Source organism: Dankookia sp. P2 (assembly GCF_050632255.1).
In the GTDB taxonomy this organism is placed as follows: Bacteria; Pseudomonadota; Alphaproteobacteria; order Acetobacterales; family Acetobacteraceae; genus Paracraurococcus.
Genome location: NZ_CP192581.1, coordinates 2,173,114 through 2,607,081, shown reverse-complemented (window position 1 = coordinate 2,607,081; position 433,968 = coordinate 2,173,114). Strand labels below are relative to the sequence as shown.

At 71.1% G+C, this 433,968-nt stretch carries 438 protein-coding genes, 2 tRNA genes and 87 pseudogenes (1 of these 527 only partly in view); 291 read left to right on the top strand and 236 right to left on the bottom strand.

All coding sequences use genetic code 11. The annotated features are described in order from the left end of the window. Nucleotides 1–603 precede the first annotated feature (603 nt). The 3 genes from ACQ86J_RS15530 to ACQ86J_RS15520 form a co-directional block, all read right to left on the bottom strand. Nucleotides 604–1,080, bottom strand: coding sequence for a hypothetical protein (locus ACQ86J_RS15530; protein ID WP_431271806.1), 477 nt, complete (start codon nt 1,078–1,080; stop codon nt 604–606). 2 nt (nt 1,081–1,082) lie between these two features. Beyond that, nucleotides 1,083–1,646 (bottom strand): SDR family NAD(P)-dependent oxidoreductase, encoded by a 564-nt coding sequence (locus ACQ86J_RS15525; RefSeq protein ID WP_431271805.1) that lies wholly within the window; start codon nt 1,644–1,646, stop codon nt 1,083–1,085. Nucleotides 1,647–1,858: 212 nt separating this feature from the next. Continuing rightward, a complete protein-coding gene (locus ACQ86J_RS15520; protein WP_431271804.1) occupies nt 1,859–2,263 on the bottom strand; it encodes a PPC domain-containing DNA-binding protein in 405 nt (134 codons plus the stop codon). Nucleotides 2,264–2,541: 278 nt separating this feature from the next. Between ACQ86J_RS15520 and ACQ86J_RS15515 the strand changes: the two are divergent. Then, nucleotides 2,542–3,447: pseudogene (locus ACQ86J_RS15515) on the top strand (IS3 family transposase); the annotation flags it as partial. A gap of 368 nt (nt 3,448–3,815) precedes the next feature. On the opposite strand, the gene ACQ86J_RS15510 reads toward ACQ86J_RS15515, so the two are convergent. Next, nucleotides 3,816–4,007 (bottom strand): hypothetical protein, encoded by a 192-nt coding sequence (locus tag ACQ86J_RS15510; RefSeq protein ID WP_431271803.1) that lies wholly within the window; start codon nt 4,005–4,007, stop codon nt 3,816–3,818. Nucleotides 4,008–4,701: 694 nt separating this feature from the next. Continuing rightward, on the bottom strand, nt 4,702–4,992 hold the full coding sequence (locus ACQ86J_RS15505; protein ID WP_431272838.1) for a hypothetical protein: 291 nt from the start codon (nt 4,990–4,992) through the stop codon (nt 4,702–4,704). On the opposite strand from ACQ86J_RS15505, the gene ACQ86J_RS15500 reads away from it, so the two are divergent. Then, nucleotides 4,985–5,179, top strand: a complete 195-nt coding sequence (locus ACQ86J_RS15500; RefSeq protein WP_431272837.1) for a hypothetical protein — start codon at nt 4,985–4,987, stop codon at nt 5,177–5,179. The two genes, ACQ86J_RS15505 and ACQ86J_RS15500, sit on opposite strands and share 8 nt — an antisense overlap. A 1,011-nt stretch (nt 5,180–6,190) precedes the next feature. Here ACQ86J_RS15500 and ACQ86J_RS15495 read toward each other — a convergent pair. The 4 genes and pseudogenes from ACQ86J_RS15495 to ACQ86J_RS15480 all read right to left on the bottom strand — a co-directional run. After that, a pseudogene (locus tag ACQ86J_RS15495) lies at nt 6,191–6,325 on the bottom strand (hypothetical protein); the annotation flags it as partial. Between the two features lie 202 nt (nt 6,326–6,527). Beyond that, entirely contained in the window at nt 6,528–7,604 is a 1,077-nt protein-coding gene (locus ACQ86J_RS15490) for a TniB family NTP-binding protein (protein ID WP_431271802.1), read from the bottom strand. Between the two features lie 310 nt (nt 7,605–7,914). Beyond that, nucleotides 7,915–8,755, bottom strand: a protein-coding gene (locus ACQ86J_RS15485; protein ID WP_431270049.1) for an IS5 family transposase whose coding sequence is annotated in 2 segments (ribosomal slippage) — nt 7,915–8,386 and nt 8,385–8,755 — 843 coding nt in all. Because the reading frame shifts where the segments join, the coding sequence is not laid out codon by codon here. A gap of 214 nt (nt 8,756–8,969) precedes the next feature. Further along, nucleotides 8,970–9,328, bottom strand: a pseudogene (locus ACQ86J_RS15480) (restriction endonuclease). Between the two features lie 1,076 nt (nt 9,329–10,404). Here ACQ86J_RS15480 and ACQ86J_RS15475 point away from each other — a divergent pair. From ACQ86J_RS15475 to ACQ86J_RS15450, 6 genes are all read left to right on the top strand, one after another. Beyond that, on the top strand, nt 10,405–10,581 hold the full coding sequence (locus ACQ86J_RS15475; RefSeq protein WP_431271801.1) for a hypothetical protein: 177 nt from the start codon (nt 10,405–10,407) through the stop codon (nt 10,579–10,581). A gap of 207 nt (nt 10,582–10,788) precedes the next feature. After that, nucleotides 10,789–11,424, top strand: a complete 636-nt coding sequence (locus ACQ86J_RS15470) for a hypothetical protein (protein ID WP_431271800.1) — start codon at nt 10,789–10,791, stop codon at nt 11,422–11,424. A gap of 1,514 nt (nt 11,425–12,938) precedes the next feature. After that, nucleotides 12,939–13,742 (top strand): hypothetical protein, encoded by an 804-nt coding sequence (locus tag ACQ86J_RS15465; protein ID WP_431271799.1) that lies wholly within the window; start codon nt 12,939–12,941, stop codon nt 13,740–13,742. Then, nucleotides 13,717–13,857 (top strand): phosphoribosyltransferase family protein, encoded by a 141-nt coding sequence (locus ACQ86J_RS15460; protein WP_431271798.1) that lies wholly within the window; start codon nt 13,717–13,719, stop codon nt 13,855–13,857. The genes ACQ86J_RS15465 and ACQ86J_RS15460 overlap by 26 nt, the downstream gene beginning before the upstream one ends. 383 nt (nt 13,858–14,240) lie before the next feature. After that, on the top strand, nt 14,241–14,690 hold the full coding sequence (locus ACQ86J_RS15455) for a GTPase (protein ID WP_431272420.1): 450 nt from the start codon (nt 14,241–14,243) through the stop codon (nt 14,688–14,690). A 233-nt stretch (nt 14,691–14,923) separates the two neighbouring features. Further along, nucleotides 14,924–15,250 carry a hypothetical protein gene (locus ACQ86J_RS15450; protein ID WP_431271797.1) on the top strand — a complete coding sequence of 109 codons (327 nt, stop codon included), beginning with the start codon at nt 14,924–14,926 and terminating at the stop codon, nt 15,248–15,250. Nucleotides 15,251–15,469: 219 nt separating this feature from the next. On the opposite strand, the gene ACQ86J_RS15445 is transcribed toward ACQ86J_RS15450, so the two are convergent. Further along, complete coding sequence (locus ACQ86J_RS15445; protein WP_431272836.1) at nt 15,470–16,162, bottom strand: hypothetical protein; 693 nt, start codon at nt 16,160–16,162, stop codon at nt 15,470–15,472. Here ACQ86J_RS15445 and ACQ86J_RS15440 point away from each other — a divergent pair. The 7 genes and pseudogenes from ACQ86J_RS15440 (at nt 16,064) to ACQ86J_RS15410 (ending at nt 21,152) form a co-directional block, all read left to right on the top strand. Beyond that, nucleotides 16,064–16,345: a GTPase gene (locus ACQ86J_RS15440; protein WP_431272419.1), complete on the top strand. Its 282-nt coding sequence runs from the start codon at nt 16,064–16,066 to the stop codon at nt 16,343–16,345. The two genes, ACQ86J_RS15445 and ACQ86J_RS15440, sit on opposite strands and share 99 nt — an antisense overlap. Further along, on the top strand, nt 16,261–16,806 hold the full coding sequence (locus ACQ86J_RS15435; RefSeq protein WP_431271796.1) for a hypothetical protein: 546 nt from the start codon (nt 16,261–16,263) through the stop codon (nt 16,804–16,806). Before ACQ86J_RS15440 ends, ACQ86J_RS15435 begins: the two co-directional genes overlap by 85 nt. 64 nt (nt 16,807–16,870) lie before the next feature. Then, nucleotides 16,871–17,643 (top strand): annotated as a pseudogene (locus ACQ86J_RS15430) (IS5 family transposase). Between the two features lie 249 nt (nt 17,644–17,892). Beyond that, nucleotides 17,893–18,644 (top strand): annotated as a pseudogene (locus tag ACQ86J_RS15425) (IS5 family transposase). A 224-nt stretch (nt 18,645–18,868) separates the two neighbouring features. Continuing rightward, nucleotides 18,869–19,099, top strand: a complete 231-nt coding sequence (locus tag ACQ86J_RS15420) for a hypothetical protein (protein WP_431271795.1) — start codon at nt 18,869–18,871, stop codon at nt 19,097–19,099. A gap of 716 nt (nt 19,100–19,815) precedes the next feature. Further along, the gene (locus ACQ86J_RS15415) at nt 19,816–20,151 is read left to right on the top strand and encodes a hypothetical protein (RefSeq protein WP_431271794.1); all 336 of its coding nucleotides are present in this window, start codon (nt 19,816–19,818) and stop codon (nt 20,149–20,151) included. A 119-nt stretch (nt 20,152–20,270) separates the two neighbouring features. Next, nucleotides 20,271–21,152: pseudogene (locus ACQ86J_RS15410) on the top strand (IS5 family transposase). On the opposite strand, the pseudogene ACQ86J_RS15405 reads toward ACQ86J_RS15410, so the two are convergent. After that, nucleotides 21,103–21,483, bottom strand: a pseudogene (locus ACQ86J_RS15405) (transposase); the annotation flags it as partial. The pseudogenes ACQ86J_RS15410 and ACQ86J_RS15405 overlap by 50 nt on opposite strands. A gap of 423 nt (nt 21,484–21,906) precedes the next feature. Here ACQ86J_RS15405 and ACQ86J_RS15400 point away from each other — a divergent pair. The 10 genes and pseudogenes from ACQ86J_RS15400 to ACQ86J_RS15355 all read left to right on the top strand — a co-directional run bounded on the left by ACQ86J_RS15400 (nt 21,907) and on the right by ACQ86J_RS15355 (nt 27,982). Beyond that, complete coding sequence (locus tag ACQ86J_RS15400) at nt 21,907–22,563, top strand: hypothetical protein (RefSeq protein ID WP_431271793.1); 657 nt, start codon at nt 21,907–21,909, stop codon at nt 22,561–22,563. A 222-nt stretch (nt 22,564–22,785) separates the two neighbouring features. Beyond that, entirely contained in the window at nt 22,786–23,691 is a 906-nt protein-coding gene (locus ACQ86J_RS15395) for a DUF6685 family protein (protein WP_431271792.1), read from the top strand. A gap of 270 nt (nt 23,692–23,961) precedes the next feature. Beyond that, nucleotides 23,962–24,156 (top strand): helix-turn-helix domain-containing protein, encoded by a 195-nt coding sequence (locus ACQ86J_RS15390; protein WP_431271791.1) that lies wholly within the window; start codon nt 23,962–23,964, stop codon nt 24,154–24,156. Beyond that, entirely contained in the window at nt 24,086–25,201 is a 1,116-nt protein-coding gene (gene istA, locus ACQ86J_RS15385; protein WP_431271790.1) for an IS21 family transposase, read from the top strand. The genes ACQ86J_RS15390 and istA overlap by 71 nt, the downstream gene beginning before the upstream one ends. Beyond that, nucleotides 25,198–25,767, top strand: a pseudogene (locus ACQ86J_RS15380) (ATP-binding protein); the annotation flags it as partial. The gene istA and the pseudogene ACQ86J_RS15380, both read left to right, overlap by 4 nt. 73 nt (nt 25,768–25,840) lie before the next feature. After that, nucleotides 25,841–26,131, top strand: coding sequence for an ATP-binding protein (locus tag ACQ86J_RS15375; protein WP_431271789.1), 291 nt, complete (start codon nt 25,841–25,843; stop codon nt 26,129–26,131). Between the two features lie 159 nt (nt 26,132–26,290). Further along, nucleotides 26,291–26,453 (top strand): annotated as a pseudogene (locus ACQ86J_RS15370) (pyridine nucleotide-disulfide oxidoreductase); the annotation flags it as partial. A gap of 267 nt (nt 26,454–26,720) precedes the next feature. Then, complete coding sequence (locus ACQ86J_RS15365; RefSeq protein ID WP_431271788.1) at nt 26,721–26,948, top strand: hypothetical protein; 228 nt, start codon at nt 26,721–26,723, stop codon at nt 26,946–26,948. A 282-nt stretch (nt 26,949–27,230) separates the two neighbouring features. Next, a pseudogene (locus ACQ86J_RS15360) lies at nt 27,231–27,392 on the top strand (pyridine nucleotide-disulfide oxidoreductase); the annotation flags it as partial. A gap of 191 nt (nt 27,393–27,583) precedes the next feature. Then, entirely contained in the window at nt 27,584–27,982 is a 399-nt protein-coding gene (locus tag ACQ86J_RS15355) for a hypothetical protein (protein ID WP_431271787.1), read from the top strand. Between the two features lie 56 nt (nt 27,983–28,038). Here ACQ86J_RS15355 and ACQ86J_RS15350 read toward each other — a convergent pair whose 3' ends face one another. The 3 genes from ACQ86J_RS15350 to ACQ86J_RS15340 all read right to left on the bottom strand — a co-directional run bounded on the left by ACQ86J_RS15350 (nt 28,039) and on the right by ACQ86J_RS15340 (nt 30,374). After that, complete coding sequence (locus tag ACQ86J_RS15350; protein ID WP_431271786.1) at nt 28,039–28,260, bottom strand: hypothetical protein; 222 nt, start codon at nt 28,258–28,260, stop codon at nt 28,039–28,041. A gap of 656 nt (nt 28,261–28,916) precedes the next feature. Next, a complete protein-coding gene (locus ACQ86J_RS15345) occupies nt 28,917–29,276 on the bottom strand; it encodes a hypothetical protein (RefSeq protein WP_431271785.1) in 360 nt (119 codons plus the stop codon). Between the two features lie 186 nt (nt 29,277–29,462). Continuing rightward, nucleotides 29,463–30,374, bottom strand: a complete 912-nt coding sequence (locus ACQ86J_RS15340; RefSeq protein ID WP_431271784.1) for a hypothetical protein — start codon at nt 30,372–30,374, stop codon at nt 29,463–29,465. 718 nt (nt 30,375–31,092) lie between these two features. Between ACQ86J_RS15340 and ACQ86J_RS15335 the strand changes: the two genes are divergently transcribed. After that, entirely contained in the window at nt 31,093–31,497 is a 405-nt protein-coding gene (locus ACQ86J_RS15335) for a hypothetical protein (protein WP_431271783.1), read from the top strand. Nucleotides 31,498–31,818: 321 nt separating this feature from the next. On the opposite strand, the gene ACQ86J_RS15330 is transcribed toward ACQ86J_RS15335, so the two are convergent. From ACQ86J_RS15330 to ACQ86J_RS15310, 5 genes are all read right to left on the bottom strand, one after another. Continuing rightward, the gene (locus ACQ86J_RS15330) at nt 31,819–32,568 is read right to left on the bottom strand and encodes a hypothetical protein (protein WP_431271782.1); all 750 of its coding nucleotides are present in this window, start codon (nt 32,566–32,568) and stop codon (nt 31,819–31,821) included. 610 nt (nt 32,569–33,178) lie between these two features. After that, on the bottom strand, nt 33,179–33,694 hold the full coding sequence (locus ACQ86J_RS15325) for a hypothetical protein (protein WP_431271781.1): 516 nt from the start codon (nt 33,692–33,694) through the stop codon (nt 33,179–33,181). A gap of 195 nt (nt 33,695–33,889) precedes the next feature. Continuing rightward, nucleotides 33,890–34,954: a hypothetical protein gene (locus ACQ86J_RS15320; protein WP_431271780.1), complete on the bottom strand. Its 1,065-nt coding sequence runs from the start codon at nt 34,952–34,954 to the stop codon at nt 33,890–33,892. Between the two features lie 568 nt (nt 34,955–35,522). Further along, complete coding sequence (locus ACQ86J_RS15315) at nt 35,523–35,714, bottom strand: hypothetical protein (protein ID WP_431271779.1); 192 nt, start codon at nt 35,712–35,714, stop codon at nt 35,523–35,525. 174 nt (nt 35,715–35,888) lie between these two features. Further along, complete coding sequence (locus ACQ86J_RS15310) at nt 35,889–36,347, bottom strand: hypothetical protein (protein WP_431271778.1); 459 nt, start codon at nt 36,345–36,347, stop codon at nt 35,889–35,891. A 377-nt stretch (nt 36,348–36,724) separates the two neighbouring features. Between ACQ86J_RS15310 and ACQ86J_RS15305 the strand changes: the two genes are divergently transcribed. Further along, nucleotides 36,725–36,997 (top strand): hypothetical protein, encoded by a 273-nt coding sequence (locus ACQ86J_RS15305; RefSeq protein WP_431271777.1) that lies wholly within the window; start codon nt 36,725–36,727, stop codon nt 36,995–36,997. A gap of 18 nt (nt 36,998–37,015) precedes the next feature. Here ACQ86J_RS15305 and ACQ86J_RS15300 read toward each other — a convergent pair whose 3' ends face one another. From ACQ86J_RS15300 to ACQ86J_RS15265, 8 genes are all read right to left on the bottom strand, one after another. Next, a complete protein-coding gene (locus ACQ86J_RS15300; protein ID WP_431271776.1) occupies nt 37,016–37,657 on the bottom strand; it encodes a hypothetical protein in 642 nt (213 codons plus the stop codon). Between the two features lie 198 nt (nt 37,658–37,855). Then, complete coding sequence (locus ACQ86J_RS15295; protein ID WP_431272418.1) at nt 37,856–38,545, bottom strand: TniQ family protein; 690 nt, start codon at nt 38,543–38,545, stop codon at nt 37,856–37,858. A 379-nt stretch (nt 38,546–38,924) separates the two neighbouring features. Beyond that, a complete protein-coding gene (locus ACQ86J_RS15290; protein WP_431271775.1) occupies nt 38,925–39,905 on the bottom strand; it encodes an ATP-binding protein in 981 nt (326 codons plus the stop codon). 136 nt (nt 39,906–40,041) lie between these two features. Next, entirely contained in the window at nt 40,042–40,647 is a 606-nt protein-coding gene (locus ACQ86J_RS15285; protein ID WP_431271774.1) for a hypothetical protein, read from the bottom strand. Between the two features lie 2 nt (nt 40,648–40,649). Next, nucleotides 40,650–41,237, bottom strand: coding sequence for a hypothetical protein (locus ACQ86J_RS15280; RefSeq protein WP_431271773.1), 588 nt, complete (start codon nt 41,235–41,237; stop codon nt 40,650–40,652). A 750-nt stretch (nt 41,238–41,987) separates the two neighbouring features. Next, nucleotides 41,988–42,680, bottom strand: a complete 693-nt coding sequence (locus ACQ86J_RS15275; protein ID WP_431271772.1) for a hypothetical protein — start codon at nt 42,678–42,680, stop codon at nt 41,988–41,990. Nucleotides 42,681–43,038: 358 nt separating this feature from the next. Then, nucleotides 43,039–44,544 carry an AAA family ATPase gene (locus ACQ86J_RS15270; protein ID WP_431271771.1) on the bottom strand — a complete coding sequence of 502 codons (1,506 nt, stop codon included), beginning with the start codon at nt 44,542–44,544 and terminating at the stop codon, nt 43,039–43,041. Then, nucleotides 44,541–45,068 (bottom strand): hypothetical protein, encoded by a 528-nt coding sequence (locus ACQ86J_RS15265; protein ID WP_431271770.1) that lies wholly within the window; start codon nt 45,066–45,068, stop codon nt 44,541–44,543. The genes ACQ86J_RS15270 and ACQ86J_RS15265 overlap by 4 nt, the downstream gene beginning before the upstream one ends. 320 nt (nt 45,069–45,388) lie before the next feature. Here ACQ86J_RS15265 and ACQ86J_RS15260 point away from each other — a divergent pair, with 320 nt between their 5' ends. Both ACQ86J_RS15260 and ACQ86J_RS15255 read left to right on the top strand, forming a co-directional pair. Continuing rightward, nucleotides 45,389–45,940, top strand: a complete 552-nt coding sequence (locus ACQ86J_RS15260) for a hypothetical protein (RefSeq protein ID WP_431271769.1) — start codon at nt 45,389–45,391, stop codon at nt 45,938–45,940. Further along, nucleotides 45,937–46,626 carry a hypothetical protein gene (locus ACQ86J_RS15255; protein WP_431271768.1) on the top strand — a complete coding sequence of 230 codons (690 nt, stop codon included), beginning with the start codon at nt 45,937–45,939 and terminating at the stop codon, nt 46,624–46,626. The genes ACQ86J_RS15260 and ACQ86J_RS15255 overlap by 4 nt, the downstream gene beginning before the upstream one ends. 217 nt (nt 46,627–46,843) lie before the next feature. Here the strand turns inward: ACQ86J_RS15255 and ACQ86J_RS15250 are convergent, their stop codons facing one another. From ACQ86J_RS15250 to ACQ86J_RS15240, 3 genes are all read right to left on the bottom strand, one after another. Beyond that, the gene (locus ACQ86J_RS15250) at nt 46,844–47,323 is read right to left on the bottom strand and encodes a sensor histidine kinase (protein WP_431271767.1); all 480 of its coding nucleotides are present in this window, start codon (nt 47,321–47,323) and stop codon (nt 46,844–46,846) included. A gap of 28 nt (nt 47,324–47,351) precedes the next feature. Continuing rightward, nucleotides 47,352–49,052, bottom strand: coding sequence for a PAS domain-containing protein (locus tag ACQ86J_RS15245; RefSeq protein ID WP_431271766.1), 1,701 nt, complete (start codon nt 49,050–49,052; stop codon nt 47,352–47,354). A gap of 253 nt (nt 49,053–49,305) precedes the next feature. After that, nucleotides 49,306–50,517: a sensor histidine kinase gene (locus tag ACQ86J_RS15240; protein ID WP_431271765.1), complete on the bottom strand. Its 1,212-nt coding sequence runs from the start codon at nt 50,515–50,517 to the stop codon at nt 49,306–49,308. 484 nt (nt 50,518–51,001) lie between these two features. Here ACQ86J_RS15240 and ACQ86J_RS15235 point away from each other — a divergent pair, with 484 nt between their 5' ends. The 6 genes from ACQ86J_RS15235 to ACQ86J_RS15210 all read left to right on the top strand — a co-directional run bounded on the left by ACQ86J_RS15235 (nt 51,002) and on the right by ACQ86J_RS15210 (nt 54,311). Next, the gene (locus tag ACQ86J_RS15235) at nt 51,002–51,397 is read left to right on the top strand and encodes a (R)-mandelonitrile lyase (protein WP_431271764.1); all 396 of its coding nucleotides are present in this window, start codon (nt 51,002–51,004) and stop codon (nt 51,395–51,397) included. Between the two features lie 33 nt (nt 51,398–51,430). After that, nucleotides 51,431–51,661 carry a tautomerase family protein gene (locus ACQ86J_RS15230; protein WP_431271763.1) on the top strand — a complete coding sequence of 77 codons (231 nt, stop codon included), beginning with the start codon at nt 51,431–51,433 and terminating at the stop codon, nt 51,659–51,661. A 91-nt stretch (nt 51,662–51,752) separates the two neighbouring features. Further along, a complete protein-coding gene (locus ACQ86J_RS15225) occupies nt 51,753–52,973 on the top strand; it encodes an arabinose transporter (protein ID WP_431271762.1) in 1,221 nt (406 codons plus the stop codon). Between the two features lie 117 nt (nt 52,974–53,090). Continuing rightward, nucleotides 53,091–53,528 carry a carboxymuconolactone decarboxylase family protein gene (locus ACQ86J_RS15220; protein ID WP_431271761.1) on the top strand — a complete coding sequence of 146 codons (438 nt, stop codon included), beginning with the start codon at nt 53,091–53,093 and terminating at the stop codon, nt 53,526–53,528. Next, nucleotides 53,450–53,824: a carboxymuconolactone decarboxylase family protein gene (locus tag ACQ86J_RS15215; RefSeq protein WP_431272417.1), complete on the top strand. Its 375-nt coding sequence runs from the start codon at nt 53,450–53,452 to the stop codon at nt 53,822–53,824. The genes ACQ86J_RS15220 and ACQ86J_RS15215 overlap by 79 nt, the downstream gene beginning before the upstream one ends. Nucleotides 53,825–53,915: 91 nt before the next feature. After that, nucleotides 53,916–54,311: a (R)-mandelonitrile lyase gene (locus ACQ86J_RS15210; protein ID WP_431271760.1), complete on the top strand. Its 396-nt coding sequence runs from the start codon at nt 53,916–53,918 to the stop codon at nt 54,309–54,311. A gap of 184 nt (nt 54,312–54,495) precedes the next feature. Here the strand turns inward: ACQ86J_RS15210 and ACQ86J_RS15205 are convergent, their stop codons facing one another. Beyond that, nucleotides 54,496–55,389 (bottom strand): LysR family transcriptional regulator, encoded by an 894-nt coding sequence (locus ACQ86J_RS15205; protein WP_431271759.1) that lies wholly within the window; start codon nt 55,387–55,389, stop codon nt 54,496–54,498. A gap of 133 nt (nt 55,390–55,522) precedes the next feature. On the opposite strand from ACQ86J_RS15205, the pseudogene ACQ86J_RS15200 reads away from it, so the two are divergent. The 7 genes and pseudogenes from ACQ86J_RS15200 to ACQ86J_RS15170 all read left to right on the top strand — a co-directional run bounded on the left by ACQ86J_RS15200 (nt 55,523) and on the right by ACQ86J_RS15170 (nt 61,993). After that, nucleotides 55,523–56,291: pseudogene (locus tag ACQ86J_RS15200) on the top strand (SDR family oxidoreductase). Nucleotides 56,292–56,308: 17 nt separating this feature from the next. Next, complete coding sequence (locus ACQ86J_RS15195; RefSeq protein ID WP_431271758.1) at nt 56,309–57,076, top strand: glucose 1-dehydrogenase; 768 nt, start codon at nt 56,309–56,311, stop codon at nt 57,074–57,076. Between the two features lie 146 nt (nt 57,077–57,222). Next, nucleotides 57,223–58,104, top strand: a complete 882-nt coding sequence (locus ACQ86J_RS15190) for an SMP-30/gluconolactonase/LRE family protein (RefSeq protein WP_431271757.1) — start codon at nt 57,223–57,225, stop codon at nt 58,102–58,104. Between the two features lie 142 nt (nt 58,105–58,246). Beyond that, nucleotides 58,247–58,822, top strand: a complete 576-nt coding sequence (paoA, locus tag ACQ86J_RS15185) for an aldehyde dehydrogenase iron-sulfur subunit PaoA (RefSeq protein ID WP_431272416.1) — start codon at nt 58,247–58,249, stop codon at nt 58,820–58,822. After that, entirely contained in the window at nt 58,819–59,769 is a 951-nt protein-coding gene (locus ACQ86J_RS15180; RefSeq protein WP_431271756.1) for an FAD binding domain-containing protein, read from the top strand. Before paoA ends, ACQ86J_RS15180 begins: the two co-directional genes overlap by 4 nt. A gap of 3 nt (nt 59,770–59,772) precedes the next feature. Beyond that, nucleotides 59,773–60,882 (top strand): annotated as a pseudogene (locus ACQ86J_RS15175) (molybdopterin cofactor-binding domain-containing protein); the annotation flags it as partial. Between the two features lie 115 nt (nt 60,883–60,997). Beyond that, entirely contained in the window at nt 60,998–61,993 is a 996-nt protein-coding gene (locus tag ACQ86J_RS15170) for a molybdopterin cofactor-binding domain-containing protein (protein ID WP_431271755.1), read from the top strand. 113 nt (nt 61,994–62,106) lie between these two features. Here the strand turns inward: ACQ86J_RS15170 and ACQ86J_RS15165 are convergent, their stop codons facing one another. The 3 genes from ACQ86J_RS15165 to ACQ86J_RS15155 all read right to left on the bottom strand — a co-directional run bounded on the left by ACQ86J_RS15165 (nt 62,107) and on the right by ACQ86J_RS15155 (nt 64,364). Beyond that, a complete protein-coding gene (locus tag ACQ86J_RS15165) occupies nt 62,107–63,051 on the bottom strand; it encodes a DNA N-6-adenine-methyltransferase (RefSeq protein WP_431271754.1) in 945 nt (314 codons plus the stop codon). Nucleotides 63,052–63,132: 81 nt separating this feature from the next. Then, nucleotides 63,133–63,675, bottom strand: coding sequence for a hypothetical protein (locus ACQ86J_RS15160; RefSeq protein WP_431271753.1), 543 nt, complete (start codon nt 63,673–63,675; stop codon nt 63,133–63,135). A 137-nt stretch (nt 63,676–63,812) separates the two neighbouring features. Further along, the gene (locus tag ACQ86J_RS15155) at nt 63,813–64,364 is read right to left on the bottom strand and encodes a hypothetical protein (protein WP_431271752.1); all 552 of its coding nucleotides are present in this window, start codon (nt 64,362–64,364) and stop codon (nt 63,813–63,815) included. 877 nt (nt 64,365–65,241) lie between these two features. Here ACQ86J_RS15155 and ACQ86J_RS15150 point away from each other — a divergent pair. From ACQ86J_RS15150 to ACQ86J_RS15130, 5 genes are all read left to right on the top strand, one after another. Then, on the top strand, nt 65,242–65,427 hold the full coding sequence (locus tag ACQ86J_RS15150; protein WP_431271751.1) for a hypothetical protein: 186 nt from the start codon (nt 65,242–65,244) through the stop codon (nt 65,425–65,427). Between the two features lie 529 nt (nt 65,428–65,956). Continuing rightward, nucleotides 65,957–66,577 carry a hypothetical protein gene (locus ACQ86J_RS15145; protein WP_431271750.1) on the top strand — a complete coding sequence of 207 codons (621 nt, stop codon included), beginning with the start codon at nt 65,957–65,959 and terminating at the stop codon, nt 66,575–66,577. A gap of 42 nt (nt 66,578–66,619) precedes the next feature. Further along, nucleotides 66,620–68,551, top strand: coding sequence for a hypothetical protein (locus ACQ86J_RS15140; protein WP_431271749.1), 1,932 nt, complete (start codon nt 66,620–66,622; stop codon nt 68,549–68,551). 24 nt (nt 68,552–68,575) lie between these two features. Then, a complete protein-coding gene (locus tag ACQ86J_RS15135; protein ID WP_431271748.1) occupies nt 68,576–70,006 on the top strand; it encodes a hypothetical protein in 1,431 nt (476 codons plus the stop codon). Nucleotides 70,007–71,112: 1,106 nt separating this feature from the next. Beyond that, the gene (locus ACQ86J_RS15130; protein WP_431271747.1) at nt 71,113–71,313 is read left to right on the top strand and encodes a tetratricopeptide repeat protein; all 201 of its coding nucleotides are present in this window, start codon (nt 71,113–71,115) and stop codon (nt 71,311–71,313) included. Nucleotides 71,314–71,404: 91 nt separating this feature from the next. Here ACQ86J_RS15130 and gyrB read toward each other — a convergent pair whose 3' ends face one another. The 3 genes from gyrB to ACQ86J_RS15115 are packed head-to-tail and all read right to left on the bottom strand — an operon-like array spanning nt 71,405 to nt 75,644. Beyond that, nucleotides 71,405–73,852 (bottom strand): DNA topoisomerase (ATP-hydrolyzing) subunit B, encoded by a 2,448-nt coding sequence (gene gyrB / locus ACQ86J_RS15125; protein ID WP_431271746.1) that lies wholly within the window; start codon nt 73,850–73,852, stop codon nt 71,405–71,407. Then, nucleotides 73,845–75,104 (bottom strand): DNA replication/repair protein RecF, encoded by a 1,260-nt coding sequence (gene recF, locus ACQ86J_RS15120; RefSeq protein ID WP_431271745.1) that lies wholly within the window; start codon nt 75,102–75,104, stop codon nt 73,845–73,847. The genes gyrB and recF overlap by 8 nt, the downstream gene beginning before the upstream one ends. A 21-nt stretch (nt 75,105–75,125) precedes the next feature. Next, nucleotides 75,126–75,644: a TIGR02300 family protein gene (locus tag ACQ86J_RS15115; RefSeq protein WP_431271744.1), complete on the bottom strand. Its 519-nt coding sequence runs from the start codon at nt 75,642–75,644 to the stop codon at nt 75,126–75,128. On the opposite strand from ACQ86J_RS15115, the gene aroA reads away from it, so the two are divergent. The 3 genes from aroA (at nt 75,540) to rpsA (ending at nt 79,604) form a co-directional block, all read left to right on the top strand. Beyond that, the gene (gene aroA, locus ACQ86J_RS15110) at nt 75,540–76,925 is read left to right on the top strand and encodes a 3-phosphoshikimate 1-carboxyvinyltransferase (protein WP_431272415.1); all 1,386 of its coding nucleotides are present in this window, start codon (nt 75,540–75,542) and stop codon (nt 76,923–76,925) included. The two genes, ACQ86J_RS15115 and aroA, sit on opposite strands and share 105 nt — an antisense overlap. After that, nucleotides 76,922–77,569, top strand: a complete 648-nt coding sequence (gene cmk / locus ACQ86J_RS15105; protein WP_431271743.1) for a (d)CMP kinase — start codon at nt 76,922–76,924, stop codon at nt 77,567–77,569. The genes aroA and cmk overlap by 4 nt, the downstream gene beginning before the upstream one ends. A 316-nt stretch (nt 77,570–77,885) precedes the next feature. After that, entirely contained in the window at nt 77,886–79,604 is a 1,719-nt protein-coding gene (rpsA, locus tag ACQ86J_RS15100) for a 30S ribosomal protein S1 (RefSeq protein ID WP_431271742.1), read from the top strand. Between the two features lie 87 nt (nt 79,605–79,691). Here the strand turns inward: rpsA and ACQ86J_RS15095 are convergent, their stop codons facing one another. Both ACQ86J_RS15095 and ACQ86J_RS15090 read right to left on the bottom strand, forming a co-directional pair. Then, nucleotides 79,692–80,252, bottom strand: coding sequence for a hypothetical protein (locus tag ACQ86J_RS15095; protein ID WP_431271741.1), 561 nt, complete (start codon nt 80,250–80,252; stop codon nt 79,692–79,694). A 95-nt stretch (nt 80,253–80,347) separates the two neighbouring features. Beyond that, on the bottom strand, nt 80,348–80,713 hold the full coding sequence (locus ACQ86J_RS15090; protein ID WP_431271740.1) for a hypothetical protein: 366 nt from the start codon (nt 80,711–80,713) through the stop codon (nt 80,348–80,350). A gap of 183 nt (nt 80,714–80,896) precedes the next feature. On the opposite strand from ACQ86J_RS15090, the gene sppA reads away from it, so the two are divergent. The 10 genes and pseudogenes from sppA (at nt 80,897) to ACQ86J_RS15040 (ending at nt 88,489) form a co-directional block, all read left to right on the top strand. Next, nucleotides 80,897–81,808: a signal peptide peptidase SppA gene (gene sppA, locus ACQ86J_RS15085; RefSeq protein ID WP_431271739.1), complete on the top strand. Its 912-nt coding sequence runs from the start codon at nt 80,897–80,899 to the stop codon at nt 81,806–81,808. 47 nt (nt 81,809–81,855) lie between these two features. Then, a complete protein-coding gene (gene ihfB / locus ACQ86J_RS15080; protein ID WP_431271738.1) occupies nt 81,856–82,182 on the top strand; it encodes an integration host factor subunit beta in 327 nt (108 codons plus the stop codon). Nucleotides 82,183–82,283: 101 nt separating this feature from the next. Then, nucleotides 82,284–82,625 carry a lipopolysaccharide assembly protein LapA domain-containing protein gene (locus ACQ86J_RS15075; protein WP_431271737.1) on the top strand — a complete coding sequence of 114 codons (342 nt, stop codon included), beginning with the start codon at nt 82,284–82,286 and terminating at the stop codon, nt 82,623–82,625. 7 nt (nt 82,626–82,632) lie between these two features. Continuing rightward, complete coding sequence (pyrF, locus tag ACQ86J_RS15070) at nt 82,633–83,343, top strand: orotidine-5'-phosphate decarboxylase (protein ID WP_431272414.1); 711 nt, start codon at nt 82,633–82,635, stop codon at nt 83,341–83,343. Beyond that, nucleotides 83,340–83,975, top strand: a complete 636-nt coding sequence (locus ACQ86J_RS15065; protein WP_431271736.1) for a phosphoribosylanthranilate isomerase — start codon at nt 83,340–83,342, stop codon at nt 83,973–83,975. Before pyrF ends, ACQ86J_RS15065 begins: the two co-directional genes overlap by 4 nt. A 58-nt stretch (nt 83,976–84,033) precedes the next feature. Further along, a complete protein-coding gene (locus tag ACQ86J_RS15060) occupies nt 84,034–84,210 on the top strand; it encodes a hypothetical protein (protein WP_431271735.1) in 177 nt (58 codons plus the stop codon). Next, nucleotides 84,204–85,271, top strand: coding sequence for a tryptophan synthase subunit beta (locus tag ACQ86J_RS15055; RefSeq protein WP_431272413.1), 1,068 nt, complete (start codon nt 84,204–84,206; stop codon nt 85,269–85,271). The genes ACQ86J_RS15060 and ACQ86J_RS15055 overlap by 7 nt, the downstream gene beginning before the upstream one ends. Before the next feature lie 68 nt (nt 85,272–85,339). Then, the gene (gene trpA, locus ACQ86J_RS15050; protein WP_431271734.1) at nt 85,340–86,182 is read left to right on the top strand and encodes a tryptophan synthase subunit alpha; all 843 of its coding nucleotides are present in this window, start codon (nt 85,340–85,342) and stop codon (nt 86,180–86,182) included. Between the two features lie 72 nt (nt 86,183–86,254). Further along, nucleotides 86,255–87,198, top strand: a pseudogene (gene accD, locus ACQ86J_RS15045) (acetyl-CoA carboxylase, carboxyltransferase subunit beta). Between the two features lie 7 nt (nt 87,199–87,205). Further along, complete coding sequence (locus tag ACQ86J_RS15040) at nt 87,206–88,489, top strand: bifunctional folylpolyglutamate synthase/dihydrofolate synthase (protein ID WP_431271733.1); 1,284 nt, start codon at nt 87,206–87,208, stop codon at nt 88,487–88,489. 306 nt (nt 88,490–88,795) lie between these two features. Here the strand turns inward: ACQ86J_RS15040 and ACQ86J_RS15035 are convergent, their stop codons facing one another. Next, a complete protein-coding gene (locus tag ACQ86J_RS15035) occupies nt 88,796–89,059 on the bottom strand; it encodes a zinc-ribbon domain-containing protein (RefSeq protein ID WP_431271732.1) in 264 nt (87 codons plus the stop codon). A gap of 100 nt (nt 89,060–89,159) precedes the next feature. On the opposite strand from ACQ86J_RS15035, the gene ACQ86J_RS15030 reads away from it, so the two are divergent. The 4 genes and pseudogenes from ACQ86J_RS15030 (at nt 89,160) to ACQ86J_RS15015 (ending at nt 92,171) form a co-directional block, all read left to right on the top strand. Then, on the top strand, nt 89,160–89,822 hold the full coding sequence (locus tag ACQ86J_RS15030) for a cell division ATP-binding protein FtsE (protein ID WP_431271731.1): 663 nt from the start codon (nt 89,160–89,162) through the stop codon (nt 89,820–89,822). Nucleotides 89,823–89,825: 3 nt separating this feature from the next. Continuing rightward, entirely contained in the window at nt 89,826–90,788 is a 963-nt protein-coding gene (locus tag ACQ86J_RS15025) for a cell division protein FtsX (RefSeq protein ID WP_431271730.1), read from the top strand. Next, nucleotides 90,785–91,270, top strand: a pseudogene (locus tag ACQ86J_RS15020) (YdcF family protein); the annotation flags it as partial. The gene ACQ86J_RS15025 and the pseudogene ACQ86J_RS15020, both read left to right, overlap by 4 nt. Before the next feature lie 118 nt (nt 91,271–91,388). Then, complete coding sequence (locus tag ACQ86J_RS15015) at nt 91,389–92,171, top strand: lysophospholipid acyltransferase family protein (RefSeq protein WP_431271729.1); 783 nt, start codon at nt 91,389–91,391, stop codon at nt 92,169–92,171. A gap of 237 nt (nt 92,172–92,408) precedes the next feature. On the opposite strand, the gene ACQ86J_RS15010 is transcribed toward ACQ86J_RS15015, so the two are convergent. Continuing rightward, nucleotides 92,409–92,984, bottom strand: coding sequence for a gamma-glutamylcyclotransferase (locus ACQ86J_RS15010; RefSeq protein WP_431271728.1), 576 nt, complete (start codon nt 92,982–92,984; stop codon nt 92,409–92,411). An 83-nt stretch (nt 92,985–93,067) separates the two neighbouring features. On the opposite strand from ACQ86J_RS15010, the gene ACQ86J_RS15005 reads away from it, so the two are divergent. Continuing rightward, nucleotides 93,068–93,910 (top strand): DUF2125 domain-containing protein, encoded by an 843-nt coding sequence (locus ACQ86J_RS15005; protein ID WP_431271727.1) that lies wholly within the window; start codon nt 93,068–93,070, stop codon nt 93,908–93,910. Continuing rightward, complete coding sequence (locus tag ACQ86J_RS15000) at nt 93,868–94,224, top strand: DUF2125 domain-containing protein (protein WP_431271726.1); 357 nt, start codon at nt 93,868–93,870, stop codon at nt 94,222–94,224. Before ACQ86J_RS15005 ends, ACQ86J_RS15000 begins: the two co-directional genes overlap by 43 nt. Before the next feature lie 263 nt (nt 94,225–94,487). Here ACQ86J_RS15000 and ACQ86J_RS14995 read toward each other — a convergent pair whose 3' ends face one another. Next, nucleotides 94,488–95,867 (bottom strand): FG-GAP-like repeat-containing protein, encoded by a 1,380-nt coding sequence (locus ACQ86J_RS14995; protein ID WP_431271725.1) that lies wholly within the window; start codon nt 95,865–95,867, stop codon nt 94,488–94,490. Between the two features lie 336 nt (nt 95,868–96,203). On the opposite strand from ACQ86J_RS14995, the gene ACQ86J_RS14990 reads away from it, so the two are divergent. From ACQ86J_RS14990 to ACQ86J_RS14980, 3 genes are all read left to right on the top strand, one after another. Next, nucleotides 96,204–96,479 (top strand): hypothetical protein, encoded by a 276-nt coding sequence (locus ACQ86J_RS14990; protein ID WP_431271724.1) that lies wholly within the window; start codon nt 96,204–96,206, stop codon nt 96,477–96,479. After that, nucleotides 96,419–97,444 (top strand): MFS transporter, encoded by a 1,026-nt coding sequence (locus tag ACQ86J_RS14985; RefSeq protein WP_431271723.1) that lies wholly within the window; start codon nt 96,419–96,421, stop codon nt 97,442–97,444. The genes ACQ86J_RS14990 and ACQ86J_RS14985 overlap by 61 nt, the downstream gene beginning before the upstream one ends. Before the next feature lie 161 nt (nt 97,445–97,605). Continuing rightward, nucleotides 97,606–99,153 (top strand): Bcr/CflA family efflux MFS transporter, encoded by a 1,548-nt coding sequence (locus ACQ86J_RS14980; protein WP_431271722.1) that lies wholly within the window; start codon nt 97,606–97,608, stop codon nt 99,151–99,153. 336 nt (nt 99,154–99,489) lie between these two features. On the opposite strand, the gene ACQ86J_RS14975 is transcribed toward ACQ86J_RS14980, so the two are convergent. The 4 genes and pseudogenes from ACQ86J_RS14975 to ACQ86J_RS14960 form a co-directional block, all read right to left on the bottom strand. Then, on the bottom strand, nt 99,490–99,786 hold the full coding sequence (locus tag ACQ86J_RS14975; RefSeq protein ID WP_431271721.1) for a protease inhibitor I42 family protein: 297 nt from the start codon (nt 99,784–99,786) through the stop codon (nt 99,490–99,492). Next, nucleotides 99,779–101,509, bottom strand: coding sequence for a C1 family peptidase (locus ACQ86J_RS14970; RefSeq protein ID WP_431271720.1), 1,731 nt, complete (start codon nt 101,507–101,509; stop codon nt 99,779–99,781). The genes ACQ86J_RS14975 and ACQ86J_RS14970 overlap by 8 nt, the downstream gene beginning before the upstream one ends. Nucleotides 101,510–101,602: 93 nt before the next feature. After that, the gene (locus ACQ86J_RS14965) at nt 101,603–101,977 is read right to left on the bottom strand and encodes a YqgE/AlgH family protein (RefSeq protein WP_431271719.1); all 375 of its coding nucleotides are present in this window, start codon (nt 101,975–101,977) and stop codon (nt 101,603–101,605) included. An 82-nt stretch (nt 101,978–102,059) separates the two neighbouring features. Further along, nucleotides 102,060–102,125, bottom strand: a pseudogene (locus ACQ86J_RS14960) (YqgE/AlgH family protein); the annotation flags it as partial. Between the two features lie 251 nt (nt 102,126–102,376). On the opposite strand from ACQ86J_RS14960, the gene ACQ86J_RS14955 reads away from it, so the two are divergent. Both ACQ86J_RS14955 and ACQ86J_RS14950 read left to right on the top strand, forming a co-directional pair. Further along, nucleotides 102,377–102,859: a peroxiredoxin gene (locus ACQ86J_RS14955; RefSeq protein WP_431271718.1), complete on the top strand. Its 483-nt coding sequence runs from the start codon at nt 102,377–102,379 to the stop codon at nt 102,857–102,859. Between the two features lie 116 nt (nt 102,860–102,975). Next, nucleotides 102,976–103,242: a hypothetical protein gene (locus ACQ86J_RS14950; RefSeq protein WP_431271717.1), complete on the top strand. Its 267-nt coding sequence runs from the start codon at nt 102,976–102,978 to the stop codon at nt 103,240–103,242. Between the two features lie 34 nt (nt 103,243–103,276). Here the strand turns inward: ACQ86J_RS14950 and ACQ86J_RS14945 are convergent, their stop codons facing one another. Continuing rightward, nucleotides 103,277–104,788: a PLP-dependent aminotransferase family protein gene (locus ACQ86J_RS14945; RefSeq protein ID WP_431271716.1), complete on the bottom strand. Its 1,512-nt coding sequence runs from the start codon at nt 104,786–104,788 to the stop codon at nt 103,277–103,279. 37 nt (nt 104,789–104,825) lie between these two features. Here ACQ86J_RS14945 and ACQ86J_RS14940 point away from each other — a divergent pair, with 37 nt between their 5' ends. The 6 genes from ACQ86J_RS14940 to ACQ86J_RS14915 all read left to right on the top strand — a co-directional run bounded on the left by ACQ86J_RS14940 (nt 104,826) and on the right by ACQ86J_RS14915 (nt 110,156). After that, on the top strand, nt 104,826–105,545 hold the full coding sequence (locus tag ACQ86J_RS14940; RefSeq protein WP_431271715.1) for a pyridoxamine 5'-phosphate oxidase family protein: 720 nt from the start codon (nt 104,826–104,828) through the stop codon (nt 105,543–105,545). After that, on the top strand, nt 105,526–106,941 hold the full coding sequence (locus ACQ86J_RS14935) for an amidase family protein (RefSeq protein ID WP_431271714.1): 1,416 nt from the start codon (nt 105,526–105,528) through the stop codon (nt 106,939–106,941). The genes ACQ86J_RS14940 and ACQ86J_RS14935 overlap by 20 nt, the downstream gene beginning before the upstream one ends. 88 nt (nt 106,942–107,029) lie before the next feature. Beyond that, nucleotides 107,030–108,196: an MBL fold metallo-hydrolase gene (locus ACQ86J_RS14930; protein WP_431271713.1), complete on the top strand. Its 1,167-nt coding sequence runs from the start codon at nt 107,030–107,032 to the stop codon at nt 108,194–108,196. Nucleotides 108,197–108,268: 72 nt separating this feature from the next. Continuing rightward, nucleotides 108,269–108,493 carry a hypothetical protein gene (locus ACQ86J_RS14925; protein WP_431271712.1) on the top strand — a complete coding sequence of 75 codons (225 nt, stop codon included), beginning with the start codon at nt 108,269–108,271 and terminating at the stop codon, nt 108,491–108,493. A gap of 90 nt (nt 108,494–108,583) precedes the next feature. Next, nucleotides 108,584–108,811, top strand: coding sequence for a hypothetical protein (locus tag ACQ86J_RS14920; RefSeq protein ID WP_431271711.1), 228 nt, complete (start codon nt 108,584–108,586; stop codon nt 108,809–108,811). Between the two features lie 121 nt (nt 108,812–108,932). Beyond that, on the top strand, nt 108,933–110,156 hold the full coding sequence (locus tag ACQ86J_RS14915; protein ID WP_431271710.1) for an FG-GAP-like repeat-containing protein: 1,224 nt from the start codon (nt 108,933–108,935) through the stop codon (nt 110,154–110,156). 63 nt (nt 110,157–110,219) lie between these two features. On the opposite strand, the gene ACQ86J_RS14910 is transcribed toward ACQ86J_RS14915, so the two are convergent. Together ACQ86J_RS14910 and ACQ86J_RS14905 are read right to left on the bottom strand one after the other, a co-directional pair. Continuing rightward, nucleotides 110,220–111,080 (bottom strand): TIGR01459 family HAD-type hydrolase, encoded by an 861-nt coding sequence (locus tag ACQ86J_RS14910; protein ID WP_431271709.1) that lies wholly within the window; start codon nt 111,078–111,080, stop codon nt 110,220–110,222. An 11-nt stretch (nt 111,081–111,091) separates the two neighbouring features. Continuing rightward, nucleotides 111,092–112,143 (bottom strand): annotated as a pseudogene (locus ACQ86J_RS14905) (quinone-dependent dihydroorotate dehydrogenase). Between the two features lie 212 nt (nt 112,144–112,355). Between ACQ86J_RS14905 and ACQ86J_RS14900 the strand changes: the two are divergent. Then, entirely contained in the window at nt 112,356–113,246 is an 891-nt protein-coding gene (locus tag ACQ86J_RS14900) for a DMT family transporter (RefSeq protein WP_431271708.1), read from the top strand. 203 nt (nt 113,247–113,449) lie between these two features. After that, a complete protein-coding gene (locus tag ACQ86J_RS14895; protein ID WP_431271707.1) occupies nt 113,450–115,585 on the top strand; it encodes a putative bifunctional diguanylate cyclase/phosphodiesterase in 2,136 nt (711 codons plus the stop codon). A gap of 36 nt (nt 115,586–115,621) precedes the next feature. Here ACQ86J_RS14895 and ACQ86J_RS14890 read toward each other — a convergent pair whose 3' ends face one another. Continuing rightward, nucleotides 115,622–115,972, bottom strand: a complete 351-nt coding sequence (locus ACQ86J_RS14890; protein WP_431271706.1) for a DUF952 domain-containing protein — start codon at nt 115,970–115,972, stop codon at nt 115,622–115,624. A gap of 194 nt (nt 115,973–116,166) precedes the next feature. Here ACQ86J_RS14890 and htpG point away from each other — a divergent pair, with 194 nt between their 5' ends. Beyond that, a complete protein-coding gene (gene htpG, locus ACQ86J_RS14885; RefSeq protein WP_431271705.1) occupies nt 116,167–117,888 on the top strand; it encodes a molecular chaperone HtpG in 1,722 nt (573 codons plus the stop codon). 139 nt (nt 117,889–118,027) lie between these two features. Here the strand turns inward: htpG and ACQ86J_RS14880 are convergent, their stop codons facing one another. Together ACQ86J_RS14880 and ACQ86J_RS14875 are read right to left on the bottom strand one after the other, a co-directional pair. Then, on the bottom strand, nt 118,028–118,474 hold the full coding sequence (locus ACQ86J_RS14880) for a cell wall hydrolase (RefSeq protein ID WP_431271704.1): 447 nt from the start codon (nt 118,472–118,474) through the stop codon (nt 118,028–118,030). Next, on the bottom strand, nt 118,471–118,803 hold the full coding sequence (locus tag ACQ86J_RS14875) for a hypothetical protein (RefSeq protein ID WP_431271703.1): 333 nt from the start codon (nt 118,801–118,803) through the stop codon (nt 118,471–118,473). The genes ACQ86J_RS14880 and ACQ86J_RS14875 overlap by 4 nt, the downstream gene beginning before the upstream one ends. Before the next feature lie 79 nt (nt 118,804–118,882). Here ACQ86J_RS14875 and ACQ86J_RS14870 point away from each other — a divergent pair, with 79 nt between their 5' ends. Continuing rightward, complete coding sequence (locus ACQ86J_RS14870; RefSeq protein WP_431272412.1) at nt 118,883–119,098, top strand: hypothetical protein; 216 nt, start codon at nt 118,883–118,885, stop codon at nt 119,096–119,098. Between the two features lie 145 nt (nt 119,099–119,243). Here the strand turns inward: ACQ86J_RS14870 and terL are convergent, their stop codons facing one another. The 11 genes from terL to ACQ86J_RS14815 form a co-directional block, all read right to left on the bottom strand. Further along, nucleotides 119,244–120,686, bottom strand: coding sequence for a phage terminase large subunit (terL, locus tag ACQ86J_RS14865; RefSeq protein WP_431271702.1), 1,443 nt, complete (start codon nt 120,684–120,686; stop codon nt 119,244–119,246). Next, nucleotides 120,661–120,981: a hypothetical protein gene (locus tag ACQ86J_RS14860; RefSeq protein ID WP_431271701.1), complete on the bottom strand. Its 321-nt coding sequence runs from the start codon at nt 120,979–120,981 to the stop codon at nt 120,661–120,663. Before ACQ86J_RS14860 ends, terL begins: the two co-directional genes overlap by 26 nt. A 5-nt stretch (nt 120,982–120,986) precedes the next feature. After that, entirely contained in the window at nt 120,987–123,305 is a 2,319-nt protein-coding gene (locus ACQ86J_RS14855) for a phage tail fiber protein (RefSeq protein ID WP_431271700.1), read from the bottom strand. A 1,552-nt stretch (nt 123,306–124,857) separates the two neighbouring features. Next, on the bottom strand, nt 124,858–125,712 hold the full coding sequence (locus tag ACQ86J_RS14850) for a hypothetical protein (protein ID WP_431271699.1): 855 nt from the start codon (nt 125,710–125,712) through the stop codon (nt 124,858–124,860). A gap of 3 nt (nt 125,713–125,715) precedes the next feature. After that, a complete protein-coding gene (locus ACQ86J_RS14845; protein WP_431271698.1) occupies nt 125,716–126,285 on the bottom strand; it encodes a hypothetical protein in 570 nt (189 codons plus the stop codon). A gap of 66 nt (nt 126,286–126,351) precedes the next feature. Next, nucleotides 126,352–127,185: a phage capsid protein gene (locus ACQ86J_RS14840; protein ID WP_431271697.1), complete on the bottom strand. Its 834-nt coding sequence runs from the start codon at nt 127,183–127,185 to the stop codon at nt 126,352–126,354. Nucleotides 127,186–127,405: 220 nt separating this feature from the next. After that, nucleotides 127,406–128,119, bottom strand: coding sequence for a capsid assembly protein (locus ACQ86J_RS14835; protein WP_431271696.1), 714 nt, complete (start codon nt 128,117–128,119; stop codon nt 127,406–127,408). 5 nt (nt 128,120–128,124) lie between these two features. Beyond that, on the bottom strand, nt 128,125–129,519 hold the full coding sequence (locus tag ACQ86J_RS14830) for a portal protein (protein ID WP_431271695.1): 1,395 nt from the start codon (nt 129,517–129,519) through the stop codon (nt 128,125–128,127). A gap of 3 nt (nt 129,520–129,522) precedes the next feature. Further along, nucleotides 129,523–129,744 carry a hypothetical protein gene (locus ACQ86J_RS14825; protein ID WP_431271694.1) on the bottom strand — a complete coding sequence of 74 codons (222 nt, stop codon included), beginning with the start codon at nt 129,742–129,744 and terminating at the stop codon, nt 129,523–129,525. Nucleotides 129,745–129,890: 146 nt separating this feature from the next. Next, on the bottom strand, nt 129,891–130,337 hold the full coding sequence (locus ACQ86J_RS14820; protein WP_431271693.1) for a hypothetical protein: 447 nt from the start codon (nt 130,335–130,337) through the stop codon (nt 129,891–129,893). Next, nucleotides 130,334–130,771 (bottom strand): hypothetical protein, encoded by a 438-nt coding sequence (locus tag ACQ86J_RS14815; RefSeq protein ID WP_431271692.1) that lies wholly within the window; start codon nt 130,769–130,771, stop codon nt 130,334–130,336. Before ACQ86J_RS14815 ends, ACQ86J_RS14820 begins: the two co-directional genes overlap by 4 nt. 178 nt (nt 130,772–130,949) lie before the next feature. On the opposite strand from ACQ86J_RS14815, the gene ACQ86J_RS14810 reads away from it, so the two are divergent. Then, nucleotides 130,950–131,597, top strand: coding sequence for a S24 family peptidase (locus ACQ86J_RS14810; protein WP_431271691.1), 648 nt, complete (start codon nt 130,950–130,952; stop codon nt 131,595–131,597). Nucleotides 131,598–131,747: 150 nt separating this feature from the next. On the opposite strand, the gene ACQ86J_RS14805 is transcribed toward ACQ86J_RS14810, so the two are convergent. From ACQ86J_RS14805 to ACQ86J_RS14795, 3 genes and pseudogenes are all read right to left on the bottom strand, one after another. Next, nucleotides 131,748–132,680 (bottom strand): phosphatidylglycerol lysyltransferase domain-containing protein, encoded by a 933-nt coding sequence (locus tag ACQ86J_RS14805; protein ID WP_431272411.1) that lies wholly within the window; start codon nt 132,678–132,680, stop codon nt 131,748–131,750. Next, complete coding sequence (locus ACQ86J_RS14800; RefSeq protein ID WP_431272835.1) at nt 132,566–133,438, bottom strand: hypothetical protein; 873 nt, start codon at nt 133,436–133,438, stop codon at nt 132,566–132,568. The genes ACQ86J_RS14805 and ACQ86J_RS14800 overlap by 115 nt, the downstream gene beginning before the upstream one ends. Before the next feature lie 282 nt (nt 133,439–133,720). Then, a pseudogene (locus tag ACQ86J_RS14795) lies at nt 133,721–135,293 on the bottom strand (lysine--tRNA ligase). Nucleotides 135,294–135,475: 182 nt separating this feature from the next. On the opposite strand from ACQ86J_RS14795, the gene ACQ86J_RS14790 reads away from it, so the two are divergent. Continuing rightward, nucleotides 135,476–136,429, top strand: coding sequence for an aspartate-semialdehyde dehydrogenase (locus ACQ86J_RS14790; RefSeq protein ID WP_431271690.1), 954 nt, complete (start codon nt 135,476–135,478; stop codon nt 136,427–136,429). Between the two features lie 229 nt (nt 136,430–136,658). Here ACQ86J_RS14790 and ACQ86J_RS14785 read toward each other — a convergent pair. Then, a pseudogene (locus ACQ86J_RS14785) lies at nt 136,659–136,823 on the bottom strand (hypothetical protein); the annotation flags it as partial. Between the two features lie 1,116 nt (nt 136,824–137,939). Between ACQ86J_RS14785 and ACQ86J_RS14780 the strand changes: the two are divergent. Beyond that, nucleotides 137,940–138,143, top strand: a complete 204-nt coding sequence (locus tag ACQ86J_RS14780; RefSeq protein WP_431271689.1) for a hypothetical protein — start codon at nt 137,940–137,942, stop codon at nt 138,141–138,143. Continuing rightward, on the top strand, nt 138,056–138,955 hold the full coding sequence (locus ACQ86J_RS14775; RefSeq protein ID WP_431271688.1) for a D-cysteine desulfhydrase: 900 nt from the start codon (nt 138,056–138,058) through the stop codon (nt 138,953–138,955). Before ACQ86J_RS14780 ends, ACQ86J_RS14775 begins: the two co-directional genes overlap by 88 nt. Nucleotides 138,956–139,017: 62 nt before the next feature. On the opposite strand, the gene ACQ86J_RS14770 is transcribed toward ACQ86J_RS14775, so the two are convergent. Further along, nucleotides 139,018–139,716, bottom strand: a complete 699-nt coding sequence (locus ACQ86J_RS14770) for a YbaY family lipoprotein (protein WP_431271687.1) — start codon at nt 139,714–139,716, stop codon at nt 139,018–139,020. 253 nt (nt 139,717–139,969) lie between these two features. On the opposite strand from ACQ86J_RS14770, the gene ACQ86J_RS14765 reads away from it, so the two are divergent. Then, nucleotides 139,970–141,472, top strand: a complete 1,503-nt coding sequence (locus tag ACQ86J_RS14765; protein ID WP_431271686.1) for a flavin-containing monooxygenase — start codon at nt 139,970–139,972, stop codon at nt 141,470–141,472. A gap of 24 nt (nt 141,473–141,496) precedes the next feature. Here ACQ86J_RS14765 and ACQ86J_RS14760 read toward each other — a convergent pair whose 3' ends face one another. Both ACQ86J_RS14760 and ACQ86J_RS14755 read right to left on the bottom strand, forming a co-directional pair. Next, a complete protein-coding gene (locus tag ACQ86J_RS14760) occupies nt 141,497–142,534 on the bottom strand; it encodes a hypothetical protein (protein WP_431271685.1) in 1,038 nt (345 codons plus the stop codon). A 24-nt stretch (nt 142,535–142,558) separates the two neighbouring features. Continuing rightward, nucleotides 142,559–143,248: a hypothetical protein gene (locus ACQ86J_RS14755; protein WP_431271684.1), complete on the bottom strand. Its 690-nt coding sequence runs from the start codon at nt 143,246–143,248 to the stop codon at nt 142,559–142,561. On the opposite strand from ACQ86J_RS14755, the gene ACQ86J_RS14750 reads away from it, so the two are divergent. The 8 genes and pseudogenes from ACQ86J_RS14750 to ACQ86J_RS14715 all read left to right on the top strand — a co-directional run bounded on the left by ACQ86J_RS14750 (nt 143,238) and on the right by ACQ86J_RS14715 (nt 149,786). Next, nucleotides 143,238–143,750 (top strand): hypothetical protein, encoded by a 513-nt coding sequence (locus tag ACQ86J_RS14750; protein WP_431271683.1) that lies wholly within the window; start codon nt 143,238–143,240, stop codon nt 143,748–143,750. The genes ACQ86J_RS14755 and ACQ86J_RS14750 overlap by 11 nt on opposite strands. Continuing rightward, nucleotides 143,683–144,234, top strand: a pseudogene (locus ACQ86J_RS14745) (hypothetical protein); the annotation flags it as partial. The gene ACQ86J_RS14750 and the pseudogene ACQ86J_RS14745, both read left to right, overlap by 68 nt. Nucleotides 144,235–144,289: 55 nt before the next feature. Then, on the top strand, nt 144,290–144,649 hold the full coding sequence (locus tag ACQ86J_RS14740; protein WP_431271682.1) for a DsbA family protein: 360 nt from the start codon (nt 144,290–144,292) through the stop codon (nt 144,647–144,649). A gap of 99 nt (nt 144,650–144,748) precedes the next feature. After that, complete coding sequence (locus ACQ86J_RS14735) at nt 144,749–145,195, top strand: hypothetical protein (protein ID WP_431271681.1); 447 nt, start codon at nt 144,749–144,751, stop codon at nt 145,193–145,195. Beyond that, nucleotides 145,192–145,761 (top strand): hypothetical protein, encoded by a 570-nt coding sequence (locus ACQ86J_RS14730; protein ID WP_431271680.1) that lies wholly within the window; start codon nt 145,192–145,194, stop codon nt 145,759–145,761. Before ACQ86J_RS14735 ends, ACQ86J_RS14730 begins: the two co-directional genes overlap by 4 nt. Nucleotides 145,762–145,795: 34 nt before the next feature. After that, nucleotides 145,796–146,392, top strand: a complete 597-nt coding sequence (locus tag ACQ86J_RS14725) for a hypothetical protein (RefSeq protein ID WP_431271679.1) — start codon at nt 145,796–145,798, stop codon at nt 146,390–146,392. A 91-nt stretch (nt 146,393–146,483) separates the two neighbouring features. Next, nucleotides 146,484–149,259 (top strand): annotated as a pseudogene (locus ACQ86J_RS14720) (ATP-dependent DNA helicase). 110 nt (nt 149,260–149,369) lie between these two features. Next, on the top strand, nt 149,370–149,786 hold the full coding sequence (locus tag ACQ86J_RS14715) for a tellurite resistance TerB family protein (protein ID WP_431271678.1): 417 nt from the start codon (nt 149,370–149,372) through the stop codon (nt 149,784–149,786). Nucleotides 149,787–149,917: 131 nt separating this feature from the next. Here the strand turns inward: ACQ86J_RS14715 and ACQ86J_RS14710 are convergent, their stop codons facing one another. The 10 genes from ACQ86J_RS14710 to ACQ86J_RS14665 all read right to left on the bottom strand — a co-directional run bounded on the left by ACQ86J_RS14710 (nt 149,918) and on the right by ACQ86J_RS14665 (nt 156,675). Further along, complete coding sequence (locus tag ACQ86J_RS14710) at nt 149,918–150,346, bottom strand: hypothetical protein (RefSeq protein WP_431271677.1); 429 nt, start codon at nt 150,344–150,346, stop codon at nt 149,918–149,920. Next, the gene (locus tag ACQ86J_RS14705; protein WP_431271676.1) at nt 150,307–150,468 is read right to left on the bottom strand and encodes a hypothetical protein; all 162 of its coding nucleotides are present in this window, start codon (nt 150,466–150,468) and stop codon (nt 150,307–150,309) included. The genes ACQ86J_RS14710 and ACQ86J_RS14705 overlap by 40 nt, the downstream gene beginning before the upstream one ends. Then, on the bottom strand, nt 150,465–151,490 hold the full coding sequence (locus tag ACQ86J_RS14700) for a zinc-dependent alcohol dehydrogenase (RefSeq protein ID WP_431271675.1): 1,026 nt from the start codon (nt 151,488–151,490) through the stop codon (nt 150,465–150,467). The genes ACQ86J_RS14705 and ACQ86J_RS14700 overlap by 4 nt, the downstream gene beginning before the upstream one ends. A gap of 207 nt (nt 151,491–151,697) precedes the next feature. Further along, nucleotides 151,698–151,916: a hypothetical protein gene (locus tag ACQ86J_RS14695; RefSeq protein WP_431271674.1), complete on the bottom strand. Its 219-nt coding sequence runs from the start codon at nt 151,914–151,916 to the stop codon at nt 151,698–151,700. Then, a complete protein-coding gene (locus tag ACQ86J_RS14690) occupies nt 151,913–152,602 on the bottom strand; it encodes a cation diffusion facilitator family transporter (protein WP_431271673.1) in 690 nt (229 codons plus the stop codon). The genes ACQ86J_RS14695 and ACQ86J_RS14690 overlap by 4 nt, the downstream gene beginning before the upstream one ends. A gap of 41 nt (nt 152,603–152,643) precedes the next feature. Beyond that, nucleotides 152,644–153,114 carry a DUF1348 family protein gene (locus tag ACQ86J_RS14685; RefSeq protein WP_431271672.1) on the bottom strand — a complete coding sequence of 157 codons (471 nt, stop codon included), beginning with the start codon at nt 153,112–153,114 and terminating at the stop codon, nt 152,644–152,646. Nucleotides 153,115–153,196: 82 nt separating this feature from the next. Next, nucleotides 153,197–153,991 (bottom strand): Bax inhibitor-1/YccA family protein, encoded by a 795-nt coding sequence (locus ACQ86J_RS14680; RefSeq protein ID WP_431271671.1) that lies wholly within the window; start codon nt 153,989–153,991, stop codon nt 153,197–153,199. A 185-nt stretch (nt 153,992–154,176) separates the two neighbouring features. Then, nucleotides 154,177–154,719 (bottom strand): FtsX-like permease family protein, encoded by a 543-nt coding sequence (locus ACQ86J_RS14675; protein ID WP_431271670.1) that lies wholly within the window; start codon nt 154,717–154,719, stop codon nt 154,177–154,179. 76 nt (nt 154,720–154,795) lie between these two features. Further along, a complete protein-coding gene (locus ACQ86J_RS14670) occupies nt 154,796–156,112 on the bottom strand; it encodes an ABC transporter permease (protein WP_431272410.1) in 1,317 nt (438 codons plus the stop codon). An 11-nt stretch (nt 156,113–156,123) separates the two neighbouring features. Then, on the bottom strand, nt 156,124–156,675 hold the full coding sequence (locus ACQ86J_RS14665) for a hypothetical protein (protein WP_431271669.1): 552 nt from the start codon (nt 156,673–156,675) through the stop codon (nt 156,124–156,126). A gap of 193 nt (nt 156,676–156,868) precedes the next feature. On the opposite strand from ACQ86J_RS14665, the gene ACQ86J_RS14660 reads away from it, so the two are divergent. Continuing rightward, nucleotides 156,869–157,642: a TerC family protein gene (locus tag ACQ86J_RS14660; protein WP_431271668.1), complete on the top strand. Its 774-nt coding sequence runs from the start codon at nt 156,869–156,871 to the stop codon at nt 157,640–157,642. Here the strand turns inward: ACQ86J_RS14660 and ACQ86J_RS14655 are convergent. After that, entirely contained in the window at nt 157,581–158,384 is an 804-nt protein-coding gene (locus ACQ86J_RS14655) for an SDR family NAD(P)-dependent oxidoreductase (RefSeq protein ID WP_431271667.1), read from the bottom strand. The genes ACQ86J_RS14660 and ACQ86J_RS14655 overlap by 62 nt on opposite strands. A gap of 127 nt (nt 158,385–158,511) precedes the next feature. On the opposite strand from ACQ86J_RS14655, the gene ACQ86J_RS14650 reads away from it, so the two are divergent. Continuing rightward, a complete protein-coding gene (locus ACQ86J_RS14650; RefSeq protein ID WP_431271666.1) occupies nt 158,512–159,324 on the top strand; it encodes a YicC family protein in 813 nt (270 codons plus the stop codon). After that, nucleotides 159,321–159,956, top strand: coding sequence for a guanylate kinase (gene gmk, locus ACQ86J_RS14645; protein WP_431271665.1), 636 nt, complete (start codon nt 159,321–159,323; stop codon nt 159,954–159,956). The genes ACQ86J_RS14650 and gmk overlap by 4 nt, the downstream gene beginning before the upstream one ends. 10 nt (nt 159,957–159,966) lie before the next feature. Here gmk and ACQ86J_RS14640 read toward each other — a convergent pair whose 3' ends face one another. After that, the gene (locus ACQ86J_RS14640; protein ID WP_431271664.1) at nt 159,967–160,248 is read right to left on the bottom strand and encodes a DUF4142 domain-containing protein; all 282 of its coding nucleotides are present in this window, start codon (nt 160,246–160,248) and stop codon (nt 159,967–159,969) included. 366 nt (nt 160,249–160,614) lie between these two features. On the opposite strand from ACQ86J_RS14640, the gene ACQ86J_RS14635 reads away from it, so the two are divergent. From ACQ86J_RS14635 to ACQ86J_RS14585, 11 genes are all read left to right on the top strand, one after another. Further along, nucleotides 160,615–160,995 (top strand): DUF4267 domain-containing protein, encoded by a 381-nt coding sequence (locus ACQ86J_RS14635; RefSeq protein ID WP_431271663.1) that lies wholly within the window; start codon nt 160,615–160,617, stop codon nt 160,993–160,995. Nucleotides 160,996–161,067: 72 nt separating this feature from the next. Then, nucleotides 161,068–161,919 carry an NAD(P)/FAD-dependent oxidoreductase gene (locus tag ACQ86J_RS14630; RefSeq protein WP_431271662.1) on the top strand — a complete coding sequence of 284 codons (852 nt, stop codon included), beginning with the start codon at nt 161,068–161,070 and terminating at the stop codon, nt 161,917–161,919. Next, nucleotides 161,810–162,739 (top strand): HAD-IA family hydrolase, encoded by a 930-nt coding sequence (locus ACQ86J_RS14625; RefSeq protein WP_431271661.1) that lies wholly within the window; start codon nt 161,810–161,812, stop codon nt 162,737–162,739. Before ACQ86J_RS14630 ends, ACQ86J_RS14625 begins: the two co-directional genes overlap by 110 nt. Next, nucleotides 162,736–163,809: an alpha-amylase family glycosyl hydrolase gene (locus tag ACQ86J_RS14620; RefSeq protein WP_431271660.1), complete on the top strand. Its 1,074-nt coding sequence runs from the start codon at nt 162,736–162,738 to the stop codon at nt 163,807–163,809. The genes ACQ86J_RS14625 and ACQ86J_RS14620 overlap by 4 nt, the downstream gene beginning before the upstream one ends. A gap of 20 nt (nt 163,810–163,829) precedes the next feature. Then, entirely contained in the window at nt 163,830–164,021 is a 192-nt protein-coding gene (locus ACQ86J_RS14615) for a hypothetical protein (protein ID WP_431271659.1), read from the top strand. A 10-nt stretch (nt 164,022–164,031) separates the two neighbouring features. Continuing rightward, nucleotides 164,032–164,304, top strand: coding sequence for a DUF3459 domain-containing protein (locus ACQ86J_RS14610; protein ID WP_431271658.1), 273 nt, complete (start codon nt 164,032–164,034; stop codon nt 164,302–164,304). A gap of 63 nt (nt 164,305–164,367) precedes the next feature. Further along, the gene (locus ACQ86J_RS14605) at nt 164,368–164,730 is read left to right on the top strand and encodes an HPF/RaiA family ribosome-associated protein (protein WP_431271657.1); all 363 of its coding nucleotides are present in this window, start codon (nt 164,368–164,370) and stop codon (nt 164,728–164,730) included. 266 nt (nt 164,731–164,996) lie between these two features. Next, complete coding sequence (locus tag ACQ86J_RS14600) at nt 164,997–166,676, top strand: PHA/PHB synthase family protein (RefSeq protein WP_431271656.1); 1,680 nt, start codon at nt 164,997–164,999, stop codon at nt 166,674–166,676. 473 nt (nt 166,677–167,149) lie between these two features. Then, a complete protein-coding gene (locus ACQ86J_RS14595; protein ID WP_431271655.1) occupies nt 167,150–167,749 on the top strand; it encodes a hypothetical protein in 600 nt (199 codons plus the stop codon). A 258-nt stretch (nt 167,750–168,007) separates the two neighbouring features. Beyond that, nucleotides 168,008–168,136 carry a hypothetical protein gene (locus ACQ86J_RS14590; RefSeq protein WP_431271654.1) on the top strand — a complete coding sequence of 43 codons (129 nt, stop codon included), beginning with the start codon at nt 168,008–168,010 and terminating at the stop codon, nt 168,134–168,136. 2,406 nt (nt 168,137–170,542) lie between these two features. Then, entirely contained in the window at nt 170,543–171,274 is a 732-nt protein-coding gene (locus ACQ86J_RS14585) for a hypothetical protein (protein WP_431271653.1), read from the top strand. An 869-nt stretch (nt 171,275–172,143) separates the two neighbouring features. Here ACQ86J_RS14585 and ACQ86J_RS14580 read toward each other — a convergent pair. Continuing rightward, nucleotides 172,144–172,398: a hypothetical protein gene (locus tag ACQ86J_RS14580; RefSeq protein ID WP_431271652.1), complete on the bottom strand. Its 255-nt coding sequence runs from the start codon at nt 172,396–172,398 to the stop codon at nt 172,144–172,146. Nucleotides 172,399–172,822: 424 nt separating this feature from the next. Here ACQ86J_RS14580 and ACQ86J_RS14575 point away from each other — a divergent pair, with 424 nt between their 5' ends. Next, nucleotides 172,823–172,945: a hypothetical protein gene (locus ACQ86J_RS14575; protein ID WP_431271651.1), complete on the top strand. Its 123-nt coding sequence runs from the start codon at nt 172,823–172,825 to the stop codon at nt 172,943–172,945. Between the two features lie 118 nt (nt 172,946–173,063). Continuing rightward, nucleotides 173,064–173,249, top strand: a complete 186-nt coding sequence (locus ACQ86J_RS14570; protein WP_431271650.1) for a hypothetical protein — start codon at nt 173,064–173,066, stop codon at nt 173,247–173,249. Nucleotides 173,250–173,656: 407 nt separating this feature from the next. On the opposite strand, the gene ACQ86J_RS14565 is transcribed toward ACQ86J_RS14570, so the two are convergent. Both ACQ86J_RS14565 and ACQ86J_RS14560 read right to left on the bottom strand, forming a co-directional pair. Further along, complete coding sequence (locus ACQ86J_RS14565) at nt 173,657–174,112, bottom strand: hypothetical protein (RefSeq protein ID WP_431272834.1); 456 nt, start codon at nt 174,110–174,112, stop codon at nt 173,657–173,659. Beyond that, complete coding sequence (locus tag ACQ86J_RS14560) at nt 174,037–174,249, bottom strand: hypothetical protein (protein WP_431272409.1); 213 nt, start codon at nt 174,247–174,249, stop codon at nt 174,037–174,039. The genes ACQ86J_RS14565 and ACQ86J_RS14560 overlap by 76 nt, the downstream gene beginning before the upstream one ends. Between ACQ86J_RS14560 and ACQ86J_RS14555 the strand changes: the two genes are divergently transcribed. From ACQ86J_RS14555 to ACQ86J_RS14535, 5 genes are all read left to right on the top strand, one after another. After that, nucleotides 174,181–174,417, top strand: coding sequence for a hypothetical protein (locus ACQ86J_RS14555; RefSeq protein ID WP_431272833.1), 237 nt, complete (start codon nt 174,181–174,183; stop codon nt 174,415–174,417). The genes ACQ86J_RS14560 and ACQ86J_RS14555 overlap by 69 nt on opposite strands. A gap of 247 nt (nt 174,418–174,664) precedes the next feature. Further along, on the top strand, nt 174,665–175,009 hold the full coding sequence (locus ACQ86J_RS14550; protein WP_431272408.1) for a PAS domain-containing protein: 345 nt from the start codon (nt 174,665–174,667) through the stop codon (nt 175,007–175,009). A 2-nt stretch (nt 175,010–175,011) separates the two neighbouring features. Beyond that, the gene (locus tag ACQ86J_RS14545) at nt 175,012–175,344 is read left to right on the top strand and encodes a PAS domain-containing protein (protein WP_431271649.1); all 333 of its coding nucleotides are present in this window, start codon (nt 175,012–175,014) and stop codon (nt 175,342–175,344) included. A 353-nt stretch (nt 175,345–175,697) separates the two neighbouring features. Then, nucleotides 175,698–175,961, top strand: coding sequence for a hypothetical protein (locus tag ACQ86J_RS14540; RefSeq protein ID WP_431271648.1), 264 nt, complete (start codon nt 175,698–175,700; stop codon nt 175,959–175,961). Between the two features lie 23 nt (nt 175,962–175,984). Next, nucleotides 175,985–176,188 carry an ATP-binding protein gene (locus ACQ86J_RS14535; RefSeq protein ID WP_431271647.1) on the top strand — a complete coding sequence of 68 codons (204 nt, stop codon included), beginning with the start codon at nt 175,985–175,987 and terminating at the stop codon, nt 176,186–176,188. Nucleotides 176,189–176,312: 124 nt separating this feature from the next. Here ACQ86J_RS14535 and ACQ86J_RS14530 read toward each other — a convergent pair. The 8 genes and pseudogenes from ACQ86J_RS14530 to ACQ86J_RS14495 all read right to left on the bottom strand — a co-directional run. After that, nucleotides 176,313–176,611: pseudogene (locus ACQ86J_RS14530) on the bottom strand (transposase); the annotation flags it as partial. 140 nt (nt 176,612–176,751) lie between these two features. Further along, nucleotides 176,752–176,835: transfer RNA gene (locus ACQ86J_RS14525), tRNA-Leu, on the bottom strand. Then, the gene (locus ACQ86J_RS14520) at nt 176,799–177,560 is read right to left on the bottom strand and encodes an NAD(P)-dependent oxidoreductase (RefSeq protein ID WP_431271646.1); all 762 of its coding nucleotides are present in this window, start codon (nt 177,558–177,560) and stop codon (nt 176,799–176,801) included. The genes ACQ86J_RS14525 and ACQ86J_RS14520 overlap by 37 nt, the downstream gene beginning before the upstream one ends. After that, complete coding sequence (locus ACQ86J_RS14515) at nt 177,490–177,882, bottom strand: hypothetical protein (protein ID WP_431271645.1); 393 nt, start codon at nt 177,880–177,882, stop codon at nt 177,490–177,492. The genes ACQ86J_RS14520 and ACQ86J_RS14515 overlap by 71 nt, the downstream gene beginning before the upstream one ends. Nucleotides 177,883–178,002: 120 nt before the next feature. After that, nucleotides 178,003–178,179 (bottom strand): hypothetical protein, encoded by a 177-nt coding sequence (locus tag ACQ86J_RS14510; protein WP_431271644.1) that lies wholly within the window; start codon nt 178,177–178,179, stop codon nt 178,003–178,005. Then, on the bottom strand, nt 178,172–178,609 hold the full coding sequence (locus ACQ86J_RS14505) for an enolase C-terminal domain-like protein (protein ID WP_431271643.1): 438 nt from the start codon (nt 178,607–178,609) through the stop codon (nt 178,172–178,174). Before ACQ86J_RS14505 ends, ACQ86J_RS14510 begins: the two co-directional genes overlap by 8 nt. Nucleotides 178,610–178,694: 85 nt before the next feature. Then, nucleotides 178,695–178,823 (bottom strand): annotated as a pseudogene (locus ACQ86J_RS14500) (enolase C-terminal domain-like protein); the annotation flags it as partial. Beyond that, entirely contained in the window at nt 178,769–179,260 is a 492-nt protein-coding gene (locus ACQ86J_RS14495; protein WP_431271642.1) for a hypothetical protein, read from the bottom strand. The gene ACQ86J_RS14495 and the pseudogene ACQ86J_RS14500, both read right to left, overlap by 55 nt. A 103-nt stretch (nt 179,261–179,363) precedes the next feature. Here ACQ86J_RS14495 and ACQ86J_RS14490 point away from each other — a divergent pair, with 103 nt between their 5' ends. Then, on the top strand, nt 179,364–179,630 hold the full coding sequence (locus ACQ86J_RS14490) for a hypothetical protein (RefSeq protein ID WP_431271641.1): 267 nt from the start codon (nt 179,364–179,366) through the stop codon (nt 179,628–179,630). Nucleotides 179,631–179,907: 277 nt separating this feature from the next. Here ACQ86J_RS14490 and ACQ86J_RS14485 read toward each other — a convergent pair whose 3' ends face one another. From ACQ86J_RS14485 to mutS, 5 genes and pseudogenes are all read right to left on the bottom strand, one after another. Continuing rightward, nucleotides 179,908–180,222, bottom strand: coding sequence for a hypothetical protein (locus ACQ86J_RS14485; RefSeq protein ID WP_431271640.1), 315 nt, complete (start codon nt 180,220–180,222; stop codon nt 179,908–179,910). A gap of 51 nt (nt 180,223–180,273) precedes the next feature. Beyond that, nucleotides 180,274–181,866, bottom strand: coding sequence for a [protein-PII] uridylyltransferase (glnD, locus tag ACQ86J_RS14480; protein ID WP_431271639.1), 1,593 nt, complete (start codon nt 181,864–181,866; stop codon nt 180,274–180,276). Then, nucleotides 181,826–182,728 (bottom strand): hypothetical protein, encoded by a 903-nt coding sequence (locus tag ACQ86J_RS14475; RefSeq protein WP_431272407.1) that lies wholly within the window; start codon nt 182,726–182,728, stop codon nt 181,826–181,828. Before ACQ86J_RS14475 ends, glnD begins: the two co-directional genes overlap by 41 nt. Beyond that, entirely contained in the window at nt 182,617–183,036 is a 420-nt protein-coding gene (locus ACQ86J_RS14470; protein ID WP_431271638.1) for a hypothetical protein, read from the bottom strand. The genes ACQ86J_RS14475 and ACQ86J_RS14470 overlap by 112 nt, the downstream gene beginning before the upstream one ends. An 82-nt stretch (nt 183,037–183,118) precedes the next feature. After that, nucleotides 183,119–185,800 (bottom strand): annotated as a pseudogene (gene mutS, locus ACQ86J_RS14465) (DNA mismatch repair protein MutS). Between the two features lie 206 nt (nt 185,801–186,006). Here mutS and ACQ86J_RS14460 point away from each other — a divergent pair. The 3 genes from ACQ86J_RS14460 to ACQ86J_RS14450 are packed head-to-tail and all read left to right on the top strand — an operon-like array spanning nt 186,007 to nt 189,210. Continuing rightward, nucleotides 186,007–188,319 (top strand): NADP-dependent malic enzyme, encoded by a 2,313-nt coding sequence (locus ACQ86J_RS14460; RefSeq protein ID WP_431271637.1) that lies wholly within the window; start codon nt 186,007–186,009, stop codon nt 188,317–188,319. Nucleotides 188,320–188,374: 55 nt separating this feature from the next. Beyond that, nucleotides 188,375–188,902: a DUF488 family protein gene (locus ACQ86J_RS14455; protein ID WP_431271636.1), complete on the top strand. Its 528-nt coding sequence runs from the start codon at nt 188,375–188,377 to the stop codon at nt 188,900–188,902. A 14-nt stretch (nt 188,903–188,916) separates the two neighbouring features. Beyond that, nucleotides 188,917–189,210, top strand: a complete 294-nt coding sequence (locus ACQ86J_RS14450) for a hypothetical protein (RefSeq protein ID WP_431271635.1) — start codon at nt 188,917–188,919, stop codon at nt 189,208–189,210. Nucleotides 189,211–189,336: 126 nt separating this feature from the next. On the opposite strand, the gene ACQ86J_RS14445 is transcribed toward ACQ86J_RS14450, so the two are convergent. From ACQ86J_RS14445 to ACQ86J_RS14425, 5 genes are all read right to left on the bottom strand, one after another. Further along, a complete protein-coding gene (locus ACQ86J_RS14445) occupies nt 189,337–190,251 on the bottom strand; it encodes an SAM-dependent methyltransferase (RefSeq protein ID WP_431271634.1) in 915 nt (304 codons plus the stop codon). After that, nucleotides 190,221–190,427 carry a hypothetical protein gene (locus tag ACQ86J_RS14440; RefSeq protein ID WP_431271633.1) on the bottom strand — a complete coding sequence of 69 codons (207 nt, stop codon included), beginning with the start codon at nt 190,425–190,427 and terminating at the stop codon, nt 190,221–190,223. Before ACQ86J_RS14440 ends, ACQ86J_RS14445 begins: the two co-directional genes overlap by 31 nt. Before the next feature lie 85 nt (nt 190,428–190,512). Then, complete coding sequence (locus ACQ86J_RS14435; protein ID WP_431271632.1) at nt 190,513–191,490, bottom strand: Bug family tripartite tricarboxylate transporter substrate binding protein; 978 nt, start codon at nt 191,488–191,490, stop codon at nt 190,513–190,515. Between the two features lie 47 nt (nt 191,491–191,537). Then, nucleotides 191,538–192,446, bottom strand: a complete 909-nt coding sequence (locus ACQ86J_RS14430) for an AEC family transporter (RefSeq protein WP_431271631.1) — start codon at nt 192,444–192,446, stop codon at nt 191,538–191,540. A gap of 209 nt (nt 192,447–192,655) precedes the next feature. Then, nucleotides 192,656–193,036, bottom strand: coding sequence for a hypothetical protein (locus tag ACQ86J_RS14425; protein ID WP_431271630.1), 381 nt, complete (start codon nt 193,034–193,036; stop codon nt 192,656–192,658). 10 nt (nt 193,037–193,046) lie between these two features. On the opposite strand from ACQ86J_RS14425, the gene ACQ86J_RS14420 reads away from it, so the two are divergent. From ACQ86J_RS14420 to ACQ86J_RS14405, 4 genes and pseudogenes are all read left to right on the top strand, one after another. Then, nucleotides 193,047–193,658 (top strand): hypothetical protein, encoded by a 612-nt coding sequence (locus ACQ86J_RS14420; RefSeq protein ID WP_431271629.1) that lies wholly within the window; start codon nt 193,047–193,049, stop codon nt 193,656–193,658. A gap of 53 nt (nt 193,659–193,711) precedes the next feature. Next, nucleotides 193,712–193,858: pseudogene (locus ACQ86J_RS14415) on the top strand (histidine kinase dimerization/phospho-acceptor domain-containing protein); the annotation flags it as partial. A gap of 319 nt (nt 193,859–194,177) precedes the next feature. Continuing rightward, nucleotides 194,178–194,591: pseudogene (locus tag ACQ86J_RS14410) on the top strand (ATP-binding protein); the annotation flags it as partial. Nucleotides 194,592–194,769: 178 nt separating this feature from the next. Further along, complete coding sequence (locus ACQ86J_RS14405) at nt 194,770–194,898, top strand: hypothetical protein (RefSeq protein ID WP_431272832.1); 129 nt, start codon at nt 194,770–194,772, stop codon at nt 194,896–194,898. Nucleotides 194,899–194,981: 83 nt separating this feature from the next. On the opposite strand, the gene ACQ86J_RS14400 is transcribed toward ACQ86J_RS14405, so the two are convergent. Further along, the gene (locus ACQ86J_RS14400; protein ID WP_431271628.1) at nt 194,982–196,256 is read right to left on the bottom strand and encodes a bactofilin family protein; all 1,275 of its coding nucleotides are present in this window, start codon (nt 196,254–196,256) and stop codon (nt 194,982–194,984) included. Nucleotides 196,257–196,480: 224 nt separating this feature from the next. Then, the gene (locus ACQ86J_RS14395) at nt 196,481–197,065 is read right to left on the bottom strand and encodes an EI24 domain-containing protein (protein ID WP_431271627.1); all 585 of its coding nucleotides are present in this window, start codon (nt 197,063–197,065) and stop codon (nt 196,481–196,483) included. A gap of 91 nt (nt 197,066–197,156) precedes the next feature. Here ACQ86J_RS14395 and ACQ86J_RS14390 point away from each other — a divergent pair, with 91 nt between their 5' ends. The 4 genes and pseudogenes from ACQ86J_RS14390 to ACQ86J_RS14375 all read left to right on the top strand — a co-directional run bounded on the left by ACQ86J_RS14390 (nt 197,157) and on the right by ACQ86J_RS14375 (nt 201,033). After that, a complete protein-coding gene (locus tag ACQ86J_RS14390) occupies nt 197,157–198,275 on the top strand; it encodes an adenosine kinase (RefSeq protein ID WP_431271626.1) in 1,119 nt (372 codons plus the stop codon). A gap of 10 nt (nt 198,276–198,285) precedes the next feature. Continuing rightward, the gene (locus ACQ86J_RS14385) at nt 198,286–198,666 is read left to right on the top strand and encodes a hypothetical protein (protein WP_431271625.1); all 381 of its coding nucleotides are present in this window, start codon (nt 198,286–198,288) and stop codon (nt 198,664–198,666) included. A gap of 195 nt (nt 198,667–198,861) precedes the next feature. Further along, a pseudogene (gene typA, locus ACQ86J_RS14380) lies at nt 198,862–200,693 on the top strand (translational GTPase TypA). Nucleotides 200,694–200,820: 127 nt separating this feature from the next. Beyond that, nucleotides 200,821–201,033 (top strand): AbrB/MazE/SpoVT family DNA-binding domain-containing protein, encoded by a 213-nt coding sequence (locus tag ACQ86J_RS14375; protein WP_431271624.1) that lies wholly within the window; start codon nt 200,821–200,823, stop codon nt 201,031–201,033. Between the two features lie 200 nt (nt 201,034–201,233). Here ACQ86J_RS14375 and aqpZ read toward each other — a convergent pair whose 3' ends face one another. Next, nucleotides 201,234–201,950 carry an aquaporin Z gene (gene aqpZ / locus ACQ86J_RS14370; RefSeq protein ID WP_431271623.1) on the bottom strand — a complete coding sequence of 239 codons (717 nt, stop codon included), beginning with the start codon at nt 201,948–201,950 and terminating at the stop codon, nt 201,234–201,236. A 165-nt stretch (nt 201,951–202,115) separates the two neighbouring features. On the opposite strand from aqpZ, the gene ACQ86J_RS14365 reads away from it, so the two are divergent. The 3 genes and pseudogenes from ACQ86J_RS14365 (at nt 202,116) to ACQ86J_RS14355 (ending at nt 204,500) form a co-directional block, all read left to right on the top strand. Next, entirely contained in the window at nt 202,116–203,081 is a 966-nt protein-coding gene (locus ACQ86J_RS14365) for an NAD(P)H-dependent flavin oxidoreductase (RefSeq protein ID WP_431271622.1), read from the top strand. Continuing rightward, nucleotides 202,976–203,359, top strand: a pseudogene (locus tag ACQ86J_RS14360) (amidase family protein); the annotation flags it as partial. The gene ACQ86J_RS14365 and the pseudogene ACQ86J_RS14360, both read left to right, overlap by 106 nt. 64 nt (nt 203,360–203,423) lie before the next feature. Then, the gene (locus ACQ86J_RS14355) at nt 203,424–204,500 is read left to right on the top strand and encodes an amidase (protein ID WP_431271621.1); all 1,077 of its coding nucleotides are present in this window, start codon (nt 203,424–203,426) and stop codon (nt 204,498–204,500) included. A gap of 71 nt (nt 204,501–204,571) precedes the next feature. Here ACQ86J_RS14355 and phnE (ACQ86J_RS14350) read toward each other — a convergent pair whose 3' ends face one another. Genes phnE (ACQ86J_RS14350) through phnC form a run of 5 tightly spaced genes read right to left on the bottom strand, consistent with a single transcriptional unit; the run spans nt 204,572 to nt 208,188 of the window. Beyond that, nucleotides 204,572–205,399 carry a phosphonate ABC transporter, permease protein PhnE gene (gene phnE, locus ACQ86J_RS14350; protein WP_431271620.1) on the bottom strand — a complete coding sequence of 276 codons (828 nt, stop codon included), beginning with the start codon at nt 205,397–205,399 and terminating at the stop codon, nt 204,572–204,574. Then, nucleotides 205,396–206,304, bottom strand: a complete 909-nt coding sequence (gene phnE / locus ACQ86J_RS14345) for a phosphonate ABC transporter, permease protein PhnE (protein WP_431271619.1) — start codon at nt 206,302–206,304, stop codon at nt 205,396–205,398. Before phnE (ACQ86J_RS14345) ends, phnE (ACQ86J_RS14350) begins: the two co-directional genes overlap by 4 nt. Before the next feature lie 27 nt (nt 206,305–206,331). Continuing rightward, nucleotides 206,332–206,967 carry a phosphate/phosphite/phosphonate ABC transporter substrate-binding protein gene (gene phnD / locus ACQ86J_RS14340; protein ID WP_431272406.1) on the bottom strand — a complete coding sequence of 212 codons (636 nt, stop codon included), beginning with the start codon at nt 206,965–206,967 and terminating at the stop codon, nt 206,332–206,334. Then, complete coding sequence (locus ACQ86J_RS14335) at nt 206,873–207,322, bottom strand: hypothetical protein (RefSeq protein WP_431271618.1); 450 nt, start codon at nt 207,320–207,322, stop codon at nt 206,873–206,875. Before ACQ86J_RS14335 ends, phnD begins: the two co-directional genes overlap by 95 nt. Nucleotides 207,323–207,354: 32 nt before the next feature. Beyond that, entirely contained in the window at nt 207,355–208,188 is an 834-nt protein-coding gene (phnC, locus tag ACQ86J_RS14330; RefSeq protein WP_431271617.1) for a phosphonate ABC transporter ATP-binding protein, read from the bottom strand. Between the two features lie 319 nt (nt 208,189–208,507). Here phnC and ACQ86J_RS14325 point away from each other — a divergent pair, with 319 nt between their 5' ends. From ACQ86J_RS14325 to ACQ86J_RS14270, 12 genes and pseudogenes are all read left to right on the top strand, one after another. Then, a complete protein-coding gene (locus ACQ86J_RS14325) occupies nt 208,508–209,026 on the top strand; it encodes a S1C family serine protease (RefSeq protein WP_431271616.1) in 519 nt (172 codons plus the stop codon). After that, on the top strand, nt 209,023–209,436 hold the full coding sequence (locus tag ACQ86J_RS14320) for a S1C family serine protease (protein ID WP_431271615.1): 414 nt from the start codon (nt 209,023–209,025) through the stop codon (nt 209,434–209,436). The genes ACQ86J_RS14325 and ACQ86J_RS14320 overlap by 4 nt, the downstream gene beginning before the upstream one ends. Nucleotides 209,437–209,595: 159 nt before the next feature. Beyond that, nucleotides 209,596–210,276 (top strand): annotated as a pseudogene (locus tag ACQ86J_RS14315) (winged helix-turn-helix domain-containing protein). 13 nt (nt 210,277–210,289) lie between these two features. Continuing rightward, the gene (locus ACQ86J_RS14310; RefSeq protein WP_431271614.1) at nt 210,290–210,823 is read left to right on the top strand and encodes a hypothetical protein; all 534 of its coding nucleotides are present in this window, start codon (nt 210,290–210,292) and stop codon (nt 210,821–210,823) included. Continuing rightward, the gene (locus tag ACQ86J_RS14305) at nt 210,718–211,770 is read left to right on the top strand and encodes an ATP-binding protein (RefSeq protein WP_431271613.1); all 1,053 of its coding nucleotides are present in this window, start codon (nt 210,718–210,720) and stop codon (nt 211,768–211,770) included. Before ACQ86J_RS14310 ends, ACQ86J_RS14305 begins: the two co-directional genes overlap by 106 nt. Nucleotides 211,771–211,831: 61 nt before the next feature. Further along, entirely contained in the window at nt 211,832–212,092 is a 261-nt protein-coding gene (locus tag ACQ86J_RS14300) for a hypothetical protein (protein WP_431271612.1), read from the top strand. Between the two features lie 88 nt (nt 212,093–212,180). Beyond that, on the top strand, nt 212,181–212,534 hold the full coding sequence (locus ACQ86J_RS14295) for an enoyl-CoA hydratase-related protein (protein ID WP_431271611.1): 354 nt from the start codon (nt 212,181–212,183) through the stop codon (nt 212,532–212,534). Then, complete coding sequence (locus ACQ86J_RS14290) at nt 212,519–212,974, top strand: enoyl-CoA hydratase-related protein (RefSeq protein ID WP_431271610.1); 456 nt, start codon at nt 212,519–212,521, stop codon at nt 212,972–212,974. The genes ACQ86J_RS14295 and ACQ86J_RS14290 overlap by 16 nt, the downstream gene beginning before the upstream one ends. After that, a complete protein-coding gene (locus ACQ86J_RS14285; RefSeq protein WP_431271609.1) occupies nt 212,971–213,861 on the top strand; it encodes an amidohydrolase family protein in 891 nt (296 codons plus the stop codon). Before ACQ86J_RS14290 ends, ACQ86J_RS14285 begins: the two co-directional genes overlap by 4 nt. A gap of 15 nt (nt 213,862–213,876) precedes the next feature. Continuing rightward, the gene (locus ACQ86J_RS14280; protein WP_431271608.1) at nt 213,877–214,662 is read left to right on the top strand and encodes a class II aldolase/adducin family protein; all 786 of its coding nucleotides are present in this window, start codon (nt 213,877–213,879) and stop codon (nt 214,660–214,662) included. Nucleotides 214,663–214,796: 134 nt separating this feature from the next. Beyond that, nucleotides 214,797–215,216 (top strand): annotated as a pseudogene (locus ACQ86J_RS14275) (hypothetical protein); the annotation flags it as partial. Further along, nucleotides 215,183–215,791 carry a D-2-hydroxyacid dehydrogenase gene (locus tag ACQ86J_RS14270; protein WP_431272405.1) on the top strand — a complete coding sequence of 203 codons (609 nt, stop codon included), beginning with the start codon at nt 215,183–215,185 and terminating at the stop codon, nt 215,789–215,791. The pseudogene ACQ86J_RS14275 and the gene ACQ86J_RS14270, both read left to right, overlap by 34 nt. 38 nt (nt 215,792–215,829) lie before the next feature. Here the strand turns inward: ACQ86J_RS14270 and ACQ86J_RS14265 are convergent, their stop codons facing one another. The 7 genes and pseudogenes from ACQ86J_RS14265 to ACQ86J_RS14235 form a co-directional block, all read right to left on the bottom strand. Beyond that, nucleotides 215,830–217,146 (bottom strand): peroxidase family protein, encoded by a 1,317-nt coding sequence (locus ACQ86J_RS14265; protein ID WP_431271607.1) that lies wholly within the window; start codon nt 217,144–217,146, stop codon nt 215,830–215,832. Further along, nucleotides 217,115–217,354, bottom strand: a complete 240-nt coding sequence (locus ACQ86J_RS14260; RefSeq protein WP_431271606.1) for a hypothetical protein — start codon at nt 217,352–217,354, stop codon at nt 217,115–217,117. The genes ACQ86J_RS14265 and ACQ86J_RS14260 overlap by 32 nt, the downstream gene beginning before the upstream one ends. 279 nt (nt 217,355–217,633) lie before the next feature. Next, nucleotides 217,634–218,389: a hypothetical protein gene (locus ACQ86J_RS14255; protein WP_431271605.1), complete on the bottom strand. Its 756-nt coding sequence runs from the start codon at nt 218,387–218,389 to the stop codon at nt 217,634–217,636. Nucleotides 218,390–219,021: 632 nt separating this feature from the next. Beyond that, complete coding sequence (locus ACQ86J_RS14250) at nt 219,022–219,621, bottom strand: hypothetical protein (RefSeq protein ID WP_431271604.1); 600 nt, start codon at nt 219,619–219,621, stop codon at nt 219,022–219,024. Between the two features lie 64 nt (nt 219,622–219,685). Next, nucleotides 219,686–220,425 (bottom strand): annotated as a pseudogene (bla, locus tag ACQ86J_RS14245) (class A beta-lactamase). 269 nt (nt 220,426–220,694) lie between these two features. After that, nucleotides 220,695–221,057: a hypothetical protein gene (locus tag ACQ86J_RS14240; RefSeq protein WP_431272831.1), complete on the bottom strand. Its 363-nt coding sequence runs from the start codon at nt 221,055–221,057 to the stop codon at nt 220,695–220,697. Between the two features lie 100 nt (nt 221,058–221,157). Beyond that, nucleotides 221,158–221,816: pseudogene (locus ACQ86J_RS14235) on the bottom strand (YbfB/YjiJ family MFS transporter); the annotation flags it as partial. A 170-nt stretch (nt 221,817–221,986) separates the two neighbouring features. On the opposite strand from ACQ86J_RS14235, the gene ACQ86J_RS14230 reads away from it, so the two are divergent. Then, complete coding sequence (locus ACQ86J_RS14230; RefSeq protein WP_431271603.1) at nt 221,987–223,066, top strand: sensor histidine kinase; 1,080 nt, start codon at nt 221,987–221,989, stop codon at nt 223,064–223,066. 187 nt (nt 223,067–223,253) lie between these two features. Further along, nucleotides 223,254–223,700 (top strand): response regulator, encoded by a 447-nt coding sequence (locus tag ACQ86J_RS14225; RefSeq protein ID WP_431271602.1) that lies wholly within the window; start codon nt 223,254–223,256, stop codon nt 223,698–223,700. 4 nt (nt 223,701–223,704) lie between these two features. Here the strand turns inward: ACQ86J_RS14225 and fdxA are convergent, their stop codons facing one another. From fdxA to ACQ86J_RS14205, 4 genes and pseudogenes are all read right to left on the bottom strand, one after another. Continuing rightward, nucleotides 223,705–224,037: a ferredoxin FdxA gene (gene fdxA / locus ACQ86J_RS14220; RefSeq protein WP_431271601.1), complete on the bottom strand. Its 333-nt coding sequence runs from the start codon at nt 224,035–224,037 to the stop codon at nt 223,705–223,707. 115 nt (nt 224,038–224,152) lie between these two features. Next, a complete protein-coding gene (locus ACQ86J_RS14215) occupies nt 224,153–224,458 on the bottom strand; it encodes an RNA-binding S4 domain-containing protein (RefSeq protein WP_431271600.1) in 306 nt (101 codons plus the stop codon). Between the two features lie 95 nt (nt 224,459–224,553). Next, entirely contained in the window at nt 224,554–226,854 is a 2,301-nt protein-coding gene (locus ACQ86J_RS14210; protein WP_431272830.1) for a proline-rich domain-containing protein, read from the bottom strand. Between the two features lie 62 nt (nt 226,855–226,916). Next, nucleotides 226,917–227,645, bottom strand: a pseudogene (locus tag ACQ86J_RS14205) (helicase-related protein); the annotation flags it as partial. Between the two features lie 163 nt (nt 227,646–227,808). Between ACQ86J_RS14205 and ACQ86J_RS14200 the strand changes: the two are divergent. Then, nucleotides 227,809–228,924, top strand: a complete 1,116-nt coding sequence (locus tag ACQ86J_RS14200) for an MFS transporter (protein ID WP_431271599.1) — start codon at nt 227,809–227,811, stop codon at nt 228,922–228,924. Here the strand turns inward: ACQ86J_RS14200 and ACQ86J_RS14195 are convergent. Further along, on the bottom strand, nt 228,834–229,295 hold the full coding sequence (locus tag ACQ86J_RS14195; RefSeq protein WP_431271598.1) for an SPW repeat domain-containing protein: 462 nt from the start codon (nt 229,293–229,295) through the stop codon (nt 228,834–228,836). The genes ACQ86J_RS14200 and ACQ86J_RS14195 overlap by 91 nt on opposite strands. Before the next feature lie 161 nt (nt 229,296–229,456). On the opposite strand from ACQ86J_RS14195, the pseudogene ACQ86J_RS14190 reads away from it, so the two are divergent. Further along, a pseudogene (locus ACQ86J_RS14190) lies at nt 229,457–230,978 on the top strand (replicative DNA helicase). A 144-nt stretch (nt 230,979–231,122) separates the two neighbouring features. On the opposite strand, the gene ACQ86J_RS14185 reads toward ACQ86J_RS14190, so the two are convergent. From ACQ86J_RS14185 to ACQ86J_RS14175, 3 genes are all read right to left on the bottom strand, one after another. Beyond that, the gene (locus ACQ86J_RS14185; RefSeq protein WP_431271597.1) at nt 231,123–231,821 is read right to left on the bottom strand and encodes a YsnF/AvaK domain-containing protein; all 699 of its coding nucleotides are present in this window, start codon (nt 231,819–231,821) and stop codon (nt 231,123–231,125) included. 46 nt (nt 231,822–231,867) lie between these two features. Further along, nucleotides 231,868–232,350, bottom strand: coding sequence for a YsnF/AvaK domain-containing protein (locus ACQ86J_RS14180; RefSeq protein ID WP_431271596.1), 483 nt, complete (start codon nt 232,348–232,350; stop codon nt 231,868–231,870). A 147-nt stretch (nt 232,351–232,497) separates the two neighbouring features. Continuing rightward, nucleotides 232,498–233,058 (bottom strand): hypothetical protein, encoded by a 561-nt coding sequence (locus ACQ86J_RS14175; RefSeq protein ID WP_431271595.1) that lies wholly within the window; start codon nt 233,056–233,058, stop codon nt 232,498–232,500. Between the two features lie 219 nt (nt 233,059–233,277). On the opposite strand from ACQ86J_RS14175, the pseudogene alr reads away from it, so the two are divergent. The 3 genes and pseudogenes from alr to ACQ86J_RS14160 all read left to right on the top strand — a co-directional run bounded on the left by alr (nt 233,278) and on the right by ACQ86J_RS14160 (nt 235,983). Further along, nucleotides 233,278–234,381, top strand: a pseudogene (gene alr, locus ACQ86J_RS14170) (alanine racemase). Beyond that, nucleotides 234,381–235,169, top strand: coding sequence for an MlaE family ABC transporter permease (locus ACQ86J_RS14165; protein ID WP_431271594.1), 789 nt, complete (start codon nt 234,381–234,383; stop codon nt 235,167–235,169). The pseudogene alr and the gene ACQ86J_RS14165 overlap by 1 nt, the downstream one beginning before the upstream one ends. A 5-nt stretch (nt 235,170–235,174) precedes the next feature. Then, nucleotides 235,175–235,983 (top strand): annotated as a pseudogene (locus ACQ86J_RS14160) (ABC transporter ATP-binding protein). Between the two features lie 42 nt (nt 235,984–236,025). Here ACQ86J_RS14160 and hrpB read toward each other — a convergent pair. Both hrpB and ACQ86J_RS14150 read right to left on the bottom strand, forming a co-directional pair. Next, the gene (gene hrpB / locus ACQ86J_RS14155) at nt 236,026–238,488 is read right to left on the bottom strand and encodes an ATP-dependent helicase HrpB (protein WP_431271593.1); all 2,463 of its coding nucleotides are present in this window, start codon (nt 238,486–238,488) and stop codon (nt 236,026–236,028) included. Between the two features lie 47 nt (nt 238,489–238,535). Then, entirely contained in the window at nt 238,536–238,739 is a 204-nt protein-coding gene (locus ACQ86J_RS14150; protein ID WP_431271592.1) for a hypothetical protein, read from the bottom strand. Nucleotides 238,740–239,009: 270 nt separating this feature from the next. Here ACQ86J_RS14150 and ACQ86J_RS14145 point away from each other — a divergent pair, with 270 nt between their 5' ends. The 11 genes and pseudogenes from ACQ86J_RS14145 to ACQ86J_RS14095 all read left to right on the top strand — a co-directional run bounded on the left by ACQ86J_RS14145 (nt 239,010) and on the right by ACQ86J_RS14095 (nt 248,504). Further along, on the top strand, nt 239,010–239,330 hold the full coding sequence (locus tag ACQ86J_RS14145; RefSeq protein ID WP_431271591.1) for a protein-disulfide reductase DsbD domain-containing protein: 321 nt from the start codon (nt 239,010–239,012) through the stop codon (nt 239,328–239,330). Between the two features lie 7 nt (nt 239,331–239,337). Further along, nucleotides 239,338–241,068: a protein-disulfide reductase DsbD family protein gene (locus ACQ86J_RS14140; protein WP_431271590.1), complete on the top strand. Its 1,731-nt coding sequence runs from the start codon at nt 239,338–239,340 to the stop codon at nt 241,066–241,068. 68 nt (nt 241,069–241,136) lie between these two features. Next, nucleotides 241,137–242,066, top strand: a complete 930-nt coding sequence (locus ACQ86J_RS14135) for a lysophospholipid acyltransferase family protein (RefSeq protein ID WP_431271589.1) — start codon at nt 241,137–241,139, stop codon at nt 242,064–242,066. A 180-nt stretch (nt 242,067–242,246) separates the two neighbouring features. Continuing rightward, nucleotides 242,247–243,574: pseudogene (miaB, locus tag ACQ86J_RS14130) on the top strand (tRNA (N6-isopentenyl adenosine(37)-C2)-methylthiotransferase MiaB); the annotation flags it as partial. 117 nt (nt 243,575–243,691) lie between these two features. Next, nucleotides 243,692–244,753 carry a PhoH family protein gene (locus ACQ86J_RS14125; protein WP_431272404.1) on the top strand — a complete coding sequence of 354 codons (1,062 nt, stop codon included), beginning with the start codon at nt 243,692–243,694 and terminating at the stop codon, nt 244,751–244,753. 45 nt (nt 244,754–244,798) lie between these two features. Then, a pseudogene (gene ybeY, locus ACQ86J_RS14120) lies at nt 244,799–245,200 on the top strand (rRNA maturation RNase YbeY); the annotation flags it as partial. An 82-nt stretch (nt 245,201–245,282) separates the two neighbouring features. Continuing rightward, nucleotides 245,283–246,200, top strand: a complete 918-nt coding sequence (locus tag ACQ86J_RS14115) for a hemolysin family protein (protein WP_431271588.1) — start codon at nt 245,283–245,285, stop codon at nt 246,198–246,200. Between the two features lie 55 nt (nt 246,201–246,255). Continuing rightward, nucleotides 246,256–246,702, top strand: a complete 447-nt coding sequence (locus ACQ86J_RS14110) for a hypothetical protein (protein WP_431271587.1) — start codon at nt 246,256–246,258, stop codon at nt 246,700–246,702. A 155-nt stretch (nt 246,703–246,857) separates the two neighbouring features. Beyond that, nucleotides 246,858–247,535 (top strand): endonuclease III domain-containing protein, encoded by a 678-nt coding sequence (locus tag ACQ86J_RS14105; RefSeq protein ID WP_431271586.1) that lies wholly within the window; start codon nt 246,858–246,860, stop codon nt 247,533–247,535. 79 nt (nt 247,536–247,614) lie between these two features. Beyond that, complete coding sequence (locus tag ACQ86J_RS14100) at nt 247,615–248,385, top strand: TauD/TfdA dioxygenase family protein (protein WP_431271585.1); 771 nt, start codon at nt 247,615–247,617, stop codon at nt 248,383–248,385. A 2-nt stretch (nt 248,386–248,387) separates the two neighbouring features. Continuing rightward, on the top strand, nt 248,388–248,504 hold the full coding sequence (locus ACQ86J_RS14095) for a hypothetical protein (protein ID WP_431271584.1): 117 nt from the start codon (nt 248,388–248,390) through the stop codon (nt 248,502–248,504). A 33-nt stretch (nt 248,505–248,537) separates the two neighbouring features. Here ACQ86J_RS14095 and ACQ86J_RS14090 read toward each other — a convergent pair whose 3' ends face one another. From ACQ86J_RS14090 to radA, 7 genes and pseudogenes are all read right to left on the bottom strand, one after another. Then, nucleotides 248,538–249,518 carry an NAD(P)H-dependent glycerol-3-phosphate dehydrogenase gene (locus tag ACQ86J_RS14090; RefSeq protein WP_431271583.1) on the bottom strand — a complete coding sequence of 327 codons (981 nt, stop codon included), beginning with the start codon at nt 249,516–249,518 and terminating at the stop codon, nt 248,538–248,540. Further along, nucleotides 249,519–250,348, bottom strand: a pseudogene (locus ACQ86J_RS14085) (23S rRNA (adenine(2030)-N(6))-methyltransferase RlmJ). A gap of 12 nt (nt 250,349–250,360) precedes the next feature. Continuing rightward, nucleotides 250,361–251,071, bottom strand: a complete 711-nt coding sequence (locus ACQ86J_RS14080; RefSeq protein ID WP_431271582.1) for an SDR family NAD(P)-dependent oxidoreductase — start codon at nt 251,069–251,071, stop codon at nt 250,361–250,363. Next, a complete protein-coding gene (gene purF / locus ACQ86J_RS14075) occupies nt 251,071–252,546 on the bottom strand; it encodes an amidophosphoribosyltransferase (protein ID WP_431271581.1) in 1,476 nt (491 codons plus the stop codon). The genes ACQ86J_RS14080 and purF overlap by 1 nt, the downstream gene beginning before the upstream one ends. Further along, complete coding sequence (locus tag ACQ86J_RS14070; RefSeq protein ID WP_431271580.1) at nt 252,543–253,115, bottom strand: CvpA family protein; 573 nt, start codon at nt 253,113–253,115, stop codon at nt 252,543–252,545. Before ACQ86J_RS14070 ends, purF begins: the two co-directional genes overlap by 4 nt. Before the next feature lie 90 nt (nt 253,116–253,205). Beyond that, nucleotides 253,206–254,027 carry a Bug family tripartite tricarboxylate transporter substrate binding protein gene (locus ACQ86J_RS14065; protein ID WP_431272403.1) on the bottom strand — a complete coding sequence of 274 codons (822 nt, stop codon included), beginning with the start codon at nt 254,025–254,027 and terminating at the stop codon, nt 253,206–253,208. A 330-nt stretch (nt 254,028–254,357) separates the two neighbouring features. Further along, nucleotides 254,358–255,721, bottom strand: a pseudogene (gene radA / locus ACQ86J_RS14060) (DNA repair protein RadA); the annotation flags it as partial. 121 nt (nt 255,722–255,842) lie between these two features. Between radA and ACQ86J_RS14055 the strand changes: the two are divergent. After that, nucleotides 255,843–256,418: a tyrosine phosphatase family protein gene (locus tag ACQ86J_RS14055; protein ID WP_431271579.1), complete on the top strand. Its 576-nt coding sequence runs from the start codon at nt 255,843–255,845 to the stop codon at nt 256,416–256,418. Nucleotides 256,419–256,434: 16 nt separating this feature from the next. On the opposite strand, the pseudogene ACQ86J_RS14050 reads toward ACQ86J_RS14055, so the two are convergent. The 3 pseudogenes from ACQ86J_RS14050 to ACQ86J_RS14040 form a co-directional block, all read right to left on the bottom strand. Next, nucleotides 256,435–256,886, bottom strand: a pseudogene (locus ACQ86J_RS14050) (TauD/TfdA dioxygenase family protein). Between the two features lie 97 nt (nt 256,887–256,983). Then, nucleotides 256,984–257,214, bottom strand: a pseudogene (locus ACQ86J_RS14045) (TauD/TfdA family dioxygenase); the annotation flags it as partial. Between the two features lie 452 nt (nt 257,215–257,666). Continuing rightward, nucleotides 257,667–258,632: pseudogene (locus ACQ86J_RS14040) on the bottom strand (ABC transporter substrate-binding protein); the annotation flags it as partial. Between the two features lie 499 nt (nt 258,633–259,131). Here ACQ86J_RS14040 and ACQ86J_RS14035 point away from each other — a divergent pair. The 3 genes from ACQ86J_RS14035 to ACQ86J_RS14025 are packed head-to-tail and all read left to right on the top strand — an operon-like array spanning nt 259,132 to nt 260,219. Next, the gene (locus ACQ86J_RS14035) at nt 259,132–259,848 is read left to right on the top strand and encodes a transglycosylase SLT domain-containing protein (RefSeq protein WP_431271578.1); all 717 of its coding nucleotides are present in this window, start codon (nt 259,132–259,134) and stop codon (nt 259,846–259,848) included. Beyond that, the gene (locus ACQ86J_RS14030) at nt 259,839–260,009 is read left to right on the top strand and encodes a hypothetical protein (RefSeq protein ID WP_431271577.1); all 171 of its coding nucleotides are present in this window, start codon (nt 259,839–259,841) and stop codon (nt 260,007–260,009) included. Before ACQ86J_RS14035 ends, ACQ86J_RS14030 begins: the two co-directional genes overlap by 10 nt. A 57-nt stretch (nt 260,010–260,066) precedes the next feature. Next, a complete protein-coding gene (locus ACQ86J_RS14025; RefSeq protein WP_431271576.1) occupies nt 260,067–260,219 on the top strand; it encodes a hypothetical protein in 153 nt (50 codons plus the stop codon). A 70-nt stretch (nt 260,220–260,289) separates the two neighbouring features. On the opposite strand, the gene ACQ86J_RS14020 is transcribed toward ACQ86J_RS14025, so the two are convergent. Further along, complete coding sequence (locus ACQ86J_RS14020) at nt 260,290–261,081, bottom strand: tripartite tricarboxylate transporter substrate-binding protein (RefSeq protein ID WP_431271575.1); 792 nt, start codon at nt 261,079–261,081, stop codon at nt 260,290–260,292. 307 nt (nt 261,082–261,388) lie between these two features. On the opposite strand from ACQ86J_RS14020, the pseudogene ACQ86J_RS14015 reads away from it, so the two are divergent. The 13 genes and pseudogenes from ACQ86J_RS14015 (at nt 261,389) to ACQ86J_RS13955 (ending at nt 273,059) form a co-directional block, all read left to right on the top strand. After that, nucleotides 261,389–263,022, top strand: a pseudogene (locus tag ACQ86J_RS14015) (GMC family oxidoreductase). A 290-nt stretch (nt 263,023–263,312) separates the two neighbouring features. Next, nucleotides 263,313–263,732, top strand: a complete 420-nt coding sequence (locus ACQ86J_RS14010; protein WP_431271574.1) for a hypothetical protein — start codon at nt 263,313–263,315, stop codon at nt 263,730–263,732. After that, nucleotides 263,651–264,055 (top strand): annotated as a pseudogene (locus ACQ86J_RS14005) (AMP-binding protein); the annotation flags it as partial. The gene ACQ86J_RS14010 and the pseudogene ACQ86J_RS14005, both read left to right, overlap by 82 nt. Nucleotides 264,056–264,255: 200 nt before the next feature. Further along, complete coding sequence (locus ACQ86J_RS14000; RefSeq protein WP_431272402.1) at nt 264,256–264,882, top strand: AMP-binding protein; 627 nt, start codon at nt 264,256–264,258, stop codon at nt 264,880–264,882. Next, complete coding sequence (locus tag ACQ86J_RS13995; protein ID WP_431271573.1) at nt 264,879–265,364, top strand: AMP-binding enzyme; 486 nt, start codon at nt 264,879–264,881, stop codon at nt 265,362–265,364. Before ACQ86J_RS14000 ends, ACQ86J_RS13995 begins: the two co-directional genes overlap by 4 nt. Before the next feature lie 174 nt (nt 265,365–265,538). Continuing rightward, nucleotides 265,539–266,252 (top strand): annotated as a pseudogene (locus ACQ86J_RS13990) (hypothetical protein); the annotation flags it as partial. Between the two features lie 178 nt (nt 266,253–266,430). Next, the gene (locus ACQ86J_RS13985) at nt 266,431–267,177 is read left to right on the top strand and encodes an alpha/beta hydrolase (protein WP_431271572.1); all 747 of its coding nucleotides are present in this window, start codon (nt 266,431–266,433) and stop codon (nt 267,175–267,177) included. A gap of 162 nt (nt 267,178–267,339) precedes the next feature. Beyond that, nucleotides 267,340–267,798 (top strand): annotated as a pseudogene (locus ACQ86J_RS13980) (ABC transporter substrate-binding protein); the annotation flags it as partial. A 10-nt stretch (nt 267,799–267,808) separates the two neighbouring features. Beyond that, complete coding sequence (locus tag ACQ86J_RS13975; RefSeq protein ID WP_431272401.1) at nt 267,809–268,309, top strand: ABC transporter substrate-binding protein; 501 nt, start codon at nt 267,809–267,811, stop codon at nt 268,307–268,309. Between the two features lie 661 nt (nt 268,310–268,970). After that, on the top strand, nt 268,971–270,572 hold the full coding sequence (locus ACQ86J_RS13970; protein ID WP_431271571.1) for an ABC transporter substrate-binding protein: 1,602 nt from the start codon (nt 268,971–268,973) through the stop codon (nt 270,570–270,572). Between the two features lie 224 nt (nt 270,573–270,796). Next, nucleotides 270,797–271,319: pseudogene (locus ACQ86J_RS13965) on the top strand (GcrA family cell cycle regulator). Between the two features lie 116 nt (nt 271,320–271,435). Beyond that, nucleotides 271,436–272,377 (top strand): DMT family transporter, encoded by a 942-nt coding sequence (locus ACQ86J_RS13960; protein ID WP_431271570.1) that lies wholly within the window; start codon nt 271,436–271,438, stop codon nt 272,375–272,377. A gap of 44 nt (nt 272,378–272,421) precedes the next feature. Continuing rightward, nucleotides 272,422–273,059: pseudogene (locus ACQ86J_RS13955) on the top strand (class I SAM-dependent methyltransferase). Between the two features lie 66 nt (nt 273,060–273,125). Here ACQ86J_RS13955 and ACQ86J_RS13950 read toward each other — a convergent pair. Both ACQ86J_RS13950 and ACQ86J_RS13945 read right to left on the bottom strand, forming a co-directional pair. Beyond that, the gene (locus ACQ86J_RS13950) at nt 273,126–273,743 is read right to left on the bottom strand and encodes a hypothetical protein (protein WP_431271569.1); all 618 of its coding nucleotides are present in this window, start codon (nt 273,741–273,743) and stop codon (nt 273,126–273,128) included. A gap of 32 nt (nt 273,744–273,775) precedes the next feature. Continuing rightward, nucleotides 273,776–274,953: pseudogene (locus ACQ86J_RS13945) on the bottom strand (Nramp family divalent metal transporter). Between the two features lie 179 nt (nt 274,954–275,132). Here ACQ86J_RS13945 and ACQ86J_RS13940 point away from each other — a divergent pair. The 18 genes and pseudogenes from ACQ86J_RS13940 (at nt 275,133) to ACQ86J_RS13855 (ending at nt 285,151) form a co-directional block, all read left to right on the top strand. Beyond that, on the top strand, nt 275,133–275,792 hold the full coding sequence (locus ACQ86J_RS13940; RefSeq protein ID WP_431271568.1) for a metalloregulator ArsR/SmtB family transcription factor: 660 nt from the start codon (nt 275,133–275,135) through the stop codon (nt 275,790–275,792). A 229-nt stretch (nt 275,793–276,021) separates the two neighbouring features. Continuing rightward, entirely contained in the window at nt 276,022–276,792 is a 771-nt protein-coding gene (locus ACQ86J_RS13935; RefSeq protein WP_431271567.1) for a cytochrome c oxidase subunit II transmembrane domain-containing protein, read from the top strand. Nucleotides 276,793–276,813: 21 nt separating this feature from the next. After that, nucleotides 276,814–276,984 carry a hypothetical protein gene (locus ACQ86J_RS13930; RefSeq protein ID WP_431271566.1) on the top strand — a complete coding sequence of 57 codons (171 nt, stop codon included), beginning with the start codon at nt 276,814–276,816 and terminating at the stop codon, nt 276,982–276,984. Between the two features lie 87 nt (nt 276,985–277,071). Next, a complete protein-coding gene (locus ACQ86J_RS13925) occupies nt 277,072–277,512 on the top strand; it encodes a cbb3-type cytochrome c oxidase subunit I (RefSeq protein WP_431271565.1) in 441 nt (146 codons plus the stop codon). Further along, nucleotides 277,509–277,691 carry a cbb3-type cytochrome c oxidase subunit I gene (locus ACQ86J_RS13920; RefSeq protein ID WP_431271564.1) on the top strand — a complete coding sequence of 61 codons (183 nt, stop codon included), beginning with the start codon at nt 277,509–277,511 and terminating at the stop codon, nt 277,689–277,691. Before ACQ86J_RS13925 ends, ACQ86J_RS13920 begins: the two co-directional genes overlap by 4 nt. A 171-nt stretch (nt 277,692–277,862) precedes the next feature. Further along, on the top strand, nt 277,863–278,621 hold the full coding sequence (locus tag ACQ86J_RS13915; protein ID WP_431271563.1) for a cbb3-type cytochrome c oxidase subunit I: 759 nt from the start codon (nt 277,863–277,865) through the stop codon (nt 278,619–278,621). A gap of 8 nt (nt 278,622–278,629) precedes the next feature. Continuing rightward, nucleotides 278,630–279,247 carry a heme o synthase gene (cyoE, locus tag ACQ86J_RS13910; protein ID WP_431271562.1) on the top strand — a complete coding sequence of 206 codons (618 nt, stop codon included), beginning with the start codon at nt 278,630–278,632 and terminating at the stop codon, nt 279,245–279,247. A gap of 53 nt (nt 279,248–279,300) precedes the next feature. After that, nucleotides 279,301–279,627, top strand: coding sequence for a hypothetical protein (locus ACQ86J_RS13905; protein ID WP_431271561.1), 327 nt, complete (start codon nt 279,301–279,303; stop codon nt 279,625–279,627). A gap of 201 nt (nt 279,628–279,828) precedes the next feature. Next, nucleotides 279,829–280,308: a cytochrome c oxidase assembly protein gene (locus ACQ86J_RS13900; RefSeq protein WP_431271560.1), complete on the top strand. Its 480-nt coding sequence runs from the start codon at nt 279,829–279,831 to the stop codon at nt 280,306–280,308. A gap of 115 nt (nt 280,309–280,423) precedes the next feature. Beyond that, nucleotides 280,424–281,013 (top strand): annotated as a pseudogene (locus ACQ86J_RS13895) (cytochrome c oxidase subunit 3); the annotation flags it as partial. A gap of 19 nt (nt 281,014–281,032) precedes the next feature. Then, a pseudogene (locus tag ACQ86J_RS13890) lies at nt 281,033–281,434 on the top strand (DUF983 domain-containing protein); the annotation flags it as partial. Nucleotides 281,435–281,492: 58 nt separating this feature from the next. Continuing rightward, complete coding sequence (locus ACQ86J_RS13885) at nt 281,493–281,636, top strand: DUF983 domain-containing protein (RefSeq protein WP_431272400.1); 144 nt, start codon at nt 281,493–281,495, stop codon at nt 281,634–281,636. Then, complete coding sequence (locus tag ACQ86J_RS13880) at nt 281,633–282,334, top strand: SURF1 family protein (RefSeq protein WP_431272399.1); 702 nt, start codon at nt 281,633–281,635, stop codon at nt 282,332–282,334. Before ACQ86J_RS13885 ends, ACQ86J_RS13880 begins: the two co-directional genes overlap by 4 nt. Before the next feature lie 64 nt (nt 282,335–282,398). Further along, the gene (locus ACQ86J_RS13875; RefSeq protein ID WP_431271559.1) at nt 282,399–282,644 is read left to right on the top strand and encodes a hypothetical protein; all 246 of its coding nucleotides are present in this window, start codon (nt 282,399–282,401) and stop codon (nt 282,642–282,644) included. Continuing rightward, nucleotides 282,644–283,297 (top strand): annotated as a pseudogene (locus ACQ86J_RS13870) (carboxypeptidase M32); the annotation flags it as partial. The gene ACQ86J_RS13875 and the pseudogene ACQ86J_RS13870, both read left to right, overlap by 1 nt. Nucleotides 283,298–283,427: 130 nt before the next feature. After that, nucleotides 283,428–283,925, top strand: a complete 498-nt coding sequence (locus tag ACQ86J_RS13865) for a hypothetical protein (RefSeq protein ID WP_431272398.1) — start codon at nt 283,428–283,430, stop codon at nt 283,923–283,925. Nucleotides 283,926–283,964: 39 nt separating this feature from the next. Beyond that, nucleotides 283,965–284,135, top strand: a complete 171-nt coding sequence (locus tag ACQ86J_RS13860; protein WP_431271558.1) for a cation:proton antiporter — start codon at nt 283,965–283,967, stop codon at nt 284,133–284,135. Next, nucleotides 284,135–285,151 (top strand): cation:proton antiporter, encoded by a 1,017-nt coding sequence (locus ACQ86J_RS13855; protein WP_431271557.1) that lies wholly within the window; start codon nt 284,135–284,137, stop codon nt 285,149–285,151. Before ACQ86J_RS13860 ends, ACQ86J_RS13855 begins: the two co-directional genes overlap by 1 nt. A gap of 74 nt (nt 285,152–285,225) precedes the next feature. Here the strand turns inward: ACQ86J_RS13855 and ACQ86J_RS13850 are convergent, their stop codons facing one another. Continuing rightward, on the bottom strand, nt 285,226–285,552 hold the full coding sequence (locus ACQ86J_RS13850) for a DUF1643 domain-containing protein (RefSeq protein ID WP_431271556.1): 327 nt from the start codon (nt 285,550–285,552) through the stop codon (nt 285,226–285,228). Beyond that, nucleotides 285,537–285,710: a hypothetical protein gene (locus ACQ86J_RS13845; RefSeq protein WP_431271555.1), complete on the bottom strand. Its 174-nt coding sequence runs from the start codon at nt 285,708–285,710 to the stop codon at nt 285,537–285,539. The genes ACQ86J_RS13850 and ACQ86J_RS13845 overlap by 16 nt, the downstream gene beginning before the upstream one ends. Nucleotides 285,711–285,923: 213 nt before the next feature. On the opposite strand from ACQ86J_RS13845, the gene ACQ86J_RS13840 reads away from it, so the two are divergent. From ACQ86J_RS13840 to ACQ86J_RS13820, 5 genes are all read left to right on the top strand, one after another. After that, nucleotides 285,924–286,778, top strand: a complete 855-nt coding sequence (locus ACQ86J_RS13840) for a hypothetical protein (RefSeq protein ID WP_431271554.1) — start codon at nt 285,924–285,926, stop codon at nt 286,776–286,778. 438 nt (nt 286,779–287,216) lie between these two features. Continuing rightward, complete coding sequence (locus ACQ86J_RS13835) at nt 287,217–287,513, top strand: hypothetical protein (protein ID WP_431271553.1); 297 nt, start codon at nt 287,217–287,219, stop codon at nt 287,511–287,513. Further along, the gene (locus ACQ86J_RS13830) at nt 287,467–288,096 is read left to right on the top strand and encodes a PAS domain-containing protein (RefSeq protein ID WP_431271552.1); all 630 of its coding nucleotides are present in this window, start codon (nt 287,467–287,469) and stop codon (nt 288,094–288,096) included. The genes ACQ86J_RS13835 and ACQ86J_RS13830 overlap by 47 nt, the downstream gene beginning before the upstream one ends. Nucleotides 288,097–288,106: 10 nt before the next feature. Then, nucleotides 288,107–288,301, top strand: coding sequence for a hypothetical protein (locus tag ACQ86J_RS13825; protein WP_431271551.1), 195 nt, complete (start codon nt 288,107–288,109; stop codon nt 288,299–288,301). Next, entirely contained in the window at nt 288,268–288,855 is a 588-nt protein-coding gene (locus ACQ86J_RS13820; protein ID WP_431271550.1) for a hypothetical protein, read from the top strand. Before ACQ86J_RS13825 ends, ACQ86J_RS13820 begins: the two co-directional genes overlap by 34 nt. On the opposite strand, the gene ACQ86J_RS13815 is transcribed toward ACQ86J_RS13820, so the two are convergent. The 7 genes and pseudogenes from ACQ86J_RS13815 to ACQ86J_RS13785 all read right to left on the bottom strand — a co-directional run bounded on the left by ACQ86J_RS13815 (nt 288,856) and on the right by ACQ86J_RS13785 (nt 295,065). Further along, on the bottom strand, nt 288,856–289,053 hold the full coding sequence (locus ACQ86J_RS13815) for a hypothetical protein (protein ID WP_431271549.1): 198 nt from the start codon (nt 289,051–289,053) through the stop codon (nt 288,856–288,858). 10 nt (nt 289,054–289,063) lie between these two features. Continuing rightward, nucleotides 289,064–289,579: pseudogene (locus ACQ86J_RS13810) on the bottom strand (SIR2 family NAD-dependent protein deacylase); the annotation flags it as partial. Between the two features lie 93 nt (nt 289,580–289,672). After that, nucleotides 289,673–290,647, bottom strand: coding sequence for a GMC family oxidoreductase (locus ACQ86J_RS13805; protein WP_431271548.1), 975 nt, complete (start codon nt 290,645–290,647; stop codon nt 289,673–289,675). A 103-nt stretch (nt 290,648–290,750) separates the two neighbouring features. Continuing rightward, nucleotides 290,751–291,908: pseudogene (locus ACQ86J_RS13800) on the bottom strand (FAD-dependent oxidoreductase); the annotation flags it as partial. 304 nt (nt 291,909–292,212) lie between these two features. Next, nucleotides 292,213–292,446, bottom strand: coding sequence for a hypothetical protein (locus tag ACQ86J_RS13795; RefSeq protein WP_431271547.1), 234 nt, complete (start codon nt 292,444–292,446; stop codon nt 292,213–292,215). A 53-nt stretch (nt 292,447–292,499) separates the two neighbouring features. Next, on the bottom strand, nt 292,500–293,480 hold the full coding sequence (locus tag ACQ86J_RS13790; protein ID WP_431271546.1) for a Bug family tripartite tricarboxylate transporter substrate binding protein: 981 nt from the start codon (nt 293,478–293,480) through the stop codon (nt 292,500–292,502). A gap of 52 nt (nt 293,481–293,532) precedes the next feature. Next, a complete protein-coding gene (locus ACQ86J_RS13785; RefSeq protein ID WP_431271545.1) occupies nt 293,533–295,065 on the bottom strand; it encodes an FAD-dependent monooxygenase in 1,533 nt (510 codons plus the stop codon). A gap of 105 nt (nt 295,066–295,170) precedes the next feature. On the opposite strand from ACQ86J_RS13785, the pseudogene thrC reads away from it, so the two are divergent. Beyond that, a pseudogene (thrC, locus tag ACQ86J_RS13780) lies at nt 295,171–296,581 on the top strand (threonine synthase). Between the two features lie 154 nt (nt 296,582–296,735). On the opposite strand, the gene ACQ86J_RS13775 reads toward thrC, so the two are convergent. Then, the gene (locus ACQ86J_RS13775) at nt 296,736–297,566 is read right to left on the bottom strand and encodes a hypothetical protein (protein ID WP_431271544.1); all 831 of its coding nucleotides are present in this window, start codon (nt 297,564–297,566) and stop codon (nt 296,736–296,738) included. 140 nt (nt 297,567–297,706) lie between these two features. Between ACQ86J_RS13775 and ACQ86J_RS13770 the strand changes: the two genes are divergently transcribed. From ACQ86J_RS13770 to ACQ86J_RS13755, 4 genes and pseudogenes are all read left to right on the top strand, one after another. After that, on the top strand, nt 297,707–297,928 hold the full coding sequence (locus ACQ86J_RS13770; RefSeq protein WP_431271543.1) for a hypothetical protein: 222 nt from the start codon (nt 297,707–297,709) through the stop codon (nt 297,926–297,928). Between the two features lie 135 nt (nt 297,929–298,063). Next, nucleotides 298,064–299,331 (top strand): annotated as a pseudogene (locus ACQ86J_RS13765) (M16 family metallopeptidase). Nucleotides 299,332–299,436: 105 nt separating this feature from the next. Continuing rightward, nucleotides 299,437–300,768 (top strand): annotated as a pseudogene (locus ACQ86J_RS13760) (TldD/PmbA family protein). Between the two features lie 15 nt (nt 300,769–300,783). Continuing rightward, nucleotides 300,784–301,191: a hypothetical protein gene (locus tag ACQ86J_RS13755; RefSeq protein WP_431271542.1), complete on the top strand. Its 408-nt coding sequence runs from the start codon at nt 300,784–300,786 to the stop codon at nt 301,189–301,191. A gap of 256 nt (nt 301,192–301,447) precedes the next feature. Here ACQ86J_RS13755 and ACQ86J_RS13750 read toward each other — a convergent pair whose 3' ends face one another. The 5 genes and pseudogenes from ACQ86J_RS13750 to ACQ86J_RS13730 form a co-directional block, all read right to left on the bottom strand. Then, entirely contained in the window at nt 301,448–302,050 is a 603-nt protein-coding gene (locus tag ACQ86J_RS13750; protein ID WP_431271541.1) for a hypothetical protein, read from the bottom strand. 279 nt (nt 302,051–302,329) lie between these two features. Then, the gene (locus tag ACQ86J_RS13745; RefSeq protein ID WP_431271540.1) at nt 302,330–302,893 is read right to left on the bottom strand and encodes a hypothetical protein; all 564 of its coding nucleotides are present in this window, start codon (nt 302,891–302,893) and stop codon (nt 302,330–302,332) included. 124 nt (nt 302,894–303,017) lie between these two features. Further along, entirely contained in the window at nt 303,018–303,395 is a 378-nt protein-coding gene (locus tag ACQ86J_RS13740; RefSeq protein WP_431272829.1) for a hypothetical protein, read from the bottom strand. Between the two features lie 145 nt (nt 303,396–303,540). Beyond that, nucleotides 303,541–303,858 (bottom strand): annotated as a pseudogene (locus ACQ86J_RS13735) (ABC transporter substrate-binding protein); the annotation flags it as partial. A 47-nt stretch (nt 303,859–303,905) separates the two neighbouring features. Next, nucleotides 303,906–304,610: an ABC transporter substrate-binding protein gene (locus tag ACQ86J_RS13730; protein WP_431271539.1), complete on the bottom strand. Its 705-nt coding sequence runs from the start codon at nt 304,608–304,610 to the stop codon at nt 303,906–303,908. Nucleotides 304,611–304,894: 284 nt separating this feature from the next. On the opposite strand from ACQ86J_RS13730, the gene ACQ86J_RS13725 reads away from it, so the two are divergent. After that, the gene (locus ACQ86J_RS13725; RefSeq protein ID WP_431271538.1) at nt 304,895–305,701 is read left to right on the top strand and encodes a TIM44-like domain-containing protein; all 807 of its coding nucleotides are present in this window, start codon (nt 304,895–304,897) and stop codon (nt 305,699–305,701) included. 162 nt (nt 305,702–305,863) lie between these two features. Next, the gene (locus ACQ86J_RS13720; protein WP_431271537.1) at nt 305,864–306,064 is read left to right on the top strand and encodes a hypothetical protein; all 201 of its coding nucleotides are present in this window, start codon (nt 305,864–305,866) and stop codon (nt 306,062–306,064) included. Nucleotides 306,065–306,077: 13 nt separating this feature from the next. Here the strand turns inward: ACQ86J_RS13720 and ACQ86J_RS13715 are convergent, their stop codons facing one another. Together ACQ86J_RS13715 and ACQ86J_RS13710 are read right to left on the bottom strand one after the other, a co-directional pair. Next, complete coding sequence (locus ACQ86J_RS13715; RefSeq protein ID WP_431271536.1) at nt 306,078–306,434, bottom strand: outer membrane protein; 357 nt, start codon at nt 306,432–306,434, stop codon at nt 306,078–306,080. Nucleotides 306,435–306,461: 27 nt separating this feature from the next. After that, a complete protein-coding gene (locus ACQ86J_RS13710; protein WP_431271535.1) occupies nt 306,462–306,848 on the bottom strand; it encodes a hypothetical protein in 387 nt (128 codons plus the stop codon). A gap of 500 nt (nt 306,849–307,348) precedes the next feature. On the opposite strand from ACQ86J_RS13710, the gene ACQ86J_RS13705 reads away from it, so the two are divergent. The 20 genes and pseudogenes from ACQ86J_RS13705 (at nt 307,349) to ACQ86J_RS13610 (ending at nt 320,561) form a co-directional block, all read left to right on the top strand. Further along, complete coding sequence (locus ACQ86J_RS13705; RefSeq protein ID WP_431271534.1) at nt 307,349–307,504, top strand: hypothetical protein; 156 nt, start codon at nt 307,349–307,351, stop codon at nt 307,502–307,504. Nucleotides 307,505–307,546: 42 nt separating this feature from the next. Beyond that, the gene (locus ACQ86J_RS13700) at nt 307,547–308,158 is read left to right on the top strand and encodes a UDP-2,3-diacylglucosamine diphosphatase (RefSeq protein WP_431271533.1); all 612 of its coding nucleotides are present in this window, start codon (nt 307,547–307,549) and stop codon (nt 308,156–308,158) included. A gap of 218 nt (nt 308,159–308,376) precedes the next feature. Next, a pseudogene (locus ACQ86J_RS13695) lies at nt 308,377–308,598 on the top strand (glycosyltransferase); the annotation flags it as partial. Between the two features lie 25 nt (nt 308,599–308,623). Further along, nucleotides 308,624–308,992 (top strand): annotated as a pseudogene (locus tag ACQ86J_RS13690) (hypothetical protein); the annotation flags it as partial. 64 nt (nt 308,993–309,056) lie between these two features. Beyond that, nucleotides 309,057–309,236 (top strand): hypothetical protein, encoded by a 180-nt coding sequence (locus ACQ86J_RS13685; RefSeq protein WP_431271532.1) that lies wholly within the window; start codon nt 309,057–309,059, stop codon nt 309,234–309,236. A gap of 63 nt (nt 309,237–309,299) precedes the next feature. Then, nucleotides 309,300–309,641 (top strand): annotated as a pseudogene (locus ACQ86J_RS13680) (hypothetical protein); the annotation flags it as partial. After that, complete coding sequence (locus ACQ86J_RS13675) at nt 309,592–310,089, top strand: lysophospholipid acyltransferase family protein (RefSeq protein WP_431271531.1); 498 nt, start codon at nt 309,592–309,594, stop codon at nt 310,087–310,089. The pseudogene ACQ86J_RS13680 and the gene ACQ86J_RS13675, both read left to right, overlap by 50 nt. Next, nucleotides 310,086–310,481, top strand: a pseudogene (locus ACQ86J_RS13670) (glycosyltransferase N-terminal domain-containing protein); the annotation flags it as partial. The gene ACQ86J_RS13675 and the pseudogene ACQ86J_RS13670, both read left to right, overlap by 4 nt. A 61-nt stretch (nt 310,482–310,542) precedes the next feature. Continuing rightward, a complete protein-coding gene (locus ACQ86J_RS13665; protein WP_431271530.1) occupies nt 310,543–311,412 on the top strand; it encodes a 3-deoxy-D-manno-octulosonic acid transferase in 870 nt (289 codons plus the stop codon). Nucleotides 311,413–311,555: 143 nt separating this feature from the next. Next, nucleotides 311,556–312,546, top strand: a pseudogene (gene lpxK, locus ACQ86J_RS13660) (tetraacyldisaccharide 4'-kinase). A gap of 18 nt (nt 312,547–312,564) precedes the next feature. After that, nucleotides 312,565–313,425 carry a lysophospholipid acyltransferase family protein gene (locus ACQ86J_RS13655; protein ID WP_431272397.1) on the top strand — a complete coding sequence of 287 codons (861 nt, stop codon included), beginning with the start codon at nt 312,565–312,567 and terminating at the stop codon, nt 313,423–313,425. A 125-nt stretch (nt 313,426–313,550) separates the two neighbouring features. Next, entirely contained in the window at nt 313,551–314,105 is a 555-nt protein-coding gene (locus ACQ86J_RS13650; RefSeq protein WP_431271529.1) for a TetR/AcrR family transcriptional regulator, read from the top strand. Next, on the top strand, nt 314,102–314,329 hold the full coding sequence (locus tag ACQ86J_RS13645; protein WP_431271528.1) for a hypothetical protein: 228 nt from the start codon (nt 314,102–314,104) through the stop codon (nt 314,327–314,329). Before ACQ86J_RS13650 ends, ACQ86J_RS13645 begins: the two co-directional genes overlap by 4 nt. A 23-nt stretch (nt 314,330–314,352) precedes the next feature. After that, the gene (locus ACQ86J_RS13640) at nt 314,353–315,378 is read left to right on the top strand and encodes an HlyD family efflux transporter periplasmic adaptor subunit (RefSeq protein WP_431271527.1); all 1,026 of its coding nucleotides are present in this window, start codon (nt 314,353–314,355) and stop codon (nt 315,376–315,378) included. Nucleotides 315,379–315,564: 186 nt separating this feature from the next. Continuing rightward, a complete protein-coding gene (locus ACQ86J_RS13635; protein ID WP_431271526.1) occupies nt 315,565–316,155 on the top strand; it encodes a hypothetical protein in 591 nt (196 codons plus the stop codon). Beyond that, nucleotides 316,094–316,642, top strand: coding sequence for an FtsX-like permease family protein (locus ACQ86J_RS13630; protein WP_431271525.1), 549 nt, complete (start codon nt 316,094–316,096; stop codon nt 316,640–316,642). Before ACQ86J_RS13635 ends, ACQ86J_RS13630 begins: the two co-directional genes overlap by 62 nt. Next, complete coding sequence (locus tag ACQ86J_RS13625; protein ID WP_431271524.1) at nt 316,642–317,370, top strand: ATP-binding cassette domain-containing protein; 729 nt, start codon at nt 316,642–316,644, stop codon at nt 317,368–317,370. The genes ACQ86J_RS13630 and ACQ86J_RS13625 overlap by 1 nt, the downstream gene beginning before the upstream one ends. Before the next feature lie 77 nt (nt 317,371–317,447). Next, complete coding sequence (locus tag ACQ86J_RS13620; RefSeq protein ID WP_431271523.1) at nt 317,448–318,470, top strand: amino acid ABC transporter substrate-binding protein; 1,023 nt, start codon at nt 317,448–317,450, stop codon at nt 318,468–318,470. Nucleotides 318,471–318,663: 193 nt separating this feature from the next. Further along, nucleotides 318,664–319,158 carry a TonB-dependent receptor plug domain-containing protein gene (locus ACQ86J_RS13615; RefSeq protein ID WP_431271522.1) on the top strand — a complete coding sequence of 165 codons (495 nt, stop codon included), beginning with the start codon at nt 318,664–318,666 and terminating at the stop codon, nt 319,156–319,158. A gap of 5 nt (nt 319,159–319,163) precedes the next feature. Beyond that, nucleotides 319,164–320,561, top strand: a complete 1,398-nt coding sequence (locus ACQ86J_RS13610; protein WP_431272396.1) for a TonB-dependent receptor — start codon at nt 319,164–319,166, stop codon at nt 320,559–320,561. A 58-nt stretch (nt 320,562–320,619) separates the two neighbouring features. Here ACQ86J_RS13610 and ACQ86J_RS13605 read toward each other — a convergent pair whose 3' ends face one another. The 3 genes and pseudogenes from ACQ86J_RS13605 to xseA form a co-directional block, all read right to left on the bottom strand. Next, nucleotides 320,620–321,372, bottom strand: coding sequence for an SDR family NAD(P)-dependent oxidoreductase (locus tag ACQ86J_RS13605; protein ID WP_431271521.1), 753 nt, complete (start codon nt 321,370–321,372; stop codon nt 320,620–320,622). 50 nt (nt 321,373–321,422) lie between these two features. Beyond that, complete coding sequence (locus tag ACQ86J_RS13600) at nt 321,423–321,878, bottom strand: M23 family metallopeptidase (RefSeq protein ID WP_431271520.1); 456 nt, start codon at nt 321,876–321,878, stop codon at nt 321,423–321,425. 463 nt (nt 321,879–322,341) lie between these two features. Continuing rightward, nucleotides 322,342–323,808 (bottom strand): annotated as a pseudogene (gene xseA / locus ACQ86J_RS13595) (exodeoxyribonuclease VII large subunit). A 72-nt stretch (nt 323,809–323,880) separates the two neighbouring features. On the opposite strand from xseA, the pseudogene ACQ86J_RS13590 reads away from it, so the two are divergent. After that, nucleotides 323,881–324,525, top strand: a pseudogene (locus ACQ86J_RS13590) (phosphoribosylamine--glycine ligase); the annotation flags it as partial. 91 nt (nt 324,526–324,616) lie between these two features. Beyond that, nucleotides 324,617–325,150 (top strand): phosphoribosylamine--glycine ligase, encoded by a 534-nt coding sequence (locus ACQ86J_RS13585; protein WP_431271519.1) that lies wholly within the window; start codon nt 324,617–324,619, stop codon nt 325,148–325,150. On the opposite strand, the gene ACQ86J_RS13580 is transcribed toward ACQ86J_RS13585, so the two are convergent. The 5 genes and pseudogenes from ACQ86J_RS13580 to ACQ86J_RS13560 form a co-directional block, all read right to left on the bottom strand. Next, nucleotides 325,147–325,566, bottom strand: a complete 420-nt coding sequence (locus tag ACQ86J_RS13580) for an ABC transporter ATP-binding protein (RefSeq protein WP_431271518.1) — start codon at nt 325,564–325,566, stop codon at nt 325,147–325,149. The two genes, ACQ86J_RS13585 and ACQ86J_RS13580, sit on opposite strands and share 4 nt — an antisense overlap. A gap of 112 nt (nt 325,567–325,678) precedes the next feature. After that, nucleotides 325,679–325,828, bottom strand: a pseudogene (locus ACQ86J_RS13575) (ABC transporter ATP-binding protein); the annotation flags it as partial. Nucleotides 325,829–325,890: 62 nt separating this feature from the next. Beyond that, nucleotides 325,891–326,034: a hypothetical protein gene (locus tag ACQ86J_RS13570; protein WP_431271517.1), complete on the bottom strand. Its 144-nt coding sequence runs from the start codon at nt 326,032–326,034 to the stop codon at nt 325,891–325,893. Nucleotides 326,035–326,235: 201 nt separating this feature from the next. After that, a complete protein-coding gene (locus ACQ86J_RS13565) occupies nt 326,236–326,436 on the bottom strand; it encodes a hypothetical protein (RefSeq protein ID WP_431271516.1) in 201 nt (66 codons plus the stop codon). A gap of 11 nt (nt 326,437–326,447) precedes the next feature. After that, entirely contained in the window at nt 326,448–326,768 is a 321-nt protein-coding gene (locus tag ACQ86J_RS13560) for a hypothetical protein (RefSeq protein WP_431271515.1), read from the bottom strand. A 611-nt stretch (nt 326,769–327,379) separates the two neighbouring features. Here ACQ86J_RS13560 and ACQ86J_RS13555 point away from each other — a divergent pair. The 14 genes and pseudogenes from ACQ86J_RS13555 (at nt 327,380) to ACQ86J_RS13490 (ending at nt 337,224) form a co-directional block, all read left to right on the top strand. Continuing rightward, nucleotides 327,380–327,517, top strand: coding sequence for a lytic transglycosylase domain-containing protein (locus tag ACQ86J_RS13555; protein ID WP_431271514.1), 138 nt, complete (start codon nt 327,380–327,382; stop codon nt 327,515–327,517). A gap of 7 nt (nt 327,518–327,524) precedes the next feature. Beyond that, nucleotides 327,525–327,581, top strand: a pseudogene (locus ACQ86J_RS13550) (hypothetical protein); the annotation flags it as partial. 13 nt (nt 327,582–327,594) lie between these two features. Continuing rightward, nucleotides 327,595–328,539, top strand: a complete 945-nt coding sequence (locus ACQ86J_RS13545) for an SPOR domain-containing protein (protein ID WP_431271513.1) — start codon at nt 327,595–327,597, stop codon at nt 328,537–328,539. 184 nt (nt 328,540–328,723) lie between these two features. Further along, entirely contained in the window at nt 328,724–328,975 is a 252-nt protein-coding gene (locus tag ACQ86J_RS13540) for a hypothetical protein (RefSeq protein ID WP_431271512.1), read from the top strand. A gap of 121 nt (nt 328,976–329,096) precedes the next feature. Continuing rightward, nucleotides 329,097–329,249 (top strand): annotated as a pseudogene (locus ACQ86J_RS13535) (hypothetical protein); the annotation flags it as partial. A 79-nt stretch (nt 329,250–329,328) separates the two neighbouring features. Further along, nucleotides 329,329–329,766, top strand: a pseudogene (locus ACQ86J_RS13530) (CoA-binding protein); the annotation flags it as partial. Between the two features lie 4 nt (nt 329,767–329,770). Then, nucleotides 329,771–331,219 carry an acetate--CoA ligase family protein gene (locus ACQ86J_RS13525; RefSeq protein ID WP_431271511.1) on the top strand — a complete coding sequence of 483 codons (1,449 nt, stop codon included), beginning with the start codon at nt 329,771–329,773 and terminating at the stop codon, nt 331,217–331,219. Nucleotide 331,220: 1 nt separating this feature from the next. Continuing rightward, nucleotides 331,221–332,078, top strand: a complete 858-nt coding sequence (locus ACQ86J_RS13520; protein ID WP_431271510.1) for a MaoC/PaaZ C-terminal domain-containing protein — start codon at nt 331,221–331,223, stop codon at nt 332,076–332,078. A 66-nt stretch (nt 332,079–332,144) separates the two neighbouring features. Then, complete coding sequence (locus tag ACQ86J_RS13515; protein WP_431271509.1) at nt 332,145–332,717, top strand: 3'-5' exonuclease; 573 nt, start codon at nt 332,145–332,147, stop codon at nt 332,715–332,717. 67 nt (nt 332,718–332,784) lie between these two features. Further along, entirely contained in the window at nt 332,785–333,480 is a 696-nt protein-coding gene (locus ACQ86J_RS13510) for a 3-oxoacid CoA-transferase subunit A (protein ID WP_431271508.1), read from the top strand. 15 nt (nt 333,481–333,495) lie between these two features. Next, a pseudogene (locus ACQ86J_RS13505) lies at nt 333,496–334,133 on the top strand (3-oxoacid CoA-transferase subunit B). A 73-nt stretch (nt 334,134–334,206) separates the two neighbouring features. Then, on the top strand, nt 334,207–335,280 hold the full coding sequence (locus tag ACQ86J_RS13500; RefSeq protein WP_431271507.1) for an acyl-CoA dehydrogenase family protein: 1,074 nt from the start codon (nt 334,207–334,209) through the stop codon (nt 335,278–335,280). After that, the gene (locus ACQ86J_RS13495) at nt 335,277–336,053 is read left to right on the top strand and encodes an enoyl-CoA hydratase/isomerase family protein (protein WP_431271506.1); all 777 of its coding nucleotides are present in this window, start codon (nt 335,277–335,279) and stop codon (nt 336,051–336,053) included. Before ACQ86J_RS13500 ends, ACQ86J_RS13495 begins: the two co-directional genes overlap by 4 nt. Before the next feature lies 1 nt (nt 336,054). Next, entirely contained in the window at nt 336,055–337,224 is a 1,170-nt protein-coding gene (locus tag ACQ86J_RS13490; RefSeq protein ID WP_431271505.1) for an acyl-CoA dehydrogenase family protein, read from the top strand. 1 nt (nt 337,225) lies between these two features. Here the strand turns inward: ACQ86J_RS13490 and ACQ86J_RS13485 are convergent, their stop codons facing one another. From ACQ86J_RS13485 to ACQ86J_RS13470, 4 genes are all read right to left on the bottom strand, one after another. Next, nucleotides 337,226–337,567, bottom strand: coding sequence for a winged helix-turn-helix domain-containing protein (locus ACQ86J_RS13485; RefSeq protein WP_431271504.1), 342 nt, complete (start codon nt 337,565–337,567; stop codon nt 337,226–337,228). Further along, nucleotides 337,564–338,580 (bottom strand): molybdenum ABC transporter ATP-binding protein, encoded by a 1,017-nt coding sequence (gene modC / locus ACQ86J_RS13480; RefSeq protein WP_431271503.1) that lies wholly within the window; start codon nt 338,578–338,580, stop codon nt 337,564–337,566. Before modC ends, ACQ86J_RS13485 begins: the two co-directional genes overlap by 4 nt. Before the next feature lie 81 nt (nt 338,581–338,661). Continuing rightward, nucleotides 338,662–339,360 (bottom strand): molybdate ABC transporter permease subunit, encoded by a 699-nt coding sequence (gene modB, locus ACQ86J_RS13475; protein WP_431271502.1) that lies wholly within the window; start codon nt 339,358–339,360, stop codon nt 338,662–338,664. 61 nt (nt 339,361–339,421) lie between these two features. Beyond that, nucleotides 339,422–340,210 carry an SDR family oxidoreductase gene (locus ACQ86J_RS13470; protein WP_431271501.1) on the bottom strand — a complete coding sequence of 263 codons (789 nt, stop codon included), beginning with the start codon at nt 340,208–340,210 and terminating at the stop codon, nt 339,422–339,424. A 140-nt stretch (nt 340,211–340,350) separates the two neighbouring features. Between ACQ86J_RS13470 and ACQ86J_RS13465 the strand changes: the two genes are divergently transcribed. From ACQ86J_RS13465 to ACQ86J_RS13435, 7 genes and pseudogenes are all read left to right on the top strand, one after another. Then, nucleotides 340,351–341,091 (top strand): tripartite tricarboxylate transporter substrate-binding protein, encoded by a 741-nt coding sequence (locus tag ACQ86J_RS13465; RefSeq protein WP_431271500.1) that lies wholly within the window; start codon nt 340,351–340,353, stop codon nt 341,089–341,091. Between the two features lie 283 nt (nt 341,092–341,374). Beyond that, nucleotides 341,375–342,112, top strand: a complete 738-nt coding sequence (locus tag ACQ86J_RS13460) for an SDR family NAD(P)-dependent oxidoreductase (RefSeq protein WP_431271499.1) — start codon at nt 341,375–341,377, stop codon at nt 342,110–342,112. Between the two features lie 193 nt (nt 342,113–342,305). Next, complete coding sequence (locus tag ACQ86J_RS13455; protein ID WP_431271498.1) at nt 342,306–343,148, top strand: phosphotransferase family protein; 843 nt, start codon at nt 342,306–342,308, stop codon at nt 343,146–343,148. A gap of 13 nt (nt 343,149–343,161) precedes the next feature. Continuing rightward, nucleotides 343,162–343,966, top strand: a pseudogene (locus ACQ86J_RS13450) (SDR family NAD(P)-dependent oxidoreductase). A 58-nt stretch (nt 343,967–344,024) separates the two neighbouring features. Then, entirely contained in the window at nt 344,025–344,243 is a 219-nt protein-coding gene (locus ACQ86J_RS13445) for a hypothetical protein (RefSeq protein ID WP_431271497.1), read from the top strand. A gap of 365 nt (nt 344,244–344,608) precedes the next feature. After that, nucleotides 344,609–345,826, top strand: a complete 1,218-nt coding sequence (locus ACQ86J_RS13440) for an amidase (protein ID WP_431271496.1) — start codon at nt 344,609–344,611, stop codon at nt 345,824–345,826. A gap of 138 nt (nt 345,827–345,964) precedes the next feature. After that, nucleotides 345,965–346,150 (top strand): hypothetical protein, encoded by a 186-nt coding sequence (locus ACQ86J_RS13435; protein WP_431271495.1) that lies wholly within the window; start codon nt 345,965–345,967, stop codon nt 346,148–346,150. On the opposite strand, the gene hemA is transcribed toward ACQ86J_RS13435, so the two are convergent. Beyond that, nucleotides 346,116–347,387 carry a 5-aminolevulinate synthase gene (gene hemA / locus ACQ86J_RS13430; RefSeq protein WP_431271494.1) on the bottom strand — a complete coding sequence of 424 codons (1,272 nt, stop codon included), beginning with the start codon at nt 347,385–347,387 and terminating at the stop codon, nt 346,116–346,118. The two genes, ACQ86J_RS13435 and hemA, sit on opposite strands and share 35 nt — an antisense overlap. Before the next feature lie 215 nt (nt 347,388–347,602). Here hemA and ACQ86J_RS13425 point away from each other — a divergent pair, with 215 nt between their 5' ends. Continuing rightward, nucleotides 347,603–348,076: an L-2-amino-thiazoline-4-carboxylic acid hydrolase gene (locus ACQ86J_RS13425; protein WP_431271493.1), complete on the top strand. Its 474-nt coding sequence runs from the start codon at nt 347,603–347,605 to the stop codon at nt 348,074–348,076. Continuing rightward, nucleotides 348,069–349,112 (top strand): DUF6817 domain-containing protein, encoded by a 1,044-nt coding sequence (locus ACQ86J_RS13420; protein WP_431271492.1) that lies wholly within the window; start codon nt 348,069–348,071, stop codon nt 349,110–349,112. Before ACQ86J_RS13425 ends, ACQ86J_RS13420 begins: the two co-directional genes overlap by 8 nt. Before the next feature lie 102 nt (nt 349,113–349,214). On the opposite strand, the gene ACQ86J_RS13415 is transcribed toward ACQ86J_RS13420, so the two are convergent. Further along, nucleotides 349,215–349,469, bottom strand: coding sequence for a hypothetical protein (locus tag ACQ86J_RS13415; protein WP_431272828.1), 255 nt, complete (start codon nt 349,467–349,469; stop codon nt 349,215–349,217). Between the two features lie 172 nt (nt 349,470–349,641). On the opposite strand from ACQ86J_RS13415, the gene ACQ86J_RS13410 reads away from it, so the two are divergent. The 5 genes from ACQ86J_RS13410 (at nt 349,642) to ACQ86J_RS13390 (ending at nt 352,852) form a co-directional block, all read left to right on the top strand. Continuing rightward, nucleotides 349,642–350,280: a Bug family tripartite tricarboxylate transporter substrate binding protein gene (locus tag ACQ86J_RS13410; protein ID WP_431272395.1), complete on the top strand. Its 639-nt coding sequence runs from the start codon at nt 349,642–349,644 to the stop codon at nt 350,278–350,280. Continuing rightward, nucleotides 350,280–351,260 carry a Bug family tripartite tricarboxylate transporter substrate binding protein gene (locus ACQ86J_RS13405; RefSeq protein WP_431272394.1) on the top strand — a complete coding sequence of 327 codons (981 nt, stop codon included), beginning with the start codon at nt 350,280–350,282 and terminating at the stop codon, nt 351,258–351,260. Before ACQ86J_RS13410 ends, ACQ86J_RS13405 begins: the two co-directional genes overlap by 1 nt. Nucleotides 351,261–351,313: 53 nt before the next feature. Beyond that, nucleotides 351,314–352,228, top strand: coding sequence for an EamA family transporter (locus tag ACQ86J_RS13400; RefSeq protein ID WP_431271491.1), 915 nt, complete (start codon nt 351,314–351,316; stop codon nt 352,226–352,228). 140 nt (nt 352,229–352,368) lie between these two features. Beyond that, the gene (locus ACQ86J_RS13395) at nt 352,369–352,509 is read left to right on the top strand and encodes a hypothetical protein (RefSeq protein WP_431271490.1); all 141 of its coding nucleotides are present in this window, start codon (nt 352,369–352,371) and stop codon (nt 352,507–352,509) included. A gap of 136 nt (nt 352,510–352,645) precedes the next feature. After that, entirely contained in the window at nt 352,646–352,852 is a 207-nt protein-coding gene (locus ACQ86J_RS13390; protein ID WP_431271489.1) for a hypothetical protein, read from the top strand. A 22-nt stretch (nt 352,853–352,874) separates the two neighbouring features. Here ACQ86J_RS13390 and ACQ86J_RS13385 read toward each other — a convergent pair whose 3' ends face one another. The 5 genes and pseudogenes from ACQ86J_RS13385 to ACQ86J_RS13365 form a co-directional block, all read right to left on the bottom strand. Then, nucleotides 352,875–353,441, bottom strand: coding sequence for an acyl-CoA thioesterase (locus tag ACQ86J_RS13385; protein ID WP_431271488.1), 567 nt, complete (start codon nt 353,439–353,441; stop codon nt 352,875–352,877). A gap of 76 nt (nt 353,442–353,517) precedes the next feature. After that, nucleotides 353,518–354,264: pseudogene (locus ACQ86J_RS13380) on the bottom strand (enoyl-CoA hydratase/isomerase family protein); the annotation flags it as partial. A gap of 215 nt (nt 354,265–354,479) precedes the next feature. Next, on the bottom strand, nt 354,480–356,279 hold the full coding sequence (locus tag ACQ86J_RS13375) for a histidine kinase famiy protein (protein WP_431271487.1): 1,800 nt from the start codon (nt 356,277–356,279) through the stop codon (nt 354,480–354,482). Between the two features lie 348 nt (nt 356,280–356,627). Further along, nucleotides 356,628–357,056 (bottom strand): phage holin family protein, encoded by a 429-nt coding sequence (locus tag ACQ86J_RS13370; protein ID WP_431271486.1) that lies wholly within the window; start codon nt 357,054–357,056, stop codon nt 356,628–356,630. A 23-nt stretch (nt 357,057–357,079) separates the two neighbouring features. After that, the gene (locus tag ACQ86J_RS13365; RefSeq protein WP_431271485.1) at nt 357,080–357,427 is read right to left on the bottom strand and encodes a hypothetical protein; all 348 of its coding nucleotides are present in this window, start codon (nt 357,425–357,427) and stop codon (nt 357,080–357,082) included. Between the two features lie 159 nt (nt 357,428–357,586). Here ACQ86J_RS13365 and ACQ86J_RS13360 point away from each other — a divergent pair, with 159 nt between their 5' ends. From ACQ86J_RS13360 to ACQ86J_RS13350, 3 genes and pseudogenes are all read left to right on the top strand, one after another. Then, a complete protein-coding gene (locus ACQ86J_RS13360) occupies nt 357,587–358,657 on the top strand; it encodes an ABC transporter ATP-binding protein (RefSeq protein ID WP_431271484.1) in 1,071 nt (356 codons plus the stop codon). Continuing rightward, a pseudogene (locus ACQ86J_RS13355) lies at nt 358,626–359,455 on the top strand (superoxide dismutase). Before ACQ86J_RS13360 ends, ACQ86J_RS13355 begins: the two are co-directional and overlap by 32 nt. A gap of 94 nt (nt 359,456–359,549) precedes the next feature. Next, complete coding sequence (locus ACQ86J_RS13350) at nt 359,550–360,620, top strand: SDR family oxidoreductase (protein ID WP_431271483.1); 1,071 nt, start codon at nt 359,550–359,552, stop codon at nt 360,618–360,620. A gap of 87 nt (nt 360,621–360,707) precedes the next feature. Here ACQ86J_RS13350 and ACQ86J_RS13345 read toward each other — a convergent pair whose 3' ends face one another. The 3 genes from ACQ86J_RS13345 to corA all read right to left on the bottom strand — a co-directional run bounded on the left by ACQ86J_RS13345 (nt 360,708) and on the right by corA (nt 362,765). Continuing rightward, nucleotides 360,708–361,514: an acetamidase/formamidase family protein gene (locus ACQ86J_RS13345; protein WP_431271482.1), complete on the bottom strand. Its 807-nt coding sequence runs from the start codon at nt 361,512–361,514 to the stop codon at nt 360,708–360,710. After that, nucleotides 361,511–361,672, bottom strand: coding sequence for a hypothetical protein (locus tag ACQ86J_RS13340; RefSeq protein WP_431271481.1), 162 nt, complete (start codon nt 361,670–361,672; stop codon nt 361,511–361,513). The genes ACQ86J_RS13345 and ACQ86J_RS13340 overlap by 4 nt, the downstream gene beginning before the upstream one ends. Before the next feature lie 106 nt (nt 361,673–361,778). Continuing rightward, nucleotides 361,779–362,765, bottom strand: coding sequence for a magnesium/cobalt transporter CorA (gene corA / locus ACQ86J_RS13335; protein ID WP_431271480.1), 987 nt, complete (start codon nt 362,763–362,765; stop codon nt 361,779–361,781). 155 nt (nt 362,766–362,920) lie between these two features. Here corA and ACQ86J_RS13330 point away from each other — a divergent pair, with 155 nt between their 5' ends. Both ACQ86J_RS13330 and ACQ86J_RS13325 read left to right on the top strand, forming a co-directional pair. Then, complete coding sequence (locus ACQ86J_RS13330; protein ID WP_431271479.1) at nt 362,921–363,895, top strand: Bug family tripartite tricarboxylate transporter substrate binding protein; 975 nt, start codon at nt 362,921–362,923, stop codon at nt 363,893–363,895. 16 nt (nt 363,896–363,911) lie between these two features. After that, nucleotides 363,912–364,400 carry a deaminase gene (locus tag ACQ86J_RS13325; RefSeq protein WP_431271478.1) on the top strand — a complete coding sequence of 163 codons (489 nt, stop codon included), beginning with the start codon at nt 363,912–363,914 and terminating at the stop codon, nt 364,398–364,400. 137 nt (nt 364,401–364,537) lie between these two features. Here ACQ86J_RS13325 and ACQ86J_RS13320 read toward each other — a convergent pair whose 3' ends face one another. After that, entirely contained in the window at nt 364,538–365,494 is a 957-nt protein-coding gene (locus ACQ86J_RS13320) for an alpha/beta hydrolase (protein WP_431271477.1), read from the bottom strand. Between the two features lie 240 nt (nt 365,495–365,734). On the opposite strand from ACQ86J_RS13320, the gene ACQ86J_RS13315 reads away from it, so the two are divergent. After that, a complete protein-coding gene (locus tag ACQ86J_RS13315; RefSeq protein WP_431271476.1) occupies nt 365,735–366,589 on the top strand; it encodes an alpha/beta fold hydrolase in 855 nt (284 codons plus the stop codon). 35 nt (nt 366,590–366,624) lie between these two features. Here the strand turns inward: ACQ86J_RS13315 and ACQ86J_RS13310 are convergent, their stop codons facing one another. The 6 genes and pseudogenes from ACQ86J_RS13310 to ACQ86J_RS13285 form a co-directional block, all read right to left on the bottom strand. Next, nucleotides 366,625–366,960, bottom strand: a complete 336-nt coding sequence (locus ACQ86J_RS13310) for a 2-oxo-4-hydroxy-4-carboxy-5-ureidoimidazoline decarboxylase (protein ID WP_431272393.1) — start codon at nt 366,958–366,960, stop codon at nt 366,625–366,627. 118 nt (nt 366,961–367,078) lie between these two features. After that, nucleotides 367,079–367,225 (bottom strand): annotated as a pseudogene (locus tag ACQ86J_RS13305) (hypothetical protein); the annotation flags it as partial. Next, the gene (mtnC, locus tag ACQ86J_RS13300; RefSeq protein WP_431271475.1) at nt 367,222–367,899 is read right to left on the bottom strand and encodes an acireductone synthase; all 678 of its coding nucleotides are present in this window, start codon (nt 367,897–367,899) and stop codon (nt 367,222–367,224) included. The pseudogene ACQ86J_RS13305 and the gene mtnC, both read right to left, overlap by 4 nt. Before the next feature lie 65 nt (nt 367,900–367,964). Continuing rightward, on the bottom strand, nt 367,965–368,501 hold the full coding sequence (locus ACQ86J_RS13295; protein ID WP_431271474.1) for a 1,2-dihydroxy-3-keto-5-methylthiopentene dioxygenase: 537 nt from the start codon (nt 368,499–368,501) through the stop codon (nt 367,965–367,967). Nucleotide 368,502: 1 nt separating this feature from the next. Beyond that, nucleotides 368,503–369,120 (bottom strand): methylthioribulose 1-phosphate dehydratase, encoded by a 618-nt coding sequence (locus ACQ86J_RS13290; protein ID WP_431271473.1) that lies wholly within the window; start codon nt 369,118–369,120, stop codon nt 368,503–368,505. Between the two features lie 118 nt (nt 369,121–369,238). After that, nucleotides 369,239–369,502, bottom strand: coding sequence for a twin-arginine translocase TatA/TatE family subunit (locus ACQ86J_RS13285; RefSeq protein ID WP_431271472.1), 264 nt, complete (start codon nt 369,500–369,502; stop codon nt 369,239–369,241). Nucleotides 369,503–369,894: 392 nt separating this feature from the next. On the opposite strand from ACQ86J_RS13285, the gene ACQ86J_RS13280 reads away from it, so the two are divergent. Continuing rightward, nucleotides 369,895–370,869 (top strand): TerC family protein, encoded by a 975-nt coding sequence (locus ACQ86J_RS13280; protein ID WP_431271471.1) that lies wholly within the window; start codon nt 369,895–369,897, stop codon nt 370,867–370,869. A gap of 15 nt (nt 370,870–370,884) precedes the next feature. On the opposite strand, the gene ACQ86J_RS13275 is transcribed toward ACQ86J_RS13280, so the two are convergent. The 9 genes from ACQ86J_RS13275 to ACQ86J_RS13235 form a co-directional block, all read right to left on the bottom strand. Continuing rightward, nucleotides 370,885–371,043 (bottom strand): hypothetical protein, encoded by a 159-nt coding sequence (locus tag ACQ86J_RS13275; protein WP_431271470.1) that lies wholly within the window; start codon nt 371,041–371,043, stop codon nt 370,885–370,887. A 12-nt stretch (nt 371,044–371,055) separates the two neighbouring features. Next, nucleotides 371,056–371,718: a hypothetical protein gene (locus ACQ86J_RS13270; RefSeq protein WP_431271469.1), complete on the bottom strand. Its 663-nt coding sequence runs from the start codon at nt 371,716–371,718 to the stop codon at nt 371,056–371,058. Between the two features lie 114 nt (nt 371,719–371,832). Continuing rightward, entirely contained in the window at nt 371,833–372,804 is a 972-nt protein-coding gene (locus ACQ86J_RS13265) for a Bug family tripartite tricarboxylate transporter substrate binding protein (protein ID WP_431271468.1), read from the bottom strand. Between the two features lie 68 nt (nt 372,805–372,872). Continuing rightward, the gene (locus ACQ86J_RS13260) at nt 372,873–373,046 is read right to left on the bottom strand and encodes a hypothetical protein (protein WP_431271467.1); all 174 of its coding nucleotides are present in this window, start codon (nt 373,044–373,046) and stop codon (nt 372,873–372,875) included. Further along, nucleotides 373,043–373,438 (bottom strand): hypothetical protein, encoded by a 396-nt coding sequence (locus ACQ86J_RS13255; RefSeq protein WP_431271466.1) that lies wholly within the window; start codon nt 373,436–373,438, stop codon nt 373,043–373,045. The genes ACQ86J_RS13260 and ACQ86J_RS13255 overlap by 4 nt, the downstream gene beginning before the upstream one ends. Continuing rightward, the gene (locus tag ACQ86J_RS13250) at nt 373,438–374,655 is read right to left on the bottom strand and encodes a cupin domain-containing protein (RefSeq protein WP_431271465.1); all 1,218 of its coding nucleotides are present in this window, start codon (nt 374,653–374,655) and stop codon (nt 373,438–373,440) included. The genes ACQ86J_RS13255 and ACQ86J_RS13250 overlap by 1 nt, the downstream gene beginning before the upstream one ends. 187 nt (nt 374,656–374,842) lie before the next feature. Continuing rightward, nucleotides 374,843–375,292, bottom strand: coding sequence for a fasciclin domain-containing protein (locus ACQ86J_RS13245; RefSeq protein WP_431271464.1), 450 nt, complete (start codon nt 375,290–375,292; stop codon nt 374,843–374,845). A 103-nt stretch (nt 375,293–375,395) separates the two neighbouring features. Continuing rightward, entirely contained in the window at nt 375,396–375,812 is a 417-nt protein-coding gene (locus ACQ86J_RS13240) for a hypothetical protein (protein ID WP_431271463.1), read from the bottom strand. A gap of 90 nt (nt 375,813–375,902) precedes the next feature. Beyond that, on the bottom strand, nt 375,903–376,598 hold the full coding sequence (locus ACQ86J_RS13235) for a Crp/Fnr family transcriptional regulator (protein WP_431271462.1): 696 nt from the start codon (nt 376,596–376,598) through the stop codon (nt 375,903–375,905). 305 nt (nt 376,599–376,903) lie between these two features. Here ACQ86J_RS13235 and ACQ86J_RS13230 point away from each other — a divergent pair, with 305 nt between their 5' ends. From ACQ86J_RS13230 to ACQ86J_RS13200, 7 genes and pseudogenes are all read left to right on the top strand, one after another. Then, nucleotides 376,904–377,314 carry a response regulator gene (locus ACQ86J_RS13230; protein WP_431271461.1) on the top strand — a complete coding sequence of 137 codons (411 nt, stop codon included), beginning with the start codon at nt 376,904–376,906 and terminating at the stop codon, nt 377,312–377,314. A 102-nt stretch (nt 377,315–377,416) separates the two neighbouring features. Further along, nucleotides 377,417–379,498: pseudogene (locus ACQ86J_RS13225) on the top strand (NAD-glutamate dehydrogenase); the annotation flags it as partial. A 43-nt stretch (nt 379,499–379,541) separates the two neighbouring features. Beyond that, nucleotides 379,542–381,631 (top strand): annotated as a pseudogene (locus ACQ86J_RS13220) (NAD-glutamate dehydrogenase domain-containing protein); the annotation flags it as partial. Further along, nucleotides 381,528–382,112, top strand: a complete 585-nt coding sequence (locus ACQ86J_RS13215; protein ID WP_431271460.1) for a hypothetical protein — start codon at nt 381,528–381,530, stop codon at nt 382,110–382,112. The pseudogene ACQ86J_RS13220 and the gene ACQ86J_RS13215, both read left to right, overlap by 104 nt. A gap of 115 nt (nt 382,113–382,227) precedes the next feature. Next, the gene (locus ACQ86J_RS13210; RefSeq protein WP_431271459.1) at nt 382,228–382,773 is read left to right on the top strand and encodes a mismatch-specific DNA-glycosylase; all 546 of its coding nucleotides are present in this window, start codon (nt 382,228–382,230) and stop codon (nt 382,771–382,773) included. A gap of 164 nt (nt 382,774–382,937) precedes the next feature. Then, nucleotides 382,938–383,489, top strand: coding sequence for a hypothetical protein (locus tag ACQ86J_RS13205; RefSeq protein ID WP_431271458.1), 552 nt, complete (start codon nt 382,938–382,940; stop codon nt 383,487–383,489). Further along, nucleotides 383,384–383,989 carry an MFS transporter gene (locus tag ACQ86J_RS13200; RefSeq protein ID WP_431271457.1) on the top strand — a complete coding sequence of 202 codons (606 nt, stop codon included), beginning with the start codon at nt 383,384–383,386 and terminating at the stop codon, nt 383,987–383,989. Before ACQ86J_RS13205 ends, ACQ86J_RS13200 begins: the two co-directional genes overlap by 106 nt. A gap of 123 nt (nt 383,990–384,112) precedes the next feature. Here ACQ86J_RS13200 and ACQ86J_RS13195 read toward each other — a convergent pair whose 3' ends face one another. The 4 genes from ACQ86J_RS13195 to ACQ86J_RS13180 form a co-directional block, all read right to left on the bottom strand. Then, nucleotides 384,113–384,295 carry a hypothetical protein gene (locus ACQ86J_RS13195; RefSeq protein WP_431271456.1) on the bottom strand — a complete coding sequence of 61 codons (183 nt, stop codon included), beginning with the start codon at nt 384,293–384,295 and terminating at the stop codon, nt 384,113–384,115. A 140-nt stretch (nt 384,296–384,435) separates the two neighbouring features. Beyond that, nucleotides 384,436–385,134: a CBS domain-containing protein gene (locus ACQ86J_RS13190; protein ID WP_431271455.1), complete on the bottom strand. Its 699-nt coding sequence runs from the start codon at nt 385,132–385,134 to the stop codon at nt 384,436–384,438. Nucleotides 385,135–385,245: 111 nt separating this feature from the next. Next, nucleotides 385,246–385,701 carry a hypothetical protein gene (locus ACQ86J_RS13185; RefSeq protein WP_431271454.1) on the bottom strand — a complete coding sequence of 152 codons (456 nt, stop codon included), beginning with the start codon at nt 385,699–385,701 and terminating at the stop codon, nt 385,246–385,248. Next, nucleotides 385,701–385,988 carry a hypothetical protein gene (locus ACQ86J_RS13180; RefSeq protein ID WP_431271453.1) on the bottom strand — a complete coding sequence of 96 codons (288 nt, stop codon included), beginning with the start codon at nt 385,986–385,988 and terminating at the stop codon, nt 385,701–385,703. The genes ACQ86J_RS13185 and ACQ86J_RS13180 overlap by 1 nt, the downstream gene beginning before the upstream one ends. Nucleotides 385,989–386,536: 548 nt before the next feature. Between ACQ86J_RS13180 and ACQ86J_RS13175 the strand changes: the two genes are divergently transcribed. Next, on the top strand, nt 386,537–386,905 hold the full coding sequence (locus ACQ86J_RS13175; protein ID WP_431271452.1) for a YjbF family lipoprotein: 369 nt from the start codon (nt 386,537–386,539) through the stop codon (nt 386,903–386,905). On the opposite strand, the gene ACQ86J_RS13170 is transcribed toward ACQ86J_RS13175, so the two are convergent. From ACQ86J_RS13170 to ACQ86J_RS13150, 5 genes and pseudogenes are all read right to left on the bottom strand, one after another. After that, nucleotides 386,889–387,818, bottom strand: a complete 930-nt coding sequence (locus ACQ86J_RS13170; protein WP_431271451.1) for a glycosyltransferase family 4 protein — start codon at nt 387,816–387,818, stop codon at nt 386,889–386,891. The two genes, ACQ86J_RS13175 and ACQ86J_RS13170, sit on opposite strands and share 17 nt — an antisense overlap. A gap of 262 nt (nt 387,819–388,080) precedes the next feature. Then, nucleotides 388,081–389,909, bottom strand: a pseudogene (locus ACQ86J_RS13165) (YjbH domain-containing protein). A gap of 262 nt (nt 389,910–390,171) precedes the next feature. Beyond that, complete coding sequence (locus ACQ86J_RS13160; RefSeq protein WP_431271450.1) at nt 390,172–390,993, bottom strand: SLBB domain-containing protein; 822 nt, start codon at nt 390,991–390,993, stop codon at nt 390,172–390,174. Continuing rightward, the gene (locus ACQ86J_RS13155; RefSeq protein ID WP_431271449.1) at nt 390,924–392,054 is read right to left on the bottom strand and encodes an SLBB domain-containing protein; all 1,131 of its coding nucleotides are present in this window, start codon (nt 392,052–392,054) and stop codon (nt 390,924–390,926) included. Before ACQ86J_RS13155 ends, ACQ86J_RS13160 begins: the two co-directional genes overlap by 70 nt. After that, complete coding sequence (locus ACQ86J_RS13150) at nt 392,012–392,959, bottom strand: polysaccharide biosynthesis/export family protein (protein ID WP_431271448.1); 948 nt, start codon at nt 392,957–392,959, stop codon at nt 392,012–392,014. The genes ACQ86J_RS13155 and ACQ86J_RS13150 overlap by 43 nt, the downstream gene beginning before the upstream one ends. Nucleotides 392,960–393,130: 171 nt before the next feature. Here ACQ86J_RS13150 and ACQ86J_RS13145 point away from each other — a divergent pair, with 171 nt between their 5' ends. From ACQ86J_RS13145 to ACQ86J_RS13120, 6 genes are all read left to right on the top strand, one after another. Next, nucleotides 393,131–394,813, top strand: coding sequence for a heparinase II/III domain-containing protein (locus ACQ86J_RS13145; protein WP_431271447.1), 1,683 nt, complete (start codon nt 393,131–393,133; stop codon nt 394,811–394,813). A 51-nt stretch (nt 394,814–394,864) separates the two neighbouring features. Then, complete coding sequence (locus tag ACQ86J_RS13140) at nt 394,865–395,320, top strand: hypothetical protein (protein ID WP_431271446.1); 456 nt, start codon at nt 394,865–394,867, stop codon at nt 395,318–395,320. Next, nucleotides 395,233–395,748: a hypothetical protein gene (locus ACQ86J_RS13135; RefSeq protein ID WP_431271445.1), complete on the top strand. Its 516-nt coding sequence runs from the start codon at nt 395,233–395,235 to the stop codon at nt 395,746–395,748. Before ACQ86J_RS13140 ends, ACQ86J_RS13135 begins: the two co-directional genes overlap by 88 nt. Further along, nucleotides 395,745–396,857 carry a hypothetical protein gene (locus tag ACQ86J_RS13130; RefSeq protein ID WP_431271444.1) on the top strand — a complete coding sequence of 371 codons (1,113 nt, stop codon included), beginning with the start codon at nt 395,745–395,747 and terminating at the stop codon, nt 396,855–396,857. The genes ACQ86J_RS13135 and ACQ86J_RS13130 overlap by 4 nt, the downstream gene beginning before the upstream one ends. A 117-nt stretch (nt 396,858–396,974) precedes the next feature. Then, nucleotides 396,975–397,586, top strand: a complete 612-nt coding sequence (locus ACQ86J_RS13125) for a sugar transferase (protein ID WP_431271443.1) — start codon at nt 396,975–396,977, stop codon at nt 397,584–397,586. 374 nt (nt 397,587–397,960) lie between these two features. Continuing rightward, a complete protein-coding gene (locus ACQ86J_RS13120) occupies nt 397,961–398,224 on the top strand; it encodes a hypothetical protein (RefSeq protein ID WP_431271442.1) in 264 nt (87 codons plus the stop codon). A gap of 64 nt (nt 398,225–398,288) precedes the next feature. Here ACQ86J_RS13120 and ACQ86J_RS13115 read toward each other — a convergent pair whose 3' ends face one another. From ACQ86J_RS13115 to ACQ86J_RS13080, 8 genes and pseudogenes are all read right to left on the bottom strand, one after another. Beyond that, nucleotides 398,289–398,924: a LysE family translocator gene (locus ACQ86J_RS13115; protein ID WP_431271441.1), complete on the bottom strand. Its 636-nt coding sequence runs from the start codon at nt 398,922–398,924 to the stop codon at nt 398,289–398,291. A 97-nt stretch (nt 398,925–399,021) separates the two neighbouring features. After that, nucleotides 399,022–399,198 (bottom strand): AMP-binding enzyme, encoded by a 177-nt coding sequence (locus ACQ86J_RS13110; RefSeq protein WP_431271440.1) that lies wholly within the window; start codon nt 399,196–399,198, stop codon nt 399,022–399,024. 127 nt (nt 399,199–399,325) lie between these two features. Further along, nucleotides 399,326–400,216: an AMP-binding protein gene (locus ACQ86J_RS13105; RefSeq protein WP_431271439.1), complete on the bottom strand. Its 891-nt coding sequence runs from the start codon at nt 400,214–400,216 to the stop codon at nt 399,326–399,328. A 134-nt stretch (nt 400,217–400,350) separates the two neighbouring features. After that, nucleotides 400,351–400,599: pseudogene (locus tag ACQ86J_RS13100) on the bottom strand (hypothetical protein); the annotation flags it as partial. Beyond that, nucleotides 400,596–401,354 carry an acyl-CoA dehydrogenase gene (locus ACQ86J_RS13095; protein ID WP_431271438.1) on the bottom strand — a complete coding sequence of 253 codons (759 nt, stop codon included), beginning with the start codon at nt 401,352–401,354 and terminating at the stop codon, nt 400,596–400,598. The gene ACQ86J_RS13095 and the pseudogene ACQ86J_RS13100, both read right to left, overlap by 4 nt. A gap of 253 nt (nt 401,355–401,607) precedes the next feature. Then, nucleotides 401,608–401,691: pseudogene (locus tag ACQ86J_RS13090) on the bottom strand (acyl-CoA dehydrogenase family protein); the annotation flags it as partial. Nucleotides 401,692–401,844: 153 nt separating this feature from the next. Beyond that, nucleotides 401,845–402,579 carry an alpha/beta fold hydrolase gene (locus tag ACQ86J_RS13085; RefSeq protein ID WP_431271437.1) on the bottom strand — a complete coding sequence of 245 codons (735 nt, stop codon included), beginning with the start codon at nt 402,577–402,579 and terminating at the stop codon, nt 401,845–401,847. After that, nucleotides 402,576–403,613 (bottom strand): 2,5-dihydroxypyridine 5,6-dioxygenase, encoded by a 1,038-nt coding sequence (locus tag ACQ86J_RS13080; protein ID WP_431271436.1) that lies wholly within the window; start codon nt 403,611–403,613, stop codon nt 402,576–402,578. Before ACQ86J_RS13080 ends, ACQ86J_RS13085 begins: the two co-directional genes overlap by 4 nt. Nucleotides 403,614–403,755: 142 nt before the next feature. On the opposite strand from ACQ86J_RS13080, the gene ACQ86J_RS13075 reads away from it, so the two are divergent. Both ACQ86J_RS13075 and ACQ86J_RS13070 read left to right on the top strand, forming a co-directional pair. Then, nucleotides 403,756–404,121 carry a MarR family winged helix-turn-helix transcriptional regulator gene (locus ACQ86J_RS13075; RefSeq protein WP_431271435.1) on the top strand — a complete coding sequence of 122 codons (366 nt, stop codon included), beginning with the start codon at nt 403,756–403,758 and terminating at the stop codon, nt 404,119–404,121. Between the two features lie 652 nt (nt 404,122–404,773). Then, nucleotides 404,774–405,301 (top strand): SapC family protein, encoded by a 528-nt coding sequence (locus ACQ86J_RS13070; protein ID WP_431271434.1) that lies wholly within the window; start codon nt 404,774–404,776, stop codon nt 405,299–405,301. On the opposite strand, the gene ACQ86J_RS13065 is transcribed toward ACQ86J_RS13070, so the two are convergent. From ACQ86J_RS13065 to ACQ86J_RS13055, 3 genes are all read right to left on the bottom strand, one after another. Continuing rightward, nucleotides 405,235–405,618 (bottom strand): DUF533 domain-containing protein, encoded by a 384-nt coding sequence (locus ACQ86J_RS13065; protein ID WP_431271433.1) that lies wholly within the window; start codon nt 405,616–405,618, stop codon nt 405,235–405,237. The two genes, ACQ86J_RS13070 and ACQ86J_RS13065, sit on opposite strands and share 67 nt — an antisense overlap. Nucleotides 405,619–405,799: 181 nt before the next feature. After that, nucleotides 405,800–406,705, bottom strand: coding sequence for an NtaA/DmoA family FMN-dependent monooxygenase (locus ACQ86J_RS13060; RefSeq protein WP_431271432.1), 906 nt, complete (start codon nt 406,703–406,705; stop codon nt 405,800–405,802). A 54-nt stretch (nt 406,706–406,759) separates the two neighbouring features. After that, nucleotides 406,760–407,158, bottom strand: coding sequence for an LLM class flavin-dependent oxidoreductase (locus ACQ86J_RS13055; protein ID WP_431271431.1), 399 nt, complete (start codon nt 407,156–407,158; stop codon nt 406,760–406,762). A 194-nt stretch (nt 407,159–407,352) separates the two neighbouring features. On the opposite strand from ACQ86J_RS13055, the gene ACQ86J_RS13050 reads away from it, so the two are divergent. The 3 genes and pseudogenes from ACQ86J_RS13050 to ACQ86J_RS13040 form a co-directional block, all read left to right on the top strand. Continuing rightward, entirely contained in the window at nt 407,353–408,129 is a 777-nt protein-coding gene (locus ACQ86J_RS13050; RefSeq protein ID WP_431271430.1) for a DUF5602 domain-containing protein, read from the top strand. Nucleotides 408,130–408,353: 224 nt separating this feature from the next. Continuing rightward, nucleotides 408,354–409,325, top strand: coding sequence for a Bug family tripartite tricarboxylate transporter substrate binding protein (locus ACQ86J_RS13045; RefSeq protein ID WP_431271429.1), 972 nt, complete (start codon nt 408,354–408,356; stop codon nt 409,323–409,325). 121 nt (nt 409,326–409,446) lie between these two features. Next, a pseudogene (locus tag ACQ86J_RS13040) lies at nt 409,447–411,042 on the top strand (tripartite tricarboxylate transporter substrate-binding protein); the annotation flags it as partial. Between the two features lie 546 nt (nt 411,043–411,588). On the opposite strand, the gene ACQ86J_RS13035 reads toward ACQ86J_RS13040, so the two are convergent. The 5 genes and pseudogenes from ACQ86J_RS13035 to ACQ86J_RS13015 form a co-directional block, all read right to left on the bottom strand. Further along, nucleotides 411,589–411,765, bottom strand: coding sequence for a hypothetical protein (locus ACQ86J_RS13035; RefSeq protein ID WP_431272392.1), 177 nt, complete (start codon nt 411,763–411,765; stop codon nt 411,589–411,591). 283 nt (nt 411,766–412,048) lie between these two features. Further along, nucleotides 412,049–412,453, bottom strand: a complete 405-nt coding sequence (locus tag ACQ86J_RS13030) for a GMC oxidoreductase (RefSeq protein WP_431272391.1) — start codon at nt 412,451–412,453, stop codon at nt 412,049–412,051. Beyond that, nucleotides 412,435–413,259 carry a GMC family oxidoreductase gene (locus tag ACQ86J_RS13025; protein WP_431271428.1) on the bottom strand — a complete coding sequence of 275 codons (825 nt, stop codon included), beginning with the start codon at nt 413,257–413,259 and terminating at the stop codon, nt 412,435–412,437. Before ACQ86J_RS13025 ends, ACQ86J_RS13030 begins: the two co-directional genes overlap by 19 nt. Nucleotides 413,260–413,345: 86 nt before the next feature. Further along, nucleotides 413,346–413,684 (bottom strand): annotated as a pseudogene (locus ACQ86J_RS13020) (GMC family oxidoreductase N-terminal domain-containing protein); the annotation flags it as partial. A 66-nt stretch (nt 413,685–413,750) separates the two neighbouring features. Next, on the bottom strand, nt 413,751–414,713 hold the full coding sequence (locus ACQ86J_RS13015; protein ID WP_431271427.1) for a Bug family tripartite tricarboxylate transporter substrate binding protein: 963 nt from the start codon (nt 414,711–414,713) through the stop codon (nt 413,751–413,753). Nucleotides 414,714–414,917: 204 nt separating this feature from the next. Here ACQ86J_RS13015 and ACQ86J_RS13010 point away from each other — a divergent pair. The 6 genes and pseudogenes from ACQ86J_RS13010 (at nt 414,918) to ACQ86J_RS12985 (ending at nt 421,429) form a co-directional block, all read left to right on the top strand. Then, a pseudogene (locus ACQ86J_RS13010) lies at nt 414,918–416,496 on the top strand (ABC transporter substrate-binding protein). Nucleotides 416,497–416,940: 444 nt separating this feature from the next. Further along, on the top strand, nt 416,941–418,317 hold the full coding sequence (locus tag ACQ86J_RS13005; protein ID WP_431271426.1) for a glycosyltransferase: 1,377 nt from the start codon (nt 416,941–416,943) through the stop codon (nt 418,315–418,317). Between the two features lie 80 nt (nt 418,318–418,397). Continuing rightward, complete coding sequence (locus tag ACQ86J_RS13000) at nt 418,398–418,730, top strand: hypothetical protein (RefSeq protein ID WP_431271425.1); 333 nt, start codon at nt 418,398–418,400, stop codon at nt 418,728–418,730. After that, entirely contained in the window at nt 418,639–419,184 is a 546-nt protein-coding gene (locus tag ACQ86J_RS12995; RefSeq protein WP_431271424.1) for a phospholipase D-like domain-containing protein, read from the top strand. The genes ACQ86J_RS13000 and ACQ86J_RS12995 overlap by 92 nt, the downstream gene beginning before the upstream one ends. Further along, a complete protein-coding gene (locus tag ACQ86J_RS12990; protein WP_431271423.1) occupies nt 419,145–419,666 on the top strand; it encodes a phospholipase D-like domain-containing protein in 522 nt (173 codons plus the stop codon). Before ACQ86J_RS12995 ends, ACQ86J_RS12990 begins: the two co-directional genes overlap by 40 nt. A 230-nt stretch (nt 419,667–419,896) precedes the next feature. After that, entirely contained in the window at nt 419,897–421,429 is a 1,533-nt protein-coding gene (locus tag ACQ86J_RS12985) for a hypothetical protein (RefSeq protein ID WP_431271422.1), read from the top strand. On the opposite strand, the gene ACQ86J_RS12980 is transcribed toward ACQ86J_RS12985, so the two are convergent. The 10 genes and pseudogenes from ACQ86J_RS12980 to hrcA all read right to left on the bottom strand — a co-directional run bounded on the left by ACQ86J_RS12980 (nt 421,419) and on the right by hrcA (nt 430,432). After that, nucleotides 421,419–422,867: a mandelate racemase gene (locus tag ACQ86J_RS12980; protein ID WP_431271421.1), complete on the bottom strand. Its 1,449-nt coding sequence runs from the start codon at nt 422,865–422,867 to the stop codon at nt 421,419–421,421. The two genes, ACQ86J_RS12985 and ACQ86J_RS12980, sit on opposite strands and share 11 nt — an antisense overlap. Beyond that, entirely contained in the window at nt 422,864–423,634 is a 771-nt protein-coding gene (locus ACQ86J_RS12975) for a sugar phosphate isomerase/epimerase family protein (RefSeq protein WP_431271420.1), read from the bottom strand. The genes ACQ86J_RS12980 and ACQ86J_RS12975 overlap by 4 nt, the downstream gene beginning before the upstream one ends. A gap of 250 nt (nt 423,635–423,884) precedes the next feature. Continuing rightward, nucleotides 423,885–425,048, bottom strand: coding sequence for a hypothetical protein (locus ACQ86J_RS12970; protein WP_431271419.1), 1,164 nt, complete (start codon nt 425,046–425,048; stop codon nt 423,885–423,887). 166 nt (nt 425,049–425,214) lie between these two features. Further along, nucleotides 425,215–425,946 (bottom strand): ABC transporter ATP-binding protein, encoded by a 732-nt coding sequence (locus ACQ86J_RS12965; protein WP_431271418.1) that lies wholly within the window; start codon nt 425,944–425,946, stop codon nt 425,215–425,217. An 11-nt stretch (nt 425,947–425,957) separates the two neighbouring features. Continuing rightward, the gene (locus ACQ86J_RS12960; protein WP_431271417.1) at nt 425,958–426,833 is read right to left on the bottom strand and encodes an ABC transporter permease; all 876 of its coding nucleotides are present in this window, start codon (nt 426,831–426,833) and stop codon (nt 425,958–425,960) included. 161 nt (nt 426,834–426,994) lie between these two features. After that, nucleotides 426,995–427,567 (bottom strand): annotated as a pseudogene (locus ACQ86J_RS12955) (glycosyltransferase); the annotation flags it as partial. 65 nt (nt 427,568–427,632) lie between these two features. Beyond that, complete coding sequence (locus tag ACQ86J_RS12950; protein ID WP_431272390.1) at nt 427,633–427,785, bottom strand: hypothetical protein; 153 nt, start codon at nt 427,783–427,785, stop codon at nt 427,633–427,635. Between the two features lie 415 nt (nt 427,786–428,200). Further along, nucleotides 428,201–428,446 (bottom strand): annotated as a pseudogene (locus ACQ86J_RS12945) (glycosyltransferase); the annotation flags it as partial. Next, nucleotides 428,365–428,919, bottom strand: coding sequence for a glycosyltransferase (locus ACQ86J_RS12940; protein WP_431271416.1), 555 nt, complete (start codon nt 428,917–428,919; stop codon nt 428,365–428,367). The pseudogene ACQ86J_RS12945 and the gene ACQ86J_RS12940, both read right to left, overlap by 82 nt. A gap of 444 nt (nt 428,920–429,363) precedes the next feature. Continuing rightward, nucleotides 429,364–430,432: pseudogene (hrcA, locus tag ACQ86J_RS12935) on the bottom strand (heat-inducible transcriptional repressor HrcA). A 114-nt stretch (nt 430,433–430,546) separates the two neighbouring features. Between hrcA and ACQ86J_RS12930 the strand changes: the two are divergent. Together ACQ86J_RS12930 and ACQ86J_RS12925 are read left to right on the top strand one after the other, a co-directional pair. Next, nucleotides 430,547–430,620 (top strand) — tRNA-Gly (locus tag ACQ86J_RS12930). Nucleotides 430,621–430,771: 151 nt separating this feature from the next. Continuing rightward, nucleotides 430,772–431,740, top strand: coding sequence for a 5-methyltetrahydropteroyltriglutamate--homocysteine methyltransferase (locus ACQ86J_RS12925; RefSeq protein WP_431271415.1), 969 nt, complete (start codon nt 430,772–430,774; stop codon nt 431,738–431,740). 10 nt (nt 431,741–431,750) lie between these two features. Here the strand turns inward: ACQ86J_RS12925 and ACQ86J_RS12920 are convergent, their stop codons facing one another. The 5 genes and pseudogenes from ACQ86J_RS12920 to ACQ86J_RS12900 form a co-directional block, all read right to left on the bottom strand. Next, the gene (locus tag ACQ86J_RS12920) at nt 431,751–432,284 is read right to left on the bottom strand and encodes a tetratricopeptide repeat protein (protein WP_431271414.1); all 534 of its coding nucleotides are present in this window, start codon (nt 432,282–432,284) and stop codon (nt 431,751–431,753) included. A gap of 77 nt (nt 432,285–432,361) precedes the next feature. Continuing rightward, nucleotides 432,362–432,514 (bottom strand): annotated as a pseudogene (ccmI, locus tag ACQ86J_RS12915) (c-type cytochrome biogenesis protein CcmI); the annotation flags it as partial. 38 nt (nt 432,515–432,552) lie between these two features. Next, entirely contained in the window at nt 432,553–432,990 is a 438-nt protein-coding gene (locus ACQ86J_RS12910) for a cytochrome c-type biogenesis protein (protein ID WP_431272389.1), read from the bottom strand. 74 nt (nt 432,991–433,064) lie between these two features. After that, nucleotides 433,065–433,550 (bottom strand): DsbE family thiol:disulfide interchange protein, encoded by a 486-nt coding sequence (locus ACQ86J_RS12905; RefSeq protein ID WP_431271413.1) that lies wholly within the window; start codon nt 433,548–433,550, stop codon nt 433,065–433,067. Between the two features lie 91 nt (nt 433,551–433,641). After that, nucleotides 433,642–433,968 (bottom strand): annotated as a pseudogene (locus tag ACQ86J_RS12900) (heme lyase CcmF/NrfE family subunit); it runs 1,637 nt beyond the window's last position.

Genomic DNA, 433,968 nt, shown 5'->3' with positions numbered 1-433,968 from the left:
CTAATGGCCGGCCCGGTCCCCGGATCGGCGCCGCCGCCTGCGCGGACCGGTCGCGGTTGCTCACCTGAACGCGCCAGGGCGTAGGCGGTATTGACGTGCGCGATATGCGCGAAGGCCTGTGGGAAATTGCCCAGAATGCGGGCGGCGCGGGGGTCATGTTCCTCCGACAGCAGCCCGGCATCGTGGCTGAGATATCGTTGCGGAGATCAAGCAGCCGCTTGAACGAGGCGCGGGCCTCCGGCCTGCGGCCGGTTAGCGCATAGGCGCCGGCCAGCCAGAAGCTGCACCCGAGGAAGGCGCCCTCGCTGCCCGGCAGGCCGTCCTGCACCTCCGCCGGGCCATTCGGGCAGCGTGATGACGGAGCGCCGCACCGCCTTGGTCCAAGGCGCGGGTGCGTGCACACGAGAGGACCAGGCGCGCCGGTGCGCCGTGGTCTGTGTCAGCTGCCAGCGGCCATGCTCGGGTGTGCCTCGCCATGCCGCGAAGCACGCTCCGCTGTCGAAGCGTGGCCAGCAGAGCCAACGATGCTGCTGTCACGCCCGACCAGTTCCGCAGATTTAGAGTGGCCGGTGAGCGCGTATTCCTCGAAGCGCAGGGGCATGATCAGCGGTGCGGCAGGCGCTGCCGGCCGGGACCGGGCACCGTGAGGCCGCGCCAAGCCAGCGGCAGCAGTGCCCCGAAGGCGAGCGCCGCCATGCCGCGCAGCCAAGCCGGGTCGAAGGCGCCGACGCGGTCGCGCGCTCTGGCGTCGAAGCGTCCATGCATCCCGGCGTCACCGGGCACGGGTGCCATCAGGTTGTCGGGTCGGCCGGGCGGCTCGGGCTCCGCCGTCATTTGCCCGCCATAGCCGCGCTTGGCGAGCAGCCGGTCCAGCAGGCCGGGCGCCACCATCGTTCCCAGGATGGCCTGCACCGAGGGGCCTCCGACCCAGAGTTCGCGTGGGGTGTGCAGCGCCGCCTGCACGATCCGCTCCGCCACCGCCTCCGGCTGGTGGATCGGCGGCACGGGCTGCGCCCGGCGCGGCATGCGGCTGCGCGCCCAGTCGAACTGCGGGGTGTTGACCGCCGGCAGCTGCACCATCGTCAGGCGGATGCGGCTGCCATCGTGCCGCAGCTCGCACCGCAATGAATCGGTGAAGCCACGGATCGCGACTTCGCGGCGCAATAGGCGGATTGCAACGGGATGGCGCGGTAGGCGAGGGCAGAGCCCACCTGCACGATGGTGCCGGCGTCGCGCGGCCGCATGTGGCGCAGCGCCGCCAGCGTGCCGTGGACGTAGCCGAGATAGGTCACCTCGGTGACGCGGCGGAACTCCTCCGGCGTCATCGCCTGCACCGGGGCGAAGACCGTGGCCATGGCGCAGTTGACCCAGGTGCCGATCCCGCCGAAGCTTCGCCGCGGCGCGGTCGGCAGCGGCGAAGACGGCCGCGGCATCGGCCGTGTCCGCCGGCAGGGCCAGGGCTTGCGGGGCACCGGCCGCCTGGCCTCCCGGCGCGCCGCTTCCAGCCCTTCCGTGCCGCGGGCGATCAGCGCCACGCGTGCGCCGCGGCGCGCGAAGGCGAGGGCGGTGGCGCGGCCGACGCCGGCCGAGGCACCCGTGACCACCACCGCGCCCTGCGATGCCGCTACCCGTTTCCCAAGCGCCACGTAAACCTCCTGTTCCGATATGACGTTGACCCCGGCACGTCGTCTCGGTTCTGCGCGCAACCGGGTAGCTTGCCGCCTTGCACCGAGGCCCGAGCCACGCCGCGACGCGTGAGGGGGCCTTGCCGCGGGTCACCCCTAATCCAGGCAGATCAGGGCGAGGCCTATCTTCTCTTCATGGATCCGTCGCAGATGCGCGGGCGATTCCGTGCTGATCACTTCAGTGTCAGGCGGACATGTCCGCTCTCGAGGTCGCCGCCCGCGGCCAAGCCGTCACGCTGGGCGAGGACGGCGTGCAGGTGCAGCTTCGGCCGGCCCGAGCGGTCCTCCGCGATGTCGCCGTTCAGCGACACGACCTCGACCTGCTCCTCGAGCGGGATCGGCTGGTACTGCTTGGCATCCCAATCGAAGTAGCGGAGTCGGGCATGCATGAAAGCGCCGATGGCGCTGACCTGTGCCGCCGACAGTCGCTCCCGCTCCGTCAGATGCTGCAGGCATTCACGCACCTCGTCGCCCTTGTCGAGCATCACGACGAAGCTGCGCTGGCCTTGCACTTCGTGCAGCGGCTGACTTTTCATCATCTGTTCCCGATGCCTGCATGGAATCTCCAGCCGTAGCAACGCGCATCGGCGGCTTCGGTCAGCGGCGGCTAGTTTGCAAAGAGTATCTCGTTTGCGAGGAGTATCCTGGCGAGAGCGACCTTCCTGGTTTTTTCCCTATTCAGCGATGGGTCTACTGGGTCCTACCGAGAAGCAGGCGACCGGAGCCATGCCTTCGCTGCCGTGCGACTGGTCTGCCCCCGGGGGTTTGGACCAGCCATGTGAGAGGGATCCGGCTAGGTTTGACCCTGAAGGAGGGAGGCCTGGCGATGAAGCGGAGCCAGTACACGGACCAGTAGGTGGCGTTCGCGCTGCAGCAGGCGGAAGCGGGCACGGCGGTGCCGGAGGTGTGCCGCAAGCTCGGCGTCTCCGAGCCGACCTTCTACAGATGGAAGAAGCAGTTTGCCGGGGTGGGCGTGTTCGAGACCCGACGGCTGACGCAGTTCGAGCGTGAGAACGCGAAGCTCAAGCGCTTGGCCGCCGATCTGACGCTGGACAAGACGATGCTGCAGGGCGTCCTGCGCCGAAAGAGGTGAAGCCCGCTGCTCGCCGCGAGGTGGTGCGTCATCTGCAGGACGCCCATGGCATCGGCGAGCGGCTGGCCTGCAGCACAGCCGGCTTCTGGCGCTCGTCACAGCGGTCTCGCGCGCGACGTGATCCACAGGTCGAGTTGCGGATGCGGCTGCATGATCCGGCTGCGAGCCGGGTCCGGTATGGCCACCGCCGACTGCACATCCTGCTGCGCAGAGAGGGAGGGCCGTGAACGCGAAACGCGTCTACCCCCTCAATGCCGAGGAGGGGCTCACGATCCGCAGCAAGGAGGTGCCCCGCCGCAAGCGGGCTTGGCGCTACAGGGTGGGTCGGCCGAGGGCGATTGCGCCGAACGAGGTCCGGAGCATGGACTCGGTCTCCGACCAACTCTTCGCTGGCCGCCCGATCCGGATCCTGGCGGTGATCAACGCCCATACAGGAGAAGCGTTCTTGATGACGCCGAAAGCGACTTTCCGGACCTTCGACGTGGTGGCCGAACTCGACCGCCCGACACGCGAGCGGAGGCGGCCGAAGACGCCGAAGGTGGACAACGGCCCGGAGTTCGCGGGCCGCCTGCTGGACAGTGGGCGCAGCTGAACGGCGTCGAGATCGACTTTTCCCGCCCCGGCAAACCCACGGACAACGCCCATATCGAGGCGTTCGACACACATCTGTCCTTCGCCATCATTGCCTGCACAACGGTGCATGCTAACCCCTTGATTTGTGGTTAGCCGGTGACATTGTTCTTTGCACAACATGTCGCAAAAAACTGCACAAACGCCGTCAGGGACGTTATTAGCTGCACACCATGAAATAGCCTACTATTTCAACAGCTTAGGGCTTACTGCCTCGAACCTATCCAACGCCCTCCGCACTTCCTCGCCGCTGCCAAGCGGCAGGGCTTCCAGCCATCGGCGGATGGATCGCGCCAGCCGCTCCGGTACCTTGGCTGCTGACGGACCCCACTGCTCCCGGGTCTGCTCCAAGGCGTCGTAGAACGCCTCAGGCCACCCCCGAGCAGCGTCCAAGCCCGCCTGGAGAGCTAGGTGAGCCTCAGCCTCTCCGGGGTGTTCCAAGGAGAATAGCTTGCGGCGCGAGCTTTCACGACGCCGAGGCCGAGCCTGTATATGAACTCGATAACAGCCTCCGGCGGCATGTCCCTGAACGGCGAGAGCGATCTGGTTTTGTTGGCGGCATCGAAGAATCGCTCGTCATCGAGCAGCCCATAGACCACTCGCGTTCCTTCCAAGCACTCAGGCGACACATGCTCAGGGATGGCGCGTGTCAAATTTGTCCGGCAGCGGTAGCACATCGTCAGATCGACGCCGCGCCATTGCAGCAGGCCCCCGCACTTAGGGCAGGCATTCAGCAGCCGCACCCCGTGTACAGGACAAGCTGAAGCTAGCGTCAGATCCCAGATGGCGCGGTGGTAGGCTGTCTCGGAGAGGGCACAGCGGACAGGCCTTCCGGGAAACCATGTGGCCTTTGAACAGGGCGGCGGGAAGTCGGTGCCCGCGATAGCACCAATGCGTAGATACGCGAGGCCCAAATGAGACTGCCGCCAGCACCTCGGCCGGAAGGCCGGACATCTCGGCCAGCCTTGGCAGGACTTCCGGATCTGGCCTGTTATTGAGGTGGTCGGCTCCGATCTGGCGTGAGAGCCCGAAACCGGCGGGCATGTCCCGGCGCGCCGCCAAGCGGTAGATGAAACCGATGAGGGCTTTCGTCAGGCTTCGGTGTTGAACCCAGCGCGTGGCGGCCTGGCGACAGTGGTCTTAACATCAGGCCTCAAGGATTGCGGGCGATCGAAATCCTTAAGCTGAGGTTCGGTGCGGCTCAATCCTTTTCGAGAGCGGCTGCATCTAACTCGCGCTCTCCACACTAGCCGTGGACCTCCTTCACGCGTCTTGTCACGGAGAAGGTTCCAATCAACCTGGCCGCTTCACCTCTGCCCTTTTGAAGAAGTTCTGTCGCCCGCCATCGACTTCCCGTCCACTGACGGGCCGCACTCCGCCTTCCGCCAAACGCCTTTCCAGCGAGCGGGCGGACGTGCCTTCAAGGCGAGCCAGTTCGACGCCACTGACGTACTTCGCGGAGAACCGGTCGATGCTGGCCGCCGTGATCTCGTCCCCGGCTGCCTCCAGCAGGCCACGGCGCACCAAATGGGCGGCCACTTCCCATTTGATGCCAAGCTTCCAGGCCACCGCACGAATGGTCATCGTTGGCCCGGCTTGCGAGCGCGGCGCATGTTGCGTCGAGAATGCGCTTCTCGATCATCAAGCGCTTGAGACCGTGGGTTGCACCGTCAAGCCCGGCGACCGGCAGTTGCCCCTCGCAGACCATCCGCATCAGCACCTCGAAGTGGTGGCCGCGGTGCAGGAACGCACGAGCCGCATACTCCAGTGACACCAATGGCCCGGAGGATCTGTCTGGCACGCCAGCCTCCAACGTGGCCAACCATTGCTCGAGCCATCGCCTGTCAAAAGCCCACTGAGCCCGCCCACCGGTTGCAGGTTGCTGCACGGCGGGGAGGATACCCGCCTGGAACAAGGCCCGGGTTCTTGCTTTCGAGATAGCAAGGCGCTCGGCGACTTGCTCCAGCGTCAGCATTCGCCACGAGACTGTGGCGATCCGCTCCACATCCGCACGCCTGATAGCCATTGGAACGCCGCGACCGTCACCAGCGGCAGATGTCAAAGTGCCGCCCTTCAGTAGGCGCTTCACCGTGGCCGATGACATTCCTAACCTCTCCGCAGCCTCGACGAGCCCCATGACGTCGAGGGTAGAATCACCGGAACTCAGCAAGTTAGATCGATGGCTGCGGCGGGCCAGCACGGGGTCGCTCTGGACCACCGTGCGCGCCGCATCGAGTACGGCTTCGCGGACAGGCCCGGGCTCCAGGTCCCTCATCCAATCATAGAACGGCCCAAGTGCCTTCCGGGCGCCGTATCGCCCCCGGCGCTGCGAAGCTTGTCGTTGTTCGTCGGTGAGGTAAGCGGTCAGTGGCGAGGGCCACTTCCTCAGGGCCGCGGTACCCGCGACCATTATCACAGCGACCTGGTCCGCTCCAGCGGCTGCCAATGTCTCAACCCGGCGATCGCGCCGCCAGCCCGCGATAAACATGCCCATGCACATCGCCAGTCGGACCAAGTCGGCCGGATCGCATGTGGTAAGGGCGGCAGGGAGTGCATCCATGAGCTGTCCAGCAGCGAGTTCAGCAATGTCTGCGGACGCCCTGGCTTCCTCGGTGGTGACCGGCACGCATCGCCATCGCCGGACGTCGGCGCCGCAGGGACAAACCGTGATGCTGGGGTGGAGCCAGCCGAGGTGTCTCGTGCAGGCTCGGCATTGTCCCAGGAGCCGGACCCGGTGTTCAGGGCACGCAGAGACCAGGGCCAGGTCCCACCGCGGCCGATGATGGTCTGCTTCGACCAAGCAGCGAGGGCATGCCCGTCGCCTTGAGAGATCGAGCATTTCGCGATGGACGGTGCCTTGGAGAAAGCGGTGATGGGCGAAGCGCGCGGATGGACGATAGGCAGCCCGTTCCAACACTTCGGCATCCGCGCCTGATAACTCCGACAATCGCCTGAGAGGCGCTTGTGTGAAGGCCGAACCTGGCTGGCGCAAGCCCGAAGTCGAGCGAGGCGTTCGGCACTTTCAAATCCTGCACGGTCTGCAAGCCTGACTAAATAACCTGGCAGCGTCTCGCCATTCCGCAGACGTGTAGTTTGGGTCAGCCTGCGGGCTTGGTCGGTCATTTGCGGAAGAGGCTGTCCTTGTCGTTGCGGCGACCACGACCTTTGACGCCGCTCATGACCGTCTCCGGCGTTGCAGTGTCCTCGGCGCAATCAGGGAGCAACGGGCTGCCTTTGTTTGGTGGTCTGGAGGCTGGTGAAAAGGGGTTGACGCGCCCTTCGCCTGGTCCCCACTCAGAGAAGGCAAGCTCCAAGTGCTCCCAGCGAACGCACCCCTCCGTATCACGCTCGAGCATTTCCTCGACCGCCTCATTCGCGGCATTTTCCACCAGCGCGGCCATGTGCCCGACAAACCCGTTTGCTGCCGTCATCAGCGCCTCGGCCATGTCTGGGCTGTCGAGGTTCGATTTCCGCCCGAAAACTCGGTTCTCCAAAACCTCATCGATGTCGTGAAGAATGTCGTACCAGATTTCCAAATCAATGGCGCTTCGGCGAAACGCTTCAATTCTGAGCGTCTTGTGGGCACGTCTCGCAAGCTCCGCATTGGCGCGGATCAACCGCAACGCGCCTTCCGTTCCGACAACAAGCAAAGAGAATATGCGGGCGTTTGCGAGGTCCTTGAGCAGCACGGCAACCTCTTGAGCGACCCTATCGGTTTTCAGGTCGATACTCTGGTGTGCCTCATCAAGAATCATAATCTTAAGATCGCATTCGCTAGCGGCTCGAAGGATAGCAGTTAGCACATCCTCCTTTTTGAACTTAGCGCCAAGGACGGCGCTCACTGGTTGTCCTGTGAGGGCTTTGAAGATTGCCTCAGCGACGAGCCTAACGCTGGCGTTGGGTACCTTGACGAGCAAGACAGGAACATAGTCGGCGAAATCGCCATTGCCGAGGTCCCGCGCTCCCTGCACGCGCGGATGCTCGCTCTCCAACAGCCGGAGTAGATGCGACTTCCCAGCGCCTGTTTCGCCGACAAGGGTGTAGACAGCACCCTCAGATTTTGCGTTCCCCCGACTGAGAAGACGAGTGATGACACTCTTGATGCGGTCCAGACGCGGGTATGGAGTGAAGATGCCTCTGAGGCTGCTTACCGCAGCAAGCAACGCAGCACGGTCTCTTGGCAACTTGCTATCCATCGCTGTCTTCCTAATCCGGAATTTCGCGCACAGGCCCGACCCGGCGCCTGCGAGGCGGTGCCGCAGATTGTTCCTGACGCTCACCTCCAATCGCACCTGGGTTGGCGGTAACCGGAGTTTTTCGTGCCTTTACGCTGGTCACCGCAGTTCCAGCGCTGGCCGCCATCGGGTCATTTGGTCCCAGGAAGCCTAGGTAATCGCCCGCCGGAGCCTTGCTGCCGATGCCGAAAAGTCTTGCAATGCGAGCCTTGGTCTTCGAGCCCGCGGCAGGTTTGCCGAGCGTCTTAGAGCCCATCCGGGAAGTTTGGGTTCATGCTGAGGGCTTTGTTGCCAGCCGTCGAAGCATGATGCGGATCATGGCCATGCGGACGAAGGCGGCGGCGATGCGGCAATGCCGCTCGAAGTCGCGGGCCAGCCGCCGGTTGCGGCTGATCCAGCCGATGGTGCGCTCGACGATCCAGCGCTTCGGCAGCACGACGAAGCGGTGCCTATCGCAGCGTCGCACGATCTCCATCTTCCATGTACCGGTGCGGGCGACGGCGGCGGCCATCTTCGGCCCCTGATAGCCTGCACCGCCGATGATGCGCTCGACAAAGGGGAACAGCCTGCGCGCCTGGCGCAGCAGCGGCTCGGCGCCATCGCGGTCCTGCACGTTGGCGGGATGCACGATGACCGCGAGTAGCATGCCGATGGTATCGGTCAGCAGGTGGCGCTTGCGGCCGACGACCTTCTTGCCCGCGTCGTAGCCGGACGGGTCGAGCGTAGAGCCCCCTTTGCGCGCCCTTCGCCGTCTGGCTGTCGATGATCGCGGTCGTCGGGCTGGCCTCACGCCCGGCACCCTCGCGCACCGCGACGTAGAGCGCGTGGTGGATGCGCTCGATGGTGCCTTCCCATTCCCAGCGCGAGAAGTAATCCCAAACCGTGCTCTTCGGCGGCAGGTCCTTCGGCAGCGCGCTCCATTGGCAGCCGGCGGAGAGCACGTAGAACACCGCGTTCAACACCTCGCGCACGTCCACCTTGCGGGGCCTGCCGCCGTGCTTCGCTGGCCGGATCAGTGGCGCAACCAGCGCCCACTCGGCATCCGTCAAATCTGAGGGATAGCGCAGCCCCCGCCGGTCCGCCGCACGCCGATGTTCCGCCGTCCATGCCATCCGTCTCCTCCCGCGAATCGCCCGCAGGAACAGCGAATCACATCCGATTCAGGCGATTCAATCCTTTCCGGATGGGCTCTAAGGCGGGCTGCTCGACGGCTAAAAGGCCCAAGTGTCTGAGTCCACCCCAAGATCATTTGTTTGAAGTAAGCCGCACTGCATATCGGAGTTCGCGCCGAAAGCCTCTCATGGCGTTAGCCAAGAACTCTGACGATCATTCACCATGGACAGGAAGGTCAACCCAGCCGTCCGGCATGACGATCCGAGCGTCGATTTTGGCGTGCTCAGCCAGAAGGTGCAGCAGGTTGCCACCGTCCAAGAGTTCGAGCGGCTTGCCCTTTGCGAATCTGTAGGAAGCCTTCCCGTACCCGCTGGTGGTCACCAAAATCCTTTGGATGCGCCCTCGTTTTGCACGGTACCGAAGAGATCGCGGACTGCGCTGACGCTCACCGTGTTCTTATAACGCTTGGCCTGGATGACAACTTTGCCTCCAAAGACCGGCCTCGGGTCAAAGGCCACACAGTCCACGCCGCCGTCTCGCGACGGTCGGGTCTGCCGCGTGTCGAGCCCCATGGCCGCGAAGAGATTGGTGATGAGACCTTCGAGATTCTGTTGGCGAAAGCTCCATCAGATTTGGGCGGGCGTCGAGACCGGACATGACGTCCATAGAGTCGACAGATCGAGGGTCCACCATGTCGAGTTCGACAAGCGGCTTGACTGGCAGGAGCTCCCGCGGGCGCACGAGACACGGATGCCTTCAACGAGCGCAAGCACTGCTCTGGCTGAACCTGTGCGAGGTTCAGGGTCCGGAAGATGTCCGCAGTAACTCTGACGGACAGAAGGCAAAGTCGGATCTGCTGGCCGGTAGCCGGATCGATGGTGTCCAACATCGCGTTGAGCGTCAGGCAGTCGACCAGTCCCAGTGGGCCGCCGCGGAACACCGTGTCGACGCCCTTCAATGCGATTTGGCTGACCAGACTCGCGTACAGCGCTTTGCGTTTCGCCACGGGGCGGGGCACCGCGTCAATCCGGTCTGCTGCTTTAACGTACTTGAACCCGGCCTCTTCTGGGACAACCGAGAGTTCCGGGAGCTCCAAATCAACGACCAAGTGCCGGGACTGCGGCGAGTAGCCGACCGCCGCGGATGTGGCATCGGCCTCACCTTGTAGGCTCTCGCTGAATACACGCTCATAGTAGGATACTGTGGCTGCGTGCTCGGCGGCCTCTAATGCACGGCGCTCCTCCTGTCTTGCGGCGTTGCGCCGATCAACATCCTCCTTCCTGGCTCGCTCTGCCGCTTCGAAATCATTGCGCGCCGCTGCCATGGCTGCAACGCGTACCTGGTGGAGAGCTTCAGCCTGCTTAAACTGATGCATTGCCTCCTGAATTCGGCGCTCATGCCGCCCAGGAGCGCCGGGCACGAGCTTGGCGAAAAAGCCGGGTGGTTGCGGCATGAAGCTCGTTACGACTGGCGCTGACGATGACCATTTACTCTCATCGAAGCGACCCGGGACGAAAGTTTCCAGGTCTGCCGCGAGATTGATAGTTGGACCTCGGCTGAGGGCGGCAGCGAGGAGATTGCTGATAGCCTGCTCACGGTCGAGGACCTCTCGAGTGAGCGCCTCAGCTTCGTCCATTTGGTACGCTATATGCTGTCGCGCGGCTTCCTTGGCGTCCGCCTTCGCTTGCCGAGCTTCGTCCCTGTGGGCTCGGACTGTGGCGGCTTGTTGCCGAGCGACGGCCTGCTGCCGGGCTCGTTCGGCGCGGGCTGCGTCGCGGGCGATCTGCCGCATGGCAGCACCGAAGGTGCGGCGGCTCATTGGTGAAGCTCCATAGCGGGACGGTTCAAGGCGGGCTGGGCGACCGCCCCATTTGGCTAGGAGAGACATCTGGTCGCATCCCACAAAGAGTATCCGGACGACCGAGGCAGACAGCGGACTTCGGTTGATTGGCATTCCGCAACCCGTGCCCCTTGGCAGCGGTGTAGCTCACCCAGTCCGCTCACCGCTCCTGATCAGCGAGACAGACAAGCCTTGGTTTCAACCGAAACGCAATATATAATCGAATGTGAAACGGAAGCGGTTTCAATGCTCAAGTTGTCTGGGATCATCGTCGCTGCGGCCGCTGCTGCCGGGCTCGCCGCAGGCACTGCCATCAACACCTCAGGCCCCTCAACTGCCAGCCTGGACGCCGACCTGACGGCTGTTCGCACGGAAATTGCGGCAGCAGAGGCCGACGCATCCAAGTTGGGCGGAGTGCTGGCTGTACAAGCCAATCTCCGCCTCCGCGTGCTGCGGTCCACCGAAGCTATGCTGGACCAAAAGAGGCTCAGTTTCCTACGCGGCATTCAACTGGTTTACCGAGATGACGCGCCGGGCCAATCCATATCGCCCGATGCTGGTCCGCGTATCGAGCGTGAAATGGCAGCCGCCGCCGCAGACCTCGCCAGTGCCGAGGCGGAAGCCGCACGGTACAGCGGTGGCTTGATCCTGAGCATGATCATGCTCCGGGCAGAGACCGCAAAGGTGACCCTGGCCACTCTTCGACAGCAGCGGGCTTTCTCCCGTTACGGGATCCCGCTTCCTACTCTGTCCTCCGGTTCGGGGCGCGGGGCAGAGCCACCACGCGCGCCCGGAATTGCCGCCACAGACCGGGATGCACTCCGATGAAAACTATCATCACCCGCCGCCTGACGCTCGCTTCGGCTTTCGCGCTCGCTACCGTAGACCGCGGGCAGGCGGCCGATGAGACTGACGCCGCGAACCGGGCGCCATTTGGGCTCGCGTGGGGTTTGTCGGCTGAGGAGGTCAGGAAGCTTGGCGTCACGCTCACAGCACAGGACGATAAGGGCCGCTACGGCCAGAGCTATACCGCAAACGGCCTGAGTCGTGTTCTCAGCGATGCAGAGACCGTCGTGCTGTCCTTCGGCCATCGAGACAGGCTGTTCCGCGTCGTGGCCGTCGGTAAGTCACAGGGGCCTGACCCATTTGGGGGCGCCGTCCTCACCCGATACGCCGAACTCTCCAAGTTGCTTGAAGAGCGGTACGGCCGCGGACGGGAGACTGACCGGCGTGACACCCAAGTGTGGAAAGCGCCAAACGAGTACGTCATGTCCCTGCGTCAGGGCGCGCGCACCGCTTCGCCACCTTTCAGACCGCCGCGGTCGAAGTCGAGTTGTCGATTCGTGCTGCGCAGTCGGACAGCGCGTACTACGTCTTGATCTTTACCAGCCGCCCCGGCGAATCCGAGTTCCAAGCCGATAATCGCAGAAAGGAACGCGATACGCTCTAGGCAGACACTTTGCGTGCCTTGGGGGCTTCATGTTCACAACCACCTATTCTCGTAATGCGCTCCTTGGATGTGTGGCGATAGTCATGTTGCTCAGCCTGTCTGGTCACACGCTCGCCGCCGTCGATGTCCAGAAGGCGGCCCCGCAAGAGCCTTCTAGCACTGCTAAAAGGACCGACACTCAGGGGCGAGCGACCGCGCGGTCGTCCAACAGATCGATAGAGGATGGCTGCTGGACGATTGCTCCGCCCAAAGCCCCCGCATTATCTGACTCTGTCGAGTTCAGGGTCGACCTGGATTCAACGGGCGTGGTGCGCTCAGTGCGGTCAGTCGGCAATCCAACTCCATTGGACGCGCCAGCCCGAGCCCTGCATGAGGCAGCGCGGCGTTCGCTACTGGACCCGCGCTGTAGCCCTATGACACTACCTGAAGGAATTCAGCCCGGTCCCGGTGAAAGGGCTTTGCGTTTGAATCCGCCAGGTTCCACGCGGTGAACTCAGAACAAGGCGAGTTGGGCTACGCGATCGAGCCGTAACACCCCTGACGAGTAGCCAGACATCGGGATACCTTGAGTGTGTTCCCATGGCGAAAACCATGCCTTTCACGGGGTAGAGCTTCGTTAAAAATCCGCTCCATCTCCTTGAGAGCGCCCTGGGCCTCAAGCGTCTTCTCAAACCGATAGAAGGTGGCTGTTGATAGCCGACGCGCGATAGGCCTGCTTACCGTTCTTTGGGCGGGATTGGATCAACAATATAACCATGGTCCTACCGCGGTGGCTCAGGGACGGAGACCCGGACGAAAAGGCCCGCCCAGCCGACCCTTTCTTCAACCCTCGGCTTTAGTGGTGTTACGGAGGCAGCCCGTCCACGGCGGCGGCCTGTGGAGGGTGGCTGCCATGCGAGTGCGTCCTGAGGCCAACTTCGTCCTGGACATCGGTTACGAGGTCGTGGTCGACGGCAAGAAGCAGTTCGTCGCCTTGCCGGAGAGCATCCCTCTCGACGACCAAATGCTCAAGATGATGGGGCCGCAGTTCGTCGAGGCGGCGAAGGCCATGCGCGTCGGCGATGTCCAACGCCTTGAGCTTGCTGTGAAGGTCATGCGCGCTCACCCGGAGACCGGCGTTCTGCCTCGCCGGGATGTGCCGCCCGGGACGAACCATCAAGACCCTTCAGACGACTTGCCAGCCGTCCGGCCGTTCGCCTTTGGCGGCGACGTTTCGATCAACTCGATCGACATCAAAGGCCGGTGGAACAGCGGGGTTGCCCTCGACCGTCATACGGACTGGAGTTCCTACGTCGGACGCGACGATCGCGGCCGCAAGCTGTTCGAAACCAGCAGTCCTGATCTCGGCCGCTTGCTCTACGACTTCAAATACCAGGGCTACCAGCCCGCGGCCTTCGGCATCGTGGCGGCCGCGGTCGGCTTCCTCGAGCCTTTCCGCGCAGGCTTTGACCTGCTGATCCCGGCGCCCCCGTCCGAGCAGCGCGAATTCCAGCCCGTGACCATTCTGGCCAACGGCATTGGAGGGGGCTGGGCCTGCCGGTCGTGGCCTCGCGTTGCGAAGACCCGTCCGACCCGTCCGTTCAAGGGCCTGTCCGATGCCGAGAAGCTCCAGGAGCTTCGCGGGTGGCGTTTTCGCCGTCACCGATCCGGAGCAGACCAAGGGAACGAGCGTGCTCGTGATCGACGACATCGTTGAATCAGGGCTCACCCTAAACGCCATCACTGACGTCCTGCTCAACGAGGGCGGCTGCAAGGAGGTCTACGTCCTGGCCATCACCAAGGGCCGGAACGGCAGTTGCCCGACGGCCTGAACGCAGCCCACGGCGGCTTGGGCAAGCAAGCAGTTGCCTAAGCCTCCGCGGTTAACCGGGGCAGGAAGCCTACGGTGGTGACGTACATGGACATGGGTGGCCTGAACCGGTAGCGCGAGGACACCATAGCGGCAACGGCAAGTCACGCGAATTCAGCGCGACATCGGCGTCAAAGCAGAGATTGCCCGTCCTCCCGGCAGCATGCAATCTAGTCTCATGGATGGAACGACCTACACGAGCACTGAATCCGGTGATGCAGGGGAGCGGGCCAGAGCGGAGGCGGCCGCGAAAGCCCCCGTCATCTGGCTTCTCGGGGAAAGCACAGGCTGGCAAGACGAGTATCGCCGCCTGTCTGACGGGGAGCAGGTGAGGAGGGCGTCGGCCTGGGCTTCCAGCGAACCACCCGAGAGCCGCGTCTGCACGCTTGGCCGCCGCCACCAGCGCCGCCGGTCCTGCTCTTCCTCGACACTCCCGGCATTGGAGCGGACGACGGCGACTCCGAGGCAGAGGCCCGCAGGGCAATGGCCCAGGCCGAGGACCAAGCGCACGTCATCCTCGTCGTCGTTCGGGCCGAGGACATGGCAATTGGCGCGCTGGTCCAGGCATTGACCGAGATCAGGCGGCGCCACCGGGACTGGCCGGTGATCATCGCTCAGACCCGGCTGCACGACCTTTACCCGACTGGCATGCGGCACCTGTTTCCCTATCCCTTCGACGGCACTCAGGCCGACTTCGGACTCCCGGTCTTCCGCAGAACTTGGCGAGAGCTCTGGCGGCCCAGCGACAGCTTTTCGCGTCAATCCCCGGCGAGCCTCCAACCTTTGTGCCGGTAGACTCTGACGCGCGCCACCCAAGGCTTCGAGCCCCGGGACTACGGCGCGGAGGAGCTGCTCAACGCCATCGGCCGGACGCAGCCGGAGACCGCGGACACGCTGCGGGAGATGCGCGACCCGCTGAAAGGGCGCGCCTGCGCGTTATCCTGCCATGGGCGCCAGTGGCTGCGGCGGCGGAGGCTCCGCCGCTCCCGTTCTTCGGCCTGGCCGGGGCGACGACGGGACAAGGACTGATGCTCCGCGCCATCGCTGCCCGTTGCGGGGTGCCCTGGAAACTTGGTCTCGTCTGGAGATTCCTGGCGGTACTCGGCCCGGGCATCCTAGTGAGCGCGGGAGCCTCCGCCATCATCCGGCAGGCTCTGAAACTGGGTATCGGCCCGGGCACGGCTGCTGCGGCAGCGGCGGCCTTCGCGGTGACCTGGGCGGCCGGAGAGGCAGGTATGGTCTGGTTTGGCGCGCTCGGCCGCGGCGAGCGGCCGAACCAGGAAGCCGTGCGCGCCGCTTGGCAACGTGGTTTCGAGGAGGCTGTGGCGTGGTGGAAGCGAAACCGGGGCGGCTGAGGCGGCGCCTGCGGGCGCTCCGGCCGTGGTGGCGGACGATCCTGCGGGCGACGCTCTTCGCGGGGCCGACGCTCATGCTCATCCCGCTCGGCGTCGCTTGGCTCTGGCAGCGGGGGTTGGATGGCCTGGTGGCTTATGGCGTGGACAGTCGGCGTCTTCCTGGCCGTCTGGGCTGCGGGCCTTTGGAAGCCCAACCTACCGCCCATCTCGCTGAAGGGTTCACGGCAAGGCGCGTCCGCGGGTGAGCTCGAGGCGCGGGTGAGGATCGCTCGGATTGTCGAGGGTGCACAGTCGTCCGACATCGCGGACGCGGATGCAGCGCGAGTGCTGGCTGAGAAGGTCGCGCATGAGGTCGCCTCCGCCTTCCACCCGGACGAGGAGACGCCGACACTTCGCGTGACACTCCCGGAGCTGCTCCTGGTTACCGAGCAGACCGCCCATGATATCCGCCGAAGGCTCCTCGCTGACTTCCCAATCCTCCGGGATGTCCGCTTCGACCTTTTCGAGACCGGCGCGGGGCTCATGGTTTGGGCCGACCGAGTGATGACGGCCTACCGGGTCGGGCGCTTCCTTTGGAACCCGGTGAACGCGCTCATCCAGGAGGCGCAGCGCGCCGGAACGAACCTTGCTGGCCAGGGAATGGCGGACTACGCGAGGAGGCGGGTCGCTCAGATCCTGGTCGCGGAGGTGGGCGAGGCCGCCATCCGCCTCTACTCTGGGGCTGCGCGCATGGATGCGCGCGAACTCGAGGAGGCATTCCGGCTCAACGCGGATGTAGGCGTGGCAGAGGCACCTGCGGCGAGCCGCGAGCGCCTGCGTGCGGCCGTCGTCGGGCAGGTCAACGCGGGAAAGTCGAGCCTCGTCAACGCGCTTTCCGGCGAAGTTCGGGCCCTCGCCGGACACGTCATCCACACCGGCCGGGCCCTGGACTTCCCCATCGACCACCCGGACTCACGGTCCCCTCGTGATCACGGACACCCGGGGGCTGGCCGCAGGCGAGCTCGCCCGACGTGGAGACGCTCGTCGCCGCCGATGTCCTGTTGTGGCCCATCGCGCTGCACCGGGCCGATCGCGGCGCGGACATGCGCGCCCTGACGGCGCTCCGGGCGTGGTCGGCGAAGAACCCGGCTCGCTCCGTCCCGCCGATCGTCTTCGTGGGCACCCACTTCGACCGCCTGGAGCCAGCCGGGGAGTGGTCGCCGCCCTATGACTTTGCGGGTGGCAAGCAGCCGAAGGAGGTCTCCGGCGCGGCGGCGCTCGCTGCTGCGAAGGCCGACCTCGCGTGGCCAGAGGCGCGCTGGACTATCGCGGTGCTCGGAGGCGGCATCCAAGCGTGGAACGTCGATGCTATTCGAGGCGCCATCGCCAATGCCCGGCCCGAAGCCGAGGCGTCTCGGACCCTGCGCATGCATGCGACCCGCGGGAACGTTGCCCGTATGTCGGACACTGTTCGAGCACTGCGCGGCGCCGGGCGGTTCATCGCTGGCGAGGTAAAGCGCGGTAATCCCGGCGCCATTTCTAAGTTGATGGCAGGTAAGGACAGGTCCGACCGCTAGGCCCTGTTAGCGCCTGAACGCTGCGGCGTTGTTGGCGTTGGGCCGCCTTTGCGAAGGGGCGGCAGTGGTTCTGACAGATGAGCAATGGGCTGTGCTGGAGCCGCTGGTGGAGGCGTGCCGCCCGCACGCGAAGGTCCCGCCGAGCAACCTGCGGCGGACAATCTCGGCCATCATCTGGCGGCACACGAACGGGGCGAAGTGGCGCGCCGTCCCTGACGAGTTCGGGCCTTGGTGGATGGCAGCCCAAACTTTCATCCGGTGGTCTCGGCTCGGCGTCTGGGAACGCCTGCTCGTCATGGTGCAGGCGCGCGGCGTCGAGCTTGGCATGGCATTCCTCGACGGCACTTCGATCCGCACCCACCAGAAGGCGGCAGGGGCGGCTACAAAGCCGACGCTTCGGCGCAGCGGGCGTTAGTGAAGCGCTTGGCCGTTCTCGTGGCGGCTATGGCACCAAGGCCTGTGTGATCGCCGACAGCGCAGGCCGCGCGGTCGCCTTCGCTCTCGCACTCGGTCAGGCTCATGAACTGCCCCATGCTATTCCGCTGCTCGCGTGCTTGCCGGGCGTGCCGGTCTGGGTCGTGGCCGACCGAGGCTACAGCAGTCATGCCTTCCGCGAGCACGTCTGGAGCCTTGGAGCACGGCCCGCTATCCCGCCCAAGGTCAACGAGGCACCCGTCGCCTGTCCGGCGCCAATCTACGTCGAACCGCAACCGCGTCGAGCGGCTCTGGGCCTGGCTGAAAGAGTGGCGCGCCGTCGCCACCCGCTACGAGAAGACGGCCGCGTCTTTCCTCGACGTACTCTGCCTCGCCGCCACTGCCGACTGGCTCAGGCGCTAACGCAGCCTAGCCCGAGCCATATTAACGCGGGTACTTCGTTGCGGGCAGGAAGCTCGGCCCAGATAGACAAAGTGCGACGAGGCGGTGCAGGGCCGTCGGATAATGCAAGTCATCTGATCCGACCAAGGACAGCCGATGGCCCTCGTTGGACTCTCATCTACATCTTGCCGCGATCAACTGATTGGTACAGTGACTCTAGGGCCCGTTAGCGCCTGAATGCCGTGGTGTTGCTGGCGTTGAGCTGCCTTTCTGGAAGGGGCTTTAGGTCTGACATACGAGGAATGGGCGGTGCTGGAGCCGCTGGTCGAGGCGTGCCGCCCGCATGCGAAGGTGCCGCCGAGCAACTTACGGCGGACAGTCTCCGCCATCATCTGGCGGCACCAAAACGGGGCGAAATGGCGTTCCTTGCCCGAGGAGTTCGGGCCGTGGTGGACGGCGGTCCAGACCTTCATCCGCTGGTCGCGGCTCGGAGTGTGGGAGCGACTGCTCGGGATGGCACAGGCGCGCGCTGTCGAGCTTTAGCATTGCATGCCTCAATGGCACGTCCCATCCGTGCTCATCAGAAGGGCGGCAGGAGCAGCGTCAAAGGTCCCGCTTCGGCGCAACGGAGTGCTGGTCTCATGGCGCCTGTGACACGAAAGCCTGCGTGATCGCCGAAAGCGTCAGACGGGCCTTCGCCTTCGCGCCAGGTCAAGCGCAGAACTGCCCAGCGCCGTGCCGATGCTTGGGCGCCTGCCTGGCGTGCCGGTCTGGGTGGTGGTCGATCGTGGCTACAGCAGCCATTTCTTCCGGCAGCACGCCTGGACCTCGGCGCGCGGCTTACCGCGACGAGGTACCCGTGGCCTTCCCTGCGCCGATCTACAACAACCGCAACGGCTTCGAGCGTCTCTGGGCAAGGCTCAAAGGAGTGGCGCGCTGTAGCGACTCGCTACAAGACGACCGACACTTCCTTCCTCGGCGTCGTCTGCCTCGCCGCCACGGCCGATTGGCGCAGGCGCTAACGGGCCCCTAGTGTCTCAGCGCAAGCGCATGCATCGTGCGCATCACGTTTTTCCGTCTCTTCGTGCCGTACTGCTCATCACCTGCAAAAGACAGTCGCCCAACACTTTTGCCGACAGCCAGGTATATGTTTGCCGTAAAAACGATATCGCAAATTTGATTAAAATTCATTAACCTAAAATTTGTGATGCACCATACCCTGGCTGCACTGGGAAGGATACGTGCCATGAAAAAGATGGCCCTAATTTCCGTGTTTTCTCTATTGATGTTGTTTTCGGGATTTCGACCATCATCTTCTGAAATACATTTATTACAGCCAGAAACGACAATTCCTGGTTTATATAATAATAAAGACAAAGGGCAGTTTTTCAGTCCTTGGATAAAAAATGCTCAAGTTTTTACAGGCACAGGTAATGGTCAATGCGAGCCGCAGGCCAGGAAGCCAGTGGCAGTTTAGTTTGTTGTTCGTATAAACAGCGTCCTCACTGCGGGAATGGAAAGTGCCGATGTGTTGAAGATATCATCGGGTGTGATCAAAACGATAAAAAGCAATGCTGATCTACTCTAGATTTAGCTAAATTGCAATAAATATGGAGCGAGCCAAGATGCCGTACATTTTTAACGCTGTTCGCCCCCTCTTCTTAAAGAAAACGCTGGTTTAATCACTGATTATGACCAAGAAAGCGCTGGAAAAAATTGTAGGAACGGCTAGCTGGAGCCATTATGAACACTGGAATCCCAATGATCCCGTAACAGTAGTTACACCCGAGCGCCCCCTACTGGGCAACAGCATCAAGACATTTGGTGGGATTTTCAGATTACGAAGACTCAATTTTGGCAAAGGATTATTGGCCCTAGAAGATTTGCTGTTAATCAAAAAGAGATTGTAATTATAAGAACCGGCTATGACATTACTCAAAGGCAGGTTTTTGAGCAAACTATTACATCTGACTCTACAATAAATTCAGGCTTACAGTCAAAGCTTACAGCAAGCACTTCATTCAAACTCGATTTTTCTCAAAAAAATGGCTCTTCTACCAACATAACTAATGAACTTACTATGCATTGGACATCTGAGAAAACCACGCAAACAGAGCAATCATATCAGGCCGAGCATACGTATGTCACATGGGCTCTGATAGACTCCATCCAACTTAAAAAAACTATAGGTACATGGTCAATGATAACTTATTAGTCGATAGACCAGAAAGCCCAATTATGCAGAGCATTATCAGCATCTATGAAGATGTTGCTAGTGACCAAGAATTAAGCGGAATATCAGTCGTTGGAAGCGGGGTAGAGAATGAAAATGGTCTAGATAATATTAAAAAACAATTGAATCGCCTAGACAACTTCAAATCTGTAATGAAAAAACATGCAAAAATAGCCATCACATCCGCAACAGAACGGCATCCTTGTAAGGAATGTTCTTGCCAAGACTTTGTTTATTTTGGGGGATTTAGATGCAACAGATGTTTGCATGACTGTGAAGCACACGATGTATGTTGATTTTTTTAATTTAAGCTTTAGGCCCTGTTAGCGCCTCAGAGCCCATCCGGAAAGGAATTGAATCGCCTGAATCGGATGTGATTCTGCTGTTCCTGCGGGCGATCTGCGGGAGGAGACGGATGGCATGGACGGCGGAACATCGGCGTGCGGCGGACCGGCGGGGGCTGCGCTATCCCTCAGATTTGACGGATGCCGAGTGGGCGCTGGTTGCGCCACTGATCCGGCCAGCGAAGCACGGCGGCAGGCCCCGCAAGGTGGACGTGCGCGAGGTGTTGAACGCGGTGTTCTACGTGCTCTCCGCCGGCTGCCAATGGAGCGCGCTGCCGAAGGACCTGCCGCCGAAGAGCACGGTTTGGGATTACTTCTCGCGCTGGGAATGGGAAGGCACCATCGAGCGCATCCACCACGCGCTCTACGTCGCGGTGCGCGAGGGTGCCGGGCGTGAGGCCAGCCCGACGACCGCGATCATCGACAGCCAGACGGCGAAGGGCGCGCAAAAGGGGCTCTACGCTCGACCCGTCCGGCTACGACGCGGGCAAGAAGGTCGTCGGCCGCAAGCGCCACCTGCTGACCGATACCATCGGCATGCTACTCGCGGTCATCGTGCATCCCGCCAACGTGCAGGACCGCGATGGCGCCGAGTCGCTGCTGCGCCAGGCGCGCAGGCTGTTCCCCTTGTCGAGCGCATCATCGGCGGTGCAGGCTATCAGGGGCCGAAGATGGCCGCCGCCGTCGCCCGCACCGGTACATGGAAGATGGAGATCGTGCGACGCTGCGATAGGCACCGCTTCGTCGTGCTGCCGAAGCGCTGGATCGTCGAGCGCACCATCGGCTGGATCAGCCGCAACCGGCGGCTGGCCCGCGACTTCGAGCGGCATTGCCGCATCGCCGCCGCCTTCGTCCGCATGGCCATGATCCGCATCATGCTCTCGACGGCTGGCAACAAAGCCCTCAGCATGAACCCAAACTTCCCGGATGGGCTCTTAGCCAATCTGCGGTAGCGGCGAGGCAGAGGACGCCGAGGAAGGATGCGGCGGTCTTCTCGTATCGGGTGGCGACCGCCCGCCACTCTTTCAACTTCGCCCAGAGGCATTCGACGCGGTTGCGATTGGCATAAATCGGCGCTGGGCAGGCGACCGGAGCCTCGTTGACCTTCGATGTGATGGCGAACTGCGCACCGAGGCCCCAGAGGTGCTGGCGGAAGGCGTGGCTGCTGTAGCCTCGGTCAGCCACCACCCAGACCGGCATGCCAGGCAGGCGCGCGAGCAGCGGGATGGCATGGGGCAGTTCGTGCGTCTGGCCGGGCGCGAGAGCAAAGGCGACCGCGCGATCTTCGCGTGCGGGCGGCACGCTTCCACTAGCGGCTACAGCACCGCCCATTGCGCATCTGTCAGAACCACTGCCGCCCCTTCACAAAGGCGACCCAACGCAATCAACGCCCCAGCGTCCAGGCGCTAACAGGCCATAGTGGCGAATCGGCCGCCGTCATCCGTACCGTATTCGCATGCGAAGGCATCATTATGGCTTGGCTTCCTTCTCCGGACCTGCCGACCGCGCGTCTTTCCATTCCTGACACAAACCTTTTGAGGATTTTCATGCTGCGCGATTTTCGGGCCGCCCGTACCCGAACAACCATTCCCGCTTTGGACGGCGGCTACTCCATCCCGAGCGGCCGTATTTACCTGCCCATCCCACCGAATGTGATACCCGAGGCTGTCGCCGCCGGGGCTGTGCTCGGCAAGCGAGGTGGAGTTTATGTCGAACTGCCACCAGATACCTGGGTCAAGGCTAGTTGACCCGCTGCTGCCCTTCCTGGCCCGCAGCATTATCCACCCGATCTTACCCGACCTGATTCCGCCATCCACCTGGGGATCGAACCTCAGCAGCCTGCTCGCAAAGCCGTCCTGGGACGCACTCCGGCAGCACGCTTTCGCCGCCCGCGGCAATCTCTGCCAAGTCTGCGGCGAGAAGCAGGGCGCCCTGGAGTGTCACGAGATCTGGGCGTACTCGCTGCCGCCGTCCGACGCGCCCGAGGGGACGATTGGCGTGCAAAGGCTCATCGGCTTGGCCGCCCTCTGCAATCCGTGCCACGCGATGTTTCACTATGGGCTCGCCAACATTCAGGGGCGCCTAGAGCCGGTGAAAGCGCGGCTGATCGCAGTCAACCGATGGACGGAAGATGATTTTTGGGCCCACCACCAGGATATGGGCGCGCGCTACAAGAAGCGCATGGAGGTCCATTGGGCGCTCGACGTGTCGCTCGTCGCGGGCCTCGGCCGCCTCGTCATCCAGGGCGGCAAGGGTGGTTGGACAATGGGCGATCAGGGCGAGCTTACTTCGCCACCGCGGCAGGGCGGCATGCCAGGCTGGACCGTTCTCATGGGCGCCCTCGTACACGGTGGGCGGCCGTGATTTGCCCGCGATGGATCCTCAGCAAGCGAAAGACGGCCTTCTGCACGAAGCTGGCGATTTCGACTTCGTCCGACAGATGGGCGACGGTGTGACAAGCAACCGACCGTATTGAAGGCCAACTGCGTAAACGACTTTATCCGGAAATGGTACATCAGCTTGCGCCTGCGCCAATGCTTAGGGATTGCGTGGGTGAGCGCGGCACAGCACTGATTTGGCGGAACGATGGACAGCATTATCTCCGAATCTGAGCGGATGATCTTTCCTGATCGATGGCTTGAGAAGCGGTTGGCGAACTTCCAGGTATCTGCTCCTGGGGTCGACTGGAGCCTCCTGGAGCGTCTCTGCCCATGGCGCGAGTACCAGCATCTCGCCCGTTGCATCAGACCCCGCTTCGAACTCTTCGACGGCGATCCGTTCTGTCGGTTTGGGCCCTTGGTCGATGAAACGTCCACACCGCACCGCCGCGCGATCGACATCCGCGACATGTACGGCATCAGCGCTTCGAAGTCGCATATAGTGCCGCTAGACGAGTTGAGCGACCTCATCGACATGCATCGAATGTTCGAGCATAGGACCGTGGCCGACTGCGTCATGGAGGTTCTGCACGGTTCATTCGACTGCGTAGCGCGGGAAGGCGAGCCGGTCCGAGTCATCAAGCAACAGTGGGATGGCCGCCATTATGTGTGCAACATCGGCGGCAGCCACCGCTTCGCTGCGCTCTGGCGGTGGCACAGAGAAAATAGCTGCGGTCTCACGATGGACTGTGCCGTGACGACCGTCACACTCTCTCCTGCCACGCTGGCAGCAGTAAGAGACGTCCAATACTGGCTATTGGAGAGCACGTGGAAGGATGTAAGTCGGTCGCAAATCTTTCTAGATGATGTCATGTGTCAGGCGAGCGATCGTTCGTGGGTGCCTGATCGGAGAAATCGCCGCCCAGGTCTTGCGGCACGGGGAGTGCACGTTTGGCAGCACCGGGATCGCCGCGAGGGGCTTGTTATGTGTGTCGCTGTCCCTCGAACGCACCCGATGGCCGGTGTGATAGAAAGATGGCTCGAAGGTACCGCCGCTGTCGATCTCTCGGCTGCCGTTATGCAGATTTCGGCTGGGCAGTCCGTGGCCGACTGAATTTGGTTATCCGTCCGTGTTGCCTCGACGCTAATGGAGAAGGCGCAACAGCTTACAGAGGCGCCGCGGAGTCGCGCCAGGCATCCAAGCTATGAGCTATGTAGCGGCTGGGTGAATCCTCCCTGGAAGTGCTGGCTGAAAATTCCCCAGTCCAGCGCGACTGCCCGTGCCCGGGGGGCGCGCCCCGGGCACACGGGCAGCGCCGGCCATGCCCCAGGATGCCCTCCGGTATCGTGGGAGCAGCCGGTGGTCACCCTTGGGGAGCTTGTCATGATCCTGGACCTCGCCCGGCAAGGCCTGACCGTCTCGGCCATCGCCCGCCGCACCGGCCGCGACCGCAAGACCATCCGCACCTACATCGCACGCGGCCTGGAGCCACCAGCCTACAAGCCGCGTGAGCCGACCCCGTCGCCGCTCGGCCCGTTCGAGGCCTTCCTCCGCGAGCGCATCGGCCAGTTTCCCTGACCTGACCGGCCGGCGACTATGGCGCGAGGTCCGCGACCTCGGCTTTGCCGGCGGCTACTCCACCGTGACCGACTTCCTGCGCACGATCCGGCCGCCGGCCGCTCCCGCCTTCGAGCGGCGCTTCGAGACCCCGCCAGGGCGCCAGGCGCAGGTCGACTTCGCCCACTTCAAAGTCCGCTTCGAGGACGAGCCCGGTGCCGAGCGCATCGTCTGGCTGTTCTCCCTGGTGCTCGGCCACAGCCGCATGATGTGGGCCCGCTTCGTCGCCCAGCAGGACCTCGCCACCGTGCTGCGCTGCCACGTCGCCGTCTTCGAGGCGTTCGGAGGCGTGCCCGAGCAGATCCTTTACGACCGGATGCGCACCGCGGTCCTCGGCGAGGTCGACGCGCGCGGCATCGTCTACAACGACAAGCTCCTCGCCCTGGCAGGCCACTACGGCTACCTGCCCAGGGCCTGCCGCCCCTACCGCGCCAAGACCAAGGGCAAGGTCGAGAGGCCGTTCCGCTATGTCCGCGAGGACTTCTTCCTGGCCAGAGCCTTTCGCAACCTCGGTGATCTGAACGCCCAGTTCACCCAGTGGCTCGACCAGGTCGCCAACCGCCGCCTGCACGGCACCACCGGGCGCGTCGTCATCGAGCACTTCGCCGAGGAGCGGCCTGCCCTCAAGGCGCTGCCGGCCGGGCCGTTCAACGCCGTCCTCCGCCTCGAGCGGCGGATCTCTCACGAGGGCATGGTCTCGGTCGGCGGCAACCTCTACTCCGTCCCAGACGGCACCCGCCGCCGTCCCGTCGAGGTGCAGGTCACCGCTGCCGAGGTCCGGATCCTCGAGGACGGCCGGCTCATCGCCGTCCACCCCGTGCTCGAGGGCCGCGGCCGGCGCCGCATTGCCGAGGGCCATCGCAGCCTGCCGCCACCGCACAACAGCACCACGCCTCGGCATGGAGCCACAGCGCCGCCAGGACCGCCCGCCGGCGTGACACCCAGGTCGCTGGCCATCTACGAGGCCGTCGGCCGCAGGCTCGCCGCCGCGGAGCCAGCGCGATGACCGCCGCGCCGGCCACCCTCGACCGCATCCGCCGCCACCTGGTCGGCCTCCGCATGCCACGCGCCCTCGAAGTGCTGGAGCACCTGCTGCGCCAGCTCGAGCGCGGCGAGATCTCTGCCCTCGAGGCGATCGACAGCCTGCTCGACGAGGAACTCAGCCTGCGCGAGGGCCGCCGGGTCAAGGCCGCCCTCAAGATGGGCCGGCTGCTCACCATCAAGACGCTGGCCGGGTTCGACTTCGCGTTCCAACCCTCGCTCGACCGCAACCGCATCCTCACCCTGGCCGGGCTCGACTTCATCAGCCGCCACGAGGTCGTCCATTTCCTCGGCCAGCCCGGCTGCGGCAAGACCCACCTGGCCATCGCCCTCGCCGTCGAGGCCGTCCAGGCCGGACGCAGCGTCTACTTCACTACCCTCGCCGAGCTCATCGGCCTGCTCGCCAAGGCCGAGCGTGAGGGTACCCTGCGGGAGCGGATCCGGTTTCTCTGCCGGCCGCAGCTCCTCGTCGTCGACGAGATCGGCCTACCTCGCCGGGTGGTCGCCGGCGGCGGCAACCTGTTCTTTCAACTGGTGAACGCCCGCTACGAACGCGGCGCCATGATCCTCACCTCCAACCGCGGCTTCTGCCGAATGGGGCGAGGTGTTCGGCGACACCGTCGTCGCCACCGCGCTGCTCGACCGGCTCCTCCACCACGCCATCGTCGTCCGCATCGAGGGCGCCAGCTACCGCCTGCGCCGCCACGCCGACCTGCTGCCAGACACCGGCTCAGCCCGGCCCATGGCCCTCGGCCGAGCCGGCACGCACGGCGGCGCGGCAGGCCACCCAAGCTCCGAACCGGCGACCTCACCGCCGCGACGTAGCCACCAGCCAAACTCGAGGAATTTTCAGCCAGCGCTTTTGCGGAAATCGGCCTCAGCATTGACAAGCTAAGTCCGTCCACCTAACGTCCCACCGTACCAAATGCCTACCTCTACTTAAAATAGGCTGAGTTGATCGATGCGATCGAGCCGCAGCACTCCGACAAGCATCCATACACCGGGATACTTGGAGTGGGTTCCCATGGCGAAGACCATCCCTTTCGTGGGATAGCGTGTGCTCGTGGTGGGCGGCGGCAACCCCGGTGCCCAAATCCTGGCAGAGGTGTCGCAGGTCGCCGACGCGGCATGGGTGGCAGCTGGAGCCGCCGAGCTTCTTGCCCGACGAGGTGGACGGCCGCGTGCTGTTCGAGCGTGCCACCGCGCACCCGCCAGGCGATGGCGTGGATCGTCGGCTACACCGTCCACACATGGGAAATGGCCACCCTGCGCGGGTGGGCCGTGACCTTCCTGGCCGCCACTCGCGGCCCGGCTCGGCGAGCCCTAGTGGATGCGCTGTCGCCTGCCATCCCAATTAGCGCGGGCATCTGCAGTGCTGCGGTGTTTCCCGGTGTCACTGGGAACGAGACTGTGTGCAAGCAGACAGGCCGGGGGCGCGCGCGCGCGCGCGCGCGCGCGCGCGCGCGCGCCGGGGGGGGGTTGAGATGGATGCAGCCTGTGTGTGTGTATGTGGAAAAGAAAAAAAAAAAAGTCATTTTTTTTTTTTTTTTTTTTGGATACTGATGAAAGCACCAGCTGCACAAGTGCTTCTCATGATGGTGTTGCATGTGGAAGTGCTCTCCTCCCTGAAATGCCTTCTGCTATCAACACAAACAGAATTTCTTCTTGAGGAAGTCTGGGGAAGGACTGCCAAGATGCCAGCAGGTGGTTGATGGACACTGGTCCTGCGTGGCGGTTTTCCTCTCACCGCCGGAGAAGCCGGTAGCCACCAGCCAAACTCGAGGAATTTTCAGCCAGCGCTTTTGCGGAAATCGGCCTCAGCATTGACAAGCTAAGTCCGTCCACCTAACGTCCCACCGTACCAAATGCCTACCTCTACTTAAAATAGGCTGAGTTGATCGATGCGATCGAGCCGCAGCACTCCGACAAGCATCCATACACCGGGATACTTGGAGTGGGTTCCCATGGCGAAGACCATCCCTTTCGTGGGATAGCGTGTGCTCGTGGTGGGCGGCGGCAACCCCGGTGCCCAAATCCTGGCAGAGGTGTCGCAGGTCGCCGACGCGGCATGGGTGGCGCTGGAGCCGCCGAGCTTCTTGCCCGACGAGGTGGACGGCCGCGTGCTGTTCGAGCGTGCCACCGCGCACCCGCCAGGCGATGGCGTGGATCGTCGGCTACACCGTCCACACATGGGAAATGGCCACCCTGCGCGGGTGGGCCGTGACCTTCCTGGCCGCCACCGCGGCCCGGCTCGGCGAGCCCTAGTGGATGCCGTCGCCTGCCATCCTGTTCAGCGCGGCAGGTCTCGCGCGTCGCGGTTTCCGTCACCGGGAACGAGACCGCGCAGATGTATGGTCGGGGACGGGTGGTGCTCTGGGCGATGACGGCCGCCGCGGCGCTGTCACTGCCCACGGGATGGACGACGGGGTCTCCGTCGTGCTCGCGGCGGCCGCGGTGGTGCCCTGGAACGTCGCCATCTACCTCGACAGCTCTTGCGCTGACCGCCAAGACGGTGCAGGCGGCCGACAATCACCTGCGCGGCGCCACCATGGGGCTGCACAGCATGGTGGGCTACGCGGGAGGGTTCCTTGGCCCGCTCGGGGTCAGGCTCTTCCTCGACCTCGCGGGCGGCGATGGCGTGCTTGGCTGGGGGCTGGCCCTTGGCCACCTCGCGGTGGTCACGCTTGCCGGACTTTTCGTCCTGCGTCGCCTTGGGCGGACGGGGCACCCCTTTGCCTGGCCATAATCAACAGCCGCAAACAAAGTGATACTTCGTAGCTGCTCTTGGTATGCACGGCAGGGCTAGGCTCTCATCGCGCCGGTATAGCGCAGCAGGACAGCTTCCAAGGATCTCACCGTCGAGGCCAGCTTCCGCTCGATGGGGTCGGCTGTGTTCTCGGTCACACCGTCTTCGGCGTAGCCGAGGAACTGCGCGCGCGCCGCCACCGCTTCCCGCCGGAAGCGAAGGCTGTGGCTCGTGTGGTGCTCCTCGAGGGGCTCGTAGGTATCGATCAGCCGGGCCAACCCGGAGAGTTCAGTCAAAACCCTGGCGAGTTCGTCCGCGGCGTCTTGCTTCGAAACCGAAATGAAAAAACTGGCTCACCGGTAGGCGGCGGCGAACCGAAGCCAACTTTGCCATGCACGCTGGAGAGCCTCGTCGCGGATACGCGTAGAGGTTTCCCACATCTTTTCCGGTGTATCGATGTCCTCCGGCGGGGCGCTGAACCCACGTGCGCGGGCCGCGCGGGTCAGATCGACGACTTCATGCAGTGCGACTGGGCAGTCCTCGGCGCGTTCGATGGCCCGCTGACCTTGGGCCTGCGGCCGCCATGCCCGGAGCCCGCGGACGGCCACTACAGCCAGCGCCGTTGTGGGTATTAGAGTGCAGAGCCCTTGGATCCATGCTGCCGTAATTACTCCGCCCGCCATCAACTTTCTCCACACGCCGCTCGAGCACACGCTACTCGAGCCTCATGTTCCATCAATCGGGACTTCGCACGACCGCAGCAGGCGCCCTGGGCAGGTGGCCTGACGGCAGTCCATGTCTTCGGACACCAGCCCTGTACAGCTTTCCGCCCCGTGTAGCCTCTCGCGCGCAGAACTTGGAGAGGGAGAACTCCAGCCCGGTGCCCTGACCCTGGGCTTCGACGGTGGTCAACCCGGCCCACGCGACCTGAGCGTCATCGGCATAGGGGCACCACGAGCGCGACGTGCAGCAGCGCCGCCGCACACAGGAAGGCCAGCGCCCCGCCCTGCCCACCCAGTCCAGTAGCCACGCACCAAACATAGGCGCGGCGGCCGTGGACAGTAGCGTCGGCAGGGCGAGGCGCTCTATGAGAATGGCGTAGCCCTCGCGGCCGAACATCGCCACGGCCCGTCCCCCGCACGATGGAGCGGATGCCGCCGCCCATGCCGTAGAGAACGATGCACGCCGAGGCCGCTGAGGCGGGCAGGACAGCGAGCAAGACTAGGCCGACCGCGACCAGCACCGAGGAGGCGAGCAGGCTCCAGATCGGATGCGTCTTCTTGCCGAAGCTCATCTCGATGATGGGGCCGCCGACCTGCGCGGAGCCTAACCAGCGCGCCGAGGCCGACCGCCACCGCGAAGGTCAGCCCATGCGCCTGAAGCGGCATCAGCAGATGCACGCCGAGCACCGTCATGATGGCGCACCCGCGGCGGGAGGCGACCGAGCGCCAGGCACCCGCGGCAAGGCTTGCGGTCTCCGTCAGACCGTAGCGATCGAAACCGTCGGGCTGCGTGCTTCTTGGAGAAGGCGTGCCGCGTCATTCATCGAGGCATGCGGGTCGTGTACCAGCGCGGGAAGGGCGTCCGCGAGGATGGGCAGCGCTAGGATGCCGCGTTCGGCTAACCAGCTTTCCATCCGCGCGGCCACGTCCGGGTCGTTCCACGGCTGGCCGCCAACCTTCCAGAGGTAGGTCTGTCTCACATGCTGGATCCAGAGCCAGGGTTCTACCCGCTCGACAGAGCGGTCCGGGCGGACCCGCCACATCGGCTTGTAGTCGCGCGAGAAGACAACTTCCGACCCATCGGCCTCAGTCCAGAACCCGTAAGGCATGTAGAGGCGCATCGGCAGGAACAGAGGGAGTGCGGCCCTCGGGGTGATATACTCAAAGTCGGCAACCACCCCGGAGGAACTGCCGTGCGACATCACCCGGGTCGGCTTGCCGAACTCGCGCAGGATGACGACGTCCCCGTTGAGGCCTGGCGACTTGAGCGTGCCAACAGCGCCAGGCGTCCGCGGGGCCGCAGGCGGCATGGACGTCGCCCGGAAGCAGGCCAGCCGGATGGCGATCTGGTCCGCCAAACTTGGCGGACGATCTCCGGTCAGCCTTGCCTCCGATAAGGCATACTGGGCATCGCCGTTCGGGATTCCGAGCGCTCCGGCGAGCCCGAGACTGAGCTGTGCGTGCCGCTGGACGACGTCGTCGTCTACCAGCTCTTGGTCCAGCGGACTGGGCGGCGAACCGGCGAGTCCGCCCTCGAGTTCGTGCCAGTCACGGTAGCCGCAGGCGCGCGCCACACCCTGCTGCGATTGTGCCAGGGGCACGCCGAGCAGGCGCGTCACGTGCTTCGCGGCCTTCTTGGGCCGCGTGGCGTTGGGCAGGAAAATCCTCATCACACACCTTCCGATGCGCCTTGGAAGGCAGGTCCACTCTACCGTTCGGCGCGATCAGAGGGTTGTCGCGTCTGAAAGCCACACTTGCCCCGAAGGCTTCGCCATTGTGGACGGCGCGGGAGCGACTCCGCTGACATGACCATAAGCCTGTCCGTTGCGGAGTCAATCTAAATAAGATTTGGCGCGGTTGAGCGCGGCGATGTCTGCCGCTAGCGCCTCTGCGCGGCGTAGCAACGCATCCCACTCGGCGGCATGTTTGGCTCCTTGGCACGCAGCGCGGCGATGGTTTTGGCGGCCATTCCCCTCCCCTTCACGCGGCGAGTCAGTTTACCCCGCCGTCAGCCTTCGTTCTGATGACGGATGCTACCGATCACCGCAAATAAACCCCACCACGTCGTGCGCCGACGGATGACGTCTGAACCCGGCAACATACCAACGGGCCGAATCATCGACCGCTGCTGACGCCACGGTATCTCCCATCCGGCTTGGCATTCAGACGTCGATCCATGGGTCAAGTGATTGGGATGTTGATGTAAGAGCCGTCTTCCTTGCGATGCCCTCCGCCATGCTGTGGCAGGATTGAAACTCCCCGGGAGGGCGGGATGGCACGGCGTCAGTTCAACATCAGCGGTGACTGGACCAAACTGCCGACCACGGCCCGGGTTGGCGGCGACCTTTTTGGAAAGTCGAGACGCCCGCGGCCAGGGCCCTCGAGCGCATGGACGCGGCCGAGACCCACCGTGACCGGGTTATCTGCGGCCTACTCGCGCTCCGCGAGGATCCAGGCTGCATCGAGGCCCACCTGTTCCTAGCCGAGCACGTCATCGAGGACTGGGAGTGCTACGCCCACCTGAGCAAGGCCGTCGAAACCGGCCGGGCGCTCTGGGAGCCCGTCGCAGCGCGCGAGGCAGCCGCCGATGAGGGCTTCTCCTGGTGGGGCGTATTCGCCACCCGTCCATACATGCGCGCCATTGCCGCTCTGGCCGACTGGCAGAGAGAGCACGGCGATGTTGAGTCTGCCGCCGAACTGTACCAGGACCTGCTGGCCAAAAACCCGCATGACAACCAAGGCATCCGGTACAAGCTGGCCGCGATGCCGGAGGCGGTAACGCCAGGGATGTAGGCGGGCGTCAAGGATTAGGGGCAACAGGCGCCTGAGCACCTTATGGCCTCCAATCAACTCCATACCGTCGGTATCAGGCAGGACTACGTTGTTCTGATGGATGCGGCGGTCGTGTCAGCGCTGAGTTGACGGCCGCCTCTGTGGACCCGGAGCGGTCAGCAAGGCGCGGATAACTGACCTGCGAGGCGCCCGCCACATGTCGCTTCTGCACTGCTGAACTTAGCAGGCGGCTATTTTGAACGGCCGCCAGAAGCTCGAGATGCGGCCTATCCGAGTTGCGGCAAGCTACAAAAACAGAGGCTTAGCGGCAAACTTGTGCCGCTAATGCCGTCTTTTGTGCAGGTAATGTTGGCGGGGACAACATTCTGGGCCGCCAGCATTCGCCAGACTCATGTTACGATAACTCAACTGCTTAGCGGAGCCGCCGACGCACCGGAAAGCGGACATCCGGTCGTCATTCTTCGGATTCGACCGGGTGCCCGCCAGGATTAGCTGGATTTCGAGGCCGAACGCCTCCACACGATCGCCGCCCACCCGCTCACGCAGGACCACGCCCTGCCGGGGGCCGAGCTGGAAGCGGCGACTGCGTATCTCCACGCTCGGAACGGCGCCAATCGCCCCCTTGCCGCTGCGGTCGAGTAGGCGGCTGCGAGCCGCTCGGCAGCGAAGGAGACGGCGGCTCAGGCTTCGGCCACTCCCCGAATGGCCGGAAGCACGTCGCGTTTCCAGATGTCGATGGGCCGCACCCTGCCCCCGGCGTTCAGTTGTTCCAGCGGGACGTCCGATGCGGTGGTGGCGTTCGGGACGTAGCGCAGCCCTCGCGCCGCCGACATCTGCCTGCCACGCTCCGATGTTCTCGGTGAACCAGGGGAGGTGGGGCACCAGGCGGTTGTGGAGCCCGGGATCCCGCCGGCGGTTGGCGGCCGCGTGCATTTCGCGGACGGCGTGGCAGACGACATCCTCGGAGGTGGGGCTAATCCGCTCGGCGCGCTCCACCAGGATCGCGGCTGGCAGGGCGTCGCCGAAGCTGGCGTCATCGCCCCAGGGCTGGGCCTTGAGGGCGATGTCCACCACGAGGTAGGGCGGGGCGCAGACCCAGGCGTGGCCGGTTATGCCCCCGGGTTGTCGACCTCGTCGATGTCCCACCAGTAGCGCGTCCCGAGGCCGGGTCGGGCAATCTGGGTCACGTTGGCGGAACCCCGGAGGACACAGGACCATACCCCCAGGCGTTCCAGCATCCGGGAGAGGGCGGCGGACGTGTTCAGGCATGCCCCCATCAGCCCCTCCTCGGCGAACCGCCTGGCCACGATCCCGGCGACTGCGGGCACCGTCCGACGAACATGGGCCTCGTATTCATCGGTCCGGGGCCGCAGGACGACCCACTCCGCGTATGCCTCCAGCAGCCGCGGGTCCAGTGCGCTCCGCCGCCATGAAGGCGGGCGAGTCGTAGAAGCCAACCTCATCGGGGACGATGCCGAGCCTGCGGAACCTGGCCTGCAGCAGATCCAGCCGACCGCCGGACGCGACGGGCGGCCCCCGGCCCTGGCCGCTTGCGGCGCTGCCCGCCGCGTTCAGCGCCTTCCGCTTCGCCTCCCCCATGCGCCCCCCGGATGTACGTTCCGGGCGCCTGATGCACCACCCGCCCACTGCGGCGCAAGGCGGGAGATGCCCCTGGCGGATGTCATGGCCGCTCGCCCTGCCCGATAGCCGACAGGACACCCTCGACCACGCGCCGGATCTCCGCGAATGGCCGCCGGAAGAATTCGCGGCGCGGGTTGATGCGGCTCGCCGAGAGCGCCTGGTGGACGAGCGCCTCCGCAGCCACGGGCGTCCTGCACGGGCCAGGACTTCGACGACGACAAAGGCCATGGCGACGCCGGTCGCGCGCGAGAGGTCGGCGGCCCGCTCGTCCGGCTGCTTGGCCGTGCGTCCGACCTTGTAGACGCCGTCCTCCAGCAGAGGACTCGTCATCAGCGTAGATCCAGCCCGACCGGACTGCCTCGGAGGCGGGCTCCGGCACGTCCTCCGGCATGCCGCCGAACTCCGGCAGCGAACTCGGCGTTAAAGCCGTTCCTGCCGCGGACGCCGCCATCGCCGCCGCGCGCGCCCGCGCGATACCGACGGAGTTTTTCACCAGGACGACCTTGGGCGGAGGCGGCTGGTTGCGCCAGCGCAGGTGCGCCTTCACCCAGGTCATGCCGCGTGTTGGCTTGCCGTCGGGGCCGACGCCCTCGGCGTCCGGCGAGGACAGGCGCCGCCAGAACCCCTCTACCTCTACTTGGTAACGCGGCGGCGTGTAGCCCCGGATGGGCGCAGGCGCGGCGGGTTAAGCACCTCCAGCGCCGACACGCGCCGGTACGCGACCCGCTCCGCAGGCCGCGTTGCTCCTGGATCAGTCCGCCGAGGCCGCGAGCGCGCGAGGGGGCGGCCAGCCCGGTCGGGACGGTGCGCTCCTGCACAAGTCGCACCTTGAAGGCAAAGTAGGCCGGGAGGGCGAACATCGCCCCCGCCATGTCGAACAGTACGGCGACCCTCTCGAAGGTCCGCTCGGCTGCGGCCAGCGTCTCTCTCCCGCGCGGTGAGGGCTGCCGCTGGGTTGCCGAACACGTTCGGGTCGTCGGTGTGAATGAGATAGGCTCCAGCCATGGTCGACCGACACGTAGCGGACGCGGTGACGGCGGGAGACCAAATCGAAACGGCCGTACATGAGCGTCCGCCAAGCGTTGCTGGTCCCTTCGAGGACAACCGCCTCGGCCTGCGGCTGATGCTCTAATGCGAGTCCCTTAGCTCTCGCGGGCGCCATGTCGGTGGCATCGCTTCCGCGCACGGCTCGCGCCTCGGCGCTTTTTGCTGCGATGTCGACGATGGGCCCGCAGAGCAGCATCCAGGTCACCTCGTCGCCATGGCGCACGAAGGAGATGCCGGAGATGACGTGGCGCTCGCCCTCGCCGTCGATGAAGGCGAGGCTTTCCAGGTCCCCCACCGCGTTGTAGGAGTGGACCACGCCCTCCGGGATGGAAGGCAGCGCGGCGCATGGATCAGCGGGGCCGTCCGAGCTTGTCAGGTAGTCGAGGAAGTCCTCCAGCGAGAACACGTGGTCTCGCTCGGGGCGCACGTCGAAGACCTTGTCGGCGGGCCGGGATCCGATGAACGCCTCCAGCACGTTAAAGCTGGCTGGAAGGGCGTCGAAGCCGTGTGACACTTCCCGGTGGTTGACCTCGGAAAGGAAGTCCCGGATCGCGCGGTCCATCGGCAAGCCAGCACCGCTCTCTGCCGCCAAGGCGCAGAGGGCCACGGTGCGGCGGATGATCTTTTCCGCCTGCTTGTGCCTCGCGCGCCGCTCCGCCCTGTTGCGGCCCTCGGCACGCTGCCGGACTTCCTGCGGCAGGGTGCGGTGGTCGGGGACGTAGTGGCGTCCGAGCAGGCGCAGGCGCTGCTCGTGCGGGTCGTCCGTCACGGCGCAGCATCACCTTGGCATATACGCCCGCCAGCCCAAGCCCGCGTACAGCTCTCCTCCCGCTCGCCGCCCAGCCCGTTCTCATTGCCCGGCCACTCGGCAAGCGCAAGTCGGTCGCGCTCTGGGTCGCCGCGGCGCGCGGGCGCTCAGGGGCCAGGGCCGACGCGCAACCATCGACCTCGGGCGGAGCGGGCTCCAGGTCACTGGACCGCAGGCCGATGTCGCGCTGCTCGAACTCGTGGTCGAAGTGCCTCAACAGCCAGTCGTAGTTCGCCACGTCGTCCATCCACTCCGGCGCCGTGCGCGCCGCGCCTCCCTGACCCGGAAGCTGTCCCGTTCGCGCAGCTTCGCGGCGGCACACTCCACTCAGGTCGTCGCCGCCGAGATGGCCGTGACCGTAACGCCACCCATGAGTGCTCTTGGTCGCGGTGGCGCCGCCGCACCTTAACCGACTCGTCAGAATCCGGATGCTCGAAATCTGGGCCGCAGCATTCGCCAGACTCACTTCACGATAAGTCAATGCTATTTGAACTCGAACGCGCACCAACCATGAGCCACGTGCGACGACTTAGCGGTAAGTGTCCACGAACTCTCGCAAGACGGTGCCGCGCCCCGCTGGCATCCGGTTCAGCCATCGGCGTAGCGGCAGGATAACGCCTGCCCGGGTGGTGCCGCGTCCGCTGTTTGCGGCCCTGATGCGCTCCAGCGCCGCCGTCACGTTGCCGGGCCAGCGTTCAAGCGCGGCCAGCGCATCGGACAAGCCGCGGTGCACCAGATGCCCTCGGTCGGGCGGCACGATGACGGAGAGTGCCTTGGGCCGGGGCCGAGCAGGTCCAGGCCGAACCTGAACAGCAACTCCACCCGGGCGCCGTCGTCCAGGTCCACCATCGGCGGCAGCCGCCTGGCACGCTCCGCATCATCGGAGAACCGCGGGTCACCCAGCAGACCATGCGTCACGGCGGTCGCCGCTCTGTCCTCCTCCCCAATGGGTTTGCCCGCCAGGGCGGTCAGGTCCACCTCGCATCGGCAGGACGACGTGATGACGCCGATGCCGCGCCATCGCAGGGGTCCTCGGCACCGCGGGCAGGTGTCGACCAGCGTGCATGCGTGGACGGGGCAGGCCGAGATGGCCTGGATGTCCCACCAGCAGCGATGGTGACCTGATCTGCCAAGGCACGCCGGACAGGAGGCGGCGCCGGATGCCGCTGAAGCCGTCGAGCATGCGCGACGGAACCGCCCGGCCCCGGAAGTCCGCGACCTTGGAGTCCACCGGGCCGTAAGAGAGTGCGCGAACCTTGTCAGCCGATGTCCCGGCGAAGCGGGCCAGCCTCTCGGTGACCTCGGGGTAGAACCGATTGGTCAGGACGGGCATCCCAAGGCGCACGGCCAGCATGTGAACGGTGTAGCCACCCTGCCTGGCCGCGAGGCGTGCCAGGAAGCCTATCTGGCTTTCGTCGTCGAGTGGGTCGGCGCCGAAAGGCGAAGGCTCGTCGCCCAGCCGCTCAGCCGTAACGCGATATGGCATTCACGAACCCTACCCGGGCCGCTTGGCGCTGGCGATCGGCGGCGCGCAACCGACTGCGAGGGGCCGCAGGAAGCCGTTGCCGCGGCACACCGGGAAGGAGTAGACATCGGAACACACGGTGAACGCCGTGGAGTGGTTGGAGGCGACCTTGCCGAGGCTGGGCATCGCGGTACGGCGGATAGGAAGGGCACATCACCCGATGCCCTCTCCCCGTTGCGCGCCCACCCTGACGCCAGGTGCCATCCATGCCCACAGATGCCAAGGACTTCGGCGCCCAGCCTGATGCTTCCGGAACTGCCGACCTAGCTGCCCGCAGCAACGACCGCCTTGAAGCAGGAACCCGGTGCGGGCGCTATGTGGTCGTGTTCGATGTCGAGGGCAGGCGGCACGCCCTGTCCGCAGGTTCGGTGTCTGCCATCTGCGACGACGAGTCCGGCGGGTGCATCCTCCTCATCGGCGGTGGCCGCATGGTCAGGCTGGATGAGCCGATGGAGGTCCTGCTCCGGTGGTTTACCTGACCTTGCCTAGGACGGCGTTCAGGCTTTCGCGCCTGAAGAACGCCTGCCTGCCGCCGTCCACCCCGGGGCCGGTGACCTGCTTGATACCCCCGCATGAAGGCGGGCGATGAGCGCGCGCGGTGATGTCCCGGCCTCCCTGGCCGCCTCGGACGCCGCCACGTAGGTGCGGCTGAACGCGTCCAGCGCCGCCACTGGCACCGTGCCATCCTCGGCGGCGATCAGGCCGACCCGCACGAGGTGCCGCACCACCTCCCACTTGAGCCCCATCCTCTCGGCGGCGGCCTGAACGGTCAGCCTGCCCGTCTCCGCCTCGCGTGCCCGGCACGCCTCGCGCACCGCCGACGCCGCGAACCGCAGCCGCTTCAGGCCGACCTGCCCCGCGTCCACGGCCACGGGACGGACCTGGCCATCAAGGACCATCCGGAGGAAGGCTGGCAGGGACACATCGCGGCGCCGCATCGCCTCGGCCGCCGCCTCGAACCCGATGACGGGCACATCGGCGCCGCCGGAACACCGGGCCTCCAGAGCCCCCAGGAGCCGCTGAATGTCGGCGCTGTCAAAGGCCCAGCGCCCCAGGCTGTCGGCGGTCGCCCGATGTATGGGGGCGAGGAGGCCGCCGTCGACGAGGGCCAGCAGGCGGCCGCGCGAGATGCCCAGCATCGCGGCAGCCTGCCGAAAATCCACGAGGCGGCCGCTTCTTGCGGCCAGGGCCGCGAGCTCGTCATGGTCAACGGCTGCCGGGATGCCCCTTCCGCCGAGCAGCTCGACGGACAGCAGCCCGGCGCCCGCGAGGGCGCTTCACACGCCGCCCGGTGGTCCCGAGCATCGTGGCCGCTTCGCGCAGGCTCACCGCCCCTGTCATGCGCGCCGCCCCGGCGAGCGGTGGCCACCTGGCGAGGTGGGGCTGCTGCGCAGGGTCGCGCGCAAGGTAGTCCGCGATGCGGCCACGCTCGCGTTTCGCGCCGGGCCAACCGGGACCGAGGCAAGCCAGCCGTGGAGTGGCCCAAGGGTCCGCCGGACGCCGAACCGACCCGGCCGTCCCCCGGCTCCTGCGGCTGCGGCCGCGACGAGTTCGTGCAGCGGACCGGGCCACGCCCGCAGGAATTGGATGCCCGCCTCGGCCACCCCAGCGACCACCGCCGATCCGGCGGCGGCCAGTGCCTCCGGCCTGCGCCTCACCCTGCCAATCGCGGGCCAGTATTCCGAGAGACATCGCCAGCCGCAGCAGGTCGCCGCCTTCGACGGCGCGCAGCGGCGCTGGCAGCCATCCAACGGCCTGCCCGGCCGCGAGTGCCACGACATCGGCGGCCGCTTCCGCCTCGGCACGGTTGGCGGGCGGTGCGGCCAGCCCGCCCAGATCGGCGCCACAAGCGCCTTGCACTCCACGACCCCTGGCCCCGCCCACCCGCTTGGTGCCCCGCAGCGCGAGCAGCCAGCGATGAGTTGGACGGCGTGGTGGGGGCAGCACCCGACGAGGACCAAGTCCCAGGCGGCCCGGTGGAACGGCGCCTCGGCAAGGCAGGCCGGACAGAACTGGCGCCTGGACAGGTCCAGCTGCTCGCGGGCACGGCGCCGCCAAGGAAGTGGTGGTGGACCCGGCGGCGGGCGGGTCCGTAGGCCATGCCGCGCAGCGTCCCGATCGGGATGCCGGAGAGGCGGGCGAGCGCGCGCAGGTCATCACCGGCGATAGCGCTTCCGGGCTGGCGCAAGCCTGCGATCGCGGCGAGGTGGTGAGCGTCGGGCAGCCCCGCCCGGGCCGCCAGCCTAGCGATGAATCCCGGCAGGCTCTCCCTTGGCGGGGCACCAGGGTGGAGCGGCAGCCGCGCCGGACGGTCAGGGGCGGAAGAGGTCATCCGGGTTCGCCCTGCGGCGGCGCCCGCGTGCGACGGGCCGCGCCTCCGGCCCCGCCTCTCGGCCTCCACCCGGTTCACGAGGTCCAAGGGGTTCGGCACCGAGAAGGGGTTGGGGAGCCCCTTGTGGGACGCGACCTGCTCATGGGCGCGCGCGAGCCGAGACAGTGTGATGCCGGGTTTCGGCTCCGGCTCGGCGCCCCGCGGGGGCCGTGCACGATGTCCCGGACTGCAATCATGCCAGCCTTCTCCAGGAGCACCGCGAGGTACCCGAGGAGGCCACGGCTCGCCACGTGCAGGCGAATGGCCACCTCCGGCTCGTCGAGGCGGGACAGGACGCCAACCGCCTCGGCGAGGTGGGCGTCGCAGGCGCGCAGGACATCGAGGAAGTCCTCGCATTCGTCGGGCACGTCCCAGCGGAGGGACGCCAGCCGGTGGGTGTGGATGCAGCGCCGGTCGAACTCCTCGTCGAGCCCCTTCAAGCGCAACGCCTCCTCAGTGCCGACGATGAGCATGGCGAAGGTGGCCTCGTTCAGGATGTCCTTGCAGAAGCCCGCGACCTCCCGGGCAGCGTAGTCCCCCTTCTTCTTGAAGGGTTGGTGCGCCTCCTCGAGGATGACGAGCTGGGTCCGCATCTCGCGCGCGAAGCCCTGGATGTCCTTAATGAGGTCCTGCTCCCGGCGGTTTCGCGGCGCCGTGCGGAGCGCGAACGCCTCGTAGACCTGCTCGGCCAAGGTGCGCGTTCCTGTCCGGGGAACCTTCGTGCAGATGATCGGCGCGTGGTCGGCTTTCTCGCCGAGCTTGTTCACCAGGGCATGCGGCAGGCGCGGGAAGTCCGCCATGAAGTCCAGGATGAACTTCGTCTTGCCGCTGCCCGAGGGGCCCGCGAGCAGGTGGCAAGCCGCCTCGCTGGCCCCGTGGTCGCGGTCCATCAGGTCCCGCAAATCGCGCTTCATGTCGGCGAGACGGTCGAACTCGACGTAGACCGAGCGCACGGCGCCGACCAGCGCCATGAGCGCGGCCTCGCGGGCCGCCAGCTTCTCCCGGGCGGTGCTCATCACTTGCGAACCTCCTTCACACGGGGGCTGCGACGCTTGGGCTCGGTCTCGCCGCGCCGCGCCGGGCGCCAGTCGCCGACCGGGCGGGGCTGCTCAGGGGCATCGGCTGCCGGGCCAGTCCTCTCGGAAGTGGCCATCACCGCAGCGTCGGCGCCCGCAGGGCGCGGCTGCCGACGCCGCGGTGGCGCGCCACTGCGTTCATGCCCTTTCGGGACTTCTTGGCTCCGCGCCCGGTGAGTTCCTGGGCCTGCTCGTCCAGCATGCGGCGGCACTCGCGGCGGGTCTGGTCGTCCCGGGCCCCCTCGAACCGCTCCTCGGCGAGTAGCAGCACCATGCGGTGCTGGTAGAGCGTCAGGCCCCGCATGTATTCCGGGTCCACGGGGGCCAGCGGCTCGGGGGTGCCGGTCGCCGGGTCGGTCACCCAGGCACGGCTGACGTCCTGGTCGTCAATGCGGACCTTGACCGGGGTGCCTTCCTTGAACCCGGGACGGGTGCGGATGCGCTTCAGCACGTCGCCGTTCCAGCGGAGGTGACCCCAGGTCACGCCCGTGTTGGAGATCTTGCAGTACTCGACACGGGTGAGCAGCACGTTCAGGTCATCCTTGCTTCGTGGCGGGCGGGGAAGACGACGAGCGGCGGACTCTTCCCAACGCCGCAGCGGCGTGGTGCCGATGCCGCGGTGGAAGGAGCGCGCGTAAACCCCCACGAGCCAAAGCCAAGTTCGGCGCACGAACTCCTTCATGGTCAGCGCAGGTTCACCTGCCCCTCGCGTGCGTTGCTGTCGACCAGCAGCGGGGGCGTGGCGCCCGGCAGTGGATGCGCGACCTCGGCGTGCATGGTGCGGAAGAACCGCTCGATGCGCCCCTTGAACTCGGGACATCCGACCGGGGCGTAATCCATCCGGATGTCGAAGGTGAACCCGACATCGACGATGTGGTCGTTGTCGAAGTCGGAACCCCTATCGAAGAAGTACGCCACGGGGACACCGGAAGCGCCGTAGGCCAAGCGGAGGTCGGGGAAGAGCTCCTTCAGGAAATCCTTCGGCAACATCGTCTGCCGAAGCGCCTGCATCACCGCCGTGAGGCTCTGGCCGTCGAAGTGGACGTGCACGGCCAAGGGAAGGCGGCTGTAGCGGTCGAGCGCCACCGTCACCCACGGCCTGCCCAGGTTCACGCCGCTCACGTCGTCGATAACCGCGACGTGCGCCCGCGAATGGTCCGCCTCCACGATGTCCAGGATTTTGTCGGGCTCCGGCCCACGCCCCACGGGTCGGAAGTGCCTGTCCGCCCACTCCTTGCCGCGGCGGCGGCAGGCGACGACGTACTGGTCCACTTCCTCGTCGATGTAGCGGGCAGACCTGCCGCTCGCTGACCACCTGCAGCGGCGGATGGCCCGGGTGCGCCTTGTTCCAGTCCTCGATGCGGTTCCGCAGCGCCTCGTGGACCTCCTTCTTCCGCGGCATGTTGCGGTGCAGCCAGACGCGGTCGATTTCCTCGTTCAGCCACTCCTCGACGCGGGCATCCATGAAGCGCTGCTTCGGCCCCCGCTTGTCGAAGCGGCTGGCCAGCACGCGGGCGTCTGCGCACCCGGCGGCATTCGCCGTCCGCCAGGTCGCCAGCCACTCGCAGAAGGTGCTGAAGGCGGGCGGTCGGTCGTGGCCGCGCGCGGCCGCCACGTCGCGCAGGAACGGTGTGAGCTTCGCCTTGGAGAGGCGGACATCCAGCACCCGTCGCTCGACGGGCACATCGGGCAGCCTCTCCCTGTAGAAGCGGGCGGGTTCGTTGAACGCCTCGACGTAGGCCATCTTGTAGTGGACCGACGCGCGCACGGTCTCTGGGAGGTCGGCCAGTGGGACGCGCAGGACCTCCTGGGCAGAGGCGTTGAGCTCTGCCCCCGGGGTGGCGATGTGTCGGATGTCGCCCGAGAGGCATTCCTCCTGCCACTGCGCGATGGTCAGCTTGTCGGTCTCGCCCGTGTCGGTGTTCCTGAGGTGGATGACGCCATCCTTCAGGAGCGCGACCTCCCAGGTGAACCCGAGACGGCGCAGGAACATGCCTCGCCGCAGGACGCTGCCGCCGTCCATCAGCGCCAGCCCTCCGGGTTGACGCCGGTGATCGCGGTGCCGCCGTCGATGACGGGGGCGAGCTTCACGCGGACCAGGCCCCGTCCGACCAAGGAGAGGACCTGTCCCCAGGCCAGCCCGCCATCGAGGGCCTGGTGCAACCCCCCAAGCGTCTTTGGCGGCCGAGGGCCAAGCAGCAGGTTCATGGCCGACAAATCCGTGCCGTCGGGGACGTCAGCCGTCCGGAAGTAGAGAATGTCGCGGGCGACGGGCAGACAGGCATCAGTCGCCAGCTCCGCCACGCGCACCACACGGTTCACGTAGCCCCGCCGCGCGAGGTCGCCGCTGTCGGGCACCCCGTCCTCGTCGCCCGCGCGCACATAAATGGCGAAGTGGCGACCTCCGGAGCGCGCCACGAAGTCAGGGGCGCGCGGGTCCCGGACGGCGGCAAATGGGACCATCAACGGATGGCCCTCGGTCGCGCTCCAACGCTCGACCTCGGGGTCGGCCTCAAGCAGGAACGCCATGTCGATGTGGACGTAGCGCCGCAGGGGTTCCATCCGGCGGCCGCCCTTCCAGGTCGGGAACCAGCTGACCACCATGCCGCGCGTGCCGATGCGCTTAACAGGCGCGGTCACGAAGGGGTTCTTTGCGGAGAAGCGCGGCGTCCAATTGGGATCGGTGGCGGCCGCCCCAAGCAGGTGCTTTCGCATGGTCGTGGTCCTGGGTGCTGGGGTGGCCGCGGCGCACGACGCCGCGACAGCGAGGGTCAGCAGCCGCTCGCTATTCGGCTCACCCGCAGGACCTGGACGACGAGGGACATGGCGCGCTCCGTGACTGCCAGTACAACCGATGCCGACCCACCCCTTGCAAGGGGCGGCCGGATAGCGACCCTCGCGGGACGGCTATATCTGGTGAGGAGACACGGAGAGACGGCCTGCCCCAAGGGCAGGCTGCACGGCCGACAGGGCGCTGCGCAGATGCATCTCCATGTCAACATAGTAACAGATTCTCGTGAGGGTACAAGCTGCGACATGACGGCCTCACCGAACATGTTGCGGGGTATCGGCGTCAGGCGCCTGTTCCGGCAGAAGCGGCGGCTCTACGAAGCGGGCGAGATCCTCGGCTGTGACGGCCTCCTTGCTCCAGCAGAGCACGGACGATCCGCTGGAGCGCGGGTCGATTGGCTTCGATCATGGCGCGAGCCTGCAAGTGCGCCTCCTCCAGCATTGCAGCCACCTCGGCCTCCAGAGCTGGCTCATGCGCGAGCAGCAGGCGCATGTCCTCCGGGCTGGGCTGTCCGCGCCACACCAGCGGCTGGCCGCCCCGCGCGGTGCCCAGGCCAAGCGCGGAGATCGCGGACACCGCAAGCATCGTCGCCTTGGCGAGGTCGCTGTTCGCCGAGCCACCGGCGCCCGACGACGCCTCACCGAGCACGACCTCCTCGGCCACCCGGCCAGCCAGCAGGCGCCGGAGCTGGCGGCCGACCATCTCCCGGGTCAGCAGCGGTTCGTGCCGATGCTCCGTGAAGCCGCCCATGATCGGCCCGGCCACGATGGACACCCGGAGGACGCTGCCGGGCTGCTCCAGACTGCCGACGAGCGCGTGGCCAGCCTCATGGACGGCGGCCCGGTGGCGAAAGTGCCGGGCCATGTCGTCTTCCTTCGGGCGGATCTCGGCGAGCAGGTCGTCAAGGATCATGGGACGATCAGCATGACGCGCGCGTCGCCTCGCGGACCTCACCCAGAGCTCCACGTTGGCCCCGGTGGCGCCGACGGCCGAGCCGACCGCGTGCAGCAGGTCGGCGCCAGGCAAGTCGTCGCCCAGCCTTTGGCGCAGGATGCCCGCCAGCGCGCGCTCGTCGGGAAGCGGGATGCCCAGAACCCTGTCGAGCCGCCCGGGGCGCTTCAAGGCCGGGTCGAGTCGGTCCGGGTGGTTGCAGGCCGCCACGACAATGACGCCCTCGCGTCCCTGCAGGCCATCGAGCTGTTCCAGCAGCCCATTGAGGTAGGTGGTGCTGTAGTCGCGGTGGCGTTCATCGAACCGGGCGCGGTCGCCCATGCCGTCGATCTCGTCGAGGAAGAGGATGCAGGGGGCGGCGGCCCGCGCCTCCCGAAAGGTTCGCTGCATGGCGCCGAGGGCGTGGCCGAGGTGCCCGTCGCGGTCGCCCTGCCATTCCTGGGGCGAGCTGATGACCAACGGAATGTCGCAGGTGGTGGCGAGCCGCTTGGCGAAGGTGGTCTTGCCCGTGCCCGGCGGACCCGCCAGCAGGACCGCCTTGTCCATGTCGGCCCAACGGATGCGGCCCGCGCGGTAGTCGGTGAGGTCACGCGCGACGGCAAGCCCCCAGGCCCGCGCCTCGTCCATGCCCAGCAAGGATTCCAGGCGGTCGCCGGGGTCCACTTCGGGTGTCCCGCTGCCGACGATGCGGTTCAGGCGACGCAAGACCTCGCTGGCCGGGATGCCGGAACGCCACGCCATCAGCAGGTGCTGCGGCAGCGTAGCGCGGGCCACCGCCTCCGGCAGTTCCTCGGTCGCCGGTGCACCGGCCAGCACCTCCGCGGCCTCGGCGATCACCGCCCCGGACGGAGGGGAATCTGCAGCACCCGGTCGGCCATCCGCCGGAGTTCGGGAGGAAGGAGCACGTCGGGGTCGTGGCTCCACCCGTAGACGGGCTTCCCTGACTGGAAGGCATCGATCAGGTTCCCCTGGGATGACCGATGGTCGACCTTCCGGGCGGCATCATTGCAGGTGAAGCCGTGCCAGCGCGGCTCGCGTGCCTTGTCCTCCTTCTCGTCGTCCGCCGCTGCCGCGAGCGGCCAGGTGACGATTTCATCCGGCCCGTCATCCACCCACAGGGCGGTGATCCACGCACGCCGGATGGGAAGCACCCACTCACGGTCGTGGATGGCCAGGATCGTGACGCTGCCGCCTTCCTTGGCGGCGGCGACGAGGCCAGGGTGTTCGGCCAGGAGGCGACGGACCATCGCCGCGGCCACCTGCTCGTCGAGTTCCGGCAAGCGGGCGCCCTCCGGACGCCCCAGGCGTCGATGAGGTGAGCGGCTGCCGACCTGCCGGACAGCGTTGAGATCGTCGGTCATGGATGTTGAGCCCGCAGGCAAGGGGTGACCGTCCCGGCGGCGCCAGGGCGGAGGTGCGTCGGTGAGATGCCGGGAGGCCCCGGCGGCCGCGACTAGCCTATGCGGGTGGTGCGAGCAGGCGGGGTTGGGCGCCCCATGCGGGGCGCGGCCAGGACAACGGTCCGGATGTGGGCGGCGCTCATGAGGGGAACCTTTCAGGAACGCGCTGACCGTGTCAACGGCGAACATCCAGGCGTGATGCGCAGCTTGGGGCTCCCTTGAATCCGGTGCGGAGAGGAGGAAACTCCGGTGGGTGCCACCTGCCGCCGGGGACCGCCGAGATGCCGGAACTGCCGAGCCTGAACCTGATCGCCCGTGGCGAGGCCACGGCTTCGGAGGCGCGAGCGGCGCTGGTCGCGGTCTTCGACGAGCCGACGCCGGAGCTGATGGAGGACGCCTACCTTGCCCTGCGCGCCTGGGTCTGGAAGGCACTCGACGGGCGGCGGCGTGACCCGGAACTGCGCGAGTGGGCCAACATCCTAGACGCGGCGTCAGCCCTGCTGACGGAACACGGGCAGGCGGCGCTCGCGGAGCGGCTGACGGCCCTGCACGAACTCATCGGGGAGTCCGTCGCGGTCGCCACCGCGCTGGCCACCACCGACGTGACCCGCCTCCGGCAGGTCGATGGCGCGTTGACCTTCCTGGCCACCCAGAAGGGGTGGGCGGCCCGCGATGCACTCGGCGCACACCTTGGGCTGGACCGGCTGGGGCTCACCCAGGTGCTCAACGTCATGTCCATCGGCGGCTTGGTCGAGCGTGGCGGCACCGGCGACGCGGCGATGTTCCGGCTGACATCCGGCGGCCTCGGCAGGCACGCGGGAGGCAGGACATGACCGGGAACGGGTCCAATGGGGATCAGGGTTCTCGCCAGCCATCCTTTCCGGCCGACCCGGAAGTGGTGGCGGAGGCGCGCCGCTTGGCCGCCGAGGACCTCGGGCGCGACCTGCACGCCATCGCCGACATCCTCGCCGAGCAAGGCCACCACGGTCCTGACGGGCATCCCTACCCGCTCTGGACGATGTCGAACCTGCTCGACGACGACCTGAAGCGGCGGCGGGTCGAGCACAGGCAGGTGGTGATGCGGGAGGCCGCCGCGGACTACAACAGGTTGCTCAACGAGAGCTGGACGTTTCCCGAGGACGCCGATCGGCTTTGGGTCTCACTCAAGCTGACGGATGACGCTCCGGGCTCGGCGGCCCCGGTCGAGTACCAGGACTTCTCGGCATGCAGCGAGGCCGTGGCGATGCTCTACCCGGCAGCCGGGACGGCGGTGGAGGTGCTGGAGGACCTTGAGGACGCGGCGCGAGCCCTGCTCAGGGTGGTCGGCCCGGAGTCCATACTGGTCCGGGGATGCCGGGTATCCCGGACGGAATGCTCCGACCGCACGCTGGTGCGGGGCAACGCTTCAGCCGGAAGCGATCATCCATGCATTGAGCAAGCACGTCAGCCCATGGGATGCGACGTGACCAGCCCGCTTGCCGTCACCCTTGGCCGCAATGAGCGGCCATTGTCAGGGTGAAGCGGTGTTGGGCGAGCAAGCGGTGGCCAAGGCACTCAATGTCGTAGTCGGCGAGCGGCCGAAATCGGAGCGATATTGAGCGGCCAGGCCACCGAAAGCTGAGCGTTTCTGAACGCCGATTGGCGGGCTGTCGAGGCGACATCGCGCGCTGGTCGAATTTCCGAAAACCCGGAAGGGCAGCGCGCTGCCGTGCGACGATCGGCGCGTTGATGGCTGCCTACGGGGCTCGTGCCCGTCGAACGGGTTCCCGCGGCAGGGTGAGCCTCACCGTTGTTCCCAGCCCCGGACAGGTTTCGACGTCGACCTCGGCGCCAACCTGGCGCGCCAGTGACCCGACCAGCGCCGTCCCGAGGCCGCCTGCGACGCCGCTTCTGTCGAGCGGCATGCCCCGACCGTTGTCGGTGACAGTCAAAACGACGAAGCCGCCCTGCTCATCAAGGGTGGTCTCGACCGTGCCCGTCTCGCCCTCCGCATAGGCATGCTTGACGGCGTTCGTCAGCAGTTCGTTGGCGATCAGGCCGAGCGGGATGCCACGCTCGGCATCGATGGTCATCTCGCCCTCGCTCAAGCACCGCACTGCGACACGCGGCGACAGGGAGCCGAGATGCTCCGCCAAGTCCGTCAGAACCCTGCACAGGTCGACCGTTCGCAGGTCACGGCTGCGATAAAGGCCCCGGTGCGCCTCGGCCACGGCCATCACCCGCGCCGTGGCCTTCCCGAGCGCCTCAGCGGCGGCCGGCTTCCGCCGTCCGTTTCTCCTGAAGCCGGAGGAAACTGGCGACCATTTGCAGGCTGTTCTTGATGCGGTGGTCGGCCTCGCGGATCAGGTCTTCCCGCGCGGTCACTTCACTTTGGAGGCGTTCCTCGGTGCCCTTGGCAGCGGTGATGTCGCGCGAGGTCGAGACGACCCGCGCCACGCGCCCTGCCGCGTCCCGGACGGGCGCCACCGAGACATCCCACCACTTCGGCGTCCCCTTCGCGGTGGGGCAGAACGCCTCGAAGCGGTCAGGCTGGCCGGACAGCGCCTGCGCCAGGGCCTCGCGCACCCGCGCCCGGCTGCCCTCGGGCCAGAGCGAGGCCCACTTCCGCCCCCGCAGCGCCTCGAAGTCGTCGACCTCCATCAGGCACTGCCCATTGGCGTTCATGAAAGAGAGGGTGCCGTCCGGCTCGACCACCTTGGTGCAGTCAAGGCTCGCATCCAGCGCGGAGCGGAAGAAGGCGGCATCGTCGGCCTGAAGCCGGGTTCGCTCCCGTTCCTCAACCAGCCCGCCGACCATGTGGGTGACATCGAGGTTGATGCCGCGCATGAGCGTCGGCATGCCGTCGGGCGCGGCCTCCAGCACCCGGCCCATCGCCGCCAGCCATCGCTCGGTGCCGTCGTCGGCGCGACGGATGCGGAAGAGGGTGCGGTAGCCCTGTCCGGGGCCAGCCTTCCTGGCGGTGTCGAACAGGAGGTCACGGTCGTCCTCGTGCACGAGGTCGAGCCAACGCTCGAGGGTGGGTGGGCCCTCTCTCGGGGGCACCCCATGGATCGCGAACTGCTCCGGAGACCAGACCTGGCGCCTCGCACCGCCATCCCATTCCCAACTGCCGAACCCGGCCGCCTCCTGCGCCGCCCGCAGCCGTGCCTCATCCCGCCTGCGCTCGGTCAGGTCGAGGTCGATGCCGACCATGCGCACCGGGCGGCCCGCGGCATCGCGCTCGACCGTCGCGCGCGACAGCAGCCAGCGCTCCCCGCCGTCGGCGCGGAGCATGCGGAACTCGATGTCGTAGGCCGCCTCGCCCGCCAGCGCCCGGCCGATGGCCGCCTCGACCCTGGGGAGGTCATCCGGGTGGACCAGGTTCCTGAATGCCTCGACCGTGCCGCCGAAGGTGCTGGGCGCCATGCCGCAGGCTTCGGCCAGCCCCTCCGACCACTCGACGGCTCCGGTCGTGACGTCGAAGTCCCAGAAGTACATGCGCCCTGCGCCGATCGCGAGGCGCATCTGCTCCGCCCGGCGCCGGAGCGCGGCGGTGGCCGCCTCCGCGTCCTGGCGCGCCAGGACCTCTGTGGTCACGTCGCGCAGGATGACCAGCACCGCGCCGAAGTCGCCGTCGGTGTCCGGCAGGGGATGCTGGTCCACGTCCCACCAGGAGGTGGGTTCGCCCGGCCGGAGAACGGTGCGGATGGCCTTCCGGGAGACGCTCCGTCCCGTGGAGCGGGCCTCGGCGAGCCTCCCAAGGCCCCCACAGGCGGCGACGCCGGGGAACAGGTCGACCACCCTGCATCCGATCGGGTCCGTTCCGGCCAGGGCACGGTAGCTGCGGTTGGCGTAGACCACCTGCCAGTCCGGGGCGAGCAGGACCGCCACCGGGTCGGGCACCTCCTCGGAGATGCGCCGCAGGAGGGTGTGGGTCGTGGGCGAGAGCACGGGCTGGTGGCTCACAGCGAGGCTCCTTTCTCCCAGGAACGATAGAAGTGCGGGCAGGGGCCGTGTCGGCCGGCGACGTGATGTAGGTTGCCAGAAGCAGAATGAAAGCCTGATTCGCCGACGCTCAGGCTAGTCATGCCCGCAGCGGCAGGTCGCTTTTACTACAACCAAGCGCCGACTGCGCGGCGTGGCTCTTAGGAGGCCGCACTTCGAAAACCATCCCCGAATATGGGTGGCGCAACCAGTAGTTGCCTGCGCTAGAGTTGTCTTATGGTCCCACGATGTGGCCGATGGGCTTAGGGTGTCGGTAGATTACTCTTACCAACGGTGGCCGCCGGACCAGCCTGCGGCGCGTAGAGAGGTTCGCCCTTGGGGACAACGCCGCCTCCAGCACCGCCTGCAACCCACTCCCTGCGAAATCGAGCAACACCTGTCCGCCGAGTTGGGCTGGAAGGGCGCCCGTGAGCAGGCGTGCCCCGAAGCCGCGCCGGGCAGGCCGCTCGGGCAGCGCGGGGCCGCCGCTCTCCCGCCATTCCAGGCGAAGCGAGCGAGTGGAAGCCTTGTGCGTGCTCTCTGACGACCTGCTCGTCTCGATGCATGACCAGTGGACACGCACGAGGCCCGTTGGCACGGACAAGGCGCCATGCCGGGCCGCATTGGTGGCGAGTTCATGCAGGGCCAACGCCAGCGCCACGGCTGTCGCCGGGCGAAGCTGCACCGAGGGGCCGTCGATCTCTGCCGAGGGACCGACGGGTCCAGCGGCGTGCAGGTAAGGGGCAAGTTCCGCCTCGATCAGGGACCGTAACTCGACCCCTTCGGGCCAACCGCGCCCGGCCAGCATGTCGTGCGCACGTGCCATGGCGCGGAGCCGCCCAGCGAAGGCTTCCCAGAAGGTGCGAGGGTCGGACGCAACCCGGGCGGTCTGCGCCGCCACGGACTGCACCGCGGCGAGCGCATTGCGGACCCGGTGGTTGAGCTCGGCCAGCAGCAGGCGCCGCAGCCCTTCCTCGCCCGAGCTTCCCTCGGCCGCATGGGCGAAGCCAGCCACGCGCCGCACGCGGCCACGCGCATCAGCGATGGGGAAGCCGATGTCGCTCACCCAGCCGGCGGCCGCGCGGCTCGTGGCGCCTGCCGCAGGCCCATCGCGCGGCAGAACGCGATACGCGACTTCCGCCGTCTCTCCTCGAAGCAGTGCCTCAAAGCGCGCCCTGACGACGGGGCGGTCGTCGGGGTGGACGAGTCCGAGCCAGCGCCCCGCCTCTGGCAGAACCTCGCCGGGCGCCGCACCGAGCAGGGAACCGACGCCGGGCGAGACGTAGAGTCCGCGCCCCGTTCTGGCGTCTGCCACCCAGAGGGCCGCCGGCGCCGATGCGACAAAGTCCGATAGGACTCCTTCTGCGTGCCGGGCCACATCGAGCTGGGCCTTCGCCTCGGCAGCCTCCTCACGAGCTCGCGCCAGCGCAGCCCTGGTGCGCTCCAACTCGTCGCGGAGCGCCTGCGGATCAGATCCGGGTGGCACTTCATCGTCTGCGTCACCCTGACCCACGCGCACGGCCTCTCGCTCTCGTTGAGATGCCGGAACGCATCTACAGCTCAAACGGCAGCGCACTGTCGTGGTTCGGGAGCAATCGTCAGGACCGTTGGGCGACCTGTCTGCGAAGCTCTGCAATGACCCCTCTGGCTTCAGGTCACCCTGAGCGCACATCGGGCTAGCGAGGCGGCAGCGACCTTCGTCGCGCGCCCAGTCCAGCGTCTCCGCGTCGATGCCCAAGTCGTTGTCCGCCACCGAGACACTAGGAAACCGGACCGATGCCGAGGCGGATGGCCATGCGGTGGTGGCAGCAACCAGGACCGAACTCAAGCTGCATTCAGAAGCCTTGCTTATGGCGCCATGCGGTTTCTGCCGCCTAATCCCGAGGGGGCACACCGGCTATCTGGAGTTCACCTGAGCATCGGAGAGGACGATGGAGATCAAGCGCGCGGGCTCTCAGCCTTCTGGCAAGGGACCCTTGGAATACTTCACCGGCACGGTCCGCATCGACCCGCTGTTCAACCCGCCCGACCCCGCCCGCGTCGCCATGGTGCTGGTCACCTTCGAACCTGGCGCCCGCACGGTCTGGCACACCCACCCGCTCGGCCAGACCCTGATCGTCACCGCCGGATGCGGTTGGGTCCAGCACGAGGGCGGACCCGTCGAGGATGTCCGGCCGGGCGATGTCGTCTGGTTCCCGCCGGGCGAGCGGCACTGGCACGGTGCCGCGCCGACGACGGCCATGAGCCACGTCGCCATCCAGGAGAAGCTGAACGGCTCGCCCGTGGATTGGATGGAGCAGGTCAGCGACGAGCAGTACCGCAGGTGAGGTTGGCCCCAACCCGAGCCGGATGAGAGGTCGATGCCACACGTCATCGTCAAGCTGCTGTCAGGCAGGTCCGAGCCGCAGAAGTCCAGGATTGCCGAGGCGGTCACCGAGGCCGTCATGGTGACGGCGGACTGCGGCGAACCGTCCGTGTCGGTCAGCATCGAGGACGTCGAGCCGGGCGACTGGACCGAGAAGGTCTACAAGCCGGACATCCTCGGTGCCCCCGGCAAGCTCTTCAAGAAGCCCGGATACGACCCGCTCTGAATCGGGCCGAACCCAACCGCCGGAGGTCCGGGCGGCATCGCCAGCACGCACGCGGGATGCCCTCTCCCGGCCCCGCGCTCTCCAAGGACGCATGATGTCCACCACCACTGCGCAACCGCCCGCGGCGACCGGGTCCGGCATCGTCGCGCTGCTGCCGATCATGGCGGTGGTGCTCGTCGCCTTTCTCGTGATTGGCCTCGCACTGCCGGTGCTGCCGCTGCACGTGCACCTGGGACTGGAGTTCAGCACGTTCGTCGTCGGCCTCGTTACGGGCAGCCAGTTCGTGGCCTCACTTCTGTCGCGGGTTTGGGCGGGTCGGTTCGCCGACAGCCGGGGCGCCAAGCACGCCGTCGTCGCAGGCCTGCTGGCGGCCGTCGCGGGTGGGCTGCTCTACCTCCTGTCACTCCGCTTCGTCGGCGCGCCTTCGGTGTCCGTCACCATACTCATCCTCGGTCGCGCGCTTCTCGGCGCCGCCGAGAGCTTCATCATCACGGGCGGGGTAAGCTGGGGACTGGCCCTTGCCGGTCCGGCGAACGCGGGGCGGGTGATCGCCTGGGTCGGGATGGCGATGTTCGCCGCCCTCGCGCTCGGGGCTCCCCTGGGGACCACCCTTTACGCCTTCGGTGGCTTCGCGGCGATCGCGGCCTTGACGACGCTGGCTCCGCTTGCGGCCATCGCGCTCGTCGTCCCCCTCGCTCCCGTTCCGCCGCAGCGTGGCACCCGCCCGGCGCTTCTCAAGGTGGCCCGGGTGGTCTGGCGGCCAGGGTTCGGTTCGGCGCTCAGCAGCCTCGGCTTCGGCACCATGATCGCCTTCAGCTCGCTGCTGTCGGCGGAGCGCCATTGGGCCCCGGTCTGGCTCCTATTCAGCGCCTTCGCGGCTTTCCTGGTCGCGGCTCGCCTGTTCCTGGGCCACGTGCCCGACAGGCTCGGCGGGGCGAGGGTCGCGCTGGTTTCCGTCGTCATCGAGGCGGCCGGACTGGCGCTCATCTGGCTGGCGCCGACCCAGGCGGTGGCCGCGGTCGGGGCCTCGCTCACTGGGCTTGGCTTCGCGCTGGTCTACCCGGGCCTCGGCATCGAAGCCGTCCGCCGCGCACCTCCGCAGAGCCGTGGCCTGGCCATGGGCGCCTACACCGCCTTCCTCGACGTGGCGCTCGGCTTCGGCAGCCCCGCGCTGGGCCTGGTCGCGGGCTGGGCTGGATTGGGTGCGGTATTCCTCGTCAGCGCCCTGGTCGTGCTCGGCGCCGCTGGCGTCGCGCTTCACCTGATGCGCGACAACCCGCCGCGCGGTCCGGCCGACAGATCCGCCGGGTGACACTTGTCCATGTCCTAGATCAGGGAGGCTTGAATGCGGTCGAGACTGCTCGTCGCGGCGTTCGCGTCGCTTGTCCTTTCCGCTTCGTCGCGGGGCCAGACTGAAGGAGCAGATGGCGTGTCGAACAAGGATACCTTGACGCGTGAGGGCCTGCGGATGGTCGCGCCCGCCCTCGATCGGTACGCGCAGGATTCCGTCCGGCAAAACCTGTGGCGGCGTGCGGACCTCTCGCCGCGGGACCGCAGCATCGTCACGCTGTCCGCCCTCGTCACCCGCAACCAGACCATGGAGCTGCCCGCCTACGTCAACCTGGCGCTCGAAAGCGGGGTCAGCCCGGCCGAAATCTCCGAGATCGTGACTCACCTCGCCTTCTACGCCGGGTGGGGCAATGCCATGGCGGCGGTCCCGTCGGTGCAGGACGCCTTCGCCCGGCGCGGCATCGGCGCAGACCAGCTCCCCCGGAGTCTCCGGAACTCCTGCCCCTCGACGAGGCTGCCGAGGCGCAACGTGCCGCCCGCGTCGCGCAGGATGTCGGCCCGGTCGCCCCGGGGCTGAACCAGTTCACCACCGACATCCTGTTCCGTGACCTGTGGCTGAGGCCGGGCCTCGCACCGCGGGACCGTAGCCTCGTCACCGTCACCGCACTGGTCGCCGCAGGGCAGGTCGCACAGGTCCCCTACCACCTGAACCGGGCGATGGATAACGGCCTGACCCGGACGGAGGCATCGGAGGTGGTCACGCACCTCGCCTTCTACGCCGGGTGGCCAAACGCCTTCTCCGCCGTGCCGGTCGTGAAGAGCGTCTTCGACAGCCGCGCCGCGAGGTCCGGCGCAGGCGGGGGCCGAAAATGAGGCGCTTGTTCGCGGTCTCCCTGCTGGCCTCGATGCTCGCCTTGGCCGCCGCCCAGGCGGATCGGTTGCCACGGATGAAGGAAGAGGGGAGGTGCGGGTCACCCAACCCGGCGCGCAGCCCTCCGCCCGCGGCGGCGCCGACATCTTCACCGGCTCCGTCCGCGTCGATCCGCTCTTCCCGCTGCGTCCCCCGTCGCGCGTCTCGGGCGGGCTGGTCACCTTCGAGCCGGGAGCCCGCGCCAACTGGCATACGCACCCGCTCGGCCAGACCTTGATCGTGACGGCGGGCGTGGGCTGGGTGCAGCAGTCGGGAAGCCCCGTCCAGGAGATGCGGCCGGGCGATGTCGTGTGGATCCCGCCCGGAGTGAAGCACTGGCACGGCGCCGCAGCAGCCACCGGCGTGACTCACATCGCCATCCAGGAAGCCCTGGACGGCAGCAGCGTCGAGTGGCTGGAGAAGGTCACCGACGAGCAGTATCGCCGGTGACCCGGCACCGCCTCGCTCCCGGCGCAACTGTCCTACCGGACCGCCCGGCGGGTGCGCCCGGGATGGATGCACACAAGCGACGGGAGCGGAGCCGCGCAGCCGTGGCGGCACGCTGTGCCAGCCCCTGCGACGCGCCCCGGGACACCATGCGCGAGGCCGCGCGTGAGCTGCCGCGATGCCCGCCTCAACCCCGGTAGCGAAGTGCCTCGACCAGCAAGGCGAAGGCTGCCGTCGGCTGGCGGCGGCCGGGGTAGTACAGGTGGTACCCGGGAAAGGGCGGGCACCAGTCGGCGAGCACCCGGACAAGCCGCCCCTCGGCGATGTGCTCTTGCACCTGGTCCTCGAACACGCAGGCCAGCCCCAGTCCGGCCAGTGCGGCCTGGAGGAGCAACGGGGCGTAGTTGAACACCAGCGGCCCCTCCACGTGCACCTTGAGCTCGCGCTTTCCCTTCTCCAGTTCCCAGGCGTAGAGGGAGCCGTGCGTCGGCAGGCGCATGTTGATGCAGGCGTGTCCGGTCAGGTCCTGCGGCACCTTCGGCCGCGACCGCCGGGCGAAATACGCGGGGGCGCCGACGACAGCCATGCGCATGTCTGGCCCGATCCGAACCGCGATCATGTCCTTGGCCACCTGTTCGCCGAAGCGGATGCCCGCATCGTAGCGCCCGGCCACGAGGTCGGTGAGGGTGTTGTCGACGTCGACCTCGACCTTGATGTCCGGGTAGTCCGGAAGGAGCCGCGCTAGGGCTGGCATGAGGATCGTCTCCGCCGGGTGCTCGCCCGCCGTGATGCGGATGGTGCCGGAGGGCTTCTCGCGCAGCTCGCTGAGCGCCGCCAGGGCGCCGTCGATCTGATCGAAGGCCGGACCCAGGGTCTGCAGCAGGCGCTCGCCCGCCTCGGTCGGCGCGACGCTGCGCGTGGTGCGGGTCAGCAAGCGAAGGCCGAGCCGCGCCTCGAGCCCGCGAAGGGTCTGGCTCAAGGCCGACTGGGACACCCCGAGCTTCGCCGCCGCACGGGTGAAGCTCCGCTCCCGGGCCACGGCGAGGAAGGCTTCAAGGTCGTTGCGTTCAGCCCGCGGCATTCAGAAGTCTCGCTTATAGCGTCATGCATCTTTTAGCGCCTAATCGGCTGTAGTCGCACCTCCCATCTCTCCACCCGAGCCAGCGAGCGCCCCAAGGTCTCGCATTCACGGATCAATCGGGAAGGAGCCAAGCATGACGACGAACCAGAACGGGGGTTACGCGGGGAAGGTCGCCTTCGTAACCGGGGCCGCGAACGGCATCGGCCGCGCCGCGGCGTTGGCCTTCGCGCGCGAGGGCGCCAGCGTCTTGGTCGCCGACCTCTCGGAGCAGGGCAACCAGGAGACGGCCCGCCTGGTCGAGCAGGCTGGTGGTCGGGCGCTCGCCGTCCGGTGCGACGTGGCGCGGGAAGAGGACGTGAAGGCCGCGCTGGAGAGGACGATCGCTGCCTTCGGCCGCCTCGACATCGCCTTCAACAACGCCGGTGTCGAGCAGCCGGTAACCGCGGCGGCCGACCTCACCGGGGAGCAGTGGGACCGGGTGGTCGGCATCGACCTCCGTGGCACCTTCCTCTGCATGAAGCATGAGATTCCCCTGTTGCTGAAGCAGGGGCGGCGCGATCGTCAACACCTCCTCGGGCGCCGGGGTCAAGGGCTTCGCAGGCCAGGCGGCGTACTGTGCCGCGAAGTTCGGCGTCGTCGGCCTGACCAAGGCGGCGGCGCTGGACTACGCGAAGGCGAACATCCGCATCAACGCCGTCTGCCCCGGGATCATCGAGACCCCGATGATGGACCGCTTTAGCGGCGGCACGCCCGAGGGGCGGGAGAGGGTGATCGCGCAGGAGCCGATCGGGCGGATGGGCAGGCCCGAAGAGATCGCCGCCGCCGTCCTCTGGCTGTGCTCCGACGCGGCCGCCTTCGTCACCGGCCACGCCATGGTCGTCGACGGCGGACAGACGGTCTGAACAATCGAGAGGCTGACATGAACCCGACCTACGACTTCAAGGGCCAAGTGGCCCTCGTCACCGGCGCCAGTTCCGGCATGGGACTGGCCGCCGCCAACGCCTTCGCCGCGGCGGGCGCCGCCGTGGTGCTCGCTGACGTCCGGGAAGAGGCGGTCCAGGTGGCCGCGCAGACCCTGGTCACGGCCGGTCACAAGGCGCTTGCGGTCACCTGCGACGTGAGCGACGACGCCCAGGTGGCGGCCATGGTGGACCGCACCGTCGCCGAGTTCGGCAGCCTCGACGCCGCGTTCAACAACGCAGGCGTCATGCCTCGCATCGCCCCGACCGCCGAGAGCACCCGCGAGGAGTGGGACCGCGTCATCGGGGTCAACCTGCGCGGCGTCTGGAGCTGCATGAAGCACCAGCTGCGGCAGATGGAGCGCCAGGGCAGCGGCGCGATTGTCAACAATGCCTCGGTCGGCGCCTTGACTGGCAACCCCGGCATCGGCTCCTACATCGCCTCGAAGCACGGCGTGGTCGGCCTGACGCGCACGGCCGCCCTGGAGTACGTCAGGCGCGGCATCCGCGTGAACGCGGTCAACCCAGGACTGATCGACACGCAGGTCGCCCGGGATGTCGTCGCCGGGGACGAGCACGCGTACTCGGAACTGGCGAAGGCCGTGCCCATCGGCCGTGCGGGCAGGCCCGAGGAAATCGCCGCGGCCGTCCTGTGGCTGTGCAGCCCGGGGGCTAGCTACGTCGTCGGCCAGGCCATCACCGTGGACGGCGGGATGACCGTGCCGTGACCCCACCCTGGCGCCTGTTGGCGGCGCTCGTTTGCGCCTGCATCGCCTCGGTCGGCCATGCACAGCAGGGCGGCGGGGCTCTCCCGGCGCTCCGCTATGACGCGCAGACGCGCGGGGCCGTCCCGATCCCGCCGTCCGAGCGCGGCGTGCAGACCGTGGTGGCGGAACCTTGGTTCAAGGTGTCCGACACGGGGATGGTTCTCGAGGGCCCGGCCTTCGACCGCGACGGCAACCTGCTCTTCTGCGACGTGGGCGGCAGGCGCGTGCTTCGCCTGACGCCCGACCGGCGGCTCTCCACCCTGGTCAGCCTGGACCACCTCGGCCCTGGCGGCATCGCGATCCACGGGGACGGCCGCATCTTCGTCGCCGCCATCGACTTCGCCAGCGGGATGGGGGCCGTCGTTGCGGTCAGGCCGGATGGGTCGGGGATGCAGGCGATCGTCCCACCAGAGGCAGGCTACATGCCAAACGACCTGGTGTTCGATGCCCGGGGCGGGTTCTACTTCACCGACTTCCGTGGTGCCTCGACCGACCCGAAGGGGGGCGTCTACTACGTCTCCCCTGACCTCACGACCGTCACGCCCGTGCTGCCGCACCTCGCCATGGCGAACGGCATCGCGCTCAGCCCGGATGGCAAGGCGCTGTGGGCCACGGAGTTCAGCAGGAACCTCCTGCACCGGGTCAAGCTGGCGGACGCGACGACGGTCGCCCCCTTCGGCACGGCCGTCGCCTACCACTTCACCGGCCCGGCGCCGGACTCGATGCGGAGCGACGCCGACGGCAACCTCTACGTTGCGATCTACGGTCAGGGCCGGGTGTTGGCGTTCAACAGGAACGGCATCCCCATTGGCCAAGTGCTGCTGCCGGGGCGGGACCAGGGCCACAACCTGCGCTCCACCAGCCTGATCCTCGGACCCGGAACCGACGACCTCTACATCGTGACGAGTGACGGAGAGGGCGGACGGGGCGCGACGATCTTCCGCGCCAGGGCGTTCGCGCAGTCCCTGCCACTTCATTCAAACCGGTGACGCGCCCCCGCTGACAGCCCCCTGCGGCGTCAAGCCCGACCAACGCGTCCCACCAGGAACATTGGAGAACGACGTGCGAAGCCCTGAATTTTCCGCGACCCGACGTGACCTGCTGATTGGGGCCGCCGTTTCAGCCGCGGCCGTGGCGCCGCCCGCCGCGGGCGCCCGGGCCGCCGTCGGTAGTCCAGCAAGCGCCGTAGGAGCAGCTGCCATGAAGGTTTCCCTCACCGTGAACGGCGAAGCGCGGGCTTTGGAGCTCGACACGCGGACGACCCTGCTCGACGCCCTCCGCGAGCACCTGCACCTGACAGGCACCAAGAAGGGCTGCGACCACGGCCAGTGCGGCGCCTGCACGGCGATCGTCGAGGGGCGCCGGATCAACACCTGCCTGACGCTGGCCGTGATGCACGAGGGCGACCGGATCACCACCGTCGAGGGCCTGGGCGCACCCGAGCACCTGCACCCCATGCAGGCGGCCTTTGTGAAGCACGACGGCTACCAGTGCGGCTACTGCACGCCCGGGCAGATCTGCTCATCGGTTGCGGTGCTGGAGGAGATCCAGGCGGGCATCCCAAGCCACGTGACCGCCGACCTGACCGCGGCACCGCGGGCCACGCCCGAGGAGATCCGCGAGCGCATGAGCGGCAACATCTGCCGTTGCGGCGCCTACTCCAACATCGTCGAGGCGATCAACGAGGTCGCCGGGAGGCAGGCATGAAGCCCTTCACCTACGAGCGTGCGCGCACCCCGGCCGAGGCCGCGGTGGCCGCGGCGCGGGACCCGGGCGCCAGGTTCATCGCGGGCGGGACCAACCTGCTCGACCTGATGAAGCTGCAGATCGAGGCGCCGACGCACCTCATCGACGTCAATGGCCTCACCCTCGACAAGGTCGAGGCGACCCCGGAGGGCGGGCTGCGCATCGGCGCGCTGGTGCGCAACACCGACCTCGCGGCCGACGAGCGCGTCCGGCGCGACTACGGCGTACTCGCGCGCGCCCTCCTGGCGGGAGCCTCGGGCCAGTTGCGGAACAAGGCGACGACGGCGGGCAACCTGCTCCAGCGCACCCGCTGCCCGTACTTCTACGACACCAACATGCCCTGCAACAAACGTCAGCCCGGCAGCGGCTGCGCGGCGATCGGCGGGGTCAGCCGCCAGCTTGCCGTGATCGGGGCGAGCGAGGCGTGCATCGCCACGAACCCTTCGGACATGGCGGTGGCCATGCGGGTGCTGGACGCGGTGGTGGAGACGGTGCGGCCGGACGGCTCGACCCGGAGCATCCCCATCGCCGAGTTCCACCGCCTGCCCGGCGACACGCCGCAGGTCGAGACGGCGCTGGTGCCGGGCAAGCTGATCACCGCCGTCACGCTGCCCCCGCCCGTTGGGGGCAGGCAGATCTACCGCAAGGTCCGTGACCGAGCCTCCTACGCCTTCGCCCTCGTCTCGGTGGCCGTCGTGGTCCAGCCGGGCGGCACGGGGCGGGTCGCGCTCGGGGGCGTCGCCCACAGGCCCTGGCGGGTGGAGGCGGCCGAGGCCGAGCTGCCGCGAGGTGCTAGGCCCGCCATGGCGGCGATCCTGGACGGGGCGAAGCCCACCCGTGACAACGCGTTCAAGGTGACCCTGGCGGAGCGGACCCTGGCCGCCGTCCTGGCCGAGGCGAGGAGCTGAGCCATGAAGTTCGACACGCCCGCGACCACCAACCCGATCGACCAGCTCAAGGTGGTCGGCCAGCCGCTGGACCGCATCGACGGGCCGCTCAAGACCACGGGCCGCGCGACCTACGCCTACGAGCACCACGACACGGCCCGGAACCCGGCCTATGGCTATGCCATCGGTGCGGGCATCGCCAAGGGACGCATCACCGGCATGGACCTCTCCGTCGCCAGGGCGGCGCCCGGGGTTCTCGCTATCGTCACGGCCGAGAACGCCGGTCCGCTCGGGAAGGGCCAGTTCAACACCGCCCGGCTGCTCGGCGGGCCGGAGATCGACCACTACCACCAGGCCATCGGTGTCGTGGTGGCCGAGACCTTCGAGCAGGCGCGGGCGGCCGCCTCGATGGTCAAGGTGGCGTATGCCCGGGCGGAGGGCCGGTTCGACCTGGCCGCGGCCGCAGGCGCCGCGCCTCTGGTCGGTGGCGACAGCGGCGAGGGCAGCGCCGCGCCGCAGGAGGATCGCGTCGGTGACTTCGAGGGCGCCTTCGCGGCTGCCCCCGTCCGCCTCGACGAGACCTACACCACCCCGGACGAGAGCCACGCGATGATGGAGCCGCACGCCTCCATGGCGGCCTGGGACGGGGATCGGCTGGTCGTCTGGACCTCGAACCAGATGATCGACTGGGGCGTGGGCGACCTGGCCAAGACCCTTGGCATGCCGAAGGAGAAGGTGCGCCTGATCTCGCCCTTCGTTGGCGGCGGCTTCGGCGGCAAGCTGTTCCTGCGCGCCGACGCGGTGCTGGCGGCGCTCGGCGCCCGCGCGGCGGGGCGGCCGGTGAAGGTGGCGCTGCAGCGGCCGCTGGTGGCGAACAACACCACCCACCGGCCCGCGACCATCCAGCGCATCCGCATCGGCGCGATGCCGGACGGCAGGATCACTGCGCTCGCGCATGAGAGCGCCTCGGGCGACCAGCCGGGCGGCCAGCCGGAGACGGCGGTGAACCAGACGCGGCTGCTCTACGCCGGGGCGAACCGTCTGACCGCGATGCGGCTCGCCGAGCTCGACCTGCCCGAGGGCAACGCCATGCGCGCGCCGGGGGAGGCGCCGGGCTTGATGGCGCTGGAGGTTGCCATGGACGAGATGGCGGAGCGTCTGGGCATGGACCCTGTGGAGTTCCGCGTCGTCAACGACACGCAGGTCGATCCCGAGCATCCGGAACGGCGCTTCTCCCAGCGGCAAGCTCGTGGAGTGCCTGCGCCTCGGCGCCGAGCGGTTCGGCTGGAGCCGCCGCACCGCCAAGCCCGGCCAGGTCCGGGAGGGGCGCTTGCTGGTGGGCATGGGCATGGCGGCCGCCTTCCGCAACAACATGGTCCTGAACTCCGGCGCCCGCGTTCGCTTGGACGCCAAGGGCGTGGTGACGGTCGAGACCGACATGACCGACATCGGCACCGGCAGCTACACCATCATCGCCCAGACCGCGGCCGAGATGATGGGCGTGGCCATCGACAAGGTGGTCGTGCGCCTGGGCGACTCCAGCTTCCCGGTCTCCGCCGGGTCGGGCGGGCAGTTCGGCGCCAACAGCTCGACGGCAGGCGTGTACGCCGCCTGCGTGAAGCTGCGCGAGGCGGTGGCCCGGAAGGTCGGCTTCAACTCGGCCGACGCGATGTTCGCCGACGGGCAAGTGCGTTCGGGCAACCGGGGTATTCCGCTGGCCGAGGCGGCGGGCCGGGACGGCATGGTGGCTGAGGACACGATTGAGTTCGGCGACCTCGCCAAGGAGTACCAGCAGTCCACCTTTGGGTCGCACTTCGTGGAGGTCGGCGTCGACGCCGCCACGGGCGAGGTCAGGATTCGGCGCATGCTGGCCGTCTGCGCCGCGGGTCGCATCCTTAACCCCAAGTCGGCCCGCAGTCAGGTGATCGGCGCGATGACCATGGGCGCGGGCGCGGCTCTGATGGAGGAGCTGGCGGTCGACAAGCGCCACGGCTTCTTCGTCAACCACGACCTGGCGGGCTACGAGGTGCCGGTGCACGCCGACATCCCTCACCAGGACGTCGTCTTCCTCGACGAGGTGGACCCGATCTCCTCGCCCATGAAGGCGAAGGGGGTGGGCAAGCTCGGCCTCTGCGGCGTTGGCGCGGCCATCGCCAACGCGGTCTACAACGCCACCGGCGTGCGCGTGCGGGACTACCCGATCACGCTGGACAAGCTGATTGACCGCTTGCCGGAGGTGGCCTGACCGCCCCCGGGAAAGAGGCTCCTCAGGTTGGTTCTTCGCCCGGCTCGGCGCGCTTGGCACACGGTCACGCCGCCCAGCCGAGGGTACGTGGCTGCTTCGCCTGTCGGCGGCACTCAGGCCGCCCGTCGCGTCACCGCAACTCTGGCCGACGGGACGTGCTGGGCATCCGGGAAGGCCTTCGACATCACCTCTGAGACGGCCGGTGCACCGCTCCAGAGGACCAGCGCACTGGGGAACGGCGCGGGAGCCGCTCCGTCCCCAAAAGCTAGCCGCCCCCGCAGGAGCCACACCTGGGAATGGCCTGCCACGTCGGCATGCCACCACCGAGTGTCCGTGCGGGCGGGCACCAAGCCGATGACGAACTCGGCCCGGCCCGCCTCGGCCTCTTGCCGCGCCTTGGCGGTCCAGGCGCCAATGCCCCGGCCGTAGGGCGGGTTCATGAAGACCTGCCCCTGCCACGGGTGCACCAGCCCGTCGTCAGCCTCGGTGAAGTGCCAGGCCGCCCTGACACGCGAGCGGAGTGGCCCAGGCGAGCACGGGTCGAGGTCGAACGGGCCGCCCAGGGCGTCGTAGAGGCGGTCCAGCAGGTCGGGCGGGGTCGCCCATGCCTCGTATGCCGACGAGAGCGCCGCGGCCGCGAAGAAGGCGGGCGCCTGCCCCGCGGGCGCGAGCGTCAGCCCGGCACCGAGTGCACCGGCGACGCGCTCGATGGCCGCCACGTGGCCGAGTTCGCCCCGCTCGATGGCGGCGACCGTGTTGGGGCTCACCCCCGCCCGCGCCGCAACCTCCCGAACACTGGCGCCAAAGCGCTGGCGGAGGGCCGCGAGGCGGTCGCCCAGGTGCTGGCCGGGCGGCAGCGAGCGCCCGGTCACCTGCTGCCCTAGGACGCTGGCGAGCCGCAGGAACACCTCGACATGGCCCTGGCCGCGCTCAGCTTGCCAGACGCTGCGCGGGCTGCATCCGGAAGTAACTGCCAGGGCGCCCTGCGTCAGGCCCGCTTCGCGGCGAGCCTTCCGGAGCGCGCGGCCGAGCGGGGAATCGGAGCGTTCTTGGGTCATCGGGGTCCGTGGTTCAGAGCGTTTCTGCGCGGGGCACTCGATGCGGAAAGGCGGGCCGTGCCGGTGACCCGCCTTTCCGGGCTACTGGACCGGGTGGAGGCCAACCGCCTCCTGGTGGCGCTCCGACACGATGCGCGCGGCGCCGCAGAGGAGCGCCCGGGTTGGCGCGAAGGTCGCCATGGCGGCCAGCGTCGGGAAGGTGACGGGCCGGATGGGGAAGGCCCCGCCTGGTCTGATCTCCAGCGGCAGCATCGTGCGCCACCCGCCGCTTTCGGGACGCATGAACGCCGAGAGCCGGGCACACAGGAATGCCTCCCCGGCGAGTTGGAGCCGCACGACGAAGAGATGCCGCCCATCGGGCGTCAATGGAATCCCGAAGACGATGTCGCGGGCGGGCCAGCAGTCGGGAGCCGTCGAGGGCAAGTCCTCTGTCACGGCGACAAGGTCGGCCGGGTCAACCATGCCCGCACGGTAGGAGGCAGCCAAGCCTCGGCGGTAATCCTCGGTGAAGGCGGCGAGCCAGCGATGCTCCGGGACCGCCAGAATTGGTCGGCTCAGGGCGGCGTCGAGGGACGCCATCGTTGCTTCGTCGGGGCCAGTCGGGCCGGAGCCGGTGCCGAACATGCGTGCTCTCCTGTTTGGGTTGGCTTGGGACTGTGCGGTTGTCGGCGCGCCGCCCGCGGGCAGCGCGCCATCCCTCCTGGGTTGCGAGGGGGCTGGCGGGAACCCTCGGCCGCCTGGTGGCGGCCGAGGGAGCAATGTCAGGCCGCCTGGCCCGCCGGACCCGTGAGGGCCTCGGCCTCGATGCGCACCAGGGCCACGGCCATGGCGTCCATCGCGCAGGCCGCCATGTTGATGAACTCCCCCAGGTCCATCACCTGCCGCAGGCTGTAGCTTGCCGTCGGCCGGGGCAGACGGCCTGCGGCGACCGTGCAGGACGGCAGGAGCAGCCACTCGCCCGTCAGCTGGTTGCGGGCGAACAGGCGGAAGCAGGGCGGGTTGGCGCCGCGCGCGCCATGGAGCCACGCGAGGCTGGGCTCGCAGTTGTCGGCCATGAGGCAGGTGACATCCGAACTCGGCCAGTTTGCCGCGGGAAGGTTCGTCAGGGCCATGCTGCCCTCGGGGATGTTGGCCGCCATCACCTCGTCGTAGGTGACGATGCCGAGGTGGCGTGCGGCCGCGAGGGCGTCGCGCATCGGCTTGCCGAACCGGAGGCGGTTGCCGTCGGGCGGCGCCTTGACGCCCGCTTCCATGGCCGCGATGACCGCGGCCTTGATGCTGGCGATGTCGGAGGTCTGGGTGGTGTTCGTCACGCTGCTCTCCTCTCGGATGGCTTCCGGGCATGCGAGGACGACCCCCGGTCCGGACGGACCGCGGGCGCCAGGGCGATGAGGGAGCAGGCGCACGGCGCCATACGCGGGCAGGCGTCCCGTGCGGCGCATGGCCACACGGGAGCCGCCCGCGTCAGGTGACGCGGCCTGCGCTCGTCAGCGCCCTATGCGGAGAGGGGAGAACGGAGAGGCGGACATGGACGGCTCCGGGTTGCGGCTCGCGGTTACGCGGGGCGCGGGGTCATATGAGTCGGAGCGCGGAGTCCATGTTGATTAGTCCTTTCGCCAGCGCAGCTTGTGCCAGGAATCATTGCGGTTGTACAGGCCCCGGGCGCCTCCGGCGTAACGGGGCCGCCGAGCGCCGGTGGAACGTGTCTCTGGAACCCGCTGCACGGCTCCGAGGCCACGACAGGGTCAGGAAGCCGACTGGAAGATGCCTCGGCCTGTGGGGTGGCGACTGACGGGAGGAGTGCTTGGCAGGGCTGCCTACGGGCAGACAAGGATTCCTACTTCTGCGATAAGGCCGCCGTTTGTTGACAACAGCAGGGTGGCCCTTGGGCGAACCGAAGAGGCGGCACTTCGTCGCCACGGACATCAGCGAGCTCGCCATGCGGGCGCCGGGCGGGATGGGCGTCCTGGTCCGCCAGGTTCTGGCCTTCGGCCTGAGTTCAGAGCCTTCCCCGCACTTTCCCCTATTGCTGGATGAGCCCTGTGCGCGGCAGTTCCTCGCGGAGCTCAGCCATCCGGACGTCGAGGCGGTCCTCCAGCACGCGCCTGGCCAGAGGAACGAGGAGGGCGTCACTGATGACTGCCCCCGCCCTGGGATGCGGCACGCTTCCTCGACGAGGACCATTGGAGGTTGCTGGAGACCGTTCACGTCGAGCCTGGCGACGACTGGGAGTCGCTCAGGCTGATCTGCGGCCTGGGCGGCTCGGAGAACAGAACCTCTGTCAGCGCGCTCGCGGGGAGCCGCCTGCGAGCCGCACTGGGAACCTACCTGTCCGTCGTCGACCTCAACGACCCTGACGGCGAATGGGCGGACTGACTTCCGTCCGGGCGCTTGGCGGCGAGTTGCGTTAGGCGCTCCTCGATCCTGCGCTTCCTCGCAAGCTGGGCAGGGTCCCAGGGCTGGCCCGGCACCGGCTCGACGAACCATGCGTCCCCCGAATTGCGCGGGCCGCGGCGCGGGTGGGTGCGCCGCGGGCGCCACGCTGTCCCACTCCCACTGCGAACCCATCCTGTCCCTGCCGTCCATGGCACCGCTCCTGCGACTTCCTGGGCAGGCTACCCCTGGGTCGGGCATTCCGGAGCCCCCCGTCGGGGGCTGGGCACTCCCCGCTGATCAGGTGCAGCCCTGGGCAGTCTCCGGCGACCGCGAACCGCCACATCGTGCCCGGTCACCGCGCCGCCTTCGCTGGCCTGGGAGCCTGCGGGAGCCGAGCACCCCACCTCCTCGTCGCCATGAGCTGGCTGAACCACGCTAAGCCAGCAATGACGCTGAGTTGTCTCGGTCTGCAACCCCAGGGTAGGATTCCTCTGACCAGTTCCGCCCCGAGGAATTCTTGCCTCCGCAAATGTCCACCGCCCAGAAGGCGATGAGGCTACTCGCCGTCCTGGTGGCCGGGTGCGAGCGGCTAACCGAACCCGGAAGGGACGGCGAGGCCGCGCTATTCCGGGGCGAGACGCGCCTGAACGCGCTCATGTTCTGGCTCCGCAACCCGGATTACCTTGCCTGGGGATTGCTGGACCTGCACGCGGCCAGCGGCGACCAGGGCTTGGTGGACCAGGTCAAGGCGATGCTGGAGGACGAGGAACCCGTCCTGCGGCGGGATGCCATGCTCAAGTGGCGCTTCGGCGCCTACGAGCCCATCGATGACGAAATGTCGATCCTGTTCTCGGCGGGCCTCGTTCGCACAGTCTTCCGTCCGGCAGGACCGAAGAGCGCCGAGAACAGTTTCCTGCTCTTCCCCGCGGCCTTCGACCTCGAAGGCACCTTGGCCGACAACCCCGCCTACCGTTGGTACGCCGAACGCATGCGGATCGTCCTGAGGGTCGCGGGAAGCCTGCTTGGGTCCACGCTCAAGGAGCGGCAGTACAAGCAGATGGAGTACGCCACGACCCGCGGCCACGACCTCATCCCGCCCATCACCCATCGGGTCGTCGAACGCCTGGCGGCCATGGCGGGGGAGAACTGACGCATGTCCCGACGGAAACCACATCCGCTCCAGGGTTCGTGGGTGCAGGCCATCGCCGCCGCGTCGGGCAGGCCGCCCGAGACGGTCGCCGATTTCCTCGACCGCCATGACCTGAAGGCACAGGGGCTGATCCCGCGCCCGGTCGACCTGACCGTGCGCAGGGTGGCGTTCGGCGGCGAGAAGCGCATCGACGGACAAGCCATCCCATTCGAGTTCGATTGGCCGGAGCTCTCGGGTGGACTTTGGCTCGTCGGCTCCGGACGGAACTCACGGGGCAAGACGAGCCTGCTCGGCATCATGCGCTGGCTGCTGCGGGGGACGCCGCCTGACTCGATTCCGCCCGATGTCATGAAGTGGATCCGGCACGCCGCGGTGGACTTCGACCTCGACGGCGTGCGCCACCGCGTCTCCCTCGACCTCTGTGATGGCTTCCGCGCCACCCTGACGGAGGGTCGGCTGGGTGCCCGTTCGATCTTCGAGGCAGGGGATGAGGGCCAGTTCGCCAGCGCGATGTCCGATTTCATGCTCCGCGCCCTGGCGCTGGAGCCGGTGACCAGCCTGCGGCGCGACGCGAACCCGGCCAAGGACGGACGCACCGTGCACCACCGCTGGCCCGCGCTGTTCGGCGCCTTCCACATCGGCACCGACTACTCCGCGCTCATCGGCGACGTGACGCTGGATGGCCTGACCAACCGCATGCTGAACATGTTCGCGGGCTTCCCGCACGCGACTGCCGTCGCCCGGATCCACTACGTCATGGCCGGGCTCGACATGGCCGCGGAGCAGGAGACCCAGACGCTGCGCGCCGTCGCGGACCACGCTAAGGCGCGGGCCGAACGGCTGCGCTCGGAGTTGGCGGCCCTCGGGGCGGCACCGGCGGACGGGGGGACGGCGGCTGGGCTCTTGGCGTCCGTGCGGTCCACCTCGGACGAGCTCGCGGGGCTCTACGCACGCCTGCCGGAGCTGCGGCGGGCCCTAGCGGACGCGCAGGAGGTTGTCGCAGCGGCGAGGGCGGGCTGGAACGCGGACCGCCTGGCGCTGCAGAACTTTGTCGAGGACCGGGCGGCCGAGCGGGTGTTCCGGTCCCTCAATCCCAAATGCTGCCCGCGGTGCGACCGCGCCTTCGGGGCGGACCGCAAGGACAGGGAGGCGGTCGAACACGCCTGCATGGTCTGCGGCGAGGTGGCGCCCGAAGAGGACGAGGCCGGTGTTGCCGAGGCCAGGGCAAGGCTCGAGGAGAACGAGCGTCTCAGCGCCCGGGCCCATGCCAGTGCGAGGGATGCCGACGCCGCGGCCCGTGCCGAACTCCGGGCTCTGGAGTATCAGGTGACCTCGCTTGAGTCGCGGCTCGCGGCCGAGCGCGCGCGGCAGGCCGCCGCAAGTGCGGGGGAAGCCGACCTCACCCGGCGCGCCGTGCTGGAGGCGATGATCGCGGAGGCCGAGGCCGACGCCGGGGGAGGCGCCGGACGCCCGGAGTCGGACGAGGCCGCGATTGCGAAGGCGTGCGACAAGGTCTTCCGGCAGCGTCTCAAGGCGGAGCAGGAGGAGGTTCTGGAAGAGGTCAGGACGGAGGTGCTCGGACTGCTTCGGGAACTTGGCGTGGTGAACCTCGTCGGCGTCGACCTGAACACCGTCCCGCACCTCCACCTGCTCAAGGGTGAGGAGCGCGTGGCTTTCGGGGCGGCGTCCATCGGCGACAAGATGCGGGTGAAGGTGGCGCTCATCCTCGCCCTGATGAAGGTTGCCCGCCGACGAGGGGTCGGCAGCCATCCAGGCCTCCTGTTCATCGACACCCCCGGCGCCCAGGAGATGGCCAGCGAGGACCTTGCGGCCCTCGCGGACGGGCTGGCGTCACTTTGCCGGGAACTGCCGACGCTCCAGATCTTCGTGGCGACCCAGCGGGTGAGCGAGTTCGGGACGGCGGTGAATCCGGCATGTAGGCTGGTTGCTTCCGGCGACGACATGCTCTGGTGAGCGTGCCGCAGGGGAGGCGGGGTGGTGACGGTTGAGGAGGAAGTGGGTGCCGCCTTCGACAGGGGGTGGCCCGAGCGGCTGGCCGACCTGGGCGGCGCGGAACTCCTCCGCGGCCGGGAGGAGGCCATCGCCCGTACTGCCCTGATGCCGGACGTTCTCGCGCTGGTCCTGGCCGAGCCGCCCGGGTGCCCCGGCCGCGACGTCCTGGACGACTTCGTCCTTGCCTGCGCCGGGGTGTCGGTCGGCGGGGATGGCACGAGGCCATCGGATTACAAGGACGCCCTGGAGGCGCTCGCCGGGGCCGACCTCGCTGATGAGCTGGCGGAGCGGTGCCAGGACGTCCTGACCCGCCGCGCCCACGACACCCGCGAGAACGAGGTTGCCCGCTGGGCGGCCCTTGGCGCGGCGCTCCAGCTGGCGCTCGTGCATCCCGACCTTCGCCACGACCTGCTGCGCGTCCTCGTTCGGTTGAAGGCGGACGACCACCACCCGGAGTTCGCGCGGCGGGCCGCCAAGGTGGCGGGCGTTGCGAACGCCTACTGGCCAGACCCGTCGCTGGAGAAGGTCCTCGACCGACTTTCCGCGGTCGTGCTGGCCCGCGACGAGGCGCTATTTGAGCTTGGACTGGCTCGCCTCCGGGACGGCCTGGACGCCGACGCCCCTGGCCGCGTGGATGCTTCCTTCGAGGAGGCGCGGGGCCATTTCGAGGGTTGCCTTCTCGCGCGGGAGCACCGGCCGGACGCGCTCTCCTACGCCCGCGCACTCGCCATGCTCACGGCGCTGCGGCGCGGTGAGCCGCCCGGGTTGCTCGCCTCCCGCGCTGCGGAGATCCGCCGTGAACTGGCCATTGCCGCGGCGTGGTCGTCCCCCACCAAGCCCGCATGGCCTTGGATGGGCGCGCAATGGACCGAGCTGATGCGCTGGCGGGAGTTGGCCGGGCATATTGCCGACCTCGCCGAGGGCGTGGCCTTGGGCCCCGAGGCCGATCTGGCGATCAGGCGCCGCCTGCTCGATGCCTACGTCGCGAACCGGGCCGTTCTCGGCAGGGAACCGGGCGGCGTCGAGGTCTTCATGAGGCCCGCAATCGAAGCGCGGGTCCTGCGCGAGGAAAGTGCCGAGGCCTCGGCCTTGGCCTGGCTTGAGGCTGAGGCGGAGTCCACCGCATCGGATTGGGGCCGGGCCGCGCGGGAGTTGCTGGCTGCGGTCAGAGGTGGGGGGCACCGCCGGGAAAACGGGCGGGGACGGCGGCGCACCGCGCCTGACCGCCGTCCTCGATGCGGGCGAACCCGCCGTGCCGGAAGGCATGCGCGTCGCGCTCGACGGCTTCATGGCCAACGTGAAGGCGGCGGCGACCTCGGGGCTGACACCGCAACTCGAGAGCATCATCCGGCGCATCCTTCCGCAGTTGGAGCACAGCGAGGACTACCGCTCGACGGAGGCGCGCCTCGTCGTTGACGCCGTGCTCTGGCAGTTGCTCCGGTTCCTGGAGTACCGCATGGACACGACGCGTGCGAACGACCCTTCCGGTGCGTACCTGTTCGCCGACACCGAGAGAATTCCGACCGAGAAGGCTGCGCCCCAGGACACGGGGGCGGGCAAGGCCGGGGGCGGCGGGGACAAGCGGGACTTCTTCGAGAAGCAACTGCAGATCGACTGCATGCGCTTCCTCAACTCCGGCCTCGGCAACTGCGCGAAGCTAGAGCCGGTCGACATCGCCGGTGGCCGGGCCGACATCAAGGTCGAGCGGCAGCTCACGCGCGTGACCATCGAGGTGAAGCGCGAGGACAGGGATGCGTCCCACGAGGCGCTGCGGAAGCGCTTCGGCGCACAAGCGACGGAGTACTCCAACACCAGCGCCCGCATCGGTTTCCTGCTGGTGCTCGACCGATCGAGGAAGGACGGCACGGCCGGGCACATCGAGGACAAGGTTGACGTGACGACGATACCGAAGTCCGGCGACAAGGAGCCCCGGACGCTGATCATCGCCGTCATGCCGGGCAGGCGGAAGACCCCCAGCCAGTTGGTGCTCCGCGAGGACGAGTCACCCTCTGCGGCACAGGCCGCGGACCCAGCGGGTGGCGCGGTCCCTGCACCGCCCGTCAAGCGAGTTCCTCGCCGCGGCAGCCGCGCACCAGCGCCGTGATGGATAGGGCTGCGGCCTCTCCCAGGGCCGAATGCCAGCCATGACAACAGGCTTCACCAAGGTCCATCTCTTGCCGATGCCCCGCGTAGCCTGCCGGGGAGATTGCAGGAGGCGAAGGTGTCGGATCTGGCGAAAGGTGGTGTGCCCACGGCCGGGGTGCGCGAGGGCATCGATGGCCCCTGCGTGACGGGTCCCGGCGACCCTTTCGTGGCCCGCATGGCCGAGAGGGACGTCCGCGAGGAGGACCGCATCATTCTGGCCTCCCGGGCGCTCCGGCACGACCCGGGCTGCATCGAGGCGCACCTGCTGCTCGCCGCCTACGCCCCCAACCGCGCCACGTCGCTCCGGCACCTCCAGGCCGCCGTACGGTCGGGCGACGAAGCTCTGGGAGCCAGTCGCGGAGCGCTACGGTGCCAACATGGCCTGGTGGGGCTTCGTTGGCACGCAGCCCTACATGCACGCCATTGCAGCACTGGGCGGCCTGCACTCGGAGATGGGGAACGACCAGGCGGCCCGTTGGTGCTACGAGCGCCTGCTCCGGATGAACCCGGACGACGACCAGCGCATCCGGGACCGGCTGGAGGCGATGGCGCCGACGGTTGGCCCGGCCTGCAGGTGAAAAGTAGGGTCGCCAGGGGTGCCCCGGCGACCCATGGGTCGTCCAGCGAATGATGGCGGAGTCCGGTTAATCCTGGCCGCCCAGAAACATCCTAAACGTCGAGGTTCGCCACCTTCAGCGCATTGGTGACGATGAAGTCGCGCCGCGGCTCCACCACGTCGCCCATCAGGGTGGAGAAGACCGTCTCCGCATCCTCCACATCTTCGACCCGCACCCGCAACTGGGTCCGCACCACGGGATCCAGCGTGGTCTTCCAGAGCTGCTCGGGGTTCATCTCGCCGAGACCCTTGAAGCGCTGAATTGTCAGGCCCTTGCGGCCCTGGCTGAGAATCCGGTCCAGCGCCATGGCCGGGCCCTGCACGGCGACCTCGGTGCCGTCCAGCGTCAGCCGGGCGTCCTCGGCGAAGTCGCGCGACAGCATCTCATGCCGCTCGTCCAGCCAGCGCGCCTCGGCGCTGCGCAGCGCCGCGGCGTTCAGCGTGTGGCGCTCGGTCACGCCGCGCACGATGCGCGACACCTGCAGCCCGGCCTCACCGGCCGTGGCTTTCCAGCCCTTCTCGTTCGGCAAGGCCATCGTATCCAGCCGGGCCGCCAGCGCCTGCGCCGCCGCCAGGGCCCGCTCTGGGTCAAAGGTCAGCGCGCCGGCAACGGCGGCCTGCTCGACGATCTCGGCCGGCACCGTCGTGCCGAGCCGGCGGATGCGCGAGGCGACCTGGCGCAGCTGCTCGACCTCAGCCTTCAGCGCGGCACCCGTGACCACGCGACCGCCGCCCAAGGTCAGGCTGGCTCCGGCCAGCGCCTTCTCCAGCAGGAAGTCCTCGAGCGCCCGGTCGTCCTTCAGATAACGCTCGTCATGCCCGCGCTTGGCCCGGTAGAGCGGCGGCTGGGCGATGTAGAGGTGCCCGCGCTCGATCAGCTCCGGCATCTGGCGGAAGAAGAAGGTCAGCAACAGGGTGCGGATGTGGCTACCGTCCACGTCCGCGTCCGTCATGATGACGATGCGGTGGTAGCGCAGCTTGTTCGGGTCGAAGCCGCCCTTCGCGGGCTCCCCCGGGCCGATGCCGGTGCCGAGCGCGGTGATCAGCGTGCCGATCTCGGCCGAGGAGAGCATCTTGTCGATGCGCGCCCGCTCGACGTTCAGGATCTTGCCCTTCAGCGGCAGGATCGCTTGGAAGGCGCGGTTGCGCCCCTGCTTGGCGGAGCCGCCGGCGCTGTCACCCTCGACCAGGAAGAGCTCGCACTTCGACGGGTCCTTCTCCTGGCAATCGGCCAGCTTGCCGGGCAGGGTCGAGAATTCAAGCGCGTTCTTGCGGCCGACCTTCTCCCGCGCCAGCTGCGCCGCCTTGCGCGCGGCGCCAGCCAGGACGACCTGCTCGATGACGGTCTTGGCTTCCTTCGGATGGGTCTCGAACCAGTGGGAGACGGCATCGGCGACGGCCATCTGCACCACCGGCTGAACTTCGGAGCTGACCAGCTTCTCCTTGGTCTGGGAGGAGAATTCCGGGTCCGGCACCTTCACCGACAGCACGCAGGTCAGGCCCTCGCGCATGTCCTCGCCGGACAGCTCGACCTTCTCCTTCCGCGCCAGCTCCTCGGCGTATTTCATCACCACGCGGGTCAGCGCCTGGCGGAAGCCGGCCTGGTGGGTGCCGCCGTCGCGCTGCGGGATGTTGTTGGTGAAGCACAGGGTCACCTCGCGCGGGGTGGTGTTCCACCACATCGCGATCTCGACCTTGATGCCCTCGATCTCCTTCGACTGCACCGCGATCGGCGGCTTGAACAGCGGCTCCTTGCCCTGGTCCAGCCATTCGACGAAGGCGGTCAGGCCGCCGCGGAACTGGAAGAAGATCTCCTGCGCCGGGACGTGGCGGTCGTCCTTCAGGGCGATAGCCAGGCCGGGATCCAGGAAGGCCAGCTCGCGCAGACGGCGCTCGAGGATGGCGAAGTCGTACTCGACCTTGGTGAAGGTGCCGGCGGAGGGCTTGAAGGTGACCTCGGTGCCGTTGTGCTCGGTACTGGCACCGGTGACGGTCAGCGGCTTGACCGTCTCGCCGTGCTCGAAGCGGATGAAGTGCTCCTGGCCGTTGCGCCAGATCTTCACCTCCATCCATTCGGACAGGGCGTTGACGACGGCGGCGCCGACGCCGTGCAGGCCGCCGGAGACCTTGTAGCTGTTCTGGTTGAACTTGCCGCCGGCATGCAGGCGGGTCAGCACCACCTCGGCGGCGGAAACCCCTTCCTCCTCATGCATGTCGACGGGGATCCCCCGCCCGTCGTCGCGCACGGTGACGCTGCCGTCGCCGTTCAGCGTGACCTCGACACGGCTGGCATAGCCCGCCTGGGCCTCGTCGACGGCATTGTCGATGATCTCGAAGGCCATGTGGTGCAGGCCCGAGCCGTCATCGGTGTCGCCGATATACATGCCGGGCCGCTTCCGCACGGCTTCAAGGCCACGGAGGACGGTGATTGATGCGCTGTTGTAATCGCCCCCGCTCTGGTCAGGGAGGGACGGATCGGCGCGCTCGGCTGGGTCACTCATGCCGGCGGCAAACTCCTCGGGTCATCGCGTCGGGAAACTGGCAGCAATATAGGGATTCAGGCGGCCCCAGGCACGGGAAAATCTCCATCCGGAACGAGTGCGCCCCCACGGCGTCGGGAATGGCCCGGAAAGCCTCCGCCACGCCCCGCAACGGGGCGAAGACCGCGGCATCCGTGCCGGTCAGGAAGGCTTGGGCCGGCAGGGCGGCCAGCGCGTCGAACAACGCCTCCCGCCGGGTCTCGTCCAGATGGGCGGCCACCTCGTCCAGCAGCAGCAGCGGGGCGAAGCCCCGCGCCGCGGCGATCAGCGCGGCATGCGCCAGCACGACGGCGACCAGCAGGGCCTTCTGCTCCCCGGTCGAGCAGAGCGCCGCCGGGATGTCCTTCGGCGCATGGGTGAAGAGCAGGTCGGCCCGGTGCGGGCCGGTCAGCGTCGCCCCCGCCGCCGCGTCGCGGCCGCGGCAGGCGGCCCAGTCGGCCCGCAACCCGTCCTCCACCGCCAGAGCCGGCGCCTCGGCCAAAGCCGCCGAGACCGGGCAGAGCAGGTCCAGCCGCGCCGCTGGGAAGGCTCCGGTGATGCCCTCGGCCAGGCTGGCGTTCAGCCGCATTACCAGCCCGCGGCGGGCGGCCGCGGCGGCCACCCCGTGCCGGGCCATGGCGTCCTCGAGCCCCGCCAGCCAGGCGGGATCGACCCGCAGCCCTTCCCGCCGCTCCTGCGACAGCAGCCGGTTGCGCTGGGCCATCGCATTGTCGTAGGCGGTGACCTCCCGGGCGTGGTGCGGCTCCAGCGCCCAGACCAGGCGGTCGAGGAAGCGGCGGCGGTCGCCGGCGCCGTCCTGGAACAGCCGGTCCATCTGCGGGGTCAGCCAGACCGCGGCCAGCCTTTCCGCCAATTCGGCCTGGGACCGCACCGGGGCGCCGTCCAGGCGGAAGACGCGGCGTTCCGGCGGGCCGCCCTCCGGCGTGCCCGTGCCGATGTCGAATTCCTGGTCGAGCGCGTCGCGGAAGCGGCCAGCGGCGGCCCAGGGCAGGGGAGTTCCCGCCGATTGTCGGCCAAGCTCGGCCGTCTTCGCCCCGCGCAGCCCGCGGCCGGGGCCGAGCAGACTGATCGCTTCCAGCAGGTTGGTCTTGCCGGCGCCGTTCGGCCCGGACACCACAACGATTCGTGATTGAAATGGCACGGTCAGCGCCGCCCAGCTGCGGAAATCACGCAGCATCAAGCGGTTGAGCGAGAGGGCGGGGGCCGGCGCCATGGTCAGGCGCCGGCGCCCGGATCAGCTCTCCTCGTCGCGGTCGGCCTCGACCTCGAGCTCGTCGCCGATCTGGTCCGCATCGTCCTCGAGCTCCTCGGCGTCCTCGACCGCCTCGTCGCCCTCCACATCTTCCAGCTCCACCTCGTCGGATTCGGCCTCCGCGACGGGGACGCGCTTCTTGATCTTCTCCTCCGGCGGAAGGGAGCCGGCGCTGCGGCGCAGGCGCGGCTGTTCCGCCGGCTGCTCCGTGCCGCATTTCGGGCAGATCGCCGGGGCGCGGGTCAGGTCGTAGAACTTCGTGGCGCAGGCGACGCATACGCGCTTGAGGCCCAGTTCGGGCTTGGCCATCGGTGAAGCCTCATCTCTGGAAGGGGCGAGCCGCGCGCAGGGCCATGGTGGCGGCTGCGCTGGCGAGCCGAAAATCGAGCGCGGCGGATTGCCACGCGGGGTGGCACATGTCAAACGCGGCGCCATGGCCCACCCCGACGCCCCGCAACCCTTGCGCGCCGCGGCGCCGGCCGTGGCCTCGCCGGCCGCCATGCCGTCCCCGGCGACAAGTCGATCAGCCACCGCGCCCTGATGTTCGGCGCCCTGGCCGTCGGCACCACCGAGATCAGCGGTTTGCTGGAAGGCGAGGACGTGCTCCGCACCGCCGCCGCCATGCGGGCCCTCGGCGCGGAGGTCGAGCAGACCGGCCCCGGCGCCTGGCGGGTCGCTGGCCGCGGCGTCGGCGGGCTGGTCGAGCCGGCCGATGTCCTGGATATGGGCAATAGCGGCACCGCCGCCCGGCTGCTCTGCGGCCTGCTGGCCGGGCATCCGATCTTCGCGGTGATGACCGGCGACGCCTCGCTGCGGAAGCGGCCGATGAAGCGGGTGACCGAACCCTTGTCCGCCACCGGCGCCAGCTTCTGGACGCGCGACGGCGGCCGGCTGCCGCTGGCGGTGCGCGGTGCGGCGGAGGCCCTGCCGCTCGACTACACCCTCCCGGTCGCCTCGGCCCAGGTGAAGTCGGCCTGCCTGCTGGCCGGCCTCTGCGCCCGGGGAACCACCCGGGTCATCGAGCCGGAGCGGACCCGCGACCACACCGAGAACATGCTGAGGCATTTCGGCGCGACGGTCCGGGTCGAGGACCTGGCGCATGGCAGGCTGATCGAGCTGGAGGGCCAGCCGGAGCTGGTCGCGGCGCCGATCCTGGTGCCCGGCGACCCCTCCTCGGCGGCCTTCCTGCTGGTCGCCGCCCTGCTGGTCCCCGGCTCCCGCGTCACGGTGGAGAATGTGGGGCTCAACCCGCTGCGGACTGGCCTTTTCACCACGCTGCGGGAGATGGGCGCGCGGCTGACGGTCGAGAATGCGCGGTTCGCCGGCGGCGAGCCGGTCGGCGACGTCACCGCCGAATACGGCCCGCTCCGCGCCGTCGAGGTCCCGCCCGGCCGCGCCCCGTCCATGATCGACGAATACCCGGTGCTGGCCGTGGCCGCTGCGGCGGCCGAGGGCGAGACCCGGATGCGCGGCCTGTCCGAGCTGCGGGTGAAGGAGAGCGACCGCCTCGCCGCGACCGCCGCCCTGCTGGCGGCGAACGGCATCGCGGCGCGCATCGAGGGCGACGACCTGCTGGTCCAGGGCACCTCCGGCGCCATCCCCGGCGGCGGGACGGTGGCGACGCATATGGACCACCGTCTCGCGATGAGCGCGCTGGTCATGGGCCTGGCCGCCCGCGCCCCGGTCGCCGTGGACGACGCGGCCTTCATCGAGACCAGCTTTCCCGGCTTCGCCGCGCTGTTGAACCTGGCCGCCGGGGGACCGGCCATCGGGCCGGCGTGACCGCTCTCGTCATCGCCGTCGATGGGCCCGCCGCAGCCGGTAAGGGCACGCTCGCCCGCCGCCTGGCCGCGGCGCTCGGCCTCGCCTACCTCGATACCGGACTGCTGTACCGCGCCACCGGCCGCCGCGTGCTGGATGCCGCCGCCGATCCGCGCGATGCCGCCGCGGCCGAGGCGGCGGCGCGCGGCCTGACGCCTGCCGACCTCGCCCGCGGCGACCTGCGCGGCCCCGAGGCGGACCTCGCCGCCAGCGCCACCGCCGCCATCCCCGCCGTGCGGGCCGCCCTGCTCGACTGGCAGCGCGACTTCGGCCGCCGCCATGGCGCGGTGCTGGATGGCCGCGACATCGGCACCGTGGTCTTCCCCGAGGCACCGGTGAAGCTCTTCGTCACCGCCAGCCCTGAGGAGCGCGCCCGCCGCCGCTTCCTTGAGCTGCAGGCGCGCGGCGCCGCGGCCGACTTGGCCCAGGTCGCGGCCGAGCTGCGGGCGCGGGACGAGCAGGACAGCCGCCGCGCCGTCGCCCCGTTGGTCCCGGCCGCCGATGCGGTGGTGCTCGACACCACGCACCTCGATGCCGAGGCCGCCTTCGCCGCTGCCATGGCGGTGATTCGGCAACGGCTGGGCGAAGTCGCACCTCCTGCCTAACCCGTATGGGCGACCACATTCGATTCCGCTTGACGCCGTTGCATCAAGGTCTTAGCGACGCTTATCCGCGCGCCTAGGGGGCCGCGGCGTCCGTATCTCGGGGCCCGGCATGCCGGGGCGTCCCGTGGCGGACCGGTAACGGGCGGGCCGATACGCCGCCTCTGCACAAGGGTCGCCAGACGCCTTCGCCCCTTCCGCTGGAAGGGATGGCGCCGGACCAGGTCGTGTCCGTTCGATCCCGGCATCGCTCTGGGACCGCGGCGGGGGCGCAGGGCGCTTGCCTGCATCCGCAGGCTTCCCGGGAATACACCGCTACATGGCAACCGCCACCAGCCCCGCATTTGACGCGGGGACCGAAGATTTCGCCGCACTGCTCGACGCCACGCTGGGCCCCGATACCGGCTTCGCCGGCTCGGTCGTGTCCGGCCGCGTGCTGCGGATCGATGACGATTACGCCGTCGTCGATGTCGGGCTGAAGAGCGAGGGGCGGGTGCCCCTCAAGGAATTCGCACCCCAGGGCGCCAAGCCCGAGGTGCAGGTCGGCGATGTCGTGGAGCTCTTCGTCGAGCGCTACGAGGACCGCGACGGCGCCATCGTCCTGTCGCGCGAGAAGGCGCGGCGCGAGGAGGCCTGGACCAACCTCGAGAAGGCCTACCAGGCGCAGCAGCGCGTCAACGGCGTGATCTTCGGCCGGGTCAAGGGCGGCTTCACCGTCGACCTCGGCGGCGCCGTGGCCTTCCTGCCGGGCAGCCAGGTCGATATCCGCCCGGTGCGCGACGTCGGGCCGCTGATGGGCAGCCCGCAGCCCTTCCAGATCCTCAAGATGGACCGTGCCCGCGGCAACATCGTGGTCAGCCGCCGCGCTGTCCTCGAGGAGACCCGTGCGGAGCAGCGCTCCGAGCTGATCCAGGGCCTGAAGGAAGGCATGATCCTCGACGGCGTGGTCAAGAACATCACCGACTACGGTGCGTTCGTCGACCTCGGCGGCGTCGATGGCCTGCTGCACGTCACGGACATCGCCTGGCGCCGGATCAACCACCCGAGCGAGGCCCTGACCATCGGCCAGCCGGTGAAGGTCCAGGTCATCCGCTTCAACTCCGAGACCCAGCGCATCAGCCTCGGCATGAAGCAGCTGATGTCGGATCCGTGGGACGGCGTGGCGATCAAGTACCCGGTCAACGCCAAGTTCTCCGGCCGCGTCACCAACATCACCGACTACGGCGCCTTCGTGGAGCTGGAGCCGGGGGTCGAGGGCCTGGTCCACGTCTCCGAGATGAGCTGGACCAAGAAGAACGTCCATCCGGGCAAGATCGTCGCCACCTCCCAGGAAGTGGACGTGATGATCCTCGACGTGGACGAGCCGAAGCGCCGCATCTCGCTCGGCCTGAAGCAGGCCCAGGGCAACCCCTGGGAGGTCTTCCTCGAGGCGCATCCGCCTGGCACCGAGGTCGAGGGCGAGATCCGCAACATCACGGGATTCGGCCTGTTCATCGGGATCGGCCCGGACATCGACGGCATGGTCCACATGTCCGACATCTCCTGGGACGAGCCGGGCGAAGCGGCGATGACCAAGTACGAGAAGGGCCAGACCGTCAAGGCGAAGGTCCTCGACGTCGATGTCGAGAAGGAGCGCATCTCGCTCGGCATCAAGCAGCTCCAGGCCGACCCGGCCGCCGAGGTGCTGGACCGCGTCCGCAAGGGCGACATCATCACCACGATCGTCACCGCCGTGCAGGCGAACGGCATCGAGGTGAAGGTCGAGGACGTGCTGACCGGCTTCATCCGCCGCGCCGAGCTCGCCCGTGACCGTGGCGACCAGCGCCCCGACAAGTTCGCCGTGGGCGAGAAGGTCGATGCCAAGGTCGTTGCCGTGGACCGCGCGGCACGCCGGCTCTCCCTGACCATCAAGGGCAAGGAAGTCGACGAGGAGCGCGAGGCGATGAAGGAGTTCGGCTCGACCGACTCCGGTGCGTCGCTGGGCGACATCCTGGGCGCGGCGATCCGCCGCCGCCGCGAGATGGCGGGCGAGGAGTGATCCTTACCGGCTGACGCCGGGCCCTACGGGGCCCGGCCGAGGGAACGGGGGCGGGCCGCGAGGTCCGCCCCCTTTTCGTGGATGCGCTCAGTAGGCCGGCGCCGGACGGCGCGGATTGGCCGGCACCATGGTCTGGGTGGAGGGCGCGCCGGCGCCGGGGCGTTGGATGGTGCCATCCGTGCGGATGCCGCCGAGATTGCCGCCGGCCCCGCCGGTGCCGCCTGTCGGCGCACGTTCGATCCCGCCGACGCTCGGGCTCACGCCGGTCACCGCGGGGTTCTGCATGCCCCGGCCGGTGTCCGACTGCATGTTCTGCAGCTGTTGCTGGCGCAGCTGGTACTCGACCGTGCCGGGCGTGAGGGCAATGGGTGTCGTTGTCTTCGCCGGCTCGCAGCCGGCGAGGAGGAGCACGGCAAGGGCGAGGCCCCCGCTGCTGCGCGCAATCGCGCCTGTGGTCGGCATGTCCTGGCCTTCCCTGCCCTGCGCCGGGATGGAACCCCGGACGAAGGTGGAATGCCGCAGGGCGGGCTTCGTGGCAGGCGTCCGGGCGCGTGCCCTCCCGCGATCCGCCCCGGCCGCCGGGCAACAAAAAAGCCCAGGGAAATCCCTGGGCTCCTTCAGGCCTGAGCTACGCAGCATGGCGGCCACCTTATGGCGCTCCGCCAGGCCCCGGCGCATCATCCGGTGGCGCGGCCCTGCGCGCGGCTGCTCGCGCCGCGGGCGACCGCGCCCCCGGGAGGCGCTCAGTTCGTGGTCGGCTGCGGCCGGCGCGGGTTGTTCGGCACCGTGCCCTGGGTCGCCGGCGCGCCGCCCGGACGGACGATGGTGCCGTCGCTGCGAATGCCGCCCACCTGGCCGCCGACGGAGCCGGCGCCGCCGGTGGTCGAGCGCTCGATACCAGCCGCGCCGGGGCTGACATTGGTCACGCCCGGGTTCTGCATGGCGCGGCTCGGGTCGGACTGGACGTTCTGCAGCTGCTGCTGGCGGAGCTGGTACTCGACCGTGCCCGGGGTCAGGCTGATCGGCGAGGGCGCCGGCGGCGTAGCCTCACAACCAGCGACCAGCAGGGTGACGAGGGCGAGGCCCCCGAGGGTACGCTTAAACGACATCTCTCTCACCTTTTCCGCTAGAGCGCTGTTTCCATTGCCCGTACCGGCACGCTAGCGAAAGGCCATTGCGTACGCAACCGAGATAGCCCGGCGCACCGTGTCTATTCTGCCACTGTTGCACGAATGCCAAGCCCTGGTCCATGGCCCTCCCGGACCCAACATGCCGGGCAACCGGAGCGCAGCATGGCCCTCGAGACCGATCTCCTGATTGACCGCCGCCGCCTGAAGCGGCGGCTCGCCCTCTGGCGCGGCGCCGCCGTGCTGCTGCTGCTGGCCGGCGTGCTGGCGGCCGGCCTGCAGCGGCTCGACGCGCCCTTCGGCCGCGGCCATGTCATGCGGCTGCCGGTCGAGGGCTTCATCGCCGACGACCGCAAGCTGGCCGAGGCGATCGACCGGCTGGCGAAGGACGACACCGCGAAGGCGCTCATCGTCTCGATCGACAGTCCCGGCGGCAGCGTCGGCGGCGGGGAGATGCTGCATGCCGCCCTGCTGCGGCTGCGGGACAAGAAGCCGGTGGTCGCCGTGATGCGCGGCACCGCCGCCTCGGCCGGCTACATGACCGCGGTGGCGGCGGAGCGGATCTGGGCGCGGGAATCGACCGTGACCGGGTCGATCGGCGTGCTGCTGCAGACCTTCGACGGCTCGAAGCTGCTCGGCCGGCTCGGCCTGCGCACCGATGCCATCATCTCCGGCCCGCTGAAGAACCAGCCGAGCCCCTTCCAGCCGATGTCGCCCGAGGGGCGGGCGGCGCTGCAGGGGGTGATTGGCGACATGTACGACCAGTTCGTCGGCATGGTGGTGGCCGGCCGCAAGCTGCCGGAGGCGAAGGTGCGGGCCCTGGCGGATGGCCGGGTCTTCACCGGCCGGCAGGCACTGGCCGAGGGCCTGATCGACGCGATCGGCGGGGAGCGCGAGGCGCGGGCCTGGCTGGCCGCCGAGCGGCAGGTGCCGGAGGACCTGCCGGTGCGCGACCTGGAGATCCGCGGCACGGCCGAGAGGCTGCTGGGCGCTACCTGGAACGGTGCGATGAAAACCCTTGTTTCAGAATGGCTTGGCGTTGACGGCCCGCGCCTGCTCTGGCAGCCTTCCCGCTGAGGCCGGCCCTTTGGGCCGGGCGCGGCGAGCTTTCGGGACCAGCGGCGATGACCAAGAGCGAGTTGATCGCGCATCTAGCGGCGGAGAACCCGCATCTGCGGCAGCCCGATATCGAGCTGATCGTGGCGACGATCTTCGACGAGATCACCGCCGCCCTCGCGCGCGGCGACCGGGTGGAGCTGCGCGGCTTCGGCGCCTTCTCCGCCAAGAAGCGCGATGCCCGCACCGGCCGCAACCCGCGCACCGGGGAGGCGGTGCCGGTCGCCGGCAAGGCGGTGCCCTATTTCAAGCCGGGCAAGGAACTGCGCGAGCGGGTGAACGGCGGCGAGCCACAGGCCCCGGCGCGCACCGGGCGGGCGCGGGTCGAGGCCTGAGCCCCCGACCAACTCTGCGTCGGTCGCCGCTGCCGGGCATTCCCCTGGGCGTCGCCCGGTTGTAGTCCATTCGCCCTGCCCTTGCCGACGGAAGGCCCCCGATGCGCTGGATCCTGCTGCTGCCCCTGCTCGTCCTGCTGGTGCTGTTCGGCCTGTCGAACTGGGAGGAGGTGTCGCTGCATCTCTGGCCCTTCGACTTGGCCTGGGTGGTGCCGCTGTCGGTCGCGGTGCTCGGGATCGGCGCGCTCTGCTTCCTGTTCGGCGCCCTGGTCGCCTGGATGGCCGGCCTGCCGCACCGCCGCCGCGCCCGGCGGATGGAGGAGGCGGCCCGGGTGATGGAGGCCGAGCTGTCCGAGCACCGCGCCGCCGCCGCGCGCCGCGTCGGCCCGGTGCCGCCGCCGGCCGGGGCCAGCCTGGTGCCAATGCGCCGCACCGCGGCCTGATCGCGTGCTGGCCCGCCCCACCCATGCCGCCGCCCGGCTGATCCCGGCGATCGACACCGCCGACCCGGTCCGGGCCGCGGCGCTGGCCGGGCTGCTGGCGCCCCGTTGCGGCGCGCTGAAGCTGGGGCTGGGATTGTTCACCGCCGAGGGCCCGGCGGCGATGCGGGCGATGACGGAACGGGCTCCGGTCTTCCTCGACCTCAAGCTGCACGACATCCCCAACACCGTGGCGGGCGCGGTGCGATCGCTGCTGCCGCTGCGGCCGGCGATGCTGACGCTGCATGCCGCGGGCGGGCCTGCCATGGTCGCCGCCGCGCGCGAGGCGGCGGAGGCGGCCGGCGCGGCGAGGCCGCTCCTCCTGGCGGTGACGGTGCTGACCAGCATGGATGCCGCGACGCTCGCCGAGACCGGCGTCTCCGGCGGCCCGGTGCAGCAGGTGCTGCGCCTCGCCCGGCTGGCGCTCGCGGCCGGCGCCGACGGGCTGGTCTGCTCGCCGCAGGAAGTCTCCCGCATCCGCGACGCCTTCGGCGAGGCGCCGCTGCTGGTGGTGCCGGGCGTCCGCCCGGCCGGCAGCGCCATGGGCGACCAGGCCCGCACCGCGACCCCGGCCGAGGCGGTGGGCGCCGGGGCCGACTGGATCGTGGTGGGCCGCCCCATCACCGGCGCGGCCGACCCGGCGGCGGCGGCGCAGGCGATCGCGGAAAGCCTGCCGGCGTGACGCTGGTCAAGATCTGCGGGGTGAAGGACGCGGCGGGCTTCGATGCCACGGTCGCGGCGCGGGCCGACATGGTCGGCTTCGTCTTCTACCCGGCCTCGCCGCGCGCGGTGACCCCGGCGGAGGCGGCCGCGCTGTCCGGCCGGGCGGCGGGCGGGCCGGAGCGCGTCGGGCTCTTCGTCGACCCGGAGGATGCGCTGCTGGAGGCCGTGCTGGCTGCCCTGCCGCTCGACCTCGTCCAGCTGCACGGGGAGGAGACGCCGGCCCGCGCCGCCGAGATAAGGGCGCGCTTCGGCCGGCCGGTGATGAAGGCGCTGGGCGTGGCGGAGCCCACGGACCTGGCGCGGCTGGCCGACTACGCCCCCGCGGTCGACCGCTTCCTGCTGGACGCCAAGCCGATGCCGGGCGCGGCGCTGCCGGGCGGCAATGCCACCGCCTTCGACTGGCGGCTGGTGGCGGGCGCCGCCATCCCGCGCCCCTGGCTGCTGGCCGGCGGGCTGACGCCGGACAATGTGGCGGAAGCCCTGCGGCAATCCGGCGCGCCGGGCGTCGACGTGTCCTCGGGCGTCGAGCAGGCGCGGGGGGTGAAGGACCCGGCCCGCATCGCCAAGTTCGTGGCCGCCGCGCGGGGCTGAGCGACTTTCGTCCCCGGCTGGCCTGCTCTATGACCAGCGCAAGATGCGGGGACCGCCAGTGAACAAGCCTCTGCCCAATACCTTCCGCCAGGGCCCGGATGGCCGCGGCCGCTTCGGCCAGTTCGGCGGCCGCTTCGTCGCCGAGACGCTGATGCCGCTGATCCTCGAGGTCGAGAAGGCCTATGAGGCGGCCAAGCGCGACCCGCATTCGACGCGGAATGGCGGCACCTGCTGACCCATTATGTCGGCCGCCCCAGTCCGCTCTGGTATGCGGGCCGGCTGACCGAGCACCTGCGGAAGGATGCGCCGGCGGACAAGGGCGCCAAGGTCTATTTCAAGCGCGACGAGCTGAACCACACCGGCGCGCACAAGATCAACGCCGTGCTCGGCCAGATCCTGCTGGCCAAGCGGATGGGCAAGACCCGCATCATCGCCGAGACCGGCGCCGGCCAGCACGGCGTGGCGACGGCGACCGCCTGCGCGCTCTTCGACCTGCCCTGCACCGTCTTCATGGGCGCGACCGACGTGGAGCGGCAGCAGCCTAACGTATTCCGCATGAAGCTGCTCGGCGCCGAGGTCCGCCCCGTGACCGCCGGCGCCGGCACGCTGAAGGACGCGATGAACGAGGCGCTGCGCTACTGGGTCGGCAATGTCGACGATACCTACTACTGCATCGGCACCGTCGCCGGCCCGCACCCCTATCCGCAGATGGTGCGCGACTTCCAGAGCGTGATCGGCACCGAGGCAAAGGCGCAGATGCAGGAGGCCGAGGGCCGCCTGCCGGACGCGCTGGTCGCGGCGATCGGCGGCGGGTCGAACGCCATGGGCCTGTTCTACCCTTCCTCGACGACCCCTCGGTCGAGATGTTCGGCGTCGAGGCCGCCGGCCGCGGCCTGCACACCGAGGAGCACGCCGCGAGCCTCGAGAAGGGCCGCCCCGGCGTGCTGCACGGCAACCGCATGTACCTGCTGCAGGACGCGGACGGCCAGGTGCAGGAGGCGCATTCGATCAGCGCGGGTCTCGACTATCCCGGCGTCGGGCCGGAGCATTCCTGGCTGCACGAAGCTCGGCCGCGTGCAGTATGTGGGCGCGACGGATGACGAGGCGCTGGCCGCCTTCCAGCTCTGCTCGAAGCTCGAGGGCATCATCCCGGCGCTGGAGCCGGCGCATGCCCTGGCCGAGGTGATCAAGCGGGCGCCGACCATGCCGCGCGAGAGCATCCTCCTGATGAATCTCTGCGGCCGCGGCGACAAGGACATCTTCACCGTGGCCCGCCATCTGGGAGTCGAGATGTGACCGCGTCGGATCGCGGAGCACCGCAGCGTCGCGCCGAAGGCGCGCGGGACGACAGCGAGGAGCGGAGCGTGAATCCGACCCCTGGCGCAGCCAAATCGCGCATCGCTGCGCGGTTTGCCGCACTCAAGACCGAGGGCCGCGGGGCCCTCGTCACCTACCTGCAGGCCTACGACCCCGACCCGGCGACCTCGCTGGCGATCCTGCGCGGCCTCCCCGGCGCTGGGGCAGATGTCGTCGAGATCGGCGTGCCCTTCACCGACCCGATGGCCGACGGCCCGTCGATCCAGCAGGCGGCGCTGCGGGCGCTGAAGGCGGGGGCGACGCTGTCCCGCGTCCTCGCCATGGTGCGCGACTTCCGCAAGCAGGACGACGCCACGCCGATTGTGCTGATGGGCTACTACAACCCCGTCCTGTCCTACGGCGTCGAGCGCTTCTGCACCGATGCCGCGGCCTCCGGCGTCGACGGCCTGATCATCGTCGACGTTCCGCCGGAGGAGGCGGACGAGGTGGAGCCGAGCGCGCAGGCGCATGGGCTCGACCTGATCCGGCTGATCGCGCCGACGACGGACGAGGCGCGGCTGCCGCGGGTGCTCGCGGCGACCTCGGGCTTCGTCTACTACGTCTCGATCGCCGGCATCACCGGGACCAAGAGCGCGAGCAGCGCCAGCTTGGAGCAGGCGATCCCGCGTATCCGCCGGCACACCGACCTGCCGGTCTGCATCGGCTTCGGCATCCGCACGCCGCAGCAGGCCGCCGAAGCGGCGCGGCTGGCCGATGGCGCGGTGGTCGGGACGGCGCTGGTCGACACGCTAGCCGCCAGCCTCGACGAGGAGGGCCGGGCGCGGCCGGAGACGGTGCGGCAGGTGCTGGACCAGGTGCGCGGGCTGGCGGAGGCGATCCGGGCGGGCTAGGCCGCCTGCCACGCGACCCTTGCATCCTGGGGCCTGCCGCGCCTACTGCGGCGCCGTTGCCATGAGGACCCGATGAACTGGATCAGCGAATGGGCGCTGCCGAAGATCAAGACGCTCTTCGGCGCGCCGCGCGAGGTGCCGGAGAACCTCTGGCACAAATGCTCGGCCTGCGAGCAGATGATCTTCCACCGCGACCTCGAGCGGAACCTGCATGTCTGCCCGCATTGCGGCCACCACATGCGGGTCGGCGCCCGGCAGCGGCTGGACTACACGCTGGATGAGGGCTGGCAGCGGATCGAGCTGCCCAAGGCCCCGGCCGACCCCTCCGCTTCCGCGACCAGCGCCGCTATGGCGAGCGCCTGCGCGAGGCCCAGATCAAGGCGGGGCAGGAGGATGCCGTGGTGGTCGCCCACGGCGCCATCGAGGGCAACCGCGTGGTCGCCGCGGTCTTCGAGTTCAGCTTCATGGGCGGCTCCATGGGCGCCGGGGTCGGGGAGGCGCTGGTCACCGCCGCCCGCCTCGCCGTGCTGCAGGACAGCCCGCTGATCGTCTTCACCGCCTCGGGCGGCGCCCGCATGCAGGAAGGCGCCATCAGCCTGATGCAGATGCCGCGCACCGTCATCGCCACCCGCATGGTGAAGGAGGCAGGGCTGCCCTTCATCGTGGTGCTGGCCGACCCGACGACCGGCGGCGTCACCGCCAGCTTCGCCATGCTGGGCGACATCCAGATCGCCGAGCCCGGCGCCATGATCGGCTTCGCCGGCGCCCGCGTTATCGAGCAGACGGTGCGGGAGAAGCTGCCCGAGGGCTTCCAGCGCGCCGAATACCTGCTGGAGCACGGCATCCTCGACATGGTGGTGAAGCGCGGCGAGATGCGCGCGACGCTAGCCCGGCTAATCGGCTTGCTGCGCCTGCCGGAATGCCTGCCCGAGGAACCCGCGGCCGAGCCGATGAGCCTGGCGCCGCTACCCCTGGCCGCCCCCGCCGAGCCGGAAGGCGCCGGCCCGGCCGAGTGAGGCTGCCGTGAGCCGTTCGGAAGCCATCCTTGACCGGTTGCACGCGCTGCATCCGGTGCTGATCGACCTCAGCCTCGGCCGGCTGCAGCGGCTGCTGGCGGCGCTCGGGCACCCCGAGCGCGCCCTGCCGCCGGTGGTCCATGTCGCCGGCACCAACGGCAAGGGCAGTACCTGCGCCTTCCTCCGCGCGATCGCCGAGGCCGCGGGGCAGCGGGTCCATGTCTTCACCTCCCCGCATCTGGTCCGCTTCCACGAGAGGATCCGCCTGGCCGGCCGGCTGGTGGAGGAGGAGGCGCTGGCCGCCGCGCTGGAGGAGGTGGAGGCGGTGAATGCCGGCGCCCCGATCACCGTCTTCGAGGTGATCGCGGCCGTCGCCTTCCTGCTGTTCAGCCGCAGCCCGGCCGACCTGCTAGTGCTGGAAGTCGGGCTGGGCGGGCGGTTCGACGCGACCAATGTCATCGACCGCCCCGTGGCGACGGCGATCACCTCGGTCTCCATGGACCACATGGATTTCCTCGGCGACACGCTGGCGAAGATCGCCGGCGAGAAGGCCGGCATCCTGAAGCCCGGCATGCCCTGCGCCACCGGGGCGCAGGACCCCGCGGCCTTCGCGGTGATCGCCGCCGAGGCCGCCGCGCTCGGCGCCCCGCTGCTGGCCCGCGGCGATGCCTGGATGATCGAGGAGACCGCGGGCGGGCTGCGCTACGCGGATGCCGCCGGCGCGCTCGACCTGCCGCCGCCCGGGCTGATCGGGCCGCACCAGGCCGACAATGCCGGCATCGCCATCGCCGCGCTGCGCGCCTGGTCGCCGCCCTGGCTGACCGATGCGGCGATCGCCGCCGGCATCGCCGCCGCCGAATGGCCGGGCCGGCTGCAGCGGCTGCGCGGCGCGCTCGCGGCCACCCTGCCCACGGAGTGGGAGCTCTGGCTGGATGGCGGCCATAATGCCGGCGGCGGCTTGGCCCTCGCGGCCCAGGCCGCCCGCTGGGCCGACCGGCCGCTGCACCTCGTCGTCGGGATGAAGGGCGGCAAGGCGGTGGTCGACTTCCTGCGGCCGTTGCTGCCGCATGCGGCGACGCTCTGGGCGGTGGCGGAGCCGGGCCAGCACCTGGCGACGCCGGTCGAGCGCATCGTCGAGGCGAGCGGCGGCCTGGCCCGGCCGGGGCCGACGGTCGCCGCGGCGCTGGCGGCCATCCCGCGGCAGGGGCCGCCTGCCCGGGTGCTGGTCTGCGGCAGCCTCTATCTGGCCGGCGAGGTGCTGAAGGCGGATGGCGACGCGCCGGCCCGGTGACCGGCCGGAGCTGCAGCGATCTGCCTTCGGATCCGGACGCGGCATCGCCCTGGCGTGGCCTTGCCGAGGCGGCTTCGCGCGCCCCGGCCTGCACGCCCATCCGCGATCCGCGTCAGCCCTGGGAGGTGGTCCCGAACATGAGGTAGAGCCGCGCCGCGGGCGGCCAGGCCTCGGCGATCTCGGCGCGGAACAGCCACAGCGCCGCGCCCATCCCCAGCACCGCGAGCACCGAGGCCGCCCAGGCCAGGCGCAGAGCGGGGCCGTCCTGGCCGGCTCCCGCCGGCGGCCGCGGCAGCGGCGGGTCGATCAGCTGCGGCGCCCGGCGGGCGCCGGCGGCAGGCCCGGCGGGACGGCGAGGGGCGGCGCATCCGACAGCGGCCCGGGATCGGGCAAGGCCGGTGGGGCGGGTGGCGGCACGGGGAGGGCGGCCGGCGGCGACTCGGGCGCGCCGCCCTCCGGCTCCACTCGCCAGCCATGCCCGCAGGTCTTGCAGCGCAGGCTGCGGCCGCTGCCGATCAGCCGGTCCGGAACCTCGTAGGCGGCCGCGCAGGCCGGGCAAATGATCCGCATCGTTGTGGCAATGTGACGGTCGCCCCCTTCCGCCGCAAGCGCCCCGGCGCCCCGCGGCATCAACCCTTGGCGCTGCCCCCGCATCGTCATTGTCCGCGCCATGGTGCGTTTCCGGGATGTTGGGCTGCGGTACGGCGATACGGGGCCGGAGGTCCTGCGCGACCTCGATTTCGTACTGGAGCCCGGGACCTTCCACTGGCTGCTGGGACCATCCGGCGCCGGCAAGTCCTCCCTGCTGCGGTTGATGCACTTGGCGGCGCGGCCGAGCCGGGGAGAGGTGGAGGTGCTGGGCATCCCGCTGTCCCGCGCGCGGCGCGGTGCGCTGCCGGCGCTGCGTCGGCGGATCGGCGTGGTCTACCAGGATTTCCGCCTGCTGCCGCACCTGTCGGTCTTCGACAACGTGTCGCTGCCGCTGCGCGTGGCCGGGCGGGCGGCAGCGCAGAGCCGCGCCGACGTGACCGAGATCCTCCGCTGGGCCGGGCTGCATGCCAAGGCCGATGCGGCGCCGGCGGCGCTCTCGGGTGGCGAGCAGCAGCGGGTGGCGATTGCCCGTGCCGTGGTGATGCGCCCGGCCCTGCTGGTGGCGGACGAGCCGACCGGCAACCTCGACGTGCCGCAGGCCCGCCGGGTGCTGTCGCTGCTGCAGGAGATGCACCGCATGGGCACCACGGTGGTGGTGGCGACGCATGCCGAGGGGCTGGTGGCGGAATACCCGGCGCCGGCCCTGCGCCTGGCCGAGGGGCGGCTGGTCTCGCATGACTGAACCATGCCGCTGGCCGGAGCGCCGGATGGCGCGGCGGACCAGATCGGCTCGCCGGCGCAGCGCGCCCGCGGCATGGCGATGAAGCTGCGCCGCAGCCGCGGCCGCGATCCGCTCGGGCTGCGCCGTGTCCTGTCGGACCGGCTGCTGCCGGCGCTGGTCGCCGCCATGGCGCTGCTGGCGGCGCTGACCCTGGCCGGGGCGCGGGGTGCGGCCGACCTGGTGGCCCGCTGGGAAGGCGGGGCGGCGACCGCGCTGACGGTGCAACTGCCGCATGGCGCCCGCACCGACCGGCCGCTGGCGGCGCTGGCCGCATTGCCGGAGATCGCCGAGGCCCGTCTGGCCGACCCGGCCCGGCTGGCGGCGCTGCTGCGGCCCTGGCTGGGCGAGGCGCCCGCGCTGCCCCTTCCGGTGGTGATCGAGCTGCGCCTGGCCCGCCTGCCGGCCGATGCCACTGCGCTCGGTGCCCGCATCGCTGCCGCGGTGCCGGGGGCGGTGGTCGAGGCGCATGGCGTCTGGGTCGCTCGGCTGCTGGCCCTGGCCCGCAGCCTGGAAGCGGTGGCGCTGGCGGCGCTGCTGCTGGTCGCCGGGATCGCCACGGCCGTGGTCGCGGTGGCGGTGCGGGCCGGCATCGCGGCGCGGCGGGAGGCGATCGCCATCCTGCATGCGCTGGGCGCCACGGATGGCGACATCGCCGGCCGCTTCGCCCAGCGCGTCGCGCTGCTGGTCGGGCTCGGGGCGCTTGCCGGGACCCTGGTGGCGGCGCCGGTGCTCGCCGGCTTCGCCGACCTCGCGGCGCCGCTGCTGGGCGGGCCGGCGGCGGTCGCGCCGGCCGGCCCGCCCTGGTGGGACCTGCCCTGGCACAGCCTGCCCTGGGCCGAGCTCGCCCTGCTGCCGCCGGCAGCGGCGCTGATCGGGTGGCTGACCGCGCAGGTCACGCTGCGGCGCTGGCTGCGGCGGCTGCCATGACGCGCCGCCGGCTGGCGCTGCTGCTGCTGCCGGTGTTGCCCGGGCTGCTGCTGGCGCTCGGCTTCGTCCGTTTCCTGGCGCTGAGCGCGGCCGGCCCGGTCGAGCCGGAGCGGCCGACCGACGGCATCGCCGTGCTGACCGGCGGGGCGGAGCGCGTCGAGACCGGCCTCAGGCTGCTGCGGGAGGGCCGGGCGCGGGTGCTGCTGGTCTCCGGCGCGCATCGCGCCGTGACCCTGGCGGATGTGGCGCATCTGGCCGCCATGGGGCCGGAGGACCTGGCGGGCCGAGTCGCGCTGGGGCATGCGGCGGCGACGACGCGCGGCAATGCGGCGGAGATCGCGGCCTGGGCGCGGGCGGAGCATCTGCGCTCGATCCGCGTGGTCACCGCAGGTTACCACATGCCGCGGGCGCTGCTGGAGCTGCGCCGCGCCCTGCCGGAGGTGACGCTGCTGCCGCATCCGATGCTGCCGGCGACGCTGCGCGATGCGGGGGCGGCCGGGCGGCTGCGGACCTGGTCCCTGCTGGTGCGCGAATACCTGAAATACCTCGCGGTGCGGGCCGGGCTGTCCGGCCAGGCGCCTGGGCCCTGGATGCGAGATCATGACCTGGCTGCGTTCGCTGCTGTTCAACCTGGCCTTCTGGCTGCTGACGCTGATCCTGGGGCTGATCAGCCTGCCGCTGCTGCTCGGACCGCGGCAATGGCTGATCCCGCTGATGCGCTTCTATGCCTGGATGAATGTCGGGCTGCTGCGGGCGGTCTGCGGCATCCGGCTGCAGGTGGAGGGGCGGGAGCACCTGCCCACCGGCGGAGGCGCCATCATTGCCTCCAAGCACCAGTCGGCCTTCGACACCTTCATCTGGTTCGGCCTGTTGCCGGATGTCACCTATGTCCTGAAGAAGGAGCTGCTCTGGGTGCCGGTCTGGGGCTGGTTCGCGCGGAAGACCCGGCAGATCGCGGTGGACCGGGCGGCCGGGCCCAGCGCGGTGCGGCACCTGGCCAAGGCCGGCAAGCTGGCGGCGGCCGATGGCCGGCAGATCGTGATATTCCCCGAGGGCACGCGGGTCGCGCCGGGGGTGCAAGGGGTGATCCAGCCCGGCATCTCGGCCCTGGCGGCGGCTACTGGCCTGCCGGTCGTGCCGGTGGCGACCGATAGCGGCGCCTGCTGGGGACGCCGCGCCTTCCGCAAGCGGCCGGGCACGATCCATATCCTGGTGCGGCCGGCCCTGCCGGCCGGCCTGCCGCGGGCCGAGCTGCTCGCCCGGCTTGCGGCGGCGATCGAGCCGGGGACGCCACACCCGGTGACGAGGGCGGGGATGGAGGCGGGTGCGGAGCAAGCTGTGGATAAGCCGGTGGAAAGCGTCGCGGCGAGGCTTCGCCGCTGACTCCAGCAAGCCGGCGCAAGTGGCTGCAATCGGCCGGTTTTTTCGGTCCCAACCAAGACGTAGGACAGTTGTCCACAGCGCATTGTCAGTCTAACTAACTGAAAAACACGGATATTTGCCGCGAGGGACGCGGCAGGGCCGGCATGGGTTCCGGCCGCCGGCAACCCTTGCGGGACCTGGGGAAAGCCCTTGCCCAGGCATTGTGGACAATCCGTCCGGACCGCGACACAAACTCCGTCAGCCGGCGTCCGGTGGCGTCCCCGGCGCCGCGGGCAGCAGCGCGGCGATCCGATCGAGCCCGGCATCCCGTACCCCCATCGCCCGAAGATGGGCCACCGTGTTCAGCAGGTAGTCGCGGTTCGCCCCGGCCTGGCCGATGCCGCGGGCGATCGCCCGGGCCGCTTCCTCGGCCGCCGGGCGGCAGTAATGCGCGCTGCCGCGTTCCGCCACATAGGCCACCGTGCGGACCGTCCTTCCGCTGTCCAGCAGCCGCACCGGCAGCAGGCGGCGGGCATAGACCACCTCGTCGCCGATATTCTCCCGCGCATCCAGGTAGTCGAGCACCGCCGCCGCTTCCCGGCCCGGCACGCTGAAGGCGACGCCGCGGCAGGCGCCGCCGCGGTCGAGTCCGAGGACGAGGCCCGGCGCCTCCGGCGAGCCGCGGTAGATGCGGCTCCAGATGCAGAAGCGGCGGTGGAAGCCGCGCAGCAGGGCGGGATGCGCCGCGGCATGGGCGAAGCCGGGCCGCCAGATCAGCGAGCCATAGCCGAAGACATAGAGCTGGCCATCCGGGTCGAGCGATCGGCTGGGCATGCGGGTCGGGCGGTCTCCGGGCTGGCCTCGCGGGCGGGGGTGTCTCGCCGCCGGCGGCTGCGGGGCGTATATCGGCCGGCGGAATGGCCCTCAACCCACCCTCTCGCCCGACCCGGCCGCGGCCCCGCCCGGGCCGGCTGCTGCTGCGCGGCCTGCTCGGCTTCGGCCTGCTGGCGGCGCTGCTGGCGGCCGGGCATGCGCTGCTCTGGCGCTGGATGGGCAGCCAGCTCGAGGCCGGGTTCCAGGACTGGGCGGCGCAGCGCCGGGCGCAGGGCTGGCGGGTGGAGCATGCGGCGCCGCTGCGCGGCGGCTGGCCGCTGGCGGCGACGCTGACCCTGCCGCGCTTCCGGCTGGAAGGCGGCGGCGCCACCCTGCCGGGCGGCATGGACTGGCAGGCGGAGGCGCTGGTGCTGCGGCTGGCGCCGCCGCGGCTCGACCGGCTGGTGGTGGCGATGCCGGGGCGGCACCGGCTGCGGCTCGGTGCGATGGAGCTGCCCTTCGCTGCCGACCGGCTGGCGGCGACCCTGCCGCTGGAAGCCGGGGTGCTGCCGAGGGAGGCGCGGCTGGACGCCGAGCGGCTGCGGCTCGGCACCCCCGCCGGTGCGGTCGAGGCGCGCCACGCCCTGCTCGAGGTCGAGACGCGGATGACCGCGATCGAGGGCGAGCCGGCGGTGGCGCTGCGGGTCGCCGCCTCCGACCTGCTGCTGCCGCCGGACCAGGCGGGCGGCCTCGGCGCCGGCGGTGGCCGTACTGGGGCGCGGGGTGGCGGAAGCGGCGCTGGACCTGGCGCTGGGCGGCCCGGTGCCGCCCGGCCGCGGCCCGGCGGCCAAGGCGGAGGCCTGGCGCGAGGGGTGGCGGGACGCTGGAGCTGCGCGGGCTGCAATTGCGCTGGGGGCCGCTGGCCGCGAGCGGCACGGCGACGTTGACGCTGGACGAGGGCCTGCAGCCGATGGGCGCGGGGACCTTGCGGGTGGCCGGGGCGGGGGAGGCGCTGCAGGCCGCGGCGCAGGCCGGGCTGCTGACCCGGCAGGCGGCGGCGACCGGCCGCACCGTGCTGCGGCTGCTGAGCCGGACGCCGGCGGCGGGCGGCCCGGCCGAGCTGGAAGTGCCGCTGACGCTCGAGGACCGGGTGCTAACGGCGGCGCGGATGCGGCTGGCGCAGCTGCCGGCCTGGTCCTGGCCGGCGCCGCCCGAGCTGCCGGACGTGGCGCAGGACCCTTCGCTGCCGGGGCGGGACTGATACCGGCCGCCGGCGGGCAGCGGCGCGGTCGCTGGCCGTCCCCGGAGCAGATCCAGGCGTCCGAGCGTTCACCTTCTTCAGCCATCCGCCCCGGAATGGCTTCCGTTCGCCATGGCGCACGGCAACCACTCCAGCATCCTGATCCTGCAGGCATCTTCGCCCGGTCAGGTGATTTCACCTAGCCGGGATCTGCGCCAGCCGGCCGGGGCGCAGGCCGGTCGATCGGACCCCAGGCTCGGTCGGCAGGGGATGCCCGCTTCGGGTCAGACCGTCTGCCAGTCGTTCGAGACGTCGGCGAGGTGGCCGACCGAGACGATGTCGAGCCCGTCCATGGTCCAGACCTCGAGCGCGGTCGTGGCACTCCCGGCGATGGGGACGTGCCGCATGACGATATCCGACTTGCCGTCGCCATCATGGTCGGCGATGCCCGCGGCCACCCAGTCGGGGCCGGGATTGTAGTAGAGGGTCCGGGAGGCCTTCACCGCCATGCCTTCCATCTCCCAGACCGAGAGGCGGCCGTCGTCGTTGCGCCAGAGGATGTCCGAATAGCCGTCGGCGTTGAAGTCGCCGGTCCCGACGACTGACCAATGGGCGTCGATCCAGGAGATGGTATCGCCGTGCAGGTAGCTGCCGCCGTTCATTTCCCAGATCGAGACATAGCCGTTGGCGGCACGCCAGAGCAGGTCGGAACTGCCATCGCCATTGAAGTCGCCGATGCCGACCACCTGCCAGCCGGTCTCGGCCTTGGGGATGTCCATGGCGGCGACGAAGCTCTGGCCATCCGCCGAGAGCTTCACCAGCGAGAGGTCGGCATAGGGGTTGCCGAGGGCGTCCGACACGGTCCGCGCCAGCAGGATCTCGGCGCGCCCATCGGCGTCGAAGTCTCCGGTGCCGAAGACCTTCCAATCCGTGCCGGCCAGCCAGGACACTACCGTGGCGCCGTGCAGGAAGGTGTTGCCGTCCATGGTCCAGACCGAGACGTCGCCGGTCGCCTGGTTCTGCCAGAGCACGTCCGACTTCAGGTCGCCGTTGAAGTCGGCGCTGCCGACCATCCGCCAGTCGCGGGATACGGAGCCGAAGGTGTCGCCGCTGACGAAATTCGCCCCGTTGACCGCCCAGCGGGAGGCCAGCGTGTAGTCGGTGCCGGCGTAGCTCGCCGCCGCATTCTCGAAGTAGATCTCGAAGGGGCCGGGCACCACCTTGGTGATCGGCGTCAGCACGCTGTCGACGCGGACCTGTACCTCCTCAATCTGCGTGAAGGTGAGGTGCAGGGCGTCGCTGGTGAAGGTCGCGTCCGGATTGGCGGCGTCATGGGTCATGAAGTGGTCGAGTTGCGAGAGGCCCGCCCGGATCGCCGGCATGCGGTACTGTGCCGCGGTCATCTGGACGACGAGCATGTCATTGCCGCCGCCGCCGAAGACCGTATTGAATTCCAAGGGGTTGGGCCAGACGAAGAACTTGTCGTTGCCGAGCCCGCCATAAAGCGTGTTGTATCCGTCGCTACCCACCAGCCGGTCGGGGCCGGCCCCGCCGATCAGCGTGTCGTCGCCGCCGAAGCCACGGAGCACCACGGTGTCGTGCGAGGTATAGGCGCTGCCGTCCAGCAGGTTCGGACCGTCATCGCCAATCAGGTAGACTTGCATGCGTACTCTCCGGGAGATTCTTCGGCAGGCAGGGCCCAGGCGCGAGCGATGCTGGGTCAGCAAAGGTAAATCAAGTTGGTTCGGTAAAACCATTAGGTAGAGAAGCTCGGAGACACATACCAAGTTTTGAGTTGATGCATCAAAGGAATTTGTTCGCTTCAGGCAAAGCTGCAACTAGAGGTGGTGTTTTCGTCTTCTGGTTGTGTCTGGTGACTGGCATTTCCCTGCGGCGCTGGCCTGGGCAGGGCGCCGTTGGCATGGCTTGATGCCCTCCGACCGAGGGACGGCGTGATGCAGGCAGCGGGCGGGACTGGCGGCGGCGAGCCAGGAATCCCCATGGGGAGCCGGCCCGTCGTGGACCGGGCGGTGGACGGCAGGGCCGCCTGGATCACCGCCATTGCCGCCACCGCCATCCTCTCGGTCTCCTTCGGCGCGCCGCAGCTGCTCGTCGTCGCGCTGGTGCCTATCGCCGAGGATCTGGGCGCGGTGCGGGCGGTCCCTCGCTCGCCGCCTCGGCGGCCTATTTCGGCGCCGGGCTGGGCGGCATCGGCATGGGCTGGATCGCCGGGCGCAGCTCGGCCCGGCTCACCAGCCTGCTCGGCGGAGCAATGATCGCCGCTGGCTGCGCCCTGGCCGCCGGGGGCGCCGCTTGGCAGCTCGTGCTCGGCTACGGGCTGCTGGTCGGGTTGCTCGGCAACGGGGCGCTCTACGCGCCGCTGATGACGCATGTCTCGCACTGGTTCGACCGCAGGCGGGGCACCGCGATCGCCCTGGTCTCCTCCGGCCAGTATGTCGCCGGCGCGCTCTGGCCGAGCCTCTTCGAGCGGGCGGTGGCCGGCTTCGGCTGGCAGCGGACCATGCTGGGTTACGGGCTGCTGACGGCCGTGGTGATCATGCCGATCGCCGCCTGGCTGCGGCCGCCGCCCGCCCTGCCGGCCGCGGGCAGCGCGGCGGCGGGGCCGCCGGCGGGCAGGCGGGTGCTCGGCCTGCCGGCCAATGCCGCGCTGCTGCTGCTTGCGGTCGCCTCCTTCCTCTGCTGCATCCCGATGGCGATGCCGGCGGCGCATCTGGTCGCCTTCTGCGGCGATCTCGGCATCGCCGCGCGGCAGGGAGCGCTGATGCTGTCCCTGCTGCTCGCCATGGCCTTCCTGGCGCGGCAGGCCTGGGGCTGGGTGGCGGACCGGATCGGCGGGCTGAATACGGCGCTGGCCGGCAACCTTTTCCAGGCCGCAGGCATGGTGGCGTTCCTGGCAACGCAGGACGAGGCCGGGCTGTTCCTGGTGGCGGGGCTCTTCGGCCTCGGCTTCAGCGGGATCGTCCCGGCCTATGTACTGGCAGTGCGGGAGCTGTTCCCGGCCGCCGAGGCCGCCTGGCGGGTGCCGTGCCTGCTCTTCCTCAGCCTGTCGGGCATGGCGGCCGGAGCCTGGCTGGCCGGCTTCCTGTATGACGGCTTCGGCAGCTATGCGGTGGCCTGGCGGGTCGGCATCGCCGCCAACTTGGCGGCGCTGGCAATCCTCGCCGCGCTGGCGCTGCGCCAACGCGGCGGCCCTCGGGCGGCGCTCGGCATGGTGGGCTGAAGGCGGCCGCTTCCCCTGGCGCCGGGGCCAGCGTGATTGGCTCCGCTGCGGCATACGGCCTAGAACCCGCGGCGTGAGCCCACGCGACCTTCCGGACGACACCGTCGCCGCCCTCGCCCCGGCGGCCAGGCCCAAGCCCCTCCATCGTCCTGCTGGTGGCGATGACGGGGCTCGGCCCCTTCACCATGCAGATCCTGATCCCCAGCCTGCCGATGCTCGCGGTGGCGCTGGCGGTGCCCTACGCCACCATCCAGCTGACGCTCACGCTCTACCTGGTGGGCGTCGCGCTGGCGCAGCTGGTCTATGGCCCGCTGTCGGACCGCTACGGACGGAAGCCGCTGCTGCTGGCCGGACTCTGCATCTATTTGGTCGGCAGCGTCGGCGCGGCGCTGGCGCCCACCGCCGCCTGGCTGATCGTGGCCCGCGTGCTGCAGGCGGTCGGCAGCTGCGCCGGGCTCGTGCTCGGCCGCGCCATGATCCGCGACAGCTACCCGCGGGACCGCGCGGCGGCGGTGCTCGGCTATGTCAGCACCGCCATGGCGGTGGCGCCGATGCTGTCCCCCATCATCGGCAGCCTGCTGCACGAGCATTTCGGCTGGCGCGCCACCATGCTGTCCTGCCTGGTCTTCGGCCTGCCGCTGCTGGTCGCGGTGCGGGCGAGGCTGCCGGAGACGCTGGCCCAGCCGGCGCCGCTGCCGGGGCTCGGCGGGCTGCTCGGCGCCTACCGGACCCTGCTGCGCGTGCCCGTGTTCCGCGCCTATTGCGGCATCACCGCCTGCGCCACCTCGATGTTCTTCTCCTTCGCCGCGGGCGGGCCGGTGGTGGTGGTGCAGGGGCTCGGCCATGCGCCCACCACCTATGCCGTTGCCATGATGCTGGTCTCGGTCGGCTGGTCGAGCGGCACCTTCACCGCGGCGCGGCTGGTCGGCCGGCTCGGCACCGGGCGGATGCTGCGGATCGGCAGCGGCATCACGGTCGCGGCCGGCGCCCTGGCCCTGGCGCTGCCGCTGCTGGCGCCGCCCAGCCTGCTCGGCTTCTTCATCCCCATGGCGCTGGTGGCGATCGGCAACGGCATGACCCAGCCGAGCGCGGTGGCGGCGGCGATCAGCGTGCGGCCGATGCTGGCGGGCACCGCCTCCGGCCTGATCGGCGCGCTGCAGATGGGGGCGGGGGCGCTGGCGACGGTGCTGGCGGGGGTGACGGAAAGCGGCGCGGGCATCGCCACCGGGGCCTGGATGCTGGCCGGGGCGCTCGGCGCGCAGCTGGCGCTGCGGGCGGTCCGGCGGGCCGGGGGTAGGGCGGATGGTGGGAGGGCGTGCGCCCGGAGGCGCGCTGCCCTGGCTTGTCGTTCGCGAAGCAGGGTCACGCCTCCTGGCAGGTCTGCCGTCCGGCGATCCGCTTCAGATACGGGTGCGTCCGACCAGGGCGACCAGCAGCGCGGTGGACCAGCCGAACATCAGCGTTCCCGTGCCCGCCTCGAGGGGCGCCGAGCACGCGATGCCCGCGGGACAGCTCGAGTTCCGCGGCGCCCACCGTCGTGTAGCTCGCCAGCGAGAAATATGCGGCGTCCGCGAAGGAGCGGAACTCGCCCAGGACCAGGTAGAGGAACGTCCAGAGCAACGCCTGCGCGAGATGCCCGAGGAGGAGCACGAAGACCGTGCACAGGCTCAGGCTCCGGAGCGGTCGCAGCCGCGCCTGGCCGCGGCTGACCGCTTTGGCCCTGCTGTCGTGATGCTCGACGAAGATCCGCATCAGGACTATCTGCACGGTAAGCTGCACGAAGACCGCGCCGATGAGGGCAGCGCATGCCCCCGCCCAATTTTCCAGGTGCGCGGTCATGCCGGATATCCGGCGGGCCGCCTGGGCGACCCGCGCTGCGCATGGGGAATCACCGGTCCATCCCACGGTCACGAGGTGGCGGAGGCAGGCTGGACCATGGCCGCCCCGCGCGCACGCGGGATTCGGTGTCCATTTCCCGCACACCGCCGGGGCGGCCCTGCCGGGACTGCCGCTGCGAGCTTCGGGCCGACCTGCGGCGGCCCGCCCTACCGCGCCCGCACGGTGATGCGCAACTCGCGCACCGCCGTGCTCTCCCAGGGCCGGCGCAGCCGCAGCACAACCAGATGCTCGCCGGGCGCCGTGGCGCGCAGCCGCAGCGTCTCGAGGTTGGCGGCGCCGATGCCCCCGGCGCCGCCGCCCCGTGACACGATCTCCGGCGGCGCCAGGCCGGGCGGCGGCGGCAGCACCTCCCAGGCATAGCCCGCGGTGCCGTAGCGCTCGAGCGGCACCTCCCCGACCTCGCCGACCGCGAGGTCGAGGATCATGCTGGTGGGCTCAGCCATTCCACCACTTCTGCCAGACCTGGTTGTCGGTGCCCCGCACGAAGACATGCTCGTGGTTCGGGCCCATCGAGCCGGGCGCGGGCTCCGAGGCCAGCACCCCGCCATCGTTGTGCCGGCCCCAGTCGTGCCAGGCATTGTCGTACCAGGCCTTCTGCCACAGCGCGTTGTCCGTGCCGCGGACATAGATGTTGCAGACCGTGTTGTTGCGCGAGATCACCGCCGGCGCGCCCTGGAAGCCGACGGGCGGCGCCCCCAGCGCGAACCAGCCGGACCAGCTCTTCGTCCCGGTCCAGAACTTCTGCCAGACCTGGTTGTCGGTCCCCCGCACGAAGACATGCTCGTGGTCCGGTCCCATCGACCCCAGCGCGGGCTCCGAGGCCAGCACGCCGCCGTCGTCGTGCCGGCCCCAGTCGTGCCAGGCATTGTTGAACCAGGCCTTCTGCCACAGCGCGTTGTCGGCGCCCCGGACATAGATGTTGCAGACGCTGCCGTTGCGCGAGATCACCGAGGGCGCGCCCTGGAAGCCACCCGGGGGCGCGCCCAGCGCGAACCAGCCGGACCAGCCCTTCTCCGCGGTCCAGAACTTCTGCCAGACCTGGTTGTCGGTCCCCCGCACGAAGACATGCTCGTGGTCCGGCCCCATCGACCCCAGCGCGGGCTCCGAGGCGAGCACGCCGCCGTCGTTGTGCCGGCCCCAGGCATGCCAGGCATTGTTGAACCAGGCCCGCTGCCACAGCGCGTTGTCGGCGCCGCGGACATAGATGTTGCAGACCGTGTTGTTGCGCGAAATCACCGGCGGCGCGCCAATGAAGCCGCCCTGCGGGGCGCCGAGCGGGACCCAGCCCGACCAGCCGCGATGCGCCGGCAGCACCGTGCCGGTGCCCCAGAAGAATGGGAATTCGCCGTCGATGCCGCATTCGCCATAGGCGATGCGGAAGAAGCCGGCATCGCCCCAGCCGGTCCCCCAGGAATTCTTGCAGATCCAGCAGCGGTCGGCTTCCGAATAGCCGATCACCTCGACGCAATGCAGCCCTTCCTCCTTGCCGGAGACATGGTGGTAGACGCCGCTGCCATAGGAGAAGAAATCGGTGAAGACATGCAGCACGGCGGAGCATGGCCCGACCGTCGAGAGATGGTGCTTGCGCGCCGCCGCATCGGCCAGGCTGCCGAAGGAGGTGATCTTCACCGCCCGGGCATTGCGGTCGGCGGCGGTGTGGCAGACCGGGGCGCCGCCGGGGCCCTCGAAGGCGGTGGCATAGGGGAAGGCGGCCTCGTCCGGGATGCCGCGCGACTGGATCTGGCCGAGCGCCTGGTCGGGCCACCAGCCGCCGCAGCTCGCCCCGTGCGAGGAGCAGAAATGCAGGTCGGCTTCGGCCAGGTCGAGCGTCGCGCCGTGCTCGATCGAGGCCATCGCCTCGACCAGCGCCGTGCAGCAGAAGGAGACGCAGGAGCCGCAGCCGCCCTGGTCCTTCACCGGCGTGATGTGATTCTTGCCGCCGCGGTTGCGCCAGTCGACCGCGGGGTCGAAGGACAGCGACGCCAGCGCGGCGAGGGCCTGGCGCGGCGCCATGGCGGCGGCGAGCGAGGCCTGGTCGACGACGACGCCGAGTCTGCGGCGAAGCTGGTCCTCGGGCAGCGTGGTGAGCGGCGTGACGCGCGGTTGCCATCGGGCATTCGCCTGCGTCAGGGATTGCGCGAGCGCCGCGATCTGTGGGTCGGGCATGGCGTGGTCCTCCTGCCGGAAGCCGGCAGCGCCATTTTGGCATATCGTATTCTACAGACCTGTGCCGGCGCGCACAGCCGCCCGGCGGGGGCCTCAGGCGTGCCCGGCGGCGCCCGAGAGCAGGGCCGGGTCGACCTTCAGCTTGGCCATGGCCTGCAGCCACTTGGCGTCGCCATCACCGCCGAACAGCAGCGCCTCGTCCGGGGTGACGGAGAGCCAGGCATTGGCCTGGATCTCGTCCTCCAGCTGGCCGGGGCCCCAGCCGGCATAGCCCAGCGCCAGGATGCCCTCGCGCGGGCCGCCGCCGCCGGCGATGGCCGAGAGGATGTCGACGCTGGCGGTCAGCGCGAGGTCGTCCGAGACCGGCAGCGACTGGTCGTTGGACCAGTCCCGCGTGTGCAGCACGAAGCCGCGGCCGCCTTCCACCGGGCCGCCCTGGAACAGCCGGATGCGCCGCTGCGGCGGCACCGGCTGCAGGCCGAGCTGCTTCAGCAGCTTCGTCGAAGGACAGCCCCTCCAGCGGCTTGTTCAGCACGATGCCCATCGCCCCGTCCGGCGAATGGGCGCAGAGGCAGATGACCGTGCGGGAGAAGCGCGGGTCCTGCAGGCTGGGCATCGCGATCAGGACCTGCCCGCCGAGATAGCCTTCCCTGCGGGAGGAGCGCGTCATCGTTCCGGGTCGCACGCGTTTTGCCATGCATCGAAGATGGCGGCGTCGCGGCCGGGGCGCAAGCATCCGGACCCTTGCGCCGCAACCTGTCACAACCGCCACCGGCGGCGGCATTCGCGCCGGGGCCGCTCGCGGTGACAGGAGCCACGGAAGCCACTACATGGCGAAGGACCGCAACGCGGAGGAGGGACCAAGCCATGACGATCCAGGTCGGAGACAGCATCCCGTCGGCCAAGCTGATGCAGGGCACGGCCGAGGGCCCGAAGGAGATCAGCACCGAGGAGCTGTTCGGCGGCAAGACCGTCGTGCTGTTCGGCGTCCCCGGCGCCTTCACCCCCACCTGCTCGGCCAAGCACCTGCCGGGCTACGTGCAGAACTACGACGCGCTGAAGGCCAAGGGCGTCGATACCGTCGCCTGCATGGCGGTGAACGATGCCTTCGTCATGGGCGCCTGGGGCAAGGACCAGGGCGTCGGTGACAAGGTGATGATGCTGGCCGATGGCAGCGCCGACTTCACCAAGAAGATGGGCCTCGAGCTCGACCTGGTCGCGCGGGGCTTGGGCATCCGCAGCCAGCGCTTCGTGCTGGTGGCCAAGAACGGCAAGGTCACCCATGTCGCGGTCGAGGCGCCGGGCGCCTTCGAGGTGAGCAAGGCCGAGACCGTCCTCGCCGCGCTGTAGGATCGGCGGCGGAAAATCCCTGCCGGCTCACGGCAGGGAGACTATACTGGGCCGGGTTGCGGGAACTCCGCAGCCCGGCCCTTGCTCTGTTCGCCGACCCGTACGGAGACCAGGCGTTGAATCCTTTCACCACCGCGACCCTTGCCTGGCAGACCGCCTTCGTCTTCACCCTCCGCAGCATGCAGCTCTGGACCGAGCCGGCCGAGGCCCAGGCGCGACTGACCGGCTACGTGCTGGAGAAGCAGAAGGCCTTCACGGCCGGCGCCATGGCGGCCAGCCAGGCGATGCTGGCGGGGCAGACGGGCCATGCGGTCTACGAGGCGGCGATGGCCCCGGCGCATCGGCGGGTGCGGGCCAATGCGCGGAAGCTGATGCAGGGCTGAGGCGCGGCCGGCGCCGCCGCCGGGCGAGGCGCCCTCAGTCCCGCAGCGCCACGCCCAGCGCCCGCGCCGCCCAGCGCAGCGCGCCGGGCTCGTGGCCGGAGAAGCCCAGCAGCAGGGCGCGGACCGGCGGCGCGACCAGGAACATCGGGCTCAGCGGCCGGGCCACCACGCCGCGGCGTTCCGCCGCCGCCGCCAGCGCCATGTCGTCCATCCCGTCCGGCAGCCGGGCCAGCAGCTTCAGCCCCTGGTCCGGTGGCTCCACCGCCAGCATCGGCGCGTGCTCGGCCAGTGCCGCCACCAGCGCGTCCCGCCCGGCGCGGTAGCGCAGCCGCATCCGCCGGAGGTGCTGGGCGAAATGCCCCTCCGCCAGGAAATCGGTGACGACGCCCTCGGCGAGGCCCGCCGGGTGCCAGTCGACCATCAGCCGCGCCGCCCGGACCGGCTCCAGCAGCGCCGGCGGCAGCACCGCGTAGCCGAGCCGGAGGCCGGGAAACAGCACCTTGCTGAAGGTGCCGACATAGATCACCCGGCCCGCGTCATCGATCCCCTGCAGCGCGGCCAGCGGGCGGCCGGCATAGCGGAACTCGCTGTCGTAGTCGTCCTCCAGCACGAAGGCATCGGCGCGGCGGGCCCAGGCCAGCAGCTCCAGCCGCCGCGCCATGGAGAGCACGACGCCCATCGGGTACTGGGACGACGGCGTGACATAGGCGAGGCGGGCGCCGGGCGCCGCGGCGATGCCGGCAGCCACCACCATCCCCTGGGCATCGACCGGCACCGGGACGATGCCGGCGCGCGCCGCGGCCAATGCCGCGCGCAGGGCGGGGTAGCAGGGATCCTCCACCCAGACCGCCTCGCCCGGCTCCAGCAGCACCCGCAGCACCAGGTCGATCGCCTGCTGCGCCCCGGCCGTGACCACCACCTGGTCGGGGTCGCAGCGCACCGCGCGGGCGGCACGCAGATGGGTGGCGATCGCCTGCCGCAGCGGCCGCGCGCCCTGCGGGTCGCCATAGCCGAACAGCGCCGGGTCCGGCGTGCCGAGCCGCCGCAGGGTCAGGCTGCGCCAGACCGCCTGGGACCTTTCGTCCCAGCCGGTGCGGCCGGTGTTGAAGGGCCGGGTGGAAGGCTGCGGCGAGGCCGGGTCGGGGCGGAAGCGCAGGGTGGAGGCGGGCACCGCGGCAGGGGCCGCGGGCGGCGGCGCCGGCGCGGCTTCCAGCCCTTCGGGCAGCTCGGCCGAGACATGCGTGCCGGCGCCTGCGCGTCCGGTGACGAAGCCCTCGGCCAGCAGCTGGTCATAGGCCGCGACCACGGTGTTGCGGGCAAGGCCGAGCTGCGCGCCGAGCGCCCGGGTCGAGGGCAGCCGCGCCCCCGGCGGCAGGGCACCGGCCAGGATGGCGCCGCGCAGCGCCAGGTAGAGCTGCCGCAGCATCGGCACCGTGCCGGCGCGGTCGAGGCCCGGGAGCAGCAGCTCGGCCGGTTCGGTCATCGGATCGGCAATGGACCAGCGGGGATGGCCGGGATTGGCCCTCGCGCCGGTCCAATCATCCATGCGAAACGGCAGCCTGTCCAACCTGCCGGGTACCCCGATGTCCGACGCCTCCTACCCCGTCACCGAGCGCAACAAGGTCCGCCGCCTGCACGAGCGGGCCCGCTACGACCATGCCTCCGTGCATGCGATCCTCGATCCGGCGATGCTCTGCCACATCGCCTACGTCATCGACGGCCTGCCCTATTGCACGCCGACCGCCTTCTGGCGCGAGGGCACGCATCTCTACTGGCACGGCTCCTCGGCCAGCCGGATGCTGCGGACGCAGAAGCCGGGCCTGCCGGTCTGCCTGACGGTCTCGCATCTCGACAGCCTCGTCCTCGCCCGCTGCGGCTTCAACCACTCGGTCGACTACCGCTCGGCCATGTGCTTCGGCACCGCCCACATCATCGACGACCTCGAGGAGAAGGCGCGCGCGCTGGATGCGATGATCGACCGCTTCTACCCCGGCCGGAATGCCGAGCTGCGCCCCAGCACCACGCAGGAGCTGAAGGCGACCATGGTGGTCGGCATGGAGATCGAGAGCGCCGCGGCCAAGGTGCGCGCCAAGGGCGTCGGCGACGAGGAGGAGGACTACGCCCTGCCGATCTATGCCGCGCGTTTCCCGGTGACCCAGGTGATCGGCGCCGCCGAGCCCTGCCCGCGCATGCCGAAGGGCGTCGCCTATCCGCCCGGCCTCGCCGGCTTCCGTGACGGACGCCGGCTGGACGAGATCATGCTGGAGAGCCACCATAGGCTCTATGGCGACACGACCGACTGACGAGCTGGCGACCGCCTCGGCGGTGGAAATGGCGGCGATGGTGCGCGAGCGGCGCGCCTCGCCGGTCGAGATCACCGAGGCCGTGCTGGCGCGCATCGCCGCCTGCGAGCCGAGGCTGAACGCCTTCGCCGCGCTGGATGCGGAGCGCGCCCGCGCCGCGGCGCGGGCCGCGGAGGAAGCGGTGACGCGCGGCGCCATGCTCGGCCCGCTGCACGGCGTGCCCGTGACCATCAAGGACATCCAGGCGGTCGAGGGCCTGCCGACCCGGCGCGGCTCCCGCCTCTCGGACGCGACGCCCGCCACCGCCGACGCGCCGCTGGTCGCCCGGCTGCGCGCCGCCGGCGCCATCATCCTCGGCAAGACCACCAGCACCGAGCATGGCTGGACCGCGGTGAGCCACAACCCGCTGACCGGGGCGACGCACAATCCGTGGCAGCACGGCGTGACCTCGGGCGGGTCGTCCTCCGGCGCCGCGGCGCTGGCCGGGGCCGGCTGCGGGCCGCTGCATCTCGGCACCGACGGCGCCGGGTCCATCCGCCTGCCCGCGCATTTCTGCGGCGCGGTCGGCTTCAAGCCGACCTATGGCCGGGTGCCCTACGTGCCGCACCCGAACAACGGCGCCATCTCCCATGCCGGGCCGATCACCCGCAGCGTCGCCGACGCGGCGCTGATGTTCTCGGTCATGGCCGGTCCGCATCCGCTCGACCACACCACCCTCGGCGAGACCTTCCCGGCCGAGGTGCCGCCCGGCAGGGTGCGCGGCCTGCGCATCGCCTACAGCCCCGATCTGGGCCACGCGAAGGTGGACCCCGAGGTCGCCACGCTGGTCGAGGCGGCGGTGAAGCAGCTGGAAGCCGCCGGCGCGACGGTCGAGCAGGTGACGCCGCCCTGGGGGCCGGAGGGCCCGGCGCTGGAGCGACGGATCTGGGGCGCCGCCTACCGCCCCTTCCTGCCGAAGGATGCCACGCAGGCGGCGCAGATGGATCCCGGCCTGGTCGCCTGCACCGAGGACTACCGCGACTTCTCCTTCATGGACGGCTTTGCCGCGCAGGGCCGCCGCATCGCCTATGCGGCGGCGGTGAACGACTGGTTCACGACAGCGGGCTTCGACCTGCTGGCGACGCCGGCCGCCTCCGTCGCCGCCTTCCCGGTCGGGCTGCAGCGCCCGCCGCATTGGGACCACCATGCCTGGGACTGGCTGGTCTGGGCGGAGTTCTCCTACCCCTTCAACCTGTCGCATGGGCCGGCCGTCTCGGTCCCCTGCGGCCGGACCGCCGCCGGCCTGCCCGTGGGGCTGCAGCTTGCCGGGCCGCGGCTGGCGGATGGCCTGGTGCTGCAGGCCGCGGAGGGGTTCCTCGCGGCACGGCCCTTCCTGCCGGGTTTCGCAACGCCGTAGCCGCCGCGGTTTCCCCGCGCGCATACTGCGCGGCGCCGTAGCCGCCGCGGTTCCCCGCGCGCAGGCTGCGCGACGGAGGAACCACGCCATGATCCCACGCCGCCGCCTGCTGCAGGGCTCCGCCGCTGCCGCCGCCTTCGCCTGCACCGGCTTCCCCGCTGGCGCCGCGACGCCGCGGATCGAGGCGCCGGAGGTCGACAGCCTCTCGATCCAGGTGGTCACCGACGGCAACCACGACATCTTCATCAGCGGCGCCCAGGTGCCCGGCGTGCGGATCGAGCGCGTGCGCGGCTTCCGCGGCGCGCAGGAACGCCGGGTGCTACGCAGCGAATGGGGCCTCTCGCTCTGGATGGCCTCGACCCGGGGCAGCGAGACCAGGCGCATCCTGCTCGACTTCGGCTGGACCGGGGAGACGCTGAACAACAACCTCGAGCTGCTCGGCCTCGACCCCGCCACCCTGGATGCCCTGGTCGCCAGCCACGGCCATCTCGACCATTTCGGCGGACTGGAGGGCTTCCTCGACAAGCACCGGGCGCAGATGAAAGCCGACCTCCGGCTGTATCTCGGCGGCGAGGACGCCTTCTGCCAGCGCGTCTCGCCGGCCGGCAACGGCGCCTTCGCCAGCTTCGGCCGGCTCGACCGGTCGATGCTGGCCGCCGCCCGCGTCACCCCGGTGCCGAGCGAGGACCCCCAGGTGATCGAGGGCCATGCCTTCACCACCGGCATCATCCCCCGGGTCAGCCAGGAACGCGTGCTGCCCAACACCTCGGTGATCTTCGGCCAGCAGGACGGCGCCGGCTGCGACGTCTCGAGATACGCCGAGCACCACTTCACCCCGGCCGAGCTGGCAGGCCAGCCGGTGCCCGACCAGCACCTGCACGAGCACGCCACCTGCTACAACCTGAAGGGTCGCGGCCTGGTGGTCGTCACCTCCTGCGGCCATGCCGGCATCCTCAACACGCTCCGCCGGGCGCGGGAGGTGACGGGAATCGAGAAGGTGCACGCCCTGGTCGGCGGCTTCCACCTGGCCCCGGCGCCGCAGGACTATCTCGACCGCGTCATGGCGGAGCTGAAGCGCCAGGACATCGACCATGTCTTCCCGATGCATTGCAGCGGGCCGAATTCCTGGAAGCCGCCAAGCGGGAGATGCCGCAGACGCTCGTGCTCTGCACCACGGGAAGCCGCTTCGGCTTCGGCGCCTGACGTCGAAAATGGGATTAATGTCATGTGCGGATCGACCGGCCGGGGCGCATGATCGCGGCGAGCACCGGCCGTGCCGGCGGCGCAAGGCCGTTCCGCAGGGCGTGCTCCAACCGGGAGGCACCCCATGTACAACAGCATCACCGGCCATGTCGCGAGCAACCTCTGGCTCTGGACGGTCGTCGGCCTCGGCATCTCCGCGCTGGCGATGGTTGCCAGCGCCAGCTTCGGCAAGGGCTATTACCTAGCGGAGATCATCACGCTCGGCGCCATGTTCGGCGCTACCACGATGATCCTGGCCAGCCAGAAGGGCCTGGTCCATCCGGCGGCGGAGGAGGACGACCAAGCCTGATCCTCCCGCCGAGTTGAGCCGCCGGGCGCCTTCTGGTGCCCGGCATGGCTGCCAAACTGGGGCCCTTCAGCCAAAGGAAGGAACGCCCGCATGGCGCCGCAGACCGTCGCCCGTCCCACCGCTTCGTCCACCGGCCGTCTGTGGCTCTGGGCGGGGCTTCTCGCCGTCCTGGCCGGCCTTGCCGTGCTTGCCCGCGCCCAGGTCGGGCTGGGCTACCATCTCGGCGACGTCGCCGCCCTCGCGCTCATGGCGAGCGCCACCTTCGTCATCCTGATCAACCAGCGCGACATGCCGGTCGCGGCTGAAGCCGAGGACTGAGCCACTTCCACCGCTGGCGCTGCCCGTCGCGATGGATCGGAAGCGCCGCTCGGGCGTTCCCAAGCCCGAGCGGTGGCGTCTTTCGCCGATCGCACGGTCATGGGCAAAGGGGAGATGACGCATGGCGATAGTCCTGGGGACGCCATTTCGGGATGGGCTGCCTGCCGGCAGTGGCGGCGACCTGATCATTGCCGGCCGCGGCGATGATTTTCTGGTGGCAGGGGCCGGCGCCGATACCTTCGCCTTTTCCCCCGGCGACGGGCAGGATTGGGTCCAGGACTTCACCCCTGGCGTCGACAAGCTGCAATTCGCCGGCGGGGTGACGCCGGCGGGCATCAGCGTGCAGTCCGCCACGTTGCTCGGCGTGCAGGGACTGGCGGTCTTCTACAACCCCGGCACCTTCGACCTCGCCTTCCTGGCGGGGGTCAGCGCGCTGGGCCCGAACGACATCATCTACCAGTCGCTGCCACCGGTGTACTTCGCCCAGCATGCGCCGAACTTCAACGGCGACGGCAATGCCGACATCCTGTTCCAGACCTCCTTCGGGACGCTGGTGAACTACATGATGGTGGGCTCGACCGTCGGCGGCGCCGCCGTCCTCGGCAACCCGCCGCCCGGCTACGAGGTGGCCGGGGAAGGCGACTTCAACGGCGACGGCCGCAGCGACGTGCTGCTGCGCGGCGCCGACGGCACGCTGCGGTCCTGGCAGCTGAACGGCGGCGCGGCGCCGGTGGAGGGCGTGATCGGCGCCCCCGGCGCCAGCTGGCGGGTCGATGGCGTGGCCGACTTCAACGGCGACGGCCGGGCCGACATCCTGCTGCACAATGCCGACGGCACGCTCGGCATCTGGCAGATGAACGGCACCACGATCGAGGCCGCGGCCAGCTTCGCCAATCCGGGCAATGCGCTGTCGGTCGTCGGCACCGGCGACCTGAACGCGGACGGCAAGGCGGACATCCTGCTGCGCGCGGCGGACGGCACGCTGACCGAGTACCTGATGAACGGCGGCACGCTGCTGTCGCAGGCCGTCATCGGCAATCCCGGCGCCACGCTCCAGCCGGTCGGCATCGGCGACTTCAACGGCGACGGGCACAACGACATCCTGCTGCGCGCCGAGGACGGCACGCTGACCGACTGGAACCTGTTCGGCGGGACGCTGACCACGGTCGGCACGCCGGGGCCGAGGACCGAGGTGCAGTACACCGGCGACTACAACGGCGACGGCACCGACGACATCCTGCTGCGCGGCTTCGACGGCACCATCACGCTGCTGCAGATGTCGGGCGGCACGCTGGTGGCGGTGCCGAACGTGAGCAACCCGGGCAACGACTGGAACATCGTCTGACCGGCCGGCGGGCCGCGTGACCCCAGCCCCGGGCGGATCCCGCCCGGGGCCTTCGCGCCCAGGCTACCAGCGCAGCGCGCGGATCGCGGCGATCGGCTCGACCCCCTCGCGCAGCGCCACCTGACGCAAAACCTCGGGCGCGGGATTGTCGCCGTGCTCGTGCTCGGCAAGTCCCGTCAGCGCCCAGAGCGCGTCGAGCCCCGCCGCCTGCGCGCCCGCGAGGTCGGTATGCGGCGTGTCGCCGATGGCGACCACCCGGCGGCGGTCGGCGATGCCGAGGATTTCCAGCACCGGGTCGTAGACCGCGGGGTCGGGCTTGCCGACCTCGAAGATGTCGCCGCACATCGGCTTGTAGAGGTCGGCCAGCGCGCCGGCGCAGATCAGCCGCTCCCCGCCCACCATCACGTGGCGGTCCGGGTTGACGCAGACCATCGGCAGCTGGTAGCGCGCCGCGGCCTGCAACGCCGGCATGTAGCGCGTCGCGTCATGCGAGCCGCGGTCGGGGTCCGGCCCGGTGTTCAGCAGGAAGTCGGCCTCGGCCGCATCGGCCACCAGCTCCGCCGCGCCCTCCTCGGCCACCGAGAGGTCGCGCTCCGGCCCGATATGGAAGGCCTTCGGGCCGAGCCGGGCGAACCAGGGATGGCGCTTCTCCCGCAGCATCCGCCAGGCGATCTCGCCCGAGGACATGATCCCGTCATAGAGCCCGCGGTCGAGCCCCATGCGGTCCAGCATCTCGCGGATGAACCAGGCCCGGCGCGGCGCATTGGTCAGGAAGACGATGCGCTTGCCGCGCGCCTTCAGCGCGCCCAGCGCCTCCGGCACGCCGGGATAGGGCCGCTTGCCGTCATGCACCACGCCCCAGAGGTCAAGCACGTAGCCGTCGTAGCGGTCGGCGATCGGCGCGATGCCGTCGAGGATGTCCAACTCTCTCTCCTTCAGCAATCGACGCCGACCGCGTCGCCGACCCGGGCGAAGCCGTCGCGCCTCAGCAACGCGGCGAGTTCGGCCTTGATGCGCGGGACCAGGGCCGGCCCGGCATAGGCGAAGCCGGCATAGAGCTGCACGAGGGAGGCGCCGGCCCGGATCTTCGCATAGGCCTGCGCGCCCGAGGCGATGCCTCCCACCCCGACCAGGGTGAGCCGCCCGCGCGAGATCCGGTAGACCTGCCGCAGCATCTCGGTCGAGCGCTCGAAGAGCGGCTGGCCGGACAGGCCGCCGGCCTCGGCGCGGTGGCGGCTGCGCAGCGTCGCCGGCCGGGCGAGGGTGGTGTTGGCGACGATCAGCCCGGCGACGCCATGCGCCACGCAGGCCTCGACGATCGGGCCGAGCGCGTCCCCGGCCAGGTCGGGCGCGATCTTCACCAGCAGCGGCAGGCCTCCGGTGCCGCGCACGGCGGCGATGGCCTCGAGGATGCCGATCAGCGCCGCCTCCCCCTGCAGGTCGCGCAGCCCCGGCGTGTTGGGGGAGGAGACGTTGACCGCGACGTAGTCGGCCAGCGGCGCCAGCGCGGCATAGAGCGCGGGGTAGTCGCGGCGCGGCTCCGCGCCTTCCTTGTTCACCCCGATATTGGCGCCGAGCACCGCCGGCAGCGGCCGCGGCAGCGCGGCGAGACGGGCCCGGTAGGACTCCAGCCCCGCGTTGTTGAAGCCCATGCGGTTGATGACGCCCTGGTCCTCCTCCAGCCGGAACATCCGCGGCCGGGGATTGCCGGACTGCGGCCGCGGCGTGACCGAGCCGGCCTCGACGCAGCCGAAGCCGAGCCGCATCAGCGGCAGCACGGCTTCGGCATTCTTGTCGAAGCCGGCCGCGAGGCCGAGGGGTTGCGGAAGCGCAGGCCGAGCGCGCTGGTCGCCAGCACCTGGTCGTCCTCGCCCCGGTCGGCGCCGGCAAGGCCGGCATTGAGGGCGCGCAGCGCCAGCCCATGCGCCGTCTCGGCGTCCAGGCTGCGGATCAGGGGCATCAGGGCCGAGGCGAGGCGAGGGGTCATCGCCGGGGTGAATGCCCGATGCGGGGGCCAAGGGAACCCGTCTCCTGGCCCGCCGCGGGCCGACTGCCCCGGCGGCGCATCTGGTCCCGTGCGCCTGCGGCGCAACCCACTCCCGCGCCGCCGAGGCTCGGCAAGCCCCGCCGCTTCTGCGATACCCTGGCGACAGTCCCGCGGGGTCCGACCTCGCCCATCAAGGACCGGGAGGATACCGCGTGAAGGGACCGGCGCTGCTGCTGGCCGGCATCGTGCTGTTCAGCCTGCTGGACGCGAACAGCAAGCTGCTCTCCGGCCAGTATGGCGTCGGGCAGGTGATCTTCCTGCGCTATGCCGTCCTGGTCCCGGCCTTCCTCGCCGCCCGCGCCATCCGGCCCGGCTTCGGCGGGCCGCTCGGCACGCGGCGGCCCGGGCTGCATGCCCTCCGCATCCTCGCCATGATGATCTCGGCCGCCAGCTTCTTCCTCGCCTTCCGGCAACTGCCGCTGGCCGCCGGCTACCTGGTCTTCTTCACCGCGCCGCTGATCACCCTCGCCCTGTCCGCCCTGGTGCTGCGGGAAGCGGTGCCGCGCGCCGCCTGGTTCTGGTGCCTGGCCGGCTTCGGCGGGGTGCTGCTGGCGGTGGCGCCGAAGCTCGGCGGCGGGGCCGGGCCGCTGGCCGGCTACCTGACCGTCCTGCTCGGCACCCTCGCCTTCGCCGTGTCGCAGACCGTCAACCGCCGGCTGCGGGACGAGCCCGGCCTGGTCGGCGTGGTGCTCTGGCCCGGCCTGGTCGGGCTGCTGGTCTTCGGGCCGATGGCCGCGCTGAACTGGGTGCCGGCGCCGCCGGTCGACCTGGCGCGGCTCGGGCTCAACGGGCTGCTCGCCGGCACCGCGGTGGTGCTGACCGCCGCCGCCTACCGGCATGCCGATGCCGCCCGCCTCGGCCCCTACGGCTTCGTCGCCCTGCCCGTCTCGGTCGGGCTCGATCTCGGGCTCTGGGGTGTCGCGCCGGACCCGGCGACGCTGCTGGGCGGTGCGGTGGTGGTCTTCGCCTGCGTGATGAGCGAGCGGGCGCGGCGGGCGGAGCCCGCCGGCCTGGCCCCGGTGCGGCTGCCGGCCCCGCCCTGAGCAGCCCGGCCACAGCGGCGACCGAACTCGGCAAGGGCTAAGGGATTCGAATATACGGGTTCACGATCGAGCGACTATTATCCGACCAATCCTCGCCGAACCCGCTGTGCCGGCCGAGATACGGATCAAGGAGCAACGATGTCTCGCGCCAGGACATGTGCGCCGCTGGCCGCCGGGGCGACCCGGGCCCCCGCCGTGCAGCCGTGACCGACGGCCTGTCCGCCGCCGCGCTGGCCGCCTTCCGGCCCGGCCTGGCGCCCTGCCCGGGCGCGGAATGCGAGCTCGTGGCGCAGCGCGAGCGTGCGCTGATCGAGGCGCTGGGGGTCGCCGTCTACACCGTCGACGCCGCCGGGCGGCTGACCTTCTACAACGCGGCCGCGGCCAGGCTCTGGGGCTATGCGCCGCCGCTCGGCGAGACGCTCTGGTGCGGGTCCCTGCGGCTGTTCGCCCCGGACGGCACGCCCATGCCGCACGACCAGACCGCGACGGCCACCTGCCTGCGGGAAGGCCGGCCGGTCAGTGGCCGCTGGGCCTTCGGCGAACGGCCGGACGGCAGCCGGGTGGCGATCGCGCCCTTTCCAAGCCCCCTGCGGGATGCCGCCGGGCGGCTGACCGGCGCGGTGAACGTCCTGGTCGACATCTCCGACCTGCAGGCCGCCGAAGCGGCGCGGGACGTCACCGAGGCCCGCTTCCGCGCCGCGCAGGAAGTCTCCCCGCAAGGCTTCATGGTCGGCCTGCCGGTGCGCGACGCCACCGGCCGGGTGGTGGACTTCACGCTCGACTACGCCAATCCGGAGGCGGCCCGGCTGTTTTCCCACCAGCGGATCGAGATGCAGGGCGCCTCGCTGCGGGCGCTTCTGCGCGGCGACCCGCGCGGCGGCGAGATCATCGAGGGCTATGCCCGCGTGCTGGCCAGCGGCGAGCCGCTACGGCGCGAGGCCCGCTTCGAGGTACCCAAGGGCGTGCTCTGGATCCGCAGCCAGACCATGCGGCTGGGCGAAGGCATCGCCATCGTCTTCGAGGACATCACCGAGTGGAAGGCGGCCGAGGCGCGCATCCGCCACCTGGCGCTGCATGACACGCTGACCGGCCTGCCGAACCGTGCCGCCTTCCAGGAACGCCTGGTCGAGGCGGTCGAGGCGAAGCGCGGCGTCGCCGTGCTCTCGCTCGACCTCGACGGCTTCCGGGTGGTGAACGATGCGCTCGGCCATGTGGTGGGCGACGCGTTGCTGCAGGAGGCGGCCGGGCGGCTCGACCGCTGCCTTGAGCCGGACGACCTGGCGGCGCGGCTGGGCGGCGACGAATTCGCCCTGCTGCTGTGCGGCGCCCTGGCCGGCGAGACGCTGCGCAGCCGGGCCGCCGGGATGGCGCGGCGGGTGCGGGAGGCGCTGACCCGCCCCTTCCTGCTCGGCGAGTACCGCGCCAGCATCGGCGTCACCATCGGCATCGCGGTGGCCGAGCATGACCGGCCCATGCCGCAGCCCGAGACGCTGCTGCGGCATGCCGACCTGGCGCTGTTCCGCGCCCGGGCGGAGGAGCGCGGCGGCCTGCGCTTCTTCGCCCCGCCCATGGCGGCGGAGCGCGAGACGCGCCTGCTGCTGCATGCCGACCTGCGGGAGGCGCTGGGCACCGGCGCGGTGACGCTGGCCTACCAGCCGATCTTCGACCTGAAGCAGAACCGGCCGACCGGCTTCGAGGCGCTGCTGCGCTGGACCCATCCCGGGCGCGGCCCGATCTCCCCGGCGGAGTTCATCCCGATCGCCGAGGAGACCGGGCTGATCCTGCCGCTTGGCGAATGGGTGCTGCGGCAGGCCTGCGCCGATGCGGCGCGGCTGCCGGCGCATGTGAAGGTGGCGGTCAACCTGTCGCCGGTGCAGTTCGTCGGCGGCGAGGTGGCCCGCGTGGTGCGGGAGGCGCTGGAGGCCGCCGGCCTGGCGCCGCAGCGGCTGGAGCTGGAGATCACCGAATCCGTGCTGCTGCAGCGGAACGACGCGGTGCTGGCCAGCCTGCGGGAGCTGCGGGCGATGGGCGTGCGCATGGCGCTCGACGATTTCGGCACCGGCTATGCCTCGCTCGGCTATCTCCGCACCTTCCCCTTCGACAAGATCAAGATCGACCAGTCCTTCGTGCGCGACGCCGTGGGACGGCCGGATTGCCTGGCGATCGTCCGCTCGGTCGCCGGGCTGGCGGCCGAGCTGGGGATGACGGCGACGGCCGAAGGGGTCGAGGGGCCGGAGCACCTGGCGATGGTGCGCGGCGCCGGCTGCGGCGAGGCGCAGGGCTACCATCTGGGGCGGCCGATGCCGCTGGCGACGGTGGCCGCGCTGCTGGAGGGGTAGGGGACGGGTGCGGGCAAAGCCGGGAAGACGGGGCCTCTAGGGAATCTCCACCGGAAACACGTGCCGCCCATCCGCCCCGAGCGGCAGCGGCGTGACGCTGGCCACCGCGGCGAGCGGAAGCGCACCGTAGAGATGCGGGAAGAGCCCGGGCCGGCTGCCCGCCGGCTCCCAGCGCAGCGCCGCGCCGAGCGCCGCGGCCTTGACCGCCACCAGCAGCAGGTCGGCCTCCCCCGCCCGGTGCTTCGCCGCGCTGGCGCGCAGCTGGCCGGCCGCCGAGAAATGCAGGAAGCCGTCGCGCCGGTCGTCGGCGCTGCCGTGGTACTCGCCGGTCCGCTCGGCCTGCCGCCAGTCCGCCGCACGGACCATGGTGTAGATCGTCGCGTCCATCGCTGACCCTCCGTGCCGGTTGAAAGCCGGGCAGGGCTCCCGCATATCGCCCCTCGTTTCAGACGTCACCTGTTGGGGGAACACCGTGAGCGAGACCGTGGAGCGGCATGAATTCGGCGCCGAGGTCGGGCGCCTGCTGGATCTCGTGGTGCACGCGCTCTATTCCGAGCGCGAGATCTTCCTGCGCGAAGCTGGTGGCCAATGCCGCCGACGCCGTCGATCGCCGCCGGTTCGAGGCGCTGACCAGGCCGGAGCTGGCATTGCCGGAGGTGCCGAAGCTTCGCATCCTGCCGGACAAGGAAGCCCGCACCCTCACCATCTCCGATGCCGGGATCGGCATGGGCAAGGCGGAGCTGGTCGAGCATCTCGGCACCATCGCCCGGTCCGGCACCCTGGCCTTCGCCAAGTCGCTGGCCGAGGCGCCGGCCGCCGACAAGCCGAGCCTGATCGGCCAGTTCGGCGTCGGCTTCTATTCCGCCTTCATGGTCGCCGACCGGGTCGAGGTGACCTCGCGCCGCGCTGGCACGGAGGAGGCCTGGCTCTGGGCGTCGGAAGGGAAGGGCGACTACACGCTCGCCCCGGCCGAGCGGGCCGAGGCCGGCACCGACATCGTGCTGCACATGAAGGCCGATGCCGAGGAATTCCTCGAGCCCTTCCGGCTGCAGACGATCATCCGCAAATGGGCCGACCACATCGCCATCCCGATCACCGTGGCGCGGGACGGCCAGGACGAGCCGGCGAACGAGGGCACCGCGCTCTGGCGGAAGGCGAAGTCGGACGTCACCGAGGAGCAGTACGCCGAGTTCTACCGCCACGTCGCGCACGCCTTCGACACCCCCTGGTCGACGCTGCACTGGCGGGCGGAGGGCATGCTCGACTTCGCCGCGCTGCTCTTCGTCCCCGGCATGAAGCCCTTCCAGGCCGTGGAGGGCGAGCGCGAGAGCCGCGTCCGCCTGCATGTCCGCCGCATGTTCATCACCGAGGAAGCCGCGCTGCTGCCGCCCTGGCTGCGCTTCGTCCATGGCGTGGTGGATACCGAGGACCTGCCGCTGAATGTCAGCCGTGAGATGCTGCAGGCGACGCCGGTGCTGGCCCGCATCCGCAAGGCGGTCACCAGCCGCGTGCTGTCCGAGCTGAAGACGCGGGCGAAGGACGCGGAGGACTACGCCAAGTTCTGGGAGGAATTTCGGCCCGGTGCTGAAGGAGGGCATCTTCGAGGATGCCGAGCACCGCAAGGACATCGCCGCGCTGCTGCGCTTCGCTCCTCGGCCGTCGAGGGCTGGACCTCGCTGGCCGACTACGTCTCCCGGATGAAGGAGGGGCAGGAGGCGATCTACATCCTCTCGGGCGACGACGCTGCGGCGCTCGCCGCCTCCCCGCAGCTTGAGGGCTTCCGCGCCAAGGGCGTCGAGGTGCTGCTGCTGTCGGACCACATCGACGCCTTCTGGCCCGACCGGCTGACCGAGTTCGAGGGCAAGCCGGTCCGCAGCGTGACCCAGGGCACGGTCGACCTGTCGAAGGTCGCGGGCGGCGAGGCGGCGGGCGAGGCGGCCGACGTCACCGCCCTGCTGGCGCTGCTGAAGGAGGCGCTGAAGGACCAGGTCTCCGAGGTCCGCGCCACCGACCGGCTGGTGGACAGCGCCGTGGTGCTGGCGGCGCCGCAATACGGCCCCGACCTGCAGATGCAGCGCCTGCTGCGCCGCGCGGGCCGGGAGACCGGCGGGGCGCTGCCGGTGCTGGAGGTGAACCCTCGGCACAAGCTGATCGCCAGGCTGGCGGCGAATGCGGCGGGCGACCCGCTGCTGGGCGAGACGGCCGGGCTGCTGCTCGACCTCGCGCGGGTGCAGGACGGCGATGTGCCGCGCGACCCGGCAGCCTTCGCGCGGCGGGTGGCGGCGGCGCTGGCCTTGGGGTGAGAAAGGCCGGTGGAGAAGGTATTCTCCCCGGACCCCCTCATCTATTTTTCCGGGTCTGGCATTTGCCACGCGGCGGCAGCCGACTCACAAAAGGGAAGGGTGGGGTTTGGGGAGGGAACACCTGTTTCCCTCCCCAACCTTACCGCAGCCGGTAAAAGACCAACCCGCCGATCTCGGCGCTCGGCACCTGCCCCAGCGCCCAGCCCGGCAGCACCTCCGCCGCATGCCAATGCGTCGCCCCTTCCGTCGGGTCCGGCAGCGCGCCGGCCACCGCCCGCACCGCGACGCGGCGGCAGATCGCCAGCGCCGAATCCTCGGCGCGCGCCGCCTCCAGCAGCGCCGCCCGCCGCGGGTGCCGCGGCATCCAGCAGCCGAACAGGAAGGGCGCCCGGCAGGCCCGCGCCAGCAGCGCCGGCCAGGCCTCCCCGGCCGTGGCGCCCGGGGCGAAGCGCGCCAGGTCGGCCGCATCCCGCCCCGCCTGCCGCGCCCGGTTCACCACCAGCGCGGCCAGCGCCTCGATCGCCCGCACCGGCCGGTCGCCGGCCTCGGCCCGCAGGGTCAGCGCGAGGATCTCGGGCGCGGTCATGCCACGTCCTCCCCCACCACGCCGCGGCTGCGGGCGGGCACCTGGGTGCAGCGCCGCACCTCCTCCAGCTTCGACTCGATCCGCAGCAGGTGCTGCGACAGCCGCTGGTCCACGTCGCGGATGAGGGAGAGCGGCACATAGGCGCGCGCGACCTCGAGCTTGAACTCGGCCAGCTCGTCGCGGGTGCGGGTGACTACCTCGCTCTCGCGCTGGTCGCTGCGCTCGATCCGGTCCTGCATGTCGCGGCGCAGGCCGTGCAGCATGTGGAACAGGGCGGCGACGATCGGCGCCTCGATCGCCGTGATCCACCAGGTCGGCTCGATCTGCATGGCGGGTCTCCTTGAAGGGTGGGCCCGGCGCGCCCACCCTGCGGGGATGCGCGACCGGGACGATGCGAAAACCGTGACGATGTGGAACGAGCCCTATCTGGAAAGCTGCTGCCGCTCGGCGCTGCACCGGCTGACCCTGGTGGGGCCGCCGGGCCGGCCGGATGGGCTCAAGGACGGGCCCTGCCTGGCCCGGCTCGACGCCATGGGCCTTGCGCGGCGGCGCGAGGACGGGCGCTGGGAGATGACCGCGGACGGCGCCGCGCGGCATGCGCGGGAGGTGCTGCGGCAGGAGTAGGAAGGCCGGGGAGAAGGTATTCTCCCCGGACCCCTCATCTATTTTTCTGAGTCTGGCAGCCACCGCGCGGCGAATGCCAGACTCACAAAAAGGAAGGGTGGGGCTTGGGGAGGGAATACTTTTCCCTCCCCAACCTTCCCTCCTGTCACACCCCGCGCCACGGCATCCCGCGCACCGCCGGCGGCAGCTGCGGCAGCCGGACCGGCTCGTTCAGCAGGCAGCCGGCCACCGCGTCCAGCGCGTCATCCCGGCCATTGGCCGCATCCGGCCGCCAGGCCGCCATCTCCGCCGCGAAGCGGGTGCGGAAGATGCCGGCATGGGCGTGCAGCCGGCGCCCGGCGAGTGCCGGGTCGAAGGCGGACAGGATGCGCTCGGCCTTGGCGCGGCGGCTGGCATGCTCGATCACCGTGCAGGGGGCGTTGGCACGGGCCAGCTCCCGCCGCAGCAGCGCCGGCAGGAAGCGGCCGAGCCCGTTGGTCTCGACCCGCACCACCGGCAGCAGCAGGTCCCGCAGCACGCCGGCGACCGCCTGGCATTGCTGCGTCGCCGGATCCACCGCGCTGTCCGGGTCGTGCGTCAGATAGGCGAGGCGATGCAGGTAGCTGTTGGACTCGCCATCGACATAGACGCAGGCCAGCACGCTGGCATCGCCGATGCCCGGCCGGCCATAGGCCGGGTCCCAGAAGCCGCCGCCGGAGAGCAGCCGCCGGCCGAGCAGCGAGAGCTGCGCCCGCCCGCCGGCCTCCCTGTATTCCGGCTCCTCCGCGTAGCGGATGATCAGCGCGGGATCGAGCCGCAGCGCCGCCGCGGCAACCGGCTGCAGCAGCATCTGCCGGGCGAAAGCGAGCGGCCCGACCCGGCTGCGCAATGCCTCGATACCCGAAGGGGTGAAGCGTTCCGGCCAGGCGCTCTCGCCATTCGCGTCCAGCAGCGGCAGCACCAGGCGGCGGTAGCCCTGCAGGAGGGCGTCCTCGGCGCCGGGCGCGGCATAGATCGTCTCGGCGCAATGCGGCGTGCCGACGAACAGCAAGGTGCCGCCGGGCACCAGGATGAACTCGCATTCCGCCAGCCGCGCCCGCAGCTCCTCCCGCTTCGCCGGCGTGTCGCAGTTGCTGGCGACCTCGACGTCGTCGCAGATGATGAGGTCGGCACGGGCGCCGGTGATGTTGCCCGTCAGCCCCTGCGCCAGCATGGACGGATCGCGCAGCACCGCGCGGCGCTGCACGGTGAAGCGGTCCATCGCCCAGTCGCCGGGCCCGCTCGGGCGCAGGCCGGCGCAGAGCGGGTGGCGTTCTAGGATGCGCCGCACCTGCGCCACCATCTTCACCGCCAGTGCCTGGTCGGCGGCCAGCACCAGGATGCGCGTGTCGGGCTCGCGCAGCAGGCGCCAGGCGCAGAACAGCCCGACCATGGTGGACTTGCCGCAGCCGCGGAAGGCCATCAGCAGCAGGCGGTGGTCCTGCGCATCCTGCCGCGCCTGCAGCCAGCGGGCGATGCGGCGATGCGGCGCCGGCGTCGGCTGGCCCTGGACGTGGTTCCAGATCCAGGCGGATTCGAGGAAGTCAGGCGTCGCCTCCTGGGTCGCCATCGGGGTCCTCCTGCTCTTCGGTTGCATCGTCGGTGAGGCAGCGGCGCGCCTCGGCGAGGATCGCGCCGACGGCGTCCACCTGCGCCGGGTTGCCGGCCGCCTCCGCGCGTTTCTCGATGTCGGCGATATGCGCCATGGCGGAGCGGCCGGCGGCGTTCCAGGCCGCGAAGTTCTTCGGGTCGCGGCGTTCCGCCGGGTCCACGGGGGTGGTGAGGAAGTCGAGATAGGCTTCGAAGACCAGCTGCGCCGCGGCGGCGTAGTCGAGGTCGAGCTGCAGCCCGCGCCGGTTCGCCATGCGTGTCACGCCCGTGGTTTCAGCGCGCGGACGAGGAGCGTGCCCGGGCCGAGGTCGATGGCGAGCGTCGCATGGCGGTTGGTGGCCCGCGTGGTCACCGTGCCGGCGCTGCCGGTGGTGGTGACGGCCGCGCTCCACTCGACGAAGGCCGAGGCGCCACCGGTGAAGCCGGCCTGGACGAAATCGCCGTTCTGCACGTTCGGCAGCGTGACCGCCTGCGACGCATTGCCGCCGGCCGCGATGCTCGGCGGATCGTAGGCGAGCGAGGCCGAGAGCTTCCGCGTGCCCCAGGTGCGACCGGCGCCGGCCAGCACCATCGGCGCCTCGGTCGCCGGAACATAGAGCCGCAGCGACTTCAGCGCGGCGGCGGCATTGCCGCCGCGCACGCCGATGATGGCGAAGGCGGCGTTGGGCGCCAGCGTGACGCGCTGCAGCCGGTTCAGCGCCAGGCCGCCGGTCAGGCTGTCGAGGTCCGCATTGCCCTCCCACCAATAGGATGGGCTGCCCTGGAAGACCGCGTTCATGTTGGACCAGAGCGCCGTGGCGCTGCCGTCCAGCACGGCCTCCGCCGCATCGAACTGCATCGCCATCGGCCGCAGCCCGCTGCCCTCGGCGGCCAGGAAGAACTCCTTGCAGGTGGAGCAATCGACGACGAAGGCGATCGCCCGGCTGGTCGGCACCGTGACGGTATCCGCATCCAGCCCGATGGAGGACAGGCCGGCGAAGCAGAAGCCGTTGAGGGTCGTGGGCGGCCCGGCGGGATTGCCGGACAGCACGGCCAGCCCCTCGAAGCCAATCGAGGCGCCGTCCCAGCGGAAGGCGCGGGCGCGGAGGTTCGACGCATCGGCGACAAGCCGCGGCGTGCCGAGCGCGGCGGCGGCCTGGTGCAGCGGCAGCACGGTGCCGCCGGCCCGCGTCGCGCCGGCGTAATCCACCGCGCAGCCGGTAAAGCCATAGGTGCCGACATAGCCCACCTCGTAGCGCGCATCCGAGAAGCCGCCGGTATGGCGCGCGACGAAGGGGGAACAGGCCTCCATCCGGATGCCGGTGGCGATCAGGCCACGGCCATCGACCTCCAGCAGGAAGGGGATGGCATCGACCGTGCCGGGCGTGCCCTGGCGCTGCAGCTCGAAGGCCGGGCCGGTGAAGAGATGCGCGTTGTGCAGCCGATAGGCGCCGGCAGCGGCCGAGAGCCGCACGCCGAAGCGCCCGGTCCCCGGATTGGTCGCGGCGGAGCAGGCGAAGTGGCCGCCCTGATGGCGCAGCGAGTTCATCCAGCCGCTGGCGGTCAGCGTCCGCAGGTCGAGCCCGATGCGGTTGTCGACGATCCGGCCATAGCGCAGGTCGCTGTCCTCGCAGCCGCGCGCGTCGCCCACCAGCTGCACGCCGATGGTGAAGCGCTCGGCGCGGCGGATATCGACGACGCAGGCATCGATGTTGCGGATGCGGATGCCGACATCCGCCTCGTCCAGCCAGTCGCTCTGCAGCGCGCGGAAGACTGCGAGGCCGGTATAGGACTTGCGCTGGTTGTTCGCCGTCCCGCCATCGCCGAGGGTCAGCGCCGCATGGCCGCCCGGGCCGGCATAGAGGATGGTGCCGCGCATGCTCAGCCCTGCCGCGGCGCCGGGCAGCAGCAGCGGCATGGTGGTGCGGAAGCTGCCCTCGCCGATCTCGAGCAGCTTGCCGCTGGCGGCCGCGGCATTCATCGCCGCCTGCAGCGCCGGGCCGTCATCCGCGGCCCCGTCGCCGACCGCGCCGAAGTCGCGGGCCGAGAGATGCTCGGCCAGCTTGTCCTCAACCGTGCGCGGGATGCCGCCGGGGAAGGGAGCGGTCATCGTGCCCTCGCCGCGGTCGAAGACCGTGACGCCGCCGGTACTGTCGAAGCCGAGCAGCCGGTTGGCCCGCGCCGTGGGCAGCGGCAGGGTCGCGGCACCGCCGACCTCGGACGGGTCGAGGCGGAGCGCGTTGCCGAGCTCCTCCTTCACCTCCTGCAGCGCGGCGACCTGGTAGTCCAACTCGTCGTTCAGGGTGCGGGCGCGGAGGATGCCATTCGCCTGGAAGTCGCTGGTGCGGGCCACGGCCAGGTTGCGCCGGAGCGTGATGCGGTGCGCGGCGGCGGGCGGCGCGTCGAAGACCACGGTGCCGCCTTCGGACGCACCGGCGCCGGTGACGCTGTAGCCGGAGGCGAGGACGAGGCCGTCGAGCCGGACCTCGAGATCCGCGGCGGCGAAGATCGGGAAGGGATAGGTGAAGCTGGCCTGGGTGCCATCGGCCAGGTACTGCACGCGCGGCGCGATGTCGCCGATCCTGATGTGCTCGTCCATCGGGCGAAGGACTCCGAAAAGGGGGTGTAGGGGGACCATGTCCCCCTCGGCTGCGCAAGGAGGGTTGGTGTGGCGGCTGCTTGCGCAGCCGCCTGATCGAGCAGGCTTCGCGTGGCGAAGCCGAAGGTGCGGCCGCTCTGCAGCAGGGCGGTGAAGGTGCCGTCCGGGTTCAGCAGGCTGATGCGGCCCTGCGCCAGGCGGGCCCGCAGCGTCGCGTCTTCGGCGCTCTGCGCCGCCGCGGCTTCCTGCGTGAGGCCCGCTGTGAGCGCGCCGGCCGAGCCGGCATCGGGCGCGACGCCGGAGGCCGCGAGCCGCGCCCGCGTGGTGGCAATGGTCTTCGAAAGCGCCAGCGCGCGCTGTTGCTCGTCCTGCTGCTGCTGCGCCAGCAGGGCCTGCTGGCGCGCCGCCTCCTGCTGCTGCGCGATCTGCACCTGTGCCTTGTTCAATGCGTTCTGCTGCTGCGCCTGGCGGGCATTGCCGTAGATGGAAGCGCCAGCCCCGACCAGGGTGGCGAGCGAGGCGAGTGCGGCCATCAGTCGGTGATCCTCATATCCGTGGTGACGGAAAGCAGCGTCATCGGCAGCGGCGCGGTCGTCGGCGATGCGCCAGAGCGGCGCCAGCGCGTCGCGCTGCCAACCGATGCCGCGCAGCCGGATGTCGCCGGTGAAGGCCGGCGGCGCCGCGTCCAGCAGCGCCGTGCCGAGCCGGCGGAAGGAAACGGGGACCGGCCCGCGGCCGAGATCGACGGCGAGCGCCTTGGTCTCCAGCAGCCGGAAGGTGACCGAAACCAGCCGCAGCGGCGCCGCCCCGGTGCCGCCGGGGATGGCGAGGTCGGGCGGCAAGGGCGTGACCTCATGCGCGAAGGGCAAGCCGACCTGGACGCGGCGCGCCGGCGGGTCGAGCGTGACGGCGCCGTCCGTGACCTGGGCCGTGCCGCGCGGCGCGCCATCGGCAAGGATGCCGACCACGCGGCCCTCGAGGTGATCCAGTCCGGTCCAGGTGTCCTGCTCGACCGCGGCGCTGCCATCCAGTGCGGCGTCGAGCGCCAGCGCATCGTCGAAGCGCTCGAGCCGCAGCGTGCCGGCGCGCTCCACCACTGCCCAGACCGTGCCCTCGATATCGGCCAGCGAGCGGACGAGGCCGTCTGTCTCCTGGCCGGTCCAGGCGGTGACCTGCTCGGCGCGATAGAGCGTCAGCGTCGCCAGGCTGCCATCCGCCATCGCCACGTGCAGCAGGCGGCGGCGCTGGTCGTAGGTCATCGCCACCGGGTCCCGCACCAGGTGCTGCGAGATCAAGGCGAGGTCGTTCGCCTGGTAGAGCTGCTGCAGGTCGGTATAGGTGAACTCGAAGACGCCGCGCCCGCTGCGGGCGGCGAAGATGGTCGCGCCGTCGACATCGACCGGCGGCACCAGCCGCGCGACCGGCGAGCCGACCCGGGTCTGCCGGTTTAGCTGGACGCTGCCCGGGGTCAGCGGCGCGCCCGACACCATCCATTCGGCGCCTGAGGTGAAGACCTGCAGGTGCTGGCCGGAGAAGACGCCGCGGATGGCGTTCACCTGGTCGGAGACCAAGCCAGCTCGATCGCCTGGTCGTCCAGCCCGGTACCGAGGTCGAAGTTGAACAGGTCGCCGGTGCGGGACAGCCAGAGCCGGTTCGGCAGGTCGCGCGAGCCGCCCAGCACCAGCCGGTCCTGGTGGAAGCAGAGCGTGGCGGGCCAGCCGCGCACGGCGGAGAAGGCGGCCTCCTCCCAATCCGTGGTCGCGGCGGTGCCGGCCAGCGTCTCCTCGACCGTCGCGGTGGCTTGCGTCGCACTGGCGACGGCGGTGACCAGCACCTGCTTGCCGCCGAGGCGGAAGCGCACGCCGGCATGGCCCGCCTGGAAGACGGCGGCGGAGGCGGTCAGCGTCACCGTGCCGGCGGTGGCGGAAGCCGCCAGCGTGGCCTCGGCGAAGCGGGTGAAGGGCTCCCGCGCGAAGGCCCAGGGCGCCACGGTCCAGGCGGTATGACTGGTGCGGGCGACGCGCTGCGGCGGCATCTCGGGGTGGCAGAGCAGCAGCGTGTCGGCGCTCTGGGTGAAGGCGAGCTGCGGCAGCATCGCCGCGGTCCAGGGGCCGGCCACCTGCGCCACCTGCGCGTCGCCGACGAAAACGCGCAAGGCGCCTTCGGTCAGCACCAGCAGGTAGATCTGCTCGGTGTTGAACTCGAAGGCGATCAGCTTCGCCGCACCCGGCAGCATCGCCACATGGCGCAGGCCGGGGCGGCGGGTGACGCCGCCGGTCGGCTGGATGAAGACGTTGCGCAGCCGCCGCGCGCCATTGGCGCTGGCGCGCAGATCGGGCCGGCCGAGCAGCTCGGGCGCCAGCTCGCCCGCGGTGAAGCTGGTCTTCAGCGTGCGGGTCTGCGCCATGGCTCAGCCCCGCACCGAGACCAGCGGGAAATCCTCGATCGCGCGCGGCGTCGCCTGCTGGCTGTCGGCGCGGCGTGCGGCGCGGAACTCGGCCTCCGCCTGTGCGGCCAGCAACTGGGCGCGACCTGTGTTCTCGGTGATCGGGATGCAGAACTCGGCGGCCAGGCGGGCAACCAGCGCGGCGGCGAAATGCGGCGTGAAGCCGCTCTCGTCCGGGCGGAAGATCTGGGTCAGCACCACTTGGTCCGCGTTGCAGTGCAGCCGGTCCTCGAGGATGCGGTAGGCGAGGCCGCGGCCGCGCTCCGGGTTGCCCGCCGAGAGCGCGCGGAGGAAGCCGGCTGGCAGCTGGAAGGCGTGCCGGAAATCCGCGGTGGGTGTGGCCGCCAGCCGCGGCAAGGTCGCCTGGCCGGTGGCGAAGCTCCAGGGGTGGGCCGCCAGCAGCGCGTCGCGCAGGCCGGGATAGAGGTTGGCCGCGACCTCGGCCTCGGCGGTGCCTTCGTCGAACGAGGCGATGGGCTGCGCGCCGAGCTTCAGCAGCGCGCGCGCGCAGAGCGCGAGGGCGGAGAGGGCCATCGGGGGACTCCGGCAGGGGAAAAGGGAGAAGGCCCCGTCCCGGACGGGACGGGGCCGGGACGCGCGCTATTCCTTGCAGCGCATCCGCACGAGGCCGGTATCGGCCACCAGCACCGCGCCCTGGCTCATCATCGTGTTGACGAAATGCGCGGCGCGGTCGCCGTGCCAGGTGATGTCGGTGCTGATCTCGGCCGCCGCGGCATGGCCGATGGCGGTCTTGTGGTAGAAGTAGCAGTAGCGCAGCGCGCCGTTCCTGGTCAGGCCGCTATGCGGGATCCAGGTGGCGCCGAGCCAGCGCTTCGCCTGGGTGCCCTTCCAGGGCAGCTCGGCATCGCCGATATACTGCGCATTGGCGAATCCCTGGATGGTCAGCAGCTCGCTCCACTGCTTCCAGCCGACGACGGCGTAGCGCTGGCCGTCATCCGGGACATCGGCATTGCCGAGCATCTGGAAGGCCAGCAGCACCTTGGCGCGGGTCAGGCCGTCGGTGTCGGTCTCGCCGCTGCCGGTGCCGATCGCTTCCCGCGTGCCGCTGTCCATCGCGGCGATGATCAGCTCGTCCGTCTTGCGGCCGAGGGCATAGGCGCCGGCATTGGCGGCGACGGTGCGCTCGTCGATGTTGGTCTTCAGCTCGTCCATCCGGTCGACCCAGTCGCCGGCGTAGTAGTCCTGCAGGAAGCACTCGACCGAGGTGTGGTCGATGTTCATCACCGGGACGACGCCGTTGCGCGCCTTGGCGGCGGCGGTGCCGGTGCCGACGCGCTGGAAGATGGTGGAGGCGCCGCGCACCTCCGACTTGCTGCGCACGGTCGGGCGCAGCTTGGAGCCCTGACGCTGGTAGGCCTCCTGCACCTCGGCCTGGTACTGCTTGATGAAGGCCTGGTCGATCGACGCGGACATGCTGCGGTCCTTCTCTGCGTGGCGGAAAATGCGCGCCGCGCGGGTTGGCCGGCGGTGCCGGGCCCTTGCGGCGCGCGCGGCCGCGCGCCCGCATTCGCGGGTTGAGCGCGGCCTGACATGGGGCGGGGGCGGGCGGCGCGCGGCAGCCTTGCGGCCGGCGCAGCCGCCCGCCCCCGGAACGGCGGGGCGAGCCTCGGGGGTGGCTCAAGCCCCGCCGGGTTCAGCTGCCGACGAGGCGGCGGAAGCCGTCGGTCACGCGCTGGATGAATTGCGGGTCGCGCGCCCGCCAGTAGCGCGGGTCGCGCATCATCGCCCGCAGCTCGCCTTCGCTGTCCGGCGCCGGCGCGGCGGTGTCGCGGCCGAGGCCGGGCTCCTGCCCGCGCATCATCTGCTCCAGCGCCATCACGCCCTCGGCGGTGGAGGCGAGCGCGGCATAGACCGGCGCCGGCAGCTTGGCCTGGCCCCAGGCGGCGAGCTGCGCCGCCATGCGACGGAAGGCGTCCTCCCCGCCATAATGCTGGATCAGCACGGCGCGCTGGCGGTCGGCCTCGTATTGCGCCGCGGCCTCGGCGATCAGCGGCAGCAGGCGTTCCGCCGCCAGGTCGTAGACCAGCTGCGCCTGGTCGTTGGAGAAATGCGCCGCGTGCAGCCTTCCGTTGATCTCGGGATCGGCGCAGCAGAGGTCGTGCGGTGCGGCGATATCATAGCCATCGGCGCTGTCGGGGATGCCCATCGCCTGGCGGAAGCGGGCCAGCTCCTCGGGCGCCGCGTCGGGTGCGGGGCGGCCGGCGCGCTGCGACATGCGGCGCTCCAGCTCAAGGTAGGATTTCAGCAGCGCATCGACGCGCACCGCGCCGGTCGCGTCGCGGAATTTCTCGGGTACCTCCGGCATCGGGGGCACCGCGTCGATCGGCTGCAGCAGGTCCTCGGGCATGCGGGTCACTCCCGGATGGGGTTGGTGGGGACAAGCACCTCGGCCGGCGCGCCGAGCGTCTTCGCCAGCCAGCGCGTCGCCGCGGCGGCATCGAGCTGCGCCGCGGCATTGCCGCCGAGCGCGCCGACCGCCTGGAGAAACAGCAGCGTGTTCGCCGCATCGGCGCGGCCCTGCAGGCGGGCCAGCGGGCTTTCGTAGCGCAGCGCCACGTCGCGGCCGTCGAGCAGCAGTGGCGGGATCTCGCCGCGGCGGCGGAGGATGGCCAGGCAGCGCGTCACCAGCGGCGTCAGCAGCTCGGTCTGCAGGCGGCCATAGGTGGCGCCGAGCAGCCGCGCCGCCTGGGCGCCGCGTTCCAGCACCTCGGTCGCGGTCATCGGCGCCGATTGCAGCGGGCCGATCCGGTCGGCCAGCAGCGCGGTGCGGATGCGCGCGCGCAGGTCCTGCAGCACGAGCTGCGAGACATCGAAGTTGCCGGGCGCCGCCAGCGGCGTGAGGCCGGCGCTGCCCGGCGCCTTCGGGATGATGGCGCCGGGGACCAGCTTCACCGTGTCCGGGTTCAGCACGCCGTCATCCTCGGCCTGCCAGATGCCGGTGACGGCGATGGAGGCGTTCTTGAGGACGAGCTCGACCACCCTGTTGGCGGTGCGGATGTCGGGCAGCGCCTTCATCACCGGGCCGCGGCCATAGGTCTCGCCCGGCGCCTTCAGCCAGCGGAAGGCGATGGCCGGGCTTTCGGCGAAGCGGCCCTCGGCCAGCAGCAGCGGCGTGGCGGGATCGGCGAGGATCGCGGCGTAGCGCGTCATGCCGCGCTCCGGCCAGACGGCTTCCAGCACCGGGTGCTGGGCCGGGTCCTCCGCGTCGGCCGCCGGCAGCGCCGTGCCGGGGAAGCGGGCGCGGATCTGCGCCGCGGTCAGCCGCGCCTGGCGCCAGATGGTCGAAAGCCGGCCATCCGGCCCTTCCTCCAGCACCGCGCTCCGCACCGGCACCGCGGTGAAGCGCAGCGCCGAGGCCTCGCCGAGCGGGGCTTCCTCCACCAGCAGCAATCCGGTGCCGGCGACCACCAGATCGAGGAAGGCCTGGTGCATCTCGATGGTGAAATCCGAGCGGTCGAGATGCCCCTGCAACGTCGCCGCCGCGTCTTCCAGGGCCTCGGCCGCGGCGCGGTCCTCGACGGGTCGAGCAGGCGCCAGCCCGAACCAGCGGGACCAGGGCGGGGTCAGCTCGGCCAGCAGGGAGGCGGCAAGCTGCTCGGCGCCATCCGCCGCGGTCGCGTCGAACAGTGCGGGCGCCGCGGCGGGCCCGGGCAGGACATGGTCGTAGCAGGCCTGCCAGACCGGCTCGAGCGGGCGGCGCCGCTCCAGCGCCGCGGCGTGGCGGGCGAGCATCTCGGTCGCGTCCATGGGCTACTCCCCCAGCAGGGACTTGCGGGGGGCGGAGGGCAGCGCCTCCAGCACGCCGCGGGCGGAGGTGGCGATGGTGCCTTCCAGCCCGCGCGCGACCCGGTCGCGGGCCGCGGCCCGGGCGGCTTCGCCCTGCTGCTCGGGCGGGGGCGGGGCGATGGCCGGCGCGGGCGTTGGCGCCGGCGGGACGACGACCGGCTTCGGGGCGCGGAACAGGCCACCCATGCGCGTCACCTCGATCTGTTGGGGATGCCCTGCCCGAAAGCCCGAAGGCCCGCCCCCCGGTGGAAGGGGAGCGGGCCTTCGGTGAGGTCGGGGAGGGGATCGGGAGGATGCCACCGGGCGCAGATCGCCCGTTGACGAGAGGAGGATTAACGCGGAGCCGTACCAAGTGTCAAGATATTTTTCCTATTGTTGGCGAGGCGGCGGAACAGCCCCCAGGGCGTCACCGCGAAGGGCGTGCCGGCGCCCAGCACGGCCCGGCACAGCGCCACGCAGGTGAAGGGCGAGAGCGGCGGCAGCAGCCGCCAGCGCGGCCTGCCGGGGGCGAAAGGACCGCAGACCGCAGATCCGGCGCGACGGTAGAAGCCGGGCAGGTCGAACTGCGCCGGCACCTCCAGCCGCGCCACCACCAGCCGTCCCGAGAGCGGGTCGAGCACGGTCCAGCCAGTGGCATCCGCCAGCACCGCGAAGCAGTGGCGGAAGCCCGGGCGCAGCAGGCGCAGCCAGGGCTGGTCCGCCCTGCCGCCGAAGACGATGAAGGCGCGCTGCCCGGCCTCCGCCGCGCGGCGATGCGCCGGCCGCGCCGCGGCGGTCACCGCAGCTTGCCGGGAAACGCGATGATATCAGCTGAATCCTGCATCGGCAGCGAGGGACCGTCGACGATGCCCTTCACCCGCAACGGCCAGTCGAGCCGCGCCATCGCCTCGCGCCACAGCCGCGCGTCGCCGCCCTCCCGCGGCGCGCGCGGATCGGGCGCCTGCTGCCTTTCACCCCAGATCCGCAGGATGCGCGCATGCTGCAGGTCGATGCGGCGCTGGCGATAGAGGCGGTCGAGAACCTTCACCACGTCGTCCGGCTCGCAGGGGCGCTGCACCAAGCCGGCGCCGGAGACGATGCGGGCGCCGTCGCGCCGGGCGATGAGCGCGGCCATCGTCCAGAACCAGGCTTCCTCCGCGTTGCGAAAGGCTTCGGTCCGACCGCGCGGGGCGGTGGCGGCGGGGCGGGGGAGCGCGGTGTTCGGGGGCGTCATCGGGGGGATTTTCCTCTCTCCTGGCGTGAACATTTTAGGAACATATCCGCGCGAGGATGGCAGAGGCAAGCATAAACAAGGAAAATTAGCCTATTGCACTCTGACTCCGCACCTAGGATGTTATCCCCATGATTCACAGCATGAACGGGCCGGCCGGATGCCGGGCAGGAACGACGCCATGACGCATGAGGATATCTGGCGGGCGCTCGACGCGCTGGCGGCCGAGAACGGGCTGTCCGCCTCCGGCCTCGCCCGCAAGGCCGGGCTCGACGCCACCGCCTTCAATCCCTCGAAGCGCATCGGCGCCGATGGCCGGGCACGCTGGCCCTCCACCGAGAGCGTGGCGAAGGTGCTGGCGGCGACCGGGGCGGGGTTCTCCGACTTCGCGTCCCTGGTCACCGGCGTTGCGGCGCTGCCGCGCGGCGGGCGCGGCCTGGCGGGGCGGCGCATCCCGCTGATCGGCCTCGCCCAGGCCGGCGGCGAGGGTTATTTCGACGATGGCGGCTACCCCGTCGGCGGCGGCTGGGACGAGATCTCGGTGCCGGAGATCGGCGACCCCAACGCCTATGCGCTGGAGATCTCGGGCGAGAGCATGGAGCCGGTCTTCCGCGACGGCGACGTAGTCATCGTCTCCCCCGGCGCGCCGGTGCGGCGCGGCGACCGCGTGGTGGTGCGGACGCAGAAAGGGGAGGTGATGGCGAAGGAGCTGAAGCGGCAATCCGCCAAGCGGGTGGACCTGCGCAGCCTGAACCCGGCGCATCCGGACTACAGCTTCGAGATCCCGGAGATCACCTGGATGCACCGGATAGTCTGGGCGACGCAGTAGGACGGGACTGCAAGGCCGGGGAGGGGAAAAGTGTTCCCTCCCCAAACCCCTTCCTTCCCTCTTGTGAGTCGTCACCCGCTGCGCGGCGGGTGCCAGAGTCAGAAAAAATAGATGGGGGGTCTGGGGAGAGTACCTTCTGCCGGGCCTTCTTCAGGCCGCCCGGCTCCGCTCCAGCTCTTCCGCCGCGCGCCGCATCTCCGGCGGCAGCAGCGGCCGCAGGCTCTCCAGGTCCCGCTCGGCGCGCAGCGCCAGGTAGCAGGGCCGGTCTTCCTCCCGCTGCCGCAGCGGCACGGCATGCAGGCCGATATCGGCATAGACCCTGAGGTAGTCGGGCCCGACGCGCCAGAATGCAGCATCCACCCCTGCCCGTTCGCAGAGATCGCGGAAGCGCCAGATCGCCGAGATAGCATCCTTCCGCTCCCCCGCCGGGTCGCCGAGCGCCAGCCAGACGCCGTCGCGCTTGAGGAAGGCAAAGCCGGCGCGCTCGCCCTCACCGAAGACCGCGCCATCGGCCTCCCGCGGGGCCAGCCCGCCGAGCGTGGCGATCCGCGACCGCGTGGCCGCGTCCCAGGCCAGCGGCGCGAAGCGCGCCGGCCGCAGCAGCCGCACCATGCCGACCAGCAGCAGCACGCCGGTCAGCCCTACGGTGAACCGAAGGCTGTCCGGCGCGAGCTCGGAGAAGACCACCCCCCACCAGGCGGTCTCCGAGACGCGCCCGCCATAGGATACCAGCGCCAGGGTGATGCCGCAGGCGGCGACCGCGGTCAGCGGCACCACGGCTTCCGGCGAGAGCGGCTCCCGCACCAACCGGCTGTCGCGGTAGAAGGCGGCGCGCAGGCTGGCGACCAGCCCGGCCAGCAGCAGGAAGGCGCCCCAGAGCCACCAGGCCTCGCCGCGCACCCAGCCGATGGCGGCGCCGTTCAGCAGGAGGAACAGGCTGAAGCCCCAGGCGATGGTCAGCCGGCGCATCAGCCCATAGGCCATGACCAGCAGCAGCGACCCCACGACCGAGGCGGCAAAGTGGGAGGCGAGGGCCGCGGCATGGCCGGCCCATTCCTCGATGATCGTCCCCTTGGTCGGCAGCGCCCCCAAGAAGATAAGCAGCGCGCCGGCGAGCGCCACGAGCGAGGCGATCGCCGGCACCTCCAGCGTCTCGCTCCCCGCCCGAGCGCGGTGACCCGCTGCAGGATGTTGCGGCGCTGGCCGAGCTTGAAGCCGACGAAGAGGGTGCCGGAGATGAACAGCGGGATGATGTAGTAATACAGCCGGAAGACCAGCAGCGCGCCGATCACCTCGGGCGCCGGCATGTAGGGCTGCAGGCCGAGCAGGACGGCGCCGTCGAAGACGCCGAGCCCGCCAGGGACATGCGCGGCGATGCCGGCGGTATAGGCCGCGAGGTAGATGCCGACGAAGCGCAGGAAGGTCAGCCCCTCCGCCTGCGGCAGCAGGATGTAGAAGATGGCCGCGGTGATCGCCACGTCGACGGTGGCGAGGCCGGTCTGCATCAGCGCCATGCGCGGCTCGGGCAGGTCGATCTCGTGCCCGAAGAGCCGCACATGCCGCTTGAAGCGGCTGAGCACGACATAGGTGAGCACGATGCCCCAGAGCGGCAGGGCCATGGCCTGCAGCGCCCAGTGCGGCAGGTGGGTGCCGAACCAGGGCACCACCTCCGGCTCGAAGACCAGCACCAGGCCGCCGAGCGCCATGCCGCCCAGGCCGTAGGTCAGGCTGGTGAAGCCGACCACCTTGGCGATCTCGAGCGGCGTCAGCCCCCAGGCCGAATAGAGCCGGTAGCGCACCGCGGCGCCCGACACCGCGGCGAAGCCGAGGTTGTGCGCCAACGAATAGCCGCAGAAGGAGGCAAGAAAGCGATTTCGGCCAGGAGACCGGCCGCCCGGCATAGATCGAGCCCAGCTTGTCGTAGACCGCCAGCACCAGGTAGGCGAGCACGGTGAAGCCCGCCGCCTTCCACAGCGCGCTGGCCGGCAGCGCCGCCATGGCGGTGCGGATCTCGGCCACCGAAAGGGTGCGGGATCTGCGCTGGACGACGAAGATGGCGGCGACCAGGAGGACCACGCCGAAGACCGCGGGCCCGTTCCGGCGCAGCCAGGCGAGGCGGGGGCTCACGCGGCAGGTGCCTCACGCGCGAGCGCCGTCTCGATCAGCCCGATGGTGCCGGGGATGCCGTAGAGCGCGACGAAGCCGCCGAAGCGCGGGCCCTCCTGGGCGCCGAGCAGCACCTGATAGAGGCAGGCGAACCAGTCGCGCAGGTTGGCGAAGGGATGCCGCTTGCCAACCTCGTAGAGTTGGTTCTGGATCGCCTCGGCGTCGCTGTCCTCGGGCAGGCTGCGGAGCACCTGCAGCAGGTCCTCCAGCGCACCGCGCTCGACCTCGCTTGGCGCCCGGTGCTGCCGGGTGGGGGCGACGAAGTCGCGGAAATAGGCGACGGCATATTCGACCAGCCGCGCGAGCATCGGGCTGCTCTCGGGCGTCACCCCCGGCGCGTAGCGGCGGATGAAACCCCAGAGCATCTCCGGCGCGTCGGCATTCACCACGCTGGCTAGGTTCAGCAGCATGGCGAAGCCGATCGGCGAGCCCGGGTCGTTGCTGCTGCCGTTGTGGATGTGGAAGGCGGGGTTGGTCGGCTCCGGCTGTACCCGCAGCTTGTCCAGGTTGCCGAGGTATTCGTCCACCGCGCGCGGGATGACGTCGAAGAACAGCCGCTTGGCCCGCTGCGGCGACTGGTACATGAAATAGGCCAGCGATTCCGGCGGGGCATAGCGCAGCCATTCCTCGATGGTCAGGCCGTTGCCCTTGGACTTGCTGATCTTCTGGCCGTTCTCGTCGTTGAACAGCCATAGGTGAAGCTGGCCGGCGGGGTGCCGCCGAGCACCCGGCAGATCTGCCCGGAGAGCTTGACCGAATCGATCAGGTCCTTGCCCGACATCTCGTAGTCGACGCCGAGCGCGAACCAGCGCAGCGCCCAGTCGGCCTTCCACTGCGCCTTGCAGCCGCCGCCGGTGATCCGGGTGCCGTGCCGCTTGCCGGTGGCGGGATCGACCCAGACCAGCAGGTCGTCCTCGGGACGCACCTCCTCCATCGGCACTTGCATGACCACGCCCGTCTCCGGATGGATGGGCAGGAAAGGCGAGTAGGTTGCCTTTCGTTCCGCCCCGAGGGTGGGGAGGATGACCTTTTCACGGCGTCGTGCCGTTCCGCCATGCGCAGCAGGGCGGCATCGAACCGGCCGCCCCGGTAGTAGTCGGTGCTCGACGCGAACTCGTATTCGAAGCCGAAGGTGTCGAGGAAGGCTTGCAGCCGGGCGTTGTTATGGGCGCCGAAGCTCGGATGGGTGCCGAAGGGGTCGGGGATGGCGGTCAGCGGCCGGCCCAGGTGCTCCGCCAGCATCTCTTTGTTAGGCACATTGTCCGGCACCTTCCGCAAGCCGTCCATGTCGTCCGAGAAGGCGATCAGCCGGGCGGGCAGGCCGGTCATGCGCCGGTAGGCACGCAGGACCCAGGTGGTGCGCGCCACCTCCCCGAAGGTGCCGATATGCGGCAGGCCGGAGGGGCCGTAGCCGGTCTCGAACAATGCTCCCCCCGGGACGCCTTCCGGCTTCGGGTTGGCGGCGAGACGATCGGCCACCTTGGCGGCCTCCTCGAAGGGCCAGGCTCTTGACGCTGCGCAGGGATGGATCGGCGTTCATCCCGGGCAGATGGCAGGGGGCGGCGGCGGGGTCAACGCGGGGGCGGGGCTGGCATCCCTGCTTCACAGTGGCGGTTCCGTGAAACCCGCGCTAAACGGCCGTTCCTACGCAAGGGAAAAGGGTGTCATGCGGGTCGGCGTGATCGGGGCCACGGGCGCGGTCGGGAAGCGAATTGGTCGAGGTCCTGGGCAAGCGGCGCTTCCCGGTCACCGAGCTGGAATTGTTCGCCTCCGCCCGCAGCGCCGGCCTGAAGCAGCAGACCCCGTGGGGCGAGGTGGCGATCGAGGAATACTCGGACGCCGCGGCCGGCCGGCTGGACCTGGCCCTGCTGGCGGTCTCGGGCGACTTCGCCAAGGCGCATGCCCGGAAGCTGGCGGCGCAGGGCGTGGCGGTCGTGGACAATTCCTCCGCCCTGCGGCTGGAGGACGATGTCCCGCTGGTGGTGCCGGAAGTGAACGGCGACGCCATCGGCAACCACAAGCTGATCGCCAACCCGAACTGCACCACCGCCATCCTGGTGGTGGCGCTGGAGCCGCTGCGCCAGGCCTTCGGCCTCAAGCGCGTCATCGTCTCCACCTACCAGGCCGCCAGCGGCGCCGGGGCGGAGGGCATGGCCGAGCTGGAGCAGGAGACCCGCCGGGTGCTGGTCGAGGGTGGCCCGGCTGGGCATTCGGTCTTCGCCCATCCGCTGCCCTTCAACGTCATCCCGCAGATCGATAGCTTCCAGCCCAATGGCTATACGCGGGAGGAGATGAAGGTCGCCTGGGAGAGCCGGAAGATCATGGGGATGCCCGACCTGCTGGTCTCCTGCACCGCGGTCCGCATCCCGACCTTCCGGGTGCATGGTGAGGCGGTGACGATCGAGTGCGAGCGGCAGGTGACGCCGGAGGCGGCCCGCGCCGTGCTCGCCAGGGCGGCCGGCGTGAAGTTGGTGGATGAGCCGGCGGCCCAGCGTTACCCGATGCCGATCACCGCGACCGGGCAGGACGATGTCGAAGCCGGCCGGGTACGGGCGAACCCCGTGTTCGGGGATTGCGGGCTCGACTTCTTCCTCTGCGGCGACCAGCTGCTGAAGGGCGCCGCGCTGAACGCGGTGCAGATCGCCGAGCGGATGAAGCTGGGCTGAGGACCCGCCTGACCCCGGGCCCATCCTGCTCCGACCCGTCGGGGCAGGCCAGATGGCGGCGGTCCGCCGCCTCCGGCGCTAATCCCGGAGCTGCCGGAACACCGCGCCGAGGTCCCGTCCGGGGGCGGCAATCTCCCGCCCCGGCAGCGCCGCGCCGCCCAAGGCCAAGGGCTTCCATGCGGAAGGCGCTGGGCGAAAGGCCGAATTCCTGCCGGAAGGCGCGGCTGAAGCCGGAAGGGTCGGGCATGCCGAGCTCCTCCGCGATGCGGGCGATGCTGCGCCGCTCCGCCGGGTCGGCGAGCGCGCGGCGGACGGCGCGCAGCCGCTCCCGCTGGATCGCCCGGGCGACGCCGCCCTCGGGCTCGAACACCCGATACAGCTGGCTACGCGACATCCCCGCCATGCGGCTGAGCCGCATCGGGTCGAGCCGGGTGGAGCCGAGATTGGCCCGGATCAGCGCCGTGACCCGGCTGCGCATCGCCGTCTCGAGTTGCGGCCTTGCCGCCGCGCAATGGTCGGCCGAGCCGGTGACGGCAGCGCGGATCAGGGCCAGCGTTGCCTCCGTCACCCGCGGTGCCTCGGCGGCCGTCATCCGCGGCAACTGCTCGGCCAGCGTGTCGAGATGCCCGCGCAGCAGGCCGCCCAGCGCAGTGTCGAGCGTCCGGCCGAGCTGCGAGTCAAAGGCGGGCGCGATCTCCGGCAGCGCGTCGCGGGCGATGAAGGCCATGATCCACTCGGCCTCGCTGCGCTCCGAGAAGTTCGGCATCTGCATGCCGTAGAGGATCAGGTTGTCAGGGTGGACGATGCGCGTGGCGTCGTCGCCATGGTAGCGGAACTGGCCCTGGCGGGTCAGGACGATGGCCCAGTGATCGAGCTGGTCGCGCCGGATGCGGGCCAGGTCGCGGCGGTTGACCAGGCCCTCGCCCGAGCTCCAGGTGATGGCGAGCGGCCCCAGCTGCCAGATGCGGTGCTCCGCCCGAAAGCCGTTCGCGGTCTCCCCGGTCGGCACCACTTCCATCCAGGCCGCCAGCCGCTCCCGCCAGGCATCGAATTGCAGCCGGGCGGGAAGTTCCGCGGTGGAAAAGCGGAGTTCCGGCAGGCGGGCCGCATCCGGGTTGGGAAACGGCGGAAGCGACCGGTCCAGGCCGGATGGCACACCCTCGCCTGGATGATCAAGCATGGGGGACTCCTGGAAAGATGAAACTTTTATGGTTTCATGAAGCGGCCCTGCCCCGGTACTTCAAGAACGCCAGGATTTTACCTGAGCCCGAGAAAATTTGAAACGACTCTCTAGCGAACCGATATCCGGCGCGGAAGGGCAGTGCTCGCCTTCGCCATGCCCGTCTCGCCGCGCCGTCCAATCGGGGCTACAGCGGCTTGCGTTCGGAGATGATCGTGCCGCCGCTGTAGCCTGTCGTTCCAGAGCAGATTCAGGCGTCCAAGCGTTCACGCTCTCCCGCCATCTGCTCTAGCGTCGCGCCGACCCAACGCCCTGGAGGATCCCCACGCCATGAACCTCGCTCGCTTCCCGCGCATCCGGCTCGGCCACATGCCGACCCCGCTCGAGCCGATGGAGCGCCTCTCGAAGCACCTCGGCGGGCCACGGCTCTGGATCAAGCGGGACGATTGCACCGGCCTGTCCACCGGCGGCAACAAGACCCGCAAGCTGGAATCCTCTGCGCCGACGCCATCGCCCAAGGGGCCGACATCCTGATCACCCAGGGCGCGACCCAGTCCAACCACGCCCGCCAGACCGCCGCCGCGGCGGCCAAGCTCGGCCTTGCCTGCCACATCCTGCTGGAGGACCGGACCGGCTATGCCGACCCGGCCTATACCCGCTCCGGCAATGTGCTGATGGACAAGCTGCACGGCGCGACCGTCTCCCGCCGCCCTGGTGGCGCCGACATGCAGGCGGAGATGGAGGCGGTGGCCGCGGAGATGCGCGCCGCCGGCCGCAAGCCCTATGTCATCCCCGGCGGCGGCTCCAACCCGGTCGGCGCGCTCGGCTATGTCAACGCGGCGCAGGAGCTGGTGACCCAGGCCTCCGACATGGGCCTGCGGATCGACCATCTGGTGCACGCCACGGGCAGCGCCGGCACCCAGGCCGGCCTGGTGGCTGGCCTCGTTGCGCTGAACAGCGGCATCCCCGTGCTCGGCATCGGCGTCCGCGCGCCGAAGCCGAAGCAGGAGGCCAATGTCCCGGCGCTGGCCGAGCGCACCATGGCGCATCTCGGCCTGCCGGCGCTGGTCAAGCCGGAACATGTGGTCGCCAATTGCGACTATGTCGGCCAGGGCTACGGCATCCCGACCGAGGGCATGGTGGAAGCCGTGAAGCTGGTGGCGGAGAAGGAAGGCATCCTGCTCGACCCGGTCTATTCCGGGAAGGGGATGGCCGGGCTGATCGACCTGATCGGCAAGGGCTTCTTCAGGAAGGACCAGAACGTGGTCTTCCTGCATACCGGTGGCCAGGTCGGGCTGTTCGGCTATCCGGAGGCCTTCGGCCTGCCGGGCGACACCGGGCGCTAGAACACGGGGGCGGCGGGCGCGCGGGGCCGCCGGCGGCGCGTGTCCCGCGGCTCGCCGGCTGGCTACTGGCGCACCAGCCGCGCCAGGCCGTGCCCCTCGGCGTCCAGCAGCAGCAGCCGGCCTTCCGGGGTGATCCGCCAGCGGCGGGTCGCGCCGAGCGCGGCGAGGAAGCGCTGTTCCTGCTCCGCCACCGCCGGGGGACAGGCCATCATGCTGGAGATCATCTGGCCGAAGCCGATGGTCTTCCCTGCCAGCGTGTAGCTGCCGGCGATGCGGTTGCAGCCGCCGGAGCCGGAGACCTTCCCGCCCCCTGGGCCATCCGCCGTGAAGCTGAGGCTGGACCGTACCCGGTCCACCACGCCGCGGCCGCCGATGTCCTCGGCGATCCAGTCGGACCCCGCCAGCACCGGGGCCGGCGCGGCGCGGACCAGGCGTAATCCCACCGTCTCGCCCGCCCCGCGGGTCAGCACGGGATGGATGGTGTCGGTGCGGAAGGCGATGCGCCCCTCCAGCTTGATCGCCCCGCGGACCGCATAGAGGTGGCCCGGCTGGATGCGGGCCGGGTCGTAGGGCAGGGTGAAGCCGATCGGTATCTGGCCGGTGATCTGGATGCGGGCCTCGGCCAGGGTCTCGGCCGGCGCATCGGCGCGGGAGGTGTCCTGCAGCGCCACAACCAGCACCGCGCCGGGCGGCAGCGCCATGCGTTCCCGGTAGGTGGCGGTGCCGCGGATGGCCGGCGCCTCCGCCCGCGCGCAGCCCATGGCAGCCAAGCCTCGCTGCCAGCATAATCATGCTCCGCCGCTCCATCCTCCGCTCCCCACCGACCGTCCCGCCTGCGTTACAGCCGACCTGGGCGGCACCAGGGCCGCCGGAAGTCAGGTGCCATTGTCGATCGACCGACTTGATGCCAATCAAGGCCGGCCGGGGCATTCCGTTCCACCACCCATCCTTGCGATGCAAACCGGCCACGGCAGGCTAGTCTGGCCGCCAATCACACCAGGAGGACGAGCAGCGATGTCCGAGGCAGCAACCCTCGAGCGGTCCAGGACCCGGCCCGCCGAGCAGGTCGATGTGCTGATCGTGGGCGCCGGCATCTCCGGCGTCGGCGGCGCCTACCACCTGAAGACCCAGCGCCCCGGGACCAGCTTCGTGGTGCTGGAAAGCCAGGAGACCTTCGGCGGCACCTGGTGGACGCACAAATATCCCGGCATCCGCTCGGACAGCGACCTGCACACCTTCGGCTACCGCTTCAAGCCCTGGACCGGCACGCCGATCGCGACCGCGGACGAGATCCGCAAGTACATGGGCGAGGTGATCGAGGAGAACGGCCTAGACCGCCACATCCGCTACAACCACCGGATCAGCAGCGCGAGCTGGTCGAGCGCCGAGAACCGCTGGACCATCGAGGCGACCCGCACCGATACCGGCGAGCCGGTGGTGATCTCGGCCCGGTTCCTCTGGATGTGCCAGGGCTACTACCGGCATTCGGAAGGCTACACGCCGGAATGGGCCGGCATGGACCGCTTCAAGGGCCAGATCATCCACCCGCAGACCTGGCCGGAGGGCCTCGACTACACCGGCAAGCGGGTGGTGGTCATCGGCTCCGGCGCCTCGGCCGCCACCATCGTGCCGAACATGTGCGACAAGGCCGCGCATGTGGTGATGCTGCAGCGGACGCCGACCTATTTCCGCACCGGCCGCAACGCGATCGAGATCGCCGAGGAGCTGCGCGCGCTGCAGGTGGACGAGCACTGGATCCACGAGATCGTCCGCCGCAAGATCCTGCTGGAGCAATCGAAGTTCACCGACCGCTGCTTCGCCGAGCCGGAGAAGGTGAAGGCGGAGATGCTGGCGAACCTGCGCTCGATCCTCGGACCCGACTACGATCTCGACAAGCATTTCACCCCGGACTACCGGCCGTGGCGGCAGCGCATCGCCTTCGTCCCCGATGCCGACCTGTTCCACGGCATCGCCTCGGGCAAGGCCAGCGTCGTCACCGACGAGATCGAGACCTTCGACGAGGGCGGCATTCAGCTGAAATCCGGCCAGCACCTCGACGCCGACATCATCGTCACCGCGACCGGCTTCCACCTGAACGTCCTCGGCGACATCGACTTCGCGGTCGACGGCAAGCCGCTGGCCTTCCACAACACGGTGACCTACCGCGGCATGATGTTCACCGGCGTGCCGAACATGGTCTGGGTCTTCGGCTATTTCCGCGCCAGCTGGACGCTGCGCGCCGACCTGGTCGGCGACTTCGTCTGCCGGCTGCTCGGCCACATGGAGGCCAAGGGCGCCGAGCGGGTCGAGGTCGCGCTGCGGCCCGAGGACCAGGACATGCCGCTGCTGCCCTGGATCGACCCGGAGAACTTCAATCCGGGCTACCTGATGCGGGGCATGCATCTGCTGCCGAAGCGCGGCGCCAAGCCGGAATGGCAGCACACCCAGGACTATTGGGCGGAGAAGGACATCTTTCCCGCCATCGACCTGGACGGGGCGGAGTTCGTCTACCGATAGGCCGGCGACGCCGCCTCGGCGGCGTCAGCCCAGGTCCATCGGCATGGGACGCAGGGCGGGTGCCGCCGGGGCGCGAGCGGCGGCCGGCGTCGCCCCGACCGTCTCGAGCCAGGCGCGGTCGCAGGCGGCGCTGAGCGCGACCTGCTCGGCCATCGGGATCTGGTCCGAGCCGGCCCAGCCGGTCCCCACCGGCCGCAGGAAGCGCTCCAGCCGCGCTTCCAGCCCCGCCGCGTCGCCGATCCGCAGGCCGAGCGCGGCGAGGTCGCGCGACAGCGCCAGCGGCTCGGGCTCCATGTAGCGGCTGGTCCGTTCCAGCGCCTCGATCCCCACCGGCACGCGGATCATCGCCACCCGCGTTGCATAGGGCGGCTGGCCCCCCGGATGCACCATGGTGCAGCTTCCCATGATCCCGGCCAGCAGGCTGCTCGGCGGCGCCGGCAGATGCAGGTGGAAGCTGACCGGCGGCGTGCCCGGGCTGCCCGAGATCAGCGGCAGCGCCAGCATGCTGCCGACGATCACCACCTGGCCGGAGACATGGTTACGCCCGGCCGCCAGCGTCTGGGAATATTGCGCCACCAGCCCGTCCGCCCGCCTCGGCGCGGGCTGGATCACCAGCGCGCCGCGCAGCATGCGGCCGCGGTAGTAGGGCGATTGCGCCTGGGAATAGCAGGCATAGGCGGCGCAGAGATAGCTGGACGCCTCCTCGGCCGTGCCCGTCTCCGCCGGCGTGTCGAGGCCGGCGCGACGCAGCAGCCCGGCGCGGTCCACCCGGCCGCCCTCGCAGAGCACGGCGAGGAAGGCGTCCAGCGTGGAACCCGCCACCCAGTGGCCCGGCCGCGCGAGGCCCAGCACGCCGGCCCAATCCTCGTAGATCTGCGCCGAGCGGGGCAGGGAGCGTCCCTGGATCCACTTGTAGGACCGGTCGAGATCGAAGCCGGTCTGCGGGTTCACCCGGCGGAAGGCTGCGCAGAGCTCCTTCTGGCTGAGGCCACCGAGCAGCGCGGCGGTCAGGCGCAACTTCGCCGCGATGTCGCAGGCGTCCCGCAAGTCGGCTTTCGACATGGCTGCTTCCGGAATGCCCGATTGTTATTGCGCAGAAGGCGAAACGCGTGGTGGACCGCACCACCTGACGGGACAAGCAAGGAACGTCTTCAATGCATATAAACGGCATCTCCGGAAGTTCCAGGAATTCCAGAGGAAAGCATTGCGCAAGGCTGCGTCATGACTGGTGATCCACCATGGCTGCATGGTCGCAAGGTAGAAACAGTGATGGTTGCGGGAACAATAATCATCCAGCACGCGGATATTCGCTGCGGCCACGTCGCGGAATGGTGGGATGCACCGGACGCGCAGGAGCCGGATCGCGGGTCGCACCACGCTCGTCGGGATCATGGGCATGGCCCCGAATCCCCGTCTCCCGGCCAGGACCACGGCACACAGCCGCCGCTCGACATTCCAGGCCCTGAGGCAAGCGCGCCGCCCGACACCGCGACGCTTCTGAATGCCGCCAGCTGGACCTATGACCGCGACCTCGCCAACCTGCCGGCCGGGCTCCGCTTCCTGGACGTGGACGGCCAGCCCCTGGCGCAGGAAGTGACGGCCGACGGCTTCTACGGCGCCGCCTTCCTGACCGCGGCCAACCAGGTCGTCATCGCCTTCGAGGGCACGCATGTCTCGGCCCTGGAGGACGACCCGGTCTTCGTCGCCGCCCAGATCGCCGCCGATGGCCTGATCCTCCTCGGCATCGCGCCGCCGGCCTTCAGCGATGCGCTGCAATCTCGCCGAAGCCGCGCTGGCTGCCGCCGCGGCGCTCGGCATCCCGGAAACCGCGGTCTTCCTCACCGGCCACTCGCTTGGCGGGGAGGCGCTGTTCGTCGCCGCGCAGCTCGATCTCGCGGGGGAGACCTACGGCGCCCCCGGCATCCCCGCCGCCACCATCCCCGCCGGCGCGGTGTCGCAGCTGACCAACTACGTCGAGCGCGGCGATCCCGTCGGCAACTACAGCGCCGTGCCGGACGTGCTGAACGGCTTCGTGCAGAGCCCCGACATCCTGCGCTTCGGCCCGCCCAGCTACCTCGGCGGGGAGGCTGCTGGCCTGGCGCTGCAAGCGGCCGGCCTGCTCTTCGGGCCCGGGACCACGCCGGACGAGAACGCGGCGGGCACCGTCGCCATCGGCGGCCTGGCCTCGCAGTACCACGTGCTCACCACCTATGCCGCGGATCTCGACGTCACGTTGCAGAATCCGGGCGAGCCGGACTCGGGCTTTGCCTTCGCCTGACGGAAGATTTGGAAGCTCCTGGATTTCCAAGGATAGCGGCTTGCTGAGCGGCCCGCGGGGCTGGCCCAATCCATGGCAAGGCGCCGCGGGCCACCGGCCCGCCGCTATACCAACGGAGACGTCGCGTTCCATGCCCAGAAGCCTGCGCCGCCTGGCCCTGCTGCTCGCCCTTGCCGCTGCGCCCGCCGCGGCCCTTGCCGAACCGGTACCCTTGACCGAGGCGCAGAAGGAGGCCGTGCAGCAACTCATCCACGACTACTACCTGGAACACCCGGAGGCCCTGATCGAAGCCTTCCAGCGAGCCCAGGCGACGCTGCGGGCGCAGCAGCAGACCGCCGCGAAGCGCATGCTGTCGGACCGCCGCGGCGAGCTGGTGTCCGACCCGCAGGCGCCGGTCGCCGGCAATGCCCAGGGTGACGTCACGATCGTCGAATTCTTCGACTATCGCTGCGCCTATTGCAAGAAGGCGCATCCCGGCATGGCCGGGCTGCTGGCCGACGAGCCGGGCGTGCGTTTCGTGCACAAGCAGCTTCCCGTGCTTGGCCCGGATCTCGGTCTTCGCCGCACGGGCAGCGCTCGCCGCACAGGCGCAGGGCCGCTACCTCGCCTTCCACGACGCGATGATGTCCGCCAGCGGAGCGCTGACCAACGAGGCGGTCTTCGCCATCGCCGACCAGGTCGGGCTCGACCGCGCGCGGCTGGCCCGCGACATGGTCTCGCCCGAGGTCGAGGCGGCGCTGGCGAAGAATGCGGCGCTGGCCAAGGCGCTCGGCATCAACGGCACCCCGTCCTTCGTGGTCGGCGACACGCTGGTGCCGGGCGTGGCCGAGCCGGCGGCCCTGCGCCAGATGATCGCCGCGCAGCGGCAGGCTGGCGGCAAGGCCACGGTCATCCGCTGAGGCGACCGAGAGACGTCGATGGAGGACCCCATGCACATCCCAGGACATCAGGCCATGCCCCATTGGAGCATCCTCCTCGGTCTCACGCTGGCGGCGGCCATGCCGGCCGCGGCGCAGAAGCCGCAGGGCCTCTATGACGAGAGCCGCGTGCTCGCGCATTCGAACAACGAGTGCCGCGGCATCGCGGATTGCGTGACGGTCGAATCGCGCGAGCGCCGGGTGGCCAAGGGTCAGTCGGTGACGCTGAACCTGCGCTGCCCGGCGGCCACCCCCTATGTGGTCAACTGGGACACCGAGCAGAACGAGCACCTCGTGGCGACCGCCCTGCCTCTGCTGGTGGACCTGACGGCGCCGGCGGTAGCCGGATCCTTGCCGAACGGCTCCAGCTCGCATTTCAGCCTCTCGGTGGTCAACAACGGCGATTCGGTCGGCCGGATCACTGCCTTCCTAGGCTGCGCCGCATCGCCGCCGCGCGTTGCGGCGGTGTTGCGGCAGCGCTCCGGCGTCCCTTCCAATCACGGCGTCTTCCCGGGCGGCGCGCGATGACGCGTCTGGCCGGGCTGGCGGCGGCGTTGGTCCTGGCACTGCTGCTGCGCCCGGCGGAGGCCGCGGCGGGCGCCTGCAGCGATTCGAGCATCCCCGATTGCCAGGAGCAAACCCAGGCGCCGGTCGGCTACAACGTCTGGGAGACGCAGGGCTGGGCCTATTACTGCACCGGCGACCATCCCTACTTCTGGGGATTGGGATACAATTACGCGACCAACTTCTCCTACGATAATTCCTGCTTTTCGGCGATCGAGAACATCTTCGCCGAGGGTGTCCCGCCGAACAAGTTCGACGCGACCTTTACCAACTGGTGCGACGGCAGCCAAAGCATCACGGTGACGCTCGGCTGTTCGAAGCAACCGCCGCCCGGCTTCGGCCCGGCCTGCAACTATGTTGGCAATCCGGTGGACGATCCCGGCTGCCCGAGCTCGAATGTCACCAACCACTGCTCCTCCGGCAATCCCGCGGTCTGCTTCCAGACTTCGACGGAGACCTGCAGCAACGGCACGAGCTACAGCTGCACGACCGATCTGCTGGTGACGTGGTGCTACCAATGTTCCGGCTGAGCGCAGCGGCGACATACGGATGGGGAGGAAAACCATGAGGACAGTGGCTTCGCTGATCCGCCACGCGGCGGGCTGCCTTGCTTCGGCGCTGGTCTGCGGGATGCTGCTGGCCCCGGCCCCCGCCGCGGCCGGACCGTGTGGCCCCTACTTCAACGGCGACATCCCGGACTGCGAGCCGCAGGTCCAGGCGCCCATCCCCTACAGCGGCTGGGAAACCCAGGGCTGGGCCTATTACTGCACCGGCGACCACCCGTATTTCTGGGGCCTCAGCTCCAGCTACCCAGGTGACTTCACCTGGGACAATTCCTGCTTCTCCGGCATCGAGGACGTCTTCGGCGAGACCCAGGCCAACAAGTTCGACGGCACCTTCACCAACTGGTGCCTTAATACCCAGAGCATCGTGGTCACGCTCGGCTGCTCGCGGCAGCCGCCGCCCGGCTTTGGCCCTGCCTGCAACTATGTCGGCGGTCCGGTGGGCGATCCAGGGTGTCCTGCCTCGAACATCCAGAACCATTGCTCCAGCACCAACCCGCCGGTCTGCTTCCAGACATCGAGCGAGACCTGCAGCAACGGTACGAGCTACAGCTGCACCACCGACCTGGCGATCACCTGGTGCTATCAGTGTCAGTGACCGGATAAAGCGCGCAGCGGAACGCAGCGGCGACCCGCGACCCGCCGCCTAGCTTGCGCTAGGATGGGCCACCCATGGCCCTTCCCCCCGACTGCTGCTGCCCGATGCCCCGGCCCTGATCGCCGGCCATGGCCGCGCCACGCTGCTGACGCCCGATGGCGAACTGCTGGAGATGCCCTCGGCCGGGCTGCGCCGGGCGTTGGATGGCGCGCCGCCGCTCCTCGTGCATGGCCCCGCCACCGCCCGCCGGCTCGACCTGCCGCGCTTCGATGCCTGCTTCGACCTGCTGGAACTGTTTGCCTTCTGCCTGCCGGCACGGCCGGCGGCGCCGACGCCGCGGGGCCTCGCCATGGCGCTCGACCTCGACGCGCCGGCCGACGATGCCGCCGCGGCCGCCCTGCTGCCGGAGATGGCAACCATCCTGCTGCGCCGCCTGGCCGCTGGCCGCGGCCAGCCGATGAACCGAGACGCCGGCATCCCGGCGGCGCAGCTGAAGAAGGCCGCCGCCTGGCCCTGGGCCGATTCGGTGCTGGCCGCGCTCGGCGCGGCCGACGAGAAGGCCACCCTCGACCCCTACAAGGTCTGGCGCCGCCTGCCGGACTGGGAGGACCCGGGCCCCGCCCAGCCGCCCGCCAGCTTCGACGTCTCCCCCAACGAGGCCCGCGCCCGGCTCGGCCACATACTGGGGGAGGGGGCCGAGCAGCGACCGCAGCAGGCCGACTATGCCTCGGCCGCCGCCGGCGCCTTCGCTCCGCGGGCCGACCAGGGATCGCCGCATCTGGTGCTGGCCGAGGCCGGCACCGGCACCGGCAAGACGCTGGGCTACATCGCCCCGGCCAGCCTCTGGGCGGAGCGCAATGGCGCCCCCGTCTGGATTTCCACCTTCACCCGCAACCTGCAGCGGCAGATCGACCAGGAACTCGGCCGGCTCTACCCGGACCCTGAGGAGCGGCGGCGTCGCGTCGTGGTGCGGAAGGGCCGGGAGAACTACCTCTGCCTGCTGAACCTCGAAGAGATGCTGGGCCAGGCCACGCATCCCGACATGGCCGTCCCGCTCGGCCTTGTGGCCCGCTGGGCGCTGGCGACGCGCGACGGCGACCTGATGGGCGGCGACTTCCCCGGCTGGATAGTCGAGCTGCACGGCCCCGCCGCGATCTGGCCGCTGGCCGACCGGCGCGGGGAATGCATCCGCTCCGCTTGCCCGCGCTACAAGCAGTGCTACGTCGAGCATTCGATCCGCCGCGCCCGCACTGCGTCCCTGGTCGTTGCCAACCATGCGCTGGTGATGGTGCAGGCGGCGCTTGGCGGCGGCGAGGACGGCCGACCGCTGCGCTACGTCTTTGACGAGGGCCACCACCTCTTCGACGCGGCGGACGCTGCCTTCAGCGCCGCGATCAGCGGCGCCGAGACTGCCGAGCTGCGGCGCTGGCTGCTGGGCGCCGAGGGCGGCCGCAGCCGTGCGCGGGGCCTCCGCCGCCGGATCGAGGAGCTGGCCGGCGACATCCCCGAACTGCTGGCGCCGATGGAGGCCGCCCTGCAGGCCGCGCGCGCGCTGCCCGGGCTTGGCTGGGTCACGCGTCTCTCGGAGGAGGCGCGCGAGCCGGCCAGCGAGGCCGCCGCAGAGCGCCAGGCCAACCCGACCGAGCTTCTTCCTCCGCGCCGTCCGCCGCCAGGTGCTGGCCCGGGCGCCGGAGGAGGAGAAGACCTACGACGTCGAATGCGACCTCCACCCGCTTGGCGAGGACATCCCCGAGGCGGCCGAGGCGCTGGAACGCGCCCTTAAGCGGGTGGAGGAGCCGCCTCGCCTCGCTGCGCGACCGCCTCATGGCCCGGCTCGAGGACGAGGTGGAGGAGCTGGAGACCGGCGACCGCATCCGCATCGAGACCGCGGCCAAGGGGATCGAGCGCCGTGCCCTGATGCCGCTGAAGGCTTGGCAGGCCATGCTGCGCGCCCTGCGGGAGCCGCCGGCCCTGCCCGGCGTCAGGCGCGACTTCGTCGATTGGCTCGCCCTGACCCGGCGGGAGGGACGGGAGGTGGATGCCGGGCTGCACCGGCACTGGCTAGACCCGACGACGCCCTTCGCGCTGGCCGTCGCCGCGCCCTCGCATGGCATGCTCATCACCTCGGCCACCTTACGCGACGCTGGGTTGGCGGAAGACCAGGAGGCCGCCTGGGCCGCGGCCGAGGCGCGCACCGGCGCCAGCCACCTGAGCGCGCCGGCGATCCGCGCCGCCGTCGCCTCCCCTTCGATTACGCGTCGCGCACCCGCGCCTTCGTCGTCACCGATGTGGACAAGGCTCGCAACGGCCAGGTGGCGGCGGCGATGCAGGCGCTGTTCGAGGCCTCGGGCGGCGGCGGCCTGGGCCTGTTCACCGCCATCCGCCGGCTGCGCGACAGCTTCCGCCACATGGCGCCGGGGCTGGAGGCGGCGGGCATCCCGCTCTACGCCCAGCATGTCGATGCCATGGACAATGCCACGCTGGTCGATGTCTTCCGGGCGGAGGAGAACTCCTGCCTGCTCGGGACGGACGCGATGCGCGACGGCGTCGACGTGCCCGGCCGGTCGCTGCGCCTGCTGGTCTTCGACCGGGTGCCCTGGCCGCGGCCCTCGGTCCTGCACCGGGAACGCCGCATCCACCTCTCGGGCGGCGAGCCGAAAGCCTATGACGACGCCCAGGCCCGGCACCGGCTGCGCCAGGCCTTCGGCCGGCTGATCCGCCGGCATGACGACCGCGGCGTCTTCGTGCTGCTCGACCGGTCCTGCCCGACGCGGCTGCTGGCCGGCCTGCCGGAGGGCGTGCCGGTGCGCCGCCTCGGCCTCGCCCAGGTGGTCGCCGAGACGCGCGATTTCCTCAGCCAGCCGTGAGCAATGTTACAAGACTAATCATTGACGTGAGGCGAGCGCGGCGCGACGAGATTGCCCAGGACGTTCCGCCCCGCACCGCGGCGATCGGACCGCCGGGAAAGCGAGGCCCCATGCCCAATACGCGTTTCAACCCGCAGGAGGCGCTGGTCTGCGCCATGGTCCTGATGGCGGCCTCGGACCGCAACATGACCGATGCCGAGGTCGGGATGATGTCCCGCCTGGTGCAGGAGCTGCCGGTCTTCAGCGACTTTCACCCGGCCCGCATCGCCAGCGTCACCGAGACCTGCCTCGGCCTGCTGAACCGCGAGGACGGCCTCGACCGCGCCATGAACCTGATCCGCGACGCACTGCCGCAGCGGCTGCGCGAGACTGCCTATCTGCTGGCCTGCGAGGTCGCGGCGGCGGATGGCGAGGCATCGCAGGCCGAGCTGCAATTCCTGCAGGATTTGCGCATCGCGCTCGATCTCGACCGGCTGATCGCCGGGGCGATCGAGCGGGCAGCGAAGGCGCGGTATCAGGTGATCTGAAGGCGGGGAGAAGGTATTCTCCCCGGACCCCTCATCTATTTTTCTGAGTCCAGCGCTCGCCGCGCGTAGGCACCCGACTCCCAAAAAGGAAGGGAGGGGCTTGGGGAAGGAATACTTTTCCTTCCCCAACCTTATGCCGCGCTGCCCCAGGGCCGCAGCGGCTCCGGGATGCGGAAGTCCTTCGGCACCTCGAAGTCGCGCGCCGCGCCGCGCATCGCCTCGGCCGGCTTCGGCATGCCACGGCGGTCGCCATAGTCCCGCGCCAGCCGCTTCCGCTCATTGATCTTCCGCGCGCTCAGCGCCCGGCCGCAGAGCACGTCCAGCAGCGTCACGCCGGCGACGGCCGCGATTGCCAGCCCGGCATTGCCGCGTTCCCGCCCGCGCCCCGTCGCCAGCCCGCCGGCGAGCGTGCCGATATCCAGCGCGTCGCCGGCGACCCGGCCCCAGATCCAGGGCGTCGGGTCGCGCGAGGCGAGGATGCCCACCCCGGCGGCGATCTCCCGCACGCCATAGCTGGCGATCAGCTTCTCGTGCCCGCGCAGGCCGAGGCTGCGGGACACCGCATGCGGCGCCAGCAGCTCGCCAGGCCGAGCCCGATACTGAACCAGCCGAGCCCCTGCGCCAGGCCGAGGGTGGTGTCCGCGCGGCGCTCGCCGCGCCGCCGTGCCACGCGCCCGCTCATGGCCGGATCACCACCTTGATGCAGCTGTCGAGCTTGTCGCGGAAGGTCTTGTACATCTCCGGCCCCTGTTCCAGCCCGATGCGATGAGTGATGACGAAGGAGGGGTCGATCTGCCCCTGCTCGATCCGCCGGAGCAGGTCGTCGGTCCAGCGGTTCACATGGGTCTGGCCCATGCGGATGGTCAGGCCCTTGTTCATCGCCATCCCGAAGGGGATCTTGTCGAGCAGCCCGCCATAGACGCCGGGGATGGAGAGCACGCCGGCGGGGCGGCAGACATACATCATCTCCCGCAGCACGTGCGGCCGGTCGGTCTCCAGCATCACCGCTTGCTTGGCGCGGTCGTACATGCTGTCGATCGTTGCCGTCGCATGGGCTTCCATCCCCACGGCGTCGATGCATTTCTCCGGGCCCTTGCCGTTGGTCAGCTCGTTCAGCCGCTCGACGATGCTGTCCTCGGAGAAGTTCAGCGTGGTAGCGCCGCCGGCCCGGGCCATCGACAGGCGCTCGGGCACGTTGTCGATGGCGATGACCTGCTTCGCGCCGAGCAGCACGGCGCTGCGGATCGCCATCTGGCCGACCGGGCCGCAGCCCCAGATCGCCACCGTGTCGGTGGGCTGGATGTCGCACTGCACCGCGGCCTGCCATCCCGTCGGGAAGATGTCGGACAGGAAGAGCACCTGCTCGTCGCTCAGGCTGGACGGCACCTTGATGTGGGTCTTGTCGGCGAAGGGCACCCGCAGGTACTCGGCCTGGCCGCCGGGATAGCCGCCGGTCAGGTGGGTGTAGCCGAACAGCCCCGCCGTGGTGTGGCCGAAGACCTTGTCGGCCATGTCCTTGTTGCGGTTCGACCGCTCGCAGACGCTGAAATTGCCGCGCCGGCACTGGTCGCATTCGCCGCAGATGATGGTGAAGGGGATGACCACGCGGTCGCCCTTCTTCAGGTTGGTGCAGTCGGGCCCGACCTCCTCGACCACGCCCATGGTCTCGTGGCCCATGATGTCGCCGTTCTTCATGCCCGGCATGAAAATTGTCGTACAGGTGCAGGTCCGATCCGCAGATCGCGCAGGAGGTGACGCGGATGATAGCGTCCCGCGGCTGCTCGATCCGTGGATCGGGGACGTTGTCGCAGCGGATGTCCTGCTTGCCGTGCCAGACCAGTGCGCGCATGTCCGTCATTCCTCTCCGTCTGCGCGTCGAACGCGGGCGGAGCGGCTGGGTTGTGCGGGCGGTTACAGCGTCTCCGCCGGGGCCAGGGCGCAGGGATGCGCGGGGTCGCCGCCTTCCACCTGCAGGGTGGCATGGCCGATGCCGAAGCGCGCCCTGAGTTCGCCGCCGAGCGCCGCAAGGAAGCCGTCATCCGCCGTGGCGCCGGGCCGGACGAGATGCGCGGTCAGCGCCGTCTCGGTGGTCGAGATCGCCCAGATATGCAGGTCGTGCACCTCCGTCACCCCGGCTGGGCCGAGAGGAACGCGCCGACGGCGGCGGGGTCGATTCCCGGCGGCACCGCATCCATCGCCAGGTCCACCGATTCCCGCAGCAATCCCCAGGTGCCCACCAGGATGACGCCGGCGATGACGAGGCCCAGCACCGGGTCGACCCAGAGCCAGCCAGTCGCCTTGATCAGTAGCGCGCCGGCGACGACCCCGGCCGAGACCCCGGCATCCGCCACCATGTGCAGGTAGGCGCCGCGGCGGTTGATGTCGGCCGCCCGCCCCCGGGCGAAGAGCAGGGCGGTGCCGCCATTCACCAGGATGCCGGCGGCGGCGACCCAGAGCATGAAGCCGGTCGCCACCGGCTCCGGCGCCAGCAGGCGCTGGACGCTTTCCAGCGCGATGGCGCCGACCGCGACCAGCAGCAGCATGGCATTGGCCAGCGCCGCCAGGATGGTGCCGCGGTGGAAGCCATAGGTGCGCCGCCGGCTCGGCAGCCGGCGGGCCAGCCGTACCGCGACCCAGGCCAGCACCAGGCCGAGCACGTCCGAAAGGTTGTGCCCGGCATCAGCCAGCAGCGCCATCGAAGAGGCGACCAACCCCGCCGCGACTTCCAACACCACGAAGCCGAGGTTGAGCGAGACGCCGAGGGCAAAGCCCCGGCTCCTGCGGCCGCGGGCCGTGATGGTGGTGCGCGTGGCCATGGCCGTGATGGTCGTGCCCGTGATGCGCGTGGCTCATGCGGCTAGAGCCCGAGCGCTGTCAGGCCGGGATGAGCGGCCGGGCGCGGACCCGGCGCCGGCCAGCGGAACAGCCGGTCGGCCTCCCGGATCGGCACGTCGTTGATGCTGGCATGGCGTTCTCGCATCAGACCCTGCTCGTCGAAATCCCAGTTCTCGTTGCCATGGCTGCGGAACCAGGACCCGCTGTCATCGCGCCACTCATAGACGAAGCGGACAGCAATGCGGTTCCCCGCATGGGCCCAGACTTCCTTGATCAGCCGGTAGTCCAGTTCCCGCGCCCATTTGCGCTGCAAGAACTCGACGATCGCGGCGCGGCCCGCGAAGAATTCCGCCCGGTTCCGCCAGCGGCTGTCCTCGGTATAGGCCAGCGCCACGCGGGCAGGGTCGCGACTGTTCCAGCCATCCTCGGCGGCGCGGGCCTTCTGCACGGCGGTCTCGGCGGTGAAAGGCGGCAAAGGCGGACGGGCGGACATGGCGGGACCTCCGGGCCGAAGCATAGCGCATAAAAAGCCCCGGGGTTTCCCCGGGGCCGTGCCGGACCGGACGGGCCCTGGCTCAGTCGCTGGACTGGCGGACACCCACCAGCTGCAGCATCATCTGGAACAGGTTGATGAAGTTCAGGTAGAGGCCCAGCGCGTCCATCACGCTGCGCTTGCCGGCTTCCTCCGTCCCCTCGGCATAGGAATACTCGATGTAGTCCGCCTTGATCCGCTGGGTGTCATAGGCCGTGAGGCCGACGAACACGACCACGCCGATCAGGCTGATGGCGAACTGCAGCGCCGAGGACTGCATGAACATGTTGACCAGCCCGGCGATGATGATGCCGATCAGGCCCATCATCATGAAGCTACCCATCTTCGTCAGGTCGGCCTTGGTCGTGTAGCCATAGAGGCTGACCGCGGCATACATGCCGGCCGTGATGAAGAAGGTCGTGCCGATGCTGGCGCCGGTGTAGCGGAAGGCCAGGTTGCTCAGGCTGGCGCCCATGCAGACGCAGAAGGCCCAGAACAGCGCCTGCGACGTGCTCTTGCTCAGCCGGTTGTAGCCGAAGCTGAGGACCAGCGTGAAGGCGAGCGGCGAGAGCGCGGCGATCCAGAACAGGATCGTCGGCTGCATCACGATGCGGCCGGACTGGGTGCGGGCGGCGGTGTAGAACAGCTCCTGCAGCGCAGGCACGCTGACCACCGCAATTGCGACGATGCCGGTGAGCAGCAGCCCCGAAGCCATCCAATTGTAGACCCGGAGCATGTACCCCCGGAGCCCGGCATCGACGGCGGCCGCGTCGGCGGTCGCTGTGCGACCCCAGCCAGGCGCACCCGTCTGGTATCGATAGTCGGGTTGAAGGGCCATAGGTGTCTCGAACCTCCCAAGGGGGGCAATCCCCGCGACGCTGTTTATATGGAGAAGTTGTAACCCGTTTCAACGGGATTCCGCGTGAAAGCGGCAGCGACCCCAGCCGGCGCGCAGGGAAGGCCGGCACCGGCTAATGTAGGCCTGCGGTGGTCCCAGTCCATGTAGCGAAGCGTGAAGAATCGCTATTCGTTCCGCAACAGCGGGCCGGGCCGGGCTCGCAGCGCCAGCGCGGTGCCGATCTGGCCGCAGACCAGGGTCAGTAGGGCGCAGCCGACCACCGTTGCCGCCAAGGTTCCCGGCAGCAGCACCCAGTCCGCCCGCATGACCTGGGTGATCACCGCCCAGGCCGCCGCACTGCCGGCAATGGCCGCCAGCAGCCCGGCGACAAGTCCAATAAGCGCATATTCCACCAGCCAAGCGGCGCGGATCTGCGCCCGGGTGGCGCCCAGCGTCTTCAGCACCACCGCATCCCGCACCCGCTGGCGCTGCCCCGCAGCGACGGCCCCGGCCAGAACGAGGCCACCGGCCAGCAGGGTCAGGCTGCCGGTCGCCGACAGCGCGGTGCCGACCCGCCCTAGGATCGCCGCCACCGCCTCCAGCGCATCCCGCACCCGGATGCCGGAGATATTGGGGAAGGCGTCGGTCAGCGCCCGCAGCACCGCCGAATCCTGCGCCGGGTCGCCGCGGACGGTGGCGATGTGGGTATGCGGCGCGGCTTCCAGCAATCCGGGGAGGCGACCAGGGTGAAGTTCATCCCGAGCCCTCGCCAGTCGACCGCGCGCAGGTTGGCGACCTCGAGGTCTATGGTCCGGCCGAGGACGTTGACGGTGATGACGTCGCCGATCCCCACCCCCAGCCGCGGGCGATGCCGGCATCCATCGAGAGCAGCGGCGGGCCGCGGTAGTCGGCCGGCCACCAGCCGCCCTCGACCAGCTTGGTGCCGTCCGGCGGCGTCGCGGCATAGGTCAGGCCGCGGTCGCCGCGCAGTGCCCAGGCGGTCTCCTCGGTCACCTTCGCCTGCTCGGCCGGGATGCCCTTCACCGCGACGACCCGGGCGCGGAGGCTCGGCACCCGTTTCACCTCGGTGACGCCGGGCAGGGCCAGCGCGGTGGCGTCGAAGCGCTGGGCCTGGTCGGACTGGATGTCGATGAAGAAGAAATTGGGCGCGCGCGCCGGCATCTCGGCCGCCAGTTGCCGGCGCAGGTTGCCCTCGATCTGGGCGATGGCGGCCAGCGTGGTCAGCCCGATACCGAGCGAGACGACCAGCAGCGCTGCCGGCGAGCCCGGCCGGTGCAGGTTGGCGAGGCCGAGGCGCAGCGCCGGCCGCCGCAGGTGGCCGAGCCGCCGCGCCAGCGCCGCCAGCCCCCAGGCGCCGCCGCGGAACAGCGCCAGCGCAGCAATGGCGGCGGCGCAGAAGCCGAGGGCAAACCAGCGGTCGCCCGAGGTCGCGACGATCAGGCCGACCAGCGCCGCGGCCGCCGCCAGGTTCAGCGCCAGCACCGCCCCGCCCGGCCAGGCCCCGGCCGGCTGCACCGCATCCCGGAATAGCGCCGCGCCGGAGATCCGTGCCGCCCGGCCAAGCGGCCAGAGCGCGAAGGCCAGCGCCGTCAGAAGTCCGTAGAGCGCCGCCAGTGCCAGCGGTGCCGGATAGAGCGCGAGCCGCGGCGGCACCGGCAGCGAGCCCGCCAGCGCCTGCGCCGCCGCCCAGGTCAGCGCATAGCCGCCGACAAGTCCGATCCCGATGCCAAGGGCGGCCAAGGCCAGCACCTGGCTCAGGTAGGTGAGGAAGATGATGGCGGCCGGCGCGCCGAGGCAGCGCAGCGTGGCAATCGAGCGCGCCCGCGCATCCAGCCAGCCGCGCACCCCGGTGCCGACGCCGATCCCGCCCACCAGCAGCGCGGTCAGCCCGGCCAGCGTCAGGAACGACGCCGCGCGGTCGAGGAAGCGGTTCACCCCTGGCTCCGCCTGATCGGCGGTGCGGATGCGCCAGCCCTCGGCGGCGAAGGCGGTCCGCAACTCGTTGGCGAAGCGGGCGCGGGAGATGCCCTCGGGCAGCCGGATGCGCAGGTCGTGCTGCACCAGGCTGCCGGGCTGGAGGAGCTGAGTACGGGCCAGCATCGCCTCGGTGATCAGGGCGCGTGGGCCGAACAGTGCCGGGGTGGTGGCCTTGTCGGGCTCCGACCGCACCAGGGCCGCGACGCGGAAGGCCGCCTCGCCGATCCGCACCGTGTCGCCGACCGAGAGCCCCAGCCGCTCCGCCACCAGCGGGTCGAGAGCGACGCGCGGCATGTTCTGCGCCGCCTCCTCGGCCGGGGGTGCTGCAGGATGGGGACGGCGTTCAGCTCCTGCCGGGTGGCCAGCGGCACCGGCGGGTCGAGCTCCAGCGCACCGAACAACGGATAGGCCTTGTCGACGGCCTTCATCTCCACGAGCATCCGCTCGCCGGAGGGCGCCACCAGCATCGAGCGCAGGGTGACCACTGCCGAGGTCTGGCCGCCGCGCGCCGCGATCCAGGCCAGCGCCTCGGGCGTTGCCGGGCGGTTGCCGCTGCGCAGCTCCACATCGCCGCCGAGGATACGCGCGCCATCCGCCTGCAGCCCGGCCTCGAGACCGGCCCGCAGCGTGCCCACCGCGGCGATGGCGGCGACGCCGAGCGCGAGGCAAGCGAGGACGATCCGCAAGGAGCGGATTCCGCCCCGTATTCCCGCCGCGCCAGCCGGAGGCCGAGGACGAGCTGGCCGGCAGGACCCAAGACGATGCGCTCCGAACCTGATCTAACCTGCAGGTGGGGCCAGCCTGCCCCGATCCAAGGCCAACCGGCAACGCCCGGGGTGACGAAGCGTTACCGCGGCCAAAGCCGGGACCGTACCGAACATGGACGCCGAAATCGCCGTCGCCCTCCTCGCCCTGATCGGGATGGAGGTGGTGCTCGGCATCGACAACCTCGTCTTCATCGCCATCCTGTCGAACCGGCTGCCGGAGGCGCAGCGGGTTCCGGCGCGGCGGATCGGCCTCGGCCTGGCGGTGCTGCTGCGCTTCGCCATGCTGGCCGGGACCAGCTGGCTGCTGACCCTAACCCGGCCCTTGTTCGAGGTCATGGGCCTCGGCATCTCCGGCAAGGACCTGATCCTGCTGGCCGGCGGGCTGTTCCTGATCGGCAAAGCGACGATCGAGATCCACCATCGGGTCGACCCCGACAGCCAGGCCGAGAGCCATGCGGCCGACGCCAAGCTGGCGTCGTTCTGGCCGACCGTCTTCCAGATCCTGCTGCTCGACATGGTTTTCTCGGTGGACAGCATCCTGGCCGCGGTCGCGCTGACGCGGGAGTTCTGGATCATCGCCACCGCCATCGTCGTCTCGGTCGTGGCGATGCTGTTCTCGATGGATGCGCTGTCCCGCTTCATGGAGCGCAACCCGACCGTGGTGATGCTGGCACTGGCCTTCCTGGTGATGATCGGGATGGTGCTGGTCGCGGAAGGCCTCGGCGTGCACGTGCCGAAGGGCTTCGTCTATGTCGCCATGGCCTTCGCCGCGGCGGTGGAGGGGCTGAACCTGCTGGCCAAGCGGGCCAGCCGGCGGCGGAAGGTCAGCCCACCCGCGGCAGCAGGGCCCCCTTCGCCGGCACCGCGGCAAACAACGCGGCCCTGAGGCCGGGCGGCAAGGCGCCGCCGATCCGCGCCGCCAGGTAGGTCGGCAAGGGGTAGGCGATCCGCAGCTTCCCCGCGGCGATCCCGGCCAGGCTTCGCCGCGCGGCCTCCTCGGGTTCCATCAGCAAGGGCATGGGGAAGGCGTTGGCATCGGTCATCGGCGTCCGGATATAGCCGGGGCAGACCGCATGCATCCGGATGCCCCGCCGCCGCTCGGTGGCATCCAGCGCCTCCGCCCAGCGCTGCACCGCGGCCTTGCTGGAGCAATAGGCCGGCGCCCCCGGCACCGCGATGAACGCGGCGAGGGAGGCGATCACCGCCACCCGCCCCCGCAGTCCCTCAGGGCCGGGGTCCTGGCGCGCCATGACCTCCAGCGCCGGCAGCGCGGTGTTCAGCGCGCCTGTCAGGTTGGTCTCGAAGATTGCCCGGGCCTGGTCGGCCGGCTCCGTGCTGCCACCGGTGCCGGCGGAGATGCCGGCATTGGCTATGGCGAGATCGAGCCGCCCGGCGCCGCCGATCCAGGCCGCCATGGCCGCCTGGTCTCGGACATCGACACGCTGGAGCAGGGCGGTCGCGCCGGCCGCGGCGCAGGCCTCGGCCGTGGCCGCCAGCCGCCCGGCATCCCGCCCACCGAGATGCAGCGTGACGCCCGGCGCGGCGCAGGCGAGCGCCAGGGCCCTACCGATGCCGGAGGAGGCGCCGGTGACCAGCACATGCCGCCAGGGCCAAGGGGGTGTCGCCATCGCTTGCATCCGATCCGCCAAGGCGGGACAACCCGCCGCATGGGCATTCTTATGAGCATGACCGGCTTCGCGCGCGAGAGCGGCACGCTGGTCGACGGCACCAGCTTCGCCTGGGGATTCGCGGAGCGTGAATGGCCGCGGCCTCGACCTGCGGTTGCGCCTGCCGAACGGGCAGGACGCGTTGGAGGCAACGCTGCGGGAGGCGACGGCGAAGTGTCTCAGACGCGGCAACGTCTCCGCCACACTGACCTTGAAGCGGGAGGAGCGCCCCCGGCTGGTGGTGGACAAGGCGGCGTTGGACCAGGCCCTGGTTCTGGCGCTCGAACTCGCAGGGCGGATCCGCGGCAGCGTTGCCCCGGCCGCGGAGGCACTGCTGGCCCTGCCCGGCGTGATGCGGGCCGAGGTAGTGGAGCCGGACGAGGCGATCGAGACGGCGAAGCGCACGGCCCTGGCGGCGGCTTACGAGGTGGCGCTGGCCGGGCTTGCGGCCGCCCGCCAGGCGGAAGGCGCCAAGCTGCGACTGATCCTCGCCGGACTGCTCGCGGAAATTGCCGCGCTGCGCGACGCCGCCGCGGCGGAGGCCGCCGGCCAGCCCGAGGCGCAGCGCGCGAGGCTGCTGGAAAGCTTGGCCGCGCTGCTGGGCGAAGGGGGCCGCGCCCGTATCCCGGAGGAGCGCCTGGCCCAGGAGGTCGCGCTGCTGGCGCAGAAATCCGACGTGCGGGAGGAGCTGGACCGGCTCTCCGCCCATATCGACGCCGCCCGCGCGCTGCTCGAGGCCGGGCAGGGCGCCGGCCGCAAGCTCGACTTCCTGACCCAGGAATTCGTGCGGGAGGCCAATACGCTGTGCTCCAAATCGGCGTCCGTGCCACTGACGCGGATCGGCCTAGACCTCAAGGCGGCGATCGAGCGGCTGAAGGAACAGGCGGCCAACGTCGAATGAGCCCCTCCGCACCCTCGCGCCGCGGCATATGCCTCGTCCTCGCCTCTGCCCCCGGCGGTGGCAAGACCAGCGTCTCCCGTGCCCTGCTGGAGACCGAGCCCGAATTGTCCCTGTCCGTCAGTGCCACCACGCGGGCGCCGCGCCCGGGCGAGCGGGAGGGGGAGCACTACTTCTTCCAGACGTCGGAGCAATTCGCCGATGGCGTCGCGGCCGGTGCCTTCCTGGAACATGCGACCTTCCTGGGCCGCTCCTACGGCACGCCGCGCGCGCCAGTGGAGGCGGCGCTGGCCGCCGGCCGCGACGTGCTCTTCGACATCGAATGGCAGGGCCACCGGCAGCTGCAGCAGACCATGGCGGCCGACGTGGTCGGCATCTTCCTGTTGCCGCCAAGCCTCGCCGAACTTGAGCGCCGGCTGCGCGGCCGCAACCAGGACCCGGAGGACGAGATCGCCCGCCGCATGGTCGCCGCCCGCACCGAGATGCGGCACTGGGACGAGTTCGACCACGTGCTGGTGAACGAGGATTTCGCCGCCACCGTCGCCGCGGTGCGCGCCGTGCTGCATGCCGCGCGCACCCACCGCACGCGGCAGCCCTGGCTGGCCGGCTTCGTCGCCGGCCTGCTGGGGGACTGAAGCCGGGCGATCAGCCCAGCATCTGCTGGATTTCCTGCAGCATCACCAGGTGCTGCTGGATCGACATCCGCGCCAGCACCGCGATGTGCTGCGTGTCCGTGCTGCGGTTGGTGTTGTCGAGGTAGCCCTGCTGGATCTGCAGCAGTTCCTGGTGCCCGGTGATCTGGCCGAGGATGTAGGCGCGGTCGAAGGCCGGGCCGGACTGCGCCTGCAGCGTCTTCAGCACCGCGGCGTGCTCGGCATCCAGCGGCACCGGCGGCGGGTTGTCGGCATTGGTCAGCACCTGCGCCACCGCGGTCTGCTCGGCAATTTCCGAAGCCGGCGAACTGCTTCACCCGCGGGTGCTGCGCGCGCTCCAGCGCAATCTGGCTGGTCTGCTTGGCCAGGGTCCCGGCCATCAGTGTCATCGCCATGTGCTCGGTGCCCGAGAGCCAGCGGGACGTGCCCTGGGCCAGCGCCAGTCGCGGGGAAAGGCTGAGCGAAAGCGCCGCGAGCCCGGCCGAGCCGAGCAGGATGCCACGTCGATCCATGCTGTCATTCCTTTTGCGCGAGTATCGCCCGGGCTGATCTCGCCCGGGCTCCTGGCGCGACAACGGCGCCGGCGCGTCGCGGTTCGACGGGGAAGCGACATGACCCGCCCCGGCGTTGGGGCAGGCGCATGTCCCTGCTCCGTGACCCCACCGCTTGGCCGGCGCTTGCCCTCTCGCTCGTCCTGGCCGCGCTTGGCCTGGTCTTCATCACCGCGCCGCGCTGGGGCGCTGCGATCTTCGGCCTGCCCCCGCCGGAGGGTGCGGCGCTGGCCTACATCCCCGTGGTCGGCCTGCGCGACCTAGCCTTTGCCGGCTACCTCGCCGGCCTGCTGTGGCGGGGCGACCGCGCCGGGGCCAGGCTAGTGCTGGCGGTGACGCTGCTGATCCCGCTGGGCGACTTGACCATTCTGCTGGCGGTGCGCGGCACGGGCGCCGGCTGGCACCTGCTGCCGCATGCCGCGAGCGCCGCCGCGGTCGCCGCCGCCTGGCGCATCCTGCGGGCAGGGTAACGCTGCGCGGCGTGCCGGTCCTTCGCCGCCCCGCTGCGTTGCAGCAGGGCAATCGCCGAGAGGAACCCCGCCATGCCAAAGGACGAGGCCCCGCTCGACTGCCTGATCATCGGCGGCGGGCCGGCCGGGCTGACCGCCGCTATCTACCTCGCCCGTTTCCGCCGCCGCGTCCGGGTGGTGGACAGCGGCACCCCGCGCGCCGCCTGGATCCCCACCAGCCACAACATCCCCTTCTTCGCCGAGGGTATCGCCGGGCCGGAAATCCTGCGCCGTGATCGCGAGACCGCTGGCCGTTATGGCGTCGCGGTCGAGCCCGGCACCGTCGCCACCCTGGCGCGCGAGGCGGAAGGCTTCAGCGCCGCCACCCGGTCGCCCGAGGGCGGGTCCCGCACCATCCGCGCCCGCCGTGTGCTGCTGGCCACCGGGGCGGTGGATGTCGAGCCGGACCTGCCCGACCTGCCGGATGCCGTGCGCCGCGGCCTGGTTCGCTACTGCCCGATCTGCGACGGATATGAATCCCGCGGCAAGCGGATCGCCGTGATCGGCCATGGCGAGCGCGGCCTGGGCGAGGCGCTGTTCATCGCCCGCACCTATTCGGATGACGTCACCCTGCTGACCCTCGGCTGCCCGATGGCGCTGGACGAGAGGCAGCGCGCCTCCGTCGCGGAACACCGGCTGACGGTGGTGGAGCAGCCGGTCGAGGCGCTGGACGTCCGGGATGGCCGCATCGCCGCGCTGCGCGGGGGCGGGCGGGAGCACCGCTTCGACCTGCTCTATTCCGCGCTCGGCCTGCACTACCGCTCGGAAGCTGGCAGTGGCGCTGGGGGCGGAGCACGACGAGCGCGGCGCGCTGCGGGTGGATGGCCACAACCAGACCACCGTGAAGGGGCTCTACGCCGCCGGCGACATCGTCCGCGGGCTTGATCAGATCGTCGTTGCCATGGCGCATGGGGCCGTCGCGGCGACCCATATCCACAACCGCTGCGAGATTGCCGACCGAGGACGAGGCCGACAACCGCTGACGGAACCGGCACGCCGTTCGAAGGTTGCGCCCGCTCACCCCTCGGAGGCTGTCCCCGTGCAGGCCGTGATCTTCGACGTCGATGGCACCCTGGTCGATACCGTCGACCTGCATGCCGAGAGCTGGGCCGCCACCTTCCGGCATTTCGGCCACGAGGTCGCCGTCGCCGATATCCGCGCGCAGATCGGCAAGGGCGGCGACCAGCTGATGCCCGTGTTCCTGGCCGAGGATGTCGTGCAGCGAGATGGCGAGGCGATGGAGGCATTCCGTAAGGATCTCTATATGCGGGAGATGATCGGACAGGCCCGCGCCTTCCCCGGCGTCGCCGAGCTGTTCCGCCGCATCCGCGCCGATGGCCGGCGCGTCGTCCTCGCCTCCTCCGGCAAGCCGGACAAGCTGGCGCACTACAAGACGCTCGCAGGGATCGAGGACCTGGTGGATGCCGAGACCACCTCGGCCGATGCCGAGAAGTCGAAGCCGCATCCCGACATCTTCCTCGCCGCGTTGGACGGGCTGCCGTCCGGCGAGGCGATCGTCGTCGGCGATTCGCCCTATGACGCCGAGGCCGCGGCGAAGGCCGGGCTGCGCAGCATCGGCCTGCTTTCCGGAGGCTTCCCGGAGGCGGTGCTGCGCGAGGCCGGCTGCATCGCGCTCTACCGCGACCCGGCGGCACTGCTGGCGGAGTACGACCAATCCCCGCTGCGGGCGGCCCCGGCCGCATGATGGCCTGGTGGCAGTCGGCGGTCATCTACCAGATCTGGCCGCGCTCCTTCCAGGACAGCGACGGCGACGGCATCGGCGACCTGCGCGGCATCGCGCGCCGGCTCGACCATCTCCTCGGGCTCGGCGTCGACGCGGTCTGGATCTCGCCCTTCTACCCCTCGCCGCTGGCCGATTTCGGCTACGACGTCGCCGATCACTGCAACGTCGATCCCGCCTTCGGCACGCTGGACGATTTCGACGCGCTGGTCGCCGCCGCGCATGGGCGCGGCCTCCGCGTGCTGCTGGACTACGTGCCGAACCACACCGCGGACACCCATCCCTGGTTCGCCGAGAGCCGCGCCTCGCGCAGCAACCCGCGGCGCGACTGGTACATCTGGCGAGACCCGGCGTCGGATGGCGGCCCGCCCAACAATTGGCTGAGCGAGTTCGGCGGCAGCGCCTGGACGCTGGACCCCGCGACCGGCCAGTTTTTCTACCACGCCTACCTGCCGCAGCAGCCGGACCTGAACTGGCGCAACCCGGCCGTGCAGGACGCGATGTTGGAGGTGCTGCGCTTCTGGCTCGACCGCGGCGTCGACGGCTTCCGGGTGGATGCGATCCACCACCTGTTTGAGGATGCCGAACTCCGCGACAACCCGACCAACCCCGATTGGCGGCCGGGGATGTCGCCGGCCCGCCGGGTGATCCGCGCCCGCACCATGGACCAGCCGGAGGTGCAGTCCGCCATCGCCGCCATGCGCCGCGTCTCAGACGCCTATGCCAACCAGCGGCTGCTTATCGGCGAGGCCTACCTGCCGATCGACCGGTTGATGGCCTATTACGGCACCGATCTCGGCGGCTTCCACCTGCCCTTCAACTTCCACCTCATCACCACGCCCTGGTCGGCCGGGGCGGTCGCCGACCTGGTGCGACGCTACGAGGCGGCGCTGCCGCGCGGCGCCTGGCCCAATTGGGTGCTCGGCAACCATGACCGCAGCCGCGTCGCCAGCCGTATCGGCCCGCAGCAGGCGCGTGTCGCCGCCATGCTGCTGCTGACACCTGCGCGGCACGCCGACGCTCTACCAGGGTGAGGAACTCGGCCTCGACGACGATGCCGATCCCGCCGGCGCTGGTGCAGGACCCTTGGGAGAAACGGGTGCCTGGGCTCGGTCTTGGCCGCGATCCCGTGCGCACGCCGATCCCCTGGGAGGATGCGCCGAAGGCCGGCTTCACCACCGGCACGCCCTGGCTGCCACTCGGCGCGGATCATGCGGCACGTAGCGTCGCGGCAGCAGGCGCATGACCCCGATCCGATGCTCGCACTCTATCGCGCCCTGCTGGCGCTGCGGCGGCGCGAGGTGGCGCTCTCGCTCGGCGCGATCGAGGCCGTAACGGCGGCGGGCGAGGTGCTGCGCTATCTCCGCGTCGACCCGGTGGATGGCAGGCGGCTGCTGGTCGCGCTCAACTTCGGCGCGGCCGAGCAGGCGCTCGAGGCCGCCGGCACGCCGCTGCTTTCGACTCATGGCGATTTCGGCAACCCGCAGCGGCTGCGGCCGCATGAAGGGCTGGTGATCGACCCAGGGTGAGTGCCGCAACGGCACCGCCCGACCGGCGTTCGGGGGCCGAGGCATAGGGGAAAGGGACGCCACATGCAGCCGAAGCCGCCGATCGAGGACATCGTCTCCCGCATCATCGTCTCCGGCCACCAGGTCGATGTCGGGGACACGCTGCGCGGGCATGCGACCGAGCAGCTCGAGGCGCTCGGCCGCAAGTATTTCGACAAGGCCGAGGATGTCACCTGTACCTTCTCGCGCACCGGCAAGGGCGGCTTCGGCTGCGCCATCCGCATCCACAGCGGACGCGGCCTCTATTTCGACGGGGAAGGCGAGCACGCCGCGGCTCCGGCCGCCTTCGCCCTGGCGCTGGAACACGTCGCCAAGCAGCTGCGCCGCCGCAAGCGGGAGTTGCGCGAGGACAAGCCGGTGAACCCGACCCGCGACGGGGTGCTTTAGCAGTCCGGCCAGGGCGGCAAGCGGATGTTGCGCTGGATCATTCCCGCTTCGCCGCCACGCCGCCATGCCGCATGCTGGGCGCGCGCGGCAGGACGCCGGCCGAGCGCCGGGCTGGCAAGGGCCCGGTGCCGCGATGACAGGCTAGATTGGGAAGGGCATGAGCATGGCCGAGAACGAGAGCGGCGCGGACCGCAAGCCGGGCGGCTTCGGCACTATCCCGGGTGCCGAGGCTGATGCTCGCCTCGCTTGCCTCATGGACCGCGGCGATGCCCCCGATGATGCCGGGCGTCCAGGGCGCGGGCGCGCTGAGCGACGCCGCGGTGGCCGAGGCGCTGCGTCAAGCCAAGTCGCTAGTCGACCGCGACCCGCTGCTGAAATCGGTCGATGCAATGTGGAACGCCAATCCGATGCGGGATGTGATCCCGGTGGACTGGGCCGAGGTCGCCCGGGCGCTGCGCATCGTATGGCTGCAATCCTTCTCCGACCCGGCGGCGACGATCGCCTCCGCCACGGCGCTCGGTGCCAATGTCTTCCGCGCCGCGCTCGAGGCTTGGGGGAAGCCGGCAAGCGCTGGATGGGAGAGGCGCCGCCGGAGGGTGGAGCAGGGAGGCAAGCCGGCCCATGACAAGCGCTTCGCTGCGCCCGAATGGCAGGCCAACCCGGTCTTCCGCACGCTGAAGGAAGCCTATCTACTCGCCTCCGATTGGCTGGTGCAGCGTGGCAAGACAAGCCCTGGCCTCGATGCCGCCGAGCGGCAACGGCTGGAGTTCCACTTGCGGCAATTCGTCGACGCGATGAGTCCGACCCTGCTGCTGGCCAGCAACCCGGTGGCGCTGAAGCGGGCGATGGAGACCGGCGGCGCAAGCTTGGCCAATGGCGCGCGCAACCTGATGGAGGACCTGCAGGCCGGCCGGCTGAGCATGGTGGACGAGAATGCCTTCGCGCCCGGCCGCAACCTGGCGCTGACGCCGGGCAAGGTGGTGCACCGGAACAAGCTAGTCGAGCTGCTGCAATACACTCCGCAGACGCCCAATGTGCATGCCCGGCCGCTGCTGATCCTGCCGCCCTGGATCAACAAGTTCTACATCATGGATATGCAGCCGAAGAACAGCTTGGTGGATTTCTTGGTCAAGCAGGGCTTCACCGTCTTCGTAGTGTCCTGGCGCAACCCGGATGCGTCGATGGAGGACACGACGATCGAGGACTACATGGACCTCGGCGTGCTGGAGACCAGCGACGTGGTGCGCGATATCACGGGCTCCGAAACGCTGAACGTCATGGGCTACTGCATCGGCGGCACGCTGCTGGCGATGGTGCTGGCCTGGCTGGCCGCCGAAGGCGACAAGCGCTTCAACGCCGTGACCTTCATGGTCTCGCTGCAGGACTTCTCGCGCGTCGGCGACACCGCGATCTTCCTCGGCGACGGGGCGATCGACGCGATCGAGGCGCAGATGATGCAGCGCGGCTATCTCGACAGCCGCGAGATGGCCAACATGTTCAACCTGCTGCGCTCGAACGACCTGATCTGGGCGAATGTGGTGAACAACTACCTGCTGGGGGAGAAGCCGCCGGCCTTCGACCTGCTCTACTGGAACAGCGACGGCACCCGCATGGCCCGCGCCGCGCATGCCTGGTACCTGCGCAACACCTATGTCGAGAACAACCTGATGGTCCCGGGCCGTGTGGTGCTGAAAGGCCAACCGCTCGACCTCGGCGCCATTAGGCAGGACATCTATGCGGTAGGCGCGGAGAAGGACCACATCGTGCCCTGGGACGCGGCTTGCGCAGATCAGCCGGCTCGCGGGAGGCAAGGTACGTTACATCCTCGGCTCCTCCGGCCATATCGCCGGGGTCATCAACCTCGCCGGGCGGCAAGGGAAGCTACTGGACATCCGAGCCCGGCGCAGAGACCGCGGGCGCTTGGCGCGCGCTGCCGTGAAGCATGACGGCAACGCTGGTGGACCGGACTGGTCCGCTTGGCTGGCTGAGCGATCGGGCCGCAAGGTCAAGCCGCCGGGCATGGGCAGCAATACCCATCCGCCGCTGGGTGACGCGCCGGGGACCTACGTCTTGCAGAAGTAATCACGCGATTTCACGTGCGCGTCAGGGTGCGGCGCAACACGGGTTGGTTACAGATTCTCTTCATCCTTCCCCCTATCAGTTCCGCCGGCAGAGGGGTGGATGCGGGGTAAGGCATCCGCTGCTCCGCGGGGACCGCGGCAGCGGGACGGCCAATCCCAGCCAGTGGGGAGCCGCGCCAATGCCTGCCGCGGTGCCGCCCCACTGACGGAGCGTCCGATGAGCCAGGCCCTCGCCACCCGTATCGAGAACCTGCAGGATCTCTGCATCGCCCGGCTGCGCGATTGCCTCGATCCGCGCAGCGGGCGCTTGCGCCCGGCAGGTACGCGATGCGGCCTGGGTGCCGGTCGCCGGGCCCGAAACCCTGGCCGGCTCCGCCATCTGCCTCATCGGCCTCGGCCGCGCCGGCATTCCACCGCGCGCCGTGTTGCCCGATGCCGCCGGTCTCTGTCGCCGCCTTGCCGCCGCTATCCGGGACGAGGCACAGCCGGGCGCGGTCGGGTTGGCGTTGTGGGCCAATGGCGCGCTGCGCGCCCTGGCGCCGCTTTCCCTGCTGGCGGAAGCCGGCTTCGCGCCGGAGGAACTCGACCTGGCGCTGCCCGGGATGACCACGACCGAGATCGCCTGGCTGGTCAGCGGCCTGCTGCATGCCGATGTGCCGGCGCTGCGCCCGGCGACCATCGCGGCGCTGCGCGAGTTGGAAAGCCGAGCTGGACCGGGAGACGCTGCTCTTCGCCCATGCCTCCGCCGCCGCTCCGCTGCGCTTGCGGCTGCGCCGGCGCATTGCCGATTTCAGCGACCAGGCCTTCGCGTTGCAAGCCCTGGCCTTTGCCGCGACGGTGCTGGGCGATCCGGAACGCCGCCTGTTGGCCGACCGCGTCGGCAGCGTGATGGTGGCGTCGCAGGGCCCGCTTGGCCAGTGGTGGGCGCAGCACGATAGCCGCCGGGGAGAGGTCGTGGAACGCTACCCGGTGTTGTCGGCGCAGCAGCACAGCATCGGACCGATGGCGCTGCGGGCACTCGCGCTCGCCGGCGGCCGCGGCCACGCCGCCGCTGCCGCCGGTAGCCGAGCCTGGCTGCATGCGAACGAACTCGGCCTCGACTTGGTCGAGCCTTCCTCCGGCATCATCTGGCACGGCCTCGGCCGGGGAGGGGCGCGACGGCCCGCCGCCTGCGCCAGGCCCGCATCTTGGCCGGTATGCCCGCGCCCGACCTTGTCGCGCCGCACCTGACGCTGCTGCAGGAGATGCTGCCGCGTGACTGGGGCTGGTTGCTCTATGCCAGCGCCCTCGAAAGCGGCGACCAGCAGGCCGGCCATATCCACTAATCCCTGCGGCCAGCGGGGAGTGCCCGCCGGGGACTCGAACCCCCACGCCCCTTCGGATTGCGCATTTTAAGATCGGCTGGAGCCGGCCTGATTGCCTCCATGGGCCGATCCCCATCAATGGCTGCCAGCGACCTCGTTGGTCCTGACTTTGGGGTCGGGCCGAGGGTTGGGGGCGATCGTGGCGATCATGGCGATATCGTCGCCCACCGTTCGGTGGCACGATCCAGCCATCTGATCGTCGTCAAACGGATCCGACGACTGGCTGGCGGTGACGACCTGCGCGACCCTGCTGATGATTATCCTCCTCGTCGGGTCGACGATCGGCGGGATTGCTCTCTCCAGTGATGGGGCTGGCCGCATATTTCTGGCGCGCGCCCGTTCGCCTTTCGGCTTACGCCCGCGGGCAATAGGTCGAACATCTCGCTCGTGCTCGCTCTTTCGACCCATCGCTGGTCCAAGGAGAAGAGATTTTGGCGGTTACCCGGCGGATACCGGTCCAGTCGACCGGACCTCCCCTTGGGAAGTCGGGTGGCTGCACGACTGGCCGGGGTCGTCGCGCAGATGCCGCTGCGCGGCTGGCCAAGGCAGATATGCCTGAGGAATTCCCCCGTAGGTCACTTCGCCAATTAGACCTGTAAGGATGGATACTTAGGGGTAATTCCTTCTCCCACCTGCGCGTCCTATGGGACTTCGCGCATTCTGCCCTGGCCGGCACCCCCGCTGCGCAGCAGGGGCTCGACCCCCGAGAGCGATTGCTCCACAGGCGCGAGCGGTGGAGGGAGAGCGGGACGGGAACGGGCCGCAGGCCCGTGGCCGGACCTTCGATCACACTCCCAGCATCGCAACCGTCCAGCCGATGATCCGCCGCGAAGACAGCAGAACAGGATGGCGATCGTCGCTCTCATTTCATCCGCGGGCGATACCGCTGACCGCAGTCCATATGGAGCCGAAGGTCGTACCAGCTCCACCCCAAGGCGTCTTGCATCAACAGCGCAAACAGGCGGGGATTGATGAGAAGATGGTGCTCAATGCCGGCACGACCGCGATGGAATGCATGCATTTCTCCACGTCACCTTTGGCCCGCCGTGCCCTACTGGAATCGCTGCCGGCGCTGGGAGGCGGTGGCTCTGCGAGCATATTGCTGGATGCTACCGATATCTGTTTGGCAATTGCCGGCTCCAGCACTGGCCTCCCCGTCCAGGCCGTCGCCAGTCGGCGACAGCAGCCGGCGGCCTTTGGCAGGTGCGTTGTCGCGGCTGCCCGCGCGGCGGGGTGCAGGGGCGTTCCGTGCGCCGTCTCCCGATCGGCGATGCCAAGATTGCGGTCATGGCCGCGGTCGACAACCCAGCCACCGAGACTGAATCCGTGCTGCTGGCCTGCTCGTAGCGGGTACCTGCTGCCACGGCTGATGGAGGGCGCATCGGCGCGGCATGGAAGCCGAGGGACGGCCTCCATGATCGGCCGCGGCCAGGACGTCGTCGACCGCCGTGACCCCCACCGGATGGTGTGCTGGCCGGCGTGGGAGCAATGCGGCCTTTATCGAAGCAGCCAAGCTGCTAATTTCGGAGCAACACCTTCAGGGTCCAGGCATTGCCGCGGGGCACCGTGCGATCGAGACCAGGGTAGGACCGACCCGCACCTCGACGTCTGGATCATAGCTGCCGGGGGAGCGACCACGGTCAGGCGCAGATTCGGCCCTACGAGGATGCATGGTCCGGTAACCATGCGCTCGATCGTCGCACGGTCCTGGTCATCCAATGCTCGGCGGAGTGCCGCAACTTGGCTCTGGCTCGCGCACAGCGCGGTGCCCTGCGTGGTGAATATCGGTCTCTCAAAATTCACAGCCTGCTGCGCGGTCGTGCTCAGAGGTGTAGCGCCAAGCAGCAACCCAGCAACAAACATATGCACGCTCCGACGCATGACTGCCTCGATGATGTCCATCTATAGGCGTACCACCGATGCGTTTCGGCGGCGCGGGTCAAATCTGGTACGGACGCTCACTGCTGGAGCGGCCGCCGGGCTGCCCAACTCAACGCAGCCGTGTTGGCGATTTCACTGTCAGAGTTCCGAATCTGAGTATCACACATGGATGGAATCGAGCCGAAGCGGAACTCACCGCGAGCGCGCACCCCTCCTCCTCATCTTTTCCGATCTGGCGGGCAGAATGAGTGCCGTGGCGCGGGCGCGACCGAGCCTGATCACGTGGCTCATCGTCGCGCCACGTGAGGACGTTCACGCCATCGAGACCTGCGCCTTCATCCCGCCGTGGATGCGGCGCTGTCCGACGCTGCTAGGTCACTGCCTCGATCGACGAAGCCGATCCGCGCGATCTGCTGCGCGCTGCGGTGCAGGACTGTCCGTCGCGCCTTTACCGGGCCGGCGACCGCGCGCGCGACAAGAGCTTCTATGGGCAACTGGGCATTCTCTGCCGCGGCATATTTTACCGAGGCGCTGCTCAACGGTGATCCGATCGACGAAGCGCGTCTGTCGCATTTTGAACGGCTCTCGCAGCTAGATCCAGCACTGGCCAGACTGTCGGCTGTGATCCAGGGCAGCAACTACATGGCGGAGGCCGTGGACTACATGATCTCGCTCTTGCGCGCATGCGACGCGCTTCGAGGAAGCGATCTCCGCCTGCCGCAAAGGGCCGGGGCGGCGATCTTCGGCCGGCGCCTTCGCGCAGCATTGGGGCGAACTGAAGCACCCGATCCGGGATTTACCGCGCCTGCGCCGTTCCGCCGAGTCCGTAGCCGTGATGAATTGCAACCAGTCGGACGAGCACTTGGAATCGCGTGGCTTTTCCAGAATGGAATGCTGCGCGTTGCCAGATCCAATTGGTTTAGGGCTCGATCGCATTCCTCGTCGCAGATCAGCTGCCGCAACTCGCCTCGCTGCGACGCGTTGCCGATCGGGTCTGGAACCTCGAACAACTTTGCGGTCCGAAGAACGCCGCACCACCTTCCGGGAACGCGCACCGCCCTTGTGCGCGACTTGACAGCCACTGGCCAGAAGATCGTCACGACTAATCCCCAGTCTGCTCTTGCGCGGCTTACCCACACGGATGACCGCAGACGCGGGAAGATCGAGGGCGACATCGAAGATGAGGACGATGATGTAGAGGGGGAGATTGCCGCCTGATTGTCCGGCTATCGATCCCTGAACACCGGGGGTTCAGCCTGTCCAAGCAAAACCCGGAGAATTGCATTGGCAGATAGCAAGCGCCAGCGGTCCAGCACCCTTGCAGCCAGAATCCCCACGTGCTGCGATTGGCCGCGCCAACACTCCCCGACTTCCGACACCCGCCTGGACCGTGACCTCATCGCTCTGCTCGACCACGCGCTGGGGCTGGTTGCGGATCACCTGACGCCCCATCAGCGTGCCGATCTGTGGCAGCGGTCGAGGAGATGGGGCTCCGCGGCAGCATCGAGCGCCAATGCTCTCCCCGAGGGTCCAGCGGGTGCTTTTGAGCGAGCAACCCCGTGTCCAATCCGGACGGTGGGCGGAGTGGAGGTGCGAATCCCGGTCGAAAGTCTGGAGCCCAGTGAGGGGCGTGATCGTCGGGGAAGGATCAGGGGCAAGATTTCGAGGCATTCCAGAGCCCGGCCTGGCAGCGGCCGCGCCGCGGACCGAGAAGGGAATGGCTTGCTTGCCCCGGCCGCGAGGTCGGCTACGCCCCGGGCCGTGGCGGAGTGAGCACAAGCGGCGCCGACCCGAACCCACCGAGAGCGAAGCATCCGGCGACGGTGCGTACAGCCCGTACTCACGGACGGCCACGACGACCGACCCGTCAGCGGGGATGGGTTCGGGGACCGAACCAGCGTAGCCGGACTGAGCGTCCATCGTCGAGCGGACGCCCGCCGAGGCAAGATCGGCTTCAAGCCAGCGGTCGGCGGCGCCGCGGCCGAGGGTCCCGCATATCCGCAGGAAGCTCCAACTCGCGTCGCGGTGGCTCCCCGCCTTGAGCTCGCGAGGATTCTTTCTCGGCCCCGATGACGTGCATTCGGGCATCACGCAGCCGAGCCAAGGCTCCCCACTGCCGAGGCGGGAAGGTCCGCCAGGAAGTGCTGCGCCAAGGCGAGCGAGCGCAGCTCCTGCCGCAGCGCGGCGCCGAGCGCCATCTCGTCGGCCCGCTCGGCGATGCCGGACGCACCGAGCGGCAGATCAGGCCGCTCCAGGGGCGTGGTGCGCACCAGCACGATGTCGGCGGGCGCGCCGGCCTCGACCAGCGCCCGCAGCGGCGGGTTGGCAGCCGTAGCCGCCATCCCAGTATTCCTCGCCGTCGATCACCACCGCCGGGAACAACTGTGGCAGGCAGGCCGAAGCCAGCAGTGCATCGGCCGTGACCTCGGGGCCGCGGAACAGCCGCGCCTCGCCAGTCCGCCACGCGGGTAGCGGAAACCACCAGGGTGGGCGCGCTCGAGGAACCGAAGGCGGAGAGGTCGAGCAGGCCGTCGAGCACGCCCCGAAGCGGGTTGAGCCCGAGCGGATTGACTTGAGCCCGCGACAGCCCCCGCACGGCCTGTCGCACTGCGTCGGCCATCGGCGACATCATCCCGGCGAACGGGAGGAGGACCCCGGCCGCGAACACGTCGCGGTGAGCCGGATGTAGTGGCAACGCGGCGCCAGAAGACTTCAAGCAGGCGTTTGGCCTCGCCCGGTCCTCCGGTAGCAAGCCCCTGGGCCAGCATGGCGGCGTTCATGGCCCCGGCGCTGGCGCCGCTGACCGCCCTGACGCAGATCGCGAGGCTCGTCGAGAAGGCGGTCGAGCACGCCCCAGGAGAAGGCACCGAGGGCGCCGCCGCCTTGTAAGGCCAGCGTCACGGGACGCGCATCCGCACACCGCGCCGGGCGGCCCGATTGCATGCTCGCGGAGAAAAGGCCGGCCGGAGTGTCTGCCGAGACCGCTAGCTCCCCACGAGAGGCTGTGGTGGAGGCCGAGGTCTCCTGGGAGCGCCGCCGCGAGACGGCCGCCAGGACGGCGGCACCGATCGCGGCCAAGGCCAACGCAGTGGAGAGCCAGGACAGCGGGCGTGACGACAATAGGAAGGACAATGGCGGCAAGGGCGCAGGAAGGCGGCGAGGGATGGCGCGGGCAATCCAGGGGCCGCCCTAGGAGGAAGGGCGAAATTCATGTTGCTAATCCGAACTATTTTTGTGCGGCGCAGCACGATATGGTGATTGCTCAGCGGAATGCACATCGAAACACGGTTTGGTGTCCGTTGGAGTTCGCGCCGGACTGAGACAGCTTTTCGGGATGAACCCACCTCTCGCCCCAGGGATTACGGCCGTAGTGCTGGCTGACATGTTAGGACGCCAGACGCGCCTTACTCATCCGCAACGCGACAACGGCGCGCACCTGGCTTGCCAATCATAGGCGATGGAACCACCGAGTTGCTGGCGGAGGCTCTGGTCGAGCAGCTTGCTGCCGAGAAGCCACCAGGTCCGGCGGGAGCAGTCACCCGTGGGCCGCCCCGCTCCCCGTCCAGACTATCAGGATTTCACCGTTGTCCTCCTCGCATGTCACGTCGAGCGTGCCGCGCGCGCGGACAGCGACCATGCTTGATCGATTTCGTCGCAAAGCTCGTGGACGATCAGCGCGAGCGCCGTAGCGGCCGCTTCACCTACCCGCACCTCCGGCACCGATACCCCGGATGCGCTCACCGATGCTGCCTTTGGTGTCGTAGGGCGCGGTAGGACAAGTAAACAGGTCACCGAGCTTGGCCTGCAGCCTTTGGCGTCCGCTCCGCAGGTATGGGCCGGATCAGATCGTGCGCCCGGCCCAGCGTGGCCGAAACGCTGCCGCAGGTCGGCGCTCCATCTCCGTCGTTGTCGCGGCGGAGCGCGCAGCTCATCGAGGTCAGACTGGCCGCAATGGCGCGAGCAGTTCTTGACCCGATGGCTCAACTCGCCCGCCAGCATCTCGCGGGCCTCCTCGGCCTCCTTGCGTGCCGTACTGTCCAGAAACACGCCGAACATGAATTCGGCCGACGATCGCCCTCGTCGGCACCGCGCCCGCGGGCTGACACCCACCGGATGCCGTCCGGGTGAAGGATACGGAAGTCTATTTGGTAGGGACCTGGCGTCGTCCGGGTCGCTTCGAATGCAGTCTTCACTCGATCGAGATCGGGCGGGGAAAATGCTGCACCGACAAGTCGGCGAACGTGAATGGGCCGTCCGCGGCGCACCCCAAGAGCATGGCTGCGCGCATCCATGGCGATCTCGTCGGTATCGACGTTCCAGGACCACAGGCCGATGCCCGCCGCTTCGGCTGCGCTTCGTAGGCGCTCCGCGTTCCAGACGGAGGGCATCGGATCCTTCCCACGACATGGCGCAGTCCCTCCCGCTTCAGACCCGGAGTGGCGGGGTCTGTGCATGGTCGACCGTGCATCCTGGCACGCTCACACCGCGTTATTGTATCGGTTTCCGCCGACCATTGCAGGGCAAGAAGCAGTCGCAAAAAAGATGCGCGGCCTCCCTTTTTCGTCATCACCCTGCTCTTGACGCTCGGCGTTGAAAGCTGCACCCGCGGTGGTGCCCTCCCTGCCGGGTCAGAAGGGTTGCGAGCAGGATGACGCGCCGTCGATCGGCCCAGGAAGATCGGACCTATCGCCTGCTCGTCGAGGCGGTGGTGGACTACGCCATCTACCTCCTCGACCCCGAGGGAATCGCATCAACAGTTGGAACGCGGGCGCGCAGCGAATCAAAGGCTACGCCGCCGACGAGGTCATCGGGCGGCCCTTCGCTATTTTCTTCACCGAGGAGGATCGCCGCGCTCGCCTGCCCGAGGTGGCGGTCGAGACCGCGCGCCGAGATGGTCGATTTGAGGCCGAGGCTGGCGCGTGCGGAAGGATGGGTCCCGCTTCTGGGCGCTAGCGGTGCTCGATGCGGTACGCGACGATACCGGCCAACTTGTCGGTTTCGCCAAGATCACCCGTGACATTACCCCGCGCCACGAGGCGGAGCAGACACTTCGGCAAAGCGAGCGCCGCTTTCGTCTGTTGGTACAAGGGGTTACCGACTACGCCATTTTCATGCTCGACCTCGATGGCCGGGTTGCCGAGTGGAATACCGGGGCGAGGCGGATCAAGGGCTATGAGGCCGAGGAGATCATCGGCCAGCATTTTTCCTGCTTCTACACCGCCGAGGACCGTGCAACCGGTGTACCGGAGGCTGCCCCTGGAGCAGGCCAGGACGACGGGCCGATTTGAGGCCGAGGGCTGGCGGGTACGGAAGGATGGCAATCGGTTCTGGGCAAGCGTGGTGATCGATGCCATCCGCGACGAGATCAGGCACGCTGATTGGCTTCGCCAAGATTACCCGCGACATCACTGAGCGATTTCAGTCGCAACGGTCGATGGAGGAGATGCGGGAACAGATGGCCCAGATGCAAAGGCTGGAGGCCATCCGGCCAGCACGTGGGCGGCATTGCCCACAACTTCACGCAACCTCATCCAGATCGTCCTGAGCGGCATCAGGCTGGCGAGCGCGTCGGCAGGCGATGATAAGGAACTCAGGAACATCCTTGCCGAGATTGGCGCCGCGGCAGAGAAGCGAGGCCGGCTTGACGGAGCACCTGCTGGCTTTCTCGCGCGACCTTCCGACCCGCCCCGAGGTCATCGACACATCCAAGGCGTTGCGCGACGTGGCGGACCTGCTCGGCCGGTCATTCCCCAGCGGCATCCGGATCATCCTTCGCCTAGAAGATGGCCTCTGGCCGATCCGGGTAGACGCGGCGCAGTTCGAACTTGCGCTACTCAATGTCGGGTTGAACGCCCGTGATGCCATGCCGGACGGCGGCGTGCTCGAAATTGAAGCGCGGAATTGACGCTGCACAGCGGCGCAGTGGCCATGACGGGCCGCGTCGTCGCCATTTACCTCCGCGATACAGGCACGGGCATCGCCAAAGACGTGCTTGGGCGTGTATTCGAGCCGTTCTTCACGACCAAGCCTCGGGGCGAAGGCACCGGGTTGGGGCTGAGCCAAGCATACGGTTTTGCGGAGCAGTCAGGCGGAACGGTCAGGATCTCGGAGCGAGCCAGGACGAGGCACTGAGGTGACTTTCCTTCTGCCCGCTGCGGCGAAGGATTCCGCGAACCAAGGTGATTCGGTACGGATGCCGCCCTGACAGGAGGAGTGTCAGGAATTTTGTGTGTGGCCGGTCGGTTGAACGACCCGGTCAGGCCAGGGCTTTGGTGAATCGCTGGCCGAAGAGCATCGCGAACTGGGCCTCGGTCATGACCCATTCGCGGGGCGGCATCCTCCACTCCCGCTCGGTCCTGCTCAAGACGAGATAGAGCAACTTCGGCGCGGCTTCGGCGGTCGGGGAAATTGACGCGGATCCGGACGGCGCTGCGGAGCTTCGGCGTGCAGAGCCTCGATCGCGTTGGTCGTGTACAACATGCGACGCACGTCGTCGGGGAAGGCATGGAGCAGCACCACCTCGGCCCAGGCGCGCCGCCAAGATGAGCCGGTGGCGCCGGCACAAACGCCGGCACAAATCCCGCGAAACTCGCCCCGCAGCCCTCCCTCAGCACGAGGCAGGACATCGCCGTGGAGACGGTGCCGGCCAGAAGGCCTTGATGAGAAAAGGGAAAGCCCCGATCCCTCGGGGGGAATGCCCGCCGGGGGACTCGAACCCCCACACCCTTACGGATTGCGGATTTTAAGTCCGCTGCGTCCTACCGTTCCGCCAGGCGGGCGTATGTGCGCGGCGCAGGCAGCCGCCGCACCAACCCTGATCGCGCTGCGCCGAGGGGGCCAGGATCCCCCTTAATCCTTGCCCGAGGCGTGCCGGGAGGCACGACCCGGAAGGTGCGACGCGTTGGCTTACTTCCCTTCCTTCACGATCCGCCGGCAATGGTCCAGAGCCGCGCCGATCAGGTTGTCCGCTGGCTTCCGGCGTGCGGAAGGCGGCGTGCGAGGTCAGCGTCGCGTTGCGGATGCCGCGCAGCCGGTGGCCGGCCGGCAGCGGCTCCTCGACGAAGACGTCGAGGGCCGCATGGCCCAGCTGCCCGCTCTCGAGCGCATCGCACATCGCCGCCTCGTCCACCACCGCGCCGCGGGCGGTGTTCACCAGGATGGCGCCGCGCTTCATCTGCGCGATGCGGACGGCGGAGAGGAAGCCGCGCGTCTCATCGTTCAGCAGCAGGTGCAGCGACACCGCGTCGCTCTCGGCCAGCAGCCGGTCGAGCGAGGTGAACTCCACCCCCGGCATCGCCTTGGGCGAGCGATTCCAGGCCAGCACCTTCATGCCGATGCCGTTGCAGAGCCGCGCCATCTCGGCGCCGATCCCGCCGGTGCCGATCAGCCCGATGGTCTTGCCGGTCAGCTGCATGCCGACCACGCGCGGCCATTCACTGGCGCGGACCGCCGCATCCATCATCGCGGTCTGCCGCGCCGCGTCCCAAAGCAGGGCGAAGGCCATCTCGGCGACGGCGGTGTCGCCATAGCCCTTGATGATGTGGACCTGGACGCCGAGCGCCTCCAGCTTCCTCGGGGTTCATGTAGCTGCGCGCACCGGTGCCGAGGAAGACGATGTGCTTCAGGTCCGGGCACTGCCGCACGATCTCGGTCGGGAATTGGGTGTGGTCGTCGATGGCGATGCTGTAGCCGGCCAGCAGCCGCGGCAGGTCCGTGGCCGCGATGTCCGGGTCGCGGTGGATGGAGACCGCCGGGTCGCCGGGGCGGAGCAGCCTCTCCGTCACCTCGGCCAGCGAGTCGTTGGCATCGACGAAGAGTGCGCGCATGGCAGTCGGGTCCCCGGTCGTGTGGCGGCGCATGGTAGCGGGCGGCGCGCGCGGGTCCATATGGCGCGAGCGGGATTCCGCGGCCGGGGCGCGCCCGCGGGATCCTCCCCGGGCGTTCCGCTACTCCTCCGGTCCTGGCACGCGGTCGAGAGTGGTCAGGCCGCTGCGGGCGCCCATCGCCTCGTCATAGGTCATGCTGCCGCGGCTGGGACCGCCGGGCAGGCGGATGCCGCTGATGCCCGTGCAGCCGGCCAGCAGCAGCAGCGCCAGCAATGCCGCGACCCGCTGCCTAGGCATCGGCAGCCCAGCGCGCAAGCGCCGCCTCGTCCCATTCGAGGCCGAGGCCCGGCCGCTCCGGCACCTCCGCCATCCCGTCCTGCACCACCAGCGGCGCGCGCAGCGGCGGCCCGGCCACGTCCAGGTGTTCCAGCAGATGCGCCGTCGGCGTCGCCGGCAGCAGCTGCGCGCTGGCCTCGATGAAGATGTGGGAGGACATCGGGATGCGCTTGCCCGCCGCCAGTGCCGCCGCCTGCTGCCAGCCGGTCACCCCGCCGATCTTCATCGCATCCGGCATGCAGAGATCGACCGCGCCGGCGTCCAGAGCGCGCGCCATGCCCTTCGGCCCCCACCAATTCTCGCCGCCCTGCACGGGGATGCGCAGCTGCCCGCGTAGCGCGGCGAGGCCGGCATCGTCGTCCACCGGCAAGGGCTCCTCCAGCCAGCGCACGCCGAGCTCTCTGCAGCGCGAGGCCGCGCCGCTCCGCCTCCGGCCGGGTCAGGCCCTGGTTGTAGTCGACGAGGATATCGACTTCCTCGCCGACCGCGGCGCGGACGGCGCGCACGGTATCGAGGTCGTCCTCCAGCCTCGGCTGGCCCAGCTTGAACTTCACCACCCGGGCGCCGAGCGTGGCGACCGCGTGGCCCGCCTCCTCCGCCAGCATCGCCGCCGCCCCAACCGCGCAGTGAGGCATAGACCGGCAGTGCGCGGGGCTCCGCCCCCAGCAGCCGGCAGAGCGGCTGCCCCGCCGCCCGCGCCAGCCGAATCCCACAGCGCCATGTCGAGGCAGGAGAGCGCGATCTGCATCAGCCCCTCTGTGCCGAGGATACGATAGGCGTTGTGCAGCTCCGCCCAGAGCGTCGCCGGCGCGACCTCCCGCCCCGTCAGCCCCGCGCCGATGTTGCGCACCAGCGCCGCCGTCGCGCCGAGCGCCACCGGGGTATAGGGGAAGACATAGGCATTGCCGCTGACGCCCTGGTGCGTCCGCACCTCGGCAATCACCAGCGGGGCGCGCGGGATCACGTTCAGGCTGTTGCGCAGCGGCGGGTCGAGCGGCGCGTCCACCGCGTGGACGGCGACCTCCTGGATGGTCAGGCGCATTGGCGTTTCCCCGTGTTCGGACGGATGGTGCCGGGCCGCATGGCCCCGGGCAACCATGCAGCCGCCCGGCGCGTCTGGCTTCGACGACCGTCAGGAGGACGCCATGGCGCAGCAGAACCGGGAACCGCCCGAGCCCGCCCATGATCCCAGAGACCCCGGCTACCACGACCCCGGCGATGCGGTGCCGGAGGGCATCCCCGGCCCCGGCAGCAATGTCGGCGACGACGCCAGGAGCATCGAGTCCCGGCCCGCCCGCGATCCCGGCGATGCGGTGCCGGAGGGCGTCGCCCCGGCCAAGCCGGTGCCCCTGACCGAGCACGACAGGCAGGTGAAGCGGCAGCTGGAGGATATGCCGAAGCGCGGCGGGTAAGTGCGCCGTGGGTTCGCCTGATCCGCCGGAGCGTACCATGATTGGGACAGGTTCAGGCGGCCAGGCGTTCATGCCCGGCCGCCATCCGCGCTAGCTGCCCTTCGAGCCACCCCGGCTGCCCGGCGGCCGCTCGATCGGCAGGACGCCGCCGGCGCCGCCGCTCGGCGGGACCGGCTGCAGCACCGGCAGGCCTCGCGTCTCGCTCGGGCCGCGCGCCGGTGCGGTGTCGCAGGCCGCCAGCGACAGGGCGGCGGCCAGGGCGACGCAAAGGTGCGGGTCATTCGCGCGGCAGGCCGGGCGCGTCGCGGCTGCCGCCGCCGGTCGCCTTGTCCTCCGCCTGGCCCGCGGCCTGCGGCCCGCTGTCGTCCGGCTTGTCGTCCTTGACCTTGATGTTCACCGGGCCTCCAGGTGCCGCTGCGTCCTTGCGGTTCACCTCCTGCTCACGGTCGGATTTCGGGTATTGCGCTTCCGGCCGCTTGTCGCGCGGGACCGGCTCGGGGCCCGCTGGCCCGTCATGGCCGGCGGTGGTCAGCTCGTAATCCTCGCCCGGGTTCTTAGACTGGTCGGGGCGCATGTTTGGTTTGTCGGGCACGGGCTTGCTCCGGGGTTGTCCCCCGGTGCAACGCGCCAGGTCAGCCGGCGATCATGCCCTTTCGGCAGCCGCACGCGGGGCCGGCAGGATGGCGCCGCCACCGTCGCCGGGCGGTGCCAGCGCCGCCTCCATCGCCACCCGCAGCGCGCCCGGCTTGCGGTCGTTCTCGACCTTCAGGCCGAAGACGTCCTTGACGTAGAAGACGTCCACTGCCCGCACGCCATAGGTGGTGATGTGGGCGGAGGCGATCTGCAGCCCCTGGTCGCTGATCGCGGCGGTCACGTCGTGCAGCAGGCCGGGCCGGTCGCGGCCATTCACCTCGATGACTGTATGGGTGTTCGACGCATGGTTGTCGAAGACCACCCGCGGCGGCACGGTGACGGCGCGCAGCCGGGCGGGCTCGCGCCGCACCTTCCTGATTTCGTCCCGCAGCCGCAGCCGGCCGGACAGGGATTGCTCGATCAGCACGGCAAGCCGGGCCAGCCGGTGCGGCGCGTCGAAGGCGCCGCCCATGGCGTCCTGCACCCAGAAGGTGTCCAACGCCATGCCGTTGGTCAGGGTGTGGATGCGGGCATCGACGATGCTGGCGCCGGCGACGGCAAGGGCGCCTGCGATGCGGCTGAACAGGCCGGGATGATCGGCGGCATAGACGGTGATCTCGGTCACTGCGCGGGATTCCAGCACGCGGGTGCGGACCGTCAGCGGCGCTTTGGTCGCCTCCGCTTCCCGGATCAGCGCGGCGTGCCGGGCATGCGTCTCGGCATCGAAGGAAAGCCAGTAGCCGGGATAGCCGAGCGAGAGGAATTTGTCGCGGTCCATGTTCGACCAGCCGGCCAGCATCGCCGCCGCGGCGTCGCGGGCGCGGGCGACGCGCACGTCGCGCTCCGGCACGGACAGGCCGCCGGCCAGGACTTCCGCCACACGCCAGTAGACCTCGCGCAGCAGGGTCGCCTTCCAGCCGTTCCAGACCTTGGGGCCCACCGCCCGCATGTCGCAGACCGTCAGCACCAGCAGCAGCCGCAGCCGTTCCGGCGACTGCACCAGGTCGGCGATGTCGAGGATGGTCTTCGGATCCTCGATGTCGCGCTTGAAGGCGGTCTGGCTGACCAGCAGGTGGTGCAGCACCAGCCAGGAGACTGTCTCGGTCTCCTCTGGCGTCAGGCCGATCTTCGGGCCGAGTTCCGTTGCGATGCGGGCGCCGAGTTCCGAATGGTCGCCGCCGCGGCCCTTGGCGATGTCATGCAGTAGCGTCGCGACATAGAGGGCGCGGCGCGACTGCAGCTGGCCGACCAGCTCGGTCGCCACCGGCGCCGCCTCGGTCAGGTCGCCCCGCTCGACCTGCTGCAGCACGCCGATCGCCTCGATCGTGTGTTCGTCCACCGTGTAGACATGGTAGGTGTCGAACTGCATCAGCCCGACGATACGGGCCCAGTCCGGGATGAAGCGGGAGAGGAACCCCGTCTCGTTCATCAGGCGCAGCCAGGTCGCGGCGTCGCGGCCGGTCAGCAGGTCAAGGAAAAGGCTATTCGCCTCCTCCGTACCGCGGATGCTGGTGGCGTGGTGGGCGTTGCGGATCAGCGCCCGGATGGCGAGCGGGTGGATCTCAAGCTTGCGGTCCCGCGCCGCCTTGAGGATCCGCAGCATCAGAATCGGCTCGCGGGAGAAATCGCGGTTCGGCGGCGCCGCAACCGAGCTTGCCGTCGGCGAAGGCGAGGCCCGCCTCGGCCAGCGCCGCATCGCCGTGACGGCGGGTGGCGGGCGGGCCGAGCGCGGCACGCTCGATGGCCGGCTCCAACACCCGGGTCAGCCGCAGCACGTCGCGCACCGTCAGGAACAGGTGCTTCATGAAACGCTCGACGCCGTCCTGCCTTCCGCGCGGCGTGTAGCCCATGCGGGCGCCGACCACGGGTTGGAAGTCGAAGGTCAGCCGGTCCTCGGCCCGTCCGGCGACGTAGTGCAGGTGGAAGCGGACGGTCCAAAGGAAGTCCCAGGACCTGCGGATGGCGCGCGCCTCGTGCTCGCTCAGCAGACCGCCGCCGGGGCTCTCCGGCCCGACCAGGTCAGGCATCCGCTGGGTGCCGAAGGCGTATCGGGCCAGCCAGTAGAGGGTCTGCAGGTCGCGCAGCCCGCCGCGGCCTTCCTTGATGTTCGGCTCGACCAGGTAAGGGCTGTCGCCGTAGCGGGCATGCCGCCCCGCGCGTTCCGCCCGCTTGGCGGCGAGGAAGGAGCCGAGGCCGCGCTGCTGCCTGGTGCGGCTGAAAACCTCGGCGAAGCGTTCGAAGACCGGCTTCTCCCCGGCCAGGAAGCGGGCATCGACCAGGGCGGTCAGGATGGTCGCATCTTTGGCGCTCTCGTCCATGCAGTCGCGGATCGAGCGCGTGGCATGCCCGACCTTCAGCCCGAGGTCCCAGAGGAGGTAGAGCACGAACTCCACCACCCGCTGCGACCGCGGCCCGGCCGCCTGGTCGGTGAGGAAGAGCAGGTCGATATCGGAATAGGGTGCCAGGACGCCGCGGCCATAGCCGCCGGTGGCGACCAGGGCGAAAGGTGGCTCGTTCGCCTCGGCCGCGCCACGGGCGGCACCATCGCCAAGGCGTAACGATGGATTGCGGTCATCAGCCCGTCGCTCAGCGCCGCCAGCCAGCGGGCGGCGGCGAGGCCGGACAGCTCATGCGCCTCGAACCCGTCCTGCACGGTGGACTGGATGCGGCCAAGGTGACGCCGCAGCAGGTCCAGCGCGTCTTCCCGCCGGATCGGGCCACCGCCGGCTTCGCCGGTGAGCTCGGCGATCAGGTCGGGAATGACGGTCGGCATCTCGGCCAGCGCCGGGTGGCGCTGGGCATTGGCCCGGCGGGGAAAGCGGCGGCTGCGGTCATTCCCGCCAGAGTAACCTTAGTCAGCCGCCGGGGACAGCACCAACCAATAGGCTTTTCAGCCGATACAGCGCCTCCTGCGCCTCCCGGGGGGAGAGTGCGTCGGGGTCGAGCGCCGCCAGCGCATCGAGCGCCGGGTTGACGCCGGGAGCCGGAGGCCCGGGGGACGCCGCCGGCCGGGCGAACAGGGGCAGCTCGTCCGAGAGCGGGTCGAGCCCGCGGGCGCGCTCCTCCAGCGAGGCAAGGACCTGCGCCGCCCGGGCCAGAACGGCGCGCGGCACCCCGGCCAGCTTCGCCACATGCAAGCCCCAGCTGCGTTCCGCCGTCCCGGGGCCGACGGCGTGCAGGAAGACGACCTCCCCTTCCATTCGCGGACCCGCATGGTCGCCGGTGTCATCTCCGGCAGCTTGCCGGCCAGCGCGGTCAACTCGTGGAAATGGGTGGCGAAGATGGTGCGGCAGCGGGTGCGGTCGTGCAGCGCCTCGAGCGCCGCCCAGGCGATCGCCAGCCCGTCCCAGGTCGCGGTGCCGCGGCCGACCTCGTCCAACACCACCAGGGACCGCGGCCCGGCGAGGTTCAGGATGGCGGCGGTCTCCGCCATCTCGACCATGAAGGTCGAGCGCCCGCCGGCCAGGTCGTCCGAGGCCCCGACGCGGGAAAACAGGCGGTCCACCAAGCCAAGCCGGGCGCTCTCGGCGGGCACGAAGAGCCCGGCTTGGGCGAGGACCACGAGCAGGGCGTTCTGCCGGAGGAAGGTGGACTTGCCCGCCATGTTCGGGCCGGTAAGCAGGCAGATCCGCCGCCCCGGCGAGAGGTCGCAATCGTTTGGCACGAAGGCCGGGCCCTTGTTGCGGGCCAGCGCCGCGGCGACCACCGGATGGCGGCCGGCGGTGATGCAGAAATCCGCCCGCCCCGTCAGCTCCGGCCGGCACCAGCCGCCCTCGGCCGCCAGCTCCGCGGCGGCGGCATGGAGGTCGATCTCGGCCAGCGCCTCTGCCGCCGCGGTGATGCCGGGTGCGGCGGACAGGCAGAGGCCGCGCAGGTGCCGGGCGATGGCCTTCTCGCGCCGCGCTGCCTCCTCGGCCGCCTCGGACAGCCGGCGGTCGAGCGCGGCAAGCGCCGCACAGGTGAAGCGGACGCCATTGGCCATGGTCTGGCGGTGGATCGGGGCGTAGTCGCCGATGGCTTCCGCCGGCGGGCTGCGCAGCAGCGTCTCGGCCGGGGCTGCCGGGAGCTCGGCCAGATAGCCGAATTGCTGGTGGTGGCGGACCTTCAGGCTGGCAACGCCCCAGGCCTGGGCGAGGTCGAGCTGCAGCGCGGCGATGGCGCCGCGGGCATCGTCGCGCAGCCGGCGCAGCCCGTCGAGCTGGGCATCATAGCCCGGCGCCACGATCCCCGGATCGTCGAGCCGCGCGGGCAGGGTCTCGGCCAGCGCGCGGCCGAGCTTGGCGCGCCGGGTCCTGGGCCGGGCGCAACGCCCGGGCGCTCCCGGCCAGCACGGGCGGGATGGCGGCCAGTCCCTCCGGCCGCTCCAGCGCCGCGGCGATGATGGCGGCGCGACCGAGACCATCGCGGATTGCGGCCAAGTCGCGCGGGGCAAAGCGGTCGAGCGCCAGACGGCCGAGGGCGCGTGCCATGTCCGGCGCGCCCTTCAGTGCGGCGCGGATCCGCGCCCGCAGCGCCGGATCGGTCAGCAGGGCGGCGACCGCGTCGTGCCGGGCCGCGATCGGCTCCGGCTCGGCCAACGGGCAGCCGAGCCGGTCGGCCAGCAGCCGGGCGCCGGCCGCCGTCACGGTGCGGTCGACGGCGGCGAGCAGGCAGTCCCGGGTGCCACCGCGCTCGCTCCGCAGGATTTCCAGGCTGCGGCGCGTCGCGGCATCCATCTGCAGCACGCCACGACCGCCCCTTGGTACCGGGCGCGACAGGTGGGGCAGGGCCCGGCCAGCCTCGCCTTTCTGCGTGGCGCGGACGTAGTCGAGCGCCATGGCGGCGGCGGCGGCCTCGGCGCCGGAGAAGCTGCCGAAGCCTTCCAGCGTCGCAACGCCATAGGCCTCGGCCAGGCGGCGGGCGCCGTCGCGCGGCACGCCTGCCTCGACCGCGCCGGGATGGGCGAGGCTCGCCGGAGCCAGCACCTCGGCCGGGTCCAGCCGGGCCAGCAGGGCGGGCAGGTCCTCGGGCGCCAGCGCCTCGGTCTCGAAGGCGCCGGTCGAGAGGTCGAGCCAAGCGGCGCCGAGCCGGCCCTCGTCCTTGTCTCCCGAGGGGGCGAGGGCCAGCAGCCAGGCCGGGCGCGAGGCCTCCAGCAGCGTCTCCTCGGTCACCGTGCCCGGGGTGACCAGCCGCACCACCTCCCGCCGCACCGCCGGGGCCTTTCGGCGCTTGGCCTCCTCCGGCGTCTCCATCTGCTCGGCGATCGCCACGCGGAAGCCGCGCCGGATCAGTCGTGCCAGGTAGCTTTCATGGCTGTGCGCCGGCACGCCGCACATCGGCACCTTCATGCCCTGGTGCTCGCCCCGGTAGGTCAGCGCGATGTCGAGCGCTTCCGCCGCCGCTTCGGCATCGGCGAAGAACATCTCGAAGAAGTCGCCCATGCGGAAGAACAGGATCGCGTCGGGATGCGCCGACTTCAGCGCGAACCACTGCGCGATGGCAGGGGAGGCGCCTTCGGCGGTCGGCACGCGGGCAACGGGATCGGAGACCTGGTCCATGCCGGTCTGTAACCCGATCCCGCGACCGAAGGCAGCCCCGCCCTGGCCCGGGTGACGATCGCACGACCGTTGTTTTTCCGCGACCGGACTTCGCAGCCGCGAAGCCACCGCCTTCACGGCAGGGCTTGCGGCTGCGTAAATGGCGGCAAGGGAGGGGAGGCCGGCAACAAGGCCCCCTCAAGCGGCGAGCGAAGGGACCAGTGCAGATGGATGACCAATCGATGGCCGGACTTGCCGGCTCCCTCGCCGATGGCCGCACCGCCCGCGTCACGCCCGAGGAAGCGCTGGCGCTGCACGCCGAAGGCCGGCCGGGCAAGCTGGAGATCCGGCTCACCAAGCCGCTGATCACCGCGCGCGACCTGTCGCTGGCCTATTCGCCCGGCGTCGCCGAGCCCTGCCTGCACATCGCCCGCGACAAGGCGCTGGCTTACGACTACACGGCCAAGGGCAATTTCGTCGCGGTCATCTCCAACGGCACCGCGGTGCTCGGCCTCGGCAATCTCGGCGCGCTGGCCTCGAAGCCGGTGATGGAGGGCAAGGTCGCGCTGTTCAAGCGCTTCGCCGATGTCGACGGCATGGATCTCTGCATCGACACCGAGGACGCCGACGCCTTCGTCAACGCGGTGCGCTACCTCGGGCCCAGCTTCGGCGGGATCAACCTCGAGGACATCAAGGCACCGGAATGCTTCATCATCGAGCAGCGCCTGCGCGAGCTGATGGACATCCCGGTCTTCCACGATGACCAGCACGGCACCGCCATCGTCGCCGCCGCCGGCCTCATCAACGCGGCGCACCTGACCGGGCGCGACCTGGCCGAGACGAAGCTTGTCATCAACGGCGCCGGCGCCGCCGCGGTCGCCTGCGCCGAGCTGCTGCGGGCCATGGGCATGCGGCCCGAGAACATCATCATGTGCGACACCAAGGGCGTGCTCTGGCGAGGCCGCACCGAGGGCATGAACCAGTGGAAGTCGGCCCATGCGGTCGAGACCCGCGCCCGCACCCTGACCGAGGCGCTGGCCGGCGCCGACGTCTTCTTCGGCCTTTCGGCCAAGGGCGCGGTGACCCAGGACATGGTCCGGGCCATGGCCGACAAGCCGATCATCTTCGCCATGGCCAACCCCGACCCGGAGATCACGCCGGAGGAAGCCAAGTCGGTCCGGCCGGACTGCATCATCGCCACCGGCCGGTCGGACTACCCGAACCAGGTCAACAATGTGCTCGGCTTCCCCTTCATCTTCCGCGGCGCGCTCGATGTCCGGGCCAGCACCATCAACGACGCGATGAAGATCGCCGCAGCCCGGGCGCTGGCGCTGCTGGCGCGGGAGGACGTGCCGGAGGAGGTGAACACCGCCGGCGCCGGCAAGTCGCTGCGCTACGGGCCGGAATACATCATCCCAAACGCCTTCGACCCGCGGCTGATCAGCCGCGTGCCGGTGGCGGTCGCCAAGGCGGCTGTCGACAGCGGCGTCGCCCGCCGGCCGATCACCGACCTGCCGCGCTACGCCCGCAGCCTGACCGGGCGGCTGGATGCGACGGCCAATGCGCTGGAGCTGATCACCGAGCGGGTACGGGCCAACCCGCGCACCGTCGTCTTCGCCGAGGGCGAGGAGGAGAAGGTGATCCGCGCCGCCATCGCCTTCCACAACGCGGGCTACGGCACCGCGGTGCTGGTCGGCCGGGAGGACCGGATCCAGGCGACGATGCGAGCCATCGGCGTGCCGCTGCCGGAGGGGATCGTGATCCGCAACGCCCGAAATTCCGACAGCAACCGCCGCTACGCCGAATATCTCTATGCCAAGCAGCAGCGGCAGGGCTTCCTGTTCCGCGACTGCCAGCGCCTGGTGAACCAGGACCGCAACGTCTTCGCCGCCTGCATGGTGGCGATGGGTGATGCGGATGCCATCGTCACAGGCGTGACCCGCAGCTATGCGGTGGCGCTTGAGGGCATCACCTCGGTCATCGATCCGGCGCCGGGCGGCATCATGTTCGGCCTCACCCTATTGCTGGCCCGCGTCTCCGGCACCGTCTTCGTTGCCGACACGGCGATCCACGAACGCCCGGACGCGGCGACCCTGGCCGAGATCGCCATCCAGTCCGCCGCCGCGGCGCGCCGGCTGGGACACGAGCCGCGCGTGGCCTTCCTGTCCTTCTCGACCTTCGGCGACCCCAAGGGCTCGATTCCTGGCAGCATCCGGGAGGCGGTGAAGCTGCTGGACCAGCGGCAGGTGGATTTCGAGTATGACGGGGAGATGTCGGCCGACGTGGCGCTGGATCCGGCGCTGCGGGCCCATCTGTATCCCTTCTGCCGGCTGACCGGCGCGGCCAATGTGCTGGTGATGCCGGGTCTGCATGCCGCGCATATCCTGACCAAGTCGGTCCCCCGCCTGACCAGCGGCACGGCGATCGGGCCGCTGCTGATGGGGCTGTCGAAGCCGGTGCAGATCGTCCCGGTCGATGCCAGCGTCACCCAGCTGCTCGATATGGCGTGCCTTGCGGCGCATGCGGCGATTGCCAGGTGACCGCGTCCGATCGTCCCGGTCCGCCTTGCGGCCCGGGGCCTGATTCGGCCGCGCGGTGACGATATCCGATCGTGCCGGGCCGGCTTCCGGCCCGGGGCGTGAGCCGGCCGCTTCCACCCAACTGGAGCGGCCTCTCTTCACCATCGGCTATGAGGGAGCGACGCCGGACCGGCTGATCGAGACCCTGCGGGAGGCCGGCGTCACCACGCTGGTCGATGTGCGGGAACTACCGAACAGCCGCCGTCCCGGCTTCGCCAAGCGGGCGCTGTCCGAGGCGCTGGGGCGCGCCGGCATCGACTATCGCCATGTCCGCGCGCTCGGCACCCCGCCGGAAGGCCGCGCCGCGGCGAAGGCTGGCCGCACCGGCGAGATGAAGCGCATCTTCGCCGTCAGGCTGGCCGGAACCGAGGCACAGGCGGCGGTCGCCGCGCTTGCGGCTGAGGCGCGCGAGGGGCGGGTCTGCCTGCTCTGCCTCGAAGCCGATCCGGCGCAGTGCCACCGCAGCCTGGTGGCCGAAGCTGTTGCAAGCCCGGGCGATATCGCCATTGTCCATCTGCATGCGGCCGGCGCTCTCCCGGCCTGACGACGGGGGACCCGATGCCGCTCAGCCTGATCCTGCACGATCTCTCCGCCCTCGCGCCGGATGAAGAGAAACGCTTCTTCGAATCGATTTTTCAGATCGCGCCGGAGCACTGGCAGGTCTCGAAAGGTGCGACTCTCGCAGAAACCGGTGTCTCCCCCGCCTATCTGCGTGACCACCTGATCCGCACCCTGCCGGCAGCAATGCGAGAGGCGACGCAGTTGCTGGTCACCCATGTCTCCGCCGATGCCGCCTGGAACGCCCTGCCGGCCGCGGGCGAGCGATGGGTGCGGGATGCGCTGGCACCCTGAATGCCGCCCGGACCTGTTCTCTCGAAAATGTGAAAATCAGGTTTGCGGTCGACGACCGCGCATGTAGCGGCGTTCCGGCCGGTAGAGCACCCAGTGGCGAAGGCGGTCTCAGCAAGTGCTGCAGCATCAGCGGCGCTTTCGGATAGCCTGGTTGGATCCCCGTATGACGCCATCGGATTGTGGGCGGCTTACGGCCTTCCCTGCCCCGCGATCACCACGATTCCTGACCGAGGTCGCCGGATGGCCCGCGATCGAAAGCCGGAGATGCGGCGGCGAGAGATGGCCGAGCGGCACCCGCCCCTCCTCGAAGGGTGGGATATCGACGAACTGGTCCATGATGGCCGGCGGATGCGTGTGATCGAGTGGCAGCATCCGGTGCCCCTGCGCGGCGAGCCTCGTGGCCAGCGCCTCCAGGTGCTTGCGCTGGAACAGCACGGTATTGCCCTGGGAGAGGGTCTCCCCGTCTCGTCCAGGTTCAGCTTCGTCGTGTGCACCGCGATGCCGCCCGGCTTCAGGCAGCGCATCGCCGAACTCGACGAAGGCCAGCCCGCGCTCATGCGAGCCGAGGTGTTCCATCGCGCAGGCCGACCATACGATGTCGCGGCTGCCGTCCTGCAATGCCGGGGGCAGATCGGCCATGTCGGCGGTGCGGAAATCGACCAGCCGGTCGAATTCGGCGCGCTCCGCCAGATGCGGGCGGAACAGCGGGTCGGTGTCGCGGCCATGCTGGCCGGTCCTGATCCAATCCTCGGCACGGGCATCCTCGGCCGCCAGGTCGGTTGCCAGCACAGCGACCCCGCGTGAGGCGAGGATGGCCGGCAGCGGTTCCTGCCCCACCGCAAATCCGAGCGCGCGGCGGCCCGGCTCCATGACGCCCTGTTCCCACAGCACCTGGAGGATAAAGCAGTCCTCCCAGAGCTTGCGGTGGTAGAAGGGCGTGGTGCCGAGGGCGCGGCACCAGTGGCGGACCCAGTCGCTTTCGATATCGGTCTGCCGGCAGGTCCGGCTGGTCAGGCCGAGGGGCGCTGGCGCCTCCGGCAAGGGACATGCGGGCCGGCGAGGCCGGCCGCGTAGTGGCGCTGGGCCAGGTCGGCGCCCAGCACCTTCACCGTCCAGCGGAGCATCTCCATCTCGCGGTTCTGCCGCTGCAGCCATTCGCCGGGCGGCGTCAGGTTGCTCCGGCGGCGGGCGAGCGAGCGGAAGAGGTGGAAGGGCATGCGGCAGGATGTGCCGCATGGGGATTAACAACTCAATGCATAGGTAGCGGCACGGACATCCATCGGCTGGCGGCGTGAGACGGCCTCACCCGTCCAGCCGGATACCCAGCTCACGGATCAGCGGCCGCCACTCGGCATTCTCCCGCGCGACGAAGCCCTGGAATTCCGCCGGGCTCCAGGGCGCGCTCTCGATCCCGAGCCCCTTAAAGCGGTCCTGCACGTCTGGCGCGCCGACGCCGGCCTTCAGTGCCTCGGCCAGCTTTGCCACCAGCGGCGCCGGCACCGTGGCCGGCACGCTCATACCCTGCCAACCATAGGCGATGGCCTTGTCGAAGCCGAGCTCGCGCAGCGTCGGTACCTCCGGCGCGCGCGGGCTGCGGGCTTCGGAGAAGACGCAGAGGGTCTTCACCTTGGCCCCAGTAATGAAGGGAATGCCGGTGGCGCAATCGATGACCACGCTGTCCACATTGCCGGCCAGCAGGTCCTGCATCGCCGCGGGGCCGCCGCGATAAGGCACGTGCGTCGCTTCCAGCCCGGTGCGGCGCTTGACCATCTCCATCGCCAGGTGGTGCGGCGAGGCGACGGCTGGCGAGCCGTAGTTCGGCGCCTTCAGCTTCGACTGCGCGACGAAATCGGCGAAGTCCTTCGCCGGATGGTCCGGCCGCACCACGATGAACAGCGGGAAGCGGCCGATGAAGCCGACGCCCTGCAGGTCCCGGTCCGGGTCGAAGGGCAGCCGGGCATAGAGCGCCGGATTGTAGACCAGGATGCCGTTGTCGACATGCAGCAGGGTATAGCCGTCCGGCGCGCTGCGGACGACCGCGTCGCTGGCGACCACGGCGCCGCCGCCGGGGCGATTCCCGACCACCACGTTCTGGCCGAGCGTGCCGGCCATGTGGCTGCCGATCAGCCGGGCGAAGGTGTCGCTGGCACCGCCCGGCGGGTAGCCGACAATCCAGCGCAGCGGCCGATCCGGCCAAACCTGGGCCCGCGCACCTCGTCGACCCGGCCAGCGCTGCCGTCCCAATCCCCGCCAAAACCCTGCGCCGTCCCAGCATGGCATCCGCTCCGCTCTCGCCCCAGGCATCTACCGGAAACATAGGGGTTTCGTCACGACCCCAGCAGCAGGATCCAGAGCGGCAGGGTGAGGATCGACGCCAGGTGCTCCAGCGTGGTCAGCGCCGCCATCAGCGGCGCGTCGCCGCCCATGGCCCGGGCCATCACGTAGCTGGTCGTCGCCGTCGGCAGCGCCATGAAGACCAGCGCAGCCGAGAGCGCCAGCGGCTCAAGCCCCAGAGCCCGGCCGAGCAGCAGTACCATGGCCGGCACCAGCACCAGCTTGATGACGCAAGTCGCCAGTTGCAGCGGCAGCCGGTCCCGCATCGCGCCCAGCGAGAGGGCGGCGCCGACACAAAGCAGGCCGAGCGCGACCGAGGCCTGGCCGAGTGAGCGCGCCAGCGGCGCGATACCGGGCGGCAGCCCGCCGGTCAGCGAGATGGCGAAGCCGGCCAGGCAGGCCAGCAGCAGCGGGTTCAGCGCCAGTTGCCGCGCCGCCCGCCATGGCGAGACACCGCGGCCGCCGAGGGCGAAGACCAGCGTGGTCATCAGCTGGACAAAGGGCACGATCAGCCCGGTGGCAACTGCGCCGAGCGAAGTGCCGGCAGTGCCGAACAGCCCCGCCATAACGGCGAAGCCCATCAGGTTGTTGAAGCGGATGCCGCCCTGAAAGACCGAGGTCCTCGCCGGGTGGTCGATCCCCGCGGCCCAGGCCAGGGCAAGGCTGAGCCCCGCCCCGCCGAGCAGCGCCAGCCGGATGGCGATGGCCATCCCGCCGATCGGCAGCGCCGCCAGGTCGACCGCGGCGATGGCCGAACACAGCAGCGCCGGCATCAGCACCCAGAAGACCAGCCGCTCGATCCCCGCCCAGACGGTGTCGTCTCGCAGCAGGTACCGGCGCAGCAGGGCGCCGAGCAGCAGCAGGCCGAAGGGCGGCACAAAGACGTCGAGGTAGAGGATCAAGGTTCCGGGCCGCGCTGCTGGGGCGATCGGGCGATACGGGGGGCTTACGGCGGTTTCGTCCAGCCCCAAACCGTCCTCATGCCCCATGCCGGCCAGCCAAGCGCTAGCGCGGCCACAATCTTCAAGCGACATACAGCTGAAGTTGGTGCAACCTTGGGTGAGGGGATGTTAGAGCGTCGCCGCAGCGCGCCGGTGATCGGTGCGCCAGGTCAAACCATGTCGGCCAATCTCCCAGTCGCCCCCGCAGATCCATCGATCCGCCCGGCCAGGCCGGTGCCGCGCGTCCTGAAGCCGCCCGCGGCGCGACTGCGGCCGACGCTGCTGGCCTTGCTCGGCTGGCTCGCCTGTGCCGCGGCGATCACCTCGGGACCCGCTTCTACCTCGATGCCGCCTGGCATCATGCCCAGGCTGGCCTGACGACCGAAGCTCAGGCCGGCGCCGCGGCGCTGGAACAGAACCTGTTGCGGGTCTTCGAGGTGGTGACCGCGCAGCTTGACCTGCTCGAGACCCGGGAGCGGATGCTGGCCGGGCATGAGGAAGCCGCAGTGCTCGGGATCGAGGCGCACCTCGTTGCGGAGCGTGAAGGCCAACCGCTTTGGCGTGACCTCCGCCGCGTCGGTCGGCCTCGACGGCTTCATCCGCTACGGTACGAACCCGGGGCTGGAAGGCGCCTATATCGGTGACCGAGAGGCCATCGCGGCCCAACTGCGCGGCGATTGGTCGGGTCTGGCCGTCAGCCGCCCCGTGCTGGGACGGGTCAGCAAGCGCTGGAGCGTGCTCGTTACGCGGCCGCTGCGTGATGCCGGAGGGCGGCTCCAGGGAGTTGGCTCGGTGGTGCTGGATCCGGTCGCGCTCGGGGCCGACCTGGCGACGCAGATGCCGCAGCCGGGCCGCGTCGCCATCCTGCGCGGGCTGCCCGACGGCACCATCCTGGCGCGCAGCCGGGAGGCCGAGGCAGATTTGGCGCGCACCCCGGCGCCCGAGCATCCGCTGATCCTGGCGGCACGCGCGGCTCCTGCCGGTACTGTCGAGTACCGCCGCGCCCGCGACCTGCGCCCGGTGCTGGCGGCATGGCGGGTACCCCCGGGCTGCCGGTCGTCGTCGCCGCGGTGCTCGATGTGGATGCCGAATTGGCCGATCTACGAAGCCATCAGATCACCGTCATCCTTGGCGCCGGGCTGCTGGCGACCTTCGGCCTCGGCCTCGCCCTGACGCTCGGCGCCTGGTCGGCCTCGCAGCAGGACCGCGCCAAGCTGGCTGAGGCGATGGCGCAGCAGCGCCGCGACATCATGGCCATGCTGGTGCACGAGATCCGCACGCCGCTAACCGGCGTGCTCGGCTTCGGCCGGCTGCTGGCCGAGGCGCCGCTGCCGCCCGAGCAGGCGCGCCAGGCGGCGATGCTGGCCGATTCCGGCCAGTTGCTGCTCGCCTTGCTGAATGACATCCTCGACCTGGCCAAGCTGGATGCGGGCAAGGTGAACCTGGAGGTGCTGGCCTTCCGTCCCGCCGAGGTGCTGGCCGGCGCCGCCGCGCTCGCCGCAGGCGCGGCAGAGGCGAAGGGGCTGGCGCTGGTGGTCGATCTGGCGCCCGGACTGCCGGACTGGGTGGCGGGCGACCCGACCCGACTGCGGCAGATCATCGGCAACCTGTTGTCCAACGCAGTGGAGATTCACCGAGGCCGGCACGGTCACCCTCACGGCGCGGGCGGCAGAGCGGCGGCCGGATGGCGGGGTGGTCCTGGCAATCGAGGTCCGCGACACCGGCATCGGCATCGCCGCCGAGGCCTTGCCGCGCCTCTTCACCCTGTTCGAGCAGGCGGATGCCGGCACCACCCGGCATTTCGGCGGCACCGGGCTCGGCCTGGCGATCTGCCGTCGGCTGGCCCTGGCGATGGACGGCGGCATTACCGCCGAGAGCCGGCCCGGGGCGGGCAGCTGCTTCCGGGTCCATCTGCCCTTCGGCCCGGCCGAGGCGCCGCCGGAACAAGCCGTCGCGTTGCCGGCCGAAGCCGGCGGTCCGGCCCAGGCCTCGCTCCTCGTGCTGGTGGCGGATGACACCCGGGCGAACCTGGAGCTGATCGTGACCTATCTCGGCCGGGCCGGCCATCGTGCGGTCACCGCCGGTACCGGGGGCGAGGCGGTCGCCGCGGCCGAGGCGGAGCGCTTCGACGTTATCCTGCTCGACCTCAACATGCCCGGCCTGGACGCGGCCCGGCGCGGCGCGGCCGATCCGTACCGGCACCGGCCCGAACCGCCGCACGCCGATTCCTGCCCTGACGGCGGGTGGCGAGGAGGCGGACTGCGCCCAGGCGCTCGCCTCGGGCATGGATGCCTATCTTACCAAGCCGATCAGCGAGGCGGGGCTGCTGCAGGCCCTGGCTGCAGCGGTGTCGATGCGGGAGACGGCCTGCCACGGCAAGCTGCGTCCGCAGGTAAAGGCCGTGCCGCTGTGATGGCTGGCTTTCCGGGCGAAGTAACCCCTGCCGCTGCGCGGTCGGGCCCGGCATGACGGCAGGCCGCCCCCGGCTGCCGCGGCTCAGACGTCCGGGCTGGCCGGCGAGGCAGCTGGGCCGATCGCCGCGGGAATCGGCCGGGCCTGCTGCGCGCCGGCGATCTCGCTCAGGCGAGGCGGCCTCGGTACGCTGCTCGGCGCCCTGTGCCCGTGCCGCGGCATGCGCGACCGAAAGCCCATGGCCGGCAGGATAGAGGATGAGGTCGAGCGCGCAGGCCGGCCCGGCATAAAGCCAAACCTCGGCATTGCCTTCCGGCCGGCGTAGGGCGGGCTCGCCCAGCCAGCGGCGTAGGGTGTCCGGCCCGGCGCCGAGCAGCCCGGCGGCGCTGGCGGGATGCCCAGCGGCAGGATCGACAGCCAGGGCAGGGCGGAGGTCGGACCGGCCGAATCCGGGTTGCGGCAGGGGCGGTGCGGTGGTGCCGATCCGGAGCAGCGCCGCCTCCGGGCCAAGCGGTGCCACCGCCGCCAGACCTCGCTTGGCCGCTTTCCAGCGCCGTCCGCATGGCGACGGCTTCGCGGTCGCCCGCCGCGGCACAGCCGGCTGGCAGCAGCAGCAGCAGGAATCGGAGGCGGGGCGCCATGGCCGCGCATTCTCCGGATCGGGCATCGCGTGACGCGGGCCCGGGTGGGGACCCGCCGCCAGTTGCCCGGCGGCGGGCGCAGGCTCAGGCGTCGGCGGGCGCCGGCATCACCGGGGCGGGCGTCGCCGGGCGTGGCGTGGCGGAGGCCTGGGCCTCGGTCAGCATCTCCATGCGTCCGGAAACCTGGCCGCCTTCCTCGACGGAGAGCTTCCGGCAGCGAGCGATACCGCTTCACCTTGCCGCTGGCGCGGATCACTAGGCTGTTCCGGGCGGTGATGGTGCCGTCGAACAGGCCGGCGATCTCGGCGTCCTCGACCTGGACCTCGCCCTTGAAGATGCCGGCCTGGGCGACGAAGAGTTCGCTCGCCTGGATCATCTGGCTTTCGACGGTGCCCTCGACCACCAGCCGCTCGGCGTCGGCGACGGTGCCCTGCAGGCTAATGCCGCGCCCGACCACCAGCGTCCGGCGCTCGCCGGGATCGATCCGGCCGGTGGGCCGGGCCGGCACGCCGACCGGGGCGGGGCGGATGCCGACATTCGGCGCGGCGGGAGTGGCGTTCGGCTTCGAGCCAGAGAGCATGTTGGGCGCGTCCTTGGATGCTGGGCGGAATGGCGGCACGCCGAAGTCGGAATCCTTGGCGGCGGGAATCGCCTCCGGTGTCGGGTCGGCGGCCGGCGTGGCCGGCCTGTCGTCACGTTTGCGGCCGAAGATGGCCATGCTGTCCCCCTTCAGATCGGTACGGCGGACAATGCGTCGGGAGGTCCCGCGCGGCGTGTCGCGCAATGCGACGGGGCTACCATGCGGGCTTGCGCACACACAACGGCGACATCGCATTCCTGCGAGGATTTTGCAGGATATTTCGCATCAGCTGCGATGCAGCAGGTGGGTCATGGCGGCAGCGCCGAAAACCGGAACCAGAAGGTTAACGATCGGAACAAAACTTAGCGCCGAAAGCAGGGCGCCGAGCGCCAGGACTGGCCCCTCCCGGCGGCGCCGCAGCAGCCTCGATCTGCCAACCGACATACGCCGTTGCGCCACCCCTCGAACAGCCCGTGGCCCAGCGCCACGGTGCCGATGAGCCAGAGCGCGGCCGCGCCGAAGGGGGGCGTGAACAGGGCGAGCGGCAGGGCGAGCAGGGAGACCGCGGCCACCTTCAGCCCGAAGCCGATGTTGAAGGCGGTCTGCGCCCCGAGCCCGGCACCGCGCGCCGGTGGCAGACCGGGATAGTGCCGCCGCTCCACCGCCGCCGAGACCGGGTCGAGGAAGATCCCGGCAATCGCCAGCATGGCCGGGACGAAGAGCCAGAAAGCGAGTCCAAGGGTCAGCACGCCGCCCGCAGTCGCTGCCAGGGTCGCCAGCCAGCCCTCGCCGCCGGCCAGCGCCCCGGTGCCCCAGGCGGCCAGCGCTGACAGCCCGGCGAAGACTGCGACGGCCCCGAGGAACCCCTTGAACAGCGGACCGAGGAAGGCGGGGTCCGGCAATTGACGCAATGTCAGGAGACAGGCAGCGAGCATCGATCCATCCATGCGGCGTTCCGGTTGCCGCCCCATGGTGGGGCGGCTATCCGGTCCGGACCCCGCCCGCAACGCAAGCCAGCCCCATGAGGTCGCGACCGACATGAGCGAGCCCACCCTCGATATCCTTGGCATCGGCAACGCCATCGTCGATGTGCTGGCCCGCGCCGAGGATGGCTTCCTCGAGGCCCATAACCTGGCGAAGGGCGCAATGCGCCTGGTCGGGCCGGAGGAGGCGGAGGCGCTCTATGCCGCGATGGGGCCGGGCACCGAAAGCTCGGGCGGCTCGGCCGGCAATACCTGCGCGGTCGCCGCGGCGCTGGGCGCCAGGGTCGGCTTCCTCGGCAAGGTGGCGGACGATCAGCTCGGCCGGGTCTTCGCACACGACATCCGCGCCGCCGGCGTGCATTTCCCGACGGCGCCCCTGGCCGGCGGTGCGCCAACAGCACGCTGCCTGATCCTGGTGACGCCCGACGCGCAGCGGACGATGAACACCTTCCTCGGCGCCTGCGTGGAATTCTCGGCCGCCGATGTGGCCGAGGCCGAGGTGGCCCGCGCCAAGGTCCTCTACATGGAGGGCTACCTGTTCGACCCGCCGGCGGCGCAGGCGGCCTTCATGGAGGCGTCGCGCATCGCCCACCGGCATGGCCGCCAGGTGGCGCTGAGCCTGTCCGACGCCTTCTGCGTGCAGCGCCATCGGCAAGCCTTCCGCACGCTGGTGCGGGAGGAAGTCGATATCCTCTTCGCCAATGAGAGCGAGATCCTCGCGCTCTATGAAACCGAAGACTTCGAGGCCGCGGTGGAGTTGGTGCGGGGAGAGGTGGCGCTGGCCGCGCTGACCCGCAGCGCTGCCGGCAGCGTGATCGTCGCCGGCGAGGCGCGGCACGAGCTTGCCGCGGTGCCGACCAAGGTAGTGGACACCACCGGGGCCGGCGATGCCTATGCCGCCGGCTTCCTGGCGGCCCATACCCGCGGCCTGACGCTGCCGGACTGCGGCCGCTGGGGATCGGCGGCGGCGGCCGAGGTGATCTCCCATTTCGGCGCCCGGCCGCAAGCCGACCTGGAAGGCGCTGGTCGTTGCCGGCACGGGGAACCGACCGGTCTCTGCTGTGTTGGGTTGACGCGGGCCGGAACGCAACGGGGACGCGAAAAATCCCCGGGCGGTTCGGATCCGGTCATGGCCGCTCACTGGGAGATGGCGGGCCGGCCCCGCCCCGGATGAGAGAGACCCCATGCGTCGAACCGAACTCCTGGCTACCGCGCTCGGCGTGGTGCTGCTTGCCACCCCTGCCTTCGCCGACTGCATCGGCAACGTGAACGAGGCGTCTGACCGGTCCGGCTTCATTGTCCTGGCCCAAGGCGGCGCCGGCGCCGATAGCGGCGGCACAGGCGGCCTGTCCAGTGCCACCCCGGGCTCGCCCGCTGCCGGCAATCTCGGCAGCACGCCGCAGAACATGCAGGGCCGTAGCCAGCAGCCGGCCCAGGGTGCGGCGGTGCCGCTGGCCCCGACCACCGGGCGCGGCGCTCCCGATCCGAGCGCCAGTGCCGGCGCCAAGGCGGAAGCCCCCGGTGGCACCGCGGTGATGCCGGGCGATCGCACCAACCGGCGCTGAACCCCGCGGCGGGGCCTCCGGCCCCGCCCTGCGCGCAGGTTCCGGCTGCCCTGCGGCATTCAAGGCTCGCTTTTCCGACGCCGGCATCCTATCTCGTGCGCCGCAACATGCCGCCTGCCTGCGCCGCACGTGCCCGTCGCCTCCTGCGACCGGGCCGCGTCGTTCTGCGTTGCGGCGCCCAGGGAACTACCCCGTATGGAAATCCGCAACGTCGCGATCATCGCGCATGTCGATCAGTGGCAAGACCACGCTGGTCGACAATTTGCTGAAGCAGGCCGGCGCCTTCCGCGCCAACCAGCACGTTGCCGAGCGTGCGCTCGATCGCAACGACCTGGAGCGCGAGCGCGGCATCACCATTCTTGCCAAGTCCACGGCCGTCGAGTGGAAGGGCGTGAAGATCAATATCGTCGACACCCCCGGCCACGCCGATTTCGGCGGTGAGGTCGAGCGCATCCTGTCGATGGTGGACGGCGCGATCGTGCTCTGCGACGCCGCCGAGGGGCCGCTGCCGCAGACCAAGTTCGTGCTGACCAAGGCGCTGGCCCGCGGGCTGAAGCCGATCGTGGTCATCAACAAGGTCGACCGCCAGGACGCCCGCGCCGACGAGGTCCACAACGAGGTCTTCGACCTGTTCGCCGCGCTCGGAGCGACGGATGAGCAGCTTGACTTCCACACCATGTTCGCCTCCGGCCGCCAGGGCTGGGCCGACATGGAGCTTGAGGGCGCGCGCAAGGACCTCTCGCCGATGTTCGACCTGATTCTCTCGCATGTGCCGCCGCCGAAGGTCGAGCTCGACAAGCCCTTTGCGATGAACGCCGCGATCCTCGAGGCCGACAACTTCCTCGGCCGCATCCTGACCGGCCGCGTCGAGCAGGGCATCGGCCGGGTCAACATGCCAGTGAAGGTGCTGCGGCAGGACGGCAGCCAGGTCGAGACCGGCCGGCTGACCAAGCTGATGACCTTTTCCGGCCTCGACCGCGTGCCGGTGGACGAAGTGCAGGCGGGCGACATCATCGCCATCGCCGGCCTGTCCGACGCGACGATCCCGGACACCATCTGCGCCCCCGAGGTGATGGAGCCTCTGCACGCCATCCCGGTCGACCCGCCGACCCTGGCGATGACCTTCCGGATCAATGACGGCCCACTTGGCGGCCGCGAGGGCAAGAAGGTCACGTCGCGGCAGATCCGCGACCGTCTCTTCAAGGAGACCGAGGGCAACGTCGCCATCAAGGTGAAGGTGTCCGAGGAAGTCGATGCGTTCGAGGTGGCCGGCCGCGGCGAGCTTCCAGCTCGGCGTGCTGATCGAGACGATGCGCCGCGAGGGCTTCGAGCTGACGATCGGCCGGCCGCGCGTGCTGACCCGTCATAACGAGGAGACCGGCGAGCGCGAGGAGCCCTACGAGGAAGTGCTCGTCGACGTCGACGAGGGCTATTCGGGCGTGGTCGTCGAGAAGCTGTCGATCCGCAAGGGCGTGATGCAGGACATGCGGCCGTCCGGCGGCGGCAAGATCCGCATCACCTTCGAGATCCCGTCGCGCGGCCTGATCGGCTACCACGGCGAGTTCATGACCGACACCCGTGGCACCGGGCTGATGAACCGGCTGTTCCTGGGCTATCGGCCCTGGGCCGGGGTGATCCCGGGCCGCCGCAACGGCAGCCTGATCTCCTCCGAGCCGGGCGAGGCCATCCAGTACGCGCTCTTCTACCTGCAGGAGCGCGGCACGCTCTTCGTCGACCCGGGCGTCAAGGTCTACGAGGGCATGATCCTCGGCGAGCATTCCCGCGAGAACGACCTCGACGTGAATCCGATCAAGGAGAAGAAGCTCACCAACATTCGCGCTGCCGGCAAGGACGAGGCGCTGCTGCTGACCCCGCCGCGGCGGATGAGCCTGGAGCAGGCGATCGCCTATATCGAGGACGATGAGCTTGTCGAAGTGACGCCGGGCGCGATCCGCCTGCGCAAGCGCTACCTCGACCCGCATGAGCGCAAGAAGCATGCGAAGCGGTCGGAAAGCCAGGCGGCCTGAGGCTGCCCGACCGGTAGTGAATTCAACGGCGCCCTGCCTCGCAGGGCGCCGTTGTCGTATCCGCGCCCTGTTGCATCCTGTCCCGCGCACGGCGTAAGCCGGCCAGGTCGGTTCGGATGGGAACGGAATGGCGAAGCTGCCGAATGCACCGCGGATGCTGCGGGCCCGGGTGGACGCGAAAGGGCGAATCACCGTGCCGAAGGCCCTGCGCCTGCAACTGGGCCTGACCCCCGGCAGCCAGGTCCTGCTGCGCGCGGTCGGAGAGGAGTTGCACGGCGTCGCCGCGCCCGCCCTGCTGCGGCGCCTGCGTGCGGCAGGGCAGGGCTGCGGCGCCGCTTGACCGAGATCGAGCCGGAGCGCGATGGCTGAGCATGGTGATATGCCACTGAAGCGTTGAACGCCCGTCGCCCGGATCAAGAAATCGTTGCCGCGGGGGCCCACCGCGGATCGGCTCCGGGCCGAACCGGCAAGCGGGGTCGAGCCGCGGCGGCTGCGCCGACCTGCGAGGGGCGAGGGCCTTGCGGCCCTCTACCCTGACGCTCAGCGCGTTTCCGCCGCGCGCACCGACATCGCCTCGCCGCCCTCGAGCACCTTGTGGACGATCCCGCCGACGACCGCGCCGAGGATCGGGGCCACCCAGAACAGCCAGAGCTGGGCGATGTATTCGCCGCCGGCGAAGATCGCCACGCCCGTGCTGCGGGCCGGGTTCACGCTGGTATTGGTGACGGGGATGCTGATCAGGTGGATCAGCGTCAGGCAAAGGCCGATGGCGATCGGCGCAAAGCCGGCCGGCGCCCGGGCCGAGGTCGCGCCGCAGATCACCACCAGGAAGAAGGCTGTCAGCACCACCTCGCAGACGAAGGCGGCGACCAGCCCGTACTTGCCGGGCGAGAGGTCGCCGAAGCCGTTCGAGGCGAAGCCGGCGGTCTCGAAGCCCGGCTTGCCGCTAGCGATGACGAACAGGATTGCCGCGCCGGCGACCGCGCCCAAAACCTGGGCGACGATGTAGCCCGGCGCCTCGGAGGCTTCGAACTTGCCGGCGGCGACCAATCCGAGGGTGACGGCCGGGTTCAGGTGGCAGCCGGAGATATGGCCGATGGCGAAGGCCATGGTCAGGACGGTGAGCCCGAAGGCGAAGGAGACGCCGAGCAGGCCGATGCCAACTTGCGGGAAGGCGGCGGCCAGCACGGCGCTGCCGCAGCCACCAAGGACGAGCCAGAGGGTGCCGAGGAACTCGGCGGTGAGCTTGCGCTGCAAGGATGATCTCCCGGTATATAGAACGCTCTTGGAGCGGCACAATCTTCCCTGGTTACGACGCTGCTGCAAGTGGACCGGTGACAAATGCAAGTGGCTTGATACCGGAGGCTGCCCAGCGCTGGCCGGTGCGGGTAGGCTGCACCGAACAGCCGCCCCGGAAATGCCATGCCGCCGCAGATCGAAAACCGTGTCACCCGCCTGCTCGGCATCCGCTACCCGATCGTTCAGGGCGGCTTGGCTCGGGTGGCCACCGCGCCGCTCGCCGCGGCCGTCTCCAATGCCGGCGGGCTGGGGCAGATCGCCTCGGCCGGGCTGGACGGACCCGAGGCGCTGCGGACGGAAATCCGTCGCTGCCGGGCGCTGACCGCGCTGCCTTTCGCGGTAATTCTTCCGATCGGCCGGCAGGACATCTGGCCGGGGCTGGAAGCGGCGCTGGAGGAAGGTGTCGGGATCATCGCGCTGACCGCCGGCAACCCCGCACCGTATATCAAGCGATGCCAGGAAGCGGGGGCGAAGACCCTGGTGCTGACCGCCGGCCCCGAACTCGCGCGAAAGGCCGAGGCGGTGGGCGCCGACATGGTGGCGACCGTGGGGTATGAGGGCGGCGGGCATATTGGCCGGTCGGACGAGACCACGCTGGTCATGGTCCCGCGCGTCGTGGCCGCGGTGAAGATCCCGGTGCTCGCCTCGGGCGGCATCGCCACCGGGGCCGGGCTGCTGGCGGCCCTTGCCCTGGGGGCGGAGGGCGTCGAGATGGGCACCCGCTTCGTCGCTACCGCCGAGGCCCGGGCGCATGCCGCCTACAAGCAGGCGCTGGCTGCGGCGGCGCCGGGCGACACCATGATCATCAAGCGGACCTTGGGCATGCCCGGCCGCGTGCTGCGCAGCCCGCATGCCGAGGCGATCACCGCCGCCGAGGCGGCCGGCGCGCCGCAGGCGGAGATCGTCGCAATGATCGCCGGCGCCATGAACGCGCGCGGCACGGATGATGGCGACCTCGCGGGCAGCTATGTCTGGGCCGGCCAATGCGTCGGGCTTTTCGACCGCGTCGAGGGCGCGGGCGAGGTGGTCGCCCGGATGGCGACCGAGGCCGCCGATGGCATGACCCGCCTGCGCGGCCTGTTTCCGTGACCTCCGCCCTGGAGGCCCGCATGGATCGCGACCCCGCCCTGCTGCCCGCGACCGTGCTGGCCGGCCGCTTCGCCCGCGGCGCGCTCTCGCCGGTCGAGGCGCTAGAGGCGATCCTGGCGCGCGTTGCCCGGCTAAACCCGCGGCTCAACGCCATCATCGCCCTCGACGAGGCGGGCGCCCGGGCCGCGGCCCAGGCCAGCGAAGCGCGTTGGCGGGCCGGCACCCCGCTCTCGCCGCTGGACGGCGTGCCCTTGACGGTGAAGGACAACATCACCGTCGCCGGCCTGCCCTGCGCTTGGGGCAGCCCGATCTTCCGCGACGTCGTGCCGGAGCGGGACGAGCGTGCCGGTCGTGCGCGCACGGGGGGCGGGCATGGTGGTGCTGGGGAAAACCAACGTCCCGGAATCCACCCTGCAGGGCTATACGGACAACACCGTCCATGGCGTCACCCGCAACCCATGGAACATCGCGTTGACGCCGGGCGGCTCCTCCGGCGGCGCGGTCGCGGCGGTGGCCGCGGGGCTCGGGCCCTTGGCGCTCGGCACGGATGGCGGCGGCTCGATCCGCCGGCCGGCCAACCATGCTGGGCTGGTCGGGCTGAAGCCTTCAATCGGTCGGGTGCCGCGCTGCGACGGGCTGCCGGCCATCCTGCTCGACCTCGAGCAGATCGGCCCGATCGCCCGCACGACAGCGGACCTGGTGGCCTTGCTGGCGCTGCTCGCGCCGCCGGATGCGCGCGACCCGGCCTGCCGCGCCATGCCGCCCTTCGCGGTGCCGCCGCTTGCGCCGCGCCAGCGCATCCTCTTCGTCCCGCGGCTCGGCAGCAACCCGGTGGACCCGGAGATCGCCACGAGTGTCGCCATCGCCGCCGCGCAGCTCGGCGGCCTCGGGCATCATATCGAGGAGGGCGAGGCGCCCTTCACGCTGGATGAGCTCAACGCACTGTTCAGCCCGGTGGGGCAGGCGGGGCTCGCCTGGCTGTTGGCGGAACGCGGCGGGGAGCCGGCGGCGCCGATGCTGCGGGAGATGGCGGCGGCCGGCCGCGCGCTGTCGCCGCAGGCGGTGTTCGGCTCGGTGGACGGGATCGCCGCCTTCCGCCGCCGGATGGCGGGTTTCTTCGGCGCCTGGGACCTGATCCTGACGCCGGCCGCCGCGGCGCTGCCCTGGCCGGCCGAGCAGGTGGCGCCGCCCACCATCGACGGCCGGGCGGTCGGCCCGCGCGGCCATGCGGTCTTCACCAATTTCGCCAACCTCGCCGGCCTCCCCGGCATCGCGCTGCCCTGCCAGCCGTCGGAGGCGGGCCTGCCGATCGGCTTCCAGCTGGTCGGGCCCTCGGGGGCGGATGGCCTGCTCTGCGCCCTGGCCGCCGAGTGGGAAGCTGCCCGCCCCTGGGCCGACCGCTGGCCCGAACTGGCCTGACTATAGGGTTCCAAGGGCCTTTCGGCCTTTGGCAGGGGAGGCGTGGAGGGGACGGCGTCCCCTCCACTCTCTCACCCGCCGATCAGCCGCTTGCGCAGCCTGGCGGAGAGCCAGTCGATGGTGGCGACGATCACCACCATTAGCAGGATGATGAAGGCCACCTCGTCCCAGGCCCTGACACGGATGCGCTCGGAGATCTGCAGCCCGATCCCGCCCGCCCCGACCACGCCGAGGATCGCCGCCGAGCGCGTGTTGCTCTCGAAGAAATAGAGCGCCTGGGCCAGCATGACGGGCAGCACCTGCGGCAGCACGCCGAAGCGGAGCCGTTCCGCCCAGCCGCCGCCGGCCGCGGTGACGCCTTCGGTCTGCCGCGGCTCGATGTTCTCGATCGCCTCGGCATAAAGCTTGGCCAGCACCGCGATGTCGGCGGTGGCGATGGCCAGCACGCCCGCGAGCGGCCCGAGCCCCACGGCCCGCACATAGGCCAGCGCCCAGATCAGCTGGTCGATGCCGCGGAAGCCGTCGAAGAGCCGCCGGACCGAGAAGCGCAGCGCCCAGGCCGTCACCACATTGCCGGCGCCGAGGAAGCCGAGCGGCAGGGCGATGAGCGCGGCGATGCAGGTGCCGAGGAAGGCCATGGCGACGCTTTCCGCCAAGCCCTGCAGGATCTCCTCCCATTGTGCGCCGGGGGAGGGCGGCACCATCAGCCGCAGGATGGTGGCGAGGCCCTCGAGCCCGCTCCACAGCCGCCGCGGGGTGAAGCCAGATTGCGCCAGCGCCCAGCCCAGCCAGAGGAGGAAGGCGACCGCCGCCAGACCGCGCAGCAGCCGGGTGCGCGGCGTCGCGCCGAAGGCGGCCGGCAGCCGCGTCCGCCAGGCGGCCACATCGGATGCGCTCATGCCAACCGGCCGATCACTGCGTGCCGCAGCCGCTCCGACAGCAGGTCGATGGCGGCGACCGCGAGCAGGATCAGCAGCACGATGGCGCTGATCTCCTCGTAGTAGTTCTGCGCGATGACGGTGTAGAGTTCCTGCCCGATCCCGCCGCCGCCGACGAAGCCGATGACGCTGGCCGAGCGCAGGTTGATCTCGAAGCGCAGCAGCGCGTAGCTCAGCAGGTTCGGCGCCACCTGCGGCAGGATGGCGAAGCGGCAGGCCTGCGCCCAGGACCCGCCCGCCGAGCGCACGCCGTCCCAGGCGCCGAGGCCAGTATTCTCGATGGACTCAGCGAAAAGCTTGCCGCAGGCGCCGGCGGTGTGCAGGGCGATGGCCAGGATGCCGGCCAGCGGGCCGACGCCGAAGGCCCAGACCAGGATCAGCGCGAAGACGATCTCGGGCACCGTCCGCATCGCCTCCATGCCGCGCCGTGCCGCCTGCGTGGCCGGCCAAGCGGCACCGAGGTTGCGCGCCGCGGGAAAGGCCAGCAGCAGCCCTGCGGTGGCGCCCATCAGCGTGGCGAGGGCCGCCATGTTGGCGGTCTCGAAGAGCAGCCAGGCCCAGGAATCCAGCCGATAGAACCAAGCGGCGAGGCTGCCCTCGGTCTCGCTGCCGGCGAAGAGCACGGCCCAGCGCAGCGTCGGCAGCAGCCGCTCGAAGTATTCGCCGGCGCGCGGCAGGCCGGCGGCCAGCGTTGCCGGCCGCACCTCGCTGACCCAGGCGGCGGCGAGCAGGCAGGCGAGCAGCAGGCCGAGGCCGACCAGCGTGGCTGTTCGGCGCTGGCGGACCTCCGCCCGGTAAGCGTATTCGCCGCGCTCGACCGCGTGGGCGGCCTGTCCTGGCGCGGCCGAGTCAGGCCTCCGGCGCATGGCGCCTCCGGCCATCGGACGCGCCGCTCAGTTCCGCCGCCGGCGCTCCACCGCCTCCTGCTTCCGCATCTCCACCATGAAAACGTAGTCCTGGTGGGTGACCTCGCGGTAGCCGGCGCCGCCGCCGCGCTCGATCTGCCGGTAGATCTCCGGATGCGCCTTGGGCAGGGCCAGGTGGAACAGACGCATGTCCTCCTTGAAGGACTCCGGCAGGTCGGTGCGGACGGTCTGCGGCCCGTTGATGATGGGCTCCGAGGTCCAGATCACCCGCATCTGGTGCATGTCGAGCAAGCCCTTCTCGACCATGGCCCGCAGCGTGCCGCGGGTATAGCCGGCGTTGACGTCGCCCTGGCCGGAGGCCCGGGTGACGGCGGCGTCGTACTGCTTCTGCACCACGGCGATGATCGCCTGCTCATGCCCGCCGGCGAAGCCGGTGCGGCTGAAATACTGCTCGGGGTTCACGCCCTGGCGGCGCAGCGCGAAGCGCGGGATCAGGTAGCCGCTGGCGGAGTTGGGGTCGGACCAGGCCATGGCCTTGCCGCGCATGTCCTCGAGCGTCCGGATGCCGCTATCGGCCCGCACCAGCATGACCGCGACATAGCTGACCGATCCGTCCGCCTCCTCGGTGGTCAGCAGCGGCTCGACGCCCCCGTTGGTGTCCACCCAGGCGGCGGCATAGGCGGCCGGGGACATGTTGGCGATGTCGAAGCTGCTTCGCCCCGAAGGCCTGGATCACCCCGGCATAGTCGCTGGCCGGGTAGAGCCGGGCCGGGACCTTGAAGGTCGCCTCGATCAGGTCGCGGTAGGGGCCGAAGCGGCCGAGCCGGTCGGACTCGTTCTCCCCGCCCAGCAACCCGATACGGACCTGCTTCATCTGGGCCCCCCAGGCGCGCGGCCCAGCCTCGGGGAAGGTCACGTCCGGGTCGAGGCTGCGGCGCGGCGGCCAGGCGGTCTCCGCCATGGCCGGGATGCCGAGGCTGGCGGCGAGCAGGGCGCCGAGGGCGCGACGCGTGGTCATGGGTCTGGTCCCCGTCCGGAAAGGCGGCCGGATCATGCCATCGCCGGGCGCGGCTGGGCAGCCGCCGCCCGCGCCGTGGCCTCGGCGGCAAATTCAGCCTCGGTGATGCCGTAGACATCGCGCACCCGGGCGGCGTCCAGCGCCTCCGGCGGCCCGTCGAAGACCACCCGCCCGGCCTGCATCGCCAGGATCCGGTCGCAATATTCCCGCGCGGTGTCGAGGTGGTGCAGGTTGACCAGCACGGTGATCCCCTCCGCCCGGTTCACCTGGCGCAGCGCCTCCATCACCGCCCGCGCATTGGCCGGGTCGAGCGAGGCGATCGGCTCGTCTGCCAGGATCAGGCGTGGCTCCTGCAGCAACGCGCGGCAGAGCGCGACGCGCTGCTGCTGGCCGCCCGAGAGCGTCTCCGCCCGCTGCAGCGCGACCTCGACCAGGCCGAAGCGGTCGAGCGCGGCCAGCGCCATGGCGCGCTCCCTGGCGCTGAAAGCGCCGGTCAGCAGCACCAGGGCACGGCGCAGGCCATGCTGGTGCGCGAGGCGCCCGACCAGGACATTGGTCAGCACGTCCAGCCGCTGCATCAGGTTGAACTGCTGGAAGACCATGGCGCAGTCGCGCCGCCAGGCCCGTAGCGCCCGGCCCCGCAGGGCAGTGACGTCCCGTCCCTCGGCCAGGATGCGCCCGGCGCTGGGCTCGACCAGCCGGTTCACCAGCCGCAGCAGGGTGGATTTCCCAGCGCCGGAGCGGCCGATGATGCCGAGCATCTGCCCGGCCGGGACGGTGAGGCTGACTCCGTCCACCGCGGTGGTGGCGCCGAAGCGCCGCGTCAGCGCCTGCAACTCCAGCATCGTCGCCCGGGAAGCCTCCATCCGCCCTGCCTACCCCAGTCGTCGCTGCCGGCGAACCCCATCCGCGTTTAAGCTTGGGGGGTCAAGCTATGGGCAGGGAGGTTGAACCGCCGCATGCATCCTCCCAGAATTGTACCGAGACCGCTTTTGCTTTCGCCACGATCGAGGACCGCCATCCTGCCTTCCGCCCCGCTGCCGCGCCGCAGGCTCGGCCTGTCCGCCACTGCCCTGCTGCTCGCGGCCCCGCTGCTGCCCCTCGCGGCCTGCGCCCCCGCCGCGGCGCAGCGCGGAGCCCCTGGTCGCCGACTTCGCCGATCTGGCCGAGCGGGTACAGCCCGCCGTGGTCAATATAGCCGTCACCTCGGAGCAGCGGGCGGAAATCCCGCCCGAGCTGCGCGGCACCCCTTTCGAGCGCTATTTCCGCGACCGCCAGCGCAACCGCCGGCAGGAGGTGATGGGCGCCGGCAGCGGCTTCGTCATCGACCCGGCCGGCTACATCGTCACCAGCAACCATGTGGTGGGTAATGCCAGCAAGGTGGTGGTGGCGCTGCAGGACGGCTCGGAACTCACCGCCCGGGTGGTTGGGACGGATGAGCTGACCGACCTGGCGCTGCTGAAGGTCGAGCCCCGCGCGCCGATGGTCGCGGTGCCCTGGGGGTCCTCCTCGGCCGCCCGGGTCGGTTCCTGGGTCCTGGCGGCGGGCAATCCCTTCGGCCTTGGCGGCACGGTGACGGCGGGCATCATCTCCGCCCGCGGGCGGGAGATTGGCGCCGGCCCCTTCGATGACTTCATCCAGACTGATGCTGCGATCAATCCCGGCAATTCCGGCGGTCCGCTGTTCAACCCGGCGGGGAGGTGATCGGCATCAACACCGCCATCTACTCGCCTTCCGGCGCCTCGGCCGGGATCGGCTTCGCCACCCCTTCCGATCTCGCCCGGCCGGTGGTCGAACAGCTGAAGCGTGAGGGGCGGGTGGAACGCGGCTGGCTCGGCGTCTCGGTGCAGGACGTCGTGCCGGAGGACGGTCGAGCCGGCCGCCGCGGCGTGATGATCGCCGGGATCGAGCGCAACAGTCCCGCCGGCCGGGCCGGGCTGCGCCAGGGCGACCTGGTGGTGGCGATCAACGGCGACCGGATCGAGACCTCCCGCGCCCTGGTCCGCACCGTCGCCGGCTTCCCGCCGGGCCAGACCCTGCGCCTGACCGTGCTGCGGGAAGGGCGGGAGCGCGAACTGCCGGTGCAGGTCGGCCGGCGGCCAAGTGCCGGATGATGCGCCGCCTCGGGCGGTGATGGTGTAGAATCAATCTGCCCGGCAGGCCGGCGGTAACCCGGCCCGGGGGCAGGAATGGACAGGATCGGCCCAGGATCGACTCCCGCGCGCCGCTTCGCGCGGGCCGCGCCGGCAGGGACCGAACGAGGACGGGATACGATGCGGATTCTGCTGGTCGAGGACGATGCCGAGGTCGCGCGCTTCGTGCGCAAGGGTCTGCAGGAGGCCGGCCATACGGTCGAGCACGCGACCAATGGCCGCGACGGGCTGTTCCTCGCGGCCTCCGAGCAATTCGACATGCTGGTGCTCGACCGCATGCTGCCGGGGGCGTCGACGGGGTGCGGCTGGTGGAGACCCTGCGGAGCCAGGGCAACCGCACGCCGGTGCTGTTTCTCTCGGCGCTCTCGGCGGTCGATGAACGGGTTAAGGGCCTGAAGGCCGGCGGCGACGACTACCTCACCAAGCCCTTTGCCTTCGCCGAAGCTGCTGGCCCGGGTCGAGGCGCTCGGCCGCCGTCCTTCGGTCGATGCCCCGGCGACCAAGCTGAGGGTCGCCGACCTCGAGCTCGACCTGCTGTCGCGCACCGTGACCCGCGCGACCAAGCGGATCGACGTCCAGCCGCGCGAATTCCGCCTGTTGGAGCACCTGATGCGGCATGCGGGCCAAGTCGTGACCCGCACCATGCTGCTGGAGAAGGTCTGGGACTACCATTTCGACCCGCAGACCAATGTCATCGACGTCCATGTCTCCCGCCTGCGGCAGAAGCTGGACAAGGGCTTCGACAGGCCGCTGATCCATACCGTCCGCAACGCCGGCTACATGATCCGGGCGGAGCCCTGACCGGGTCCGAGGAATGAGCGAGCGGGCCCGCCCGGCGCCGGGCATGCCGCTGCCCAGGCGGCTCGGGCGGCGCCTTGGTCTGCGGCCGGCCCATGTCGCGGCCGGCCCGCCCAGCTTGGCACTCGGCCCGCCGCGGCTGCTGCGAAGCGCCGGGCTGCGCTTCGCCGTGCTCTTCGCCGCCATGTTCGCCTTCGCCGCGGTCGCGTTGGTCGCGGTGCTGTGGTGGGCGACCGCCGGCGCGCTCGACCGGCAGACCGATGCCGTCGGTCGCGCCGATGCAATCGCCCTATCCGAGCGCTGGCGGGAGGCCGGTAATGCCGGCTTGGCCGAGGCGATCGAGGAACGGCTGGCTGTCGATGTCGAGAACGAGGCCATCTACCTGATGATGGAGGCAGAAGTGGCCGACGCATCGCCGGCAACCTCGACGGTTGGCCAAGGGGCATGGCGGAGACCGGGCCCTGGTTCCGCACCCGGGTGCTGCATGACGGGCTGGCGGTGGATGCCCGGCTGCACCGGCTGGAACTGCCCGGCCTACGGCTGCTGGTAGGCCGCGACGAGACCGAGCGGACCGAGTTGCGCCGGTTGCTGACCGAGGGCGTGGTCTGGGCCTCCGGCGCCGTGGTGCTGTTCGCCCTGGCCGGCGCTTGGCTGATCCGCCACGCGCTGCAGGCCCGGATGCGACCGGCCTTCACCACCACCGCAGCAATCGCCGGCGGCGACCTCTCCTCCCGCGTGGCGCTTTCAGGCAGCGGCGACGAGTTCGATCGGCTGGCGCAGACGCTGAACATCATGCTCGACCGCATCGGGACGTTGATGGAAGGCGTGCGGGGCGTGTCTGACGCCATCGCGCACGACCTCCGCACCCCGATTGCGCGGGCCCGCGCCAAGCTCGAGGACGCGCTGGCGACCTCGGAGGACGAGGAATCGCTGCGCGCGACGGTGGAGCAGGGCATCGCCGACCTGGACGCCATCAGCCGGATCTTCCAGGCGCTGCTGCGGATCGCCGAGGCCGAGGCGGGGGCGCGGCGGGCGGCCTTCGCGCCGCTCGACCTGGTGCACGTGCTGGCAGATGCGGCCGAAATCTACGAGGCGACGGCCGAGGCGCGCGGCCTGCGGCTGGAGACCAAGCTGCCGGAACGGCTGCCCATGGTCGGCGACCGCGACCTGCTGCTGCAAGCGGTGGCGAACCTGCTCGACAACGCCATCGACTCACCCCGGCCGAGGGCACCGTGCTGCTCTCGGCCGCTGCGACCGAGGCCGGGATCGAGGTCATGGTGGCGGATGACGGACCCGGCCTTTCGCCCGAGGACCGGTCCCATGCCGGGGAGCGCTTCTTCCGCGCCGATAAGGCGCGCGCCACCCGGTTCCGGTCTCGGCCTGTCGCTGGTGCGGGCGGTGGCGCATCTGCATGGCGGCGAGGTGGCGCTGGAGGATGCGGTGCCGGGCCGCGTGCCGCCCGGTCTCCGCGTGGTGATCCGGCTGCCGCGAGGATGACCTAAGCGTCATGTTCCGCCCACCGCCGCTTCAAGGGCCGGGCTGCACTGTCCCGCCCGCAATGACCGCCGCCCTTACGCCCCCTGCGATGCTGCTGGCCCTGGTGGTCTCCGCCGCGGCAGAGCCAAGCCCGCGTGTCATCACCGACACGCCGGAATACTGCTCCAGCCTGGTGGTGCGGCTGGCCGGGCTGCCGGCGGCGAAGCAGGAGCCGTCCCGCAGCTTGGCGGCGGAGGGCGAGCGGCTCTGCGGCACGGGGCATGTCCGCACCGGCATCGCCAAGCTGCGGCGCGCGGTGCGGGCGGCCCAGGTCACGCCCTGACTGGGCAAGCTTTGGCTGGCCTGGCTTGAGAGGTCGGGCGACCGCCCCTAAGCTTCCTCGAAAGATTGGGGAAGCGCCGTGAGCGAGATTGCTGTTCGAGACCACCGGCGGCATCGCCACCATCACCCTAAATCGCCCGGATGCAGGCAATGCCTTCACGCTGGAGATGCTGGCGGATTGGGAGAAGGCCCTGCGGGTCTGCATTGCCGACGACGCGATCCGCGCCGTGGTGCTGACTGGAGCGGGGCGGATCTTCTGCTCGGGCGGCGACGTCAAGCGCATGGCGCGGGTTGCCGCCGGCGGGCGAGACTGCCTGGGATCGCGGCCAGTACTTGGTCAACCATGTCCACCGCATCCCGCTGACGCCTGCAGGAGCTCGACAAGCCCTATGTCGTTGCAATCAATGGCGCTGCGACCGGCGCCGGCATGGACATGGCACTGATGGGCGACCTGCGCTTCGCCGCCGAAAGCGCGCGCTTCGCTGAGAGCTACATCAAAGTCGGGTTTGTCGCCGGCGATGGCGGCGCCTGGATGCTGCCGCGGCTGATCGGCACGCCGAAGGCGCTCGAGATGCTTTGGACCGGCGATTTCGTCTCGGCGCAGGAGGCGGAGCGGATCGGCCTGGTGAACAAGGTGCTGCCCGACGACCAGCTGATGCCCCATGCCATGGCGATGGCCGAGCGGCTGGCGAGCGGCCCGACGGTCGCCATCCGGCCTGATGAAGCGCATGGTGAGGCAGGGCGCCAACAGCAGCTTTGCCGAGGCGCTGACCTATGCCGCAAGCTGCACCGGCGTGGTCGCCGGCACCGAGGACTATCGGGAGGCGACCGCGGCCTTCGCCGAGAAGCGCAAGCCCGTGTTCAAGGGGCGCTGACCGGATGACCCGCCCCTGCGTCCCCTATTTTCCGCCCGGCCGCCGCCCCGGCTTCGCGGTGCCGCCCGGCGCCTGCGACAGCCATGTTCACGTCTTCGGCCCCTATGACCGCTTCCCGCTGGCCGAGGACCGCGGCTACACCCCGGTCGAGGCGCCGGTGGAGGCCTTCGTCGCGCATCTCGATGCCTTGGGCTTCGAGCGCGGCGTCATCGTCACCGCCAGCGCCCAGGGCACCGACAACGGCGCCATGCTGGACGCGCTGCGGCGCTACCCCAGCCGCTTCCGCGGCGTCGCCGTGCTGCCGCCGGAGGCCACCGACCGGACGCTCGACGATATGACCGCGGCCGGCGTGCGCGACCTCCGGCTCAACCTACTGCGCGGCCCGGCCGGCGAGCGCACCTACCGCAACGGCGTCGGCTATGACAGCCTCAAGGCGCTCGGGCCCCGCATCCGCGAACGCGGCTGGCACCTGCAGGTCTGGATCCATGCCCGCGACCTGGCCGAGGCGCTGCCGCTGCTGGAGCCGCACGGGATGGACCTGGTCGTCGACCACATGGGCCGCATCTCGACGGAACACGACACGCCGGAGCATCCGGGCTTCCGCCTGCTGTGCGACCTTTTGCGGGACGGCCGCGCCTGGACCAAGATCTCCGGCGCCGACCGCATCACCGGCGGTGAGGCGCCCTGGGCGGCGGCCGATCCCTATGCGCGGGCGCTGCTGGCGGCGAATGCCGGGCGCTGCGTCTGGGGCACGGACTGGCCGCATATCGCCTATTTCGACCGGCCGATGTCGGAGGATGCGGCATTGGCCGAGACGCTGGCGCGCTGGATCCCCGATGCCGCCGTGCTGAAGGCCGTGCTCGTCGACAACGCCGCCCGGCTCTACGACTTCTGAGGGAGGACCCGAGACATGCTCGACGCCGCCGAATACCGCATCCCGTCCATGCGCCACCGGGTGAGCCCGGAGGAATGGCAGGCCCGCATCGACCTCGCCGCCTGCTACCGGCTGGTCGACCTCTACCACATGAGCGACCTGATCGCGAACCACGTCTCGGTCCGCGTCCCCGGCGAGGACACCTTCCTGATCAACCCGTACGGCATGCTGTACGAGGAGATCAGCGCCTCCTCGCTCATCAAGATCGACTATGACGGCAACGTCGTGCTGAAGCCCGACTTCCCCGGCACCGACTACGGCGTGAACCGCGCCGGCTTCGTCATCCACTCGGCGATCCATAAGGCGAAGCACGACATCGCCTGCGTCGCCCATACCCATACCTGGCCGGGCATGGCGGTCTCGACCCTCGAATGCGGTCTGCTGCCGAATACCCAGACCAGCATGCGCTTCGCGCATATCAGCTACCACGACTTCAGCGGCGTGGTGCTGGACCTGTCGGAGCAGGAGCGGCTTGTGCGCGACCTCGGCGACAACAACGCGATGATCCTGCGCAACCACGGCCTGCTGACGGTCGGCAACACCATCCCGGAATGCTTCAACGCGCTGCACCGGCTGGAACTGTCCTGCAAGACGCAGATCGCCGCGATGTCCTGCAACAGCCCGATGATCAAGGTACCGGACGAAGTGGTGGAGAAGACCTGGCTGAACTACCAGCCGCAGACCCGGCGGCCCTTCGGCGTGCTCGACTGGCCGGCGCTGCTGCGCAAGCTGGACCGCATCGACCCCAGCTACCGCGATTAGCGTCCTACTAGCGAAGCTCGCAGCCACTGACTGCGAACGGAGCGGACCAGCAGGCCGCTGACAACAAAGCCTAGTGGCGCGATCCCAGGGCGCCGCCACTGGCGGCGAACTTCGGAGTCGGGACACTGGACACTATGCGCGTGCTCATTTCGGATGTCGGCGCCGCGCGCCACGGCGACCGCATCCGGGATGCCGTGCCGGAGGCCGAACTCGTGCCCGTGGCGCCCGAGGGGGCGCTGCCGGATGCGGCGGGCGTCGAGGTCGCCTTCGTCACCCGCGACCTCTTCGTCGGTGGCACGCGGCACCGGCTCAACCCGCGCTTCCTCCGCTTCATCGACCTGCTGAAATCCGCCCCGGCGCTGCGCTGGGTGCAGACCTTCTCCGCCGGCACCGACATGGCGGTCTACCAGGAGATGCTGGCGCGCGGCCTGGTGCTGACCAACAGCACCGGCGCCAGCGCGCCCGCGGTGGCGCAGACCGCGGTGACCGGCCTGCTGGCGCTGGCCCGGCAACTCCCCGCATCGCTGCGGCGCAGGCGCGCCATGCCTGGGAACCTCTCTATGCCGAGCCGGAGCCGCGCGAGGTCGAGGGCCAGACCGCCCTCGTCATCGGCACTGGCCCGATTGGCCAGGAGATCGGCCGGCTTTGCCGCGCCTTCGGCCTGCGCACGGTGGGCATCCGCCGCGACGCCGCGGCCGGCCCGCCGCCCGGCTTCGACGCCGTGGCCGGCTTCGCCGCGCTGCCCGACATGCTGCCACGCACCGATTGGCTCCTCCTCGCCTGCCCGCTGACCGAGACCACGCGCGGCCTGATCGATGCCCGCGCGCTCGCCCTGTTGCCGCCCGGGCGGCACCTCATCAACGTCTCCCGCGGCGGCGTGGTCGAGGAGCCGGCGCTGCTGGAGGCGTTGCGCAGCGGCCACCTCGCCGGCGCCTTCCTCGACGTCTTCACTATGGAGCCGCTGCCGCAGGAGAGCCCGTTCTGGGATCTGCCCAACGTCATCGTCTCGCCGCACAGCGCGGCGGCGTCCGACGGGCTGCCGGAACGGGTGGCAGCGATCTTCTGCGAGAACCTGCGGCGATACCGGAGCGGCGAGCCGTTGCGGAACGTCGCTCGGCCCATCGCCTGAGATGGGGGAGGGAATGCTGTTCCCTCCCCGGCCTTGCCTCAGGTCAGCGCGAAGCTCACCAGCCGCCCCAGCGTCAGCGCCTTGCCGCCGCTGACCGCCGGCAGCGGCCGGAAGCCGCGGCTGCTGTGCAGGTAGGAGGTGGGGTCGAGCCAGAGCAGGCCGATCAGCGTCTCCGCCACGATGCGGCTGCCGACCGGGCCCAGATGCTGCCCGCCCATGCAGGCGGCGTCCCGCGACGGCTCGGTCGCGCCGTAATACTCCGCCTCCCGTAGGATGTAGAACCAGAGCGGGGTATTCCTGTGCAGCGGCGCACCCGGCGCATCCACCCAGGCGCGGCGCACCTTGCCGCGCGCCTCGGCGGTGGCCGCCAAAGCGTCTCGCAACTCGGTCTCGCCCGCCGGCGGCGGCACGCGCGACCCGGCGCCCCAGACGATCTCGTCCGGCAGCGGCGCGATGCCCATCGCCCGCGCCACCGCCTGGCCGGAGGGTAGCCGCAGCAACTGCCCGCGCTTCAGATTGCGGAAGGCCAGGTTGCCCAGGATCGAGCCCGGGCTGCCCGGCGGCGTCGCCGCGTTGAAGAACTCGGGCGGGTCCTGCAGCGGCTCCGCCAGCAACGCGTCGATGCGGTAGGAGGGCTGCGGCAGCACCGCCGGCTTGCCGCCGACCTGCACGCCGCCGGCCACGCCCTCGACGTCGTCGAGGAAGAACGACCAGTCGATTCCCCAGAAAGGCGGCAGGGTGCCGGGAAAGCCGTTCAGGTTCTCCGTCCCGCGCGGGTCGCGGCTGAAAGTCGGGATGCGTTCCTTCGTTGGGTCGCCGCCCTCCTTGCGCGCCAGCACCACCTTGTTCAACGAATAGCTTGGCCGCACCATGGAATGGCCGAAGCGGTAGGCGGCGCCGGAGAATTCCAGCGGCATGTAGGGGTATTTCGCCGCCGCGTTCAGGTAGTGCTGCAGCCGCGGCGTGCCGCCGGAGTTCAGCACCTCCTCCACCATGCCCGGCTCGCAGACGCGCTGCAGGAAGTCGTGCACCACGATCCATTGATAGTGCCAGCGGGTGATGGTGGCGGCGGCTGCGAAGCGCGCCTCGGGCGTCGTGAGGTCAGCGCCGAAGCTGTCCAGGATGGCGTCGTCCATCACCACCTTGTTGTGGAAGGCGATGAAGGCGCCGTGCAACTGGCTGACGATCTTGTTCTCGTCGTTCCGCTTGTCGCCGAGGATCGCCGTGCCGTCCTGCAGCCGCTGGATGTCGAGCTTCGTCTCGACCGGGCCGAGCGGCTGTGGGTTGGTCTGCGCACCCAGCCGGAGCCGTAGCCCGTCGCGTTCATACAGGTAGGGCTGGTCCCGCCGGCCCACGGCCGTAGACGCTGTCGAGGTCGAGCGCCGGTGAACGGAAATCGACCAGCGCGTCGCGGTCCACCTGCTGCGCGCCCAGCGGCGTTGGGTCGAAGCTGATGTCGTGGTCCACGAACTGGCCGAAATAGGTGTAGCCGGCCGGGATGCGGTCGTTCTCGTCGACCGGCTCGGCCTCGGTGATCGGCGCGCCGGCATCGTCCTTCACCATCGCGCGGGCCAGGGCGGCCAGTCCTTCCTCGAGGCAGGGACGGACAGGGCGGCAGGTCGAACATCGGCCCGAAGCGGCCGAAGGGCTGGCCGGGATTGGCCCCGGCGGCGAGGCCGCGCATGCTGGCGGCATGGGATGAGGCGGCAGGCTGCGGCGGGCGTCGCTCGGCCATGGTCGTATCCTCCGTGCCTGCGGCATTGGGCCGCGGCAGGAGCGGAGGCGATCATGCCCAGGGTATCGTATTCAATATGAATCCCGGCCCGGGGCGCCGCCGCGCGTTCAGCCCGTGCGCGTGAGCACAGCCTGCACCGCGCGCTGCCATGCTTCCCAGGCAGTCTCGGCCGCGGCGCCGGCGCGCTCGGCGGCTTGGCTTGCCGCGTTCAGCCGCTTCCGGGCCTCCTCCCGCGCAGGACCGGAGCGGTCCTCCACGGCGGCGCGGGCGCGGCCGAGCATCGCGTCGGTGATGGCATAGGTCCGGATCGCCCCGCGCGCCGCATCCAGCAGCCGCCGCGTCTCGGCCAGCTCTGCGACGAGACCGGCCAGCGCCGCCCGGCCGGGTGCCGCCTCGGGCAGCCGTTCCAGCACCGCCTGCAGGGTCTCGAGGCTGCCCGGACCCCCTGGCAGTCGGCGCAGCGATCCTTCCACGTCGATATCGCGCCAGCGCAGCGAGCACCGGGTCGCCGAGCCCGGCATCCCAGAGCGGCACCTCCTGCCTCCTTCGCGCAACCATGCGAAGCGCATTGTCATGGCGCTGCCGTCCAGCATGGCCTCGGTCCGGAGGCCGAAATCGCCTTCCGCCACCACGGCAGATTGCGGTGTGGCGCCCGGCCGGCGCGGCAGGTCCAGCACCAGCGTGCCGTGGCTGCCATGCGGGTCGACCGCCAGCGCCGTCTCCTCCCGCCGCCGCGTGCCGATCAGCACGAGCCCGCGTTGCAACGTGACGGTCGCCGCCTGCTCGGTGCTCGATTGCGTGGTGGCCAGCAGCACGTCGCGGTCGCTGGCGAAGGCGATGATCCGCGCCTCCCCCGGTGCCATCGCGCGCAGCTCCGCATCGCCCCAGCCAGGCGCCGGCTTCGGCCCCGGCCCCGCCGTAGATCGCGGTCAGGCCGTCCGGCAGCACACTGGCCGGTGGTGTTCACCAGCCGCACCGCGTTCAGCGGGCTGCGCGCCGTCAGGTCCTGCACCCCACCAGATCCGCTCGGCCGGCAGCGCAGCATCGAGGAAAGGCAGGTTCGCCGTCTCACCCGCCTCGCAGCGAAACCGGCTCCGGCAGGGTGAATGCGACCCGACCGGGCGAGGGCGGCCGTCTGCGCCGCCGGCAGCGCCGCCAGCGAGGTGGCCTCCGCAGTGGGCGCGCGCCGCAGCATCGGCGCCGGGCCAGCCATGGCGGCGACGACCGGCGGGGGGCGCGGCCCGGCATCCGGCTCCACCGCAACGCGCTCGGCACTGCGGACCGGCATCACCGGTCGCGATACCAGGATCGGCGCATAGAGCGGTTGCGCGAAGGCCGCCGGATTGCCGGAGACGAGCGACAGCCGCACTCCCATCCCAGTCGGCGCCCGAGCGGTTCTCCACCACCGCCCAACCCTGTAAACTTGCCTCCCCCTGGCCTGCGGGGATTACCAGCCGCCAGGACGGCTTCCAGAGCGGCGCGGCGGCGACATAGCTCAGCCCAACCTGCGCGCGCGGCGGTCGCGCCGGCCAGGGTGATCTCCAGCCGGCGGATATCGGCGCTTCGGCTGGCTGCCAGCGCCTCCGCCGCGCGATCCAGGCGGTCGGCCAGCGCCGCGTCCTGCAGCCGCACCTCGGTCCCCACCGCGAGCGCCAGCACCCGCAGCCCGGTCGGGGTGAGCAGCGGAGAGCCGCAGCCCGCCCTCAGCCTCATCCGCCCCGGCCAGCCGGCCGCTCACGCCGCCCACGTCCACTGACTGGCCGCGCAGCGCGCGGAACAGGCTGGCGCGGGTCTCGAAATCGTCTAGACGGACCGGCAGGCCGCGGAAGGCCTCGGCTTCCAGGTCCTGCGCCGGCAGCCGGACTGCGCCTGGCCGGCCGCCTGGGTCGCGCAGCAGCAGGGATTTCAATACATCGTCCACCGCCTCGACCGGGACGGCAAAGCTGATCGCCTCATTCGCCCCCAGCATGCCGGCACGGTCGACCTGGATCAGCCCGGCATTGGAGAGGGTGATGCCGGTGACTGGTGGGTCGGCTGCGAGGGCCGTGAAGGGCATGACCAGGATGGCGGCAAGGCGGGCGGCGGCGCGGCGCAAGGCGAGGCACTCCGGCAGATGGCGCCGGAGCGTAGCACGCCGGGCCTGGAACGAACCGTGGCACTCACCTCGTTAAGAACCCTGCCAGGGTCAGGCGGCCGCGGCGATCCGCCCGACCTCCGCCAGCACGGCGCTGCGTGCCGTCTCCGGCGCACGCCGAACCGGTGGAGTAAGCCGTCACCAGAATCGGCGGCCGGTCCGGCGGCCAGAGAATGCCGATATCGTTCGCCGTGCCGTTTTCGCCCGAGCCGGTTTTGTCGCCGACGCGCCAACCGGCTGGGACGCCCGCCCGCAGCCGTCGGTCCCCGGTGCGGCAGCCGGCCAGCCAGGCGGCAAGCTGTGTCCGCGAGGCCTCGGACAGCGCGGAGCCAAGCAGCAGGGACTGCATCAGCCCGAGCATCGCCTCGGGAGTCGTGGTGTCGCGCGGGTCACCCGGCAGCGCCTCGTTCAGCGCCGTCTCCCGTCGGTCGAGCCGGGTCGTCGTGTCGCCCAGCCCCGCAACCAAGCGGTCAGCCCCGCCGGTCCGCCGAAGCTGTCGAGCAGCAGGTTGCCCGCGGTATTGTCGCTGAGCGTCACCGCCGCGTCGCAGAGCGCGCCGATGCTCATGCCCGTGTGCTGGCCGGTCACCGGCGAGTAGGTGACAAGATCGTCCTTCGCATAGGCAACCATGCGGTCCAGCCGTTCCTCGCCGCGATCCACCCGTGCGAGCACATGCCCGGCGGCGAAGAGTATGAACGTGCTGGTGAGCGGGAAGCGCTCTCCGCCCCGATGCGCCAGCCGTCGGCCGCTACCGGTATCCAGCACCGCAACGCCAAGCCGCCCGCCGGCCTGCGCCTCCAGCGCGGCCAATGCCTCGGCCGCGCGAGCGGGCGCGCCAGGGCCAGCAGCGGGGCGTGCAGCAGGGTGCGGCGTGACGGCATCAAACACTCCTTCGGATCGGCGCTACCCTGCAGGTCTTCCCTCCCAAGGAGGCGGCGGGCAGGACCGATGCCGTCGCCGAGACGCGGGCCGGCAGACCCAGTTCCGCCCGCGCGCCGACACGGAAGGCGTCATCAATTCCTGCGCCATGAGGATCACTCCCCAGACGCGGATTTATCGAGCCGGAAATCCACGCCCTGCGTGGTCCCGCTCAGGACGAGCGCGGGCTGGCGCCTGCCGGCTGCCGGGCGGCCTGCCGGGCCAGCGCCGCCGCCCGTGCCGAAGCCGGCGAGCGAGAAGCCGAACCCGGCGCCGAAGACCGCCAGGTGGCTTTCGCCGGTCGCCGCAAAGACCGCGGCGAGGCCGAAACCCGCCACCGTCTGCACCACGGCGAAGGTCAGGTTGCAGCGCAGCCAGAGACCGGTCGCCTGAACCCCGGCGATCTCCCGCGTCACGCTGAGCGTGACCGCGGTGACGCCGACCGCGGCGAAGCCCGCAGCCGCCGCGGCCGGCAGCACCAGCGCCGGCCAGGGCGGCAGGCACAGGGCCAGCGCCGCCGCCTGAGATCAGCAGCCACAGCCGCAGCGTGGCCATGCTGCCGAGCCGGTCCACCGCCCGGCCGCTCAGCACGCCGCCGGCGATGCCGGCCAGGCCGAAGACCAACCAGAGCAGCGCGCCGATGCCGACGCCGAGGCCCCTGCCGCGCGCCGCGAGATCCGCCAGATAGACCATCGGCGGCACCATCCCGGCGGCGTAGAGGCCATAGGTTACCAGCAACAGCGCCGCGGGCGGCGGTGCCTCCCCGCCGCGCCGTCCAGCGCCATGTCCGGCCAGCGGGAACGGGCCAGCCACCACAGCAGCAGCACAGGCCCGGCCAGCCCGAGCCAGGTCGCCGGCAACCCGGCCGGCAGCAGCGCCGGAACCAGCAGCGCCCCGGTGGCGATACCCGAGCCGACGCCGGCGATGACCACGCCGCCCGCCGCGCCCCGCTGCGCCGGTGCGACGGAGGCCTGGGTGGCCGGCCCGGCCAGCGCCATCAGCAGCCCACCCGCCACCCCGGCCAGGCCTCGCCACAGCAGGAACCACCGGAAACCGCCATTCCAGGCGCAAGCCGCGAGCGCGACGACGACCAGCGCCATGCCGAGGTCGAGCGTGCCCGGCACGCCAAGCCGCTGCCCAGCGCGCCGCCCGAGCAGCGTGCCGATGAGGTATCCGGCCAGCGCCGCGGCGCCGAGCATCCCGGCCTGCGCGCCATCCACCCAACCGGCGCCGACCATGGCGGGGAACAGCGGCACATAGGCGAAACGGGCAAGGCCGTTGCCGGAGGCGGTGGCGGCGGCACCAGCGAGGGCCTGGCGGAGAAAGTGGGGCACCAACCGACCCTAGCGGTTGCACGTGCCGCCGTCATGGTCGCGGAACCACCGAGCGCCTTCGGCTTTTGCTTGCCATGCCCGATCCAGCCCAGCGCAGCGCGGACCGACTGCTGGCCCAGCAGACCGCACTGGCCCGCTTCGGTGAGCTGGCTTTGCATTCCGATGACCTGCAGGTGATCCTGCACGATGCCTGCCGCCTGGTCGCGGAAGGGCTCGGCACCGGCCTGGCCAAGGTGCTGGAGCTGCAGCCTGACGGCCGCACGCTGCAAGTTCGCGCCGGGGTCGGCTGGAAGCCCGGCGTGGTCGGTCAAGTGACGCTGAAGGCCGAGCCCGGCACGTTGGAAGGTCTGGCACTGTCGAGCCCAGGCGCCTTGGTCTCCGAGGACACAGCGAACGAGCCCCGCTTTCCCATCGCCGAGTTCATGCGCGAGCATGGCGTGCGATCGTTGGTGAACGTCACCGTCATCGGCGCCGAGAGCCGGCCGCCCTATGGCCTGCTGGAGGTCGACAGCCGCGAGCGGCGCAGCTTCGATGGCGACGAGATCGCCTTCCTGCAGACCTACGCCAACATGCTGGCCGCCGCGGTGGACCGGTTGCGCGCCGGCGACAAGCTGCGCGCCCGGGCGGCGGATGTGGAGCGGCTGTTCCGCGAATTGCAGCACCGGGTGAAGAACAACCTTCAGGTCATCATCGGTCTGATGCAGCTGCAGTCCCGCCGCGCCCGCTCGCCCGAGACGCTGGACGCGCTGCGCGTGGTGCGCCAGCGGGTCGATGCGCTGCGCCTGCTGCACGACAAGCTCTATCTCGCGGGCGATGTCGACAGGGTCGACCTCGGCGCCTATCTGGGCGAGCTGGCCGGCACGCTGCTGCGCTTCCATGCGGAGGACGAGCACGGCATCCGCCTGGTGCTTGAGATGCGGCGGATGGTGGTGCCGCCGGAGCAGGCGGCACCGCTCGGCCTCATCGTCAACGAGTTCATCACCAACAGCCTGAAGTATGCCTTCGGCGCGTCTCAGCCCGGGATGGGCAGCAGCGGCACCATCGGCCTGCGGCTGGAGCCGGCGCGAGGCGGCGAGCTGCGCGCCATCCTCTGGGACGATGGTGCGCGGCTTGCCGGAGGAACGCTCCGGCGGGACCGGCATGCGGCTGGTTGAGGGCTTGGCGCGCCAGCTATCCGCCCGGCTGGACTGGTCCCCGGCCGGGCCGGGGACGCGCCTCACGCTGCAGTTCCGAGTCCTCCCGCTGCGGTGACGTGCGCGGCCATGAGGTTTCAGTAACGAATGGTCTGCGATGATCGTTGAGGACGAGCGCCATCAGGATGGCGCTGCCAGCTGAGGCAGCATGGACCAACAGGACAGCATTCCCGCGGCCGCCGCGCCGCTGGCCCTCGTAGTGGACGATGAGGCGCTGCTGGCGCTGGAGATGGAGGATTTGCTGTCGGCGGCGGGCTTCGCCACTGTGATCGCCTGTTCCGCGGCCGCGGCGCGGGAGGTCTCAGTGGCGGCGCTCTCGGTCGCCGTGGTGAACCTGCGGCTGAACGGCGGATTGCTGGGCCATGGCATCATCCGCGCGCTGCGCCGGCTGCGGCCCGACCTGCCGATCGTGGTGGTGACCGGCTACGACAGCGATGCCCCGCAGGCGGATCTGCGTGGCCTGGGTTGGCCGACGGTGCGGCTGCAGAAGCCGCAGCACGGCGAGCACCTGGTTGGCGCGGTGCGCGACGTGATTGCCCAGGCGCAACGCGGCGCCCGGCCCATGGGCGGGCGCCGGCAAATCGACCGGGTTTGACGCTTCAGGGCGTGCCCGGCTTGTCGCTGAACAGGGCACGCTTGCCGGGCTTGTCTTTCCATTCCTCGGCATCGGCCGGCGGTTCACCCTTGCGGGTGATGTTCGGCCATTCGGCCGCGTATTGCCGGTTCAGCTCAGCGTATTCCGTCGCGCGGTCGTCGCTGTCGGGCACGATCGCCTCGGCGGGGCATTCCGGCTCGCACACGCCGCAGTCGATGCACTCGTCCGGATGGATGACCAGCATGTTCTCGCCAACGTAGAAGCAGTCCACCGGACAGACCTCGACGCAGTCCATGTACTTGCACTTGATGCAGTTCTCGAGAACGACATAGGTCACGGCTGGCAGTCCCTCGGGCCCGGCTGATCGGCGTGGCAGAGATGGACCGGGCCGCGCGCGAAGGCAACCCATTGGCGCCCCGCGGCCCATGCGGATCAGGCCTGCGCCGGCCAGGTCAGGCCTGGGAGTGTGGGACCAAGTCCTCGAACAGCCCCCGCGCCTCGGCGGCCGGGCCGCGCCGGTCGCCCAGGGCCAGCACCCGCCAGACCCGCACCACGCCGCGGTCGGCCGAGCCTAGGGCGAAGGTCAGCGTATCGCCCGGGCGCAGCTTGGCGTGCGGCTTGTCGGTAGGCTGACGGTTGATGCGGAAGCTGCCCCCTTCGACGATGCGGGCGCAGGCGGCGCGGGACTTGGCAACCCGGGCGCACCACAGCCATTTGTCGAGCCGCTGCCAATCCCGGTCCTCGCCGCCTTCCGCCACGGGCCCAGGCCTCAAGGCATGCGCCGGGCAGGCGATCCTGCCCGGCCATGGGATGGGGGCGTGCCGCCACGCCTGCTAGCCGCCCTGCTGCAGCTTCAGCCGGGCCAGAACCGCGAAGGGCAGATCCGGGTTCGGCCCGGCGGGCTCGGCCGGCTTGCGCGCCTCGCGCTCCTCCGGCCGCGGCCTCGCGGCCCGCGGTCATCGTCGCGGCGATCCGGCCGCGGGCCCCGCGGCGGGCCGCCCGGACCCGCGCCGGGACCGCGATCGCGTCCCTGCCAGGGCTTGCCGCCACCGGGACCGCGCGAGACCTCCATCCGGCCCGGCATCTTGCGCAGCTCGGGCGGGATGGGCGGGCCGAAGAAGATCATCGCCGCGCTAGTCGGCGGCGGCAGCGGCGCGTCGGGGATTCGGACCGGCCGGTCCTCCCGGTGGTTGTCGCGCTGGCCATGCGCCGGCCGGCGGTCGCCGCGGTCCCGTGGCGGCCGCCCGTCCTGCCCGTCCCGAGGCGGTCGCGCGCCCTGCCACTCGCGCGGCGGGCGGCCGTCCTGGCGCTCCCGCGCCGGCCGGTTCTCCTGTGCCGGGCGCTCGCCCTCCGGCCGCGCCTCGCGACGGGGATGCCGCGGTCCCTCGTGCCGCGCTTCGCCCTGGGGACGCGGGCCTTGGCCGGGACGGCCCTCGGGCCGCCCATGCGGACGCGGGCCGCGCTGGTGCTGATGGTGCTGCGGCCGCGGCTGGGCAACGCGCAGCGGGGTCGGCGGGCCGTACTCGTTCTCTGCGAGCGGCGGCGGCTCGATCAGCCGGAAGCCGAGCGCGGTGAGCGCCGCGCCAAGCGTGTCCGCCTTCACGCCGAGCCGGCTGGCGAGGTCGGGCGGCGGCGGCGCCGGCGCCCGGCGGGTCAGGAAGCCGAGCTCGGCGGCAATGCGCTCCGCGACGTCCAGCCGCAGCAGCACCGGGCCGGCCGGCAGCCAGCCCATGGTTTGGGCGAAGCCGGGCGGCCACCCGATCGGCGGCGGCGGGTTGGTCTCGCCCTCATGCGCCTCGCGCAGCTGCAGCGCGACCAGGCCGGGGGCGGGCAGGGCAGGGGTGTCGATGTTGCGCGACATCGCCCAGAGCTGGGCGCGCAGAGCCATGGCGCGCGGCTTCAGCGCTTCCGGCACAAACAATGCGAAGCGACCGGCACGGACGCCGATCGCCTTCAGCTTCTGCCGCAGATCCTGGTTGATCCCGGCATTGGTGTTGCCGGGGACGAGGCCGAGATGTTCCCGCAACTGGTAGGCGGGGCCGCGCAGCGAGCCCTCGGCCTCGGCCTTGGTCTCGATCGTGGTCAGGATGGCGAGCTCCTTGCCCACCAGCCCCTCGACATACTTGGCCAGCCGGGCGCGGACGCGCTCGCGCTGGGCGCCGTCGAGGAACTCGCTCGCCAGCACCTCGACCTGCGGCTTGCCGGGCTGGTCGCCGATCCGCAGCCGGGCGATCTCGGCCGGCTCGGCGCCGGGGCTGGTCCAGGTGACACGGTGGTTCGGCGTCAGCGCGAAGGCCTCGTCCTTGGCGGTCTCCACCGCGGCGACGCGGCGCGGCATCTCCTCCCGCAGGGCGCGACGGGCGGCACGGAGGACGAGCTTGCGCTCCTCCTCGGTGGCCGCCTCGGCCTCCGGGTGGAAGAGGAAGCCGGCGACCTTGCCGACGCTATGGCCCTCGACCACCACCTCGCCCTGGCGCGTCACCGCGGAGAGCAGGTCCTCGCCCTCGGCATCGTCCAGCCGGCGCATCAGATGGGCCGCGCGGCGGTCGACGAAGCGGGCGGTCAGGCGCTCGTGCAGCGCGTCGGAGACCGCATCCTCGGCCTTGCGGGCCTCGGCCTGGAAGGTCGGGGCGTCGCGGGTCCAGTCGGCGCGGGCGGCGATGTAGGACCAGACCCGGATATTCGCCAGGCGCGCCATCAGCGTGTCGAGGTCGCCCTCGGTCGCGCCGCACTGGGCGATCTGCCCCGCCACCCAGTCGTCCGGCAGCACGCCGTCCTCGGCCAGGTGCTTGAAGATGCGGCCGACCAGCCGCGTGTGGGTGTCATCCGCCAGCTTGCGGAAGTCCGGCACCTGGCAGGCTTCCCAGAGCAGCCGCACGCGGTTGCGGCCGGTGGCCAGGGCGCGCAGTTCCTGTTCCCGCGCCAGCATCGACAGGGTGATGAAGTCGTCCGCGTCATGCCCGCGGGCGAGCCCGGGCATGGGCGCCGGCGTGGCCAGGCTGTCCAGCAGCCCGTCGACGCTGCTGAAATCGAGCTCGCTGTTGCGCCAGGCGAGTGTCTGCAGCGCCTCGAAATTATGGTTCTCGATCTTGTTGACGATCTCGTCCGGCAGGGGCGGGCAGTCGCCGGTGGTGCCGAAGGTGCCGTCGCGCATCCCCGCCCGGCGCGGCCGGCGATCTGCGCGGCCTCCTGCGCATTCAGCGCGCGCGCCGTGTGGCCGTCGAATTTCTGCAGGGCAGCGAAGGCGACATGGTCGACATCCATGTTCAGCCCCATCCCGATGGCGTCGGTGGCTACCAGGAAGTCCACCTCGCGGTTCTGGTAGAGCGCCACCTGGGCGTTGCGGGTGCGGGGCGACAGGCGCCCCATCACCACGGCGCAGCCGCCGCGGCGGCGGCGGATGGCCTCGGCGATCGCATAGACCTCGGCGGCGCTGAAGGCGACGACAGCGCTGCGCGGCGGCAGGCGGGTCAGCTTGGCCGGGCCGGAATGGGTCAGCTGCGACAGCCGCGGCCGGGTCTCGATTTCGGCCTGCGGCACCAGGCGGGTGAGCAGCGGACGGATGGTCTCGGCGCCCATGAACATGGTCTCGACCATGCCGCGGGCATTCAGCAGGCGGTCGGTGAAGACATGGCCTCGATCGGGGTCGGCGCAGAGCTGGATCTCGTCCACCGCGACGGATTCGACGCGGCGGTCGAGCGGCATGGCCTCCACCGTGCAGGCGAACCACTTGGCGCCGGGCGGGACGATCTTCTCCTCACCCGTTATCAGGGCAACGTGCTGCTCCCCCTTGGCGGCGACCATGCGGTCGTAGTTCTCGCGCGCCAGCAGGCGCAGCGGGAAGCCGATGATGCCGCTGGAATGCGCCAGCAGGCGGGTGATCGCCAGATGTGTCTTGCCGGTGTTGGTGGGGCCCAACACGGCCTTGACGCGGGCATCGAACATGGGGGTGTGGAGCTCGGGCATGTGGCGCCATGCATGGGCCGGGACGCGACGGATTGCAACCGCGCGGGCCGGCCGTTAGGGGCGGCGATGCAGGCAGACCGCGACCGACCCGCCCGCGCACCGGCGCGCCGCCGCCCCGTTCCGGCCGGCTGAGCCCGCGCCGATGTCGCCCCCGGCCCGCTTTGCCCTGCTGTTTGCCGCGCAGTTCGGCGCGGTCGGCGTGCTCATGCCCTTCCTGCCGGCGGTGCTGCGCGACCATGGGCTGACGGCGCAGGAGATCGCCCTGGTGTTGGCTGCGGGCTCTGCCGTGCGGCTGCTGGCGGCGCCGGCGGTCGGGCGCGGGGCGGATGGCTTCGGCGATGCGCGAACCGTCCTGGTGCTTTCGGCTGCACTGGCGACCTGCACGGTGACGGGCTTCGCCATGGCCCGGGGCTTCGCGGCCCTGCTTCTCGTCGCCGTGCTGCACGCCATGGTGAATGCCCCGGTGGTGCCGCTGTCCGATGCGCTCTGCCTCGGTGCAGCGCGGGAGCGGCGGTTTGACTACGGTCGGGTCCGCTCGGCCGGGTCGCTGTCCTTCATCCTGGCTGCCGTCGCGGCGGGGCAGGCGGTGCAGTGGCTGGGAGTGACCAGCATCGTCTGGCTGGCCTCGGCCTGCCTCGGCCTCACCGCACTGGCGGCGCGCGGCCTGCCCGCGGAGCGGACTGAGGCGCGGGGCCGAGGCGGCTTCGCCGCGCCCTTCGCCATCCCTGCTTTCCGCCGGATACTGCCGCTCTCGGCGCTGATCCAGGGCAGTCATGCGCTCTATTACGGCTTCGGCACGCTGCACTGGCAGGCCGCCGGACTGTCTCCCGGGGTGATCGGCCTGCTTTGGGCGGAGGGCGTGGTGGCCGAGGTCGCGCTCTTCCTCTGGGGCAAGCCGCTGGTGGAGCGCCTGGGAGCGCCCGGCCTCGCGGCGCTGGCTGCGGCCGCCGGGGTGGTACGCTGGGGGGTTACGGCGGAGACGGTCTGGCTCCCGGCGCTGGCCGCGGTGCAGTTGCTGCACGCCATCACCTTCGGGGCGCAGCATCTGGCGGCGATGCGGGTGCTGGGCGGAATGCCGCCGGCCCAGGCGGCCACGGCGCAGACTCTGCACGCCTCGATCGGGGTGGGGCTGGCTTCCGGCCTGCTGACCTTCGCCTCCGGCCCGCTCTATGCCGCCTGGGGCGGCCAGGGCTTCTGGGCAATGGCCGGGCTCTGCGCCCTCGCACTGCCGCTGGCCTTCCGGCTGCCACGGGGATGAGCCGGGGCGAGGGTGCGCGGCCCGTGGCCCGGCCGGGTCCGGGTCAGCAGCCCGGCGCCGATGGCGAACAGGCCGAAGGCCATATGCGGCGTCCCGCGCCGGTGGGAGAACCCCAGCAGGGCCGGGGCGGCAGCCAGCGCCGCGCCGCCGGCGATGTCGAGTGCCAGGTGCTGCCGCATGCTGAGCACCGGCACCAGGCCCAGCTCGTAATCGGTCAGGGCGGCATAGGCGATGGCGCCGGCGCCGGCGGCCTGGGCTGTGCGCGCCTCCGCCGAGCCGGGGCGCAGGTGGAACAGGCGCGGCGCCAGCAGCAGGGCCAGGCCCCAGAGATAATCCACGGCCCCATGAAGCCGGGTGGAGACCAGGCGCATCCGGACGCTCCTTCGGCAGGTCGCCCGCCAACGCCAGGCGATCCCGGCTGTTCCGCCGGGCGTGGCCGCGCCACCACGCCGCCCCCTTCGCAGCGTTCCGTCCCCGTTATCCACACTCATCCCCATGATCCACAGGGGCCGTTCCGCGCTAGGATGAACGGATGAACACCATCGACCAGGCATCGCCCTTCGCGGGCGTCGACGGGCTGCTCGGCCTGTCGCAGCGCACGCCGCCGCACAACTACCAGGCGGAGCAGGCGCTGCTCGGGGCGTTGCTGGCCAACAACAAGGCCTATGAGCGGGTCTCCGAATTCCTCGCGCCCGAGCATTTCGCCGAAGCCGCCCATGGGCGCATCTTCCGCGCCATCCAGCGCCGGATCGAGGCCGGGCAACTGGCCGACGTGGTCACCCTGCGCCCGGAATTCGAGCATTCCGGCGTGTTGGACGAGGTCGGCGGCCCGGCCTATCTGGCCCAGCTGCTCACCGCCATGGTCGGCATCATCAATGCCGGAGAATACGGCCGCCTGGTCCATGACTGCTGGCTGCGCCGCCAGCTGGTCGATGTGGGGGAGGAGGTGGTCAACCGCGCCTTTGGCGCGGAGGCCGAGCTTTCCGCCAAGGAGCAGCTGGAGGCGGCCGAGCAGCGGCTGTTCGACCTGGCCAAGGATGGTGGCACTGAGGGCGGCTTCGTCACCTTCGAGCGGGCGCTGACCGATGCGGTGGAGCTGGCGGCCAAGGCCTTCTCAACCCCGGGCGGCGTCTCCGGCCTGCCCTCCGGCCTGCGCGACCTGGATGCCAAGACCGGCGGCATGCACGGATCCGACCTGATGATTATCGCCGGCCGCCCGGCCATGGGGAAGACCGCGCTGGCGACCAAGATCGCCTTCGGCGCCGCCCAGGCCCTGGTGCGGGAGGCGCAGGAGAAGGGCGAGGGTGCAGCCGCGCGGCACGGTGGCGATCTTCTCCCTCGAAATGAGCGCAGACCAGCTCGCCACCCGCCTGTTGTCGGAAGCCGCACGGATCTCCGGCGACAAGATCCGCCGCGGCGACATCTCGCAGCGCGACTTCGACCGCTTCGTCGAGGTCAGCCGCGAGCTCGCCATCCTGCCGCTGGTGATCGACGACACGCCGGCCATCACCATCTCGGCGCTGCGTACCCGCTGCCGGCGGCTGAAGCGGACCCGGGGGCTCGAGCTGGTGGTGGTGGACTACCTGCAACTCATGCGGCCGGCGGCCGGGACCCGGCCGGAAAGCCGGGTGCTGGAGATCTCGATGATCACCCAGGGGCTCAAGGCCATCGCGAAGGAGCTTTCGGTGCCGGTAATCGCGCTGTCGCAGCTCTCCCGCGCGGTGGAGCAGCGGGAGGACAAGCGGCCGCAGCTGTCGGACCTGCGCGAATCCGGCTCGATCGAGCAGGACGCCGACATGGTCATGTTCGTCTACCGCGACGAGTACTACCTGGCCCAGCGCGCGCCGAAGGAGATGGGCTTCGACAACGGCGGCAAGTTCGAGGAGGCCATGACCAAGTGGCAGGCCGACATGGAGATGGCGCACAACAAGGCGGAACTGATCATCTCCAAGCAGCGGCACGGCCCGACCGGCACGGTGAAGCTGTTCTTCGAAAGCGAGTTCACTCGCTTCGGCGATCTCGACGTGGTGCATGACGGGTCAGACCGGCACTGAAGCAAAAAATGCTTGGAAGCAGAAGTATTTCCTGCCCAAGCTCTAGCCGCCCTCTTTTCCAAGTCGGCTGCCGTCGTGAAGCGAGTGCGGGCTCCTGGAAATAGGTGAGAGGTCCGGGGAGAATACCTTCTCCCCGGTCTTTGCTCAGTTCAATCGGTCGGGACCGGCATTCGGTACTTCCTGGATGGTCTCCACATCCACGTCCTGCCGGCGGACGGTGTCGCGCACCACCTCGCGTCGCTCGACGCTCCGCTTGCGCAGCGCCACCTCGCCGGTCACCCGTGCCTCCTTCGAGACCACTGGCCGCTCGCTGGTCGCGGTCAGCTCGACAGTTTCCTCGCGGAAGGCCTTGGCAGCCTCCTCGGGGCGGAGGGCATGGTCCTCGCGGCGGCGCTCCACCTCAATGCTCTCCTCGTGCAGGGTCACCGGCTTCTCGACCTCGCGTTCGGTGACGCTGGTCACCAGGCGCTTGCCGCCGGTCGTCTGCTGCTTGCCGACATGCAGCTCCTCCTCGATGGACCGAGCGCGCTCCACCGTCTCGCCGCCACGGCCGAGCAGCTGCTCCGGCGCCTTCAGCTCAAAGCGGTTCATCACCGCCAGTGCCCGATCGGCCGTCTCGGCCTCGGCGGCCACCAGGATGCCGCCCTGCAACACCGCCTCGGTGTAGAGCCGGGCACGCGCCGGCTCGAGCCCGCGCTCCATCAGCTCGCCCGCCAGTGCCTGGCCGGTGCCGCGGTCGAAGATGACCACGGCGGCCTGGTCGCAGCCGGACTCCACCAGGGCGCTCCGGACGCGCTGCGCCTGCTCACGGTCGGCCAGCAACCCGATCACGGATTCCATCATGAAATTCCCCTATTGTCTTTGAATGTACTCGGTTGCGCCCGGGCGCTCAGGGCCCCGGGTCGCGCTCCGGCCCGCCTGCCGGGGCATCACGCTCGACGAAGATCTCCTCGCGGCGCAGCGACACTTCCTCGCGGACCTGCCGGGTGGCCCGTCGCCGGGTCACGCGCACTTCCTCGACCAAACGAAGTCGTTTCTCGACGACGAGCACTTCCTCCACCACCGGGTAGACGGTGGTGTCGCCCTCCTGGCGGATGCCGGCCGGCGCCTCGATCCAGCGGCCGACCGGCACGCGCTCCACCTCAAGGGATTCGGTCTGGACCGGGATGTCCAGTACCTCCTGCGTCGCCTGGACGCGCTTGTGCAAGCGCACCCGGTCGGTGACGACGCGTTCCTTGTAGACGACCGCCGTTTCCTCGATGACCGGAACGACCTTCTCGTCGACAAGTCGTCCCGTCGGAGCTGGCTCGGCCATACAGTCCCCCATCGCCGCATGGTCGATACGGCGGCATGCAGCAGGATGATCGGTCAAAGCCCGCCGCCTCGGTCGTATCGCGTGACGACGGCGGGGTGGTCTGGCGCGGACCGGTCGATGGCCCGCTGCGGGGAAGAACATGCTGCGGCGCAGCGCGTTCCGCTGCATTGCACAATTAACCGCTCCAGATCCCCAGCCCGGCGCTCAACCGTCCTGGCGAGGGGGCATGCTGGCCTCCGCCGTCCGAACGGTGCGGTCTAGTTTCGCCTGCCCGGCCAGGATCAGGTCCAGATAGCCGTGCAGCATCTTCTGCTGCAGATCGATCAGCGCCACCGGGTTGACGAGGCGCAGCATCTCCTGGCCGATCTGCCAGTTGGCACGGGCCATCTCGCCAAGCATGCCGGCGAAGGCCTGCGGCAGCGCTGCCATTCCGTCCATTGGCGGCCGCAGCCCCACCGGTGCCTCGACCGTCTCCCGGACGGTGCGCTGGGCGAATTGTCGGCCGTCGGCCTCGACCGCCTCGACCCGGCGGGCGACCTCGGCGCCCGAGCGCCGCACCACCTCCGCCCCACGCTCCGTTGCCTCCCCGGCCTGACGGGCGGCCGCTTCCATGACTGCATCGCCCTGCTGCGCGGTCGCCTTGGTGACCTGACCGATAATCTCGGTTCCAGCCCTGGTGGCATCCTTGGCAGCCTGCTGGGCGCCGCGGCGCGCCGTCTCCGCCGCGCCATGGACTTGGTCGTGCCGCCTGTTGCCATCAGCCATAGCGAATTCCCTTCGTTGAATTGACGCGCCGGCAGAGACCCTTCTGGGATCCAGCAATCTCTGGTTTTGAGAAATTGTTGCCTCGCGGTAACACAAGTCACGATTGTGCCGGCAGGCAGAGCAACGTCGCGCCCGTTAGCGGGTTGCGGTACTTTGCTGCCGGGGCCGAATAGGCCACCTCGTCACAATCGAGGCTTGCCGCGGCTGGGCGACCGGTCCATGCCGTGCTGCACAATAACCCGAGGTAAGGCGATGCAGGCGGTGCTGACCGTCGATCTCGGCGCCGTGGCCGACAATTGGCGTAGCCTGCGCGACCGCGCGGCATCAGGCGCCGTGGCCGGGGTAGTGAAGGCGGACGGCTACGGTCTCGGCGCCGCCCCGGTGGCGCGCGCGTTGCAGGCTGCCGGCTGTCGGCACTTCTTCGTCGCTCACTTGGCTGAGGGCATGGCACTGCGCGCCGCACTCGGCCCCGGCCCGATGGTCGCGGTGCTGAACGGCTTCACGCCCGGCGCTGATGACGCGGCCGGCTTGCTGCCCGTGCTGAACGGCCCCGGCGACGTCGCCGCCTGGACCGCTGCCGCGAACGTCGCGGGCAGGCAACTTCCCGCCCTGCTGCACGTCGATACGGGCATGGCGCGGCTTGGCCTCACCCCAGTTGAGGTCGCGACCTTGGCCGATGATCCTGCGTGGCTGGCCGGGCTGGACCTGCGCTATGTGATGACCCACCTCGCCTGTGCCGATGAACCGGAGAACCCCCTGAACGCCCAGCAGGCCAGCCGCTTCCTCGCCATCCGCGCCCGCCTGCCGGCAGCGCCGGCGAGCCTGGCGAGATTCCTCCGGCATGTTCCTCGGCCCGGATTTCGGCTCCGACCTCGCCCGGCCGGGTTGCGCGCTATACGGCATCAACCCGACCCCGGTCGCGCCAAACCCGATGCGGCAAGTGGTGACGCTTGAGGCGCCGGTGCTGCAGGTGCGGAAGATTCCGGCCGGAACGCCGGTCGGCTATGGCGCCTCCTGGATCGCCGCGCGCCCTCTCGGATCGCCACCGTTGCCGCCGGCTATGCCGATGGCTACCTTCGTTCCCTCTCCGGGCGGGCCGTCGGCAGGATCGCCGGACGGCCCGTGCCCCTGGTCGGCCGGGTATCCATGGACCTCATCACCTTCGACGTAACCGATCTGCCCGACGTCCTGCCCGGCGCCATGGTGCAACTCATCGGCCCCGGGAATACCCCGGACGAGGTCGCCGCCGCGGCTGGCACCATCGGCTACGAGATCCTGACCTCGCTCGGCGCCCGCTATCGGCGCGAATACCGCGCCGCCTGATGGGAGCGATCCTGCTCGACCCGCTGGCGGCGCTCGGCCGCGGGGTTATCGCCGCCTGCCATGCCGTCGGCAACCTCGGGCTCTTTGCGCTCGAGGCGCTCAGCCATCTGCTGCGGCCACCCTTCTATGGTCGGCTGTTCTGGCGCGCCTTCGTCGAGATCGCCTGGTTCTCGCTGCCGGTGGTGGCGCTGACCGCGGTCTTCACCGGTATGGTCCTCGCGCTGCAGAGCTATACCGGCTTCGCCCGCTTCAACGCGCAGAGCGCCATCGCCAGCGTCGTGGTCATCTCCCTGGTGCGCGAGCTCGGCCCGGTGCTGGCGGCGCTGATGGTGGCCGGGCGCATCGGCGCCAGCTTCGCCGCCGAGATCGGCACCATGCGCGTCACCGACCAGATCGACGCGCTGACCACGCTGTCCACCAACCCGATGAAGTACCTGGTGGCGCCGCGCATCCTCGCGGCCGTGATCGCCCTGCCGCTGTTGGTGCTGGTGGCCGACGTGCTCGGCGTGATGGGGGGCTGGCTCATCGGCACCCAGAAGCTCGGCTTCGTCTCCGCCGCCTACCTGAAATCCACCTTCGACTACCTGGAGACGGACGACGTCGTCTCTGGCCTGGTGAAGGCCGCGGTCTTCGGCTTCGTCATCGCGCTGATGGGCACTTGGTGCGGGTACAACTCAAAGGGCGGGGCGCAGGGCGTTGGCGGGGCGACGACCAAGGCGGTGGTCGCCTCCTCCATCCTCATCCTTGCGCTGGACTACGTGCTGACCGAGATCTTTTTCGCACAATGAGGGACATGACCGACCAGGCGACCCTGCCGCCCCCCATCGCCACGCCCGGCGTGCCGAAGATCCGCATGCGCGGCGTGCGGAAGGCCTTCGGCGCGAAGCAGGTGCTGGACGGCGTCGACCTCGACGTCGCGGCCGGACATTCGTTGGTTATCCTCGGCGGATCGGGCAGCGGCAAGTCGGTGACGATCAAGAGCGTCCTCGGCCTGATCCAGCCTGATTCGGGCATGATCGAGGTTGATGGCCGCGACGTGCTGCGCATGGGCTGGCGGGAGCGCGAGGCGCTGGGCGACCGGATCGGCATGCTGTTCCAGAACGGCGCTCTGTTCGACAGCCTGCCGGTTTGGGAAAACGTCTGCTTCAAGCTGCTGGCGCAGAAGCGGATCACCCAGGCCAAGGCGCGCGACCATGCGGCCGAGGTGCTGGCCCAGGTCGGCCTGGCGGGATCGGTCGGCGACCTCTCGCCGGCGGAGCTTTCGGGCGGCATGCAGAAGCGCGTGGCGCTGGCGCGTGCCATCGCGGCGCGCCCGGACATTATCTTCTTCGACGAGCCGACCACCGGGCTCGACCCCATCATGGGCGCAGTGATCGACGGGCTTATCGTCGATTGCGTGAAGAAGCTGGGTGCGACGGCGGTCTCCATCACCCATGACATGGCAAGCGCGCGGCGGATCGGCGACACCGCGGCGATGCTGCACAAGGGCGCATCGTCTGGAGCGGGCCGGCGGGCGCGCTCGGCCATACCGGCAATGCGCTGGTCGACCAGTTCGCCAATGGCGAGCGCGAGGGACCCATCCAGATGGAACTGCGGCGGTAGCCGCCTTGCGGGGCGCATAGCGCTGCCGCGCCCTTGCCGCCCCTACCGTCCCGGCTTCGGCGGATCCGCCTGCGCCGTCGCCGGATCCTCCGGCCAGTTGTGCTTCGGGTAGCGCCCGCGCATGTCCTTCCGCGCGTCCAGCCAGCCCGCCTTCCAGAACCCGGCCAGGTCGCCCGTGAGGGCGATCGGCCGCCCGGCCGGCGAGAGCAGCGCGACCTGCAGCGGCACGCGGCCATCCGCTAATCTCGGCAGGCCGGACAGGCCATACAGATGCTGCGCCCTTGCTTCCAGCGTCGGCACCTCCCGCGCATAGTCGATGGCGGCGCTGCGGCCCATCGGCAGCGGCAGCCGGGCGGGCAGGGCAGCGTCCAGCCGCTGCCGGCGGTCCCAGGGCAGCGCCTGCAGCAGGATCTCGGGCAGGTTCAGGCCCGCCAGCTCGGTCAGCTTCGTTCTGCCATGCAGGTGCGGCGCCAGCCAAGCCTGCGCCGTGGCGATCAGCGTGGCATCCGACAGGTCCGGCCAGGACTCGCCCTCCGCCTGCCGCATCCAGCCGATCCGTGCCTGGAGCTGCCGCGCGCCCTCGCCCCAGGGCAGGTCGCGCAAGCCCCGTTCCGCCACCGCCGCCGCCAGGGCCGCTGCGACCGCCGCCGGGTCGGCATGCGCGATGGTCGCCTCCTCCAGCACCAGCGGGCCGAAGCGGAGGCGGCGGCGGGCCTGCACGGCGCCGCTCCGCGCATCGAAGCCAGCGCCTTCCTCCCGCACGAAGCGCTCGGGGAAGCGCGCTTCCAGCGCCGCGCGGTCGATCCGGGCGGCCATGCGGATACGTGCCTCGGTGCCCTGCAGCTCGAGGTCGGCGACCGCCAGCAGCGGCGACTTGGCCAGCGGATCTGTCATCGCCAGCCGGGCACCCTGGCCGCTCGCCAGGCGGAAGGCGCCGGCCATGACGCCGCGCATGGCGGCGATCCGGTCGGGGAAGCCGGCGGCCAGCAGGGCGCCGGGATCGCCCTCCGAATGAACGCTGCCATGGACCCCGAGCCGCCGCCGGTGCAGCGCCGCGGCGCGGCGGATGCGCTGGATCGTCGGTCGATCGGCATTCGGGTGGTCACCGCCATGCAGAAGGTCGAGCCGCAGGCCGATATCGGCCGGCGCCTCCCGGCCGCGGATCGGGTCGCGTTCCTCCAGCAGCGCCGCGAGGTCGGCGGCCATGGCCTTCTCCCCCTCGCTCTCGGCGGCGGCCAGCATGCGCGCCAGCCTGGGATGGGTGCCGAGCCTCGCCATGCGGCGGCCGATGGCGGTCACGCGGCCCACCGCGTCCAGCGCGTCGAGCTCCGTGAGCAAGAGCCGGGCTGCGGCCATGGTGCCGGCCGGCGGCGGGTCCAGCCAGGCCAGCGCGCCCGGTTCTGCCCCCCAGGCGGCGAGGTCGAGGGCGAGGCCCGACAACTCCTCCTCGAGGATCGCAGGCCGGTCCTGCAGCGCCAGGCCGCGATGCAGCGCTTCCGACCACAGCCGGATGGCGAGGCCCGGGGCGGTGCGGCCGGCGCGGCCGGCGCGCTGCTCGGCCGCGGCCTTGCTGATGCGGACGGTGACCAGCCGGGACAGGCCGGTGGCGGGGTCGAGCCGCGGCGCCCGGCGGAAGCCGCCATCGACCACGATCCGGACGCCGGGGACGGTCAGCGAGGTCTCGGCGATCGAGGTCGCCAGCACCACCTTCCGTCGCGGGCCCGGGTTCAGCGCCAAGTCCTGCTCGGCGGGGGCATCTCGCCATGCAGCGGGCGGATATCGGCCTCGATTCCTCCCAGCCGCTCGGCGGTGCGGCGAGATCTCGCCCCAGCCGGGCAGGAAGGCCAGGAGGTCGCCGGGATGCGCCCGCAGCGCCGTCCGGATCGCCGCCGCCATGGCCTCCGGCAGGTCGCGCGGGTCCTGGATGTCGCGCGGCCGGTGCTCGATGCCGACCGGGAAGGCACGGCCGAGGCTCTCGACTCGGGGCGCTTCCATCAGCTCGGCAAAGGCGCCGCCATCCAGCGTCGCCGACATCGCCAGCAGCCGCAGCTCAGGCCGCAGCGCCCGTTGCAGGTCGAGGCAAAGGGCAAGAGCCAGATCCGTGTCGAGGTTGCGCTCATGCGCCTCGTCGAACAGCACCGCGGCGACGCCATCGAGCCCGGGATCCGATTGCAGCCGCCGCACCAGCAGCCCCTCCGTCACCACCTCGACCCGCGTGGCGGCCGAGATGGCGCGGTCGAGCCGGGTGGCGAGGCCGATGGTCTGGCCGGGCGCGGATTCGCCGATCAGCTCGGCCATCCGCCGCGCCGCGGCCCGCGCCGCCACGCGGCGAGGCTCCAGCACCAGGATCTTCCGCCCTGCCGCCCAGGGCTCGTCCTTCAGCACCAGCGGCACCAACGTGGTCTTGCCGGCGCCGGGCGGGGCGATGAGCAGGGCATTCGGGCCGGCGCGCAACGTCGCGGTCAGCGCCGGCAGCGCCTCGGTCACGGGAAGGTCGGGGAGCATGCGGCGGCTTATACGGTGACCGTCGCCGCTCTCCTATCCAAGCGGGGTCAGGCCTCCTCGCCGTCCTCTTCCTCCTCGCCTTCCTCGTCGAGCTCGATCAGGAAGACTGCGAAGTCGTCGCCGTCGCCCGGGCCGTCCTCGTCGCCGGCGCTGTCCTCCTGCGCCTCTGCCAGGCCCTGCTCCCAGCGGGTGGTCTCGACCGGGTCGGCATCGCGTACCGTGAGCGGCGCCTCGCCGTCCCAGACCGGCACGCCCTCGGATTCTGAATTCCTGCAGGTCGGGCCCGATCAGGCTGGTCAGGATCTCCTGGGCAGACTCGCGGCTCGCCTCGGAGAAGACGAGCACGGGCCGGCCTGCGACCTCGACGGTGAACAATGGCATGGCGTGGGATTCCTGGTTGGCGGGCTGCTCCTAGACCGGATCGCCGCGGCGCGGAAACGCCGGGGCCGACGAGTTCGCTCCCGCCCGCCGGCGGGTGGCGCTTGCTTTGGCCGTCGCGCGTTCCGTTCTATGGCTACGCCATGGTCCGCCACCTCCTGTCCGCCCTGCTGATCTTCCTCGTCCCGCTCGCCGCCCGGGCCGGGGAGAGCGCGGCCATCCGCTCGCCGCGGGCCACCGCCACGCTGGTCGCCGCCGCCGCCGCGGTGGCGCCGGGCGAGCCGGTCGAGCTCGGCCTCCGCCTGCGCCTCGCCCCCGGCTGGCACACTTATTGGCAGAACCCTGGCGATGCCGGCGCGCCGCCGGAGGTGACCATCCTGGCGCCCGCCGAGGCCGAGGGAGCCCGATCCGCTGGCCGGCCCCGCCCGCATCCCGACCGGCCCGCTGGTCAGCTTCGGCTATGAGGGCGAGGTGCTGCTACCCTTCCGGATGGCGGCGCCGTCCGGCCTTGCCCCGGGCGACCGGCTGACCGTCGAGGCCGAGGCGAGCTGGCTGGTCTGCGCCGAGCTCTGCATCCCCGAGGAGGGGCGCTTCCGCCTGGACCTGCCGGTGGCTGCCGCCCGCCGGACCGATGCCGGCCTCGCGCCGCTCTTTACCGCCGCGGAAGCTGCCGCGCCGCGGCCCTCGCCCTGGGTGGCACGGGCAGCGCTGGCCGGGACGCGCGGAAGCCTGACCCTGGAAGGGGAGGGGCTCAAGGCCGGCAGGGTCCGCGACGCCTTCTTCTTCCCCGCTGAGAGCGGGTTGCTCGACAATGCTGCGCCGCAGCGGCTGAGCTTGCACGACGAAAGGCTGACCCTGGCGCTGACCCGGCCGGAGGGTGCGGCGACCCCCGCCACGCTGTCCGGCGTGGTCGCCCTGACCGATGCGGCGGGCGTGCGGTCGGCCTATGCCGTTGCCGCCCCGGTCGGCGGGATGCCGGAAGCCGCGACCGAGGCCCTGCCGCTCTGGCAGGCGCTGCTCTCGGCTTTCCTCGGCGGTCTGATCCTCAACCTGATGCCCTGCGTTTTCCCGATCCTGGCGATGAAGGCGATGGCGCTGGCGCGGCTGTCCGGCGCCGCCCGGTCCGAGGTCCGGGCGCATGCCGGCAGCTATACGCTCGGCGTGCTGGCGACCTTCCTGGCCCTGGCCGGGTTGCTGATCGGGTTCCGCGCGGCCGGGATCGCCGCCGGCTGGGGCTTCCAGTTCACCGCGCCGGCTTTCGTCGCGGCGCTGGCTTGGTTGATGTTCGCGGTCGGGCTGAATCTTTCGGGCGTTTATGCCATCGCTGGCCCGGCCGGGGCGGGCGGCACGCTGGCCGGGCGTGGCGGCCATCTCGGCAGCTTCGCCACCGGGGCGCTGGCTGTGCTGGTGGCGACTCCCTGCACGGCGCCCTTCATGGCCGCCGCCGTCGGCACCGCGCTCGCCCTGCCGGCACCGGCGACGCTCGCGGTCTTCGCCGCGCTCGGCCTTGGTCTCGCCGCGCCCTACGCGCTGCTCGGGTTGTTCCCCGGCTTGGCAGGGCGTCTGCCGCGGCCGGGCGCCTGGATGGAATGGCTGCGCCAGGGTCTCGCCTTCCCGATGTATGCCGCGGCTGCCTGGCTGGCCTGGGTGCTAGCACAGCAGGCCGGCCCAGACGGGTTGCTGCTGGTCCTGGCGGGCGCCGTGCTGCTCGGCTTCGCCGGCTGGGTGCTTGGCATCGCCCAGCGTAGTGCCGGGGTCGGGCGGCTGGCCGGCCGGGCGCTGGCCGGCGCCGCCGCGATCGCCGCCCTGGCCTTGTTGCCGGCACTGGCCACTGCGCCGCCCACGGCCGCCGCCGAAGCCGGCGCCGAGCCCTGGTCAGCCGCCCGCGTCGCCGCGCTGCAGGCCGAGGGCCGGCCGGTTTTCGTCAACCTGACCGCCGCCTGGTGCATCACCTGCAAGGTGAACGAGCAACTGGTCCTGAAATCCGCTCCGGTCCAGGCCGCCTTCGCCGGCCGCAACCTCGCCTATCTGAAAGGCGACTGGACCAATGGTGATGCCGCCATCGGTGCCCTGCTGCGCGAATACGGGCGGGAGGGTGTGCCGCTCTACCTGGTCTATCCGGCCGGCGGCGGCGGGCCGGCGCTGCTGCCGCAGGTGCTGACCGAAGGGATTGTCCTGCGCGCGCTCGGCGCCACGCGCTGAGCTTTGTCACGCGCCCGTCACGGCGACGTCATTGCCGCGTAGCCGGCTGCGCGGTATCGCCGTTGGACATGGAAGCTGTGGCTAGCGCCCCGATCGATGCCCTCAAGCCGCGCCGCCTGCGCCGGCGCAAGCCCATCCGCTTCGGCCAGGGCCTGCCCGGCGGCCGGCTCTTCGAGGTCTTCACCGAACGCCCGCTCGGCGGCCGCTTCCGGGCGGCGCGGCGGCTGGTCAGCATGCTGGCCTGGACGCTGCTCTGCCTGCCCGTCCAGGCCGTGCTGGTGCTGCTGCCGGGACACGCCAAGTCCCGCTTCCCGGTCTTCTACCACCGCGTCGCCGCCTGGCTGATCGGGCTGAAGGTTCAGGTGGTCGGCACCCCCTGCCGTGACCGGCCGGTGCTCTTCGTCTCCAACCATTCCTCATGGCTCGACATCCCGGTCCTCGGCGGCGTGCTGGACGCCGCCTTTGTCGCCAAGGCCGAGGTCGGGACATGGCCGGGCATCCGCACGCTGGCGCGGCTCAGCCGCACCGTCTTCGTCAGCCGCAGCCGCGGCGCCACGGGGCAGGAGGCCGCGGCGATGCGCGGCCGGATGGCGGCCGGCAACAGCCTGATCCTCTTCCCTGAGGGCACCAGCAACGACGGGACGCGGGAGCTGCCCTTCCGGTCGTCCTTCTTCGCCATTGCCGACGGGGCGCGGCTGATCCAGCCGGTCTCCGTCGTCTATGACCGGCTGGGCGGCCTGCCGGCCTGCCGGCGCGACCGGCCGCTGTTTGCCTGGTACGGCGACATGGAGATCGCCAGCCATTTCTGGCGGCTCGCCCGGCGCAGCGGCGCCCGGGTCACGGTGGTGCTGCACGAACCCTTCGCCCCAGACCGCCTGCCCAACCGCAAGGCCCTGGCGAGCGAGGCCGCGCGCATGGTCCGCGAGGGGGCCGAGCAGCTGCGCCGTAATCGGCCGGCGGTGCCGCTGGCCGCCCGGCTGCCGGAAAGCGTTGCTTGACCGGAGCCCCGCTGCTGGCGGACGCTTCGGGCGTGAGACGATTCGCCATCCTTTGCCGGCCTCCGCCCGTCCTGGCGCCGCCGGACCCATCGGGCGCTTGACCCCGGGCCGCGCCTTGCGCATCTGCCCCGCTTCCCCCGGCACCCCTTCGCGGCCGGGGTGGCGGAGTGTTTTCCCGGCATGACCACTGAAACGCCAGCGCCCCGGAAGCGGCTCTTCATCCGGACCTGGGGCTGCCAGATGAACGTCTACGACAGCGGCCGGATGGCCGATGTCCTGGCGCCGATTGGCTATGCCCCGTCCGAGACGCCGGACGGCGCTGACATGGTCATTCTCAATACCTGCCATATCCGTGAGAAAGCGACGGAGAAGCTGTTCTCCGAGCTCGGCCGGCTACGCGAGGCCAAGGCGGCGAAGCGGGCCAGGGGCGGCGAGATGGTGCTGGCCGTCGCCGGTTGCGTCGCCCAGGCCGAGGGCAAGGAGATCACCGCCCGCGCCCCGTGGGTGGACATCGTCCTCGGCCCGCAGACCTACCACAAGCTGCCCGAGATGGTGGCCCGCGCCAGCCGCGCCGCCGGCGCCGTGATCGAGTGCGACTTCCCGGCTGAGGACAAATCTGACCACCTGCCGGATGCCGCGGTGCCGCAGGGAGTGACCGCCTTCCTGACCGTGCAGGAGGGTTGCGACAAATCCTGTTCCTTCTGCGTCGTGCCCTATACGCGCGGTGCCGAATTCTCCCGCCCCGTCGCTGGTGTGCTGGCCGAGGCCCGGCGCCTGGTGGCCGCCGGGGCCCGTGAGATCTCGCTGCTTGGGCAGAACGTGAATGCCTATCATGGGGAGGACCCGGATGGCCGGCCCTGGGGCCTCGGCCGGCTGCTCCGCGCCCTGGCGGAGATTCCCGGCCTGCTCCGGCTGCGCTACACCACCAGCCACCCGCGCGATGTGGACGACGACCTGATCGCCGCGCATCGCGACCTGCCGCAGCTCATGCCCTTCCTGCACCTGCCGGTGCAGAGCGGCAGCGACCGGGTGCTGGCGGCGATGAACCGCGGCCATACGGCGGCCGAGTTTCTGCGCATCGTCGACCGGCTGCGCGAGGCACGGCCGGATCTCGCGCTCTCCTCCGACTTCATCGCCGGCCACCCCGGCGAGACGGTGGCCGAGTTCGAACAGACCATGGCGCTGGTTCGCCGCGTCGGCTTCGCCCAGGCTTACAGCTTCAAATACTCGTCCCGCCCTGGAACACCGGCCGCCGGCGCGCCACATCAGGTGCCGGAGGCGGAGAAGGATGCACGGTTGCAGGCGCTCCAGGCGCTGCTTAGGGACCAGCAGGACGCGTTCAACCGCTCCCGCGTCGGCATGACCTTTCCTGTGCTCTTCACCGGCCCCGGCCGCCATGCCGGCCAGGTTGCCGGCCGCACCCTTGGCTGCAGCCCCTGCACCTGCCCGGCCCGCTCTCGCTGGTCGGCACGGAAGCTTCCGTGACGGTGCTGGCCGCGCATCCCAATCTCGCTCTCCGGCCTGCTGGCGGTCGGGCGCGAAGCCGACAATGTCCAGCCCGCAGAGGAGCCCGCGCCCGCTTGAACCCCGCCGCCATCGCCCTCAGGCCCGGAGACGCGCGCGCCATCACGCGCCCTGTCCCCACCCTCCCCGAACAGCGGACCGTTACTCTGCAGTTCGACGACAATGCCCTGCTCCCCCTGCTCTACGGGGAACATGACCGCCACTTGGTGCGGATCGAGCAGCGGCTGGGGATAAAGCTTGGGTCGCGCGGCAACCGGTTGACCATCGCGGGCAGCTCGGCGAGCACCGAACTGGCCGAATCCGCGTTGCGGTCGCTCTGGCGGCGGCTGGAGAAGGGACAAGGCGTGACCACGGCCGATGTCGAGGCAGCATTGCGGATGGCGGAAGGGGAGGCGGAGAACGACCCGCGCCTGCCGCTGCAGGACGTGCCGGAGATCCGCACCCGCAAGGCGGCGATTGCCCCGCGCAGCCCGGCCCAGGCCGCCTATATCGAGATGCTGTCGCGCCAGGAGATGGTCTTCGGTGTCGGTCCGGCCGGCACCGGCAAGACCTACCTGGCCGTCGCCCAGGGCGTCGCCCTGCTGCAGGCCGGCCGGGTGGACCGCATCGTGCTCTCCCGCCCGGCGGTCGAGGCCGGCGAGCGCCTGGGATTCCTGCCTGGCGACATGAAGGAAAAGGTGGACCCCTACCTCCGCCCCCTTTATGACGCGCTTCACGACATGCTGCCGGCGGAACAGGTCGCCCGGCGGATCACCAGCGGCGAGATCGAGATCGCGCCGCTGGCCTTTATGCGCGGCCGCACGCTGGCCCATTGCTTCGCCATATTGGATGAGGCGCAGAACACAACGGCGGCGCAGATGAAGATGTTCCTCACCCGCATGGGCGAGGGAACGCGGATGGTGATCACCGGCGATCCGACCCAGGTCGATTTGCCGAGCGGTCAGCAGAGCGGGCTGATCGATGCCCTGCGCATCCTGGACGGGGTGCCGGGTATCGGAGTGGCCCGCTTCGACGAGCGGGACGTGGTCCGCCATCCCTTGGTGGCGAAGATTGTCTCGGCCTACGGGCGGGCCGATGTCCAGGCTGCTGAACAGCGTAGGGAAGCCTACGCGGAACAGCAGGGGCGTCGGGGGAAGAAGGAACAGGATGGAACCGGGAAGTAGGCGTCCCGGCGGTGCGGGGAGACATCCCCCGCCTTTGCCGGGATCATGGACGAGGACGACGCAGACCCTCCGGAATTCGCGCCGGATCTGGTGGTCGAGGTCGTGATGGCCGAGCCGGCCTGGCGGCGCCTGGTGCCCCGGGCCGAGGCCCTGGCTCGACGTGCCGTGGAAGCCGCGCTGCGCGAGACCGGCGAGGCCGGCAGCGTCACCGTCCTGCTTGCGGATGACCGCGCGTTGAAGCGCCTCAACGGCGAGCATCGCGGCAAGGACAAGCCGACCAACGTGCTGAGCTTTCCCGGGATGGGGGAGCATCTCGGCGATATCGCCCTTGCGCTCGGCGTGGTGCGGCGGGAGGCCTTGGTGGCCGGCAAGCGGCCCGAGGCGCATTTTGCCCACCTGGTCGCGCACGGCACCCTGCACCTGATCGGGCACGACCACCTCGCGGCCGGCGAGGCGCGCCGGATGGAACGGGCCGAGGCCCGTGCCATGCGTCGCATGCGGCTGCCCAACCCCTGGCGGGGGTGTCGTCATGAGCCTGTCGAACGGCGAGGCGCGCGAGCAACGCCAGGGCATCCTCTGGCGGCTGCAGGGCCTGTTGCGGAAGCGCGAGGCCGAGAGCGTCCGCGACCGCATGGAGGAGCTGATCGAGGAGCACGAGGAGCTTCCGCGCGACAGCAACGGCCGCGGCCATCCGGACGAGTTCAGCGTGCAGGAACGCGCGGTGCTCGGCAATGTCCTGAAGCTGCGGGACAAGACCGCGGACGACGTGATGGTGCCGCGCGCCGACATCATGGCGATGCCGGAGGACTTCACCCTCGACCAGGCGATCCGCCTGATCCAGCGGGACGGTCACAGCCGTTATCCGGTCTATCGCGGCCAGCTCGACGAGATCGTCGGCATGGTCCACATCAAGGATGTTTTTGCCAGCGTCGGCGGCGAAAAGCCCTTCGACATGAAGGCGATCCTGCGCAAGCCGCTCTTCACCGTGCCCTCCGTCCCAGTGCTCGACCTGCTGCTGCAGATGCGTCAGGCGCGGGTGCACATGGCGCTGGTGGTGGACGAATATGGTGGGATCGACGGGCTGGTGACGATCGAAGATCTGGTCGAGACCATCACCGGCGACATCTCGGATGAGCACGACGAGGAAGGGCCGCCGCAGATGGTGGAACGGCCGGATGGCACGCTCGAGCTCGATGCCCGCATGCCGGTCGAGGCCTTCGAGGCGCGGATGGGCGGCGCGGTGCTGACCGAGGAGGAGCGCGCCGCCGATATCGACACGATGGGCGGGCTGGTCTTCACCCTGGCGGGCCGCGTGCCCGCCAAGGGCGAACTGGTCTCGCATTCCTCGGGCCTCGAATTTCGCGTGCTGGAAGCCGATCCGCGGCGAATCCGCCGGCTGAAGGTGCGCCGGCCGGGCAGCCAGGCGACGAAGCAGGCGGCTGAATAGGGAACCATTGCGCGTCTTCTTGCTTCACCTGTCAGGCGAAGCGAGAGGGACCGCGATGCCGTTCAAGGGCAAGCCGCCGGGCAGCGGCTCGGGCGAGATGTCGCGGCGCACCCAGGCCTTACGGCCAGAAATCGCGCTGAGCCCGGCGGAGGCCACCAAGGCCCGCGCGCTGCGTCGGCAGGGCGCCGAACCCGGCGAGATTGCCGCCCGATTCGGCGTCCCGCTCGAGGAGGTCGAGAAGGCGCTCGTGCAGATGCGCAGCCGGCGCCCCGAGAGCACCCGCGGCACTCTGAACGTGACGCTCGCGGCGCATCGCTTTGTCATGGCCGAACGCCAGGGCGAGGAACCGCTCTGGCAGACCATGGACCGTATCTTCGATGAGCTAATCCGGCTGCGGCAGCAGGTGGCGAACCGCCCGCCGGCGGCGGCGAAGCCGCGGCGCGAGGTGGGGCGGCCGGACGACCTGCTGCCTGGGCTGCTGCCGGAACCCGGGCCGCACTGACACGAGAGGCAAAGGCCAGGGAGGAGGTATCCTCCTTGGACCCACCTCTATTTTTGTGAGTCCGGCACTCGCTGCGGGGCGGCTCGGGGAGGGAACGCTTTACCCTTTCCAACCTTGCTGCCGACACCGCGTCGCACCGCCCGCGTTGACCCGGGATGGATGCGCCCCCACCGCCCGGCAAGGACCCCTTCGACATCGACCAGGTCTTCCGCCTGCTGCGGGAGGCGACCGCCGACCTGCCGAAGGCGGCGATGTTCGACCTGCGCGACCGCGGCCATGCCTCTCCTTTCGAGCAACTGGTCGCTGCGCTCATCTCCGCCCGCACCCGGGACGAGACCACGACGCCGGTCTGCCTCCGCCTCTTTGCCCGCGCCCGTACGCCGGAGGCCATGGCTGTGCTGCCGGAGGCCGAACTGGTCGATTTGCTCCAGGGCGCGACCTTCCCCGAACCCAAGGCGCGCGACATCATCGCCCTCTCGCGCCGTATCGCCGAGGCCGGGGCGGTGCCGGACAGCATGGATGGGCTGCAGGCGCTGCGTGGCGTCGGCCCGAAGATCGCTGCGCTGACCTTGGGCGTCGGCTTCGGCAAGCCGGCCATTTCGGTCGACATTCATGTCCACCGCATCGCCAACCGCTGGGGCTATGTGGCGACGACGACGCCCGAGCGGACCATGCAGGCGCTGCTGGCAAAGTTGCCGGAACGCTACTGGGTGGAGATCAACGAGCGGTTGGTGCCCTTCGGCAAGTCCGTCTGCACCGGGGAACGGCCGCGCTGCTCCGCCTGCGCCCTGCTGCGGCAATGCCGTCAGGTCGGCGTCGGCGCGCATCGGTGACATGGCCGGCCGTCGCATCCGGGGCTAAACTGCGCGCCGCCAGAAGGGGCAGAGACCCCCGCCACGAGGAACCCGGCCCATGACCCTCTCCATCCGCCCCGCCAACCCGGCCCGCCCCGATTTCGTCGGCGAGGCCGCGGGCGTCGACATCCGCGCCGGCGTCTCTGCCGCCGAAGCCGCGGCGATCGAGGAGGGCATGGACCGCTACGGCGTGCTGGTCTTCCGCGGCCAGGACATAGACGACGCCCAGCAGATCGCCTTCAGCCGTCACTTCGGCCCGCTCGAGCTCGCCACCGGCGACATCGTCCAGGGCCAAGCCCGGCGCCTGTCCATGGAGGTGAACGACATCTCCAACCTGCACCAAGACGGCAGCGTCATGGCGCGGGACGACCGCAAGCGGTTGTTCTCCTTGGGCAATATGCTCTGGCACAGCGACAGCAGCTTCAAGGCGACGCCGGCCAAGTTCTCCCTGCTTTCGGCGCGCGTCATCCCGGGCCGCGACGGCAATACCGAATTCGCCGACATGCGCGCGGCCTGGGACGCGCTCGACCCGGTGCTGCAGGCGCAGGTGCGCGACCTCGTCACCGAGCACAGCCAGATCTATTCGCGCGGCGTGCTGGGCTTCACCGACTTCACCGCGGAGGAACTAGCCAAATGGGCACCGGTGCCGCAGCGGCTGGTGCGCCGGCACCCGCGCACCGGGCGGCTATCGCTCTTCCTTTCAGCCCATGCCGGCGCCATCCAGGGCTGGCCGGTGCCGGAGGCGCGGGCCCTGCTGCGCGACCTGACCGAGCATGCGACGCAGCGTGAATTCGTCCATGCCCATGTCTGGCAGCCGCGCATGACCTAGTTATGTGGGACAACCGCGTCACCATGCACCGCGCCCGGCGCTACGATTCGACCCAGGTGCGCGACCTGCATCGGACGACGGTGGCGGACATGGCGCCGACGCTGCAGCAGGCGGCGTAGCGCGACGGAACCGGCGCGGGCGAGAGGGCTCCGCTACTCGTCCCGCCGCGGCCGCGCCAGCAGCCTTCCCATTGCGTCGGCCACCGTCAGGTCGCCGGCCAGCAGGTCGGCGACCGCCGCACAGATTGGCAGCTCCACCCCGGTCGCCGCGGCCCGCGCGACCAGGGCCGGCGCGGTCGCCACGCCTTCGGTGACGCCGACGCGCTCCGCCAGCACCTCCGCCAGGCTTCGGCCGCGGCCGAGCGCTATCCCGAGCGAGGTGTTGCGGCTGGCCGGGCCGCAGGCGGTCAGCAGCAGGTCGCCGAGGCCGGAGAGCCCCGCCGCCGTCTCCGCTTTCCCGCCGAGGGCCACCGCCAACCGCGATAGCTCCGCCACCCCACGCGTTACCAGCGCCGCCCTGGCATTCTCGCCGAGCCCCGCGCCGATCACTGCCCCTGCGGCGATGGCGATGACGTTCTTCGCCGCGCCGCCGACCTGCACGCCGATGGGATCGTCCGAGCCGTAGAGCCGGAAGGCCGGCGTCGCCAGCAAGTCGCCGATCCGCTCCCGCAGGCCCGTATCATGGCTGGCAATGACCGCTGCGGCAGGCAGGCCGGCGGCGACCTCATGAGCAAAGTTCGGGCCGGACAGCACTGCGGCGGGCAGGCCGCGCCACAGCATTTCAGCGAGCTCGAGCGGCAGCAGCAGGGTCGATCGCTCCACCCCCTTGGCTGCGAGGACCAGGGGCGGCGCCTGCGCCGGCAGCCCGGCCAGGAAGGGCCGCAGGTGCTGCGCAGGCACCGCCAGGATGGCAGCCGCGGCGCGGTGCAGCGCGGTGGTCAGGTCTGCGGTCACCGCAAGGCCGGCTGGCAGGGCGACGCCTGGCAGGTACCGGACATTCTCGCGGGCTGCCGCGATCGCCGCTATCCGCGCCGGGTCGCGCGCCCAGAGCGTCACCGCCTGCCCTGCGCGCGACGCCTGCAGCGCCAGTGCGGTGCCCCAGGCGCCGGCGCCAAGGACGGCGAGCCGCGCCATCTATTCCTCCGCGACCCGGGTCATCGCCCAGCCCTGGCCGGGTTCGCCATCGCTCAGCCTGTCCAATAGCGCGCCGAGGATGGCGCCGCCCTCCGCCTCAGATTTCCAGGGCGGGTTGGCGACCAGCAGGCCGCAGCCGTTCAGCCGCTGCGGGTCGGTCGGCTCGCGCAGCCAGAACTCGGCAGCGACCAGGTTGCGGACGCCGCTATCCTGCAGCGCGGTGTGGAAGGCGCGCACCGGGGCGCGGTGCTTGATCGGGTACCAGCAGGCCTGGACCGCGCCGCGGAAGCGTTGGGACACCAGGGCGATCCCCTGGGCAAGCCGGGCGAACTCGCCCTCCTGCTCGAAGGGCGGGTCGACCAGCACCAGTCCGCGCTTCTCCGGGAAGGGGTAAGGGCCTTCAGCGCCTCCCAGCCGTCGCGGTGGTGGACGGCCACCTGTGGGTCGCGACGGAAAAGCGCGCGGAGCGTCGCGGCGTCATCGGGGTGCAGCTCGCAGGCCAGCAGGCGGTCCTGCGGCCGCAGCAGGCCGGCGACCAAAGCGGGGGAGCCAGGATAGCGCGCCGGGGCGCCGGCGGCGCGGACCAGCGCCACGTAGTCGGCCAGCGGCCCGGCCTCGACCTCCAGCAGCCGGCCGATGCCGCGCCGCCATTCGCCGGTCCGCTCGGCCGCAGAGGTCTCCGACAGGTCGTAGCTGCCGATGCCGGCATGGGTGTCCAGCACCCGGAAGGGCTTCTCCTTTGCCGCGAGGGCGCGCAGCAGCCAGACCAGCAGCGCGTGCTTCATGCAGTCGGCGAAATTGCCGGCGTGGAAGGCGTGGCGGTGATCCACGCGACCCTCACATCAGGCGCGGCGGATGACCTCGCCGTTGCGCGTCTCGGCGGGCAGGCAGAGCGCGGCGATGGCCGGCGCGACGTCCCCGGGCTGGGCGATCGAGGCCGGGTCCTCGCCCGGCATGGCCATGCCGCGCAGCTTGGTGGCGACCGGGCCGGGGTCGAACAGGTTGACCCGCAGCGGCGTATTGGCGACCTCGGCCGCCCAGGACCGTGCCAGGTGTTCCTGGCCCGCCTTGCCGAAGCCATAGAGGCCCCAATAGGCGCGCGGCTCCGCCACCAGCCCATCCGTCAGGAAGACGGCGCGGCCGGCCGCAGCGGCGCGCAGCGGCGGGTCGCAGGTGCGGATCAGCCGCCAGGCCGTGGACAGGTTCACCGCTATGGCTTCCTGCCAGTCCCTCGGCATTATGTGCGCCACGGGGGTCAGCTTCGACAGCACTCCGGCCGCATGCACCAGGACATCAAGGCGCCCGAAGCGCTGGGCGATGGATGGCCCGACCATGTCGAGCTTCTCGCCGTCCTTCATCAGGTCGAGCGGAAAGAGCGTCGCCTGGCCGCCGGCGGTGCGGATCGCGTCGTCCACTTCCTCCAGCGCGCCCTGGGTGCGCGCGGTCAGCACGCAATGCGCGCCGAGCCGGGCGAGCTCCAGCGCCACGGCGGCGCCGATGCCGCGGGACGCCCCGGTGACGAGGGCGACCGAGCCCTCCAGCGGCTTCGGCATCAGCTCGCCTGCAGCAGCGAAAGCTGCTTGTCCTGGTTGTCCCCGGCATCGGTCAGCGGGATGCCGTAGTCGCCGGTGAAGCAGGCATCGCAATAGGCCGGATTGGCCGGATCACGGTTTGGCTTGCCGAGCGCGCGGTAGAGACCATCGAGCGAGATGAAGGCCAGGCTGTCGACGCCGATGATCCGCGCCATCTCCTCGAGGTCGTGCTGCGCCGCCAGCAGCTTGCCGCGCTCCGGCGTGTCGATGCCGTAGTAGCAGCTGTGCGTGGTGGGCGGGGAGGAGATACGCATGTGCACCTCCTTCGCTCCGGCGGCCCGCACCATCTCGACGATCTTACGGCTTGTGGTGCCACGGACGATGCTGTCGTCGACCAGGATGACCCGCTTGCCTTCCAGCATCGGCCGGTTGGCGCTGTGCTTGAGCTTGACGCCGAGGTTGCGGATCTGGTCGGTCGGCTCGATGAAGGTGCGGCCGACATAGTGATTGCGGATGATCCCGAGCTCGAAGGGGATGCCGCTCTCGAGCGAGTAGCCCATCGCCGCCGGCACGCCGCTATCCGGCACCGGCACCACCACATCGGCTTCGACGCCGCTCTCGCGCGCCAGCTCGGCGCCGATGCTCTTGCGGGTCTGATAAACCGGGGTGCCCTCGACCACGCTGTCGGGGCGTGCGAAATAGATGTATTCGAAGATGCAGAAGCGGTCCTGCTGCTTGCCGAAGGGCTTGATGCTGTGTACGCCCTTATCGTCGATGACAATGATCTCGCCGGCATCGATGTCGCGGACGAACTCGGCGCCGACGATGTCCAGCGCGCAGGTCTCGGAGGTCAGCACCCAGGAGGGAGCGGTACCGCCTTCCCCGCCCAGGCGCCCTAGCACCAGCGGCCGGACGCCGAGCGGATCGCGCGCGCCGATCAGCGCGCCGTTGTGCAGCGCGACCAGGCTGTAGGCGCCCTGCACCTGGCGCAGCGCGTCGATCAGGCGGTCCACCACGGTGGAATAGAGACTGATGGCGATGAGGTGGATGAACACCTCCGAGTCCGTGGTCGACTGGAACAGGCAGCCGCGGTTGACCAGGTTGCGGCGGAGACCGACCGCATTGGTGAGGTTACCGTTATGCGCCACGCCGAAGCCGCCGAAGGCGAAGTCGGCGTACAGTGGTTGAACGTTGCGCAGCGCCGTCTCGCCGGTGGTGGCGTAGCGGTTGTGGCCGATCGCCGCGCTGCCGCGCAGCCCGGCCATGACCTTGGGATTGGAGAAGGTGTCGCCGACCAATCCCTGGCCCTTGTGGGCGTGGAAGATGCCGCCGTCGTCGAGCGCGACGATGCCGGCGGCCTCCTGGCCGCGGTGCTGCAGGGCATGCAGGCCGAGCGCGGTCAGCGCCGCGGCGTCGGTGGCGTTCCAGACGCCGAAGACGCCGCATTCCTCGTGGAATTTGTCGTCGTCATGCGGACGGGTGGACAGGTCGGTCATGCGGGTGTCCTCACGTCCGGTTGCGGGCCGGCGGGCGCATCAATTCGTCCTGCGTCGGCAGGCCGCGGGCCGGGGGCGGCGACGCGGGGCCGGTATTCGGGCGGCAGTCGGGCCACCACCCAATCCGAGCCATCAACGACCAGTGGCAGCACCCGGGCATCCCGGACGGCCTCGGGCCAGCGATCGGCGGCGGGCAGGACCATGCCGCCGAGGATATAGGCGAGGATGACGAGAAACGCACCCCGGGCGATGCCGAAGACGAGACCGAGAGCGCGGTCGGTTCCGCCCAGCACCGAATCCTGCACGAAGCGGGCGACGAAGCTGATGATGATCTTCAGGACCACCAGCACCACCAGGAAGACGCCGCCGGCGGCCAGGGCATTGGCCAGCCAGGCCGGCTCGACACTGCCTTCCAGCAGCGGCGCCAGCCGCGGGTAGAGGGCAAGCGCCAGCAGGGCGGCGCCGATCCAGGCGCCGACCCCCAGCACTTCCTGCACAAGCCCCCGCATGAAGGCGAGCAACGCCGACACGGCGAGCACCGCCAGCACCACGAAATCGACCCAGGTCATCGTGGCGCGGGTATAGCGGTGGGGGAGCGGCGGTGTCCACGCGAGCGGCAACCTCCCGAAGCGGGACAGCCACGCGGTTTCGGCGGGCCGTCAGCCCGGCCGCAGGCCGGCCCGGTCCGCTGCCGCGCGGGTCCAGGCGCCCTCCCGCGCCAGGAAGGCGGCGAAGCCGGCCGGGGTCGCCTCCTCGGCCGAGGCCATCTCGCTGCCCATCTCCTCCAGCCGCCGCCGGTTGGCAGGGTCGGCCACCGCGGCGGCGACCGCGGCGGCCAGCGGCGCAACGACCTCGGCCGGGGTGCCGGCCGGGGCGACGATGCCGACGAAGGCGGCGGCGCGGAAGCCGGGGACGCCGGCCTCCTCGAAGCTCGGCACCTCCGGGATCACCGCCAGCCGGCCGGCGGAGCCCGTCGCCAGGATCCGCACCGCGCCTTCGCGGTGCAGCGGCAGGGCGGTGGAGATCTCGGTCATGCCCGCCTTGATGTTGCCGGCGATCAGGTCCGGCGCCATCGCCCCGCCGCTGCCATAGGGCACGTGCTGCAGGGCGGCGCCGGTCGCCGCATTGAAGCTCTCGATCGCCAGGTGCGAGGTGCTGCCGGTGCCGGAGGAGCCGGTACTGATGCTGCCGGGCGCGGCCTTGGCGAGCGCAATCAGCTCGGCGAGGGTCCGCGCCGGAACGCTGCGATGCACCGCGAGCACATTCGGCGTGCGGACGAAGAGCCCAACCGGGGTGAAGTCGCGCGCCGGGTCGTAGCCGAGATTGGCCTGGATCACCGGGTTGACCGTCAGCGGCCCGTTCGAGCCGAGGAAGATCGCATAGCCGTCCGCCTTCGCCCTGGCGAAGGCGGTGGCGGCGACGTTGCCAGCGGCGCCGGCGCGGTTCTCCACCACCACCGGCTGGCCGAGCCGCTCCGCCATCCGCGGCGCCATCACCCGGGCGACGGTGTCGGAATTGCCGCCCGGGGCGAAGGGGACGACCAGCCGGACCGGTCGGTCGGGGAAGCCGGCCTGGGCGCCGGCGCGGCCGGCCGGCAGCAGGAAGGGCAGGGCCAGCAGGGCGCGGCGGGCGGGTGTCATGGCGTTTCCTCGGTTTCTTTCGCGCCAGCATGGCCGGCGCCGCGCAACCGGAACAGCCCCATGCCGCGGCCGCCGGCTCAGGGCCTCGGCGGCGGCCGGGGCGCGGCGGCCCTCCTTGCCCGCGTTGCACTCCGACCTGGCCGGCGGCTTCGCGGCCTTGGCAGCGAAGGGCGCCACCAAGTCGGCCATGTGGCCGATCTCGGTCAGCCGCAGCCCATCCAGCGCCACCGGCACCCGGCCGCCACGGGCCAGCCGGCGAGGCAGCACGGCGGCGGCGAAGCCGAGCTTCTGAGCTTCCCGCAGCCGGGATTCCGCTTGCGCCACCTGGCGAATCTCCCCGAAAGGCCGACCTCGCCGAAATAGACCGTGCCCGGGTCGGTCGGCCGGTCGGTCGCCGCTGAGACCAGTGCGGCGGCGACCGCCAGGTCGGCGGCCGGCTCGTTGATCCGCAGGCCACCGGCGATATTGAGGTAGACGTCGTTCTGCCCGAGCGTCAGGCCGCAGCGCGCTTCCAGCACCGCCATCAGCATCGACAGCCGCCCACTGTCCCACCCCACCACCTGCCGGCGCGGGCTGCCCCCGTGGAGGGCGCAAGCAGCGCCTGGACTTCGACCAGCACCGGCCGCGTGCCCTCGATCCCCGCGAAGACCGCCGAGCCGGAGACGTTGCCGCGGCGCTCCGCCAGAAACAGGGCGGAGGGGTTGGGGACCTCGACCAGGCCGCGCTCGGTCATCTCGAAGACGCCGATCTCGTCCGTGGCGCCGAAGCGGTTCTTCACCGCCCGCAGGATGCGGAACTGGTGACCGCGATCCCCTTCGAAGTAGAGCGTCGCATCCACCATATGTTCGAGCACCCGCGGCCCGGCCAGCGTGCCCTCCTTTGTCACGTGGCCGACCAGGACCAGAGCGAAGCCGCGCGACTTGGCCAGCCGGATCAGCTCGGCGGCGCAGGTGCGGACCTGGGCGACCGTGCCCGGCGCGCTGTCGAGCGCATCCAGCCACATGGTCTGAATGGAATCGATGACGACCAGGGCGGCGTCGCTCTGCTGCTCCAGGCTGGCGACGATGTCGCGCAGCGCGCTGGCGGCGGCGAGTTCCAGCGGCGCCTTCTCGAGGCCGAGGCGGAGCGCCCGCAGCCGGACCTGGGCCACCGCCTCCTCCCCGCTGATATAAAGGGCGCGGCGGCCGGACTGGGCGATGCGGGCCGCGGCCTGCAGCAGGATGGTGGACTTGCCGATGCCCGGATCGCCGCCGACCAGCACGGCCGAAGCCGGGACCAGCCCGCCGCCCAGCACCCGGTCCAATCCAGGCAGACCGGTCGGGATGCGCGGCGGCGGGGCGCTGCTACCCTCCAGCCCAACGAGATTCGATCTGCCGCCCGCCGATCGCCTTGGCCGCCGGGCCGGGGCCGCGGGCGGCCGGCGCCAGCTCCTCCTGCAGGGTGTTCCACTCGCCGCAGGCGTCGCACTTGCCCTGCCATTTCGGGGCGACGGCGCCGCAGGCCTGGCAGACGAAGCGGTTGCGGTCCTTGGCCAAGCCGGGCGCTCCTGTGGGACTAAAACGTGAACATGAGGTATAGCGTCCCAGTGCCGCGGCGTCACCCGATTCCGCCGGGCCGGGCCTGGACCGATCCGCCGGGCCGACCCATCCTCAACACATGGAAACGCACTTCCCCTATCGTCTCACCGTCTGTGGCATCGAGGAGCTGACTGGCCATTCCGAGGCTGGGGTCAGCCATGTCCTCTCCATCCTCGACCCCGACTGGCCGGTGCCGGAGGCCTTCGGCAGCTTCGGGGAGCATGCCAAGCTGGAGCTTCGTTTTCACGATGTGATCGAGCTCGCGCCTGGCACCGTCCCGCCCTCCGAGCAGGATGTGCGCGCAGTGCTGGCCTTCGGCCGCGACCTCGAAGCCGAGACGGCGTCGCGGCTGCTGGTGCATTGCCATGCCGGCATCTCGCGCTCGACCGCCTCGATGGCCCTGATCCTGGCGCAGGCGCGGCCGGCGCTGGGGGCGGAGGAAATCTTGCAGGGCATCCTCGGCATCCGCGAGAAGGCCTGGCCGAACCTGCGGATCCTCGAGATAGGCGATGCGATGCTGGGCCGCGGCGGCACGCTGCCGGCCGCAGCGGCGGCGCTGTACCGGCACCAGCTGAATATCCGCCCGCATCTGGCCCAGGTGATGCGCAATGCCGGGCGGGGCCGGGAAGTGGATGCGGGCGAGGCCTACGGCTGATGCCCCTCCCGTACCGTCAGGCCGCCAGGGCCTGCTCCAGCGTCGGCGCCACGTCGGTCAGCGTCACCCGGCGCATGTCGCGCGGGAAGCGTTTGTCGTCGAAGGGACGGGCGCGGTGCATGGTCGTGCGGTTGTCCCACATCACCAGGTCCCACTGCCGCCATTGATGCGCGTAGACGAACTGCCTCTGGGTCGCAATTCGGTTAAGTTGCGGATCAGCATCATTGCCTCGGGCCGCGGCCAGCCGAGGATCTGGCCGATATGCGCCGACAGGTAGATCGAATGGCGCCGCGAGCCGGGATGCCAGCGTACCAACCGCTGCTTGACCGGGGCAAAGGCCAGCTTCTCCTCCGGCGTGTACTCCTCGAAGCCCATCGAGCCGCGCGAATAGATCAGGCTGTGCTCGGTGACGAGGTCCTTGATCTGCGCCTTGGTCTCCTCCGGCAGCGCGTCCCAGGCGGCGCGCATGTCGGCGAATTCGGTGTCCGCGCCTTGCGGCGGCAGCGACCCGGCCATGCAGCATGGAATACTTCGCCGGCGTCGCCTTGAAGCTGCTGTCGCTGTGCCAGAGCTGATTGCCCAGGTTGAACATACGCCGCCGGTCATCCGCCGCCAGCAGGTCGCCGCTGACGTCGATATTGGAGATGTCGGCCATGCGGCTGTGCTTCAGCCGGTGCTTGTGCGCGTCCACCGTGGCACGGGCTTCCTCCAGCGGGCCAAGCGCCTCGCCGAAGGCCATCTGCTGGTCATCGTCCAGCCGCTGGTCGCGGAAGACCAGCACGGCATAGTGGTCCATGGCGCGGTCGATCTCGGCGCAGATCTCCGGCCCCGGCCTGGTGCGGAGGTCGAGGCCCGCCGACCTCGGCGGCAAACAGCGGATGCAAGGGCGTGAGTTGCAGGGCCATCGGCATCTCCTCCGGCGTGATATATCAGGCTGCATCTTAGGCTCCGGGGCGCGGCCGCGGTCAAGCGGCCGTGCCCGGAAAATGCCTGTCCGCTGTTGCGGTAATAGCGCCGCGCCCGCCGCTCCGCGTCGCGTGCCGCATCCGCCGGCGTCGCTTGGCCACTGGCCACCGCGGCGCACATCTGCACCAGCACGTAATCGGCGGCGACGGCGCCGGAGGCCTGGCTGATCGGGCCTTTGTAGCCGGACCAGAACTTGCTCTCCATCGTCTCGCGGAACAGCGTCAGCTTGGGGTCGCTGGTCCAGACCGTGCTCGCATTGTAGGCGCGCAGCGGATGCGCCCAATAACCGAGCGAGCCCTGCATCCAGGGGTCGTACTGCTCGCTCTCCAGCATGAAGGCGAGAAAAGCCTTGGCGGCGTTCGGGTAGCGTGTGTGGCGGAACACCATGGCGTTCATCACCGTCGCGGTGTGCGGCGAGGCCGTGGCCTTGCCCTTCGGCACCAGCGTGTGCTGCGTGTCCTCGGCGATGGCCGCAGTCTTCGGGTCGTTCTTCAGCGCGAAGTAGAGCGAGACGCCGTTGAAGGTCAGGTAGATCTCCTGCGCCGCATAGGCCCGGTTGTTGGAAGGGTCGAGCCAGGAGAGCGTGCCGGGCGCGAACGCCTGGTAGAGTTCCTGCAGGTATTTCAGCGCCTCGACTGTCTGCGGGCTGTTGATCGAGACCTTGCCTTCCTCGTCAACCAGGGAGGCATTGTGTGACCAGAGCAGCCATTGCGCGAAGCCGTTGCCGTCGCCGACCGCATTGCCGAGGGCGAAGCCCACCGGCTTGTTGTTCCGCTTCATCGCCAGGCAGAGCTTGAGGAAGCCTTCGTGGTCGTCCGGCACGCCGTCGAAGCCGGCCTCCTTCACCGCGGAGATGCGCCAGCAGCATGGGCCGATATTGCCGCCGAGGGGGATGCCGATCCATTTGCCGGTGCCGTGCTGCCGACCGTACTTCTCGGACAGCGACATCCAGCCGCCATAGCGCTTGCCGAGGTAGTCGGCGACGTCGGCCAGCTCGACCACCTTATCGGCATAGATATGCGGGTCGTCGGACCAGCCGATGACGATGTCCGGCCCTGTGCCGGTATTGGCGACGACTGCGGTTTGCGGCCGGATATCCTCCCAGCCGACGAAGTCGATGCGCACGGGGATGTTGAAGCGGTCCTGGAAGCGCTGCGCATTGGCGCGGAACACCACTTCATCCGGCTCGACGAAGCGGGCCGGGCGGATGACGCGGAGCGAGGCGCCGGCTTCCGGCCTGGCGCTCATCGGCCCGCCCTCGGTACGCGGGATGCCGCCGGGTTGCGCGGTTTGCGCTAGGCCGGGGCCGGCCAGCGCCGCGGCGCCGATCGCCAGTGCCGAACGGCGGGTGATGTCCTGCATTGCCTAGTTCCTCCCTGATGCCTAGTTGGCCGCATCCGGTCGGGGCGCGCTGCGGCAGCGGAAGGATGCGGGGCCGCCTTGCCGAGCATCGACGCATTTCGGCCCTCCTCGCCGATTGGTGATGGGCGGCGGCTGAGGCACGGACTCTCCCGGATTTCCTGTCGTAACCGGTCGCAAGGGGCCGCCTGGAACCCCACCCGGACCGCTGCAACCGACGCCGTAGCGGAACCGGCTGGGGTGCCTCGCGCTTCCCCTTCCGCAACGTCGTTCCCGCTCTCCCCCACCCCCTCCAGGGAGCTCGGCCCCATGCGACCCTCGGATTCTCCGCGCCGCTTCTCCGCGGCGCGGCAAGCTTGTGCGCGCCCTTGTCATCGCAACGGCGCTGTTGACCCCGCCCTGCATGGCGCCGGAGGCCGCGGCTGCGCGTGCCGGAAAGGTGCAGCCGGGGCAGCATGCCCAGGCCGGCAAGCCGCAGGCGACGCGCAGCGCATCGCCACGCCGCGCGCAGGTCGCCGCGCGCCCGGCCCGCCAGGCATCGCGCCAAGGCCCGGCGAAGGCGCCGCGTCAGGCGCTGGCCGAGGATATTCCCGGAGTGAGGCGCGTGGTCGTCAACGCTCTCGACGGTGCCATTCGTAGCACCGGCATCGAGCCGACCCTGCTGGCGGCGCTCGCCTGGCAGGAGAGCCGCTTCGACCCGCGGGCGCGCAACGGCCGATCCACCGCGCGCGGGCTGATGCAGTTCACCGAGGCGACCTGGCTGGAGGCGGTGCGCGACCACGGTCCGCAGCACGGGCTGCAATACGAGGCGGCGGTCCTGTCCACCAACCCGGCCAGCGGCAGCATTACCACTCGCCATCCGCGCACCCGCAGCCGCATCCTCGAATTGCGCGACAACCCGCGCTATGCCGCGGCGCTGGCGGCGGCGCGGATCAACCGCGCCCGCATCGCGCTGCAGCAGTCGCTCGGCCGTACGGTGGGACCGGCCGACCTGTACTTCGTCCATCTGCTCGGCCCCGCCGGGCGCAACGGTTTCTCGCCGGGCTGGACCGCACGCCTGGCAAGCCCGCCGTCGATTTCATCGCCGCCGACAGCATGGCGCTGAACCGCGAGGTCTTCGTCGAACGCGGCAGCGGCCGGATGCTGAGCCTCGCCGAGGTGCATGCCTGGGTCGACCGCTCCATCGCCGGGCAACGCACGCTGCACGCGCCGCTCTTTGCCGCGCTCGGCACGCCGCCGGTGGTCGAGGTGGCGGATGCCCGCTGAGCGCGGGCCGGTGCCGCTGGGTGCTGGATGCCGGTTGCGGAGCGGGAGGATCCGGCCATGCCAGGCCGCGTGACCGGTGGCGACGCTGGATGGCGATGCCGGCTCGGCGACCGAGCTGGCGGCGACCCGGTTCCAGTAGGCCCGACGCTGGAGGTGGACGGCGTGGCCAGCGCGACCACCTGGGCGGCCTTGAAGCAGGCGGCCGCCTGAACGCCAAGGCTCTCCCGTGCCCGGGCCAGCGCTTCACGGCCTGGGTGGTTTTGCTCGGCAGGATCGCCGGTCAGTCCGGCCTAATTCCGGCGTCGCGGATCAGCTTGCCCCACATGGCGGTCTCCGTGGAGAGGGTGTGGTGCAGTGCAGCGGCGTCGCCGGTTGTGATGACCACGCCATGCTCGGCCATTTTCGCCCGCAGGTCGGGGTCGCTGGTCGCCGCGGCCAGCGCCGCGCCCAGCCGCGCCAGCACCGGGGCGGGCGTCGCGGCCGGGGCGAAGAGCCCCTGCCAGAAGACCACGTCGAAGCCGGGCAGCGCCTCCGCCACCGGGGGCAGCTCAGGCAGCAGCGCGGCGCGCTCGGCCGAGGAGATGCCGAGGCCGCGCGTCGCGCCGTCGCGCAGGCTCGGCAGTGCTTCCAGCACCGCCTGGAACATCGCCTGGATGCGCCCGGCCCGCAGGTCGAGCAGGGCTGGGGCGCCGCCCTTGTAGGGGACATGCGTCACCTCGATCCCGGCCGCCTGGGCGAAGAGCGCCTGGGCCAGGTGGTTGACCGCGCCGGTGCCACTGCTGCCGAAGTTGAGCTTCCCCGGATTGGCCTTGCACCAGGCGATCAGCTCGGCGGTGTTGCGCGCCGGCATGTCGGGGTGGATGTGCAGGACGAAGGCGGTGCGGAAGACCATGCCGATTGGTGACAGGTCGCGCAGCGGCTCCTTCGGCGTCAGGCTTGGCTGCAGGGCCGGGTTGATCGCCAGGGTCGAGGTGCCCATCAGCAGGGTGTAGCCGTCCGGCCGCGCCTGGGCGACGGCGGTATTGGCCACCGCGGTCGCCGCGCCGGCGCGGTTCTCCACCACGACAGGCACGCCGAGCTTCGCGGCCCATGCGCTCCGCCACCGCGCGGCTGGTGATGTCGGTGACGCCGCCCGGCGCATAGCCGGACAGCACGCTGATCGGACGCGAGGGGAAGGCCTCCTGCGCGCGCGGCGCGATCGGCAGCAGGGCAAGCGGCGCGGCGAGGGTGGCGCGGCGGCGGATCGGCATGGAGGGTTCCCGGGGTTTGCTTGCCCGCAGGCTGGCCGCGCGCGGCGCGGCGATCAAGCCCCCGGTCGGCGCTTCGCCGCCGCGCCCGCCCATGCCATCCTCCGCCGCAAGGAAGAGGAGGAAACGGCGATGCCCGAAGGGTCCATCCAGCGCGACCAGGTCGCGGCGGTGCACACCACGGATGTGCTGGTGCTCGGCGCCGGCTCGGCCGGCTGCGTGATCGCCGCGCGGCTCAGCGAGGACGCGGCGACCCAGGTCGCGCTGATCGAGGCCGGGCCAGCCGCCTGGCGCGACCCCTGGATCCGCATCCCGGCCGGCTTCGCCCGGCTCTATGCCAGCGGCAAGTACGACTGGCGCTTCCATACCGAGGCCGAGCCGGGGCTCGACGGCCGCAGCATCCACTGGCCGCGCGGCAAGGTGGTGGGCGGCTCGGGCGCGGTGAACGGGCTGGTCTTCCTGCGCGGCAGCCCGCGCGATTACGACCGCTGGGCGCAGTCCGGCGCACGCGGCTGGGGCTATGACGACGTGCTGCCCTTCTTCAAGCGGATGGAGACCTGGACCGGCGAGCCCTCCGAGGAGCGCGGCACGGACGGGCCGATCCACAGCTCCGAAGCCCGCCATGTCTCCCCCGGTGCGGCGGCCTTCGTCGCCGCGGCGCGCGCGATGGGCCACCAGCGGGTCAAGGACTTCAACGGCGCTTGGCACGAGGGCGTCGGGCCCATGCCGCTCAACACAAAGGGCGGCCTGCGCAGCCATTCCGGCGACATGTTCCTCAAGCCCGCGCGCAACCGCGCCAACCTGCGGATCATGCCGGAGCGGACCATCCAGCGCCTGGTCTTCGACAGCACTCGCTGCACCGGCGCCATCGTCCGCGGCCCGGCCGGGCTCGAGCGCTGGGAGGCGCGGCGCGAGGTGGTGCTGAGCGCCGGGGCCATCGGCACGCCGCAGGTGCTGATGCTGTCGGGTATCGGCGACGGCGCCCATTTGCAGGAGATGGGCATCGAGACCCGGCTGCACGCGCCGGGCGTCGGGCAGAACCTGCAGGATCATTTCCTGCAGCGCATGCGCTACCGGGTGAAGCCCTGCGGCACGGTGAACGAGTTCTGGCACAACCCGATCGGCAAGCTACGGATGGCGGCGCGCTACGCCTTCGACCGGCGCGGGCCGATGGCGATCGGCGCGGCGGAGGCCAACCTCTTTGCCCGCGTGCTGCCCGGCGCCGAGGAGCCGGACATGCAGTACCTCTTCGTCAATTTCACCGTCACCTCCTACGATCAGGGGCCGGACCGGCATCCTGGCTTCATGTTCAGCGCCTGCCAGTGCCGCCCGGACAGCCGCGGCACCATCACGCTGCGCAGTGCCTCCCCCGACGACAAGCCGGTGATCCGCGCCAACTACTTGGAAGCCGCGCATGACCAGCGGCTGATGGTCGAAGGGGTGAAGTATGCCCGGAAGATCGCGGCGCAGGCCCCGCTCGCGGCGCTGATCGAGGAGGAGCTGACCCCGGGCACGAAGGTCACCTCGGACGAGGAGATCCTGGCGCATATCCGCCGCGACGGCGGCACCGTCTACCACCCCTGCGGCACCGCGCGAATGGGAGAGGACGCGTTGGCGCCGGTCGACAGCCGGCTGCGGCTGAAGGGGTGACCGGGCTCCGCGTGGCGGATGCCAGCGTGATGCCGCTGGTGCCCTCCTCCAACATCCAGCCGGCGGCGCTGATGATCGGTGAGCGGGCCGCAGCCTTCCTGCGGGCGGGGAAATAAGGCGGGCGGCTCGGCAGGCGGCGCGCGGGCCATTAGGCTGCCGCTCGCATGCCCGAGCCTCTCCTTGACGCCGCTTTCCGGCGGCCCCTACTCATCCTCATCGGCGGCGCCGCGGATGGCACGCTGCGCAAGGTCGGCCGCGTCGCCGACCTGGCTGCGCGAGCTGCCGGACGCCGCGACACGCGAGGTGCGCTACTTCCTCCACTGGCAGAAATCCGCCGCCCTCGCTCTGATCGAGGCGCAGCCGCCCGGCCGCCCCATCCGCCTCATCGGCCATAGCTGGGGCGGCAATGCCCGCGGCCCGGATCGCCGCCGCGCTTGGCCGGCAGGGTCGTCCGGTCGAGCTGCTGATCACCATCGACCCTGTCACCCGCGGCATCGGCCCGGACTTCCTCGCCGCGGTGAAGGCGGGCGCCCGGCGCTGGATCAATGCCCGGGCCGGCGGCGCGGAGGGGTTCGACTATTCCGACCTGGTGGCGGCGATCGGCGGCCCCTATGGCGAGGCGCCGCGCGACCCGCAGACCAGCATCTGGTGCTGCCCCACCCGCATGCCGCCTTCGCCGCCATGCTACAGGGCCGGCTGCCTGAGGGGCCGCGGCTGCTGGACCTCGTCCTGGCTCCGGCCTGAATGCCTCCGCCCTTGTCGCCGCCGCCCGGCTTGCCTCATATCGACGGCAAACCAGGGAGGCTTCGAACCATGCTCGGCCTGATGCAGGACCGTCCGCTGCTGATCTCCGCCGTGCTCGAGCACGCGGCGCGCAATCATGGCGGGGCGAAGATCGTCTCCGCCCGGCCAGACGGCACGCTGGTACGCCACACCTGGCCGCAAGTCGCCGCCCGCGCCGCTCGGCTGGCGCATGCGCTGGCCGCCCGTGGCGTGCGCATGGGCGAGCGCATCGCCACGCTGGCCTGGAATGAGCACCGCCACCTGGAAGTCTACTACGGCGTCTCCTCGATGGGGGCGGTGCTGCATACGGTCAATCCGCGGCTTTTCCCCGACCAGATCGCCTTCATCTTGAAGGACGCCGCCGATACCCACCTGTTTGTCGATCCCACCCTGATGCCGGGCGCCGAAGCACTGGCCGACCGGCTGCCGGACACGCTCCGCACCATCCGTCGTCATGGGGACCGAGGCCGACATCCCGAAGGACTGCCCGCTGCGCGGCCGGTTCGAGGTGGTGGCGCAGGAGAGCCTGATCGAGGGGCAGCCGGAGCAGTACGAGTGGCGCCGATCTGGACGAGCGCTCGGCCTCCTCGCTCTGCTATACCTCTGGCACCACGGGCGACCCGAAGGGCGTGCTCTACAGCCACCGCTCCACCGTGCTGCACGCCATGTCGGTGGTCGCGCCGGACGTTTTCAACCTTGCCGCCGTCGACGTGGTGATGCCGGTCGTGCCGATGTTCCACGTGAACGCCTGGGGCGTGCCCTATGCCGCCGCCATGGCGGGCTGCAGCTTGGTGCTGCCGGGGCCGAAGCTCGACCCCGCCTCGCTGTTCCGGCTGATCGAGGAGGAGAGGGTCACCCGCTCGGCCGGCGTGCCGACCATCTGGACAGCGCTGCTGCAATGGCTGCGGGCCGATCCGTCGCGGCGCTTCACCCGGCCGCCGAAGCTCGCGGTCGGCGGCACCGCGTTGCCGACGCCGGTCAATGCCGGCTTCCTGAAGGAATACGGCGTCGAGATCCTGCATGCCTGGGGCATGACGGAATGCAGCCCGGTCGGCACCACCGGCGCCCGCATGCCGCAGACCGCGAACTGGGATGCCGAGCGCTTCGTCGAGTATTGCCGCAAGCAGGGCGAAGCCACTGTTCGGCGTGGAGATCCGGGTGCGGGACGGGGAAGGGAGGGACATCCCGCATGACGGCCCTGGCCTTCGGCGAACTGGAGGTGCGCGGCCCCTGGATCGCCAGCCAGTACTTCAACCGCCCGGGCGACCCAGCCTTCACCGCGGACGGCTGGTTCCGCACCGGCGACGTGGTGACGCTCGACGAATTCGGCTCGATGGAGATCGTCGACCGCGCGAAGGACGTCATCAAGTCGGGCGGCGAGTGGATCAGCTTCATCACGCTGGAGAACGTGATCATGGGCCACCCGGCGGTGCAGCAGGCGGCCGTCATCGGCATTCACCACAGCAAGTGGGACGAGCGGCCGCTGCTGCTGGTGGTGCCGAAGCCGGGCACCAGCCCGACCCAGGCCGACATCCTGGCCTATTACGACGGCAAGGTCGCGCGGTGGTGGATGCCGGACCAGGTGGAATTCGTTGACAGCCTGCCGCTGACGGCGACCGGCAAGCTTTGGAAGGCGGAGCTGAAGCAGAAGTACCGGGATCGCAGCGCGGGGTAGCCGCGCGCCGCGGCGCCGCGCCGGCTGCCGGGCGGCGCGACCCTGCCCGGAGTGCCCGGTTGCAGCGCCTGCCCGGCTGTCCCCGGCCGTGGCCGTGCCCGGCGGGACAAGCGACAGGCCGGCCAAGCGCTGCCGGATGATGCGGTGCCGGGCCGGCCTTGATCGCCGGAAACGATGTCCCTAGCCTCGGTTCAGAGTTCTAACATACCGAGGGGGAAAGCACCTTGCGACTTGCCTCTGTCCTGCTGGCTTCGCTCTCCGTCTTGCTGCCCCTGGCTCCTGCGGAAGCGGACCGATCCGTGCCGGTCCCGGCCCTGGCCTGGGAAGCCTGCCCCCCGCCCCCGCGGGCAGCGCGCCGACAGACGCCTTCCTTTGCGCCACGGCCTTGGTGCCGATGGACCACGCCAAGCCCGGCCATGGGACGTTCAGCCTGGCGGTGATCAGGCATCCGCCCGCGACGGCGCCCGGCGACTCGGCACGCTGTTCTGGAATCCCGGCGGGCCGAGCGACGCGGGCACGCAGTACCTGCCGGCGGCGATCGGCGGCTTCCCCGAGCGGGTGCGGGACCGCTTCGACATCGTCAGCTGGGACCCGCGCGGCATGGGCGGCCGCACCACCCCGGTCGTGCAGTGCTTCGACAGCGCCGAGGCGGAGGCGGCCTTCCTCGACGCCCGGTTGCAGAGCCTGGCCGTCACGCCGGAGGAGCTCGCCGCTGACGCCGCCGCCCGCACCGCGCTGAACGCCGCCTGCATCGCCCGCAACGGCGACCTGCTCGCGCATGTCTCGACCGCCGACAATGCCCGCGACCTCGACCTGCTGCGGCAGGCGGTCGGCGAGGAGCGGATGACCTACTACGGCACCTCCTACGGCACCTTCCTCGGCGCCACCTATGCCAACCTCTTCCCCGACCGGCTGCGCGCGATGGTGCTCGACGGCGCGGTGGCGCCGGCGGCCTGGGCCGGGGATGCGGGCGAGGACCTGTCGCTCAGCACCTTCATCCGGCTCGGCTCGGATCGCGGGTCGCGGGCGACGGTCAGGGCCTTCCTCGACGAATGCGGCAGGGTCGATGCGACGGCCTGCGCCTTTTCCGCCGGCTCGCCGGAGGCCACCCGGTGGAAGTGGCGCGACCTGCTGGAGGCGTGCGCGATCAGGCCTGGTTGTCGAGAGCCAGGCGATCGACGACCGCGACATCACCGTCTATGTCCAGAGCTCGATCTACCTCATCGATCCCTTGCCCGGCTTCGGCCGCTTCCCCGGCTGGGCCGCGGTCGCCGACTTCCTGCAGAAGGCCGCAGAGGCCGGCGAGGCGACCACAGCCGCGGCGCCGCCAGCGGCCTCGGCCGCGGCAGCCGGCGCGGCCGCCCCGGGTGTCTACGTCACCAGCGCCGGGCGGCAGCTCTCGGTGATCTGCGGCGAGAGCCCCAATCCGATGACCGAGGAGGCCGCGTCCGGGCAGGCGCTGCGGAGCTACGCGCGCGCCGGGATCTCGGCCTGGCCCTTTGTCGCCTATTGCGTCGGCTGGACGGCGAGGGCGGCCGATCCCTATCTCGGGCCCTGGGACCGGCGAACCGCCGCGCCGGTGCTGGTGGTCGGCAATACCTTCGACCCGGCGACGGCCTATGCCAGCTCCGCGCGGATGGCGCGGGAGCTGGCGCGCGGACGCCTGCTGACCGTCGACGGCTTCGGCCATACGGAGCTGCTGAACCCGAGCCGCTGCGCCCAGGCCTTCATCGCCGACTACATCATCGAGGGGACGCTGCCGCCGCGGGGCACGCGGTGCGACCAGGACAACAGGCCCTTCCCGGCGCGCTGAGCCAAACCGGCCGCCGCAGCACGATCCTTGCAAGGCCCGGACAGTCCTAGGACCGGAGCCTTGCATGAGACTGCGCCACCTCGCCCTCGCCGCCACGCTCGCCACCCCCTGGCCACCCTGCCGGCCTTCGCCCAGGCGCAGCAGAAGGTGCTGCGCATTGCGATGACTGCCAGCGACGTGCCGACCACCGCCGGCATGCCCAACAACGGCTCCGAGGGGATGCGCTTCCTCGGCTTCCCGGTCTTCGAGCCGCTGGTAGACTGGGACCTGACCCGCGCCGACCGGCCGGCCGATATCCGCCCCGGCCTGGCGGAATCCTGGGCGCAGGATGCCGCCGACCCGCGCAAGTGGCGCTTCACCCTGCGCCAGGGCGTCACCTTCCATGACGGCACCGCCTTCGGCGCCGATGCCGTGGTCTGGAATCTCGACCGCTTCTACCGGAACGACAGCCCGCAATTCGACGCGCCCGGCGCGGCGCTCGCGCGCGGCCGCGTCTCCATCATGTCGGCCTACCGCAAGCTCGACGACCGCACGGTCGAGATCGAGACCTCGCGCCCGATTTCCTACCTGCCTTACCTGCTGACCTGGATTCTCTTCACCTCCCCGCAGAGCTTCGCCGCCGCCGGCAACGATTGGGGCAGGGTGGCCACCGCGGGAGGGGCGGGAACCGGGCCATTCCAGAATCAGCCGCTTCGTCCCGCGCGTCTCGGCCGAACTGGCGCGCAACGACGGCTACTGGAACCCCGACCGCCGGCCGAAGCTCGACCGCATCCTGCTGCTGCCGATGCCGGAGGCGAATACCCGCCTTGCGGCGTTGCGCTCCGGCCAGGTGGACTGGATCGAGGTGCCGCCGCCGGATGCCATCCCCAGCCTCAAGGCGGGCGGCTTCCAGGTGGTGACCAATTCCTACCCGCATGTCTGGCCATGGGTCTTCGCCGCGGGCAAGCCGGGCAGCCCGACGGCCGATGTGCGGGTGCGCCAGGCGCTGAACTACTGCATCGACCGCGACGGCATGCTGGCCCTGCTGAACGGCACGGCGGAGCCGAGCATCGGCTTCTACAAGGCCGACGACCCCTTGTTCGGCAAGCCGGAGAACCGCTACCGGCTGGACGCCGCCAAGGGAAGGCGCTGATCGCCGCCGCCGGCTATGGGCCGCAGAAGCCGCTTAGGATCACCGTCGGCATCTCCACCTCCGGCTCCGGCCAGGTGCTGCCTCTGCCGATGAACGAGTTCCTGCAGCAGAGCCTGAAGGAGAACTGCGGGGTCGAGGTCGGTTTCCAAGTGGTGGAGTGGAACACCCTGCTGGCCGGCCTGCGCGCCACGCCCGATGCGCCGCAATGGCTCGGCGCGGATGCGCTGAACATCAGCCTGGTGTCGTCCGACCCCTCGCAGATGGCCCGCTGGTTTCTGTCCTCCAACGCCACGCCGGTCGGGTCCAATGCCGGCCATTGGAAGGATGCCGAGTTCGACGCCGCCTTCGCATCGGTCGAGACGGAGCGCGATCCGGCGAAGATCGCTGCCGCGCTGACCAGGGCCCATGAACGGCTCGTCGACGGGGCGCCGTGGCTTTACATCGTGCACGACCTAAACCCGCGGGCCATGTCGCGGCGGGTGAGGGGCTTCGTCAGCGCCCAGTCCTGGTACCAGGACCTGACCCGGGTGGACCTGCAATAGGCTTGGGCAGGTTGCCGCAGGGGCGGGCGGGGCGAGGCAGTCCGCCGCCGCCGGGCCGGTCCTCCGCCCTGGCGCAGTCCTTGCTAACTCGGGCGCGTTCCGTTCCGGGAGGATCCTTGATGCGCCTGCTCCACCGCGCCGCGGGCTTCGGCCTTGCCGCGCTGCTTGCCTCCGGCCCGGCGCTCGCGCAGCAGAAGACGCTGCGCATCGCCATGACCGCCGCCGACGTGCCGACCACCACCGGCGCGCCGAACAATGGCTTCGAGGGCGTCCGCTTTCTCGGCTACCCCGCCTTCGAGGGGCTGGTTCTCTGGGACCTGTCGCGCGCCGACCGACCGGCCACGCTGCGCGCCGGCCTCGCCGAGAGCTGGGCGCAGGATCCGGCCGACCCGAAGACCTGGATCTTCAAGCTCCGCGCGGGCGTGAAATCCCATGACGGCACCGACTTCAACGCCGATGCGGTGATCTGGAACCTCGACCGCTACTGGAAGAACGACAGCCCGCAGTTCGAGCCGGCCGGCAGCGGCATCGCGCGCGCCCGCACCCCGATCATGGCAGGCTACAGGAAGCTGGACGACATGACGGTGGCGATCAGCACCACCCGCGTCGCCAGCTACTTCCCCTACATGGCCGTCTATATCCTGATGACGAGCCCGCAGAGCTTCGAGGCGGGGGCGCGACTGGGCCAAGGTGGCCGCCCTACCGCCCGCCGGCACCGGACCCTTCAAGCTGTCCAAGTTCACCCCCGCGTCTCGGCCGAACTGGCGAAGAACGAGGGCTACTGGGATAAGGCGCGCATCCCGAAGCTCGACCGCATTCTATTGCTGCCGATGCCGGAGGCGAATACCCGCCTCGCGGCGCTGCGCTCCGGCCAGGTGGACTGGATCGAGGTGCCGCCGCCGGACGCGATCCCCAGCCTGAAGCAGGCCGGGTTCAGCGTGGTGACCAATTCCTACCCGCATGTCTGGCCCTGGTTCTACCAGACCGGCGGCACGACCACGCCTTTCAAGGATGTGCGGGTGCGCCAGGGGCTGAACTACTGCGTGGATCGCGCCGGGCTGGTCTCCCTGCTGAACGGCACGGCGGAGCCGAGCGTCGGCTGGCTGAAGCCCTCCGACCCCAATTTCGGCAAGCCGGAGAACCGCTACGCCTTTGACCCGGCCAAGGGTAAGGCACTGCTGGCCGCGGCCGGCTTCACGCCGCAGAAGCCGCTGAAGTTCAAGGTGATGATCTCGGCCAGCGGCTCGGGCCAGATGCTGCCGCTGCCGATGAACGAATACATGCAGCAGAACCTGAAGGAGGCCTGCGGGGTCGAGGTCTCCTTCGAGGTGACGGAGTGGAACACCCTGCTGACCGCGATCCGCCAGAGCCCGGACGCGCCGATCCTGAACGGCTCGACCTCCGTCAACCCGTCCTCGCCCTCCTCGGACCCGGCGGTCGCGGCGCGCTACTTCCTGCAGGCCTTCGTGCCGCCCAACGGCTTCAACTGGGGCCAATGGAACGACCCGGCCTTCGAAGAGGCCTTTGCCGCGCTGGAAGTCGCCAAGGACGAGGCGGCCTTCAATGCCGCCTATGCCAAGGCGCATGAGCGGCTGGTGGACAATCCGCCCTGGCTCTACATCGTGCACGACCTGAACCCGCGGGCGATGTCGAAGCGGGTCAAGGGGTTCGTGTCGGCTCAGTCCTGGTTCCAGGACCTCGTGACCGTCGATCTTCAGTAATCTTATACTAATAGCGACATGGTCGCTTTGGTGCCGCGCCCTCCGGTTCGAACGCGCCGGGGGCGTGGGTATTTTCCGGTACATATTTTACCGGTCTTCTCCACAATGTTTTCCACAGATTTTCGTGTACCAACCGCATGCCAGAACTTGTGGCGGGTGCCCGCGTTGGCCTACCGTATCTAGTAGGTGACCACATCTTGTGGGTCGGGCGGCGGGAGCACCACATGGACTGGACGGCTGAAGCGATCGATCGTCTCCGTGCCTTCTGGGCGGAAGGCCATTCGACGGCCGAGATCGGCCGCCGCATGGGCATCTCGAAGAACGCCGTCGTCGGCAAGGCGCATCGCCTGAACCTGCCAGCCCGACCCAGCCCGATCCGCCGCGAGGCCGAAGACGAGGCCGCCCCGCGCCCGGCGCCGCAACCGCGCCGCCCGTCCGGCGCGGTCCCGGCCGCATCCCCTTCTCTGGCCGCCGCGCCGGCGGTGCGGGACGCCGCGCCGCTCCGCCGGTTCGAGGCCTCGGCCCCCGTCGCCGCCCCGGTGGTCACCGCGCCGCCCCCGCAGGCCATGGTCGTGCGACCCTTCCCGCGCGCCTCCGCGCGCAGCTGCTGCTGGCCGCTGGGCGAGCCCGGCACGCCGGATTTCCGCTTCTGCACGGGCAATGCGACGCCGGGTGAAGCCCTATTGCGCCGAACATGCCTCGGTCGCCTATGTCCGCGTGCGCGAGCGGCGAGAGGACGCGGCCTGAGCCGGCCAGGCCATCGCAGCAACGCCCGGCGCGCAATGCGGGGCTTCGCAGCGCGCGTTTGGTGATCTGCCGCACCGCGGCGATGCTGCGGCGATGAACCTCTCCTGTTTTGCGCGATGAACGGCCGGCTTGCCGGCGTCGCGCTGCAGCTCACCGCGCTGGCCGTCTTCGTCTGCATGGACACCCTGCTGAAGCTGCTGACGGCGCATTTCGCCGTGCCGCAGCTGATGTGGGCGCGCTTCTTCTTCAGCCTGGTCGCGGCCGCGGCCTTTTTCCGCCTGGTCACCGGCCGGCTGCCCTGGCGATCGAAGGCGCCGCGGCTGCAGGCCGTCCGCAGCCTGCTGCTGGCTGGCAGCAACCTGATGTTCTCCTCCGCCCTGGTACATCTGCCGCTGACGGATTGCACCGCGATCGGCTTCGCCTCGCCGCTCTTCACCGTGGCGCTGGCCGCGCTCTGGCTGAAGGAAAGAGTGGGGCCGCGCCGCTGGACGGGGGTGGGCATCGGCTTCCTCGGCGTGCTGGTGGCGCTGCGTCCGCCCTTCCTGACCGGCGGTGAGCCGGTGCACTGGGCCGCCATCCTGCCGCTCGGCACCGCGGCGATGTTCGCGGTCTATTCGATCCTGACGCGCAAGCTGGCGGCGATCGACGATCCGCGCACCACCATCCTGCATACCGGCTTCGCCGGTGCGATCGCTGCCAGCCTGGTGCAGCCCTTCGTCTGGACTCCGCCGACCGGGCTGGAATGGGGCATGCTGATCGGGCTCGGCCTGCCTCGGCGGGATCGGGCATGGGCTGCTGGTGTTGGCCTTCGCCCGGGCGCCAGCCAGCCTGCTGGCGCCGATGTCCTATACCCAGCTCATCTGGGCAACAGTCGCCGGGGTCCTGGTCTTCGCAGACTGGCCAGACCTGACGACACCGGCCGGCGCCGCGGTGATCGCCCTTGGCGGGGTGCTGGTGGCCCTGCCCGACCATGGGCCGGATCGGCGCTTGCGCACCTGATGGGGCCTTGCCTTGCCCGCCCCGGTGGTCTAGCCCGTGACTTCCCGGTATTCACATAAGGTCCAAACCCATTCGCGAGGCGAGGCTGCTCCAGGACGCCCGCATGGGCCACCCCCGCGCGGCGCTCGACGCCGATTCGGTGCGGAGGCCTACCGCCGCTGGGCGGGCGTCTATGACGAGGTGTTCGGTTCCGTCTCCGGCCCCGGAAGGCGCCGTGCGGTGGCCGCTGTCAACGGCTTGCCGGGCACGCGGGTGCTTGAGGTTGGCGTCGGTACCGGGCTTGCCTTGCCGCTCTATGACCCGCGCAAGCGCGTGGTCGGGGTAGACCTGTCGCGCGACATGCTGCTGCGGGCGAAGGAACGTGTAAACAACCGGCGGCTGCGCAACGTGGTCGGGCTGGCGGAGATGGATGCCGAATCCATGGCTTTCGCCGATGACAGTTTCGACATTGCGGTGGCGATGTTTACCGCGACCGTGGTGCCTGATGCGCGCCGCCTGGTGCGGGAGATGCGCCGGGTGGTGCGGCCGGGCGGGCAATTGCTGTTCGTCAACCACTTCGCCGCCGAGGGCGGGCTGCGTTGGTGGGCGGAGCGCACCCTGGCGCCGCTGTCCCGGGTGCTCGGCTGGCATCCGGATTTCGCGCTCGGCGACCTGCTGGATGAGCCGCAGATGGCGGCCGAGATCGTGCCCTGCCCGCCATTCGGCCTGTTCACCCTGGTGCGGGTGCCACAGCCGGCCTGACCGCCAAGGCTCCGCTACCTTCCCCGTTGGCAGTTGAGGAGGGCCGGGTCGCCCGGACCTTGATCTTCAGCACCGGCCGCAGCCCCGGTGCGCAGAGCCCCGCAGCCATGGCGACCGGCACCGTCCCGCCACCGGCACCCCAGGCGGCGCCCAGCCGGGCCAGCACCACGCGGCGATGGTAGTTCGCCCCCGTTCCGCGTCCGCCGAATGGTAGTTGGCGATGGCTTCGGCCCAGTTGCCGAAGCGGCCGTGCAGCGACGTCAGGAACAGGATTGCATAGCGGATGTTCGCGTCTGGCCGCAGGCCGGTCGGAACGTCCGGGAAGGCCTCAGGATGGTGCAGCAGGTTGACCTGCATGCAGCCGATATCGATCGAGCGCCGTCCCGCCGCCTGCAGGGTAGCGACTTCGGCCGCGGCGGCAGCGAGCGTCGGCGGGGCGCGGCCCTCGCCCTCGACGTTCAGCGACCAGGGCCAGGGCTCGAACCGGCCGGTGCGGGGATCGCTGCGGCCGCTCTCGACCAGGGCGATGGCCAGCAGCAGGCCAGGCGGAAGGCCGGACCGTGGCTCGGCCGCCAGGATGGCCCGGCGGCAGGCGGTCCAGGGATCCTCCGCCGGGCTGCCCTGGGCGCGTGGCGCCATGGCAAGGCCGACGAGCAGCAGGAGACCAGCGAAGGCAGTGCGCATGCCCGCGGTCTCCGCCCGGCGATGCCGCGGCCTCAACCCGCCACCACGTCCCATAACAGCTTGAGGTTCATCGCCACGATCACCAGCGTGGCCGCCCGGCCGAGCACCAGCTGCCAGGCCGGGGCCGTCAGTGTGCCGAGCCGCGCCCGGTCCGAGGCGAAGAGCATCAGTGGGATCACCGCGAAGGGCAGTTGAAGGCAAAGCACCACCTGCGACAGGATCAGCAGCTGCGCCGTGCCGGAGGTGCCCCAGAACCAAGTGACGACCACCGCAGGCACGATCGCCACCAACCGGGTGACCAGCCGGCGGACCACCGGCGGCAGCCGCAGCCCGAGGAAGCCCTCCATCACCACCTGGCCGGCCAGCGTCGCCGTCACCGTGGCGTTCAGCCCGCAGGCAAGCAGCGCCACGGCGAAGAGCGTCGCCGCGACGGCGGTGCCGACCATCGGCGTCAGCAGCTCGTACGCTTCCTGGATCTCGGCAACCTCGGTCCGGCCACCGGCATGGAAGACCGCGGCAGCGGTGATCAGGATGGCGGAATTGACCAGCAGGGCGAGGCAGAGCGCGGCGGTGCTGTCGATCGAGGCGAAGCGGATTGCTTCCCGCTTCGCCACGCCGCCATCGCCGTAGGCCCGGGACTGCACCACGGCGGTATGGAGGTAAAGGTTGTGCGGCATCACCGTGGCCCCGAGAATGCCGATGGCGATGTAAAGCTGCTGCTGGTTGGTGAGGATCGAGGCACTGGGGATGTAGCCTTCCAGCACCGCGGCCCAGTCCGGCTGCGCCCAGGCCAGCTGGATGGCGAAGCAGCCGAAGACCAGGAAGATCAGCCCGGCCACCAGGGCTTCCAGCCAGCGCACGCCGCGATGCTGCAGCCAGAGGATGAGCAGCGCGTCGAGTGCGGTGAGCAGCACGCCCGCCAGCAGCGGGATGCCGAACAGCGATTGCAGGGCGATGGCGGTGCCGATCAGCTCGGCCAAATCGGTGGCGCAGATCGCGATCTCCGCCAGTGCCCAGAGCGCCAGGTTGACCGGGCGGGGAAGCGATCGCGGCAGAGCTGGGCCAGGTCCCGCCCGGTGGCGATGCCGATCCGGGCGCAGAGCGCCTGCAGCAGCATCGCCATCACCGAGGACAACAGCGCGACGCTGAGCAGGGTGTACCCGAAGGCCGAGCCGCCGGCGAGGGCGGTCGCCCAGTTGCCCGGGTCCATGTAGCCGACCGCGACCAGGTAGCCCGGGCCGATGAAGGCCATCAGCCGGCGCAGCCAGCCCGCGGCGCTTGGGATCAGCACGCTGCGGTGCATCTCCGGGAAGGCTCGGCGTCCCGGCCTGCGGCAAGCCCGCCGCCTCCGCCGGGACGGACGGCGTCGGTGGGTCTGGCCGGGTTAGCATGCGGTGCCGCCTTGCGGCACGACTGAACAGGTCTTCAACTGTTCAGATGATCCTTGTTTTTCAGTGGGTTAACTTCCACGGAGCAGTTGCGCTCCGGACCCTGTCCTGTCAAGGGCCGCTTGTGGTCGGGCTGCCGGGCGCGCAAGTGTGCGGGGCCGGGGAACGGGATGCAGCGACGATGCGCGGACGGGTGAGGATCGGCGACGACCAGGTGGTCGAGTTGGCGGAGATGTTCCGGCTGATGAGCGACCCGACGCGGCTGAAGATCATCCTCGCCTGCCTCGACCATGCGGCGGCGGTGGGGGAGATGGCTGACCGCCTGGGTATTTCCGCTTCGCTGGTCTCGCACCACCTGCGACTGCTGCAGGCGGCACGGCTGCTGCAGGCGGATCGGCGCGGGCGGCAAGTCTTCTACGCGGTGCGAGGACGAGCATATCCGGTCCATGCTGTCGGACATGGTCGACCACGTGGCCGAGGTGGATGCCGAGGCGGATGTAGGCGCCGACGGGGCCGGCTGAAAAATGCCGTGCCCTTGCTACATCCCCGAGGGCGCCTCACTTGTGCGGTGCGATGCCGGGACTTATGGTCCGGCCGCGCCCGTTCCACCCTTGGTGGCACGGCGCGCGGGCCGTCCTGCGGCCCGGCGGAAATGCGATAGGGCGGCGCGTGTCGTCTGCCCGGACGGGAATGGGAAGCGACGTGTGATCGGGCGATTGTTCGCTAAGGCATCGGGGCTCGCATACGCCGGCCTCTTCGTTGCGCTCTCCGTCATCGGATCGGCCTCGGCGCAGACTGCAGCGCCTTCCGGTGGGATTGTCGGCGAGACGCACAGCTCGGTTGGGGCACCGACGCCCTGGGGCATCGGCCTGCAGCCGGCCGCGGGTCCGGTGAAGGAGGCTATCCACGACTTCAACACGCTGGTCCTGTGGATCATCGTGATCATCACCGCCTTCGTCATGGCGCTGCTGGCCGTGGTGGTCTTCAGGTTCCGCAGATCGGTCAATCCGACCCCGTCGCGGACCAGCCACAACACGATGATCGAGATCGCCTGGACGGTGATCCCGGTGCTCATCCTGGTGGTGATCGCCATTCCGTCCTTCCGGCTGATCTACTTCCAGGACCGGGCGCGCGATGCCGACCTGACGATCAACGTTCAGGGGCGCCAGTGGTACTGGCACTATGCCTATCCGGACAACGGCAACTTCGCTTATGACAGCCGGCCCATCCCGACCGAGGACCTGAAGGACGGCCAGTTGCGGAACCTGACGGTCGACGAGCCGCTGGTAATCCCAGTGGGCGCCACCGTGCGCGTGCTGACCACCGGCCAGGACGTGATCCGCCAGCTTCTTCGTCCCCTCGCTCGGCGTGCAGAAGTATACGATCCCAGGCCGGACGTTGGAGACATGGTTCAAGGCCGACCGCGCCGGCACTTTCTACGGCCAGTGCAACCAGATCTGTGGGACCAACCACTGGTTCATGCCGATCCAGGTGCAGGCGATCCCAGCCGCCGAGTTCCAGGCCTGGGTCGAGTCGGCGAAAAGAAATACGCCCCAGGCGGACGGCGGCGAGGCGCCCGGTGGCCGCGCTGCCGGCGCCGGCAACGCAGCAGCTTGCGGCCCTGCCCCGGTAACCCCTGGGCTCGGCTGACCTTAATCTGAGCCTCCTGGCGGGACGGATCCATGGCCACCGCGACTGACCACGCCCATCACGGGCACGACGACCATCACGACCATGCCCCTGGCTTCGTGGCGCGCTGGCTCTTCAGCACGAACCACAAGGACATCGGCACCCTCTATCTGATCTTCTCGGTCTTCGCCGCCGTCATCGGCGTCGCTTTGTCCGTGCGTTGATGCGGATGAGGCTGCAGAACCCCTGGCCTGCAATTCTTCTCGGACGGCCAGACCTGGAACGCCATCGTCAGCGCCCATGGCCTGATTATGGTGTTCTTCGTGGTCATGCCGGCGCTGATCGGCGGCTTCGGCAACTGGTTCGTGCCGATCATGATCGGCGCGCCGGACATGGCCTTCCCGCGCATGAACAACATCAGCTTCATGGCTGCTGGTGCCGGCCTTCATGCTGCTCGGCGCCTCGCTTTTCGTCGGCGAGGGGCGCCGGCGCGGGACTGGACGATCTACACCCCGCTCTCTTCCAACGGGTTCCATCCCAGCGCCCTCGATGGACCTGGCGCCTTCGCGCTGCACTTGGCGGGTGCGTCCTCGATCATGGGCGCGGCCAACTTCATCACCACCATCTTCAACATGCGCGCGCCGGGCATGACCCTGCACAAGATGCCGCTGTTCGTGTGGTCGATGCTGGTGACCGCCTTCCTGCTGCTGCTGGCGGTGCCGGTGCTGGCCGGCGTCATCACCCATGCTTGATCACCGACTGCAACTTTGGCACGGCCTTCTTCAAGCCCGAGGGCGGCGGCGACCCGGTGCTGTTCCAGCACCTGTTCTGGTTCTTCGGCCACCCCGAAGTCTACATCATGATCCTGCCGGGCTTCGGCATCATCAGCCACATCGTCTCGACCTTCAGCCGCAAGCCGGTCTTCGGCTGACCTCGGCATGGCCTGTGCCATGGTCGCCATCGGCGTGGTCGGCTTCGTCGTGTGGGCGCACTCACATGTACACCTCCGGCATGGACGTCGACACGCGCGCCTACTTCATGGCGGCGACGATGGTCATCGCGGTGCCGACGGGCGTGAAGATCTTCTCTCTGGATCGCCACCATGTGGGGCGGCTCCATCCAGCTGAAGGTGCCGATGCTCTGGGCGATCGGCTTCATCTTCCTGTTCACCCTGGGCGGCGTCACCGGCGTGAAGCTGGCCAATGCCGGCGCCGACGTGGTGCTGCACAACACCTACTACGTCGTGGCGCACTTCCACTACGCCGTGCTGTCGCTCGGCGCGTCTTCTCTGATCTTCGCCGGCTTCTACTACTGGATTGGCAAGATGACCGGGCACCAGTACCCCGAGTTCTGGGGCAAGGTGCACTTCTGGATGCTGTTCATCGGCGCCAACCTGATCTTCTTCCCGCAGCACTTCCTCGGTGCACGGGGCATGTCCCCGCCGCTACCCGGACTACCCGGATGCATTCTGGGGTTGGAACATGGTTTCGTCGCTCGGCTCCTATCTCCTCGGCCGCCTCGATGCTGGTGTTCTTCTATGTCGTCTACCGCACCTTCACTTCGAAGGAGCAACTGGCCGACCCAACTACTGGGGCGAAGGCGCGACGACCCTAGAGTGGCAGGTGTCCAGCCCGCCGCCCTTCCACACCTTCGAAGAACTGCCGCGCGTCCGCCGACGCCGGTCCGCCGGGGCGGCTCCGACCGCCCGGGCCTCATCATCCCGAACGCCATGCCGCAGGGCATGGCGTTCCGTCCATTCAGGGCCCAGAACCCCGACCATGAGCGATGTGACCGCCCTCCTCCGCCTCGGACGCCATCCCGCAGGACCTGTCCGAGGTCCGCGACTGGGTCACGCTGCTGAAGCCGCGGGTGATCTCGCTGGTCGTGCTGACCGGCATCGTCGGGCTGATGGTGGCGCCGGGCCATCTGGCACCGGCGCTCGCCATCGCCGCCGTGCTCTGCATCGCGCTCGGCGCCGGCGCCGCGGGCGCCATCAACATGTGGTACGACCGCGACATCGATGCGCGGATGAAGCGCACCGCAACGCGCCCCATCCCGGCCGGGCGGATTGAGCCGGGGCCGCCCTTGCCTATGGCGTGGCGCTCGCCGCCGCCGCCGTCCTCATCATGGGGTTGGCGACCAATTGGGTGGCCGCCGGCGCTGCTGGCGCTGTCGATCGGCTTCTACGTCTTCGTCTACACCATGTGGCTGAAGCGACGGACCAGCCAGAACATTGTCATCGGCGGTGCCGCCGGCGCTTTTCCGCCGGTGATCGGCTGGGCGGCGGTGACCGGCAACATCACGCTCGAGCCGATCATCCTCTTCGCCATCATTTTCTTCTGGACCCCGCCGCATTTCTGGGCGCTCAGCCTTTTCGCCCATGCCGACTACGAGCGGGTCGGCGTGCCGATGCTGCCCGTCACGCATGGGCGCGAAGGGAGACCCGCAAGCAGGTCCTGGTCTATACGCTTGTCCTGCTTCCGCTAACTCTGGCGCCCGCGCTGCTGGGTTTTGCCGGCTGGCTTTATGCCGCGGCCGCGGTGCTGCTGGGTGCCGAGTTCCTCCGCCATGCCGTGCTGGTCTTCCGCGACCGGCAAGATGCCGCGGGCCGCAGCCTGACCGGCGACGCGCCGGCCGAAGCGCGCCTTCCGCTACTCGCTCTCCTATCTCGGCCTGCTCTTCATCGCGCTGGCCGTCGACCGGATGATCCTCGGGTGAGCCCCGCTGAGATCGTGCCGATGACGCCGGAGGAGCGCGCCGCCTTCGACCGGCGCCGCCGCCAGAAGAACTGGGCGGTGCTTGGGGTGCTGATCGCGCTCGTCATCCTCTTCTTCTTCATCAGCACCGCGCGCGTCTTGCGCGGCTGACCTTGCCCGATCCAAGCCACGCCGCCACCTGCCGCACCATGGAACCGATCCGCCCCGCGACCCCGGCCGAAACCCTGAGCCGCCGTAACCGCCGCACCGCCATCGGTGTCGGCGCCTTCGTCTGCGGCATGGTCGGCCTGGCCTATGCGTCCGTGCCGCTCTACGACATGTTCTTGCCGTGCCACGGGCTATGGCGGCACGGTGCAGGTCGGCGGCCCGGCGGCGCCCGGCGCGGCAGGGGATACGCCCGGCCGCGCGGTGACCGTCCGCTTCAACGCCAATACCGCGCCCGGCCTGCTCCTGGCGCTTCGCCCCCGGTCAGGGCCACTGCAGGTCCGACTGGGCGATGAGGCCGTGGCTTTCTACCAGGCGAGCAACATCGGCGCGGCGCCGGTGACCGGCGTCGCCACCTATAACGTCACCCCCGCCACCGTCGGCCGCTACTTCCACAAGACCGCCTGCTTCTGCTTCGAGCAGCAGACGCTGGAGCCGGGGCAGCAGGTGGACATGCCCCTGGCTTTCTGGGTCGATCCGCAGATGGCAAAGGACCCGGCCACCCGCGACATCCACACGATCACCATCAGCTACAGTTTCTTCCGCAGCCTCGACGATGCCGACCGCAACGGCGCCCTGGCCAATGCCGGGCCGCATGTCGGCGCGCGCGCGGGCGCGACCCAATGAGCTGCTCCGATGGCCCGCACGGGCTTGATCGGGGCGGAGGCTTCCGGGATTGATGTGCCCACCCGGCGAGAGGGCCTTTCGGGGCTTCGCCTGAGAGATCGGACCAGGACGAGACATGGCCAGCACCACTGACATCGCGGCGGAACCCGCCCCGCTGCACAAGCACCCCTACCACCTGGTGGATCCCTCGCCCTGGCCGATCGTCGGCAGCTTCGCCGGCGGCGCTCTGGTGCTCGGCATCATCCTGCTTGCGCATTACGGCATCCACTGGATGCTCTATCTCGGCATCGCAGGCGTGCTGGCGACCATGTTCTTCTGGTGGCGCGACGTCCTGATCGAGTCGCGGACGCCCGGCCTGCACACCCCGGTGGTGCGGATCGGCCTGCGCTACGGCATGACCCTGTTCATCGCCTCCGAGGTCATGTTCTTCGTCGCCTTTTCTGGGCCTACTTCCACTTCGCGCTCTACCCGGAACATGTTTCCGGTGCCGCGGTGGCAGTCTGGCCGCCGAAGGGCGTGCTGACCTTCGACCCCTTCGGCCTGCCCTTCCTCAACACCATGATCCTGCTGCTGTCCGGCTGCACGGTCACCTGGGCGCATCACAGCCTTATCCATGGCGACCGCAAGGGGCTGATCGCCGGTCTGACGCTGACCGTGCTGCTTGGCCTCAGCTTCACCACCTTCCAGGCGATCGAATACGCCGAGGCGCCGTTCCACTTCACCGGTGGCGTCTATCCGTCCGTCTTCTTCCTGGCCACCCGGCTTCCACGGCTTCCACGTGATCGTCGGCACCACCTTCCTGATCGTCTGCCTGCTGCGCGCTGCGCGGCGGCTTCACCCCGCAGCGGCACTTCGGCTTCGAGGCAGCGGCCTGGTACTGGCACTTCGTCGACGTGGTGTGGCTGTTCCTCTTCGTCTGCATCTACTTCCTCGGCGCCGGCGAGATCGCCTCAGCACCGATGCAGGACCCCACCGGACCGGCGCCGCGTGGCAGCCGGTCGCGCTGCTGGGCCGCTGTCCGCGTTGCGGCAGCGGCCCCTTGTTTGCCGGCCTGCTGACGGTGCGGGAGTCCTGCCCGGCCTGTGGCCTCGACCTCCGCGCGCATGACTCCGGGGATGGGCCGGCGATGGCCGGCATCTTCATCGTCGGCGCGCTGGTGGTGATCATGGCGCTGGTGGTGGGACGTGAAGTACCAGCCCTCGCTCTGGGTGCATGCGCTGGTCTGGCCGGTGGTGATCCTGGTGTTGTCGTTGGCGGTGATGCGGATCGCCAAGGCGCTGCTGGTCGCGCTGCAGTACCGCCACCGCCTGCGCGCCTCCGCCCCATGAGCCTCAGGCGTTGGGCGCCGGTGCTGGTCGCCCTGCCGGTGCTGGCCGTGCTGCTGGCGCTCGGCACCTGGCAGGTGCGGCGTCTCGCCTGGAAGACCGAGATGCTGGCGACGATTACGGCGTCCGAGGCCGCGCCGCCGGTTCCGCTCGGCGCCGCGCCCGCCCCCTACACCAAGGTCGTCGCCACCGGCCGCTTCGACCATGGGCGGGAGGCGCTGCTCGGGCTCGAGGTGCGCGGCACCACGCTCGGCGCCCACCTGCTGGTGCCGCTGCTGCGCGACGGTGCGCCGCCGCTGCTGGTCGACCGCGGCTGGGTGCCGATGGAGCGCGACCGCGCGGTGGATCGCCCGGGGGAGGTCGCGGTGACCGGCTATGTCCGCCCGGGCGACGAGCGCGACTGGAACAGCCCGAAGGACGACCCCGCGGGGCGGCGCTTCTACATCCTCGACACCGCGGCGATCGGCCGGGCGCTGGACCTGCCGCCGCCGGCGCCCTTCGGCCTGGTGGCGCTGGCCCTGCCCGGGACGCCGGCGACGCAGCTGCCGGCGGCGCCGGCCACCCTGCCGCGGCCGAACAACCCGCATCTCGGCTATGCCATCACCTGGTACGGGCTGGCCGCGGCGCTGGTGGGCGTGGTGGTGGCCTTCATGCTGCGGAAGCGGCAGCCCGCCTCGCCGCCGGCGCGGCCCGGCCCGTAGTCCGGGCCGCCCCTCCGTGACCACCGCCCATTCCAGCCCGTCATCGCAGCACGAGGGACACGGCATGAACGCCGCCTATGACCGCCTCAAGGCCCGCTTCGCCCGCATCGCCACGCTGGGGGAGGCGCAGGCCATGCTGCACTGGGATGCCAGCGCCATGATGCCGCCCGGCGGCGCCGCGGCGCGCGCGGCGAGCAGCTTGGCGACGCTGGCCGGCCTCGCGCATGACCTGCTGACCGCGCCCGAGGTCGCCGAGGACCTCGCCGCCGCCGAGGCGGGGGCGAGTGGGACGCGCCGAACCTCGAGCTGATGCGCCGCGCCCATCGCCGCGCCTCCGCCCTGCCGACCGCCCTGGTCGAGGCCATGGCGCGGGCCAACAGCGCCTGCGAGAGCATCTGGCGGCAGGCGAAGGCACGCGCCGACTTTCACCTGGTGCGCCCGGCGCTGACCGAAGTGGTGCGGCTGCAGCGGGAGATGGCGCAGGCGCTCTCGGCGCTGACCGGCCTCTCGCCCTACGACGCGCTGATGGAGGGCTACCAGCGCGGCGTGACGGCCGCCGAGGTCGAGCCGGTCTTCACCGCCTACGAGGCCTTCCTGAAGGACGCCCTGCCGCAGGCCGAGGCGATCCAGGCGCGCCGCCCCGCCGCCATCCCGCTGCCCGGCCCCTTCCCGGTGGCGGCGCAGCGGGCGCTGTGCCAGCGGATGTCAGAGCGGGTCGGGCTCGACTACGCGCATGCGCGGCTGGACGAGAGCCTGCACCCCTTCTGCGGCGGCACGCCGACCGATGTCCGCATCACCACCTTCTACGCCGAGCAGGACGTCGCCAAGGCGCTGATGGGCGTGCTGCACGAGACCGGCCATGCGCAGTACGAGCGCGGCCTGCCAGCGGCCTGGGCGCGCCAGCCGGTCGGCGAGGCGGCGGGGATGGCGGCGCATGAATCGCAGAGCCTGATCGTCGAGATGCAGGCCTGCCGGTCGGACGCCTTCCTCGGCTTCCTCGGCGGCGAGCTGCGCGCCGCGCTTCGGCGGAGACCCGGCGCTCTACACGACGGCCAACCTCGCGGCGCATTGGCGACATGTCTCGCGCGGCTACATCCGGGTCGATGCCGACGAGCTGACCTATCCCGCGCATGTCATCCTGCGCTTCCGGCTCGAGCGTGTGCTGATCGGCGGCGACCTCGCGGTGGCCGACCTGCCCGGCGCCTGGAACGAAGGCTTCCGCGCGCTGCTCGGCATCGTGCCGCCCGACGATGCGCGCGGCTGCTTGCAGGACATCCACTGGCATGACGGCGCCTTCGGCTATTTCCCGAGCTACACGCTCGGTGCCATGGCAGCGGCGCAGCTGATGCGCGCGGCCCGGCGCGACGTCGCCGGGCTGGACGACGCGCTGGCGCAGGGCGACATGCGGCCGCTGATGGGTTGGCTGCGGGAGAAGGTGCATGGTCAGGGCGCGCGGCTCGGCTTCCAGGACCTGCTGCGCTTCGCCACCGGCAAGCCGCTGAGACCCGGCGGATTTTACCGACCACTTGCGGAAGCGTTATCTGACCGCGTGACGCGCGGCGTGCATTGCGGGGCGGCTTCCCTCACATAGAAGGGATGCCGCACAACATGCCCCTGATCTCGACCCTGGTTGCCGCCCTTGACCGCGGCGCTGCTGCTTGGGGTGGTGGCGCGCCGGCTGCACCTGCCGCCGCTGGTCGGCTACCTGGTCGCCGGCATGCTGATCGGCCCGCACACGCCGGGCTTCGCCGGCGACCTCGCCTTGGCTGGGAACTGTCCGAGATCGGCATCATCCTTCTGATGTTCGGCGTCGGACTGCACTTCTCCCCGCGCGAGCTTGCCGAGGCGCGCGGCGTCGCCGTCCCCGGCGCGCTGGTACAAATGGGCGTCGCCACGCTGCTCGGCTGGGGCGTTGCCCGGGTCTTCGGCTGGACCGATGGGGAAGGCTTCGTCTTCGGCATCTGCCTCTCGGTCGCCAGCACCGTGGTGCTGCTGCGGGCGCTGCAGGAACGCGGCGAGGTGGCCACCAACGCCGGCAAGATCGCGGTCGGCTGGCTCGTGGTTGAGGACCTAGCGATGGTGGTCGCGCTGGTCCTGGTGCCGGTCGGCGCCGCGCTGCTGGATGGCCGCACGCCGGCGGGCATGCTGGCGGGCATGGGCGTCGAGGGGCAGGGGGTGCTGGTCTCCCTGCTGGTGACGTTGGGCAAGGTCGCCGCCTTCGTCGTGCTGATGCTGATCGTCGGCAGCCGTGTGATGCCGGCGGCGCTGTCCATGGTGGGTGCGCTGCGGTCGCGCGAGCTCTTCTCGCTCGCTGCGCTGGTGGCAGCGCTCGGCGTTGCCTACCTGGCCTTCGTCGCCTTCGGCGTGTCCTTCGCGCTGGGCGCCTTCCTGTCGGGGCTGGTGCTGGGGCAATCGGCGTTGAGCCAGAAGGCGGCCGAGCAGACGCTGCCGCTGCGCGACGCCTTCGCGGTGCTGTTCTTCGTCTCGGTCGGGATGCTGTTCGACCCCGGCGTGCTGCTGCGCCAGCCGCTGCTGCTGGCCGCGGCGGTGCTGGTGGTGGTGGTGGGCAAGTCGGCGGCGGCCTGGGCAATCGCCCGGGCGCGCGGGCTCAGCCAGCGGGAGGCGCTGACCATCGCCGCTTCCCTTGCGCAGATCGGCGAGTTCAGCTTCATCCTGGCCGGGCTCGGCGTGGCGGAGAAGGTGCTGCCGGAGGCCGGGCGCGACCTGGTGCTGGCGGTGGCGCTGATCACCATCGCGGTGAACCCGGCGATGTTCTGGCTGGCGGACCGGGCGGCGGCACGCGGCGCCGGCTCATGATCCAGGAATCGGATAGGGCACCAGCGGCGCGTCCAGCGCCACGTAGAGCGGGTGCTTCGGGCTTCCGTCGCCGTTCACCTTGAAGCAGAGCGGCTCCACCCCGCCGCGCGCAGCCGCGCCGCCAGTGCGACGCCGCGAGCCTTCAGCGGTTCGGGCGGTTTGCCCCAACCGACGACGACGCGCTCGGCGCTGGTGGCGTAGCGCAGGATGGCCGCGTCGTTGCCGGGGCCGACCGGGTCGGCCACCTCCAGCAGCCGCAGCTTGTCGGTGCAGCGGTAGCCGAAGGCGTTCAGCATCACCAGGGCGCCGTAGCCCCATCGCCGAGCGCGCTCGACACAGCGGGCGACGGTCGGGTCGTCGAAGTCGAGATCGGCGGTCGAGGGATTCATGCCGATCTGCACGGCATAGCCCGGGCTGCCGAAGGGCTTGCCGTCCCAGCGCCGTTCCAGCCAGTAGCGGTAGCAATCCCCGGGCCGTCGAAGCCGGCATCGGAGACGATATGGGCGGCGACCTTCAGGCGGACCTTGCCGCCGGGGCTGTGTAGGGGTTCGGTGTCCATGCGGGACCGTGCTTCCAGGCGGGAAGGATGGCAAGGCCAGGGCGGGAAAGGCATGTCTCCTCGGCCCCGTCCCTCGTCTTTCCTTGGCGGCCGACTGACGGGAACGGATCAGGGGGTGGGCGCCAAAGGCGTCCGGCGAAGGAATATCCCGACGTCGATCTTGCTGCGTCCCGGTCCAGCCGCCACGCTTCCTGGCAAAGCGGAGGAAACGCCATGGCCCAGTCTTATGAGGTGCTCGCCCACAACCTCTCGGCCCAGTCCGAGAACAAGATCCATGACGACACCGTTGCCCGCCGCTTCGGCTTCACCGGCGCGCTCGTCCCCGGGGTGGAGGTCTATGCCTATGCCTGCCACCCCGCGGTCCGCCGCTGGGGCCGCGCCTGGCTGGAACACGGCACCGCCGAATGCCGTTTCCAATCGCCGGTCTATGACGGGGACCGCGTGCTGGTCGAGGCGGCAGAGGCCGGCGACGGTCTCGCCCTGACGGTCCGCCGGGGCGAGACGCTCTGCGCCACCGGCCATGCCGCGTTGCCGGCCGCCGCGCCCGTGCCCGATCCCGCCGCATGGTCCTGGCGCGCCCCGCCAGCGAACCGGCCGCCGGCCAGCAAGGAAGCGCTGGCCCCAGGCATGGTCCTCGGCACCGCGCCGCTCGAGGTCACGCCACAACTCGCCGCCGACTACCTGGCGGCGGTGCGGGAGGCCGACCCGATCTATGCGCGGGAAGGGCTGGCGCATCCTGGACAGGTGTTGAGGCTTTGCAACCAGGTGCTGGTGCAGAATGTGGTGCTGGGCCCCTGGATCCATGTCGGCAGCCGGGTCCGGATGCTGGCCGCGGCGCGGGTGGGCGGGATCCTGACGGCCCGGGCCCGGGTGGCCGAGAATGCGGAGCGGAAGGGACACCGCTTCGTCGAACTCGACGTGCTGGTGGTGGACGGCGAGGGGCGGCGGTGGCGCAGGTCCGGCACACGGCGATCTGGCAGCCGCGGCAGGTGGCGGGGTAACGACGGCACTATCCATAAAGCCGGCAAAGCTTGGATGCAGGCTGTGGCGACGTTGCGGGGGCATTGATATCCTATCACGAGCACAACATTTTCCGGCGTCCCGGGAAACCCCGGATCGTCACCGCAGGAGTCCTGACTGAGCGCGACGTCCCCCGCCCTCCGCCTGCATCGCGCGGTCATGGCCGCCTCCTTGCTGGTGCCGATGCTGGTTTCTCCGCCGCGGCCTGGTGGAACCGCGGCGAGGTGCTGCGCGAGGGCACCGATGCCGTTGACCGCACCGCGGCGGTGATGGAGGAGCACGCCGCCAAGGTCTTCGATACCGCCAACCTCATCCTGGCCTGGGTGACCGAGCATGTCGGCCGCCTAGATGCCGAGGCGGTGGCCGGGCCGGCGACCAGCGGGCTGCTGGCGAGCATGGCCCAGTCCTTCGACCAGATCGTCTCGGTCTGGGTAGCCGATGCGGATGGCCGGGTCCGCGCAGGCAGCCAGGCCTGGGACTCCCGCCGTGTTGATCTCCGACCGGGAGTTCTTCCGGGTCCAGCGGGACCGGGTCGATGCCGGCAGCTATGTCAGCGCCGCCTTCACCGGCCGGGCTACCACTGTTGCCTCCTTCGCCATCAACCGACGGCGCACGGCGATGCGGCTGGGAATTTCCCTTGGCACCATTCATGTGGCGCTGAGCCCGGATTACTTCGCCCGCTTCTATGCCGGGACGGCGCCTCCCTTCCGCCATGCGGCGGCGCTGTTCCGCGCCGATGGCGCCATCCTGGTACCGCGAGCCGGCGCTGCCCGGCGGCCCTGACCGGGTCGCCCAGACCAGCCCGGTCTTCCGCCGGGTCGGCGAGGGACAGGCGCGCGCCTCCTTCACCGATGTCTCGACCCTGGACGGGCGCCGTCGGGTCTATTCCTATCGCCGGGTCGGCGCCTGGCCGGTCTATGTCAGCTTCGGCGCCGATGCCGATCTCGCTGCTCGATCGCTGGTACGGCAACCTGCGCGTCTATGGGGCGGTCGCCGCCGCGGCGGCGCTGACGCTGCTGATGGTCGCCTGGCTGGCGCTGCGCGGCGCCCGGGCAGCCGAGGCGGCGGAGGCGGCGCTGCGGCGGGAGGCGCGACGGCGCGGGTGGCGGCGGAGGCGCGGCAGGCGGCCGAGGCGCGCTTCCGGGCGGTTTTCGACAGCCGGGCGGTTGGCATGGCGGTACTCGACCTGGCGACGGGCCAGATGCTGGTGGCCAATGACCGGCTTCTGGAGATGATCGGCACCAGCCGCCCCGACCTTCGAGGCGGGCGCGTGGGACTGGCGCCGGGTGACCGCGCCCGAGCATGTGCCGCTGTCCGAGACCGCACTGCGGCAGGCGCAGGCGGATGGCTGGTGGGAGCCCTTTGAGAAGGACTACTTGCGGCCGGACGGCCTGCGCCTGCCGGTCCGCGTCTCCTCCGCCCCGTTGCCCGGGGAGCCGGGCCGGGTGGTGGTGCTGGTGCAGGACATCTCCGAGCAGCGCGAGGCGGAGCTGCGCCGCGACCTGCTGATGCGGAGGTGGACCACCGGGCGAAGAACGTGCTCACGACTGCCCGGGCGGTGTTGCGGCTGAGCCGGGCGACCAGCCTCGACGCCTTCGTGCGCGAGGTGGACGGGCGCATCGGCGCGCTGGCCCAGGCGCTGGCGCGTTGCTGTCCAACACGCAATGGCATGGCGTCGAGCTCTGACCTGCTGGCGCGGGAGGAGCTGGCGGTCTTCCTCGGCGAGCCGGGATGCGAAGCCGGAGGTGGACCGCGAGCGGAGCTGCGCGGGCCGGTGGTGACGATTGCCGCCACAGCGGTTCAGCCACTGGCCATGGCAATCCACGAGCTGGCGACGAATGCGACGAAATACGAGGCGCTCTCGCGGCCCGAGGGCGTGCTGACCCTGGAATGGGCGCTGCTGGCGGACCCGCCGGAACGCCTGCGCCTGATCTGGCGGGAACGGGGCGGGCCGCCGGTCGTGTCGGTGCCGCGCGATCGGGGCTTCGGCAGCCGGGTTCTGCAGGCGACGCTGGTCCGGCAGCTCGGCGGCACGCTGGCGCTGCGCTGGGAGCCCGCCGGCCTGTGCTGCGAGGTGGTACTTCCGGCCGCGCGGGCGCTGGCGGAAGCAGTCGCGCCGGCCTGATCAGTTCACCCCGACGGCGCCGCCCAGCACGTCGCCGATGCCTGCATGGATCACCAGGTCGGCGATGCCGTCGAGCCCGGTTTCCTGACGGTTGAGGATGACCAGCCCGGCGCCGCGACGCCTTCGCGATCTCAGGGAAGCCGGCTGCCGGATAGACCACCAGGGAGGAACCCAGGACGAGGCAGAGATCGGCCTCATGCACCGCCTGCTGCGCGCGCAGCATCGGACCTTCCGGCATGGATTGGCCGAAGCTGATGGTCGCGGTCTTCAGCAGGCCGCCGCAGGCGCGGCAGTCCGGCACCTGATCAGTCTGGGCGAAGGCGGCGTGGATGTCGGCGATCTCGTGCCGCGCGCCGCAGGACAGGCAGGTGGCGTAGGTAGTATTGCCGTGCAACTCGATCACCTGCTCCTCCGGGATGCCGGAAGCCTGGTGCAGGCCGTCGATGTTTTGGGTGATGACGGCATGGGCCTTGCCCTCCCGCACCAGCCGCGCCACCGCGCGGTGGCCGCGGTTGGGCTCCGCGGCGCGCATGGTGGCGTCGCTCTCGAAGCGGCGGCGCCAAGCCTCGCGTCGCGCTTCGGCGGAGCGCAGGAAGTCGTCGAAATAAATCGGCTTCATCTTCTCCCAGGTGCCGGTGCCCGGGCTGCGGAAGTCGGGAATACCCGATTCCGTGCTGATCCCGGCGCCGGAGAAGACGACGATCCGGCGGGCTTGCTCGATCATGCTGCGGAGGGAGGCGATATCGTCGTTCATGGCGCGCGCCAGACTCTCGAAAACGAAGGGGTCCGGGAAAGGGACTTCCCCGGTTCTTCCTTTCTACGCCGCCGCCGCGTCCTCCAGGATCATCGCCGCCGCCTTCTCCCCGATCATGATCGTCGGAGCGTTCGTATTGCCCGTGGTCAGCGTCGGCATAACCGAGGCATCAGCGACACGCAGCCCGGCGATTCCCCTGATACGCAGCCTACTGTCGACTACCGAGTTGGGGTCTTCCCCCATCCGGCAGGTGCCGACGGGATGGTAGATGGTGGTGCCGTATTGCCGGTTGAATGCCAGCAGCTCGTCATCCGAGGCAGCGCCGGGCCCGGGCAGGATCTCCTCGACGCTGTACTTCGCGATGGCAGGCTGGGCGAAGATGTCGCGCACCATGCGGATGCCGCGCGCCAGCAGGTCCTGGTCGCTGCGGGCGGCGAGGTAGTTGGGCCGGATGGCGGGCCGCTCGAAGGGGTCGGGGGATTTCGCCATGACGCTGCCGCGGCTGTCGGGCTTTACCGGGCAGATGGCGCAGGTCATGCCGGGCGCCGCCTCCAGCACGCCGAACTTGCCGGCAGCATAGCTGGCAGGGGTGAAGAGCAGCTGCAGGTCGGGGCTGGCGAGGCCCTCGCGGGAGCGGGCGAAGACCTGGGCGGTGGTGACGCCGAAGGTGAGCGCGCCGCGGCCGCTGGTGAAGAACTTCGCCACCTCGCCCACCAGCCGCACGCCACGGGCGAGCTGGTTGGTGCTGATCATGTCGCGCACCCGGTGCTGGACGCGGGAGACGTAGTGGTCCTGCAGGTTGGCCCCGACCGCGGGCATGTCCTGCAGCACCTCGATCCCGAGGCCGCGCAGGTGCTCCGCCGGGCCGAGGCCCGACAGCTGCAACAGGTGCGGCGAGTTGACCGCGCCGCCGGAGACGATGACCTCGCGCGCCGCGCGGATGGTCCGCAGCGCCCCGCCCTGCCTGAACTCGGCGCCGGTGCAGCGCCGGCCCTCGAACAGCAGCCGGGCGACTTGCGCCTCCGTCTCCACCCGCACCTTGCCCTCGGCCGCCGCGAGATAGGTGCGGGCGGTCGAGGCCGCGCCAGCGGCCGCGCCGGGTCATCTGCGAATAGCCGACGCCCTCCTGCTCGCGCCCGTTGAGGTCCTTACGGAAGGTGTGACCGGCCTGCTGCGCCGCCTCGATGAAGCGATGGGTCAGGGGGAGGATGGTGCGGTAGTCCTCGACCTGCAGCGGGCCGTCCTGGCCGCGGTAGTCCGGATCGCCGCCCTGCTTGTAGGTCTCCGACCGGCGGAAGAAGGGCAGCACCTCCTCATACGACCAGCCACGGCAGCCCATCTGTGACCAGATGTCGAAATCGGCCGGATTGCCGCGGACATAGAGCATGCCGTTGATCGAGGATGAGCCGCCGAGGGTCCGGCCGCGCGGCCAGCGGATCTCCCGGTCGTTCGAGCCCTTCTCCGGCTCGGTCACGTAGCCCCAGTTCACCAGCTTCTGGTTCTGCAGCAGCTTGATCATCCCAGCGGGGATGTGGATCCAGGGATGGCGGTCCTTCGGCCCTGCTTCCAGCAGGGTGACGCGAGCGCCGCTTTCGGCCAGACGCGCGGCGACGGCGCAGCCGGCCGAGCCGGCGCCGATGACGAGGTAGTCGGTATCCATGGCGGCGTCTCTCTCCTCCTGGCAGGGAGGGTGGCGTATCAGCCGGCGCGACGGAAGATCAGCATCAGGTTGTTCGCCGGCATCGCCACCACCTCGGGCGCGGCGAAGCCGGCGGTCCTCGGCGGCGACCATCTCGAGGTCGCGGACGCCCCAGTCCGGATCCTGGGCACGCAGGCTTGCATCGAAGGCGGCATTCGAGGGCGCGGTGTGCCGGCCGCCCCGTTTGAAGGGCCCGTAGAGGATCAAGGGCCCGCCCGGCGGCAGGATGCGCGCGGCGCCGCGCAGCAGGCCGAGTCCGGCCGCCCAGGGCGCGATATGGACCATGTTGATGCAGAGCACCGCATCGGCGCGGTCAACCGGCCAGTCCTCCGCCGAGGTGTCGAGCGGCAGCGGCGGGCGCAGGTTGTTCAGCTCCGCCTCGCGCGCCCAGGCGGCGATGCTGGCCCGCGCCCTGGGGTCGGGATCGGTCGGCTGCCAGACCAGGCCGGGGAAAGCGGCGGCGAAATGCATGGCGTGCTCGCCGGTGCCGGCGGAGACCTCCAGCAGCGTGCCCGTCTCCGGCAGGCAGCGGCGCAGCACGGCGAGGATCGGGTCACGGTTGCGGGCGACGGCAGGGGCGTAGCGGCGGGCGTCGATCATGCGAGGCCGAGGGCGATGTCGATGCGCGCCCGGATCGCGGCAAGCTGGTCGGGGGTGATGGCGCTCTCCATCGACCGAACCCGCGATTTTGGGGTCGCGGTGACACGGGTTGCGAGCGCGAAGCAGGGCTCGGTGCAGCTGTTCGCCGGCGTTGGTGCGATCGGCACCAGCGCAACATTGGGGTAAGCCGGGTCGAAGAGCTCGCTGCCGTCGACCACGATGGCGGGGCGGAGCCGATTGGGCTCCTTCGGAAACGCATGCCTCCAATCGGCGATAACGATTTGCCCGGCGCGCCACGTAAAGCTCAAGGCGCGGGTTTCGCGGTCGGGGTGCCCCGGTCGGCGAAGAAGGCCCCGGCCTCGGGCGAGGCGGCGACCACGCAGCTTTGTTCCCGGATGCGCTCGCGTCGGATGCGCCGCACCCCGGCCGCGGCGAGGTCACGCAGATAGGTGGCAGGGCCGATGCGTCGCGCGTTGGCGGCGCCGTCGAGAGTAACGAGGACGTCGTCGTCGAGCCGGATGGAGAAGGGGGAGGCCATGGCGCTACTCCTGCTTACAGGGATGCAGTGCGAACGCGTAGGGCGCGCAGGAACTACTTCGCCGTTATCCCTGAGGCCGCTACGACCGGCCGCCAGGTGGTGGTGAAATCCGCGACCAGCTGGCGGTAGGCCGCGGCGTCCAGCGGCCGGTCGGGCGGGCTCAGCCCGGCCGCGCGCAGCTGCGCCGCCACCTCCGGCAGGGCGATGATCCGGTTGACCTCACCGTTCAACCGTTCGACCAGCGCCAGCGGCAAGCCGCGTGGGCCGCTCAGCCCCATCCAGGCCGTGGCGGTCAGTTGCGGGAAGCCGAGCGCGGCGAAGGCCGGCACGCCGGGCAGGGCGGGCTCGGCCGCCGGGCCGCTGACCGCGAGCGCCCGGGCCCGGCCGGCGGTGATCGCGCCGATCACGCTGGCCAGCGGCGCCATCAGGCTGTCCACCTGGCCGTTCACGAGGTCCTGCAGCGCCGGGCCGGTGCCGCGATAGGCGACATGCGCCAGCCGCGCCCCGGCGGCCTTGGCCAGCATCTCCCCCAGCAGGTGCTGCAGGCTGCCGGTCGCCGGGCTGCCATAGGTCAGGCCACGCGCCCAGGACCGTGCGGCCCGCAGATAGAGGTCGAAGCTCTGGAACCGGCTGTCGGCCGGCACCAGCAGCACGCTCGGCGTCTCGGCGATCAGTGCGATATGGGCGAAGTCGCGGTCCGCGTCGTAGGGCAGGGCCTCCAGCAGCGGTGCCATGCCGAGCGGGGCGGAATTGGTCAGGCCGAGGGTCTGGCCGTCCGGCGCGGCGCGGGCGACCGAGTCCGCGCCGGGGATGCCGCGCCCGCCGGGACGGTTCTCGATCAGGACCGGGCGGCCGAGCGCTGCGGCGAGGTGCGGAGCAATGATATGCGCCGTGGCATCGGCGCCTCCGCCGGGGGCGAAGGGAACGATGAGCCGGATGGCCGCGCCGCCGAAACGCGACAGCGGCGGGGTCGCCTGGGCGGCGGCCTGGCCGGGCAGCAGGAGCGGCAGCAGCAGGGCGGAGCGGCGGCGCATTGGGGGCATCCCTGGACGCCGACCGATACCCTGCGCCATGCGCCGGGTCACATCACGAAGGTTCCGTCACGAAGACCAGGCCATGCCGTGCGGCATAGGCCGCCAGCCGGCCGGGATCCTGCCTGGGATCAGCCAAGCCGACATGGCCGTCGGGCCGCAGCAGGTAGGCGGCGTCGCGCGCCAGCCCGGCGCGGCCCGCCGCCGCGGTCCAGGGAAAGGCATCGATCGGCAATCCCCGCCCCGTCGCGGCCACCGCCAGGGCCGGGGAGACCGCGCCATGCACCTGCAGCCGCCATGAAAGGCCGTTGAGCGGGGCATGGTTGTCGAGCGCGGCCACCCAGGGCAGCCGTTCCCCGGCCGCGACGCCGCCGGCCTTGCCCTCGCTCAGCCCGCTGTCCGGATAGGCGATTCGGATTTGCGAGACCAAGCGGAAGAAGGCGTGCCGGCCCGCCTCGAAGCCGGCGGCGATCGGCAGCAGCCGCGGCAGCAGCCAGCGCCGTAGCAGTCGGCCGCCGAGCCCGGGCGAGACCGCGCCGCGGAAGGCGCGGTCGGTGGTCTCGACCAGGATCCGGGCGAAGCCGATGCGCTCCGACTCGTAGGTATCGAGCAGGTCCGGACCGGCCCGGCCGCGCAGCACCGCGGCCAGCTTCCAGGCCAGGTTCACCGCGTCGCCGATGCCGGTGTTCATCCCCTGGCCGCCGGCCGGGCTGTGGATGTGCCCGGCATCGCCGGCGAGGAAGGCGCGGCCCTGGCGGAAGCGGGCGGCGACGCGGTGGTGGACATGGTAGGTGGCGAACCAGTTCACCTGCTCCACCCGGATGCCGAGCAGCGCCTCGACGTCGCCGCGGAGATCCTCAAATCCCAGGCCGGGGTGGTCGCCGAGCGCCTGCGGCACCACGCCGATCAGGCGGTTCATGCCGCGGCTGCGGACAGGCAGCATCAGCGCGAAGCCCTGCCTGGCGAGGTTGACCGAGAGGTCCGGCTGGAACGGGCCGGCAAGCCGGACATCCGCCACGTAGAAGAGCTGGCCATAGGTGCCGCCGGGGAAGCCGAGGCCGAGCGCCTGGCGCACCCGGCTATGCGCCCCGTCGCAGCCGCAGAGATAGGCGGCGGTGGCTTCGGTCTCCGCGCCTTTGCGACGGAGCTTGGCGCGAATGCCGTCCGCGGTCTCGGTGAAGCCCGTCAGCTCGGTGTCCCACTCGACCGCGATGCCGGCGGCGGCCAGGCGCTCGACCAGGAAGCGCTCATGGTCGTCCTGCGGGTAGCTGAGGGCGAAGGGGTAGGGGCTCAGCCCCTCGCCAAGGTCCCTGAGGGAGATCTGGGCGACCTCGACGGTGCCCCCTGCCTCGGCTTCGCGCAGCCGCAACGCCTCCACCCTGATGCCGCGCGCGACGACCGCCTCGGCGAGGCCGAGCGGGCGGTAAAGCCTCAGCGTGCGGGCCTGGACGACCATGGCGCGGGAGGCTTGGCCGGGTCCGGCGGCGCGGTCGAGGATGCGGGGCCGGATTCCCTGATGGAGGAGGGAGAGGGCGAGCACCAAGCCGGTCGGGCCGGCGCCGGCGATGAGGACCTCGGAATCGGGCATGGCGTGTCCTTCCGCGGACCGGTCCATAGCGACAGAAGCTGCCCGGCCATCCTCGTCCCGTCGGCTGTTCCCGCCAAGGCCCCGAGCGGCTAGGGTCCGCGCCCCATGCGCTACCTCAGCACCCGCGGCCAAGCCGCCCCCCGTGACTTCGAAGGCGTCCTGCTCGCCGGCCTCGCCGAGGATGGCGGGCTGTTCCTGCCGGAGAGCTGGCCGAGCCTATCTGCGGCCGAGTGGCGCGCCCTGCGCGGCCTGCCCTATGCCGAGCTCTCTGCCCGGCTGATGCACCGCTTCGCCGGGGAGACGCTGTCGCTCGAGACGCTGCGCAGCATGACCGGCCCGGCCTATGCCGGCTTCGGCCACCCCGCCGTGGCGCCGCTGGTGCAGATCGACACCCGGACCTTCGCGTTGGAGCTGTTCCACGGCCCGACGCTGGCCTTCAAGGACATGGCCGATGCAGCTGCTCGGGCGGCTGTTCGACCATGTGCTGGCGAAGCGGGGAGAGCGCATCACCATCGTCGGCGCGACCTCGGGCGACACCGGCTCCGCCGCCATCGAGGCCTGCCGCGACCGCAGCGCTATCGACATCGTCATCCTGCACCCGGAGGGCCGCACGAGCGAGGTGCAGCGCCGGCAGATGACGACCGTGCTGTCGGACAACGTCGCCAACCTCGCCATCCAGGGCAGCTTCGACGACTGCCAGGACCTGGTGAAGGCGATGTTCGGCGACGTGCCCTTCCGTGACGACATGCGGCTGGCCGCGGTCAACTCGATCAACTGGGCCCGGGTCGCGGCGCAGATTCCCTACTACGCCTATGCCGCGCTGGCGCTCGGCGCGCCGGACCGGCCGGTGGCTTTCTCCGTGCCGACCGGCAACTTCGGCAACGTGCTCGCCGCCTGGGCCGTCCGGGAAATGGGTCTGCCGGTGGAGCGGCTGATCGTCGGCGCCAACCGGAACGACATCCTGGCGCGCTTCCTCGCGGCCAACGACATGACGGTGCGGGGCGTCGAGCCGAGCCTGTCGCCCAGCATGGACATCCAGGTCAGCTCGAACTTCGAGCGGCTCCTGTTCGAGCTGCTGGGCCGTGACGCCGCGGCGACGGCCGAGACCATGCATCGCTTCCGCGCCGAAGGCCGGATGCCGGTGCCGGACGCTGCCTGGGCGAAGGCGACTGGGCTGTTCCACGGTTTCGCCCTTTCGGACGAGGGGACTTTGGCGGAGATCCGCCATCTGCGTGAGACGGCGGGGTATCTCGCGGACCCGCATACTGCGGTCGGCACCGCCGCTGCGCGGGCGCATGCGCCGGAGGACCGCAGCATCCCGGTGGTGGTTGCCGCCACCGCCCATCCGGCGAAATTTCCCGATGCAGTGGAGCGCGCAGTGGGCTTCCGCCCGCCGCTGCCGCCGCGCTTGTCCGACCTGTACCAGCGGGAGGAGCGCTTCTCGGTGCTGCCGCTCGGGCTCGGGGCGGTCGAGGATTTCGTCCGGGCGCATGCCAGGCGCAACCGGACGGCCTGACGCCGCCTACCGCTCTTTCTCCGGGTTCTCTGCCAGGCGCCCCGCCCCCTGCCGAGCCAGAACCGGTCGCAGGCCATGGCGAGCGCAACGTAGTCGGCGACCGCCACTTGGTCGGAGCCCGTCGCTGTGCCGGGCCCGTCCAGCAGCCGCCCGATCAACGCATCCAGCCCGGCGGTCCCCGGAAGCCCAAGCGCCGCGAGGTCGCGCCCTGGCGACTCCCGAGCTCGAGGTAACGGTTGGACGCGGCGGGATTGGCCGCCGGGACGCGGACCATTGCGACGCGCGTCGCATAGGGAGGCTGGCCGCTCGGATCCATGGCGGTGATGCCGCAAAGCATGCCGGCGAGCACGCTTGACGGCGGCGAGGGTCGGAACAGCGCGCAGAAGATCGGCGCCATGCCAGGGCTCGGCAGCCGCAACTCCAGGCACATCGAATGGCCGAACAGGCCTACTGCGCCGCTGGCGCTGACCCGGCCGACCGCAAGGGCCTGGGAATAGCTGGCGACGAGCCCCTGGCCGCGGCGCGGCGGCAGCGCGATCGCGAGGCTGCCGCGGATCACCCGGCCACGGTAGTGCGGTGACTGGGCATGCGAGTAGCAGGCGTACTGGCCGCAGAGATGGCCGTCAGGCTCGGCGGTCGCCGCGCCCGGGCCGTCGCCGGCGAGGCCGGCCGCGCGCAGCAACGCCTCCGGGTCATACCCCTGCCGCCCGGCGACGGCCGCCACGAATTCCTCGAGCGTGCAGCCCGCGAGCCAGGCGGCTGGCTGGTCCCCCGTACCGACCAGCCTCGACCAGTCCTCGTAGACCCGGGCCGAGCGGGGCACGGCGCGGCCCTGCATCCACTTGTAGGACCGTTCCAGGTCGAAGTCCGATTGCGGGTTCACCCGCCGGAAGGCGGCGCAGAGATCCTTCTGGTTGCCACAGCCCAGAAGCGCGGCGGTGACACGCAGCTTTTCCGGTATGTTCCTGGCCGAGCCACTGACCACGCCTGTCCTCCGTCGCCGCCTTGCGGCAACCCGATACGTCCCCGGCCGGTCATTGGAATTCCCTGGAAGCTCCACGAGTTTCCCAAGCCTCCACCGGGTCGCGGTGCTCTGCTGCTGCGTCCGCCCCCGGAGGAGCCCCTGTGACCGATTTCGTGATCGTCGTCGTTACCCTTGCCAGCCTCGCCGCGCCCGGCCCTCTCCTGGAGACGGTGCCGCTGGATGCGCCGACCATCGGCTTCCGGCTCTATTCCGGCCTTGCAGCCTGCGAGCAAGCTGCCGGCGCGGCGGTCGCGCCGGCCGGCCGGCGCCTGGTTTGCCTGCCGGTCGCGCCGCCGGAAACCGAACTGGCCAACGCCTACTGACGGGGGCGCGGACGGCCGGCCTTCGCCGGATGGCGGGAAAGGTCGCGCTGGCGGCGATCCGGCACTACATGACAGGCTGACGCATCATTGGCCGGGCGGCCGGTCTTATCCACCGCCCCCGCCCCAGGAGTCAGAATGTCAGACGCCGTCCGCCTCACCCGCCTGCCCAACGGCCTCACCATCGTCTCCGAGCACATGCCGCGGGTCGAGACCGTCTCCTTCGGTGCCTATGTCGCCGCCGGTACCCGGCACGAGAGCGCGGCCGAGAACGGCGTCTCCCACTTCCTCGAGCACATGGCCTTCAAGGGCACCGAGAAGCGCGACGCGCTGGCGATTGCCCGCGAGATCGAGAATGTCGGCGGCCACCTGAACGCCTATACCTCGCGCGAGAACACCGCCTACTACTGCAAGGTGCTGAAGGAGGATGTCGGGCTCGCCGCCGACATCATCGGCGACATCCTGACCCATTCCACCTTCATCCCGGAGGAGTTGGAGCGCGAGCGGGGCGTCATCCTGCAGGAGATCGGCCAGGCCAACGACACCCCGGACGACATCATCTTCGACCATTTCCAGGGCACAGCCTATCCTGGCCAGCCTATGGGCCGCCCGACCCTCGGGACCGAGGAAGTCATCAAGGGGATGAAGCGGGAGGCGCTGACCAGCTACATGCGCCACCACTATGGGCCGGAGCGCATGGTGGTCGCCGCCGCCGGCGCGGTCGACCACGACCAGATGCTGGACCTGGTGCAGCGCCACTTCGCCGACCTGCCGCAGGTGGCCCCGCCGCCGCCCGAGGCCTCCCGCTGTGCGTCGGCGGCGAGTTCCGCGAGGAGGACGACCTCGAGCAGGTCCATATCGTCCTCGGCTTCCCCGCCGCCGGCTACAAGGACCGGCTGTACTACCCCTCCCTGCTGCTGAGCACGCTGCTCGGCGGCGGCATGTCGTCCCGGCTGTTCCAGGAGATCCGCGAGAAGCGCGGCCTGGTCTATTCGATCTACTCCTTCGCCCATCCCTTCCAGGATGGCGGGCTCTTCGCCGTCTATGCCGGCACCGGGGAGAAGGAGGCCGAGGAGCTGGTCCCGGTGACGGTCGAGAAGCTGCGCAAGGTGCAGACCGACGTGACCCAGGACGAGCTGGACCGCGCCAAGGCGCAGTTCCGCGCCAGCCTGCTGATGTCGATGGAAAGCACCGGCAGCCGGACCGAGCAGCTGGCCCGGCAGATCCAGGTGCATGGCCGCATCATCCCGGTCGAGGAGACCAAGGCCCGCATCGCCGCGGTCACCATCGCCGACGTGCAGGAAGCCGCCCGCGCCGCCTTCCGCGCGCCGCCGACCCTCGCGGCGCTCGGCCCGGCGGGCAAGGTGCCGGGCCTGCAGGAGATCGCCGGCCGGCTGGCGGCCTGAGCGGCGGCGGGGCGCGGCCCCGCCCCGGCCAGCCCATTCCGCCCTGCCCGGCCATCCCCTGGCCGAGGGCAGGGGCCCAAGCGCCCCGGCTCCGAGGAGATCAAGATGACCCACGCCGATACCCTGCAGGACCTCGTCGCCGCCGCGCGCCGCGCCGGGGCGGATGCCGCCGACGCCATCCTGGTCAGCAATGCCTCCCTTCATGTCTCCCGCCGGCTCGGTGCGATCGAGCAGCTCGAGCGCTCCGAGGGCTTCGACCTCGGCCTGCGGGTTTTTCTTGGCCAGCGGCAGGCCATCGTCTCCTCGACCGACCCCTCGCCAAAGGGCTTCGCCGCGTTGGCCGAGCGCGCCGTCGCCATGGCGCGGGTGGTGCCGGAGGACCCGCATGCCGGTCTCGCCGACGCGCCGGACGGCCTCATCGCAGTCGATCTCGACCTCGCGGATACCGAGGAGCCGAATGCCGAGGCGCTGATCGCCCGCGCCGCGGCGGCCGAGGATGCGGCGCTCGCCGTCGCCGGCGTCAGCAACTCCGAAGGCGCCTCCGCCGGCTGGGGCCGCTACGCCATCGCCATGGCTGCCAGCAACGGCTTTGCCGGGGAGTATGCCCGGACCAGCCATTCCATCTCGGTCACAGCGCTCGCCGGGCAGGGCACGGGGATGGAGCGGGACTACGACTACTCCAGCACCGTCCACCTGTCCGACCTGGAGGACGCCGCGATGCTCGGCCGCCGCGCCGGGGAGAAGGCGGTGGCGCGGCTGAACCCGACCCGGCCGAAGACTGCCCGCCTGCCCGTGGTCTACGACCCGCGCGTCGCGGCCTCGCTGCTCGGCCACCTCTCGGGCGCCATCAACGGCGCCGCGGTCGCGCGCGGCACCTCCTTCCTCGGCGACAGGCTGGGCCAGCGGGTGATGGCGGCCGGGCTGACCGTGGTGGACGACCCGACAAGGCGGCGCGGCCTGCGCAGCCGGCCCTTCGACGGGGAGGGCATGAAGGGCACCCGCCGCGCCATCGTCGAGGACGGCATTCTCACCACCTGGATCCTAGACTGGCGCAGCGCCCGGCAGCTCGGCATGGCCAGCACCGGCCATGCCAGCCGCGGCACCGGCGGCCCGCCCTCGCCCAGCACCACAGAATCTGTGGCTAGAGCCCGGCAGCATGACCCCGGCGGCGCTGATGGCCGACATCCGGGAGGGCATCTACGTCACCGAGCTTGATCGGTATGGGCGTCAACGGCGTGACCGGCGACTACAGCCGCGGTGCGGCCGGCTTCATGATCCGCGATGGCGCCCTGGCCGAGCCGGTCAGCGAGATCACCATCGCCGGCAATGTGAAGGAGATGCTGTTGAACCTGACGCCCGCGGACGACCTGGAATCTCTGCCGCGGCACCGACAGCCCGACGATCCGGGTCGAGGGGCTGACGATGGCCGGTGGCTGAGCGGGGGAGGCGCGGATGGCAATCCAGGAATGGCGCAAGGCGCGCGAGCACATGGAGCGTGAGGCGATCGCGGCCCTCGCCGAGCTGTCGCTGAACGAGGATGGCCGGATGCCGCTGCGGGAGGCGGCGGCGCTGGCCATCGTCACCGCGCATCAGGTACCGGAGCTGGTGGAGATGGGCGCCTTCGAGGCAGGCGACCTGGATGACGAGGCGATGAACGCGACGGCGGTGGTGGTCGACCTCGCCTCCGGCTGGGACGACGAGGGCGAGAGCGTCGCGGACTACGTCGAAGGCCTCGACGAGCACGACCTCGAGCGGTTGTCGCGCCATGCGCAGGCCTGGGCCGCCGCGGTCTGGCAGCAGATGGTCCCGCTCAGCGAAGCGGAGAAGGAGACCACGTTGGCCTCCTTGAAGCCGCAGTAGCCGACGCGGCGGTCTCCGGCATCGCCCACCAGGAACAGCAGCGCCCCGGCCAGCGCGGTCGTGGCCAGGGCGAGGAAGGCAGCCGAATAGCCGGCCTGCACCACCACCCGGTCGGCCGCGGCACTGGAGAGCGTGGTGGCGACGGCGCCCAGCCCGGTGCCGAAATGCCCGGTGCCCCGCGTCAGCTCGGCGGTGATCATCGGCATCAGCGCGCCGAACAGCGCGGCGCCGATCCCGTCGAGTACCTGCACCCCGATCAGCCACCAGGGATCGTCCGACAGGGTATGGACGCAGGCCGCGCAGCGCCAGCACGGCGAAGCCCGCCAGGAACAGCGGCTTGTGGCCCCCGCCATCGGCCCAGGCCCCGGCCAGCGCCGCTATTGGCACCATCACTAGTTGCGCCGCGACGATGCAGGCCGACATCAGCGCCGTGCCGCGAGTTGAGGTCCGCTGCGCCAGCTTCTTCCCGACCAGCGGCAGCATCGCCGCATTGGCCAGGTGGAACAGCGCGACGCTGAGCGCGAAGACCAGCAGTGGCCGGCAGGCCAGCAGCATCTGCCAAGCCGAGACGTGCCCGTCGCCATCCTCGTCGGCGCCGCCCGCCAGCCGCGCGTCGATCCGCCCGGCCGGGCACCAGGATGGCGGCGATGCTCGCCAGCGCCATCCCGCCCAGCAGCCAGAACACCGCGACCGGGCCGAACCACGGGGAAAGCCCACCCGCCGCGGCGGCCATGCCGCTGGCTGCCTGCAGCCCCGCCACCGGCCAGAAGCCGGGAAAGGCCGGGATCAGCAGGCACGTGGCGGTGATCACCAGCGCCGCCAGCGCCAGCACCGCCCGCCGCGCCGCCACCGCATCCACCAGGGCGCCGGCCGGCTCCTGGGCCCGAGCCCGGCGAGGCCGGAGATCGTCAGCACCGTGCCGGACTGCGCCGAGTCTCAGCCGAGCGCCAGGAGAAAGATTGCGAGATAGGGGCCGAGCCCGTCGCGGACATCGGCCAGGGCGAAGTTCAGCGCGTCCAGCGCCCGGCAGCCGGGGAGGCTGTGCGGGAACATCGGCGGCGCGGCTCCGGGAGGACGTCGCGCCAACGCTGCCGCTGCCGGCGCGGTTCAGCGGATGCGGCGCCGCCGCGCTCGTTCATCAGCAGATCGGGATCATCGCATGCTCATAGGGCGTGCCGATCCACATCATGAAGGGCTTGCCCGGGTCCGGGTCGGGCGTGCGGGGATAGCCCGCCATGGCATTCACCGCCGGCCCGCCGACCACCATCATATGTGGCCCGGTGCTGATCCACCGGCGGCCCGCCTCCGGCTTGGTGGCGAAAGGGTCGGTATTGCTGGCATCGCTGCCGGTGACGAACATGAAGACGATGCCGACCTTGTCTGGTGGCGGCGCCTTGTTCATCCAGGCATGCAGCCATTCCATACCATTGGCGTCGAGGCACATTGGGTCGCGACCTGGGGAGGCGGGGTCGTCCGGGATACAGGTGAAGCCGTTCCCGCCCTGGCGCAGCGTCCGCATGCTGCCGTCGGCCTCCATGGCAACGACGGTGGCGTCCCGGGCGATGGATTTCGGCCCCGCCGACATGGCGCTGGCGATCAGCGTCGCATCGGCTTGCTTGCGCGGCTGTGCTGCCGCTGGCGCGGCGGGCGGCAACAGGCCTGCTAACAGCATCGTCGCTGACAGCAGCACGATCCTCTTCATGGCAGCCTCCCCTGTCGGCACATGGGAGACTGCGACCGGCCGCCCCTGCCGCCAAAGGACAAATGGCGGGGTAGCGCGTTTGTCAGGCCGGTGGCGCTTGGTCCGGCCGGTGCGGCCGCGGCGCTCAGTCGATGCGGATCTCCCGCACCTGTACCTGGTTGTCCGCCCGGTGCGTCACGCTGACGCCCTGCCGCACCGCCCAGGGAATCATCATGTGGTAGAGCGGGACATGGCCCAGCTCGGCATTGTGCAGCGCATGCGCCCGGGCGATCAGGCCGCGCCGGGTCTCCGCATCCGTCTCCGCTTCCACCCGCCGCACCAGCGCGTCGAACTCGGCATTGGCATAGCCGCCGGCATTCCAGCTGGCGCTGCCGCCGAGCGCGCGGGAGGCTATGATGGCGCGCAGCGTGTAGAGCGCGTCGAAGGTCGGCACGCCCCAGGACAGCGCGTAGAACTGGCTCTCGCGCCGCTGGATGCGGCCGATGAACTGGCTGTTCGGCACCAGGTTCAAACTCGCCTTGATGCCGACCTGGGCCAGCATCGCGGCGACGCCCTGGCGAGGCCTCGTCATAGGTGCCGACCGGGCAGTCGAAGCCGATGGCGAAACCCTGGGGATAGCCGGCTTCGGCCAGCAGCGCCTTCGCCCGCTCGCGATCATAGGGCAGCCGCTTGTCGGTCTCGGCGGTCCAGCCATTGACGAATTGCGTCCACATCGACCCGGTCGGCACCGCCTGGCCGCGCAGCGTGCGGCGCTTCAGCGTCTCGACGTCGATCGCATGCGCCACGGCTTGGCGGACCCGGACATCCTTGAAGGGGTTGCGGCCGCGAATGTCGCTCGAGGACAGGGCGTCGGCTTCCTGGTTCATGCCGAGGAAGACGGTGCGGTTCTCCTGCCCCTCCAGCACCCGCAGCTTCGGATCGCGCCGGATGCGCTCGATATCCTGCACCGGGACGACATGCACCATGTCGACCTCGCCCGAGAGCAGGGCGGCGACCCGCGTCGCATCCGAGTTCAGCACGATGTACTGGGGATTCGGTGACGTTGCCCGGCGCCGCCTTGGCCTCGATCCCCCACCAGCGCGGGTTGCGCGCCATGACGGTGCGCTGGTCGACCTCCCGCCGGGTGATGACGAAGGGGCCGGTGCCGTTCGTGTTGCGGGCGGCGAAGGTCTCCTCCCGCTGGCCGAAATTCTGCGGCACGGCGCTGCGGTTGGCCTCCGACCAGCCTTTGTCCATCACCAGGACGCGGCTCATCTTGTCGGGGATGGTGGCGTCCGGGGTGCGGGTGAGGACGTCGAGCGTGAAGCCGGTCCACCACCTCGGTGCCCGAGACGGTGTCGACATAGATGCCGTAGTTGCTGGTCGGCGCCCGGACCCGGGCGATGGAGAAGGCGGCGTCCTCGGCCTCGAAGCTCTCGCCGCCGCTGAAGGTCACCCCGTCGCGCAGGTGGAAGCGCCAGCGCGTCGGCTCGACCTGCTCCCAGCGGACCGCCAGGCCGGGATGCAGCGTCAGGTCGTCGCCCCGATGGGTCAGCGGCTCATAGACCTGGGAGACGACGAGGTAGGTGAAGAGCGCGTTGGTCGCGTGCGGGTCGAGCGTTGCCGCATCGGTGCTGGTAGCGAACCGGAAGACCTTCGCCGGCGTTTGCGCCGCGGCGGTGCCTGCCGCCAGCAAGAGCCCACCGAGGGCCGCCGCCCTGATCCACGCCTGCGCCATTCCGTTGTCTCCCGGCCGGTACGGGGCCAGGGTGAAGGCTTGCCGGCCCTGTCGCAATCCTCCAGGCGGCACCCTATATGGACGCCAAGTAACATGATGCCGGAGAAAACCCAGACCATGCGCCGTCCTGCCTTCCTGCTCGCGGCCTTCGCTGCCGCGGCCCTTGCGCTCGCGCCGGCGATCGCTGATGCGCGGCCGGGCGGCGGCTCCTCGATGGGGAGCCGCGGGGCTCGCACCTTCAGCCCACCCCCTCCACCCAGACCGCGCCCGGCACCGCCCGCCAGATGGACCGGACCTGGTCGGAGCCGGCGCGGCCCGCTGCGCCCTATGGGCAGCCGGGCTATGCCCAGCCCTCGCGGCCCTTCCAGCCGAACCCGTCAGGCGGCTTCTTCTCCCGCTCGCCGCTCATGGCCGGGCTGATGGGCGGCCTGATCGGCGCCGGCATCGGCGGCCTGCTATTCGGCCATGGGCTGTTCGGCGGCCTGAGCGGCTTCGCCAGCATCCTCGGCCTGCTGCTGCAGATCGGCATCGTGGTGCTGCTGGTGCGCTTCGCCATGGCCTGGTTCCGCCGCCGGCAGCAGCCGGCCCTGGCCGGGATGCCTGCGGGCATGGCGCGGGAGGCACAGCACGGCCCCCGTCCGGCCTATGGCGGCGGGGGTGGCCGCGCTGCCCCGGCGGGTGAGCCCATCCAACTCACCCCGGCCGATTTCCAGGCCTTCGAGAATGCCCTGAAGGTGGTCAACGCTGCCTGGTCTCGGCAGGACGAACAGGGCATGCGGGCGGTCGCGACGCCGGAGATGATGCAGTATTTCGGCAATGACCTGGCTGACCTCGCTCGCCGTGGCTGGCGCAACGAGACGCGCGACGTGGTGCTCGAGAAGGGCGACCTGGCCGAGGCCTGGCGCGAGGGCGCCCGGGATTACGCCACGGTGGCGATGCGCTTTTCCCAGGTCGACGTCACCCGCCGGATCAGCGATGGCGCGGTGGTGGAGGGTGACCCGAGCCGCCGGGTCACGGCGACGAAGCTCTGGACCTTCGTTCGCACCCAGGGCGGCCCCTGGATGCTCTCGGCGATCCAGCAGACCGGCTGAACCGGGCCTGCGGCCCACCTGACTGTCGTGCTTTGGTCACGTTTGCGCCGCCCGGATCCCTGGTCCGGGCGGCGCGCTCGCATTGGGGTGGACTGGGGCCAAATCATGGCATCATCGTGGCAGCGCGCTGCCGCATTGCCGTCAGAAGGAGAGGTCCCGCCGATGATCGCCTTGTGCTTCCTGGCCGTCCTGGCCGCTATCGGTGGGCTTGCCGCGGTCGGGCTGGCTCTTGGCCCGGCTGCCGTGCTGGCGCCCGGGGCGCTGCTGGCGGCCCCGGCGCTCGGCGCGGTCTCGCTGGCCGCGGGCCTTGCCGCGACCGCGGTGGCGCTCCGCCGCGAGGCCCAGGGGCGCGGCCAGGCCTGAGGCGCCGCCGCGCCTAGGGAAGCACGCCTGCCGGCACTCCCGGGCTGCGGAAAGCATAGCGCAGCCCGACCAATAGGGCGTGGTTGTGGTTGGTCGTCTCGACCTTGGCGTCGCGGAAGCCGGCTCGGCCGATCTTCACGCCATGTTCCACCTGCGGATCAAGCACCGCGAAATAGCGGTATTGGGTGGAGAGAGAGAGACCAGGCAGCAGGCGCGACAGGTTCCAATCCAGGCCGACGATAGCTTGGTAGGCGAAGCGGCCGTCGACGCCATAGGTCATCGAGCCATCATTGCCGCTGCGCGTCATCACCTTGTCATAGGCGGACCAGGCATAGCCGGCACCGAGCCCGACCTGCGGCGTAACCGGCACGCCCAGGCGCCAGCCCAGCCCTGGACGTCATACAACAGGTTGGCCATCACCGCCGAGGTGCTGGTCGTGCCGGTGCAGCTGCGGGTGCGCCGGATAGCCGGCGACGGACACCGCGCCGACCCCGGCGCTGCGATAGCTGAACTCCACCTCGGTGCGGATGCCCTGGCCGAAGCCCCAGCCTAGGCTGCCGAAGGCGACCGGGCCGGGGCTGTCGAAGCTAAGCGTGCCGGTGGTGCCGATGCGCATGGCGCGAGCCATGTCCGCACCATGCCCTTTCAGGGTCAGGTCGGAATCCTGGCGGAAATTCGCCCCGGCTCCGGCGCCGATATAGGGGCCGCTCACCTGCGCCAAGGCGGAGCCGCCGGCCGCAAGCATCAGCAGGCCGGTAAGGAACAGCGATCTCGTGAAGTTCATTTTCTCGCCCGCGTGATTGTCTTACGGGACGAAAGGATCGACCCGCCGCGGAAAACCCTATGAGTGGAGCTGAAGCTTAACTTCTCACGAGTAGTGGTGTAGTACCAATTTCAGATCATTGTTATGCGTATACGAAAATGTGGGCTTCAAGCGCTTAAATATCGTCAGGAAGTGTCTCCTTTATAGGTGCTTTGTTATCCAAAATCCTGTCTATTCTCACCGCTCTGCGATATGCGTGCCAGTGGTGGGGTTGAGAGGGACCGGCCTGCATTGCCAGGCTGCGTCGGCGGCGCATTGCCCGCCGGCCCATCACCGCGACAGCACCGCGTTCCTTCGATTGCAGGGGCGTGACATCCGGCATCCGGGACCAGCTTTCGCCCCAGCGTCACGCAAGATTCACGGCCGCTGCCGCTCGCCTGCGTTACTCCGGCGGCGCGCAACAGCCGGTGCCCCGGTGCGGTCATCCTCCTGCGCCGGAACCGGTCCCTGAGGCAGGTGCGATGCAGACGACCGATGCAAAGAGCCGATACCGCACGATCTTCCTCTCGGACGTGCATCTCGGGACCAGGGGCTCCCGGTCGGACTTCCTGCTCAACTTCCTGCGCCGGACCGAGTGCGACCAGTTGTACCTCGTCGGCGACATCATCGACGGCTAGCGGCTACGCAAGTCCTGGTACTGGACCAGCGAGTTCGACGAGGTGCTGCGCGAGATCCTGACCATTGCCCGGCGCGGCGTCACGGTGACCTACATCCCCGGCAACCACGACGAGATGTTCCGCGAATGGCTGGGTCTTGGCTTCGAGGTCGCAGGCGTGCGGATGGCGCGCGACGCGGTGCATGAGGGTGCGGATGGCCGCAGCTACCTGGTGATCCATGGGGACGAGTTCGATGGCGTCATCCGTTATGCCAAGGTCCTCGCTCATCTCGGCGACTGGGCCTATGACTGGGCGCTGGCGCTGAACCGGGTCCTCAACCTCGGCCGGCGGCGCCTCGGCTATCCCTACTGGTCGCTGTCGCAGTGGCTGAAGCGCCAGGTGAAGGGCGCGGTCAAGGCGATCGACCGGTTCAAGCTGGCACTGGCCGGAGAGGCGCGGCGGCGTGGCCTGGATGGCGTCATCTGCGGCCATATCCACCATGCCGAGATGCGGATGGTGCAGGGCGTCATGTACATGAACGACGGCGACTGGGTGGAAAGCTGCACCGCGCTGGTCGAGCACGCCGACGGCCGGTTCGAGTTGGTGGACTGGGCGGCGGAAAACCGGCTTTCCTTCTGGCGCCGGCTCGGCAGCCCAGTCGTGGCGGTGGCTTGAACGGCACCCTGCCATGTTCATCGACCTCGCTGACGCGCCGGATGCCGCGGCCACGACCCTGCCCGATGCCGAGATGCTGCGGCTGCTGATCGTCACCGATGCCTGGGCGCCGCAGGTGAACGGCGTGGTGCGCACCCTGTCGACCGTCGCCGCGCGGCTGCAGGGCGTTGGGCGACACGGTGGAGGTGATCGGGCCCGACCGGTTCCGCACCCTGCCAATGCCGGGCTACCCGGAAATTCGCCTGGCGTTGCGGCCGGCTCGCCCGCTGCGCGGGGTGGTCGACGCCTTTCGCCCGACCGCGGTGCATATCGCCACCGAGGGCCCGCTCGGGATGGCGATGCGGGCGCTCTGCCTGCAGCGCCGCTGGCCCTTCACCACCAGCTTCCACACCAAGTTTCCTGAGTACCTGCAGGCCCGCACCGGCCTGCCTCCGCGCTTCGCCTGGGCTTGGCTACGCCGATTCCATGAAGCCGGGAACGGCACCTTCGCCGCCACCCCTCACTTCGCGCCAAGCTCGCCGAGCGCGGCTTCACCAGGATCCGCCCCTGGACCCGCGGCGTCGATCTCGCCCAGTTCACGCTCGAGCCGCGCGAGGCTTGGGCCGGATTGCCGCGGCCGGTCTTCCTCTATGCCGGCCGCGTCGCGGTGGAGAAGAACATCGAGGCCTTCCTGGCGCTCGACCTGCCGGGGTCGAAAGTGGTGGTGGGCGACGGACCGCAGCGTGCCGCGCTGGCCCGGCGCTTCCCGGCGGCGCATTTCGCCGGCTGGAAGCAGGGGCCGACCTGGCGCGCTGCTATGCCGGGGCGGATGTCTCCGTCTTCCCCTCGAAGACCGACACCTTCGGCCTTGTGATCCTCGAGGCGATGGCCTGCGGCACTCCCGGTTGCGGCCTATCCGGTGACCGGGCCGCTCGACGTCATCCCGGGCTCCGGCGCCGGGGTGGTGGACGCCGACCTGCGGGCGGCGGCGCTGGCGGCGCTCGGCTGCGACCGTGCAGCGGCGCGGCGGCATGCGGAGCGTTATTCCTGGGAGGCCTGCGCCGCCGTCTTCCGCCGCCAGCTGGTGCCGATCGGCTAGGGGCTCTGGACCAGCCACCCGCGACCGGGCGCGGCGCGGTGGCCTGTTCCGCCGCCGCCCGGCATGCTACCCGGCGCTTCTCGATATGCGCCCGCATCCATGTTCCGGCGGCTGATCCGCTCCGCTGCTGCCCAGGCGGCCTTTGCCTGGCTGCTCGGCCTGTACCTGGCCTGCGTCTACCGCACCACGCGCTGGACGCTGCTGGGGGAGGCCCCGCTGCGCGCCGCCTTCCGCGACCCGGCGGGCAAGCCCCGCACCGTTATCGCCGCCTTCTGGCACGAACGCCTGCCGATGATGCCGATGCTCTGGCAGCAGGCCCGCGCCCGGCTGCCGGAGATGGCGGGGATGCGGGCGCATGTCCTGGTCTCCCGCCACCGCGACGGCCGCTTCATCGGCGAGGTGGTGCGGCGCTTCGACCTCGACATGGTGCATGCCTCGACCAGTGCCGGGGGCCGCCGCGAAGGGTGGCGCCAGCAAGGGCGGCGCCACCGGCATGCGCGTGCTGCTGCGGATGCTGGCCCGGGGCGACATGGTGGCGATCACCCCGGACGGGCCGCGCGGGCCGCGCCGGGTCGCGGCGCCCGGCGTCGCCCAGCTCGCCGCCGTCTCCGGCCTGCCGGTGCTGCCTTGCGCCGCGCGAACGACACGGGTGCATGTTCTGGGGAGCTGGGATCGCATGGTGCTGCCGCTGCCCTTCGGCCGCGGCGTGCTGGTGGTGCAGCCGGCCGTGGCAGTCGACCGGGACGACCCGCTCGCCGCCCTACCGGCCATCGAGGCCGGGCTGACCGCCGCCTGCGCCGCGGCCGATGCCTGGGTGGCGGCCCCGGTGGCCGCCCGCGCCGCCATGGCATGACCACCGGCCTCGCGCTCTGGCGGCTCGCCGCCGGCGCCGCGGCGCCGCTGCTGCTGCCGCTGCATCTCCGCCGGCGGGCCCGGCTGGGCAAGGAGATCGCGGCGCGGCTCGGCGAACGCCGGGGCGAGGGCGCCGCCCGGCCGCCCGGCCGGCTGCTCTGGCTGCATGCGGCGAGCGTCGGCGAGACCCTCTCGGTCGTCCCGCTGCTCGAGGCATTGGCGGCCCGCGCGCCGGACCTGACCCTGCTGGTCACCACTGGTACCGTCACCGCCGCCGGGCTGCTGGTCCAGCGGCTGCCGGATGGGCTGGGCGGGCGGCTGTTGCACCGCTTTGTGCCGCTGGACGTGCCCCGCTGGGTGGCGCGCTTCCTCGATGGCTGGCGGCCGGATTGCGCGGTGCTGGTGGAAGCCGAGCTCTGGCCCAACCTGATCGCCGGCCTCGGCGCGCGCGGCGATGCCTCTGGCCCTGGTGAATGCGCGGTTCAGCGCGCGGTCGGCCCGCCGCTGGCGGCTGCTCGCGCCGGGACTCGGGCGACGGCTGCTCGGCGCCTTCCGCCTGGTCACGGCCCAGTCCGCCGCCGATGCGGCCCGGCTGCGGGCGCTGGGCGCGGCCGAGGTGCTGACGCCAGGCAACCTGAAGGATGCGGCGCCTCCTCTGCCGGCCGATGCGGCGGCGCTGGCGGCGCTGCGCGATGCGATCGGCGCCCGCCCGGTCTTCCTCGCCGCCAGTACCCAGCCGGGGGAGGAGGCAATCGTCGCCGCGGCGCATGCGCGACTGGCCCTGGCGCAGCCCGGGCTGCTGACCATCATCGTCCCGCGCCACCCGGACCGCGGCGGCGCCATCGCCGACGAGTTGGCACCGTTGGCGGTGGTGCGGCGCGCGGCCGGCGCCCTGCCCGGGCCGGAGACCGAGTTCTATGTCGCGGATACCCTGGGCAAGCTCGGCCTGTTCTATCGCTTGGCCGGGGTCTGCCTCGTTGGCGGCTCCCTGGTCCCGCATGGCGGGCAGAACCCGCGCGAGCCGGCCCGGCTCGGCTGCCCCATCCTGCTCGGCCCGCATACTTGGAACTTCGAGGAGCCGGTCGCCCGGCTGCTGGCCGAAGGCGGCGCCCTCCGCGTGGCGCCCGAGCCGGCGGCGCTGGCGGCTGCCGCCGGGGCCGTGCTATCGAATCCGGACCGCGGACAAGCCATGGCGAATGCCGCCGCCGCGGCGCTCGCGGCGGAGGCCGGCCTGCCGGACCTCCTCGCGGGAATGCTGATCGGGCTCCTCCCCGGCGCCGGGCCTGGGGATGTGCCGAAGGAAGTCTGCGTGACGCCCCCCTGAGGCCGATCCGGCGGCGACGCCGGGCCAGCCAACCCATCCAGAACGGGGGCGTCGAGGGCCGGGCTGCGGCCCCGGACCGGCATCGCCGGTACCGGGATCCGGCCGGGTGAACGCCTGATGAACCGAGGACTGGTCGAGGCCTGATGCGTGCCCCCGAATCCTGGACCGGGGACGGTGGGGGATTGCTGCCCCTGTTCCTGTCCCCCGCCGCCGCCGTCTATGCCGCCGTCACCGCGCGGCGCATGCGGCGGCATGGCTGGACGGCGCCGGTCCCGGTGATCTGCTGCGGCAATGCCACGGCCGGCGGGTCGGGCAAGACCACCGTCGCGCTCGATCTCGGCCAGCGGCTGGCGAGGCGGGGCGTTGGCGTGCATTTCCTCCTGCGCGGCTATGGTGGTCATCTGAAGGGCCCAGCCCGGGTCGACCCGCGCGCCCATGACAGTCAGGCGGTGGGGGATGAGGCCCTGCTGCTGGCGGCCGAGCGGCCGGCCTGGATCTCGGCCGACCGCGCCGCCGGGGCGCGGGCTGCGGTCGCCGGCGGGGCGCAGTGCATCGTCATGGATGACGGGCTGCAGAACCCCACCCTAGAGAAGGACCTTTCCCTCCTGATCGTCGACGGCACCTACGGCTTCGGCAATGGCCGCATCATCCCGGCCGGGCCCTTGCGGGAGATGCCGGAGGCCGCGGCCGCCCGCTGCCGTGCAGCGGTGCTGATCGGCGAGGACGAGTGCGGTGCGCTTGCCCGGCTGCCACCCCGCCTGCCGGTGCTGCGGGCGAAGCTGGTGCCGGGGCCGGAGGCCGAGCTGCTGGCCGGCCAGCCGGTCTATGCCTTCTGCGGCATTGGCAACCCGCGCAAGTTCTTCTCGACCCTGCAGGAGGCCGGGGCGGTGCTGGCCGGGCGGATGCCCTTCGCCGACCACTACCCATTCGACGAGGGCGACATGCGCGAAGCTGCTGGCCGAGGCCGAGCGGCTGCGCGCCGTCCCAGTGACCACCCGCAAGGATTTCGTCCGCATCCCCGCTGCCTTCCGCAGCCGGGTCACGGTAGTGACGATCCGGCTGGAATGGCAGGAGCCGGCGACGATCGAGGGGTTGCTCGACCCTTTGGCGCAGCGGGTGCCGATCCCTGCCTGAGTCGCTCGGCGTAGAAGGCTGCAATCCGCCTTCGAGACCCTGGCCGTCCGCGCGGTCCTCGCCCTGGCGCGCCGCCTCGGGCCGGTCGGTGCCTCGCATGCCGGTGGCGCGCTGGCCCGTTGGCTCGGCCCGCTGCTGCCGGTCTCCCGCATCGCCCGGGCCAACCTGGCGCTGGCGCTGCCGGAGCGCGATGCCGCCCAGCGCGCCCGCATCCTGCGTGGCATGTGGGAGAATCTGGGCCGCACGGTCGGCGAGCTGCCGCATCTGCCGGCGCTCAAGTGGGAGATCGTCGGGGCCGAGCACCTGGCGCCCATCGCCGCCGCAGGTGGGCCGGCGATCATGGTTTCGGGTCATATCGGCAATTGGGAGGTGCTGCCGCCGGCGCTCGAGCGGCTCGGCATCCGTATGGGCAGCGTCTACCGCGCGGCGGACAACCCGGCAGTGGACGCCCTGGTCAACGGGCTGCGCGCCCGGGCGGTGCCGGGGCCGCCGCTGCCGCTGTTTCCGAAGGGTGCGCAGGGTGCCCGGGCGGCGCTGAAATTCCTGTCACAGGGCGGGGTGCTCGGCCTGCTGGCCGACCAGAAGCTGAACGACGGGATCGAGGTGCCGCTGCTGGGCGTGCCGGCGATGACCGCGCCGGCCCCGGCGCAACTGGCGTTGCGCTTCCACTGCCCGGTGATCCCAGGCCGCATCCAGCGGCTCGGCGCCTGCCGGTTCAGGTTGGTGGTGGACCCGCCTTTAGCGCTGCCCGGGATGGCCGACCGCCAGGCAGCGATCCGGGCGCTGACCGGGGCGATCAACGACCGACTCTCGGCCTGGATCCGGGAGCGGCCGGAGGAGTGGCTCTGGCTGCATCGGCGCTGGCCGAAGCCCGACTGATCCATCGCGGCAGGACTTAGCCGCTCCGGCGGCCTTCGCCATCGGATATGTCAAGGTCGCTATACCGGCTGGACGGTTGACTGACCGTCCAGCCGGTATAGTCTCTCCCCATGCCTGATGGATCCGTGACAAGCGACGCCCGCACTCGCATTCTCGACGCCGCTGAGGCGATCGTCCGCGCCCGCGGTGTCAGCGGCCTGACCCTTGATGCCGCGGCTCGCCAGGCCGGCGTCTCCAAGGGCGGGCTGCTCTATCACTTCAGCTCCAAGGAAGCGCTGATCACCGGCCTGCTCGGCCGCATGGCCGAGTGGATGGCGTTGGACTTCGAGGCCTGTGTCGCCAGCCAGCCGGAAGGCCCCGGCCGGGTCGCCCGTGCGATGCTGGCCTGGGCCTTCGAGCTGACGCCCGAGGCGATGAACGAGCGCTGCGACCGTGCCGCGGCCGTCTTCCTCGCCGCTTTCCACCACGACCCCGCCTTGCTCGGCCCGATCCGCGCGGTGATCGCCCGGATGCGGGAGGCAGTGGCGGCGGACGGCCTGCCGTCCGGTCATGGCCACGCCATCATGGCGGCCGGCGACGGGCTGTTCATGGCCCGCGTCTTCGGCCTCTACACGCCGACGGAGCAGGAGCGCCACGCCATGCACGCCGCTCTCTCGCGCCTGCTGGAGGCCGCGCCATGAGGCTCGTTCCGGCCGTGGCGGGCGCCACCATGATCCTGCTGCTGGCCGGCGCCGCGGCCGCCACCACCCAGGTCTCGCCGGAAGCGCCGGGGCTGCTCGGCGTCCTTGCTCCGCTGCTCGGCTGCGGCAGCCCGGAGGATGCGGCGCTGCTCTCGCGCGATCTGCTGGACGAGGCCGAGTTCATCGCCCAGCTCGGCGTGCCTGCGGCTGAGGCCGGTCAATGAACCGCAGGCGGCTCTTGCCGGGAGTGCTGGTCCTGACTGCGATCGGCGCCGGCGCCCTGGCCTGGAGCCGCGAGGGCAGCGCCGACCGTGCACCGCCGCCCGCCGCCACCCCGGCCGCACCCATCGGCGTCGGCGCGCTCGGCCGGGTCGAGCCGGCCTCGCGCATCCGCAAGCTGAACCAGCCCGGTGGCTTCAACGTCGCCCGGCTCGACCGCCTGCTGGTCGCCGAGGGCGACCGGGTCGAGGCCGGGCAACTGCTGGCGGTGCTGGCCGATGCGGCGCAGAAGGACGCCGCCGCGCTGCAGGCCGAGGCCGCCGCCCGGCAATCCCGTGCCAGCTTCGAGCGCATCCGCGCCGCGGGCCGGCCGGAGGAGATCGAGGCGCAGCGCGCCCGCATCCAGGCGCTGCACGCCGCCGAGGCCAGCGCCCGGCGCGAGGCCGAGCGGGCCGAGGCGCTGCTGCCCTCCGGCGCCGGCAACATCGCCACCGCCGAACGCAACCGATTCGCCGCCAGCCGCACCGCCGCCGAACGGGCCGAGGCCGAGGCGACGCTGCAGCGCCTGCTGCGCCCCCGCCCGGAGGACCTTGCGGTGGCCGAGGCCGAGTTGGCCGGGGCCGAGGCGGCGGTCGTGAAGGCCCGCGCCGATGCCGGCCTATCGCGTATCGTGGCGCCGATCGCCGGCACCGTGCTGAAGGTCTATGCCCGGCCGGGCGACCAGGTCGGCAGCGACGGCGTGCTCGACCTTGCCGATCTCAGCCGGCTCGACGTCGTCGCCGATGTCTTCGAGACCGACCTGCCCCGGCTGCGCGAGGGCGCGCCGGCCGAGGTGGTGGTCCCCGGCGAGCCGCGCCGCTACGCCGCCACGCTGCGGGAGATCGGCTGGATGGTCCGCCGCACCACCCAGGCCGGCACCGACCCGGTGGCGGCGGTGGATGCCCGCACCGTCGAGGTGCGTCTCGCCTTGGGCGAGGAAGGCCGCGCCGCGCTGGGCGGCGGACCAACATGCAGGTCCAGGTGGCGATCCGCCCATGACCGTGCAGCGGCGTGAGGCGCCGGCGCCGCCCGGCTTCCTGCCCTGGGCACCGGAGCTGACCGGGGAGGCCGGCGCGCCGCCGCCCGAGGCCCGCGCGCCGCGCGCGCGGCCGGGGGGTGGCGCTCTGGCTCCCCGCTCCGCCTGGCTTGGCGGCAGCTGCGGGCGGAGAAGGCGCGGCTCGCCTCGGCCACCGCCGGCGTCATGTTCGCCTGCGTGCTGGTGTTCATGCAGCTGGGATTCCGCTCCGCGCTGTTCGACAGCGCCACCGCGCTGCTGTCCGCCATGCGGGCCGACATCTTCCTGATGCATCCGTTGACCATCGTCAGCTTCAAGCCGGAGATGCTGCCGCGGGTGCGCGCCAGCCAGGCGCTCGCCTTGCCGGAGGTGGAGGCGGCGGTGCCGGTCTATCTGGCGCAAGCGACCTGGCGGAACCCCGAGAGCGGCGCCCGCCGCGCGGTGCAACTCGTTGGCTTCGACATCGAGGCGGGGGTGATGGACTTCCCCGGCCTGGCGCCGCTGGTGGAAACCTTGAAGCGCCCGGACACCATGGCCTTCGACCGCCGCTCGCGCCCCGAATTCGGCCCGGTGCCCAGGCTGCTGGAACAGCGCGGGCCCTTCGAGGTGCAGGTCGCCAACCGGCAGATGGAGGTGGTCGGGCTGATCGAGATCGGCCCTTCCTTCGGTGCCGACGGCAACGTGGTGATGTCGGAGACGAATTTCCCGTCGGCTGGTGAAGGAACGCCTGGTCAGCCAGGTGGACCTGGTGGCGATCCGCCTGGCGCCGGGGACTGACCGCGACGTGGCGGTGGCGCGGCTGAAGCAGGTGATGCCGCCCGACGTGATGGTGCTGTCGCAGCCGCAGTTGGTGAAGCACGAGCGCGACTACTGGGAGACCGCGACGCCGATCGGCTTCATCTTCATGTTCGGCAGCATCATGGGGCTGATCGTCGGGATGGTGATCGTCTACCAGATCCTGTTCAGCGACATCGCCAGCCACCTCAAGGAATACGCCACGCTGAAGGCGATGGGCTATTCCAACTTCTATCTCGGCCGCGCGGTACTCTCGGCCGCCTTCATCCTGGCGCTGCTCGGCTTCCTGCCGGGCTTCGCGCTTTCGGCCTTCCTCTATGACGTGGTCGGCCGAAGCACCTTCCTGCCGCTGGCGATGGATGCGTCGCGGGGCCTGGCGGTGTTCGGGATGATCTTCACCATGTGCGGCCTCGCCGGGCTGCTGGCGATGCGCAAGCTGCGCGACGCCAACCCCGCGGACATGTTCTGATGGACGGGCAGGCGTCGGTCGCGGGGCCCGCCCCCGTCGAGATCCGCGGCCTCGACTATGCCTATGGCGAGGGCGAGCTGCGCCGGCCGGTGCTGCGCGACATCGACCTGACCATCCGCCCCGGCGAGATCGTGCTGCTCACCGGCCCCTCCGGCAGCGGCAAGACAACGCTGCTGACCCTGATTGGCGCGCTCAGGGCGATGCAGGAGGGCTCCTGCCGCGTGCTGGGCCAGAGAGCTGATGAGCGCGGGCGAGGGCAGCGCGTCGCGCTTCGCCGCCGGATCGGCTTCATCTTCCAGCAGCACAACCTGCTCGGCTTCCTCACCGCGCAGCAGAACGTCGCCATGGCGATCGAGCTCGACCCCCGCACGACCGAGGCCGCGCGGCTGCAGCGGGCGACCGGGATGCTGGCGGCCGTGGGCCTGGGCGACCGCGGCGGCAGCCGGCCGGACCAGCTCTCTGGCGGGCAGCGGCAGCGCGTCGCGGTGGCGCGGGCGCTGGCGGGCGAGCCCGGGCTGATCCTGGCGGACGAGCCTACCGCCGCGCTCGACCGGCAATCGGGCGGTGAGGTGGTGCGGCTGCTGCGTGACCTGGCGAAGCGGCGCGGGGTGCCGATCCTGTTGGTGACGCATGACCCGCGCATCCTCGACCTCGCGGACCGCATCGTCTCGATGGAGGATGGGCGGATCGTGCCCACGAAACAAGCAGAGGGCGTCCCGGCGGCCTGATTTCCCGTAAGCGTGCCGGTTGACGCGGCCGGCACGGGCCGGACAGCATCCTTGTCACCAACGAAAGGATCAAGGCGATGCTGGGACGAGCCTTCCTTGCCACCGCGGCCATGGCCGCCACTCTGCTCACGGCCGGCGCCGCATCGGCGCAGCAGACGCTGGAGGCGATCAAGGCGCGGGGCCAGCTGGTCTGCGGCATCGGCACCGGGGTCGCCGGCTTCGGCCTGCCGGACAGCAAGGGCGTCTGGCAAGGCATGGACGTCGATCTCTGCCGTGGCCTCGCCACCGCGATCTTCAACGACCCGAACAAGGTGCGCTTCACGCCGCTGTCTTCCTCCACCCGCTTCACCGCGCTGGGGGCCGGGGAGGTGGACGTGCTGTTCCGCACCTCAACGCAGACCATGCTGCGCGACGTGACGCTCGGCCTGCGCCATGTCGTGACCTATTTCTACGACGGCCACGGCTTCATCGTGAAGAAGGGCAGCGTCGAGAAGGTCGCCGAGATGCGCGACGCCACCATCTGCCTGGTGCAGGGCACGACCAACGAGCAGGTGACGGCCGACTACTTCCGCAGCATCAACACGCCCTTCAAGCCGGTGCTGTATGAGCGCACCGACCAAGCGGCGGCGGCGCTGCAGGCCGGCCGCTGCGACAGCTTCGGCACGGATGCCTCGCAGCTCGCCGGGGTGAAGTCGACCATGGCCAACCCGAAGGACTGGGTGATCCTGCCCGAGCGCTTCAGCAAGGAGCCCTACGGCGCCTATATCCGCCGCGACGACCAGCAATGGTTCGACGTGGTGCGCTGGTACACCACCGCGCTGATCGAGGCGGAGGAGCAGGGCATCACCCGCGCCAATGCCGAGGAGATGCGGAAGACCAGCGTCAACCCGAACACCCGCCGCCTGCTGGGCGTGACGCCGGAGCTGGGCGAGGCGTTGAAGCTCGACCGCAATTGGGCATACAACGCGGTGCGGGCGATGGGGAATTACGGCGAGATCTACGACCGCTCCTTCGGCCCCGACACGCAGATCGACCTGGCGCGCGGGCCGAACAAGCTCTGGACCCAGGGCGGGCTGATCTACGCGCTGCCGATGCGCTGATGGCCGGCTTGCCCGTGACGCTTTCCGCGGCCTAACTGCGGCGCGGGGACCGAAGGACGGCGGCATTGCGGTTGGGGTGGTTCGGCGCGCTGCTGTTGCTGGCCGGCGTGGCGCGGGCGCAGGAGGCCGAGCTGCCGCCGATGCTGGTCACCGGCACGGCCGAGCGGCCCCCGGCGCGGCGAGCGAGATCGAGGTGCCGCGCGAGGCGCTCGCCGCCCGCCCGATCGCCCGCACCGCCGAGGCGCTGGAGGCGGCGCCCGGCCTCGTCGTCACGCAGCACAGCGGCGAGGGGAAGGCGAACCAGTACTTCCTGCGCGGCTTCAACCTCGACCACGGGACCGACCTTGCGATCATGCTGGACGGCATGCCGGTCAACATGCGGACCCATGCGCATGGCCAGGGCTATGCCGACCTGAATTTCCTGATCCCCGAGCTGCTGGCCGGGATGCGGGTGCGCAAGGGCCCTACTATGCCGATGACGGCGATTTCGCCAACGCCGGCGCGCTGCGGTTGGACCTGCTGGATGCGTTGGAGCGCCCCTTCGTGCAGGGCACGGTCGGCAGCTTCGGTTACTGGCGCGGCCTCGCCGCCGGCTCGAAGGACCTCGGCGCCGGCACGCTGCTGGCGGCCGGCGAGGTCGCCACCTATCAGGGCCCCTGGCGCAACGGTGACGACCTGCGCCGGCTGAACGGGGTGCTGCGCTACAGCCAGGGCACCGCGCTGGACGGCTTCAGCCTGACCGGCATGGGCTACACCGGCCGCTGGGACTCGACCGACCAGGTGCCGGCCCGCGGCGTCTCCGCCGGCATCGTCGACCGCTTCGGCGCGATCGATCCGACCGATGGCGGGCGGGCGCAGCGCGCCAGCCTTTCGGGCCGCTATGCGGCGACCAGCGACTGGGGCACCACGCGCGTCTCCGCCTATGCCATCCGCTCGGCGCTCGACCTGTACAACAACTTCACCTACTTCCTCGACGACCCGATCAACGGCGACCAGGTCCACCAGACCGACCGGCGCTGGGTGCTGGGCGGTGAGGTGGTGCAGAGCATCCCGTGGGAGGCGCTGGGCCGCGCGGCGGAGACGCGCTTCGGCGTCCAGGCCCGGCACGACGACATCCGCCTCGGCCTGTTCCGGACCGCGGCGCGCACGGCGCTCTCGACGGTGCGGCAGGATGCGGTGCGGCAGGACAGCGTCGGGTTCTTCACCGACAGCACGGTCCGCCCGCAGGACTGGCTGCGGCTGACCGGCGGCCTGCGCGCCGACTGGGTGGGCGGCCAGGTGCGCAGCGACCTGGCGGCGAATCCCGGCGCGGCCGGCGCATGGATCGCCAGCCCGAAGGCCGGCATCGCGCTCGGGCCATGGTGGGCGACGGAATTCTTCCTCAATGCCGGCAGCGGCTTCCACAGCAACGACCTGCGCGGCGCCGCCATCCAAGTGGAGCCGGCGGACCGGCTGAGCCCGGCCTCCCGCGTGCCGCTGCTGGTGCGGGCCAAGGGGGCGGAGATCGGCGTCGCCACCCGCGCGCTGCCCGGGCTCGACAGCCGGCTGGCCGCCTTCGTGCTTGACCTCGGCTCGGAGATCCTCTTCCTCGGCGATGCCGGGACGACGGAGCCGAGCCGGGCCAGCCGGCGAATCGGGCTCGAATGGACCAACCGCTGGCAGGTGTCGCCGGCAGTTGCGCTCGACCTCGATGTTGCGGCGACGAGGGCGCGGTTCACCGAATACGACCCGGCAGGCAGCCATGTGCCCGGCGCACCCAACCTGGTGCTGGCGGCGGGGGCGAACTGGGACGAGGGTCTGGGGTGGTTCGGCGCGGCGCGGCTGCGCGTCTTCGGCCCGCGGCCGCTGACCGAGGACGGGCAGGAACGGTCCCGCACCACCGCCCTGGTCAATGCCCGCGCCGGCTACCGCCTGGAGAACGGCGTGACCCTGCGGCTGGACGTCTTCAACCTGTTCAACAGCAAGGCCAGCCAGATCGACTACTGGTATGCCTCCCGCCTGCCGGGGGAGCCGGCGGCGGGGGTGGAGGACCGGCATTTCCATCCGGTCGAGCCGCTGGCGGTGCGCTTCACCGTCGCGGCCAGCCTGTAGTATTGCCTGGGGCAGCGATTCACGTCCTGCGTGGAGTCACGCCGGACGATCGCGGCTCCTAGATCGAGCCGCCATCCACCACGAAGGTCTGCGCCGTCACCATCCGGCTGTCGTCGGCGGCCAGCCACAGCACCATGCGGGCGATATCGGGCGGGTAGAGCTTCTCCTTCAGGCATTGCCGCTCAAGTGAGGCCTCCACCGCTTCGGGCGTTGCCCAGAGCTGCTGCTGCCGCTCGGTGAAGATCCAGCCGGGCACCACTACGTTGCAGCGGATTCCGGAGGGGCCGAGGTCGCGCGCCAGGCCGCGCGCCATGCCGTGCACCGCGGCTTTGGCGGTGGTGTAGGCCGGCATGCCGCCCTGCGACTTCATCCAGGACACGCTGCCGAAGAAGACGATCGAGCCCCGCTTTTCCGCCTGCATCATCGGCGCGACCGCCTGGCTGCAGAAGAACTGGTGGCGCAGGTTGGTGTGCATGCGCTCGTCCCAGTAGTCGGGCTCCACCGTCTCCCAGCCATGCCGGTCGTCGCGGGCGGCGTTGTTGGCCAGCACGGTGATCGGGCCGAGCCGCGATGCGGCTTCCGCCACCGCGGCGCGGAGCGCGGCGATGTCGCGCAGGTCGCAATGCAGGAAGAGCGCGCCGGTGCGCTCCGCCACCTCGCGGCCATGCACGTCGTCGAAGTCGAGGAAGGCGGTGCGGGCGCCCTGGGCGGCGACTTGCGCGACTATCTCGGCGCCGATGCCGCTGGCCCCGCCGGTGACGAGGACGGTGCGGTCCTTGAGGCTCGGGTAGCGGGCGAAGCTGTCGGACATGCGGATCCTCCCGATTGGGTCCGGCTTCAAGCGTCCAGCGGCGCTGGAGTTCAACCCTGCGTCGCGGGCAATGCGCTGGCCGGATCCACCGCGGTGGAGAACCAGTTCATCGCGAAATGCAAATGTGGCCCGGTGACCCGGCCGGTGGCGCCCGAGAGGCCGATGCCCTGGCCGGCGGCAAGCGCCTCCCCCTCGGCGACATCCAGCCGCGACATATGGGCATAGAGCGTCTGCACGCCGAAGCCGTGGTCGATCACCACGGTGTTGCCGGTGAAGTAGAGGTCCATGGCCAGCAGCACCCGGCCGGCAGCGGCGGCGCGCAGCGGGGTGCCAACCGGCACCGCGACGTCGAGCCCGACATGCGGCGCCCGTGCTTCCCCGTTCAGGATGCGCTGGCTGCCATAGACGCCGCTGATGCGCCCCGTCGCCGGCCAGACGAAGCCGGCGGCGAAATGGGGCTCGGCGCTGTCCACCTTGCGCAGCGCCGCCAGGTGGTCGCGCGTCACGGATGATGCGGGCCATGGTTTCGGGCGGCGGGGTGACCATGGCGCCGGGCAGGCCCTGCAGCCGCTGCACCTGCCATTCGCGCTTCGCCACGGCCAGGCGCTGGGCGTCCGGCCGGCCGCCGGGCGGGGTGGTGGTGAGCACCGCCTCCGGCCCGTGGTCGCGGCCGAAGCCGAAGGCGTAGTCGCCGCGAGAGCCGACGCGGAGCGGGCGGCCGTCGAGGGCGAGCCTGGTGCCGGGCGGGACGCGGCCGGTGACGAGCATGCCCTGGGCATAGCCGGCGGCGCGGGCCGTGGCCGGGAGCAGCAGCAGGCCGAGCAAGGCGCGGCGAGGAAGGCCGGGGAAGGTATTCCCCGGACCCCCATCTATTTTTGTGAGTCTGCAGGTTCGACCGTCGGGTGCCAGACTCGGAGAAATAGAAGGGGGCATGGGGGGATACCCTCCCCCATTCTTTCTTTCCTTCGCTCACAGCAGCGCCCCCTGCTTCGGCTCGGCCTTCCGCTTCGGCTTCGCCCCATCCGCGGTCGCGCCCACCTGGCCATCCCCGAAGGTCACCACCAGCCGCCCGCCCGCCGGCACCGCGGCGGCCGTCGTCAGCGGCGCGCCCTCGGCGTCCGAGACCAGGGCGAAGCCGCGCGCCAGCACCGCCTGGTAGGAGACGCCCTCGAGCCGCGCCACCAGCCCGTCCAGCCGCGCCCGCTTCTCCCGCACCAGCGCCGCGACGGGCGTCGCCGAGAACCGCGCCAGGGCCGGCGCCGCCTGAGCCCGCGCCACCGCCCGGTGCAGCGCCGCGCTCCGCCGCGCATCCAGCAAGCCGAGCGCCGCGCGCCGCGCCGCCATCCCCTCGCGCGGGTGCGGCAAGCGGGGGGCGATGCGGGCGAGGGCGCCGCGCTTCCGCTCGATGAGCCCGGGCAGGGCGACCGCCAGCCGCTCGCCCCGGTCCTCAAGCCGCTGCCGCATGGCGCCGAGGATGCCGGGCAGGTCGGGCAGGCCGCGCTCCGCCATCATCAGCCGCCGCCGGGCGCGGTCGAGCAGCGACTGCCCGGCCTGCAGCAGCCGCGCCCCGGTCTGCGACAGGTCGGCCAGCAGGTCGGCCCGGGCCGGGATCGCCATCTCGGCCGCCGCCGTCGGGGTCGGCGCGCGGCGGTCGGAGGCGAAGTCGATCAAGGTCGTGTCGGTCTCGTGCCCGACCGCGCTGATCAGCGGGATGGGCGACTCGGCCACGGCGCGGACCACGATCTCCTCGTTGAAGGCCATCAGGTCCTCGAGGCTGCCTCCGCCGCGGGCCACGATGATGACGTCAGGGCGGGGCACTGGCCCTTCCGGCGGCAGCGCGCCGAGGCCGCGGATGGCGGCGGCGATCTGCTCGGCCGCGCCGGTCCCCTGCACCGGGACGGGCCAGAGCAGCAGCCGGCGCGGGAAGCGGCGCAGGATGGTGGTGCGGATGTCCTGGATGACCGCGCCGCGTTCGGAGGTGACGACGCCGATCACCCGCGGCAGCACGGCAGGGCGCGCTTCCGCGCGGGGTCGAAGAGCCCCTCCTCCAGCAGGCGCAGGCGGAGCTTCTCGATCCGCGCCAGCAGCGCGCCCTCGCCGGCATATTCCAGCCGGTCGATCACCAGCTGGTACTTCGAGCGGTCGGCATAGGTGCCGATCTTGCCGATGGCGATGACCTCGACCCCGTTCTCCGGCTTGATCGAGAGCCGCGGGACGCTGGTCTTCCAGATCACCGATTCCAGCTTGGCGCTCTCGTCCTTCAGCGAAAGATAGATGTGCCCGGAGGGGATAGCGCTTCAGCTCCGTGATCTCGCCACGGACGCGGACCCGGCCGAAGCGGTCCTCCAGCGTCCGGCGGATGGCGCCGGCGAGCTCGGAGACGGCGAATTCCGGGATGTTCGGGGCGGCCTTGGCGACCGGCGGCGTGGTGTCCATGCCGGCAGGATATGCTAGGGCCGCCCGCGGGGAGGCTGTTCCCCGGATGATTCAGATCAGGGCTGATTTGCCATGAAGGTCCTCGTGGTCGGCGGCGGCGGGCGGGAACATGCGCTGTGCTGGGCGCTGTCGGGCTCCCCGCTGCTGACTCAGCTCTGGTGCGCCCCGGGCAATGCCGGCATCGCTGAGGTCGCGGAGTGCGTCGCCATCGGCGCCGAGGACATCCCCGGCCTAGTCGGCTACGCCCGCGAGAAGGCGGTGGACCTGGTGGTGGTGGGGGCCGGAGGCGCCGCTGACCCTGGGCCTCGCCGATGCCTGCGCCGCGGCCGGGCTGCGCTGCTCGGGCCGAGCGCCGCCGCGGCGCAGCTTGAGGGCAGCAAGACCTTCACCAAGGAGGTGGCGGATGCCGCCGGCGTGCCGACCGCCGCCTGGGCCCGCTTCACCGATCCTGTGGCCGCGCGGGCCTATATCCGCGCCCAAGGCGCGCCGATCGTGGTCAAGGCCGACGGCCTGGCCGCTGGCAAGGGCGTGGTGGTGGCCGCCACCGTCGAGGAGGCCGAGGCCGCCATCGCCGAGATCATGGAGGACCGGGTGCATGGCGCCGCCGGCGCCGCCGTGGTGATCGAGGACTGCCTGGTCGGCCAGGAAGTCTCCTTCTTCGCCCTCTGCGACGGGGAGACCGCCCTGGCAATGGGTGCGGCGCAGGACCACAAGCGGGTCGGGAACGGCGATACCGGGCCGAATACCGGCGGCATGGGCGCCTATTCTGCCGCCGCCGGTCTTCACCCCGGCGCTGCACGAGCAGGTCATGGCCAAGGTGATCCGCCCGACGCTGGCCGAGATGGCGCGGCGCGGCACGCCCTTCCGCGGCGTGCTCTTCGCCGGGCTGATGGTCACGGCCGAAGGGCCGAAGCTGATCGAGTTCAACGTCCGCTTCGGCGACCCGGAATGCCAGGCGCTGATGCTGCGGCTGCGCTCAGACCTGCCGGCGGCGCTGCTGGCGGCCTGCGATGGCGAGTTGAAGAACTTCGACCTGCGCTGGGACCCGCGCCCGAGCCTCGTCGTGGTGATGGCGGCGCAAGGCTATCCCGGCGCCTATGCGAAGGGCACCGAGATCCGCGGCATCGACCGCGCCGCGGCGGTGCCGGGCGTGCAGGTCTTCCATGCCGGCACGATGCGGCGGGCGGATGGCGCGGTGCTGGCGAATGGCGGCCGTGTCCTCGGCATCGCCGCCACGGGTGATCCGGTGCAGGCAGCGCGCGACGCTGCCTATGCCGCGGTGGATGCGCTGGACTGGCCAGAGGGCTTCTGCCGGCGGGACATCGCGTATCGAGCGCTTTAGGCTGCTTGGAGGACCTGTTCGACGGGACCGTCGGCGACGACGCGTCCGGCGTCGAGGCGGATGGCGCGTGTGCACCATTCGCGGACGATGGCCATGTCGTGTGTGGCGAGGACCAGGATCTCGGCCTCGGTGACGAGCTTGGCGAGCTTCTCGCGGGCCTTGGCCATGAAGGCGGCGTCGCCGGCGAGGAACCACTCGTCCATCAGCAGCACCTCGGGCTCCATGACGGTGGCCATGGCGAAGGACAGCCGGACCTGCATGCCGGCCGAGTAGGTGCGGACGGGGACGTCGAGGAACTCGTTGAGGCCGGAGAAGGCGCCGACCTCGTCGGCCATGGCCTCGCTCTCGGCCTCCGAGAGGCCGCGGAACAGGCCGCGCAGGACGATGTTCTCCCGCCCCGTCGATTCCTGGTCCATGCCGGCGGCGGGGTCGATCAGCGAGCCGACCAGCCCGGCGACCTCGAGCCGGCCGCCGACCGGCTTCGTAGACGCCCGCCAGGGTCCGCAGCAGGGTGGTCTTGCCCGCGCCGTTGCCGCCGACGAGGGCCACGCGCTCGCCCCGGCCGATGCGGAAGCTGAGGTCGCGCAGCGCCGAGACCACGACGCGGTGCGAGGCATCCTCGCGCAGCCGCAGGGGCGACTTGGCGAGGATGCGCTTCTTCAGCGACCTCGCTCCCATGTGATAGAGCGGGAATCTGATCGTCAGGTGGTCGGCGAGGATGTGCGGCATGGGTTCGGGCCTCAGACCCAGAAGGCGATGCGGCCGCGGAAGCGGATGAAGAAGGCCATGGCGACGCCGGCGACGAGCAGGGTGTAGAGCCCGGCCGAAAGCCAGACGAGGCCGGGGACGCCGCCCTCGACCAGCGGGCCGCGGACGGTCTCCATCAGTACGTAGAAGGGGTTGAGCGGCAGCCATCTTGCCTTGTCGCCGAGCAGCTCCGGGCTTCCACAGCACCGGGGACATGAAGAAGGCCAGCTGCATCAGGCTGGCGACGATCGGGCCGATGTCGCGGAAGCGGGCGCAGAGCATGCCGAGGAAGAGGGCGACGAAGAAGGCGTTGACCACGACCAGCACCAGGCCGGGGATCAGCAGCGCGACCTCGGGCCCGGGCAGGTGCCGCAGGCGAGGAAGACCAGGAAGACCAGCGGCAGGCTGTGGGCGCCGATCAGCGCGTTGCGGAAGACGCAGCGCAGGATGTGGACCGAGAAGGGCAGCGGCACCTGGCGGATGATGCCCTCGGCGCTGGTCAGGCTGGTGCAGGCGTCGGTGACGGTCTGGGAGATCATGTTCCAGACGATCAGGGAGACCGCGATGAAGGGCAGGTAGCTGGCCGGGCCTTCATCTTGAAGAGCGAGGAGTAGAGCAGGCCCAGGCCCACCACCATGACGGCGGTGGACAGCGTCAGCCAGAAGGGGCCGAGGACGGAGCCGCGGTAGCGGTTGCGGATGTCGAGCCGGGCCAGCGCCGCCGGCAGCCGCCAGCGCCGGAGCCCGGTCGCCACGTCCTCCAGCGCCACGGCACGCCGCCGCGGCTGCGACGCGTCGCTGACATAAAGCGGGGCCGCACCATGGCGGACCGGGTAGGCTGCACCAGGGCGGGGCAGGGTGGCGTCCAGCATAGGCGAGCCTATAGAGGCGAGCGGCAACCTGCCGAAAACAATCAGTGGACATCGGCCGGTGCGAAGTCCCGCGGTTGCAAGGCCGGGGCAGGGGGAGGACACGGGTTAAGACTTTCGGCCACAGGCAAGACTTTGCTGCCGCAAAGTATTGCGATGAAGACTCGGACTTGCCGAGCCCGGGCGGAAGCGTGTAGGGCTTCAGCTTCACGGACGCAGGTCGTCCGCCTGGTCTTCGGGGCAGCCTGGAGGCACGCATCGTGGGGACGGTGCGGGTCTCGGGGGGCAGGCTTCGGAACCCGGTGTTCAAAGACCCGACGGAGCCAAAGGGGATGCCCCAAAGGATTCGGACCATCAGCGGAACCGGCTCGACCGTGCGGGGCCTTGCTGCCCGCCTGGGCCGACCCGCTATCGCCTTCTCGGTCCTTGCTTTGCTGGCTGCCTGCGGGCAGCAGGCCCAGACGCCCGCCGCAAAGCATGTGGCGGCGGTACATGGTAGCTACAACCGCCCGAGCAGCTACGACCCGCCGGGACCGGCCAGGGACCCGTGGGGTCCATACATCCGTGACGCCTCGCGCCGGTTCGACGTGCCGGAGCGCTGGATCCGCGAGGTCATGCGCCAGGAATCCGGCGGCCGCACCGGCGCCACCAGCCCGGTCGGCGCGATGGGGCTGATGCAGGTCATGCCCGGCACCTATCGCAGGCCTGCGCAGCCGCTACGGTTTCGGAGACGACCCCTACCATCCCTATGACAGCATCATGGCGGGTGCCGCCTATATCCGGGAGATGTACGACCTCTACGGCTCGCCTGCCTTCCTGGCCGCCTACAATGCCGGGCCGCGGCGGCTTGAGGACTATCTCTGGAACAACCGGGGCCTGCCGAACGAGACGCGCAATTACGTCGCCCGCATCGGCCCCAACATCATCGCCCACCACCTCGTCGAAGCGCGCGGCGCCGGAGATCTACGCGGCGGCCGAGATCCCGCTGAACATCCCGGCTGGGCCGCGGCGGATGGACAGCGCCACCATGCTGGCCCTGCGGGAGCAGCGGGACGCCCAGCAGCCCGGCATCACCCCGACGGTGCTGGCCGGCACGGTGGTGCGGATGGACCCCATCCCGGACGGCAGCACCTCGGAGCCGCCGATCCAGGTCGCCTCGCTCGGGCCGGTGGTGCGCATGGACCCGATCCCGGATGGCAGCACCTCCGCCCCGCCCGCGCCGCGCGGGGAGGTGGTCCGGATGGAGCCGATTCCGAACCCGCCGGTTGCTGAACCGGTCGCGAGCCCGCGCGTGGCCGAGCCGATGCCGCCGCCCCGCTCCGTCGCTCCGTCGCGCGCCGCGGCGCCGCCGGCACGGACCCAGGTCGCCGCCCTGGCTCTGCCGCCCGCGGCACCACCGACGCGACCCACCCCGGCGGTTCAGTCCGGCCCGGCGCGGGGCTTCGCCCTGCTCGGCACCGCCCAGGCCTCGACGCTGCCGAATGCGGCGATCCGTCCGGCCGTCGCCCGCGGGCCGGCGCCCGCCGCCACCCTCGCGGGCGGCTGGGCGGTGCAGGTCGGCGCCTTCGCCAACCCGACCCAGGCGCGCGGCGCGGCCGTGGCGGCGCAGGATGCCGCTGGTGGCCGCTCCTCGGTGCAGCCGGTGACCGCCGGCCGCGCCACCCTGTACCGCGCCCGTGTTACCGGACTGTCCCAGCCGGCGGCCCAGGCCGCCTGCGACCGGCTGAAGCGTAAGGGCGCCTGCATCGTCCTCTCGCCCGACGCCCAGGGCTAGGAGCCGGGGCGCCGTACCGGACCTGAGGTGACCACCAGGCGAGATCCTGGGGTCGCCTCCGCCGCTCCTGGCGATCCACCCGTCATGTCACGCGATCCTGCTGCCTCCCCCGGCTGGCAGGGCTGGACCGCGCGCGCCCCCCGGTGGAATCAGCCAGGGCCGTGATCGGATCGGAGGAGCATGCATGTCAGACGCCGCCCTGGAGTCCGGCCCTGCCGGTCCCGCTTCCTGGCTTCCCCACGCCTGGTCCCCTGCCGCCGCCCTCTCCCTGGGCGGCGAGGGTGAGGATGACGAGGACGCCCTCGATGAGGAGGACGAGTTCGAGGACGACGACGACCTCGACGAGGATGAGGATGAGGAATCCGACGAGGACGAGGATGACCTCGACGAGGATGAGGATCTCGACGACCTCGACGAGGATGAGGCCGAGGACTGAGCCACCCGTCCCGCCTCCGGCCGCGGTGGCCTTGACGGGCCGGCCCCCTTGCTGTCATCCCGCCGCTCGCTCAGGCTGCAGCGGGAAAGACCAAGCCTTGGGGAGAAGTCCATGACTGCCGATGCCGCGCCGGCGAATGCCGGATCTCGCGTCGCTCGATGCGCTGGTGCGGCCGCGTTCGGTCGCCATCATCGGCGCCTCGGACGAGCCCGCCCGGATCGGCGGCCGGCCGATCGCCTACATGAAGGAGCGCGGCTTCCAGGGCGAGATCTGGCCGGTCAACCCGAAGCGGGCGACCGTGCAGGGTCTGCCGGCCTTCGCCTCGGTCGAAGAGCGCGCCGGCCGCGCCGGACGTGGCGATCATCGCCGTCCCGGCCGAGCATGCGATCCCGACGTTGGACTCGCTCGGGAAGAAGGGCTGTCGCGCGGTCATCGTCTTCTCCGCCGGCTTCGCGGAGATGGACGCGACCGGCGCCGAGGCGCAGGACCGGCTGACCGCCGTTGCCAAGCGCCACGGCATAAGGTTGCTGGGCCCGAACTGCCTCGGCGTCTTCAACGACAGCATCCGCTTCTACGGCACCTTCACCGCCAGCTTCGAGAAGGGCTGGCCGGTCCCCGGGCGGATCGGCGTGGCGTCGCAGTCCGGCGCCTATGGCACGCATGTCTTCGCAGCGGCGCTCGACCGGGGCCTCGGCATGCAGGTCTGCATCACCACGGGCAACGAGGCGGAGGTCGCGCTCGGCGACGTGCTGGGCTGGATGGCGCAGGCGCCGGAGGTTGACGTGATCTGCGCCTATGCCGAGGGCATCCGCGAGAGCGCGCAATCTCGTCGCAGCGCTCGAACTGGCGCGGCGCAACCGCAAGCCGGTGGTCATGATGAAGGTCGGGCGGTCGCAGCTCGGCGGCGCCGCGGCGCAGTCGCACACCGCCTCCATCGCCGGCGACGACGCGGTGACCCAGGCGGTGCTGGACGAGTTTGGCGTGGTGCGGGCGCGGACGACGGAGGAGATGCTCGACATCGCCTATGCGGCGTCGCGGCGCATCTACCCCGCGCGCAACACGCTTGGCGTCCTGACGGTGAGCGGCGGCGCCGGCGTGCTGATCTCGGACGCGGCCGAGGCCGCCGGAATCGCCATGCCGCCGATGCCGGAGGCGGCGCAGGAGAAGCTGCGCGCGCTGGTCCCCTTCTGCGCCCCGCGCAACCCCGTGGACTGCACCGCGCAGGTCACCAACAACCTGCCGCTGATCACCGAATTCGCCGAGAGCGTGGCGACCGATGGCGGCTACACCTCGATCCTGTCCTTCTGGTCGCAGACCGCGGCGGGGCGCAGCGTCGGTCCCAGCCTGCACCAGCAGATGCGCGCGATCCGCGCGGCGCATCCGGACCGGTTGTGGGTGATGTCCATGCTGGCGCCGAACAAGACGGCGGAATACGAGGCCGATGGCTGGGTCTGCTTCGAGGACCCGTCGCGCGCGGTGACCGCGATCGCTGCCATGGGGCAGTTCGGCGCCTCCTTCGCCAAGGCCGAGGAGCCGCGCGCCGAGGTGCCGCTGCCGAAGGTAGTACTGCCGGAGACGACGCCGTCGGAAGCGGTGGCCAAGGCGCTGCTGGCCGAGGCTGGCGTGCCCGCGGTGCCGGAGCATGCCTGTTCGGACAGCGAGGCGGCGGTCGCTGCCGCCGCGCAGATCGGCTACCCGGTCGTGCTCAAGATCCTGTCGCCCGACATCCTGCACAAGAGCGAGATCGGCGGCGTGCTGCTGGACATCGCCAATGCCGAGCAGGTGAAGCAAGGCTTCGCCACCTTGCTCGACCGCGCCTGGCATCACGCGCCGGCGGCGCGGATCGAGGGCGTGCTGGTGGCGAAGCAGATCAAGGGCGCGGTCGAGATGGCGCTCGGCGTCTTCCGCGACCCGGTCTTCGGGCCCGTCGCCATGGTCGGCCTGGGCGGCATCTTCATCGAGGTGCTGAAGGACGTGTCCTTCCGCCGCTGCCCCTTCGATACCACCGAGGCCGAGCGGATGATCCGCAGCCTGCGCGGCTTCCCGCTGCTGGACGGCGCGCGCGGCCGGCCGAAGGCCGATGTGGCGGCGCTGGCGAAGGCGCTCTCGGCGCTGTCGGCCTTCGCCGCCGCGGCCGGGCCGCGGCTGGCGGGCGTCGATGTGAACCCGCTGCTGGTGCTGCCGGAAGGGCAGGGCTGCTTCGCCGCCGACGCGGTCATCGAACTCGCAGGGGAGACGCACTGAGATGGCACTGAACTACGACCACCTCATGAACTATCCCATCCCCGAGGTGCGGCAGGTGCTGCGCTGGCAGGATGTGGCGCTGTACAACTTCTCCGTCGGGCTCGGCCAGGACCCGATGGACGAGCAGCAGCTCGACTTCCTGTATGAGCCGCGGCTGAAGGTCATGCCGTCGATGCCGGTGGTGCTGGCCTCTCCCGGCTTCTGGTCGCGCAACCCGGATACCGGCATCGTCTGGCAGCAAATCCTGCACGGCGAGCAGGGCCTCGTGCTGCACGCGCCGCTGCCGACCGAGGGCGAGGTGGTCGGCCGGTCCCGCATTACCGGCATCGTCGATCGCGGCGAGGGCAAGGGCGCGCTGATGTACTCCGAGCGCGAGATCCGCGACGCGAAGACCGGCGCGCTGCTGGCGACCGCGACCTCCACCAGCTTCCTCCGCGGCAATGGCGGCTTCGGCGGCCCGACCGGCCCGGTGAAGCAGCCGCATCCGGAACCCGACCGCGCGCCGGACGTCACGCTCGACCTGGCGACGCGGCCGGAACAGGCGCTGGTCTATCGCCTCAACAGCGATCTCAATCCACTGCATATCGACCCCGCGGTGGCGAAGCAGGCCGGCTTCCCGCGTCCGATCCTGCATGGGCTCTGCACCTTCGGCACCATCTGCCACGCGCTGCTGCGCGAGATGTGCGGCTATGACACCGCCCGCTTCGGCCGGATGGACCTGCGCTTCTCCTCGCCCGTCTTCCCGGGCGAGACGATCCGCACCGAGATCTGGAAGGAGGATGGCGGCGCCGCCTTCCGCGCCCGCGTGGTCGAGCGCGACAAGGTGGTGGTGAGCAACGGGCTGTTCCACTACGCCTGAGTGCCATCCGATGACCGGGGCGGCGTGGCCGCGCAGGTCTGGATAGGACGGGCTTTGGAACGAGAGATGTGGACAGGCGGGCCGATCGTCGTCTTCGATACCGAGACCACCGGCGCCGCGACCGGCGACCGCGTAGTCTCGCTCGGCGCGGTGCGGCTGGATGCGGCGCTGGAGCCGGAAGCGACGCTGCATCTCGCCTTCGCCCCCGGCATCCCCTGCCATTGGGGCGCCATCCGGGTGCATGGGATGAGCGACGCCTTCCTCGCCTTGCATCCGCCCTTCGCCGAGCACGCCGCCGAGGTCGCCGATTTCTTTGGCGGCCATGCCGCGGCGGCGCACAACATGCCCTTCGACCGGCGCCTGCTGGGCGGGGAGTTCGAGCGGCTCGGCCTGCCCGCGCCCTGGGGCACGGCGCATTGCACCCTGCAGCTCTGGCGCCGGGCGCATCCCGGGCAGCGCGCCGGCCTGGCGCATGCCGCCGCCGCCTGCGGCCTCGGGCGGGAGACGGCGCTGCACGGCGCGCTCGAGGATGCCTGGCTGGCGGCCAACCTGTTGCGGGTGTTGCACGACCTGCCGCCGCTGCCGATGCGGCTGCACGGGATCACGAACAGTCCCGCCGGGGTCGAGGTCTTCGCCTGATCCGCCGCCGGGACTGGACCGGGCGCCGCCCGCGGTTTACCTGAGTGGCCGGTCCGGGAGGGTACGGATGATCAACAAGATCGTGCAGTCGGTCGCGGATGCGCTGGCTGGGGTGAAGGATGGCTCCACCGTGCTGATCGGCGGCTTCGGCTCGGTCGGTCAGCCCGACGTGCTGATCGAGGGGCTGATCGAGCAGGGCGCCAGCAATCTCACCGCCGTGCTGAACAATGCCGGCGTCGGCCGCATCGGCGTGGCGCGGCTGATGGAGCTCGGCCGGGTCCGCAAGATCGTCTGCTCCTTCCCCCGCAGCAGCGACCCCGTTGTTTTCGAGACGCTCTACCGCGAGGGAAAGATAGAGCTGGAGATCGTGCCGCAGGGCACCTTGGCCGAGCGCATCCGCGCCGCCGGCGCCGGCATCCCCGCCTTCTACACCGCGACCGCCGCCGGCACGAAGCTGGAGCAGGGCAAGGAGACGCGCGAGTTTGAGGGCAAGCGCTACGTGATGGAGCGGGCGCTGCCCGGCGATGTCGCGCTGATCGAGGCCTGGGAGGCGGATCGCTGGGGTAACCTCGTCTACCGGGGCTCCGGCGCCAACTTCAACCCGGTGATGGCGATGGCGGCCGAGCTGACCATCGCCCAGGTGCAGCACATCCGTGGACTGGGCGAGCTGCACCCGCACATGATCATGACTCCCGGCGTCTATGTGAACCGCGTGGTCCAGGTGGATCGCGGCGGCGACTGGCTGACCCCTGAGGCGAGCTGAGAGGAGCGCGCGCACATGCCCTTCACCCGCGACCAGATGGCCGCCCGCCTCGCCGACGACGTGCCGGAAGGTTGGTGCGTCAACCTCGGCATCGGCATCCCGACCATGGTGGCCAACCACGTCCCGCCGACGCGGGAGGTGATCTTCCAGTCGGAGAACGGCGTCATTGGCATGGGCCCGGCCCCGGCCAAGGGCACGAGGACCCCTGGCTGATCAATGCCGGCAAGCAGCTGATCACGCTCGCCAAGGGCGCGTCCTTCGTCGGCCATGCCGATAGCTTCGCGATGATCCGCGGCGGCCATATCGACCTCTGCGTGCTCGGCGCCTTCGAGGTCGCGGAGAATGGCGACCTGGCGAATTGGGCGACCTCCGAGAACGACACCGCCCCCGCGGTCGGCGGCGCGATGGACCTGGCGGCCGGGGCCAAGCGGCTCTGGGTGATCATGGAGCACACGACGAAGGACGGCCGCTCGAAGCTGGTGGAGCGCTGCGGCTATCCGCTGACCGGGCTCGCCTGCGTGCGCCGGGTCTATACCAACCTGGCGGTGCTCGACGTGGTGCCGGAGAAGGGCTTCGTCGTGGTCGACCTGGCGCCGGGCGTGACGCTCGACGAGCTGCGCGCGAAGACCGCCGCCACCCTTCACACGAACTGAACCCCGGGGTTCCGAAGACCTTGGGAAGGCCAGGGAGGGCGACGCCCTCCCCGGGTATTGGGAGCAGAGCCGCATGAGCGCCGCCGAACAGGACGACCGCGCGGAATCCATCCGCATGATCCGCGACAGCGCCGCCGCGCTGGCGCCGCCCAGCGGCGACCTGAAGCGCATCCGCGACCTGCGCTTCCAGGATCCCGGCTTCGATGCCGGGCTGTTCCGCCAGATGGGCGAGATGGGCTGGATCGGCCTCCGGGTGCCGGAGGCGCTGGGCGGCGCCGGCCTCGGCCTCGGCGAGATGTGCGCCCTGGCCGAGGAACTGGGCGGCGCCTTGGTGCCGGAGCCGCTGATCGCCGCCTCCCTCTCCGCCCAAGTCCTGGCGGCGGCCGAGCGCCACGGCGCGCTGCCGGTGCTGCTGGCCGGGGAGGTCCTGGTGCTGACTGCCTGGCAGGAGCGGCCCGACACGCTGGAGGTGCCCGGCACGCCGGAGGCGCCGCGGCGCTTTCTGCCGATGGCCGCCGGCGCGGATTTCTTCCTGGTGCCGGTGCGCGAAGGCGGGAAGCTCGCGCTGTATGAGCTGCCGGCGGCGCGCTGCGTGCCGACGGTCGAGCGCACCCAGGATGGCGGCAATCTCGGCAGCATCGTGCCTAACCTGGCCGAGGGCACGAAGCTCGCGGACGACATCGGCCCGGTGCTGGCCGATGCACTCGACGAGGCGGCGCTGGTGACCGCGGCCTACTTGCTGGGCGGGATGGAGCGGGCCTTCGGCATGACGCTCGACTACCTCCGCACCCGGCAGCAGTTCGGCAAGATCATCGGCACCTTCCAGGCGCTGCAGCATCGCGCCGCCAACCTGAAGATGCAGATCGCGCTGACCCGCGCCAGCATCGAGGCCGCGGCGGCGACGCTGGACGCCGGTGCCACCGGCGATGCGCGCCGCGCCGCCGTGTCCCGCGCCAAGGCCCGCGCGGCGGAGGCCAGCCTGCTGGTGCAGCGCGAATGCATCCAGCTGCATGGCGGCATCGGCTATACCGACCAGTACGACGTGGGCCTTTACCTGCGGAAGGCCATGGTGATGGCCAACCAGTATGGCAGCGCGACGCTGCACCGCCGTCGCTTCATGGCGACCAGCCCGGAGGTCGAGGAATGAGCGAGACTTCGGTGACACGCCTGATCGAGGAGCGCGACGGCGCGGTCCTCATCCTCACCATCGACCAGCCGGCGCGGCGCAACGCGCTGGCCATGCCGATCCGCACCGCGATGATCGCGGCGCTGGAGCAGGCGCAGGCGAACCGCGAGGTCCGCGCGGTGGTGATCACCGGCTCGGGTGGCCATTTCTGCTCGGGCGGCGACATCTCCGGCATGGACGTGGACAGCGCGCTGGCGGGGCGGGAGCGCATGCGGCTCTCGCACCAGCTGATCCGGCTGATGGTGATGGGCAGCCTGCCCGTGGTCGCGGCGGTCGAGGGCTTCTGCGTCGGCGCCGGGCTCTCGCTCGCCTGCGCCTCGGACACCGTCGTGGCGTCGGAGGAGGCGCGCTTCGCCGCGGGCTTCGGCAAGATCGGGCTGATGGCCGATCTCGGCCTGCCGCATACCCTGCCGATGCGCGTCGGCCAGGGCAGGGCGCGGCAGATCCTGCTCTACCACGGGCAGATGAGCGCGCCGGAAGCGGAGCGCATCGGCATCGTCGACCATGTCGTGCCGAAGGGCCACGCGCTGGCGACGGCGCTGGAGAAGGCGCGCTTCCTCGCCGAGCAGGCGCCGGCGCCGATGGCGCTGACCAAGCAGATGCTGGGCGAGGGCCTCGACCGCGCGCTGGAGCAGGAACGCCACTTCCAGTCGACGCTGTTCCTGACGGAAGACTTCAAGGAAGGCCGCGCCGCCTTCCTCGGCAAGCGTACGCCCGCCTTCAAGGGGAACTGAGATGGACGCCATCCGCATCCCGCCGCCGGCCGAGCTCGACGGCCTCGACGACGAGCATTTCCGCCATGTCGTGCGCGCCTTCCTGCACGAGAACTACCCGGAAGCGCTGCGCAACCCGCCGAAGCGCCTGCACTGGAGCGAGAACAAGCCCTGGTACATGACGCTGGCCGAGAAGGGCTGGCTCTGCCCCGGCTGGCCGCAGGAACATGGCGGACTTGGCCTGTCGCCAGGCAAGCAGATCATCCTGACCGAGGAATACGAGCGCTACGGCGTCGCCCGCACCAACGACCACGGCATCGTCATGCTCGGCCCGCTGGTGATCAAGTACGGGACGGAGGAGCAGAAGCGCCGCTTCCTGCCGAAGATCCTGACCGGCGAGCATATCTGGTGCCAGGGCTATTCCGAGCCGAATGCCGGCTCCGACCTGGCCGCGCTGCGGACCGAGGCGGTGCTGGACGGCGACCACTATGTCGTCAACGGCCAGAAGATCTGGACCACGCTGGCGATGGACGCCAACTGGATCTTCCTGCTGGTCCGCACCGACAAGAATGCCAAGAAGCAGGAGGGCATCTCCTTCCTCCTCGTGGACATGAATACGCCCGGCATCACCGTGCGTCCCATCATCAACCTCGAGATGCATGACGAGTTCTGCGAGACCTTCTTCGACAATGTCCGCGTGCCGAAGGAGAACCTGGTCGGCCAGCTCAACAAGGGCTGGGACATGGCCAAGGCGCTGCTCGGCTTCGAGCGCATCTTCCTCGGCTCCCCGCGCCAGTCGGGCTACGCGCTCTCGCGGCTGAAGATCCTCGCCGAGCGCATGGGCTGCTGGGAGGACGCGCAGTTCCAGGACAGCTACGCGCGCCTCCGGCTGGAATTCGAGGATCTGAAGGCGCTGTATGGCACCTTCGTGGACCGGCTGAAGCGCGGCCAGTCGCTCGGCCCCGATGTCTCCATGCTGAAGATCCTGCAGACCGAGCTTTTCCAGAAGATCACCGACTGCATGCTGGATATCGCCGGCGAGAATGCCGGGCTGCTCGAGCCGATGGAGGGCAACCGCGACCTCAACATCGGCGGCCTCTACATCCAGGCCCGGCCGGCGACGATCTATGGCGGCAGCAACGAGATCCAGCGGAACATCCTGAGCAAGAACGTGCTGGAACTGCCGGGGTGATTTACCCGCCGGTGCGTTTCGCCAGCGCCGCCAGCCGTGGTTCGGCGGCGCGCTGCGCGGCGCGCTCGATCGCCCGGTAGTCGGCGACCAGGCTGCGCCCCGCCTCGGTCAGCACCGCGCCGCCGCCGCGGCGGCCGCCCGGGTTCGCCTGCACCGCCGGCGTGCCGAGCAGCCGGTTCAGTGCGTCCACCAGGTCCCAGGCGCGCTTGTAGCTCATCCCCAGCGCCCGCCCGGCAGCGGAGATCGAGCCCTCGCGGTCGATCGCCTCCAGCAGCCGGATCTTGCCCGGGCCGATCCGCCCCTGCGGCAGGTCGATCCGCAGGCTGAGCGCCGCCTCCTTCATGCCGCCGCTCCACCGCTGCGGTCGAAGGTCACCGCCTTCACCACCGCCCAGACCGCCTGCCCCGGAGCGAGGCCGAGCCGCGCGACGCTGTCCCGCGTCACCCGCGACAGCAGCTCGCTCTCGCCGAGGCGCAGCCGCAGGAAGACCTCGTGCGGGGAGGGCGCCTCGCCGATTGCCGTCAGCACCGCCGGCAGCACGTTCTGGGTGGAGAGGCCGCGCGGCGGCTCGGTCGCCACCGCCACATCGCGGGCGCGGAGGCGCACGCGCGCCTCGGTGCCCGGCGCTTCCTCGCGCAGCGGCACCGTCAGCTCGCCGCCGGCGAAGCCGAGCCGGGTCAGCCCGCGCGCGGCGTCATGCCCCAGCACCCGGCAGGGCAGCAGCGCGCCGGCATCGCGCCGCCCGGCCAGGGCCAGGTCGGTGCGCAGCGACAGCGCCTCCAACGTGCCTTCCGCCACGGCGCGCCCGGCCTGCAGCAGCACCAGCCGGTCGGCCAGCGCGTCGACCTCGTCCAGCGCATGGGTGACGTAGAGGATGGGCAGGTTCGCGGCGCGGCGCAGCCGCGCCAGGAAGGGCAGCACCTCGGCCCGCCGCTCGGCGTCCAGCGCCGCCAACGGCTCGTCCATCAGCAGCAGGCGCGGCCGGGCCAGCAGCGCGCGTCCCAGCGCCACGCGCTGGCGCTCGCCGCCCGAAAGCCGGCCGGGGCGGCGCCCGAGCAGGTGGTCGATGCCGAGCAGCGCCACCACCTCCTCCAGCCCCGGGCCGGTGGCATCCGGCGGCGCGCGGCGCAGGCCGTAGCGCAGGTTAGTCTCGACGCTGAGATGCGGAAACAGCCGCGCATCCTGGAAGACCATGGCGCAGCGGCGCCGCTCCGGCGGCACGCACACGCCGCGCGCGGTGTCGAGCAGCACCGTGCCGTGCAGCGCGACGCGGCCGGCCTGCGGCCGCAGTAGCCCGGCGACCGCGGCCAGCACCGTGGTCTTGCCGCAGCCGGAGGGACCGAACAGCGCGGTCACGCCGGTCTCGGCGGTGGCGAAGGCGAGGTCCAGCGCGAAGCTCTCCGGCCTCGAAGCGGTGCCGCAGCGCCACGTCCAGCATCAGCCGCGCCCCAGCAGCAGCGCCATCCGCCGCGCCAGGAACTCCGCCGCCAGCAGGCCGAGCACGGCGAGGGCGAAGGAGATGCCGGCGAGCCGCGCCGCCATCGCCTCCCCGCCCGGCATCTGCGTCGCGCTGTAGATCGCCAGCGGCAGGGTCTGCGTCTCGCCCGGGATGTTGGAGGCGAAGGTGATCACCGCGCCGAACTCGCCGAGCCCCGCGGCGAAGGCGGTGACGGCGCCGGCCAGGATGCCGGGCGACATCAGCGGCAGCGTCACGGTGACGAAGCGGTCGAGCCGCCCGGCGCCGAGCGTGCGCGCCGCGGCCTCCAGCCCGGGGTCCACGCCTTCGAGGCCGAGCCGCACCGCGCGGACGATCAGCGGGAAGGACATCACCGCGGTGGCCAGCGCCGCGCCATCCGTGGTGAAGACCAGGCGGATGCCGAACCAGTCGTGCAGCGGCCCGCCGATCGGCCCGCGCAGGCCGAACAGCATCAGCAGGGCCCAGCCGACGACCACGGGGGGCACCACCAGCGGCAGGTGCACCAGCGCATCCAGCAGCGCCCGTCCGGGGAAGCGCCCGCGCGCCAGCAGCATCGCCACGCCGATGGCCGGCGCCAGGGAGACCAGGACGGAGCGGCAGGCGACGTCGAGGCTGAGCCGCACGGCCTGCCATTCCTCGGCGCTCAGCCCGAGCTCCATCCATTGCCTCCGGCCGGCGTTGTGTCCCGCTGGACATAACGCTGCCCCGCCCCTGAGTCCATCAGATGCAGCGCGTGCCGCCGCCGTCGATGTCGATATTGGTGCCGGTGATGAAGCCGGCGCGGTCGGAACAGAGGAAGGCGACCAGTCCCGAGCATTCCTCCGGCGTCCCGACGCGGCCGAGCGCGACCGAGGCGACGGCGGCGGCATTCTCGGCCTCGGCGCTGCGGCCCATATCGGCGGCGCCCTGCGCCACCACCGTATCCCAGCGCGGCGTGGCGATCGGCCCGGGATTGACCCCGGTGACCAGGACGTTGTCCGGCGCGCATTCCGCCGCCAGCGCCAGGGTGAAGGAGAGCAGGGAGGCGTTGACCGCGCTGCCGGTGATGTAGTTCGGCCGCGGCTGGTGGCCGGACCGGCCGATGATGTTGATGACGCGGCCCCATCGCCGCGCCCGCATCGGTGGCGTCAGGATCCGGGCGCAGCGCATGTAGCCCATCAGTTTCAGGTTGATAGACTTCATCCAGACCTCGTCCGGCGTGCCGCCGATGCGGCCCATCGGCGTGGCACCGGCATTGTTCACCAGGATGTCGATGCTGCCGAGCCCGGCCTGCGCCGCGGCCATGGCCGCTTCGAGCTGCGCCGCATCGGTCAGGTCGGCGGGGATGGCGATGCAGCGCGCATTGGTCTCCCGCGCGATCTCGGCCGCCGCTGCGTCCAGCCTGGACGCGTCGCGCGCGACGATGGCGACCGCGACGCCTTCCTGCGCCAGCTTCCGCGCGATGGCGCGGCCGATGCCGAGCGAGCCGCCGGTGACGACAGCGGTCCTGCCGCGAAGGCCGAGTTCCATGGCCGTACCCCTTTCCCTTGCCGTGCAAGTCCGGCCCGCCGCACCGCCCCTGTCAATCCGTCGCATGGACGCGTCGGCGCCGCGGCCATAGCCTTCGCCGCGGCGGTCCGCCGAGAGGCCGCGTCGAGGGAAGACACGCCATGATGCGCATCGGCCGCCGCGCCATCCTTGCAACCGCCTTGCTCGCCGCGCCCGTCCGGGCGCAGGCCCGGCCGGCGCGGCCGGTGCGCCTCGTCGTGCCTTTCCCGCCGGGCGGGCCCGCGGACGTGCTGGCACGGCTGCTGGCGGAACGCCTGGCGGAGGGCTGGGGTCAGCCTGTCATCGTCGAGAACCGCGGCGGCGCTGGCGGCAATATCGGCGCCGAGGCGGTGGCCCGCGCGGCGCCGGACGGGCACACGCTGCTGCTCTGCGCCTCCTCCCATGTCCAGGGCGCGGCGCTCTACAACCGGCTGCCCTTCGATCCGATCCGCGACTTCACCCCGGTCGCGCAGCTCGCCTATTACAGCCTGGTGCTGGTGGTGCATCCATCCGTGCCGGCGGCCGACTTGGCCGAGTTTGAGGCGCTTCTGCGGGCGCGGCCCGGCGAGGTCACCATCACCTCCGCGGGGGTGGGCACCCCGACCCATCTGACCGCCGAGCTGTTCCGCAGCCGCGCTGGGGTCGCGTTCACCCATGTGCCCTTCGGCGGCGCGGCGCCGGCGCACGCCGCGCTGCTCGGCGGCCAAGTGCAAGCGATGTTCCACAACCCGGTCATGGCGGTGCCGGCAGTGCAGGCCGGGCGGCTGCGCGCCCTGGCCACTACCGGCGCGGCGCGTGCCGTCGCCTTGCCCGCCGTGCCGACCCTGGCGGAGTCCGGCTATCCCGGCTTCGAGGTCCGGTGACCTGGTATGCCGTGCTCGGCCCGGCCGGGCTGCCGGCGCCAGTGGTGGCGCGGGTCGAGGCCGACCTCCGCCGCACCATCGCCCTGCCCGCGGTGCGGAGAAGCTCGCGGCGCAGTCGATGGAGCCGCGCGACCTCGGCCCCGAGCCGCTGGCGGCACTGATGCGCGAGGAGCTGGCGCGCTGGACCGAGGTGATCCAGCGGCTCGGCATCCGGCAGGATTGAGGCTTGGACAGCCGGCGCACCGGGCGCAGGCTGGAACTCAACAGGGGAAAGGAAGCCGGCATGGCCCTGGGATTCGATTTCGCGGGGCGCACGGCGCTGGTCATCGGTGGCTCCAGCGGCATCGGCAACGGCATCGCGCAGGGCTTCCGGGCCGCCGGCGCCGCCGTCCATGTCTGGGGCACCCGCGCCTCCGCCGCCGACTACGATGCCGCGACGGGCTCCGATCTGACGGGGCTGCACTATGCGCAGGTGGATGTCGCCGACTTCGCCGTGGTCGAGGCTGCGGCGACGACGCCGGCTAGGCTCGATATCCTGGTGCTCTGCCAGGGTACCGTCATCTATCGCCGCGGCGAACTCGCCATGGCGGGCTTCCAGCGCGTCGTCGACGTCAACCTCAACAGCCTGATGGCCTGCAGCATGGCCTTTCGCGACCGGCTGGCCGAGGCGCGCGGCGCGCTGATCATCGTCAGCTCCGCCGCCGCCTACCATTCCACCAAGGGCAACCCGGCATACAACGCGTCGAAGACCGGCGCGGTCGGGCTGACGCGGACGCTGGGCGAGGCCTGGGCGCCGGAGGGCATCCGGGTCAACGGCATCGCGCCCGGACTGGTCGACACCAAGCTGACCAAGGTGACGACGGAGAACCCGAAGCGGCTGGAGCAGGCGCGGTCGCGCATCCCGATCGGGCGCCTGGGCACGCCGGCGGACATGGCGGGCGCGGCGCTGTTCCTCGCCTCGCCCTTCGCCGGCTATGTCGTCGGGCAGACGCTGATCGTCGATGGCGGGCTGGTGCTCTAGACGATGGACGCGGCGGTGCTCGCCCACTGGATGGATGCCGCTGGGCTGGAGAGCGGGCCGGTCGAGGCGCCGCGGCAGCTCGATGGCGGGACGCAAAATATCATGCTGCGCTTCCGCCGCGGCGCCCGGGAGTTCGTGCTGCGCCGGTCGCCGCCGAGCCCAGTGATGGACGGCAACCGGACCATGCGGCGGGATGGCGCGGCTGCTGGCAGCGCTGGCCGGGACCGAGGTGCCGCATCCGCGGCTGGTCGCGCTCTGCGACGATCCCGCGGTGCTCGGCGGCGTCTTCTACCTGATGGAGGTGGTGGAGGGCTTCAACGCCATCACCACCATGCCCGCGCTGCATGCCGGCGACCCGGCGATCCGCCATGGCATGGGGCTGGCGCTGGTGGACGGCATCGCCCGGCTGGCGAAGGTCGATCATCTTGCCGCCGGGCTCGGCGATTTCGGCCGGACGGAGGGCTTCCTCGAGCGCCAGGCCGGGCGATGGCGGGCGCAGCTCGACGGCTACCGGCAGTACGAGGGCTGGCCCGGGCCGCAGGTGCTGCCGGGCGTCGATGCCGTCGCCGGCTGGCTGGAGGCGCACCTGCCGCGCGACTTCACGCCCGGGCTGATGCATGGCGACTACCACATCGGCAACGTGATGTTCGCCCCGGACGGCCCGGCGCTGGCGGCGATCGTCGACTGGGAATTGGCGACGCTCGGCGACCCGCTGCTCGATCTTGGCCGGCTGCTGGCGCAGTGGCCAGAGGGCGAGGCGCCACCGCCCGGCGGCTTCCGCACCGCGCCGCATGACGGCTTTCCCGGCATGCCGGAGATCATCGCGCACTACGCCGCGCGGACCGGGCGCGACATGGGCTCGCTGCGCTGGCATGCGGTGCTGGCGAGCTACAAGCTCGGCATCCTGCTGGAGGGCAGCAATGCCCGCGCCGCGGCGGGCAAGGCGCCGCGCGAAACCGGCGACACGCTGCATGTGACGGCGGTCGAATGCTTGGAACGGGCGCTGGGCTGGATCGAGGGCGGGCCTTTCGCATGAGGGGAGTGAGGCGATGAGCACGACCATGGGACGCTTCGCCGGCAAGGTGGCGGTGGTGGCGGGTGGCGCCTCCGGCATCGGCCTCGCCATCCTGCGCGGCCTGCACCGCGAGGGCGCGCGGGTGGTCTGCGGCGACGTCAGCGAGGAGCGGCTGGCGACGGTCGCCGCCGAACCCGGCGCGGATGTTGCCACCACGCGCTGCGACGTGACCAGGGAGGCCGAGGTCGAGGCGATGATGGCGCTGGCCGCCTCGCGCTTCGGCGCGCTCGACTGCGCCTTCAACGTCGCCGGCGCGTCGCGCCCCGGCTACATCGTCGACCTCGCCGAATCCGACTGGGACTTCACCGTCGATCTCTGCCTGAAGGGCGTCTTCCTCGGGATGAAGCACGCGGCGCGGCATGCTGGGGCGCGGCGGCGCCATCGTGAACATCGCCTCGCTCAACGCCCATGTGCCGATGCATGGCGGGGCCGCCTATGCCTCGGCCAAGGCGGGGGTCGAGATGCTGACGAGGAACGGCGCGCTGGAGATGACGCCGGACGGCGTGCGGGTGAACGCCATCCTGCCCGGCCTGGTCGAGACGCCGTTGACGAAGCGCCACTTCGACAACCCTGCGGCGCATGCCGCCTTTCTCGCGCGCATCCCAATGGGCCGCGCGGCGCAACCCGAGGACATCGCCGGACCCGCGTTGTTCCTGGCCAGCGAGGAGGCCCGCTACGTCTCCGGCGCCAGCCTGCTGGTGGACGGCGCCTGGGCGGTCACCGGCTACCCCGACATGCGGTCCTTCCGCGGCCGGCCGGGCTGGCCGCGGCAGGGCTGAGGGAACGCGGCGGGGTCCGGCCGCGTCTAACCTCCCTGTGCCAAGGGAGACAGGCGGCATGCCGAAACAGATCAGCGGCGAGTTCGACATCCGGCGGGAAGCCGAGCTCGCGGTCGAGCGGCTCGTGCAGGAGTACAAGATCGACCGTTCCGCCATACAGGTGGCGGCGGCGGGCGACGACAACACCACGGGCACCGTCGCCTCCGGCGCCGACCGCGACCGGGAGACGGGGAGCCCGGGGAAAGCCCGACGCATGGCCGGATCCGCGTCTCAGTGACGGTGGACGATGCGGTGGCGGACAAGGCGCAGGAGGCACTCCGCCAGGCGCACGGCGTTTAGCCGCACGCGCAGCGGGGTGGCGGGGAGGCGGCCGGTGCCCCTCCCCGCCGCCTGCCGCCCCTTGTTGCATTGACCCGCCCGGCGCCGCGCCCGACCATGCCGGCCAAGCAACCGGGACATTCTCCATGACCGATCTCTGGCGCCTTCCGGCCACGGAACTCGCAGCCCTGGTCCGCGGCCGGCAGGTTTCGGCGACCGAGGCGACCAAGTCCGCTCTGGCTCGGCTGGAGGCGGTGAACCCCAGGCTCAACGCCGTCATCCAGCACGACCCGGCCCAGCCGCTGGCCGCCGCCGCCGCGGTGGATGCGGCGATCGCGCGGGGAGGCGCCGGGGCCGCTGGCCGGCGTGCCCATCACGGTGAAGGTCAATGTCGACCAGCAGGGCTGGGCCACCACCAATGGCCTCACCCTGCAGAAGGACCTGGTGGCCGAGCACGACAGCCCGGTGGTGGCCAACCTGAGGAAGGCCGGGGCGATCATCCTCGGCCGGACCAATACCCCGGCCTTCTCGCTGCGCTGGTTCACCCGCAACCTGCTGCACGGCGCCACGACCAATCCGCGCGACGCCTCGATCACCCCGGGCGGCTCCTCCGGCGGGGCGGCGGCGTCGGTCGCCGCCGGCATCGGCGCCCTGGCGCATGGCACGGATATCGGCGGCTCGGTCCGCTATCCCGCCTATGCCTGCGGCATCCACGGCATCCGCCCGACCCTGGGGCGCATCCCCGCCTGGAACGCCACCGGCCCGGACCGCGGCATCGGCGCGCAACTGATGGCCGTCTCGGGGCCGCTGGCGCGGACCATCGCCGACCTGCGTCTGGCGCTCGGCGCGATGAGCCAGCCGGATGCGCGCGACCCCTGGTGGGTGCCGGCGCCGTTGGAAGGGCCGCCCGTGCCGCAGCGCGCCGCGCTCTGCATCGCGCCGGACGGCATGCCGGTGCAGGCGGCGGTCGCCGCCGCGGTGCGGGATGCGGGGAAGCGCCTGCAGGACGCGGGCTGGGAGGTCGCGGAACTGCCCAACCTGCCGCCGCTGCGGGAAAGCGCCGACATCCAGCTGCTGCTCTGGCTGGCCGAGAGCCGCCGCGCCGGCACTGGCGCGTATGGACGCGAGGGTGACCCGGACGCGCTGGCGGTCTTCGGCTACATGGAACGGCTCTGCGCCGAGCCCTCGCTCTTCGATTTTCAGGACGCGCTGCAGAAGCGGGTCGGGCTGCTTCGGCAATGGCTGCTCTTCCTCGAGCGCTATCCGGTGGTGGTCATGCCAGTCTCCGGCGCGCTGCCCTATCGCAACCACTCGGATGTGGAGAGCTTCGACGGCTTCCGCCAGATGATGGCGGAGCAGCTGCCGCAGCTCGGCCTGCCGGTGCTGGGCCTGCCCGGGCTGACGGTCAGCACCGGGCTGGTCGGCGGCGTGCCGGTCGGGGTGCAGCTGGTCGGCCCCCGCTACCGGGAGGATGTGCTGCTCGCGGCCGGCGCGGCGATCGAGGCCGGCGGCGTGCCCGCGGCGCCGATTGACCCGGCATGAGGAGGCTGACCGTCCTGGCCGGGCTGCTGCTGCTCAGCGCCTGCGGCGGGGATCGCGGCTGCCCGGCGGTGCTGGCCAATGCCTCTGGCCAGGCGCTCGAGCAATTCTACCTGTCGCGCGACGGCGCCGGGGGCTGGGGTGCCGACCTGCTGCCTGACCGCGACCTTGCCGCCCGGCGCCAGCCTGCCCTTCCGCTTCCCTGTGGAGGGGCGCTACGGGATGCGTGCGGTCTGGACCAATGGCCGCGCGGCGGAGATGCAAGGCGTCGAGGCCTGCCGTACCGCCCGGGTCACGCTGCGGGACGGCAGCATGCAGGCGGAATAGCGGGCGCTATTCCGCCGCCTGCCGGATCTCGCCCTGCGGCAGCGCCGCCCGCAGCGCGCCGATCAGCGCGGCGATCATCCCATCCGTGTGGAAGGGCGTGGCGCAGAGCCGCAGCCGTTCCGTCCCGCGCGGGACGGTGGGGTAGTTGATGGGCGTGGCATAGAGGCTGTGCTCGGTGAGCAGGCGGCGGGCGACCTGGCGGCAGAGCTCTGGCCTCCCCCACGAAGACCGGGACGATATGGCTCGGCCCCGGGATGCGCGGCAGGCCGGCGGCGTCCAGCGCCGACTTCAGCGCCGCGGCACGCTCGGCCAGCGCCGCACGCCGGGCCTGGTCCTGCTTCAGAGTGCGGACGCTGGCCAAGGCCGCGCCGGCAACCGCCGGGGGCAGGGCGGTGGTGAAGATCAGCCCGCCGGCGACGCTGCGGATGAAGTCGACCAGCTCGGCATCGCCGGCGACATAGCCGCCCAGCACGCCGAAGCCCTTGGCCAGCGTGCCCTCGATCAGGTCGACGCGGCCGGCAACGCCGTCGCGTTCCGAGATGCCGCCGCCGGTCTCGCCGTAGAGGCCGACCGCATGGACCTCGTCCAGGTAGGTCATGGCGCCGTATCTGTCGGCCAGGTCGCAGATCGCGCCGATCGGGGCGATGTCGCCATCCATCGAATAGACGCTCTCGAAGGCGATCAGCTTCGGCGCCCCGGCCGGGGCGGCGGCCAGCTTGGCTTCCAGGTCGGCGAGGTCGTTGTGCGCCCAGATGACCCGCTTCACCTCCTTCGCGCCGCGCATGCCGGCGATCATCGAGGCGTGGTTCTTGGCGTCGGAGAAGACCCAGAAGCCGGGCAGGGCTTCCAGCACCGCCGAGATCGCCGCCTGGTTGGCGATGTAGCCGGAGCCGAAGAGCAGCGCGCCCGACTTGCCGTGCAGCGAGGCCAGCTCGGCCCTCGAGCGCCGCGTGCAGGGGAGGTGCCGGAGATGTTGCGGGTGCCGCCGGCACCGGCGCCATGCGTCCTCGATCGCCGCTGTGGCGGCGGCGAGGACCGCCGGATGATTGCCCATGCCGAGATAGTCGTTGGAGGACCAGACGGTGACCTCCCGCACTCCCTCCGGCGCGTGCCAGCGATAGGTGGGGAAGCGGCCCGCGAGTTTCTCCAGATGGGCGAGCGTGCGGTAGCGGCCCTCCCGGCGCATGGCGCCGAGCGTGTCGCGGCAATGGGCAAGCAGGGTCGCACGGGTTTGCATGGCGGGGCCGTGTAGCACTGTCCGGGCGGGATATGTCGGCATGTTCCGCAAAAACCCAATGAAGGAACCGCAACCCTGTGCTGCGGCGAGGCCTGTCTCCAGTCTAGCGAAACGCCGAGAGCGGGCTGTGCGCCATGATTCAGCTCAATCGGCCCGGCCCGGTTTCCCAGGGGCCCGCCGGCGATAGCCTGGGCGCGGTCGGGGAGGGGACGTCCATGGAGATCGGTATCCTGCAGCAGCGGCGGATCGAGGCCGCCTTCGCCAAGGGGGTCTATGAGGAAATGGCGGCGGAACTGGGCGAGGACCGCGCCAGGGCGATCCTGACCCGCGCCGTGGTCAAGCTGGCGAAGCAGGCCGCCGGCGCCATGGCGGCCGAGGCGCCGGCCGGGCCAAGCCTCGACCATTTCGAATCCATCCAGGAGCGCTGGACCCGCGACGATGCGCTGCGGATCGAGCCCGTGGCGCGCGACGCGACCCGCTTCGAGTTCAACGTCACCCGCTGCCGCTATGCCGAGACGTACCGTGAGATGGGCCTCGCCGAGCTCGGCGCCGTGCTGTCCTGCAACCGCGACGGTGCCTTCTGCGAGGGCTACGACCCGCGCCTGAAGCTGACCCGGACCCAGACCCTGATGGGCGGCGCCGGCCATTGCGACTTCCGCTATCGGATGGAGGCGGCCCCCGATGCCTGAGCGCCTGCACCCCAAGTTGCGCCCGCTGCTGGCCGATGACTGGGCCCGGGTCGACCCCGAGCTGCCTGCCCTGCTCGAGATGCTGTTCGCCCGCAGCGCCGGGGAGGACTGGCACAAGGCCGGCACCTTCAAGGACCACCTGCTGGGCGTCTGCCGCACCCTGACCCTCTGGGACCAGCCGCGCGAGCTGCGGCTGCTCGGCCTGTTCCACAGCGTCTATTCAAACGAATATGTCGACCTGAAGCTGTTCGACGCCGGCGGCAACCGGGCCGAGCTGAACGCGGCGCTGGGGCCGGAGGCCGAGCGGCTGATCCACACCTTCTGCACCATGCCCCGCACCCTGTTCACCCAGCGCCTGCTGGAGGAGGACGACCTGCCGGAGGAGGGCATGGTGCTGGAGCGCAAGGATGCGCCCGACATCATGCTCTCGGCCCGTGACGTCGCGGTCTTCGCCATCGCCACCATCGCCGACATCGCGGAGCAATGGCATTCCTGGCAGGATGAGGTCTTCGCCGGCTTCCCCTTCCAGCGGGCGCGGCCGCTGCGGGAGAACTGGGCGGCAAGCCTCTGGCCCGGCCCGCTGAAGCCGACCACCTCGGCGCTGTCGATGCTGTCCCGGCTCGGCCGCGTGCTGGCCGACCTGCCGGAGGAATGGGGCCTGCCGACGCCGCCGGTCTTCGCCCGCTGCACCGCGGTGCTGGAGCCGGAGGACGAGATGGCCGCCGCGACGCTGTACTGGCAGGCGATGACGCGCGGCCTGCCGATGGCCGGGCTCGGCCCGACCCACCGGGCGCTGACCACCTGCATCCGCCACAACCCCTATGTGGCGGAGCCCCGCCTGATGCTGGCGCAGCCTGCGCTGACCGCGGGCGACTGGGGAATGGCGGAGGACCATGCGCGGGCCGGGCTGGACCTGCTGCAGGATTGGGGGTGGCCTGGGACAAGCGCATTGCCTGGTCCGGCTGGGTCGCCTGGGCCCGCATCCTGCTGCAATCGGCCGAGGCGAAGCGCTGGCCGGAGAGCCTCTCCGGGCTGAACGGCCTGGGTCTGGTGGGGTGACGCCGGCCGCGTGACCTGCCGGCGCAGGGCATGCCACTTCCGTCGCGGCGCGGGCCGCCATCGGCTGCCCGGCCGATGATCAGACGGCGCGGCCCTGGCCTTTTCCCAGGCGGCCTTCCGCGCCATCTTGCGCGGAACGACCAGACTTCCCGGGGAAACGCCAATGATCCGCCTGACGCGCCGCGCCGCGCTCGTCCTGCCGCTTGCTGTGCCTGCCATCGCCCGCGCGCAGGACTGGAAGCCAAGCCAGCCCATCCGCATCGTCGTCCCGGCCGCCCCGGGCGGCACCGCCGATATCAGCGCCCGGCTGCTGGCCCCCTTCCTGCAGCAGCATTACGGCCAGAATTGCGTGGTGGACAACCGCTCCGGCGCCGGCGGCGTCATCGGCACCGCCGAGGTGGTGCGGGCCGCGCCGGATGGCCTCACGCTCCTGCTCGGCAATATCGGGCCGCAGGCGATCGGGCTCTCGCTCTACCGCACCCTGCCCCTACCCGAAGGACGCCCTGGTGCCGATCTGCGGCACGGTGCGCGGGCCGAACGTGCTGGTGGTGCACCCCTCCGTCCCTGCCAATACGGTGCCGGAGCTGGTGGCCTACCTGAAGAAGAACCCCGGCAAGCTCAGCTTCGGCTCCCCCGGCGTCGGCCAGAGCCCGCACCTCACCGGCGTCTGGTTCAACCAGGCGACGGGGACCGAGGCGATCCACGTGCCCTTCCGTGGCGCCGGCCCGGCGGCGACGGAACTGGTCGCCGGCAACATCCAGTACATGTGGGACAACCTGACCAGCGGCATCAGCCAGATCCAGGGCGGCCGGGTGCGGGCGCTGGCGGTCAGCAGCGCCGACCGCAACCCGCAGCTGCCCGACGTGCCGGCGGCGCGGGAGACGATGCCGGAGCTGGCGAAGTTCGACGTGAATACCTGGTTCGGCATCTTCGCCCCAGCGGCGACGCCGCGGCCGGTGGTGGACAGCATCAACGCCGCCATGAAGGCCTGGCACGAGACCGACGCGGTGAAGGCGCGCTGGCGCGAGATGGGCGGCGTCTCGCTCTATGGCACGCCGGAGCAGTTCGCCGCCTTCGTCGCCAACGAGGTGGAGAAATGGGGCGAAGTGATCCGCAAGGAAGGCCTGCAGATGGACCTCGGCTGATGGCTGCCTCCCGCCGGGCCGCGCTCGCCGCGCCTGCGCTGCTGCTGGCCTCCGCCGCCCGTGGGCAGGCCTGGCGCCCCGGCCAGCAGGTCCGCATCATCGTGCCTGCGGCGGCGGGCGGCACCACCGACATCATGGGCCGGATCTCCGCCCAGTACCTGCAGGCGCGCTGGGGCACGCCGGTGGTGGCGGACAACCGAACCGGCGCCGGCGGCACCATCGGCACGCTGGAAGCGGTGCGGGCGAAGCCGGACGGGCTGACGCTGCTGTCCGGCAATATCGGGCCGCAGGCCATCGCCTATTCGCTGTTCCGCAACCTGCCCTACCATGCCGGGCAGCTCACCCCGATCGCCGGGCAGATCCGCGGCCCCAACGTGCTGGTGGTGAACGCCAATACGCCGCTGCGCAGCATGACGGAATTCGTCGCTTGGCTGCGCGCCAGCCCGGGGCGGATCAGCTATGCCTCGACCGGCGTCGGGCAATCGACGCACCTGACCCCGGTCTGGCTGCTGCAGCTGCTGCGGGCGGAGGCGATCCACGTGCCGTTCCGCGGCTCCGCCCCGGCGCAGGTCGAGCTGCTGGCCGGCAATGTCGGCTTCATGATCGACAACCTGACCGGGGTGATCGAGCATATCCGCGCTGGCCGCCTGCGCGCCCTCGCGGTCACCGGCGGCGAGCGCAATGCCGAGCTGCCCGATGTCCCCGCCGCGCGCGAGACGCTGCCGGAGCTGGCGCGGTTCGAGGTGAACACCTGGTTCGGCCTGTTCGGCCCGGCCGGCCTGCCGCCGGAGATCGTCCGCTCGGTCAATGCCGAGATCAACGCGCTGCTCGACCTGCCGGAGACGAAGCAGCGCTTCGCCCAGCTCGGCGGCCTGCCGCTCCGCCTCTCGCCCGCGGAATTCGCCGCCTGGGTCCAGGCCGAGACGGAGAAGTGGCGGGTGGTGATCCGTAAGGAGGGGCTGCAGCTCGACGCGAGCTGAGCCGCGGCGCGCGCGGTTGACGTCATGCCGGGCGGGCCGCAGCCTGGATGGGAATGATCCTCTCGCCCCTCTGGCTGCCGGTCACCCTGGCCGCCGCGCTCTTCCAGACCTGGCGCACCGCGATGCAGCAGAAGCTGCGCGGCCAGCTCTCCGTCAACGCCGCGGCGGTGGTGCGCTACCTCTATGGCGTGCCGGTCGGCGCGCTGATCCTCGCGCTCTATTTGCTGCTGTTCGGCGGCACCGTGCCGGCGCCGAACCTTGCCTTCCTCGCGCTCGCCGCGGCCGGTGGCCTCGGCCAGATCCTCGGCACCAACCTGCTCATCATGTCCTTCGGCCATCGCGGCTTCGCCGTCGGCACGGCCTATGCGAAGACCGAGGCGGTGCAGGGCGCGATCCTGGCGCTGGTCCTGCTGGGCGAGCGGATCTCCACCATCGCCTGGCTCGGCATCGCGGTCGGGGTCAGCGGCGTGCTCTGGCTCTCGCTGGCCGGCAAGGCGCGATCCTTCGCGGAGGTGCTGCGCGCCACGGTGCAGCCGGCGGCGCTTTGCGGCCTTTCGGCCGGGTTCTTCTTCGCCCTGACCAGCGTGCTGGTGAAGGCGGCGAACCAGGCGCTGCCGGGGGAGGACCCGATCCTGCGCGCCCTGGTGACGCTGGTGGTGGCCAATGTCCTGCAGACCATGATGCAGGGCGGCTGGCTGCTGGCGCGGGAGCCGGACCAGGCCCGCGCGGTGATCACCACCTGGCGGACCAGCGCCCAGGTCGGCGCGCTCTCGGCCTGCGGCTCGGCCTGCTGGTTCACCGCCTTCGCGCTCGCCCCCGTCGCATTGGTGCGGGCGGTGGGGCAGGTGGAGATCATCTTCACCCTGCTGTTCAGCCGCTTCTACCTGAAGGAGAAGCCCTCCGCCGCCGAGGTCATCGGCGTCTGCGTCGTGGTGGCGGGGGTGGTGCTGGTGCTGGTCGGGCGCTGAAGTCGGGCGTCGTGACGGAGGCGGCATAACGCAGGCTTCACCGCCGGGTTGGAACCGGTCCATGTCGATCCGCCGCCTGCCTCGTTACGTCGGGAGCGACCGCGACCTGCGGTCGCCTTGCCGATGAGGAGGACGGATCCATGCGGCTTGCACGCCTGACCACCGCCTTGGCTATCACCCTGATCGCCGCCCCGGCCCTGGCCGAGGATGGTTCCACCATCCCCGGCGGGTCGCGCAAGACCCCGGGCTGCAACGGCCGGGCAACGAGAATCCCGAGATGAAGCTCTACGGGCTGGCTGCGCCGCCCGCCGCTGCGCCCGCCGCCCCAGCGGTGGCCGCGGCGCCCCCGCTGCCCCACCGGCAAGGAAGGCCGCGCTGCGCGACGTCGATGCGTTGCTGCGCCAGGCCGAGGCCGACATGACAGCGCGAAAGATGAAGCAGGCCGAGGCCGAGCTGGGCGAGGCGCAGACCGAGCTGCTGAACGCCAAGGCGGCCGGGGAGCCGGTGCCGCAGCAGGCGCTGACGCCGCTGGCCGAGGCGCGGGCCGCGCTGCGCCAGGGCCGCGCGCCGGCAGCGGAGCGCGCGACACGCACCGCGCAGCAGGTGCTCGCCTCGGCGGAGTAGGCGGCCGCGGCGCGGCTGCGGCTCAGGGGGCGGCACGTACCGGCCGCGGCCTGCCGTCCCCGTCCAGCGCGACATAGGTGAAGTCGGCCGAGGTCACCTTGATCCGCTCGCCTTGGCCCTGGCGCAGCGCCCAGGCCTCGACATGCAGGGTGAGCGAGGTACGGCCGATCCGCGCGAGGTCGCAATAGACGCAGACCACGTCGCCCACCTTCACCGGCTTCAGGAAGGCCATGTCGGTGCAGGAGACGGTCACCACGCGGCCATTGGCGTGGGCGACGGCGCCGATGCCGCCGGCCACGTCCATCTGCGACATGATCCAGCCGCCGAAGATGTCGCCGGCCGGGTTGGTGTCGGCCGGCATGGCGAGCGTGCGGATCGCCAACTCGCCGCGCGGGCCGTCTGGCGGCTGATCCAGACCTGCGGGGCCTTCGCCCCTCGGGTCCTCGGACGCAGTCATCCCGCGAAGAGCGCGGTGATGGCCACCGGCTCCACCTCCTCGATCGTCGCCGGCGTCCAGCTGGGCTTGCCGTCCTTGTCCACCAGCAACGCTGCGCACGCCCTCGCGGAAGTCGGGGTGGCCGTTCACCACGCTGCGGCCGAGCGCCAGCTTCCATCTCCAGGCACTCGTCCAGCGTGGCGCGGGCGCCGCGGCGGATCAGCGCGAGCGAGACGCAGAGCGAGGTGGGCGACATCCGCCGCAGGATCGCCGCCTGCTCGCGCGCCCAGTCGCTGTCCTCCGCTTCCAGTGCCGCCAGTATCGCCGGCATGGAATCGAGGCCGAAGCAGCGGTCGATGGCGGCACGGTGCGGCGCGAAGCTGGGGCCCGGCGCCGGCTCGGCGAAGCGTTCCATCACCGCGACATCGCCTCCGAGCAGCGCCTCCCGCATCGCCGGCAGCTTCGCCTTGGGCACGTAATGCGTGGCGAGGCCGGCATGCACCGAATCGCCGCCGCGCAGCCGCGTGCCGGTCAGCGCCAGCCAGGTGCCGATGGCGCCCGGCAGCCGTGGCAGGACATAGGAGGTGCCGACATCAGGAAACAGTGCGATCGCCGTCTCCGGCATGGCCAGCATCGCGGATTCGGTCACGACGACCGGCGCGCCATGCACCGAAAGCCCGATGCCGCCGCCCATGCAGAAGCCGTCGATAAGGGAGACCCAGGGCTTGCCGAAGGTGGCGATGCCGCGGTTGACGGCATATTCCTCGGCGAAGAAGGCCTCGATCGCCGCGGCCTCGCCGGCGATCGCTAGCTCGCGGATCCGCCGCACGTCGCCGCCGGCGCAGAAGGCCTTGCCACCGGCGCCTTCGAGGATGACGAGCCTCACCGCCGAGTCGCCCTTCCAGGCGTCGATGGCCGCCTGGAAGTCGCGGATCATGGCGAGGTCGAGCGCGTTGAGCGTCTTCGGCCGGTTCATCAGCAGCGTGCCGGCGGCACCCTCGCGCCGGGTCAGCACGGTCGGTTCTGCGGTTTCGCTCACACGGCGCTCCTGGATCTCGTCCCGGGGGCATCGGGTAGCCCGTCGACTCCCGAACAGCAACCCGCCCGCCCCGGACTGCCGCGGGGTGGCTTGCCACCGCGGCACCGGCGCGTGGGGATGAAGACGCGCACGAGCACTGATGCGGGCCGACTTCAGCCCTCGTGCGTGCTCCCCGGCGCCGGCTGCCCGTTCGGGCGGTTCAGCGCCAGCCTGACCCGGGCCGCCAGCTCGGTCTCCCGATAGGGCTTGCCCAGCACCGATTCCTGGCCCGGGGACCGTGCCCGCACGAGGTCTTCGTTGTACCCCGTCGTCAGCAGGACCCTCAGGCCGGGAACCATGGCGCGGGCTCGTTCCGCCAGGACCAGGCCGTTGATTCCGCCGGGCATGACAATGTCGCTGAACAACAGGTCGACACGTCCTCCGGACTCGCCCAGGACCCGCAACGCCTCCTCGCCGCTACGCGCCGCGAGCACGCGGTAGCCGCGGCCCATGAGGTGATGAACCGCGAGGTCGAGGACGTCGTCATTGTCCTCGACGACGAGGATCGTCTCGGCGCCGCCCCGGGGGTCCAGCACGGGTTCAGACCAGGCCGGCTGCGGTGGCGGTGCGTTCCCGTCCGTGGCGACCGGAAAGAGCATGGATACGGTGGTGCCGGCACCAAGTTCGCTGCTGATCTCGAGTCGCCCACCGGATTGCCGGGCGAAGCCGTGCACCATGGCCAAGCCAAGCCCGGTGCCCTGGCCCTTGCGCGTGGTGAAGAAGGGCTCGGCCGCGCGGCTCAGCACCTCGGGCGACATGCCAGGGCCGTTGTCCTCCACCGAAAGCATTATGTAGCGGCCCGGCTTCAGCCCGTCCCCACCGGCGAGGATCGCTGCCTCGTCGAGATCGACCGTGGCCGTGCGTACGATGGCGCGGCCGCCATCGGGCATCGCGTCACGCGCATTCGCCAGAATGTTCAGCAGCGCCATTTCCGCATGCACCGGGTCGAGGACGCAGGGCGGCAGGTCGGGCGCGGCGTCGAAGGTGATGATGATCTCGCCACCGAGCGTGCGCGACAGCATCTCGGCAAACTCCGCGACCACTTCGTCGAGCTGGACCGCCCGCGGCTCCAGCCGCGTCTTGCGGGCAAAGGTGACGAGCTGCTTGGTCAGCTTCGCGGCCTGCTCGCCGGCGCGGCTGGCGCGGTCCGCCGCGCGGGCGACCTGCGCTGGATCTTCGGCATGAGACTGCAGCCGCTTCAGGTTGCCGAGGATGACCTGCAATGCGTTGTTGAAGTCGTGCGCGAGCCCGGCGGTGAGCTGGCCGATGGCCTCCATCTTCTGCGACTGGCGGAAAGCGTCCTCGGAATTGCGCCGGCGCGTGACGTCAAGCTGGGAGGCGAAGAAGTAGAGCAGCTTGCCGTCGGCATCGAAGATTGGCCCGATGAACAGGGCGTTCCAGAAGGAGGTGCCATCCTTGCGGTAGTTCAGGATCTCGGCCGCAAAGGGCCGATGCTCCCGGATCGCCTCACGTACCTGCCGGATCGTGTCCTGGCTGGTCAGCACGCCTTGCAGGAAGCGGCAGTTCAGCCCGTAAATCTCATCCCGGTTGAATCCGGTGAGGTCGAGGAATGCGCCGTTGGCAAAGACCACCGGGTTGTCGGGCTGGTTGGGATCGGTGACGATCATCGGCATGCGCGTCATCTCGACGGCGGCGAAGAAGACATTGCCACGGTCGTCGAGACCGGAGCGCGTGATCTGAGCTTCCTGCCAGTGGTTGACGCCTGGACCGCCCGTGGGGCTGGTGCCGACATTCTCGTGCCGCGCCGCGGCCGGGACGCCGCGGCTTTGTCCCTGACCGACGGCTCGGGCCGCCGCCTCCGCGTCACGCAACAAGTCCTTGCTGTCCCGATCGGACCGATCTGCAAGACGTTGAATTGCGGCATCGCGCGCCGGGTCCGAATCCTCGCGCATCCCTATCCTCTCCCCTGCCAAGGTTGCGAGGACAGGTTGTATCCACCGCGGAAACCACAACCGTGAGCGGTGGAAAAAGTTTCCTGCGAATGATTTTCTATGGAATGTTCGGCTGGAGCACATTGCGAACGGGCGTGAACGCCCGGGAGGGTGGACCTGCTTTCCAGACAACAGCCGACGGCGGAGCTGCCGCTACCCGGGGCAGCGCCGAAGTCCAAAGGTCAAGGATTCCCGTCGGCCGGACCCGCCAAGTAGCCGCACGGATTTGACGGTTGGCGCTATGGCCGGCGGGATACCAATCTGGCGGAATCGGTCGGGCCGGGCCGGCCAGCCCGGCCCGGAGTAACCCTACCGCCGGGCGATCAGCCCAACTACCGCGGCGGTCAGCGCCGCGCCAATCAGCCCCTTCTTGGCCGACTGGCTGCGCAGCAGCGGCATGACCATGGCCGCCCGCGCCGTCGTGTCGCCGACCTGCCGCAGCGCGTCGTCGCGCACCCGGGTTGCCTCGACCGCGACGGGGTCCTCCGCATGGCGAGCCGCCAACCAGCCCAGCAGCGCGACCAGCACCAGGTCCACGCCGGCGACGATCAGCGCAGCGACCGCCGGGTCACGCCCGCGTGCCAGCCAGATCAGCGCCGCGACATGCAGCATCACCAGCAGCAACAGGAAGAAGATGGCCGCGGCCGCGCCGAGGCCTGCCTGGATGGCGTAGCCCCGGCCGGTCCGCTTCCAGCGCAGCGCCTCCGCCTGGGCTGCCAGGCGGAGAAGTTGGAACATGCGCATGCGCTACGCCTCCGCGCTCAGTGGCGGTCGCGCGGGTAGACGTAGGTGTTGCCGCCCATCAACCGGCCGATCAGGTAGCCAGCCGCGGCGGCGACGGCGACGGCGGTCAGCGGGCGCTCCCGCACCGTGTCGGAGATCGCGTCGGCCTGGTCCTCGATGGTCTCGCGGGCGCGGGTGGCATAGTCCTGCACCTGATCGGCGGCACCGGCCAGGGCCGGGGTCACGCGCTCCTCCATCAGCCGCTCGACCTGGGCGCGCAGCTTGGCCAGCTCTTCCTTGGCGTCGTCGCCGACGCGGGTGGCGGAAGCCTCGGCCTGGTTCTTCAGGTTGCGGGCGTCGTTCGAGAAATCATTGGCGGCGCTCATGGCGTGCTCCTTCCGTTGCGGTAACTTGCTGAGGGAACGCCAGCACGGCCTCCGAGGTTCCACGATTGGTTCCGCCTCTGGCCCTGGCCGGCGATGACCCCTGCGTTGACACGCGGCGGATGGCTGCCGAGCCTGCGCTGCCACAACCGGGGAGTCGGCATGGACGCGCCGCTGCTGCGCTTCGAGGCCGTGCGCAAGCCGGGGCTTGGCTTGCTCGGCATCGACCTGGTCGTGCCGCGCGACGGCTGCACGGTGCTGCTCGGCCCGCCGGGCGCGGGCCAGGGGGCGGTGCTGCGGCTTCTGGCCGGGCTGGCCTCACCCGACCAGGGCCGCGTGCTGCTGGAGGACGCGGAGCTCGACCGGCAGCCGGCCGGCTGGCGCGGCTTCGGCCTCTTCCAGCCGGTTGATGCCATGCCCGCCAGCCGCACGGTCGAACGCCTGGTGACGGAGCCGGTGCTGGGCCTGGCCGGGGACCGGCGCGCCGCGCATGTCGCCCGCGCGCTGGTCCAGCTTGGCCTGGACGGGCAGGAGGCGACGCGGCTCGGCGACCTCGGCCCGGTGCCGCGGCGCCGGCTGGCGCTGGCCCGGGCGCTGGCGCCACAGCCCGCGGTGCTGCTGCTGGACGAGCCGCTCGAGGGCCTCGACCACGCCACCCGGCAGCGTCTGGCGCTGGAATGGCGGGCGCTGTTCCGCCGCATCGGCCTGACCACCGTGCTGGCGACGCGAGAGCCGGCCGAGGCGATGCTGCTGGCCGACCATCTGGTGGTGCTGGAGGCGGGAGAGGTGGTGCAGCAGGGCACGCCGCAGCAGGTCTACGACGACCCCGCGACCGGCTTCGTCGCCGGGCTGCTGGGGGAGAACAACCGGCTGCCCGGCACGGTCATGGCGCTGGAGGAGGACGAATGCCAGGTCCGCCTCGATTGCGGGCCGGAGCTCTGGGCCCGCCGCGCCGATGCCGCCGGCCCCGGCAGCCGCTGTATCGTGGCGATCCGCCCGGAACGCGTGGCGGTGGCGGCCATGCGCGCCGAGGAGATGGGGGAGGGCGCGCTGGAAGCGGCGCTGTGCGACGCGATCTTCCTCGGCGACCATGTGCGGCTGCTGCTCGAGCTCGGCCGAGGCGGGGTGCTGGTGGCGAAGCGGCCGGCCGGCAGCCGGGTGCCGCGGGTGGGCGGCCCGGCCTCGGTCGCTTGGGATCCCTATGCCGCCTTCGCCTTCCGCGCGCTGCGATAGGCGTTGGCCCTTGGTGCGGCGATTGCCGCTACCATCTCCGCCGCAACAACCCGGGAGATCGCCAGTGACGTTATCCACCCATCGCCGTGGCCTGCTGCTCGGCGGCGCCGCGCTGCTGGCCTCAGCCCCGCGCCGCGTCTTTGCCCAGGCAGCCGCGCCCGCCGCGCCGACCGGCCCCTTCACCCTGCCGCCGCTGCCCTATGCGCCGGAGGCGAACGAGGCGGCGATCGACGCCCGCACCATGCAGATCCACCACGACCTGCACCACGCGGCCTATGTGAGCAACCTGAATGCCGCGGTGAAGGACCATAGCGCGCTGCACGCCATGCCGGTCGAGGAACTGCTGGCGAAGCTGGCCGAGTTGCCCGAGGGCATCCGCACGACGGTCCGCAACAATGGCGGCGGTCATGCGAACCACACGATGTTCTGGGGCGTGATGGGCGGCAAGGGTGGCCAGCCCAGCGGCCCGCTGCTGGCGGCGATCGAGCGCGACCTTGGCGGCTGGGACGCCTTCCGCGCCACGGTGGAGCGCGCCGGGAACACCCAATTCGGCTCCGGCTGGGCCTTCGTGACGGTGACGCGGGAAGGCAAGCTGGCGGTGGTACAGAAGCCTAACCAGGACACCCCGCTGATGGAGGGGGGCGCGTCCTGCTGGGCAACGATGTCTGGGAGCACGCCTACTACCTGCGCTACCAGAACCGCCGCGCCGAATACACCAAGGCCTGGTGGAACGTGGTGAATTGGGATGCCGTGGCGCAGCGCTACGCGGCGGCGCAGGCGGGGACGCTGAAGGTCTGAGCCGCGCCAGCCGCCGAATCGGCCGGGGAGAAGCCGGGAACTGGGCCCGGGGGTGGCGGTTCATGCCGCACCCCCGAACGCTTGAGGTTCCCCCATGCCGCAAATCCGGCTGAAGCCGCTGTCGCAGCAGAGCATCGTCATCACCGGCGCGAGCTCCGGCATCGGCCTTGCCACTGCTAGGCGCGCCGCGCGGGCCGGCGCCCGCGTCTTCCTCATCTCCCGCAATGAGGACGCACTGCGGAAGGTCGCCGAGGAGCTGCGCGCCCGCGGCGGCCGGGCCGACTTCGCCGTCGCCGATGTCGGCGACCGGGCGGCGCTGGAGGCGGCGGCGGAGAAGGCGCGGCAGGTCTTCGGCGGCTTCGATTCCTGGGTCAACGACGCCGGCACCAGCGTCTACGGCACGCTCGAGCAGACGCCGGTCGAGGACCAGAAGCGACTGTTCGACACCAACTATTGGGGCGTGGTGCATGGCTCGCTGATCGCGGCCAAGGCGCTGCGTGGCCGCGGTGGCGCGATCGTCAATGTCGGCAGCGTGCTGTCCGACCGCGCGATGATCCTGCAGGGCACCTATTCCGCCAGCAAGCACGCGGTGCGCGGGTTCACCGACGCGCTGCGCATGGAACTGGAACGCGATGGGCGGCCGATTAGCGTGACGCTGATCAAGCCCTCCGGCATCGAGACCGGCTTCCAAGACCATGCGCGCAACCTGCTGGACAGCCCCGGCGTGCGGGTGCCGCCGCCGGCCTACGAGCCCGATCTCGTCGCCCGCGCCATCCTGCATGCCTGCGAGCACCGCAAGCGGGAGATCGTGGTCGGCTTCGGCGGCCATGCCATCTCGCTGATGGGCGCACTCTTCCCGCGCGCAACCGACCTGATGCTGGAGACGATCGGCTACCCCGTGCAGGTCACCGACAAGCGCCCGAAGGCGTCGCGCTACGACAACCTGTACCAGCCGCGCGAGGACGGGACGGAGAAGAGCCTGACCCGGCCGGTGGCGCCGGTGCGCAAGACCAGCCTGTTCCTGGAAGCCCAGCTGCATCCGGCGCTGACGGCGACGGTGCTGGCGGGTCTCGGCGCGCTGGTGCTGGGCGCCGGTGCGGCGCGGCGGATGGGGCCCGGGCACCTGGTGCGCGACGCGCGGCGGCAGGTGCGGCGCTTCGTGTAGCGCGAAGGCCGGGGGAGAAGGTATTCTCCCCCGGACCCCCTCATCTATTCTTGTGGGTCTGACAGTCGCCGCGCGGCGGCAGCCGCCTCAGAACAACAGGCCCTTGCGCAGCATGCCGTGCACGCCCTTCTCGCCGTTCACCGTCTGCGTCACGTGGAAGTCCACAGCCAGGCTGCAGATCTGGTAGGCGTCCGCGGCCGAGAGGTTGGAGCGCGAGACGATGAAGGCGATCATCTCGCGCAGCGCCGTCTTCATGGCGACGTCGAGATCCTCGTGCATGCCCATGCTGATGTAGTGGGTCTTCGTCTCCGCCCGCGGGTATTTCAGGATCGGGTCGCGGGCGCCGCCGCCCTTCTCCAAGGACAGGCGGAAGTGGCCGGTCAGGCACATCTCGAGCGCGTTGATGCAGACCTCGCCATCGCCCTGCACGCCATGCCCATCGCCGGCCGAGAAATTGGCGCCGGGGACGAAGACCGGCAGGAACAGCGTCGCGCCCTCGCCGCATTCCTTGTTGTCGAGGTTGCCGCCATGCGCGCGCGGCTCCTTCGTGCTGATCGTGCCCCATTCCAGCGGCGGCGCCACGCCCATGACGCCGAAGAAGGGCGACATCGGGATGGTGACGCCCGGGCCAACCGGCACCTTGCAGGTCATCGCCTGCTTGTCGACCGGGATGTGCAGGACGCGGGCATAGGGGAAGTCCTCCGGCAGGGTGCCGACCAGCGGCCGGAAGGCGCAGAAGCCCCAATCGGCGCCGAGCTCGATCTTCTCGATGTCGACGCGCAGCACGTCGCCCGGCTCGGCGCCCTTCACCGCGACCGGGCCGGTCAGGATGTGCGGCCCGAGCCTCGGCACGCCGCCGGCCTGGATGGCGGCGAGCCTTTCCGGGATCTTCATGCCGCTGCCGGCGGGGGCATGACCTCCTTCGCGCCGGAGACGCATTCGAGGATCACCAGGTCGCCCGGGTCCACTTCCTTGACCGGGGCGAAGGCGGCGTCGAAGGCGCCCCAGCGGACATTCGCAATGGTCGGCTCGATATGGTGCGTGGCTGGCATGCCTGTCCCCCGGAGTGGTCGTGGCGATCGAAGTGCCCCGCATGGATGCAAGCTGGGGGCCAGGCTGGCAAGCGGTGCCGGCCCTCATGCGGTCCCGCCAGTGGTGTTACAGCCAGCCCTTGCGGCGGAAATAGACGATCGGCAGCACGGCGGAGACGACCATGAGGCCGAGCGCCATCGGGTAGCCGAGATCCCATTGCAGCTCCGGCATCCGGGCGAAGTTCATCCCGTAGATGCTGGCGATCAGGGTCGGCGGCATCAGCGCAACGCTGGCCACTGTGAAGGTCTTGATGATGGCGTTCTGCTCGACATTGATGATGCCGAGCACCGCGTCGAGCAGGAAATTCGCCTTGCCGTTCAGGAAGTTCGCGTGCTCGACCAGCGACCGCACGTCGCGCACCAGCGACTTGATCAGGGTCTGGTTCTCCTTCCGGACGGCGATCGCCTTCTCGGCGGTCAGGAAGGTCAGGATGCGCGACAGGCCGAGCAGCGTTTCGGTCGCCCGTGTCGTCACCTCCCCGACCTGGCCAAGGGTGATCAGCGCGTCCTTCAGGTCGGCATCCTTGCGGGTCGCCTTCACTTTGGCCTTGGCGGTGCGGAAGGCGGCTTGGCTGGCGCGGTCCATGTCGGCGGCGATGCGCTCGAGGATGTCGGCGAGGCGGTCCACGATCTGCTCGAACAGGTGCAGCATGACCCCGTCCGGCGTACCCAGCATCATCGCCGGCGTCCGCTGGCAACGGGCGCTGAAGACCGCAAAGGCCTTGGGCGTCGCGTAGCGCACGGTGATCAGCGCGCTGGTGCCGAGCACGAAGGTGATGGCGGTCGAGCCGAGCTCGCCGCCCTCGACCCCGTAGAGGAAGGGCGCGGTCAGGAAGAGCACGTCGCCTTCCTTGTAGAGCCGGGAGGAGCTCTCGATCTCCTGCATCTCCTCGCGGGTCGGAATCTCGAGGCGCAGGGCATCCTGCACCTGGGCCTCCTCCGCCTGGGTCGGGGTTAGCAGGTCGATCCAGACCGCGCGCTGCAGCGTCGCCGCGTCCTGCGGACCCTCGCGCACCAGCAGATGGCCGTTCTGGACGGTATAGGTGGTCAGCATCTGGGTGCTCCCGGCCGCTCGGGTCCGGCGTGTCTAGCCGCAGCAGGGGGCCGAGTCACCCCTGGCCCCGGATCGCTCGCTCCTGGGGTCGCCGCTGGCCCGGGGCTTGCTGATTCCGCGGCGAAGCCCGACGCTCCTGGGGAAAGGTACATCGCATGCGCCGTCTGCTGCAGCTTTTCGGGGCAGTCCTCTGCCTCGCCCTCGGGCAGCCCGGCCCGGCCGCCGCCGCGGATCCCTGGCCGGCCAAGCCCATCCGCATCGTCGTGGTCTTCCCGCCCGGCGGGGCCTCCGACATCGCCGCCCGCGTGCTGGCCGAGGCGCTTGGCCCGAAGCTCGGCCAGCGGGTGGTGGTGGACAACAAGCCGGGCGCCGGCGGGACGCTGGCCGCCCTGCATGTCGCGCAGCAGCCAGCCGACGGCTACACCCTGATGCTGAGCAACACGGCGCCGATCGTCACTTCCCCGCCGCTCTATTCGAAGCCGGGCTACGACCCGCAGGCCTCCTTCACCCATATCGCCTATATCGGTGCGACGCCGATGGTGGTGGTGACCAACCTCTCGGTCCCGGCGACCGATCTCAAGGGGCTGATGGCCTGGCTGCGCGCCCAGCCGCAGCCGATGACCTACGGCACCTCCGGCGCCGGCTCGGTCGGCCATGTGGTCGGCACCATGTTCACGCAGCAGACCGGCATCCCGCTGAACCATGCGCCCTATCGCGGCAGCCAGCCGATGCAGGCGGACCTGCTCGGCGGGTCGATCCTGCTCTCCTTCGACACGCTGCCGGAGAATGTCGAGAACATCCGCGCCGGGCGGCTGCGCGCCTATGCCGTCACCGCCCCGGCGCGGGCGGCCAGCGTGCCGCAGGTGCCGACGGTGGCCGAGGCCGGGCTGCCCGGGCTGCTGGCGCAGAACTGGCTCGGCCTCTCGGCCCCCGCCGTCCTGCCGGCGCCGATCGTCGAGCGGCTGCATGCCGAGGTTGCGGCGGCGATGCAGACCCAGGCCGTGCAGGACCGGATGGCCAGCGTCGGCATCGTCCCCGGAAGCATGACCCAGCCGGAGATTCACCCGCTTCGTCGGCGAGCAGATCGACAGCGTCGGCGGCATGGTGAAGGCCATGGGCATCAGGAATGACTGACGGGAATGCGGGATGAATGACGAGGCCTTTCTCCGCCGCGCCATCGCGCTTTCGGCCGAGGCCGCGGCGACGCCGGGCAGCGAGCCCTTCGGCGCCGTGGTGGTGAAGGACGGCAAGGTGGTGGGGGAGGGGTTCAATCGCTCCCGCGCCCGGCACGACCCGACCTCGCATGGCGAGACGGAGGCAATCCGCGACGCCTGCGCCAGGCTCGCCACGCTCGACCTCTCGGGCTGCGCGCTTTTCTCCTCCTGCGAGCCCTGTGCGCTCTGCGTCGCGGCGATGCAGATCGCGGGCATCGGCCGGGTCGCCTATGCCGCCTCGCTGGCCGACAGCGCCGCCGCGCTGGCCGCGGTGCCGGCCGACAAGCGCCGCGGCGGCGACGTGGCGGCGCTGCGGCGGGAGGCCGGCGCGCCGATCGGCCAGGGCCGCATCCCCGCCCGCCAGGCGCTGGTGGCGGAAGCGGTTGCGGTGCTCGAGGCCTGGGCCAGGGCGCCGGCCTGATGCCCCGCCCGCTTCACTCGCAGCCAGTGGTTGCGAGCGAGGTGGACCAGCAGGTCACTGACAACAATGGCTGGCCCGCGTCGAAGGACGCCGCCATGGGCGGCGAACTTCGGAATCGGGACACCAGGCCGGTCCCGTCATCGTCGAGCCAGCGATCCAAGCCCCGGGCGTTTCCGCCCGCGATGGTCGCGGGCCGGCTCACCCCGCAGATGCGTGCGGAACCACTCGATCGCCGGCCCGGAGGACTGCTCGAACGCCCCGACATAGGCGTCGAAATGCCCGCCCGGCAGCAGGACCAGCCGCTTCGGCTCGTAGGCGCGCTCATAGGCGCCGATCGCCAGGTCGGATACCGCGAGTTGGTCCCTCACCGCGACGATGAGCAGCAGCGGCGTCGGCGAGATCAGCCCGATATAGCTGCCCGGCTCGTAGCCGAGCCCGTATTCCAGGGTGCGTAGCGTCACCTCGTTGCGCCAGGATGGGGCGCGGCTGGCGGCGGTCTCGGTGAACCAGGCGTAGGAATCCGCTGTCGGCAGGGCGGAAGGCGCCATCGGGTCGGCATCCACAACCGCCAGCATCGCCGGCGCCTCCCCCGCCGCCCGGGCGACGCGATCGGCATGGAACTGCGCTTCGAGCCCGCCCATGAAGTCCGGCCGGACGAAGCGGCGGAAGCCCTGCGACCCGCTGATCGCCGGCACCTGGGAGACGACGCACTTCACCCGCCGGTCGATTGCCGAGACGACCAGCACATGGGCGCCGCTGTAGCTCGACCCCCAGACCCCGATGCGGGCCGCATCGGTCTGCGGCCGGCCCGCGGCGAAGGTGATCGCGTCCGAATAGTCGCGGACCTGCTGCCAGGGGTCGATCTCCTGCCGCGGTTCGCCGTCGCTGGCGCCGAAGTTCCGGTTGTCGTAGACGAGGCAGGCGAAGCCCGCCTTGGCGAAGGCCTCGGCATAGCGGTCGAGGTACATCTCCTTCACCGCGGAGAAGCCGTGCGCCATGACGATGGTGGGAAATTGTCCGGCGCTGTCCGGCAGGTAGTGCCAGCCACGCAGCGTCGTGCCGTCCGTCGTCCTGAAGGCGACATCGGTTCGCATCGCTTGTTCCTCCCCGTGGGGCTGGCCCCCTCGGCGATCCGGCGGGGCGCCCGGAGGGAACGCTAGGCCTGTAACGGAGACAGGTTCAACAAACCATTCAGGATCATCCTCGGGCGGTAGCCGCCACCCCGATGCTGCCGCGCCGCGTGCCGGGGTGGTGCCTTCCGGCCCCGTGCCGCCTATGATCCGGCGGGCAGGTCGGGCGCCGCGGCGCACCGCAACCTCAGGGAGGATACCGGCATGGAGACGCGGCAGGTGCGGACGGGGCCGGGCCTCGTCTTCGACGTCTCGGTCGCCGGCGACCCCGCCGCGCCGCTGGTCCTGCTGCTGCACGGCTTCGCCGTCTCCCGCCACCTCTACGACGCGCAGGTGCCGGCCCTGGCGGCCGCCGGCCATTTCGCCGCGGCGCCCAACCAGCGCGGCTATTCGCCCAACGCGCGGCCGGATCCGAACGACCGGGCGCAATACGACATCGAGCTGCTGATCCGGGATGCGCTGCACATCGCCGATGCACTGGGCGGGGCGGGCTGCCGCTTCCACCTGGTGGGGCATGACTGGGGCGGAAGTCTCTCCTGGGAGATCGCGGCGCATTGGCCGGACCGCTTGGCGTCGCTGACCATGCTGTCCCGCCCGCATCCCGGCGCCTTTGCCCGGGCACTGGCCGAGGACCCGGAGCAGCCCACACGCTCCCGCCACCACAAAGCCTTCCTTGAGCCCGACGCCGTGCCGAAGCTGCTGGCGGACGACGCCGCCTGGCTCCGGGTGCGGCACAGGGCGCAGGGCATCCCGCCGGGGCAGACGGAGAAGCACCTGGCCGTCCTCGGCAACGCCCCGGCGCTGGAGGCGGCGCTGGCCTGGTACCGCGCCCGCGGGACGGTGCACCGGCCGATCCCCCGCATTACGGTGCCGACGCTGTTCATCTGGGGCGATGCCGACGACACGGTGGGGCGGATGGCAGCCGAGGGCACGGCGGATTTCATCGAGGCGCCCTACCGCTTCGTCGAGCTGCCGGGGGTCGGCCACTATGCGGCGGACCAGGTGCCGGAGCGGGTGAATGCGCTGCTGCTGGATCACCTGGCGGCGCATCCGGTGTGACAGGCCGGGGAGAAGGTATTCTCCCCCGGACCCCCTCATCTATTTCTCTGAGTTTGGCGCTCGCAGCGCGGCGAGAGCCGCCTCACAAAAGGGAAGGGTGGGGCTTGGGGAGGGAATACCTTTTTCCCTCCCCAACCTTGCTTCCTCTTCAGCCCGCGAGATCTGTCCTGCAGCCGCAGCAGCAGGATCCGCCCGATCTGCCGCACCGCCTCGGCCCGCTCCTGCTCCGGCGTGTTGCCGAGTCGCGCCTCGAAGCCGGCCAGGATCTCGGCCGCGCTGCGGTCGCGCACCGCCATGATGAAGGGAATGCCGAAGCGCGTGCGATAGGCCTCGTTCAGCGCCAGGAAGCGCGCCCGCGCCGCCGCGTCCAGCGCATCCAGCCCGGCCGAGCCCTGCTCCTTCGCGCTGTCCGCGGTGACCGCGCCCCTGCTCCAGCAGCCGCCCCGCGAGGTCGGGATGGCCGTTCAGGAACTCGGTCAGCGCCGCGCCGTGCAGCCCGTGCAGCACCGCGGCGAAGGATGCATGCAGCGCCGCGGCCGAGCCGCAATCGGGGCCTAGCGCCCAGACCGCCTCGGCGAGGTCGGGCCGGTTCTCGAAGACGCTGCCGAAGCGGGCGAGGAATTCGTCCCGAGTCATGCCGCCGGCAGCCCGAAGGCGTGGGCGACGGCGGGGAAATCGGTGGCCCCGGGGTGGCGACCGGAGGCGACCGTACCATCCGCCGCGCGCACCAGCTGGCAGGCGGCCAGCCCGGCCGCGGCGGCGGCGTCCAGCTCCTCCGCCACGTCGGACAGGAACAGGATGTCGCCCGGCGGCAGGCCGAGCGCGGCGGCAATCGCCGTGTAGCTCGCCGCCTCCCGCTTCGCCCCGACCCGGGTGTCGAAGAAGCCGGCGAAGAGCGGCACCAGGTCGCCGGCCTCGGAATGGCCGAACAGGTCGCGCTGCGCCGCCACCGAGCCGGAGGAGTAGATGGCCAGCGTCACCCCCGCTGCTGCCCAGGCCCGCAGGCAGGCGGCGACATCGGGCCAGAGATGCCCCTTGAGCCGCCCGTCGGCATAGCCCTGGGCCCAGATCAGCCCCTGCAGCGCCTTCAGCGGCGTCACCTTGGCATCGGCATCCATCCAGCCGCGCAGCGTCGCCGCCTTCTCCGCGCCCGGCACCTCCGCCAGGATCGCGGCCACTGCGGGCTCCGCCCCATGTGCCGCGAGGAAGCCGTCCAGCGCCTCGGCGGCGAAGGGAAACAGCCGGTCCTTGACGAAGGCGATGCTGGTGGTGGTGCCCTCTATATCCAGCAGGACCGCCTTGGGCCTCATGGAAGGCGCGGCCGATTCACGGTTCCGCTCCTCGCTGCGCTGCGGTGCTCACTGATCGGACCCGCTCATGCCGCGACCGGGAAGCGCGTCGCCATGTCGGTGCCGGTGAAATGCGCCACCCAGCCGGACTGGTCGGTGAAGACCCGCAGCGCGGTGAAATGCGGCCGCTCGCCGGCATCGAACCAGTGCTTGGTATTGGCCGGCACGCTGATCAGGTCGCCCTGCACGCAATGCGCGTCCCAGACCTTGCCGTCGACATGCATGACGAAGTCGCCGGCGCCGCGGACGAAGAAGCGGACCTCGTCCTCGGTGTGGATGTGCTCCTGCAGGAACTTCTCCCGCATCGCCGCGGCCTGCGGATGGTCGGGCGTCAGGCTGACCACGTCGGCGCTGCCCGCGCCGGTCTCGCCCATCAGCTTGTCGAGGTACGGGCGATAGGCCGCCAGCACCTGCTCGTTGGTCGCGTCCTCGGGGACGGCGACGCCCTCCCAACGCTCGAAGCGGACGCCGATCCTGCCGAGCGCGCCGGCGATCTCCGCGGCATCCTCGGTGGTCAGCACGGGGCGGCCGGTCTCGGCCTCCCATACGGTCAGTCGGCTCATCTCAGGCGGCCCTCCTTGTTTCCAATCCGCAGGCGAGCATGAATTCCAGCGCCTCGAGGCGCAGCAGCGCCTCCGGCATGTCGGCGCCCCAGACATAGACGCCGTGGCCGCGGATCAGGTAGCCCGGCGGCACCTCGGCCAGCGCATCCCAACGGGATTCGACCGCGCGCTGCAAGCGGGGAATGTCCTGGTCGTTGTCGAAGACCGGCACCGCGATCGCCGCGTCATGCGTCGGCAGGCCGGGGAAGGCCTTCAGCAGCTCGTAGCCGGCCAGGGTGATGGCCTCCCCGCCCGCGCGGGACAATACGGTGACCGGCACGGAATGGCCGTGCAGCACGGCGCCGGCGGCAGGGAAGCGGCGGTAGATGCCGCAATGCAGCCCGGTCTCGGCCGAGGGCCGGTCGCCGGTGCGCAGCGGCCTGCCGTCCAGCCCCACCCGGATCACCCCCTCGGCGTCGAGGAAGCCCTTGTGCCCGCCGGAGCGGGTAATCGCCACCGTGCCGTCGGCCAGGCGGACGGAGAGGTTGCCGGCGGTCGCCGGCACCCAACCGAAGCGGTCCATGCGGCGGCCGGCGGCGATGATCGCGGCGGTCGCAGCGGGGAAGGCCTGATCGGACATCCTGCCATCCGGAACGCAAGGCAGGCGCTTCCCGTGGGGGAAGCGCCCTGGCCTTGCTGGTGGGTTGGGAACGCAGCCGGCGCGGCGGGCGGTCGCCCGGCCGCGCGGGCCCGCGGCGTCAGGCCGCCGGGCGGCTCGTCGTCGTGGTGGCGGCGGGCTCGGCCTGCGCCGCGGGGCCGCCGATGCTGCCGGTCGGCTTGGTCGCGGCCGGCGGCGCGGTCTCGGCCAGCGAGGCGTCGGGCTCGTCCTCCTTCATGTTCTTCTTGAAGGATTTGATGCCGGTGGCGAGGTCACCCATGAGGTTGCTGATCTTGCCGCTGCCGAACAGCAGCAGCACGACCAGCAGCACGATGAGCCAATGCCAGATGCTGAAGGAACCCATGTGACGCCCCGATAACCTTGCCTATTGTCGCACCCCGCGCCGCCCGGTCCGGTACCCCCGGTTCGGCGGCGAGAAGCGGCCACGCCCTGCCCCGGCCAGCGATCGCGGCCTTGCCGCGTGCGACCGGGGCCCTGCTTGGCTCCCGCGCGGACACTAGTGCGCCACCCCGGGCGGCGCAAACCTGCAGATGGCCCGGCCCGGGCAGCGGCGCAACGGGTTGAAACCGGATTCGGCCGGGCCCACCTCGTCGCCCGTCCGGGCCCCTCTGGCGGCGCCGCGTCTCCTGCCGGGGGCGCCTGCCGCGATGTCGGATGCGCGCAACGCCGCGCGTCCGGGGCCGTGGCTGCCGATCCGCATGCCGCCTCCCGCCGCGCCGGAGGGAGGACCATGCGATGGAACCCGGCCTGTGGTTCTGGATCACCTTCAACGCCGCCGTGCTCGGGCTGCTGCTGCTCGACCTCGGCCTGTTCGGCCGCCGGGACGCCAATGGCGACCCGGCCCCGGTGCCGGTGCGCACCGCCCTGCTGAAATCCGCCGGCTATGCGCTGCTCGCGCTTGGCTTCTTCGCCTTCCTCTGGACCTCCTACGGGCCGGAGGCGGGGCGGCAGGCGCGGGCGCTGGAATTCCTGACCGGCTACGTGATCGAGTGGTCGCTCTCGGTCGACAACATCTTCGTCTTCGTCCTGATCTTCGCCCGCTTCGGCGTGCCGCCGGGCTATCAGCACCGCGTGCTGCTCTGGGGCATCCTCGGGGCGCTGGCGATGCGCGCGGCGATGATCCTGCTCGGCACCTCCCTGATGCGGGAATTCGACTGGATCATGGTGGTCTTTGGCCTGTTCCTGGTCTGGAGCGGCTGGAAGATGCTGCGCTCGGTCGGCGCCGAGGAGAGCGACCCGCGCGACAGCGCCGTGCTGCGCTGGCTGGAACGCCGGCTGCCGGTGACGGAGGGCTATCGCGGCCGCGCCTTTGCGGTGCGGGAAGCCGGCCGCTGGATGCTGACGCCGCTGGCCCTGGTGCTGATCATGGTCGAGCTGACCGACCTGGTCTTCGCGCTCGACAGCATCCCGGCGATCTTCGCGGTCACCGACGACCCCTTCATCGTCTACACCGCGAACGTCTTCGCCATCCTCGGCCTGCGGGCGATGTACTTCGCGCTCTCCGGCGTCATCCACCGCTTCCGCTACCTGAAGCACGGGCTGTCGATCGTGCTGATGATCGTCGGCGCCAAGATGCTGGCCAACTACGTGGCGGGCGGCAAGGCGGTGCCGGTGGAATACGCCCTGGCCCTGACCGGCGCAGTGATCGGCGGCTCGATCGCGCTCAGCCTCTGGAGGACCCGGGGCGAGGCGCGGCCGCCGGCGGGCTGACCGGCCCGCCCTCGCTCACCGCGGCGCGGCGAGGGCGGCGGCGAAGAAGGCCGCGAGGTCGCGCCGCGCCAGCCGCGCCCGCAACGCATCGAAACGCAGCGGGTCGAAGCCGGCATCGCCTTCCTGCCAGGCGACCGACGGCCAGAGGTCGAAGCCGTAGCCGAGCAGAATCATAGCCGTGCAGCGTCACCGCATCCCGCCCCGGCGCGCCGGTCGGGGGATAGAGCGGGCGCAGCCGCCGGGCCAGTCGCCCGCCCCGCCGCCATGCGGGATGATCAGCAGCAGCGGCGCCCCGGTGGTCGGCGCGCCGCCGAGGCGGCTCCGCCGCAGGGCCTGGCTGCCGCAGGTCGGATAGAGCGCGGCATGCGCGGCGAAGCGCGGCCCGTCCGGCGGCCAGAGCTCCGCCTGGGCGGCCAGCAGCGCCGCCTCGCCGCCTGTCCCGAAGCCGAGCACCCCGACCGGCCGCGGCGGCCCGGCGCCGGGCGAGAGCCGCCGCAGCAGCCGGAGCAGCCCCGGCAGCAGCGCGGGCGCCACCGCCGCCGTTTCGCGGGGATGCGGCCGCAGCCGGTCGCCGAGCGCCACCCCCTCGGCCGCCGGCAGCGCCACCGCGAGGACCGACAGGCCGCCGGCCAGCAGCGCCTCGGCGTGGAAGCCGGCCCTAGCATCGAGGCCGAGATGGTCGGGCAGGATCACCACCAGCGGCCGTCCGGCCGCCTCCCAGGCCGGGCGCAAGGGGCGCGGCGGCAAGGCCTCGGCCAGGACGGGCAGATCTGCCGCGGCCGCGGCGCGCGGCAGGCCCGGCAGCAGGACCAGCGTCAGCGCCAGGCCGCGCCGGGGCAGCAGGGACATGCGGGTCCGCCTCCGTCGGTCGGCAGGGACAGCGGCAGCATGGACCGGTGCGGCTAGCGGCGTGGTGAAGAGCCAGGGAGGGGGCGGCGGCTCAGCTCGATGTGACTTCTGGAGTTACGCTTCCGCCTTGATCCCCAGCCGGGCGATCAGCCCGCTCCAGCGCGCGGTCTCGGCGGCGACGAAGCGGCTGGCCTCGGCCGGGCCGCTCGCCACGACCTCAAAGCCCCCGGCCTCGAGCACGCCACGGGTCGACGGCTCGGCCAGCGCCTTCGCCGCCGCCTCCGCCAGCCGGGCCACGCGGTCCGCCGGCATGGTGGCCGGGGCGATCAGCGCGTTCCAGGCATAGCTCTCGGCACCGGGGAAGCCGGCCTCGGCCAGGGTCGGGACCTCCGGCGCCTGGCGGATGCGCTCCGCGCCGGTGACCGCCAGCGCCCGGGCCCAGCCTTCGCGCAGCTGCGGCAGGATGGCCGCGGTGGCCAGGATGATCGTCTCGATCCGCCCGGCCACCAGATCGAGCACCGCCTGCGGGAAGCCGCGATAGGGGACATGCACCATGTCCAGCCCGGCCCTCGCCATGAGGTCCGCCATCGCCAGGTGCCCGCCCGAGCCCGAGCCGACCGAGCCGAAGGACAGCTTCCCCGGATTGGCCCGGACATGCGCGACGAAGCCGGCCAGGTCGCGCGCCGGGACATCCGGGTGCACTGCCAGGACCTGCGCCGACCGCACCAGCAGGGAGGCGACGGCAAGGTCCCGCGCCGGGTCGTAGGCCAGGTCCGGGTACAGCGCCTTGGCGGTGCTGAGGGGGCCGTTGATGGTCAGCCCGACCACATGCCCATCCGTCGCCTGGGCCACCAGCCCGGTGCCGATATTGCCGCCGGCCCCGGCCCGGTTCTCCACCACGCAGGGCTGGCCGAAGGCGCGGGTGAAATGCGCCGCGATCGCCCGTCCGGTGGTGTCGGGGGTGGAGCCGGGCGGGAAGGGGACGATGAAGCGCAACGGCCGGTCCGGCCAGGCAGCCTGGGCCGTTGCCCGCCCGGCCAGCAGCAGGGCGGGGGCGGCGAGGAGGCAGCGGCGGGCGATGGTCATGGCGTAGGGTCCTGGGCGGGCGCCTGCCCCTCATGGCGGGGCGGCGCGCCCGCGGCAAGCATCCGGTGTCAGGGCTTCGCCGGCTCCGCCGCAGGCGTCTCCGGCGCCTTCTCAGCGGGCTTCTCCGCCGGTGCGGCCGCGGGCTTCTCCGCCGGGGCCGCGGCGGGCCGCTCCGGCGCGCGGGCTGGCGGCTCGGCGGCCGGCTCCCCGCCCAGGCCCGGCGGCAGCAGCACCACGGTCACGCTGCGCTCCTCCGGCACCGCCCCCTTGGCGAAGGCGGCGCGGCGCGCCTCGGCGCGGATCCGGTCGCGCTCGATCCCGAGCTTCGCCAGCGCCGCCGCGACCTCCCCGCCCGCTTGGCCGCGAGCTGGATGCCGGATTGCGCCCCACCCTCCTGCGGCCCGGCATGGCCGAGCACGCAAAGCATGCGGCCGGGCTCCCGCTTCGCCCGCTCCGCCGCGGCGGCCAGGTTCGTGCGGGCGGCCTCGCCCGGGGCCGCCTTGCCCTTGGGGAAGGGGATGGCGAAGACATCCTCCTCCAGCTGCTCGGCGCCGATGCAGGTGAAGGCGCGCGGCTGGGCCAGGGCGGTGCCGGCGGGCAGCAGCACCGCCGCCAGGAACAGGACAGGCAGCATCAGGCGGCCGCCAGCAGGCCGGCATCGCGCAGCCGGGCCAGCAGCGCGGGCGCGTCCACCGAAGGGTGCGCCGCGCGCAGCTCGGCCTCGGCCACGTCGGGCCGGGCCAGGATCCAGCCCGCCGCCTCCGCCTCGGGCGGAGCCAGGGGCAGCGTGCCGCCGGCGGTCTTCAGCACCCAGTCCGTGCCGCGCCGCACCGGCTTCGCCCCTGGCGAGATCACCTTCCAGGCCGGCGCCTCGGCATCCTCGCCCAGCGCCGCCGTGCCGAGGCCGCGCGCCGCCAGCAGGTCGTTGCCGCCGCGGGTAAAATGGTAGTCGGCGACGAAGCGTTCCAGCACTTCCATCACCTTGGGGTCGCGGCAGAACTCGGCCAGCCGCTGCCCCAACTGCCCGGCCCTTGTGGTCAGCGCGAAGCGCGCCGCCGCCGAGCCGTCCTGCCGCGGCAGCGGCTTGCGGAACTCGGCGTCGTACAGTGCCCGCTCGTGCAGGATGTTCAGCAGGTCCATCCCGAGCGGCGCATGCAGGCCGAAGGCGACATGGACGCTGGCCGGCGCCTCGGCCAGGGCATCGTGGTACCAGCCGCGCGGCAAGTAGAGCAGGTCGCCGGGCCTGAGCAGCACCTTCTCCCGCAGCCGGCCCTTGGCCTGCTCGTGCTGCGCCTGGCCGGGGGTGCGGAAGGCCGGGTTGGCGATCGGCCAGTCGGCGCGGCCCTCCCAGACATTCCAGGTCTTCTCGCCCTCGACCTGCACCGCCCAGACATCGTGCGTGTCGTAGTGCGCGGGGAAGGCCTTGTGGCTCTGCCAGGAGATGTAGACGTTGCCCTGCGCCTTGCCGAGCCCAGCAGATTCCAGCGCCTCCGAGACCGCGACCAGGCCCGGGGTCAGGCTGTCCACGTCGTTCAGCACGATGCTGGCGCCGCGCCCCACCCAGTCCCGCACCTTCGCCGCCACTGGCTGCAGCACCTGGGCGTTGTCGCGGCTGGTAGCGCGGGCGCAGTACTGCTCGGGCGGCACCGGCGTGCCGTCCAGCACCAGCTGCAGCGACTGCCCGGACCAGATATGCGTCATGTCGAGCAGCCGGTTGATCTGCCGCCAGGACAGCACATGGGCGAACTTGGCCGCGCCGCCGCGGAGATGCAGCGGCTTGCGGTCGTGGTACTCGGCGAAGAACTGCTCCGGCGACAGCGGCGCCAGCAAATCGGCGAAGGTCATGCTCATGCCCGGAACCTAGCCGATCCGGCCGCCGCAGGTCATGCCCCAAGCGCTTCGGGCGGGCCGGTCCCGCCGGACGTCGCGGACCGATGCCCCGGTGCCACGCCGCGCGGAGCCGCCCGGCAGGCGCCGGACGGCTCGCCTCGGGTCAGGCCGGCCGCCGGATGCCCGCACCGGGGCCGGCCGCCCCCGCTCAACGCATGCCGATCGGGTGGTCGACCTTGTGGATCACGCCGTTGTCGGCGCGAATATCGCCCTGTACCACTTTGATATGGTTGTTGATCATGCCGGAGCCCATGCCGGTCGCCTCGACCTCGATGGTCGAGCCGGCGAGGGTCTTGGCGGACGCCGTGGTGTGCTCCGTGCCGAAGATGGCGGTCCGCTCTCCCGGCAGCACATGGCCGAGGACGAAGGCGCGCAGGCGTTCCTGGTTGCCCTCCAGCCCGCGCAGTTGCGATGGCCCGACCATGTCAAACGCCCCGTTGGTCGGAGCGAGCACCGTGACCTTCTGCGTTCCGGAGAACTGGCTGGCGACGCCGGCCTTGTCGATCATGCCGACAAAGGTGCTGAGATTGGGATCGGCCCGCATCCGGTCCAGCAGATTGGCCGCTTGCGCAGCAGTGGCGAAGACGAGGCCGAGCATGCTCAAAACCAAGAGTTTGACTGGCCGCATCGTTATTCCCTCCGTTATTGGATAACCTTTGCAGGTTAGCCCCTCGGACGGTTCGGGCTGCGGGCAGATTGTATCAGGAATCGGCAGAATACGGTAAGTCGGAATGCGGTGGGTCCGGGCACCTTGCGGCACCGGCATGGCCCTCAGGCGTGAAGCGCGACGATGCCAGGGCGCGCCTCCGCGGAGCCGAGGAATCTGCGAAGAGCCGACCGAGCAACTCAAGCGTGGCGCGCGACAGGACTTCTCGCTCATCCGGCCGGTTGGCGAAGCGCTGCGGCGTGGCGGTCGCCGCTTCCCGCAGCAAGGCCAGATCCCGCTTGCCGACCCGGCCCGGCGCCTGGCCCAGCGCCAGCAGGGCAGAGCGCGCTGCCTCGCGCGCCGCGGCGAGCGCCAAGCTTAGCGCCTGCTGGTCGAGGGCGATGCGCATACCCTCGATCCCCTCGGCGATCCGGTCCTGCAGGCTGTCCTGGTAGGCGAAGCGGCGATCCATGCGATGCCATCCCGTCCGGCATCCCATGGCCTACGCCCGGCGCGGCGTGCTGACTGTCCGGTTCCGCACGCCCGGCCGTGGCGGGCCGGATCAGCCCGCCTTGCCGAGCAGCCGGCCGTATTCGCGCCGGACGATGGGGTAGCAGTCGCAGGCTCCGGCCTCGAGCCCGTCGCGGTCGGTAATGGTCATCCGGCCCCGCTCGTAGCGGATCAGCCCGGCCCGCTGCAGCGCGCCGGCGGCCACCGTCACCCCGGCGCGGCGGACGCCGAGCATCAGCGACAGGAATTCATGGGTCATTGGGAAGCTGTCGCCGACCGACCGGTCGTGCGCCATCAGCATCCAGCGCGCCAGACGCTGCTCGATATGATGCCGGCCATTGCAGGCCGCGGTCTGCGAAACCTGCGCAGTGAAGGCGAGGGCGTAGCGCAGCAGCAGGGTCCGCAGCGCGGGGCTGTGCTCCAGCGCCTCCTGGAAAGCATCGGCCGGCAGCCGCAGCCCGGTGCCTTCCGACTGCACCATCGCCTCGAAGGGGCTGCGATCGGCGCCGAGCAGCAGGGGCAGGCCGACCAAGCCCTCGCAGCCGACCAGCCCGACCTCGGCGGCATCGCCGTTCTCGAGCGTCGCCAGCATCGAGATCCAGCCGGATTCGGGGAAATGCACGGCGTCGAGCGGCTCCTCCGGCGCATGCAGGACCTTGCGGGCGCCCAACTCGACCCGTTCCAGTCGCGGCCGGAGCCATTCGAGGTCGGCCGGGGGAGTGCCGCCAGCAGGCGGTTGCAGGGGCAAGACCCGGATTCTGGCGCTAAAGGACATTCTGGGCCGCTCCTGCGAGGGATCCTGGCGGGAGCGCGCGTCTCTCTCAGCCGCCCGCACCGGGAAGAGTGTCGGGCGGTGGCCAGATATGGGGTGCTGCTGGACCCAATGATGGGCGGGAACCAACCGAGCACGCCGACTTGATGCCCGCAGCACACTTGCCGGGCCAGGATCTGCCACACGGTACGCAGGCGTATGCACCCTGGCGCTGGTCCGGGCGTTGCCCCGACACCCTCTGGTTGCTCTCACGGCGCCATGCTGGGTGGGGGAATGGGCCGATGCGCATCCTGGTCGTTGAGGACGAGGCACTGATCGCGCTGGTCCTGGTGGAGATCCTGGCGGAGGACGGGCATGAGGTCCTCGGCCCTGCCGCGACGGCGGAGCAGGCCCTGGCGCTCTGCGAGGACGCCCCGCCGCAGCTGGCGCTGCTCGACATCACGCTGCAGGGCGGCGGCAGCGGGGTGGAGGTGGCGCGGGCGCTGCACCGGCGCTGGGGCGTGCCGACGATCTTCGCCAGCAGCCAGATCTGCGAGGCGCGGCGGGCGCGCGACGTCGCGCTCGGCTGCATCCAGAAGCCCTATGCCGTCGAGACCGTGCTGCGCAGCATCGACGCGGCGCGGGCGGTGATGGGCGGCGACCGGCCGGCCAGCCCGCCCCGGGGCTTCGAGATGTATGCCGCGACCGGATAAGGCCGGCGGCGCGCACGGCCGCAACGGTCGCGGTGCCACCGGGTTGTTCCCGGGCCGCACCCTCCCGACCTAGGGCGGTGCGAGGCCGAGGAGACGCCAGCCATGCCGGACTCAACCATGCCGCCGGGTGACCCGAAGGGCGACACGGTTCGCCAGGAGCTGCTCCGCACCGCGGCGGAGGCGCTGGCCCGGCTGGCGCCCGACCTGCCGCCGGCGGCGCTCCGGCTGCTGCACCGGCTGCATGAGGGGGTGCCGACCGCCGAGCTGGCGACCATCCCGGCCGAGGCGGTGGCGGGCGCCGCGGCGAGCCTCTTTGCCTTGGCCGAGACGCGGCCGCCCGGCCAGGCCCGGGTCCGCGTGCTGCCGCCGGGCCCCGGCCCCGGCCAGGCCGGCGGGCCACATGCGGTGGCCGAGCTGGTGACCGACGACATGCCCTTCCTGGTCGACAGCGCGCTTGGCGCGCTGGCCCGGCAGGGGCGGGTGGTGAAGCAGCTGCTGCATCCGGTCGTCCCGGTGCGGCGCGACCCGGCGGGGCGGCTGCTGGCGCTGGACGAGGCGGGTGGCGCGCCCGAGAGCATGATGCGGATCACCCTCGGCGCGCAGCCGGCGGCGATGTTGCCGGGCCAGGCCCGCACCGCGCCGGACGACTGGGCCGGGCTGCAGGCGGCGCTGCAGAAGGCGCTGGCCGATGTCCGCCTGGCGGTGGGCGACTTCGAGCCGATGGCCGCGGCGCTGCGCCGGGCGGAGGAGGAGCTGGCGGCGGCCCCGGCGGGCAGCGAGCCGGGCGGCATCGCCTTCCTGCGCTGGATGGCCGAGGACAATTTCGTGCTGCTCGGCCACCGGCGGCTGGCGTTGACCCCGGCGGGAGAGGTCTCGATCGTCGCGGCGGAGAATCTCGGCCTGCTGCGCGACCCCGCCCTGCCAGTTTTTGACGTGCTGCGCGACCCGGCGCGGCTGCCGGTGGCAATGCGCGCGGCGCTGGCCGAGCCCACGCCGGTGACGGTCGCCAAGGCCAATATGCGCAGCACGGTGCACCGGCCGCAGCATGCCGACGTGGTGGCGACGCGGATCTACGGCCCGGACGGGCGCGTGGTGGGCGGGCGGCTCTTCCTCGGCCTCTTCGCCGCCGCCGCCTACAATCGCAACCCGCGCAGCATCCCGATGCTGGCGGAGAAGGTCGGCCGCATCCTGACCGCGGCCGGGCTGGACCCGGAAGGGCATGACGGCCGCGCGCTGCGCAACATCCTCGACACCTGGCCGCGGGACGAGCTGTTCCAGGCGCCGGAGGCGGCGGTCCTCGACGGCGCGCGGCGGGCGCTCGACCTGCAGGTCCGGCCGCGGCCGGCACTGGTGCTGCGGCCGGATCCCTTCGGGCGTTTCGTCTCGGCCATCGTCTGGCTGCCGCGCGACACCTTCGACACGCGGCTGCGGGAGCGGGTGGGGGCGATGCTGGCGCGCGCCTTCGACGGTCGGCTGAGCGCCTTCACCATAGCCATGGGCGACTCGCCGCTGGCCCGCATCCACTACATCCTCGGCACCGAGCCGGGCCGGGTGCCGCCGGTGGACGGCGCGGCGCTGGAGGCGGCGATCGCCCAGGCCGCCCGCAGCTTCCCGGACCGCCTGGCCGAGGCACTGGCCGCCGAGCGCGGCGAGGGCGGCGCCGCGGCGGCGCTGGCCCGCTGGCGCGACGGCTTCCCCGCCGCCTACCGGGAGGGCGCCACTGGCGCGCAGGGCGTCGCCGACCTGGCGCTGGCGGAACGCGCCCTGTCGGAAGGCCGGCCCGCCGCCGCGCTGGACCGGCCGCCGGGGGCCGCCGGGCTGGTGCTGCGGCTGGCGAGCCCGGGCGGGCCGCTGCCGCTGGCCGATGCGCTGCCGCTGTTCGAAAGCCTCGACCTGCGGGCGATCGAGGAGGTGCCGCACCGGCTGACCGCGACCGATGGCGCGCAGGTGGTGCTGCATGTCTTCACCCTGGCGCCCGCCGCGCCGGTCGAGCCGGCCCGCTTCCCGGCGCTGCTGGCCGCGCTCGGCGCGCTGCTGGACGGAAGGGCCGAGGCGGACGGGTTCAACCGCCTGGTGCTGCGCGCCGGGCTCGACTGGCGCGAATGCTGGCTGCTGCGGGCGATGTACCGCTGGCTGAAGCAGGTCGGCTTCGGCTTCTCCCAGCCGGCGGTGGAGGCGGCGCTGGCCGCCCAGCCGCGGGCGGCGCGGCTGCTGCTCGACCTCTTCCATGCCCGCTTCGACCCGGATGGCGCGCGCGAGGAGGCGGCGCTGCTGGCCGACTGGGCGGCGCTGCTGGAGGCGGTGCAGAGATCCCGACGAGGACCGCATCCTGTCCCGCCTGCGGACGCTGCTGGATGCGGTGCTGCGCACCAACTACCACCAGGACAAACCCTGGCTGTCGCTGAAGATCGACAGCGCCGCGGCCGGGGAGATGCCGCAGCCCCGGCCCTGGCGCGAGATCTTCGTCCACTCGCCGCGCATGGAGGGCACGCATCTGCGCGCCGGGCCGGTCGCGCGCGGCGGCATCCGCTGGTCCGATCGGCGGGAGGACTACCGGACCGAGATCCTCGGGCTGATGAAGGCGCAGCGGGTGAAGAACGTCGTCATCGTGCCGACCGGCGCCAAGGGCGGCTTCATCCTCAAGCACCCGCCGTCCGCTTCGGACCGCGAAGCCTTCATGGCCGAGGGAATCGAGTGCTACCGCACGCTGGTGCGCGGCATGCTCGACATCACCGACAACCTGGTCGAGGGGAGGCTGGTGCCGCCGCCGCGCGTCGTGCGGCGCGATGCGGACGACCCCTATCTGGTCGTCGCCGCCGACAAGGGCACCGCGACCTTCTCCGACATCGCCAACGGGCTCGCGGCCGATTACGGCTTCTGGCTGGACGACGCCTTCGCCTCGGGCGGCTCGGCCGGCTACGACCACAAGGGCATGGGCATCACCGCGCGCGGCGCCTGGGTCATGGTCGCGCGCCATTTCGCCGAGATGGGCCGCGACATCTTCGCCGAGGACTTCACCTGCGCCGGCGTCGGCGACATGAGCGGCGACGTGTTCGGCAATGGCTTGCTGATCAGCCGGCACACGAAGCTGGTCGCCGCCTTCGACCACCGGCACATCTTCCTCGACCCCGCGCCCGACCCGGCAACCAGCTACGCGGAGCGCGAGCGCCTCTTCGCCCTGCCGCGCTCCTCCTGGGCCGATTACGACGCGGCGAAGATCAGCGCGGGCGGCGGCGTCTTCCCCCGCACGCTGAAGACCATCCCGCTGTCGCCGCAGGTGCGCGCGCTGCTCGGCATCGAGGCCGAGCGGGCCGAGCCGGCGCTAGTGATGCAGGCGATCCTGAAGGCCAAGGTGGACCTGCTCTATTTCGGCGGCATCGGCACCTATGTGAAGGCGGCGGCCGAGACCCAGGCCGAGGCCGGCGACCGCGCCAACGACGCCATCCGCGTCGATGGCGGCGCGCTGCGGGCGAAGGTGGTGGGGAGGGCGCGAACCTCGCCGTCACCCAGGCCGGCCGGGTGGACTACGCCCGCGCCGGCGGGCGCATCAACACCGATGCGCTCGACAACTCGGCCGGCGTCTCCACCAGCGACCACGAGGTCAACATCAAGATCCTGCTGGCCGATGCCGAGGCCGCGGGGCTGCTCACCCGCACCCAGCGCGACGCGCTGCTGGCCGAGATGACCGAGGAGGTCGGCCATCTCGTCCTGCGCGACAATGCGCAGCAGCACCTGGCGGTGACGCTGGAGGAAGCCGCCGGCGCCGCGGCGCTGCCGGCCCAGGCCATGCTGATGCAGCGGCTGGAGGCGGCCGGGGTGCTGGACCGCGCGGTGGCAGGCCTGCCCGATGCGGCGACGCTCCGCGCCCGCATCGCGGCGGGGCATGCACTGACCCGCCCGGCGATCTGCGCCCTGCTGCCGCTGGCGAAGCTGTGGCTGCTGGAAGCGGTCGAGGCCTCCGCCCTGCCGGACGACCCCGCCTTCGCGCCGGTCCTGGCCGCCTATTTCCCCAGCGCCCTGCAGGACCGCTTCCCCGCGCTGATCGCCCGCCACCGGCTGCGGCGCGAGCTGGTGGCGACCGCCATCGCCAACGAGGTCGCCAACCGGCTCGGCTGCGCGGGCCTGGCCCGCCTTGCGGCCGAGGCCGGCCCGGCCGCCGCGGCCCGCGCCGCCTGGCTGGCCGGCGAAGGTTTCGGCCTGCCCGCGGTGGCGGATGCGGCCGATGCCGCCGCCGCCCCCGCCGCGGCGCGGCTCGAGGTGCTGCAGGCGCTGCGCTGGCTGCAGGAGGAGGCCGCGCAAGGGCTGCTCGGCACCGAGGGCCCGGTCGGCGCGGTGCTCGAGACGCTGCGCCCCGGCCTCGCCGCACTGGCCACGACGGCCGGGGATGATCCCGCCGCATCCGCCTGGCGCGCCGCCGGGGTGCCGGAAGCCGCCGCCGCCCTGGCGGCCGCCGCGCCGCGCCCTGGCCGCCGGGCCGACCGTGCTGCGGCTGGCCGCCGAGACCGGCGCCCCCGCCGCCGCGGCGGCAGCCGCCTGGGCGGAGGTCGGCGGCGCCTTCCGGATCGAGGCGCTGCGCCAGGCCGCGGCGGCGGCACCCGCCCCGGGTGCCTTCGGCCCGCGCGCTCGGGCCGCGCTGCTGGAGGATCTCGGCGCCGCCCAGGCCAGCCTGGCCGTCGCCCGGCTGCGCGGCGCGGTGCCCGACGGCGCCGCGGTGGCGCAACTGGCGCAGGAGGCGGCGCAGGCGGGCGACCTCGCGGCGATCGGTGTCGCGGCGCGGGCGCTGCGGGCGATGGCGTGACCGGCGCATCCATTCCTGCGGGTCGGCACCCTCCGCCCGGCGCCAGCCGACCCGCAGAGGGGACGGGTGGGGTTTGCAGGGGGAGTACCTGTCTCCCTCCCCGATCTCCCTTGCCGTGACCCCCGAGATCCTCCCCGACCTGCTCCGCCCCGGCCTCCGCCTGCTGCTTTGCGGCAGCGCGCCGGGCCGCGTCTCGGCCCTGCGCGGCGCGCCTTATTCCGGGCCGGGCAACAAGTTCTGGGACATCCTGCACCGCTCCGGCCTGACGCCGCGCCGCTTCGCGCCGGAGGACTACGCGCAGCTCGACGCGCTCGGCATCGGCCTGACGAATCTCTGCACCACCGCCTCCGGCGCCGATGCCGAGATCCCCGCCGCCGCCTTCGACGCCGCGGCGCTGGCCGCCAAGCTGCGGCGGCACCGGCCGGCCCTGGTCGGCTTCGTCGGCAAGAATGCGGCGGCGCGCTTCCTCGGCGTGAAGGCGCCGCCCTTCGGCCCGGTGCCCGGCCCGCCGGACCTGCCGCCGCTCTTCGTCCTGCCCTCGACCTCCGGCCTCGCCTGCCGCAGCTGGGACCCGGCGCCCTGGCACGCCCTGGCGGAACGGCTGCGGCAGGGGCATGCTCCATGGCATGAACCGCCGCGCATGGGCCTGGGCCCTCTATGACTGGGCCAACAGCGCCTTCCCCGCCGTGGTCTCCACCTTCGTCATCGCCGCCTATTTCACCAAGGGCATCGCGCCGGACCCGGCGAGCGGCCAGGCGCAATGGGGCTGGATGCAGACGTCTCGCCGGGCTCGGCATCGCCGTCCTGTCGCCGCTGCTCGGCGCGGTGGCCGATGCCGGAGGCCGGCGCCGGCGGCTGCTCGGCCTCTGCACCGCGGTGATGGTGATGGCGACCGGGCTGATCTGGTTCGCCCGGCCGGAGCCGGGCTCGGCGCTCTGGGCGCTCACCTGCGTCGGCATCGCCACCATGGCCTTCGAACTCGGCACGGTCTTCTACAATCTGCTGCTGCCGCAGGTGGCCGCGCCGGGGCAGATCGGCCGCGTCTCCGGCCTCGCCTGGGGCCTCGGCTATGCCGGCGGCCTGGTCTGCCTCGGCCTCGCGCTGCTGCTGCTGGTGCGGCCGGACCCGGCGCTGTTCGGGCTCGACCGCGGCGCCGCCGAGCATGTCCGGGCGACCGCGCTGCTGACCGCCGCCTGGATCGCCGCCTTCGCCTGGCCGGTGCTGCTGGCGCTGCCCGACCCGCCGGGCGAGCGCCCGGCCTGGGGGCGGCGATGCGCCGCGGCCTGGCCGAGACCGCCGCCCTGCTGCGCCGCCTGCCGCGCAACCCGGTCCTGCTGCGCTTCCTGGTGGCGCGGCTCTTCTATACCGATGGGCTGAACACGCTGTTCGCCTTCGGCGCCATCCATGCCGCCGGCGTCTTCGGCATGGGGTTCGAGGAGATCCTGCTCTTCGGCATCGCCCTGAACCTCACCGCCGGGCTCGGCGCCGCCGGCTTCGGCCTGGTGGAGGACCGGCTCGGCTCGAAGCGGACGGTCATGCTGGCCCTGGCGGCGCTGGTGATGCTGGGCTCGGGGCTGCTGGTCGCGGAGGGCAAGACGCAGTTCTGGGCCCTGGCGCTGCTGCTCGGCGTCTTCATCGGCCCCTCCCAGGCGGCGAGCCGGACGCTGATGGCGCGGCTCGCCCCGCCGGGGGAGGCGGCGGCGCATTTCGGCCTCTTCGCGCTGAGCGGGCGGGTGACCGGCTTCCTCGGCCCCGCGGTGCTTGCGGCGGTGACGGCGGCGACCGGCAGCCAGCGGGCGGGAATGGCGACGGTGGTGGTGTTCCTCGCGGTCGGCGCCGCGCTGCTGGCCGGGGTGCGGGAGCCGGCGCGGCGGTAGCGTCTTTCGGCCGGCAGGCACCTGGGCCAGGGCGGCCCGCATGGCGGCGAGATGGCCGGGCGGGCGAAGACCTGCTTCGCCAGCTCCTCCCTGTAGGTATGCGAGGTCCGGTTGGGTCCTCGATCATCGCCAGCCAGCCCTGCGCACAGGCGGCGCGCGGGCTGGCGATCCCGATGCCCTCCCGCAGCAGCGCCGCCTGCAGCACGCGCCAGAACAACTCGGCCGAGAATCTGAAGCGCTGGATGCCGGCATCGACCCACCCGGGCGGAGGACCGCCAGGTCGATGTCGCTGTGGTCCCGCGCCATGCCGCGGGCGCGGCTGCCGAAAAGTCAGGCCGCCTGCGCGCAGGGCAGGTCGGTCAACTGCCGCAGGAAACAGTACCCGCCCAGCCCCTCCGCCATGCGGCCGAGCCTGGCGGAGGCAGCCGGCCATGGTCCAGCGGCGCCTACATCCCGGCGTAGAGATAGGTCGGCATCGGCTGGGTCAGGTCGACCACGCCCTTCACGCCCGGCACCTGCTCGGCCAGCACCTTCAGCCCGCGCTTCACCTGCTCGGTCCGCATGAAGCCGTGGTACTCCACCACCCCGTCCTTGACCTCGACCAGGGTGTAGAAGGTGTCCGCCCAGGGCTCCTTCCGCATCGCCGCCAGCACCGCCTGGCGGATGCGGTCGTCGGAGAGGTCGCCCGCGGCCTTCGGCGGCGAGACCAGCGCCCGCAGCAGGTCGGCGCGGGAGACGATGCCGCGCAGCTTGCCGTCCTCCAGCACCAGCACGCGGCGGATGCCCTTCTCCTCCATCAGGTGGGCGATATGCGCCGCGCCATCCGCCGGGGTCACCGAGACGACGCTCTCGGTCATGATCTCGGCGGCGCTGCTGCCATGGGTCCGGGCATAGCGCTCGGCCTGCTCGCCCGGATCGGCGAAGAGCGAGCGCAGCCAGCCCTGCGGCCGGTCCTCCTCCCCCGCCAGGCGGCGGATCAGGTCGGCCTCGGTCACCACGCCGAGCACCATGCCCGCCTTGTCCAGCACCGGCACGGCGGAGATCCCCCGCTCGGCCAGCAGGCGGGCCACGGCGACCACCGGGGTCTCCGGCGGCACGGTGACGACATCCGGGGTCATCAGGTCGCGGGCGGTCAGCTGGGACATGACATCCTCCTTCGAACAGGCGCCCAGCCTGCGCTCTGCGCCGCGCCGCGGCCTTGAGGCAGCGCAACAACCGGGCGCCATGCGCGGGGGCCGGAACCGCGCGCCCTTGCGTCAGAAACTCGTGCTGAGACCGAGGGTGACGCGCCGCACCGCATCGCCCGGGCAGGACCCGGCCAGGCGCAGCGGCGCCGTGTCGCCCCAGTGCAGCAGCAGGGCCAGGTCGCAGGCATTCGCCCGCGTCGGGCCATGCTCGGCGGCGACCGGCCGGAAGGCGGTGAGTTGCAACTCCATCCGCAGCGGTGCGCCCGACAGCATCGCCTGCCCGGCCAGGGAGACGCGGCTCCGCAGCGTCGCGCCGGCGAGCGCCCCGGACGGCGAGGCGAGGCTGCCGACGCCGAGCCGGTCACCGAGCCCGACCGAGGCGACCAGCTTCGCCTGGCCCGGCAGGGACAGCGTCAGCTCCTGCTGCAGGGCGCCGTTCAGGGCCGGCGCCGTCGGCAGGCCCTGCGCATCCGCCGTGGCTTCCAGCCGCAGCTGCGGCGCCACCGACCAGGACAGGTTCGGCATCAGCGCCAATTCCTGCCGCGCGCCGAGCGCGATGGCGCCGCGCTCGAAGCCCGCTTCCGCCGCCGGCTCGGCCGCGTCGAGGGAGGCTTCCCCTTCGCCCAGAGCGTGCCGCCCGGCGCCTCCCAGCCGAGGCTCGCCGGCTCGGCCGGCAGGACCGAGTGGCTGGCCTGCCCGGTCAGGCGCTGGGCGGGGGCGGCGGCGTCCTCGGCGGCCAGGGCCGGGCCGGGCAGGAGCAGGCAGGCCGCCAAGCCACAGAAGGCACCGACCAGCCGACTGGACTCACGCAATGGAATTGAATGCTGTCAAAATCATGACATGAAAATAACGGCCAAGCCGAAGGGTCATCAACCTTAATCTAAAAGCGAGGCTGAGGTTTTTTCTGTGTTGCGCCGCAGCATCAGGTCGGATGCCGGAAGCTGGTCTTGTGCCGCGCGGCTCGGTCTCTGGCCGAACGCATCCTGCGGCCAAGCAATATGGCGGCGATTGCCGGTTTCTTGTCGCCCGGCGCCGAGGCGGGAGGGCGATGCTGGGCCAGGGGCCGAATCGCTCGCTTCGTTCCGCCTGGGCAGCTAGTTTCACCGGATGCGCAGCGCCTCGGCCCTCCTGCTCTCCGCCCTGCTGCTGCCCGGCTGCGGCGACACGCCCTGGTCCGCCGGGCTTGCCGATCCCCTGGCCACCAACGGCACCGCCGGGGCCGAGGCGGCGCCGCACGGCCCGCTGCTCCGCCTCACCCTGCGGGGCCGGGTCAGCCATGCCGAACCGTTGCAGGAGATGGGCGAGCGCCGGCTCTGGCGCACCGCCGGCAACCAGGTGGTCGAGGACGGATCGCGGCCGCGTGGTGGCGACCGCCGGCTTCGGCGAGATGCTGGCGGCCACCCGCTTCGACGGGCCCGACCCGCTGGCCGACCCCTCCGCGCTGCTCGAACGCCCGGCGGCGGCGCGCCGCATGGTGGACCTGATGCGGGCCGACCGCGCCGCGGAGGGGATGCGCTTCGGCGTCCAGGTCGAATGCCGGCTGCAGGCGACGCGCACCGAGGATGCGGCGGTGCTGCTGGTCGAGGAGCGCTGCCGGGCCGAGGGCGCCGGGCGCTTCACCAACCGGTTCTGGGTGGCGGCCGAGGGCGGCGCGGTGCTGCAGGCCTGGCAGTGGATCGGCCCGGGCCTGCCGATGCTGACGGTGGAGTTCCTCAGCCCCGCCAGCTAAGCCCGGCGCGGCGCACCCGCTGGGCCACCACCGCCAGCCAGGCCAGTTGCACCGCCAGCGCCGGCAGCACGATCAGCGGCTTCCAGTTCGGCGGCAGCCGCAGGAAGACCAGCGCGAGCGCGGCATGGAAGGCGGCGAAGCCCCAATGCGTCGCGGCCACCGCCCGGGTGCCCATGCCGGCGCGCTGCGCCATCTGGTAGATATGCGTCCGGTGCGGCGCGCCCACCTTGTCGCCCATGGCGGCGCGGCGGGCCAGGGTGAAGCCGGCATCGAAGAGCAGGCCGAAGACCAGCAGCGGCACGATCAGGAAGCTCAGCTGGTTGACGTCGAAGCGGCTGGCCGCGACCGCCAGCACCGCCAGCATGAAGCCGGCGAACTGGCTGCCGACATCGCCCATGAAGATCCGCGCCGGGTGCAGGTTGAAGGGCAGGAAGCCGGCGAAGCCCGCGGTCAGGAACAGCGCCGCGGCATAGACGAAGCCGCCGCCCTGCAGCGCGGCGATCACGGTCAGCGCGGCGCAGGCGATCAGCAGCACGCCGCCCACCAGCCCGTCCAGCCCGTCCATGAAATTGACCGCGTTGGTGCAGCCGAGGATCCAGAACACGGTGATCAGCGTGCCGAGGAAGCCGAGCTCGACCGGCCCGACATAGGGGATGGCGAGGCGGGAGATGGTCAGCCCGCTGAACACCGCGACCAGCGCCGCCGCCAGCTGCGCGCCGAAGCGGAGCCGGGCCGAGAGGCTGCGGATGTCGTCCACCAGCGCGACGCCGGCGATGGCGATGGCGGCGAGGATCACGCCGATGAACTGCCGCTCGGCGATGCGGGCGCTGTCGGCCACCTGAAACAGCACCAGCATGCCGGCGACGAAGGCGAGCACCGCGCCGACCCCGCCCCCGCGGCGTCGGCCGGACATGCGCGCTGCGGCCGTTGGGGTGGTCGAGGATCGGCCAGGCGATCATCGCCCGCACCGCGGCGGCCGAGAGCAGGGCAAGGCCGAGCGCGAAGGTCAGGTGCTGGAGGAGGGCGGCGGAAGACATTGCGCGCGGGGTGTGGCGGAAGCGGGCGGGATGGGCAAGCTGGCCCGATGGTGCCCCGACCGCACCGGGCACCATGGGTCCAGGCAGTGTCGAGCCGACGATTCACGCCCCGCGTGGTTCCACCCGGGACGCCGCGGGCTAGCGCAGGAAGCCCATGTAACCCCGTGCGAGCGCCTCGGCCCGCCCCTCCCGCGTCACGTCCCACAACGGATTGTCGGCGATCAGCCGCTGGCCGCCGTCGCGCACCACCGGGCGGATCACCGCCCCGGCCCGCGCCGTCGTCTCCGGCCCCAGCAATTGCAGCGGGATCCGCAGGTAGATCCCCTTGTCGAAGCTGCCCTCCCCGGATTTGCCGAAGGGCACGTCGGTGAAGGTGGCGAAGGCGCCCACCTCGATGCCGCTGTCGAAGCGGCGGCCGAGCTCGATCGTGCCGCCCCAGTCGCCGGCCAGGTAGCGCCCGGCCCGCAGCACCGTGTAGAGGCCCCAGACCGGCAGGTCGGCATAGAGCGAGGCATGGCCGGTCGCGACCGTGTAGCCAAGGGCGGCGAAGCGCTGGCGGTATTCCCGCTGCGCCACCCAGGCGAGGTCGAGGCCGAGCGCCACCGGCCGGTCCATCGGCCGCCACAGCACCTCCCCTGCACGCCCTGGTACATCGGCTCCAGCAGCCCGCCCGTCACCCGGGCGAAGACATCCGGCGCCAGGGTCCAGATCCGCTCGCCATAAAGGGTCGGGATCGCCGTCTTCCCTTCCCGCGCATAGCGGGCAAGGTCGCTGCGGACATGCGGCAGCTGGCTGTCGGAGGGCTTGCCGTCCTCGAGGTTCCCGGCCAGCACCTGGGCGACGCTGCCGGCCAGCGCGAAGCCCTGCCCCAGCCCGTAGCGCGCCCCGGCCACGAGCCCGGCCTGCCAGCGCACCGCCTTTCCCGGGTCGCCGAGCTGCAGCGCCAGCCGCGGCTCGACCGCCCAGGCGAGGCCCGGCGCGGCGAGCGGGGCATCCGCCGCCCGGGCCGGCAGCAGGGTCGCGCTCGCCAGCACCTCCTCGGCGCTGCCCGCCCCGGCGGCGCCGGCCTCCATCGCCTCCCGCAGCAGCACGAGGCGGGCGACCGGCGCCCCGGCACGGTGCCAGGCGACCTCGATCCGCTCCACCTCGGGCGGCAAATGCGGCTGCGCGGCGCGCACCACCCGCCCGGCCGCCTGGGCGAGGGTCGGGAAGCGCCCGCCCTCCACCGCAATCCGCGCCTCGGCGCCTGCCACCTCGATGCCGAGCGGGCGGAAGCCGGCCGCCCGCAGCGCCGGGGCGATGGCATCCTCGGCCCCCAGCGCCGGGCGCGCGACCATGGCGGGCGGCGGCCGCCGCGGCACCTCCGGCGGCCGCGCCGGGTCCATCCGCAGCGAGAGCCGGAACAGCGCATCGGTGCCGTGGACGAAATGCACCCCGGCATCCAGCCAGGCATTCGGCTGCCATTGCAGGCCGAGGTTCAGCCGCGAGCGCGCCTCCCCGCGCAGGTTCGCGGTGTGGGCCGGATAGCCGCCGCGCTCGTCGCGCAGCGCGTCGCCCGACCACTCGACCTTCGCGCGCAGCCCCTCGATCTCGTCGAACAGGGTCGGCAGGCTCCACTCCATCCCGCCGAAGACCGCGACATCCTCGCCATGGAACCAGCTGCCATAGGCCGGCCTGCCGCCCTGGCCGACATGCCGCGGCCGGGCCTTGTACCGGCCGGAGATCAGGCCGAAGGGGTTGGGCAGGTCGGCCCCGGTGCCGAGCCGGCCCCAGCCCATCCCGAGCGAGAGGTCGACCGGCCCGAGCCGCTTCGACGCCACCAGGTATTCCCCGCCATAGATCCCGGTGCCGATCGCATCCTGCAGCCCGACGGCCAGCGCCGGGCGCCAGGCGCTCTCCTGCCAGAGTTGCAATTCCAGGTCGAAGGCACGGTCGTTGGTGGTGCCCCGGCCGGTGGTGCCGTTCAGCCGGTCGGTCAGCCGGAAGGTGGTCTCGAGGAAGGGCAGCGCCTGGAAGCCGAGGAACCAAGAATTGCCGCTGGTGCCGCAGCGCCGCCCCCGCCTCCAGCGTGCCGTCCGGCCGGAAGTGGGCGTTGCGCATCTCGATCAGCCCGGCGCCGCCATAGTCGGACCCGGTGGCCGGCACCTCCTGCGCCGCGGCCGGCAGGGCGAGGAGCAGGACGGTCAGCCCGGCGCGGAGGGCGCCGCCCCCGTGCCGCGCCGTGCCAGCCTACCGCCCACCCGACCGCACGATGACCGCCAGCGCCGCGCTCGACAGCGCCACCTGCGACAGCACCTGGGTCAGGTCGCGGAGGAACCCCCAGGTCTCGTAGGGGGAGGGATCCTGCGGCACCACCACGGTGCTGCCCGGCGGGATCGGCGGCCCGCCCGCCTGCCAGGCACCGAGCCCGGCCGGCGTCGACTGGCCATTGGGCAGCACCACGAAGCCGCGCCCGGCATCGGCGAAGCGCTGCTCCCCGCCCGCCGCCCGGACATAGTCCCCGGCCCTCCAGCCCGTCGCAGACTGCAGGCTGCCCGGGTTCAGCACCGCGCCGACCACCGTCACCTCGTTCGGCCGCTTCGGCATCGCCACCAGGTCGCCCGGCTCCATCAGCACGTCGAGGTCGGGGCGGCCGGCCAGCACCACCGGGTTGGCCTCCACCACCATCCGCCCGGCGGCGCGGGCGTTGCGCAGCGACCCGGCCAGCGCCTGGCCGGCCTGGATCGCGCCCGAGAGGTCGGAGGAGCCGCGCATGCCCGCCACCGCCTGGCCGGCGGCCACCTGCATGAGGCCCTGCTCCAGCTCGCGCGCCGTCCGGGCGAAGCCCTCCTGCTGCCGCTGCCGCACGCTCTCCCGGCTGAAGACGGCGCCATAGGGGTAGGCCTGCGGCGTCAGCCCACCGGCCCGGGCGATGACCTCGGACAGCCGCTCCCCGCGGCGGATGTCGTAGACCCCGGGCCGGACGAACTCGCCCATCAGCGTCACCGGCCCGCTGTCGCGGTCGCCGAAGCCGCGCGGCAGCCGCACCGCGTCGCGCGGCGAGAGGCGCACCGCGGCGAAGTTGCGGGACCGCAGGTCGAGCAGCGTGCGGGCCAGCGGCAGGGTCGCCGCCTGCTCCGCCGGCTCCCGCGCCAGCTCGACGGTCGAGAGATCGGCGGTGTCGGTCGCTCCCCCGCGGCGGCCAGCACGGAATCGAGCCCGGTGTCGTTCAGGATGGGATAGAGGCCGGGCAGCCGCACCTCCCCGGTCAACAGGACGCTCTGGTCCAGCAGGAAGGGCAGCAGGGTCGGGTAGTCGAGGAAGAGCTGCGGGCAGGGCAGCCGGCCGTAATCCGGGAAGCCCGCGGCGCGGGCATGGGCGAAGCGCTGGCGGGAGGCCTGGGCGGCGACCGTCAGTTGCGTCAGCGCCGGGCAGTCCGCCGCGGGTGCCGCCGGCGGCGCAGGCGCCACGGCCGGCGGCGCGCCCGGCATCCCGGCCGCCGCCGGCAGCGGTTGGACCGCGAGGGCCTGGGCCAGCACCGGGGCCGTGCCCGGGTCCGGCACATCGCCGCGCAGCGCCTGCTGCACCCCGGGGCTGGCCAGGAAGAGCACGTCGGGCAGGCCGAGCAGGATCACCTCGTCGCCCTCGGCCAGCGGCAGGTCGGCCTCCCCCTGCAGCACGCGGCCGAGGTCGAAGGGCAGGAATTGCCGCGTCCGGTCGCGCGCGTCGGTCCGCCAGACCAGGCCGAGCCGGGGATAGGGGTCCGCCTTCACCAGCCGCGGGTCGGAGAGCAGCCCGCGCAGCGTCCGGGCCCGGCCGCCCGCCGCCCGCAGCACCGGCGCGGCCACATGTCCGGCCAGCCGCAGGTCCTGCGTCATGACGTCGGAGCCGGGCTCGACCCGCAGCGCGTCGCCGCGGCGCAGCGCGTCGCGCGGGCCGATCTCGCGCAGGGCACGGCGGCCCTCGCCATCCGTGCCCTGCAGCAGGAAGCGGTTGCCGCCCGGCCGCAGCGGGTCGCCGGCCAGGCGCAGCAGCGCGGCCAGCGGCGCCTGCGCCACCCCGGCCGGCAGCTCGTAGATGCCGGGCCGCGTCACCTCGCCGCCGATCGCCACCACCCCGCCGAGCGGCGGCACCAGGATGCGCTCCCCTCCCGCAGCCGCAGGTCGGGCGCGGTGCCCTCGCCGGCGATGACCGGGTAGAGGTCGATGATGCGGCGGCCGGCGGCGCCTTCCACCCGGATGGCGCGCAGCGACCCGGTCCGCCGGACCCCGCCGGCGGCGACCAGCGCATCCAGCACCGAGGCCATCGAGGTCAGCGGCTGCAGCCCGGGCCGCGCCACCTCCCCGCCGACGAAGACCGCGATCTGCCGCACCTGGCCGATCGAGACGAAGACCTCCGACCCGCCGAGCTCCCGTGCCGCCCGCGCTTCCAGGTCCGCCCGCAACTCCCGCAGGGTGCGGCCGGCGGCCGGGACCGGGGCCAGGTCCGGCGGCAGCAGCATGCCGTCGCGGCCGACCCGGAGGCTGAGCGTCTGCCGGCTGCGACCGCGGAAGGCCAGCACCACCTCGTCGTCGCGGCCGAGCAGGTAGTCCTCCGGCAGCGCGCCGAAGCCGATCCCGGCGGGCTGGCCGGCGGGCATGCCGCGCAGGCTGTCATAGCCGAACTGGCGCAGCGGGGCCGGGGCGCAGGGCGCGGGCTGGCAGCCGGCCCCGGCGCCGCGGGCGGCAAAGAAGGCCTCGGCCGGGGAGGGCGGATCCTCCGCCGCCGGCGGCGGCGGCGCGGGCATGGGCCCCGGCGCATAGGCGGGGGCCGGCGCCGGGCCCGGCGCCGGGGCGGGCATGGTGCGCCCGGCGCCGGCATCGAGGATGCGCTGCAGGATGTCCTGCTGCGACCCGGCCGGCAGGCTGGGCAGCGGCAGGCCGCCGGGCAGGGTGGAGGGCAGCGCCGGCGGCGAGAGGTAGCCGCCGCCCGCCCCGGTCTGGGCCCGCGCCGGCAGGGCGAGCTGCAGCACCAGCAGCGACGCCAGCGCGCGATGCATCGGGGAAGGGCCGGCGCGGCGGTGCAGGGGGAAGTCCTCTCGCAGGCTTGGGCTAACTGTTAAGTATTCCTTGCAACGAAAATAGCCGAATCCCACCATGACCTGGCAATGATTCGAATGTTTAGTATTCCTAGGCGAATAGATGCCGCCGCACGACTGGGGCTTCGCCCGGTGCTGCTGGTCGCCTGGCATCGCGGGCCCGGCCAGTTTTTGTCACGCTGGCGGTTGCGCGACGCGCCGGCGCCGCGGGAGGGCTTCCTGCCGGCCACGGCGCCGTCGCCGCCATCGGTGCCGGGCTGGCATCGCCGGGCCGTGCTGGCCCGCGCCGCCCGGGTCGCCCCGCCCGACTGGCACGGGCCCTTCGCGGCCGGGGCCCCGGCACTCGGCCTCGACCTCTTCGGCCCCGGCGATATCCGCCCGGTCTGGGAGCGCAACCGCTGGGCCGAGCTGCCGCTGCTGGCCCAGGCGGCCCGGCTCGACCCCGATGGCGGCCACCTGGCGCAGGCCGAGGCGCTGCTGGCCGATTGGGCGGCGCGCAACCCCCTTTCGCGGCCCGAACTGGGCCTGCGGCCAGGAGGCGGCGCTGCGCGCCCTGCATCTCGGCCTGGCGCTGGCCCTGCTGGATGCCGACCGCGCCCCGCCGCCCGGCGCCCGGGCGCTGCTGGCGCTGCAGGGCCGGCGGATCGCCGCGACGCCGGCCTATGCCCTGGCGCAGGACAACAACCACACCGTGTCCGAGGCCGCCGGGCTGCTGGCCTGCGGCCTGCTCCTCGGCGAGCCCGGCTGGACCCGCCGCGGCGCGGCGCGGCTGGACGCGGCGCTGCGGCGGCTGGTCGCGCCCGACGGGTCCTTCGCGCAGCTCTCGACCGGCTACCACCGGCTGCTGCTCGATGTGCTCGCGGCGACCGAGTGGCTGCGCCGCCGGCTGGGCGGGCCGCCGCTGCGCGCCGCCGACCGGGCCGCCGCCGCGACGCTCTGGCTGCAGCGCCTGGCCGCGCCCGGGACCGGCGCGCTGCCCCGGCTCGGCCACCAGGACGGCTCGGCCTTCGCCGACCTCGCTTTGGCCGGGCCGGCGGACGCGCGGCCGAGCCTGGAGCGGGCGGCGCGGCTGTTCCGCGGCGGCTCCGCCGGGCTGGCGGCGGAGCCGGGCTGCGCCTGGCTGGGGCTGCCGTCCGGTCCGGCGCCGCCGCCGCCGCCCGGCGCCTGGACGGGGAGGGCCTGCGCGGCTGGCAGGCGGCGGGCGCCCGAGGCTGCCTCCGCACCGGCCCGCTGCGCTTCCGCCCCGGCCAGGCCGACCTGCTGCATCTCGAGCTCTGGGACGGGCCGCTGGCCCTGCTGCGGGATGGCGGCACGGGTGCCTACAACCCGGGTCCGGCGGAGGCCTGGTGGCACGCCCATCTCAGCGGCACCGCGGCCCACAACACCATCGCCTTCGACGGCGAGGACCAGATGCCGCGGGTCTCGCGCTTCCTCTTCTCCCATTGGCCGGCGACGGGGGCGCTGCCGGACGGCGCCTGGCTGCGCGACCGGCGTGGCCGCCGCCACGAACGCCGCGTGGCGGTGCAGGGCCGGCGCTGGGTAGTCGAGGACCGGGTCGGCGGCCGCTTCGCCACCGCCGTGCTGCGCTGGCGGCTGGCCCCCTGCGCGTGGCGCATCCTGCCGGACGGCGTGGTGGGTCCGGCCGCGACCCTGCGCGTCACCGCCGATGCACCGCTCGGCTGCGCGCTGGAGCAGGGCTGGGAGAGTCCCGGCTATGGCCAGATCCGGCCGGTGCCCGTGCTGGTTGTGCGAGTCCAGCAGCCCGTCACGAATCTCACAACTGTGATCGATCTTCCGAACTCAACCGTGGATTGAATACGGAGCGCTTGTGTACAGATCGAAAGCGCAAGATCCACAGGGGGAGGCATGCCGCTCGACCTGCTGTTGCAGGGTATCTGGGATCGCCGCTGGCGCGTCCTCCTGGCGACGCTGCTGCTCTACGCGGCCTTGGCCTGCATCCTGTTCCAACTGCCGCAGCGGCACGTCGCCCAGGCCGTGGTCGCCCCGGCCGAGACCACCAGCATCGCCACCTCCACCCTGCTCTCGCCGGTGCCGCTGTTCGGCGGCGGCCTGCTGGACGACCGGCCGACGGGGACTTCGCGGTCTATCTCGACGCCCTCCGCTCGCCGGAGGCTGCGGCGATGCTGGCGCGCGACACCGGCCTGCTGGCGCACCTGGCCGAGCGCCGCGCCGCGCCACCCCTCGGTTGGCTGCGCCAGCGGCTTGGCCTGCGGATGGAGGCCGACCTCGACGACGCGCAGGACTGGCTCGAGCGCAACTTCGCCGCCACCCAGAACATCGCCACCGTCACCGTCACCCTGACGCTCGCGCATGCCGATCGCGCCGCGGCGCTGGAGGCGCTGCAGCGCCTGCATGCGCTGGCCGAGGCGAAGGTACGCGGCGACCTCGCCGACCTCGCCCGGCGCCGCATCGCGGCCATCGAGGCGCGGCTGGCGGCCGAGCACGACCTCTATCTCCGCAACGCGCTGTACGACCTGCTCGGCCAGCAGCAGCGCAGCGCGCTCGTGGTCGCGGCGGATGAGGCGGTGGCGGCCCGACTGGTCTCCGCCCCGATGGTCGAGCAGCGGCCCTCCCTGCCGAACCGGCCGCTGCTGCTGCTGCTGCTGGCCCTGGCGGCGCCGCTGGCGGTGCTGGCGGCGACCCTGGCGCTGGTGCTGGCCCGCGTCGCCGCGGCCCGGCCCCGCCCGCCGCGCTATGGCCTGGCGCTGCCGCAGATGGGGGCGGAGTGAGGCGCGAGGCCCTCGAGGCGGCCATGCTGGCGGCGGGCACCGGCCTGCTGGCGGCGGCGCTGCAGTCTGCCGGCGCGCTGAAGTCGCTGCCCGGCATCGCCGCGCTGCCGGTCGACCTGACCCTGCTGGCGGCGCTGCTGCTGCTGCCCTCGCTCGGCCTGCTGCTCCTGGTGCGGGACTGGGCCGTCGCGCCGGCCCTGGCCGGGCCGCTGCTGGCGGCGGCGCTGCTGCTGGTCTGGCTGGTGCTGGCCGGGGGCTGGACCGTCTCCCGCCTGGTGCTGGCGGAGAAGCTGCCGCAGCTGGTCCTGCTGGCGCCGGCCATGCTGCTGGCGGGCATGCTGGCCGGGGCGGATGGGCCGACGCTCAGGCGGCTCTCGGCCGCGGTGGTGGCGATCGGGGCGCTGGTCGGCGCGGCGACCGCCTGGGGCGTGCTGACCGGCAATGTCGTGCTGGGCGGCGCGGTCGGGCAGGACCCGGCGAAGCTGCGGGTGCAGTACCCGCTGGCCGGGCTGGCGATCGCCTGCGCCGCCGGGCTGGCGGCGCTGCGGCTGGTGGAGGCGCGCGGCCCGCGGCGGCTGGCCTGGGCCGGGGTGACGCTCTGCTTGGGCGTGGCGGTGCTGGTGCCGGGCGGGCGGGCGGCGCTGCTCGGCCTGCTGCTGGCCGTGGCGGGGGCGCCTGCGGTGCTGTTCTGGCTGTCCGGCCGGCGCGGCGCGGCGCTCGGCTGGGTGGCGGCGGCCGGCGCGGCCGGGCTGGCCGGTCTGGCGGCGCTGCTGGCCATGCCGGGCGCGGAACTTGGCCTGCGGACGCTGGAGCGGCTGTTCGGCGACCCGGCGACCGCGACCCCCGCGCGGCTTATCCTGTGGGGGAGGCCCTGCGCTGGGCCGGCGTGGCGGCGCCCTGGGGCCTCGGCACCGGCGGCTTCACCCTGGCCGCCGGCAGCGGCGACGACCGCGCCCTGCACCCGCACAACCATGCGCTGGAGATGCTGGCGGAAGGCGGGCTGCCCGGGCTGGCGCTCTGGCTCGCGGCCTTCGGCGGCGGGGTGGCGCTGGCGATCCGCCGCGCACCTCGGGTCGCGCCGGGGCGGGCGGCGCGGATCGCCGCGCTGACCCTGCCGCTCGGGCTGACCGCGATGGTCTCGACCGATCTCGGCAACCGGATGGTCTGGTTCGGGCTCGGCCTGCTGCTCTCGCTCGGGGTCGAGGCGCGGCGCCGCGTGCTGCCCGATGTATGAGCGCTGGGGCAAGCGGGCCTTCGACATCGCCGGCGCGGCGCTGCTGCTGGCCGTGGCCGCGCCCCTGCTGGCCGCGGCCGCGCTCGGCGTGCTGCTGGCGCTCGGCCGGCCGGTGCTGTTCCGCCAGCGGCGGACCGGGCGGGGCGGCCGGCCCTTCACCCTGGTGAAGCTGCGCAGCCTGGCCGAGGGGCCGGGGCCGGACGCGGCGCGGCTCGGCCGCTTCGGGCGCTGGCTGCGGGCGAGCGCGGTGGACGAGCTGCCCCAGCTGTTCAACGTGCTGCGCGGCGAGATGAGCCTGGTCGGGCCGCGGCCGCTGCCGCCGGAATACGACGCGCGCTTCACCCCGGCCGAGGCGGCGCGGCAGCTCGTGCGGCCGGGCCTCTGCGGCCTGGCGCAGGCGGCAGGGCGCAACGCGGTGCCCTGGCGGCGGCGCCTGACGCTCGATGCGCGCTATGCCGGCGCGGCGCCGACGCTGCGCGGCGATCTGGCGATCCTCTGGCGCTGCGCGCGGGTGCTGCTGCGCGGCCAGGGCGTCTCCGCGCCCGGGCATGCGACGATGCCGGCCTTCCGACCGGGACCTGCAGCGGATGGCGGGAGGGCGTGAACGCCCGGACGCCCGCCCCTGCCTGGAAGGCAAAGACCTGTGGCAGTGCCGCCGTCACCCTCGGCCGCAGGTCGCCGGAGGGACCGCCGCGGCCCCGGGCGGGCGGGCTCGGCCGGGCCGGGCGGTGGTCCCCCTGGGCCGCCCGTCCGTGTCCCGGGCCGGTTTCGGATTTGAGGGGTTAAACCCACAATTCCGCTCAATCCGGCTCAGGATTCTTGAGGCCGCTCCATCGGCCGGCCGATGCAATGCCAGGCGGAAGGCTGGATCCGAACGAAACGGCTTGACTTTTTGTAGGAATAAAAACTTAAATCGCGCCTCGGCCATCCCGGCCGGCGGAGCGAGGCATGATCATCCGGGTATCCCCGCAATGGCAGGTGACGATCCCCAAGTCGCTGCGCGCGCGGCTGGGCCGGCCGAGGCAGATGGAGGCGCGGCTGGAGCGCGCATCGCTGGTGCTCACGCCGATCCTGATGGAGTCGGTGGAAACCGCGGAACGCACGCTGCGGCCCGAGGGCATCACCGCGGAAGTGCTGGTGGCGGCGATGGACCTGGTCGCGGCGCGCCGGCGGAAGCAGGCCTTGGCCGTCGCGGCCGTCGCGGCCGTCACCGCGGCGCCCAAGGGGCAGGAACCGGATTGACTATAATCCTATAGATCCGGGAGCGGCCCGGGGGCAAGGCAAATCCCCGTCCCCCCCCCGGCCCTCAGCCGGCCGGGCGCCGCGCCAGGGCGAGGCCGATGCCGAGCGCGACCATCGCGCCGCCCGAGCCCTGCCGCAGCCGGCGGACCAGGCCGGGGCGCGCCGCGGCGCCGTCGCGGATGCCGCTCGCCGCGCAGGCCACCGCGATGTCCGCCAGGGTGTTCAGCGCCACCGAGACGGCGCCGAGCAGCACGAATTGCAGCGCCACGCGGCCAGCCGCCGGGTCGAGGAATTGCGGGACGAAGGCGAGGAAGAAGGCCGCGGTCTTCGGGTTCAGCGCCTCGACCAGCATGCCCTCGCGGAAGGCCCGGCCCCGCCCGGCCGGCGGGGCGGCGGCGGCCGAAGCCTGCGCGCCGGCGGCCCGGAAGGTCCGCCAGCCGAGCCAGACCAGGTAGGCGGCCCCGGCCAGCTTCAGCGCGGCGAAGAGGTCGGCGCTGGCCAGCACGATGGCGGAGACGCCGAGGCTGCCGGCGAGGACATGCAGCAGCTCGCCGAGGCCGGTGCCGAGGCTGGAGGCGATGCCCTCCGCCCGGCCGCCGGCGAGCGTGCGCGCGGCGACGTAGAAGAGCCCCGGGCCGGGGGTGATCGCGAGCAGCAGCGCCGCGGCGAGGTAGAGGAGGAACTGGCTGAGATCCGGCATGGCCGAAGTCTAATGGATCGTGGCGGCGTCCCCAACCCGAGGTGTCCAGAGGCCTTTCGGTCTTTGGTGGGGGCAGTGGGGCAAGGCTCCCTCAGCCTTAGCCTTCCCTGGCGATCTCCCGCAGCGCCTCCAGCCGCACCTTCCCGAGCGCCGTCCGCGGCAGCGCCGGCACCGCGACCACCGCGCGCGGCTGCTTGAAGCGGGCGATCCGCCCCTCGAAGTGCCGCAGCACGGCCTCACCTTCGAAGCCCGGCCCGGGGACCACGACGGCCACGGGCACCTCCCCCAGCGCGGGTCGGGCCGGCCGCAGACGGCGCCCTCCAGCACGCCGGGCGCGGTGCGGAGGATGCGCTCCACCTCGGCCGGGTAGATGTTCTCGCCGCCCGAGATGATCAGGTGCTTCAGCCGGTCGGTGAACCAGAAGCGGCCCGCGGCATCGCGGAAGCCGACATCGCCGGAGGCGAACCAGCCGTCGCGGAAGGCCGCTCCGGTCTCGGCCGGGGCGTTCCAGTAGCCGCGCGCGAGATGCGGGCCGCGCAGCTGGATCTCGCCGGGGTGCCCGCGGGCAGGTCGCGTCCCGCGGCATCGACCACCCGCGCCGCCCCGTGCAGCGCCGGCGTGCCGAGGCTGCCGGGCGCGGCCAGGGCTTCCTCCCGCGTCTGGACGATGGCGATGGGGCCGGTCTCGGTCGCGCCATAGACCTGCTGGACCGGGATGCCCCGCGCATGGAAGGCCTCGATCAGCGGCAGCGGCACCTCGGAGGAGCCGGCGCCGATGGCGCGGAGGGAAGCGAGGTCGGCCGCGGCCCAGCCGGGATGCGCGACGAGGGCCTGCATCACCGCCGGCACCAGCAGGGTCAGGGTCGGGCGGTGGGCGGCGATGGCGGCGAAGGTGGCTTCGGGGTCGAAGCGCGGCAGCAGCACGACCTCTGCCCCGGCCAGCAGCGCCGGGGTGGTCTGGATGTTGAGGCCGCCGACATGGAACATCGGCAGTAGGGTCAGCACCCGGTCGGCGGCGGTCAGGCCGAAGGCGTGCCGGGCGTTCTCCGCATTGGCGCGCAGCGCCCGCTGGTCGAGCACCGCGCCCTTGGGGCGGCCGGTGGTGCCGGAGGTATAGACCAGCAGCAGCGGGTCGTCCTCGGCGCCGGCCGCGGGCGGGGCGGGGGCGTCCGGCCACGCGGCCTCGGCGTCCAGCAGGGCGCAGCCGGGCGGGGCGGCGGCCTGGGCGGCTTCCGCCATCTCCCGCGTCGCGGCCAGCAGGCGGGCGCCGCTGTCCTCGAGGATGAAGCGCAATCTCGGGCGCGGCCAGGCGCCAGTTCAGCGGGACGAGGATGGCGCCGAGCCGGGCGCAGGCAAACAGCAGCACGAGCTTGCGCCGGGTGGTTCTGGCCGAGGAAGCCGAGCCGGTCGCCGCGGCCGAGGCCCTGCGCGGCAAGCGCCGCGGCGGCGGCGGCGATGCGGGCCTGCAGCGCGGCGTAGGTCAGCGTGCCGGCCGGGCCGGAGAGGGCGATGGCGTCGGGAAGCGAAGCAAGGTCGGGGAGGGAAAGGTATTCCCTCCCCAAGCCCCTCCCTTCCTTTTTGTGAGTCGGCTGCCGCCGCGCGCGAGGGTACCGGACTCGGAGAAATAGAGGAGGGTCCAGGGAGGATACCTCCTCCCCGGCCTTCCCTTCCCTCACTCATCCGTCTCGCCCGCCTCGTACAGCGCCGCGCGGCCGATGCGGTCGATGCAGAGCTCGGCGGTCCAGGGCAGCATGAGCGACCCGCAGCGGGCGTCGCGGTAGAGCCGCTCCAGCGGCAGCGACTTCAGCATGGACTGGCCGCCGCAGGTGCGCACCGCCTTGGCCGCCAGCGCCGCGGCATTCTCCATCACCGTGTGCTGCGCCGCCCAGGCGCGCAGCAGCTGGTCCTTGCTGGGATCGGGCCGCGCCTCGGTGACCGCCTGGAACCAGAGCGCCTTGGTCTGCTCGAGCATCACCCGCATCTCGGCGACCGCGACCTGCTTGGTCGGGTACATCCGCCGCTTCACCGGGGGTGTGCCCGGCCATTCGCCGCGCAGGTAGCGCACGGTGAAGTCGTAGGCCGCCTGGGCGATGCCCATATAGGCGGGAGAGAGGGTCATGAACATGTGCGGCCAGCGGGTCGCCGCCTGGAAATAGAGGCCGGGCGGCATCAGCGCCGCGTCGTCGTCGTCGACGAAGACGTCGCGGAAGACGAGGTTGCGGGAGACGGTGCCGCGCATCCCGAGCGGGTCCCACTCACCCTCGACGCTCACGCCTTCCGCCTCGCGCGGGATGGCGAGGTAGAGCGTGTCGCGGCGGGAGGGCTTCGCCTCGCCGTCCTTCGCCTCGGTGCAGAGCACGCCGTAGAAGTCGGCGTGGCCCGACAGGCTGGCGAAGATCTTCCTGCCCGAGATGCGGTAGCCACCGGGCACGCGCCGCGCGGTGGTGCCGAAGGCGACGCCGCCGGCTGCAGGCGGCGCCGCCCTCGCTGAAGGGCTGCGCGTAGATGGCGCCGTCGCGCAGGATCCGGTCGTAGTGCAGCCGGCGGCGGCGGCGGTGCTCGGCCCGCACGCCCGGCTCCATGTCGAGATCCTCGGTCAGCGCGCCGGTCCAGAGGGTGGAGCAGACATGCATGTTCCAGGTCAGCGCCGTCGCGCCGCAATAGCGGCCCATCTCCGCCGCGGTCAGGCAATAGGCGCGGAAATCGGCGCCGCGCCCGCCCTCGGCTTCGGGGATGCAGATGCCGAGCAGCCCGTTGCGGTGCATGTCGCGGTAGTTGTCGGTCGGGAAGGAGGCCTCGCGGTCCCAACGGGCGGCGCGGGGGCGAGGACGCCTTCGCCGACTCGCGGGCCTGGGCCGTCAGCGCGGCCTCCTGCTCCGTCAGGCGGAAGGCGCCCGGGTCGAAGATGGGGGCGTCCATGCTCAGCCTTCCCGCAGGCCATGCAGGAAGCCCTGCACCGCGGCGTTGAAGCCGGCCGGGTCCTCGAGATGCGCCAGGTGGCTGCAACCCGGCAGCACCGCCAGCCGGGCGTCGCGGATGGCGTCCCGCATCCGCTCCATGGTCTTCGGCGGCGCCAGCGGGTCGGCCTCGCCCGCGACCAGCAGCGTCGGCGCGGCGAGGCGGCCGAGGTCGTCGCGCCGGTTGAAGGTGGTGAGGCAGCGGACGGCGGCCCGGTAGGCCGCTTCCGGCGCCGCGGCCATGGCATCCACCGCCAGCTGGACCAGGGCGTCGGGCGTGCCGGGGCGGAGCATCGGCCGGATGCTGGACTCGGCCAGCGCCGGCATGTCCTGCCCGGCCCCGAGCGGCGCCAGGCGCTCGGCCAGGAAGGCCTCGGCGAAGGCGGGGTCGCGGCCGCCGAAGGCCGGGGTGGTGGCATAGAGCACCAGGCCGCGGACGCGTTCCGGGAAGCGCAGCGCGAAATCCAGCGCCAGCATGCCGCCGATCGAATGGCCGATCAGGTCGATGCGGGGGATGCCCTCGGCGTCGAGGCGGTCGCGCAGCAGCCCGGCCCAGGCGGCGAAGCTGGTCTCGGGCGGCATCGGCGAGCCGGCATAGCCGGGCAGCGGCCAGTCCAGCACCCGGGCGGGGGCGAGGGCGGGCAGCACCGGCGCCCAGCTGGCGCCGCCGATGCCGTGCAGCAGCACGATGGTGGTCATGGCACGAGCCTCCCTTCGACCACCACCGGCGTGCCGTCGAGCGCGATGGTGCAGTTGCGGACGGGGATGTCGAAATGCCCCTCGGTGAAGCGGCCGGCGAATTCGTTGGCGCCGGTCGAGAACAGGAAATTGCCGGCGAAGGCGCGCAGCTCGGTGCCGTTGGTGTCGCGGCGATCATACATCGCCAGCGCCTCGTAGCGGGCCCGCGGGTTCAGGCCCCAGCCGACATGGGAGACGGCATAGGCGGCCCGGTCGCCCCAGGCGGCGAGATAGCGGCGCATCAGTTCCGCATCAGTTCCGTCACCGGAAACAGAAACGATGTAATCGTCGTGTAGATCCAGCCGGACCGGCCGCTCCAGGTAGCGCTTGAAGGTGAGGTTCGCATCGCCGGCATCCAGGACCAGCGTGCCCTGCACGCTGCCGGCCCGGGGGAAGGAGACGACGACCCCGCCCGGCCAATGCGCCACGGTGCCGGGCCGGTCGGTCCAGCCCCAGACCCCGGCGGTCGCGGCTCCTTCCAGCGCAATCGTGAGATCGGTTCCGGCGGCTGAGACGACCGTCATGCGTTTCGCTGCCCGTGCGAGCTTCACCGCGGCCCGGACCGGCGCCTCGTCCTCCGGCCGCGGCACCAGCCGGGCGAGGGCTTCCGGGTGCTCGTTCGAGACCATCAGCACGCGGCTGCCGGCGCGCAGGATCTCGCCGAGTTCCGGCGCATGCAGCAAGCCTTCGAGGGTGAGGTCGAGGATGAGCGGGGAGGCCTTCAGCGCGGCGAGCGCGGCCGGATGCGCCTGCAGGGCGCGCGAGGCACCGGTCGAGCGGACCGGCACCGGGGCGGTCTGCGGCGGCGTGGGCAGCACCAGGCGGAAGGGCCGGCAGCCCAGCCGCAGGGCGGCCAGTTCCGCGAGATCGATGTTCAGCGCGCGGGACTGGCTTTCCGCCAGGAGACAGACGGGTAGGCCGGCCTCGGCCCGGCAGAGCCGGAGGACGGTCTCGAACGCCTCGATCCAGGGGGACTCGATACGGTCGGCGAGCATGCGGTGGTTCTCCTGCGGGAGCCTAGCACCGGCCGATGAACATGAAAACGCATTCATCTGACCGAGCAACTATTTTGAAAGCATTTATTACGGAAAGGGGTTATTATGCCTGAAACCGCAACGTGATCGGACCGCCATCGTTATGTCACAGCCTTCCGCGACCCCGCCTGGCAGCCGGTTCATCGACGACTACCTGCTTTACCTGCTTGCCCGCGCGTCGCACCTCATCTCCGCCGAGTTCCAGGAGCAACTGCGCCGTCGCGGCATCGCCGTGCCGGTCTGGCGGGTCCTGGCGAGCCTGGTGGGCAGCAGCGGGGAGACGGTGACCGGGCTGGCCGAGACCTGCCTACTGCAGCAGCCGACCATGACCAAGCTGCTCGACCGCATGGTGCGGGACGGCCTGGTGAAGCGCACCCAGGACACCAAGGACCGCCGCGTGGTCCGCGTGGCGCTGACCACGCGGGGAGGTCACGGCGGCCGACCTGGTCCAGCTTGCCAAGCAGCATGAGGCCGAGGTGATGGCCCGGCATCCGGATGCCGAGGCGCTGGCGATCAAGACCCTGCTGCGCGCCATCATCGCCCGGCAAGGCCGCTCGCGGCGCGGCTGAGGTCCTGGCCGCGTTTCGATCGCCGGCGCAACCAGGCCGCCGCCGGTCTTGCCCTGGCCCGGCACCGGCCATATCGGTCCTGGCAGCCGCGCGGCCCTTCCCGCCGCGCGGCCATCCCAGTCCGGGGCTGCCGCCCATGCCTTCGCCCGCCAGGCTGCAACGCATCATCCTCCTGCTGCTGGCGGTGTCGCTGGTGGTACAGGTCGCCCGGCTGGTCCTCGGCTGAGCCGCCGCCTCGCCTGCCCGGCCGGCGGTCCTGCGGGCCGTCGGGAAGGAGCCAGATCACATGCCCGACCACCCGCCCCGTGCCAACGGCGCCCTGGCCAATGGCGCCGCCGGCCCCAGCCCCGGCCCCGTCGCCGCGCCGGCCCTGCCGCCGCTCTATGGCGCGCTCGATCCACTGACGCCGGAGAAGCATGCCAGGCTGCGCGTCCGCGATGCCGGCTTCGGCTTCGCCGCCCGGGCCAGCGCCATTCCCCTAGTGGTCGAGGAATCCCCATCGCGGCGCGCACCCTGCCGATCGTCTTCGCCGCCGCGCCGCCGCACCTGCCGGTGGCGCTCTGCGGCCTGGCGGCCGGCAGCAACCTCTACGTGGACGAGCGCGGCGGCTGGAAGCCCGGCGCCTATGTCCCGGCCTATCTGCGCCGGGTGCCCTTCTTCCTGGTCCGCAGCGCCCCGGGCTCCGACCAGCTCGTGCTCTGCATCGACCCGCAGGCCCCACAGGTGAGCCGGACCGAGGGCGAGGCGCTGTTCGACGCGGCGGGCAAGCCGACCCCGCAGCTCGAACAGGCGCTGGCCTTCACCCGGTCGGTCGAGGAGGGGATGCTGCGGACCCGCGGGATCACCGAGCGGCTGAACCAGCTCGGCCTGCTGAAACCGGCGGTGGTGGAGTTCCCGCACCATGGCAAGCCGCTGCGGGTGGACGGGTTCTTCGCCGTGGACCGCCCGGCGCTGGCCGCCCTGCCGCCCGAGCAATTCCTCGAGCTGCGCGAGAAGGGCTGGCTCGAGCCGATCTATGCCCACCTGCTGTCGGTCGGCGGGCTGCCGGAGCTGGCCCGGGACGTGGCGCCGCCGGGGTGAGGCGGAGGCGGCGGGCCACGCTGCCAGCCTCGCCCGGACATGCGCCACCGCCTTGGGCGGTGGCCGCGCCGCTTGTCGCGCTCCCCCTGGCTGTCGGCGGTGACGGCCATGAGCGAGGCGGCGTAGAGCCCGGCCGCCGCCCGCGGGTCCCCTGCCTCCGCCGCCAGCCCGGCGATGTCGGCCGGCTGGCGCATCGCCCGCCGCACCACCTGCCGCGCCTCGCCGGCCTCGGCCAGCCGGTCCATGGTGCGCGCCATTCCCTCGGCAGCGATCTGGCCATCCGCCTTGGCCTGGATCATCGCCCAGACCAGCAGCATCGCCTTGCGCTGCAGCCGGTCCTGCGCCGCCGGCGCGGCTTCCTACTGCAGCAGCGACCCGAGCAGCCTCGCCGCGTCGATCATGGCTGGTCCATCCATCCTCTGCCTTCGCCGCGCGGCAGTGGCGGGCAAGCGGCAGGCGGGTGCCCGCAACGATCGTGAAGACAGGTTCGGTGCGGTTCTACTCCGCGGCCAGGCGCGGCTGCCAGTCCCCGCGCGTGGCGCGCGCCAGGCCCAGGTGGTCGCGCAGCGTCCGCCCCGCGTAGTCCTTGCGGAACAGCCCGCGCCGCTGCAACTCCGGCACCACGTGCCGGACGAAGTCGGCATAGCTGCCGGGCACCACGCAGGCGCCGATGACGAAGCCGTCGCAGGCGCCGCCCGTGAACCATTCCTCCAGCTTGTCGGCCACCTGCTTCGGGCCGCCGACCATGTTCATCGGCGGCTTGCCGCGGCCGCTGCCCACCATGAAGTCGCGCACCGTCGGGTTCCTCTTGCCGGTGTTCCTCACCACCCGGTCGCGGATCGCCTGCAGCCCCTGGATGCCGGCCATCTCGGCATCGGTGAAGGGCTCGTCCATGCCCTTGCTGGCGAAGTCGAAGTTGAGCGCTTCCGACAGCAGCGAGAGCGCGTCGATCTCCAAGGGAAGACCGGCGATCAGCGCCGCCTTGTCCTCCGCCTCCGCCTGGGTCGCGGCGCAGATCGGGTAGGCCAGCGTCGCCACCTTCACCGCATCCGGGTCGCGGCCTTCCGCCGCGACCATCGCCTTGAACTCGTCGTACTCCTGCCTGCCGGAGGCGACGTCGTGGTAGGCGACGAAGACCAGCTCCGCCCAGCGGGCGGAGAAGCGCTTGCCGCGGCCGCTGCTGCCGGCCTGGATCATCACCGGGCGGCCCTGCCGGCTGCGGGGCACGGTGAAGGGGCCGCGGGAGTGGAGGAAGCGGCCCTTGTAGTCGAGCCGGTGGACCTTGTGGCCGTCGCCGAAGCGGCCGGTGGCCTTGTCGACGATCAGCGCGTCGTCCTCCCAGGCATCCCAGTGGCCGAGCACGACCTCGACGAATCTCGTCGGCGCGGTCGTAGCGCGCGTCATGCGCCATCATCTCGGCATGGCCCATATTCGCCGCCTCGCCGTCGTTCAGCGAGGTCACGACGTTCCAGGCGGCGCGCCCTCGCTCATCAGGTCGAGCGTCTGGAAGACGCGGGCGACGTGGAAGGGCTCGAAATAGGTGGTGGAGGCGGTGGAGCCGAGGCCGAGCCGCGAGGTCACCGCGCCCATCATGGTCAGCGTGACGATCGGGTCGAGCTTCACGCAGCGGATGCCGTGCTCGATCGTGTGGACATGGTCCGAGCCGAAGCGGTCCGGCATCGACAGCCGGTCGTCGAAGAAGCCGAGGTCGAATTTCCCGGCTTCGAGGATCTGCGCGATCTCCTGGAAGTAGTCGGCCGAGAGGAAGTCGGTGCGGCTGTCCGGGTGGCGCCAGGAGGAGGCGAGGGTGGTGCAGTTCTGCGCCTGCAGGAAGCCGACCAGGTGCATCTGTCGCATGGATGAATCCCCCTAATCCTTGGCGGCAAGCTTCCGCCCCGCCCATCTTTGCGTCAACGCCGGCCAGGCCCGCGACGGGATGGTCCCGAGGGCGGTCGGCCCGCGGCGGCAGCGAGGGCGGAGGCCCCGGAATCCCGTGGACCCTCCGGCGCGAAGGGAGAAAGATCGGCCATCTCCGGGAGGGAGGGCGATGCATGCACCACTTCGGCAAGGTCCTGGCCGCCACGGCGTTCACCCTGCTGCCGGCGCTCCATGCCGGGCCGGCGCGCGCCCAGCCGGTGGCATCTGCGCAGGCGGCCCGCACGGTCGAGGGGGCGCGCCTGCCGCTCGGGCGGGGCACCGCCACCGCCTGGGTCGGCCTTGATGCACGGGGCGCGCCTGTCGCGGTCGGCGTCGACCTCACCGAGGCGGCCCTCGACGACCTGCCGGGCCACAAGACCGGCATCGACCTGGCGCTGCCCCCGGAGGCGGGGCAGGCCGGCTACGACCATGTCGGGCTGGACTGGGAGGCGCACGGGCATGCCCCGGCCGGGGTCTATGACGTCCCGCATTTCGACGTGCACTTCTACCGGATCGGCGTGGCCGAGCGGGACCGGATCGTGCGGGAGGATCCGGCCTTCGAGGCCAGGCTCGCCAGGCCGCCCGCGGAGGGGATCCCGCCGCCCGGGCTCCGGCGCGGCGCCGGCACGCCGAGGATGGGGCAGCACTGGGGCATCGCCGATGCCGTCCCGGACCAGCCCGGGCGGCCCTTCGAGAAGGTCATGGTCATCGGCTCCTACGACGGGCGGCTGATCTTCCTGGAGCCGATGATGACCAGAGCCTTCCTGCTGACGCGGCCCGACGTGACGATCCCGATCCGCGCGCCGGCGCGCGCCGAGGGAAGGCTATGGTGGCCCGACGCCTATCGCGTCTCCTTCCGCGACGGCGTGTACCGGATCGCCCTGACCGGATTGCGGCCGCTGCCGGGCTAGGGCGGATGGCGGGCTGCGCGCCCGGCCGCCCGGATCGGCCCTCCAGGCAACGAACCGCGGCGGTGCCGCCTGCACGCCCGGACGCAGGCCGCCGGGGCCGGGGAGGGGGCGGTCGGCCGGACAAGCCCGCCGGCCCGCCCTGCCGCGACGATGGGGACAGCGGCCTCGGCAGACCCTACCATCGCCCCCGCGGCCCGCAGAGGCCGCCCCGGGAAGGAGACACCATGCAGGTTCCAAGACGCGCGGTGCTGGGCGCCGCCATGCTCGCAGCCCCCGCCATCGCACGCGCCCAGGCGCCGTGGCCGGAGCGGCCGATGCGCTTCGTCATCGGCGGCTCGGCCGGCGGCGTCTCCGACATCCTGGTCCGCATCCTGGAGAACCGGCTGCGGGAGAAGCTCGGCCAGCCCCTGGTGCTGGACCCGAGGCCCGGCGCCGGCGGCATGGTCGGCGCCGAGGTGGTCGCACGCTCCCCCGGCGATGGGTACAATTTCTACATCAACCACATCGCGTCACACGGCATCGGCCCGAGCCTCTACAAGCGGCTCGCCTTCGATCCGCTGAAGGACCTGCCGGGCGTGGCGCGGCTGGCCTCGATGCCGAACGTGCTGATCGTCAAGGGCGACAGCCCGCACCGGACGGTGCAGGATCTCGTCGCCTTCTGCCGCGCCAGGCCGGAGAAGGCGGTCTTCTCCTCGGCCGGCACCGGCACCTCCTCGCATCTCTCGGGCGTGCTGTTCGGGCTGCGCATCGGCGTCGAGACGACGCACGTGCCCTATCGCGGCACCGCCCCCAGCATGGCCGCGGTGTTGAACGGGGAGGTGCTGTTCGCCATCGACAACGCCCCCGCGTCGCGCCAGCAGGTGCTGGCCGGGATGCTGCGGGCGCTGGCGGTCAGCACGGCGGAGCGCGCCAGCACCATGCCGAAGCTGCCGAGCCTCGAGGAGCAGGGTGTGGCGGATTTCGACGTGGCCTCCTGGTACGGCATCGTCGCGCCTTCGGCGACGCCGCGGCCGATCGTCGAGCGCATGGGGGCGGAGCTGGTCGCGGCGCTGGGCGACCCCGGCCTCGCCCAGCGCTACCGCGAGTTCGGCGCCGAGCCCAAGCCGCTCGGCCCTGCGGCGTACGACGCCTACATGCGCGCCGAGGCCGCCAAATGGGCGCCGGTGGTGCGCGCCTCGGGCGCCTCGGTTGACTAGCCGCCGGGCGTTGCTCGCCGCGCCCGCCCTGCTGGCCGGGACGGCGCGGGCCCAGACTGGCAATGCATCGGCCTGGCCGGACCGGCCGCTGCGCTTCATCGTCAGCGCCCAGGTCGGCGGCGTGTCCGACATCCTGGTCCGCATCTTCGAGAGCCGGCTGCGCGAGCGGCTGGGCCAGCCGCTCTATGTCGATCCGCGGCCGGGCGCGGGCGGGCAGATCGCGGCGGATGCGGCGATGCGCGCGGGCGACGCGCACAGCTTCACGGTCAACCACATCGCCTCGCACGGCATCGGGCCCTCGCTGTACCGCAACCGGGCCTATGATCCGCTGCGCGACATGCCGGGCGTCTGCCGGGTCTGCGCCATGCCGAACGTGCTGATCGTGCGCAGCGAGCTGCCCATCCGCAGCGTCGCCGACCTAGTGGCCTTCATCCGCGCCAATCCGGGGCGGGCGGATCTCAGCTCGGCGGGGTCCGGCACCTCCTCCCACCTCTCGGGCATCCTGTTCGGCCAGCTCATGGGGGTGGAGGTGACGCATGTGCCCTATCGCGGCACCGCGCCCTCGATGCTCGCGGTGCTGAACGGGGAGGTGCTGTTCAACATCGACAATGCGCCGACCTCCCGCCCGCATGTGCAATCGGGCGCGCTGCGGGCGATCGGGGTCAGCACGGCACGGCGCGCGGCGACGATGCCGGAGCTGCCGACGCTCGCCGAGCAGGGGGTACCAGGCTTCGACGTGGCGTCGTGGTACGGCTTCGCCGCGCCGGCCGCGACGCCGGCGCCGGTGGTGGCGAAGCTGGCCTTGGTGCTGCTGGATGCCGTGGCCGATCCCGGCGTCGTCGCCCGTCTCGCCGAGATCGGCGCCGGAGCCCTGGCCGCTGGACACGGCCGCGTACAACGCCTTCATGCGGGCCGAGGTGGCGCGCTGGGCGCCGGTGGTGGCGGCCTCGGGCGCGACGGTGGATTGAGCAAGCTCGGCTGCCGCCGCGCCGCGGGTGCCGGGCCCGGGAAAACAGATGAGGGGCCTGGGGGAGAATACCTTCTCCCCGGCCTTTTTGATGGGGACAGGTATTTGACAGAAGGCAAGCGGGCGAGTCTTGCCCTCATCGTGCTGGCGCAGGTGCTGGCCTTGGCGCTGTGGTTCTCCGGCACCGCCGCCGGCCCCGCCATGGCGCGGGAGGCCGCGCTGCCGCCCGGCTTCCTCGCCTGGCTGACCGGCGGCGTGCAGCTCGGCTTCGTGCTGGGCACGCTGGCGAGCGCGGCGCTGGCGCTGCCCGACCGGCTCGACCCGCGCCGGCTGATCGCCGCGGCCTCGCTGCTCGGCGCGGCAGCGAATGCGGCGATCCTGGCGCTGCCGGTGGGCAGCGCGGGCGTCATCGCGCTGCGGGTCGTCACCGGGCTGGCCTTGGCCTGCATCTACCCCGTGGGGATGAAGCTGGCGACGGGCTGGGCGACCCGGGCCGATGCCGGGCTGGTCGTCGGGATGCTGGTCGGCGGGCTGACGCTCGGCTCCGCCTCCCCGCATCTGGTCAACGCCTTCGGCGGCGTCGACTGGCGCGTGACGGTCGGCGCCGCCTCGGCCGGCGCGCTGCTGGCGGCGGGGCTGATCCTCGGCACGCGGCTCGGCCCGGCGCATGCCCCGGCGCCGCCCTTCCGGCCGGGCCTCGCGCTGCTGCTGTTCCGGACGCGCGGGACGCGGCTGGCGACGCTCGGCTATCTCGGCCACATGTGGGAGCTCTATGCCATGTGGGCCTGGATCGGCGCCTACCTGGCGGCGAGCTTCGCCGCGGCGGGGCGGGCGGGGGCGCCGGGCCAGGGCGGCGCTGGCGACCTTCGCGGTGATGGCGGCGGGGGCCATCGGCTGCGTCGCGGGCGGGCGGATCGCCGACCGGATCGGCAAGGCGCGGCTGACCATCTGGGCCATGGCGATCAGCGGCGCCTGCTGCCTGCTGGCGGGCGCCGCCTTCGGCGCGGCGCCGTGGGTCACCGTGCTGCTGTGCCTCGTCTGGGGTGCGGCGGTGGTGGCGGATTCCGCGCAGTTCTCCGCCAGCGTTGCCGAGGCCGCGCCGCCTGGCCTCGCCGGGACGATGCTCACGGTGCAGACCAGCCTCGGCTTCGCGCTGACCCTGCCGGCGATCCACCTGCTGCCGCTGCTGGCGGAGCGGTGGGGCTGGGGCGCCGCCTTCGCCGCGCTGGCGATCGGCCCGGCGCTCGGCTGCCTGGCGATGGCGCGGCTGCTGCCGCGGCGTTCGCGCGGCGGCGCCTAGAGCCGCCGCTCCTGGTCGACCACGGTGTCCAGCCGCGCCGCCAGGTGCGGATGCCCGCCGCAGCGCGCATAGGCGGCGGCGGTCCGCCCCGCCGCGTCGCGCCGCGCCGGGTCGGCGCCGCATTGCAGCAGCAGCTCCACCGCGGCCTCGTTGCCGCAGGCGGCGGCGGCCATCATCGGGGTCAGGTGGGTCGGCCGGTCGAGGTCGCCATCCTCCGCCGGCCCGCCCGCGGCGGCGAGCTGCCGGCGCAGCCGCAGGATGTCGCCGGCGATGATCGATGCGAGCAATCCGCCCCGGTCGATGCTGGCCATGTCCGCCTCCTCTCCGCCAGGCAGGCCGGCCATGCCCGGGCCGCCCTGCCATGCCGGCCGATCCGGCAGGGATAATGCGCGGCGGCGGAGCTTGCTCCGGCCTGCAACGGAACGAGCGTGGCGGCCGCTCCCGCCGCCGGCCGGCTCAGGCGGCGACGCGCGCCCCCGCTTTCGCGCTGGCCTTGATCATCTCCGCCGCGCGTTCCGCCGTCATCAGCACCGCCGGGTGGATGTTGGAGGACGGCACCAGCGGGAAGACCGAGGCATCGACCACCCGCAGCCCCTCGACGCCGCGCACCCGCAGCTCGGTATCCACCACCGCGCGGTCGTCGGCGCCCATGCGGCTGGTGCCGCAGGGGTGGTAGACGGTGGTGCCCGAGGTGCGCAGGTACTCGAGGAAGTCGTCGTCGGTCCGCGTCGCCGGGCCGGGCGACAATTCCTCGACCACCAGATCGCTGAACGGCTTCGTCACCGCGATCTTCCGCGCGAGCTTCGCCGCTTCCAGCATCACCCGCACGTCGGTGGCTGCGGTCAGGTAGTTGGCCTGGATGCGCGGCTTGTCGGCGACGTCCGGGCTGCGCAGCGAAAGCTCGCCGCGGCTGTCCGGCCGGCACTGGCAGAAGTTGAAGGTGAAGCCGGGGTGCTTCGCCAGCTTGCTCGCCGAGATCCCCTGGTTCTGCGTGTCCAGGCTGAAATTCGACGAACTGGAACTGCACCTCGGCTTCCTCGGATCCCGGCAGCACGCGGGCAAACAGGCTGGCCTCCGAGGCGCCGATCGTCATGTGGCCGCGCCGGCGCAGCGCCCAGTCGAGCCCCATCTTCGCGGTCTTCAGCGGATCTCGCCATACTCTCGTTCAGCGTGTCCGCCGGCTTCGTCCGGAAGGCGAAGCGGACCATGAAGTGGTCCTGCAGGTTGCGCCCCACCTCCGGCGCGTGGACGCGGCTCTCGATCCCCATGGCCTGCAGGGCCGAGCCGTCGCCGATGCCGGACAGCATCAGCAGCTTCGGGCTCTCGATCGCCCCGGCCGAGAGCAGCACCTCGCGCCGCGCGGTCCACGTCTCCTCGGTGCCGTCGGCCTTGCGCACCACCACGCCGGTGCAGCGCGTGCCGGCGAAGGTCAGTCGCAGCGCGAGCCGCTCGGTCTCCACCCGCAGGTTCGGCCGCTTCATCGCCGGCCGCAGGTAGCCGACCGCCGGGCTCCAGCGCCGCCCCTTGTGGACGTTGAGCTGGTTCGGCGCGACGCCCTCGAACCACTCGCCGTTGTTATCGCGGTTGCGGGCGAAGCCGAGGCTCTCGCAGGCCGCGACGAAGGCCTGGCAGCCGATGGTCGGCTCCGGCACCTCGGCGATCTGCATCGGCCCTCCTTGCCGCGGTACTCGCTTCCCTCGCCATGGAAGGTCTCGAGCTTGCGGAAGGCCGGCAGGCAGTCGTCATAGGACCAGCCGCGCGCGCCGGACTGCGCCCAGCGGTCGTAGTCGCGCGGGCTGCCGCGCAGGAAGACGAGGCCGTTGACCGAGCCCGAGCCGCCGACGACGCGGCCGCGCGGCCAGTAGACGCTGCGGCCGTGCAGCTCCGGCTCGCCCTCGGTCTGGTAGTTCCAGTCGAATTTCCGGGTCACATACAGGCGGGCGAAGCCCATCGGGATGTGGATCCAGGGATTGGTGTCCCAGGGCCCGGCCTCGAGTACCGCGACGTTGACCGACGGGTCCTCCGACAGCCGTGCCGCCAGCACGCAGCCGGCCGAGCCGCCGCCGATGATGACGTAGTCCGCTTCCGGCATGGCCGTGCTCCCCTTCGGTTTGGCCGCATCAGGCCATGCGGCGGCAGGTGCGGCAAGCCGCGGGGCTCAGCCCCGCCAGGGCCTGACCTTCCACAGCGCCTGCAGCTGGGCGTCCACCCGCGCCGCCTCGGCCTTGTACGCGGCGCCGACCAGCGGCCGCATCGGCATGAACTGCCGCGCCATCTCCGCCTTGAAGGCCGGATCGGCCAGGGCCTCGCGGAAGGCGGCTTCCAGCCGCGCGGTGATGGCCGGCGGCAGGCCGGGCGGGGCGATGATGCCGCGCTGCGCGGAGGCCACCACGTCGAAGCCCTGCTCGCGGAAGGTCGGCAGGTCCGGCAGGTCGGCCGCCCGCCGGTCGGCGGCGATCGCCAGGCCGCGCAGCTTGCCCTCGCGCGACAGGGTCACCAGCTCGGTCGTATTGCCCACCCCCGTGTCGATATGCCCGCCCAGCAGCTGCGGGATCAGCGGCGCCGAGCCGGCGAAGGGCACATGGGTCAGCGGCGGCAGTTTCGCCGCGGCCTCGGATCCCAGCATCAGGATGTGGTCGTCGCTGCCGATGCCCGTCGTGCCGTAGTCGAGGCTGCCGGGCTTGGCCTTGGCCTGGGCGATCAGGTCGGCCAGCGTCCGCAGCGGGCTCTCGGTGCGGACATAGATGCAGTTCGGGTCCTCGACGATGTTGGCGAGGAAGGTGAAGTCGAGCGGCCGGTAGCGGGCCGGTCGCTCGAGCGGGATGCCGCTATGCGCCGGCATGGTGGTGGCGCCCAGCGTGTAGCCGTCCGGCGCGGCGTTGAAGATGACCTCGAGCCCGATCTGCCCGGCGGCGCCGGCGCGGTTGGTGACGACTGTCCGCATGCCCGGGATGCGCTCGGCCACCACGGGCATCACGAGCCGGGCCAGGATGTCGACTCCGCCGCCGGGCGGGTAGGGGACGATGACCTCGACCGGCCGGTCGTTCGGCCAGGCGGCTTGCGCGCGGGCGCCGAGCGCGGGCATGGCAAGGCCGGCGGCCAGCAGGGTGCGGCGGTGCATTGGGTGTCCTCCCGGGTTTTGCCGCATCCTGGCACGCGGCGGCGCCGCCCGCAGCCCGACTTTGCGCTAGCCTGCGATCGTCCTGAGGGGAACACTCGGGGCTTGGATCACCGGCGCCAGCAAGGCCGGACCGGAGTCGGCCTGGTATGGTCAGGCCAGCCCCGGTCCAGGATGCCGGCGCCGCCGCCCGGAGTGACCGCCTCGATGCTCAGCCGCCGACCCTTCCTCGCCGCCTCCGCCGCGCTGCTGGCCACCCCGGCGCTCGGCCAGTCCAGCCGCGCGGCGACGCTGCGCTTCGTCCCGCATGCCAACCTGACCAGCCTGGACCCGGTCTGGACCACCGCCTGGATCACCCGCTTCCACGCCTATGCGGTCTACGACACGCTCTATTCGATCGGCGCCGACCTGGTGCCGAAGCCGCAGATGGCGGCCGGCCATGTGGTGGAGGATGACGGCAGGCGCTGGGTGATCACGCTCCGCCCCGGGTTGCGCTTCCATGATGGCGAGCCGGTCCGCGCCCGCGACGCCGCGGCCAGCATGGTCCGCTGGGCGAAGCGCGACAGCTTCGGCCAGACCCTGTTCGACTCCGTCGCCGCGGTGGCGGCGCTGGACGACACGAGGCTGGAGATCCGGCTGCACCGGCCCTTCCCGCTGCTGCTGGATGCCATCGCCAAGCTGGCGCCGGTCTTCGTCATGCCGGAGCGAATCGCCACGACGGATGCCTTCACCGCCATCACCGACGCCACGGGGTCCGGCCCCTTCCGCTTCCGGCGCGACGAATGGCTGCCCGGCTCGCGCGCCGTCTACGAGCGGTTCGAGGGCTACCAGCCCCGCCCCGAGCCGCCCGACATGCTCGGCGGCGGCAAGCCGGTGCATTTCCAGCGCTTCGAATGGACCATCATGCCAGACCCCGGCACCGCCGCCGCGGCGCTGCAATCGGGCGAGGTGGACTGGTGGGAGAACCCGCCGAACGACCTGCTGCCGCCGCTGCGGCGCAACCGCGCCGTGGCGGTGCAGGAGCTGGACAATTTCCGGCTATGTCACCGTCCTGCGGCCCAACCACCTGCACCCGCCCTTCGACAACCCGGCCTTCCGCCGCGCGCTCTGGCCGGCGATCAGCCAGACCGACGTGATGACGGCGGTCAACGGCACCGACAGCGACCTCTGGACCGACCGCATGGGCTTCTTCACCCCCGGCACGCCGCTGGCGAGCGACGCGGGCATGGCCCGCATCACCGCGCCGCGCGACCTGGACGCGGCGCGCCGGGCGATCGCCGCCAGCGGCTACAAGGGCGAACGCGTGGTGCAGATGATGGCGACCGACAACCCGAGCCAGGTCGCCGCGGGCAACGTCATCTACGACATGCTGAAGAAGCTCGGGGTGAATGCCGAGCTGGTGGCGACCGATTGGGGCACCGTGGTGCAGCGGCGGGCGAGCCGCGAGCCGGTGGAGAAGGGCGGCTGGAGCCTCTTCATCAGCAACATCACCGGGGCGGACACGCTGAACCCGGCGAGCAACCACGTCATGCGTTCCTCCGGCCTGCAGGGCACCTGGTTCGGCTGGCCGAGGAGCGACAAGCTGGAGGCGCTGCGCGCGGCCTGGTTCGCCGCGCCGGACCTGGCGGCGCAGCAGGCGATCTGCCGGGAGACGCAGGAGCAGGCCTTCGAGGACACGCCCTACTGGCCGCTAGGCCATTACCGCCAGCCCGCGGCCTACAGGCGCGAGCTGACCGGCTTCGTCCGCGCGCCGGCGCCGCTGGCCTGGGGAGTGCGGCGGGGGTGACAGGCATTCGCCTCGCGCCGGATGCCGACCCACAGAAGGGAAGGGTGGGGTTCGGGGCGGGAACACCTGTTTCCCTCCCCGACCTTCGCCTGCGTATTTTCGCCATGCCCCCGCGCTAATCGGGCGCGGTGACCGACATTCCCCTCGCGCCGCGCCGCCTGACCTTCGCCCTGCTCGGCCTCTCGCTCACCGCCCTGCTGCTCTGGCTGGCGGTGCGGGTGCTGGCGCCCGGCGGCTGGGACTGTCTGGGAGATCCTGCTGCTGGCCTGCCTCGCCGGCACCGCGCCCTGGACCGCGCTGTGTGCCGCCAATGCGCTGGTCGGCGGCGCGATCCTGCTCGGCGCGCCGGACCCGCCGGCGGCCGTCCTGCCGGCGCTGCGCCGCGCCCGGCCGGGCGCGCCTTCGCGGCGCACCGCCATCGCCGTCTGCATCCGCAACGAGGACATGGCGGCGGTGCTGCCGCCGCTGTCCCGCCTGCTGGCGGGGCTGCGGAAGGCGAGGGCGGGCGGCCGCTTCATCCTGTGGTTCCTGTCCGACACCCAGGACCCGGCGCTGGCCGCGGCCGAGGCGGCGGCGATCGCCGGCTTCGACGGCGGCGGCATCGCGGTGCGCTACCGCAGGCGGGCGGAGAACACCGGCTTCAAGGCCGGCAACGTGATGGACTTCCTCGACCACCATGCCGGCGATGCCGAGCTGATGCTCTGCCTCGACGCCGACAGTGAGATGACGGCGCCCGCCGTGCTGCGCCTGGTGGCCTGCATGGAGGCCGATCCGCGCCTGGCGATCCTGCAGCAGCTGATCGTCGGCCGACCGGCCACCGCCGCCTTCCCGCGGCTGTTCCAGTTCGGCATGCGGGCGGGGATGCGCGCCTGGGCGACCGGCCAGGCCTGGTGGCAGGGGCCGGAAGGGCCGTACTGGGGCCATAACGCGGTCATCCGCATCGCGCCCTTCCGCCGCCATTGCCGGCTGGAGGCGCTGCCCGACGGCAGCCCGATCCTGTCGCACGACCAGGTGGAGGCGGTGCGGCCGCATGCCGCCGGCTGGAAGGTCTGCTGTCTGCCGATCGAGGAGGGGCAGCATGGAGGGCAACCCGCCCGCCCTGCCGGAATTCATGGCGCGCGACCTGCGCTGGGCCGCGGGCAACATGCAGTACCGCGCCCTGCTGTTCCTGCCGGGGCAGACCTGGATGGGCCGCTGGCAGCTGGTGCAGGCGATCCTGCTGTTCCTCGGCGCGCCGCTCTGGTGCGGCGTGCTGGCCTTCGCGGCGCTGAACGCCGCGACCGGCGGCGGCGCGGCGACGCCGGATGGCTGGCTGCTGGCGCTGCTGCTCGGCAACTGGGCGATGCTGCACGCGCCGAAGCTGGTCGGCTATGCCGAGGTGCTGCTGAAGCCCCGGCTGGCCGCGCGCTATGGCGGGCGCGCGGCCTTCCTGCGCGGCGCGGCGGCGGAGCTGGGCTTCACCACGCTGCTCGACCCCATCAGCACCTGCAACAAGGCGCTCTTCCTGCTGGCGCTGCCCTTCGGCGGGCGGGGGCGGGCTGGGCGGCGCAGAACCGGGCGGATCGCGGCGTCGGCTGGGCGGATGCGGCGCGGCTGCTCTGGCCGCATACGCTGTTCGGCGCCACGGCCTTCGCGCTGCTGGCGATGGCGGGCGCGGCCTGGTGGGCGCTGCCCTTCGCCGGCGGGCTGCTGCTGGCGATCCCCCTTCTGCGTGGTCACGGCCGCGCCGGGCGTCTCAGCGGTGCTGCGCGACGGCCGCCTGGCGGCGACGCCCGAGGAGCTCGCTGCCCCGCCGGGCTGAACGCGCTCGCGCGTTCCTGACCCGCAACGGACGGCACCGGCGGCACCGGCGCGGCGTTGCCGCCGCCATGGATCGAACCGGAACGACACGGCGAAACGTCATGGCCTTGGCGGCGGGGCTGCCGGCGCTGGCCGCCTGCGCCAACATCCCCGTGCTGCCGGACGGTCCCGCCGACCCGATGGAACGCCTCGCCCTGCTGACCGAGGCGCTGGACGGATCGCCGCTCTATCCCGGCAACAAGGTGGACGTGCTGGATGGCGGCGGCGCCGCCTTCGCCTCCCTGTTCCGCGACTTGCGCGCGGCGCGCGACCACATCCACCTGGAATACTTCATCCTCGAGGATGTCGGCATCCCCGGCACCGCCGGGCAGAGGCCTGTTCGACCTGCTGGAGGCGAAGCTGCGGGACGGCGTCGCGGTAACCCTGATCCATGACGCCTTCGGCTCCGCCCCCACCCCCGCCGCCGCCTTCGAGCGGCTGCGCGCGGCGGGCGCGCGGACGCTGGCCTTCAACCCGCTCGATCCGCTCGAGGCGCGCACCGGCTGGGCGCCGAACGACCGCGACCACCGCAAGATCATGGTGGTCGATGGCCGGATCGGCATGACCGGCGGCATCAACCTCGACCGGGTCTACGAGAATCCCTGCGAGGTCGCCGCGGCGGCGGAGCAGGATCCGGCCGAGGCCTGCTGGCGCGATGCCGCGCTGCGGATCGAAGGCCCGGCGGTGGCGGGGCTGCAGAAGCTCTTCCTCGAGACCTGGGAGAAGCAGCGCGGCCCGCCGCTGCCGCCGCGCGACTGGTTCCCCGTCTCGATCAGCGCGGCCCGGCGCGGGTCCGCATCCTCGGCAGCGTGCCGGGTGAGAAGCAGCCGCGCTTCTACGTCACGCTGATGACCGCGATCGCCGCGGCGCGGCAGCGCATATGGCTCTCGACCGGCTATTTCGTGCCGACCTGGCAGGAGCGCCGGGCGCTGCGCGCGGCGGCGAGGCGCGGCGTGCAGGTGCGGCTGCTGCTGCCGAGCATCAGCGATTCCGCCGATGCGCTGGCGGCGCAGCACGCGGCCTATGACGACATGCTGGAAGCGGGGATCGAGATCCGCGAGGTGCAGGGCGCCGTGCTGCACGCCAAGCTGGCGGTGGTGGACGGCGTCTGGTCGGCGGTCGGGTCGTCCAACCTCGACCGCCGCAGCGTCGCCTGGAACAACGAGGTGGACGCGATCGTGCTCGGTGCCGAGACGGCGGCGCGGCTGGAGGCGCTGCTGGGGCGCGACTGGGCCCGGGCGAAGCCGGTGACGCTGCAGGAATGGGAGCGGCGCGGGCTTGGGCCGCGCATCCGCGAGCAGACCTCGCGGCTGATCATCGACCTGCTGTAGAACCGGATCGAATCCAGGCGCCCCTGAAAGCCTGGTTGGCGAAGCTCCCGTCCAACGACTATCGTCGTTGCGGGAGGATGCGCCATGTCCGCAGGGATCTGGGCGACCGTCAACGCCGCTGTCGTTGTCTTCGGCGTCTTCTTCTTCGCCAGCACCGTCGCGTCGCATGTGGTCGAGTATGTCGCCGGCCTGCTGAATTCCCCGCGGCAGCGCCCTGCGGCAGCGCATGGATGCGGCGCTGGGTCCGGATGTCGCCCGCGTCATCTACGACGATCCCGTCATCCGGTCCCTGGCCAGCGACGGCAAGGGATTGTGGCGCACCGGGAACACCGAAGTGGCGCCCCCGGCCGACCTGGCCCGCCTATATCGAGCCGGCGGATTTCGCCCGCACCGCCGCGCGGCTGATCGACCAGGGCAAGCTGGCGGTTCCGGGCACGCCCGCGCCGGCTGCACCGACCAGCGCTGTCTTCGGCGCCCTGCTGAAGGAGGCGCAGCAGGCGGGCGTGACGCCGGAAGCGCGGATCGGGGCGTGGTACCAGGCGGTGAACGACCGGCTGACCGGGACCTACACGCGGTACAGCATGACACGGCTGTTCCTGTTCGGCTTTGTCGTCGCCGTGTCGCTCGATCTCGACATCGTCCATCTCGTGCCCGCATTGCTGCACGATCCAGCCGCCGCGGATGCCGCGGCCGCGCGGATCCAGGCGGTGGCCGACACGATCGGCAACTCGGAGATGGCGGCCAAGGACGCCGTCGCTCAGGTCCAGCACATCCTGCAGGGCTTCTCCAGCCAGGCTCCGCTGCTCTTCGGCTGGCAGACCCTGTTCAGCAAGCTCGAAGGCGCCGATCTGGCGCGCAAGCTCGCGGGATGGCTGCTGACGGCCTTCGCGACGTCGTTCGGCGCGCAATCCTGGTTCCAGGTGTTGAGCGACGCGCTGAAATTGCGGGCGGCGGGACCGCGGCCGGGAACCGACGACACGGCCGCGGCCGCCGGTGACGCCGGGCTGCCGGCAGCGGCTGCCGGACCCGCGGCGCCGGCCGCGCCGATCGCCGGCGGCGTGCCGGGCTTCACCCCGGCCAGCTTCGTCACGGAGCTGCCGGCGACGGAGGATCTCGGGGCGATATCCCTGCGCTACGAGACCAGCGGGCAGGGCTCGGCAACCGTCTCGAGCGGCCTGGACGACAAGGGTGGCGTATCCTATGGCAGCTACCAGCTGACCAGCCAGCCGAGCGGCGGCAACGTGCTCCGTTTCGTGCGCGACAGCGACTATGCGCCGCTCGCGGCGCTGCGCGGCCTGGTCCCGGGCAGCGCGATCTTCACCGCCACCTGGCGGCGCCTGGTCGCCGCCGACCCCGGCGGGTTCCGGAAGGCGGAATACGCCTATATCAAGCAGACGCATTACGATCCGCTGGTCGCCCGCATCCGCGCTGCCTGCGCGCTGGATGTCGCGCAACGCTCCCACGCCCTGCGCTGCGTCGTCTGGTCGACCGCGGTGCAGCACGGCCCTGCCAGCACCATCGTGCAGACCTGCATCGCCGCCATCACCGATCGCGAGCCCGCCGGTTCGGCCGCCTATGACGAGGAGCTGATCGTCCGGATCTATGCCGAACGCGGCGCCGTCGAGAACGGCCACCTCAAGCACTTCCCGAAGACGACGAGCCAAAGGACGCAGGACGCGCTGCGCGACCGCTTCGCCAATGAACAGCGCGATGCGCTGCTGATGCTGCAACGGGAGACCACGCCGCCCGCCGTCAGCGTCTGACATCGCCGGGGCGCGTGCCGGCCGACCAGCCCGCCTTCGGCATCGCCTCCATCGCCGCGAGATCCGGCTCCACCGCCGCGCCGAGGCCCGGCACCGCGAGCGAGCCGATCTCCAGCACGCCGCCGGCGATCCGCAGCCGCGGCCCGCGCGGCGTGTCGGCATAGAGATCCGGATGGGCCTCCATGAAGCGCACCGCCTCGGCCTTCGGGCGTCCCGCGAAGCCGTCGATGAAGTGGTGGCCGTTGCGCTCGACATGGTCGAGGCCGAGCAGCGCGACGAGTGCCAGGTCCTGCTGCACGCAGACGCCCGCCAGCGTCGTCAGGTCCTCGCCCGAGAGGAAGTAGCGCCCGCCATCCGCATTCCAGGCGCGGCAGCGCGCCAGGTTGACCAGCGACCGCCAGATGCCCTTGCAGGACTTGCTGGACACGCCGGCATAGCCTAGTGCCCTGGCCTGCACGAAGGCGTCCAGCGCGCCGTCGCTTTCGTCGATGATGACCGGGCGCGCCGCGGCCAGCGCCGCCATCCCGGTCTCGAGCGCGCGGGCCCGCTTCACCGGCTGCTCGATATAGAGGATCGAGTCGCAGAGCCGTGCCAGCCGCGGCTCCGCCCGCATCGCCGCCCAGAGCGCGGCGGCGCCTTCCGCATCGGCATACTGCTCGTTGCCGTCGAGCGAGGCGTGGTAGCCGGGCCGGCGGTCGAGCACCGCGGCGATCCGGCAGAGCCGGTCGATATCGCCGGCGACGTCGCCGGCGACCTTCAGCTTCCAGTAGCGGTGGCCATAGACCCGGGCCACCTCCTCCAGCGTCTCCGGCAGGCCGTCGCCGACGCGTGCCGCCTGGTCGGCTGCGGTGATCGGGTCCACCAGCCCGACGGTGTGCCGCGCATGGATGCGGCGTGCAGGGGCAAGCCCGGCCAGCATCGCGGCGAAGTCGAAGCCGGCGAGGTCGGGCGCCACCGCATGCGGTGCCATGCCGCCGATATTCGCCTGCATGCCGGCGAAGAAGGAGACGCCGTGCAGCTTCAGCAGCGCATCGAGCGCGGCGCGGTCCACCAGGGCGCGGCCATAGCTCGCCACCAGCGGATTCAGCGCCTCCCGCCCGCAGGCGGCGACGTGGCCCGCATAACCATCGGCGAAATGGCCGAAGGCGGTGTTCATCCCGGCGGCCAGCGCGACCTCGCCCGCCAGTTCCAGGGAGCGGCGCAGCTGGTCCTCGTTCTCGGCGTCCGACAGCGCCGGATCCTTGTCGAACCACTTGGCCGCCAGGCTCTCGGCCGCAATGCCCCAGCCTTCGCGCCCGGCCTCGTCGCGGATGCGGACCCGCAGCACCGCCTGCCGCCCCTCGGTCACGGTGATGACGCCGAAGCGGAAGGGCAGGCGCAGGGTGAAGGGCCATTCGCGCCGCTCGATCGCCGTGACGGCGAAGCGCGGCGCGCTCATGCCGGCATCTCCCGCAGCAGCGCCCGCAGGTAGCCCGCGGCGAAGGCGGCGCTGCCCGGCCCGTCCGGGACATAGTCGAAGGGCTCGACGCCGCACCAGCCGGCGTAGCGGTGGCGCGCCAGCGCGGCGAGGACTAGGGCGAAACGGTCCTCGCCCTGGCCCGGGGCGCGGCGGTTGCGATCGTTCAGGTGGATGTGGTGCAGCGCCCCGCTTGGCAGGAAGCGGTCGAGGACGGCCGCCACCGGCTCGGCCTCCCCCTGGCCGGCGGCGCGGCTGTCGAGCATGGTGCGCAGCGCGGGGTTGCCGATCCGCTCGACGATCGCCACGGCTTCCCCGACCGTCACCGCCCAATTGGTCTCGCGCGGGGAGAGCGGCTCGAGGCAGTAGGTGACGCCCGCCGCGGCCGCCCAGTCGCCGGCCCGGGCCAGCGCCTCTTCGGCCCGCTTCGCGTCGTCCGGCGTCTCCACCCGGCGCTGCTGCGGCGAGCCATGCACCAGGTAGGTCCCGCCGAGATCGGCGCAGAGGTCGATCAGCCGCTGCATGACATCCAGCGTCCGCACCCGCACCGGCGGGTCGGCGCTGGTGATGGACAGGTCGCGCGGCGCGACCAGCAGCCAGTGCAGGCCGGTGATGGCGATGCCTTCCTCCGCCGCCGCGGCGCGCAGGCGCTGCCGCCAGCGGTGCCCAGCAGGTGCGGCGCCTCGGCATCCAGGGTGAAGGGGGCGACTTCCAGCCCGGCATAGCCGAGGCCGGCGGCCAGCGCGCATTGCTGCGAGAACAGCATCCCGCGCAGGACCTCGTTGCACAGCGTCAGGCGCATCGGCGTTTCCCCCATCCGCGGGGGATTACTGCTCTTGGGCGGGTCGCTGTCCAGCCGCAGGCAAGGTTGGGGGAGGGAAAAGTATTCCCTCCCCAAGCCCCTCCCTTCCTTCTTGTGAGTCGGGTGCCGCTCCGCGTCGGCTGCAAGACTCAGGGAAATAGAGGAGGGTCCAGGGAGGATACTTCCTCCCTGGCCTTTCAGGCCGCCGCTTCGGCGCCCTCGGCGAACAGCCCGGCGAAGACCGCCTGCTGCCGCCGCAGCTCCTGCGCCAGCGGCGCATGCACCGGGCGGCGGCCATGCTTCGGATCCATCTCCAGCAGCCCGTTCGGGCAGTAGCGGTCGTTGTCCCAGCCGGGATGGCTCAGCACGGGATAGAGGCAGATGCCCTCGACCGGCGTGCCCGCGCGGATCGCGCCCATCACCTCGTCCGCCACGTAGCGCAGCCAGAGCGCGCGGCGGTCACCCTCGATGCTGCTCTCGGCGACGAAGACCGGGCGACCGTAGCGGGAATGCACGCGGGCCAGCAGGTCGCGCAACGGCACCCAGCGCTCGTCGAAGACTGAGAGCGGCGCGGCGTCGTGGCCCTCATGCAGCCACCACTGGTTGTTCCAGTAGAAATTCACCCCGATGGCGTCGAGGATGTCCTCCGAGCCGCCCAGCTCCGGCGCCTGGCGGCCGAGCAGCATGTCCCAGGCCTCCCACATGCCGGCATTGCGGCGCTCGGCCGGCTCGATATCGGCATCGACGCCGGGGCGGCCGACGGTGTTGATCAGCGGCTCCACCGCGAAGGCCCGGGTGCCCGGCACCGCGGCGCGCATCGCCTTGACCCCGGCCAGGGTCGCGGCGACGGCTTGGCGCTTCACCTCCGGCCCGCGGCCATTGGTGCAGGGGTTGAAATGGCCGGTCTCGCCGCCGGCCCAGGCAAGGAAGGAGATCTCGTTCAGCGGGCAGAGCGTCGGCGCCTGGCCGGTCTCGGCCTTGCAGAGCTCGGCGAAGGCGACGGCGTATTCGGCGAAGCGCGCGGGGAAGTCGGAGGAGAAGAAGTCGAGCCAGTCCGGCCAGCCATAGTGGCACAGATCCCAGACCACCTGGGTGCCGGTGCGCTGTGCCGCCCGCAGCAGCGGCAGCACCGGGGCCCAGTCGTAGCGGCCGGGGCCGGCCTGCTGCACCAGGTGCCAGCGCACCCCGTCGCGCACCGCGCGGATGCCGTGCTCGGCCAGCTGGCGGTAGTCCTCCTCCGCCAGCAGGTCGTGATGGGTGGAGGCGATGAGGTCGAGCCGCCGGCCATCCTTGCGGACATGCGTCGAGCATTCGAAGCCGCCGAGGAAGAAGCTGCGGAACAGGCTGGGTCGGAAGGTCACGCCGGGTGTCCGTCTCTGGGGATGCAGGCGGCCCAAATCTTTGCGCGAAGGATTGCCGGCTTATTCACCATTCACGTGAAAGGCGATGACCGTCTCCGCTGCCAGGGGCTGCACGTCAAAGCGTCGCCGGGCCGGGCGTTCCCGCCGGGCTCGGTCGCGTGACTCCTCAGGCTGCTTGGAGGACCTGTTCGACGGGACCGTCGGCGACGACGCGTCCGGCGTCGAGGCGGATGGCGCGTGTGCACCATTCGCGGACGATGGCCATGTCGTGTGTGGCGAGGACCAGGATCTCGGCCTCGGTGACGAGCTTGGCGAGCTTCTCGCGGGCCTTGGCCATGAAGGCGGCGTCGCCGGCGAGGAACCACTCGTCCATCAGCAGCACCTCGGGCTCCATGACGGTGGCCATGGCGAAGGACAGCCGGACCTGCATGCCGGCCGAGTAGGTGCGGACGGGGACGTCGAGGAACTCGTTGAGGCCGGAGAAGGCGCCGACCTCGTCGGCCATGGCCTCGCTCTCGGCCTCCGAGAGGCCGCGGAACAGGCCGCGCAGGACGATGTTCTCCCGCCCCGTCGATTCCTGGTCCATGCCGGCGGCGGGGTCGATCAGCGAGCCGACCAGCCCGGCGACCTCGAGCCGGCCGCCGACCGGCTCGTAGACGCCCGCCAGGGTCCGCAGCAGGGTGGTCTTGCCCGCGCCGTTGCCGCCGACGAGGGCCACGCGCTCGCCCCGGCCGATGCGGAAGCTGAGGTCGCGCAGCGCCGAGACCACGACGCGGTGCGAGGCATCCTCGCGCAGCCGCAGGGGCGACTTGGCGAGGATGCGCTTCTTCAGCGACCTCGCTCCCATGTGATAGAGCGGGAATTCGATCGTCAGGTGGTCGGCGAGGATGTGCGGCATGGGTTCGGGCCTCAGACCCAGAAGGCGATGCGGCCGCGGAAGCGGATGAAGAAGGCCATGGCGACGCCGGCGACGAGCAGGGTGTAGAGCCCGGCCGAAAGCCAGACGAGGCCGGGGACGCCGCCCTCGACCAGCGGGCCGCGGACGGTCTCCATCAGTACGTAGAAGGGGTTGAGCGGCAGCCATCTTGCCTTGTCGCCGAGCAGCTCGGGCTTCCACAGCACCGGGGACATGAAGAAGGCCAGCTGCATCAGGCTGGCGACGATCGGGCCGATGTCGCGGAAGCGGGCGCAGAGCATGCCGAGGAAGAGGGCGACGAAGAAGGCGTTGACCACGACCAGCACCAGGCCGGGGATCAGCAGCGCGACCTCGGGCCCGGGCAGGGTGCCGCAGGCGAGGAAGACCAGGAAGACCAGCGGCAGGCTGTGGGCGCCGATCAGCGCGTTGCGGAAGACGCAGCGCAGGATGTGGACCGAGAAGGGCAGCGGCACCTGGCGGATGATGCCCTCGGCGCTGGTCAGGCTGGTGCAGGCGTCGGTGACGGTCTGGGAGATCATGTTCCAGACGATCAGGGAGACCGCGATGAAGGGCAGGTAGCTGGCCAGCTCCATCTTGAAGAGCGAGGAGTAGAGCAGGCCCAGGCCCACCACCATGACGGCGGTGGACAGCGTCAGCCAGAAGGGGCCGAGGACGGAGCCGCGGTAGCGGTTGCGGATGTCGAGCCGGGCCAGCGCCGCCGGCAGCCGCCAGCGCCGGAGCCCGGTCGCCACATCCTCCAGCGCCACGGCACGCCGCCGCGGCTGCGACGCGTCGCTGACATAAAGCGGGGCCGCACCATGGCGGACCGGGTAGGCTGCACCAGGGCGGGGCAGGGTGGCGTCCAGCATAGGCGAGCCTATATACGGCGGCCTGCCCTTCTACCAGGGGATGTTGTCAGCCGCGGCCGGCGGCGCCGGCCGGAGGCGCACCAGGCAAGCCTGCGCCGCCTTTCCCCGCCGAAATCCGGTTCAGTCCTGGGGCGCATCCTGCTCCGGGACGGCTGGTGCCGTCATCCAGGCTGCCCAGGGCGGCGCCCGCCGCGGCTTGTGCGCCAATTCATGCCCGGCATCGAGGCTGAACGAAGGGCTGTAGAAGGGATCATGCTGCAATGTCGTCTTCCACCGGCGGCGCATATAGGCGACCTCGGCGGCGAAGCGGCGTGCCTTCTCCGGCGAAAGGTCCTGCCCGCGAGAGGCGGATCTCGAGATGGTAGAAGCTCGGCGAAAGGGGTCCATAGGATCCGGTACCCCGCTTCCCGGATGCGCAGGCAGAGGTCGACATCGTTGAAGGCGACCGGAAGGTTGACCGCATCCAGCCCGCCGACCGCATCGAATACCGCGCGCCGCAGGGCGAGGCAGGCGCCGGTCACGGCCGAGACTTCCCGAACCAGGGCGAGCGAGGCGAAATACCCCAGATCGCCGGCCGGGCTTCCCAGCAGATGGTGGCTGGCCACGCCGCCCAGCCCGAGCACCACGCCTCCATGCTGCAGCCGGCCATCGCCATAGAGCAGCTTCGCCCCGACCGCCCCGACCTCCGGCCGCACCGCCTGACTGACCAGTTCCTTCAGCCAATCCGCGCCGATCACCTCGATATCGTTGTTCAGCAGCAGCAGGATCTCGCCGCGCGCCTCGGCCGCCGCGCGGTTGTTCAGCGCGGAGTAGTTGAAGGGCCGGGCGCGGCCAGGATGCGGACGCGTGCATCGGCGCGCAGCCGGTCGAGAAGCCCATGCGTCTCCGGCTCCTGGCTGCCGTTGTCGACAACGATGAATCTGATCGCCGAATAGTCGGTGCGGTGCAGCACGCCCTCCGTGCAGGCCGCGAGCAATGCGGGCCGGTCGCGCACCGGTACGATGACCGAGACGAGTGGCGCGGGCTCCGGCACCGGGCGGACGATACGGGCATGGATGGGCGCAAGCGGTGCGGGCTCGAGCCGCGCGCGCGGTGCCAGCGGTGGCCAGCGCGTCGGCCGCCGCGCGGCGGCTGGCCGCGGTGCACCGGTCGAGCTGGGTCTGGGAAAAGCTGTCGGCCCGGCCGGTTTGCCGCCAGTGATAGAGGACAGCCGGGATATGGCGCACCCCCGCCGGGCCGCAGGCGGCGGTCGCCCGTAGGGCAAGATCGTGGTCCTGGCTGCCTTCCAGCCCCTCGCGCAACCCGCCGATGCGCTCGAGCAGGTCCCGCCGGTAGACACCGAGATGGCTGACGAGATTCTGTGCGAGCAGCAGGTCCGGATCGAAATCCGGCTTGAAGTAGGCGCCGAAGCGGCGGCCCTGGGCGTCCAGCTTGTCCTCGTCCGAGTAGATGACGGCCGCTTCCGGATGCGCGGCGATCTCGGCGGCGACCTGATACAGCGCATGCTCTGGCAGTATGTCGTCGTGATCCATCAGGGCGACGAAGTCGCCCCGCGCCATGCCGAGGGCGGTGTTGGTCGCGGCCGAGATGTGTCCATTGCATGACCGCCTGATCCAGCGGATCCGGTGGTCCGCCGCTGCGGCGGATGCCAGAACGCGCGCCACATGCGGGGAGGGGAGGCGTCGTCGGCGATGCAGAGCTCCCAATGCGGCCAGAGCTGCGCGCGGACCGAGGCGATGGCCGCGGTCAGCAGCCGCTCCGGCGTCTCGTAGGTCGGCATGACCACCGAGATGAACGGCCGCCTTGGCATGGCATCGATGTGGTTGCGGATCGCCGCGCGGTCGGCCGTGGTCAAGGTGTCGCAGCGCGCGACCCAGGCGGCATAGGACGAAGCATTCGACGGGTCGTAGCGGCGGGTCGGCGTCTCACCGACCAGCCGTCGGGCCAAGCCCGCGAGACGGATGCGGAAAGGCAGGACCCCATCCGGCAACAAGCCCCATGCGGCGCGCCAGCCGATGCGCAGGGCACGCTGCAGGGATACGGCCGGCTTGTCCGTGAGGAAACGCCGCGGATCGTGCCGGCTCAAGGTCTTGCAATCGAAGATTGCCGCGGCCGGAGGCCGTGCCGTGCCACGGCGGCATGGGGGTCGGCGATTGGCCGGACTGCGGCAGGCCGATACCGGGATGCCCGCGGCGCCGCGGCACCGAGAAAACCTGGCCGATGATCGGAAGCGCCTTGCCCGGCGGTCCGGCGGGATGGGCCGCCGAGGGAAGTTCCGCCCTGGCGGGCGGCGACCGATCGGCCAGATCCATGCCGGCCGACGAGACTATCAACCCTTCATGGGGCATATACAGGAACCATTTTCGCCCCTCGTATCTGGAGGCGGCGTAATGATTGCGGTGCAGCATGTCAATCCGCACTCGCCATGAGCGCGGTTGCGGCTCGCCCGAGTCTTCGGAAATCATTCCGCAATCTGTCCGGGTCCGGTTCATGCGGCGGCTCGGGCACCGCAACCCGAACGGGCTTTGCCCTATCCGAGCAGCCGGCCGATCACCCGCGCGGTGTAGTCCACCACCGGGATCACCCGGCCGTAGTTGATCCGCATCGGCCCGATCACGCCGATGGCGCCGACGATGCGTTCCTGCCCGTTGCGGAAGGGCGCCACCACCATGGACAGGCCGGCGGTGTTGAACAGCCCGCTCTCGGCGCCGATAAAGATCTGCACGCCCTCGCCGCGCTGGGCGAGCTCGAGCAGCTTCAGCACCGTCTCCTGCGCCTCCAGCCGCTCGAACAGCGCCTGGATCTCGTGCACCTGGGCCAGCTGGTCGAGGTTCTCCAGCAGCCGGGCCTGGCCGCGGACGATCAGGCTGCCGGCGCCGCCGCCGGCCCAGGTCGCCAGCCCCGCCTCGACCACCTGGTTGGTCAGGGCGTCGAGCGCGGTGCGGTTGGCGGTGATCTCCGCATCCACCCGGGCCCGGGCATCGTCCAGGCTGCTGCCGGCGAGGCGGGCGTTCAGGTAGTTGCTGGCCTGGGCGAGGGAGGAGGGCGGCAGGCCGGCCGGGACCTCGATGACGCGGTTCTCGACCTGGCCGTCCTCGGTCACCAGCACCACCAGGGCGCGGCCGGGGCCGAGGGCGACGAATTCCAGGTGGCGGATGCGCCCCTCGCTCTTCGGCGCGACCACGAGGCCGGCCGCACCCGCGAGGCCGAGAGCATCTGCCCGGCCTCGGCCAGCGTCTCCTGCAGGGAGCGGCCGGAGGCGGCGCAGCGGGCCGAGATCGCCTCCCGCTCGCTCTCGCCGAGGTCGCCGGATTCAGCAGCCCATCGACGAAGAGCCGCAAGCCGCGATCGGTCGGCAGCCGTCCGGCCGAGGTATGCGGGGCATAGAGGAAGCCGGCTTCCTCGAGATCCGCCATGACGTTGCGGATCGAGGCCGGCGAGAGGCCAAGGGGCAGGCGGCGCGAGAGGGTGCGGGAGCCGACCGGCTCGCCGGTCAGCACATAGACCTCGACCAGCTCGCGGAGAATGGTCGCGCTGCGGCTGTCGAGGCCCGCGAAGGAGGCCCCGGCCGCGCCGCCGGGCGCTTTCGGTGAGGGCATCATCCTGCGGGTCGGATCCAGACGGGACACAAGATAAAGGCTAGGGAGGGGGGGCTGGCGTCAACCGGCCAGCTTGCCGAGGCCCGGCGGAAGCGCCTATAACGGCGTCCGGTCGCGGGCGTAGCTCAATGGTAGAGCTCTTGGTTCCCAACCAAGTGACGAGGGTTCGATTCCCTTCGCCCGCTCCAGCCGCTTCCTCCCCGCCGCACGCCGCCGGTAGGCGCCGCCCCCGGCCGTGGTTCCATGCCCCGGGGAGACACCATCCGATGCCGCAACCGCTACCACTCCTGCCCACCACCGTCGTCGGCAGCTACCCGCAGCCGGCCTGGCTGATGGACCATGACGCGCTGCGCGCCCGGCTGGTGCCGCGGATCCGCGCGCCCGAGCTCTGGCGGGTGCCGGAGCCGCTTCCTGGCGGAGGCGCAGGACGACGCCACCCTGCTGGCGATCCGCGACATGGAACGCGCCGGCATCGACATCATCACCGATGGCGAGATCCGCCGCGAAAGCTACTCCAACCACTTCTCCAATGCGCTGGACGGCATCGACCGCGACCGGCCGGCGGAGGTCATCGGCCGCACCGGCAAGCCGACCGTGGTGCCGCGCGTCACCGGGCGCATTGCGCGGCGGCACGCCGTGGAGGTGCGCGACGTCGCCTTCGCCCGGGCCAACACCGACCGCCAGGTGAAGATCACCCTGCCCGGGCCCTTCACCATGACCCGCCAGTGCAAGAACGAGTTCTACGCCGACGAGGCCGAGCTGGCGATGGACTTCGCCGCGGCGCTGAACGCGGAGATCCAGGCGCTGAAGGCGGCCGGCGCCGACGTGATCCAGCTCGACGAGCCCTGGATGCAGGCTTTCCCGGCGGAGGCCCGGCGCTATGCCGTGGCGGCCATCAACCGCGCCCTGGAGGGGATCGCGGGCACCACCGTGGTGCACATGTGCTTCGGCTATGCCGCGATGGTCGGCGACAAGCCTGCCGGCTATTCCTTCCTGCCGGAGCTGGCCGCGGTCGATGCGGCGCAGATCTCGATCGAGGCGGCGCAGCCGAAGCTCGACCTCGCCGTGCTGCGCGAGTTGCCGGGCAAGACCATCATGCTCGGGGTGATCGACCTCGGCACGCCGGACGTGGAGACGCCGGAGCAGGTGGCGGCGCGCATCCGCGCCGGGCTCGCGGTGCTGCCGGCGGAACGCCTGGTGCCGGCGCCCGATTGCGGCATGAAGTACCTGCCGCGCGCGCGCGCCTTCGGCAAGCTGCAGGCCCTGGCGCAGGGCGCGGCGATGGTGAGGCGGGAACTCGGCGGCTGAAACGGGCCGGTCAGGGCAGCTCGGCCATCCGCCGCTCGACCATCGCGCGCCAGGGCGCCTCGGCCGGGGCATCGGCGATCAGCGCCTGCCAGGCGGCGCGGGCCTGGTCGCTGCGGCCGGCCTTTGCCTCGGCCAGGCCGGTCAGGAAGCGCAGGCCGATATGCCGCGGCGCCTGCGGCAGGGCGGCGGCGAGCAGCACGACCGCTTCCTCCGTCCGGTCCTCCTCGAGCAGCACCTGCGCCAGTTGCGCGGTCAGCTCCGCATCGAACTTCCCGGTCAGCGCGCGGCGATAGGCGTCGGCCGCGGCGGTCAGGTTGCCGCGGCTGCGCTCGGCATTGCCCAGCAGCGCCCAGCCCTCGCGCGCCTGGTCGCTGTTGGCCGGCAACTGGACGAGGCGGTTGCGCAGCGTGTCCAGCACCTCCTCGTCGCGCGACGCCGCCGCCTGCCGCGTCGCATAGGGGGCCGAGGGCATCTCCGGGATGCCGCTCGGCAGGTAGAGGCCGATGGCGACCGCCGGCACCGCGACCAGCGCGCCGACCAGCACCCAGCGGCTGCGGGCGCCGGCGGCGGGCCCGCCTCGGCCGGGGCCGCCAGCAGCCGGCGCTGCACCTCGAGCGTCGCGGCGCGATGCGCCTGCTCGTCCAGCCGGCCGGCTTCCTTCTCGCGCTCCAGCTCCGCCATCTGGGCGCGGTAGAGCGCAAGGTCGGCCTCGCGCCGCCCGCGGGCGCGGGCGGGGCCGAGGATATTGGCGACGAGCGGCAGCAGCGCCGCCACGGCCAGCAGGCCGAGCAGCGGCCAGAAGGGAAACCAGCTCACGTCCCGCGGCCGTCCTCGATCGATCGCAGCCGCGCTCGCTCCGCGGCAGAAAGCTCCTGCGGCGCCGGGCCCGGCACGCGGCGGCGGCGCATGGTGACGATCATCGCCAGGCCGAGGCCGAGCGCGATCACCGGCGTGCCCCAGAGAAGGTAGGTTTCCGGCTTCACCGGCGGGCGCAGCAGCACGAAGTCGCCGTAGCGGTCGTGCAGGTAGCCCATAATGGCGTCGTTGCTGCGGCCGGCCGAGACCTGTTCGCGGACGATGCGGCGCAGGTCGCGGGCCAGCTCGGCGTCGCTGTCCTCGATCGACTGGTTCTGGCAGACCATGCAGCGCAGCTCGCGGCCGATCTCGCGGGCGCGTTCCTCCTGCGCCGGATCGCGCAGCATCTCCGCGGGGTCCGAGACGGCGGCGAGCGCCGGGGCAACGAGCATCATCGCGCCCGCCAGGGCGCCCAGCCCTGCACGAAGGGTTGGTGCGGCGGCTTCGCGCAGGGCTGCAAGCAAGCTGTTCATGCGTAGCGCTTGAGCAAGGGCAGCAATTCCTGCGTCAGGGTGTCCTCGGTCAGCGGCCCGGCCCAGCGCCAGCGGATGATGCCCTGCCGGTCGATCAGGTAAGTCTCCGGCACGCCATAGAGCCCCCAGTCGATCGCGACCCGCCCCGGCTGGTCGGCCGCCAGCTTCGCGTAAGGGGTGCCGTGCTTGCGCAGGAAGCCCTGCGCATCGGCCGGCTTGTCCTTGTAGGCGACGCCGAAGACCGGCACGCCCTGCTGCGCCAGCCGCATCAGCTGCGGGTGCTCGATCACGCAGGGCACGCACCAGGAGGCGAAGAAATTGACCAGCACCGGCCGGTCGCCGCCACGCAGGTCGGCGGCCGAGAGCGCGGGGAGGTCGGCGCCTTCCAGCGGCGGCAGGGTGAAGTCGGGCACCGGCTTGCCGATCAGCGCGGAGGGCACGCCCTTCGGGTCGTAGCTGCCGGTCCCGAGGCCGCGCAGCATGGCGTAGAAGCCGGCTCCCGCCGCCGCGGCGGCGGCGAGCGGCGCCAGCAGCAGCAGCCGGCGGCGTGAGGGCGGGGGGCGCTCGCCTCGCTCATGCCCGCGCGCCCGCCTTGATCGCTTTGGCGGAGGGGGCCGAGACCCGCATCCGCCGGTCGCTCAGCGACAGCCCGCCGCCGAGCGCCATGATGGCGCCGCCCAGCCAGATCCAGGGCGCCAGCGGGTTGTGGTGCAGCCGGATGACGGCGCCGCCCTCGCGCTCCTCTCCCAGCACGGCATAGAGGTCGGAGACCCAGGTGGTGTGGATCGCCGCCTCGCTGGTGGTCATGCGGTTGACCGCGAAGCTGCGCTTGTCGGGCTCCAGCACGGTGACCAGCCGGCCGCCGTCCCGCACCTCGAGCGTCGCGCGCCGGGCGGTCCA

Excerpts from the sequence above, each read along its gene's own strand:
- modB (WP_431271502.1), bottom strand. The coding sequence starts at position 339,360 with ATGGAGCTCGGGCTGAGCGCCGAGGAATGGCAGGCCGTGCGGCTCAGC.
- ACQ86J_RS13635 (WP_431271526.1), top strand. The coding sequence starts at position 315,565 with ATGTTCGCCTGCGTGCTGGTGTTCATGCAGCTGGGATTCCGCTCCGCG.
- ACQ86J_RS14100 (WP_431271585.1), top strand. The coding sequence starts at position 247,615 with ATGACCCTCTCCATCCGCCCCGCCAACCCGGCCCGCCCCGATTTCGTC.
- ACQ86J_RS13490 (WP_431271505.1), top strand. The coding sequence starts at position 336,055 with ATGGACGCCATCCGCATCCCGCCGCCGGCCGAGCTCGACGGCCTCGAC.
- rpsA (WP_431271742.1), top strand. The coding sequence starts at position 77,886 with ATGGCAACCGCCACCAGCCCCGCATTTGACGCGGGGACCGAAGATTTC.
- ACQ86J_RS14990 (WP_431271724.1), top strand. The coding sequence starts at position 96,204 with ATGGGGAGCCGGCCCGTCGTGGACCGGGCGGTGGACGGCAGGGCCGCC.
- ACQ86J_RS14175 (WP_431271595.1), bottom strand. The coding sequence starts at position 233,058 with ATGGCTGATGGCAACAGGCGGCACGACCAAGTCCATGGCGCGGCGGAG.
- ACQ86J_RS13705 (WP_431271534.1), top strand. The coding sequence starts at position 307,349 with ATGCAGACGACCGATGCAAAGAGCCGATACCGCACGATCTTCCTCTCG.
- ACQ86J_RS13000 (WP_431271425.1), top strand. The coding sequence starts at position 418,398 with ATGGCCTTGGCGGCGGGGCTGCCGGCGCTGGCCGCCTGCGCCAACATC.
- ACQ86J_RS13190 (WP_431271455.1), bottom strand. The coding sequence starts at position 385,134 with ATGTCCCAGCTGACCGCCCGCGACCTGATGACCCCGGATGTCGTCACC.
- ACQ86J_RS13415 (WP_431272828.1), bottom strand. The coding sequence starts at position 349,469 with ATGCTGCTGCAGGAAGGGGGCCAGCAGCCGGGCGCTGATATCGGCGGT.
- ACQ86J_RS13675 (WP_431271531.1), top strand. The coding sequence starts at position 309,592 with ATGTCCTGGTCTCCCGCCACCGCGACGGCCGCTTCATCGGCGAGGTGG.
- ACQ86J_RS14690 (WP_431271673.1), bottom strand. The coding sequence starts at position 152,602 with ATGGCCACGCGCACCACCATCACGGCCCGCGGCCGCAGGAGCCGGGGC.
- ACQ86J_RS14460 (WP_431271637.1), top strand. The coding sequence starts at position 186,007 with ATGGATGACCAATCGATGGCCGGACTTGCCGGCTCCCTCGCCGATGGC.
- ACQ86J_RS13315 (WP_431271476.1), top strand. The coding sequence starts at position 365,735 with ATGGAGACGCGGCAGGTGCGGACGGGGCCGGGCCTCGTCTTCGACGTC.
- ACQ86J_RS14930 (WP_431271713.1), top strand. The coding sequence starts at position 107,030 with ATGATCCCACGCCGCCGCCTGCTGCAGGGCTCCGCCGCTGCCGCCGCC.
- terL (WP_431271702.1), bottom strand. The coding sequence starts at position 120,686 with ATGGCGACCCAGGAGGCGACGCCTGACTTCCTCGAATCCGCCTGGATC.
- ACQ86J_RS14055 (WP_431271579.1), top strand. The coding sequence starts at position 255,843 with ATGGAAACGCACTTCCCCTATCGTCTCACCGTCTGTGGCATCGAGGAG.
- ACQ86J_RS13360 (WP_431271484.1), top strand. The coding sequence starts at position 357,587 with ATGGACGCGCCGCTGCTGCGCTTCGAGGCCGTGCGCAAGCCGGGGCTT.
- ACQ86J_RS13075 (WP_431271435.1), top strand. The coding sequence starts at position 403,756 with ATGTCACAGCCTTCCGCGACCCCGCCTGGCAGCCGGTTCATCGACGAC.
- ACQ86J_RS15305 (WP_431271777.1), top strand. The coding sequence starts at position 36,725 with ATGCCCACAGATGCCAAGGACTTCGGCGCCCAGCCTGATGCTTCCGGA.
- ACQ86J_RS14935 (WP_431271714.1), top strand. The coding sequence starts at position 105,526 with ATGGCGACACGACCGACTGACGAGCTGGCGACCGCCTCGGCGGTGGAA.
- ACQ86J_RS14715 (WP_431271678.1), top strand. The coding sequence starts at position 149,370 with ATGCCCAATACGCGTTTCAACCCGCAGGAGGCGCTGGTCTGCGCCATG.
- ACQ86J_RS15250 (WP_431271767.1), bottom strand. The coding sequence starts at position 47,323 with ATGGCCGTGGCCGAGGCGCACCGGGGCCTTTATCGCAGCCGTGACCTG.
- ACQ86J_RS14685 (WP_431271672.1), bottom strand. The coding sequence starts at position 153,114 with ATGTCCGCCCGTCCGCCTTTGCCGCCTTTCACCGCCGAGACCGCCGTG.
- ACQ86J_RS13325 (WP_431271478.1), top strand. The coding sequence starts at position 363,912 with ATGAATGACGAGGCCTTTCTCCGCCGCGCCATCGCGCTTTCGGCCGAG.
- ACQ86J_RS15530 (WP_431271806.1), bottom strand. The coding sequence starts at position 1,080 with ATGGTGCAGCTGCCGGCGGTCAACACCCCGCAGTTCGACTGGGCGCGC.
- ACQ86J_RS15130 (WP_431271747.1), top strand. The coding sequence starts at position 71,113 with ATGGCCTGGTGGGGCTTCGTTGGCACGCAGCCCTACATGCACGCCATT.
- ACQ86J_RS14735 (WP_431271681.1), top strand. The coding sequence starts at position 144,749 with ATGCCGGCCGCGGCGCAGAAGCCGCAGGGCCTCTATGACGAGAGCCGC.
- ACQ86J_RS14830 (WP_431271695.1), bottom strand. The coding sequence starts at position 129,519 with ATGGACGCGACCGAGATGCTCGCCCGCCACGCCGCGGCGCTGGAGCGG.
- ACQ86J_RS15205 (WP_431271759.1), bottom strand. The coding sequence starts at position 55,389 with ATGCCGCGGGCTGAACGCAACGACCTTGAAGCCTTCCTCGCCGTGGCC.
- ACQ86J_RS14080 (WP_431271582.1), bottom strand. The coding sequence starts at position 251,071 with ATGCCGAAGCCGCTGGAGGGCTCGGTCGCCCTCGTCACCGGGGCGTCC.
- ACQ86J_RS13425 (WP_431271493.1), top strand. The coding sequence starts at position 347,603 with ATGGAGATCGGTATCCTGCAGCAGCGGCGGATCGAGGCCGCCTTCGCC.
- ACQ86J_RS14400 (WP_431271628.1), bottom strand. The coding sequence starts at position 196,256 with ATGGCCATCTTCGGCCGCAAACGTGACGACAGGCCGGCCACGCCGGCC.
- ACQ86J_RS13645 (WP_431271528.1), top strand. The coding sequence starts at position 314,102 with ATGAGGCTCGTTCCGGCCGTGGCGGGCGCCACCATGATCCTGCTGCTG.
- ACQ86J_RS13345 (WP_431271482.1), bottom strand. The coding sequence starts at position 361,514 with ATGAAGATCCCGGAAAGGCTCGCCGCCATCCAGGCCGGCGGCGTGCCG.
- ACQ86J_RS13280 (WP_431271471.1), top strand. The coding sequence starts at position 369,895 with ATGGAACCCGGCCTGTGGTTCTGGATCACCTTCAACGCCGCCGTGCTC.
- ACQ86J_RS14980 (WP_431271722.1), top strand. The coding sequence starts at position 97,606 with ATGACGGGGCTCGGCCCCTTCACCATGCAGATCCTGATCCCCAGCCTG.
- ACQ86J_RS14845 (WP_431271698.1), bottom strand. The coding sequence starts at position 126,285 with ATGGCCCTCTCCGCCCTCGCGCTCTGCGCGCGCGCGCTGCTGAAGCTC.
- ACQ86J_RS15395 (WP_431271792.1), top strand. The coding sequence starts at position 22,786 with ATGGACAGCATTATCTCCGAATCTGAGCGGATGATCTTTCCTGATCGA.
- ACQ86J_RS13185 (WP_431271454.1), bottom strand. The coding sequence starts at position 385,701 with ATGCCGAACCTGTCCTGGTCGGTGGCGCCGCAGCTGCGGCTGGAAGCC.
- ACQ86J_RS14135 (WP_431271589.1), top strand. The coding sequence starts at position 241,137 with ATGGAAGCTGTGGCTAGCGCCCCGATCGATGCCCTCAAGCCGCGCCGC.
- ACQ86J_RS13340 (WP_431271481.1), bottom strand. The coding sequence starts at position 361,672 with ATGCCAGCCACGCACCATATCGAGCCGACCATTGCGAATGTCCGCTGG.
- ACQ86J_RS14670 (WP_431272410.1), bottom strand. The coding sequence starts at position 156,112 with ATGCTGGCCCGTACTCAGCTCCTCCAGCCCGGCAGCCTGGTGCAGCAC.
- ACQ86J_RS14515 (WP_431271645.1), bottom strand. The coding sequence starts at position 177,882 with ATGCGCGCACTCTTCGTCGATGCCAACGACTCGCTGGCCGAGGTGACG.
- ACQ86J_RS14825 (WP_431271694.1), bottom strand. The coding sequence starts at position 129,744 with ATGGGTGGCCTGTTCCGCGCCCCGAAGCCGGTCGTCGTCCCGCCGGCG.
- ACQ86J_RS13560 (WP_431271515.1), bottom strand. The coding sequence starts at position 326,768 with ATGCTGGACGCCACCCTGCCCCGCCCTGGTGCAGCCTACCCGGTCCGC.
- ACQ86J_RS15490 (WP_431271802.1), bottom strand. The coding sequence starts at position 7,604 with ATGGATAGCAAGTTGCCAAGAGACCGTGCTGCGTTGCTTGCTGCGGTA.
- ACQ86J_RS13365 (WP_431271485.1), bottom strand. The coding sequence starts at position 357,427 with ATGAGCGCCGCCAATGATTTCTCGAACGACGCCCGCAACCTGAAGAAC.
- ACQ86J_RS15505 (WP_431272838.1), bottom strand. The coding sequence starts at position 4,992 with ATGACCATTCGTGCGGTGGCCTGGAAGCTTGGCATCAAATGGGAAGTG.
- ACQ86J_RS13485 (WP_431271504.1), bottom strand. The coding sequence starts at position 337,567 with ATGAAGGAGGCGGCGCTCAGCCTGCGGATCGACCTGCCGCAGGGGCGG.
- ACQ86J_RS14610 (WP_431271658.1), top strand. The coding sequence starts at position 164,032 with ATGCTCGCACTCTATCGCGCCCTGCTGGCGCTGCGGCGGCGCGAGGTG.
- ACQ86J_RS13265 (WP_431271468.1), bottom strand. The coding sequence starts at position 372,804 with ATGACCATCGCCCGCCGCTGCCTCCTCGCCGCCCCCGCCCTGCTGCTG.
- ACQ86J_RS13940 (WP_431271568.1), top strand. The coding sequence starts at position 275,133 with ATGCGGTGCCGCCTTGCGGCACGACTGAACAGGTCTTCAACTGTTCAG.
- ACQ86J_RS14580 (WP_431271652.1), bottom strand. The coding sequence starts at position 172,398 with ATGGCGGCTACGGCTGCCAACCCGCCGCTGCGGGCGCTGGTCGAGGCC.
- ACQ86J_RS14880 (WP_431271704.1), bottom strand. The coding sequence starts at position 118,474 with ATGACCGCGCCCGAGATCCTCGCGCTGACCCTGCGGGCCGAGGCCGGC.
- ACQ86J_RS14470 (WP_431271638.1), bottom strand. The coding sequence starts at position 183,036 with ATGCCGACCGTCATTCCCGACCTGATCGCCGAGCTCACCGGCGAAGCC.
- ACQ86J_RS14860 (WP_431271701.1), bottom strand. The coding sequence starts at position 120,981 with ATGGCGAACCGGCGCGGGCTGCAGCTCGACCTCGACTACGCCGCCGCG.
- ACQ86J_RS14925 (WP_431271712.1), top strand. The coding sequence starts at position 108,269 with ATGTACAACAGCATCACCGGCCATGTCGCGAGCAACCTCTGGCTCTGG.
- ACQ86J_RS13725 (WP_431271538.1), top strand. The coding sequence starts at position 304,895 with ATGGACCGGACCTGGTCGGAGCCGGCGCGGCCCGCTGCGCCCTATGGG.
- ACQ86J_RS15255 (WP_431271768.1), top strand. The coding sequence starts at position 45,937 with ATGACCGGGAACGGGTCCAATGGGGATCAGGGTTCTCGCCAGCCATCC.
- ACQ86J_RS14070 (WP_431271580.1), bottom strand. The coding sequence starts at position 253,115 with ATGACCTGGGTCGATTTCGTGGTGCTGGCGGTGCTCGCCGTGTCGGCG.
- ACQ86J_RS13950 (WP_431271569.1), bottom strand. The coding sequence starts at position 273,743 with ATGCGCACTGCCTTCGCTGGTCTCCTGCTGCTCGTCGGCCTTGCCATG.
- ACQ86J_RS15500 (WP_431272837.1), top strand. The coding sequence starts at position 4,985 with ATGGTCATCGTTGGCCCGGCTTGCGAGCGCGGCGCATGTTGCGTCGAG.
- ACQ86J_RS13465 (WP_431271500.1), top strand. The coding sequence starts at position 340,351 with ATGATGCGCATCGGCCGCCGCGCCATCCTTGCAACCGCCTTGCTCGCC.
- ACQ86J_RS14110 (WP_431271587.1), top strand. The coding sequence starts at position 246,256 with ATGCCGTTCAAGGGCAAGCCGCCGGGCAGCGGCTCGGGCGAGATGTCG.
- ACQ86J_RS14955 (WP_431271718.1), top strand. The coding sequence starts at position 102,377 with ATGACGATCCAGGTCGGAGACAGCATCCCGTCGGCCAAGCTGATGCAG.
- corA (WP_431271480.1), bottom strand. The coding sequence starts at position 362,765 with ATGCTGACCACCTATACCGTCCAGAACGGCCATCTGCTGGTGCGCGAG.
- ACQ86J_RS13665 (WP_431271530.1), top strand. The coding sequence starts at position 310,543 with ATGCCTCTGGCCCTGGTGAATGCGCGGTTCAGCGCGCGGTCGGCCCGC.
- ACQ86J_RS13510 (WP_431271508.1), top strand. The coding sequence starts at position 332,785 with ATGATCAACAAGATCGTGCAGTCGGTCGCGGATGCGCTGGCTGGGGTG.
- ACQ86J_RS12960 (WP_431271417.1), bottom strand. The coding sequence starts at position 426,833 with ATGCTGGACGCCACCCTGCCCCGCCCTGGTGCAGCCTACCCGGTCCGC.
- ACQ86J_RS14520 (WP_431271646.1), bottom strand. The coding sequence starts at position 177,560 with ATGGCCTTCGCCCTGCTTTGGGACGCGGCGCGGCAGACCGCGATGATG.
- ACQ86J_RS14440 (WP_431271633.1), bottom strand. The coding sequence starts at position 190,427 with ATGCCCTTCCACCTCTTCCGCTCGCTCGCCCGCCGCCGGAGCAACCTG.
- ACQ86J_RS14435 (WP_431271632.1), bottom strand. The coding sequence starts at position 191,490 with ATGCCATGCTGGGACGGCGCAGGGTTTTGGCGGGGATTGGGACGGCAG.
- ihfB (WP_431271738.1), top strand. The coding sequence starts at position 81,856 with ATGACCAAGAGCGAGTTGATCGCGCATCTAGCGGCGGAGAACCCGCAT.
- ACQ86J_RS15290 (WP_431271775.1), bottom strand. The coding sequence starts at position 39,905 with ATGAGCACCGCCCGGGAGAAGCTGGCGGCCCGCGAGGCCGCGCTCATG.
- ACQ86J_RS13270 (WP_431271469.1), bottom strand. The coding sequence starts at position 371,718 with ATGTCCCTGCTGCCCCGGCGCGGCCTGGCGCTGACGCTGGTCCTGCTG.
- ACQ86J_RS14875 (WP_431271703.1), bottom strand. The coding sequence starts at position 118,803 with ATGCAGATCGAGCCGACCTGGTGGATCACGGCGATCGAGGCGCCGATC.
- ACQ86J_RS13255 (WP_431271466.1), bottom strand. The coding sequence starts at position 373,438 with ATGCTGCCTGTCCTGTTCCTGGCGGCGGTGCTGCTGCCCGCCGGCACC.
- ACQ86J_RS13170 (WP_431271451.1), bottom strand. The coding sequence starts at position 387,818 with ATGTCCGGCCGACGCCGCGGGGGCGGGGTCGGCGCGGTGCTCGCCTTC.
- ACQ86J_RS13525 (WP_431271511.1), top strand. The coding sequence starts at position 329,771 with ATGCCGAGGGCATCCGCGAGAGCGCGCAATCTCGTCGCAGCGCTCGAA.
- ACQ86J_RS14010 (WP_431271574.1), top strand. The coding sequence starts at position 263,313 with ATGCCCGCGGCCCGGATCGCCGCCGCGCTTGGCCGGCAGGGTCGTCCG.
- ACQ86J_RS15035 (WP_431271732.1), bottom strand. The coding sequence starts at position 89,059 with ATGCGGATCATTTGCCCGGCCTGCGCGGCCGCCTACGAGGTTCCGGAC.
- ACQ86J_RS14510 (WP_431271644.1), bottom strand. The coding sequence starts at position 178,179 with ATGCCTAGGCAGCGGGTCGCGGCATTGCTGGCGCTGCTGCTGCTGGCC.
- ACQ86J_RS14680 (WP_431271671.1), bottom strand. The coding sequence starts at position 153,991 with ATGGCCCTTCAACCCGACTATCGATACCAGACGGGTGCGCCTGGCTGG.
- ACQ86J_RS13570 (WP_431271517.1), bottom strand. The coding sequence starts at position 326,034 with ATGGAGACCGTCCGCGGCCCGCTGGTCGAGGGCGGCGTCCCCGGCCTC.
- ACQ86J_RS14600 (WP_431271656.1), top strand. The coding sequence starts at position 164,997 with ATGCCCCCGATGATGCCGGGCGTCCAGGGCGCGGGCGCGCTGAGCGAC.
- ACQ86J_RS14940 (WP_431271715.1), top strand. The coding sequence starts at position 104,826 with ATGTCCGACGCCTCCTACCCCGTCACCGAGCGCAACAAGGTCCGCCGC.
- phnE (WP_431271620.1), bottom strand. The coding sequence starts at position 205,399 with ATGAGCGCATCCGATGTGGCCGCCTGGCGGACGCGGCTGCCGGCCGCC.
- ACQ86J_RS13200 (WP_431271457.1), top strand. The coding sequence starts at position 383,384 with ATGCGCCGCGGCCTGGCCGAGACCGCCGCCCTGCTGCGCCGCCTGCCG.
- glnD (WP_431271639.1), bottom strand. The coding sequence starts at position 181,866 with ATGCTGCGGATCCTCAAGGCGGCGCGGGACCGCAAGCTTGAGATCCAC.
- ACQ86J_RS13540 (WP_431271512.1), top strand. The coding sequence starts at position 328,724 with ATGTCAGACGCCGCCCTGGAGTCCGGCCCTGCCGGTCCCGCTTCCTGG.
- ACQ86J_RS14365 (WP_431271622.1), top strand. The coding sequence starts at position 202,116 with ATGCCGCCGCAGATCGAAAACCGTGTCACCCGCCTGCTCGGCATCCGC.
- ACQ86J_RS14405 (WP_431272832.1), top strand. The coding sequence starts at position 194,770 with ATGGATGCCTATCTTACCAAGCCGATCAGCGAGGCGGGGCTGCTGCAG.
- ACQ86J_RS14385 (WP_431271625.1), top strand. The coding sequence starts at position 198,286 with ATGCGTCGAACCGAACTCCTGGCTACCGCGCTCGGCGTGGTGCTGCTT.
- ACQ86J_RS14945 (WP_431271716.1), bottom strand. The coding sequence starts at position 104,788 with ATGGATGATTGGACCGGCGCGAGGGCCAATCCCGGCCATCCCCGCTGG.
- ACQ86J_RS14725 (WP_431271679.1), top strand. The coding sequence starts at position 145,796 with ATGAGGACAGTGGCTTCGCTGATCCGCCACGCGGCGGGCTGCCTTGCT.
- ACQ86J_RS13515 (WP_431271509.1), top strand. The coding sequence starts at position 332,145 with ATGTGGACAGGCGGGCCGATCGTCGTCTTCGATACCGAGACCACCGGC.
- ACQ86J_RS13795 (WP_431271547.1), bottom strand. The coding sequence starts at position 292,446 with ATGGCCTCCCCCTTCTCCATCCGGCTCGACGACGACGTCCTCGTTACT.
- ACQ86J_RS15300 (WP_431271776.1), bottom strand. The coding sequence starts at position 37,657 with ATGCTGGGCATCTCGCGCGGCCGCCTGCTGGCCCTCGTCGACGGCGGC.
- ACQ86J_RS14615 (WP_431271659.1), top strand. The coding sequence starts at position 163,830 with ATGCCGATCCCGCCGGCGCTGGTGCAGGACCCTTGGGAGAAACGGGTG.
- ACQ86J_RS14585 (WP_431271653.1), top strand. The coding sequence starts at position 170,543 with ATGGGCAACTGGGCATTCTCTGCCGCGGCATATTTTACCGAGGCGCTG.
- ACQ86J_RS13290 (WP_431271473.1), bottom strand. The coding sequence starts at position 369,120 with ATGTCCGATCAGGCCTTCCCCGCTGCGACCGCCGCGATCATCGCCGCC.
- ACQ86J_RS13460 (WP_431271499.1), top strand. The coding sequence starts at position 341,375 with ATGGCCCTGGGATTCGATTTCGCGGGGCGCACGGCGCTGGTCATCGGT.
- ACQ86J_RS13240 (WP_431271463.1), bottom strand. The coding sequence starts at position 375,812 with ATGGATCGCCGCTTCGCCTACCAGGACAGCCTGCAGGACCGGATCGCC.
- ACQ86J_RS15025 (WP_431271730.1), top strand. The coding sequence starts at position 89,826 with ATGCCGCTGGCCGGAGCGCCGGATGGCGCGGCGGACCAGATCGGCTCG.
- ACQ86J_RS14815 (WP_431271692.1), bottom strand. The coding sequence starts at position 130,771 with ATGACGCCCCCGAACACCGCGCTCCCCCGCCCCGCCGCCACCGCCCCG.
- ACQ86J_RS15015 (WP_431271729.1), top strand. The coding sequence starts at position 91,389 with ATGACCTGGCTGCGTTCGCTGCTGTTCAACCTGGCCTTCTGGCTGCTG.
- gmk (WP_431271665.1), top strand. The coding sequence starts at position 159,321 with ATGAGCCCCTCCGCACCCTCGCGCCGCGGCATATGCCTCGTCCTCGCC.
- ACQ86J_RS14260 (WP_431271606.1), bottom strand. The coding sequence starts at position 217,354 with ATGGTGAAGGACGATGCCGGCGCGCCGATCACCGAGGCCGAGCCGGTC.
- ACQ86J_RS13500 (WP_431271507.1), top strand. The coding sequence starts at position 334,207 with ATGAGCGCCGCCGAACAGGACGACCGCGCGGAATCCATCCGCATGATC.
- ACQ86J_RS13065 (WP_431271433.1), bottom strand. The coding sequence starts at position 405,618 with ATGCTGCTGGTCTGGGCGATGATCCAGGCCAAGGCGGATGGCCAGATC.
- ACQ86J_RS15475 (WP_431271801.1), top strand. The coding sequence starts at position 10,405 with ATGCTGTCGCGCGGCTTCCTTGGCGTCCGCCTTCGCTTGCCGAGCTTC.
- ACQ86J_RS13565 (WP_431271516.1), bottom strand. The coding sequence starts at position 326,436 with ATGATCTCCCAGACCGTCACCGACGCCTGCACCAGCCTGACCAGCGCC.
- ACQ86J_RS14025 (WP_431271576.1), top strand. The coding sequence starts at position 260,067 with ATGCCAGGCCGCGTGACCGGTGGCGACGCTGGATGGCGATGCCGGCTC.
- ACQ86J_RS13620 (WP_431271523.1), top strand. The coding sequence starts at position 317,448 with ATGCTGGGACGAGCCTTCCTTGCCACCGCGGCCATGGCCGCCACTCTG.
- ACQ86J_RS15465 (WP_431271799.1), top strand. The coding sequence starts at position 12,939 with ATGCGAGTGCGTCCTGAGGCCAACTTCGTCCTGGACATCGGTTACGAG.
- ACQ86J_RS15450 (WP_431271797.1), top strand. The coding sequence starts at position 14,924 with ATGCTCCGCGCCATCGCTGCCCGTTGCGGGGTGCCCTGGAAACTTGGT.
- ACQ86J_RS15115 (WP_431271744.1), bottom strand. The coding sequence starts at position 75,644 with ATGGCGGCCGGCGAGGCCACGGCCGGCGCCGCGGCGCGCAAGGGTTGC.
- ACQ86J_RS13085 (WP_431271437.1), bottom strand. The coding sequence starts at position 402,579 with ATGACCACCATCGTGCTGCTGCACGGCATCGGCGGCGCCAGCTGGGCG.
- ACQ86J_RS14335 (WP_431271618.1), bottom strand. The coding sequence starts at position 207,322 with ATGACCACGCGTCGCGCCCTCGGCGCCCTGCTCGCCGCCAGCCTCGGC.
- ACQ86J_RS14395 (WP_431271627.1), bottom strand. The coding sequence starts at position 197,065 with ATGGATGGATCGATGCTCGCTGCCTGTCTCCTGACATTGCGTCAATTG.
- ACQ86J_RS13995 (WP_431271573.1), top strand. The coding sequence starts at position 264,879 with ATGACGGCCCTGGCCTTCGGCGAACTGGAGGTGCGCGGCCCCTGGATC.
- ACQ86J_RS13495 (WP_431271506.1), top strand. The coding sequence starts at position 335,277 with ATGAGCGAGACTTCGGTGACACGCCTGATCGAGGAGCGCGACGGCGCG.
- gyrB (WP_431271746.1), bottom strand. The coding sequence starts at position 73,852 with ATGAGTGACCCAGCCGAGCGCGCCGATCCGTCCCTCCCTGACCAGAGC.
- ACQ86J_RS13045 (WP_431271429.1), top strand. The coding sequence starts at position 408,354 with ATGCAGGTTCCAAGACGCGCGGTGCTGGGCGCCGCCATGCTCGCAGCC.
- ACQ86J_RS13245 (WP_431271464.1), bottom strand. The coding sequence starts at position 375,292 with ATGCTCGGCCTCGTCTTCGCCACTGCTGCGCAAGCGGCCAATCTGCTG.
- ACQ86J_RS13285 (WP_431271472.1), bottom strand. The coding sequence starts at position 369,502 with ATGGGTTCCTTCAGCATCTGGCATTGGCTCATCGTGCTGCTGGTCGTG.
- ACQ86J_RS15335 (WP_431271783.1), top strand. The coding sequence starts at position 31,093 with ATGGACGCGGCCGAGACCCACCGTGACCGGGTTATCTGCGGCCTACTC.
- phnC (WP_431271617.1), bottom strand. The coding sequence starts at position 208,188 with ATGGAGGCTTCCCGGGCGACGATGCTGGAGTTGCAGGCGCTGACGCGG.
- ACQ86J_RS14105 (WP_431271586.1), top strand. The coding sequence starts at position 246,858 with ATGGATGCGCCCCCACCGCCCGGCAAGGACCCCTTCGACATCGACCAG.
- ACQ86J_RS13250 (WP_431271465.1), bottom strand. The coding sequence starts at position 374,655 with ATGAGCATGACCTTCGCCGATTTGCTGGCGCCGCTGTCGCCGGAGCAG.
- ACQ86J_RS13585 (WP_431271519.1), top strand. The coding sequence starts at position 324,617 with ATGGCCAAGGTGATCCGCCCGACGCTGGCCGAGATGGCGCGGCGCGGC.
- ACQ86J_RS13815 (WP_431271549.1), bottom strand. The coding sequence starts at position 289,053 with ATGAGGCCGATCTCTGCCTCGTCCTGGGTTCCTCCCTGGTGGTCTATC.
- ACQ86J_RS15260 (WP_431271769.1), top strand. The coding sequence starts at position 45,389 with ATGCCGGAACTGCCGAGCCTGAACCTGATCGCCCGTGGCGAGGCCACG.
- ACQ86J_RS14605 (WP_431271657.1), top strand. The coding sequence starts at position 164,368 with ATGCAGCCGAAGCCGCCGATCGAGGACATCGTCTCCCGCATCATCGTC.
- ACQ86J_RS13930 (WP_431271566.1), top strand. The coding sequence starts at position 276,814 with ATGGCCACCGCGACTGACCACGCCCATCACGGGCACGACGACCATCAC.
- ACQ86J_RS12965 (WP_431271418.1), bottom strand. The coding sequence starts at position 425,946 with ATGCCGCACATCCTCGCCGACCACCTGACGATCGAATTCCCGCTCTAT.
- ACQ86J_RS15165 (WP_431271754.1), bottom strand. The coding sequence starts at position 63,051 with ATGACCCAAGAACGCTCCGATTCCCCGCTCGGCCGCGCGCTCCGGAAG.
- ACQ86J_RS12925 (WP_431271415.1), top strand. The coding sequence starts at position 430,772 with ATGACGCGCTGCGCGCCCGGCTGGTGCCGCGGATCCGCGCGCCCGAGC.
- ACQ86J_RS13195 (WP_431271456.1), bottom strand. The coding sequence starts at position 384,295 with ATGGCGCGGGACCACAGCGACATCGACCTGGCGGTCCTCCGCCCGGGT.
- ACQ86J_RS13840 (WP_431271554.1), top strand. The coding sequence starts at position 285,924 with ATGGCCCAGTCTTATGAGGTGCTCGCCCACAACCTCTCGGCCCAGTCC.
- ACQ86J_RS15265 (WP_431271770.1), bottom strand. The coding sequence starts at position 45,068 with ATGACCGACGATCTCAACGCTGTCCGGCAGGTCGGCAGCCGCTCACCT.
- ACQ86J_RS14255 (WP_431271605.1), bottom strand. The coding sequence starts at position 218,389 with ATGGCACCGGGGGAGGCGCGGATCATCGCCTTCGCCAGCGACCGCGAC.
- hrpB (WP_431271593.1), bottom strand. The coding sequence starts at position 238,488 with ATGCTCCCCGACCTTCCCGTGACCGAGGCGCTGCCGGCGCTGACCGCG.
- ACQ86J_RS13730 (WP_431271539.1), bottom strand. The coding sequence starts at position 304,610 with ATGGCGCAGGCGTGGATCAGGGCGGCGGCCCTCGGTGGGCTCTTGCTG.
- ACQ86J_RS13915 (WP_431271563.1), top strand. The coding sequence starts at position 277,863 with ATGTGGGGCGGCTCCATCCAGCTGAAGGTGCCGATGCTCTGGGCGATC.
- ACQ86J_RS13150 (WP_431271448.1), bottom strand. The coding sequence starts at position 392,959 with ATGCATCGCGCGCTGGCGTCGCTGCTGGTGCTGCAGCTCGCCCTGCCG.
- ACQ86J_RS14655 (WP_431271667.1), bottom strand. The coding sequence starts at position 158,384 with ATGGCGACACCCCCTTGGCCCTGGCGGCATGTGCTGGTCACCGGCGCC.
- ACQ86J_RS14810 (WP_431271691.1), top strand. The coding sequence starts at position 130,950 with ATGACGCATGAGGATATCTGGCGGGCGCTCGACGCGCTGGCGGCCGAG.
- ACQ86J_RS14210 (WP_431272830.1), bottom strand. The coding sequence starts at position 226,854 with ATGCGCGACGGCACCTTCGGCACCACCGGCGACTGCCCGCCCCTGCCG.
- ACQ86J_RS13025 (WP_431271428.1), bottom strand. The coding sequence starts at position 413,259 with ATGCAGATCGCCGAGGTGCCGGAGCCGACCATCGGCTGCCAGGCCTTC.
- ACQ86J_RS15195 (WP_431271758.1), top strand. The coding sequence starts at position 56,309 with ATGAACCCGACCTACGACTTCAAGGGCCAAGTGGCCCTCGTCACCGGC.
- ACQ86J_RS13050 (WP_431271430.1), top strand. The coding sequence starts at position 407,353 with ATGCACCACTTCGGCAAGGTCCTGGCCGCCACGGCGTTCACCCTGCTG.
- ACQ86J_RS13830 (WP_431271552.1), top strand. The coding sequence starts at position 287,467 with ATGGCGCCATCCTGGTACCGCGAGCCGGCGCTGCCCGGCGGCCCTGAC.
- ACQ86J_RS15075 (WP_431271737.1), top strand. The coding sequence starts at position 82,284 with ATGCGCTGGATCCTGCTGCTGCCCCTGCTCGTCCTGCTGGTGCTGTTC.
- ACQ86J_RS14305 (WP_431271613.1), top strand. The coding sequence starts at position 210,718 with ATGGCGGAGACCGGGCCCTGGTTCCGCACCCGGGTGCTGCATGACGGG.
- sppA (WP_431271739.1), top strand. The coding sequence starts at position 80,897 with ATGGCCCTCGAGACCGATCTCCTGATTGACCGCCGCCGCCTGAAGCGG.
- ACQ86J_RS14185 (WP_431271597.1), bottom strand. The coding sequence starts at position 231,821 with ATGATGGAATCCGTGATCGGGTTGCTGGCCGACCGTGAGCAGGCGCAG.
- ACQ86J_RS13370 (WP_431271486.1), bottom strand. The coding sequence starts at position 357,056 with ATGTTCCAACTTCTCCGCCTGGCAGCCCAGGCGGAGGCGCTGCGCTGG.
- ACQ86J_RS13375 (WP_431271487.1), bottom strand. The coding sequence starts at position 356,279 with ATGCGCGAGGATTCGGACCCGGCGCGCGATGCCGCAATTCAACGTCTT.
- ACQ86J_RS14495 (WP_431271642.1), bottom strand. The coding sequence starts at position 179,260 with ATGCGCCTGACCATCCAGGAGGTCGCCGTCCACGCGGTGGACGCGCCG.
- ACQ86J_RS14850 (WP_431271699.1), bottom strand. The coding sequence starts at position 125,712 with ATGGCGCAGACCCGCACGCTGAAGACCAGCTTCACCGCGGGCGAGCTG.
- ACQ86J_RS14855 (WP_431271700.1), bottom strand. The coding sequence starts at position 123,305 with ATGGACGAGCACATCAGGATCGGCGACATCGCGCCGCGCGTGCAGTAC.
- ACQ86J_RS15275 (WP_431271772.1), bottom strand. The coding sequence starts at position 42,680 with ATGCGAAAGCACCTGCTTGGGGCGGCCGCCACCGATCCCAATTGGACG.
- ACQ86J_RS13625 (WP_431271524.1), top strand. The coding sequence starts at position 316,642 with ATGGACGGGCAGGCGTCGGTCGCGGGGCCCGCCCCCGTCGAGATCCGC.
- ACQ86J_RS15235 (WP_431271764.1), top strand. The coding sequence starts at position 51,002 with ATGGAGATCAAGCGCGCGGGCTCTCAGCCTTCTGGCAAGGGACCCTTG.
- ACQ86J_RS14090 (WP_431271583.1), bottom strand. The coding sequence starts at position 249,518 with ATGGCGCGGCTCGCCGTCCTTGGCGCCGGCGCCTGGGGCACCGCACTG.
- ACQ86J_RS14195 (WP_431271598.1), bottom strand. The coding sequence starts at position 229,295 with ATGCGCCTGGTCTCCACCCGGCTTCATGGGGCCGTGGATTATCTCTGG.
- ACQ86J_RS13580 (WP_431271518.1), bottom strand. The coding sequence starts at position 325,566 with ATGGACCAGGAATCGACGGGGCGGGAGAACATCGTCCTGCGCGGCCTG.
- ACQ86J_RS15005 (WP_431271727.1), top strand. The coding sequence starts at position 93,068 with ATGGCCCTCAACCCACCCTCTCGCCCGACCCGGCCGCGGCCCCGCCCG.
- ACQ86J_RS15420 (WP_431271795.1), top strand. The coding sequence starts at position 18,869 with ATGAAAAAGATGGCCCTAATTTCCGTGTTTTCTCTATTGATGTTGTTT.
- ACQ86J_RS14780 (WP_431271689.1), top strand. The coding sequence starts at position 137,940 with ATGAACCTCGCTCGCTTCCCGCGCATCCGGCTCGGCCACATGCCGACC.
- ACQ86J_RS13455 (WP_431271498.1), top strand. The coding sequence starts at position 342,306 with ATGGCGCGGCTGCTGGCAGCGCTGGCCGGGACCGAGGTGCCGCATCCG.
- ACQ86J_RS12905 (WP_431271413.1), bottom strand. The coding sequence starts at position 433,550 with ATGCTGCGCGGCCTCGGGACCGGCAGCTACGACCCGAAGGGCGTGCCC.
- ACQ86J_RS13985 (WP_431271572.1), top strand. The coding sequence starts at position 266,431 with ATGCGACGGCCTGCGCCTTTTCCGCCGGCTCGCCGGAGGCCACCCGGT.
- ACQ86J_RS15030 (WP_431271731.1), top strand. The coding sequence starts at position 89,160 with ATGGTGCGTTTCCGGGATGTTGGGCTGCGGTACGGCGATACGGGGCCG.
- ACQ86J_RS13055 (WP_431271431.1), bottom strand. The coding sequence starts at position 407,158 with ATGCGACAGATGCACCTGGTCGGCTTCCTGCAGGCGCAGAACTGCACC.
- ACQ86J_RS13545 (WP_431271513.1), top strand. The coding sequence starts at position 327,595 with ATGCCGGGCCGCGGCGGCTTGAGGACTATCTCTGGAACAACCGGGGCC.
- ACQ86J_RS14870 (WP_431272412.1), top strand. The coding sequence starts at position 118,883 with ATGTGGAACGAGCCCTATCTGGAAAGCTGCTGCCGCTCGGCGCTGCAC.
- ACQ86J_RS14630 (WP_431271662.1), top strand. The coding sequence starts at position 161,068 with ATGCCAAAGGACGAGGCCCCGCTCGACTGCCTGATCATCGGCGGCGGG.
- ACQ86J_RS13230 (WP_431271461.1), top strand. The coding sequence starts at position 376,904 with ATGCGCATCCTGGTCGTTGAGGACGAGGCACTGATCGCGCTGGTCCTG.
- ACQ86J_RS13115 (WP_431271441.1), bottom strand. The coding sequence starts at position 398,924 with ATGCCGGATCTCAGCCAGTTCCTCCTCTACCTCGCCGCGGCGCTGCTG.
- ACQ86J_RS13925 (WP_431271565.1), top strand. The coding sequence starts at position 277,072 with ATGGTGTTCTTCGTGGTCATGCCGGCGCTGATCGGCGGCTTCGGCAAC.
- hemA (WP_431271494.1), bottom strand. The coding sequence starts at position 347,387 with ATGCAAACCCGTGCGACCCTGCTTGCCCATTGCCGCGACACGCTCGGC.
- ACQ86J_RS13320 (WP_431271477.1), bottom strand. The coding sequence starts at position 365,494 with ATGCGAACCGATGTCGCCTTCAGGACGACGGACGGCACGACGCTGCGT.
- ACQ86J_RS15090 (WP_431271740.1), bottom strand. The coding sequence starts at position 80,713 with ATGTCGTTTAAGCGTACCCTCGGGGGCCTCGCCCTCGTCACCCTGCTG.
- ACQ86J_RS13605 (WP_431271521.1), bottom strand. The coding sequence starts at position 321,372 with ATGTCCGACAGCTTCGCCCGCTACCCGAGCCTCAAGGACCGCACCGTC.
- ACQ86J_RS13330 (WP_431271479.1), top strand. The coding sequence starts at position 362,921 with ATGCGCCGTCTGCTGCAGCTTTTCGGGGCAGTCCTCTGCCTCGCCCTC.
- ACQ86J_RS13960 (WP_431271570.1), top strand. The coding sequence starts at position 271,436 with ATGAACGGCCGGCTTGCCGGCGTCGCGCTGCAGCTCACCGCGCTGGCC.
- ACQ86J_RS15415 (WP_431271794.1), top strand. The coding sequence starts at position 19,816 with ATGGTCAATGATAACTTATTAGTCGATAGACCAGAAAGCCCAATTATG.
- ACQ86J_RS15180 (WP_431271756.1), top strand. The coding sequence starts at position 58,819 with ATGAAGCCCTTCACCTACGAGCGTGCGCGCACCCCGGCCGAGGCCGCG.
- mtnC (WP_431271475.1), bottom strand. The coding sequence starts at position 367,899 with ATGAGGCCCAAGGCGGTCCTGCTGGATATAGAGGGCACCACCACCAGC.
- ACQ86J_RS13405 (WP_431272394.1), top strand. The coding sequence starts at position 350,280 with ATGGCTGCCTCCCGCCGGGCCGCGCTCGCCGCGCCTGCGCTGCTGCTG.
- ACQ86J_RS14575 (WP_431271651.1), top strand. The coding sequence starts at position 172,823 with ATGGCGGCGTTCATGGCCCCGGCGCTGGCGCCGCTGACCGCCCTGACG.
- ACQ86J_RS14095 (WP_431271584.1), top strand. The coding sequence starts at position 248,388 with ATGTGGGACAACCGCGTCACCATGCACCGCGCCCGGCGCTACGATTCG.
- ACQ86J_RS14750 (WP_431271683.1), top strand. The coding sequence starts at position 143,238 with ATGCGCTGCAATCTCGCCGAAGCCGCGCTGGCTGCCGCCGCGGCGCTC.
- ACQ86J_RS14535 (WP_431271647.1), top strand. The coding sequence starts at position 175,985 with ATGACGGGCCGCGTCGTCGCCATTTACCTCCGCGATACAGGCACGGGC.
- ACQ86J_RS13785 (WP_431271545.1), bottom strand. The coding sequence starts at position 295,065 with ATGCCCGATTCCGAGGTCCTCATCGCCGGCGCCGGCCCGACCGGCTTG.
- ACQ86J_RS13015 (WP_431271427.1), bottom strand. The coding sequence starts at position 414,713 with ATGCACCGCCGCACCCTGCTGGCCGCCGGCCTTGCCATGCCCGCGCTC.
- ACQ86J_RS13520 (WP_431271510.1), top strand. The coding sequence starts at position 331,221 with ATGGCACTGAACTACGACCACCTCATGAACTATCCCATCCCCGAGGTG.
- ACQ86J_RS14490 (WP_431271641.1), top strand. The coding sequence starts at position 179,364 with ATGGCGCAGCAGAACCGGGAACCGCCCGAGCCCGCCCATGATCCCAGA.
- ACQ86J_RS13745 (WP_431271540.1), bottom strand. The coding sequence starts at position 302,893 with ATGAAGAGGATCGTGCTGCTGTCAGCGACGATGCTGTTAGCAGGCCTG.
- ACQ86J_RS13470 (WP_431271501.1), bottom strand. The coding sequence starts at position 340,210 with ATGGAACTCGGCCTTCGCGGCAGGACCGCTGTCGTCACCGGCGGCTCG.
- ACQ86J_RS14890 (WP_431271706.1), bottom strand. The coding sequence starts at position 115,972 with ATGGACGCGACGATCTACACCATGGTCCGTGCGGCGGACTGGCGGCAG.
- ACQ86J_RS13080 (WP_431271436.1), bottom strand. The coding sequence starts at position 403,613 with ATGCTCGCCGACCGTATCGAGTCCCCCTGGATCGAGGCGTTCGAGACC.
- ACQ86J_RS13970 (WP_431271571.1), top strand. The coding sequence starts at position 268,971 with ATGCGCCTGCTCCACCGCGCCGCGGGCTTCGGCCTTGCCGCGCTGCTT.
- ACQ86J_RS13400 (WP_431271491.1), top strand. The coding sequence starts at position 351,314 with ATGATCCTCTCGCCCCTCTGGCTGCCGGTCACCCTGGCCGCCGCGCTC.
- ACQ86J_RS14970 (WP_431271720.1), bottom strand. The coding sequence starts at position 101,509 with ATGCCCGACCCACAGATCGCGGCGCTCGCGCAATCCCTGACGCAGGCG.
- ACQ86J_RS13845 (WP_431271555.1), bottom strand. The coding sequence starts at position 285,710 with ATGGACACCGAACCCCTACACAGCCCCGGCGGCAAGGTCCGCCTGAAG.
- ACQ86J_RS14310 (WP_431271614.1), top strand. The coding sequence starts at position 210,290 with ATGAGCGAGCGGGCCCGCCCGGCGCCGGGCATGCCGCTGCCCAGGCGG.
- purF (WP_431271581.1), bottom strand. The coding sequence starts at position 252,546 with ATGACCGACCTGTCCACCCGTCCGCATGACGACGACAAATTCCACGAG.
- ACQ86J_RS15230 (WP_431271763.1), top strand. The coding sequence starts at position 51,431 with ATGCCACACGTCATCGTCAAGCTGCTGTCAGGCAGGTCCGAGCCGCAG.
- ACQ86J_RS15365 (WP_431271788.1), top strand. The coding sequence starts at position 26,721 with ATGGATGCAGCCTGTGTGTGTGTATGTGGAAAAGAAAAAAAAAAAAGT.
- ACQ86J_RS14700 (WP_431271675.1), bottom strand. The coding sequence starts at position 151,490 with ATGCCGGGCATGAAGAACGGCGACATCATGGGCCACGAGACCATGGGC.
- ACQ86J_RS13275 (WP_431271470.1), bottom strand. The coding sequence starts at position 371,043 with ATGATTCTGCTCGGCTACGGCTTCGACCTCTGGCCGTCGGTCGCCTGG.
- ACQ86J_RS15160 (WP_431271753.1), bottom strand. The coding sequence starts at position 63,675 with ATGTTCGGCACCGGCTCCGGCCCGACTGGCCCCGACGAAGCAACGATG.
- ACQ86J_RS13140 (WP_431271446.1), top strand. The coding sequence starts at position 394,865 with ATGCCGCTCGACCTGCTGTTGCAGGGTATCTGGGATCGCCGCTGGCGC.
- ACQ86J_RS12975 (WP_431271420.1), bottom strand. The coding sequence starts at position 423,634 with ATGCGCGCTGGCCGCCGGCCTCGGCTATGCCGGGCTGGAAGTCGCCCC.
- ACQ86J_RS14635 (WP_431271663.1), top strand. The coding sequence starts at position 160,615 with ATGTCCCTGCTCCGTGACCCCACCGCTTGGCCGGCGCTTGCCCTCTCG.
- ACQ86J_RS14300 (WP_431271612.1), top strand. The coding sequence starts at position 211,832 with ATGACCGCCGCCCTTACGCCCCCTGCGATGCTGCTGGCCCTGGTGGTC.
- ACQ86J_RS13445 (WP_431271497.1), top strand. The coding sequence starts at position 344,025 with ATGCCGAAACAGATCAGCGGCGAGTTCGACATCCGGCGGGAAGCCGAG.
- ACQ86J_RS15010 (WP_431271728.1), bottom strand. The coding sequence starts at position 92,984 with ATGCCCAGCCGATCGCTCGACCCGGATGGCCAGCTCTATGTCTTCGGC.
- ACQ86J_RS13790 (WP_431271546.1), bottom strand. The coding sequence starts at position 293,480 with ATGCGCCGCCGCTCCGCCCTGCTGCTGCCGCTCCTGCTGCCCGGCCAG.
- ACQ86J_RS13710 (WP_431271535.1), bottom strand. The coding sequence starts at position 306,848 with ATGAACTTCACGAGATCGCTGTTCCTTACCGGCCTGCTGATGCTTGCG.
- ACQ86J_RS14590 (WP_431271654.1), top strand. The coding sequence starts at position 168,008 with ATGCCCGCGCCCGACCTTGTCGCGCCGCACCTGACGCTGCTGCAGGAG.
- ACQ86J_RS14390 (WP_431271626.1), top strand. The coding sequence starts at position 197,157 with ATGAGCGAGCCCACCCTCGATATCCTTGGCATCGGCAACGCCATCGTC.
- ACQ86J_RS14705 (WP_431271676.1), bottom strand. The coding sequence starts at position 150,468 with ATGAGCGGGCGCGTGGCACGGCGGCGCGGCGAGCGCCGCGCGGACACC.
- ACQ86J_RS13395 (WP_431271490.1), top strand. The coding sequence starts at position 352,369 with ATGCGGCTTGCACGCCTGACCACCGCCTTGGCTATCACCCTGATCGCC.
- ACQ86J_RS14225 (WP_431271602.1), top strand. The coding sequence starts at position 223,254 with ATGGACCAACAGGACAGCATTCCCGCGGCCGCCGCGCCGCTGGCCCTC.
- ACQ86J_RS14985 (WP_431271723.1), top strand. The coding sequence starts at position 96,419 with ATGGGCTGGATCGCCGGGCGCAGCTCGGCCCGGCTCACCAGCCTGCTC.
- ACQ86J_RS13295 (WP_431271474.1), bottom strand. The coding sequence starts at position 368,501 with ATGAGCCGACTGACCGTATGGGAGGCCGAGACCGGCCGCCCCGTGCTG.
- ACQ86J_RS14285 (WP_431271609.1), top strand. The coding sequence starts at position 212,971 with ATGACCCGCCCCTGCGTCCCCTATTTTCCGCCCGGCCGCCGCCCCGGC.
- ACQ86J_RS12910 (WP_431272389.1), bottom strand. The coding sequence starts at position 432,990 with ATGATGCTCGTTGCCCCGGCGCTCGCCGCCGTCTCGGACCCCGCGGAG.
- ACQ86J_RS13215 (WP_431271460.1), top strand. The coding sequence starts at position 381,528 with ATGCGGCCGATGCCGCCGCCGCCCCCGCCGCGGCGCGGCTCGAGGTGC.
- ACQ86J_RS13060 (WP_431271432.1), bottom strand. The coding sequence starts at position 406,705 with ATGACGCGCGCTACGACCGCGCCGACGAGATTCGTCGAGGTCGTGCTC.
- ACQ86J_RS14450 (WP_431271635.1), top strand. The coding sequence starts at position 188,917 with ATGCCGCTCAGCCTGATCCTGCACGATCTCTCCGCCCTCGCGCCGGAT.
- phnE (WP_431271619.1), bottom strand. The coding sequence starts at position 206,304 with ATGCGCCGGAGGCCTGACTCGGCCGCGCCAGGACAGGCCGCCCACGCG.
- ACQ86J_RS13420 (WP_431271492.1), top strand. The coding sequence starts at position 348,069 with ATGCCTGAGCGCCTGCACCCCAAGTTGCGCCCGCTGCTGGCCGATGAC.
- ACQ86J_RS15145 (WP_431271750.1), top strand. The coding sequence starts at position 65,957 with ATGTCCACCGCCCAGAAGGCGATGAGGCTACTCGCCGTCCTGGTGGCC.
- ACQ86J_RS13035 (WP_431272392.1), bottom strand. The coding sequence starts at position 411,765 with ATGGCCGCCGCCGCCTGCGGCAACGAGGCCGCGGTGGAGCTGCTGCTG.
- ACQ86J_RS14840 (WP_431271697.1), bottom strand. The coding sequence starts at position 127,185 with ATGTCCGCGTCGATCGACCAGGCCTTCATCAAGCAGTACCAGGCCGAG.
- ACQ86J_RS14835 (WP_431271696.1), bottom strand. The coding sequence starts at position 128,119 with ATGCCCGAGGACCTGCTGCAGCCGATCGACGCGGTGCCCCCGATGCCG.
- ACQ86J_RS14230 (WP_431271603.1), top strand. The coding sequence starts at position 221,987 with ATGCCCGATCCAGCCCAGCGCAGCGCGGACCGACTGCTGGCCCAGCAG.
- ACQ86J_RS15390 (WP_431271791.1), top strand. The coding sequence starts at position 23,962 with ATGATCCTGGACCTCGCCCGGCAAGGCCTGACCGTCTCGGCCATCGCC.
- ACQ86J_RS12995 (WP_431271424.1), top strand. The coding sequence starts at position 418,639 with ATGTCGGCATCCCCGGCACCGCCGGGCAGAGGCCTGTTCGACCTGCTG.
- ACQ86J_RS15285 (WP_431271774.1), bottom strand. The coding sequence starts at position 40,647 with ATGAAGGAGTTCGTGCGCCGAACTTGGCTTTGGCTCGTGGGGGTTTAC.
- ACQ86J_RS15225 (WP_431271762.1), top strand. The coding sequence starts at position 51,753 with ATGATGTCCACCACCACTGCGCAACCGCCCGCGGCGACCGGGTCCGGC.
- ACQ86J_RS14620 (WP_431271660.1), top strand. The coding sequence starts at position 162,736 with ATGATGGCCTGGTGGCAGTCGGCGGTCATCTACCAGATCTGGCCGCGC.
- ACQ86J_RS14995 (WP_431271725.1), bottom strand. The coding sequence starts at position 95,867 with ATGCAAGTCTACCTGATTGGCGATGACGGTCCGAACCTGCTGGACGGC.
- ACQ86J_RS13875 (WP_431271559.1), top strand. The coding sequence starts at position 282,399 with ATGAACGCCGCCTATGACCGCCTCAAGGCCCGCTTCGCCCGCATCGCC.
- ACQ86J_RS12980 (WP_431271421.1), bottom strand. The coding sequence starts at position 422,867 with ATGAGCGCGCCGCGCTTCGCCGTCACGGCGATCGAGCGGCGCGAATGG.
- ACQ86J_RS14115 (WP_431271588.1), top strand. The coding sequence starts at position 245,283 with ATGAGCCTGTCGAACGGCGAGGCGCGCGAGCAACGCCAGGGCATCCTC.
- ACQ86J_RS13855 (WP_431271557.1), top strand. The coding sequence starts at position 284,135 with ATGTTCGGCGTCGGACTGCACTTCTCCCCGCGCGAGCTTGCCGAGGCG.
- ACQ86J_RS15310 (WP_431271778.1), bottom strand. The coding sequence starts at position 36,347 with ATGCTGGCCGTGCGCCTTGGGATGCCCGTCCTGACCAATCGGTTCTAC.
- ACQ86J_RS14065 (WP_431272403.1), bottom strand. The coding sequence starts at position 254,027 with ATGGCGGAGCGGCTCGGCCAGCCGGTGGTGGTGGAGAACCGCGCCGGC.
- ACQ86J_RS15340 (WP_431271784.1), bottom strand. The coding sequence starts at position 30,374 with ATGAGGATTTTCCTGCCCAACGCCACGCGGCCCAAGAAGGCCGCGAAG.
- ACQ86J_RS15400 (WP_431271793.1), top strand. The coding sequence starts at position 21,907 with ATGTCGAACTGCCACCAGATACCTGGGTCAAGGCTAGTTGACCCGCTG.
- ACQ86J_RS14165 (WP_431271594.1), top strand. The coding sequence starts at position 234,381 with ATGGGAGCGATCCTGCTCGACCCGCTGGCGGCGCTCGGCCGCGGGGTT.
- ACQ86J_RS13350 (WP_431271483.1), top strand. The coding sequence starts at position 359,550 with ATGCCGCAAATCCGGCTGAAGCCGCTGTCGCAGCAGAGCATCGTCATC.
- ACQ86J_RS14565 (WP_431272834.1), bottom strand. The coding sequence starts at position 174,112 with ATGTTCGGCGTGTTTCTGGACAGTACGGCACGCAAGGAGGCCGAGGAG.
- ACQ86J_RS14730 (WP_431271680.1), top strand. The coding sequence starts at position 145,192 with ATGACGCGTCTGGCCGGGCTGGCGGCGGCGTTGGTCCTGGCACTGCTG.
- ACQ86J_RS13555 (WP_431271514.1), top strand. The coding sequence starts at position 327,380 with ATGCGCCAGGAATCCGGCGGCCGCACCGGCGCCACCAGCCCGGTCGGC.
- recF (WP_431271745.1), bottom strand. The coding sequence starts at position 75,104 with ATGGCGCCGGCCCCCGCCCTCTCGCTCAACCGCTTGATGCTGCGTGAT.
- ACQ86J_RS14660 (WP_431271668.1), top strand. The coding sequence starts at position 156,869 with ATGGACGCCGAAATCGCCGTCGCCCTCCTCGCCCTGATCGGGATGGAG.
- ACQ86J_RS14030 (WP_431271577.1), top strand. The coding sequence starts at position 259,839 with ATGGCGCTGAACCGCGAGGTCTTCGTCGAACGCGGCAGCGGCCGGATG.
- ACQ86J_RS13390 (WP_431271489.1), top strand. The coding sequence starts at position 352,646 with ATGACAGCGCGAAAGATGAAGCAGGCCGAGGCCGAGCTGGGCGAGGCG.
- ACQ86J_RS14975 (WP_431271721.1), bottom strand. The coding sequence starts at position 99,786 with ATGGCTGAGCCCACCAGCATGATCCTCGACCTCGCGGTCGGCGAGGTC.
- ACQ86J_RS13720 (WP_431271537.1), top strand. The coding sequence starts at position 305,864 with ATGATCGCCTTGTGCTTCCTGGCCGTCCTGGCCGCTATCGGTGGGCTT.
- ACQ86J_RS14920 (WP_431271711.1), top strand. The coding sequence starts at position 108,584 with ATGGCGCCGCAGACCGTCGCCCGTCCCACCGCTTCGTCCACCGGCCGT.
- ACQ86J_RS13880 (WP_431272399.1), top strand. The coding sequence starts at position 281,633 with ATGAGCCTCAGGCGTTGGGCGCCGGTGCTGGTCGCCCTGCCGGTGCTG.
- ACQ86J_RS13440 (WP_431271496.1), top strand. The coding sequence starts at position 344,609 with ATGCGGCGATCGCGCGGGGAGGCGCCGGGGCCGCTGGCCGGCGTGCCC.
- ACQ86J_RS13005 (WP_431271426.1), top strand. The coding sequence starts at position 416,941 with ATGGCGGCGGTGCTGCCGCCGCTGTCCCGCCTGCTGGCGGGGCTGCGG.
- ACQ86J_RS15325 (WP_431271781.1), bottom strand. The coding sequence starts at position 33,694 with ATGACCTGGGTGAAGGCGCACCTGCGCTGGCGCAACCAGCCGCCTCCG.
- ACQ86J_RS14760 (WP_431271685.1), bottom strand. The coding sequence starts at position 142,534 with ATGTCGAAAGCCGACTTGCGGGACGCCTGCGACATCGCGGCGAAGTTG.
- ACQ86J_RS15355 (WP_431271787.1), top strand. The coding sequence starts at position 27,584 with ATGTATGGTCGGGGACGGGTGGTGCTCTGGGCGATGACGGCCGCCGCG.
- ACQ86J_RS14145 (WP_431271591.1), top strand. The coding sequence starts at position 239,010 with ATGGTCCGCCACCTCCTGTCCGCCCTGCTGATCTTCCTCGTCCCGCTC.
- ACQ86J_RS14770 (WP_431271687.1), bottom strand. The coding sequence starts at position 139,716 with ATGGGCTGCGCGCGGGCGGAGGCGCCGGCCATCCGCGGCACCGCCACC.
- ACQ86J_RS14280 (WP_431271608.1), top strand. The coding sequence starts at position 213,877 with ATGCTCGACGCCGCCGAATACCGCATCCCGTCCATGCGCCACCGGGTG.
- ACQ86J_RS12985 (WP_431271422.1), top strand. The coding sequence starts at position 419,897 with ATGCGGCGCTGGGTCCGGATGTCGCCCGCGTCATCTACGACGATCCCG.
- ACQ86J_RS14375 (WP_431271624.1), top strand. The coding sequence starts at position 200,821 with ATGGCGAAGCTGCCGAATGCACCGCGGATGCTGCGGGCCCGGGTGGAC.
- ACQ86J_RS14290 (WP_431271610.1), top strand. The coding sequence starts at position 212,519 with ATGGACATGGCACTGATGGGCGACCTGCGCTTCGCCGCCGAAAGCGCG.
- ACQ86J_RS15345 (WP_431271785.1), bottom strand. The coding sequence starts at position 29,276 with ATGAGCTTCGGCAAGAAGACGCATCCGATCTGGAGCCTGCTCGCCTCC.
- ACQ86J_RS13125 (WP_431271443.1), top strand. The coding sequence starts at position 396,975 with ATGTATGAGCGCTGGGGCAAGCGGGCCTTCGACATCGCCGGCGCGGCG.
- ACQ86J_RS13755 (WP_431271542.1), top strand. The coding sequence starts at position 300,784 with ATGGCAATCCAGGAATGGCGCAAGGCGCGCGAGCACATGGAGCGTGAG.
- ACQ86J_RS14765 (WP_431271686.1), top strand. The coding sequence starts at position 139,970 with ATGTCCGAGGCAGCAACCCTCGAGCGGTCCAGGACCCGGCCCGCCGAG.
- ACQ86J_RS14915 (WP_431271710.1), top strand. The coding sequence starts at position 108,933 with ATGGCGATAGTCCTGGGGACGCCATTTCGGGATGGGCTGCCTGCCGGC.
- ACQ86J_RS14200 (WP_431271599.1), top strand. The coding sequence starts at position 227,809 with ATGTCGCCCCCGGCCCGCTTTGCCCTGCTGTTTGCCGCGCAGTTCGGC.
- ACQ86J_RS13135 (WP_431271445.1), top strand. The coding sequence starts at position 395,233 with ATGGAGGCCGACCTCGACGACGCGCAGGACTGGCTCGAGCGCAACTTC.